Annotated in this window: 395 protein-coding genes, 2 tRNA genes and 1 pseudogene; 189 read left to right on the top strand and 209 right to left on the bottom strand. The window is 71.8% G+C overall.

Annotated elements, in window-relative coordinates; genetic code table 11:
• Positions 1–147 precede the first annotated feature (147 nt).
• Complete coding sequence (locus ACQEV1_RS21845) at positions 148–1,350, top strand: hypothetical protein (RefSeq protein ID WP_433395640.1); 1,203 nt, start codon at positions 148–150, stop codon at positions 1,348–1,350.
• A 157-nt stretch (positions 1,351–1,507) separates the two neighbouring features.
• Here ACQEV1_RS21845 and ACQEV1_RS21840 read toward each other — a convergent pair whose 3' ends face one another.
• The gene (locus ACQEV1_RS21840) at positions 1,508–1,648 is read right to left on the bottom strand and encodes a hypothetical protein (protein ID WP_285620102.1); all 141 of its coding nucleotides are present in this window, start codon (positions 1,646–1,648) and stop codon (positions 1,508–1,510) included.
• A gap of 9 nt (positions 1,649–1,657) precedes the next feature.
• A complete protein-coding gene (locus tag ACQEV1_RS21835; RefSeq protein WP_432705555.1) occupies positions 1,658–1,813 on the bottom strand; it encodes a hypothetical protein in 156 nt (51 codons plus the stop codon).
• Here ACQEV1_RS21835 and ACQEV1_RS21830 point away from each other — a divergent pair.
• Genes ACQEV1_RS21830 through ACQEV1_RS21805 form a run of 6 tightly spaced genes read left to right on the top strand, consistent with a single transcriptional unit; the run spans position 1,812 to position 9,198 of the window.
• Positions 1,812–3,818 carry a tetratricopeptide repeat protein gene (locus tag ACQEV1_RS21830; RefSeq protein WP_433395638.1) on the top strand — a complete coding sequence of 669 codons (2,007 nt, stop codon included), beginning with the start codon at positions 1,812–1,814 and terminating at the stop codon, positions 3,816–3,818. The genes ACQEV1_RS21835 and ACQEV1_RS21830 overlap by 2 nt on opposite strands.
• Positions 3,818–4,816: a PP2C family serine/threonine-protein phosphatase gene (locus tag ACQEV1_RS21825; RefSeq protein ID WP_433395636.1), complete on the top strand. Its 999-nt coding sequence runs from the start codon at positions 3,818–3,820 to the stop codon at positions 4,814–4,816. Before ACQEV1_RS21830 ends, ACQEV1_RS21825 begins: the two co-directional genes overlap by 1 nt.
• 34 nt (positions 4,817–4,850) lie before the next feature.
• A complete protein-coding gene (locus ACQEV1_RS21820; RefSeq protein WP_285619729.1) occupies positions 4,851–6,158 on the top strand; it encodes a vWA domain-containing protein in 1,308 nt (435 codons plus the stop codon).
• 3 nt (positions 6,159–6,161) lie between these two features.
• On the top strand, positions 6,162–6,932 hold the full coding sequence (locus ACQEV1_RS21815; protein ID WP_285619731.1) for an FHA domain-containing protein: 771 nt from the start codon (positions 6,162–6,164) through the stop codon (positions 6,930–6,932).
• 11 nt (positions 6,933–6,943) lie between these two features.
• Positions 6,944–8,365 (top strand): hypothetical protein, encoded by a 1,422-nt coding sequence (locus ACQEV1_RS21810; RefSeq protein WP_285619733.1) that lies wholly within the window; start codon positions 6,944–6,946, stop codon positions 8,363–8,365.
• Between the two features lie 11 nt (positions 8,366–8,376).
• Entirely contained in the window at positions 8,377–9,198 is an 822-nt protein-coding gene (locus ACQEV1_RS21805) for a glutamate ABC transporter substrate-binding protein (protein WP_285619734.1), read from the top strand.
• A gap of 1 nt (position 9,199) precedes the next feature.
• On the opposite strand, the gene ACQEV1_RS21800 is transcribed toward ACQEV1_RS21805, so the two are convergent.
• Complete coding sequence (locus ACQEV1_RS21800) at positions 9,200–9,931, bottom strand: nucleotidyltransferase domain-containing protein (RefSeq protein WP_433395632.1); 732 nt, start codon at positions 9,929–9,931, stop codon at positions 9,200–9,202.
• Between the two features lie 66 nt (positions 9,932–9,997).
• On the opposite strand from ACQEV1_RS21800, the gene ACQEV1_RS21795 reads away from it, so the two are divergent.
• The 6 genes from ACQEV1_RS21795 (at position 9,998) to ACQEV1_RS21770 (ending at position 20,099) form a co-directional block, all read left to right on the top strand.
• Complete coding sequence (locus ACQEV1_RS21795; RefSeq protein ID WP_433395630.1) at positions 9,998–11,635, top strand: SWIM zinc finger family protein; 1,638 nt, start codon at positions 9,998–10,000, stop codon at positions 11,633–11,635.
• Between the two features lie 22 nt (positions 11,636–11,657).
• Positions 11,658–12,734 (top strand): hypothetical protein, encoded by a 1,077-nt coding sequence (locus ACQEV1_RS21790; RefSeq protein ID WP_433395629.1) that lies wholly within the window; start codon positions 11,658–11,660, stop codon positions 12,732–12,734.
• A gap of 192 nt (positions 12,735–12,926) precedes the next feature.
• Positions 12,927–16,064, top strand: coding sequence for a TIM-barrel domain-containing protein (locus ACQEV1_RS21785; RefSeq protein WP_433395627.1), 3,138 nt, complete (start codon positions 12,927–12,929; stop codon positions 16,062–16,064).
• A gap of 235 nt (positions 16,065–16,299) precedes the next feature.
• The gene (locus tag ACQEV1_RS21780) at positions 16,300–16,941 is read left to right on the top strand and encodes a hypothetical protein (RefSeq protein ID WP_433395625.1); all 642 of its coding nucleotides are present in this window, start codon (positions 16,300–16,302) and stop codon (positions 16,939–16,941) included.
• Between the two features lie 83 nt (positions 16,942–17,024).
• On the top strand, positions 17,025–19,184 hold the full coding sequence (locus ACQEV1_RS21775) for an FUSC family protein (protein ID WP_433395623.1): 2,160 nt from the start codon (positions 17,025–17,027) through the stop codon (positions 19,182–19,184).
• Between the two features lie 96 nt (positions 19,185–19,280).
• Positions 19,281–20,099: a uroporphyrinogen-III synthase gene (locus ACQEV1_RS21770; protein ID WP_433395621.1), complete on the top strand. Its 819-nt coding sequence runs from the start codon at positions 19,281–19,283 to the stop codon at positions 20,097–20,099.
• Between the two features lie 150 nt (positions 20,100–20,249).
• On the opposite strand, the gene ACQEV1_RS21765 is transcribed toward ACQEV1_RS21770, so the two are convergent.
• Genes ACQEV1_RS21765 through ACQEV1_RS21755 form a run of 3 tightly spaced genes read right to left on the bottom strand, consistent with a single transcriptional unit; the run spans position 20,250 to position 23,967 of the window.
• Positions 20,250–21,293: a LacI family DNA-binding transcriptional regulator gene (locus ACQEV1_RS21765; RefSeq protein WP_285619754.1), complete on the bottom strand. Its 1,044-nt coding sequence runs from the start codon at positions 21,291–21,293 to the stop codon at positions 20,250–20,252.
• A gap of 41 nt (positions 21,294–21,334) precedes the next feature.
• The gene (locus ACQEV1_RS21760; RefSeq protein WP_433395619.1) at positions 21,335–22,249 is read right to left on the bottom strand and encodes an ROK family protein; all 915 of its coding nucleotides are present in this window, start codon (positions 22,247–22,249) and stop codon (positions 21,335–21,337) included.
• Positions 22,246–23,967 carry a class I mannose-6-phosphate isomerase gene (locus tag ACQEV1_RS21755; RefSeq protein ID WP_433395617.1) on the bottom strand — a complete coding sequence of 574 codons (1,722 nt, stop codon included), beginning with the start codon at positions 23,965–23,967 and terminating at the stop codon, positions 22,246–22,248. The genes ACQEV1_RS21760 and ACQEV1_RS21755 overlap by 4 nt, the downstream gene beginning before the upstream one ends.
• 198 nt (positions 23,968–24,165) lie before the next feature.
• On the opposite strand from ACQEV1_RS21755, the gene ACQEV1_RS21750 reads away from it, so the two are divergent.
• From ACQEV1_RS21750 to ACQEV1_RS21725, 6 genes are all read left to right on the top strand, one after another.
• The gene (locus ACQEV1_RS21750) at positions 24,166–25,479 is read left to right on the top strand and encodes an ABC transporter substrate-binding protein (protein WP_285619759.1); all 1,314 of its coding nucleotides are present in this window, start codon (positions 24,166–24,168) and stop codon (positions 25,477–25,479) included.
• Complete coding sequence (locus ACQEV1_RS21745) at positions 25,476–26,438, top strand: carbohydrate ABC transporter permease (RefSeq protein ID WP_285619761.1); 963 nt, start codon at positions 25,476–25,478, stop codon at positions 26,436–26,438. Before ACQEV1_RS21750 ends, ACQEV1_RS21745 begins: the two co-directional genes overlap by 4 nt.
• Positions 26,439–26,441: 3 nt before the next feature.
• Positions 26,442–27,257 (top strand): carbohydrate ABC transporter permease, encoded by an 816-nt coding sequence (locus tag ACQEV1_RS21740; RefSeq protein WP_433395615.1) that lies wholly within the window; start codon positions 26,442–26,444, stop codon positions 27,255–27,257.
• 38 nt (positions 27,258–27,295) lie between these two features.
• Entirely contained in the window at positions 27,296–28,495 is a 1,200-nt protein-coding gene (locus tag ACQEV1_RS21735) for a glycoside hydrolase family 76 protein (RefSeq protein ID WP_433395613.1), read from the top strand.
• Between the two features lie 58 nt (positions 28,496–28,553).
• Positions 28,554–31,733, top strand: a complete 3,180-nt coding sequence (locus ACQEV1_RS21730) for a glycoside hydrolase family 38 C-terminal domain-containing protein (RefSeq protein ID WP_433395611.1) — start codon at positions 28,554–28,556, stop codon at positions 31,731–31,733.
• A 109-nt stretch (positions 31,734–31,842) separates the two neighbouring features.
• Positions 31,843–34,599, top strand: coding sequence for a glycosyl hydrolase family 65 protein (locus ACQEV1_RS21725; protein WP_433395609.1), 2,757 nt, complete (start codon positions 31,843–31,845; stop codon positions 34,597–34,599).
• 308 nt (positions 34,600–34,907) lie between these two features.
• Here ACQEV1_RS21725 and ACQEV1_RS21720 read toward each other — a convergent pair whose 3' ends face one another.
• Complete coding sequence (locus tag ACQEV1_RS21720) at positions 34,908–36,776, bottom strand: DNA/RNA helicase domain-containing protein (RefSeq protein ID WP_433395607.1); 1,869 nt, start codon at positions 36,774–36,776, stop codon at positions 34,908–34,910.
• A gap of 200 nt (positions 36,777–36,976) precedes the next feature.
• Between ACQEV1_RS21720 and ACQEV1_RS21715 the strand changes: the two genes are divergently transcribed.
• On the top strand, positions 36,977–38,830 hold the full coding sequence (locus tag ACQEV1_RS21715; RefSeq protein WP_433395605.1) for a DNA/RNA helicase domain-containing protein: 1,854 nt from the start codon (positions 36,977–36,979) through the stop codon (positions 38,828–38,830).
• A gap of 55 nt (positions 38,831–38,885) precedes the next feature.
• Here the strand turns inward: ACQEV1_RS21715 and ACQEV1_RS21710 are convergent, their stop codons facing one another.
• Positions 38,886–39,617, bottom strand: coding sequence for an FAD-binding oxidoreductase (locus ACQEV1_RS21710; RefSeq protein WP_433395603.1), 732 nt, complete (start codon positions 39,615–39,617; stop codon positions 38,886–38,888).
• A 525-nt stretch (positions 39,618–40,142) separates the two neighbouring features.
• On the opposite strand from ACQEV1_RS21710, the gene ACQEV1_RS21705 reads away from it, so the two are divergent.
• The gene (locus ACQEV1_RS21705) at positions 40,143–44,426 is read left to right on the top strand and encodes an AAA family ATPase (protein WP_433395601.1); all 4,284 of its coding nucleotides are present in this window, start codon (positions 40,143–40,145) and stop codon (positions 44,424–44,426) included.
• A gap of 12 nt (positions 44,427–44,438) precedes the next feature.
• Here ACQEV1_RS21705 and ACQEV1_RS21700 read toward each other — a convergent pair whose 3' ends face one another.
• From ACQEV1_RS21700 to ACQEV1_RS21675, 6 genes are read right to left on the bottom strand one after another with little or no spacing between them, the layout of a single operon-like run.
• Positions 44,439–45,197 carry an SDR family NAD(P)-dependent oxidoreductase gene (locus ACQEV1_RS21700; protein ID WP_433395599.1) on the bottom strand — a complete coding sequence of 253 codons (759 nt, stop codon included), beginning with the start codon at positions 45,195–45,197 and terminating at the stop codon, positions 44,439–44,441.
• Positions 45,194–46,123: a 3-keto-5-aminohexanoate cleavage protein gene (locus ACQEV1_RS21695; RefSeq protein WP_433395597.1), complete on the bottom strand. Its 930-nt coding sequence runs from the start codon at positions 46,121–46,123 to the stop codon at positions 45,194–45,196. The genes ACQEV1_RS21700 and ACQEV1_RS21695 overlap by 4 nt, the downstream gene beginning before the upstream one ends.
• The gene (locus ACQEV1_RS21690; RefSeq protein WP_433395595.1) at positions 46,123–46,998 is read right to left on the bottom strand and encodes an LLM class flavin-dependent oxidoreductase; all 876 of its coding nucleotides are present in this window, start codon (positions 46,996–46,998) and stop codon (positions 46,123–46,125) included. Before ACQEV1_RS21690 ends, ACQEV1_RS21695 begins: the two co-directional genes overlap by 1 nt.
• A 7-nt stretch (positions 46,999–47,005) precedes the next feature.
• Positions 47,006–47,782 (bottom strand): HpcH/HpaI aldolase family protein, encoded by a 777-nt coding sequence (locus tag ACQEV1_RS21685; RefSeq protein ID WP_433395593.1) that lies wholly within the window; start codon positions 47,780–47,782, stop codon positions 47,006–47,008.
• A complete protein-coding gene (locus ACQEV1_RS21680) occupies positions 47,779–48,687 on the bottom strand; it encodes a hypothetical protein (RefSeq protein ID WP_285619789.1) in 909 nt (302 codons plus the stop codon). Before ACQEV1_RS21680 ends, ACQEV1_RS21685 begins: the two co-directional genes overlap by 4 nt.
• An 18-nt stretch (positions 48,688–48,705) precedes the next feature.
• Positions 48,706–49,596 (bottom strand): DUF6282 family protein, encoded by an 891-nt coding sequence (locus tag ACQEV1_RS21675; RefSeq protein WP_433395591.1) that lies wholly within the window; start codon positions 49,594–49,596, stop codon positions 48,706–48,708.
• 276 nt (positions 49,597–49,872) lie between these two features.
• On the opposite strand from ACQEV1_RS21675, the gene ACQEV1_RS21670 reads away from it, so the two are divergent.
• Together ACQEV1_RS21670 and ACQEV1_RS21665 are read left to right on the top strand one after the other, a co-directional pair.
• Complete coding sequence (locus tag ACQEV1_RS21670; protein WP_433395589.1) at positions 49,873–51,171, top strand: MFS transporter; 1,299 nt, start codon at positions 49,873–49,875, stop codon at positions 51,169–51,171.
• Complete coding sequence (locus ACQEV1_RS21665; protein ID WP_433395587.1) at positions 51,168–52,214, top strand: hypothetical protein; 1,047 nt, start codon at positions 51,168–51,170, stop codon at positions 52,212–52,214. Before ACQEV1_RS21670 ends, ACQEV1_RS21665 begins: the two co-directional genes overlap by 4 nt.
• Here ACQEV1_RS21665 and ACQEV1_RS21660 read toward each other — a convergent pair.
• The 4 genes from ACQEV1_RS21660 to ACQEV1_RS21645 form a co-directional block, all read right to left on the bottom strand.
• The gene (locus ACQEV1_RS21660; RefSeq protein ID WP_285619795.1) at positions 52,178–52,984 is read right to left on the bottom strand and encodes an IclR family transcriptional regulator; all 807 of its coding nucleotides are present in this window, start codon (positions 52,982–52,984) and stop codon (positions 52,178–52,180) included. The two genes, ACQEV1_RS21665 and ACQEV1_RS21660, sit on opposite strands and share 37 nt — an antisense overlap.
• Positions 52,985–53,105: 121 nt before the next feature.
• Entirely contained in the window at positions 53,106–54,260 is a 1,155-nt protein-coding gene (locus ACQEV1_RS21655) for a DUF6406 domain-containing protein (protein ID WP_433395585.1), read from the bottom strand.
• A gap of 233 nt (positions 54,261–54,493) precedes the next feature.
• Positions 54,494–55,195, bottom strand: a complete 702-nt coding sequence (locus ACQEV1_RS21650; protein ID WP_433395583.1) for a hypothetical protein — start codon at positions 55,193–55,195, stop codon at positions 54,494–54,496.
• A gap of 277 nt (positions 55,196–55,472) precedes the next feature.
• Entirely contained in the window at positions 55,473–56,939 is a 1,467-nt protein-coding gene (locus ACQEV1_RS21645) for a glycoside hydrolase family 76 protein (RefSeq protein ID WP_433395581.1), read from the bottom strand.
• A 232-nt stretch (positions 56,940–57,171) separates the two neighbouring features.
• Here ACQEV1_RS21645 and ACQEV1_RS21640 point away from each other — a divergent pair, with 232 nt between their 5' ends.
• Genes ACQEV1_RS21640 through ACQEV1_RS21620 form a run of 5 tightly spaced genes read left to right on the top strand, consistent with a single transcriptional unit; the run spans position 57,172 to position 62,546 of the window.
• Positions 57,172–59,211: a CocE/NonD family hydrolase gene (locus tag ACQEV1_RS21640; RefSeq protein WP_433395579.1), complete on the top strand. Its 2,040-nt coding sequence runs from the start codon at positions 57,172–57,174 to the stop codon at positions 59,209–59,211.
• Positions 59,211–60,107, top strand: a complete 897-nt coding sequence (locus ACQEV1_RS21635) for a glycine betaine ABC transporter substrate-binding protein (RefSeq protein ID WP_285619803.1) — start codon at positions 59,211–59,213, stop codon at positions 60,105–60,107. Before ACQEV1_RS21640 ends, ACQEV1_RS21635 begins: the two co-directional genes overlap by 1 nt.
• A gap of 32 nt (positions 60,108–60,139) precedes the next feature.
• Positions 60,140–61,156, top strand: coding sequence for an ABC transporter ATP-binding protein (locus ACQEV1_RS21630; protein WP_285619804.1), 1,017 nt, complete (start codon positions 60,140–60,142; stop codon positions 61,154–61,156).
• The gene (locus tag ACQEV1_RS21625) at positions 61,153–61,875 is read left to right on the top strand and encodes an ABC transporter permease (protein WP_433395576.1); all 723 of its coding nucleotides are present in this window, start codon (positions 61,153–61,155) and stop codon (positions 61,873–61,875) included. The genes ACQEV1_RS21630 and ACQEV1_RS21625 overlap by 4 nt, the downstream gene beginning before the upstream one ends.
• Complete coding sequence (locus ACQEV1_RS21620) at positions 61,875–62,546, top strand: ABC transporter permease (RefSeq protein ID WP_285619806.1); 672 nt, start codon at positions 61,875–61,877, stop codon at positions 62,544–62,546. The genes ACQEV1_RS21625 and ACQEV1_RS21620 overlap by 1 nt, the downstream gene beginning before the upstream one ends.
• A 56-nt stretch (positions 62,547–62,602) precedes the next feature.
• Here ACQEV1_RS21620 and ACQEV1_RS21615 read toward each other — a convergent pair whose 3' ends face one another.
• From ACQEV1_RS21615 to ACQEV1_RS21605, 3 genes are all read right to left on the bottom strand, one after another.
• Complete coding sequence (locus ACQEV1_RS21615) at positions 62,603–65,863, bottom strand: GH92 family glycosyl hydrolase (RefSeq protein WP_433395573.1); 3,261 nt, start codon at positions 65,861–65,863, stop codon at positions 62,603–62,605.
• Between the two features lie 176 nt (positions 65,864–66,039).
• Positions 66,040–66,492, bottom strand: a complete 453-nt coding sequence (locus ACQEV1_RS21610) for a hypothetical protein (protein WP_285619809.1) — start codon at positions 66,490–66,492, stop codon at positions 66,040–66,042.
• Positions 66,493–66,678: 186 nt separating this feature from the next.
• The gene (locus tag ACQEV1_RS21605) at positions 66,679–68,481 is read right to left on the bottom strand and encodes a sigma-70 family RNA polymerase sigma factor (RefSeq protein ID WP_433395571.1); all 1,803 of its coding nucleotides are present in this window, start codon (positions 68,479–68,481) and stop codon (positions 66,679–66,681) included.
• 364 nt (positions 68,482–68,845) lie between these two features.
• Between ACQEV1_RS21605 and ACQEV1_RS21600 the strand changes: the two genes are divergently transcribed.
• Positions 68,846–71,272 carry a lamin tail domain-containing protein gene (locus tag ACQEV1_RS21600; RefSeq protein WP_433395569.1) on the top strand — a complete coding sequence of 809 codons (2,427 nt, stop codon included), beginning with the start codon at positions 68,846–68,848 and terminating at the stop codon, positions 71,270–71,272.
• A 154-nt stretch (positions 71,273–71,426) separates the two neighbouring features.
• Here the strand turns inward: ACQEV1_RS21600 and ACQEV1_RS21595 are convergent, their stop codons facing one another.
• From ACQEV1_RS21595 to ACQEV1_RS21585, 3 genes are all read right to left on the bottom strand, one after another.
• Positions 71,427–72,158, bottom strand: a complete 732-nt coding sequence (locus ACQEV1_RS21595; protein ID WP_433405944.1) for a Ca2+-dependent phosphoinositide-specific phospholipase C — start codon at positions 72,156–72,158, stop codon at positions 71,427–71,429.
• A 205-nt stretch (positions 72,159–72,363) separates the two neighbouring features.
• Positions 72,364–73,062 (bottom strand): hypothetical protein, encoded by a 699-nt coding sequence (locus ACQEV1_RS21590; protein ID WP_285619812.1) that lies wholly within the window; start codon positions 73,060–73,062, stop codon positions 72,364–72,366.
• Positions 73,063–73,165: 103 nt separating this feature from the next.
• A complete protein-coding gene (locus ACQEV1_RS21585) occupies positions 73,166–73,891 on the bottom strand; it encodes a helix-turn-helix domain-containing protein (protein ID WP_433395567.1) in 726 nt (241 codons plus the stop codon).
• Positions 73,892–73,954: 63 nt separating this feature from the next.
• Between ACQEV1_RS21585 and ACQEV1_RS21580 the strand changes: the two genes are divergently transcribed.
• Entirely contained in the window at positions 73,955–74,797 is an 843-nt protein-coding gene (locus ACQEV1_RS21580; protein WP_285619815.1) for an SDR family oxidoreductase, read from the top strand.
• A gap of 26 nt (positions 74,798–74,823) precedes the next feature.
• On the opposite strand, the gene ACQEV1_RS21575 is transcribed toward ACQEV1_RS21580, so the two are convergent.
• The 3 genes from ACQEV1_RS21575 to ACQEV1_RS21565 all read right to left on the bottom strand — a co-directional run bounded on the left by ACQEV1_RS21575 (position 74,824) and on the right by ACQEV1_RS21565 (position 80,300).
• Complete coding sequence (locus ACQEV1_RS21575; RefSeq protein WP_433395564.1) at positions 74,824–76,080, bottom strand: tetratricopeptide repeat protein; 1,257 nt, start codon at positions 76,078–76,080, stop codon at positions 74,824–74,826.
• A gap of 64 nt (positions 76,081–76,144) precedes the next feature.
• Positions 76,145–76,903, bottom strand: coding sequence for a hypothetical protein (locus tag ACQEV1_RS21570; RefSeq protein WP_433395562.1), 759 nt, complete (start codon positions 76,901–76,903; stop codon positions 76,145–76,147).
• Between the two features lie 61 nt (positions 76,904–76,964).
• Positions 76,965–80,300 carry a phosphodiester glycosidase family protein gene (locus ACQEV1_RS21565; RefSeq protein WP_433395560.1) on the bottom strand — a complete coding sequence of 1,112 codons (3,336 nt, stop codon included), beginning with the start codon at positions 80,298–80,300 and terminating at the stop codon, positions 76,965–76,967.
• Between the two features lie 122 nt (positions 80,301–80,422).
• Here ACQEV1_RS21565 and ACQEV1_RS21560 point away from each other — a divergent pair, with 122 nt between their 5' ends.
• The 5 genes from ACQEV1_RS21560 (at position 80,423) to ACQEV1_RS21540 (ending at position 86,082) form a co-directional block, all read left to right on the top strand.
• Positions 80,423–81,820 (top strand): methyltransferase domain-containing protein, encoded by a 1,398-nt coding sequence (locus tag ACQEV1_RS21560; protein WP_433395558.1) that lies wholly within the window; start codon positions 80,423–80,425, stop codon positions 81,818–81,820.
• 62 nt (positions 81,821–81,882) lie between these two features.
• Complete coding sequence (locus ACQEV1_RS21555; RefSeq protein ID WP_433395556.1) at positions 81,883–82,695, top strand: SAM-dependent methyltransferase; 813 nt, start codon at positions 81,883–81,885, stop codon at positions 82,693–82,695.
• 407 nt (positions 82,696–83,102) lie between these two features.
• Positions 83,103–84,104: an NADP-dependent oxidoreductase gene (locus ACQEV1_RS21550; RefSeq protein ID WP_433395554.1), complete on the top strand. Its 1,002-nt coding sequence runs from the start codon at positions 83,103–83,105 to the stop codon at positions 84,102–84,104.
• 46 nt (positions 84,105–84,150) lie between these two features.
• Complete coding sequence (locus tag ACQEV1_RS21545) at positions 84,151–85,068, top strand: LysR substrate-binding domain-containing protein (RefSeq protein ID WP_433395552.1); 918 nt, start codon at positions 84,151–84,153, stop codon at positions 85,066–85,068.
• A gap of 123 nt (positions 85,069–85,191) precedes the next feature.
• Complete coding sequence (locus tag ACQEV1_RS21540) at positions 85,192–86,082, top strand: MBL fold metallo-hydrolase (RefSeq protein ID WP_433395550.1); 891 nt, start codon at positions 85,192–85,194, stop codon at positions 86,080–86,082.
• Between the two features lie 17 nt (positions 86,083–86,099).
• Here ACQEV1_RS21540 and ACQEV1_RS21535 read toward each other — a convergent pair whose 3' ends face one another.
• Positions 86,100–87,029: an ArsR/SmtB family transcription factor gene (locus ACQEV1_RS21535; RefSeq protein WP_433395548.1), complete on the bottom strand. Its 930-nt coding sequence runs from the start codon at positions 87,027–87,029 to the stop codon at positions 86,100–86,102.
• A 90-nt stretch (positions 87,030–87,119) separates the two neighbouring features.
• Between ACQEV1_RS21535 and ACQEV1_RS21530 the strand changes: the two genes are divergently transcribed.
• From ACQEV1_RS21530 to ACQEV1_RS21520, 3 genes and pseudogenes are all read left to right on the top strand, one after another.
• The gene (locus ACQEV1_RS21530) at positions 87,120–87,623 is read left to right on the top strand and encodes a hypothetical protein (RefSeq protein WP_433395546.1); all 504 of its coding nucleotides are present in this window, start codon (positions 87,120–87,122) and stop codon (positions 87,621–87,623) included.
• Between the two features lie 132 nt (positions 87,624–87,755).
• Positions 87,756–89,327, top strand: a complete 1,572-nt coding sequence (locus ACQEV1_RS21525) for a phytoene desaturase family protein (RefSeq protein ID WP_433395544.1) — start codon at positions 87,756–87,758, stop codon at positions 89,325–89,327.
• A gap of 975 nt (positions 89,328–90,302) precedes the next feature.
• Positions 90,303–90,779 (top strand): annotated as a pseudogene (locus ACQEV1_RS21520) (zinc-binding dehydrogenase); the annotation flags it as partial.
• 239 nt (positions 90,780–91,018) lie between these two features.
• Here ACQEV1_RS21520 and ACQEV1_RS21515 read toward each other — a convergent pair.
• Positions 91,019–92,434 carry an MFS transporter gene (locus ACQEV1_RS21515; protein ID WP_433395542.1) on the bottom strand — a complete coding sequence of 472 codons (1,416 nt, stop codon included), beginning with the start codon at positions 92,432–92,434 and terminating at the stop codon, positions 91,019–91,021.
• 138 nt (positions 92,435–92,572) lie between these two features.
• Between ACQEV1_RS21515 and ACQEV1_RS21510 the strand changes: the two genes are divergently transcribed.
• The 6 genes from ACQEV1_RS21510 to ACQEV1_RS21485 all read left to right on the top strand — a co-directional run bounded on the left by ACQEV1_RS21510 (position 92,573) and on the right by ACQEV1_RS21485 (position 98,078).
• Positions 92,573–93,139, top strand: coding sequence for a TetR/AcrR family transcriptional regulator (locus ACQEV1_RS21510; RefSeq protein ID WP_285619833.1), 567 nt, complete (start codon positions 92,573–92,575; stop codon positions 93,137–93,139).
• Between the two features lie 78 nt (positions 93,140–93,217).
• Positions 93,218–94,441 (top strand): multidrug effflux MFS transporter, encoded by a 1,224-nt coding sequence (locus ACQEV1_RS21505; protein WP_433395540.1) that lies wholly within the window; start codon positions 93,218–93,220, stop codon positions 94,439–94,441.
• Positions 94,442–94,584: 143 nt separating this feature from the next.
• The gene (locus tag ACQEV1_RS21500) at positions 94,585–95,499 is read left to right on the top strand and encodes an ABC transporter ATP-binding protein (RefSeq protein WP_433395538.1); all 915 of its coding nucleotides are present in this window, start codon (positions 94,585–94,587) and stop codon (positions 95,497–95,499) included.
• Between the two features lies 1 nt (position 95,500).
• Positions 95,501–96,235, top strand: a complete 735-nt coding sequence (locus tag ACQEV1_RS21495; RefSeq protein ID WP_285619837.1) for an ABC transporter permease — start codon at positions 95,501–95,503, stop codon at positions 96,233–96,235.
• Complete coding sequence (locus ACQEV1_RS21490; RefSeq protein WP_433405943.1) at positions 96,232–97,467, top strand: sensor histidine kinase; 1,236 nt, start codon at positions 96,232–96,234, stop codon at positions 97,465–97,467. Before ACQEV1_RS21495 ends, ACQEV1_RS21490 begins: the two co-directional genes overlap by 4 nt.
• Entirely contained in the window at positions 97,464–98,078 is a 615-nt protein-coding gene (locus tag ACQEV1_RS21485; protein ID WP_285619839.1) for a response regulator, read from the top strand. The genes ACQEV1_RS21490 and ACQEV1_RS21485 overlap by 4 nt, the downstream gene beginning before the upstream one ends.
• A 10-nt stretch (positions 98,079–98,088) precedes the next feature.
• Here ACQEV1_RS21485 and ACQEV1_RS21480 read toward each other — a convergent pair whose 3' ends face one another.
• The 7 genes from ACQEV1_RS21480 to ACQEV1_RS21450 form a co-directional block, all read right to left on the bottom strand.
• Entirely contained in the window at positions 98,089–98,310 is a 222-nt protein-coding gene (locus ACQEV1_RS21480; protein WP_285619841.1) for a hypothetical protein, read from the bottom strand.
• 57 nt (positions 98,311–98,367) lie between these two features.
• Positions 98,368–99,156: an alpha/beta fold hydrolase gene (locus ACQEV1_RS21475; protein WP_433395535.1), complete on the bottom strand. Its 789-nt coding sequence runs from the start codon at positions 99,154–99,156 to the stop codon at positions 98,368–98,370.
• Positions 99,157–99,166: 10 nt separating this feature from the next.
• Positions 99,167–99,610 (bottom strand): SRPBCC family protein, encoded by a 444-nt coding sequence (locus tag ACQEV1_RS21470; RefSeq protein ID WP_433395533.1) that lies wholly within the window; start codon positions 99,608–99,610, stop codon positions 99,167–99,169.
• A complete protein-coding gene (locus ACQEV1_RS21465) occupies positions 99,607–99,966 on the bottom strand; it encodes an ArsR/SmtB family transcription factor (protein ID WP_433395531.1) in 360 nt (119 codons plus the stop codon). Before ACQEV1_RS21465 ends, ACQEV1_RS21470 begins: the two co-directional genes overlap by 4 nt.
• 47 nt (positions 99,967–100,013) lie before the next feature.
• Positions 100,014–101,672 (bottom strand): solute symporter family protein, encoded by a 1,659-nt coding sequence (locus tag ACQEV1_RS21460; protein WP_433395529.1) that lies wholly within the window; start codon positions 101,670–101,672, stop codon positions 100,014–100,016.
• Positions 101,669–101,935, bottom strand: coding sequence for a DUF485 domain-containing protein (locus ACQEV1_RS21455; protein WP_433395527.1), 267 nt, complete (start codon positions 101,933–101,935; stop codon positions 101,669–101,671). The genes ACQEV1_RS21460 and ACQEV1_RS21455 overlap by 4 nt, the downstream gene beginning before the upstream one ends.
• 139 nt (positions 101,936–102,074) lie before the next feature.
• Positions 102,075–103,019, bottom strand: coding sequence for an SDR family NAD(P)-dependent oxidoreductase (locus tag ACQEV1_RS21450; RefSeq protein ID WP_433395526.1), 945 nt, complete (start codon positions 103,017–103,019; stop codon positions 102,075–102,077).
• A 117-nt stretch (positions 103,020–103,136) separates the two neighbouring features.
• Here ACQEV1_RS21450 and ACQEV1_RS21445 point away from each other — a divergent pair, with 117 nt between their 5' ends.
• Both ACQEV1_RS21445 and ACQEV1_RS21440 read left to right on the top strand, forming a co-directional pair.
• Positions 103,137–103,721, top strand: coding sequence for a TetR/AcrR family transcriptional regulator (locus ACQEV1_RS21445; RefSeq protein WP_433395524.1), 585 nt, complete (start codon positions 103,137–103,139; stop codon positions 103,719–103,721).
• Between the two features lie 89 nt (positions 103,722–103,810).
• Positions 103,811–104,683, top strand: coding sequence for a Gfo/Idh/MocA family protein (locus ACQEV1_RS21440; protein ID WP_285619854.1), 873 nt, complete (start codon positions 103,811–103,813; stop codon positions 104,681–104,683).
• Positions 104,684–104,837: 154 nt separating this feature from the next.
• On the opposite strand, the gene ACQEV1_RS21435 is transcribed toward ACQEV1_RS21440, so the two are convergent.
• Together ACQEV1_RS21435 and ACQEV1_RS21430 are read right to left on the bottom strand one after the other, a co-directional pair.
• Complete coding sequence (locus ACQEV1_RS21435) at positions 104,838–105,614, bottom strand: class I SAM-dependent methyltransferase (RefSeq protein WP_433395521.1); 777 nt, start codon at positions 105,612–105,614, stop codon at positions 104,838–104,840.
• A gap of 465 nt (positions 105,615–106,079) precedes the next feature.
• Complete coding sequence (locus ACQEV1_RS21430; protein ID WP_433395519.1) at positions 106,080–109,016, bottom strand: ATP-dependent helicase C-terminal domain-containing protein; 2,937 nt, start codon at positions 109,014–109,016, stop codon at positions 106,080–106,082.
• A 708-nt stretch (positions 109,017–109,724) separates the two neighbouring features.
• Here ACQEV1_RS21430 and ACQEV1_RS21425 point away from each other — a divergent pair.
• The 6 genes from ACQEV1_RS21425 to ACQEV1_RS21400 all read left to right on the top strand — a co-directional run bounded on the left by ACQEV1_RS21425 (position 109,725) and on the right by ACQEV1_RS21400 (position 119,717).
• Positions 109,725–112,679 carry a helix-turn-helix transcriptional regulator gene (locus tag ACQEV1_RS21425; RefSeq protein WP_433395517.1) on the top strand — a complete coding sequence of 985 codons (2,955 nt, stop codon included), beginning with the start codon at positions 109,725–109,727 and terminating at the stop codon, positions 112,677–112,679.
• A 312-nt stretch (positions 112,680–112,991) separates the two neighbouring features.
• Positions 112,992–114,383 (top strand): S53 family peptidase, encoded by a 1,392-nt coding sequence (locus tag ACQEV1_RS21420; protein ID WP_433395515.1) that lies wholly within the window; start codon positions 112,992–112,994, stop codon positions 114,381–114,383.
• A gap of 35 nt (positions 114,384–114,418) precedes the next feature.
• Complete coding sequence (locus ACQEV1_RS21415; protein WP_433395513.1) at positions 114,419–115,684, top strand: S53 family peptidase; 1,266 nt, start codon at positions 114,419–114,421, stop codon at positions 115,682–115,684.
• A 29-nt stretch (positions 115,685–115,713) separates the two neighbouring features.
• On the top strand, positions 115,714–116,991 hold the full coding sequence (locus ACQEV1_RS21410; RefSeq protein ID WP_433395511.1) for a S53 family peptidase: 1,278 nt from the start codon (positions 115,714–115,716) through the stop codon (positions 116,989–116,991).
• Between the two features lie 10 nt (positions 116,992–117,001).
• On the top strand, positions 117,002–119,236 hold the full coding sequence (locus ACQEV1_RS21405) for a hypothetical protein (RefSeq protein WP_433395509.1): 2,235 nt from the start codon (positions 117,002–117,004) through the stop codon (positions 119,234–119,236).
• A gap of 97 nt (positions 119,237–119,333) precedes the next feature.
• Positions 119,334–119,717, top strand: a complete 384-nt coding sequence (locus ACQEV1_RS21400) for a VOC family protein (protein WP_433395507.1) — start codon at positions 119,334–119,336, stop codon at positions 119,715–119,717.
• A gap of 42 nt (positions 119,718–119,759) precedes the next feature.
• On the opposite strand, the gene ACQEV1_RS21395 is transcribed toward ACQEV1_RS21400, so the two are convergent.
• From ACQEV1_RS21395 to ACQEV1_RS21385, 3 genes are all read right to left on the bottom strand, one after another.
• A complete protein-coding gene (locus tag ACQEV1_RS21395; RefSeq protein ID WP_433395505.1) occupies positions 119,760–121,076 on the bottom strand; it encodes an NB-ARC domain-containing protein in 1,317 nt (438 codons plus the stop codon).
• Positions 121,077–121,601: 525 nt separating this feature from the next.
• Positions 121,602–122,012, bottom strand: a complete 411-nt coding sequence (locus ACQEV1_RS21390; RefSeq protein WP_433395503.1) for a nuclear transport factor 2 family protein — start codon at positions 122,010–122,012, stop codon at positions 121,602–121,604.
• Positions 122,013–122,041: 29 nt separating this feature from the next.
• On the bottom strand, positions 122,042–122,962 hold the full coding sequence (locus ACQEV1_RS21385) for a zinc-binding dehydrogenase (RefSeq protein ID WP_433395501.1): 921 nt from the start codon (positions 122,960–122,962) through the stop codon (positions 122,042–122,044).
• Positions 122,963–123,074: 112 nt separating this feature from the next.
• Here ACQEV1_RS21385 and ACQEV1_RS21380 point away from each other — a divergent pair, with 112 nt between their 5' ends.
• Complete coding sequence (locus tag ACQEV1_RS21380; protein WP_433395499.1) at positions 123,075–124,034, top strand: LysR family transcriptional regulator; 960 nt, start codon at positions 123,075–123,077, stop codon at positions 124,032–124,034.
• A 16-nt stretch (positions 124,035–124,050) separates the two neighbouring features.
• Here the strand turns inward: ACQEV1_RS21380 and ACQEV1_RS21375 are convergent, their stop codons facing one another.
• The 7 genes from ACQEV1_RS21375 to ACQEV1_RS21345 form a co-directional block, all read right to left on the bottom strand.
• Positions 124,051–125,151, bottom strand: coding sequence for a DUF5925 domain-containing protein (locus ACQEV1_RS21375; RefSeq protein WP_285619870.1), 1,101 nt, complete (start codon positions 125,149–125,151; stop codon positions 124,051–124,053).
• 16 nt (positions 125,152–125,167) lie between these two features.
• The gene (locus ACQEV1_RS21370; protein ID WP_433395497.1) at positions 125,168–126,040 is read right to left on the bottom strand and encodes an alpha/beta fold hydrolase; all 873 of its coding nucleotides are present in this window, start codon (positions 126,038–126,040) and stop codon (positions 125,168–125,170) included.
• Between the two features lie 27 nt (positions 126,041–126,067).
• Positions 126,068–127,594 carry an AMP-binding protein gene (locus ACQEV1_RS21365; RefSeq protein ID WP_433395495.1) on the bottom strand — a complete coding sequence of 509 codons (1,527 nt, stop codon included), beginning with the start codon at positions 127,592–127,594 and terminating at the stop codon, positions 126,068–126,070.
• Between the two features lie 56 nt (positions 127,595–127,650).
• The gene (locus ACQEV1_RS21360) at positions 127,651–128,091 is read right to left on the bottom strand and encodes a pyridoxamine 5'-phosphate oxidase family protein (protein WP_433395493.1); all 441 of its coding nucleotides are present in this window, start codon (positions 128,089–128,091) and stop codon (positions 127,651–127,653) included.
• Between the two features lie 63 nt (positions 128,092–128,154).
• Entirely contained in the window at positions 128,155–128,499 is a 345-nt protein-coding gene (locus ACQEV1_RS21355; RefSeq protein ID WP_285566049.1) for a VOC family protein, read from the bottom strand.
• A 106-nt stretch (positions 128,500–128,605) separates the two neighbouring features.
• Positions 128,606–130,144: an AMP-binding protein gene (locus ACQEV1_RS21350; protein WP_433395491.1), complete on the bottom strand. Its 1,539-nt coding sequence runs from the start codon at positions 130,142–130,144 to the stop codon at positions 128,606–128,608.
• Between the two features lie 16 nt (positions 130,145–130,160).
• Positions 130,161–130,784 carry a TetR/AcrR family transcriptional regulator gene (locus ACQEV1_RS21345; protein WP_433395489.1) on the bottom strand — a complete coding sequence of 208 codons (624 nt, stop codon included), beginning with the start codon at positions 130,782–130,784 and terminating at the stop codon, positions 130,161–130,163.
• A 173-nt stretch (positions 130,785–130,957) separates the two neighbouring features.
• Here ACQEV1_RS21345 and ACQEV1_RS21340 point away from each other — a divergent pair, with 173 nt between their 5' ends.
• Complete coding sequence (locus ACQEV1_RS21340; RefSeq protein WP_433395487.1) at positions 130,958–132,478, top strand: MFS transporter; 1,521 nt, start codon at positions 130,958–130,960, stop codon at positions 132,476–132,478.
• Between the two features lie 32 nt (positions 132,479–132,510).
• Positions 132,511–133,458, top strand: a complete 948-nt coding sequence (locus ACQEV1_RS21335) for an ADP-ribosylglycohydrolase family protein (protein ID WP_285619880.1) — start codon at positions 132,511–132,513, stop codon at positions 133,456–133,458.
• On the opposite strand, the gene ACQEV1_RS21330 is transcribed toward ACQEV1_RS21335, so the two are convergent.
• Positions 133,455–134,270 carry an alpha/beta fold hydrolase gene (locus ACQEV1_RS21330; RefSeq protein WP_433395485.1) on the bottom strand — a complete coding sequence of 272 codons (816 nt, stop codon included), beginning with the start codon at positions 134,268–134,270 and terminating at the stop codon, positions 133,455–133,457. The two genes, ACQEV1_RS21335 and ACQEV1_RS21330, sit on opposite strands and share 4 nt — an antisense overlap.
• Before the next feature lie 112 nt (positions 134,271–134,382).
• On the opposite strand from ACQEV1_RS21330, the gene ACQEV1_RS21325 reads away from it, so the two are divergent.
• The gene (locus ACQEV1_RS21325) at positions 134,383–134,904 is read left to right on the top strand and encodes a nitroreductase family protein (RefSeq protein ID WP_433395483.1); all 522 of its coding nucleotides are present in this window, start codon (positions 134,383–134,385) and stop codon (positions 134,902–134,904) included.
• Between the two features lie 137 nt (positions 134,905–135,041).
• Complete coding sequence (locus tag ACQEV1_RS21320) at positions 135,042–135,347, top strand: hypothetical protein (RefSeq protein ID WP_433395481.1); 306 nt, start codon at positions 135,042–135,044, stop codon at positions 135,345–135,347.
• A 45-nt stretch (positions 135,348–135,392) separates the two neighbouring features.
• Here ACQEV1_RS21320 and ACQEV1_RS21315 read toward each other — a convergent pair whose 3' ends face one another.
• From ACQEV1_RS21315 to ACQEV1_RS21300, 4 genes are all read right to left on the bottom strand, one after another.
• Entirely contained in the window at positions 135,393–135,911 is a 519-nt protein-coding gene (locus tag ACQEV1_RS21315; RefSeq protein ID WP_433395479.1) for a hypothetical protein, read from the bottom strand.
• Positions 135,912–135,955: 44 nt separating this feature from the next.
• A complete protein-coding gene (locus ACQEV1_RS21310) occupies positions 135,956–136,159 on the bottom strand; it encodes a hypothetical protein (RefSeq protein ID WP_285619887.1) in 204 nt (67 codons plus the stop codon).
• Positions 136,160–136,289: 130 nt separating this feature from the next.
• Positions 136,290–136,763 (bottom strand): hypothetical protein, encoded by a 474-nt coding sequence (locus ACQEV1_RS21305; RefSeq protein ID WP_433395477.1) that lies wholly within the window; start codon positions 136,761–136,763, stop codon positions 136,290–136,292.
• An 18-nt stretch (positions 136,764–136,781) separates the two neighbouring features.
• The gene (locus tag ACQEV1_RS21300) at positions 136,782–138,659 is read right to left on the bottom strand and encodes a CocE/NonD family hydrolase (protein WP_433395475.1); all 1,878 of its coding nucleotides are present in this window, start codon (positions 138,657–138,659) and stop codon (positions 136,782–136,784) included.
• Between the two features lie 103 nt (positions 138,660–138,762).
• Between ACQEV1_RS21300 and ACQEV1_RS21295 the strand changes: the two genes are divergently transcribed.
• Positions 138,763–139,404 (top strand): TetR/AcrR family transcriptional regulator, encoded by a 642-nt coding sequence (locus tag ACQEV1_RS21295; RefSeq protein ID WP_433395473.1) that lies wholly within the window; start codon positions 138,763–138,765, stop codon positions 139,402–139,404.
• Positions 139,405–139,617: 213 nt separating this feature from the next.
• On the opposite strand, the gene ACQEV1_RS21290 is transcribed toward ACQEV1_RS21295, so the two are convergent.
• Positions 139,618–140,268, bottom strand: a complete 651-nt coding sequence (locus tag ACQEV1_RS21290) for a TetR/AcrR family transcriptional regulator (RefSeq protein ID WP_285619893.1) — start codon at positions 140,266–140,268, stop codon at positions 139,618–139,620.
• Positions 140,269–140,339: 71 nt separating this feature from the next.
• Here ACQEV1_RS21290 and ACQEV1_RS21285 point away from each other — a divergent pair, with 71 nt between their 5' ends.
• Genes ACQEV1_RS21285 through ACQEV1_RS21275 form a run of 3 tightly spaced genes read left to right on the top strand, consistent with a single transcriptional unit; the run spans position 140,340 to position 144,330 of the window.
• A complete protein-coding gene (locus ACQEV1_RS21285; protein ID WP_433395470.1) occupies positions 140,340–141,386 on the top strand; it encodes a phosphotransferase family protein in 1,047 nt (348 codons plus the stop codon).
• The gene (locus ACQEV1_RS21280; RefSeq protein WP_433395468.1) at positions 141,386–142,651 is read left to right on the top strand and encodes an acyl-CoA dehydrogenase family protein; all 1,266 of its coding nucleotides are present in this window, start codon (positions 141,386–141,388) and stop codon (positions 142,649–142,651) included. Before ACQEV1_RS21285 ends, ACQEV1_RS21280 begins: the two co-directional genes overlap by 1 nt.
• 2 nt (positions 142,652–142,653) lie before the next feature.
• The gene (locus tag ACQEV1_RS21275) at positions 142,654–144,330 is read left to right on the top strand and encodes a class I adenylate-forming enzyme family protein (RefSeq protein ID WP_433395466.1); all 1,677 of its coding nucleotides are present in this window, start codon (positions 142,654–142,656) and stop codon (positions 144,328–144,330) included.
• An 18-nt stretch (positions 144,331–144,348) separates the two neighbouring features.
• Here ACQEV1_RS21275 and ACQEV1_RS21270 read toward each other — a convergent pair whose 3' ends face one another.
• Genes ACQEV1_RS21270 through ACQEV1_RS21260 form a run of 3 tightly spaced genes read right to left on the bottom strand, consistent with a single transcriptional unit; the run spans position 144,349 to position 146,875 of the window.
• On the bottom strand, positions 144,349–144,837 hold the full coding sequence (locus ACQEV1_RS21270) for a hypothetical protein (RefSeq protein ID WP_433395464.1): 489 nt from the start codon (positions 144,835–144,837) through the stop codon (positions 144,349–144,351).
• Positions 144,834–146,204 carry a sensor histidine kinase gene (locus ACQEV1_RS21265; protein WP_433395462.1) on the bottom strand — a complete coding sequence of 457 codons (1,371 nt, stop codon included), beginning with the start codon at positions 146,202–146,204 and terminating at the stop codon, positions 144,834–144,836. Before ACQEV1_RS21265 ends, ACQEV1_RS21270 begins: the two co-directional genes overlap by 4 nt.
• On the bottom strand, positions 146,201–146,875 hold the full coding sequence (locus ACQEV1_RS21260; RefSeq protein ID WP_285619903.1) for a response regulator transcription factor: 675 nt from the start codon (positions 146,873–146,875) through the stop codon (positions 146,201–146,203). The genes ACQEV1_RS21265 and ACQEV1_RS21260 overlap by 4 nt, the downstream gene beginning before the upstream one ends.
• A gap of 121 nt (positions 146,876–146,996) precedes the next feature.
• On the opposite strand from ACQEV1_RS21260, the gene ACQEV1_RS21255 reads away from it, so the two are divergent.
• Entirely contained in the window at positions 146,997–148,976 is a 1,980-nt protein-coding gene (locus tag ACQEV1_RS21255; protein ID WP_433395459.1) for a transglycosylase domain-containing protein, read from the top strand.
• Between the two features lie 21 nt (positions 148,977–148,997).
• Here the strand turns inward: ACQEV1_RS21255 and ACQEV1_RS21250 are convergent, their stop codons facing one another.
• The gene (locus ACQEV1_RS21250) at positions 148,998–149,813 is read right to left on the bottom strand and encodes an SDR family oxidoreductase (RefSeq protein ID WP_433395457.1); all 816 of its coding nucleotides are present in this window, start codon (positions 149,811–149,813) and stop codon (positions 148,998–149,000) included.
• A gap of 125 nt (positions 149,814–149,938) precedes the next feature.
• Here ACQEV1_RS21250 and ACQEV1_RS21245 point away from each other — a divergent pair, with 125 nt between their 5' ends.
• Positions 149,939–150,844 (top strand): LysR family transcriptional regulator, encoded by a 906-nt coding sequence (locus ACQEV1_RS21245; RefSeq protein ID WP_433395455.1) that lies wholly within the window; start codon positions 149,939–149,941, stop codon positions 150,842–150,844.
• A gap of 28 nt (positions 150,845–150,872) precedes the next feature.
• Here ACQEV1_RS21245 and ACQEV1_RS21240 read toward each other — a convergent pair whose 3' ends face one another.
• Both ACQEV1_RS21240 and ACQEV1_RS21235 read right to left on the bottom strand, forming a co-directional pair.
• A complete protein-coding gene (locus ACQEV1_RS21240; RefSeq protein WP_433395453.1) occupies positions 150,873–151,328 on the bottom strand; it encodes a hypothetical protein in 456 nt (151 codons plus the stop codon).
• 225 nt (positions 151,329–151,553) lie between these two features.
• Positions 151,554–153,380: an FAD/NAD(P)-binding protein gene (locus ACQEV1_RS21235; RefSeq protein WP_433395451.1), complete on the bottom strand. Its 1,827-nt coding sequence runs from the start codon at positions 153,378–153,380 to the stop codon at positions 151,554–151,556.
• A 154-nt stretch (positions 153,381–153,534) separates the two neighbouring features.
• On the opposite strand from ACQEV1_RS21235, the gene ACQEV1_RS21230 reads away from it, so the two are divergent.
• Together ACQEV1_RS21230 and ACQEV1_RS21225 are read left to right on the top strand one after the other, a co-directional pair.
• Positions 153,535–154,044, top strand: coding sequence for a GNAT family N-acetyltransferase (locus ACQEV1_RS21230; RefSeq protein ID WP_433395449.1), 510 nt, complete (start codon positions 153,535–153,537; stop codon positions 154,042–154,044).
• A complete protein-coding gene (locus ACQEV1_RS21225) occupies positions 154,041–154,982 on the top strand; it encodes a tyrosine-type recombinase/integrase (protein ID WP_433395447.1) in 942 nt (313 codons plus the stop codon). Before ACQEV1_RS21230 ends, ACQEV1_RS21225 begins: the two co-directional genes overlap by 4 nt.
• 64 nt (positions 154,983–155,046) lie before the next feature.
• Here ACQEV1_RS21225 and ACQEV1_RS21220 read toward each other — a convergent pair whose 3' ends face one another.
• Positions 155,047–155,565 (bottom strand): helix-turn-helix transcriptional regulator, encoded by a 519-nt coding sequence (locus ACQEV1_RS21220; protein ID WP_285619918.1) that lies wholly within the window; start codon positions 155,563–155,565, stop codon positions 155,047–155,049.
• A 94-nt stretch (positions 155,566–155,659) separates the two neighbouring features.
• Positions 155,660–156,511: a class I SAM-dependent methyltransferase gene (locus ACQEV1_RS21215; protein WP_285619919.1), complete on the bottom strand. Its 852-nt coding sequence runs from the start codon at positions 156,509–156,511 to the stop codon at positions 155,660–155,662.
• Positions 156,512–156,595: 84 nt separating this feature from the next.
• Between ACQEV1_RS21215 and ACQEV1_RS21210 the strand changes: the two genes are divergently transcribed.
• The 4 genes from ACQEV1_RS21210 to ACQEV1_RS21195 all read left to right on the top strand — a co-directional run bounded on the left by ACQEV1_RS21210 (position 156,596) and on the right by ACQEV1_RS21195 (position 159,676).
• Positions 156,596–156,985 carry a hypothetical protein gene (locus ACQEV1_RS21210; RefSeq protein ID WP_433395445.1) on the top strand — a complete coding sequence of 130 codons (390 nt, stop codon included), beginning with the start codon at positions 156,596–156,598 and terminating at the stop codon, positions 156,983–156,985.
• A gap of 160 nt (positions 156,986–157,145) precedes the next feature.
• Positions 157,146–157,895, top strand: a complete 750-nt coding sequence (locus tag ACQEV1_RS21205) for an N-acetyltransferase (protein WP_433395443.1) — start codon at positions 157,146–157,148, stop codon at positions 157,893–157,895.
• Positions 157,896–158,010: 115 nt separating this feature from the next.
• Positions 158,011–158,751 (top strand): class I SAM-dependent DNA methyltransferase, encoded by a 741-nt coding sequence (locus ACQEV1_RS21200; protein ID WP_433395441.1) that lies wholly within the window; start codon positions 158,011–158,013, stop codon positions 158,749–158,751.
• Positions 158,752–158,809: 58 nt separating this feature from the next.
• Positions 158,810–159,676, top strand: coding sequence for an SMP-30/gluconolactonase/LRE family protein (locus ACQEV1_RS21195; protein WP_433395439.1), 867 nt, complete (start codon positions 158,810–158,812; stop codon positions 159,674–159,676).
• A gap of 162 nt (positions 159,677–159,838) precedes the next feature.
• On the opposite strand, the gene ACQEV1_RS21190 is transcribed toward ACQEV1_RS21195, so the two are convergent.
• The 5 genes from ACQEV1_RS21190 to ACQEV1_RS21170 all read right to left on the bottom strand — a co-directional run bounded on the left by ACQEV1_RS21190 (position 159,839) and on the right by ACQEV1_RS21170 (position 163,806).
• Positions 159,839–161,062: an erythromycin esterase family protein gene (locus ACQEV1_RS21190; RefSeq protein ID WP_433395437.1), complete on the bottom strand. Its 1,224-nt coding sequence runs from the start codon at positions 161,060–161,062 to the stop codon at positions 159,839–159,841.
• 73 nt (positions 161,063–161,135) lie between these two features.
• The gene (locus tag ACQEV1_RS21185; protein ID WP_433395435.1) at positions 161,136–161,342 is read right to left on the bottom strand and encodes a helix-turn-helix domain-containing protein; all 207 of its coding nucleotides are present in this window, start codon (positions 161,340–161,342) and stop codon (positions 161,136–161,138) included.
• Positions 161,312–161,527: a hypothetical protein gene (locus tag ACQEV1_RS21180; RefSeq protein WP_433395433.1), complete on the bottom strand. Its 216-nt coding sequence runs from the start codon at positions 161,525–161,527 to the stop codon at positions 161,312–161,314. Before ACQEV1_RS21180 ends, ACQEV1_RS21185 begins: the two co-directional genes overlap by 31 nt.
• Before the next feature lie 105 nt (positions 161,528–161,632).
• Complete coding sequence (locus ACQEV1_RS21175; protein ID WP_433395431.1) at positions 161,633–162,751, bottom strand: acyltransferase family protein; 1,119 nt, start codon at positions 162,749–162,751, stop codon at positions 161,633–161,635.
• Complete coding sequence (locus tag ACQEV1_RS21170; RefSeq protein WP_433395429.1) at positions 162,748–163,806, bottom strand: alpha/beta hydrolase; 1,059 nt, start codon at positions 163,804–163,806, stop codon at positions 162,748–162,750. The genes ACQEV1_RS21175 and ACQEV1_RS21170 overlap by 4 nt, the downstream gene beginning before the upstream one ends.
• A 226-nt stretch (positions 163,807–164,032) precedes the next feature.
• Here ACQEV1_RS21170 and ACQEV1_RS21165 point away from each other — a divergent pair, with 226 nt between their 5' ends.
• Together ACQEV1_RS21165 and ACQEV1_RS21160 are read left to right on the top strand one after the other, a co-directional pair.
• Positions 164,033–165,241, top strand: coding sequence for a sensor histidine kinase (locus ACQEV1_RS21165; protein WP_433395427.1), 1,209 nt, complete (start codon positions 164,033–164,035; stop codon positions 165,239–165,241).
• Positions 165,238–165,894 carry a response regulator gene (locus ACQEV1_RS21160; protein ID WP_433395425.1) on the top strand — a complete coding sequence of 219 codons (657 nt, stop codon included), beginning with the start codon at positions 165,238–165,240 and terminating at the stop codon, positions 165,892–165,894. The genes ACQEV1_RS21165 and ACQEV1_RS21160 overlap by 4 nt, the downstream gene beginning before the upstream one ends.
• A 16-nt stretch (positions 165,895–165,910) precedes the next feature.
• Here ACQEV1_RS21160 and ACQEV1_RS21155 read toward each other — a convergent pair whose 3' ends face one another.
• Positions 165,911–166,336, bottom strand: a complete 426-nt coding sequence (locus ACQEV1_RS21155) for a hypothetical protein (protein WP_433395423.1) — start codon at positions 166,334–166,336, stop codon at positions 165,911–165,913.
• Positions 166,337–166,472: 136 nt separating this feature from the next.
• On the opposite strand from ACQEV1_RS21155, the gene boxC reads away from it, so the two are divergent.
• The 4 genes from boxC (at position 166,473) to ACQEV1_RS21135 (ending at position 172,163) form a co-directional block, all read left to right on the top strand.
• A complete protein-coding gene (boxC, locus tag ACQEV1_RS21150; RefSeq protein ID WP_433395421.1) occupies positions 166,473–168,107 on the top strand; it encodes a 2,3-epoxybenzoyl-CoA dihydrolase in 1,635 nt (544 codons plus the stop codon).
• Between the two features lie 176 nt (positions 168,108–168,283).
• Positions 168,284–169,699, top strand: coding sequence for a benzoyl-CoA 2,3-epoxidase subunit BoxB (gene boxB / locus ACQEV1_RS21145; protein WP_285566099.1), 1,416 nt, complete (start codon positions 168,284–168,286; stop codon positions 169,697–169,699).
• Positions 169,700–169,713: 14 nt separating this feature from the next.
• Entirely contained in the window at positions 169,714–171,264 is a 1,551-nt protein-coding gene (locus ACQEV1_RS21140; protein WP_433395419.1) for a benzoate-CoA ligase family protein, read from the top strand.
• Positions 171,265–171,332: 68 nt separating this feature from the next.
• Positions 171,333–172,163, top strand: coding sequence for a DUF1206 domain-containing protein (locus tag ACQEV1_RS21135; protein ID WP_285619937.1), 831 nt, complete (start codon positions 171,333–171,335; stop codon positions 172,161–172,163).
• 19 nt (positions 172,164–172,182) lie between these two features.
• Here the strand turns inward: ACQEV1_RS21135 and ACQEV1_RS21130 are convergent, their stop codons facing one another.
• Entirely contained in the window at positions 172,183–172,797 is a 615-nt protein-coding gene (locus tag ACQEV1_RS21130; RefSeq protein ID WP_285619939.1) for a hypothetical protein, read from the bottom strand.
• Between the two features lie 133 nt (positions 172,798–172,930).
• On the opposite strand from ACQEV1_RS21130, the gene ACQEV1_RS21125 reads away from it, so the two are divergent.
• On the top strand, positions 172,931–175,900 hold the full coding sequence (locus ACQEV1_RS21125) for an NACHT domain-containing protein (protein WP_433395417.1): 2,970 nt from the start codon (positions 172,931–172,933) through the stop codon (positions 175,898–175,900).
• A gap of 9 nt (positions 175,901–175,909) precedes the next feature.
• Here ACQEV1_RS21125 and ACQEV1_RS21120 read toward each other — a convergent pair whose 3' ends face one another.
• Positions 175,910–176,761, bottom strand: a complete 852-nt coding sequence (locus ACQEV1_RS21120; RefSeq protein WP_433395415.1) for an amidohydrolase family protein — start codon at positions 176,759–176,761, stop codon at positions 175,910–175,912.
• Between the two features lie 73 nt (positions 176,762–176,834).
• On the opposite strand from ACQEV1_RS21120, the gene ACQEV1_RS21115 reads away from it, so the two are divergent.
• Both ACQEV1_RS21115 and ACQEV1_RS21110 read left to right on the top strand, forming a co-directional pair.
• A complete protein-coding gene (locus ACQEV1_RS21115; RefSeq protein ID WP_433395413.1) occupies positions 176,835–177,674 on the top strand; it encodes a PaaX family transcriptional regulator in 840 nt (279 codons plus the stop codon).
• Between the two features lie 176 nt (positions 177,675–177,850).
• A complete protein-coding gene (locus ACQEV1_RS21110) occupies positions 177,851–178,864 on the top strand; it encodes a hypothetical protein (RefSeq protein WP_433395411.1) in 1,014 nt (337 codons plus the stop codon).
• Between the two features lie 231 nt (positions 178,865–179,095).
• On the opposite strand, the gene ACQEV1_RS21105 is transcribed toward ACQEV1_RS21110, so the two are convergent.
• Positions 179,096–180,322, bottom strand: a complete 1,227-nt coding sequence (locus ACQEV1_RS21105; protein WP_285619945.1) for an ROK family transcriptional regulator — start codon at positions 180,320–180,322, stop codon at positions 179,096–179,098.
• Positions 180,323–180,415: 93 nt separating this feature from the next.
• Here ACQEV1_RS21105 and xylA point away from each other — a divergent pair, with 93 nt between their 5' ends.
• Together xylA and xylB are read left to right on the top strand one after the other, a co-directional pair.
• Complete coding sequence (gene xylA / locus ACQEV1_RS21100) at positions 180,416–181,567, top strand: xylose isomerase (RefSeq protein WP_285619946.1); 1,152 nt, start codon at positions 180,416–180,418, stop codon at positions 181,565–181,567.
• Positions 181,564–182,943: a xylulokinase gene (gene xylB, locus ACQEV1_RS21095; RefSeq protein ID WP_433395409.1), complete on the top strand. Its 1,380-nt coding sequence runs from the start codon at positions 181,564–181,566 to the stop codon at positions 182,941–182,943. Before xylA ends, xylB begins: the two co-directional genes overlap by 4 nt.
• Before the next feature lie 39 nt (positions 182,944–182,982).
• Here the strand turns inward: xylB and ACQEV1_RS21090 are convergent, their stop codons facing one another.
• Positions 182,983–183,411 carry a PH domain-containing protein gene (locus ACQEV1_RS21090; RefSeq protein ID WP_433395407.1) on the bottom strand — a complete coding sequence of 143 codons (429 nt, stop codon included), beginning with the start codon at positions 183,409–183,411 and terminating at the stop codon, positions 182,983–182,985.
• 46 nt (positions 183,412–183,457) lie between these two features.
• Between ACQEV1_RS21090 and ACQEV1_RS21085 the strand changes: the two genes are divergently transcribed.
• From ACQEV1_RS21085 to ACQEV1_RS21075, 3 genes are all read left to right on the top strand, one after another.
• The gene (locus ACQEV1_RS21085) at positions 183,458–184,510 is read left to right on the top strand and encodes a DUF2293 domain-containing protein (RefSeq protein ID WP_433395405.1); all 1,053 of its coding nucleotides are present in this window, start codon (positions 183,458–183,460) and stop codon (positions 184,508–184,510) included.
• 104 nt (positions 184,511–184,614) lie between these two features.
• The gene (locus ACQEV1_RS21080) at positions 184,615–186,810 is read left to right on the top strand and encodes a molybdopterin oxidoreductase family protein (protein WP_433395403.1); all 2,196 of its coding nucleotides are present in this window, start codon (positions 184,615–184,617) and stop codon (positions 186,808–186,810) included.
• A 75-nt stretch (positions 186,811–186,885) separates the two neighbouring features.
• Positions 186,886–189,429, top strand: coding sequence for a tetratricopeptide repeat protein (locus tag ACQEV1_RS21075; protein WP_433395401.1), 2,544 nt, complete (start codon positions 186,886–186,888; stop codon positions 189,427–189,429).
• A gap of 84 nt (positions 189,430–189,513) precedes the next feature.
• Here the strand turns inward: ACQEV1_RS21075 and ACQEV1_RS21070 are convergent, their stop codons facing one another.
• Complete coding sequence (locus ACQEV1_RS21070) at positions 189,514–190,416, bottom strand: aldo/keto reductase (protein WP_433395399.1); 903 nt, start codon at positions 190,414–190,416, stop codon at positions 189,514–189,516.
• A 30-nt stretch (positions 190,417–190,446) separates the two neighbouring features.
• Here ACQEV1_RS21070 and ACQEV1_RS21065 point away from each other — a divergent pair, with 30 nt between their 5' ends.
• Positions 190,447–191,148, top strand: a complete 702-nt coding sequence (locus ACQEV1_RS21065) for a TetR/AcrR family transcriptional regulator (RefSeq protein ID WP_433395397.1) — start codon at positions 190,447–190,449, stop codon at positions 191,146–191,148.
• A gap of 21 nt (positions 191,149–191,169) precedes the next feature.
• On the opposite strand, the gene ACQEV1_RS21060 is transcribed toward ACQEV1_RS21065, so the two are convergent.
• A complete protein-coding gene (locus ACQEV1_RS21060) occupies positions 191,170–193,710 on the bottom strand; it encodes an ATP-binding protein (RefSeq protein ID WP_433395395.1) in 2,541 nt (846 codons plus the stop codon).
• Between the two features lie 341 nt (positions 193,711–194,051).
• On the opposite strand from ACQEV1_RS21060, the gene ACQEV1_RS21055 reads away from it, so the two are divergent.
• On the top strand, positions 194,052–194,429 hold the full coding sequence (locus ACQEV1_RS21055; protein ID WP_285619959.1) for a group I truncated hemoglobin: 378 nt from the start codon (positions 194,052–194,054) through the stop codon (positions 194,427–194,429).
• Positions 194,430–194,500: 71 nt separating this feature from the next.
• Here ACQEV1_RS21055 and ACQEV1_RS21050 read toward each other — a convergent pair whose 3' ends face one another.
• A complete protein-coding gene (locus ACQEV1_RS21050; RefSeq protein ID WP_433395393.1) occupies positions 194,501–195,094 on the bottom strand; it encodes an NADPH-dependent FMN reductase in 594 nt (197 codons plus the stop codon).
• Between the two features lie 112 nt (positions 195,095–195,206).
• On the opposite strand from ACQEV1_RS21050, the gene ACQEV1_RS21045 reads away from it, so the two are divergent.
• Complete coding sequence (locus tag ACQEV1_RS21045; RefSeq protein ID WP_285619963.1) at positions 195,207–196,046, top strand: helix-turn-helix domain-containing protein; 840 nt, start codon at positions 195,207–195,209, stop codon at positions 196,044–196,046.
• Between the two features lie 30 nt (positions 196,047–196,076).
• Here ACQEV1_RS21045 and ACQEV1_RS21040 read toward each other — a convergent pair whose 3' ends face one another.
• Positions 196,077–196,688 carry a UbiX family flavin prenyltransferase gene (locus ACQEV1_RS21040; RefSeq protein ID WP_285619965.1) on the bottom strand — a complete coding sequence of 204 codons (612 nt, stop codon included), beginning with the start codon at positions 196,686–196,688 and terminating at the stop codon, positions 196,077–196,079.
• Positions 196,689–196,871: 183 nt separating this feature from the next.
• Between ACQEV1_RS21040 and ACQEV1_RS21035 the strand changes: the two genes are divergently transcribed.
• The gene (locus ACQEV1_RS21035) at positions 196,872–197,813 is read left to right on the top strand and encodes an SRPBCC domain-containing protein (RefSeq protein ID WP_433395390.1); all 942 of its coding nucleotides are present in this window, start codon (positions 196,872–196,874) and stop codon (positions 197,811–197,813) included.
• Between the two features lie 85 nt (positions 197,814–197,898).
• On the top strand, positions 197,899–198,633 hold the full coding sequence (locus ACQEV1_RS21030) for an HAD family hydrolase (RefSeq protein WP_433395388.1): 735 nt from the start codon (positions 197,899–197,901) through the stop codon (positions 198,631–198,633).
• Here ACQEV1_RS21030 and ACQEV1_RS21025 read toward each other — a convergent pair.
• The gene (locus tag ACQEV1_RS21025) at positions 198,596–199,543 is read right to left on the bottom strand and encodes an AraC family transcriptional regulator (protein ID WP_433395386.1); all 948 of its coding nucleotides are present in this window, start codon (positions 199,541–199,543) and stop codon (positions 198,596–198,598) included. The genes ACQEV1_RS21030 and ACQEV1_RS21025 overlap by 38 nt on opposite strands.
• Before the next feature lie 103 nt (positions 199,544–199,646).
• Here ACQEV1_RS21025 and ACQEV1_RS21020 point away from each other — a divergent pair, with 103 nt between their 5' ends.
• Positions 199,647–200,141 carry a DUF1772 domain-containing protein gene (locus ACQEV1_RS21020; protein ID WP_285566132.1) on the top strand — a complete coding sequence of 165 codons (495 nt, stop codon included), beginning with the start codon at positions 199,647–199,649 and terminating at the stop codon, positions 200,139–200,141.
• Here ACQEV1_RS21020 and ACQEV1_RS21015 read toward each other — a convergent pair.
• Positions 200,119–200,895, bottom strand: a complete 777-nt coding sequence (locus ACQEV1_RS21015; protein ID WP_433395383.1) for an NAD(P)H-dependent oxidoreductase — start codon at positions 200,893–200,895, stop codon at positions 200,119–200,121. The two genes, ACQEV1_RS21020 and ACQEV1_RS21015, sit on opposite strands and share 23 nt — an antisense overlap.
• 118 nt (positions 200,896–201,013) lie before the next feature.
• Between ACQEV1_RS21015 and ACQEV1_RS21010 the strand changes: the two genes are divergently transcribed.
• The gene (locus tag ACQEV1_RS21010) at positions 201,014–201,862 is read left to right on the top strand and encodes a helix-turn-helix transcriptional regulator (protein ID WP_433395381.1); all 849 of its coding nucleotides are present in this window, start codon (positions 201,014–201,016) and stop codon (positions 201,860–201,862) included.
• 10 nt (positions 201,863–201,872) lie between these two features.
• Here the strand turns inward: ACQEV1_RS21010 and sigJ are convergent, their stop codons facing one another.
• The 3 genes from sigJ to ACQEV1_RS20995 are packed head-to-tail and all read right to left on the bottom strand — an operon-like array spanning position 201,873 to position 204,073.
• Entirely contained in the window at positions 201,873–202,742 is an 870-nt protein-coding gene (sigJ, locus tag ACQEV1_RS21005; RefSeq protein ID WP_433395379.1) for an RNA polymerase sigma factor SigJ, read from the bottom strand.
• Entirely contained in the window at positions 202,739–203,482 is a 744-nt protein-coding gene (locus ACQEV1_RS21000; RefSeq protein ID WP_433395377.1) for an SDR family oxidoreductase, read from the bottom strand. Before ACQEV1_RS21000 ends, sigJ begins: the two co-directional genes overlap by 4 nt.
• 57 nt (positions 203,483–203,539) lie before the next feature.
• Positions 203,540–204,073 carry a CGNR zinc finger domain-containing protein gene (locus ACQEV1_RS20995; RefSeq protein ID WP_285566140.1) on the bottom strand — a complete coding sequence of 178 codons (534 nt, stop codon included), beginning with the start codon at positions 204,071–204,073 and terminating at the stop codon, positions 203,540–203,542.
• Positions 204,074–204,161: 88 nt separating this feature from the next.
• Between ACQEV1_RS20995 and ACQEV1_RS20990 the strand changes: the two genes are divergently transcribed.
• Positions 204,162–204,920: a class I SAM-dependent methyltransferase gene (locus ACQEV1_RS20990; RefSeq protein WP_433395374.1), complete on the top strand. Its 759-nt coding sequence runs from the start codon at positions 204,162–204,164 to the stop codon at positions 204,918–204,920.
• A 150-nt stretch (positions 204,921–205,070) separates the two neighbouring features.
• Complete coding sequence (locus ACQEV1_RS20985) at positions 205,071–205,910, top strand: LLM class flavin-dependent oxidoreductase (protein WP_285619979.1); 840 nt, start codon at positions 205,071–205,073, stop codon at positions 205,908–205,910.
• Positions 205,911–205,951: 41 nt separating this feature from the next.
• Here ACQEV1_RS20985 and ACQEV1_RS20980 read toward each other — a convergent pair whose 3' ends face one another.
• Entirely contained in the window at positions 205,952–206,545 is a 594-nt protein-coding gene (locus tag ACQEV1_RS20980; RefSeq protein ID WP_285619981.1) for a TetR family transcriptional regulator, read from the bottom strand.
• Between the two features lie 71 nt (positions 206,546–206,616).
• Here ACQEV1_RS20980 and ACQEV1_RS20975 point away from each other — a divergent pair, with 71 nt between their 5' ends.
• The 7 genes from ACQEV1_RS20975 (at position 206,617) to ACQEV1_RS20945 (ending at position 216,516) form a co-directional block, all read left to right on the top strand.
• Complete coding sequence (locus ACQEV1_RS20975) at positions 206,617–207,795, top strand: DUF2332 domain-containing protein (protein ID WP_285619982.1); 1,179 nt, start codon at positions 206,617–206,619, stop codon at positions 207,793–207,795.
• A gap of 204 nt (positions 207,796–207,999) precedes the next feature.
• A complete protein-coding gene (locus ACQEV1_RS20970; RefSeq protein ID WP_433395371.1) occupies positions 208,000–208,581 on the top strand; it encodes a hypothetical protein in 582 nt (193 codons plus the stop codon).
• Between the two features lie 162 nt (positions 208,582–208,743).
• Complete coding sequence (locus ACQEV1_RS20965) at positions 208,744–210,276, top strand: DNA polymerase Y family protein (protein WP_433395369.1); 1,533 nt, start codon at positions 208,744–208,746, stop codon at positions 210,274–210,276.
• A gap of 272 nt (positions 210,277–210,548) precedes the next feature.
• Positions 210,549–213,809, top strand: a complete 3,261-nt coding sequence (locus tag ACQEV1_RS20960) for an error-prone DNA polymerase (protein WP_433395367.1) — start codon at positions 210,549–210,551, stop codon at positions 213,807–213,809.
• 108 nt (positions 213,810–213,917) lie between these two features.
• On the top strand, positions 213,918–215,162 hold the full coding sequence (locus tag ACQEV1_RS20955; RefSeq protein ID WP_433395365.1) for a lipase family protein: 1,245 nt from the start codon (positions 213,918–213,920) through the stop codon (positions 215,160–215,162).
• Between the two features lie 41 nt (positions 215,163–215,203).
• Positions 215,204–215,527, top strand: coding sequence for an ArsR/SmtB family transcription factor (locus ACQEV1_RS20950; protein ID WP_285619988.1), 324 nt, complete (start codon positions 215,204–215,206; stop codon positions 215,525–215,527).
• A 101-nt stretch (positions 215,528–215,628) separates the two neighbouring features.
• Positions 215,629–216,516, top strand: coding sequence for a TIGR03620 family F420-dependent LLM class oxidoreductase (locus ACQEV1_RS20945; protein WP_433395363.1), 888 nt, complete (start codon positions 215,629–215,631; stop codon positions 216,514–216,516).
• Between the two features lie 129 nt (positions 216,517–216,645).
• Here the strand turns inward: ACQEV1_RS20945 and ACQEV1_RS20940 are convergent, their stop codons facing one another.
• A complete protein-coding gene (locus tag ACQEV1_RS20940; protein ID WP_285619990.1) occupies positions 216,646–217,083 on the bottom strand; it encodes an STAS domain-containing protein in 438 nt (145 codons plus the stop codon).
• A 183-nt stretch (positions 217,084–217,266) separates the two neighbouring features.
• On the bottom strand, positions 217,267–218,415 hold the full coding sequence (locus ACQEV1_RS20935; protein ID WP_285619992.1) for an FAD-dependent monooxygenase: 1,149 nt from the start codon (positions 218,413–218,415) through the stop codon (positions 217,267–217,269).
• A gap of 70 nt (positions 218,416–218,485) precedes the next feature.
• Here ACQEV1_RS20935 and ACQEV1_RS20930 point away from each other — a divergent pair, with 70 nt between their 5' ends.
• The 3 genes from ACQEV1_RS20930 (at position 218,486) to ACQEV1_RS20920 (ending at position 223,534) form a co-directional block, all read left to right on the top strand.
• A complete protein-coding gene (locus tag ACQEV1_RS20930; protein WP_433395360.1) occupies positions 218,486–219,079 on the top strand; it encodes a TetR/AcrR family transcriptional regulator in 594 nt (197 codons plus the stop codon).
• Positions 219,080–219,126: 47 nt separating this feature from the next.
• On the top strand, positions 219,127–221,913 hold the full coding sequence (locus ACQEV1_RS20925; RefSeq protein ID WP_433395358.1) for an FAD-binding and (Fe-S)-binding domain-containing protein: 2,787 nt from the start codon (positions 219,127–219,129) through the stop codon (positions 221,911–221,913).
• 73 nt (positions 221,914–221,986) lie between these two features.
• Positions 221,987–223,534: an aldehyde dehydrogenase family protein gene (locus tag ACQEV1_RS20920; RefSeq protein WP_433395356.1), complete on the top strand. Its 1,548-nt coding sequence runs from the start codon at positions 221,987–221,989 to the stop codon at positions 223,532–223,534.
• 16 nt (positions 223,535–223,550) lie between these two features.
• Here the strand turns inward: ACQEV1_RS20920 and ACQEV1_RS20915 are convergent, their stop codons facing one another.
• Complete coding sequence (locus tag ACQEV1_RS20915; RefSeq protein ID WP_433395354.1) at positions 223,551–224,582, bottom strand: LacI family DNA-binding transcriptional regulator; 1,032 nt, start codon at positions 224,580–224,582, stop codon at positions 223,551–223,553.
• Positions 224,583–224,750: 168 nt separating this feature from the next.
• Here ACQEV1_RS20915 and ACQEV1_RS20910 point away from each other — a divergent pair, with 168 nt between their 5' ends.
• The 6 genes from ACQEV1_RS20910 to ACQEV1_RS20885 all read left to right on the top strand — a co-directional run bounded on the left by ACQEV1_RS20910 (position 224,751) and on the right by ACQEV1_RS20885 (position 230,016).
• Positions 224,751–225,758 (top strand): sugar ABC transporter substrate-binding protein, encoded by a 1,008-nt coding sequence (locus tag ACQEV1_RS20910; RefSeq protein WP_433395353.1) that lies wholly within the window; start codon positions 224,751–224,753, stop codon positions 225,756–225,758.
• Between the two features lie 5 nt (positions 225,759–225,763).
• Positions 225,764–226,792, top strand: coding sequence for an ABC transporter permease (locus ACQEV1_RS20905; RefSeq protein ID WP_285620001.1), 1,029 nt, complete (start codon positions 225,764–225,766; stop codon positions 226,790–226,792).
• Positions 226,789–227,559, top strand: a complete 771-nt coding sequence (locus ACQEV1_RS20900) for an ATP-binding cassette domain-containing protein (protein ID WP_285620003.1) — start codon at positions 226,789–226,791, stop codon at positions 227,557–227,559. The genes ACQEV1_RS20905 and ACQEV1_RS20900 overlap by 4 nt, the downstream gene beginning before the upstream one ends.
• Positions 227,560–227,624: 65 nt before the next feature.
• Positions 227,625–228,176, top strand: coding sequence for a hypothetical protein (locus tag ACQEV1_RS20895; protein ID WP_433395350.1), 552 nt, complete (start codon positions 227,625–227,627; stop codon positions 228,174–228,176).
• Positions 228,163–229,152 carry a carbohydrate kinase family protein gene (locus ACQEV1_RS20890; protein ID WP_433395348.1) on the top strand — a complete coding sequence of 330 codons (990 nt, stop codon included), beginning with the start codon at positions 228,163–228,165 and terminating at the stop codon, positions 229,150–229,152. Before ACQEV1_RS20895 ends, ACQEV1_RS20890 begins: the two co-directional genes overlap by 14 nt.
• Before the next feature lie 99 nt (positions 229,153–229,251).
• A complete protein-coding gene (locus ACQEV1_RS20885) occupies positions 229,252–230,016 on the top strand; it encodes a lytic transglycosylase domain-containing protein (RefSeq protein WP_285566178.1) in 765 nt (254 codons plus the stop codon).
• A gap of 30 nt (positions 230,017–230,046) precedes the next feature.
• On the opposite strand, the gene ACQEV1_RS20880 is transcribed toward ACQEV1_RS20885, so the two are convergent.
• The 4 genes from ACQEV1_RS20880 to mscL all read right to left on the bottom strand — a co-directional run bounded on the left by ACQEV1_RS20880 (position 230,047) and on the right by mscL (position 233,124).
• Entirely contained in the window at positions 230,047–231,141 is a 1,095-nt protein-coding gene (locus ACQEV1_RS20880) for a polyprenyl synthetase family protein (RefSeq protein ID WP_433395346.1), read from the bottom strand.
• 430 nt (positions 231,142–231,571) lie between these two features.
• Positions 231,572–232,264 carry a hypothetical protein gene (locus ACQEV1_RS20875; RefSeq protein WP_285620009.1) on the bottom strand — a complete coding sequence of 231 codons (693 nt, stop codon included), beginning with the start codon at positions 232,262–232,264 and terminating at the stop codon, positions 231,572–231,574.
• A 59-nt stretch (positions 232,265–232,323) separates the two neighbouring features.
• On the bottom strand, positions 232,324–232,545 hold the full coding sequence (locus ACQEV1_RS20870) for a hypothetical protein (protein ID WP_285620011.1): 222 nt from the start codon (positions 232,543–232,545) through the stop codon (positions 232,324–232,326).
• Positions 232,546–232,695: 150 nt separating this feature from the next.
• A complete protein-coding gene (gene mscL / locus ACQEV1_RS20865) occupies positions 232,696–233,124 on the bottom strand; it encodes a large conductance mechanosensitive channel protein MscL (RefSeq protein WP_433395343.1) in 429 nt (142 codons plus the stop codon).
• Positions 233,125–233,257: 133 nt separating this feature from the next.
• Here mscL and ACQEV1_RS20860 point away from each other — a divergent pair, with 133 nt between their 5' ends.
• From ACQEV1_RS20860 to ACQEV1_RS20850, 3 genes are read left to right on the top strand one after another with little or no spacing between them, the layout of a single operon-like run.
• A complete protein-coding gene (locus tag ACQEV1_RS20860) occupies positions 233,258–233,701 on the top strand; it encodes a TIGR03618 family F420-dependent PPOX class oxidoreductase (protein WP_433395341.1) in 444 nt (147 codons plus the stop codon).
• Positions 233,702–233,749: 48 nt separating this feature from the next.
• Entirely contained in the window at positions 233,750–234,547 is a 798-nt protein-coding gene (locus ACQEV1_RS20855) for a methyltransferase (protein ID WP_285620014.1), read from the top strand.
• A 43-nt stretch (positions 234,548–234,590) separates the two neighbouring features.
• On the top strand, positions 234,591–235,280 hold the full coding sequence (locus tag ACQEV1_RS20850; RefSeq protein ID WP_285620015.1) for a hypothetical protein: 690 nt from the start codon (positions 234,591–234,593) through the stop codon (positions 235,278–235,280).
• 10 nt (positions 235,281–235,290) lie between these two features.
• Here ACQEV1_RS20850 and ACQEV1_RS20845 read toward each other — a convergent pair whose 3' ends face one another.
• The gene (locus ACQEV1_RS20845; RefSeq protein ID WP_433395338.1) at positions 235,291–236,256 is read right to left on the bottom strand and encodes an SMP-30/gluconolactonase/LRE family protein; all 966 of its coding nucleotides are present in this window, start codon (positions 236,254–236,256) and stop codon (positions 235,291–235,293) included.
• Positions 236,257–236,343: 87 nt separating this feature from the next.
• Here ACQEV1_RS20845 and ACQEV1_RS20840 point away from each other — a divergent pair, with 87 nt between their 5' ends.
• Positions 236,344–236,796, top strand: a complete 453-nt coding sequence (locus ACQEV1_RS20840; protein WP_285620018.1) for an Lrp/AsnC family transcriptional regulator — start codon at positions 236,344–236,346, stop codon at positions 236,794–236,796.
• A 13-nt stretch (positions 236,797–236,809) separates the two neighbouring features.
• Here ACQEV1_RS20840 and larC read toward each other — a convergent pair whose 3' ends face one another.
• On the bottom strand, positions 236,810–238,000 hold the full coding sequence (larC, locus tag ACQEV1_RS20835; RefSeq protein WP_433395336.1) for a nickel pincer cofactor biosynthesis protein LarC: 1,191 nt from the start codon (positions 237,998–238,000) through the stop codon (positions 236,810–236,812).
• Positions 237,997–238,689: a nickel pincer cofactor biosynthesis protein LarB gene (larB, locus tag ACQEV1_RS20830; protein WP_285620021.1), complete on the bottom strand. Its 693-nt coding sequence runs from the start codon at positions 238,687–238,689 to the stop codon at positions 237,997–237,999. Before larB ends, larC begins: the two co-directional genes overlap by 4 nt.
• A gap of 27 nt (positions 238,690–238,716) precedes the next feature.
• On the opposite strand from larB, the gene larE reads away from it, so the two are divergent.
• The 6 genes from larE to ACQEV1_RS20800 all read left to right on the top strand — a co-directional run bounded on the left by larE (position 238,717) and on the right by ACQEV1_RS20800 (position 246,334).
• Positions 238,717–239,550: an ATP-dependent sacrificial sulfur transferase LarE gene (larE, locus tag ACQEV1_RS20825; RefSeq protein WP_433395333.1), complete on the top strand. Its 834-nt coding sequence runs from the start codon at positions 238,717–238,719 to the stop codon at positions 239,548–239,550.
• Positions 239,551–239,670: 120 nt separating this feature from the next.
• On the top strand, positions 239,671–241,956 hold the full coding sequence (locus ACQEV1_RS20820) for an HAD-IB family hydrolase (RefSeq protein WP_433395331.1): 2,286 nt from the start codon (positions 239,671–239,673) through the stop codon (positions 241,954–241,956).
• Complete coding sequence (locus ACQEV1_RS20815) at positions 241,953–243,149, top strand: zinc-dependent alcohol dehydrogenase (RefSeq protein WP_285620026.1); 1,197 nt, start codon at positions 241,953–241,955, stop codon at positions 243,147–243,149. Before ACQEV1_RS20820 ends, ACQEV1_RS20815 begins: the two co-directional genes overlap by 4 nt.
• 11 nt (positions 243,150–243,160) lie before the next feature.
• A complete protein-coding gene (locus ACQEV1_RS20810; RefSeq protein ID WP_285566198.1) occupies positions 243,161–244,738 on the top strand; it encodes a lactate racemase domain-containing protein in 1,578 nt (525 codons plus the stop codon).
• Positions 244,735–245,724, top strand: coding sequence for a lysophospholipid acyltransferase family protein (locus ACQEV1_RS20805; protein ID WP_433395329.1), 990 nt, complete (start codon positions 244,735–244,737; stop codon positions 245,722–245,724). The genes ACQEV1_RS20810 and ACQEV1_RS20805 overlap by 4 nt, the downstream gene beginning before the upstream one ends.
• 133 nt (positions 245,725–245,857) lie before the next feature.
• A complete protein-coding gene (locus tag ACQEV1_RS20800; RefSeq protein WP_433395327.1) occupies positions 245,858–246,334 on the top strand; it encodes a hypothetical protein in 477 nt (158 codons plus the stop codon).
• 36 nt (positions 246,335–246,370) lie between these two features.
• On the opposite strand, the gene ACQEV1_RS20795 is transcribed toward ACQEV1_RS20800, so the two are convergent.
• Positions 246,371–247,141 carry an SDR family oxidoreductase gene (locus tag ACQEV1_RS20795; RefSeq protein ID WP_285566203.1) on the bottom strand — a complete coding sequence of 257 codons (771 nt, stop codon included), beginning with the start codon at positions 247,139–247,141 and terminating at the stop codon, positions 246,371–246,373.
• A gap of 192 nt (positions 247,142–247,333) precedes the next feature.
• Between ACQEV1_RS20795 and ACQEV1_RS20790 the strand changes: the two genes are divergently transcribed.
• Positions 247,334–248,191, top strand: a complete 858-nt coding sequence (locus ACQEV1_RS20790) for a helix-turn-helix transcriptional regulator (RefSeq protein WP_433395325.1) — start codon at positions 247,334–247,336, stop codon at positions 248,189–248,191.
• Between the two features lie 42 nt (positions 248,192–248,233).
• Positions 248,234–248,659, top strand: a complete 426-nt coding sequence (locus ACQEV1_RS20785) for a ribosomal protein L7/L12 (protein ID WP_433395323.1) — start codon at positions 248,234–248,236, stop codon at positions 248,657–248,659.
• A gap of 60 nt (positions 248,660–248,719) precedes the next feature.
• Here the strand turns inward: ACQEV1_RS20785 and ACQEV1_RS20780 are convergent, their stop codons facing one another.
• Positions 248,720–249,553, bottom strand: coding sequence for an alpha/beta fold hydrolase (locus ACQEV1_RS20780; protein WP_433395321.1), 834 nt, complete (start codon positions 249,551–249,553; stop codon positions 248,720–248,722).
• A 140-nt stretch (positions 249,554–249,693) separates the two neighbouring features.
• Between ACQEV1_RS20780 and ACQEV1_RS20775 the strand changes: the two genes are divergently transcribed.
• Both ACQEV1_RS20775 and ACQEV1_RS20770 read left to right on the top strand, forming a co-directional pair.
• Positions 249,694–250,248 (top strand): helix-turn-helix domain-containing protein, encoded by a 555-nt coding sequence (locus ACQEV1_RS20775; RefSeq protein WP_433395319.1) that lies wholly within the window; start codon positions 249,694–249,696, stop codon positions 250,246–250,248.
• Positions 250,245–250,769 carry a DinB family protein gene (locus ACQEV1_RS20770; RefSeq protein WP_433395317.1) on the top strand — a complete coding sequence of 175 codons (525 nt, stop codon included), beginning with the start codon at positions 250,245–250,247 and terminating at the stop codon, positions 250,767–250,769. Before ACQEV1_RS20775 ends, ACQEV1_RS20770 begins: the two co-directional genes overlap by 4 nt.
• Before the next feature lie 30 nt (positions 250,770–250,799).
• On the opposite strand, the gene ACQEV1_RS20765 is transcribed toward ACQEV1_RS20770, so the two are convergent.
• The 3 genes from ACQEV1_RS20765 to ACQEV1_RS20755 form a co-directional block, all read right to left on the bottom strand.
• A complete protein-coding gene (locus ACQEV1_RS20765) occupies positions 250,800–251,927 on the bottom strand; it encodes a glycoside hydrolase family 3 N-terminal domain-containing protein (protein WP_285620041.1) in 1,128 nt (375 codons plus the stop codon).
• Between the two features lie 179 nt (positions 251,928–252,106).
• Positions 252,107–252,946 (bottom strand): lysozyme, encoded by an 840-nt coding sequence (locus ACQEV1_RS20760; RefSeq protein ID WP_285566213.1) that lies wholly within the window; start codon positions 252,944–252,946, stop codon positions 252,107–252,109.
• A 339-nt stretch (positions 252,947–253,285) separates the two neighbouring features.
• Entirely contained in the window at positions 253,286–253,915 is a 630-nt protein-coding gene (locus ACQEV1_RS20755) for an alpha-ketoglutarate-dependent dioxygenase AlkB (protein ID WP_285566215.1), read from the bottom strand.
• A 159-nt stretch (positions 253,916–254,074) separates the two neighbouring features.
• On the opposite strand from ACQEV1_RS20755, the gene ACQEV1_RS20750 reads away from it, so the two are divergent.
• Positions 254,075–255,127 (top strand): hypothetical protein, encoded by a 1,053-nt coding sequence (locus ACQEV1_RS20750; protein WP_433395314.1) that lies wholly within the window; start codon positions 254,075–254,077, stop codon positions 255,125–255,127.
• Between the two features lie 143 nt (positions 255,128–255,270).
• The gene (gene hemE / locus ACQEV1_RS20745) at positions 255,271–256,398 is read left to right on the top strand and encodes a uroporphyrinogen decarboxylase (RefSeq protein ID WP_433395312.1); all 1,128 of its coding nucleotides are present in this window, start codon (positions 255,271–255,273) and stop codon (positions 256,396–256,398) included.
• On the opposite strand, the gene ACQEV1_RS20740 is transcribed toward hemE, so the two are convergent.
• Positions 256,399–257,784, bottom strand: coding sequence for an MFS transporter (locus ACQEV1_RS20740; protein WP_433395310.1), 1,386 nt, complete (start codon positions 257,782–257,784; stop codon positions 256,399–256,401).
• Positions 257,785–258,050: 266 nt separating this feature from the next.
• Here ACQEV1_RS20740 and ACQEV1_RS20735 point away from each other — a divergent pair, with 266 nt between their 5' ends.
• The 7 genes from ACQEV1_RS20735 to ACQEV1_RS20705 all read left to right on the top strand — a co-directional run bounded on the left by ACQEV1_RS20735 (position 258,051) and on the right by ACQEV1_RS20705 (position 263,418).
• On the top strand, positions 258,051–258,464 hold the full coding sequence (locus ACQEV1_RS20735) for a MerR family transcriptional regulator (protein ID WP_433395308.1): 414 nt from the start codon (positions 258,051–258,053) through the stop codon (positions 258,462–258,464).
• 321 nt (positions 258,465–258,785) lie between these two features.
• The gene (locus ACQEV1_RS20730; protein ID WP_433395306.1) at positions 258,786–260,039 is read left to right on the top strand and encodes a carbohydrate-binding protein; all 1,254 of its coding nucleotides are present in this window, start codon (positions 258,786–258,788) and stop codon (positions 260,037–260,039) included.
• 120 nt (positions 260,040–260,159) lie between these two features.
• Positions 260,160–260,369: an EF-hand domain-containing protein gene (locus ACQEV1_RS20725; RefSeq protein WP_285620052.1), complete on the top strand. Its 210-nt coding sequence runs from the start codon at positions 260,160–260,162 to the stop codon at positions 260,367–260,369.
• Positions 260,350–261,480, top strand: a complete 1,131-nt coding sequence (gene macS, locus ACQEV1_RS20720) for a MacS family sensor histidine kinase (RefSeq protein WP_433405941.1) — start codon at positions 260,350–260,352, stop codon at positions 261,478–261,480. The genes ACQEV1_RS20725 and macS overlap by 20 nt, the downstream gene beginning before the upstream one ends.
• A complete protein-coding gene (locus tag ACQEV1_RS20715; protein ID WP_433395303.1) occupies positions 261,467–262,123 on the top strand; it encodes a response regulator in 657 nt (218 codons plus the stop codon). Before macS ends, ACQEV1_RS20715 begins: the two co-directional genes overlap by 14 nt.
• Positions 262,124–262,195: 72 nt before the next feature.
• Positions 262,196–262,375, top strand: a complete 180-nt coding sequence (locus ACQEV1_RS20710; RefSeq protein ID WP_285620054.1) for a hypothetical protein — start codon at positions 262,196–262,198, stop codon at positions 262,373–262,375.
• Positions 262,372–263,418, top strand: a complete 1,047-nt coding sequence (locus ACQEV1_RS20705; protein WP_433395301.1) for a UbiA family prenyltransferase — start codon at positions 262,372–262,374, stop codon at positions 263,416–263,418. Before ACQEV1_RS20710 ends, ACQEV1_RS20705 begins: the two co-directional genes overlap by 4 nt.
• On the opposite strand, the gene ACQEV1_RS20700 is transcribed toward ACQEV1_RS20705, so the two are convergent.
• The 21 genes from ACQEV1_RS20700 to ACQEV1_RS20600 form a co-directional block, all read right to left on the bottom strand.
• Positions 263,386–263,730 carry a winged helix-turn-helix transcriptional regulator gene (locus tag ACQEV1_RS20700; protein WP_285566236.1) on the bottom strand — a complete coding sequence of 115 codons (345 nt, stop codon included), beginning with the start codon at positions 263,728–263,730 and terminating at the stop codon, positions 263,386–263,388. The two genes, ACQEV1_RS20705 and ACQEV1_RS20700, sit on opposite strands and share 33 nt — an antisense overlap.
• 9 nt (positions 263,731–263,739) lie before the next feature.
• The gene (locus tag ACQEV1_RS20695) at positions 263,740–264,321 is read right to left on the bottom strand and encodes an NADPH-dependent FMN reductase (protein WP_433395298.1); all 582 of its coding nucleotides are present in this window, start codon (positions 264,319–264,321) and stop codon (positions 263,740–263,742) included.
• Between the two features lie 69 nt (positions 264,322–264,390).
• Positions 264,391–264,978 (bottom strand): TetR/AcrR family transcriptional regulator, encoded by a 588-nt coding sequence (locus ACQEV1_RS20690; RefSeq protein ID WP_433395296.1) that lies wholly within the window; start codon positions 264,976–264,978, stop codon positions 264,391–264,393.
• Positions 264,978–265,634 carry a class I SAM-dependent methyltransferase gene (locus ACQEV1_RS20685; protein ID WP_433395294.1) on the bottom strand — a complete coding sequence of 219 codons (657 nt, stop codon included), beginning with the start codon at positions 265,632–265,634 and terminating at the stop codon, positions 264,978–264,980. Before ACQEV1_RS20685 ends, ACQEV1_RS20690 begins: the two co-directional genes overlap by 1 nt.
• A gap of 39 nt (positions 265,635–265,673) precedes the next feature.
• Positions 265,674–266,993 carry an SGNH/GDSL hydrolase family protein gene (locus tag ACQEV1_RS20680; protein ID WP_433395292.1) on the bottom strand — a complete coding sequence of 440 codons (1,320 nt, stop codon included), beginning with the start codon at positions 266,991–266,993 and terminating at the stop codon, positions 265,674–265,676.
• Between the two features lie 75 nt (positions 266,994–267,068).
• Positions 267,069–270,263 carry a family 78 glycoside hydrolase catalytic domain gene (locus ACQEV1_RS20675; protein WP_433395290.1) on the bottom strand — a complete coding sequence of 1,065 codons (3,195 nt, stop codon included), beginning with the start codon at positions 270,261–270,263 and terminating at the stop codon, positions 267,069–267,071.
• A 51-nt stretch (positions 270,264–270,314) separates the two neighbouring features.
• Positions 270,315–271,727 (bottom strand): arabinose isomerase, encoded by a 1,413-nt coding sequence (locus ACQEV1_RS20670; RefSeq protein ID WP_433395288.1) that lies wholly within the window; start codon positions 271,725–271,727, stop codon positions 270,315–270,317.
• A 73-nt stretch (positions 271,728–271,800) separates the two neighbouring features.
• Positions 271,801–273,945, bottom strand: coding sequence for a hypothetical protein (locus ACQEV1_RS20665; RefSeq protein ID WP_433395286.1), 2,145 nt, complete (start codon positions 273,943–273,945; stop codon positions 271,801–271,803).
• Positions 273,942–276,332, bottom strand: a complete 2,391-nt coding sequence (locus tag ACQEV1_RS20660; protein ID WP_433395284.1) for a glycoside hydrolase family 28 protein — start codon at positions 276,330–276,332, stop codon at positions 273,942–273,944. The genes ACQEV1_RS20665 and ACQEV1_RS20660 overlap by 4 nt, the downstream gene beginning before the upstream one ends.
• A 40-nt stretch (positions 276,333–276,372) precedes the next feature.
• Entirely contained in the window at positions 276,373–280,164 is a 3,792-nt protein-coding gene (locus ACQEV1_RS20655) for a glycosyl hydrolase (protein WP_433395283.1), read from the bottom strand.
• 5 nt (positions 280,165–280,169) lie between these two features.
• The gene (locus ACQEV1_RS20650) at positions 280,170–282,320 is read right to left on the bottom strand and encodes an alpha-L-rhamnosidase C-terminal domain-containing protein (protein ID WP_433395281.1); all 2,151 of its coding nucleotides are present in this window, start codon (positions 282,318–282,320) and stop codon (positions 280,170–280,172) included.
• The gene (locus tag ACQEV1_RS20645; protein WP_433395279.1) at positions 282,317–284,437 is read right to left on the bottom strand and encodes an alpha-L-rhamnosidase C-terminal domain-containing protein; all 2,121 of its coding nucleotides are present in this window, start codon (positions 284,435–284,437) and stop codon (positions 282,317–282,319) included. Before ACQEV1_RS20645 ends, ACQEV1_RS20650 begins: the two co-directional genes overlap by 4 nt.
• 13 nt (positions 284,438–284,450) lie before the next feature.
• Positions 284,451–286,931: an alpha-L-rhamnosidase C-terminal domain-containing protein gene (locus ACQEV1_RS20640; protein ID WP_433395277.1), complete on the bottom strand. Its 2,481-nt coding sequence runs from the start codon at positions 286,929–286,931 to the stop codon at positions 284,451–284,453.
• Between the two features lie 70 nt (positions 286,932–287,001).
• Positions 287,002–290,184 (bottom strand): family 78 glycoside hydrolase catalytic domain, encoded by a 3,183-nt coding sequence (locus ACQEV1_RS20635; RefSeq protein WP_433395275.1) that lies wholly within the window; start codon positions 290,182–290,184, stop codon positions 287,002–287,004.
• Between the two features lie 25 nt (positions 290,185–290,209).
• The gene (locus tag ACQEV1_RS20630) at positions 290,210–293,443 is read right to left on the bottom strand and encodes a family 78 glycoside hydrolase catalytic domain (RefSeq protein ID WP_433395273.1); all 3,234 of its coding nucleotides are present in this window, start codon (positions 293,441–293,443) and stop codon (positions 290,210–290,212) included.
• 196 nt (positions 293,444–293,639) lie between these two features.
• Positions 293,640–296,786, bottom strand: coding sequence for a family 78 glycoside hydrolase catalytic domain (locus ACQEV1_RS20625; RefSeq protein ID WP_433395271.1), 3,147 nt, complete (start codon positions 296,784–296,786; stop codon positions 293,640–293,642).
• Positions 296,774–297,934: an L-rhamnose isomerase gene (rhaI, locus tag ACQEV1_RS20620; RefSeq protein WP_433395269.1), complete on the bottom strand. Its 1,161-nt coding sequence runs from the start codon at positions 297,932–297,934 to the stop codon at positions 296,774–296,776. Before rhaI ends, ACQEV1_RS20625 begins: the two co-directional genes overlap by 13 nt.
• 92 nt (positions 297,935–298,026) lie before the next feature.
• Positions 298,027–299,097, bottom strand: coding sequence for a rhamnose ABC transporter substrate-binding protein (gene rhaS / locus ACQEV1_RS20615; protein WP_285620075.1), 1,071 nt, complete (start codon positions 299,095–299,097; stop codon positions 298,027–298,029).
• Position 299,098: 1 nt separating this feature from the next.
• The gene (locus tag ACQEV1_RS20610) at positions 299,099–300,130 is read right to left on the bottom strand and encodes an ABC transporter permease (RefSeq protein WP_285566263.1); all 1,032 of its coding nucleotides are present in this window, start codon (positions 300,128–300,130) and stop codon (positions 299,099–299,101) included.
• A complete protein-coding gene (locus tag ACQEV1_RS20605; protein ID WP_433395266.1) occupies positions 300,120–301,163 on the bottom strand; it encodes an ABC transporter permease in 1,044 nt (347 codons plus the stop codon). The genes ACQEV1_RS20610 and ACQEV1_RS20605 overlap by 11 nt, the downstream gene beginning before the upstream one ends.
• The gene (locus ACQEV1_RS20600; RefSeq protein WP_433395264.1) at positions 301,163–302,674 is read right to left on the bottom strand and encodes a sugar ABC transporter ATP-binding protein; all 1,512 of its coding nucleotides are present in this window, start codon (positions 302,672–302,674) and stop codon (positions 301,163–301,165) included. The genes ACQEV1_RS20605 and ACQEV1_RS20600 overlap by 1 nt, the downstream gene beginning before the upstream one ends.
• A gap of 264 nt (positions 302,675–302,938) precedes the next feature.
• Here ACQEV1_RS20600 and ACQEV1_RS20595 point away from each other — a divergent pair, with 264 nt between their 5' ends.
• Positions 302,939–303,937, top strand: a complete 999-nt coding sequence (locus tag ACQEV1_RS20595) for a LacI family DNA-binding transcriptional regulator (RefSeq protein WP_285616643.1) — start codon at positions 302,939–302,941, stop codon at positions 303,935–303,937.
• A gap of 1 nt (position 303,938) precedes the next feature.
• Complete coding sequence (locus tag ACQEV1_RS20590) at positions 303,939–305,366, top strand: rhamnulokinase (protein WP_433395262.1); 1,428 nt, start codon at positions 303,939–303,941, stop codon at positions 305,364–305,366.
• Between the two features lie 3 nt (positions 305,367–305,369).
• Here ACQEV1_RS20590 and ACQEV1_RS20585 read toward each other — a convergent pair whose 3' ends face one another.
• On the bottom strand, positions 305,370–306,011 hold the full coding sequence (locus ACQEV1_RS20585) for a TetR/AcrR family transcriptional regulator (protein WP_285616645.1): 642 nt from the start codon (positions 306,009–306,011) through the stop codon (positions 305,370–305,372).
• A 96-nt stretch (positions 306,012–306,107) separates the two neighbouring features.
• On the opposite strand from ACQEV1_RS20585, the gene ACQEV1_RS20580 reads away from it, so the two are divergent.
• From ACQEV1_RS20580 to ACQEV1_RS20565, 4 genes are all read left to right on the top strand, one after another.
• On the top strand, positions 306,108–306,749 hold the full coding sequence (locus ACQEV1_RS20580) for a CatB-related O-acetyltransferase (RefSeq protein WP_285616646.1): 642 nt from the start codon (positions 306,108–306,110) through the stop codon (positions 306,747–306,749).
• A 47-nt stretch (positions 306,750–306,796) separates the two neighbouring features.
• Positions 306,797–308,080: an erythromycin esterase family protein gene (locus ACQEV1_RS20575; protein ID WP_433395259.1), complete on the top strand. Its 1,284-nt coding sequence runs from the start codon at positions 306,797–306,799 to the stop codon at positions 308,078–308,080.
• 126 nt (positions 308,081–308,206) lie between these two features.
• Complete coding sequence (locus ACQEV1_RS20570) at positions 308,207–308,977, top strand: S1 family peptidase (RefSeq protein ID WP_433395257.1); 771 nt, start codon at positions 308,207–308,209, stop codon at positions 308,975–308,977.
• Between the two features lie 43 nt (positions 308,978–309,020).
• Positions 309,021–309,704, top strand: coding sequence for a hypothetical protein (locus ACQEV1_RS20565; protein ID WP_285616649.1), 684 nt, complete (start codon positions 309,021–309,023; stop codon positions 309,702–309,704).
• Between the two features lie 235 nt (positions 309,705–309,939).
• On the opposite strand, the gene ACQEV1_RS20560 is transcribed toward ACQEV1_RS20565, so the two are convergent.
• From ACQEV1_RS20560 to ACQEV1_RS20540, 5 genes are all read right to left on the bottom strand, one after another.
• A complete protein-coding gene (locus ACQEV1_RS20560; protein WP_433395255.1) occupies positions 309,940–311,490 on the bottom strand; it encodes a hypothetical protein in 1,551 nt (516 codons plus the stop codon).
• A 470-nt stretch (positions 311,491–311,960) separates the two neighbouring features.
• Positions 311,961–312,104, bottom strand: a complete 144-nt coding sequence (locus ACQEV1_RS20555; RefSeq protein ID WP_433395253.1) for a hypothetical protein — start codon at positions 312,102–312,104, stop codon at positions 311,961–311,963.
• A 76-nt stretch (positions 312,105–312,180) separates the two neighbouring features.
• The gene (locus tag ACQEV1_RS20550) at positions 312,181–313,146 is read right to left on the bottom strand and encodes a sugar kinase (protein ID WP_433395251.1); all 966 of its coding nucleotides are present in this window, start codon (positions 313,144–313,146) and stop codon (positions 312,181–312,183) included.
• Positions 313,147–313,150: 4 nt separating this feature from the next.
• Complete coding sequence (gene hisD, locus ACQEV1_RS20545; RefSeq protein WP_285616658.1) at positions 313,151–314,464, bottom strand: histidinol dehydrogenase; 1,314 nt, start codon at positions 314,462–314,464, stop codon at positions 313,151–313,153.
• Positions 314,458–315,612 carry a hypothetical protein gene (locus ACQEV1_RS20540; RefSeq protein WP_433395248.1) on the bottom strand — a complete coding sequence of 385 codons (1,155 nt, stop codon included), beginning with the start codon at positions 315,610–315,612 and terminating at the stop codon, positions 314,458–314,460. The genes hisD (ACQEV1_RS20545) and ACQEV1_RS20540 overlap by 7 nt, the downstream gene beginning before the upstream one ends.
• 364 nt (positions 315,613–315,976) lie before the next feature.
• Between ACQEV1_RS20540 and ACQEV1_RS20535 the strand changes: the two genes are divergently transcribed.
• From ACQEV1_RS20535 to ACQEV1_RS20485, 11 genes are all read left to right on the top strand, one after another.
• The gene (locus tag ACQEV1_RS20535) at positions 315,977–316,873 is read left to right on the top strand and encodes an IclR family transcriptional regulator (RefSeq protein ID WP_285616661.1); all 897 of its coding nucleotides are present in this window, start codon (positions 315,977–315,979) and stop codon (positions 316,871–316,873) included.
• Between the two features lie 122 nt (positions 316,874–316,995).
• Positions 316,996–317,994: a Gfo/Idh/MocA family protein gene (locus ACQEV1_RS20530; RefSeq protein ID WP_285616665.1), complete on the top strand. Its 999-nt coding sequence runs from the start codon at positions 316,996–316,998 to the stop codon at positions 317,992–317,994.
• A complete protein-coding gene (locus ACQEV1_RS20525) occupies positions 317,991–318,752 on the top strand; it encodes a creatininase family protein (RefSeq protein ID WP_433395245.1) in 762 nt (253 codons plus the stop codon). The genes ACQEV1_RS20530 and ACQEV1_RS20525 overlap by 4 nt, the downstream gene beginning before the upstream one ends.
• Positions 318,749–319,513 carry an amidohydrolase family protein gene (locus ACQEV1_RS20520; RefSeq protein WP_285616667.1) on the top strand — a complete coding sequence of 255 codons (765 nt, stop codon included), beginning with the start codon at positions 318,749–318,751 and terminating at the stop codon, positions 319,511–319,513. The genes ACQEV1_RS20525 and ACQEV1_RS20520 overlap by 4 nt, the downstream gene beginning before the upstream one ends.
• Positions 319,510–320,622 carry a mandelate racemase/muconate lactonizing enzyme family protein gene (locus ACQEV1_RS20515; RefSeq protein ID WP_433395243.1) on the top strand — a complete coding sequence of 371 codons (1,113 nt, stop codon included), beginning with the start codon at positions 319,510–319,512 and terminating at the stop codon, positions 320,620–320,622. Before ACQEV1_RS20520 ends, ACQEV1_RS20515 begins: the two co-directional genes overlap by 4 nt.
• The gene (locus tag ACQEV1_RS20510; RefSeq protein ID WP_285616671.1) at positions 320,619–321,506 is read left to right on the top strand and encodes an amidohydrolase family protein; all 888 of its coding nucleotides are present in this window, start codon (positions 320,619–320,621) and stop codon (positions 321,504–321,506) included. Before ACQEV1_RS20515 ends, ACQEV1_RS20510 begins: the two co-directional genes overlap by 4 nt.
• Positions 321,496–322,233, top strand: a complete 738-nt coding sequence (locus ACQEV1_RS20505) for an amidohydrolase family protein (protein ID WP_285616673.1) — start codon at positions 321,496–321,498, stop codon at positions 322,231–322,233. The genes ACQEV1_RS20510 and ACQEV1_RS20505 overlap by 11 nt, the downstream gene beginning before the upstream one ends.
• A gap of 107 nt (positions 322,234–322,340) precedes the next feature.
• Complete coding sequence (locus ACQEV1_RS20500) at positions 322,341–323,240, top strand: dihydrodipicolinate synthase family protein (RefSeq protein WP_285616674.1); 900 nt, start codon at positions 322,341–322,343, stop codon at positions 323,238–323,240.
• A 27-nt stretch (positions 323,241–323,267) separates the two neighbouring features.
• Positions 323,268–324,596 carry an ABC transporter substrate-binding protein gene (locus ACQEV1_RS20495; RefSeq protein WP_433395240.1) on the top strand — a complete coding sequence of 443 codons (1,329 nt, stop codon included), beginning with the start codon at positions 323,268–323,270 and terminating at the stop codon, positions 324,594–324,596.
• Between the two features lie 77 nt (positions 324,597–324,673).
• Positions 324,674–325,552, top strand: a complete 879-nt coding sequence (locus ACQEV1_RS20490; protein WP_285616679.1) for a carbohydrate ABC transporter permease — start codon at positions 324,674–324,676, stop codon at positions 325,550–325,552.
• 58 nt (positions 325,553–325,610) lie between these two features.
• Positions 325,611–326,462, top strand: a complete 852-nt coding sequence (locus ACQEV1_RS20485) for a carbohydrate ABC transporter permease (protein WP_433395238.1) — start codon at positions 325,611–325,613, stop codon at positions 326,460–326,462.
• 161 nt (positions 326,463–326,623) lie between these two features.
• On the opposite strand, the gene ACQEV1_RS20480 is transcribed toward ACQEV1_RS20485, so the two are convergent.
• From ACQEV1_RS20480 to ACQEV1_RS20450, 7 genes are all read right to left on the bottom strand, one after another.
• Complete coding sequence (locus tag ACQEV1_RS20480; protein WP_433395236.1) at positions 326,624–327,916, bottom strand: cytochrome P450; 1,293 nt, start codon at positions 327,914–327,916, stop codon at positions 326,624–326,626.
• 98 nt (positions 327,917–328,014) lie between these two features.
• On the bottom strand, positions 328,015–328,440 hold the full coding sequence (locus ACQEV1_RS20475) for a VOC family protein (protein ID WP_285566281.1): 426 nt from the start codon (positions 328,438–328,440) through the stop codon (positions 328,015–328,017).
• A 37-nt stretch (positions 328,441–328,477) separates the two neighbouring features.
• Positions 328,478–329,566 (bottom strand): hypothetical protein, encoded by a 1,089-nt coding sequence (locus ACQEV1_RS20470; protein ID WP_285616684.1) that lies wholly within the window; start codon positions 329,564–329,566, stop codon positions 328,478–328,480.
• Positions 329,567–329,836: 270 nt separating this feature from the next.
• Complete coding sequence (locus ACQEV1_RS20465) at positions 329,837–330,157, bottom strand: cupin domain-containing protein (protein ID WP_433395233.1); 321 nt, start codon at positions 330,155–330,157, stop codon at positions 329,837–329,839.
• Between the two features lie 22 nt (positions 330,158–330,179).
• Positions 330,180–330,824 carry a TetR/AcrR family transcriptional regulator gene (locus tag ACQEV1_RS20460; RefSeq protein ID WP_433395231.1) on the bottom strand — a complete coding sequence of 215 codons (645 nt, stop codon included), beginning with the start codon at positions 330,822–330,824 and terminating at the stop codon, positions 330,180–330,182.
• Between the two features lie 9 nt (positions 330,825–330,833).
• Positions 330,834–332,051 (bottom strand): acyl-CoA dehydrogenase family protein, encoded by a 1,218-nt coding sequence (locus ACQEV1_RS20455; protein WP_285616689.1) that lies wholly within the window; start codon positions 332,049–332,051, stop codon positions 330,834–330,836.
• 79 nt (positions 332,052–332,130) lie between these two features.
• A complete protein-coding gene (locus ACQEV1_RS20450) occupies positions 332,131–333,357 on the bottom strand; it encodes an MFS transporter (protein WP_433395229.1) in 1,227 nt (408 codons plus the stop codon).
• Positions 333,358–333,465: 108 nt separating this feature from the next.
• On the opposite strand from ACQEV1_RS20450, the gene ACQEV1_RS20445 reads away from it, so the two are divergent.
• Positions 333,466–334,419 carry a LysR family transcriptional regulator gene (locus ACQEV1_RS20445; protein ID WP_433395227.1) on the top strand — a complete coding sequence of 318 codons (954 nt, stop codon included), beginning with the start codon at positions 333,466–333,468 and terminating at the stop codon, positions 334,417–334,419.
• 15 nt (positions 334,420–334,434) lie between these two features.
• Here ACQEV1_RS20445 and ACQEV1_RS20440 read toward each other — a convergent pair whose 3' ends face one another.
• Complete coding sequence (locus ACQEV1_RS20440; protein ID WP_433395225.1) at positions 334,435–335,430, bottom strand: LacI family DNA-binding transcriptional regulator; 996 nt, start codon at positions 335,428–335,430, stop codon at positions 334,435–334,437.
• Positions 335,431–335,627: 197 nt separating this feature from the next.
• Between ACQEV1_RS20440 and ACQEV1_RS20435 the strand changes: the two genes are divergently transcribed.
• The 6 genes from ACQEV1_RS20435 to ACQEV1_RS20410 all read left to right on the top strand — a co-directional run bounded on the left by ACQEV1_RS20435 (position 335,628) and on the right by ACQEV1_RS20410 (position 344,748).
• Positions 335,628–337,037 carry an L-fucose/L-arabinose isomerase family protein gene (locus ACQEV1_RS20435; RefSeq protein WP_433395223.1) on the top strand — a complete coding sequence of 470 codons (1,410 nt, stop codon included), beginning with the start codon at positions 335,628–335,630 and terminating at the stop codon, positions 337,035–337,037.
• On the top strand, positions 337,034–339,463 hold the full coding sequence (locus tag ACQEV1_RS20430; protein WP_433395221.1) for a glycoside hydrolase family 172 protein: 2,430 nt from the start codon (positions 337,034–337,036) through the stop codon (positions 339,461–339,463). The genes ACQEV1_RS20435 and ACQEV1_RS20430 overlap by 4 nt, the downstream gene beginning before the upstream one ends.
• Positions 339,460–341,028: a sugar ABC transporter ATP-binding protein gene (locus ACQEV1_RS20425; RefSeq protein ID WP_433395219.1), complete on the top strand. Its 1,569-nt coding sequence runs from the start codon at positions 339,460–339,462 to the stop codon at positions 341,026–341,028. The genes ACQEV1_RS20430 and ACQEV1_RS20425 overlap by 4 nt, the downstream gene beginning before the upstream one ends.
• Positions 341,021–342,154, top strand: a complete 1,134-nt coding sequence (locus ACQEV1_RS20420; protein ID WP_285616697.1) for an ABC transporter permease — start codon at positions 341,021–341,023, stop codon at positions 342,152–342,154. The genes ACQEV1_RS20425 and ACQEV1_RS20420 overlap by 8 nt, the downstream gene beginning before the upstream one ends.
• Complete coding sequence (locus ACQEV1_RS20415; protein WP_433395217.1) at positions 342,151–343,146, top strand: substrate-binding domain-containing protein; 996 nt, start codon at positions 342,151–342,153, stop codon at positions 343,144–343,146. Before ACQEV1_RS20420 ends, ACQEV1_RS20415 begins: the two co-directional genes overlap by 4 nt.
• Positions 343,147–343,269: 123 nt before the next feature.
• Entirely contained in the window at positions 343,270–344,748 is a 1,479-nt protein-coding gene (locus ACQEV1_RS20410; protein WP_285616699.1) for an FGGY-family carbohydrate kinase, read from the top strand.
• Between the two features lie 48 nt (positions 344,749–344,796).
• Here the strand turns inward: ACQEV1_RS20410 and ACQEV1_RS20405 are convergent, their stop codons facing one another.
• The 7 genes from ACQEV1_RS20405 to ACQEV1_RS20375 form a co-directional block, all read right to left on the bottom strand.
• Positions 344,797–345,282 (bottom strand): hypothetical protein, encoded by a 486-nt coding sequence (locus ACQEV1_RS20405; RefSeq protein WP_285616701.1) that lies wholly within the window; start codon positions 345,280–345,282, stop codon positions 344,797–344,799.
• 415 nt (positions 345,283–345,697) lie between these two features.
• Positions 345,698–346,285 (bottom strand): GTP-binding protein, encoded by a 588-nt coding sequence (locus tag ACQEV1_RS20400; RefSeq protein WP_285566309.1) that lies wholly within the window; start codon positions 346,283–346,285, stop codon positions 345,698–345,700.
• A complete protein-coding gene (locus tag ACQEV1_RS20395; RefSeq protein WP_285616702.1) occupies positions 346,266–346,640 on the bottom strand; it encodes a DUF742 domain-containing protein in 375 nt (124 codons plus the stop codon). Before ACQEV1_RS20395 ends, ACQEV1_RS20400 begins: the two co-directional genes overlap by 20 nt.
• 6 nt (positions 346,641–346,646) lie before the next feature.
• Positions 346,647–347,060: a roadblock/LC7 domain-containing protein gene (locus ACQEV1_RS20390; RefSeq protein ID WP_285616704.1), complete on the bottom strand. Its 414-nt coding sequence runs from the start codon at positions 347,058–347,060 to the stop codon at positions 346,647–346,649.
• 25 nt (positions 347,061–347,085) lie between these two features.
• Positions 347,086–349,350, bottom strand: a complete 2,265-nt coding sequence (locus ACQEV1_RS20385; protein WP_433395213.1) for a nitrate- and nitrite sensing domain-containing protein — start codon at positions 349,348–349,350, stop codon at positions 347,086–347,088.
• 193 nt (positions 349,351–349,543) lie between these two features.
• Complete coding sequence (locus ACQEV1_RS20380; protein ID WP_433395211.1) at positions 349,544–349,996, bottom strand: cysteine dioxygenase; 453 nt, start codon at positions 349,994–349,996, stop codon at positions 349,544–349,546.
• A gap of 52 nt (positions 349,997–350,048) precedes the next feature.
• Positions 350,049–350,123, bottom strand: coding sequence for a putative leader peptide (locus ACQEV1_RS20375; RefSeq protein WP_433405939.1), 75 nt, complete (start codon positions 350,121–350,123; stop codon positions 350,049–350,051).
• A gap of 161 nt (positions 350,124–350,284) precedes the next feature.
• Between ACQEV1_RS20375 and ACQEV1_RS20370 the strand changes: the two genes are divergently transcribed.
• The 3 genes from ACQEV1_RS20370 to ACQEV1_RS20360 all read left to right on the top strand — a co-directional run bounded on the left by ACQEV1_RS20370 (position 350,285) and on the right by ACQEV1_RS20360 (position 354,238).
• Positions 350,285–352,243, top strand: coding sequence for a WD40 repeat domain-containing serine/threonine protein kinase (locus tag ACQEV1_RS20370; RefSeq protein ID WP_433395209.1), 1,959 nt, complete (start codon positions 350,285–350,287; stop codon positions 352,241–352,243).
• Positions 352,244–352,439: 196 nt separating this feature from the next.
• Entirely contained in the window at positions 352,440–353,585 is a 1,146-nt protein-coding gene (locus tag ACQEV1_RS20365) for a hypothetical protein (protein ID WP_433395207.1), read from the top strand.
• Between the two features lie 53 nt (positions 353,586–353,638).
• On the top strand, positions 353,639–354,238 hold the full coding sequence (locus ACQEV1_RS20360; RefSeq protein WP_433395205.1) for a tetratricopeptide repeat protein: 600 nt from the start codon (positions 353,639–353,641) through the stop codon (positions 354,236–354,238).
• A gap of 107 nt (positions 354,239–354,345) precedes the next feature.
• Here ACQEV1_RS20360 and ACQEV1_RS20355 read toward each other — a convergent pair.
• The 3 genes from ACQEV1_RS20355 to ACQEV1_RS20345 form a co-directional block, all read right to left on the bottom strand.
• Positions 354,346–354,419 (bottom strand) — tRNA-Pro (locus ACQEV1_RS20355).
• A 93-nt stretch (positions 354,420–354,512) separates the two neighbouring features.
• The gene (locus tag ACQEV1_RS20350; RefSeq protein ID WP_285616712.1) at positions 354,513–355,271 is read right to left on the bottom strand and encodes an SRPBCC family protein; all 759 of its coding nucleotides are present in this window, start codon (positions 355,269–355,271) and stop codon (positions 354,513–354,515) included.
• A 48-nt stretch (positions 355,272–355,319) separates the two neighbouring features.
• Positions 355,320–355,940, bottom strand: coding sequence for an ArsR/SmtB family transcription factor (locus ACQEV1_RS20345; protein ID WP_285616713.1), 621 nt, complete (start codon positions 355,938–355,940; stop codon positions 355,320–355,322).
• A gap of 513 nt (positions 355,941–356,453) precedes the next feature.
• On the opposite strand from ACQEV1_RS20345, the gene ACQEV1_RS20340 reads away from it, so the two are divergent.
• The 7 genes from ACQEV1_RS20340 to ACQEV1_RS20310 all read left to right on the top strand — a co-directional run bounded on the left by ACQEV1_RS20340 (position 356,454) and on the right by ACQEV1_RS20310 (position 364,483).
• Positions 356,454–357,713, top strand: a complete 1,260-nt coding sequence (locus tag ACQEV1_RS20340) for a cytochrome P450 (RefSeq protein WP_285616714.1) — start codon at positions 356,454–356,456, stop codon at positions 357,711–357,713.
• Between the two features lie 90 nt (positions 357,714–357,803).
• The gene (locus tag ACQEV1_RS20335; RefSeq protein WP_433395202.1) at positions 357,804–358,709 is read left to right on the top strand and encodes a terpene synthase family protein; all 906 of its coding nucleotides are present in this window, start codon (positions 357,804–357,806) and stop codon (positions 358,707–358,709) included.
• The gene (locus tag ACQEV1_RS20330; protein ID WP_285616717.1) at positions 358,706–360,304 is read left to right on the top strand and encodes a prenyltransferase/squalene oxidase repeat-containing protein; all 1,599 of its coding nucleotides are present in this window, start codon (positions 358,706–358,708) and stop codon (positions 360,302–360,304) included. The genes ACQEV1_RS20335 and ACQEV1_RS20330 overlap by 4 nt, the downstream gene beginning before the upstream one ends.
• Positions 360,305–360,524: 220 nt before the next feature.
• Positions 360,525–363,026 (top strand): sensor histidine kinase, encoded by a 2,502-nt coding sequence (locus ACQEV1_RS20325; protein ID WP_433395200.1) that lies wholly within the window; start codon positions 360,525–360,527, stop codon positions 363,024–363,026.
• The gene (locus ACQEV1_RS20320) at positions 363,023–363,439 is read left to right on the top strand and encodes a roadblock/LC7 domain-containing protein (protein WP_285566332.1); all 417 of its coding nucleotides are present in this window, start codon (positions 363,023–363,025) and stop codon (positions 363,437–363,439) included. Before ACQEV1_RS20325 ends, ACQEV1_RS20320 begins: the two co-directional genes overlap by 4 nt.
• On the top strand, positions 363,436–363,909 hold the full coding sequence (locus ACQEV1_RS20315; RefSeq protein ID WP_285616720.1) for a DUF742 domain-containing protein: 474 nt from the start codon (positions 363,436–363,438) through the stop codon (positions 363,907–363,909). Before ACQEV1_RS20320 ends, ACQEV1_RS20315 begins: the two co-directional genes overlap by 4 nt.
• Entirely contained in the window at positions 363,890–364,483 is a 594-nt protein-coding gene (locus ACQEV1_RS20310) for a GTP-binding protein (protein ID WP_285566335.1), read from the top strand. The genes ACQEV1_RS20315 and ACQEV1_RS20310 overlap by 20 nt, the downstream gene beginning before the upstream one ends.
• Before the next feature lie 55 nt (positions 364,484–364,538).
• Here ACQEV1_RS20310 and der read toward each other — a convergent pair whose 3' ends face one another.
• Entirely contained in the window at positions 364,539–365,912 is a 1,374-nt protein-coding gene (gene der, locus ACQEV1_RS20305; protein ID WP_285618831.1) for a ribosome biogenesis GTPase Der, read from the bottom strand.
• 5 nt (positions 365,913–365,917) lie between these two features.
• On the bottom strand, positions 365,918–366,613 hold the full coding sequence (gene cmk / locus ACQEV1_RS20300; RefSeq protein ID WP_285566337.1) for a (d)CMP kinase: 696 nt from the start codon (positions 366,611–366,613) through the stop codon (positions 365,918–365,920).
• 128 nt (positions 366,614–366,741) lie between these two features.
• Between cmk and ACQEV1_RS20295 the strand changes: the two genes are divergently transcribed.
• Both ACQEV1_RS20295 and ACQEV1_RS20290 read left to right on the top strand, forming a co-directional pair.
• A complete protein-coding gene (locus ACQEV1_RS20295; RefSeq protein WP_285616722.1) occupies positions 366,742–367,365 on the top strand; it encodes a GntR family transcriptional regulator in 624 nt (207 codons plus the stop codon).
• Between the two features lie 56 nt (positions 367,366–367,421).
• A complete protein-coding gene (locus ACQEV1_RS20290; RefSeq protein ID WP_433395196.1) occupies positions 367,422–368,864 on the top strand; it encodes an MFS transporter in 1,443 nt (480 codons plus the stop codon).
• A gap of 261 nt (positions 368,865–369,125) precedes the next feature.
• Here ACQEV1_RS20290 and ACQEV1_RS20285 read toward each other — a convergent pair whose 3' ends face one another.
• The gene (locus tag ACQEV1_RS20285) at positions 369,126–369,326 is read right to left on the bottom strand and encodes a hypothetical protein (RefSeq protein ID WP_433395194.1); all 201 of its coding nucleotides are present in this window, start codon (positions 369,324–369,326) and stop codon (positions 369,126–369,128) included.
• Between the two features lie 206 nt (positions 369,327–369,532).
• Between ACQEV1_RS20285 and ACQEV1_RS20280 the strand changes: the two genes are divergently transcribed.
• Positions 369,533–370,419, top strand: a protein-coding gene (locus ACQEV1_RS20280) for an IS5 family transposase (protein WP_433395192.1) whose coding sequence is annotated in 2 segments (ribosomal slippage) — positions 369,533–369,902 and positions 369,902–370,419 — 888 coding nt in all. Because the reading frame shifts where the segments join, the coding sequence is not laid out codon by codon here.
• A 56-nt stretch (positions 370,420–370,475) separates the two neighbouring features.
• On the opposite strand, the gene ACQEV1_RS20275 is transcribed toward ACQEV1_RS20280, so the two are convergent.
• The 10 genes from ACQEV1_RS20275 to ACQEV1_RS20230 all read right to left on the bottom strand — a co-directional run bounded on the left by ACQEV1_RS20275 (position 370,476) and on the right by ACQEV1_RS20230 (position 381,009).
• On the bottom strand, positions 370,476–371,582 hold the full coding sequence (locus tag ACQEV1_RS20275; RefSeq protein WP_285616725.1) for a prephenate dehydrogenase: 1,107 nt from the start codon (positions 371,580–371,582) through the stop codon (positions 370,476–370,478).
• Positions 371,583–371,768: 186 nt separating this feature from the next.
• A complete protein-coding gene (gene aroH, locus ACQEV1_RS20270; RefSeq protein WP_285616726.1) occupies positions 371,769–372,131 on the bottom strand; it encodes a chorismate mutase in 363 nt (120 codons plus the stop codon).
• 25 nt (positions 372,132–372,156) lie between these two features.
• Complete coding sequence (locus ACQEV1_RS20265; protein WP_285566347.1) at positions 372,157–372,894, bottom strand: pseudouridine synthase; 738 nt, start codon at positions 372,892–372,894, stop codon at positions 372,157–372,159.
• Positions 372,891–373,622, bottom strand: coding sequence for an SMC-Scp complex subunit ScpB (gene scpB / locus ACQEV1_RS20260; protein ID WP_433395189.1), 732 nt, complete (start codon positions 373,620–373,622; stop codon positions 372,891–372,893). The genes ACQEV1_RS20265 and scpB overlap by 4 nt, the downstream gene beginning before the upstream one ends.
• Positions 373,615–374,442 (bottom strand): segregation and condensation protein A, encoded by an 828-nt coding sequence (locus tag ACQEV1_RS20255; protein ID WP_285566350.1) that lies wholly within the window; start codon positions 374,440–374,442, stop codon positions 373,615–373,617. The genes scpB and ACQEV1_RS20255 overlap by 8 nt, the downstream gene beginning before the upstream one ends.
• Before the next feature lie 106 nt (positions 374,443–374,548).
• Positions 374,549–375,370 carry a ParA family protein gene (locus tag ACQEV1_RS20250; protein WP_432705538.1) on the bottom strand — a complete coding sequence of 274 codons (822 nt, stop codon included), beginning with the start codon at positions 375,368–375,370 and terminating at the stop codon, positions 374,549–374,551.
• Between the two features lie 360 nt (positions 375,371–375,730).
• Positions 375,731–376,675 carry a site-specific tyrosine recombinase XerD gene (locus tag ACQEV1_RS20245; protein WP_432705539.1) on the bottom strand — a complete coding sequence of 315 codons (945 nt, stop codon included), beginning with the start codon at positions 376,673–376,675 and terminating at the stop codon, positions 375,731–375,733.
• Between the two features lie 43 nt (positions 376,676–376,718).
• Positions 376,719–377,351, bottom strand: coding sequence for an NUDIX domain-containing protein (locus ACQEV1_RS20240; protein ID WP_285616730.1), 633 nt, complete (start codon positions 377,349–377,351; stop codon positions 376,719–376,721).
• On the bottom strand, positions 377,348–378,988 hold the full coding sequence (locus ACQEV1_RS20235; protein ID WP_433405936.1) for a CTP synthase: 1,641 nt from the start codon (positions 378,986–378,988) through the stop codon (positions 377,348–377,350). Before ACQEV1_RS20235 ends, ACQEV1_RS20240 begins: the two co-directional genes overlap by 4 nt.
• 131 nt (positions 378,989–379,119) lie before the next feature.
• Positions 379,120–381,009, bottom strand: coding sequence for a hypothetical protein (locus ACQEV1_RS20230; RefSeq protein WP_285616731.1), 1,890 nt, complete (start codon positions 381,007–381,009; stop codon positions 379,120–379,122).
• 185 nt (positions 381,010–381,194) lie between these two features.
• Here ACQEV1_RS20230 and pip point away from each other — a divergent pair, with 185 nt between their 5' ends.
• From pip to ACQEV1_RS20210, 4 genes are all read left to right on the top strand, one after another.
• Entirely contained in the window at positions 381,195–382,154 is a 960-nt protein-coding gene (gene pip / locus ACQEV1_RS20225; protein ID WP_285616733.1) for a prolyl aminopeptidase, read from the top strand.
• Between the two features lie 142 nt (positions 382,155–382,296).
• Positions 382,297–383,463 carry a thiolase family protein gene (locus ACQEV1_RS20220; protein ID WP_433405934.1) on the top strand — a complete coding sequence of 389 codons (1,167 nt, stop codon included), beginning with the start codon at positions 382,297–382,299 and terminating at the stop codon, positions 383,461–383,463.
• Positions 383,460–383,909 (top strand): Zn-ribbon domain-containing OB-fold protein, encoded by a 450-nt coding sequence (locus ACQEV1_RS20215; RefSeq protein ID WP_433395185.1) that lies wholly within the window; start codon positions 383,460–383,462, stop codon positions 383,907–383,909. Before ACQEV1_RS20220 ends, ACQEV1_RS20215 begins: the two co-directional genes overlap by 4 nt.
• Positions 383,906–385,033, top strand: coding sequence for an NAD(P)H-dependent flavin oxidoreductase (locus ACQEV1_RS20210; protein ID WP_285566361.1), 1,128 nt, complete (start codon positions 383,906–383,908; stop codon positions 385,031–385,033). Before ACQEV1_RS20215 ends, ACQEV1_RS20210 begins: the two co-directional genes overlap by 4 nt.
• Positions 385,034–385,038: 5 nt before the next feature.
• On the opposite strand, the gene ACQEV1_RS20205 is transcribed toward ACQEV1_RS20210, so the two are convergent.
• A complete protein-coding gene (locus tag ACQEV1_RS20205; RefSeq protein ID WP_433395184.1) occupies positions 385,039–386,049 on the bottom strand; it encodes a hypothetical protein in 1,011 nt (336 codons plus the stop codon).
• Positions 386,050–386,653: 604 nt separating this feature from the next.
• Between ACQEV1_RS20205 and ACQEV1_RS20200 the strand changes: the two genes are divergently transcribed.
• From ACQEV1_RS20200 to ACQEV1_RS20190, 3 genes are all read left to right on the top strand, one after another.
• Positions 386,654–386,887, top strand: coding sequence for a hypothetical protein (locus tag ACQEV1_RS20200; protein WP_433395182.1), 234 nt, complete (start codon positions 386,654–386,656; stop codon positions 386,885–386,887).
• The gene (locus ACQEV1_RS20195) at positions 386,877–387,647 is read left to right on the top strand and encodes an enoyl-CoA hydratase-related protein (protein WP_433395180.1); all 771 of its coding nucleotides are present in this window, start codon (positions 386,877–386,879) and stop codon (positions 387,645–387,647) included. The genes ACQEV1_RS20200 and ACQEV1_RS20195 overlap by 11 nt, the downstream gene beginning before the upstream one ends.
• A gap of 421 nt (positions 387,648–388,068) precedes the next feature.
• Positions 388,069–388,272: a cold-shock protein gene (locus ACQEV1_RS20190; protein WP_141962982.1), complete on the top strand. Its 204-nt coding sequence runs from the start codon at positions 388,069–388,071 to the stop codon at positions 388,270–388,272.
• Between the two features lie 305 nt (positions 388,273–388,577).
• Here ACQEV1_RS20190 and ACQEV1_RS20185 read toward each other — a convergent pair whose 3' ends face one another.
• Together ACQEV1_RS20185 and uvrB are read right to left on the bottom strand one after the other, a co-directional pair.
• Positions 388,578–388,796: a hypothetical protein gene (locus tag ACQEV1_RS20185; protein ID WP_433395178.1), complete on the bottom strand. Its 219-nt coding sequence runs from the start codon at positions 388,794–388,796 to the stop codon at positions 388,578–388,580.
• Between the two features lie 398 nt (positions 388,797–389,194).
• The gene (uvrB, locus tag ACQEV1_RS20180) at positions 389,195–391,303 is read right to left on the bottom strand and encodes an excinuclease ABC subunit UvrB (protein ID WP_433395176.1); all 2,109 of its coding nucleotides are present in this window, start codon (positions 391,301–391,303) and stop codon (positions 389,195–389,197) included.
• Between the two features lie 188 nt (positions 391,304–391,491).
• On the opposite strand from uvrB, the gene ACQEV1_RS20175 reads away from it, so the two are divergent.
• Positions 391,492–392,313, top strand: a complete 822-nt coding sequence (locus tag ACQEV1_RS20175) for a glycerophosphodiester phosphodiesterase (RefSeq protein ID WP_433395174.1) — start codon at positions 391,492–391,494, stop codon at positions 392,311–392,313.
• Positions 392,314–392,446: 133 nt separating this feature from the next.
• Here the strand turns inward: ACQEV1_RS20175 and coaE are convergent, their stop codons facing one another.
• The 6 genes from coaE to polA form a co-directional block, all read right to left on the bottom strand.
• Positions 392,447–393,043 carry a dephospho-CoA kinase gene (coaE, locus tag ACQEV1_RS20170; protein ID WP_433395172.1) on the bottom strand — a complete coding sequence of 199 codons (597 nt, stop codon included), beginning with the start codon at positions 393,041–393,043 and terminating at the stop codon, positions 392,447–392,449.
• A 13-nt stretch (positions 393,044–393,056) separates the two neighbouring features.
• Complete coding sequence (locus tag ACQEV1_RS20165) at positions 393,057–393,542, bottom strand: GNAT family N-acetyltransferase (RefSeq protein WP_433395171.1); 486 nt, start codon at positions 393,540–393,542, stop codon at positions 393,057–393,059.
• Positions 393,543–393,548: 6 nt separating this feature from the next.
• Positions 393,549–395,522: an endonuclease/exonuclease/phosphatase family protein gene (locus ACQEV1_RS20160; RefSeq protein WP_433395170.1), complete on the bottom strand. Its 1,974-nt coding sequence runs from the start codon at positions 395,520–395,522 to the stop codon at positions 393,549–393,551.
• Between the two features lie 20 nt (positions 395,523–395,542).
• Positions 395,543–397,015, bottom strand: a complete 1,473-nt coding sequence (rpsA, locus tag ACQEV1_RS20155) for a 30S ribosomal protein S1 (RefSeq protein ID WP_285566376.1) — start codon at positions 397,013–397,015, stop codon at positions 395,543–395,545.
• Between the two features lie 206 nt (positions 397,016–397,221).
• Positions 397,222–398,340, bottom strand: coding sequence for a polysaccharide deacetylase family protein (locus ACQEV1_RS20150; protein ID WP_433395167.1), 1,119 nt, complete (start codon positions 398,338–398,340; stop codon positions 397,222–397,224).
• 168 nt (positions 398,341–398,508) lie between these two features.
• Positions 398,509–401,196, bottom strand: a complete 2,688-nt coding sequence (polA, locus tag ACQEV1_RS20145) for a DNA polymerase I (protein WP_433405932.1) — start codon at positions 401,194–401,196, stop codon at positions 398,509–398,511.
• Between the two features lie 138 nt (positions 401,197–401,334).
• Here polA and ACQEV1_RS20140 point away from each other — a divergent pair, with 138 nt between their 5' ends.
• Both ACQEV1_RS20140 and ACQEV1_RS20135 read left to right on the top strand, forming a co-directional pair.
• A complete protein-coding gene (locus ACQEV1_RS20140; protein ID WP_285567170.1) occupies positions 401,335–401,682 on the top strand; it encodes a PaaI family thioesterase in 348 nt (115 codons plus the stop codon).
• Between the two features lie 305 nt (positions 401,683–401,987).
• On the top strand, positions 401,988–402,557 hold the full coding sequence (locus ACQEV1_RS20135; protein ID WP_433395165.1) for a DUF4352 domain-containing protein: 570 nt from the start codon (positions 401,988–401,990) through the stop codon (positions 402,555–402,557).
• A gap of 42 nt (positions 402,558–402,599) precedes the next feature.
• Here ACQEV1_RS20135 and ACQEV1_RS20130 read toward each other — a convergent pair whose 3' ends face one another.
• The 6 genes from ACQEV1_RS20130 to ACQEV1_RS20105 all read right to left on the bottom strand — a co-directional run bounded on the left by ACQEV1_RS20130 (position 402,600) and on the right by ACQEV1_RS20105 (position 408,427).
• Positions 402,600–403,319 carry an ABC transporter ATP-binding protein gene (locus ACQEV1_RS20130; RefSeq protein ID WP_285566382.1) on the bottom strand — a complete coding sequence of 240 codons (720 nt, stop codon included), beginning with the start codon at positions 403,317–403,319 and terminating at the stop codon, positions 402,600–402,602.
• Positions 403,309–404,106, bottom strand: coding sequence for an ABC transporter ATP-binding protein (locus tag ACQEV1_RS20125; protein WP_285616750.1), 798 nt, complete (start codon positions 404,104–404,106; stop codon positions 403,309–403,311). Before ACQEV1_RS20125 ends, ACQEV1_RS20130 begins: the two co-directional genes overlap by 11 nt.
• The gene (locus tag ACQEV1_RS20120; RefSeq protein ID WP_285616752.1) at positions 404,103–405,290 is read right to left on the bottom strand and encodes a branched-chain amino acid ABC transporter permease; all 1,188 of its coding nucleotides are present in this window, start codon (positions 405,288–405,290) and stop codon (positions 404,103–404,105) included. Before ACQEV1_RS20120 ends, ACQEV1_RS20125 begins: the two co-directional genes overlap by 4 nt.
• Positions 405,287–406,252 (bottom strand): branched-chain amino acid ABC transporter permease, encoded by a 966-nt coding sequence (locus ACQEV1_RS20115; RefSeq protein WP_285616754.1) that lies wholly within the window; start codon positions 406,250–406,252, stop codon positions 405,287–405,289. Before ACQEV1_RS20115 ends, ACQEV1_RS20120 begins: the two co-directional genes overlap by 4 nt.
• 82 nt (positions 406,253–406,334) lie before the next feature.
• A complete protein-coding gene (locus ACQEV1_RS20110) occupies positions 406,335–407,507 on the bottom strand; it encodes a branched-chain amino acid ABC transporter substrate-binding protein (RefSeq protein ID WP_285616756.1) in 1,173 nt (390 codons plus the stop codon).
• A gap of 308 nt (positions 407,508–407,815) precedes the next feature.
• Positions 407,816–408,427: an ANTAR domain-containing response regulator gene (locus ACQEV1_RS20105; protein ID WP_285566388.1), complete on the bottom strand. Its 612-nt coding sequence runs from the start codon at positions 408,425–408,427 to the stop codon at positions 407,816–407,818.
• 87 nt (positions 408,428–408,514) lie between these two features.
• On the opposite strand from ACQEV1_RS20105, the gene ACQEV1_RS20100 reads away from it, so the two are divergent.
• Positions 408,515–408,587, top strand: a tRNA-Leu gene (locus ACQEV1_RS20100).
• 117 nt (positions 408,588–408,704) lie between these two features.
• Positions 408,705–409,406: a helix-turn-helix domain-containing protein gene (locus ACQEV1_RS20095; protein ID WP_433395161.1), complete on the top strand. Its 702-nt coding sequence runs from the start codon at positions 408,705–408,707 to the stop codon at positions 409,404–409,406.
• A gap of 123 nt (positions 409,407–409,529) precedes the next feature.
• On the opposite strand, the gene pyk is transcribed toward ACQEV1_RS20095, so the two are convergent.
• Both pyk and ACQEV1_RS20085 read right to left on the bottom strand, forming a co-directional pair.
• A complete protein-coding gene (gene pyk / locus ACQEV1_RS20090; RefSeq protein ID WP_285616758.1) occupies positions 409,530–410,966 on the bottom strand; it encodes a pyruvate kinase in 1,437 nt (478 codons plus the stop codon).
• 233 nt (positions 410,967–411,199) lie between these two features.
• Positions 411,200–411,757 carry a type 1 glutamine amidotransferase domain-containing protein gene (locus ACQEV1_RS20085; protein ID WP_433395158.1) on the bottom strand — a complete coding sequence of 186 codons (558 nt, stop codon included), beginning with the start codon at positions 411,755–411,757 and terminating at the stop codon, positions 411,200–411,202.
• A 251-nt stretch (positions 411,758–412,008) separates the two neighbouring features.
• Between ACQEV1_RS20085 and ACQEV1_RS20080 the strand changes: the two genes are divergently transcribed.
• Entirely contained in the window at positions 412,009–413,478 is a 1,470-nt protein-coding gene (locus tag ACQEV1_RS20080; protein WP_433395156.1) for an alkaline phosphatase family protein, read from the top strand.
• A 26-nt stretch (positions 413,479–413,504) separates the two neighbouring features.
• Positions 413,505–414,635: a beta-propeller fold lactonase family protein gene (locus ACQEV1_RS20075; RefSeq protein WP_433395154.1), complete on the top strand. Its 1,131-nt coding sequence runs from the start codon at positions 413,505–413,507 to the stop codon at positions 414,633–414,635.
• Positions 414,636–414,698: 63 nt separating this feature from the next.
• Here ACQEV1_RS20075 and ACQEV1_RS20070 read toward each other — a convergent pair whose 3' ends face one another.
• The 20 genes from ACQEV1_RS20070 to ACQEV1_RS19975 form a co-directional block, all read right to left on the bottom strand.
• Positions 414,699–415,271, bottom strand: a complete 573-nt coding sequence (locus tag ACQEV1_RS20070; RefSeq protein ID WP_433395152.1) for a YceI family protein — start codon at positions 415,269–415,271, stop codon at positions 414,699–414,701.
• A 221-nt stretch (positions 415,272–415,492) separates the two neighbouring features.
• Positions 415,493–416,956, bottom strand: a complete 1,464-nt coding sequence (locus ACQEV1_RS20065; RefSeq protein ID WP_433395150.1) for a glutamate synthase subunit beta — start codon at positions 416,954–416,956, stop codon at positions 415,493–415,495.
• Positions 416,957–416,969: 13 nt separating this feature from the next.
• Positions 416,970–421,514: a glutamate synthase large subunit gene (gene gltB, locus ACQEV1_RS20060; protein WP_433405930.1), complete on the bottom strand. Its 4,545-nt coding sequence runs from the start codon at positions 421,512–421,514 to the stop codon at positions 416,970–416,972.
• Positions 421,515–421,929: 415 nt separating this feature from the next.
• Positions 421,930–422,922, bottom strand: a complete 993-nt coding sequence (locus ACQEV1_RS20055) for a hypothetical protein (RefSeq protein WP_285616767.1) — start codon at positions 422,920–422,922, stop codon at positions 421,930–421,932.
• A 154-nt stretch (positions 422,923–423,076) separates the two neighbouring features.
• Positions 423,077–424,240, bottom strand: coding sequence for a hypothetical protein (locus ACQEV1_RS20050; RefSeq protein ID WP_433395148.1), 1,164 nt, complete (start codon positions 424,238–424,240; stop codon positions 423,077–423,079).
• A gap of 4 nt (positions 424,241–424,244) precedes the next feature.
• Positions 424,245–425,021 (bottom strand): hypothetical protein, encoded by a 777-nt coding sequence (locus ACQEV1_RS20045; protein WP_433395146.1) that lies wholly within the window; start codon positions 425,019–425,021, stop codon positions 424,245–424,247.
• A 93-nt stretch (positions 425,022–425,114) separates the two neighbouring features.
• On the bottom strand, positions 425,115–425,843 hold the full coding sequence (locus ACQEV1_RS20040) for a VIT1/CCC1 transporter family protein (protein WP_285566407.1): 729 nt from the start codon (positions 425,841–425,843) through the stop codon (positions 425,115–425,117).
• Positions 425,844–425,859: 16 nt separating this feature from the next.
• Positions 425,860–427,017: a prolipoprotein diacylglyceryl transferase gene (lgt, locus tag ACQEV1_RS20035; RefSeq protein ID WP_433395143.1), complete on the bottom strand. Its 1,158-nt coding sequence runs from the start codon at positions 427,015–427,017 to the stop codon at positions 425,860–425,862.
• Positions 427,018–427,127: 110 nt separating this feature from the next.
• The gene (locus ACQEV1_RS20030) at positions 427,128–427,961 is read right to left on the bottom strand and encodes a DsbA family protein (protein ID WP_285616770.1); all 834 of its coding nucleotides are present in this window, start codon (positions 427,959–427,961) and stop codon (positions 427,128–427,130) included.
• 36 nt (positions 427,962–427,997) lie between these two features.
• Positions 427,998–428,450 carry a MauE/DoxX family redox-associated membrane protein gene (locus tag ACQEV1_RS20025; protein ID WP_285616774.1) on the bottom strand — a complete coding sequence of 151 codons (453 nt, stop codon included), beginning with the start codon at positions 428,448–428,450 and terminating at the stop codon, positions 427,998–428,000.
• A gap of 281 nt (positions 428,451–428,731) precedes the next feature.
• Positions 428,732–429,553: a tryptophan synthase subunit alpha gene (gene trpA / locus ACQEV1_RS20020; RefSeq protein ID WP_285616776.1), complete on the bottom strand. Its 822-nt coding sequence runs from the start codon at positions 429,551–429,553 to the stop codon at positions 428,732–428,734.
• A 56-nt stretch (positions 429,554–429,609) separates the two neighbouring features.
• The gene (gene trpB, locus ACQEV1_RS20015; protein ID WP_285616778.1) at positions 429,610–430,848 is read right to left on the bottom strand and encodes a tryptophan synthase subunit beta; all 1,239 of its coding nucleotides are present in this window, start codon (positions 430,846–430,848) and stop codon (positions 429,610–429,612) included.
• A gap of 99 nt (positions 430,849–430,947) precedes the next feature.
• Positions 430,948–431,754 carry an indole-3-glycerol phosphate synthase TrpC gene (trpC, locus tag ACQEV1_RS20010; RefSeq protein WP_285566415.1) on the bottom strand — a complete coding sequence of 269 codons (807 nt, stop codon included), beginning with the start codon at positions 431,752–431,754 and terminating at the stop codon, positions 430,948–430,950.
• Positions 431,755–431,949: 195 nt separating this feature from the next.
• Positions 431,950–432,369, bottom strand: coding sequence for a DUF2752 domain-containing protein (locus ACQEV1_RS20005; RefSeq protein ID WP_285566416.1), 420 nt, complete (start codon positions 432,367–432,369; stop codon positions 431,950–431,952).
• Positions 432,370–433,553: 1,184 nt separating this feature from the next.
• Positions 433,554–434,216 carry a winged helix-turn-helix domain-containing protein gene (locus tag ACQEV1_RS20000; RefSeq protein WP_433395139.1) on the bottom strand — a complete coding sequence of 221 codons (663 nt, stop codon included), beginning with the start codon at positions 434,214–434,216 and terminating at the stop codon, positions 433,554–433,556.
• Positions 434,179–434,817, bottom strand: coding sequence for a Trp biosynthesis-associated membrane protein (locus tag ACQEV1_RS19995; protein WP_285616785.1), 639 nt, complete (start codon positions 434,815–434,817; stop codon positions 434,179–434,181). Before ACQEV1_RS19995 ends, ACQEV1_RS20000 begins: the two co-directional genes overlap by 38 nt.
• Complete coding sequence (gene hisI / locus ACQEV1_RS19990; protein WP_285566421.1) at positions 434,814–435,182, bottom strand: phosphoribosyl-AMP cyclohydrolase; 369 nt, start codon at positions 435,180–435,182, stop codon at positions 434,814–434,816. The genes ACQEV1_RS19995 and hisI overlap by 4 nt, the downstream gene beginning before the upstream one ends.
• Positions 435,183–435,380: 198 nt before the next feature.
• Complete coding sequence (locus ACQEV1_RS19985) at positions 435,381–435,584, bottom strand: cold-shock protein (RefSeq protein ID WP_285566422.1); 204 nt, start codon at positions 435,582–435,584, stop codon at positions 435,381–435,383.
• Between the two features lie 286 nt (positions 435,585–435,870).
• The gene (locus ACQEV1_RS19980) at positions 435,871–437,715 is read right to left on the bottom strand and encodes an ABC transporter ATP-binding protein (protein ID WP_433395136.1); all 1,845 of its coding nucleotides are present in this window, start codon (positions 437,713–437,715) and stop codon (positions 435,871–435,873) included.
• Positions 437,712–439,493 (bottom strand): ABC transporter ATP-binding protein, encoded by a 1,782-nt coding sequence (locus ACQEV1_RS19975; protein WP_285566423.1) that lies wholly within the window; start codon positions 439,491–439,493, stop codon positions 437,712–437,714. The genes ACQEV1_RS19980 and ACQEV1_RS19975 overlap by 4 nt, the downstream gene beginning before the upstream one ends.
• A gap of 99 nt (positions 439,494–439,592) precedes the next feature.
• Here ACQEV1_RS19975 and ACQEV1_RS19970 point away from each other — a divergent pair, with 99 nt between their 5' ends.
• Complete coding sequence (locus ACQEV1_RS19970) at positions 439,593–440,231, top strand: TIGR03085 family metal-binding protein (protein WP_433395134.1); 639 nt, start codon at positions 439,593–439,595, stop codon at positions 440,229–440,231.
• A gap of 33 nt (positions 440,232–440,264) precedes the next feature.
• Here ACQEV1_RS19970 and ACQEV1_RS19965 read toward each other — a convergent pair whose 3' ends face one another.
• Positions 440,265–441,737, bottom strand: a complete 1,473-nt coding sequence (locus ACQEV1_RS19965) for an MFS transporter (RefSeq protein WP_433395132.1) — start codon at positions 441,735–441,737, stop codon at positions 440,265–440,267.
• Between the two features lie 108 nt (positions 441,738–441,845).
• On the opposite strand from ACQEV1_RS19965, the gene ACQEV1_RS19960 reads away from it, so the two are divergent.
• Together ACQEV1_RS19960 and ACQEV1_RS19955 are read left to right on the top strand one after the other, a co-directional pair.
• Positions 441,846–442,823 carry an Lrp/AsnC family transcriptional regulator gene (locus ACQEV1_RS19960; protein WP_433395130.1) on the top strand — a complete coding sequence of 326 codons (978 nt, stop codon included), beginning with the start codon at positions 441,846–441,848 and terminating at the stop codon, positions 442,821–442,823.
• A gap of 41 nt (positions 442,824–442,864) precedes the next feature.
• Complete coding sequence (locus ACQEV1_RS19955) at positions 442,865–444,094, top strand: HEAT repeat domain-containing protein (protein ID WP_433395128.1); 1,230 nt, start codon at positions 442,865–442,867, stop codon at positions 444,092–444,094.
• Here the strand turns inward: ACQEV1_RS19955 and ACQEV1_RS19950 are convergent.
• Entirely contained in the window at positions 444,078–445,214 is a 1,137-nt protein-coding gene (locus tag ACQEV1_RS19950) for an FAD-dependent oxidoreductase (RefSeq protein ID WP_433395126.1), read from the bottom strand. The genes ACQEV1_RS19955 and ACQEV1_RS19950 overlap by 17 nt on opposite strands.
• 102 nt (positions 445,215–445,316) lie before the next feature.
• Between ACQEV1_RS19950 and ACQEV1_RS19945 the strand changes: the two genes are divergently transcribed.
• Positions 445,317–445,874: a TetR/AcrR family transcriptional regulator gene (locus ACQEV1_RS19945; protein ID WP_285616795.1), complete on the top strand. Its 558-nt coding sequence runs from the start codon at positions 445,317–445,319 to the stop codon at positions 445,872–445,874.
• Here ACQEV1_RS19945 and ACQEV1_RS19940 read toward each other — a convergent pair whose 3' ends face one another.
• Both ACQEV1_RS19940 and ACQEV1_RS19935 read right to left on the bottom strand, forming a co-directional pair.
• A complete protein-coding gene (locus tag ACQEV1_RS19940; RefSeq protein ID WP_285616797.1) occupies positions 445,875–446,924 on the bottom strand; it encodes a glucose 1-dehydrogenase in 1,050 nt (349 codons plus the stop codon).
• A 124-nt stretch (positions 446,925–447,048) separates the two neighbouring features.
• The gene (locus ACQEV1_RS19935; protein WP_433395123.1) at positions 447,049–447,924 is read right to left on the bottom strand and encodes a helix-turn-helix domain-containing protein; all 876 of its coding nucleotides are present in this window, start codon (positions 447,922–447,924) and stop codon (positions 447,049–447,051) included.
• A 210-nt stretch (positions 447,925–448,134) separates the two neighbouring features.
• On the opposite strand from ACQEV1_RS19935, the gene ACQEV1_RS19930 reads away from it, so the two are divergent.
• Positions 448,135–450,528, top strand: a complete 2,394-nt coding sequence (locus tag ACQEV1_RS19930) for an ATP-binding protein (RefSeq protein WP_433395122.1) — start codon at positions 448,135–448,137, stop codon at positions 450,526–450,528.
• 29 nt (positions 450,529–450,557) lie between these two features.
• Here the strand turns inward: ACQEV1_RS19930 and ACQEV1_RS19925 are convergent, their stop codons facing one another.
• The 12 genes from ACQEV1_RS19925 to ACQEV1_RS19870 form a co-directional block, all read right to left on the bottom strand.
• A complete protein-coding gene (locus ACQEV1_RS19925) occupies positions 450,558–451,058 on the bottom strand; it encodes a hypothetical protein (protein WP_433395120.1) in 501 nt (166 codons plus the stop codon).
• 77 nt (positions 451,059–451,135) lie between these two features.
• Entirely contained in the window at positions 451,136–452,710 is a 1,575-nt protein-coding gene (locus ACQEV1_RS19920) for an MFS transporter (RefSeq protein WP_433395118.1), read from the bottom strand.
• A gap of 95 nt (positions 452,711–452,805) precedes the next feature.
• Positions 452,806–453,558, bottom strand: a complete 753-nt coding sequence (hisF, locus tag ACQEV1_RS19915) for an imidazole glycerol phosphate synthase subunit HisF (protein ID WP_285616805.1) — start codon at positions 453,556–453,558, stop codon at positions 452,806–452,808.
• Positions 453,555–453,752, bottom strand: coding sequence for a hypothetical protein (locus ACQEV1_RS19910; protein ID WP_285616806.1), 198 nt, complete (start codon positions 453,750–453,752; stop codon positions 453,555–453,557). The genes hisF and ACQEV1_RS19910 overlap by 4 nt, the downstream gene beginning before the upstream one ends.
• Positions 453,749–454,471 carry a bifunctional 1-(5-phosphoribosyl)-5-((5-phosphoribosylamino)methylideneamino)imidazole-4-carboxamide isomerase/phosphoribosylanthranilate isomerase PriA gene (gene priA / locus ACQEV1_RS19905; RefSeq protein ID WP_285616807.1) on the bottom strand — a complete coding sequence of 241 codons (723 nt, stop codon included), beginning with the start codon at positions 454,469–454,471 and terminating at the stop codon, positions 453,749–453,751. The genes ACQEV1_RS19910 and priA overlap by 4 nt, the downstream gene beginning before the upstream one ends.
• A gap of 2 nt (positions 454,472–454,473) precedes the next feature.
• Complete coding sequence (locus ACQEV1_RS19900; protein ID WP_433395115.1) at positions 454,474–454,806, bottom strand: hypothetical protein; 333 nt, start codon at positions 454,804–454,806, stop codon at positions 454,474–454,476.
• The gene (gene hisH / locus ACQEV1_RS19895) at positions 454,803–455,435 is read right to left on the bottom strand and encodes an imidazole glycerol phosphate synthase subunit HisH (protein ID WP_285616809.1); all 633 of its coding nucleotides are present in this window, start codon (positions 455,433–455,435) and stop codon (positions 454,803–454,805) included. Before hisH ends, ACQEV1_RS19900 begins: the two co-directional genes overlap by 4 nt.
• Positions 455,435–456,046: an imidazoleglycerol-phosphate dehydratase HisB gene (gene hisB, locus ACQEV1_RS19890; protein WP_285566451.1), complete on the bottom strand. Its 612-nt coding sequence runs from the start codon at positions 456,044–456,046 to the stop codon at positions 455,435–455,437. The genes hisH and hisB overlap by 1 nt, the downstream gene beginning before the upstream one ends.
• Positions 456,043–457,128 (bottom strand): histidinol-phosphate transaminase, encoded by a 1,086-nt coding sequence (locus ACQEV1_RS19885; RefSeq protein WP_285616811.1) that lies wholly within the window; start codon positions 457,126–457,128, stop codon positions 456,043–456,045. Before ACQEV1_RS19885 ends, hisB begins: the two co-directional genes overlap by 4 nt.
• Positions 457,125–458,432 (bottom strand): histidinol dehydrogenase, encoded by a 1,308-nt coding sequence (gene hisD, locus ACQEV1_RS19880; protein ID WP_285616813.1) that lies wholly within the window; start codon positions 458,430–458,432, stop codon positions 457,125–457,127. Before hisD (ACQEV1_RS19880) ends, ACQEV1_RS19885 begins: the two co-directional genes overlap by 4 nt.
• A gap of 82 nt (positions 458,433–458,514) precedes the next feature.
• Positions 458,515–459,327 (bottom strand): PhzF family phenazine biosynthesis protein, encoded by an 813-nt coding sequence (locus ACQEV1_RS19875; RefSeq protein WP_285616815.1) that lies wholly within the window; start codon positions 459,325–459,327, stop codon positions 458,515–458,517.
• Between the two features lie 249 nt (positions 459,328–459,576).
• On the bottom strand, positions 459,577–459,768 hold the full coding sequence (locus tag ACQEV1_RS19870) for a hypothetical protein (RefSeq protein WP_285616818.1): 192 nt from the start codon (positions 459,766–459,768) through the stop codon (positions 459,577–459,579).
• A gap of 313 nt (positions 459,769–460,081) precedes the next feature.
• On the opposite strand from ACQEV1_RS19870, the gene ACQEV1_RS19865 reads away from it, so the two are divergent.
• Positions 460,082–460,744 (top strand): LON peptidase substrate-binding domain-containing protein, encoded by a 663-nt coding sequence (locus tag ACQEV1_RS19865; RefSeq protein WP_433395111.1) that lies wholly within the window; start codon positions 460,082–460,084, stop codon positions 460,742–460,744.
• A gap of 13 nt (positions 460,745–460,757) precedes the next feature.
• Positions 460,758–461,258: a Cys-tRNA(Pro) deacylase gene (ybaK, locus tag ACQEV1_RS19860; RefSeq protein ID WP_285566466.1), complete on the top strand. Its 501-nt coding sequence runs from the start codon at positions 460,758–460,760 to the stop codon at positions 461,256–461,258.
• The last annotated feature ends 115 nt before the right edge of the window (positions 461,259–461,373 follow it).

The raw sequence follows: 461,373 nt of genomic DNA, 5'->3' as shown, positions 1-461,373 counted from the left end.
GTGATGACCAGGGTTCTTGGTGGAAACTGATCCACCGATAAGCGCGGCATCGGAACAATGCGTCGAGCCGCCTTTCTCTACGGGTGCACACGGGGTCGAGCACGGACGAGGGTCGGTTTGCTGGGGGACGCGGGAGTCGGCCGGTCGATGAGCCGGGACGAGATCGACCGTACGCTGACACGCCTGAAGGGCGAGCACGAACGCATCACCCAGGGCCTGCTGGAGCTTGAGGCCCACCAGGGCTACCAGATGCTGAAGGGCACCCGGCTGACCGGCGAGACCGAGCGATCCTGGGTCGGCATCAACGGCCGGATGGCCACGCTGTGGAAACTGTTCGACGCCCACGGAAAGGTGCTCGGTGAGGCCGAAGAACTCCGCGAGCGGCATTCCAAGCCCGGTCAGGCCCAGCTCGCCGAGCTGACCCGCCTGCTCACCGGCACCTCCGTCGAGCTGGTGAGCGAGGAGATCCCCCTCGAGGAGCGGACCCTGCTCGGCCCGACCGGCGAGTGGCTGACGCTCGACGGCGTGATCGAGCGGATGACGCCCCTGTACGAGGAGACCGCCGGCCTGGTCGCCTCGGTGAACGAGATCTGGTCGGCCCTGCTCACCCGGCTGGGCGAGGTGGAGGAGACGGCGCGCGCCGTGGCGGCCCTGCACGGCGCCCTCGGCGCGCACGAGCCGGCGTTCGACGAGCTGTCCCGGCTCCTCGCGGCGGTGCGCGAGACCGTACGGTCCGACCCGATGTCGCTCACGTCCGGCGGGCAGGCCGACACCGCGCGGATCGACGCGATCGGGACCGACCTGACGGCCCTGCGCGGCCGGCTGGAGGACGCCCTGCGGATCCGCGACGAGCACGACGCGCGGGCCCGCGGCATCGAGGCCACGATCGGCCTGGTCGAGACGGCCGAACACGAGGCCGCCGACGCCCGCGACCGGGTCCTCGCCAAGATCGACTCACCGCAGCTGCCCGACATCCCGGTGACCTCGGTCGCGCTCCGCGACCGGCTCGCGGCCCTGGAGGGGCTGCGCGGCGAGGGCCGGTGGGTCGAGCTGGCGTCGCGCGCCGCCGAGGTCGAGCAGGCCGCCGCCACCGCGCTCGACCAGGCGCGCCAGACGACCGCGCTCATCACCGGCGTGCTGGACCGCCGCGACGAACTGCGCGGACGGCTCGACGCGTACAAGGCCAAGGCGGGCCGGCTCGGGCTGGCCGAGGACACCGAGCTGACCGGCCTGCACCAGCGGGCGCATGACCTGCTGTGGACCTCACCGTGCGACCTGCGCGGGGCCACCAAGGCGCTGGCGGACTACCAGCGGGCGATCGCATCGCGCGCGGAGGGGACGAGTCGATGATTCGGTGCACCCAACCGGGATGCACGGGAACGGTGGAGGACGGTTACTGCGTCCAATGCGGTATGGCACCTGGACCAGCGGCACCGAGCGCGTCACCCGCGAGCGCCCCGGCGGGCCGCTGCGCCCAGCCCGGGTGCGGCGGCACCATCGAGGACGGCTACTGCACGACCTGCGGCATGGCGCCCGCTCCCGCCGCGTCCGCGCCGCAGCCCCCCGTCTCCACGCCGAAGGCGGCGGCTCCCGTTCCCCCCGCCGTGCCCGACGGAAGGTGCGGGCAGCCGGGCTGCGGCGGAGTCATCGAGGACGGCTACTGCTCCACCTGCGGGTCGCCTCCCGCGTCGCGTCCGGTCACGAGCGGGAGCACGCCGAGCGTCACCACCGGCAGCTCGATCACCGGCAGCGTGCGGTCCACTCGCAGTGTCCGGACCGGGTCAACGCGCTCGCGGGCGTCGGGGCGCGGCATGCTGGGCGCCGGGCTGGTCGAGGTGCCCCGCGTCCCCTACCGCGACCCGGCCTCGGCGATCAAGGAGAATCCCGAGGTCGCCGAGCACAAGCGGTTCTGCGGCGGCTGCGGCGAGCCGGTCGGGCGGGCGCGCGGCGGCCGGCCCGGCCGTACGGAGGGCTTCTGCCCGAACTGCGGCGCCGGGTACTCCTTCACCCCCAAGCTCAAGCCGGGCGACCTGGTCGGCGGGCAGTACGAGGTGCTCGGCTGCCTCGCGCACGGCGGCCTCGGCTGGATCTACCTCGCCCGCGACCGCAACGTCAACGACCGCTGGGTCGTGCTCAAGGGCCTGCTCGACACCGGTGACACGGACGCCCTCGCGGCGGCCGCCGCGGAGCGCTCGTTTCTCGCCGAGGTCGAGCACCCGAACATCGTCAAGATCTACAACTTCGTCCAGCACGGCGGCTCCGGTTACATCGTCATGGAGTACGTCGGCGGCAAGCCGCTGAAGGACGTGCTGCTCGAACGCCGCAAGGCCGGCGAGGACGCGCTGCCGCTCGGGCAGTCCATCGCGTACGGGCTGGAGCTGCTGCGCGCGCTCGGCTACCTGCACGGCGTCGGCCTCCTCTACTGCGACCTCAAGCCGGACAACGCCATCCAGTCCGACGAGCAGCTCAAGCTCATCGACCTGGGCGGGGTCCGCCGCGTCGACGACATGGACAGCGCGATCTACGGCACGGTCGGCTACCAGGCGCCGGAGATCGCCGAGCAGGGGCCCTCGGTCAGCTCCGACCTGTACACCGTCGGCCGTACGCTCGCGGTGCTCAGCTTCCCGTTCAAGCACTTCACCACCACCTACGCGACCCGCCTGCCGGACCGGGCGGAGATCCCGCTGCTCCAGCGGTTCGAGTCCTACGACCGGCTGCTGCGGCGGGCCACCCACGCCGACCCCGAGGCGCGGTTCGCCGACGCCACGGACATGGCCGACCAGCTCACCGGCGTGCTGCGGGAGGTCCTGTCGGCCGAGGACGGGCAGCCACGCCCCGGCCCCTCGTCGCTGTTCGGCATGGAGCTGCGGACCATCGGCACCGAGCTGGCCGACGGCTCCGGCTCGGTGCTCGACCCGCCCACCCCGGCGGAGGTGGCGGCCGCGCTGCCGACTCCGCTGGTGGACGGCACCGACCCGGCCGCGGGGTTCCTGGCCGGCCTCACCAGCGCCGAGCCGGAGCAGCTCGTGGCCGCGCTGTCCGCCGCGCAGAGCCCCTCACCGGAGGTGCGCCTGACGCTGGCGCGCGTGCGGATCGAGCTCGGTGACATCGCCGAGGCGCACCGGCTCCTGGGCGAGCTGGCCGCCGAACGCCCCGGTGACTGGCGGATCCCGTGGTACGAGGCGGTGGCCGTGCTGGCGGCCGGAGACGTCGCGCGGGCCGAAGGGCTGTTCGACGAGATGTACTCCCTGCTGCCCGGGGAGGCGCCGCCCAAGCTGGCGCTCGCCTACTGCCGGGCACACCGCGGCGACCACGCCGGGGCGGCCGACCTGTACGAGCGGGTCTGGCGCACCGACAACGGCTACATCAGCGCCGCGTTCGGGCTGGCCCGCGCGCGGCTGGCGGCCGGCGACCGCGCCGCCGCCGTGGCCGTGCTCGACTCCGTGCCGAGCATCTCCAGCCACCACGTCGCCGCGCAGGTCGCCGCGGTGGCGACCGCGATCCGCGGCCGCAACCCGGCCGAGCTGACCGAGCCCGAGCTCATCGGCGCGGGCGGCCGGCTGGCCACGCTCAAGCTCGACGGCGAGCAGCGCGGCCGGCTCGTGGCCGAGGTCCTGGAGACCGCCCTCACCTGGGCGCACGCGACCGGGGAGGCGCCACGGCAGGGCACCCTGTTCGACGCGGCCCTGACCGAACGCGCACTGCGCGGCCGGCTGGAGGAGACCTACCGCGCGCTGGCCCGTCTCGCCGACACCCCGGCCGAACGCCACGCGCTCGTCATCCGCGCCAACGCCGCGCGCCCGAGGACGCTGGTCTGATGGCCGCGACGACCGAAGAGCGGGCCTGCCCCGTCTGCGATCTGCCGGTGTACCCGGACGAGGACTACTGCGAGGCGTGCGGCCACCGCCTCGACGCGCCCGTCCCCCGCTGCCCGGGATGCGGCGGCACCGCGATCAGCGACGGCTACTGCGAGCAGTGCGGGCTGCGCCAGCCCGACGGCACCGACCACGTCGAGCTGGAGATTCCCGGGGCGGCCGGGGTGAGCGACCGCGGCCTGCGGCACAGCCGCAACGAGGACGCGATGGCGCTGGCCGCCACCACCGACGGCGTCGCCGGGGTGGTGTGCGACGGAGTCTCCTCCTCCACCCGCCCCGAGGACGCCTCCCGCGTCGCCGCCGACACCGGGGCCGCCGCGCTCGCCGAGCTGCGCGCCGCCGGGCAGGACCCCGAGTCCGCCACCCGTACGGCCGCCGCACGGGCGGCCGAGGCCGTGGCCCGCCTGGGCGGCGGAGACGGGGACGACACCCAGCCGACCGAGCCGCCGTCGTGCACCTACGTCTCGGCGCTCGTGCACGGCGACTCGGTGACCGTCGGCTGGATCGGCGACAGCCGCGCCTACTGGCTGCCGGAGAGCGGCGAGGGCGCGCAGCTGACGGAGGACGACTCGTGGGCCGGCCAGATGATCGCCTCTGGGACGCTCACCGAGGAGGAGGCCGAGCGGCACCCGAACGCGCACGTGATCACCGCCTGGCTCGGCGCGGACGCCACCGACGTGGAGCCGCACGTGCGCACCCTCACCCCGGACACGCCGGGAGTGCTCCTCGTGTGCAGCGACGGGCTGTGGAACTACTTCCCCGACCCCGCCCGGCTCGCCGCGGCCGCCCCCGCCGCGGCGTCGGAGCCCCTGGAGGCGGCGCGGACGCTGACCCGCCTGGCGAACGAGGCCGGCGGACGCGACAACATCACCGTCGTTGTCATCCCCCTCCGGCCGCACACGCCGCCTCCCGTACCACCGACTCAGGAGCCGTCCCGATGAGCGCTCCGGTCACCCCTCCCACGAAGGAAGGCGCATGACGGGCAACCCCGATTTCACTCTCACGATCGACCAGAACAAGTACCTCCCCGAAGGGGGCCAGGAGGTACACGCGATCGTGACGGTCGAGGCGAGCGGCGTGCCCGCCGCCGGGGCCGTGCGGTCGACGTCCGCCGCCGAGGTGATCATCATCGACACCTCCGGTTCGATGGACTACCCGCGCACCAAGATGTCCGCGGCGATCCGGGCCGCGCAGACCGCGGTGGACTCGCTCCGCGACGGCGTCGCCTTCGCGGTGGTCTCCGGCTCCGCACGGGCCCGGATGGTCTACCCGGCCGGTGAGCAGCTCGTTCCCGCGAACCCGCAGACCCGGCAGGAGGCCAAGGCCGCGCTGGAGCGCGTGCGCCCGGCCGGCGGCACCGCGATCGGCGCGTGGCTGGGGCTGGCCGACCGGCTGTTCGCCGCCCACCAGGAGGGCATCCGGCACGCCATCCTCCTCACCGACGGCAAGAACCAGCACGAGAGCCCGGAGCAGCTCGACGCCGTGCTCCAGTCGTGCGTCGGCCACTTCGTGTGCGACTGCCGCGGCGTCGGCACCGACTGGGAGGTCGCCGAGCTGCGCAAGGTGGCCTCGGCCATGCTCGGCAGCGTCGACATCGTCGCCAGCCCGAACGACCTGGTCGCCGACTTCCGCGCGATGACCGAGGCGGCCATGGGCAAGGCCGTCGCCGACGTGGCGCTGCGGGTCTGGACACCGCAGGCCGCGCGGCTGCGCTTCGTCAAACAGGTGACGCCCTCCGTCGAGGACCTCACCGGCAAGCGCGTCGACGCCGGCCCGCGCGCCGGCGACTACCCGATCGGCGCGTGGGGCGCGGAGAGCCGCGACTACCACATCTGCGTCGAGGTGCCCCCCGGGATGATCGGCCAGGAGCTGCGCGCGGCCTGGGTCAAGCTGGTGCTGCCGGGCACCGGCGGCGAGGAGCAGGTGCTCGCCACCGGCAACGTCCTGGCCGAGTGGACCGACGACGAGGCCCAGTCCACCCGCATCAACCCCAAGGTCGCGCACTTCACCGGGCAGGCCGAGCTCGCCGAGGCGATCCAGGAGGGCCTGGCGGCCCGCAAGAGCGGCGACGTCGACACCGCGACCGCCCGGCTGGGCCGTGCGGTCAAGCTCGCCCACGAGTCGGGCAACGACGCGATCGCCGGCCTGCTGGACAAGGTCGTCGACGTCGACGACCACGCGACCGGCACCGTACGGCTGAAGAAGAACGTCGACAAGGCCGACGAGATGTCCCTGGACACCCGGTCGAGCAAGACCGTACGGACGCGGAAGGGCGGAGCCTGATCCATGCCGACCTGTCCGGCCGGACACTCCTCCGGCGCCGACGACTACTGCGACGTCTGCGGCACCCGCATGACGGGGCCCACGGTGTCCTCGGCCCTCACCGGACCCGGCACCGGGGGCGGTGCCGCGGCGGCCGCTCCCCCGGCGACGGGCGCGGATGGGCCGTGCCCGGACTGCGGGACGCCGCGTACGGGCCGGTTCTGCGAGGGCTGCGGGTACGACTTCGCGGTCGGCGCCGGACGCTCGGAGGCGACGGGCCCGGTGCGGACCGGTCCCCCGCCCGGCCCGGTCCCTCCGGAGCCGCCGGAGGAGGCGGAGGACCCGTCGACCGGCCGGTGGGGAACGAGCGGATCCGGCGCGCAGCCGACCGCGGCCGCGTGGACCGCGGTCGTCGCCGCCGACCGTGACTACTACGAGACGGTGCTGCGGCAGAACGAGGACAACCGCGCCTTCACGTTCCCGCCGTACTGCCCCGAGCGCCGGATCCCGCTGGACCGGCCGCAGGTGCGCATCGGACGGCGGAGCGCCTCCCAGGGCACCGTCCCGGAGATCGACCTGAGCGAGCCGCCGCAGGACCCGGGGGCGTCGCACACGCACGCGGTCCTGCTCTGCCGTCCGGACGGCACGGTGACGCTCGTCGACCCGGGCTCCACCAACGGCACCACCGTCAACGGCTCGGAAGAGCCGATCCCCGTCAACGTCGAGGTGCCGATGCGCGACGGCGACCGCATCCACATCGGCGTCTGGACGACCATCACGCTGCGGAAGGGCTGAGCCCGGTGACCATGACAGAAGCTCCGCCGTCCCGGCCGCCGGCGCGCCTGGCCGGCGTGGCACGGGTGGTGCGGATCCGGACGCTGCCCGGACGGATCCGGGGGTTCGCGCTCCTGGCCGTCCTGGCCGTCGCCGCGGTGTTCACGGTGGCGGCGTTCGCCGTCCAGGACGCCCGCGACGGCCTCAAGGTCATCGGGCACGACGCCGGCCCGCAGGTGGTCGCCACCGGCGACCTGTACTACGCGCTCAGCGACATGGACGCCCAGCTCGCCGCCGTCCTCCTGATGGGCCGCGAGCAGAACCTCGGCGCGGGCCGGGCGAAGGCCCTTCAGGTGTACGACCAGCGGCGCTCCGAGGCGCACCGGGCCCTGCTCCAGGGCTCCAACCTGGCGAGCGACGACCCGGCCGAGCAGCAGACCGCGCGCTCGATCCTCGACGCGCTGGGCCGGTACGAGCAGCTCGCGGGCCAGGCGCTGCAGCTCGACCAGCAGCAGCCCCACGCGGCCGGACCGCCGAGCGACCAGGTCCGCGCGCTGTACCGGCAGGCGACCGACCTGATGAAGCTCGACGTGCTGCCCAAGGCGTACAACCTCACGCTCGACAACGGCACGACGGTGCGGCGCACGTACGAGTCCAAGCACGGGGCGGTGCTGGACGGCATCGCCTGGGTCGTGATCACCGGCCTGGTGCTCATCGCGATCCTCGTCGGCCTGCAGGTGTACCTGACCCGCCGCTTCCGCCGGCTCGTCAACCCGGTGCTCGCACTGGCGACGCTTGCCTCGCTGGTGCTCGTCGTGGCCACGGTCGGGCTGCTGACGAGCGAGGCGAGCCACCTGAGCAAGGCCAAGAAGGACGGCTTCGACTCGGTGCTGTCGCTGTCGCGGGCGCGGGCGATCAGCAACAACGCGGACGCCGACGAGACGCGGTACCTGCTCGACCCGGAGCAGGCCGACACGTACGAACAGGTCTACCTGGACAAGTCGCAGGAGATCTTCTCCGTCACGGCCGGCAACCTCCACCAGTACTACCAGCAGGTCGACCAGCGGGTGGCGGCCCACAGCGGGTTCACGGGCTTCCTCGGCCTGGAGTCGCAGCACGTCACACTGGCGGGCCAGCGCGCCGCCGTCGACCGGACGCTCCAGGGCTACCAGACGGTCCAGCACGACGACGCCCGCCTGCGGACGCTGGCCACCACGGCCGGAGGACGCCACGACGCGATCGTCCTGCGCATGGGCACGGCCTCGCGCGACTTCGCCACGTACGACCAGTCGCTCGTGTCCCTCACCGCCATCCACCAGAAGGCGTTCGCGAGCGCCATCCGCGACGGCGACGACGGCCTGAGCGGCTGGAGCGTCGGCCTGCCCGTCGCCGCGGTCGTCATCGCGATCCTCGTCCTGGTCGGCGTACGTCCGCGGCTGTCCGAGTTCCGGTAAGGGAGCGAGTCATGCGAGTAGCTCTGAGTCGGGTCGGTGCCGCGCTGGCGCTGCTCCTCACCGTGGGCGGGTGCGGCACCGGCGGCGGCACGTCCGTCGCGGACAAGGACACGCTGGTGATCGGTGTCTCGAAGGACCAGCCGGGCCTGGGAAAGCAGCAGCCCGACGGCACCTTCCAGGGTTTCGACGTCGACGTGGCGCGCTACATCGCCGCGCACATGGAGAAGAAGCCGAAGAAGGTCGACTTCAAGGTCACGCAGTACTCCCAGCGGGAGAGCTCGATCCAGACGGGCAAGGTCGACCTGGTCATCTCCAGTTACTCGATCACGCCCGAGCGGAAGACGAAGGTCTCCTTCGCCGGGCCGTACTACGTCGCCCACCAGGACACGCTGGTCCGCGCCGCCGACACCGGGATCAAGAACGTCCGCGACCTGGCCGGCCGGCGCCTGTGCGCGGTCACCGGGTCGGTGTCCTGGCAACGTGTCACGGTCGAACGGGGTGTCGCGGCCCACGTGGTCAAGGCCCCGACGTACGGGGACTGCATGACCAAGCTCACCGGAAACAGCCTCGACGCCGTCTCGACCGACGACCTGATCCTCGCCGGATTCGCCGCCCAGGAGGGCCGCTCGGTGCGCTTCGTCAACGCGCCCATCTCCGACGAGCGGTACGGCGTCGGCATCCGCCAGGACGACATCACCGGCTGCGAGGACATCAACAAGGCGATCACCGAGATGTACCTGGACGGGACGGCGGCCAAGCTCCTGCAGCGATGGTTCGGCGCGACGGGTCTGCACCTGACGACCACGGTGCCGCAGTTCGAGGGCTGCGGCTGATTCAGCCGAAGAGACGCGCGGCGTCGTCGATCGCCTTCACCGGCTCTCGCGGGACCTCGGCGAGGATCGCGTCGACGCCGCGGAGCCCGGCCCGGTCGAGCAGCGTCTTCTCGTTGGTGACCCACTCCCCTCGCTCCGCCAGCACCGCGTGCGCCGTCTGGCAGGCGGCGGTCGCGATCGCACCGGCGGTCTCGGCGACGTGCCCGTTCAGGGCGTGCGCCGCCCGCGCGTAGTCGAGGGTGAGCCGCGCGTCGGCGCGCCAGCGTTCCTTCGCGCTCTCCCGCAGCGCCTCCGGGTACTCCGGGTTCGGCAGCGTGCCGTGCAGCACCCGGTTGCCGGCCAGCTCGGCGACGACGATGTAGGTCGGAACGCCGGCGAGGTGGAACAGGAGCCACTCGACCCCGAAACGCCCCTCACGCGCCTCGGCCAGGCGGTGCTCGACGTCGTCGAGGTCGCGGTAGTGCACGTCGACCTTCCGGCCGTCGATCCGCAGCCACGCGCCGCCGTTGAAGACGCCGCCGCCCCATCCGCCGATCTCGGAGACCTCGCCCTCCCACCCGAGCGCCCGCAGGTCGGCGGGCTGAAAGTCACCGCGGTAGTAGACGGACAGATCCCAGTCGCTGTCCGGCCGATGCGTCCCGGCCGCCCGCGACCCGCCGAGCGCCACCGCCTGGACGTGCGGAAGCCCGGCGAGCCGCCCACTGACATGGCTGAGAAATTCGTCATCCCGCATGCCCGCGATCGTAGACGCGGGCGGAATCGTCTTCAGGAAGCGGTTGGGATTCGCTTGGATTGTCCTATGGCGACCGCGTCGGGATTCACGAAGGATGATCTGCGGGCTTTGGCGGGAGAGCGGTCGTTCGAGCGGGGGGTGGGCTACCTCGGCGCCGTCACCGGTCTGGAGGTCACGGCGGGCGGCGTCACCGCCACGGTCTACGGCGGAGACGTCTATGGGGTCGCCCTGACGTTCGACGCCGGCGAGGGCCTGTCCGGCGAATGCGGCTGCCCGTACGGGCGGGACGGCAACTTCTGCAAGCACTGCGTCGCGGTCGGGCTGACCGTGCTGAACCGCGGTCTCGACCTGGCGGAGGCGCGGGCCGCCGCCCGGGATCGCGGCGAGCGGCTGGACGCGTGGCTCGAGGCCCTGCCGCGCGAGGAGCTTCTCGCGCTACTCCGCGAACAACTCACCGGGGACAACGCGCTGCGCCACCGCCTGGAGATACGGGCCGCGACCGACGCCGGCGCGGACATCACCGTCCTGCGACCGCAGATCATGACGCTGCTCGACCCGGCACCGTTCAGCCGCTACGGACACATCGAATACGCGGACGCCTTCGCCTATGCCGAGCAGGTCGCGGGGGCGGTGGACGCCCTTCGATCGCTGCCCTCCGCCGACCACCGGGTGTCGCTGGCCAGGGAGGCGATCGAACGTCTCCGTCAGGTGTACGACCAGATCGACGACTCTTCGGGCGCCGTCGGCGAGGTCGCCGCGGAACTCGAAGAGGTACATCGGGAGGCCTGCGCCACCTCTGACGTCGACCCGGCGAAGACCGCCGAGTGGCTCGCCGCGCACCTGCTCGACGACGGGTCGTACCCGGAGGTCTATCTCGGCGACTACTGGGGACTGCTGGGGGACGCGGGACGTTCCCGGCTCGCCGAGCTGGTCGCCGAAGCCTCGCGCCACGGCGGGTCGGGCTGGGCGGTCGCGCAGGTCACCAAGGACATCGCCCGGCTCGGCGGGGACGTGGACACACTGGTCGCCACGCTCGCGGCCGACCTCGCACCGTACGGGCAGACGCACCTGACCATCGCTCAGGAACTCGACCGGGCCGGGCGAGGCGCCGAGGCACTGGAGTGGGCCGTACGCGGCCTGCGCGAGACGGCACGCCACCCGTTCGGCGCGGACCCGCTCGGCGACTACGTGACCGAGCGGTACGACCGCGACGGGCGCCTCGCCGACGTGGTCGCCGTACGGCGGGAACGGTTCCACGCGTCGCCGTCGCTCGCCGGCTACCGGGATCTGCGCGACGCCGCCCGGAAGGCCGGGTCCTGGGATGGCGAACGCACGGCCGCTTTGGACGTCCTCGGCGACGGGCCGCTGCTCGTGGACGCGCTGATCGACGACGGGGACACCGACGCCGCGTGGCGGGCCGCCGAGGAAGGGGCCGGCGACCGGCAGTGGCTGGCCCTCGCCGACCTGACCCGCGACGACCGTCCGGCCGACGCGCTGACGGTGTACCGGCGGGCCATCGAGTCACGCTCGCGGCTCACCGGGGACGGGAACTACCGCGAGATCGCACGCCTGCTCCGGTCGGCCCGCGACTGCCACGAACGCCTGGGCACGGAGAGCGAGTTCGCCTCGTACGTCACCGGCCTCCGTACCGCCCAGCGCCGCAAGCGGAACCTCTTGCGGATCCTCGACCAGCAGGGCCTCTGAAGAGGACCGGCGGGAGTACACGGTGCTGAGAGTCGTCGCGGGGTCGCTGGCCGGCGGCACGCTCGTCGCGCTCGTGGCGCTGTGGTGGGCGAGCCGCCGGCCGGGCTCCGACGCGAGAGAACGCACCCGTCGCCGGCCTCCGCGCGGTGTCGATCCGGGGCTCGCCCTGCTGACCTGGACCGGACTCCGCGGAAATGCCCGGGACAGGGCGCCGATGGTGGTCCTGGCCGATCTGGTCCACCGCCGTGTCGTGCACGCCGAGGATGACGGTCGCGGCTCGTGGCGGCTGGCGTACGCCGCCCGGGAGGCGCCGCTCACCGGCTACGAAAGGCTGGTGGTGAACACGCTGTTCGGTACGGGCGGCAGCGCTTCGACGCTCGACCCGGACGCGTTGCGCTCCATCGCGCCGGCGGTCGCGGATGAGCTCCGGAGGACGGCGCGCGAACGCGGGTGGGATCGGCCGTTCGACCGTCCGAGGCGCCGGCCGGAGCACCTCGGAGTCGTTCCCGGCCTGCTGTGGGCCGGCGGGCTGACGACCTTCTTCGCGCTCGTCGGGCTCGTCCACGGGCACTTCTGGCTGTTCGGATACCGGGGATGGGGCGTCACGGCGCTCGCGTTCTGGTTCGCCGCGGTGACCGTCGCGGCCGTGCGCGCGGACGTCGGAGAGGAGCGCGGACGCCCGGATCGCCGGCGCCGCGCCCGGCTCCGCCGTTTCCTGCGCCGCCTGCGGGCCGAGGCCGAGGCCGCGCGTCGCGGCGATCCGAGGGCGGCGGAGTTCGCCTCACGCCACGCCTCCTACCTTCTCGTCGCCGGAGAGCATGCCGGAGGCGGCGGGCGGAAGGCCGCCCGGCCCGACGATGACGCGGAGCCGGACCAGGCGCGCCTCATCGGCGAGTTCCTCGAGGACCAGGAGCGGATCGACCGCTTCGACGATCACGCGGACGCGCTCGTGGACTACCTCCAGGAGGTTCTGGAGCGCCGCCTCGCGTCGCAGCCGGGTCACGACCCCGCTCCTGACACCGGACACGACGACGGGCAGCACGACCACGCATCCGACTCGGATGACCACCACGACGGGGATCACGGGCACGACTGGTAGCGGGTCTGGCCGATCCCGGCACGTTCCAAGCTCTTGATCTTTGTACGAACGCGTGCCATTTTGCCTCTGCACCGGGTAGTTGATCTCCCCCTGCGAAGTTAATCGAACATTTTCAAACACCGGAGGCGTTGGATGAGAACGGCTCGCAGGCGGGTTGGACGAGCGTGGCGGCTCCGGTCGCCACGTACGAAAATGGTCGCGCTGGGCACCGCTCTGGCCGGTGTGCTCGCCATCGCGGTGGCGCCACCCGCCGCCGCCTCCCCCGGCGACGGGGCACGGCAGCGGGCGGTCCGCTCGGGCGACGCGCGGTTCGAGGTCCTCTCCCCCACGCTCATCCGGATGGAGTACGCCGGCGACGAGAAGTTCACCGACGCCGCGACCTTCAACGCGATCGGCCGGGACGACTTCGCGCGGACGCACTTCACGCACCAGGTGAAGGACGGCTGGCTGACCATCGCCACCGACCGGCTGACACTGCGGTACAAGGTCGGCTCCGGACCGTTCACCTCAGAGAACGTGTCGGTGAACCTCCGTACCGGCGTGACCGCGCGCCCCGCCTGGCCGGCGCCGGCCGTCTGCGCCGTCGGCGCGCTGTGCGAGGCGGAGAAGACCACCCTCGCGGGCGGGGTCAGCGTCGCCTCGGACCACACCGGCTTCACCGGCACCGGGTTCGCCGCGGGGTTCCAGAGCGTGGGCGCGTCGCTCACGTACCAGCTCGACGTGCCCTCCGCCGGAACGTACGACCTGCGGCTCCGGTACGCCAACAGCGTGGGCGGCGACGGCGGGAACACCACCCGTACGCTGAGCGCGGCCGTCGACGACGGCGACGCGACGACGCTGACGCTGCCGACGACCGCCGACTGGAACACCTGGGCGTTCGCCACGACGTCGCTGCAACTGTCCGCCGGACGGCACACGCTGGTGGTCTCCCGGGGCGCGAAGGACTCCGGGAACGTCAACATCGACAGCCTCGCCGTCACCGCGCCCGGCGCGCCGTACCCGTCGCCGTCCGCCACGGCGACCCCCTGCGACTACGGCACCGTGTGCGAGGCCGAGGACGGCGCGCTCACCGGAGGAGCCAAAGTCGGCGCCGACCACAACGGCTACGCCGGCAGCGGCTTCGTCGCCGGTCTGGAGCGGGCCGGCGCCACGGACACCGTCGCGCTGCGGAACGTGCCCGCCGACGGCCGGTACGCGCTGCAGATCCGGTACGCGAACGCGAGCGGCTCCGCGCGCACGGTCTCGACCTCGGTGAACGGCGGGGCGGCCACCTCCAGCAGCCTCCCGCAGACCGCCGACTGGGACAGCTGGTCCACGGCCACGATCCCGGTCACGTTGACCAAGGGCTCCGACACCGTCGCGATCGGCTGCCCGACCGCCGACAGCTGCCACGTCAACCTCGACACGGTCGCCGTCACCTCGGCCACGTCGCCGGTCCTGCCGGCCCACAGCCCGCTGGGCGGGTACCGACGCGGCCTCGACGGCGTGAACGGCAGCGCCGTCACCACCCCGGGCCTGCTGTACCGCGACGGCTGGGAGCTGCTCGACGACACCCCGTCGGCGCTGTACGACCCGGCGACGCACGCCGTACACCAGCGGCCCGCCCAGAAGGCGTACCAGGACTCGTACCTGTTCGGGTACGGGCAGGACTACAAGCGCGCCCTGACCGACCTGGCGACGCTGACCGGCCCGCCGAACCTGCTGCCGCGGTGGGCGTACGGCGTGTGGTTCTCGGAGTACTACGACTTCACCGCCGCCGACTACGAGAACACCGTGCTGCCCCGGTTCCGCTCCGAGGGGGTGCCGCTGGACGTCCTGGTCACCGACACGGACTTCAAGTCGCCCTCCACCTGGAACGGCTGGGAGATGGACCCGAAGAAGTTCCCCGACCCGGCGGCGTTCTTCTCCTGGGCTCAGCAGCAGGGGCTGCACAACACGCTGAACATCCACCCGAGCATCGGCAGCGACGACGCGCAGTACGCCAAGGCCCAGGCCACTTCCGACGGGAAGCTGGCCGCGAGCGGCTGCACGGCCAACACGGGCCAGACCTGCCACGTGTTCGACTGGGGCGACCCGGCCCAGCTCAAGGCATACCTCGACCTGCACCAGACGATGGAGAAGCAGGGAGCGGACTTCTGGTGGCTCGACTGGTGCTGCGAGGACTCCCGCTCGTCGCTGGCCGGCGTCACCCCGGACGCGTGGATCAACCAGCAGTACGCCGATGACACGGCCAAGAACGTGGGCCGCGGCTTCGCCTTCTCCCGGGCGTTCGGCTCGCTGCAGGCGGGCGGCTACAGCGGCCAGGCGGGAGTGCCCACGGGCCCGTGGGCGGACAAGCGCACGACGGTGCACTTCACGGGCGACACGACGTCGAGCTGGGACACACTGCGCTTCGAGGTGGGCTACACGCCGGGCGAGTCGGCGGCCACGGGCCTGTCGGCGGTCAGCCACGACCTCGGCGGCTTCAACGGCCCGTCCCACCTCGCCGACGACCTGTACGTCCGGTGGATGCAGCTGGGTGCGTTCCAGCCGATCATGCGGTTGCACGGCAACCACAGCGACCGCCTGCCGTGGCAGTACGGCGACCAGGCGCGTACGGCGGCGGAGAAGTTCCTGAACCTGCGCGAGAACCTGGTGCCGTACACGTACACGCTGGCCCACGAGGCCGCGGTCTCCGGCATCCCGGCGGTGCGCGCGACGTACCTGGAGTACCCGGACCAGCCGGGCGCGTACGACGCGGCGTCGCGGGAGTACTTCTACGGCTCGGACGTCCTGGTCGCCCCGGCGACGTCGGCGGGCGCGTCGTCGACGACGTCGGTGTGGTTCCCGCCGGGCACGTGGACGGACTACTTCACCGGCAAGACGTACACGGGCCCGGCGGTGAAGGACGTGACGTCGGACTGGAACTCGATGCCGGTGTTCGTGAAGGCGGGCGGCATCGTCCCGACGCGTACGGACAACGTGACGAACGACGTGCAGAACCCGCTGAACAAGGTGACGCTGACGGTGTCGGGCGGCGCGAACGGCACGTACTCGCTGTACGAGGACGACGGCCGGTCCGCGTCCCCGAAGTCCGCGACGACCCGCGTGCGCTACACGGACAAGAGCCACACGCTGCGGATCGAAGCGGCGAAGGGTTCGTTCGAGGGCCGGCCCGACAGCCGCCAGTGGACCGCCGTCTTCACCGACGCCGACGCTCCGACGACCGTACGCGTCAACGGCGCCACGGCCCCGACCGGAACCTGGAAGTACGACCCGGACCACCGCACGTTGACGGTGACGGTCCCGGCACGATCGGTCCGAACCGCCACGACGATCAGCTACCGCTAGCCCTCTCCGGCTTCCAGGGTCGGCAGGCCCGTTCTCGGCGACGAGCCTGCCGGCCCTGCGCCCGTTGCGATAGGACTGGACCCGTGGCCGCCGACCGCGTGAGCGACGAGGGAGCCACCCCCGCCGGACCTGAATGCGGAGCGAAATGCACACGGCCAAAAGATCGGTGGCACACCGCCGCCGGACGAAGATGACCGCTCAGCCGGCTTCCGGCCGTTTCCGCAGAAGCGGCCTGGTGGCCACCGCGCTGGCGATGTCGTGCGTCTCGGGCGCGTGCTCCGGCGAGGCGCCGGACCCACGACCGACCCGGGTCGCCTCGCCATCGGGGCCGCCGGCCCCGACCACACAGCGGACCTGGACCCCTCAGGCGGACGATGAGGAGGCCGCCTGCCGGAAGAAGAATCCGAAGCCGTGGCGGCCGTCCAACGACCCGTACACCGGGCCGGGTCCGCACTACGTCTACCCGATCCGTGTCCAGCTGGACCCCGACGCGCCGAAGGACGCGATGGACGACAAGGACCTGTCCACGATCCCCGGCGACATGGAGATCCCCCATGAGCGGGTGCCGGACGGCTGGCAGCTCATCGCATGCGTGTACCACGGGCACCCCACACGTCGGTCCGGCACGGTGAGGTGCCACTTCGACAACGTCGATGAGACCAGGAAGTACCCGTTCTACGAGTCCCGTTACGAGGTGATCGTGCGGGAGGCCCGTACCGGCAAGAAGGTGACCACCTTCAGCGTGCCGGGCACGACCACCGACGATGGCGACTGCCCGAGCTTCGTCCTGGACACCGGCCACACCGTCATCCTCAAGCCGCTGGACGGTCACGCCCTCGGCGAGAGGCTTCGCCCCGTCTTCAGCGCCACCGCATAGGAGGAGGGGCACCTCGGCGATGCTCCTGTAAGGAGCGTCGATAGGATTGGCACCTATCCCCCATCGCGGTAAGGAGCCACACGATGACGTCCGGGTGGACAGGCCGGGCCGGTCAACGAGCCCGCACCACCGTCGACAGAATGGTCGCCGCCGATCCCGGACTGACACGATGGCATCTCGCGTGGCGTGCCACGCTCGCGGTGGCGTGCGTGGCCGTGGCCGAGCACTGGGTGGGGTCGGCCGCCGGGCTGCCGGCCCTGGTCGCGATGCTGCTGGGCGGCATGATCGCCATGAACGGCGCGTTCCTGCTGGCGGGCAGGCCACGCCTCGACGCCGTCCTCACGGCCCTCGGGATGCCGTTCGTCGCGTTCGCCGGAGTACTGCTCGCCGTCCTGGTCGACGGTCACCTCCTCGCATCGCGGCTGGGCTTCGTCGTGCTGACCGTGGTCGCGGTCTACGTGCGTCGCTTCGGCATCCGCGGCCTGAACTACGGGCTCCTGGGCTGGTTCGCGTACATGTTCGGCACGTTCTCGCGGGTCCGCCCGGACCAGCTCCTGCCCCTGAGTCTGGTGTTCCTTTCCGCGGTGGCGATCCTCGTCATCCTGATGGCCGGGGTCGCGTACCAACGTCCCCGGACCCAGCTCGGCGCGGCGCTGCGCGCGTTCGACCTGCGGATCGCGGCGGTGGCCCGTGCCTGCGCCGACCTGCTCACCGAGCCGAGTGCCAAGAACGCACGCGAGCTGCACGCTCGCAGGTTCTACGTGCTGGAGGCCGCCCTCATCGCCGAGGGACATCTGGCCTCCCCGGCGGCGGCCGAGGCCGATCACGCGTACCGGCTGCGTACCGGCCTGCTGGCCACCGAGCTCGCCGTCGAAGAACTCGCCACGGCCACGATCGCACTCGCCGATTCGGGCGGACTGCCGGAGCCGGTGCTCTCGGCCTCGACCGCCACGCTCCGCGCCCTGGCCGTACGCGACCCGGACCGCGCTCGCGAACACGCACGTGAGCTGGACGGGCGCGGCCTCAGCGAGAGCGACGGCCTCCCGCTGGCCAGCCTGGCGGACGCGGCCGACCGGCTCTGCGACGCCCTCCGGCCGCATACGGGCCCCAGGCACGCCACGGACGACGATTCGCCGACGCCGGCCTTCGAGCCGGGCGTCCAGCTGATCGCCGGAAACCTGCCGGGTTCGGCCGGTACCGCCGCCGACGCGCTGGAGGCGGGTCCGCGATGGCTGCGCCTGTCCCTGAACAGCCGCCAGTGCGTCCAGGCCGGGCTGGCCTCCCTGCTCACCCTGCTGTGCGCGCTCCCGGTCTCGCCCGTACGGTTCTACTGGGCGATGCTCGCCTGCCTGATCGTCCTCACCGGCACCGCCACTTCCGGCGAGACGCTGGTCAAGGGCGCCCACCGGGTGCTGGGAACGGCGCTGGGAGCGGTGGCGGCGATCGTGGCCGTACACCTCACCCGCGGCCACGACACGCTCGTGGTCACGGTCATGGCGGTGTGCGTCTTCCTCGCCGTGTACTTCTTCCGCGTCGCGTACGGAATCCTCGCCTTCTCGATCACCACGCTGATGGGGCTGCTGTACAACGCGCTGGGCGAGTTCACCGACACGCTGATCCTCACCCGGCTCGAGGAGACCGCCGTCGGCGCCGGCGTCGCGGCCCTCATCGCCGTACTGATCCTGCCGGTGCACAACCGGAACACCACGGCCGCCGCACGCGACGCCTTCGTCCGCGACCTCGTGGATCTGGTGAAGGAGGTACGGGACAAGACGGCCGGCCGAGGCTGCGGAACGGACCTGCTGATGTCGGCCCGCCGCCTCGACGCACGGATGCACCAGCTCGCCCTCGCCACCCACCCCTGGGGCGGCGCCGCCCTCGCCGGAATCGACACCGCACCGGTGGCCCGCCGGCTCGCCTCGTACAGCGCGATCACGGTACGCGCCAAGGCCCTGGCCACGGCTGCCGCCATGGAGCCCAAACCGGTCCCGGACCTCGACCTGGTGGCCCCGCTGACCATGCCCCTTCGCCGGCTGACCGGCGACTACACGCTGAGGATCGACACGCCGTACGCGCCTCTGCGGAGGCCTCCGGCGCCGCTCCCCCGCTGCGGGCGGGCGCGGACGCTCCGCGTCCTGGCCGACGACCTCGCCGGAGCGCTGGACGGCCTCCGTGCCGGCGGCGACATGACCACCTGGATACCCTCCAGCCAGACGGTCGTCGCCGGCCCCCGCCAGCGGTGATTCTCGACCGTCGGTCGTACCGCGGCCTCGGTAATCTGGTCGAAGGCGCGGTGCTCGCAGGCGCCGTCTACACCTTCCGACCTGATGTGAGGACCTATGAAGGGCGAACCGGCCAGGCTCGGGCCCCGGGTCGGGGTGACCGCCGCCCGCAAAGGCGCCGAGCTGGCCACGTCGTTCGAGCGCCGCGGTGCGAAGGTCCTGCGCGGTCCGACGCTCGGCGGCGACCGCCCGGTCGACGACGAGGTGATCGCCACGGCCATCGACCGGCTGGCCGAACTCCGGCCGAAGTGGTTCGCCGCCTCGACCGGCATGGGCATGCGCCTGCTCGGTGAGGCCGCCGACCGCACCGGCCGCCGAGACGCCCTGGTACAGGTACTGGAGCACGCGACCGTCGTCGCCCGCGGCCAGAAGGCCTCCGGCGGGCTGAGGCGCCTGGGCGTGACCCCGGTGTGGACCGCCCCGGACGAGCGTGACTTCCAGGTCGAGGCCTGGCTGGCCGAACGCGTCCGGCCTGGCGAGGTCGCCGCCGTGCAGCTCCACGGCGCGGGCGGCGACCCGTACGGACGGCTCACCCGGGTCGGAGCGGTCGTGGAGACGCTCGCCCCGTACGTCTCGGCCCCACCCGACGATCCGGGACCGGGCACCCGCCTCGCCGAGGCGATCGTCGCGGGTGACCTCGACGTGGTCACCTTCATGTCCCCGGGCGCCGCCCGCGGCCTGGCGACACTGGCGTCCGCGGCGGGGATGGGCGACGAGGTACGCGAGGCACTGAACGGCCCGGTCGCCGTGGCCACGGTCGGCCCCGTGACCCGCGACGGCGCCCACGACGCGGGCTATGCGGTCACGATCGAGTCCGACAATCGCACCGGCGCCCTGGTCCGCGCGGTGATGAGCTGGTGGACCACCCACGGCTAGCGGCGAGCTGGTAGACGTTGGAGCCGATGGGCCGCCTATTACCGGTGCAGCCGCACGAGCCGTTCGCAGAGGCCGGCGAAACCGCCGAGCAGGAGGAACAGGCGTCCGCCGCGGTGGGAGCCGGGGGCTGTCGGGAGTACCTGACGGGCGTCATGCACCGGGGGGCGGTGCGCTGCTCGGGTGATCGCCGGAGCGGGTGCCGTGGCGGATGACGCGGGTCGGAACAGTGACGCGTCGGGAGGCGGGTGGCTCGGCGTCCTGGTGGTGGAGGCGGTCGATCAGCAGGCGTGCGGCCTGCCGGCCGATCTCGTCGGCGTCGTAGGAGACGAGCGTCAGGGGCAGGCCGAGGACGTCGGAGAGGTCGAAGTCGTCGAATCCCGCCAGGGGAAGAGCGGTCCCCCTTTTGTAGAGGGCCCGGATCGCGCCTTGGCTGATGCGGTTGTTGGTGCAGAACAGTGCCGTGGGCCCTTCGGGCCGGTCGAGGAGTTCGTGGGCTGCTCGTTCGGCCGTCGCGGCGTCGACGAGGCCCTGGTGGATGAGGGCGTTGTCGGGCTCGATGCCGGCCTCCTCGTGTGCCGCCCAGAATCCGCGCAGGCGTTCGGCGCCGGTGTAGAGCGCCGGCGGGTTGCCGAGGAAGGCGATACGGGAGTGCCCTTCGGCCAGAAGGCACGCGGTGGCCTCGAAGGCCCCGTGGAAGTCTTCGACCAGCACGCAGTCGGTGTCGAGTCCGGCGGGCGGCCGGGCCGCGAGGACGACCGGGACATGGCGCATGGCGGCGGCCAGGTGCTGCTGCCGGCTTCCGGCGGGAACGACGATCAACCCCTCGACCTGATGATCGATGAGGCCGTCGATGATGCCGGGCTCGCGTCCGGCCTGTTCGGCGGAGTTGCTGAGCAGCATCCGAAAGCCGTGTTCGGTCGCGACTTCCTGGACGCCGAGCGCGAGACGCGAATAGAACGGGTTGGCGAGGTTGGTGACGACGAGACCGATCATCCCGCTGCCGCCGAGCCGCAGGCTGCGCGCGGTCTCGTTGCGGCGGTAGCCGAGACGGTCCACCGCGGCGAAGACGCGTTCGCGAGTCTCCTCGGACACGCCGGGGTCGTTCTTGAGTACCCGCGAGACGGTCATGGCACTGACCTGGGCGAGTTTCCCGACGTCGTGCATGGTCGGCCCGCCGCCTCGGCGAGCGGTCATGCCCCTTCTCCTTCCTCCTGCCTGCGGCGGCGTCCCGGACCTCATGGAGCGCTCGGTGCGTCCTGTGCCCAGTGGGCGGCCCCGATCAACGGTGCCTCCGCGGGCCGCCGGGCGGGCAGGACCCGCACCGCCGTCCCGCCGGCCACGGCAAGCCCCGCCGAGAACGCAGGATGGATCAAGCCCCACGACTGGGCCATGGAACCGCCGACGACCACGGCGGTGGCTTCGAAACGGTCGATCCACGGAGCCAGGGCCTGGCCAAGGGTGTCGAAAGCGTAGCGGAAAGCCTCCGCCGCGGCGGCGTTGCCTTCCTCGGCCCGTACGGCGATCTCGTGGACGTCCGGGAGCGCGCGGTCGGCGGGGAGTGCCTCGAGACGGGCGTAGTGGGCGCGGATGGCCCGGCGCGACACCGTGTCCTCCAGCGGCCGGTGGCGCACGGTCAGCCGGTGGACGTGCCCGGCGGGTGGCACCGTGGCGCCGTCGTGCACGGGCCGGCCGGTGCGCAGGAACGAGGAGCCCACGCCCGTGCCCAGCGTCAGGCACACCGCGCGGTCGTGCCCGGCGGCGGCGCCTGCGTGGTATTCGCCGATGGCGAAGGCGTCGGCGTCGTTGAGGAAGCGCAGGCGCTCGGCCCGGTGATCCAGCCGCCGCCGCAGACCGGCCCCGACATCGACGCCGGACAGGGACTCGAACTTCCCGATGCCCGCGAAGCGGCCGATCCCGGTGTCGTAGTCGAAGGGGCCCGGCATGGCCACGCCCCAGCACGGCCGGTGGTCGGCGGGCAGTTCCACAGCCGCCAGAGCGATGGCGTCGAGGATGCGGGCGGCCGCGGCGTTGGAGCCCAGCGGCCTGCGCGTCACCGAGGACGGGATGGGGCGACTGGTCGCGGGATCGACGAGAGCGGCGGTGACGTGCGTACCGCCGACGTCGAGAACGGGGACCGGCGACACGGTCACGGCTCGACCACCAGGGCCTTCACGAGGTGCACCTCCTCGGTGCCCACAGAGCGGACCCGGTAGGGACCGACCGCGGCGGGCACCGTGATGGTCTCCGCGAAGGCCAGAGAGTGGGTGCGGCCGTCGCGGGTCTCGATGACCGCGCCCTGGCCCGCGGCGAGGTTGAGAATGTGGAAGCGACCGGCGGTGTCGTCGGCGATGTCGGCGTCCGGGGACACGACCAGGCGGTGCACGGCGTAGAACATCTCCGGCAGGGCACCGACGACCTCTTCGCGCCAGCCCTCGCCCGCGCGCAGCGTACGCGGTTGCTGGATCAGGTCCTTCGTCACGTCCTCCCCGCGCCGAGAGGTGTCCAGATTGGCGAACCCGTGCTCGTAGGGCAAGGGCCGGGAGGCTCCGGCGGCGTCCCTGCGGAGCCAGTCGTAGAAGCGCAGGGAGTACAGGTACGGCGTCGCGCTGACCTCCAGCACCAGGTTGCCCGCCCCGGAGGCGTGCGGGGTGCCCGCAGGGATCATGAACAGCCGGCCCACCGTGGCCGGGTGGGTCTGGACGTGGTCCTCGACGGGCATGGGGGTGCCGTTCGCGATGGCGTCTTCCACCTGGCGCCGCATGAGGTCGACGTCCGCGTGCTCGGTGAGGCCGAGTAGCACTTGGGCGCCCGCTTCGCTGGCCGTGACGTAGTACGTCTCGTGCTGGGTGTACGGCCAGCCGAACACCTCCCGCATGTACTGCTCCTGCGGGTGGCAGTGCAGGGACAGGTTGCCGCCTCCCATCGTGTCGAGGTAGTCGAACCGGATGGGGAAGGAGGTGCCGAAACGGCGGTGCACCTCCTCGCCGAGCAGGTCCCTCGGGTGGCGGACGCACAGCAGCTGGAACGGGATTTCGACCCGCGCCCCGCTCTCGTCTTCGACGAGGATCCCCGCCTCAGGGGCGATCAGTTCGTAGCCCAGGGCCGTGTTGCCGGCCTGCGGCGTGAAGCCCAGTTCGCTCGCGGCCCACTGGCCTCCCCACGGGGTGGAGTTGAAGTACGGGCGGGTGCGCACCGGGCCCTGGACGAGGTGGGCCAGGGTGCCGCGCAACGTGGCGCCGGCCAGCGAGGTGGGCGAAGCGGCATCCTGCATGTCGAACCACCGATCGATCCGTCCCGCGATCGCGTCGCGGTGCCGGTCCAGGATGGGCCAGTCGGTGTAGAACAGGCGCACCAGGTCACCGGGTTCGCCGGGGCGGCCCAGGTTGACGCCCACCGGCGGCTCGCCCTGCGCCACTGCGGCCTCGGCGTACCGTTTCGGCAGGTCCGCGTACCACAACACGTCCGGCTCACACAGCGCCGCGCCCGGCCCGAACGCCACCACGATGCCGTCGTCCACGGGCCGGCCGGGCCGGGGAACGGAGTCGAACAGGTCCGTGATCCGCGCCTCGGACAGCGGGGTGAAGAACGGGTCGTCGGCGGGGACGGGCCGAGCGACGATGCGCTCCGCGGCCGACGGTGCATGGTGGCCGCGCACGTCCAGCAACTCCACCGCGCGCCCCGCCGAGCGCGCGGCCGCCGCCAGCCCGTCGGCCAGCGCCTCCCAGTCCAGGGCGGCGGGACCGTCGACCGAGAGGACCAGCGGGCCGGCCGGCAGTTCGGCGACGGCAGCGGGCCAGCCCGTGATCACCGGCCCGTCGACCGGCCGGTAGCTGGGGTGGGGCTCGTACGAACGCGGCGCGGACTGCACATCTGCTCCTCACTGGACTCCATGACTTCGTTAACGATAACAAGAGCTCGACGCCATCTGCGTCGTGACTCTTGCCACGTTGGAATGGTGTCGTTAACATCCACGCAACACGCATCCGGCGACTCCAGGTGCTTTGGGGTCCCGTGTGTGCCCAGTGGTTCACGTCATGCGCGTGGGCCGATTCGATAAAGGTGATCAATGTCAGCATCGGGCAGGACCCGCCGCGCGGCCGTGCCGCTCGCCCGGCGTCGCTTCCTCGCCGGGATGGCCGCAGGCGCGGCCACGCTCGCGGTGGAGGGGTGCGCTCGCGGAGACAGCACGTCGGCGCAGCCGGGGACCACCAGCATCTCCAACGACAACGCCACCTGGGACGAGGGGTACCGCTCGGCCGGACGTGAGCTGAAGAAGATCACCGGCTATGCGCTGCGGCCGTTGTCGAATCCCTCGGTGACCTCCTATCAGCAGGTCGTTCAGATGACCCTGCAGACCTCGAAGGCCACCGACCTGGTCAAATGGGCTTCCGGCTACCAGCTCAAGCGCCTGGCGCGTGCGGGCGGGCTGACGGATCTGACGAAGGTCTGGGGGAACTACGCGGCCAAGGGGTGGGTGCGCGGCAGCGCACGCGAGGCGATGTCGTATCACGGGAAGGTCTACGGCGTCCCGCTGTACGAGTCGTACTACGTGCTGTTCTACAGCAAGCCGGTGTTCCAGAGGCTGGGACTGTCCGCCCCGGGCAGCTGGGCCGAACTGCTGCACTGCGCGGAGGTGCTCAAGGGCAACAAGATCACGCCGTTCCTCGCCAGCCAGGTCGGCGGTTGGCCCGCGATCGAGTGGTTCCAGGAGCTGGTCACCAAGGTCGACCCGCGCTTCTACCAGCGACTGGTGGCGGGCCAGGCGTCCTACACGGACGACGCGGCCCGCCAGGCGATGAACATCTGGTACGACTTCATGCGCAAGGGCTGGATGACGTCCCCCGACTTCGACCAGGCACGTGGCCCCGGCGCGCTGAAGGCCGGCACGGTGGGCATGTTCCTGCACGGCACATGGCAGGCGCAGGGGATGACCGCCGCGGGCATGAAGGCGGACGTCGACTACGGCGCCTTCATCCTTCCCACGGTGCGGCCGTCCACCCCGAAGAGCGTGATCGCCGAGTCGGGTGTCTTCACGGTGCCCAGCCGTGCCTCCTCGCACGAGGCCGCCATGGCGAATGTCGGGGCGTGGCTCGACCCGTCCGTCCAGCGGGTGTGGAGCGATTTCCTGGAGGACAGCTCCGCCAATCCGACGGTGCGGTCGAGCAACCCGGTCGTGGCCCGGCTCCAGCTGGACATCGCCCGGGAGCAGCGGATCCCGCTGGTCCGCTACTGGGAGGCCAGTCCGCCGAGCCTCATTCAGGGCAACGCCGATGACCTGGGCGGATTCATGGCCGGGCAGACCTCTCCGGCCACGACGCTGCGCCGGATGCAGGAGCGTGCGCAAGACGAATGGGCGGCCTGGAGGCGTGACGAGGCATGAGTACATCGACGACCGACCTGCCCACCCCTGCCGCCGGCGGCGGAAGGCCGGCAGCGCCCTCCGGCGGCGCACGGCGTACGCCGCCGGCGAACGCCTGGCGCAGGAGGCGTGAGCGCCTGACCGCCGGGGGATTCATGGCTCCGGCCGTGCTCCTGGTCACCGTCTTCCTGCTCGTTCCGTTCGTGTGGACCATCTACCGCAGCTTCTTCAGCGACAGCCGGACCTCAGGGTTCAGCTGGTTCGGCAACTACACGAGGTTCGTCTCCGACCCGGCGCTGTCCCGCTCCATCGTGAACACCGCGATGTGGGTGGTGGGCACGGTCCTGCTCCCCCTCGTGCTCGGGCTGGCCATCGCCTGCATGACCAACGCCACCCGCTGGTCGCGTCTCGCGCGGCTGTGCGTGGTGCTCCCCTACGCGCTCTCGGGTTCCGCGGTGGCGGTGGTCTGGAACTTCATGCTCACCACCGACGGCGCCGTCAACCAGGTCCTGACCACCCTGGGTCTGGGCTCACTGGCTCACGGGTGGCTGCTGACCTGGCCGGGCAACACCCTGGTGATGATCCTCGCCAACGCCTGGCAGGCCACCGGCGTGGCCGTCATCCTCTTTCTGGTCGGCCTGCAGTCCATCCCGCCGGAGACGCTCGAGGCCGGCGCCCTGGACGGCGCGGGAAGCTGGCAGCAGTTCCGTCACATCGTCCTGCCCCAGCTCCGGCCCATCTCGATCATCGTGATCGGCATGAGCCTCGTCAACGGCCTCAAATCGTTCGACCTGATCTGGGTGCTCACCCAGGGAGGCCCCGGACGGGCCACGGAGACCCTTGCGGTGTCCATGTACAACGAGACCTTCCTGGAGCTGCGGCCCGGCGCCGGAGCGGCGATCGCGGTCGTCCTCACCGTGATCGTGCTGGCGGCCTCCTGGCTCTATCTGCGCCGTCAGCTCGACGTGAAAGGCGAATGACCTATGTCCCTTGGCCGAGTCCTGCGCAACGGCACCGTCGCGGTGCTCGCCGTGCTGTGGCTGATCCCGACCTGGCTCCTCGTGGTCAACGCGCTGGTGCCGAGCGAGAGTTACTCCGGCGGCCCGCACTGGCTGCCCGAGGGCTTCGGGCTGTTCGACAACATGTCCCAGGCCTGGGACCAGGCCCACCTCGGGCCGGCACTCGCCAACAGCCTGCTGTACGCCGTCGTGAGCGCGCTGGCCGCCGTGGTGGTGGCCTCGTTCGCCGCCTTCGCCACCGTCGTCATGCCCGTGAGGCGGCGGGTGCTGTGGTTCTGGGTGATCTATTCCGGCACGCTGCTGCCCCTGCAGGTCTTCATCCGGCCGCTGTTCCTCTCCTACGCGAAGTCGTCCCTGTACGACACCCAGATCGGTCTCGTTCTGATCTACGCGGCCATCGCGATTCCCTTCGCGTTCTTCGTCATGCGCAACTACGCCCTGACGCTGCCGCGGGAGGTCGTCGAGGCCGCGCGCATGGACGGTGCGTCGTGGTGGCGGCTGTTCTGGCGGATTCATGTCCCGCTGACCAGGTCCGCCATGATCGCCGTCTTCGTGTTCCAGTTCGTGGCGGTCTGGAATGACCTGATGTTCGGCATCACGCTGACCACGAGCCGCAACATCCGGCCCATCATGGCCGCGCTCGCCGACCTGCAGGGCAACTACTCCAACGTCGGGCCCCCGGTCGTACTGGCCGGAGCCCTTCTCGTGTCCCTGCCGACCCTGGTGCTGTTCTTCTCCGCACAACGTTTCTTCGTCAGCGGCCTCAAGATCCACCGCTGACTCCCGCACGCCCCCCTCCTCGCCCCGAAGGATCGACCATGCCGCGATCGCTGCTCCGCCATGCCATCGTCACCGCCGCCTGCGCGGGCCTGCTCTGCGGCGCCGCCCCCGCGTACGCCCGAGCCGGTCACCCCGTACGTCCCACCTCCGCCGCCCTGTGGGCGGACCGCGCCACCAACGCCTACGACGCTTTGCAGGCACATCTGTACCAAGGCCCCGGCGACCACGGCCTGTACCTGGAACGCACGCCCCGGCAGGCCACGGACCCGGAACACTCCTACCTGTGGCCGATGCGCGAGGCCGCCGCGGCGGCCGTGGACATGGAGCGACTCCCCCGCACGGGCTCGGCCTACCGCCCGGACGCGGCCGAACGCTTCGACACCCTGGAGCTGTACTTCGCGTCCGGCGATCGGCCGGGCTACCACTCCTACCTGCCCGCCCCGCTGGGATCAGGCGGTGACGTGTACTACGACGACAACGCCGTGGTCGGCCTGAGCGAGCTCGACCAGTACGAGCGCACCGGTGACCGCGGGTTCCTGACCCGGGCCGAGCAGGTCGTGCCCATCGTCGCCCGCGCCTGGGACGGCGACACCACCAAGACCTGCCCCGGCGGCATGGACTGGTTCGACGCGCCCGGCAACAACATCCGTGCCACCAACGTCACCGCCCTGTCCGCCCAGCTCGCCGCCAGGCTCTACGAGCACACGCACGACCGCGCCTACCTCGACAAGGCCGAGCGGTGGTACGGATGGGTGTACTCATGCATGCGCACGGCGCCGGGCCTGTACGCCAACGACCGTGCGGACGACGGCAGCACCAACCCGACCCTGTGGACCTACAACTCGGGCGCGATGATCGGCACGGCCACCGCTCTCTACCGCGGCACCGGCGACGCCGGCTACCTGAAGAAGGCCGTCGACGACGCCCACGCCTCCCTGGCGTACTGGACGCAGGGCACCCGTCTGCACGATCAGCCGGCCATCTTCAACGCCTTCTACTTCAAGGACCTGCTCGGCCTCGACGCCGTCCGTCCCGACCCGGCGTACCGGAAGGCCGTGAGCGCCTACGCGGACGACACCTACGACACCAACCGGGACGCCGCCACCGGACTGTTCCGCTTCCAGCCGTCGGGCGGCGGCGACTACGACCCCGCGGCTCCGGCCGAAACCCTCGAGCAGTCCGCCATGGTCCAGATCTTCGCCATCCTGGCTCGCACCCACGGGTCCCAGCGCCCCTAGCCGGGCTCCTGATCCGGCACCCATCACCATTCCGCAACGCGAAGGACACCAAGGCACCATGTCCAAGCCACCGCTGACCCGGCCTTCCTGGTGGGACTCCGACATCGCGCGCGACATCCTGCGTGACCGTGTGGTCACCACCACCGCCGGCATCGGCGACACGGAGGTGCGGCTGTCCGGCGAGCCCCTGCTGCGCCGCCGCGACGGCGGCGATGGGCTGCTCCAGTCGATCCGGCTCCGTGTGCGCCCCGCGCACGACACTCCGCCGCGCATCACCCGGGCCCGGGACACCACCAGTGGGGGCACGCCCGTCCACTGCGAGGTCCTTTCCGGCCCCGGGGCCGACACCCGCATCCTGGTGCCGGAGGTGGACGAGCCGACGCCCCTGCTGATCGAGCTTCCCGACCTGGAAGAAGGCCGCCGGTTCGCGTTCGAGGCGCGCCCGCAGCGTCACTGGACGTTGCACCTGGTGCAGCACTCCCATCTCGACATCGGCTACACCGACCCGCAGGGGCGGGTCATGGCCGAGCACCGCACCTATCTCGACTCGCTGCTCGAGCTGTGCCGCGACACCGACGACCGCCCGGAACCCGCCCGGTTCCGCTGGGCCGTCGAGGGCTTCCACTCCTTCCAGGACTGGCAGGCGCACCGACCCCGCCGCCGGGTCGAGCACTTCCTCGACCGGGTACGCGAAGGCCGCATCGAACTCACGGCGCTGCCGTTCAACCTCCATACCGAGACCTGCTCCACGGACGAACTGCACGAGCTCATCCGCCCCGTGGCGGACCTACGCGACCGGCACGGCATCGACATCCGCACCGCCATGCAGACCGACGTGCCCGGCCAGGTCGTCGGCCTGCCCGACGTCCTGGCCACCAACGGCGTCCGGTACCTCTCCGTGGCGCACAACTGGGCCGGGCGTGCCGTACCGCACCTCGTGGGCGGGGAACACCTGCCACGGCTGTTCCGCTGGCAGGCGCCCAGCGGCAACAGCGTCCTGGTCTGGCGTACGGACACGCCGCACGGCCTGGCCTACATGGAAGGCTCCGTCCTCGGTTTCGACGAGTCCTACGACCACGTCGACGACCTTCTGCCCGCCTATCTCAGCGCGCTGGCCGAGTTCGCCTATCCGCACGAGGGCCGCGGGATCCCCGGCTTCCCCATCCTCGACCACACCGTCACCTCCGAGCCCTATCCATGGGACGTGCTGCACCTGCGTGTGCTGGGCAAGTTCGCGGACAACGGCCCGCCCCGCCGGATCATCTCCGACACGGTGCGCCGCTGGAACGAGCAGTGGGCCTTCCCGCGACTGCGCGCCTCCCGCAACCAGGACTTCTTCGAGGACGCCGAGAAGCGGATCGGTGACCGGCTGGAGACCTTCCAGGGAGACTGGAGCGACTGGTGGGTCGACGGAATCGGCGCCGGAGCCGTCCCGCTCGCCGCCACGCGCCGTGGCCAGGCCGCCCTCGCCGAAGCCCAGACCGTGGCCGGCTACGCCCAGCTGATGGGCGTGCCCGGCAGCACGGCCGTCGCCGCGACGGCGCCGGCCGTCTACCGCGCGGCCTCGCTGTTCAACGAACACACCTGGGGCGGCGGCGATCCCTGGACCCATGGCGAACACGGTCACGGCTCCGGCGAGAAGCAGTGGCACTGGAAGTACTCCCAGGCCCTGCGCGCCCACGACGACGCGGAGGCGATGCTGGACTCCGCCGCCGCGCTGCTCGGCGAAGCCTTCGCGCCCCTCACCGGCGCTCTGGCCTCCTACTACGTCGTGAACACCTGCAGCTGGCCGCGTACCGAAACGGCACGGATCTTCCTGCCCGAGAGCACCGTGGCGCCGGGCGACGCCGTCCAGGTCCTCGACGCGCGCACCGGCGCCTCCCTGCCGTTCACGGAGGAGGCACAGAGCAACGAACGCCACCGTGCGGCCGGCCGGTTCCTGCGCGTTCCCCTCACCGACGTGCCGGCCTGCGGCACCGTGCGCCTGGACATCGTGCCCGGCGCCTCCTCTCCCGCGACCGACGGTGACGGCACCGGCGTACCCGCGGACCCGGCCGTCCTGGAGAACGACCACCTGCGCGTCACGGTCGACCTGAGGCAGGCCTGCATCGGCTCCATCCTCGACAAGCGCACCGGGCGCGAGCTCGTCCGGCAGGACGCCGTCATCGGCTTCAACGGCTACGTGTACGACGAGTACGCCACGGCCGGCGCGTTCAACCACCAGTCGAGCAAGACCGTCGCCGACGACTCGATGCATCTGCTCGCCTCACGCCGGACCGCGCCCCCTGCGGCACTCGTCGACCGCACCTCGGACGCCACCGGCCAGACGATCGTCTACGAATGCGCCCCGGCCGGCACCCGCCGGCTCCGCGTGAAGGTGCACCTGCCTCACGACGCGGCTCGCATCGACATCGAGAACCGCATCGACAAGACCGCGACGCTGACCAAGGAGAGCGCGTTCTTCGCCTTCCCCTTCGCCCTGGACGAGCCCGCGGTGCGCATGGAGGCCACCGGGGGCGTCACCGGCACCGGGCTGGCGACCGTGCCGGGGTCCGCCACCCACATGCGGGCCGTCCGGCGTTGGATCAGCCTGAGCGACGGCACTCACCATGCCGCGCTGGCCACGACCGACGCTCCCCTCGTCCAGCTCGGCGGAATCGCGATCCCGTACGTTCCCTACCCGCGGTCGTTGCCGCAGGAGGAGCCGGCCACCGTCTTCTCCTGGGTGCACAACAACATCTGGGACACGAACTTCCCGTCCCAGCAGGCGTTCGACCACGTCTTCCGCTACAGCGTCGGTTTCACCGCCGCGGACGCCTCCGCGGGACTCGGCGAGCAGGCGGCCGTTCGCGTCGCGGCCGTCACCGGCCACCCGCTCGTGCCGGTCCGTGCCCGTGCCGAAGCCCTGGCACGGCCACCGTCGCAGACCCGGTTCCTGACCGTGGACGATCCTCGCGTTCGTCTCGTGGGCCTGACCTCCCCGGGCGAGGACCTCCTCCTGATCCGCCTGCAGTCCCTGACCGACACCCCGATCACCTGCCGCCTGAGCACCCCGTTCACCGTCACCCGAGCGCTCCGTACCAACCTTCTCGGCCTTGCCCCGAGCGAGCTGGACCCGGAACCGGACGGCGCCATCCCGGTCGACGTGCCCGCGCTCGGAACGGCGGCGGTCACCCTCCATCTGCGCCCGTCCGCGGCGCCCCAGCCGAACGAGGTTCGCGCCGCCCGAAAAGAGTGAAAATCGCCCTTTATGCACTCTTGACGGCATATTCGGCCGGACCGTACGTTGACCCGGGCCCTCCACCTGGACATATCCACCGAATCAACCGGGCAAGGATGTGCGTCGAATGACGAGATCGCGTTTCCATCGTGATCGACCCCGCCGCCTCGTACAGAGCGCGGCGTCCGTCCTGTCGGCGCTCGCCTGCGTGGTGCTGGGCGCGGTGGCGGTGCCGGCCTCGGCCGCGCCGCCGCCGGGCCGGCTCACCGGCGAAGGCTGGGTGCTGAGCACGACCGACGCCTCGAAGAACTATTCCCCGACGTTCGTCGGCAATGGTTACCTGGCCGCGCGGGTGCCGGCGGCGGGCGAGGGGTACAGCAGCAAGCCCATCGTCACCCAGTCCGAGCTCGCCGGCTTCTACGCCCGTCCCGCCGGCCAGAACGAGCAGCGAGCCAGCCTGCCGAGCTGGACCACGCTCGGCTTCGGCCGCAGCGGCGGCGTCTACGGGACGGGGAACTGGTCCTGCGCGTTCGACCAGCTGTGCCCGGCGGCGTACGGGAAGATCTCCGGCGGCGCGTTCGTCGAGAGCTCCCACTCCGGCTCGACCGTCGGCGGCTACCTGGCCGGCCTGAACACCAACGGCCAACCGACGGTCGGCGGCACCGACGTCATCGAGATCCGCGACGCGCCGGCCGGCACGGCGACCCTGGCGGTGCGGTACGGCAACGCGAGCGGCGGCCCGCAGTCCATCCACCTCGGCGTGAATGGCACGCGCCAGCAGCTGACCGTGCCCAGCCTGTCCAGTTGGGACGACTGGGGGGTGGTGACCGTGCCGGTGACGCTGAACGCGGGCGCGAACACGCTCGAGGTCACCGTCGCCCAGGGTGACGAGGCGCGGGTGAACGTCGACTACCTCGCGCTGTATCCGGACGGCGGGCAACGACCGACCCAGGTCGCCACCGACGCGATCGGCACCACCAATGAGTACGAACAGTCGCTCGACCTGCGCACCGGGGTGCTGAGCACGTCGTTCGACTGGACCTCGCCCGCGGGTGACACGACCAGCTTCGCCTACGAGGTCAACGCCAACCGCGCCGACGGTCATCTGGGCACGGTGAGCGTGAAGGCCGTGCCGCACTGGAGCGGAACGGCCACCGTCGTGGACGAGTTCGACGGCCGGGGACTGAACCACGCCTCCACCTCGGACCCACATGTGGACGGCAGGACCGCGACGCTGTCACAGACCGTCGTGAGCGACGGGAAGCTGGTCACCGCCGGGCTGAACTCGGTGCTGCGCGTCAATGACAAGACCATGCCCACGGAGACGATCGCCGCGTCCGGCGACGGCAGCGCCGGGCAGAGCGCGGCCTTCCCCGTCCACGCCGGTCGGACGTACCGGATCACCAAGTACGTCGGCGTGGCCTCCAGCGCCGACACCGACCGGTCGCTCAAGGCCGCGAGCCCGCAGCGGGCCGCCGCGGACACCGCGTCCCGCGCCGCCAAGGGCGGCTACCAGCAGGCGCTCGCCCGCAACGACGGCGCCTGGGCACGCCTGTGGCGGTCCGGCATCTCGATCCCGGGTGACACGACCACGACCGCGCGGATCCACGCGTCGATGTTCTACCTGCTCGCGAGCATGCGCGCCGGTGTCACGTGGAGCGCCAGCCCGGGCGGGCTGTCCTCGGACGGCTACGCCGGTCACGTGTTCTGGGACATGGAGACCTGGATGTACCCGGCGCTGCTCGCCCAGTTCCCCGACATCGCGGTCGGCGCGAACACCTACCGGCAGAAACTCCTGCCCGGCGCCGAGGCCGACGCCGCGAAGCTGTCCACTCCCACCCAGCCGATCAAGGGCGCGAAGTTCCCGTGGGAGAGCGCGCAGAGCGGCACGGAGCAGACCCCGCCGTGCTGCACCACGGGCAAGAGCGAGATCCACATCAACTCCGACGTCGCTCTGGCGCAGTGGCAGTACTACGAGGCGAGCGGCGACAGAACGTGGCTGCGGGACAAGGCCTGGCCGGTGCTGAGGGACATCGCCGACTACTGGGCCACGCGTGCCGTGCCCGACCCGACCGGCGGATACGACATCAACGACGTCATGGGCCCGGATGAGTACCACGACAACGTGAACAACAGCGCGACGACCAACGCCGGCGCGCAGGCGTCCCTGCGTATCGCCATCCGCGCCGCCGGCATCCTCGGCCGGACCGCCGATCCGGCATGGAGCAAGGTCGCGGACGGCCTGAAGATCCCGGTGGACGCAACGGCCAATATTCATCCGGAGTTCTCGGGATACAACGGGCAGACCGTCAAGCAGGCCGACGTCACCCTGCTGCAGTACCCGTGGGGTGTGCCGATGTCGTCCGGCCTGGCGCAGAACGACCTCGACTACTACAAGCAGCACACCGACCCGAACGGCCCGTCGATGACCGACGCGATCGCCGCCATCAACAGCGCCGCCCTCGGATCGCCCGGCTGCACGGTCTACACCTACCTGCGCGACAGCGCGGACCCGTTCCTGGCCGCACCGTTCAACCAGTGGTACGAGACCCGCAACGGCGGAGCGTTCACCTTCACCACCGGTGAGGGCGGCTACCTGCAGGAGTTCCTGTACGGATTCACCGGGCTGCGCTGGGGAACCGACTCGATCACCATCAACCCGTTCCTGCCGCCGCAGCTACCGGGCGTCGACATCACGGGAGTGAAGTGGCAGGGGCGCACGTTCGACCTTTCGGTGGGGCAGCAGGCGACGAAGCTGACCCTGCGATCCGGCCCGCCCCTCCCGGTACGGACCGCGGACGGCAGCGTACGCAAGGTCACACCCGGCAAGACGCTCCAGACACCCACCAGGCACCCGGCAGGCGACGCGACACAATGCTCGTGACCGCTCCGGGCACGGACCCGACCACGTGACCCATGGCACGGCCGACCCGTGGCGTGCCGGCCGTGCCGTGTCGTAAAAGGTGGGACAACCGAGCGCCCGCGTCGGCAACCTGGCCGAGAACAGGCTTCGTGCGCGGGCCAACAAAATGGAACTCTCCAGCCGGCGTAAGGATGACGGCACCGAACGCGCCCACGCGGTCCTGCGTGCCGCGACGGGGCGAGCCAGCGCCGGACGTTCGCTCCCAGCACGGTAGAACCCATAGCGCCGGGTCAACGCGCCGGGTCAACACCGGCCAAGAGGCGCACCACTCACGTCGGCCTACGCAGACCTTCCAGGTACTGCTGTGTCTCGGCGTCGGTGGAGTACAGCCGGCACCCTCGGGTGCCGCGCGTCATCAGGACGCGGTAGGTGTTGAGCGCCAGCGGAAGGTACTTGTCAGGCGTGATCTGATACATGGCAGGGTCATGGCTCTCAACCGGCTCGACTTCCCAGCGCGCGCCGCGGCGCACCAGGTCGGGCCCCATGATGACCGCGCTGTAGTCGTACTCGAGCCCTTGCGCGGTGTAGATGCATCCCACCTGGCGATGGCCGCCCGGATCGGTGGCCCAGAACTCCTTGCCCGGAACGTCCGCTCCGTCAGGTTCGATGAACGCGTGCCGCGAGTTCCATGGATACGTCCATCGGACAGAGAGTTCGGACCGGCGGTCGATGTAGACGATGTCCACATCGTTGTGCAGCGTCTTCTGGGATCGCGGTTTTGGCCAGGGCCAGCAGAACCCGGCCGAAATACGAGCGACGGCCCCGTTCACCGTGTGGTCGTCGACCCATGCCTGTAGCTCGCCAGGGTCGGCCATTACGTCGAAGTCATAGTCGTCACCACGCCACTCCCCCGGTCGCGCTTCCCGCGAGAGCAGTTGGTCGATCCATGCCAGGTAGTACTGAGAGCCGCCGCAGCGGAACTGTGTCTGGAGATCGACCAGCGTGAACGTCGCTTCCGCGGCTTCCGCCGCCTTGCTGATGTAATCGACGGTCACACCCTCGTGCGGCCGGATGATCTGACGCTCGTCCAGAAAGAAGACGCACACCTGTGTGCTCGCGATGAGAGCCGCCACTTGGTCCTCAGGGCCCCTGGTGCCCATCCGATGCGCTTCGTCGACAAGCAGGACCTCGCGCGACGGGCGCCGACGGGGGTAGTCCTTCGGATGGAGGAACAGACCCTTCGCCGCAGGATCCCCGGCCGCACGGATCAACTGTCTGCGAAGCGTGCCCGAGGGCGTCAGGTAGCGGGCCCGGACGTCCTCACCTTGCTTCGGGATATCGGCGACAAGACGTACCGCGATGACGGTCTTGCCGGTGCCGGGTCCACCCCTCACCGCGATGACGTGCTTCTCTCCATGTCCCAGCGCCGTACGTATACCGCGCAGGACGTGAAGTTGCGCCTCCTGCTGGGCACCGACCAGAACGAAGTCCGAGTCGTTGGCGAGAACGTCCCTGAGCCGGTCAAAGAGATCGAACGACGGCTTATGCCGAGCGTTCTCGAACGCCTGGACGAGAGCCGCGTCGGGCGTGGTCAGTCGCGGCCATGCCAGGCGCTCCCCCAAACGTCGCAGGCCCCCCGGATCCGCCGCATCCTCACGGCCCAGCAGCGCGACTTCCGATTCCTGTCTACCCACCACCGCATGGCCGAGCTTGTCGACCACCTGCCGGTCCGCGTTGTGCAGAAATACCAGCCCGTGTACCTGCAACGCGACTTCCGCAGGGCTGATCCACGTGCGGAGATAACGCATGTATCCCCCGGCCTGCCGGCAGGGATGCGGGCGGAGCTCGCCGCCGACCAGCACCGACGACAGGGGCCTGGGCTCGGCGTCGTCCCACTGCTTCAGCTCCACGACGACGGCCACCAGCACGCCATCGGGGTCGGCCCCGAGCAGAAGCGCGTCGATCCGCTCTCCGCTGCCCGGAAGTTCGTACTCCAGCTCCAGCCAGAGGTCCGACAGGCCGGCTCCGACCAAGAGGTCGAGGAGCGGCGGCCAGCTGTTCAGCCAGCTGCGGTACTCAGCATGGCCAGGCGGCTCGCCGTACTGAGCTGCGAAACGGCGCGCAGCCGCCGTGGCCGCCTCCGCGGGGGAGGCGACCCTCCTGGCGACATCTCGCACGAAACCCTTCAAGATCGACATATGCGGACGGTAATAGCAGACGCCGACGTTCTTCGCGAGGAAGCCGACTCACTCCTTCCAGGACACCCGGCAGTTGTAGTCTGCACGTGCTAAGACATGCGGCCCGACGGGCTTCCGACGGTCGGCTCCGAGCGCGGACATGCCCCCACCCGCACGAGCCACTTCGTGCTGCCTGGGGGAAATGCGTGACGGCGCTGCGGATGCCCGCTGAGAATCTGATCGGCTCGAAGGTGGAAGACCGGCTCTCCGAGATCCTCGCCGAAAATCTTCAGAAGATCACAGGCCGCTGGACCCCCGAGCCGGAGCGAAGGTCGTGGGAGCGGAGCCTGCCGGTGCTGGCTCGCGACCTGGTCGATGCAGGGCTCGGCAAGGTCGAGATGCTCATCGAGTACCAGCTTCCGCTCACGAGCCGACGGGCGGACGTGGTCCTCGCAGGAGTGGACGCACGGACCGGTGAGGACGCCTACGTCGTCGTCGAACTCAAGCAATGGAGCCATGCGGAGCTGTACGAGGAGGACGAACATCTCGTTCTGGTCGAGGGTTACCGCGGTGAGCACGGTCATCCGCTGCTTCAGGTACAGGGCTACTGCGACTACATCACCGACTTCGTCGGCTACGTGAGCGAACGACCGGAGGCCGTACGCGGCGTCGCGTACCTGCACAACGCCGCGGACCTCGACGTCCAGGATCTGTTCCAGCTCGCCTCGACCGAGCGCACCAGGCTGTTCACCAAAACGCGTCGTGGCGCGTTCCTCGAGTACCTGCGGTCGCAGTTCGCCCCCGCGGCCGGGGCCAAGGCAGCCGACCGGCTCCTGGACAGTGCGACTCGGCCGTCGAAGCAGCTACTCAAACTGGCCGCCGCCGAGATCAAGGATCGGGAACAGTTCACGCTGCTCGCCGAGCAGCGGGTGGCGTACGACCTTGTGCAGCATGCAGTGCGCAACGCGGAGCATTCCGACAGCAAGGAGGTCGTCATCGTCACGGGCGGTCCTGGCAGCGGGAAGAGCGTCATTGCGCTCTCCCTGCTGGGCGACCTGTCCCGACGTGGTGTCTCCGTGCTGCACGCGACCGGATCGCGATCGTTCACCCAGACGATGCGGCGTCACGTCGGCAAGGGCTCGTCCCGTGTGAAGAACATGTTCATGTACTTCAACAGCTTCATGCAGGCCGAGAAGAACCGGCTCGACGTACTCATCTGCGATGAGGCGCACCGGATTCGTGAGACCTCCGCGAACCGTTTCACCCGGGCGGCGCAGCGGACCGGGCGACCGCAGGTGGACGAGCTGATCGCCGCCGCGCGGGTGCCGGTGTTCCTCCTCGACGAGCACCAGGTCGTGAAACCGAACGAAATCGGCACGGTCGAGGCCATCGAGTCCCACGCGGCGAAGCTGGGCCTCAAGGTCCGCCACGTTCCGCTCGATGGGCAGTTCCGGTGCGGCGGCAGCCGAAAGTATGAGGCCTGGGTCCTGCGCCTGCTCGACCTCGAACCAGGAGGGCCTGAGCCGTGGACCGGTGACGACCACTTCGAGGTACGGCTCGCCGAGTCACCGTGGGAGCTGGAAGATACCCTCCAAAACAAGCTGAAAGACGGGTACTCCGCGCGGATCTCGGCCGGCTACTGCTGGCCGTGGAGTGATCCGCAGGACGGTCGTCTCGTCGACGACGTCCGTATCGGCGACTGGGCCAGACCGTGGAACGTCAAGGGCGAGCGGGCCGTCGGCGACGCACCGGCCAGCGCGCTGTGGGCGACCTTCGATGGCGGGTTCGAGCAGGTGGGTTGTGTGTACACCGCCCAGGGCTTCGAGTACGACTGGTCGGGTGTGATCCTCGGACCCGACATCGTCGCCCGCGACGGTCGGCTGGTCACCGTACGCCAGGCGAACAAGGATCCCGACTTCAAGCGGCGCACGATCACGGACGCGCAATACGCACGGCACATCCGCAACATCTACAAGGTGCTGCTGACGCGGGGAATGGTCGGCACCGTGGTCTACGCCGTCGATCCGGGAACGCAGGAGTTCCTCGCCGAGTTGCTCGGAGAGACGAGAAGCTGACGCAGGTCGTGGCCGCTGAGCGCCGGCGCCTCCGCTGAGAACCGAACCGAACGCGCTACTCCAGGTCGGCCTGCCAGAGGTCAGGGCCGAAGACCTCGTAGTGGATGTCGTCAGATACGACACCTCGCGTGAGGAGTGTGCCTCGCAGGGCGCGCATGAAAGGCAGCGGGCCGCACAGGTAGTAGATCGCGTTGTCCGGCAGGTCGACCACCGAGAGATCCATGGTCCCGTGGAAGACGCCGTTCACCGGTTCGATGCCGTGAGCGTCGTTCTCGTACCAGACGTACAGCTCCGCGTGCGGCAGTTCCACGACGTCGTTGACCACCTGGCGGCGCAGCGGGAAGACGGCCTCCTCCAGGTCGGCATCGAGCATCGTGATGGGCGGTCTGGACTCGACCTGCGCGAGGTGGGAGAGCATCCCGGCCACCGGCGTGATGCCGATTCCCGCCGAGGCGAAGACGGCCGGTCGCCCGGAGTCGTCGAGCACGACGTTCCCGTACGGGAGGGACAGCGTCAGCATGTCGCCCACGTCCACCGAATCGTGCAGGAGCGTCGATATCTCGCCCGGTGGCCGGCCGTCGCCTCCCTCGACCCGTTTGACCGAGAACTGGCGGTGCGCCCCGTCGTCGGCTCGGGTCAGGTTGTACTGGCGCGGTTGGAGTACCCCATCCGGCATCCGCAGCCGGACCGTGACGTTTTGGCCGGGCAGTGAGGTTCTCACCAGGCGGTCGTCGATGCGCTTCACCACGAAGGTGACGACGTCCCGGGTCTCCCGGCGATCGCCCACATCGAGTGATGGTTGACGATCTGGTACTGATCGGGGCGGATGCCGAGGGACGCGTGCTTGTGCGCGATCCAGGAGAGCAGGTGCTCCGGTGTTCCCTCGGGGTCTCCAGCAGTTTGGTGGCGTACGCCGCCACCGAGCCGGCCAGTGCCCGTTGCTGCTCCCCGCTCGCCTGGTTCCCCCGATTGAAGACGCCGTCCAGGAGTTCGGGATGGGCGCTGAACATGTGCTCGTAGAAACGCTCGGCGATCTCACCGACTCAACGGGTGCCATGCGGAACGACCGCTGGATCCGCGCCGTCTCTTTTCGACCTCAACCGAACAGGGCCGCTCACCTGCGACTTCCCCCCGCAGGTCGAGGCCCGGCCCGTCCTCCGAGAACGACCGGCCGGAGTCGGCCAGTCTCCCCCGTCCACGTTTCCGTCGCCGGCGGCGATATCCAGGCGTGGGGGAGGATGAGCACGTACGGCGGATGCGGGCCGGTGTTCGGGCCCGCATCGCTCGGGCGGCGCGCGGTGCCGGGGGTGGCTTGCTGCGGTGGTCGCCGGCGACGCTGTTGTGCGTTCTGTGCGGCGGCGCGTTCGGGCCGCTGGTCGCCACGGCGCTCAGTGTCGCCGGGGCGGGGGTCGCGGCGGCGGCCATCGAGACAGCGGCCTCCGTGGGCGGAAACCTCCTCGCCGACGTGATCAGTACCGGGATCGACCGGCTGCGCGGCGCTGAACACAGTGCGGGCCAGGAGCAGATCGAGGCCGAGGTCGAGCGGCTGATCGGGGAGATCCTGGAGGCCGGCGGCGACCGGGCGCTGGAGCTGCGGAGCGAGATCGCCTCGGTGGTGCGGACGGTCGGGGCGACGGGAGCCGCGCTGGAGGAGGCGGTCGCGAGCGGCGATCGGGAGTTGCAGGCGCTGCTGACCGGCGCGATGACCGGGCTCGGCGAGGAGTTCGCCGAGTTCCGGTTCCTGCTGGACGAGGTGGGCGAGGTCCTCGCGGCCATTCAGGAGGAGCTGAACGAGCAGGGGGCCGCGCACCGGCAGATGGTCGACATGTTGCGCACGCAGAACACCGACCTGCGCATGATGCGGGAGACCGTCGCGGTGATCGAGCGCCGCGTCCGCGCCGACGACGGCGCGCACCCGCCGGACGACCCCGTACGGTGGCCGGACGGGTCGCCGTACCGCGGGCTCGCGCCGTTCGAGGAGGACGACGGCGAGATCTTCTACGGGCGCGACCTGGTCACCGCGGAGCTGGTCGGCACGCTCGGCGAACGCCTGGCCGGGACTTCGCTCGTGATCGTCAACGGTCCGTCTGGCGTCGGCAAGTCCTCGCTGCTCCGGGCCGGTCTGCTGCCCGCGCTCGCCCGTGGTTCGCTGTCCCCGCAGTCCGCCGCGTGGCCCCGCGTGGCGATCACGCCGGCGCGGTCGCCGCTGTTGGAGCTGGCCACCCACCTGGCCACCATGGCCGGTACGGACGCCGCCCTCGCCCGCGAGCGCCTGGCCGGACACCCCGACCAGGCGTATCTGCTGGCCCGTCAGGCGGTGCTGGCGGACGCGAACCGCCGTGGGATCCCGGCGGCGTCCGCCGCGCGGCAGCGGCTCGTCCTCGTGGTCGACCAGTTCGAGGAGGTCTTCGCCCCTCGGGTGGAGGAGTCCGAACGCTCGGCGTTCGTCGCCGCGCTGCGGGTGATGGCCGGCACGCCGTACGGGCCGGCGGAGCAGCCGCCCGCGGTCGTGCTGATCGCGCTTCGCAGTGACTTCCTGGGCCGCTGCGCGGCGTATCCCGCGTTGCGGGAGGCGTTGTCGAACGGCAACTTCGTCGTCGGCCCGATGGAAGAGCCGGAGCTGAGGCAGGCGATCGTCGGCCCGGCCATGGCCGCCGGGCTGCGGATCGATCCGGGCCTCACCGAGATGATCCTGGCCGACCTGCGCTCCAGTGCGGCACCCGGCGCGTACGAGGCCGGGGCGTTGCCGTGGCTGTCCCAGGCCATGCTCATCACGTGGCGGCACAGAGAGGGCGACCGGCTGACCGCCCACGGTTACGGGAGGTCCGGCGGGGTCCGCGGGGCGATCCAGACGAGCGCCGAAGACGTCTACGAGAGTCTCACGGGCGCCAGGCCGGAGATCGCCGGCGACCTCTTCCACGCCCTCACGGACGTCTCGGGCGATCTACGGCTGTCGCGCCGCGAACGGCTCCGGACGGACCTGTACGCCGGCCGTCCCGAGGCCGAGCGCGGCGACGTGGACGCCGTGCTGGAGGCGTTCGCGGCGCAGCGGCTCCTCGTCCTGAGCGAGGACAGCGTTCAGATCTCCCATGACGAGCTGCTGCGCTCCTGGTCACGGCTGCGCGACTGGCTGGAGCCCGACGTCACCGTCGCCGCGGTGTACGGCCGGCTCCTGAAGCGGGCCGCGGAGTGGAATGGCAACGGCCGGAATCCGTCGTACCTGTACCGGGGCGCCGAACTGGTGGCCGTGCAGGAGGCCCGCGTCACGTGGGAGGCCGACCCGGCGCGCTATCCGGTCACGGCGGACCCGCTCGACTTCGTGACGGCCTCGGAGTACGCGGCCCAGCGCGCCGCCCGCCGGAGACGAGCCGTGCTCGCCACGCTGGCCGGGCTGACGGTGGTCGCGCTCATCGCGGCCGTCACCGCCGTGTCGGCGGCGGGCGACGCGAACCATCAGCGTGCACTCGCGGTCTCCCGCCAGTTGGCGGCGCAGAGCGAGACCATGGAGCGGACCGATCCCGTCACCTCCGCGCTGCTGGCCGCGGCGGCCTGGCGCACCGCGCACACGGACGACGCCCGGTACGCCATGCTCAACCTCCTCCAGGAACCCGACCGGGGAGCGTTCACCGGCCATGACGGGCCGGTCGACTCCGTGGCGTTCAGCCCCGACGGCAGGACTCTGGCGACGGGCGGCGCCGACGGGACCGCACGGCTGTGGGACGTCGCCACCCGCCGCCAGAGCGGAGCGCCGCTCGCCGCGAAGGACGGCGCGGTGAGCACGGTCGCGTTCAGCCCTCGCGGCAGGACGCTCGCCACCGTCCACCTCGGTCCCACGGGAGGCGTACGGCTGTGGGACACGGCCTCTCGCCGCCAGATCGGGCCGCCGATCGCCACCGGCCACGGAGTCGTCCGCTCCGCGAGGTTCAGCCCGGATGGACGGACCATCGCCACTGCGGGCGACGACGGAACCGTACGGCTGTGGGACGTCGCCACCCGCCGCCAGGTCGGCGCACCGCTCATCGCTCACGGTGGGACGGTGGCGTTCAGCCCCGACGGCCGTACGCTCGCGACCGGTGACAGCGCCGGGACGGTGCGGCTGTGGGACGTCGCCACCCACCACCGGACCGGCCGGCCGATCACGGTCCGGCCCGCCGCGGTACCCGGCTCCCTCTTCCGCCCGAAGGGTGTCGAGGCGGTGGCGTTCAGCCCGGACGGCCGCACGCTGGCCACCGGCGGCGCCGACCGTACCGCGCGCCTGTGGGACGTCGCCGCCCGCCGGCAGATCGGCGAACCGCTCGTCACCGGAGGCGTCTTCGTGAACGCCGTGGCGTTCAGCCCGGACGGCCGTACGCTCGCCACCGGCGGCACCGACGACACGGTGCGCCTGTGGGACGTCGCCACGCGGCGCCAGACCGGCTCACCGCTCACCGGCCATACCGGCGACGTCAAAGCGGTGGCGTTCAGCCCCGACGGCCGCGGTCTCGCCACCGCGAGTGCGGACCGGACGGCGCGCCTGTGGAGCGTCTCCGTCCACCGTCAGACGGGCGCGCCGCTCACCGGCCACGGCAACGCGGTCTACTCGGTGGCCTACAGCCGGGGAGGGAACGTCCTCGCCACCGCGAGCGAGGACCGTACGGCACGGCTCTGGGACACCCGCACCCATCGCCAGATCGGCATGCCGGTGACCAGTCCCACGGGGTTCTTCTACGACGTGGCCCTCAGCCCGGACGGCCGCACGCTCGCCACCGGCGACAGCGAGGGCGTCGCGCGGCTCTGGGACGTCACCGCACACCGCTTGATCAGCTCGTTCGTCGCCGGGCAGGGCACGAGCGTGGACAACGTGGTGTTCAGCCCCGACGGCAGGAGGCTGGCCGCCACGGACGGCGACGGGACGGCCCGGCTGTGGGACATCACCACCCACGCCGTGGTCCTCGTACTGGTCGACGGCGCCGGCATCGACGTGATCGCGTTCAGCCGGGACGGCCGCCTGCTCGCGACCGGCGACGCCGACGGCGCCGTCCGCCTGTGGGACGCCCGCACCGGCCGCCGGATCGGCACGCCGTTCACCGGGCACAACGGGCCCGTCGGCGCGGTGGCGTTCAGCCCCGACGCCAGGACGCTCGCGACGGTGGGACGTGACGGAACCGCGCGGCTGTGGGACGTCGCGACCCATCGCCAGATCGGCGCCCCGCTGATCGGCCAGGACGAGCAGGCCGACGCGGTGCCGTCCGGCCCGGCCGGCAGGACCATCCCCACCGGACATCACCTCGACGTCTTCGGCCTCGCGTTCAGCCCGGACGGCCGGACCTTCGCGACGGCGGGCAGCGACGGCAAGGCCCGGTTGTGGGACACCGCCACGCACAATCAACTCGGCGGACCGCTCATCGGCCACTCGGGTTCCGTCACGGACGTGGCGTTCGGCCCCGGCGGCGGAGTCCTCGCCACCGCCGGAGCCGACGGGACCGCACGGCTGTGGGACGTGAGCGCGCCGGGCGACCCACCGGCCTCACTCTGCGCCGTCGCCGGACGGTCCCTCACGCGCGCCGAGTGGGACCGGTACGTGCCTGGCCAGAGTTTCCAGCACGTCTGCGGTTGACCCGGAGTGCCCTCAGGCGAGGAATCCCCCGTCGACCGGCAGTACGACGCCGCTGATGTGGCTCGCCCGGTCGCTCAGCAGGAACGCCGCGGTCGCTCCGACCTCCTCCCCCGTCCCCACCTTGCGCAGCGGTGTGGCGGCGATCCGGGCCTCCACGCCGCCGGGGATCGTGCGGCGCAGTTCGGCGAGCATCGGGCTCTCGGTCGGGCCGGGGGCTATCACGTTCACCCGGATGCCGAGCGGGCCGAAGTCGTGGGCCGCCGTTCGGGTCAGGCCGATGACCGCGTGTTTCGTCGCCTGGTAGGCGCCCATTCCGGAGCTGCCGCGGAGGCCGCCGATGCTGCTCACGTTGACGATCGAGCCGGAGCCCTGCCGCTCCATGACGCGCACCTCCTCGCGGATGCACAGCCACGTGCCCTTCACGTTCACGGTCATGATGCGGTCGAAGTCCTCCTCGGAGACCGCGTCGAGGCGCCCGGCGCCGCCCATCGCGGCGTTGTTGTACGCCCCGTCGAGGCGGCCGAACCGGGTGACGGTGGCGTCGATGAAGCGGGCGACGTCCGCCGCGTTCGCGACGTCGCCGGTCGTGTACGCCACGTCGTGGCCCGCCGAGGTGAGCTCCGCGGTGAGCTTGGCGAGCGGTTCCTCGCCGCGCGCGACGAGCATGAGGGCGGCGCCGTCCCCGGCGAGGACGCGCGCGGCGTCGGCTCCGATGCCCGTACTGGCTCCGACGAGGACGATGACCTTGCCGGCGAGCGGCGGTGTGCTCATGAGACTCCGTCCGTGATGCCCCGGAGCGCGAGCATCGCGCGGGCATCGGCTGGTGTGGCGATCTGTTTGCCCAGGTCCTCGATGACGGCCCGGATCTTCCTGACCTGCTGGGCGTTGCTCTCCGCGAGCCGCCCCTTGCCGATCCACAGGCTGTCCTCCAGGCCCACCCGTACGTGGCCGCCGAGCCAGGCGCTGTGGGTGCCGAAGCTCAGCTGGTCGCGGCCGGCGGCGAAGGCGGAGAAGGTGTAGTCGTCGCCGAAGAGCTTGTCGGCGATCCGCACCATGTGCTCCAGGTTCTCGTGGTCGGCGCCGATGCCGCCGAGGACGCCGAACACGCCCTGGATCATCAGCGGCGGCTTGGCCAGGCCCTTGTCGACGAAGTACGCGAGGGAGTACAGGTGCCCGATGTCGTAGCACTCGTACTCGAACCGGGTGCCGAACTCACCGAGCGTCCGCAGCGCGTGCTCGATCCGGTCGAAGGTGTTCAGGAACGGCTTGGAGTAGGTGGCCCGCACGTACGGCTCCTCCCAGTCGTGCCGCCACTCGGTGACCTTGTCGGCGATCCCCGCGTACACGAAGTTCATCGTGCCCATGTTCATCGACGCCAGCTCGGGCCGGAGGCGTACGGCGGCGGCCAGCCGCTGCTCCATCGTCATCGCCGACGAGCCGCCGGTGGTGATGTTGATGACGGCGTCGGTGTTCGCGGTGATGGGCTCGACGATCTCCTCGAAGACCTCGGGCGAGGGCGTCGGCCGGCCGTCCGGCTGCCGGGCGTGCAGGTGCACGATGGCCGAGCCGGCCTCGATCGCCTCCAGCGCCGCCTCGGTCACCTGCGCGGCGGACAGCGGCAGGTACGGGCTCTGGGACGGCACGTTCACCGAGCCCGTCACCGCCGTGGTGATCATGACCTTCTCCGCAGCCCGCATCAGTACGTCCTCTCCATGGCTGTTCGATGATCGGCGGCGAGTGCCCGGTACGCGTCGAGCTTCGCCTCGTCGAGCGGGCCGACCAGGCTGAGCGCGACCTGTGTGGCGCCCGCGTCGTACTGCCGTCGCAGCGCCTCGCGTACCTGCTCCGGCGTGCCGCAGGCGACGAGGGCGTCGACGAGCCGGTCGGACCCCGGCGGTGCGAGGTCGGCCTCGGTGAACCCGAGCCGCGTCAGCTTGGCGATCTGGTGCGGCAGCGTCAGGTAGTAGGCGAGGCGTGCGCGCGCGACGTCACGGGCCGCGGCGCGGTCACGGCCGACCACCGCCCACTGGACGACCGACAGGAACAGGTCCGGCCCGATCTTCTCGCGCGCCCAGCGGGTGTGCTCCGGGGTGACGAGGAACGTGATCAGCCCGTCGGCGCGCTCCGCGGCCAGCCGCGTGATCCCGGCCGAGTACGCACCGAGGACTCGCGGTACGGTGCCGCCGCGGCGCGCGAGCGTCGCGTCGATCCCGTCGAGGTAGTCACGCAGGAACGGCAGCGGGCCGATCCCGCGCTCGCGGACCGCGCCGCTGACGCCGAGCCCGAGCACGTAGCGCCCGGGATATCCGGCGGCGAGGTCGCGGGCGGCGGACGCGGCTGACTTCGGTACGCGTTCGAGCGCGCGGGCGACGCCGTTGCCGACGATCAGCCGTCGCGTCGAGCCGAGCACGAGGGCGGCGGTCGTGAACGCCTCACGCCCGGCGACCTCGGGGATCCAGACCATGCGGTGGCCGCTCTCCTCGAGCACCCGGACGAAGCGCGCCACTTCTTCGTGGTCGAGGCCGTCCAGCTCGGCGATCGACAGGGCGGCCGACGGCAGGGACAGCGTCATGACAGGGTCACATCGCTTCCCGGAACGCCGTGACCAGATCGCGCGCGGCCTCCGCCAGCATCGACGTGTCGTTGCTGAGCAGGACGAAGTCGCAGCCGTCGCGTGCCGCCCGCGCGGCCCGCTCGGGCACGCCGCCGAACGCGAGCCCGCATCTCTTGCCGGCGGCGTGCGCGGCGTCGAGCGCCGAGCCGATCAGTTCGAGCACGTCGGGCGAGGCCGGCGTGGACCCCATCGACATCGAGAGGTCCGCGGCGCCGACGAACACCGCGTCGATGGAGTCGAGGGCGAGGATCTCCGGCGCGGCCTTGATCGCGTCGACGCTCTCCAGCTGCGGGACGCACAGCACGTCGTCGTTGCCGGTGGCGAGGTAGTCGGCGTTCGGGCGCAGTCCCCACGCTCCGGCGCGGCTGGTGCCGCCCGCGCCGCGGACGCCGTGGGGCGGGAACCGGCACGCCCGCCCGACGGCGGCGGCCTGCTGGACCGTGTCGACGTGCGGTACGAGGATGCCCATGGCGCCCGCGTCGAGGATCTTCTGGATCGTCGACGCCGTCGTGTCCGGCACCCGTACGAGGGGCACCATGCCCAGCGCCGCGGCCGAGTTGATCAGCCGGTACGCGGTCTGCAGGTCGAGCGGCGCGTGCTCCATGTCGATCACGACGAAGTCGAACCCGGCGAACGCCATGATCTCCACCGGCTCGCCCGAGGCGATCTTCAGCCAGGTGCCGAGCGGGACGGCGTCGCGGTCCGGTGCGAACAGCCCCGCACCCGTACGAGCGGCGCTCATGGCATCGGGTAGTCGTCGGCGTTGAGCACCCAGCCGGGCTTGGCGGAGAAGTCCGCACGCGGGGGGCTGAAGATGTCGATCAGCTGGTTCACGCCCGGATCGGCGGCCGCGGAGGTGTGCACGGTGGGCGGCGGGATGATCGCGACGGACGGGCTGCCGAGCCGTACGTGATCGTCGTCGCGCCATCCGGTGCTGTCGCTCAGCCAGGGGGTGCGGATGTGGTGGACGTACTCGCCCCGTACCGCCAGGGACAGCTGCTCGAAGTCGTCGTGCGTGTGCGGTGAGAGCTTGTGCGGGTCGCGCGGGCCGGTGACCTCGGGCAGGAAGTTGACCATGAACGAGCGGGTGCGGAAGATGCGGCCGAACCGGGCCGGGTCGTCCGGCACGTCCGCGAGCCGGTAGTACCGCACCGCCGGCCCGCCAGGGGGCTCCGGCCATCGCCGGAGCAGGGCCACGCGCGGGTGGTCCTCGGCGTACGCGGCGGCGTTGGCGGCCCGGTCCCGCCACGCGGGCTCGGTGGCCTCGACCAGGCGGATGAGCGGGCCGTCGCCGTGCACGCCGATCCGCGAGGCGCCGGGCGGCACCACGACGAGCCCGGGCGCGTCGATCAACGTGGCGCCGTCGTCGGTGATCACCGAGAAGGCGGGAGAGTCACCGGTGACCACCACGGCGAGTTCGCCGTCGAGCGTGCCGTTGTCGAGGTCGTCGCCGGCCCGTGCGTCGGTGTGCACGAGCACGACGTTCTGACCGCGGACGATCGCGGTGCGCCCGTCCGGTGTCCCGGCGTCCGGCGACGCGAGCCGGTGGAAGTCGAAGTACTGCGGGGCCGCGATCGCCGCACCGCTGTCCGGCCGCGGCGTGGTCGCCGTCGCGAGCGATGAACGGGGGTCGTCCTTCTCGTACACGGTGGTATGTCCTTTCGCTCAGGCGTCGAGGTTCAGCAGGTAGGTGGGGTTGTCGCGGACCATGCGCCGCAGGTCCTTCTCGGCCAGGCCGAGGTCGAGCAGCGCCCCGGCCACCCGCATCCACGCGTCCACCGGTTTCGGGTTGGCCGCCTGCCCGAAGTCCGAGGCCAGCACCGTGTGCTCGGGGCCGAGCGTCTCGATCCAGGTCAGCAGCTTCCTCGGGTCCCACTTCTGCGTTCCCTCGGGGTCGTACATGCCGATCTCGTGTTCGACGTACGCGCCGAGGTCGATGAGCTCGCGGCACAGGTCGGGGTCAGCGCCGATCACGAAGTCGGGGTGGCTGACGACCATCCGCGTCATCCCTCGCTCGTGCGCGGCCTGGAACAGCGTGCGGATGTAGGCGGGGTACATGTGGCCGCCGTTGACGACGGCCTCCTGCGCCTTGATCTCGTCGAGGATCTCGATCACTTCGTGCTTCAGCTCGCCGTCCTCGTCGACGATGTCGATGCGCTCCAGCGTCAGGGGCACCGTGGTGGTCGGGAAGGCCCCGTCCTCGGGGTGGCACTCGATGTGGCGGCCGGAGGAGATGGTCGGGAACCAGACGACCTTGCCGCCCATGCGCAGGCACATGCGCACCGCGTGCACGTTGAGCCCGCCGACGGTGCTGTTGAGCGCGACGCCGCCGTACGCGGTGGCGGCGACGTCGGCGAGACGTCCCTTCATCGCGAGGATGTCCATCTGGGTGTTGTGGTGGTGGGACTTGGCGACCATGGCGCGCATCCCGATCCGGGCGCCGTCCTGCGCGGCCTCGACGTGGTCGAAGCGGCGGGGGAACGGGCTGGGCCCGGAGTGGACGTGCATGTCGACCAGGCCGTCCAGGACGGAGGCGATGGCGGGACTCTGAGTCATGGAGCCACCCTTCGTTCGCAATGTGAAGTCACTGTTCACTATAGGACCGGATGTCAACCCTTATTACGGTCTTGTGTCACGGAGATCACATGCTGCACTATTAGGACGTTCACTTTGTGAACACGCAGTTCGGGGCGACGCCGACTGTGGTGTCGACGAGCTGCGGTACCGGGCAGCCGACCTCGGAGGACGACCATGTCCACACCGCCCCACGCAGCAGTGCCGCACCCAGCGGCGCCGGACGACGCTCGCCCCCACCCCTCACACGGCCCGGACATGGCCAAGGTGCGCGCCGCGGTGCGCGGCGGGGCGCTCGCCTACTTCGTCGACCAGTTCGACATCTACCTGCCGATCGTCGTGCTGGCGCCGGCGACGGTCTACTTCCAGTCGGCGTCTCTGAGCGCGAGCACGACGGCCCTGCTGTCGTCGCTGGTGTTCGCGTCGACGCTCATCGGCCGTCCGCTCGGCGCGCTGATCTTCGGCCACTTCGCCGACACCGTCGGGCGCAAGCGCACGACACTGGTCGCGGTCGGCGGCTTCGGCACCATCACCCTGGCGACCGCGTGCCTGCCGGGCCACGAGACGATCGGGACGTGGTCGGTCGGCCTGCTGATCGCGCTGCGGTTCGTCGACGGGATCTTCCTCGGCGGCGAGTACACGACCGCGGTCCCGCTGGCGATGGAGTGGAGCCCGAAGCACAAGCGCGGCCTCTACGCCTCGATCATCACCTCGACCTCCCCCGGCGCGTACGTCGTGATCGCCGCGATCACGCTGCTGATGCTGCAGCTGCTGCCGTCCGCCGGGCTGCACAGCGGCTACGTGCAGTGGGGCTGGCGGGTGCCGTTCCTGGTCGGCGCGCTGCTGTCGGCCCTGCTGTTCCGCTACTACCTCAGGCAGGTGCACGAGCCGCCGGCGGAGCTGACCGGTGAGCGACACAAACTGCCGTTCGTACGGCTGCTGGTGCGGTACCCGAAGGCGCTGGCGCAGGTGTTCGTGCTGATGACCGGCACGTGGCTCGCGACCAACATGGAGGCCGCCGTGACACCCGCGCAGCTGAAGGCGCACCTTCTGCTGTCCAGCAAGCAGGTCACGCTGACCATGCTCGTGATCAACGCGTCCGCCGCACTGGCCTATCCCGTCTTCGGCGTGCTGTCCCAGCGCATCGGGCGACGGCGGTTCTACATCGGCTACGGCCTGTCGGTCCTGGTGGTGGGCGCCGGTTCGTACTCGCTGCTGATGGTCTCGAACGGTGGCCTCGGCGCGGCGCTCGGCTGGGCCATCCTGATCGGCGTCTTCACCGTCGGCACGTTCGGCCCGATCGCCGCGTACCTGACCGAGCGGTTCCCGGCGAGCATCCGTTCGACCGGGTACGGCGTCGGTTACAGCCTCGCGCTCATCGCGCCGGCGTTCTACCAGTTCTACCTGCGGCAGTTCGACGGCGTCGTCTCGGCTCACCTCGCCCCGGCCGTCCTGATCGCGCTCGCCGGCGTACTGATCAGCCTCGGCGGCTTCCTCGGCCCGGAGACCAAGGACGTGGACATGGCCGACGACGACACGATCCCCGCGCTGTCTTGACCGGACGGAAGACGACGGTCGGCGGCCTGGTCACCGCCAATCCGGTGTGGGTCGGCTCGTCCGAGCTGACCATGACGCTCGACGGGCTGATCACCTGCGTCGACGCGGGCGCCGGTGCGGTGGTGGCGAAGTCGGTGAACGAGAGCGCCGCCGCCCGGCGGCAGCTGGACATCGCGGACTACGCCTTCGTCTCCGCCGGCGGGCGGGTACGGCCCGCCGGCGCGGCGCGGCGCGGTGACGGCCTGCTGAACCGCTCCGGGCTCGCGCAGGTGGACCTGGACGACTGGCTCGCGCTACTGGCCGCCGGGGTCGAGCACGGCGCGGCCCGCGGTTGCCCGGTGATCGGCAGCATCACCCTGGGCGACCCGGTCGCGGCCGCGCGCATCGCGCACGCGATGGCGGGTGCGGTGCCCGCCGTCGAACTCAACATCGGCGCCCCCCACGGCCGCGAGGCACCCGCCGTACGGCAGCTGACCGAGGCGGACGCCGTGCACGACGCCGTACGGGTCGTACGGGCCGCCGTGGACGCGCCGCTGTTCGTCAAGCTTCCCGGGCAGGCGTCCGACGTCGTCGCGCTCGCCCGTGCCGCCCGCTCGGCCGGTGCGGACGCCGTCGGGCTGGTCGGGCGTTACCCGGGCTTCCTGCCCGACCTCGGCGGCGGCGCGGTGCTCGGGTCCTGGGGGGCGTGGGGATCTCCGGCGTGCCTGCCGATGAGCCTGTACTGGGTCGCCAAGGCGCGTACGGCGCTCGGCGCCGACGTGCCCCTGGTCGGCACCAACGGCGCGCGCACCGCGACCGACGTGCTGCGGTTCCTCGCCTCGGGCGCGCGCGCCGTCGAGGTCGTCACCGCGCTGTGGATCGGCGGACCCGCGGCGCTCGCGGAGCTGGTCGCCGGGGTCGACGCGTATCTCGACGCCCGCGACCCGGACGAGTTCGTCGGCAGCGCACTCGCCGGAGCGCGCGAGTACAAGGACATCCCGCCGGTGCGGCCGCCCGCGTGGCTGCCCTACACCGCCCGCTGGTCGAGGTCGTCGGGCCGGTAGTGGCCGCCGAGCTCGCGGGTGAGCTCACGCGCGGTGTCGACGACGACGCGTAGCTCGGGAGCCTCATCGGACATCGACAGGGTGTTGTCCGGGCCGACGATGGCGATGGTGGCGCAGATGCCGTACTCGTCGAAGACGGGCGCCGCCACCGCGACGACGCCGGGAGTGCTCATCGCGGAACAGTGACCGACGGCGCGGACCCGTTCGACGTCGGCACGGAGCTCGTCACGCGCCGGACCGGGGAGGTTCGCCGTCAGCCGTTCCATGGACAGCTGGTCGACGTGGTAGGCGAGGAAGATCTTGCTCTGCGCCGTGTCCAGCGGCAGGTGGCTGCCGACCCGTACGGAGACGATGACGACGGTGGAGACGTTCTCCTCGACCCGGGAGACCACCGGACCGGTGAGACCCCAGAGACTGAGCACCACGCTGGTCTGCGTGGCGCGGGAGAGCGCCTGCATGTGACGCGGCGCGAGGTTGACGACGCGACGACGGCCGATGGCGAAGGCGCCCAGCTGGAGCAGCAGACCACCGGGGACGTAGCCGCCCTCGGGGCTGCGTTCGAGCAGCCCGGCCGCGACGAGCGACGTGCAGTAGCGGTACGCCGTCGTGCGGTTGAGGCTGAGCCGCTCGGCGACCTCGCTCGCGGTCACCTCCGGCGTGGCCGGATCGAAGAGCGACAGAATCTGGCTGACACGACTCACCGCCTGGATGTCGGCCTGGTCGCCACGGTCGGCACGGGCGGCATCCGGCGACCGCGTCGATTTGGTCACGGGAGCCTCCGCCTGACGATGGTCGAGAGCTGACAGGCGTGTTCACTTGGTGAACACGCCTGTCAGGCTACCTGAATCGTCCGCGGTGCTCTGCTCCAGGGCGCGCGGTGCTCCACTCGCGTCACTCGACTCTTGTCAGTACGACGGTCCAGTCGCTACCACTGGAAGTTTCTACGCGATCGAGCTTCCAGGTCTGGTCTCGAACCGGGAAGGTGTCACCAGGACGCAATTTAAAATCTTGCTCGTCGTCTGTGTCCACACTAAGGAGGACTTCGGGAGGGTCCCCGTCTTTTCCGGGATTTACGTACACCACACCGAAACTACCAAGCGAAGTGTTTCGTTGACGACCTTGTCCCAGATGAATCTCAGTAACTGACACGACTACTCCAGAGTACTTGAGTTGCCGGTCGGCGCTTCGACCATTGAGGTCATAGCCGGTCGGAAGCTCGAACGTTCGCGCAGGACTCCCGGTCAGCTGGGTGAGCAGTTCAGCGCGATCACTTGGATTGCTGCCCTGGTTGAGCCGAACATAGCCGGTCGGCAGGTCCCTTCCCCCTCCCTGAACCTTCCAGCGCTCCCCCCACTTCTCCCGACGTCCATCACTCCATGTCTGGTCGACTCCCGCAATGGCTTTCTCCAGCACCGGAGCCCACGCGGCCCCGACACCGCCCGCATCAGCGAGCGAAGGCCTCTCGGGCTCGTCGTCGTGAATCGGCAGCTCAGGAGTCACGACGAGATTGATGGTTCTACCGGTGGGTTCATATCGCATGCGCGACATCGAGTATTTGGCCTCGTGGAGACATACCTGATAATTCCCGTCATTCCCCTCGCGCACACATTCACGGATGGCATCTGGTCGATGCCCGGCGACGGCTCCGAGAGTGGCGATGATCCCGCAGTCACCAAGAACACCTTGCTTGGTCTGCTCTCGGACAGGCACTCCATCGAAGAGCGGTGTACGCGTCCCATCAGGTCGCTCCAACGGTGTGCTGTAGCGATCCGGTACACGCTCCGGCTTCTCACCGGGGTCTTGGAAGTCCGGCCTGTCGACGGTCTCGGACAGTTCATGCGGGACGTCGCTTCGATCGAGCTTGGATGCCGCCTGTTTGAGGCGGTCGAGAAGACCTCGCTCGACTACAGCGTCTTCGAGAACAGCCGCACGGATGTTGTCATCGGGCAGTCCGTCACCAGTGATCGTCCTGCTCTGTACATCCTCGGTCTGCGTATCAGCATCGGAGTCCGACAGCTCTCCGTCATCCGCCTCACCCAACTCCATGGCGGTGGTCGCCTCATCTGAGGCGGCCGTCGCCGGTGGGGCGTCAGACCGACTCTCAATGGTCTCGGTTGACGACTCCACGGCACCCTTGTTCGCGGCAGCGGCGATAGCCCTGCTGTCCGCCCGAGACGGAAGACCCAACCGGATGGGACTACATCAGCGAGCGATCAGCCTGTCGGCCGGCTGACGACTGCTCCTGCGCGAGATTCGGCAGAAGATACCTACCAGAAGGGTCACTTGGCGAGGCGGACGCTGTGGACCACCTTGTCCATGTCCGCGTCGCTGAGGGCACCCGGTTGGCCCGTGTGGACGTAGAGGACGAACCTGAGCGAGCCGCCGCCGGTCACCGGCAGCGCGACCATGTGGATGGTCGTGCCCGTTGAGCCGCAGTTGTCCCTGTCCGGGGCCGTCGTGACCCGGGCGGTGATCTGTTCGACCCATCCCCCGCTCCTGAGCTTCATCCTCTGCGGGGCGCCGATGCTCTGCCGCGGGGAGGCCTGCTTGCGGGCGGCGGCCTTCGCCCACATGCGGGCGCCCTGGACCACCGAGTCCTTGACGCTGTCCACGTCCGACGCGCGGAAGCCCGCGCCGCCGAGTCTGCAGTCGCCTTTCTCGGACTCCGCGCTGTAGTCCACGGCGGTCTCGGGGACGGCGCTGCCGTCGTCCAGGCCGATCATGCTGCCCTCACCCTTGTTCTCCCAGTCGGCCGGCACGTCGTACGACAGGCCGTTCTTCTGGGAGGCCACGATCACCTGCCAGCCCGGCACCGTCGGCGGGAACTGGTTGGTCGGCGTGGGCGTGGGGGTGGTTGTCGCGGGAGGGCTCGGCGTCGGCGCGGCGCTCGTCGGGGCCGCGGCCGGGTGCTCGTCCCCGCCGGTCGTGAGCACGATGACGACCGCGCCGACGACGACAAGGAGGGCGACGGCGGCGATCACCCCGATCAGCGGTCCCCGGCTCCGGCGCGGCGGGATCGGAGGCGGGAAGCCCGGCCCGCCGGGCGGGGGAAAAGGCGGTCCTCCGGGAGTTGGCCCCTGGGGTGGCGGTGCTCCGTAGACCACGAACTCTCTCCTATTCGGCTGTCTCGGACGCGGCGTGATCCGGACGGCCGTACGCCGACCGGATCACGCCGGATGTCCTGCTTCCGCACATCCCCCGATCCGATGCTTGGACTCGTGGATCACCGCGCGGGTTCCGTCCCGGAGCCGGAGGCCGTCACGTGCCGCCGGCGGCGGTGGCGTTCATCAGGTCCACGGCGCTCTGCTGACGGGCCGCGTCGGTGGAGTCCAACGGCCCGGCCCAGTGATAGCCGTACTGGTCGAGGGCGTTGCGGTCGTGGGCGTACGCCGAGTCCGCCTGCCGGTTCAGATAGGCGGTGTACGGGTGGTCGCCGAGCGCCTTGTTGAGCGCGGCCAGCCCGCGCGCGTACACGCCCTTGAACGACGGGCCGTCCGCTCCCCCGTTGGACTGCGGTTCGCCCGGGTCGGCGAGGATGCCGTTCGGGTTCAGCGCCGGGTCGGTCGTGGAGGCGTCGGCGAGCCCGCGCGCGGAGGTGAGCAGGCTCGCGTCCCCGGTGGCCCGGTACAGCTCGGTGAGGCCGGTCAGGATGACGCCCTGGTTGTACGAGTAGACCGGCTGGCCGTTGTTCTTACACGTCGACAGGTCCAGGCCGTCGTTGATCAGGTGGGAGGAGTTGATCATTCCGGAGGCCTTGAACCACGACCACTCCTTGGTCGCCAGGTTCAGGTAGGCCGTGTCGCCGGGGATGCGGTTGTGCAGGGCGGCTGTCAGCTGCAGGTACAGCTCGTTGGGGATGGCGTTCTTGTAGTCGCGCTGGGTGCGCCAGTAGACGCCGCCGCCGCAGACGCCGTCGGCGTAGGACGTCATCCAGTCCGCGTCGGCGCGGGCGGTGTTCAGGTAGCGGCTGTCGCCGGTCAGGTCGTAGGCGTCCACCCAGGCCAGGCCCCACCAGCCGGTGTCGTCCAGGTAGTCGTTGCGGAACTGCCCGCCCTGCGCGGACAGGTTGGCGTCGTACGTCGTGGCGACCGCGTACTTGTAGCTGCCCATTCCGCTGACCCGGATGTTGTCGATGATCGCGGTGAGCGCGTTCGCGGAGTTCCACCAGTTGGTGGTGGCCCACAGCCCGGTGCCGTTGCCGTAGAACTCCATCAGCGCGGTGGCCGCGGCGGTCGACCGGATGCCGGCGTTCCAGGTCGTACGCGCCCACGGTGTGCAGGCGATCTCGGCGCGGTCGCCGGCCTTTCCGCAGGCGCGGATCGCGCCGACGCCCCGGTTGTTCCAGTCGTCGACGTTGTACATGAGCGTGCGCCGGCCGCGCTGACCGCTCGGGACCGTGGTGTCGCCGAGCCTGCTGCCCTGGCTCCAGCTCCGGCCGCCGTCGAACGAACGGTCCAGCCACACCTCGTCGCCCGGGTTGCCGGTGTCGATGCTCCCCCAGGCCATGTCGTCGGCGTCGTCGAGATGCAGCACGATCCGCCGCGAGTAAATGGTGGCCTGGACGGGCGTACGGTCCCCGACGGTGAGCGCGGGGTCGCGACCGTCGCAGTACCGGTCGCAGATCGACGCGGCGGCCGCACTCGCACCGGTCGGCGCGGAGATCACGACGGCCACGAGCGGCAGGAGGGCCGACAGCAGGAAACGAGCGGTCCGCGATAACGACATGATTGACTATTGACGACAGAATCCGTCAAGTCAATGACCGAGTCGCCCGCGAGCGGGCTCGCTGTCGCCGCCATGAAGCGGTTCCCGCGTCGCACGGAAGGCGACGGACGCTCGTCGATCCAGGCCACAGCACTGCGGTTCCGCCGGAGGCCGGTTTTGGTCCGCCCGAAGATACCTGGCAAGATACGCCGATATTGCGGACTTGCCCCCTGGCCGATGGAGGATGCGGTAGGTGTCGAACTCGAGTGCCACGGCGGACAGCACACCTTCGGTCCGGGTCCTGCGACACGTATGGATTCCGCTGGCGGACGGCACGCGCCTCGCCGCGCGGATCTGGATGCCGGCCCACGCCGAGCGCCGACCGTGCCCGGTGATCCTCGAGTACATCCCCTATCGCAAGAATGACTTCACCGCCGCGCGGGACAACAGCCTCCACGCGCAGTTCGCCCGCGCCGGGTACGTCTCCGTGCGGGTCGACCTGCGGGGCAGCGGCGACTCCGACGGCCAGATGCAGGACGAGTACGCGCAGCTGGAGCTCACCGACGGGGTCGAGGTCATCGACTGGCTGTCGAAGCAGCCGTGGTGCGACGGAAACGTCGGGATGATCGGCAAGTCGTGGGGCGGCTTCAACGGTCTGCAGATCGCCGCGCTCCGGCCGCCCGCGCTGAAGGCCATCGTCACCGTCTGCTCGACCGACGATCGCTACGCCGAGGACGTGCACTACACCGGCGGCGCGCTGATCGCCTCCGAGATGCTGCCGTGGGCCTCGACCATGCTCGCCTTCAACGCGCGGCCGCCGGACCCCGCGGTCGTCGGCGCCGGCTGGCGGGAGCAGTGGCTGCGGCGGATGAACGACACTCCGGCCTACATCGAGGAGTGGCTCGCCCACCAGGAGCGGGACGCGTACTGGAAACACGGTTCGGTCTGCGAGGACTACGGCGCGATCGAGGCCGCCGTCTTCGCGGTGGGCGGCTGGTACGACTCCTACTGCGGTGCCGTGCTGCGCCTGCTCGAAGGGCTGGACGCTCCCGCGCGCGGCCTCATCGGGCCGTGGGCGCACAACTACCCGCACCAGGGCGTGCCCGGGCCTGCCATCGACTTCCACGCCGAGGTCATCCGCTGGTTCGACCAGTGGCTGCGGGGCCGGGACACCGGCGTGATGGACGAGCCGGCGCTGCGCGCCTGGATGCCCGAGTGGGCGGCGCCCGGTGCCGATCTCGACGAACGGCCCGGACGCTGGGTCGCCGAGGACGCCTGGCCGTCGCCGCGTCTCGACGCGGGCGAGTACCCGCTCGCCGGGGACAGCCTCGGCCCGGCCATCCGCACCGACCCGCGAAAGGACGCCGAGATTCCGCTCGAAAGCCCGCGCACGGTCGGGGCGTACGGCGGAAGCTGGCTGCAGTTCGGTGACGCCGCCGGGCAGTTCCTGCCGCAGGGCGCCGATGACGGCCTGTCCCACACGTTCACCTCGGACCCGCTGGCGGAGCGGGTGGAGATCCTGGGCGTCCCCTCGGTCGGCCTGCGGGTCACCGCCGACCGGCCGGCCGCTCTTCTCGCCGTACGGCTGTGCGACGTGGCGCCGGACGGCTCCTCGCGGCTGGTGACGCGGGGGCTGCTCAACCTCACCCACCGGGACGGGCACGAACGGTCCCGGCCGCTCGACCCCGGCCGGGCGTACGACGTGACGGTGCCGTTGATCGCGACCGCGCACGCCTTCGCCACCGGCCACCGCATCCGCGTGTCGGTGTCGGCGGCGTACTGGCCGCTCGCGTGGCCGTCGCCGGAGCCCGTCACCGTGACGCTGTCACCCGGTGGCCCATCAGCCCTCCACCTGCCCGAACGCCCCGGCCGGCCTGAGGACGCGCGGCTGCGCCCGTACGGGCCGCCGCTCGCCGACCCGCCCGCCCCCATCCGGCAGGAGCCGGGAACCTCGGATCGTACGGTCCGGTACGACCCCGTCGCGGGCCGGATCGAGATCACGCTGCGCGGGGACGACGGCCGCTTCACCGACCTCACCGACGGCGGATACCGGCGAGCGGACTCGGTCGACCGCTTCACCCTGACCGAGGGCGACCCCGCGTCGGCTCTCGTGGAGTGCGAGCGCACCGAGGAGATCGGCCGCGGTGAGTGGCGCACCCGGATCGTCACCTACAGCCGGATGAGCGGTGACGCGGAGGCGTTCTCGGTGAGCAACGGTCTCACCGCCTACGAGGGGGACGAGCGCGTCTTCCATCGGACCTGGAACGCCGTCATCCCGAGGACGGGAGTCTGATGAGGCGCCGGACCTTCCTGACGGGCGGACTGCTGGTCGCGGCGGGCGCCTGCGTCGGCGCCTCCGCCTGGTCGGTAGCCGGCAGCGGACCCACGATCACCATCGGTTCCAAGGAGTTCAGCGAGTCGTGGGTGATGGGCGAGCTGTACGCGCAGGTGCTGACCGCCCGCGGGTTCCGGGTGGCGCTCAAGTCCAACGTCGGCAGCGCCACCCTCATCGACCGTGCCGTACGGAGCCGGGAGCTCGACCTGTACCCCGAGTACACCGGCGTGATCCTGCAGAGCCTGGCGACCGCGAAGACACTCCCGGACACCGCGGAGGGCACGTACGCGGCGGCCAAGCGCTACGAGGAGACCCGCGGGCTGACCCTGCTCGCGTCGACGCCCTTCCAGAACCGCAACGCCGTGGCCGTACGCACCTCGGACGCCCGGCGGTACAACCTGCGGACCATCGCCGACCTGACACGCATGGGCGACATCTCGTACGCGGAATATCCGGACAACATCACCGGCCCGCTCGGCTACGACGCGATCGTCAAGGCCTACGGCCTGCACCGGATGAAGGTACGGCCGCTGAACATCGGCCTGCAGTACCCGGCGCTGCAGACCGGCAAGGTGCAGGCCGCCGACGTGTTCACCACCGACCCGCAGCTGCGCCACTACGACTTCACGATCCTCGAGGACGACAAGCACGTGTTCGGCTTCCAGAACGTGGCGCCGGTCATCCGCCGGCAACTCGTCGAGCGGTACGGGACCCGGCTGACCGAGCCGCTCGACCAGGTCGACGCGCTGCTCACGGAGCCGGCGATGCAGGCGCTCAACGAGGCCGTCGCGATCAAGCGCCTCAGCCCGGCCGAGGTGGCCCGCCGGTTCCTCGTGGCCAACCACCTGACGTGAGCCGCGTCTCGCGCCCGCCGACGGACGTACGAATGGAGAAGGACCTCATGGCGAACCAAGGGCAGAGCGCGGCCGAGATCGTCTTCGACCGGGCGACCAAGGTGTACCGAGGCGCCCCGGCCCCCGCCGTGGACGAGCTGTCGATGACGGTGCCGGCCGGAGAGATCTGCGTGCTGCTCGGTCCGTCCGGCAGCGGCAAGACGACCGCTCTGACCATGGTGAACCGTCTGGTCGAGCCCACCTCGGGCGACATCCGCATCGACGGCGTCAGCGTGGCCGAGCAGGACGCGACGGGCCTGCGCCGCCGCATCGGCTATGTCATCCAGCAGATCGGGCTGTTCCCGCACATGACCATCGAGGAGAACGTGGCCACCGTGCCGCAGGTCCTCGGCTGGAAGCGGGACCGCATCCGGGACCGCGTACGCGAGCTGCTCGACCTCGTCGGGCTCCCACCCCGGGAGTACGGCGGCCGCTATCCGGCTCAGCTGTCGGGCGGGCAGCGGCAGCGGGTCGGAATCGCACGGGCGCTCGCCGCGGACCCGCCGGTGATGCTCATGGACGAACCCTTCGGCGCGCTCGACCCGATCACCCGCGAGCACATGCAGGATGAGTTCCTGCGGCTGCACGAGCAGGTCCGCAAGACCACCCTCTTCGTCAGCCACGACATGGACGAGGCGGTCAAGATGGGGGATCGCATCGCGATCTTCCGCGAGGGCGGCCACCTGGTGCAGTACGACGCCCCCGAGCGGATCCTCACCGCTCCCGCCGACGACTTCGTCGCTCGTTTCATCGGAGCCGACCGGGGACTCAAGGCGCTCACCCTGCGGCGTGTGGGCGACCTTCCGCTGGAGCCCGCGGACGCCACGCCGGACACGGCGCCGCTCGCGGCCACGGAGACCCTCCACACGGCCCTGTCCGCGTTGATGACGTCGGGTACGGACCGGCTGCCGGTCGCGGACGGCGACGGGCGCCTCGTCGGGACCGTGACCCTCGACCTGATCCGCGCGGAGGCCGGACGCCCGGCACCGCACGAAGGGGAGGTGGCATGATCGCCGCCGCCGGACCCCACCCGGTGATTCCGGACTTCGGCCCGGTCAGCCGCTGCGTCCAGGACAATGGCTTCTTCTGCGCCGACTGGTTCACCGCCAACTGGGACAGCGTCTTCTGGCCCGCCCTGGTCCAGCACGTCCGGCTCACCGTCATGGCGGTGGGGATCGGTTTCGTCCTCGCCTTCGCGGCCGCCCTGCTGGCCCACTTCAAGGGCTGGCTGGAACGGCCGGTCGGCGGGTTCACCGCGTTCCTCTACACGATCCCGCCGCTGGCGCTGTTCGAGCTGCTCGTCCCGGGCACCGGCGTCTCGGTGCTCACCGTCGAGATCGCGTTGGTCGCCTACACGCTCATGGTGCTGTTCAAGAACACCCTGACCGGCCTGCGCGAGGTGCCACCCGACGTCCGGCGGGTCGGCGAGGGGATGGGGCTGACGCGCCGGCAGATCCTGGTGCGGATCGAACTGCCGCTGGCGATCCCCTCGATCCTCAGCGGGCTGCGGATCGCGACCGTCACCACCATCAGCACCGTCGAGATCGCGGCGTTCATCATCGACCAGGGGCTCGGGTCACCGATCCTGCAGGGTCTGCAGTCGCCCTTCAACACCCAGTTCGTGGCCGCCGGCGCCCTCGCCGTCGCACTCGCGCTCGCCGCGGACGGCCTGATCGTCCTCGTCGGCCGCCTGCTCACCCCGTGGACTCACGCGCGTAGGGCCGTCTGATGAACACCTTCCTCGACAGCTTCACCTTCATGGGCGGACATCTCGGCCTGCTGCTCGGCAAGGCCTGGAGCCACCTCGTGCTCTCCGCGGCGGCCTTCGTGGTCGCGCTGGTCATCGCCGCCCCGCTGGGCATCTGGCTCGGCCACCGGCGCAGGGGCGGCTTCATCGCGATCAGCGTCTCCAACGTGGGCCGCGCGCTGCCCAGCCTCGCGCTCATCGCGATCTTCCTCGGCCTGCTCGGCATCGGCTTCACCAACGTCCTCGTCGCGTTGGTGATCATGGCGGTGCCGCCCATCCTCACCAACGCCTACCTCGCGGTGGAGCAGGTGGACCCCGACCTCGTACGGGCGGCTCGCGGAATGGGTCTCACCCCATGGCAGATCCTGTTCCGCATCGAGCTGCCCCTCGCGCTGCCCGTGCTGTTCACCGGCATCCGCATCGCGGTCGTGTACGTCATCTCCAGCGCCACGCTGGCCGCCGTCGCCGGCGGCGGCGGTCTGGGCGACATCATCCTCAACCAGGTCGCGTACGGCCTGTCCGGCGTGATCGCGGCGGCCCTGTGGGTCGCGGTGCTCGCCCTGGTGGCCGACGCGCTGCTCGGCATGGTCCGCAAGCTCCTCACCCCACGCGGGGTCCGGCACCTGGGGAACGACGGCGCTTCGTCCCGCTGACCCCCGGCACGGAAAAGGCCGGGGCCGTCATCGGCCCCGGCCTTTCGGCTACCGGGTCAGCCGGCCGCGATGGCGAAGACGCCGATCGAACCCTGGCTCAGGGACGGCGGCAGGGTCACGCTGGCGACCGTCTTTCCGCTGCTGATCGGGATGGTCTGGGCGAAGACGTACGTCTTCACGTTGTCCTTTCCGCTCGTGTGGTTGCGGTATGCGGCGGTTCCCGCGATCACGTTTCCGAACGACGGCGTGCCCTTGCCCGCCGACAGGGTCCAGTCGCTGAAGCCGAGCGACGCCGTCGACGTCGACCCGTCCGTGTACGTGATCGTCGCCGTGCCGGATGAGCCTTCCGTGCCCGCGTTGTACGCGCTGCCCAGGAAGCCCAGCTTCGTCGCTCCCGCGGGGGCGCTCACCGGGATGGTCTGGCCGCCCACCGTGATGTTGTCCGGTTTGCCGGCCGCCACGTCGGGCCACTGGTAGGTCAGGCCGCCCGCGGTCACCGAGGCGCCCGGCGTCAGGCCCGCCGCGGTCAGCGCCTGCGACGAGTAGCTCCATCCACCGCCGTCATAGTTGGCGGAGGACGGGGCGCTGTCGTCGCTGATGCCGGTGTTGTCGTAGAACGGGCCCAGGTCGCCCGGCTTGGCCACGATGACCGACAGCGACACCGGCAGGATCTTCCCCGCCGCGCTGGTCAGAGTGAACTTCACCGGATAGTTCCCGTCCACGTCACCGGCCGCCACCGTAAGGTCCGCGCTCGCGCTGCCGTCCGGTGACACCTTGAGTGTTCCGCTCGACGGGCTGACCGTGACGCCCGACGGCGCCGTGGCGGTCCACTGCACCGACTGGTCGGCCGAGGCGACCGACTTGACCGTCAGCGTCGTCTTCGCCGACTCGCCCGGCGAGAGGATCAGCGACGACGGGTTCGTCGAGCCGATGGCGGCGAACGTCGGGCCGTACGACGGCGGGGCGTTGTCCGCCCCGGTCCCCCACGACGTCTCCGTCGGGCTCATCGTCCAGTCCAGCGTCGCGCCCTTGGCCAGCGTCGAGAACGGCACGTACAGCTTGCTGTTCGCCTTCCCGTTGAGCTTCATCGACTTGACGTAGTACTCCGACGGCGAGGCGTTCGGAGCGTTGATCTTGATGGTCTTCCCGCTCGGCAGCGAGATCGTCGCGTGCGGGAAGCCGGGGCTGCCGAAGACCAGCGTGTCGCTGCCCGGGTTCTCCGGGTACATCCCCAGCATCGACCAGACGAACGCGGAGCTGTTCGCGCCCAGGTCGTCGTTGTCCGGCAGACCGGACGGGCCGGGCAGGTAGAGGCCGTACCGCAGGGTGTTGGCGGCCTGCTGAGCCCCTGCCGGGTCGCCCGCGTAGTCCAGCGCGTACTCCTCACCGAAGCTGAACTCGTTGGACAGCTGGGCGTACTCGCCGTACCCGTCCGGCCGGGACAGGAACTTGCGCAGCGCCGGCTTGACCTTCGACGAACCGCCCAGGAGCGAGAACAGACCGGCGTAGTCGTTCGGCACGTCCCAGAGGTACTCCTCGGCGCTCCCCTCGATGTAGTGGCTCGTCGTCGACGGCGTGATGCCGCTGAGGAACGCACCGTTGGTGAGGCGTGGCGTCAGCAGGCCCGTCGAGGTGTTGAAGACGTTCGCCCAGTTGTTCGCGCGGTCCTGCAGCTTCGCCGCGTTGGCGGAGTCGCCGAGGGACGCCGCGAAGCGGGACAGCGCGAAGTCGGCGTTGTCGTACTCCAGCAATGAGGACACCTGGGCGTGCGGGTTGCAGCAGCCGTACGTCCCGTCCTCCGGCATGTAGCCGTACTTCTCCTCCAGCGCCTCACCCGGCCGTACGTCATTGACGGAGTAGGCCTGCTTGAGCATGTCGGCGAGCGCCGTCTTGCCGTCGAAGTCCTTCGCGCCGAACGCGTAGTAGTCCGCGATCAGGGCCGTGCCCGGGTCGCCGGCCATCACCCAGTTGTCCAGGTGGAGGTAGCCCCACTGCTGGATGATGCCGTTCTCGGCGTAGTAGTTGACCTGGGACTGCGCCTGGTCGCTCGCCTCCTTCGGCGTCAGCATCGCCTGGAGCTGGGCGAGCGAGTGGTACGTGTCCCAGCCGGAGTACATGCCGTACTGCTGCTTCTGGCTTCCCGACACCGAGTGCGTCTTGACGTCGGAGCCCATGAACTGGCCGTTGACGTCACTGGTGATGTTCGGCTGGAGGAAGTCCTTGTAGAGCAGGCTGTAGAACTCCTGGGTGGTCGCGGTGGAACCACCGGACACGTTGATCCGGCCCAGCAGGCTGTTCCAGGACTTCTGCGCGGCCTTCTTGACCGCGTCGAAGTTCCAGCCCGGGTTCTCCGTACGCCAGTTCAGGTTCGCGTTGTCGGCGCTCACGTACGAGATGCCGACCTTCGCCTGGACCGTCGGGGTCTTGGTGGCGTCGAACCCGACCGACACCGCCTGCGGGCTCGAACCCGATCCCGTGATCACCTTCGACGTGGTGAACGGGTGGTCGAAGACGATGTCGTAGTACACCGTGTACTGGTGCGAGTCGCCGCAGAAGCCGCCGCTCGTGTCCGAGCCCTTGATCTCGTTGGTGCCGACGATCCGCGCGCTGGACGCGGAGTCGCCGTTCTGGCTGTCCATGAGCTTGATGAGGAAGCCGGCCTGCGTGGTGGACGGGAACGTGAAGCGTCCCATCGCGCTGTGCGGCGTCTCGGTCAGCTGCGTGGTGATGGTGTCGGGAAGGTTGCTCTGCGCCGAGTAGTACCCGGCCTGGGCGACCTCGCCGGCGTTGGTGAAGGCGGTGGTCGCGTCGTTCGGGTCGCCGCTCGGCAGGTCGCCGGTGATCGGCAGGATCGGCACGTCCTGCGCCGCGCCGCAGCCGGGACCGCTGACGTGCGTGAGGCTGTAGCCGGTGAGCTCCTCGTCACCGTAGTTGTAGCCGCCGCCCGCGTTCCGGTGCGGCATGGTGTCGGGGCTCCACTGGATCATCCCGTACGGCACGTCGGCGCCGGGGAAGGTGTTGCCGCCGCCGGTGGTCCAGGTACGCGTGTCGACGAGCGTCGCGGGGTCGCTCACGGACGCGAGGGTGGAGGTGTCCTTGGCGGCCTTCGGCAGTGCCTTGGCCGCAAGGGGTTTCGGGCAGTCGATCAGACGCCCGTCGGCCGCCTTGGCGCAGGTGACCGTACGAGCGTTGCGAAGCTGGGATTCGGTGCTGGGTGAGGGTTTCGGGCCCTGCGCCATGGCGGGCAGGCCGCTGCCGAGAACCACTGCCGTGGCGAGTGCCACCGCGGTCGCCAGGCGCGCCGCCGGTCGCCTCATGTGCTCCCCTTCCGGAGTCAATGACAACGTTGTCAACCCGGGGAATCGTGATCCTTCACCAGAAAACGGTCAACCCAAAGGGAGGTAAAGAACGCCCCGCGTCCTCAACCGGACACGGGGGTGGACAACGCCGACCGGATGCCTCTTATGAATGGTTCACGGACGGGATCCCGTCGTCACCGAGCCGGACGCCGGACGCGGGTGGACGCTTCGACGAACGCCTCCAGCCGCTCCTGCAGGGCCGCCGCGGCCGATGCCGCCTCACGCAGCACTCCGATGGCCGCGTCGACGCCGAACGCGCGGTCCTCGCCGATGCGGTAGACCTCTCTGGGCGGGGAGATGAGCGTCACCGGCACCGGCGCCCGGACCTGGAACAGGAAGCGATAGCTCCAGTCGTCCCCGTCGTCGACGAATTCGATGGCCACTTCCGCGTTCTGCGCGGGAACCAGAATTCCGGGCTGTTTCTGGGCACAGCGCACCAGCGCGGCGACGGCGTCCTCCTGGCCGGGTTCGCGCGGCCGCCAGTCCATGCCGAGCTGCGGCGTCGACGCGAAGTCGGAATCGAAGTCGGAATCGTCGTCACCGCCGTTCAGCCCGGCGAGCTCATAGGCAATGATCAGGCCGGTCACCCAGTCACGCGCCGCCTCCTCATCGAGCCGGAAAGATGTCATTTTCAGGGTCCGTTCTCGCGGTTGGGTGATCGCTCGCCGTCGTCGTTGTACCCGTCCGGCTCTTCCTGACCGGGCCGGTCGGGTAAGTACCTGGCACCGGGTCGGTCGTGTTCCGCGGAGACCGGGCACCCGCGAGCTCACGAGTCAGGGCGAAGTGCGCGGCAGGTCCTGGAATGCCCTGCCGACGGTCGTGGGCGTGCCCGTCGCGGTGAACAGCCCGGTGCCGCCGTCCTTCGGGGTCGGCAGGGCGAACCAGGCGTAGCGCTCGACGCCGTGCAGACGCGTGAGCATCGCCGTCGACGCCTTGAGGAAGGCGGCCTGCTGTGGCCCCGTGGGGTACACGTTGGGCGAGCCGAAGCGGATCAGCGCGAACTCCGTCAGCCAGATCGGCTTGTGGTAGCGCGCGTACACCGCCCGCACGTAGCGGCGAAGCCGGGCGACCGCGTCCGGCGTGGTGAAGTCCGTGCCGTACCAGTGCAGCGTGATGAAGTCGACGCGGTAGTGGCGCGCGGCCGCACCGCTCATGAACTCATCCAGCCAGCCGCCCGCCTTGTCGCCGTTCGCCGCGACCGCCGGGCTGCCGAGCCGCATCCCGGTGCCCATGAGCTTCGGCCACAGCTTGAGCGCCTGGGCGGGCGTCATCTCCGCCTGCCCCTTCCAGTCCGGTTCGTTGAAGCCGAGCAGCGTACGGCCCCGCGCCTTGACCCGGGCGAGGGTCGTGGCGGTGACCGAGTCCGCACCCCAGATCATCGGCACGAACTCGACGCCGCGCGGTGTGGTGATCCCGGTGCTGTCCGCGCCCCAGTCGTAGTACCAGCAGGCGCCGGAGGCCTTGAGCGCCGGGCTCACCCCCGCCGCCTTCCAGGTGGCGACACCCTTCGCGCACGAGCCCGCCGCGTGCGCGGCCGGCGGGTGGCCCTTGGGCACCAGGGCCGGCGCGGCCGGGGTACGGACCGGCGGGCGCGCCGGGTCGGCGGCGGCCGGGGAGCGGGGGGCGGCGGGCCGGGACGCGGCGGCGGGGCGCTCGCCGCCGTGGCCGATCGTGGCGAACCCCACGAGACCCGCGACGGCCCCGGCGGCCAGGGGCACGGCGATGAGCGCCTTCACCGGCAGGTGGACCGCCCTGCCGGTACGGGGAAGGCCGTGGCCGGGCGGGCTCGGGTGCGCGAGGGCGGCCGGGGCGGGCACCAGAGGCAGCGAGGCCAGCAGCCGCTCCGCCGGGATCAGGTCCGAGGAGCGGGCCGAGCAGCCCGCGCAGTCGCGGATGTGCCGGGCGAACCGCTTGCGCCACAGCGGCACGGGCCGTCCGTCCCAGTCCGCCGCGAGCGCCGCGAGTCCGGCGCACCGCTCCGGATCACCGAGCGCCCGTACGATGGCGCGGGCGAGGTCGAGCTGCCGCTTCATCCGCTGGACGCGTACGGCGACGTGCGGGCCGGGCTGGTCGAGCGCGGCCACGAGGTCGGCGCGGTCGAGCACGCCGCCCTCCTCGAGCCACCACAGCGACAGCAGTTCCCGGTCGTCGGGATCGAGCCAGCGGGTCGCCTCGGCGATCTCCTTGCGCTGGCCGGACAGGCTCAGCCGCAGGATCGTGACGTCGGCGAAGTCGCCGCCCGGGTCGGCCACCTCGGGCACGTCGTCGAGCGGGGTCACGGGCGGCCGGGCCCGGTGGTGGTCGCGGATCTGGCGGACCGCCACCGCGACCAGCCACGAACGGAACGCGCCGGGCCGCCGGAGCGAGGAGATGCCGCGCAGCGCGCGCAGCACCGTCTCCTGCACGACGTCGTCCACGTCCGGGTGGCCGTTCAACGCCCGGCCGACGATGTTGTAGAGGAGCGGAAGACAACCGGAGGCGACGTCCGCGAGCGCCCGCTGATCACCACGCTGGGCCGCGCGGACCGTCCTGACGCTGGGCAGGGGCGGGGTCACCACGGCACTGAACTCTCTCATGGTCAGGAGACGCCGCGGAGGTCCGGCGGATAACACTTTTCTCCGGGGGCATTGTGTTCGGTGACGGTCGGCGAGGGATCGGCCGATTCCGGCCACCTCGGGCGGCCATGCCCAGGGGGCCTCTAGCGGAGCCGGGGCGGGTCGGCGACGGCGGAATTCGCCGGTTCTGGCGGCACCGGTTGGGCGGGTTCGCCCACCGTACGGCGCCTGAGTGTCCGCTCGCTCACGCTGCGTCCCCGGCGGCCTGAACGACCGTTACGGCACGGGCCGACCGTTCGCGAGATAGACGCTTCCGCGCCATTTCATCGCGGTCATCTCCCCTCCATCATGGGTGACCGACATAAAACGGTCATCGGAGGATCTCTTGCGCGTCCATGTCATGTCCGGGCTGACGCGGGCGACCGCGGGTACCGCCGTGTGCGGACTCGTGCTCGCCGCGCTGGTGGCCGGCGGCGACGCACCGGCGAACGCCACGCCGGCGACGTCGGTGGTGATCAACGAGGTGTACGGCGGCGGGGGGAACTCGGGCGCCACCTACACCAATGACTTCATCGAGCTCACGAACCGGAGCGACGCCGCGGTGAGCCTCGACGGCTGGTCGGTCCAGTACCACGCCGGCGGCGCGACCGGCACGTGGCAGGTCACCACGCTCAGCGGTTCGATCGCCCCGGGCGGCTTCTACCTGGTCGGCGAGGCGAAGGGGGCGGGCGGCACGCAGGCGCTGCCGGAGACGCAGGCGAGCGGCGGCATCGCGATGTCCGCCACCTCCGGCACGGTCGCCCTCGTCTCCGGCACCACGGCCCTGACCTGCGCGGACCCGGCGGCCTGCCAGAGCGCCTCGGTCGACCTGGTCGGCTACGGGACGGCGGCGCTGCGAGAGACGGCCCCCGCTGCGGGCGCGTCCAACACCGCCTCGGTGCAACGTTCCGACAAGGCGGACAGCGACGACAACTCCGCCGACTTCACCGCGGGCGACCCGACGCCCGGCGCCGCCAACGCCGGCGGTGGCGGAGGGGACGGTGGCGGCGGGGAGCCCGGCCCGCTCCGCATCCACGACATCCAGGGCGCGAGCTGGCTGTCCCCGCACAACAACGAGCACGTCACGAACGTGCCCGGCATCGTGACCGCGATCCGTACGACGGGCAGCAGCCGCGGCTACTGGATCCAGGACCCGACGCCGGACGCGGACCCGGCCACCAGCGAGGGCCTGTTCGTCTACTCGACCTCGCCGGGCGTGGCGGTCGGCGACTCCGTGCTCGTCTCGGGCACGGTCAAGGACTACTACCCGCTCGCGAGCGGCGACACGGTCCAGAACACCTCGAACCTGTCGGTGACCGAGATCAGCGGCGCGTCCGCGAGCGTCCTGTCCCACGGCGACGCCCTGCCGGCCGCCGAGGTCATCACGCCCACCACCGTGCCGTCGGCGTACGCCCCGGATCTCGGCGGGGCGAACATCGAGTCGACGCCGGTCACGCCGGACCGCTCGGCGCTGGACTTCTGGGAGTCGCGCGAGGGCATGCGCGTCGAGGTCGACGACGCCCGCGTGGTCGGCCCCTCCAACGCCTACGGCGAGCAGTACGTCACCACCAAGCCGTCGCAGGCGCCGACGTACCGCGGTGGCACCGAGCTGCGTGCCGAGAACGCCGTGCCGTCCGGCCGGGTCGAGGTCGTCCCCGTCGACGGGAGCGACCCGGGCGTCTCGGTCGGCGACGTCTTCCAGGGCGCGACCGGCGGGCCGGTCGACTACTCGCTGTACGGCGGCTACACGATCGCCGCGACGCAGGTCGGCACCGTCCGGCACAAGAACCTGCCGCCCGTCGTCGCCACTCCGCAGAGCCGCAGGCAGCTCGCGGTCGCGACGTACAACGTGGAGAACCTCGCGCCCGGCGACCCGGCCGACAAGTACACGCGGCTCGCGCAGGGCGTCGTGACGAACCTGGCGAAGCCCGACATCGTCGCGGTCGAGGAGGTGCAGGACAACACCGGCGCCACCGACAACGGCGTGGTCGCGGCCGACCAGACGCTGACCAAGCTGACCGCGGCGATCGTCGCGGCGGGCGGGCCGAAGTACGACTGGCGTGAGATCGACCCGGTCAACGACCAGGACGGCGGGCAGCCCGGCGGCAACATCCGGGTGGTGTTCCTGTTCAACCCGGCGCGGGTGTCGTTCGTGGACCGGGGCTCGTCCTCGGTGAACCGCTCGACCACCCCGACCGCGGTGCAGAAGCTCAGGGGCAAGCCCGCGCTCAGCCTGTCGCCGGGCCGGATCGACCCGGCCAACGCTGCGTGGAACGCCAGCCGCAAGCCGCTCGCGGGCGAGTTCCGCTTCCGGAACGAACCGGTGTTCGTCATCGCCAACCACTTCGACTCCAAGCTGGGCGACCAGAACGCGGACGGCCGCTTCCAGTACCCCGCGCAGGCGTCGGCGGAGCAGCGCGCGGCCCAGGCCACCGCCGTGCACGACTTCGTCGGCGAGCTCCAACGGGTCGACCGGAAGGCGAACGTGGTGGTGCTCGGCGACCTGAACGACTACCAGTTCAGCCCGGCGCTGTCCGTCCTTCGGACCGGCTCGCCCACCGGTCACGGCCGGCCGATCCTCACCGACCTGATCAGCACGCTCCCCCGTGACGAGCGGTACACCTACGTGTACGACGGCATCTCCGAGGTGCTCGACCACATCCTGGTGAGCCCCGGCGTACGCGGGGTGCGGTACCAGGTCGTCCACATCAACGCCGAGTACACCGAGCAGACGAGCGACCACGACCCCCAGGTCCTGCGGCTGACCCCGTAGGAGCGGACGACGGCGGCGGGCGGGGGTTCTTCCCCCGCCCGCCGCCGCGTTCCCGAGAACGACGACGTCAAGCAGCTCGGCCTCTCGTCCGGCGACGACTGAGCCGCGTACGCGAGACCTCCCGGCATGGTCCGTGCCGGGAGGTCCTCTCGTCTCAGCCGCGCGGCAGCGTCTCCGACAGCACGGACGGCAGGCCGTACCAGTCGCAGGACACCACGCTCGCGTGGTCACCGGCCAGCTCGGCGACCCGGTCCTTGGCGTCCGCCACCGGCGGGTCGGTGTCGGACAGGGCCGGCGGCACGTTGTGGGCGTCGGTCATGGTCAGCAGGTAGTGGTTCGTGTCGTACCAGGAGGTGTCGACCCCGGCGACGTACGTCGCGGCGTCCCCGTCGAAGACCACGAACCACGGCCGGATGCTCGCGTCGGTGTACTGCTCGCGAGGGTCCCCGGTCAGCGCGCCGAGCACGGCGGGGAAGGTCGTGGCGGTCCGGACGTTCCCGGCCGCCTTGAGGTTCTTCAGGTAGGTGGCGTACTCGACGTCCGTGTGCAGGGTGTCGGTCGGGTTGCCCAGCTCGACCGTGCCGGGGATGACGTAGACGATGACCTTGCCGGCCAGCGCGGACCGGCTCGGCCAGGCGTTCGCCTTGGCGGCGTCGTCGAGGGTCGCGTGGGATCCGAGCAGGTCGGCGGGGCGGAAGAGGACGTTCCCGAGATGGGAGTTCACCTCGGCGTCGAATGCGCTCGGTCCCATTCCGTAATTGTTCTGGAAACCGGCCTTCAGCTCCACTTTGACGAAGACCGGCCCCTGGGCGGGATGTGCGGCGAGCCAGTACTTGATGTCGTCCAGGCACGAGCCGAGGTCTTTGTTGGCACTGCCCGAATAGATGCCGGCGGAGCTCGAAGCGTCGACGCAGTTGTTGTCGTTGCTGGTCGGCTTGTCGTGGCTGCGCGACGGCGGTGACGGCCCGGCGAATGGTTCGGTGGAACGGCATCAAACCTCCCGAGGGCAGCGGGGAATCCGGGGAGTCGATTCGCGCACCCGGGACGCTAAACCGGAATACGAGGGAGGGAAAGCACTTTCCGGTGAACGATCAGGGCCACGTCGTCCTGACCCGTTCGGTCAGGTCCCGGGCGGCGCGCCAGCCGACCAGCTCGTGATAGGCGTCGGAGCGTCTTTCGATGACGGGCACGCCGGGAGCGTGCCCGCGCATCGCCTTCCTCAACTGAGCCGGGCGGCGCCGCCAGCCGCGGACCTCGATGTGAAAACTGACCGCCGTCTCCAGGTCGAAGTCCCGCAGCCGGTTCAGTTCCTCCCGCTCCCGCGCCGAGAGCCGGGAATCGGCCAGTGCCTGGTCCAGATCCCGGAGGTGACGTTCCGGGGAGCCGGCCGCGCAGGGGTGGAGACGGACGCCGACGCATCTCACGGTGCCCTGGACGAATTCGGTGCGCCGGGAGAAGAGGACGAGCGCGCTTATCTCATCCCAGGAGAACCTTCGGGGTGCGTCGAGCGGCTGGGCGCCGAAGTAGATCCCGTGGGCGTCGACGGCGAGAGCCACGCCGCCGCTGCGCAGGCTCCGGAACAGGCGGGCGACGCCGAGGCCCATCGTGACCAGCGCGGGAATCGAGACGACGAGTCCGAGTAAGCCCCCCTGACGGGCGGTGATCACCCCGACGTCGGTGAGCGCCGAGATCACGACCGCCGAACCGGGACCGAAGAGGATCATCAGAGCGATGGCGGTGCGCTGGAACCGGGCGACGTACGGCGGCGAACCGGACGAGTCCACGGTCACGGCGTGCCTCCTGATCACCTGGCGAACCCGTACCGGTCATCGCGACGAGGGCGCGCCCGGTTCAGCTTCGCGGCGATGACCGGGAATGTCCATGGCGCGGCGGTCAGCAGCGTTGGAGGGTGGGGAGGCGGCCCGCGAAGAACGCTCCGGGAGGCACGCCCATCATGCTGCGGAACTCCGCGGTCATGTGGGACTGGTCGTAGTAGCCGGTGGCCGCGGCGAGTTGCGCCAGCCCCGGCGAACGGCCGCCGTGGGCGAGCGCGTCGCGGAGGCGGGCGATGCGGGCGAAGGCCTTGGGGGTGAGCCCGGCGCCCTCGGCGAGCAGGTCGCGCAGGTGGCGTTCGCTGACGCCCATCCGCCGGGCGAGGTCGCTCAGGCGTTCCGGCCGCCGGGCCGCCAGCGCCGCGGCGGCGGCGCCGACCAGGCCGTCGCGGGCGTCCGGCCCGCGCGTCCGGGCGGCCAGGGCCGCCTCCAGCTGATGGAGGATGAGGGGGCGGTCGCCGTCGAGCCGCGTCAGCCGGCGTTCGAGGCGGACCGCGGCGTCGCCCCACAGGTCGGCGAGCGGCGTCACCCGGTCCACGAGCGCGCTGATCGGCACTCCCAGCAACGGCCGGGCCGTACCGGGCCGCAGGCGCACCCGGAGGCAGACCGGCAGGTCCTTGCCGGCGAAGTAGGCGGCCCGGGTGCGCGGCCCCACCACGACCAGGTCGCCGCGGCCGTCCGCCCTCGTACGGAACACCAGCGCGGTGGCGGTGTCCGGAACGTGCACGAGCCGTTCGTCGGCGCGGCCGCTGAGGTCGTGGGCTTCCTCGATCAACGCGCTGGTCATGGCGACACGGTAGCGCCGATTTTTACAAGATCGGCCGCTGCCCGCACTGGCAGCGTGGAGTCCATGATCCTGATCACGGGTGCCACGGGCACCATCGGCAGAGAAGTGGTCCGGCTGCTGGCGGCCGGCGGTACACGGACACGAGCGATGACGCGCGACCCCGCCAAGGCGGCCTCGCCGCCCGGCGTGGAGGTCGTACGGGGAGACTTCGACGACCCGTCGTCGCTGGCGGACGCGGCGAAGGGCGCCGAGGTCGTGTTCATGCTGAGCGCGCCGGGGCCCTGGGTGGAGCGGCACGACGAGGCGATCCTCGCGGCGGCGCGGTCGGCGGGCGCGCGCAAGGTGGTCAAGCTGTCGGCGATCGGCACCGGCGACCATCCGGGCGTCGGCGACTGGCATCTGTCCGGAGAGCGGGCCGTACGGTCGAGCGGCCTGGCGTGGTCGGTGCTGCGGCCGTCCAGCTTCGCCTCCAACGTGCTGGGCTGGGCCGGCGCGATCCGCTCCGGCGCCCCGATCCCGAACCCGATGGGCGACGGCGCGCAGGGCGTCGTCGACCCGCGGGACGTCGCGGAGGTCGCGGCACGCGCACTGACCTCACCCGCCCTCGACGGGCACGTCCACACCCTGACCGGGCCGGAGCCGCTGAGCGTCCCGGACATGGCCGCACGACTGGGCGAGGCCCTCGGCCGTACCGTCGAGACCGTCGCGCTGTCCCCGGAGGAGTACCGCGACAGCCTGCTCGGCGCCGGCCTGGACCCGGTGTTCGTCGAGACCGCCGTCGGTGGCGCACGCCTCGTCGCCGCCGGCGGCAACGCGGTCCTGACCGACGACGTCGAGCGCGTCCTCGGCCGCCCGCCCCGGACGTTCGCCACCTGGGTCCACGACCACCGTGCCGCCTTCGCCTGACCGGCGCGCCGCCTGGCCGTCGTGGTCTACCCGAAGCGGTTGCTGCGCACCGGGCCGGCCGACGCGACGTGGTGGCGGACTCCCGTCCGCCACTCCCCTGCCACGGTCCTGGTGAACTCCGCCAGGGCCTCGTCCGGGTCGGCGGGGGTCTCGCCGTCGCCCGGGTCGGGTTCGGGGTTCGCGCCGGCGATCTCGGTGGCGAGTTCTTCGGCGGGCCGGTCGTCGGCGGGCGTCCGTTCCACGGAGCCGTCCGGCGTCCGGCGCAGCGTCTCGCCCCACGGCGGTACGGAGACCTGGTGGAGATAGCCGGACACGTCCGCCGGCACCGCCGGTGGCGTGGTCCAGCAGGTCGCGTGCTCGTACAGCACCTGGCCCGGCGCCCGCTCGCGCAGGGCGGGTGCGGCGTCGGCCTCGCTCAGGTCGTAGGCGACCACGACCGTGTCCGGCCGCCCCGGGGCGAACGGCACGGCCGGCACGCCGAGCATCCCGGCCGCGGCCAGGCCGAGGATCTCGCTGGAGCGGTCGGGCAGCAGCGACACGGTCGCGGGCCGCGTTCCGGCCGCGGCCAGGATGAGCCTCAGCCGCTCCAGCCCGTGCCGGCAGCGTCCGTAGTCGTCCTGCGTGTAGGCGTACCGGCCGGTCATGCCCTGGTCGAAGCCGTACGGGGAGAGGGTGGCGAGGACGCCGCCGGTGAGCACGAAGTGCCAGCCGCGCAGGTCGCGGTCGTCGCGCGGACCCGCCACCGCCGCGCGGGCGAGCATCCGGAGCACCTTGTCGTGAGCCGACGCCCACTGGTCGTCCTCGGGCGGCGGGAGCAGGTCGGCGTGACGCCTCGCCGTGGCCAGGTCGCCGGCCAGGATGGCGTTGAACACCAGCAGATATCGGTACGGCCAGGGGCTCAGCGTCCCGGCGCGCTCCTCCAGGAGGCCGACCGCCTCGCCGTGGCGGCCCTCGCGTTCGAGCGCGACCACCAGCTCGGCGCGGATCGCCACTTCCTCCGGCAGCAGCCGCAGCGCCGCGGACAGCGCCGGGATCGCCAAGTACCCGGCCCCCCGCTCGATGCAGGCGTACCCGAACTCGTACAGCGCCTGCGGCCGATCGGGGTCGGCGGCCAAGGCCGACGACGCCTCCGCGAGGTCGCCGAAGCCCATCATCTCCGCCGCCCGACCGGTGACCCGGGCCAGTTCGCCGATGGGCAGCTCGTTCGCGGTGAGCCGCAGCGACCGCATCGCGCCCGCCACGTCACCGGCGTCGAGCCGCTCCCACGCCGATTCGGTGGCCATGACCCCTCCAAGATCGTTTAGAGGACCGACCGTACCGCCGCCGGCCGGCCGGCGGACACGGAATTCACCAGCGCGCCGGCCGGCGGTTCCGGTGGCCGACGCTGAGACGGACGCGGTACAGCAGGAACAGACCGCCGCCGGCCAGCGGGACGACCCAGAACGCGGGACGCCACGTGTGCAGCGCGACGAACGCGATGATGCCGATCCACCAGGTGAACGCGGCGAGGTGCGGCGCCGCGTCGGCGAGCGGCACGCCCCAGGCGGCGATCAGCATCACGCCGATCCAGCCGAGCGCCCAGGCCAGACCCAGCGACCAGTACGACCACTGGTCGGCGCTGTGGGAGCCGATCCGGAGCCGCACGATACGGCCGTGCCAGACCTCGGCCGTGCCCCGCGTCCCCGCGCGCGCCATGTCGTACATGTCCCCGCTGACCCCGAACGTGTGTGATTTGCCGTCCGCGGTGCGCACGACCAGCTGGTAGTGCGTGGTCTGGGACATCGGCAGGGCCGCCACGATCCGCCCCACCGGCAGGGCCGCGACCGACGGACCCCAGTAGTACGGGCCGGGGATCTGGGGCGGCGGCTGCGGGGGTGGCTGCGGCGGGGGCTGCGGATCGGGATCCTCGGTCGTGTAGGTCGAGCGCGAGATGACGGTCATGGACAGCCGCGTCACGCAGTCGTCCCGGGCGACGGATCCGCAGTAACCGGCCTTCTCGAACGCCCGGAGATCGTGGTACGGACCGGACCCCAGAGCGATCCCGCCGGCGACGCACGCCATCCCGGCGAGGAGAGCCGCCCAGCGCACCCGTGTCCTGTGTCCCACGCCCTCCAGGATGACCGCCCGGAGCCCGGGCGGTCATCCGAATTACCCAAGAGACGCGCGATCAGCGTTCGACGGTCACGATGGCCGACTTGGTCTGCCCGCCCGAGGCGACGGTCACGGTGACCGCGCCCGGCCGTACGGCGGTCAGGGTGCCGTCCGCGAGGTCCAGGACCGCGACCGTCCCGCGACGGCGACGCGCCGCCTCCACCTCCCGCTTCGACGCGGCGACCACCAGGCCGTCGCCGCCGCTCCAGGTCACGCTCGCCGGGTACCGGAGCGGGAAGGTGAGGCCGAAGCCGCTCGTCACGCCGTTCGCCGAGACCGGGCCGGACGTGCCCGCCGTCAGCCGGGCCGGAGCGGTCAGCTGGATGCCGTCGATCACCGGCCGGCTCTCGGCCCGCAGCCAGTCGGCCGGGCTCGGGCTCGCGTCGACGCCGACCCTCATCCAGCCGAAGAAGCCGCCCTGGTCCGGCGAGCTGTACGGGGTCTTGCCCACGGCGGGGGTGTTGACCTCCAGGACACCGTCCACCCGGTTCACCGCGGCGGTGTGCGCGTGCCCGCTGAACACCGCGACCGGCTTGCCCGACGACTCGCGGAACGCTGCCAGCCACCGCTCGACCAGGCCCGCCTCCAGCTGGTCGGACAGCTGGGAGGAGCCGGCGCCCGACGGGTCGTGCGGCGGGTGGTGGAAGACGACGACGACGTCCTTGACCGTACGGTCCTTCGCCGCCTTGTCGAGCTGCTCCCGCAGCGCCGGCACCTGGTCCCAGTCGGAGGTGCGGAGGCTGCCGGAGTGGGAGTCCAGCAGGAGGAAGCGGGTGCCCTTGTGGTCGAACACCTGCCGGGTCGGGCGGCCGGTGCCGGCCTTGAACGCGTCGAGCGTGCCGCCGTCCGAGGCGCCGGCCTCATGGTTGCCCGGCACCCAGTAGACCGGCAGCCCGGCCGGTACGTGGTCGTGCAGCAGGCCGTTCGCGAACGCGAAGTCCGCGGGCGCGTCGCTGTCCACGAAGTCGCCGTTCAGGAGCAGGAAGTCGGGCTTGGCCGCGACCGCCTGGTCGAGCGCGGTGGCCGCCTGCTTCGCGGCGAACGAGTCCGGGCCGGCCGCCGCGCTGACGTGCAGATCCGACATGACGGCGTACGTCCAGCGCTTCCCGTCGACAGCGCCCTGTTCGACGACGTACGGGTCGGGCATCGGCGGTTCCTGCGTGTCGGGCTGCTGCCCGACCTGGGCGGCGAGGCCGTCGAACTCCAGCTCGCCGGCGTCCTTCTTGTCCTGTGCCGTCTCGACGACGTAGACGTTCAGCAGCGTGATCGGCGTGGCGAACCCGGTCGGCAGTGTGCCGGTGACGCGGCGCCAGCCGGTCCAGTCGACGCTCAGCGCGAACGTGAACGGCACGTTCGTGGTGCCCTGCGACCGCAGCGTGGCGCGCAGCCAGTGTTCCTTGCCGTCGCCCTTCACCCAGAGCGCGAGACCGCTCGCACCGGCGGGCAGGGTGAGCGGTGCGGGCTGGGCCACCGCGTACCCGGCCGAGGTCGCCGACTGGCCGGTGAAGTCGTAGGTGAGCCGCAGCGCGTGGTTGCCGGCGGGCGCGCCCGGCCGGTCGTCCGCCTCGACGGTGGCGACCTTGGCGGTCGCGCGCGCCGCCGACGCCGTCCACGTCTCGTCCGGCTCGAACTCGGCGAGCGACCTGTCCGTCAGCCCGACCGCCACCGGCAGCTTCGCCGTCACGCCGCCGACGGTCGCGGTCAGGGTGGTGCCCTTGCCCGTGGCGTCCGCGCGGCCCGTGATCCGGATCGAGCCGTCGGGCGTGGTCGTCACGTCGATCGCGTCGTGGTCGTAGTCGAGCGTGACGTCGCGCGGCGCGACGGGCGCGTCGAAGCCGTCGGCGTCGTACCCGGTGAGCCCGAGGTCCACCGGCTTGCCCGCGTCGAGCGTGACGGCACGCCGGGTGAACGCGAGCCGGTGCAGAGGGCCGAGGACCCGCAGCGCGTGCTCACCGGTGGCCGACCCGTCCCGTGCCCGCAGCGTGCCCTGGCCGGACGCGCCCGCGCGGAAGACGCCTCCGCCGACCCGGCCCAGCCGGCCCGGCACCGCCTGCCAGGAGACCTTCCGCGTCCGCACCGGGGCGTACGTCTCGTCGTATCCGGCGGCGGTCACGTCACGGGTGAGCCCCGGGAAGACGCGGTCGGCCCGCGGCCGTACGTCCAGTCCCTGGAGGGTGCCCGAGCCCGTTCGGCTGAACAGGCCGACGCCGTTCGGCACCGGCCGTTCGCTGCCGTCGGAGGGCGTGTTGACGACACCGACGCCGGCGTCGCCGGGGCGGCGCGCGACGAGTTCGCTGGAGCCACCACCGTCGAGCATCATCGCGGTGGTGGCGCCCAGGCGGACCATCAGCTGGGCGGTCGCGTCGAAGCTCAGCCCCGGCGAGAAGGTGGCCGACCCGTCGACGGTGACGAGGAGCAGGCGGCGCCCGCCGTCCGCCCAGCCGATCGCGGTCCGCGGCTTGGCCTCGTCGTTGCCGGTGCCGGGCGGGAAGTCGATCGCCTTGCCGTCCCGTACGAGCACCGCGCCGCTGCCCAGGGCCATGCGGAGTTTCGCGTCGGACCGGGACTGGAAGGACAGCGCGGCGGCGTCTCCGGGCTTGGCGGCGGCGAGTTGTGCGGCCGCGGCGCCGCGGCCGAGCAGGACGAGCCCGCCGTCCGGTACGGGAGTCGTCGTGACGTGGTCGTTGACCTGCGTCACCTTGCCGTTCCGCGCCACGACCTCGGTGTACGGGCCGGGGTCGTGGATCAGCGTGCGCAGGCCGGGACCCCACTGGGGGGTGAAGGCGTCGATGCCGTCGGCCGGGGCGGAGGCGGAGTTGAGGGCGGCGAGCGGCCGCTCCGTGCCCGCGACGGTGACCGTGCCCTGGAGGGCGAGGTCGGCGAGCCGGGCGATGCCGTCGTCGCCGACGGCCGCGACCGTCGAGGGCTGGGCGGTGCCCTTGCGTGGCGTGCCGTTCTGGATCTCCGGCCCGTTGGCGGCGTTGGTCTCGGTGATGTCGAAGTAGTCCCCGTTGACGGCCGCGACCGCACGCTGGGCGTCGGCCGCCTGGGACAGGGGCCGGGCCTCGCTCACCTTGCCCGCGACCAGGTCGACGCCGACCGCGCGGTTCCGCAGGTCCGCGTTCAGGACGTGGACGCGAGTCCAGCCGGTGCGGCCGAACGTGTCGAAGGTGGTCCGTACGATGCCGGGCGCGACCGGCTGGTCCACCCGGTCGGCCTCGACCGACTCCCCAGGCACGGCGGTCTGGTACGCGGGGGGTGCGGGGACGGTACGCGCCTGGGCGACGGGTACCGCGCCGGCGAAGGCGGTGAGGGTGAGACCGCCGACGGCGACCAGGGAACGTATGCGCATGTATGCCTCCATGACAAGGGCGAGTGGAGGTTAGCGGTTCGCTTCCCCACCGGTCCCCGTCCGCCCGCCGTCCGGAAGGTGAACATTTGTGGTGAACCCTTCGCGCTCCGGGAGCCGTTGTCATGGATGAGACCGCAAACACAGTCACACGCCTGGCTGAAGGTGAACGATTTGGCGCAGAATTCGAGTTCGTTAAATCGACCGGAGATTCCGTCCGAAATCTTTATGACGCCTTGGCGGTCAATTACGACGCGGACACCCGCCGGAACGACTACGACGTATGGGTTGCCATGTATCAGCGCCTCATCGGCCGATACGGAGCGCCCGGAAAACGGCTCGTGGATCTGGGGTCCGGCACCGGGAAGGCGGCCATCCGCTTCGCCGCCTCCGGCTACGCGGTGACCGGCGTGGGCATCTCCCCGGAGATGCTGCGCATCGCTCAGGCCAAGCCCGGAGCCGGACGGGTCAGGTTCACGGTCGCCGACCTTCGCCGCCTCCCGGACCTGGGCGAGTTCGACGTGGCCATCGCGCTCGGCGAGCCGTTCGACTACCTCCGGAACGAGGAAGAGCTCGGTAGCGCCCTTCGGGGAGTGGCGAATCTCCTCGCCCCCGGCGGGTTGCTGGTCTTCGACATCAATACGCGGGGTCTTCCATTCGTGGTCCTACTTCGCCCCTCCCACGGTGTCGCGCCTTCCCAGGTGATGTTCGTCCTCATCGGCGGGATGATCGCCGAGCGCCGCTCGCGCGGCGCACTTCTGGCCGTGACGCATCTGCTGAATTTCGCGGCTTACGCGACCATGGCCGCGATGTTCCTGGCCGGCCATGTGTCGATCCTCGCACTGGCGATTCTGGCCGCGCTCTCCGGATTGGCCACCCTCTCGTTGGGGTCCATGGAGAAGGCGCACACTCGCGCCGCGGACGGATGGCGTGAGTTCTGTTCCCGTCAATGGCTTTGGATCATCGTGCTGCAATACTCTCTGGTCGTGGCGGCGTCGAACGCCACCATTGTCGTATTGGGCCAGCTCACGGCACAGCGCGACCTGGGCGGGGCGACGGCGTGGTCGCTGATCGTGGGCGCACAAGCCGTCGGCAGCGTCGCAGGCGCCGGGATCGCCACCCGAATCCGTCCGGCACGACCCGTGCTCATCGGCGCCCTGGCCACTCTTCCCATCGCGTTCCCGATGCCGCTACTCGGCATACGGGCACCTTTGTGGACCGTTGCCGGTGCGATGTTCGTCTCCGGCGCCGGCAGTGACGTGTTCCTCGCGTTGTGGACGACCACGCTGCAAAGACGGGTTCCGCCGGCGGCGCTCTCCCGCGTCAGTTCCTACGATTGGTTCGGGTCACTCGCGTTGGCGTCCTGCGGAGTATTCGCCGCCGGGCCGCCGGCGTCCGCCTTCGGCTCGAATATCGCCCTCATCGGCTGCGCCGCCTTCTCCGTCCTGGCGACGTCCGGGGCGATGCTCTCCTCCCAGGTCCGCACCCTCGGCAGCGAGAACCTCAAAGGCGACTTTATATGACATTCCACCCATGAGGCCGGATCCGGTGCCGAGTGGGAAGCAATATCAAATACGCTTCCAGCATGCCCGACGAGCGCTCCACAATCCGGGACCTGCGGACCGACCGGCCGACTCCCGCGCGGATGTACGACTACTACCTCGGCGGCAAGGACAATTTCGCCGTCGATCGGGAAGCGGCCGAACAGGTACTGAGCGCGGCGCCCGAGGTGCGGATCCTGGCGCAGGAGAACCGGGCGTTCCTCGGCCGGGCGGTGCGATACCTCGCCGCCGAGGCGGGCATCCGCCAGTTCATCGATGTCGGCACCGGGCTGCCGACCCGGGGCAACGTGCACGAGGTCGCCCAGGCCGTCGACCCGACCGCGCGCGTGGTCTATATCGACAACGACCCGATCGTGCGCGCCCACGCGAACGCGCTGCTGCCCTCCGACGGCACCACGACGGTCATCGAGGCCGACATGCGCGACCCGGGCCCGATCCTGGACCATCCGGACCTGCACCGGCTCATCGACTTCACCGAACCGGTCGCCGTGCTGTTCATGTCGGTGCTGCACTTCATCGCCGACGAGGACGACCCGCACGGCCTGGTGGCGGCCTTCCGCGACCGTACGGTGCCCGGCAGCCATCTCGCGCTGTCCCACATCACCTCGCCGGAGGTGAACAGCAGCGGCGCGGCGGCCGCCGCGGACGTGTACAAGTCCCGTGCGACGTCCCCGGCCATCCTGCGCACGCCGAAGGAGATCGGCGCCCTGTTCGACGGGTACGACCTGGTCGATCCCGGCCTGGTGTACCTGCCGCAGTGGCGCCCGAGCATCCCGGACGCCGCGGCGGACGGGGACTCGGTCTGGATGCTCTGCGCCGTCGGCCGGCGGCAGTAGGCGGGCCCGCCCCGCGTGTGGGTGCCCCCGGACCCCGCGGCTGGCGCTGCGGCGTCGTAGGCACTTGCCGTAATCATCTGGTGCCTCGACGTGATGATGGTGGGCGGGTGGTCATGCGGACCGGGCGGCACCATCACCACCGGCAATCCGTTTCCGGTGGTGATCACGCACCGTCGAGCCGGACGGCACCTTCCCGGTCCCGGCGTGACCCCAGACGGTCCCCCATCACGGCACCGCAACGGGGTCCCCTGGCCGGCCGTGGCCCGCCCCACCAAAAGTGGGGAGTCGCTCGCCCACCAGAGCGAGGATCCGCCGACTTACCTCCCCCCACGAGGCCAACGCTGACTGACACGGCACTAGCGTGGCAGGCAGACCACCCAGCGAACGCTCACGGAGGAGCAGAGACGGTGAAGACGCGCGAGGTCCATCTCACGGCGCGCCCGCAGGGCTGGCCGACGGCCGACGACTTCGCCCTCGTCGAGGTCGACCGGCCCGCGCCGGACGAGGGCGAGGTGCTCGTCCGCAACCTGTTCATGTCGGTCGACCCGTACATGCGGGGCCGGATGAACGACGCCAAGTCTTATGTGCCGCCGTTCCGGCTGGGCGAGGTGATGGCCGGCCGCGCCATCGGCGAGATCGTCGAGTCCCGCTCCCCCGATCTGGCGGAGGGCGACATCGTCCAGCACGACTACGGCTGGCGCGAACACGCCTGGGGCCCGGCGAAGCGGTTCCGGCGGCTGACCCCGATCGAGGGCGTGCCGCTGTCGGCGTACCTCGGCGCGCTCGGCATGCCCGCCCTGACGGCGTACGTCGGGCTGCTGGACATCGCCGGGATGAAGGAGGGCGACACCGTCTTCGTCTCCGGCGCCGCGGGCGCGGTCGGCTCGATGGCCGGGCAGATCGCCCGGATCAAGGGTGCCCGGCGCGTGATCGGCAGCGCGGGCTCGGATGAGAAGGTCGCCTACCTCACCGGCCGTCTCGGCTTCGACGCCGCCTTCAACTACAAGACCGGCCCGGTGCACCGGCTGCTGGCCGACAGCGCCCCCGACGGCATCGACGTCTACTTCGACAACGTCGGCGGCGACCACCTCGAGGCGGCGATCGACGCGTTCAACCAGGGCGGGCGGGCCGCGCTGTGCGGCGCGATCTCGGAGTACAACATCACCGAGCCACCGTCCGGCCCGCGCAACCTCCGGCTGCTCGTGGGCAAGCGGTGCACCCTCCGGGGGTTCATCGTCACCGACCACAGCGACCGGTACGGCGACTTCGTCCGCGACGTGGGCGGCTGGATCCGCGACGGAAAGATCACCTTTGAGGAGACCTTCTTCGACGGCGTCGACCATGCCGTCGACGCGTTCCTCGCCATGCTGCGAGGCGAGAACCTCGGCAAGATGATCGTCCGCCTGTAAGGGCCGGCGGGCGTCTGGTTCGTACGCGCCGAGCGAGCCCAAGGTCATGGAGCTTCGTCAACTGAGGTACTTCGTCATCGTGGCGGAGGAGCTGCACTTCGGACGCGCGGCCGAGCGGCTGACGATCGTGCAGTCCGCGGTCAGCCAGCAGATCCGCCGCCTCGAACGGGAACTGGGCGTCGCGCTGTTCGACCGGTCGCCCCGGCGGGTGCGGCTGACCGAGGCCGGGGCCGCCTTCCTGCCTGAGGCCCGCGCGGTGCTGGCGACCGAGCGGCGCGCGCTGGCCACGATCGGCGATTTCGCCGCCGCGCGCAGGACCGTACTGCGCATCGGCACGAGCAGCGGCATGGGTGAGCGGCTGGAACGGGTGCTAGAGGCGCTGGAACGGCAAGCGCCCGGCACACGCGTGGAGTTGGCGTCGGCGCCGCCGGGAGAGCGGCTGCGACGCGTCGCCGACGCTCAGTGGGACGCGGCTTTCGTACGCGGGGTGGTGGAGGCGTCCGAAGACGTGCGGCGAATCCCGGTCTGGCGAGACGAACTGGTGGTCTCCCTGCCGGCCCGCCACCCGCTGGCTCGTGGGGACGCCGTCGATCTCGCCGCGCTGGCCGACCTGCCGCTCTACCTGACGGCTCGCCGGAACAATCCCTCGCTGGTCGATCTGGTCATGGGCGCGTGCCAGGACGCGGGGTTCGAGCCGGTTCTCGGCCCGTCGCACAGCTCTCTGCAGGACACCTTGGCGGCACTGGGCGCGGGCCTGCCCGGGTGGACGGTGCTGTACGCCGTGCACGCCCGCCGGCTGCGCGGCGGCCGGGTGGCGTTCCTTCCGGTGCGCTCGCCGGACGGCGTCGCGGACGCGCTTTCGCTGCCCACGGTGCTGGCGGTGCGCGGTGCCGCCGATCCCGATCGCGTCCGCCCGTTGTTGGCCGCCTGCCAGGAGGCCGCAGCCGACGATCACGATTCGTGATCGCTATGTGCTCGGGTTGCTTCTGGTTCGCTGAAGCCAACGGGAGTGGACTGGACACCAGGAGTCTCCGCCGCCTGGTGCGGCCGGACTCGCTCGGTATCCGAATCACACACGCGAGGAATCATGACGAGTTCCGCCACGGGCCATGGCGAGCGCCTGCTGCGACCGTCGACGATGCGGTCACTTCGGCTCGGTGACCTGACGTTGACGTACGTGCCCGACGGGGCGGTGTGGCTCAACCCGCGCGCCTGGTTTCCCGGCACCACGGACGAGGCGTGGGCCGCGCACCCCGAGTACCTGAACGACTCGGGCCAACTCGTGGCCGGCGTCGGTGCGCTGCTGGTGGAACGTGGCGAGCGTGCGCTGCTGATCGACACAGGGTTCGGCCCCCAGTCGGTTCCGGCACGGCCCGGCAACCCGCGCGGTGCCATCCACGGCGGCGCGCTGCTGGACAACCTGGCCGCCCACGGTCGCGCACCGGCGGAGATCGAAGCGGTGGCCTTCACCCATCTGCATCTCGACCACATCGGCTGGGCATGGCACTCCGTCCCCGGCCGCGATCGGCCTCCGTTCGCCGGCTCCGACCATCTGGTCGCCGAGGCCGAATGGGCACAGCGCCACCGCCTCCGAGCACGTGGCGTCACCGACGAGATCCTCCAGGTCATGGCACCACGTGTACGTACCGTGACCGATGGTCAGGAGGTCTTCCCCGGCGTGCGCGTGCTGCTCACCCCGGGCCACACCTCCGGGCACGCCGGTTACGTCATCAGGGGTGGTGGTCGTCGGCTGATCGCCTTCGGTGACGCCATGCACTCGCCGATCCAGGTGGACCACCCGGAATGGCCGGTCGCGGTCGATCTCGCTCCCGGACCGGCCGCGCGGCAACGCCGGAGCCTCGTCGCCGAACTGGCGATGCCGGACACCATCGGCTTCGGTGTCCATTTCGCCGACGTGGTGTTCGGCCGCGTCCACCGCGACGGTGACCGGTCCACGTGGCGGCCGGTCGACCGCTGACACGCGCGGCAAGGGGCTCAGCTCTCGCGCAGCAGGCGCATTCCGAGCGGGGTGGCCACGTGGTTCACCGCCTTGCCCGTACGGAGCGTGACGATCAGGCCCGCGCCGCGCAGGGTCTTGGTGTGCGCCGACACGGACGCCGCGCTGACACCCAGTTCGGCCGCGAGTTCGCTCGTCGTCCGTCCCTCGGTGACGAGAGACAGGATCGCCGCGCGGGTGCGGCCGAGCAGGGCGGCGAGCGCGTCGCGGGCCCTGACGTCGACCAGCGGCAACGGGGTGAGCGCCGGGTAGAGCAGCAGCATCGATCCGTCGGAGTGCCGGCCGATCATCGGCCGGCCGGTCCAGAACGCCGACGGCATCAGCGTCAGGCCGCGGCCGGCCGGTGCGTGCGCGGACTCCTCGGGCACCTCGACCTCCAGCGTGGTGCCGTCCCAGCGTGAACCGGGGTAGAGACTCGCCAGGGCCGCGGCCACGCCCCGCTCCGCGAGAAGGGCCCGCCGCCAGGCGAGGTCGGCGTCGAAGCTCGCGCGGACCCGCTCCCGGTCGGGCACGATCAGGGTGGCGTACGCCCCGCGCAGCGCCCGTTCGAGGGTCCGCCACGCCTCACGGTCACGGCCGGCCAGTCTCGTGGTCCACGGCGTCGGCCGGGTCGTGCGCACGAGCTCGGCCCGTACGTGGACCGGCGGCGTGGACAGGACCGTCTCCAGGCCGTCCTCCAGGCCGTCGCTGTACGGGTCGAGGAACAGCGGCCCGTTCGCCCCGGGCGGGATCAGCTCCAGCAGCGCCCGCGCCTCGCCCGTCAGCCGCGCACGGCGGGTCCAGCGGGCGAACACGGCGTCGTCGCGCTGGTAGGTGGCGACCGCCATGCCCAGCTCCAGCAGCGGGGCCGGCCGGGCGGCGAACCGGACGTTCATCAGGTCCTCGGCGGTGAAGCGCAGTCGAAGCACTCTCGCGACCTTTCGCCCTGGATCTAAACCATGGCACCCCCGGGACGGGCGAGACGACGATGCGCGGAAAGCTCTCCCGAAAGGCAGGCAATGCGCAGACTATCCACCATCGCCGCCGTCACCGGAATCACCGTCGTGCTGGCCGCTCCGGTCGCCGGGGCGGCCGACGGCAAGGGCTGGGTGCCGTACCGCACCCAGCCCTTCGACGCCGTCGGCCGATGCTCCTTCACCGTCCACGGCGACATCGTCCAGGACGAGGAGGAGGTCCGGACCGACGCGACGTTCCCGGACGGCTCGCCGCGGATCCAGGAGTTCCGCGGACCGCTCGTGATCCGCTTCACCAACACGGGCAACGGCAGGTCGGTCGTTCGCGACGTGTCCGGCTACGGCCGGGTCGAGAACAAGGAGAACGGCGGATCCGTCTGGTATTTCGGCGAAGGCGCGGCCATCGGCATTCCGATCGGCAACACCGCCTACCCGCCAGGCGAGTACATCGTGCACGGCCGATCCTGGTACACGATCCAGCCGGACGGCGCCCGAAAGATCTGGGATCGGCACGCGGACGTGGAGAACCTGTGCCGGACGCTGGCCTGAGCTGAGGGAACCGGAGAGCGCCGTGGCCGCGGGGCGTCGCGGCCGCGGCGCTTTCCACCGATGATCGTCTTGTGTCTCCCGGCCTCACGAGCGACGATCGACTCTGATCGACGAGTCAGCGAGGAGTCGCCGGTGTACGACGTTCTGGTGGTCGGTGGCGGGCACAACGGCCTCGTCGCCGCCGCGTACCTCGCGAAGGCCGGACTGTCGGTGTGCGTCTGCGAGGCGCGCGACGTGGTGGGCGGCGCGGCGGTGAGCGAGCATCCGTTCGGCCCCGACTACACGGTCACGTCCCTGTCGTACGTGGTCAGCCTGCTTCCTCCCGCGCTGATCCGCGATCTGCGGCTGGACCGCCACGGGTACCACGTCTACCCGCAGGGTCCCTACTTCGCGCCGCGCGCCGACGGCGGCCATCTCCGGCTGCCCGGCGATCCGGGGCGGCGGCGGGAGGAGATCGGCCGGTTCTCCCCTCGGGACGCCGCGGCGTACGAGCGCTGGGACGCGTGGATGGACGAGTTGGGCGCCGTCCTCGGCCCGCTGCTCGAACGGATCCCGCCCCGGCTCGGCTCGCGCCGCCCCGCCGATCTGCTCGGCCAGGCCAGGCTGCTGCGCGTGCTGAAGAACATCGACGTGCGCTCGGCCGTCGACGTCACCCGCATCCTCACCGACAGCATCGCCGACCTGGTCGAGGACCGGTTCGAGTCCGACGCGATGCGGGGCGTGCTGTCGGTCAGCGGGGTGATCGGCACGTGGGCGGGGCCGCGCTCGGCCGGCACCGCGTACGTCATGCTCCATCACCACGTCGGCGAGACCACGTGGGGGTTCCCGCGCGGCGGCATGGGCGGGGTGACCAAGGCCCTCGCGGCCGCGGCCCGCGACTTCGGCGCGGAGATCCGCACGTCGGCGCCGGTGGCCCGGATCGACGTCTCCGGCGGGCAGGTCACCGGCGTCACACTGGAGTCCGGCGAGGATCTGTCCGCGCGTACCGTCATCACCACGACCCACCCGGCCATCGCGTTCCTGCGGTTGCTGGACCGCGGCGACCTGCCGGAGGACTTCGTCACCGACATCGAGCGCTGGCGGACCCGCAGCGGCACCGTCAAGATCAATCTGGCGGTGGACCGGCTGCCGCGGTTCCGGGGAGTCGACGGGTTCGATCCCGAGGCGCACGGCGGCACGATCGTGCTGGCCGAGTCCCTGGACGACGTCGAGGGCGCCTTCCAGGACGCGGTCGCCGGACGTCCTGCGGCACTGCCGTTCGCCGACGTCTGCATCCCCAGCGTGTTCGACGACTCGCTCGCGCCGGAGGGCCACCACATCGTCTCGATGTTCACCCAGTGGGTGCCGCACACGTGGCACGCGTCGCAGCCGCGCGCGGAACTGGAGGCCTACGCCGACCGGGTGGTCGCCCGGATGGAGGCGGTCGCGCCGGGCTTCACCTCGTCGGTGCTGCACCGCCAGGTGATCGGCCCGTACGACATGGAGCACGAGTACCACCTCATCGGCGGCAACATCTTCCACGGCGAGCTGACCCCCGGCCAGATGTTCCACGCACGTCCCGCGGCCGGTTACGCCGACCTGCGCACGCCGATCACCGGGCTGTACCAGGCCGGCTCGGCGACCCACGGCGGCGGAGGCGTCACGGGCGTACCGGGCCGCAACGTCGTACGCCAGGTGCTGAAGGACCGCCGCGGCCGGCGATGAGTCACCGCCGGCCCGTCCGCGTCGCGGCGGGCAGTAGGGGCGCGTGGCTCGCCGGCGCGCTCCTCGAAGAAACCTGTCGTGGACGGGATGTGGCGCGGAGGTCTCAACGCTGTGGCCGCTGGATCACATCAGCACCATAAACCCCGCCGGACACGCCGATCGCAGCTACAGGTCACCGGATGTCGATGTCCTCGAGACATCATGAAACCGCAGGTAGAGCACTAATTCCTTGATCACCACAGTGAACGAATTAGGCGATTTGTCATTTAATGCCCGACTTTTGAGGGACCGCCGGACTAACTAGAGTGATCCGGTAATCGGCCGTCTGGCCATTGGCCTATTTCGAGGATCACTAATGGCAAGAGCCCTGCCCCCGTAGCTACGGCGGGCCGGTCGGGAGAGCAGCCACTCTCCTAACCGGCCCTCAACGAACTACCCCGGTCTCGCCCTCGTCCAGGCACTACAGAGGAGTTCGCTGTGCCATGTAAGCAACAGGTTCCCCAGCCGTCAACCGCCGCAACAAGCACCCGCCCCGTCAGTGACCCACCTCACCAGGGGGGTTGCTGATGACTGCGTGGTTCACCACCCACGTTCCCCCATGTGAACACGATTTCGGTCCCGAGCTGCTTCCGGACACGATGTGTCTGAGGGAGTGCGGCACCGCCTATGGCGAGTGGTCCGACGAGAATGCACACGTCGCCGACGTCCAGCCGCTTCCGCTACATTTCCCGACGCGTGAGGAAGAACCGCCGGAGCTCTTCTCCGGAGAGATTCCGCTCCAGGTCGAGCAGCATTGACAAGCGAGGGGTGACTCACGGCCGGCGGCGGAGCATCACTCCGCCGCCCGGTCCGTTCCTCGGCGCCGGCTCGCGTGTGCGCTCTCCAGGCCGCTCGCGCCCGAGTCGAACGGCGGACCGTCCCACGCACGAATTCGGTTGAACCGTCGCCGGGCCGCCACCCGTCCAAAGCCCTCACATGAGTCGTTCGACCTCGCCTCGGTGCCGCATGTGCTCAGCCACGTCCTGCGGCGGCTGCGCGACCCGCCCGCGAGGGCACATCACCGCTGCGTCGAGGCTCCTGCTCTACGGCCCAGGTCAGTGTCGTGGTGGTCGACCGCGACCTGCCGCTCGGCTGTCCGGCGTCGGCCGGATCATCGCCGCGGACGCGCAGGAGTGGAGGCTGCGGGAGGCGAGGCATTTCACCGCGACCGACACCCTTTTGGCCCCGACCGACGAAGAGCCCGCTCGATACATGCGGGTACTGAGCGGTGAGGCCGCTATGGAGCACGCGTTCACGTGCGTCGGCGCGGACGACGCGCTCGAGCCGGCGGTACGGCCGACCGCGTCAGGCGGGACCATCGTGGTCAGCGCGCTGTTCCTCGAGGCCATCGAACGGATGCCAGTCGCGCCGATCGACTTGCTGCGCGGGCAGCAGACGATGATCGGTTCGGTGTACGGCTCCGTCAGCCGGCGGGTCGGCGTGACCGAGGTCCTGCGGCACCACCGGTCCGACGCGTGGCGGATCGCGGAGCTGGTGAGCCGGTCGTATGGACTGGAGGAGATCGCCACGGCCTACGAGGACCGGGCGGCCGCCCGGAACCTCTGCGGCGCGATCCGATTCGACTGGCGTGGAACACCATGCCCGCCCGCGCCGTGGGCCGGCCGTTGCGGGAACGGCCGGCCCAGCCGCGTTCAGCGTGCGACGGGCCGCATGAAGGCGAGCGCGACGACAAGGGCCACCGCGACGAACGCCGTCGCCACCGTGAAGGCGACCCCGGTGCCGTGGACGGCGCCGCCGTGCCGGCTCGCCGTGCCGAAGACCGAGACCAGCACGGCCATCCCCAGGGCCCCGCCGACCTGCTGCATGGTCTGCAGCAGCCCGGACGCCGCCCCGGAGTCCTCCCGGCGCACGCCGGACAGGATCGTGAGGGTGAGGGGCAGGAACACGATGCCGGCCCCGACGCCGAAGAGGATCAGCGGCCCGAGCAGGGCCCCCGCGTACCCGCTCGAGGCCGACAGGCGCGTCAGCCAGCCCATCCCGGCCAGCATGACCGGCAGGCCCGCCAGCATCAGCCGCCGCGCGCCGAACCTCGGCACGAGCCGCGGCGCCAGGCGCGCGACGCCGAACAGCAGCCCGGTCATCGGCAGGAACGCGAGCCCGGCCTTCAGCGGGCTGAAGCCGAGGGAGTTCTGCAGGAACTGGACGAGGAAGAAGAACATCCCGAACATGGCCGCTGCGAGCAGCAGCATGCCGGAGTAGGCGCCCGCGCGGGCCCGGTCGGCGAACAGGCGGAGCGGCACCACCGGCTGCGCGGCCCGTGCCTCGACCGCCACGAACGCCGCGAGCAGGACCACCCCGGCGGTGATCGCCAGGAGCGTCGTCGTGTCGCCCCAGCCCGCGTCGGCGGCGCGGATGAACGCGTAGACGAGGGCCACCATGCCCGTGACGGAGGTGACCGCGCCGGCGAGGTCGAGCCGGCCCCGGTGCCGTTCGGTCTCCTCCAGGAACACCGGGGCGAGCAGCAGCACCAGCGCTCCCACCGGCACGTTGATGAACAGGACCCACCGCCAGGAGGCCCAGTCGGTGAGAACTCCGCCCAGGATCAGGCCGACGGACGCGCCCGCCGAACTGGTCGCGGAGAAGATGCTGAGAGCGCGGTTGCGTTCGGGTCCCTCGGCGAAGTTGGTGGTGATGAGGGCGAGCGCGCCGGGCGCCGCGAGCGCCGCGCCCGCGCCCTGGACCGCGCGGGCGGCGAGCAGCCACGCGGCCGAGGTGGCGAACCCGCCCGCCAGTGAGGCGAGAGTGAACACCGCGATGCCGGTGACGAACACCCGGCGGCGGCCGAGGATGTCGCCGGCGCGCCCGCCGAGCAGCAGCAGGCCGCCGAACGTGAGCGAGTAGGCGTTGCTGACCCACGAAAGGCCGGTCGCGGAGAAGTGCAGGCTGAGCTGGATCTTGGGCAGGGCGACGAAGACGACGGTCGCGTCGAGCACGACCATGAGCTGGCACGCGACGATCACGGCCAGCGAGATCCCGGGATGACGCGCGTGCCGCGCCGGTCCGCCGGTGAGCGGCGTGCCCCGCGGGGAGACGGTCTGCTGGGACATGAGTCATAGACTCCTTACTGCTGGAAGTGCACCGGGTGTCCCCCGAAGTGGCTGTCGGGGCCGCCCGGAACTAACCGGAGGGTGCCTCCGTTACGATACGGAGGTATCCTCCGGTACGCAACCGTGTCCGGAGGAGCGATGACGACCGCCGATCAGCGCCCCATGCGCGCCGACGCGCGCCGCAACTACCAGCGGCTGCTCGACGAGGCCAAGGTCGCCTTCCTCGAACACGGCGCCGACGCCCCGCTGGAGGACATCGCCCGGCGCGCGGAAGTGGGCATCGGCACGCTCTACCGCCACTTCCCGACCCGCCTGGCGCTCCAGGCCGCCGTGTACCAGGAGCAGGTCGACGACCTGTGCGCCAAGGCGTACGAACTGCTCGACGACGAGCGGAGCGGGAACGCGCTGGCGGCCTGGATGCGCTCGTTCGCCGAGTACGCCACGAGCAGGCGCGGGCTGATGCAGACGCTGAAAGAGGTCATCGACACGCGCTCGGACCTGTTCGCCCGCTGCCACGACGAGATCCGGGGCGCGGCCGGCGCGGTGCTCGCCGAGGCCCAGCAGGCCGGCACCGTACGCCCCGAGGTGACCGTCGAGGACCTGCTGCGCCTCACCCACGGGCTCTCCGTGGCGACCCAGTCGGCCCCGGAGACCACCGAGCGCCTGCTCTCCTACCTCCTGGACGGTCTCCGCCCGCAGCCCTGATCGGCTCGTTTGCCGGGAATGCCCAGGTCAGAGCGGTTCGTTTAGCTCCTGAGGTCCTCCAGACCGGAAGGAGATCGGGTGACGGCGATCGCCGAGCGCACCAGGCACGCGGCGGGCAGGGCGGAGCGGATCCGCGTATTCCTCATTCTGGGTGCGCTGAGCGCCATCGGCCCCCTGTCGATCGACATGTACCTGCCGGCCCTGCCGAAGCTGACCCGTGACCTGTCGGCCGGCCCCTCCCTCGTCCAGCTCACGCTCACGGCGTGCATGATCGGCCTGGCCGCCGGCCAGGTGATCGCCGGTCCGATCAGCGACATGTGGGGCCGCCGGCGGCCGATGTTCGCCGGCATCGCGATCTACACGGTCGCCTCGCTGGCATGCGTCGTCGCGCCCAACGTGGAACTGCTGGTGGCGCTGCGGCTGATCCAGGGCGTGTCCGGCGCGGCGTGCATCGTGATCTCCCGGGCGGTGGTCCGCGACATGCACGACGGGCCGGCCGCGGCCCGGTTCTTCTCGCTGCTGATGCTGGTCAACGGCATCGCGCCGGTGGCCGCCCCGGTGATCGGCGCGCAGGTGCTGCGTTTCACGGACTGGCGGGGCGTGTTCGGCGTCCTCGCCCTCCTCGGCCTGCTGATGACGCTGTCGATGCTCGGGTTGCGTGAGACGCTCCCGGCCGAGCAGCGGCACACGGGCGGGCTCCGGGCGGCCGTACGGACCTTCGGGGAACTCTGTGCCGACCGGATCTTCATGGGGTACGCGCTGGCGGGCGGATTCGCGTTCGCGGCGATGTTCGCCTACATCTCCGGATCACCGTTCGTGGTGCAGAACATCTACGGCCTCTCGCCCCAGGACTACAGCCTGATCTTCGCCGTGAACTCCCTGGGCATCGTGGCGTTCGGACAGGTCAGCGGCCTTCTGGTCGGCCGGGTGCGGCTGATCACGCTGCTGCACGCGGGGCTGCTGGTCTCGCTGGCCGGGGGCGTGCTGCTCCTCGTCGCCGTGTTCGGCGGGCTGGGCCTGCCGGGGGTGCTGCCGGCCCTGTTCCTCGTGGTCTCCGCGATCGGCCTCACCCTGCCGAACTCCACCGCGCTCGCCCTGACGGGCCGGCCGGCGAACGTCGCGGGCAGCGCGTCGGCCCTGTTCGGCCTGCTGCAGTACGTCGTCGGCGCCCTCGCCGCACCACTGGTCGGGCTGGCCGGCGGCCACTCGGCCGCGCCGATGGCGATCGTCATCGCCGCCTCGGCGGCCATGGGCATCGTCCTGCTCGCCGCTCTGGCCAGGGGCCACCGCCCGGCGGGCTGAGCCGGGATCGGCCGTGCGGCGGCGGCATCGACCGATCGGTTGATGCCCGGATCCAACCGGAGCGCACCCTGGTGGTCGATCCGGCGCTGTGTCCCCGCGGGCGATGCTCATGACCGTACCCAGGACACCCGAGGAGCACGGTCATGCCGGTCATCGAAGTCACCAACCTGCACAAACGCTACGGCGACACCGTCGCCGTCGACGACGTCTCGTTCAGCGTCGAGAGGGGCGAGATCTTCGGGATCCTCGGCCCCAACGGCGCCGGCAAGACCACCACCGTCGAATGCGTGGAGGGACTGCGCGCCCCCGACCGGGGCCGCGTCTCGGTGCTCGGGCTGGATCCGCGGCGCGACCGCGCCGAGCTCACCCAGCGGGTCGGCGTGCAGCTCCAGGAGAGCGAGCTGCCGGAGAAGATGAAGGTCGCCGAGGCCGTCGCGCTGTACGGCTCCTTCTACCGCCGGCCCGCCGACGGGGCGCGGCTCATCGACGAGCTCGGCCTCGCCGACAAGCGTGACACCCGGTTCGGCAAGCTGTCCGGCGGCCAGAAGCAGCGCGTGTCGATCGCGCTGGCACTGGCGGGCAGCCCCGAGATCGCGGTGCTGGACGAGCTGACCACCGGGCTCGACCCGCAGGCTCGCCGGGACACCTGGCAGCTCATCGAGCAGGTACGGGATCGGGGCGTCACGATCCTGCTGGTCACGCACTTCATGGAGGAGGCCGAGCGGCTCTGCGACCGCATCGCGGTGATCGACTCGGGCCGGGTCGTGGCGATCGACACGCCCGCCGGGCTCGTGTCACGCGTCGATCCCGAGCAGCGCATCCGGTTCCGGCCCTCGCCGGCGCTGGACGACCGGATGCTCAGGGAACTGCCCGAGGTGCACACCGTGGTGCGGTCCGGCGACCACCTCACGGTGACCGGCACGGGCGCCCTGCTCCAGGCGGTCACCTCCATGCTCGCCCGCAACGACATCATCGCCGCCGACCTCCGGGTCGAGCAGACCAGTCTCGACGACGCCTTCGTCGCCCTCACCGGTCGTCGCATCACCCAGGAGGCCTGAGATGTTCGCCCGGATCACCCTCATGGAGCTCAAGCTCACCCTCCGCGAAGTCGTCGTGCCGCTGTTCGTGCTGGTGCTGCCGCTGGGGTTGCTGCTCGGCTTCGGCTTCCAGCCCGGCAGCCGGCACCCGGACGCCCACCTGGGCGGGCAGACCAGCGCCGCGTACATCGCCGCGATCGGCGCGGGCATCTGCCTCGCCATCCTCGGGCTGAACGTGCTGCCCACCGCGCTGGCCGGCTACCGCGAGAAGGGCGTGCTGCGCCGCCTGGCCACCACGCCCGTACGCCCCGTCTACCTGCTCGCCGCCCAGATCGTCCTGTACGCGGCGGCGGCCCTGTTCACCGTGGCGGTCCTCATCGCGGTCGGGAACGTGCTGTTCGGCACTCCGGTGCCCAAGGCCCTCCCCGCCTTCCTCGCCGCACTGCTGCTCGGGATCGCGGCCCTGTTCGCGATCGGGCTGCTGGTCGCGGCCGTGGCGCCCAGCGGTAGGGCCGGCCAGGGAATCGGCATGATCCTCTTCTTCCCGAACCTGTTCCTCGGCGGCGTCTACATCCCCCGCGAGGCGATGCCGGCGGTGCTGCGGGACATCGGCGACTACTCACCGCTCGGCGCGACCCTCAAGACGATGCGGGACGCCTGGATGGGGACGGAACCGCGGGTCGCCCAGTTGGCCATAATGGCGGCGTACGCCGTCGTCGCCGGGTTCGCCGCGACCAAGCTCTTCAGGTGGGAATGACCGTGCCGCTGCCGCTCGGCGGATGGGAACGACGCGAGGCCCTCATGCTTCGCGTCATTCCGCACTGCGCGCTCGCGGTCTCGGTCATGCTGCTGCTCTTCTCGCGGTCCAGCCCGCTACCGCGCCTGCTCACCGCGCTCGGCCTCACGCTGGTCGCCGAGGTCTGGCTGCTCCTGATGAACGGCCACGGCCCCGCGTGGACCCGGCGGCCGAGCGCGAGGGCCGTGCACTTCGCGGTGTTCACGCTCCTGTCCGCCGCGCTCGTCTATCTGAACCCGCTCTACGGGTTCTTCGCCTGGAGCGGCTACCTCCAGGTGCCGGCCCTGCCGGCCCGCGCGCGGTGGGCCGGCGTGGTCGCCACGGCGGCGATCGTCTCCAGCACCTACGTCGGCGGGTTCCAGCACATCGACGGGTCCACGGTCGCCCTCTTCCTCATCTTCACGGCGGCGAACGTCGGTCTCGGCGGCGGATTCCTGTTCGTGAACACGATGCTCGGCCGCCAGCACGACCGGCAGCGGGAGATGCTCGACGACCTCGCCGAGGCCAACGCCCAGTTGGAGGCCGCCCTCGCCGAGAACGCCGGGCTGCACGCCCAGTTGCTGCTCCAGGCGCGCGAGGCCGGCGTCCTGGACGAGCGCGCCCGGATGGCGCGGGAGATCCACGACACCCTCGCGCAGGGGTTCACCGGGATCATCGCCCAGATCGAGGCCGCGCGGCAGAACCCGGACCAGTGGCGGCGTTTCGCCGATCAGGCCCAGGCCCTGGCGCGGGAGAACCTCTCCGAGGCCCGCCGGTCCGTGGCGGCGCTGCGGCCCGAACGGCTGGAGCAGGCGCACCTGCCCGAGGCGATCACCGGCATGAGCGAACGCTGGTCGCAGACCACCGGCGTCGCGGTCGGGGTCGAGACCACCGGCGAGCCGCGGCCGATGCTCGCGGACGTGGAGGTCGCGCTGTTCCGCGTCGCGCAGGAGGCCCTGACCAACGTCGCCAAGCACGCCAAGGCCACCCGGGTCGGGCTCACGCTGTCGTACATGGACGACGTCGTGCTGCTCGACGTACGCGACGACGGCGTCGGCTTCGAGCCCGGCGACGCGGGAGGCGGGTTCGGTCTGTCGTCGATGCGGCAGCGGCTGCTGCGCGTCGCGGGGAACCTGGCCGTCGAGAGCAGTCCCGGGGAGGGGACCGCGGTGAACGCGAGCGTCCCCGCCCTTCCCGCCGGAGGAGGAGCATGATCCGTCTACTCATCGTCGACGACCACCCGATCGTCCGCGACGGCCTGCGCGGCGTCTTCGCCGCCGAGCCCGACCTGGAGGTGGTGGCCGAGGCGGCCGACGGCGCGGAGGCGGTGCGCCGGGCCGGCGACGCCGACGTCGTGCTCATGGACCTGCGCATGCCCGGCATGGGCGGCGTGGCGGCGATCGAGCGGCTGCGTGAGACGGTCCCCGACGTACGCGTGCTGGTGCTGACCACGTTCGACACCGACAGCGACGTCCTACCCGCCATCGAGGCGGGAGCGACGGGCTACCTGCTCAAGGACGCGCCGCGCGAGGAACTGCTGCGCGCGGTCCGCTCCGCCCACCGGGGCGAGTCGGTGCTGTCGCCGGCGGTCGCGGGCCGCCTGATGGGGCGGGTCCGGCGGCCGTCCGACGGCGCGCTGAGCAAGCGCGAGCGCGAGGTGCTCGCCCTCATCGCCGACGGCACCACGAACCGCGAGGCGGCCAAGCGCCTGTTCGTCAGCGAGGCGACCATCAAGACGCACCTGCTGCACATCTACGAGAAACTCGGCGTCCGCGACCGCGCCGCCGCCGTCGGCGAGGCGTACAAACGCGGCCTGCTCTCCTGAGAGATCACCGTTACGACGTGCGGGAGCGGCGCCGGCGCTCGCGGCGGAGGGCCACGGACTGCGTGCCGGCGCCGGCGATCAGAGTCACCGCCATGGCGGCGATGAGCCACCGGGGCGGCGCGAGCAACCGGCCGGAGAACACGTCGTACGCGAGGAGGACGAAGAAGACCGCGCTACAGGCCCAGCTCGCCACGACCCATCCCCTGGCGGGGCCGTACAGGCGTTCGATCATCGCTACCTCCGGGCGCCGTTCCGGCGTACAGCCTAGAAGCCGCGCGGGCTCGGTGGCTCAGGCGCCGAAGAAGTCCGTCAGCGCGGGGGCGAGGGCGTCCGGGGACACGTCGTGGGTCTGGCCGTCCAGCGTCCGGTGCCCGGCCTGCGGGATCGCGTCCGCGGTGGCCTTCGCCGCGTGCCGGAGGACCTCCGGGCTCGCTCCGCCGGAGAGGACCAGAGTCGGCACGGTCACCGCCGAGGCCAGGCTCCGGGGCACCCGGCCGTCTCCGAGCAGCGCGTCGTCGTAGGCGAGCGTCGGGGCGATCGCCTCCAGCGCGGACCAGCCCGGCTGCGCGCGCATGCCCTCCACCGCGTACGGCGGGACGCCCACGTTCGTCATGAACAGGGCCACCGCGTCGCCCCTACGGCCGGCGGCGAGCAGCTCGGTGAGCCGCCCGGTGTACTCGCGCCGCCGCGCCCCGCCCTCGACGTCGGCCTCGGACGTGAAGGGCGGCTCGTACAGCGCCAGCCGGACGATGCCCGGCCCGGACGCCGCCGCCGCGAGCGCGAGGGCGGCGCCGGAGGAGATCGCGTAGACATGAGCCGCACCGCCGGCCTCCACGATCAGCGCGCGCAGGTCCTCGACCTCCCGCGCCACCGCGTACGGCGGGGTGTCCGTGCTCTCGCCCCGGCCGCGGCGGTCGTACGCGTAGACGGTGAACGCGTGTCGCAGCCGGGCGGCGAGCGGCCGCATCGGTCCCCCGCCCCGGTGGCACATGGCCCCGTCCACGAGGATGAGCGGCGGTCCGCTGCCGTCGCGCTCGTAGGCGATCGTGGTGCCGTCGGCGGACGTCACTTTCGGCATGGCGTGCTCCTCAGTCGTCGAGACCGGCCAGGTAGGCGTCGAAGCGGTCGAGGCTGGTGGCGAAGCCGGCCTGCGCCTCTGCGCTGCGGTACGCCTCGGGGACGTTCGTCTGGTGGGTGACGACCTCGGTGCGCCCGTCACCGAGGTCGGTGAAGGTGATCGTGGTGTGCATGCCGCCCTCGACGTCCGACTCGATCCACCCGAGGCGGTGCGGCCGGTTGACCTCCGTGTACACGGCTCGCATGGTGTACGTGCCGCCGTCGGCGTCGCTCACCATGGTGGTCTCGAAGGCGCCACCCGGACGCAGGTCGATGACGATGTTCTCGACCGGGGTGGTCGTGCCGGCCGGGCCCCAGAAGTGGGCCAGGTGTTCCGGCGTGGTCATGCAGTCGAACAACAGCTCCGGCGACGCCCGGTGCACGCGCCGGAAGGTGAGCTCCCCCGTCTCGGTCATCGTCCTGTCCCCTCACCCTCGTCCCGTGCGGCGCGCAGGGCCGCGAGGTGCGCGTCGAGGCGGTCGTGGCGGTCGGCCCAGACCCGCCGATGGTCTTCGATCCAGCCGACGGCCGCGTCGAGACGGACGGGCTCCAGGACACAGGGCCGGGACTGGCCGGTACGGGTCCGGGAGATGAGCCGGGCCCGTTCGAGCACCTTCAGGTGCTTGGAGACCGCCTGCTGCGTCATCGCGAAGGGTTCGGCGAGCTGGTTCACCGTCGCGTCGCCGCGCGCGAGGCGCTCCAGGATCGCACGCCGGGTGGGATCGGCCAGGGCCGAGAACACCAGGCTCAGATCGTCTTCCACGACTGTCATGCGCCGACCGTACTCACAACCGATCGATTGCACAACCGTTGGGTTGTCTAAGACGCGCCGGCCCCCGTGACGGCGCGGGCGGAGAGGGCGGCGAAGCGGGCCGGATCGGGCTTCTCCCGGCTCAGGTACGTCCCGGCGATCGCGCACAGGAAGCCGGCCGGGATCGAGACCAGCGCCGGGTTCTCCAACGGGAACCACGAGAAGTCGACGCCGGCCGGCAACAGGGACCGGTGCGCGCCTGTGACCGGGTCGACGCCGCCGGAGACCACGGGTGAGAAGACCACGAGCAGCACGGCGGTCAGCAGGCCGCCGTAGATGCCGGCCACCGCGCCGCCGCCGTTGAAACGCCGCCAGCACAGGCTCAGGACGATGGCGGGCAGGTGTGCCGAGGCGGCCACGGCGAACGCCAGGCCGACGAGGAACGCCACGTTGAGGTGCCGCGCGAAGACCGCCAGCGCGACGGCGGTCGCGCCGACGAGCACGGCGGCGACCCGCGCGACGGCGATCTCCTGACGCTCCCGTGGCCGGCCGAGCATCAGCACGTGCCCGAACAGGTCGTGCGCCAGCGAGGTCGAGGCGGCCATCATCAGGCCCGCGACCACGGCCAGGATGGTCGCGCAGGCCACGGCGGCGACGAAGGCGAGCAGCACGTCGCCGCCGGCCGGCCCGGCGAGATGCCGCCCCAGCGCGCCGGCGAGCTGGGGCACGGCCGCGTTGCCGGCCGGGTCCTGGGTGGCGATCTCGCGCCGGCCGACCAGCGCGGCGGCGCCGAAGCCGAGGATCGGGGTCATCAGGAAGAAGGCGCCGATGAGCCCGATCGCCCAGTTCACCGACGCCCGGGCGGTCGGGGCGTCCGGCACCGTGAAGACGCGGCCGGCAATGTGCGGGAGGCCGGCGGGGCCGAGCCCGAGCGCCAGGGCGAGGCTGATGAGGTCCAGGTCGCCGGCCGGGCGCCCCAGCCGCAGGCTCGGCCCCAGGAAGGCGTCGCCGTGACCGCTCTCCCGTCCCGCCGCCCCGAGCAGGCCGCTCACGTCGAAGCCGAAGCGCCCGAGGACGAGGCCGGTCAGCGCGACGCCGGCCGTCATCAGCAGCACGGTCTTGACGATCTGCACCCAGGTCGTGCCCTTCATCCCGCCGAACCCGACGTAGAGGACCATGAGCGCGCCGACGACCGTGATCGTCAGCGTCTCCGCCGTTCCGGCGGACACGCCGAGGAAGGTCGTGCCCGGCCGGACGCCGAGCAGCAGCGCGACCAGCGCTCCGGCGCCGACCATCTGGGCGACGAGGTAGAACACCGACACCGTGACCGTGGAGACGGCTCCCGCGACGCGCACCGGCCCCGGCCGCCGCGCGCGGGACGCGGGCACGTCGGCGAGGGTGAACCGTCCGGCGTTGCGCAGCGGCCCGGCCAGCAGGAGCACCGGAACCCAGGCCACGAGCGAACCGACCGAATAGATGAAACCGTCAAAGCCGGACAGCGCGATCATCCCGGAAATGCCGAGAAATGAGGCCGCCGACATATAGTCGCCGGCGAGCGCGAAGCCGTTCTGCCGCGCCGAGAACGCACGACCGCCCGCGTAGAAGTCGGCGGCGCCGCCGGTGTGCGAACGCGCCCAGAGTGTGATGCCGAGCGTGACGCAGACGAACCCGGCGAAGAGCACGAAGGTGAGCAGGCGCGCGTCGCCGGAGACGGCGTCCGTCGTCACCTCCTCCGCCCGGTGCGCTCCGGGGCCGTCGCGTCGGCGACGACCTGCGCCGCCGACGGGTCGAGCGTCTCGCGGGAGTGGCGGGAGTAGCGCCGGGCCAGCACGAACGTGGCCGCGAACTGGAGGATCCCGAACACCAGGGCGACGTTGACGTGCCCGGCCAGGCGGTGGCCCATCAGGCCGCGGGCGAAGACGCACGCGACGACGAAAAGGAGATACCACGCGAAGAACAGAGCACTGACGACCAGCACAGCTCGCCCCATTCGCCGCCTCAGAACTATAAAGCGTTCATCCTGGTTTATTGCGACATAACGCGCGTCCGGTGATTCTGCCATTCCGCCATGAGAGCAGAATCCGCTCGCGCGCATTCGCCTTTTCCCCGGAATTGCAGTGGCCGACCTCTCAGGAGGACCGGTGCGCGGCGGCGAGCAGGTCGACCGAGACCTTCCAGAGGCGTTCCGCCTTTCGCGGGTCGAGGGCGTGGTCCGCCACGCCGCGGCGTACGCCCGGCGTGAAGGGCACGGCCTCCTGGCAGTCCTCGAAGTACCTGCCGGCGACACCCTGGACGAGCGGCGACGCGGCGAGCAGGACGGACGTCGCCGCGCCCTGTTCGACGTTCTTGACCGAGACGCCGGTGGCGGCGCCCGGGTCGAACGACGCCGGCGCGGGGGGCATGTGCCGGGACAGGCCGGTGCTCCAGATCCGGCCGGGGTTGAGCGCGTTCACGGCGACGCCGTCGCCGGCCCACCGCTTGGCGGCCTCCACGGCGAAGAGGACGTTCGCCGTCTTGGACTGGGAGTAGGCGGCCCACGGGTCGTAGGGGCGGTGCGTGAAGTGGATGTCGTCGAAGCGGACCTCGCCGTTGACATGGCCCACGGAGCCGACCACGACGACGCGCGCCCCGCCGGCCGTACGAAGTGCGTCGTGCAGGCCGGTGGCGAGGGCGAAGTGGCCGAGGTGGTTGGTGGCGAACTGCAGCTCCCAGCCCTCGGACGTGCGGGTCTCGGGGGTGGCCATGACGCCGGCGTTGTTGACGAGGATGTGCAGCGGCCCGTGCCAGCCGGCCACGAACGCGCCGACCGATCCCTGGTCGGCGAGGTCGAGGGGCGCGACGAGCACGCCGCCGTTCCCGGTGATTTCGGCCGCGACCTTCTCGCCCGCCTCGACGTCACGGACGGCCAGGGTGACTTCGGCGTTCGCGGCGGCCAGGGCGCGGGCGGTCTCGACGCCGATACCCGAGGAGGCGCCGGTCACGACGGCTCGGCGGCCGGTCAGGTCCACACCCTCGATGACGTCGGAGGCCGTCGATTCGGCGCCGAAGCCCGTGGTGATCCGCGTACTTGTCATGTCGCTCCGCTCCTCGCGATCGCTATGCTGTTAAGCGGAGCCGGGTCCGCTTACACAGGCGAGACTAAGCGGAGTCGGCTCCGGATGGCAAGTCGTTCGACATGGAGGGGACGCTTCGTGGCTTCATCCGACGGTGCGGGACGGTCGCTGCGCGCCGACGCCCAGGCCAATCACGACCGCCTCCTGGAGGTCGCGGCCAAGGCGTTCGCCGAGGACGGGGCCGATGCGTCGCTGAAGGCGATCGCCAAGGAGGCGGGCGTCGGCATCGGGACGCTCTACCGGCGCTTTCCGACGCGGGAGATCCTCGTCGAGGCCACGTACCGCAGCGAGTCGGCTCGGCTCTGCGCCTCCGCCGGCGACCTCCTGCGGCACATGCCCGCGGTCGACGCCCTGCGCGTGTGGATGGAGCGGTTCCTCGGCTACCTGGCGACCAAGCGCGGCATGGCCGAGTCACTGCGCGCCGTACTGACCAACGACGACGACCTGCGACTGAAGACGCGCGGCATGCTGATCGACGCTCTGGGGCTGCTGCTGCGCGAGAGCGAGGAGCAGGGGACGGTACGCGACGGCCTCGACCCGGCCGACGTCGTCATGGCACTCGGCGGCATCGCGCTCATCGCGGGCGACCAGGACCAGCGCGACCTCGCCGGGCGGCTGCTAGATCTCCTCATGGCGGGCCTCACCGCGGGCTCCGTTCGGTAGTGGTTCCGGGCTAGATGTCCGGGTTTGACGGCTTCGTTGCGCATCGATCATGCTGGTCGGCGACCATCACTCCGACAGAGGGCGGCGACGTGCGCATCGGGCTGCTGGGGACCGGACCATGGGCGGAGATCGCGTACGGGCCCGCGCTCCGCGACCACCCCGAGGTCGAGTTCATCGGAACCTGGGGGCGCCGGCCGGAGGCGGCGGCCGCGATCGCCGAGACCTTCGGCGGCCGCCCGTACGCGGACGCGGACGCTCTGATCGCCGACTCCGAGGCGATCGCGATCGCGCTTCCCCCGGCCGTCCAGGCGCCGCTGGCCGCGCGCGCCGCACGGGCCGGACGCCACCTGCTGCTGGACAAGCCGCTCGCCGTGGACGTCGCGGACGCGCGGGCCGTCGTGGACGCGGCCACCGAGTCGGGCGTCGCGTCGGTCGTCTTCTTCACCACGCGCTTCACCGGCGAGCCGGCCAGATGGATCGACGAGCAGGCGGAACGCGGTGGCTGGTTCACCGGTCACGCGGACTGGCTGGGCGCGCTGGACAGCGGCGACAGCCCGTTCGCGAACTCACCGTGGCGGCGGCAGAAGGGCGGGCTGTGGGACGTCGGCCCGCACGCCCTGTCGGTGCTGCTGCCGATACTCGGCGACGTCGAGAAGGTCGCGGCGGCCGTCCCCGGCGCCGGCGACACGGTCAATCTGGTCCTGCGGCACGCGAGCGGCGCGTCGAGCACGGCGACGCTCAGCCTGACGGCCCCGCGCCCCGCCGCGGGCAACGGCGCGGAGTTCCGCGGCGAGTCCGGCGTCGTCTCGCTCCCGAAGAACGAGGAGACCTCGGTGACCGCGCTGGGCCGCGCGATCGACGCACTGCTCGAGTCGGCACGCACGGGCCGCGCACACGCATGCGACGTACGCTTCGGCCTCCGCGTGGTGGAGATCCTCGCCGAGGCCGAACAGCTGCTCTGACGCCACTGCCCACCGCGCCGACGGTCGGCACCGACCAACAGCGTTCGCCGAGCGGCGGACTCCCCGACGGGCACCCCCGCGCCGGCCGCGTGGCCCGCTGCGGCGTCTGGCGTGAAGCCGCCGGTCGGCGATCACCGCCCGCGCCGCCCCACGGTCAGGCCGGGGCGGCGATCACGTGGGTGAGGGCGGCGACACGGCGATACGGGTCGGTACGCCCGGCGCGTTCCTCGCACGCGAGGAGCGTGTCGAGCTCCGCACCCTCCGGAGGCGGAGCGTCGGAGGAAGCGAGGTCGGTGAACACCCGCACGCCGTACCACGCCCGCACCGCCAGACCGCGTTCGGCCAGCGCCGCGGTCAGGTCGGCGAGCCGGTCGGCGCGGGCGATGACCCCGATGCGGTTGCCGTAGGACATCCGGTCGAAGGCCGCTTCCGCCGTCTCCCAGTCGCCCTGGAGGCCGGGGCGCATCGCGAGCGCGTCGCCGTTCCGTACCAGCAGGGAGACCAGTCCCCCGGGGACGACCGTACGGGCGAGGGCGGCCAGCGGAGGGCCCGGGTCCTCGAAGTACATGAGGACGCCGTGGCACAACACCGCGTCGAAACCCGCGTCGGGGACCAGGTCCGCGAGTTCGGCGACGTCGCCGTGCACGATCCGCGCCCGCTCCCGTACCTCGGCGGGCTCCTCCTCGATCGCGGCCGTCAGGTCGGCGAGGAGCGCCGCGGAGGCGTCCACGCCGGTCACGTGGTGGCCGAGGCGGGCGAGCCGCAGGAGCTGAGTGCCCTGCCCGCACCCCACGTCGAGCACCCGAAGGGCCGGGCCGCCGGGAAGGTGCGCGGCGAGCTGCCTCGCCATCAGTTCCTGCCGGACGACCTGGCGCAGCGTTCCCAGCCGACCACGCCAGCGTTCCTCCCCAGGCGTGAAGCCCGTGGCCATGACGACTCCCTTCGGTCATGCCGCCTCTACCCACGAATGAATACAGCGATTCACTTGAATTATTCTTGAATAACCCGCCGAAACGGCGTGGCGTGTTTATCATCTCCAGGTAGGCAGAGCAACAAAGAAGGGTGAGCAATGGCGAACGATGAGCTGGTGAGAATCCTTCAAGAGCTCGGAGACAAGGGCTGGTAACGGAGCTGGCAACGGTCGCGGAAGCGCACCGCGACCACATGTCCGAACGGATCCCACACGGCCACGACATCATCGGGGCCGTTCGCGGATGCCAGGACGATCCGCCGTGCCGGCCGGTACGAGAGGTCGTTGTCTCGTTCGATCCGGAGACTCGGCGGATGCCGGGATCGTTTCCCAAAAACGAAAGAAGGCCCCTCCTGGGAAACCGGGCGGGCCTTCTTTCATATTTAGCCTGTGCACAGGCTGATTGAGACTACTTCCTTCGGTCTCTCAGCCTCGGCGGCGGGTGTTGGTGCGGCGGGTCGGCTCCGCGGTGGCCGGGTCCTCCGGCCACGGATGGCGTGGATAGCGTCCGCGTAGCTCCGCTCGTACGCTCCGGTAGCCCTCGCGCCAGAAGGAGGCCAGGTCCGCGGTGACCGCGGCGGGGCGGCCGGCCGGTGACAGCAGGTGTACGACGAGCGGTACCCCGGCGACGCGTGGGGCCTCCTGCCAGCCGAACAGCTCCTGCAGCTTGGCCGCGAGCACCGGCCGTTCGCCCGTGTAGTCGATTCGGATTCGCGAGCCGCTGGGCACGGTGACGCGTTCCGGCGCGACGTCGTCGAGGCGCGCCGCGCACTCCCACGGCAGCAGGCCGCGCAGTGCCGCCGCCACGTCGAGGCGCCGCAGGCCGGCGCGGTCGCGGGCGGCGGACGCCAGGTCCAGCGACGCGAGCAGGGCGTCGTCGTCCATCGCGGGCCAGGGCGGGCCGAGCGCGCGATGGCAGAAGGCGAGCCGCGCGCGCAGCGTCTCCGCGTCACGTGTCCAGGACAGCAGGCCCAGCCCCTCGCGGCGCAGCCCCTCTCGCAGCGCGGCGCGGACGAGTTCGGGGCGGGGATCGTCCAGGGGTACGGCGCCGAGTTCGATGGCGCCGAGCCGCTCGACCCGGCGGGCCACCACGTCGCCGTCGCGCCAGACGACCTCCTCCTCCACGGACGCCCCGACGGCGAGCCGCGCGGTCTCCTCATCGATCGGTACGGCCTGGCGGATGCGGGCCGACGGAGCACCCGCCGGCCGGTCGGCGACCGCGATGGCGAGCCAGCCGGACCCGGTCAGCCGCGACCCGCGCTCGGGGACGGCCGCCGTCCCCGACGCCATCAGGTAGCCGCCGTCCCGCGCCCGCGCCACCCGTTCGGGGAAGGCGAGCGCGACCACGATCCCGGCGGCCGTCTCGTCATCCGGCCCGGGAGCCCTCACGCCGCCGGAGCGTCCCGCCGCTCCGGACGCCCCCGCACCGCCGGACGCCGACACACGCGACGCCGCGGCGCCCCCAGAGGTCCCGGCGTCACCGGACACCCCCGCACGAGACGCACCAGCACCAGACCCTCCCCGCTCGCGAGACGCCGCCGCACCGGACGCCGACATACGCGACGCCGCGGCACCGCCGGACGTCCCGGCGTCACCGGATAGCCCCGCACGAGACGCCCCAGCAACACCAGACGCTCCCTGCCCGCGAGACGCCCCGGCACCGCCGGGTGCCGACATACGCGACGCCGCGGCGCCCCCGGACGTCCCGGCGTCACCGGACACTTTCGCCCTGGACGTCGCCGCATCGCCTGACGTTCCAGCACCACCAGACGCCGACGCGCCACCGGACGGCCTCCGCCCAGGAGACGCTTCGGCACCGCCGGACGCCGACACACGCGACGGCGCGGCGCTACCGGACGCCCCCGTATGAGACGCCACCGCGCCTCCAGACGCCACCGCCCCATCTGACGCTGCCGCGTCGCGGGGCAGGGCGCGTCGTAGGCGGCGTGCCTCGTCGCGGAAGGAGCCGTCGTGTCGCCGGGCGCGCCACTGGGCGACCAGGTCGTCGTCGCCGGTTCGGCGGTCGTCCGACAGCAGTGCCACGATCTCGGCGGCGCGTTCGCCCACGTGCGCGGCGCCGTCGATGAGGGCGCGGGCCAGCCGTGGGTGGACGCCGACGCGCGCCATCTCACGTCCGCGTTCGGTCGCGCGCCCGGCATCGTCCACGGCGCCGATGGCACGGAGTGTGGCGCGGGCCGCTCGCAGCGCGGCGGGCGGCGGCGGGTCGAGCAGCGCCAGCCCGGCGGCGTCCGGATCTCCCCAGCACGCCGCCTGGAGTGCGAAGCCGGTCAGGTCGGCCAGTTCGATCTCGGGGCGTGGCTGTTCGGGCAGCCGGTCGTGTTCGGCCGCGGACCAGCAGCGGTACACCCGGCCCGGTGCCTCGCGCCCGGCACGGCCGGCCCGCTGGTCCGCCGTCGCCCGCGAGGAACGTACGGTGGCCAGCGCGCCGAGGCCGCGCGCATGGTCCACGCGAGGTTCGCGCGACAGGCCGGAGTCCACCACGGCGCGCACGCCCGGCACGGTCAGGGACGACTCGGCGACCGAGGTGGCGAGCACGACCCGCCGGGCGCCGCCCTCGCGCGGTCGAAGGGCCGCCTCCTGGACCTCCGCGGGCGCGCGGCCGTGCAGCTGGAGCACCTCCAGACCGCCGAGGGCGCCGGCCACCCGCCCCAGCTCACGTACGCCGGGCAGGAAGCACAGCACGTCGCCGTCCCCCTCCTCCAGCGCCCGGCGTACGGTCCGTGCGACGTGGTCGAGCAACGCGGGATCGACCGACAGCCCGTGCGGCGGGCGTACGGGCCGGGGCGGTGGCGTCCAGATCGTCTCCACCGGATGCACGGCCGCGTCGGCCGTCACCACCGGTGCGCCGCCCAGCAGCCGCGCCCACGCGGCGGTGCCCGCCGTGGCCGACGCGGCGATCAGGCCCAGGTCGGGCCGGAGCGCCGCACGTATGTCGAGCAGGAACGCCAGCGCCGTGTCGGCGTCGAGGTGGCGTTCGTGGCATTCGTCGAGGATGACGACGTCCGCGCGCACGTCGGGGTCGTGCTGGAGTCGTTGCAGCAGCAGGCCGGTGGTGACCACCTCGACCGCGCTGCCGGGCCGCCGCTCCCCGCGGATGGCGTATCCGATCCGCTCGCCGACCGGCTCACCGAGCATCCAGGCCATCCGGCGGGCGGCGGCCCGCGCGGCCAGCCGGCGCGGTTCGGCCACGATGACCCGCCGTCCGGTCTCGGCGAGGGCCGGCGGCACGAGCGTGGTCTTGCCGGTGCCGGGCGGCGCGGCGAGCACGGCGGTGCCCGAGTCGTCGAGCGCGTCGCGCAGGGCGGGCAGCGCGGCGGCCACCGGGAGGTCGAAGGAACGCACGCCATCAGTCTCGCGGAACACCGCCGGTCCCACGGACGGCGGCGCGGTCCGTGGAGGCGGCTCCACCGCTTCGTGCCGATGGCGCTCCCCGGCGGCCGGCCCCGCCGGGCGTACGGTGACGGCACCGTCGCCGGGATGGCGTCCGCACCGAACGGCGGCTTCAGCGACCGGCCACCACCCCCAGGCAACGCAGCGCGACGGCCGCATCCGCAGTACCGGGCCAGGCGCGGCCGCCAGCCGCGCCGCGGCGGTGAACCGCCACCCTGAGCGAACACGCAACGCCCCCAGGCGTACGGCGACGGCACCATCACCGGGACGGCGTTCGCACCCGGTCGGCCGCCTCATTCCGCGTGGCGCGTAGGACCTGTCCTGGCGGTGCCCGTATCCGCGGTACCCGTCCGGGCGCGGTCGCCGCCGCTCTCGGCCGGGCCGTGGTCGTGAACCCTCATCGTCGGCGAGCACGCGGCCGGCCCCGCCGGGCGTGGTAGCCGCCGCTCTCGGCCGGGGCCGTGGCGGTGAACCGTCAGAGTCGGCGAGCGCGTGGCCGGCACGGGCTCCGCCGTCAGTCCCGCACCTCTGGACACTTTCGGTCACACCAAAAGCATGGAGATTTGATCAAGATTCAACCAGAATGCACTGATCTGCCGGTTCGGCGAGAGGCGGGATATGGCCGCAGCGGTGCCGCGCGACCGGAGCGATCACGCCCCGATGGTCGCACCACCCGCTTTCGTGGGACGGCGGCGCGAGCTGGCGGTCCTGGCCGAGACCCTGGCGAGCCCTCCGGCGGTCGTGCTGGTGGAGGGCGAGGCGGGGATCGGCAAGAGCCGGTTGCTGCGGGAGTTCCGTGCGGCGTCGGCGGTGCGGCTGATGCCGACGGCCGAGTGTCCCCCGCTCCATGATCCGTACACGCTGGGTCCGGTGGTCGACGCGGTGCACCAGGCCACCGACGGGGTGGCGGGGCTGGGGCTGAGCGACCTGGCGGGAGCGTTGCGGCCGCTGTTCCCGGAGTGGGCCGCCGACCTCCCTCCGGCGCCGGAGCCGGCCGAGGACGCACGGGCCGCCCGCCACCGGCTGTTCCGGGCGCTGGTCGAGTTGCTCGACCGCCTGGACGTGGCGGTGCTGGTGGTCGAGGACGTGCACTGGGCCGACGACGCGACGCTGGAGTTCCTGCTGTTCGTCACCTCGCGTAGGCCGCAGCCGGTGAGCCTGGTGGTGACCTACCGGCCCGAGGACGTGCCCGCCGGTTCGCTGCTGCTGCGGCTGTCGTCGCGGCTGCCGCCGGGTACGACGCGAGCGCGGCTGGCCCTCGATCCGCTGGACGTCGCGGAGACGGCGAACCTGGTGTCCTCGATGCTGGGCGGGGAGCGGATGTCGGCGGAGTTCGCCGCGTTCCTGCACCAGCACACCGACGGCGTGCCGCTGGCGGTGGAGGAGTCGGTGCGGCTGATGCACGACCGCGCCGACGTGACTCCGTACGGAGGCGGGTGGATCCGCCGGCATCTGGCGGACATCGACGTTCCGCCGACGGTGCGGGACTCGGTGGTGGAACGCAGCGGGCGGCTGGGCGAGGACGCCCAGGCGATGCTGCGGGCGGCCGCGGTCCTCGCCGAACCCGCGAACGAGGCGACGCTGGCCGCGGTGGGCGAACTGACCGCCGACCACTCCGCCGCCGGCCTGGCCGAGGCGCTGGACTGCGGGCTGTTGCGGGACGACGAGCGCGGGCTGGTGTCGTTCCGGCACGGGCTGGCCTGCCGCGCGGTGTACGAGGCGACGCCCCGGCCGCTGCGCCGGGCGATGCACCTGCGGGCGGGCCGGGCACTCGAAGGGATGACACCACAACCGGTGGTACGGCTGGCCCACCACTTCCGGGAGGCCGACGACACCGGTTCCTGGGCCCGCTACGCCGAGCGGGCCGCCGACGTCGCCACCGAGGCGGGCGACTGGGTCGCCGCCTCGGTGCTGCTGCACGGCCTGCTGACGAGCGCCGGCCTGCCGCCGGCCGCCATGGCGCCGCTGGCCGCCAAGATCCGGCCCGGCTCCCTGACCGGGAGGTCCCGTCTGCGGGGCGTCGTGGCGGCGCTCCGGACGGCACTCGACTCCGGCGCCCTCGACGCCGGGGAGCAGGCGGCGACGCGATACCGGCTCGGCATGCTCCTCGCGTCCAACTACGACTACGACGACGCACAGCGCGAGTTGGAACTGGCGGTCCCCGGTCTCCGGCCGGGATCGGTCGCGCTGTCCCATGCGATGACGCTCCTCGGCTGGCCGCTGGGCGCGAGCCGTCCCGGCCGGGCGCACCGTGACTGGCTGCGCCGCGCGGCGGACGCCGCGAGTCTGGTGCCGGCGGCGGAACGACCGGACCTCGCCACGAAGCGTGCCGTCGGGCTGTTGCTGCTCGACGATCCCGACGGCTGGGCGGTCGCGGCGACGGTTCCGGACGAGTTCGCCACGCCCGCGCAGCGGCGCAGCGTCGCGTTCCGCGACATGAACATGGGCGACCTGGCGATGCGGTGGGGACGGTACGCGGAGGCCCGCGCCCGGCTGGACAACGCCTGGGCGCTCGCCGAGGAGCACGGCTACCCCCGCTACGGCGAGGTCGCCCGCGCCAACCTGCTCCACCTGGACTGGTTCACCGGACGCTGGGACGGCCTGACCGCCCGCACCTCGGCCTACGAGGCGTCCGGCGAGGCCATGCCCCTGAACCGGCTCGAGGTCTCCCTGGTCACCGGCTTGATGCTGGCGGCGAACGGCCGGCGCTCCGAGGCGGAGTGCGCGCTGGCCGAAGTCATGACCCAGATGGGAGAGCTCGGCGCCGTGCACGCGGTGGTGGAACCGGCCGCGGCCCTGGCGCGGCTCCACCTGGCCGCCGGTCGCGTCGAGGACGCCCTGCGGGTGACCGCCCAGCCGATCGGCGTCGTCGCGCTCAAGGAGGCCTGGCTGTGGGCCACCGACCTGGCGCCGGCGCGCGTCGACGCGCTGCTCGCGGCGGGCCGGGCCGAGGACGCGGCGGAGCTGGTGGCCGCCTTCGAGGCCGGGGTACTCGGCCGGAACGCGCCGGCGCCGCAGGCCGCTCTGGCGCTGTGTGAGGGAATCCTCGCAGCCGGGCAGGGCGCGCCGGAGCGTGCCGCGACGGCGTTCACCCGCGCCGCGGCCGCCTGGGAGGCGCTGCCTCGGCCGTACGACGCGCTGCTGGCCCGTGAACGCCGTGCCCGCTGCCTGCTCGCGGCGGGACGGCGCGACGCCGGGCTGTCGTCGCTCGCCGAGGTCGCCGCGGGGCTGTCCGACCTGGGTGCGTCCGCCGACGCCGAACGGCTGCGCGAGTGCCTGACGACGTACGGGCCGCGGGAGCACGGCGCGGCGGAACCGGAAGGGCGCCGGACGACCGTGGACGACGCCAGCGGGAACGGGGAGCGGCGGCGACGGGGCCGTCCCGGCTACGGCGACCGGTTGTCCCCGCGTGAGCTCGAGGTCGTACGGCTTCTCATCGACGGGAAGACCAACCCGCAGATCGCCGAGGCGCTCGTGCTGTCACGGCAGACCGTCAACAGCCATGTGGGCTCGGCAATGCGCAAGCTGCGCGTCTCGTCGCGGACGGCGCTGGCGGTCAGCGCGGTCGAGCGCGGACTGGCCCGCGACGGCCGGGCTCCGCACGACGACGAATAAATCATCCGCTCCGCGCGGCGGAAAAAGATCCCCCACCTGACCAATGGCCGGGCGATCCGGCACGGGCGAGACTCCAGATCACCGTGATCACGAGGAGTACCGCCGATGAACCAGCCGGCCGGCACCGGTTCCCCCGAGCCATCCGACCCCACGGATCCCTCCGGCCGACCGGGAGATCCCGGTCCTGCCGAGCCACCCGACGAGGACCTCCCAGGCGTCGGCCGGCCGGCCGACGCGATACCCGACGACTACGAACCCCTCTGACCCGCCGGTCCCGGCGTGCCGGGGCTGCCGAGATCCCAAGGAGACCTGATGAGAGAACGGCGGCCATCGACGAGTCTGGGCGGGCGCCTGTCCGGCCGACGGCGCCGCGTCGCGGTGGTGGTGGCCTCGGTCGCCCTCGCCGCGAGCGCGGGCGTCGGCGGCGCGACCGCCACCACCAAGCCGGCCGGGAACGACGGGCCGCCCCGGGTCCTGACGTCGCCCGGCGGGACGCTCTCCGACGTGCGGTCGGGCCAGGCGCGTCCCGCCGCGGTCGCCGTACCGCAGGCGGCGCACACCGGCTCCGGATGGACCACGCACCCTCTCATGGCCAGCGTGCAGGGCTGGAAGTCGGGGACGACACCGCAGCTCACCCGCACCACACCGACCGGGTACACCCCGGCGCGGCTGCGCGCGTCGCTGCACCTGACCGGCACCGGGAAGGGCCAGACGGTGGCGGTCGTCAACGCGTTCGACAACCCGTACGCCGCGCAGGACCTGACGACCTACAGCAAGCAGTTCGGGCTTCCCGTGCCATGCACCAAGCAGGTCAAGTCGGGGTGTTTCACCTTCACGGTGGCCAAGCCGTACGGGGTCGCGGGCGCCGACCCGGGCTGGGCACTGGAGTCGAGCCTGGACGTGCAGACGGTGCACGCGCTGGCCCCGGAAGCGAACATCGTGCTGGTCGAGGCGCGGGACAACGCCTTCACCAGCATGTTCCAGGCGCTCGACTACGCCACGGGCCTGGGCGCCGGCGTGATCAGCAACAGCTGGGGCGCCGACGGGGAGTTCGACGGGGAGACCGGCGCCGATCGGCACTGCGCGCTGGCGTCGGCGTTGTGCGTGTTCTCCGCCGGTGACAACGGCAACCCCGGCGGCTACCCGAGCTACAACCCGTACGTCCTGTCGGTGGGCGGCACCACGCTCGGCCTCACCCAGGACGGCGAGGTCGACTTCGAGGTCGCCTGGTGCTGCTCAACCGGGGCGACCGGTGGCGGCGTCAGCGCGTACGAACCCCGCCCGGCCTACCAGGACGGGGTCAACCCCGACGAACACCGCGGCATCCCCGACGTCAGCTTCAACGCCGACCCGTACACCGGCGTGCCGGTCTATGACACCGCCGGCGTGAACGGGCAAAACGGCTGGTTCCAGCTCGGCGGCACCAGCGCGGGAGCTCCCGCGTGGGCGGGCATCGTCGCCGCGGCCGACCAGTTGCGCGCCAAGGCCAAGCGGCCACCGCTCACGGGCGCGAACTTCCAGGCCCAGAAGTTGATCTACAGCATGCCGCACACCGCGTTCCGTGACATCACCCGTGGTGCCGGCAACCTCATCCAGTGCACCGGCGAGGTCCGTACCTGCCGGGCCAAGAGCGGCTACGACACCGTCACCGGCTGGGGCAGCCCCGGCTCCGGCATCGACGTGGCCCTGGCCGCCGCCCGTTAGGGCACCCCCACCAGACCGACCTCCAGGAGTCACCCATGCATCCCCCCCGATTCATCAGCAGGCTTCGCGGTGGCCTCGCGCTGGCCGCACTCGCCGGAGGGCTCTGCCTCTCCCCCGTCACGGCGCAGGCACAACAGATCTCCGGACCGGCGACACCCGGGCCCGAGGTGACGGCCGTGCCGCAGCACGCCGGTCCGCCCGGAGTGCGCACCGTACGGCACCCGCTCATGGCCCGGGTGCGAGGCCATGACGCGAAGGGCCGCCCGCTGCTGGCCGCCGGAGCGCCCGGCGGGTACACGGCCGCCCAGCTGCGCGCCGCGACCGGGCTGAAGGGCACCGGCAAGGGCCAGACCGTGGCGGTCGTGGACGCCTTCAACGACCCGTACGCCCTGGAGGACCTGAACACCTACAGCGCGCAGATGGGACTGCCGGGCGTCTGCACCCGCAAGAAGCAGAAGAACTGTTTCTCGTTCACGCAGGTGCAGCCGGACGGTATCGGCGGCTACGACCCGGGTTGGGGGATGGAGTCCTCGCTCGACGTCCAGATGGTGCACGCGCTCGCGCCGGACGCGCACATCGTCCTCGTCGAGGCGTACGACAACTCCGTCGACGCGATGTTCCAGGCCCTGGACCACGCGGCGTCGCTGGGCGCGCCGACGATCAGCAACAGCTGGGGCGTCGACGGCGAGGCGGATGACGAGACCACCTACGACCGGCACTGCGACCTCGACGACAGCGTGTGCGTCTTCTCGGCGGGCGACTCCGGAAACCCGGGCGGCTACCCGGCGTACAACCCGCACGTGCTGGCCGTCGGCGGCACCGAACTCAGCCTCGGCCGCGCCGGGAACGTGCTGGGCGAGACCGCCTGGTCCCTCGGCGGCGGCGGGATCAGCCAGTACGAACCGCGCCCGGCATACCAGGACCAGGTCAACTCCGACGAGCACCGCGGTATCCCGGACGTCAGCTTCGACGCCGACCCGGACAGCGGCGTCGCGGTCTACTTCACCGGGGCCAACGGATGGGTCGAGGTCGGCGGGACCAGCGCCGGAGCGCCGGCCTGGGCCGGGATCCTCGCCGCCGCCGACCAGTTGCGCGCCGCGGCCGGAAAGCCCGCGCTCACCTCGGCGGACGACCAGACGCAGAAAGCCGTGTACGGGCTGAAGAGCGGACTGGCCGACGTCACCACCGGCGGCAACGGCAGCTGCGGCGCCGTCTGCACGGCGGGCCCCGGCTACGACTTCGTCACCGGCCTGGGCAGCCCCCGCGCCGGCATCGACACCGCCCTCGCGGCGGCACCGTGATCCGGCCTTCCGACACCACGAAGAGGGACATGATGCGCACATCCACCTGGCTGGCCGGCGTCGCCGCGGCGACCCTGATCGGCACGGCGGTGCCGGCCTCGGCCGAGACCCCGCCGCCGACCCCGTCATCCGGCACCGCGAGCCGGCTCGCCACGATCCAGACCGAGATGGCCGGCGCCCCGGCCGGGCGCATGCGGCCGCTCTGGCAGCCCGCGACGACCACGGGCGCGACGCCGCGCACCATCGGCGTGCCCGGCGGCTACGACCCGGACGTGCTGCGCGCCCACCTCCGGCTGAGCGGCACCGGGAAGGGCCAGACCGTGGCGATCGTCGTGGCCTTCGACGTCAGCGCGGCGGTCACCAAGGCGGTGACGAGCTACAGCGAGTGGTACGGCCTGAAGCCGCCGTGCTCGGAGACCGTGACGTCCGGCTGCTTCCCGCTGAAGGTCGTCGCCCCGAACGGCACCGCGCCGATCGACGCCGACACCGCGCTTCCCGCGCGCTCCTTCCAGGTCGAGGCGGACCTGGACGTCGAGATGGTGCACGCCGTCGCGCCGGACGCCGCCATCACCGTGGTGGAGGGGTACGACAACTCGACCGAAGCGATGATGGCCGCGCTCGACCACGCGGTCTCGCTGCACCCGGCCGTGATCAACAACAGCTACGGCATGGACGAGTTCGAGGGCGAGCGGGACCTCGACGGCCGCTGTACGGCGACGGGCGTGCTGTGCGTGTTCGCCTCCGGCGACGCGGGGAACCCGGGACTCTGGCCGGCGGCCGCCCCGGACGTGCTCGCGGTCGGGGGCACCACCCTCGACATGGACTCGGCCGGGAAGGTCCGCTCGGAGGTGGCCTGGCAGGGCAGCGGCGGCGGGATCAGCCCCTTCGAGCCGCGGCCCGCCTACCAGCGCGCCGCCGTCCCGAACGGCATCGGCCGGGGCGTCCCCGACGTCAGCTTCGACGCCGACCCCCAGTCCGGCTTCGCCGTCTACGTCGTCATCGACGTCTCCCCGTTCCCGATCTACTACGACGACTGGGCGATGATCGGGGGCACCAGCGCCGGGGCGCCGATCTGGTCGGCGATCGCCGCGGTGGCCGACCAGCAGCGCGCCGCGCACCGCGAACCGCCGCTGACCGCCGGGCAGGTCCACGCCGCCGTCTACGCCGGGAAGGCGAAGCAGCCGGCCGACATCATCGCCGGCGCCAACGGGCTCTGCGACACCTGCTTCGCCGGTCCCGGCTACGACCTGGTCACCGGGAAGGGCAGCCCGCGTGCCGGGATCGACACCTACCTCGCCCGCCACTGAGGAGACGCTCATGCGTGTTCACTACGCACGATCACTGAGCCTGCTGTCGGCGGCCGTGCTGATCCCCGCGTTCGCCGGGTTCACCGCGGGGAGCGCGTCCGCCGCGACGGCGCACCGGCCCGCCGCGAAAAAGACCTCGGTGACGGCCGCCCCGATGACCTTCGCCCGCAACGAGGGGCAGGCACCCGGCGGCGTCCGCTACCTCGGCGCGTCCGCGGGCGTCGGCGTCGCCTTCACCGACTCCGGTGTGAGCATCGACCTGACGAAGAGCTCCGGCGCGGACTCGCGCACGCCGTCGAAGGCGTCGGTCACGCTGCGGTTCGTCCACGCCGCCCGGCATCCCGAGGTCACCGGCGCGCAGCGCTCGTCCGCGGTCGTCAACGACTTCCACGGCGCGGACCCGGCCCGCTGGCACACCGGCATCCCGACGTTCGGGCAGGTCGTCTACCACGACCTGTGGCCCGGCATCGACGGGATCTTCAGCGTCAGGAACGGGACGCTGAAGTACTCCTTCGCGCTCGATCCCGGCGCGGACCCGGACGACATCCGGCTGTCCTACGCCGGAGCCGACCGCGTCTCGGTCGACCGGGGCGGCGACCTCGCCGTCGCCACGGGCCGTACGGTCCTGCACGACCAGGCTCCGGTCAGCTACCAGGGCGCCGGTCGGGTCACGACCGGGTACCGGCTGCTCGGCGGCACGGACTTCGGGTTCACCCTCGCCCGGTACCGTCACGACGCCCCGCTCACCCTCGACCCGGGACTCGACTACAGCACCTATCTCGGTTCCACCGACGGCATGCCGGCCAGCTCCTTCTCCGTCGGCCACGACGACGCCGGAAATCTGTACGTCTTCGGCCAGTCGTCCTCGCCCGCCTTCCCCACCACCCAGACATCGCACCGACCGGACGGTGAGTCGCCCGACTTCGTCGTCGCCAAGCTCGACCCCACCGGCAGCCGCCTGATCTACTCCACGTTCGTCGGCGGTTCGGGCGCCGAGGCGGGGTCCCGCGGTGCGGTGGGCGGCGACGGCGCGGTCTACGTCAGCGGCGTCTCGTCCTCCGCGGACTTCCCCACCACCACGGGCGCCTTCCGGAAGACGCCCTACCAGGCGCCGGGCCAGAGCGTCGCCTTCAAGCTCGACCCGGCCGGATCACGGCTGTCCTACGGCACCTATCTCGCCCCGGACCTCACCGTGAGCGACGTCGAGGCCGGCGCCGACGGCTCGCTCACCGTCGGCGGGTCCACCACGTCGGACTACGCCCCGACGACGGCGGACGCGTACCTGGCCGACTACCCCGGTGGCCAGGTGAGCGGCTACCTCGTACGCCTCGATCCGGCCGGTTCGGATCTCCTCTTCGGTACGTACCTGGGCGCGCCGATCACCGACCAGGTGGCGAAGTACGGGTGGGATCCGGGCTGTTACGTCTACGCGATCGCGGTCGATCACGCGGGGGCGACCTACGCCACGGGCGGATGCGTCAACGGTCTCCCGACGACCCCCGGCGGTTTCCAGGCGACGAAGAAGGGGCTGGCCAGCATCCTGGTCAAGCTCGATCCCACCGGGCACAAGGCCGACTACGCCACCTACATCGGCGACCTGGACAGCGACATCATGCGCACCGACGGCGTGGCGGTGGACCGTGACGGGCACGCCTGGGTGGTCGGCGACGCGCCGCCCGGCTCGGTCTCCCCCACCCCGGACGCCTACGCCACGGAATGCGTGTCGGCCGCCGACTACCCGAGATGCGCGACGCTCACCGAGTTCGACGGCTCCGGCCACGTGGTTCACAGCACCTACTTCGCCGCCGCCGGCGACGGGCAGACCACGCCCTTCGGGGGTGTCGAGGTCGACGACGACGGACGCGTGTACGTGGCCGGCATGACCGGTCCGGGCCTGCCCACCACGCCGGACGCCTACTCCACCACGCCGGGCGGTTACGAGATGCCGTACTTCCTGGCCGTCTTCGAGAACCACGCGCTGCGGTACTCGACGTACTTCGGCGGCACGAGCACCGCCTGCGCCGGCGCGCTCTGCGGCCTCATCGCGGGTTTCGTCGACATCGCACCCGATGTCCGCTCCGGGAGCGTGTACCTCGCGGGCACGACGACGGCGCCCGACTTCCCGGTGACGCCCGGTGCGTTCCAGACCACCTATCCCGGCGGCTCCAACACCATCTTCGCGGCGAAGCTCACCCTGCCCTGGGCGACGTCCGCCAAGCCGACCACGTCCGGAGGTGACCGCTAGGGACGTCCCGCGGTGAGGATGGCGTCCTGTTCGACGAGCAGGACGCCATCGGTCTTCTCGCGGAGGGCGGCGGGTCCTGGTCTGTCAGGATCGGCGCATGCTGAACATCGGAACGATCGTGATGGGCGCGGCGGACGTCCGGCGCGCGGCGGACTTCTGGTGCCGGGCGCTGGACTACGTGCCCCGCGGCGGGGTGGTGGAGGACGCCTGGACGATGCTGGTGCCGGCGAACGGCTCCGGTGCCGGCCTGGCGCTCGGGTTCAGCGAGACGCCGGCGCAGGAGCACCCGCGCGTCCACCTCGACCTGTACGCGGACGACGCGGCGGAGCAGGCCGCCGAGGTACGGAGGCTGGTCGCGCTCGGCGCCGAGCGGGTCGACTGGGACCGGTACCCGGACGACCCCGACTTCGTCGTGCTGGCCGACACCGAGGGCAACCGCTTCTGCATCATCGACATGAGCCATACGCCCCCGCCGTCCTGACTCTCAGGCTTCCGGCTTCCAAGCTTCCGGCTTCGCGACCGGCTACCGGACCGCCTCGTCGGCACGTAATTGCTCCGCCTCGGCGAACCCGGCGACCGAGGCACGGCGGCGCGTCGCCGCGCGGACCGCTCGCACGGCGTTGCGCAGGTGGCCGGGGCTCCACTCCCGGTCGATGACCTGCGCCACGATCAGCAGGAGCTCCGCCGCCTGGGCGAGCGGCCCACCGGGCTCCCTCGCGGCGCGCTCGACCGCGGTGAGGATGGCGTCCTGCTCGACGAACAGCCAGGCGCGCGCGGCCTCGCGGGTGAGGCGCTTCGACGGCGCCCCGCCGAGGACCCCGGTCGCCTCACGCGCCGCCGCGAGGTAGTGGTCGAGCAGGCCGCGCACGGCGCGTACGCGTTCCTCACGGGTGCAGGAACGGTTCAGGGCGAAGAGCCGGAGCAGGTCGTGGAAGCGGTACCGGTCCGGGGCGCAGCTCTCCAGCAGGCTCAGGTCGGCCAGCGTCTCCAGGATGTCGTCGGCGCGCTGGGGCCGCAGGCCGAGCGCGGCGCCGGCGGCGCCGGTCGAGAAGCCGGGCCCGTCGGCCAGCGCCAGCAGCCGGAACGCCCGCGCCTCGTCCCGTCCCAGCAGGTCATAGCCCAGCCGGAAACAGGCGACGGCCGCGGGCAGTTCCTCCATCCGGCCGCGGGCGAGACGGCGTGCCAGGGCGTCGATCCGCAGCGAGGGACGGGCCGCCAGCCACGCCCCGGCGCCGCGTACCGCCAGCGGCAGGAACCCGCAGGCGGCCACCAGGTCGAGTGCCGCGGCGCGCTCGGCCGCCACGCGTTCCGCGCCGGCCGCGCTCTCCAGGAGCGCCACCGCCTCGTACGGCTCCAGCACGTCGAGGTCGAGCCGCCGGGCCCCGGGCAGCCCGGCCATCGTGGCACGACTCGTCACCAGCACCGCGGACCCGGACGACCCGGGCAGCAGCGGCCGTACCTGCGCGGGACTGCGCGCGTCGTCCAGCAGCACGAGCATCCGCCGGCCGGCCAGCTCGGACCGGTAGAGCGCCGCGCGTTCCTCGAGCGCGTCGGGGACCTCGCGCCGGCCGAAGGCGCGCAACAGCCCGCCGAGCAGGGCGTACGGCTCGGCCGGGCGATCGGCCATGCCGCGCAGGTCGACGTAGAGCGGTCCCCCGGAGAAGCGTCGCCGCACGGCGTGCGCGACGTGCACGGCGAGAGCGGTCTTGCCGACGCCGCCCATGCCGTTCACGGCGGCGATCGGCACCGGCCCGCCGGACTGGAGCACGCCGGTCAGCTCGGCGACGGCGCCGCTCCGCCCGACGAAGTCCCCGATGTCCGGCGGAAGCCGGTACGGCATCACAGGTTCCTCCGTGTGAGCGTGTCGAGAAAGAGAGCCCTGCACCGGTCCGTCACCTCCGGTGCAGGGCTCCGGCTTCCCGGCCTGGTACGGCGCGGGTCGCCTCCCCCGTCCTCGCCCGGCAACGCAGCGGCATTGGCCTCCGGGCGAATGGCCGGGCCTTTACCCCCTCGGCCCGTCCACGTGAAGAATTCTGCGGGGCGGCGATCAACGTCCGATCAACGCGGAATCAACGCCGGCCGGCTCAGCCGAGCGCGGCGGTCGCGCCCACCGCTCGTGGAGCGTCTGACCTGCGAGCACGCCGAACGCCAGCTGCTCGGCCGGGTCCGGCACGCCGCGCTTCTCGAGTGCCCCGGCCATGGCCACGGCGAGGCCGGCGCGCTTGAACGCCGCGCGCTCCCGCGGCGACCCGGCGGCTGCTGGGCCGGAAGCCGGTCCGACCCGGCCTCGTCGCCGACCTGGAGCAAGGCCACTCCTTCACCGCCGGGTGAGCCGGGCGTACGCGGTGCCGCCGGCCGGGCCCGGCTACGCGCGGTGCCCGGGGAAGAGGGCCGCCGCCACATGCCGGGTGTCCGCGTACTCGACGACGGAGGCGATCCGGCCGTCGCGGACCGTGTAGACACCGATGCAGCGGTTGTCGTACGTGCCGCCGTACACGGTCCGCGCCGTCGAGGTCCACTCGGCGACCACGCGGTCGCCCTCGGCGATCGTGCCGATCAGCTCGATCCTCATCGTGCCGGGGACGAGGAGCGGTCCCATGCCGCCCAGGAATTCGCCGACGATCGCGTCGCGGCCCCGCCACACCTTCGAGATCGGCAGGTCGCCCGGGTAGTGCCAGGTCGCGTCCTCGGCGAAGCTCTCGTAGACGACGTCGGCGTCGCCGTCGCGGACGGCCTCGACGTAGCGGACGACGACGGCTCGGGGGTCGGTGGTCATGGTCGTACTCCTTGGTCCGTTCGATCTGTTCAGGAGAGGGTGAGCACGGCCTTGCCGCGGATGCGGCGGTCGCGCAGGTCGGTGAGGACGGTCGCGGTGTCGGCCCAGTCCGCGACGCGGCCGATCTCGGGGTGCAGGCGGCCTTCGGCGGTGAGCCGGACGAGCGCCGCGAGGTCGTCGCCGAGGCCGGTGTCCGCGTCGAGGTAGTGGAAGTGGCGGATGACGGCCGACTCGGGCCCGTCGAAGAAGTCGAAGAAGTCGAGCGTCGCCGGGGTACGGCTGGCCTGCCCGAACCAGACGAGCGTGCCGCGCTTCGCCAGCCGCGCGAGGACGACGGGAAGTGTCTCGCCGCCCGTCGACTCCAGGACGATGTCGTACCGCCCCCGCGCGTCCGCCGGGTCGTGGACGATCGCGGCGGCGCCGAGCTCGGTGAGCCGAGCGCCGCGTACGGCGTCCCGGGTCACGGCGGTGACCTCCGCGCCGGCGGCGGCCGCGAGCTCGGTCACGAAGTGGCCCACGCCCCCGGACGCACCGGTCACCAGCAGGCGCCGCCCCAGCACGGGCCCGGCCGTCCGCAGCAGCCGCAACGCGGTGAGCCCCGCGAGCGGCAGCGCGGCGCCCTGGAGCGCGGACACGGTGTCCGGCAGCACCGCGAGCGCGTCGGCCGGCACGGCCGCGAACTCCGCCCAGCCGCCCGCCATGGGATGGCCGACGACGCGGGCGATACCGGCCGGCCCGCTCCCGTCGGCGGCGGGCTGCACGACGAGCCCCGCGATGTCCTTGCCGGGCCGCTCGCCGGGCGCGGGCGCCTCCAGCTTGAACGTCTCGCCCCGGTTGGCCGAGAACGCCTCGACCTTCACGAGCGCCTCGTTCGCGCGCGGCACCGGCTCGGGCACGTCGGCGAGCACGACCTGTTCGGCGGGATCCCCGGTCGGGATGAGAGCTTTCATCGTGATGCCTCCCTGGTAATTCCTGAGGACACTTCACCGGGTGCGGCGGTGGCGGGGCCAACAACGGAGCCGCACGGCCGACAACGCCGCGTTGTCGCATATGGTCGGCGGCGTGGACCTCGACCTCGCCCTGGTCCGTGCGTTCGTCGCGACCGCCGAGACGCTGCACTTCGGGCTTGCCGCCAAGCGGCTGAACACCAGCCAGCAGGCGCTGTCGAAGCGCATCGCGCGCCTGGAGTCGCTGCTCACCGTGCGGCTGTTCGAACGCGAGGGCGGCACGCGGTTGACCGAGGCCGGTGAGCGGTTCGAACCGGCCGCGCGCGAGGCTCTCGCCGCGGGTGAGCGCGCGGTCGCGGCGGCGCTGGGCGTCGGGCAGCTCGTACGGATCGACGTGTGGGGCCACCTCTACGCGCCAATGCGCACCGTCGCGCAGGCGGTGGAGGCCCTCGGCGCGATCCGGTTGGAGCCGGGCCCGGCACGTGACTGGCCGTCGGCCGCGGAGGCGCTGCTGCGCGGCGACACCGACCTGGGTTTCGGCCGGGTGCACCCGCTGCCCGGCGGCCGCGACGCGGGCCTCGCCCAGCGGCTCGTGCGCCTGGAGCCCGTCGACGCGGTGGTCAGCACGTCCCACCCGCTGGCCGGCGCGGGCGAACTGCGCCCCGCCGACCTGCGGGACAGCACACTGTGGTGCCCGGCCGAGCTGACCCGTCTGGACTTCCTACGGCGCTTCGCCGACGAGTTCGGCGTCACCCGACGCGAGGACGGCCCCAACCTGGGCCTCGACCACCTCGTTCAGCGCATCCGCACCGATGCGACGTGCTTCACGCTCTTCCCCGCCGACGCGCCGCCGCCCGGCGACGCGGGTCTGCGCTCCGTCCCGATCGTCGCGCCGACCCCGCTGTACGCGTGGTCGGTCGCCTGGCGCGAGTCGCACCGCCATCCGCTGCTCGACACCCTGCTGCGCGGTTTCGCCGAAGCGGGCCGCACCCGGCGCTGGCTGGACTACGCGCCGGAGCGTGACTGGCTCCCGGAGTCGGACCACGCCGCACTCGCGGGTCCGCCAAGGGGCTGACTCCGGCAGCGTCTTCTTACAGGTAGAAGCCGGTCTCGGTGGCCGGTGGCGGGGTGCCCGCGTCGCGCCCGTCGCGCAGGGCGTACAGCTCGGCGAGCGTCGCGCCGTGGCCCAGGTCGTGTGCGGCGGCGTCGGCGCCGAGCCAGGCCGTGGCCTCCGCCGGTGACATCCGGCCCACCTCCACCTGGGCCAGGCAGCGCCCCGGCCGTACGACGGCGGGGTGCAGGGCCGCGAGCGGCTCGTTCGTGGTGATCGCGACGAGCACGTCGCGGCCCTGGCCGAGCAGGCCGTCGGTCAGGTTGAGCAGCCGGGACAGCCCCTGTCCGGTGGCGGCCTTGGCGTCACCGCTGATCAGCTCGTCGCAGTCCTCGACGACGAGGAGCCGCCAGCGCCGGTCGTCGTCGTCCTCGCCGACCGCGACCTCCATGAGGTACGCGGGGTTGCTGAAGAGCTGCTCCGGATCGAGCACGCAGTCGAACTGGCACCACTTGGACCACTCGCGGGCCATGGCGCGCAGCGCGGTGGTCTTGCCCGTGCCCGGCGGGCCGTGCAGGAGCACCAGGCGTCCGCCGATGTCGTCGGGGGTCACCTCGGTCAGCCGGTCGACGGCGGTTGCCGCCGCCGCGGTGTAGTTGTCGCGGATCTCCGCCCAGGTCGCGGCGGTGATGGAGCGCTGGCTGCGCGCCGCGCCGTGCGACCCCAGGTGCCAGAAGCCCATCTCGACCCGGTCCTCCTCCGGAGGCGGCGGCTCGACGGCGTCGCGGATCGCCTCCTCCAGCACGGAGGTGCACAGCTCGTCGCTGACCGCGGTCACCTCGACCATGCCCGACCCGCCGCGCCAGCGCACGGACCGCAGCGTCCAGCCGTCACCGCGGGCGAGCAACGCCTCGCGGTTGTCCTCGCGCGACGTGCGCAGCACCCGCGCCCCGGCCGGCCGCAGCAGCGCGTCGGGCCGGATGCGCTCCATCCGCTTGGACCGGGCGAACGGCTGCCGCCCGGCCGCGAACGCCTCCATGGCCAGCACGTCGATCACGTCACCGAGGGTGTCGGTGGTGTCGAGCTGGAACACCACGGGAGGCTCCGGTTCGGACCCGTTGATCGGCAGGAGATCGGACATGAAGTCAATGATCAGGTCATCCGTACGCCCGCGTCCACTCAATACCCGTCAGGAAGTCGCGAAGCAGCGCGGTCGCGGTCGCCGGATCCTCGCGGAAGAGCCCGTGGCCGGCGTCCGGTACGACGTGCAGCCGCGCGCCCGGCAGCTCGGCGGCGAGGCGCCGGGCGGCGGGCACGGTGGCCACCGGGTCGTGCTCGCCGGCCAGGATCATCGTCGGGCAGGTGACCTGACCGAGCCGTGGCCAGGGGTCGAAGTCGTCGTAGAGGACCTGGCGGAAGTGTTCGAGCACGTCGGGGTTCCAGCGGATGCGCCGCAGCCGGTCGGGGCCGTCGGGGTCGCCACCGGGTCGCTGCGAGTAGAGGGGAAGACAGACGCGCGGGTACGCCTCCCGGATCTCGTCGGAGTCCTCGCCCTCCCAGTAGCGCCGCGCGATCTCGCGGGCCTCGGCGCCGCCGAGCCGTTCCATGATGGCGAGCCGTTCGTCCGTCTCGCCGGGCATCACGCTGTCGAGCACCACTCCGCCCAGCCGGGCGGAATGCCGGATGGCGGCCGTCAGCGCCACCCAGCCGCCGGCGGAGGTGCCGAGCAGAACGGGTTCGGCGATGTCCAGCGCGTCGCAGAAGGCGATGACGTCGTCGGCCCAGCGGTCCCAGGTCCAGGACTCGGGGCCGCCGCGGTCCGAGCGCCCGCTCCCCCTCTGGTCCAGGTAGATCACCTGGGCGTGTTCGGTGACGCCGTCGAGCACCGGCTTGAACGTCGTGTGGTCGGCGCCGGGCCCGCCGTGCAGGGCGATGACCGTCGGGCGTTCGACCATCGCGGGGCCGTCGGGGACGAGCCCGCAGCCGTCGACGTCGAAGTACAGGGAGATGTCACCGATCGCGACGCGCATGGAGCCCACGATGGCCGCGAGTGCGGGCTATTTCCAGTACTCGTCCTTCAGCAGGCGCTTGTAGAGCTTGCCGGTCGGATGGCGGGGCAGTTCGGCGCGGAAGTCGACCGTACGCGGGCACTTGTAGTGCGCCAGGTTCGCCCGGCAGTGCTCGATGAGCTCCCGTTCCAGCTCCGGGCCCGCCTCGGTGAGGTCCATCGGCTGCACGACGGCCTTGACCGCCTCGCCCATCTCCGGGTCCGGTACGCCGATCACCGCCACGTCGGCGACCTTCGGATGGACGGCGAGGAGGTTCTCCGCCTCCTGCGGGTAGACGTTCACCCCGCCGCTGATGATCATGTACGATAGCCGGTCGGTGAGGTAGAGGAAGCCCTCCTCGTCCACGTACCCGACGTCGCCCAGCGTGGTCCAGCCACGGCCGTGCGGGTCGCGGGACGACGCGGTCTTCGCCGGATCGTCGTGGTACTCGAACTCCGGGCCGCCCGCGAAGTACAGCGTCCCGGTCCGGCCCACCGGAAGCTCCTCGCCCTCCTCGTCGCAGACGTGGATCTCACCGAGCAGCGGCCGGCCGACCGTGCCCGGGTGCTCCAGCCACGCCTTGGAGTCGGCGTAGACGAAGCAGTTGCCCTCGGTGCCGGCGTAGTACTCGTGCAGCACCGGCCCCCACCAGTCGATCATCTGCCGCTTGACCTCGACCGGGCAGGGCGCGGCGGCGTGCACGGCGTACCGCAGGCTCGACAGGTCGTACCCCGTCCGGGTCGCCTCCGGCAGCTTGAGCATGCGGATGAACATCGTCGGCACCCACTGGCTGTGCGTCACCCCGTACCGCTCGATCAGCCGCAGCGCCTCCTCCGGGTCGAACCGCTCCATCACCACGACGGTCGAGCCGAAGCGGTGGAAGGTGAGGCAGTAGCGCAGCGGCGCGGCGTGGTACAGCGGGGCCGGTGACAGGTAGACCGACTGCTCGTCCGGCTGGAAGAGGAAGGACACCAGCTGGGTGAGCTTGTTCGGCGAGCCGGCCGGGGCGAGCGACAGCGTGGGCTTGACCCCCTTGGGCCGTCCGGTCGTGCCCGAGGAGTAGAGCATGTCCACGCCCTCGCACTCGTCCTCGATCGGCCCGGCGGGCTGCCCGGCGATCCGCTCCTCGTACGAGTCGAAGCCCGGCGCCACGCCGTCGAGCATGAGCCGCAGCTCGACACCGGGCGTCCGGTCGCCGACCGCGGTCGCCACCTCCGCCAGCCGCGCCGAGGTGAGGAAGACGCGCGCCCCGCAGTTGTCGATGATGTAGGCGAGCTCGTCGGCCTGCAGGCGGGAGCTGATCGCGGTGTAGTACAGCCCGGAGCGCTGCGCCGCCCACGCGATCGCCAGGAACGACGGGTGGTTCTCCAGCATGAAGGCCACGTGGTCGCCGGGCCGCAGCCCCTCGGCCCGCAGCAGCTGGGCGAGCCGGTTGGACTCCTCGTCCAGCTCGCGGAAGGTGATGACCTTGCCCGAGCCCGCCATGATCACTGCTGGTTTGTCCGGCGTCAGGGCCGCGATCTGTCCCAGGTGCACGAAACCGAACGCTACTCGGTTTCGTCGCGGCGCGGAAGGACGCGGAGGCCCGCCGGTCAGGCGACGGTCCACCGCCCGTCGCGCATGAGGTCGCGGCCGGCGATCTCGTTGGCCTCGCGCCACGCCTGGATCCGCGTCGGCCGGACGCGGAAGTAGGCGTAGCCGGTGAGCCCGCGCGGGTCGAAACCGTTCTTGGCCGCGAACGCGTCACCGGCATCCCGGTCGACCTCCACCATCTCCACCGTGCCCTCGATCATGACCACGTCCCGGGTCGGGCCGACGCCGAGGCGGGCCCGTCCGGTGGCGCTCAGGTTGCGGGCGGTCGGCGACGACGAGGGCGTGGACAGCAGCAGCGTGGCACCGTCCCACAGGAACGACAGCGGCACGAGGTATGGCCCGTCGTCACCGGCGGTGGCCACCCATGCGTCCTCGTCGACTTCGAGGCGGCGCAGCGTGTCCTGCTTGCGCTGCTCGGGCGTACGGGCGGGCTCGGGCATCGAGGGTCCTTTCCGTGGAAGACGGGGTCCGGCCCCGCCGCGGGGCCGGACCGGTCCAGAATGTCAGGCCACCTGGCGCAGGCCGACGACGTTGCCGTCCGCGTCCTTCACCGTGGCGATCAGGGTGCCGCCGCCGACGTCGCGGACGTCCTGGAGCGTCTCCGCGCCGCCCTCGACCAGCGCCTGGAGGCTCGCCTTGATGTCCTCGACGTGCCAGTAGGCGACGGGCCCGGCGCCGCCTTCACGGTGGCCGTTCGGGTCCAGGCCGACGTCCTGGCCGCCGACCTTGTAGCCGACGTAGTACGGCGTGTCCGCGTACGGCTCGACGCCCGCCAGCCCGCCGTACAGGGCCTTGGCCGCCGCGAGGTCGGACACGGGGTAGATGATCGTCTTGATGCCATCGGTCATGGCGTGCTCCTTGCTGGTCGGGACAGAACCCCCGGAGGGCTCCACCGCAGATCACGCTAGGGTCGGCGGCGCCGCGGCGGCTTCTTCATTCCTGACCGATCACCCGTCAGATCGACTTCTCCCGGCCCGTCCAGTACGGATCGCGGATGAGGCGCTTGTAGAGCTTGCCGGTCGGCGTCCGCGGCAGCGCGTCGGGGAAGTCCACCGACCGGGGCGCCTTGTAGCCGGCCAGCGTGCGCCGGGAGAAGGCGATCAGCTCCTCCTCCAGCGCGTCCGAGGGCTCGTAACCGTCCTCCAGCTCGACCGCCGCCTTCACCTGCTCGCCGTACTCCTGGTCCGGCACGCCGAAGACGGCGACGTCGCGTACGGCCGGGTGGGTGATGAGCACGCCCTCGATCTCGGCCGGATAGATGTTCACCCCGCCGCTGATGATCATGTCGATGACGCGGTCGGAGAGGAACAGGTAGCCGTCCTCGTCGAGGTGGCCGACGTCGCCGGTGGTGAACAGCCCGTCGCGGTGCACGGAGGCGGTCTTGTCCGGGTCGCCCCAGTACTCCACGTCGTCGCCGCTGGTGTAGCGGAACCAGAGCTGGCCGCGCTCCCCCGCCGCGGCCGGCGAGCCGTCCTCGCGCAGCACGTGGATCTCGGCCATCGGCAGCGCGCGCCCGACCGTGCCGGGCCGCTCCAGCCACTCCCGCGACGACACGACGGTGTTCACCGACGACTCGGTGGAGCCGTAGTACTCGTACACGACCGGGCCCAGCCAGTCGATCATCCGCCGCTTGACCTCGGGCGAGCACGGCGCGGCGCCGTGCCAGACGGCGGCGAGGCTCGACAGGTCGTACCCGCGCCGGATCTCCTCGTCCAGGCGCAGCAGGCGGACGAACTGGGTCGGCACCAGGTGGACGTTGGTGATCCGGTGCTCCTCGATGAGGCGCAGCGTCTCCTCGGGGTCGAACGACTGCCGCATGACGACCGAGCGCCCCGCGCAGAGCATGACGTGCGACCACAGCCACTGCGCCGAGTGGTAGACCGGTCCGACCAGCAGCGACCGCCCGCCCTCCGGGATGGAGAGCAGCTGCGCGGACCCCTCGGCGACGCCCTTCATCGTCTCCAGCGGGGCGCCGGTCGTGACGAGCTTGCGCCGCACGCCCTTCGGGCGCCCGGTCGTGCCCGACGTGTAGATCATCGGCCAGCCCATGACCTGCCCGGACGGCTCCCCGTCCGGTCCGCCGGCGAGGAACTCCTCGTACGGCTGGAAGCCCGGGACCTCGCCGATGCCGATCCGGAACGGCGTGTCCACCGCCGCCTCGGCCGCCACGTCCGCGAAGGCGTCCTCGGAGAACAGCGCCTTCGCTCCGGAGTCGGCGAGGACGTACCGCAGCTCGTCGGCGGTCCAGTGCCAGTTGACCAGGACGTACCGCAGGCCGATGTGGGTGGCCGCGGCCATCAGCTCGAAGTACTCCCGGCGGTTGCCCGAGTGGATCGCGATGGCGTCGCCGTCGTCCAGGCCGAGGCCCCGCAGCGCACCCGCGAGGCGGTCGACGCGCGCCCGGAACTCCCGCCACGTGGTGACGCCGCGCTCGTCGGTGACGGCCGGCTCATCCGGTCGTGCCTCGGCGTACGGGCGGAGCAGTTCGGCCATCGGGACCTCCCGGTGTTCAGTGGGTCCGGGCCCCCGCCATGCGCAGCGCGAGCCCGACGTAGCGGGCCTCCAGCTCGGCGTGACTCAAGGGCCGGTGCTCGTGGAACCATTCGCTGATGTGGACACACATGTCAAGGATCGGCAGCGCGGTGAGCACGGCCGCCGTACGGTCGTCGCCCCCGACCAGGTCGAAGACCTGCTTCTTCTGACCGGCGAGCAGCACGTCGACCACGGTGTCGCGCAGGCGGCGCCGGATCGCGACGACCTCGTCGTAGTGCGCCCCGGTCAGTAGCGGGAACTCCCGGTTGGCCACGCGAGCGGTCTCCCGGTGGTCGGAGTGCCGGGCGACGTAGACGCGCACGATCGCGCTGAGCTCGGCGACCGGGTCGCCCGCGACCGCCCCCACCGCCGCCGTCAGAACGCTCTCCAGCCGCAGGTGGATGTCGCGCACCACGGTGTAGAGCAGCTCGTCCTTGGACTCGAAGTGGTTGTAGAGCGCGCCGGGTGTCAGGCCGCACGCCTCGGTGATCTGCCGGACCGACGTCACGATCGCGCCCTGCCGGTAGAACAGCTCGACTGCGGCGGCGGCCAGACGCTGCTGGAGCGGGGATCCCCCGACGGGCAGGCCGGTATCCGTCACCGTGTCACTCTCCCGCCTTGACATGCCACTTAATTCGAGCGTACTAATATTTCCAACGCGTGAATGAACGCTTATTTACCCATGATGGCACAGGTCATGCGGCACATCGGCCTCGGGGGCGGGGCGTCTAATGGCGCTCTGGAGCAGCTCGCCTAATGGAAAAAGAGGAAGCGATGGCTCCATCTGACCCGACGGCTCCCGCGGCGGCGGGATTCACCATCGACCGGCTCTGGCGCCGCGGCCTCGACCGGTATCCGAGCACAGGATCGCGCTACTGGTACCTGGCCGTGGCGGTGTTCGTCACGATCATCTTGTACTACGAGCTCTACGTGGCCGGCGGCGTCGCCCCGCTCGTGCTCGAGCACTTCAAGATGTCGTTCATCTACTACGTCAACATCCTCGTGCTGGCCAACCTCGTCGGCGCGTTCGGCTCTCTCGCGGCCGGCCTCGCCGACCGCTGGGGCCGCGCCAACCTGGTCGCGTACGGCCTGCTCGTCACCGGCGTGCTCGCCCTGATCACCCCGCTCGCACCGAACAAGTTCGTCTTCGGGCTGTTCGCTGTGATCGGCGGCGTCGTCGAGGGCATGTGCCTGGTCGCGACGCCGGCGCTCGTCCGCGACTTCTCCCCGCAGATCGGCCGCGCGTCCGCGATGGGCTTCTGGACGCTCGGGCCCGTCGTCGGCAGCCTGGTCGTCAGCTTCGTCGCCAACCGCACGCTGCCGCACCTGGACAACTCCTGGTCCAGCCAGTTCTACATCGTCGGCGTCGTCGGCCTCGTGGCGTTCGTGATCGCGCTGTTCGGGCTGCGCGAGCTCAAACCCGGGCTCCGCGACCAGGTGATGGTCAGCGCCGGCGACCGCGCGCTCATCGAGGCACGCGCCGACAGCGCCGAGCGGACGGTCGACCTCGACCGGCCGTGGGCGCAGATGCTGCGCCTGGACATCCTCGCCCCCGCGCTCGGGATCAGCATCTTCCTGCTGATCTACTACACCGCGGTCGGCTTCTTCACCGTCTACCTGACCTCCAACTTCGGCTTCACCACGTCGAAGGCCAACGGCATCAACACCTGGTACTGGGCGATCAACGCGATCAGCCTCGTGGTCGTCGGCGCCCTGTCGGACCGGCTGCGGGTGCGCAAGCCGTTCATGGTGGCCGGCACCGTGCTCGCGGTGGTGATGACGTTCATCTTCATGACCCGCACGACGCACCCGGACACGAGCTCGACCACGCTCATCGTGATCATCGCCCTGCTCTCGCTCGGCCTCGCGACGGCGTACGCCCCGTGGATGGCGGCGTTCACCGAGACGATCGAGAGGCGCAACCCGGCGCTGACCGCGACCGGCCTGGCGATCTGGGGCTGGATCCTGCGCATCGTGGTCTGCCTGGCCTTCTTCGTCCTCCCGTACGTCGTCAGCGCGGTGGACAAACTGGTCGAGGCTCCGGCCGTACTGGCCCAGGTGAAGGCCGCCGGCGCCAATCCGCCACCCGCGCTGCTCGCCGAGGTCGGGAAGATCAAGAGCGCCGCCGCCGACGCGCCGCACCAGTGGCAGGCCTGGTGGTGGGTGTGCATCGTGGCCGAGATCCTGTTCCTCGGCCTGATGCTGCCGCTGGTCGGCCGCTGGAGCCCGAAGGCGGCCAAGGCCGACGCCGAGGCGCACGAACGCGAGGTCGCCCGCCTCACCGGCGCCTCCTGAGGGAACCTCTCCGGCCGTCCGGTCGTCGCACAGTGGTGACGCTCACCAGTGAACAGCGAGACCGGGCGGCCGGAGTGCTCCTGGGCGCGGCCTGCGGCGACGCGCTCGGCGTGCCGTACGAGTTCGCCGCTCCCCTGTCCCCCACGGCCGTCCCCGCGATGATCGGCGGCGGCCTCGGCCCGTACGCGCCGGGCGAGTACAGCGACGACACCCAGATGCAGGTGTGCGTCGCCGAGGTCGCGGCGAGAGGACGCGGCCTGCGGTCGGACCTCGCGCTGGACGGGGTCGCGGTCCGGTTCCTGCGGTGGTACCGCGAGGGCGCCAGCGACATCGGCAACCAGACCCGCGCGGTGCTCGGGTCCGTCGACCGGACCGGCGGCCTGTCATCGGAGATGCGCCGCGCCGCCGACGACCTGCACGCCCGTACGGGCCGCAGCGCGGGCAACGGGTCGCTGATGCGCACCGCCGTCGTCGCGCTGCCGTACCTGGAGGACCCGGCCGCCATGATGGAGGCGGCCCGGCTGGTCAGCGGCCTGACCCACGCCGACGACCTGGCCGGCGACGCGTGCGTGCTGTGGTGCGCGGGTGTACGCCGCGCGGTGCTGGAGGGCACCTACGACGGCGTACGCGAGGGGCTGGCGTACCTGCCGCCGTCGCGCCGCGACGCGTGGGCCTCCCGGCTGGCCGAGGCCGAGGCCGCGCCCCCGCAGCGGTTCAGCCCGAACGGCTTCGTCGTCCCGGCGCTGCAGGCGGCGTGGTCGGCGGTGACGCACACGTCGTCGCTGCCGGACGGCCTGTTCGCCGCGGTACGGGCCGGCGACGACACCGACACGGTCGCCGCGATCGCGGGCGCGCTCCTGGGCGCACGCCACGGCGCGTCGGCCGTACCGGAGGAGTGGCGGGCGAAGGTGCACGGCTGGCCGGGCCTGACCGCCGACGACCTGACCACCCTCGCCGTCCGCGCCGCCGAGTCCGCCTAGCGTTCTTGAGCCACCCACTCCCGCAGAAGTGCGAGGAAGTCGTCGGGCCGCTCCAAAGAGGGCAGGTGGGCGACGTCGGGCCAGTCGACACGGCGAGCGTCGGGCAGGGCCCGGCAGATCCGCTCAGCGGAGTCCAGAGTGGTGTCGAGGTCGCGCCCTCCGACCAGGACAAGGACCGGGATGGTGAGATCAGGCAGGCGTTCGAACGCAGGTGGGGCGAACTCTGCCTCGTCGGTCTCCCCCAGTGACTCGGTGACCTCGAACGCGCGCCACTGCATACGGCGCACGTGGTCTTGGACGCCGGATGCCACATCGGATGGCTCGCGGCCGCGGCCGACCACCCACGTGGCGATGTTGGCCTCCACCGCCGCATCGAGGTCGCGTGCGGCCAGGGCGTTCTTCTCCGCTTCGAAGAAGCGCTCGAGATCCTCGGTCGACTCCGCCAGCAGACTGCCGCCCGGCGGGCAGAGCAGCAGGGACACGGCCAGCCCCGGTCGGGAGAGGGCGGCCTCGGTCGCGACCCCGGCTCCGAGCGAGCCCGCCACGAGGTGACATCGAGTGATACCGAGGTGCTCCAACGCGGACAGGACGTCCTCGGCGTGTGACCAGCGAGCGCCGGGTGGCCTACTGGACTCACCGAAGCCGCGAAGGTCGAGGCGGACGACTTCGTACTCGGCCGCGAGCGCCTCCCACTGGGCATCCCACATGGTCCGGTCGGCCACGCCGGCGTGAATGAGGACGATCGGAGTGCCGTCACCGCGCCCGGCACGTTCGTAGGCGATCCCCTGCGGGGTGTACTGGTGTGTGCGCACAGGTCTCCGGGGTTGGGGACCGAGGACGAGACCAAGGAAACACCTGCCAGGATCCAGAGCAAACGGTTTTTCAGGCGCGCGGCGCGATGTGAGGGATCGGAGGCCGGGACGGGTGGATGAGCCGTTGCGTGCGGAGGTGGGGTCGCTGCGGGCCACGCGGTGGTTCGCGGACGCGCCGGTGCCGACGCGCGAGATCGTACGAGTGCTCGAGGCGGCGCGCTGGACCGGGTCGGCGCGCAACCGCCAGCCGTGGCGGTTCATCGTCGTCCGGGACCGCGGCCTGCGGGAGGAGCTGAGCCTGCTGGGCGGCTACGCGGCACACCTGGCCGCCGCTCCGGTGGTCGTACTGCTCGCGGTGGACCACGCGACCGGGGGTGAGGACGCGGAGTTCGACGCCGGCCGGGCCGCCCAGAGCCTCATGCTCGCCGCGCACGGCCTGGGCCTGGGCAGCTGCCCGGTGTCGTTCTTCCCCGCTCCCAACGCCGAGCAGGCGGGGCGGCTGGTCGGCGTCGAGGCTCCGTGGAAGGTGCGGACCGCGATCGCGCTCGGCCACCCCACGCGGGCGCCGCGGGGCAGATCCGCGATCCCCGCCGGGCGGCTGCCCCTGGATCAGGTCGTTCGCTGGATCGACTGAGAGTCCTTCGGATCCGCAATCCGCGGCAGGAGTATCCCCGTCTTCTCACCGCCGTCGCCTACCTCGGGGCCCTGGGCCCGGACGGCGAGCGGGAGCTGGAGAAGGCGCTGCGGTGCGGGCGAACGCCGCGGTGGTACGTGATCGAGGCCGAGTACGCGCTGCACATGGCGCGGAGCGTGCTCGCCGCCGACGACGAGGCCCGGCGGCAGGGCTTCGACCCTCTCCGCGTCGGGTTCGACACGACCCCGTTGTCCGGCCCGGGCGAGGATTTCGTCGCGGCGCTCACCGACCACGGCGGCACGGAGTTCACGGCCGCCCTCGGCTACGTCGGTCTCGACCTCTTCCCCGACGTCTTCCAGCCGCCATCGGCGTCTACACGCACTTCGCCCTGCGCGACGCCGACAGCTCGGCGCCCGGGCTCTTCCACACCTTCGGCCTGCTGACCGACGACTACCGGCCGAAGCCCGCCTTCGCGGCGTACCAGGCGCTCATCGAGCGGTTCGGCTGGCCGTACGGGGCAGGTCGGCGCCGCAGAGGGCGCAGACGAAGTCGTGATCCTTGACCAGGTTGCGCTCGCGGCACCGGGGGCAGTGGCGGAAGACGACCGGGTCGGTGAAACGGCCGGGGTGCGGCAGGCCCGCGGCGTCGAGGGCGGCGGCGACGGCGGGCCAGGAGTCAGGGTCGGGGCAGTAGCCGGTCGAGTGGTTGCCGACCTCGCTGACGGTCCAGCGGCCCTGCTCGTGCACGAAGGTCATCTCTCCGGCGCTCAGCACGGACGCGCCGCCGGCGCAGGCGACGTGCTCGCTCCGCCGGGGCGCGAGCCGCAGCGACCCGCCGCGATCGACGACGAAGGTGAAGGGCTCGGCCCGCTCGTCCGCGTCGCGCGACGCCAGCCAGGCGGCGAGGTCGCCCGGCGACCTGATCGGGCGCCCGGTGGCATCGGGCCGTACGGCGGCGAGCAGGTCGGCGGGGCCCACGTAGCGGTACGCGTACGGCTCGTCGGTCACCCGGCGAACGTATCCGACCGCCGCGTCATCCGGAGGCGCGGCGGTCAGTCCTCCGCCGCGGAGCCGTCGGCGCGGGGCCGGATCAAACCGCCCTGTTGGTGAGAGTCGTCGTGGCGGTGAGCGATGCGCACGGCATACTCGCGCGGCGAGACTCCCAGTTGCCATGAGCAGACCGCGCAGCTCAGGTGGTCGTGGGAGGTCTGTTCGTCGTGCTCCACCTCGACGACGCCAATCCGCAGGTTCTCCACGGACCGAACCGTACACGGAGCGTAACCGCGCCCTCCACTCTCGTGATCTGCGTGTCCGGCTGCCGAAAAAGCCCATTTAAGGCGGCATCTGGATTTGCCTTTTATTTGCAGCCACTCAAGAGCGTCCGGGTCAGGAGCGGACGTTGGCCCTGTCGCGCTGACGGGTTCGGACCGAATGCATGCCTTGTGAGGCCACCGACTCGCTCTTGGATACCCTGACCCCGTGGTCGCTCCACCACATGCCGAACGCCACGAGCGCGACGATGAAGCCGGCGAGGCCGAAGAGCACCCACAACCCGTTCCCGCCGCCGACCGAGCTGTTGTACGCGGCGATCATCGCGATGCCGAAGATCAGGCCGGGAACCGCGACGGCGAGCCGACGCGACCGCAGCTTTCGTACCTCCGCTGCGGAGGGAATGGTGACCTGCACGGTGGTGTCGCAGTTGCCGCAATAGACGCGGACGGTCGCGACACCATCGGCCGGTCGGGGGCTGTCGATCGGGTACGTCATGTAGTGGTAGGTCGTCGATCTGACCCGCTCGGTCTTACCGAGCATGTGGGCCAGTCGAACCGCTGGAACATTCTCAATCGGATGAAACGCCATCAGACGCAATTCTTTCGTCTATTCGGTTAGGGAAACCGGCATAGTCACCGACGACGGGTGATCGCCGCCGGTGTAGATGGTCATCGGCCCGAGAGTCTTCAGGCCGCCGTCCGGCAGCGGCGCCAGGTGAGGTACGTCGAAGCCCTCGACCGCCAGCCGCAGTCGGTGCCCGGGCCTGATGGCCGCACCTGTCGGGAAGATCTCCACGTCCACCGGCGCGATCGTGCCCGGCGTCAGGTCCTTCCTGGTCGACTTCAGAAACGGGTGCCAGGGCTGGATCATCTTGCCGTCCAGGTAGCGCGACCTCTTCTTGTCCAGCGCCCGCTGGGAGATGCTCTCCCAGCCGCCGGTGATCCGGTGGACGCCGCCGTCGGGTGCGACGTCCTCGACCGCCAGCGACAGCATGCCGTCGCCGGTGCTGGTCGAGACGTACAGGTGGGCGTCGATCGGCCCCTGGAAGCGCAGCGTCTTCGTCGCGGGCGCGGAGTCGAAGGTGAGTCCGGTCGCATCGTTGAGCCGGTTGTCGGTCCAGCACGGCAGGTCATTGAGCACCGCGCTCGCCAGGCCGCCGGTCCACTGGTCGGTCGAGCGCGTGCACAGGCCGCTGACCGGCAGCGGCTGGAGGGTCGACCTTCCCGAGGTCGGGGTGCCGGTGGTCAGGCCACCGGACTCGACCCCGGCGGTCGAGGACCCGGAGAGCTTGAAGGTCTTCGCGGACAGGTCGCTCGCGATCCACTTCTGCGTCCGCACCCATCGGCCGGTGCCCTGCTCGTAGTAGGTCACCGGCGCGATCTGGTCCAGGTCGGTGTCCTGCCCCATGATCCAGTGGTCGAACCAGCGCAGCTCGAGCTCGGCCAGTGACCCGTAGCCGGCGGCGCCGAACTCCGTGCCCCTGCCCGACCCGGCCTGGAGGTGGTTCCACGGCCCGTCGATGAACTTCACGGGTGTCCCGTTGCGCTGGATCCCTTCGAAGAGCAGGGGCTCGCCGCGCTGGAAGATGTCGTACTCACCGCCGATGATGAACGTCGGGACCTTCACCTTGTCGATCCGCGTGATCGGTTTGCGCTCCGCCCAGTACGGACCGTCGTACGCCACATCCCCGCCCAGCACTCCCGAGAGCACCTCCGGCAGTGTGCCGCCGACGCCGCCGGCGAGGTGGTCGACCGCCATGGTCAGGGCCGACCTCGGGTCCGTGAGGCTGAACGCGGGGGGAATCGCGCCGGCCGCGGAGACGAGCATGAACCACTGCGGCAGGAACCCTGCGTCCAACTCCCCGCCCGCGGCGGTGACGTCGCGGTAGGGATCGGCGGCCGGCACCGTCGGGAAGATCGCCTTCAGCCCGGGTGGCTGCTGCTCGGCGGCGAAGAGCTGCTCGATGCCGAGGTAGGAACCGCCCTGCATGCCCACCTTGCCGTTGCTCCACGGCTGCCTGTGCGCCCAGGTCACGACCTCGCCGGCGTCCTTGTTCTCCCTCTCGCCGAACGCGGACCACCGGCCCTCGGAGCTGCCCGTGCCACGCGCGTCGACCCACAGCTCCGCGTAGCCGCGCTCGACGAAGTAGTCGGCGGGGACGTTGGTGCCGAGGAGGGCGCCGCTGTTGGTGCCGATCGGCAGCCGCTTGTTGTACGGCGTGATCGTCACCAGCACGGGCAGCTTCTGCTTCACGGCCTTGCCGTCGGCGGTCGCCGGGAGCGTGAGGTCACCGCGCAGGATCTTCCCGTCACTCATCCGGATCGCCAGGTCCTTGCGCGTCACGGTGTCGTGCCACTGCGCGGGTCGCGGTTTCCAGCCGCCGGTGAGCGGCGCCGAGGCCGATCGAGCGGGCGCCGCGGCAGCGGACGCGAGCACCAGCGCAAGGACGGGCAGCACCATCAACGAGCGAGCGTTCACCTTCACGGGTCTCCTGTGAGTGCATTTACTACCGCGTCGTAGTAAATTGCTACGTCATGGTAGTAATTGTCAAGAGGGGCCCGCTCCAAAGGCCGCTACCCTGTCCGGCGTGACGAAGGCAGAGGCGGGCGCGCGACGCAAGCGACGCGCGTACGCACCCCGGATGCCCCTTGAGCAGCGCCGCCGGCAGCTGCTCGACGCGGCACTCGCGCTCATCGTCCGCGAGGGGTACGCCGGCGTCACCGTCGACGCGATCGCCCAGGAGGCCGGGGTCACCAAGCCGGTCGTCTACGGCGCGTACGCCAACCTCCCACTCCTGCTCACCGCGCTCCTCGACCGGACCCAGAGCGATGCCGTCGCCCAGCTCCTGGCCGCCTTCCCGCAGGATCCGCGTCGCCTCACCTCGAAGCACCTCGCAGGAGACATCGCCCGCGCGTGGGCACGGACCGTACGCGAGAACCCGCAGACCTGGACGCCCGTCCTGAGCACCGGTGCGCAGACACCGGCGCCCGTCCTCGACCGGATCGAACAGGGGCGCGAGGTCGTGCGCAAAGCCATCGCCGACTTCATCGGCAGGGGCCGCGACCTGGACGCCGCCACCGCCCGACGTCACCTCTGGACGGCTCACGCCGTGGTCGCCGCCGCCGAGCACTTCGGACGCCTGGTGCTGACCCGCCCCGACGCCATCACCGACGACGAACTCGCCGCGCTCTTCGACGATCTGGTCAACGGCCTCCTGCGCCGGACCTGAGCAGAAGACCGGGGAGTGCCGCGCGGCGCGTCGAGCCGGTCTCGTCGGCCGGGCTGCGATCAGCAGCCGTACCGGTCCGCCACAGCGGGCAGGTGTCGCGACGCGTTCGCCGTGGCTGTGGCGTAAACGCCCCGAGCAGCCGCACACCATCCGGATCGGTCGACAGATCGCGCAGCACTCGCGAGTGCCTTTCTCCTGTCGCGGACGGCCTGATCAGGGTGTGCGTTCGCGGTCGCGTTCGGCGGCCAGGCGGTGTGTCTCCGCGGACAGCGGGGCGAGCAGGACCGCCGCGACCAGGTCGATCAGGTGGCTGGTGAACAGCCGGTCGTCGGCGTGCGGCCCTGACTGGGCGCGGCGGGCCAGCTCGATCATCGTGAAGCGCACCGCGACGAACCGGCGGTGCAGGCGGGCGGCGTCCTCTTCCAGGAGCGGCGCGGTCAGGGCCCGCCAGCGGTAGGTGCTGTCGGCCGGGTCGCTGACGCTCGCGCGGCCGATCAGCGGCTCGGGGCGGTTCACCAGCTCGCCGAGGATCCGCAGGTACGCGCGGCCGCTGGGGTAGGCGAGCTTGGCCGCGAGCGGGCGGACCAGGGCGGCCGACAGCGCGCGGACGTCGTCGGGTTCGCCGGCCTCGTACGCGTCCAGCAGGGCGTGACGCGCCGACTCCACCTCGGCGCGATGCCGTTCGAGCACGGCGCGCAGCAGACCGTGCCGGTCGCCGAAGTGGTACTGCAGGGCGGTGACGTTGCGCGCCCCGGAGGCGCGCACGATCTCCCGCAGGGAGACGCCGTAGACGCCCTCGGCGGCGAAGAGCCGCTCCGCCGTCTCGATGAGGCGCTCCCGCGTCTCACGTCCGGCGGTGCCCATGGGGGAATTCAAGCACATTGACCTTTAATGCACGTGAATCATAGGCTCGTCTCCGCGGAGGTTCTCCCTGGATGCAGCCTGATGACATCGATCCGTCGCTGGTCGACTTCGGCGTTCTGGCGCGCTGGATGGACGGCGAGGGCCTGCCCGGTGGCGCGTTCGAGCGGGTCGAGCGGCTCGGTGGCGGCACGCAGAACGTCCTGGTCCGGTTCTGCCGTGGCGACCGCCCGTACGTCCTCCGCCGCCCGCCCGTTCACCCCCGGCCCCGGAGCAACGACGCGCTGCGCCGGGAGGCGCGCGTGCTGGCCGCCCTCGACGGCACGGGCGTGCGCGCGCCGCGCCTGATCGCCGCCTGTACGGACGAGACGGTCATGAACGGCGTGGTCTTCTACCTCATGGAGTCGGTGCGCGGCTTCAACCCCACGACGACGCTCCCCCGGCCGTACGCCGAAGACCCCGCCGTACGGCACCGCATGGGCCTGGACGCCGCCGCCGCGCTCGCCGAGCTGGGCGCGGTCGACCACGTCGCCGTCGGCCTGGGCGACGTGGGCCATCCGGAGGGGTTCCTCGAACGCCAGGTCGGCCGGTGGCTCTCGGAGCTGGAGTCCTACAACGCGCTGGACGGGTACCCCGGCGCGGACATCCCCGGGCTGACCGAGGTCGCGGCCTGGCTGGAGGAGCGCCGGCCGCGCGAGTGGCGGCCCGGGATCATGCACGGCGACTACCACCTCGCCAACCTGCTCTACGACCCCGACCATCCCCGGGTGGCGGCGATCGTCGACTGGGAGATGTGCACGATCGGCGATCCGCTGCTCGACCTGGGCTGGCTGATCGCGACCTGGCCCGCCGGGGAGGCCGCGCCGCTGGCCGGCGCCATCGGCACGGCGGGCGGGCTGCCCGCGACCGACGAGCTGGTCGACGTCTACGCGGCCCGTACGGACCGGGACCTGTCCGCGCTCACCTGGTACGCCGTGCTCGCCTGCTTCAAGCTCGGCATCGTGCTGGAGGGCACGCACGCCCGCGCGTTCGCCGGCAAGGCGTCCAAGGACGTCGGCGACCTGCTGCACGCGACCACGCTCGGGCTGTTCGCCCGCGCCCGCACCTTCATGGAGACCTGATGTGGGACTTTTCCACCGAGCCCGAGTTCCAGGCGAAGCTCGACTGGATGGACGCGTTCATCCGGGACGAGGTCGAGCCGCTCGACCTGGTCTACGGCGGCAAGGCGTACGAGCCGCTCGGTGACGAGCTGCGCGGCATCGTCGAACCGCTCAAGGCGCGCGTGCGGGAGCAGGGGCTGTGGGCCTGCCACCTGGGCCCTGAACTGGGCGGACAGGGGTACGGGCAGCTCAGGCTCGCGCTGATGAACGAGCTCATCGGCCGCTCCCCGTGGGCGTCGGTCATCTTCGGCTGCCAGGCGCCGGACACCGGCAACGCCGAGATCATCGCGATGTACGGCACCGAGGAGCAGAAGGCCCGCTACCTCAAGCCGCTGCTCGACGGCGAGTGCTTCTCCGGCTTCTCGATGACCGAACCGCACGCCGGCTCGGACCCGCGCCTGTTCCGTACGCGCGCGGTCCGCGACGGCGACGGCTGGGTGATCAGCGGGGAGAAGTACTTCACCTCCAACGCGGCCAACGCGGCGTTCCTCATCGTGATGGCGGTGACCGACCCGGACGCCCACCCGTACCAGCGGATGTCGATGTTCCTGGTGCCGGCGGACACGCCGGGCGTGGAGATCCTGCGCAACGTGTCCACGATGGGTCACCGCGGCGACGGCGGCCACGCGCACATCCGCTACAACGACGTCGCGGTCGGGCCGGACGCGCTGCTCGGCGAGGTGGGCGGGGCGTTCGCCATCTCGCAGGCGCGGCTCGGCGGCGGGCGGATCCACCACGCGATGCGGACGGTCGCGGCGGTGAAGAAGGCCTTCGACATGATGTGCGAGCGGGCCCTGTCGCGGGAGACCCATGACGGCACCCTCGCCGGCAAGCAGCTCGTCCAGGCGGCGATCGCCGACTCGTACCTCCAGATCCAGCAGTTCCGGCTGCTGATCCTGCACACGGCCTGGCTGATCGACCGTTCCTCCACCAAGGAGGCGCGTACCCAGATCGCCGCCTGCAAGGTGGCGGCGGCGCGCGTCTTCCACGACGTGGTGTACCGGGCGATGCACATCCACGGCGCGCTCGGGGTGTCCGGCGACACTCCCCTGGCGCGGCTCTGGCAGGCCGCGCCGCTCATGGGGATCATGGACGGCCCGACCGAGGTGCACCAGGCCTCCATCGCCCGCCGCGTGCTGCGCGGGTACGAGCCCTCCCCCGGGCCCTGGCCCACCGAGTACCTGCCGGACAAGATCGCCGCCGCCCGCGAGAAGTACGGAGTCTGATGATGCGGAGCCTGGAAGACGTCACGGCCGCCCTGACCGCGCCGGGACAGCTGTTCGAGATGGACGAGGTCGAGATCCGCGGGACGCGCACGCGCGTGTGGAAGAACGCCTTGCCGTCGCTGCGCTCGCTCCTGGAGGTCACCCGGCTGCACGGCGACGCGACGTTCCTCGTGTACGAGGACGACCGGCTGACGTTCGAGGAGCACTTCCTGCGGGCGGCCACGTTCGCCCGCCGGCTCACCGAGCGGTACGGCGTGACGAAGGGCGACCGCGTCGCCATCGCGATGCGCAACTTCCCCGAGTGGTCGGTGGCCTTCTTCGGTGCCGCGGCGGCCGGGGCCGTCGTCGTGCCGCTCAACGCCTGGTGGACCGCGCCGGAGCTGGAGTACGGCCTGCGCGACAGCGGCGCGAAGGTCCTCGTCGCCGACCAGGAGCGCGCCGAACGTCTCGCCGGCGTGCTGCCCGGCCTCGGCGTCCCCACGATCGTCGCGCGGGCCGAGGGCGACCCGCCCGCGGGCGCCGAGGCGTTCGAAGCGGTGCTCGGCGAACTCGGCGACGCCCTGCCGGAGGTCGCCATCGACCCGGACGACGACGCCACGATCTTCTACACCTCCGGCACGACCGGCCGCTCGAAGGGCGCGCTCGGCACCCAGCGCAACATCACCGGCAACCCGGTGAGCCTCGCGTACGCGATGGCGGCGGCGGGCCTGCGCGTCGGCCGCGACCTGGAGGAGGTGGTCGGGGCACCGCGCCGGGTGTCGCTGCTCAGCGTGCCGTTCTTCCACGCGACCGGCTGCCACTCCGTGCTCGTCGCCAGCGCGCTGGCCGGCAGCACGATCGTGCTGATGCACAAGTGGAACCCCGAGCGGGCCCTGGAGCTGATCGAACGCGAGCGCGCCACGATGTTCGGCGGCGTGCCGACGATGGCGTGGCAGGTCCTCACGTCCCCGCACTTCGACAAGTACGACACCTCCAGCCTCACGTCCGTCTCCTACGGCGGCGCGCCCGCGCCGCCGAAGCTGGTGGAGAAGATCAAGGAGCTGCTGCCCGACCGGGTCCCGGGCAACGGGTACGGGCTGACGGAGACGTCCTCGGTGACGACCTACAACTCCGGCGTCAACTACCTGTCGCACCCCGACAGCGTCGGCCCGCCGGTCGCGGTGTGCGACGTGAAGGTCGTCGGACCGGCCGGCGACGAACTCCCGGCCGGCGAGGTGGGCGAGCTGCTCATCAGGGGCCCGAACGTCATCAAGGGCTACTGGAACCGCCCGGACGCCACCGCCCAGGCGTTCATCGACGGCTGGTTCCACAGCGGCGACCTGGCGCGCGTCGACGAGGAGGGCTTCGTCTACATCGTCGACCGGGCGAAGGACATGCTGATCCGCGGCGGAGAGAACGTCTACTGCGCCGAGGTCGAGGCGGCCCTCTACGAGCACCCCGCCGTCGCGGACGCGGCCGTCATCGGCGTCCCCCACGATGAGCTGGGCGAGGAGGTCGGCGCGGTCGTCCGCCTGCGGCCGGGCGAGTCCCTGACCGCCGAGGAGCTCCAGGCGTTCCTGCGCGAGAGGATCGCGAAGTTCAAGGTGCCGTCCCACGTGTGGTTCCGCGAGAGCGAGCTGCCCCGCAACCCGGGCGGCAAGATCCTCAAGACCCACCTGCGCGCCGAGATCCTCGGCTGAGGCCTTCCTGCGCCCGCGTCAAGGGGCGCCCGTGCTCGGCTTGGGCACCGGGCTCATGAAGCAATCCGGTCGGGAAAGGCCCGGATAGGAGGACGAGAACTTCAGGACGGGTTGGTCGGGCAGCACGAGCCCGGTGCAGTAGATCTGCGCGTACGCCGCCGGCGAGATCTTGGGCAGGGGCGGAACCGTGTCGATGAGGAACGCCCGGCCGCCGATGTCGCGTACGGCGATCTGCTCGATCCCGGTCAGCGCCGTCGTCATGCCCTTGGCGCGCTCCTGCGCGTTGGGCCCGCGGAGCAGATCGTCGAAGACCAGCTGGGCGTCCCAGGGGTTGGTCTCGCGGGCCACGGGCGTCGGCACTCCCCGTAGCAGGAAGTACACCTGGGACCGCGGCGACGCCGCGGCGGTGGCGACCGGGGCGTCACCCGCGTACACCACGCCGCTGGGGCGCACACCGCAGCCCGCGAGCGACAGCATCGTCAGGACCGCGGCGGCGGGGCGCCTCACGCGGGGATCCGCACGGTGAAGACGGCCCCGCCGCCCGGCGCGTTGGCGGCCTCGATCCGGCCGCCGTGCAGCTCCGCGTTGGCCTGGGCGATGGCCAGGCCGAGGCCGCTGCCCCGGCCCGCGGGGCGGGCCTGGTCCGCCTTGAAGAACCGGTCGAACACCCGTGGCAGCAGCTCATCGGGGATTCCCTCGCCCTGGTCCATGACGCGTACCTCCAGTCCAGGCCGTCCGGTGACGCGGACCGGCGGCGCCCCGTGCAGCAGTCCGTTGCCGATGAGGTTGGCGAGGATCACCTGGAACCGGCGGGGATCCAGGCGGACCCGCAGGTCCGCCGGTACCTCGATGACGACCTGGTCCGTCCAGCCGCGGGTCTCCACGCACTCGCGGACCAGGTCGGCGAGCGGTACCTCGTCCAGGTCGAGGTGTGCGGTACCGGCGTCCATCCGGCTGATCTCCAGCAGGTCCTCCACGAGCGCGCCCAGCCGCCGGGTCTGGCCGGCGATGAGCCGGGCCGCCGTGCCGGTGTCGGCGGGCAGGGCCGCGGCGTCCTCCTCCAGCACGTCCGTGACGGCGGTCATCGCCGCGATCGGGGTGCGCAGCTCGTGGGACACGTCGGCGGCGAACCGCCGCGCGTTGGCCTCCATCCGGCGCAGTTCGCGCACGGTGTACTCCAGGGAGGAGGCACTCTCGTTGAAGGCGCGGGCGACGTCGGCCAGCTCGTCGCGGCCGCGTACCTCGACGCGCGCACCGAGATCGCCGGCGCCGAGGGCACGGGCGGCCCGGCCGAGCCGGCGCAGCGGCCGGAGCACGCTGCCGCCGAGCAGCAGGGCGAGGACCAGGGCCAGCACGAGGGTGAGCGCGCCCGCGCGGATGAGCGCGCGCTGGATGCCGTCGAGGTCGTCGCGCTCCCCGGTGAGCGAGGCGAACACGTACACGGTCAGCGACGAGGGACTGTCGTTGGCGGTATAGACGCGCGTGGCGATCACCAGCCATGGCTCGCCGTTCCGGACGACGCGCTGGAAGTACAGGCCGTCCTTCGCCCGGGCGGCCAGCGCCGGCGGCACGTCCGCGGTCCCGAACTCCCCGGTGCTCAGGCTCGTCGCGCCGGAGCTGACGACCACGGTGCGGTCGGGGCGTACGAGGGCCTGGGCCACGTCGCGCAAGGTGTCGTCCGGCACGGGGTCGGCGAGGGTGCCGGGGACGACGCGGGCGAGTGTGTCACGGGTCTCGGTGAGCACCAGGTCCTGTGTCCGCTGCAGCACCGCCCGGCGGACGAGGACGTAACCGATGCCGGCCACGAGCGCGGTCGAGGCCAGGCAGGCGACGATGAACGAGGCGAACATCCGCCCGCGGAGTCCGGTGATCAAGGGGCCACGAACCGGTAGCCGAACCCGCGGACCGTCTGGATCAGGGTGGGGGCCGCGGCGTCCCGCTCGACCTTGGCGCGGAGCCGCTGCACGGAGGCGTCCACGAGCCGCGAGTCGCCGGCGTACCCGTGGTCCCACACCGCCCGCAGCAGGTGGCTCCGGCTGAGCACCTGGCCGGGGTGGCGGGTCAGCTCCAGCAGCAGCCGCAGCTCGGTCGGGGTCAGATGGACGTCGGCGCCCGCCCGCGACACGCGCAGCGCGCCGCGGTCGATGACCAGGTCGCCGTAGGTCGACCGGTCCGCGGTGCCGCCCACGGCCCGCCGCAGCACGGCGCGGATGCGGGCGTCGAGCACGGCGGGCTCGACCGGCTTGATCACGTAGTCGTCCGCGCCCGCCTCCAGCCCGACGACCACGTCGAGGTTGTCGCTGCGGGCGGTCAGCAAGATGATCGGCATCTGATCGGTGCGCCGGACGCGGCGGCAGAACTCGAACCCGTCGATGCCGGGCAGCATCACGTCGAGGATGACGATCTCCGGCCGGCGTGCGCGTGCGTGTTCCAGCCCTTCCTCGCCGGTCGTGCACGCGGTGACCGAGTGTCCCTGGCGGGTGAGGGCGAGCTCCAGTCCCGTACGGACCGAGGGATCGTCCTCCACGAGCAGAATCGCGGACATCGCCCCATTATCGAGCTGACCATCGGGCGCTCGGCGCTACGTCACAGAATCGGGACATTACCCGGGAACCGTGACGGCGCCGCGACACCAGCCGGACGTCCCGCGCCAAGGCTTGATCAACATGGCACGAACCCCGAAAGGCAGCCGGCGGTGGCGGCTGGTCCGGCGCACCCTGTACGTCCTGGCCGTCGGCGCCGGGGGCCTGTGCGTGGCGATCGGCATCATGTACGCGCGGACCAAGGTGCCGCCGGTGAACGCCGCCGCACGGGCCCAGTCGAGCACCTTCACCTACCGCGACGGCACCACGCTCGCCCAGGTCGGGAGGCTGAACCGGGTGGCCGTGCCGCTGCGGGACGTGCCGCCGTACGTGCGCGGCGCCGTGCTCGCCGCCGAGGACCGCGGCTTCTACCACGATCCCGTCGTCTCGCCGTCCGGGCTGGGGCGCGCGGTCTGGGCGGCGGTGTCCGGCGGGTCGCGCCAGGGCGGCTCCGGCATCGCCCAGCAGTACGTGAAGGTGGCCTACCTCAACCCGCAACAGACGATGTCCCGCAAGGTGAAGGAGCTGTTCATCGCGGTCAAGCTCAGCCGTTCGCGGTCCAAGGACTGGATCTTCGAGCAGTACCTCAACACGGTCTACTTCGGCCGGGGCGCGTACGGCGTCCAGGCCGCCTCGCAGGCGTACTTCCGCAAGAACGTGGGCGCGCTGACCCCCGCCGAAGGCGCGCTGCTGGCCGGGCTCATCCAGGCGCCCTCCTACCTCGACCCCGCGCTCGGGCACACCGCGCAGACCCGGGCGCGCTGGCGCTACGTGATCGACGGGATGATGAGCACCGGCGTGCTGCCCAAGGGGCCGCCGCCGGCGTTCCCCCCGGTCGCCCCGGCGCACACCGAGTCGACCTACGCCGGGCAGCGGGGGTACCTCATCGAACGGGTCATCGGCGAACTGCACGCTCACGGCTTCGACGACGACCAGATCTACCGGCGCGGCCTGCGCGTGACCAGCACGATCGACCAGCGGACGCAGGCGGCGCTGCCGGAGGAGGTCGGCCACGCCGTCGGCGGCGACCGCGACCTGGAGGTCGGGCTGGCCTCCGTACGGCCGGGAACCGGCGAGATCCTGGCCGCCTACGGAGGCCGCGACTACCTGACCCACCAGTACGACAACGCCTTCCTCGCCGCGCTGCCGCCGGGCTCGTCCTTCTCCCCCTTCGTGCTGGCGACGGGCCTGCGCGCCGGGATCGGCCTGCGCAGCACGTTCGCCGCCACGCCGGCCGGACCGGTCGTCAACGACGACGACGCCAAGGCCACGTCGGCGACCCTGCTCACCGCGACCGTCCGTTCGTACGCCACGGTGTTCTCCCGCCTCGGCGCGAAGGTGGGGGCGTCCGCGGCGGCGCGGGCGGGCCTGCCCGGCCGCCTGCCGCCCTCGGGCGTCCACGCCGTCGACCAGGCCGCGGCGTACGCCGCGCTGGTGAACGGGACCTACGCCGCACCGCACATCCTCGCGAAGGTGACGGACCGGTCGGGCAAGGTGCTCCTCGACGTCCGGCCGCGCACGCGTGCGGCGTTCTCCCCGGCGGTCGCGGCGGACGTGACCTTCGCCCTGCAGGAGGCGCTCCGGACGGACGCGAAGGCGGACCACGCGGCCCGGCCGTTCCTCCCGGGCCGGCCGGCGGCGGGCACCATCGGCACCACGGACCACAACGCGGCGGGCTGGTTCTGCGGCTACACGCCGGACCGGGCCACCGCCGTCGTCGTGTACCGGGCCAGCAACCGGCCGGTGGTCAACATCGGCGACGCACCGCAGCGGAGCAGCGCGGACGTACCGGCGAAGATCTGGCGCGCGGTCACCGAGAACGCCGAGACGGGCGTGCCCGCCCGGCCCTTCCCGCCGCCCGCCTGGGTCGGGTCGACGCGGAACTTCGCCCCGCCGTCTCCCCCGCCGACCACTCCGCCGCCCACGCCGGTCCGGACGACGCCGCCGGCATCGACCGGGCCGACCGCCCCGCCGAAGCGGCCGTCGGTGACCAAGCCGAGCGGGACGGACCGCCCGATACCGGGGAAGACACCGCCGGCCAAGACACCGGAATCCACCGGCTGAGCGGGCGTCCGCCGCCGCGGCTCATGCGACGTCGGCGGTGGCGGCGTTGTCGCGCTGGGCCTCAATGTCGGCGAGGCGCCGCCGCAGCGTGGTGGTCATGAGTTCCCACGCGTCCGAGCCGAGGACGAGGCGGCGGGGCGGATCGCTCGATTCCGCGGCGCGGATGACGGCGGCGGTCGTGTTCTCCGGGCTGTCGGTCATGTCCTCGACGGGGATGGGGTCCCTGTCGGCCGGTCCGCCGCGGTACGGCGCGCTGACCGGCACGCGCGCGGCCGCGTCGAAGAAGCCCGTGCGCACCATTCCCGGCTCGATGAGGGTGGTGCGGATGCCGAACGGCTCCACCTCGGCGGCCAGGCTGTCATAGAAGCCCTCGATGCCCCACTTGGTGACGTGGTACATCGAGAAGGCGGGGAACGTGATCTGCCCACCCATGCTCGACATCTGCATCAGGTGCCCGCCGCCCTGCGCGCGCAGGTGCGGCACCACGGCCCGGGCGAGCTGGATGGAGCCGGTGAGGTTGGTCGCGATCATCTGGTCGATCTGCTCGTCGGTCAGGTCCTCGGCGGTGGCGAACACGCCGTAGCCGGCGTTCGAGACGACGACGTCGATGCGGTCGTGCGCGGCGAACGCCTCGTCGGCGACGGCGCGCAGCCGGGCCATGTCGGTGACGTCCAGCGCTCTCACCCACAGGCGGTCGCCGTATCGCGCCGCGAGGTCGTCGAGTGCTCCCGGCCGCCGCAGCGTGGCGGCGACGCGATCGCCGCGGGCGAGCAACTGCTCGACCAGCTCACGGCCCATCCCCCGGGAGGCGCCGGTCACGAACCATGTCTTCGCCATGTTCAGGGTTTCCTCTCTGGTGAGCCTTCCCTTGGGCCAACCGTCCGGAGCGACGCGAGAATCCATACGCGCGATGAGAGTTCCGGTGCGCAGCCATACGGTTTCTTCATGGCTAAGCTCGTCGCATGAGCGAGCTGACAATCGCCGGGCTGCGAGTCGTCCGCGAGATAGCGCTGTCGGGATCGTTCACCGCGGCGGCGCGGCTGCTCGGCTACTCCCAGCCCGCCATCTCGCGGCAGGTCGCGGCGATGGAGGCGGCCGCCGGCCATCCGCTGTTCGTCCGCGAGCCCCGTGGCGTACGGGTCAGCGCGGCCGGCGCCGTCGTGGTCGAACACGCAGGCCGGGTGCTGGCGAGCGTCGACGCCCTGCAACAGGATCTCGTGAGCCTGGGCGACCGGCTGGCGGGCCGCGTCAAGGTGGGCGCGTTCCCGGCCGCGACGGCGGTGCTCGTCCCCCGCGCGCTGGCGAGGCTCCGCGTCGAGCACCCCGGCCTCGACGTACGGCTGAGCGAGGGCTCGACACCGACGCTGCTGCGGCAACTACGCGCCGGACGCGTGGGCGTGGCCGTGATCGGGGTCGGCGCCGGCCTCCCCGACTACGAGCTCGATGACTTCCGCCACGAGGTCGTGTTCTCCGGCCACCTCTGCGTCGCCGTACCCTCCGGTCACCGGCTGGCCAGGGCGGACGTCGTCCCGGTACGCGACCTGGCCGGCGAGGCGTGGATCGCCGGAGAGGACTCCACCGGCGACCCGCAGTTCCGGGCGTGGCCGACCCTGACCGACCCCGTCATCGCGCACGCCGTCAAGGGCTGGCCCGCACGGCTGGGCCTCGTCGCCGCGGGACTGGGTGTCTGCCTGGTACCCGAGGTCGCCGCGCTGTCGATACCGGCCGGCGTCACGACGATCCGCGTCGATGACCCGAACTGGCTGGGCCGCGTGACGGTGGCCGTCACACCGAAGGACCCCTCCGAGGAGGCCACGGCGGTCGTCGAGGCACTACGAAAGGCCGGCGACGACATCCGCGCGAGCTGAGCCCGTCCACGCCTGGCGCGGACGCTCGTCAGTGCGGGATGCTCCGTCGCGCACGCCGTTCGACGTCTTGGCGGAACCACTCGATCACCGCGCGGACCTCGTCCTGGGTTTCCGTGTCAGCGAGCCGGTCCCGGTAGAGAAGCCGGTCTGCCAGCCCCGCGAGATCGACGGTGAAGTACATCGCCATCAGGGGGTTGACGCACAGCTCACTGCCCCGGGTGCGTTCGGTGAACCGGACGTCGCCGAACTCGCCGCGGATCGCGGCGGCGATCTGGCCGTTGACGATGCCGGGTCTCGTCGGCGTGTGCCGTTGTGCGTGCGCGACCGCGTCGAGGTAGAGCTTCGCCTCCCGGCCGGCGCTCGGGATGGTCAGCGCCCCCAGGTACGCGCCGTCCCGGTCCAGCGCGGCGAGGTTCTCCAGTACGTGAGCCCCTCGTGAGGGGCGTGATGGCGGCCAGGTTCGGCTCGCACCAGTCGTCGACATCGAGCAGGTCCAGCGCGCTGAACGACAGGTTCGCCAGATGCACGGACTTGCCGAGGTCCATCAGCGCGAACGCCGGCGGCAGCCCGGCGTAGACGTCGAAGCCGCCTCCCTCGCCGGCCACCGGGACCCGGTCTGAGCCCCTCAGGGCGCCGAAGAGGGGCGGCTCGTGCGGCGACGTCATGCTGCACGACCTTAGACACGGCCGAGCATGGCGGGGAGGCGCTCCTACGCGCGAGGGCCGGTGGCCTCTTTCAGGGCGGCGCGGGCGAGGGCGTCGGCCAGGCGGAACGGCAGGGCGTTGGTGCGTGGGCGGGTGAAGCCGACGACGGCGAAGCCGCGGCCCGCCCATGAGCCGAGAGCGAACCGCCGCGGGTGGGTTCGGCCGGTGGCGGTGACGAGGCGGCCGTCGCGGACGGCGAGTTTGCCCAGCGGGTATCGCGTGCCGTCCGCGTCGGTCAGTTCCTCCTCGGCGGCCTCGCCGCGGTCGTACAACGCGCGCAGGAGCGGGTCGGTAGTGCGGGCGACGCTGGCGGAGGGCAGCCGTGCCTCGACGAGCGCGCGGGCGTCGACGGTGGCCGGGGTCGCGGTGCCGCCGGCGCGGAACCGGCCGTCCTCGGCGGCGACGGTGATGCCGGGGCCGAGGAAACGGACGATCCCGGCGCGGGACAGGGCCTCCAGCTCTCGCAGGCGGCGCGGCGGCGGGCCGCTCGCGTAGTAGCCGAACACGCCGTGCAGCCACGCGCCGACGTCCTCCGCCTGGGAGCGGGCGGCCAGCCGTCCGTTGTTCACCGCGTCGACCAGCACGCCGAACACGGTGAGCAGGCCGTAGAAGACGGCCAGGTCGGCGCTGTGCGCGGGATCGGCGTGGCGTTCGACGTCGGCGGTGACGTACGCACGGATCCGCTCCTGCAGGGCCTCGGCGTCCTCGAAGCGCTCCCCGGCGAGCGGGTCGAGGAGCCGGTCCAGGTCGAGCCGGTCCTCGCGTTTGGGCACGGCCTCCTCGACCAGGGCGTCGAGCTCCGCCGGGCCGGCGTCCAGGCGCGCCTCGAACTCCGGCCACGACAGGGCGACCCGGTCCGGATGGGCGCCGAACAGCTCGTGGTAGTGGTGCCACGCGAGCTCCCGCGCCATCAGCGGCCACAGGTCGGTGCGCAGGTCGAGCGGGCCGCGCCGGTCGTACAGCTCCTCGGTGACGGCCGGGGTGAAGTGGCGCGGGCCCGGCGGGCGCTCGCCGGAGAGCTCGTAGGTGATCTTCGAGTGGTACGGCACGCCGCGCCGCGACCCCGCGTACAGGATCGGCTCCCGGCCGGACGGGTGGTAGGTCAGGCGGCCGTCGGGGCGTGCCGTGAACCGGCCGCCGCGCCCCTCGGTGAGCAGCACCATGTCGTCGATGAAGCCGAGGCCCATCCCCCGCATGACGACCGGCTCCCCCGGGCGCAGGACGCCGAGGTCGGTGTCGGCGGCGTAGTGCGGCGGGACGTAGGTCAGGCCGTGCGCCGCCGCGAAGTCGGCCAGGCGCCGGTGCTCGGGCCCGGGCGTCACGTCCAGGTGCCCCTGCGCCAGGATCACCGCGTCGGCGTGGATCGGTTCGGCGCGGCCCTCGATCCGTACGAGCTGCGCCCCGCCGGCGCCGTCGGCGACGTCCAGGACGCGCGCGGCGTGGACGTGCACGGTCGCCGGTTCCGGCGGGGTGTCGGCGACGCGCCGGAAGCACCAGGACAGGTAGGCGTTCTGCAGCCGCCGCGTCGGGAACCGGCCGGGTTCGACGTCGTCCCACTCGCACAGTGTGGGACCGGGGCGGATCGGGCCGTCGATCCGTACGGTCTCGTCGGTGAACATCGTGACGTCGGCGGCCTGGGAGTTCATCCAGAGCAGGTCCGGCTGGTCCAGCCGCCAGACCCGGCCGCCGCCCGGCGGGTACGGGTCGGCTACGTGGATCTCGACCGGCCGGTCGCCGGCGAACTCGGCGGCGTTGGCGCTGAGCCGCTCGGTTAGGACGGTGCCGCCCGGCCCGGCGCCGACGACGACCAGGACGACGGGACGGGCGCTCATCGGAGGACGGCGGCGTCGACGGGCATCCCGGAACCTCCACCTAGGAGACTATGTCTACCAATTTAGTAGATAATATGCCTAAGGTGCCCTTCATGGAGAACATCCTGGGGCTCTCTCACGCGGCGCCATCGGGACGTACGGCGAGGGGGTTCGGGTGATCGGCGATCCGGTGCACCCGGTTCCGCTGCGGCCACCGCGCATCACCGTGATCCCCGTCGACTACGCCGACCCGGCCGCGGTCGCGCTCCGCCGGGCCCTGACCACGGAGATGAAGCGCCGGTACGCCGACCGGGTGGCGGATCCGGCCGTCCGCCCGCCGGCGATGGACGTCGAGCCCGGCACGGTCGTGTACACGGCGATCGCGGTCACCGGCGACGGCCTGCCGGTCGGTCACCTCACCCTGCGCCGGGCCGGGGAGGACGTCGAGCTCAAGCGGATGTACGTGGCGCCGCCCTACCGGGGCAAGGGCGTGGCGGGCGCGCTGCTGCGGGCGGCCGAGGAGGAGGCGCGACGGCGCGGCGCGCGGCGGATCGTCCTGCAGACCGGCGACCGCCAGCCCGACGCCGTCCGGCTCTACGAACGCGAGGGGTACACGCCGATCCCGATCCTCCCGTCGTACGCGACGGTCTGGTTCTCCCGGTGTTTCGCGAAGGTCCTGCGATGACCACCGCGGACGCGCGGTCACGCGAGGCGGCCCCTCCGGCGCCGATGGTGGACGCCTGGCTGTCGTCGGTCCGGTCGGCCAACACGCGACGCGCGTACCGGCAGGATCTGCGCGAGTGGACGGCCTGGCTCCGCGATCGCGACGCGGAGCCGCTCACCGCGAACAGGTCGCACGTCGAGGCGTGGACGGCCTCCCTGGAGCGAGACGGCAGGGCGCCGGCGACCAGGACGCGGAAGCTGTCGAGCATCGGCTCGTTCTACACGTACGCCATCGACGAGGGGCGGCGGTTCGGGCTGACGGTGACCCGCGACCCGACCGCCCGCGCCCACCGCCCGTACGTCGACCGCACCGCCGGGGCGGACCACCGCCTGAGCGTGGACGACGCACGCGCGGTGCTCCGTGCCGCCGACGCGGCGGGCCCACGCGCCGCCGTCATCGTCCGCCTGATCCTCCAGGCCGGCTGCGGCGTACGCGACATCACCGGCGCACGCGTGGAAGACCTGGAACGACCTGACCGCCCGCGGCCGGGGCGCGGGCGTGCCGCTTCGGGATGCGTGCCGGCCGGCCGCCGTCACACGCTGAGCGTGACGCGCCGAGGCGGGGTGCGGCATCGTGTGGCGCTGCCCGCCGGAGCGGCGCGCGCGATCGTCCGTACGGTCGGCGCGCGCACCCGCGGCCCGGTCGTGACGACGCGGAACGGCAGGCGCGTCGCCGACTCGCAGGTGTTCCGTACCGTCCGGCTCACCGGGCAGGCGGCCGGCGTCGAGGTCACCCCACGCGCCCTGCGGGACGCCTGCGCGAACCTGGCGCTGGAGGCCGGCGTACCGCTCCGCGACGTCCAGTGCCTGCTCGGTCACGCCGATCCGCGGTCGGAGGGCGACCCGTGGCACTCCTGCGAGACGGCGCCCTACGCGATCGCGGCCTTCCTCGGCCTGTGACCGCCGCCGCCCGCCTCCGAGCCTCCGCCGGCGCGGAACGGAGGCACGGGGCGGGCGACTCACCTCACCGGTGGGACACGGCGTGCACCCCCGGCTTGGGCCTCGGCTGGAACGGCAGGAAGCGCTCCGCGCGGTGGGGACGGGCCGGGATCTCCGTCGCCTCCACGGCCAGCAGGCGGTCGAATCGGAACGCCCGGACGCCCTGGCGGAGGCGGCACCAGGCCACGAGGTACCAGTGGTCGCGGTGGACCAGGCAGGTCACCGGCTCGACCTCGCGGATCGTCACGTCTCCTCGCGCGTCGGCGTAGTGGAGGCGGACGACGAGCCGCGCGGTGATCGCGCCGGCGGCGGTGCGGGCCCGGCGGGCGGTGGCCGGGTCGAGGGGGCTGGTCAGCGTGGCCAGCGTGGTCGCGATGACGTCGCTCGGCGCCTCCATGTCGTCGAACAGACGCCGCAGGGCACGGCGGGCGGTGGCGGACTGGGGACCGGCCCCGAGGTGGGCGAGGGAGAGACCCAGGGCGGCGATCTCGGCGGCGGTCAGGCTCGGACGGGTGCGGACATCGAACATCACGTTCTCGGCCATGCCTCGATCATACGTTCGACCACTGACATTCTCACCTGGCCGAACAGCCATAAATTGAGTCATGGTCGTGCACAGGCCGAGGGGCTGGGAGGAGTCAGCGATCTTCGCGTGGTCCGCGGTAGCCGATGGCCATGATGTGGGCGCTCGCGGCGATGATCGCCGGATCGGTTTCCGTGAGACGGGCGGCCGTGGATACGGAACCGAGCAGCGGGGAGCCGGTGAGTGAATCTCCGGTGTGGGTCTCGATCCCCTTGAGGACGGGCCAGAGCGGGCCTTCAATGCCGTAGAGGCGAACGTCGGTGAAGCCGGCCTCGGTCATCTCGGAAACGAGCTCCTCGGCCGTGTGGAAGTAGGCGGTGGTGAAACCAAGCGCCGGGTCGTGGTGTCCGCTGTCCAGGATGGTCCGCATCACTGCGTCCGAGCCGAGTCGGTCGGTGGCAGCGAGGTCGAGTAGTGCGGAGTGCCTGCTGATCACGGCAGCAGCCGTCAGGCCGCCAGGGCGAAGGACTCGGCGTGCTTCGTGGAGGGCCTGAAGACGGTCGGTCCGGTCAGGCAGGTGGTAGAGCGGGCCGAGCAGGAGAGCTGCGTCGTAGGTCTGATCCGACGCGGTGAGTGCGCGGGCGTCACCCAGTTCTGTCGTGCACGAGCAGCGTGAGCGCGCCTGCCGAAGGTGGCGCTCGACGGGGTCGATCAGGTGGACGGAGTAGCCGTCGGCCATCAGCCATCGGGCGTGGGTGGCGGGGCCGCCTCCGATGTCGAGCACCGAGGCCGGCGCGTCGGGCAGGTGCCGCCGCAGGAGTTCCTGTGTGCGGGCGAACTCCAGGGCTCCGGGGGCCGTGGAGGACAGGCGGGCGTCCTCGTCATAGCGTGACGTGTAGAACTCGATGATCTCTTTCTTCACCCGAGGTGTTTCCATCGCGAGATCATCACAGCTCAGACCGGTCACCGCATCGGCTTTTCAACCCGGATGACGCTCCCTCAGCCTCTGCACTTTCATCGGCTGCGCGGGCGGATCGTGGAGGATCGAGGGATGCTGGTCCGTTTGGCGAAGACGCCGCATCATCGGCCGACGAAGGTTCGAGTTCACTCGTCCGTCGGCCACGCCGTGGTGCTCTGGGGTGGTGATCCGGAGGAAGCGGAGGGCCGGCACAACGTCGAGTGGAGCGTCGACGAGGACATCCGGTGGGGGCACAACACTCAGCCGGCCGCGCTCGCCAAGCCGGGCTTCTGGCAGCACGGCGACCAGGTTGTCATGCGTGGCCGAGTTCACTTCACTGAGGACGGCGCTGCCGTACTCGAGATGGGCGACTCGCAGATCTTGTTCAATCTCGCCGCGCCGCCGCCTGAGAGTATCGACCGCGCTTGGGTAGAGATCAGCGCCGAAGCGGACAAGATCACCCTTTGGCCCTTTCGGCTTTGACGTCACAAGATCAGCGACAGAGCCGTTCCAGGCGCCGTCCGCCAACAACGGCTCCCAGGCACAACGAGTGTGACTGGCCACGGCGGAAACCGGATGCGTACCCGGCGCCGGCCCAGTAGCGTGCGCCGGGCTTGCAGGCGGGCGCGGGAGGGAGCGGGAGATGGATCTGCTGGTGACCACCGCCGGGCAGCGGCCTGATCTCGTGCCGTTGCTGGAGGACTTCAACGGCTGGCCGGCGTTCATGCGCCAGGATCCGGTCGCTCCGCTGTACTACGGCGACCCTGTCACGGCCTACCCCGAGTTCGTGTTGATCGGGATCGACCGGGATCGTCCGGACCGCTTGGTCGCCAAGGGCTACAGCGTGCCGTTCACCTGGGAGGGCGACCCGGCCGAGTCGCTGCCGGCCGGCGGCTGGGACCAGGTCATCCTCACCGCGGCGCTCGACCGGCGGGAAGGCCGCCGGGGCACGATGGTGTCCGCACTGGAGATCTCCATCCGGGCGGACCTCAAAGGCAGGGGCCTGTCGTCGATCATGCTCGCCGCGATGCGCCGCAACGCCGCCGTCCAGGGCTATGCCGATCTGGTCGCGCCGGTCAGGCCCAATGCCAAACATCGCCACCCGCAGATGTCGATCGTCGATTACGCGAATCTGCGCCGCGATGACGGCCTGCCGGTCGATCCGTGGCTACGGGTCCATATCCGGGCCGGAGGCCAGATCACCGGGACATCAGCACGGGCGATGACCATCGCCGGTAGCCTCGCGGACTGGCGTGACTGGACCGGACTGCCGTTCGACACCACCGGACCCATCGAGGTGCCGGGTGCCTTGGTCCCGGTGCACTGCGACACCGTGCACGACCACGCCGTCTACTGCGAACCGTGCGTCTGGGTGCACCACCGGCTGCCCTGACGAAGGATCAGGCTTCGTGGCGCGCTGTCATGGCCCGGCCGGGCCGCTGCCGGCGTCCCGCGATGACGGCGAAATCCACGTGCGTTCCGCGGGGCTCCCGCCGTACGGTCCGACGATGGACGATCAAGACGGTTTCTTCGGGGAGCGTGTCGCGGCGGCCTACGACGAGTCGTCAGCGGACATGTTCGAGCCCGGCGTCGTGGACGCGACGGTCGACTTCCTGGCGGGGCTGGCCGACGGCGGCCGGGCCCTCGAGTTGGGCATCGGGACGGGGCGCATCGCGTTGCCGCTGGCACGTCGCGGAGTCCCGGTCCACGGCATCGACCTGTCACGGGCGATGGTCTCCCGGCTGCGCGCCAAGCCGGGCGGTGACTCCATCGGCGTCACGATCGGCGACTTCGCTACGACAAGAGTGGACGGGACGTTCTCCGTCGTGTATCTGCTCTTCAACACGATCATGAATCTGACGACGCAGGCGGAGCAGGTGGCGTGCTTCCGCAACGCCGCGGCCCACCTCGAGCCCGGAGGCTGTTTCGTCGTCGAGGTCGTGATCCCCGAACTGCGAAGGCTGCCGGCCGGGCAGAACGTCGTGCCCTTCCACGTGAGTCCGACGCGATGGGCCTTCGACATCTACGACGTCGCCACCCAGGCGACGAGTTCGAACTACGTCGAGGTCGTCGACGGCCGCGGCGAGTACCGCTCGATCCCCTTCCGGTACGTGTGGCCATCGGAACTCGACCTGATGGCCCAGCTCGCCGGGCTGCACCTCCGCGAGCGATGGGACGGCTGGACGCGGGACGCCTTCACGAGCGAGAGCCGTCAACATGTCTCGGTCTGGCAGAAACCCGCCGACTAGGTCGTCGTGTGTCGATCCGACCGGCCCTCGTTCGTACAGGTGTTGAGGCGCCGGCGCCGTGCCGGCGGTCGAGAAGGGCTCTGATGAGATGAACGAGGTACGGGTGCTGCTCACCGGTCGAGGTCTGGTCGAGTCGCCGCGCTGGCACGGTGACCGGTTGTACTTCTCCGACTGGTCCGCGGGCGAGGTCATCGCCGTCGACCTCGCCGCTCGCAGCGAGGTGATCGCACGCGTGGAGTCATTGCCGCTGTGTACAGCGTGGCTTCCGGACGGCCGGCTGGTGATCGTCTCATCTCAGGGCGGGCGCCTGCTGCGCCGGGAGCCCGATGGGTCCCTGGTCACCCGGGCGGACCTCGGTGGGACCGGCTGGAACGACATCGTGGTGGACGGCCGCGGAAACGCCTACGTCAACCGCGTCGGCTTCGATCTGATGGCCGGGGAGGCCTTCAAGCCGGGCTCCATCGCTCTGGTCACGGCGGACGGCTCGGTGCGCGAAGTGGCCGACGACTTCGCGCTGCCCAATGGCATGGCGGTGACTCCCGACGGCTCCACCCTGATCGTCGCGGACTCACACCGCCACCACCTGGTGGCCTTCGACATCGGCGCCGACGGAGGGCTGTCCGACCGGCGGATCTGGGCGGACCTCGGGGAGGGCACCCCGGACGGCATCTGCGTCGATGCCCAGAACGCCGTCTGGTACGCCGACGTGCCCAACAAGCGATGCGTGCGCGTCGCGGAGGGAGGCGCGGTGCTGCGGACCGTCGATCTGGACCGTGGTGGCTTCGCCTGCGCCCTCGGCGGCCCCGACGGGACGACTCTGTTCATCGTGGCAGCCAAATGGCGGGGCATGTCCGAAATGGTGACGCCCGGCACCGGCCAGGTGCTCACCACCGAGGTCGACGTGCCCGGGGCGGGCTGGCCGTGACGCCCGCCACCAGGCGCCGGACCGCGACCGCCCCGAGGTGGGCTGCCCGGCGCTTCTCGCCGGCGCTCCGCCTCTACGTGCGGTCACCGGCGCCGCGTGGCCCGGAGGCCGTCGGCGAGCGGCCGACGGCCTCCGGGCGTCACCCGGACCGTCGATGACCGGTCAGGGCACCGGCCACCAGCTCTCCTCCGCGGGGGCGTCCTTGACGAACACGATCCCGTCACTGCCGGCCAGGTGGGCCGGGTCGAGCGGGGCGTAGCCGAACCAGGAGGACACGCGAGGAGCGGGCGGCAGGTCGCCGAGGGCGACGGCCAGCCGGCGGGCGTCGACGACGTACCGGTCCTCCGGCAGCGCGTACAGGAGCCCTTCGAGGGTGTCCGGGGGCGGTGTCTCCACCCCGCGGTGGCGGATCGTGCCCAGGGCCGTGGGCAGGAAGGCGTACTCCTGGCCCAGCCGCGCGCCGGCGATCGCCCCGGCGCTCCACCATTCCTGCGGCAGGTCGCCCATCCGCATGGTGCTCTTGTCCCGCTGGAGATGCCCGTTGTGGGCGTACACCAGCGCCGGGCCCCGCTCGGCGACGGCGAGCAGGTTCGCGGCCATCATCGAGGCCCGCAGGCCCAGCAGCCGCGGAATGCGGCCCGGTGACGTGTCGGCCATCCAGAAGTGGTACCGCAGCAGCCCGATGGCGGTACGACCGTACATGCGCGCCCGCTCCCAGTCGTCCCGCGAGGACGCCGCCATCAGGTGCGGCGTCTCCGCGTCGAGCAGGGCCACCAGGTCGTCGGCGAGCGACCGCAACTGTGCGGCCTCGGGCGTACGCCCCACGGAGCGGGACGGGTCCATCATCGCGGCGGGATCGGGCCACCGGTCGTCGGTGCCGAGCAGGAGGTCGAGCGTCTCCGCGGTGCAGGGAAGCAGGTCGGCGCCGACCCGAGCGGTGAGGTAGGCGTGGAGCGCGGTGAGGGCCTGCCGGGGGCTCGCGGCGCCGGTGATCTCCAGCGGGCCGTCGAAGCCGGCGAAGCGCAGGCGCTCGGACTCGGGTCGTCCGTCGTTGTACGCGCGCATCCAGCGCACCAGCTCGCGGTTGGCCGGCGACGCGCCGAACCCGTGGCTGAAGCCGCGCTCCATGACGTCGTCGAGGGTGCCCGTGCCCGAGGTGACGTAGTCGTCCACGACCAGGCCCATCAGGCAGTCGCTCTCGATCGCGATCGTCTGGTAGGCCTCGCGCTCGACGAGTTGCCGGAAGAGCTCGTTTCGCAGTTCGAGCAGGACGTCCTCGCCGTGGGTGGGCTCGCCCAGGGCGAGGAGCCGTGGCCGAGCCGGAAACAGCCCCATGACAGAGGCGGCGTCCACGACATGAGCGGTGTCTTCGATACCGGAGGTCATGTCCCTCAACGGTACCGTTGAACAAACTATTGGCACTTCGCCGCGAAATCAGCAGGCCGGTGGAGTGAAACCCTCAAACGATGGGTCGTCCCGGCCCGACGCGCCGCCGGCCCGGCGAGTGGCCGGTGTACTGCTTGTACTGTCGGCTGAAGTAGGCCAGGTCGGTGTAGCCGAGCGTCGCCGCGACCTGGCTCACGGACATGCGCGTCTCGGCCGGCAACTGGCGGGCGCGGTCGATACGGGCGCGGATCAGGTAGCGGGCCGGGTCGCGTCGTCCCACAACGGGTACAGCAGCTGTTCGAGACACAGCAGGCTCTGCCGGACGCCGAGCCGGTGCGCGGCGTCGCAGCGGCTCGCCAGGGCGGCGGCCAGCGCCGGGTCGCGCAGCCGGCAGTGGCGCTCCGCGAGCACGACGTCGGCCGGGGCGGCCGGTGTGCCGTCGGCCGTCCGCACCTCCAGATGCATGCCGAAGACCAGGAGCCGCCGGCGCGGGTCGTGCCCGGCGACCGGCTCGTCGCCGGGCGCGTACAGCAGACGGCTGCCGACCCCCAGGGTGTGCCGGCCGCCCGGTCAGCTCGCCGAACGCTCGAAGCGGTGGAACAGCGCGCACAGGCCGGCCAGGGTGAGGGCGAAGACCGGCAGCCAGCACAGCCGGTACGCGAGCCAGTCGCCGGTGGGCGCGTCGAGCAGCCCCGGCGCCCCGCCGGCCGGCAGGGCGGCGAACGTGACCATCAGCAGCGCGGTCTGGTGCCAGCAGTAGACCGTCATCGCGGCGAGGTTGAGCAGGGCGACCGGCGCCCAGGCCGCGGGACGGCGCAGCAGTCGCGCCAGCGACGGTCTCACCAGCAGGAACGCGCCGAGTTGCGCGGCCGCCAGGGCCAGCGTGAACAGCGACGGCGGATCGAGGTTGGACCAGTCGTGGCCGGGGACGCCGACCGCGCTGGCCGGGTAACCGGCGAGCAGCACCAGCGCGGCGCCACCGGTCACGCCCAGCGGCAGCAGCACGGCGCCGGCCACGCGGGGCAGCCTGCGCTCGGCCAGCGCGACACCCAGCAGGTACGGCCCCGCCCACGCCACCGGCACGGTCAGCAGCTCCAGCCACGTTGGCAGTCCACGGCCGCGGACCGCGTCGGTCACCGCGACCAGCGCCACCGGCGCCAGTGCCGGCCACGGCCCCCATCGCAGCACCGCGGCGCGCAGTATCGGTGTGAGCGCGGTCAGCACCAGGTACACCAGCAGGAACCACAGCGGGTGCGTCACCAGCGACCAGACCACCTGCCGGGTGCCGTGGGGCGCGCCGGCCGCGGAGAGCAGCAGCAGGGCCGGCAGCCAGACGGCGGCGAGCACCAGGACCGGCCGGACCAGCCGGGAGAGCCGGGACCCCAGCCAGGACCGGCGATCCCCTCTCCCGACGCTGCGCGCCGCCGCGTACCCGCCGGCGAAGAAGAACGGTCCCAGCGTCTGGAAGAACCAGCTCACCGGGCTGAGCACCGAGGCGTACGACAGCGGGCTCGCGCCGTGCAACGCCGCCGGCCGGTACGGGTCGCTCACCACGGCCGACACCAGCCAGTGCCCGAGGACCACGCCGAGCATCGCCACGGCCCGCAGCGCGTCCACCGTCCGGTCCCGGGACGGCGGTGTGGCCGCCTCGACGCGCACCGTCCAACCCGGCGCCAGGGCGGCGGTCATCGCCGGACTCCGGACGCGGCGATGCGGGCCAGGGCGGCCAGCGAGTCGGTGTCGGGGGCGAGGTAGTGGTCGTGGTCGGACACGTCCGCGGTGGCGAACACGCGGGCGCCGAAGGCCGGATCGGCGGGCTTGGTCCCGTGACCGAGCCCGAACAGCCGGATGCCCGGCACCCACCGGATCCAGTCCCGCCTGGACTGTCCGGCCCAGACCCGCGCGGTGGTGCCGAGCCGGGTCACGTCGGTCACGCCCATCCCCGGGCTGCCGAACACGGCGATGTCGGTCACCTGCCGGGGCAGCCGGCGCGCGGCCAACCCGATCACCGGCGAGCCGTAGCTGTGCCCCAGGAGCGCGACGGTCGCCCGGGGACGGTCCGCGACCAGCCCGGCCACGAACCGGTCCAGCGCGACGGCGCCCGCCCGCGCCAGGTCCTCGCGCGCCTCGGCGGCGTTGACGCCCTTCGGGGTCTCGTAGCCGAGCCAGGCGATCACCGCGAACCGGCCAGGACGGTACCGGGCGCCCTCCCGGTAGAGCCCGTCCGCCTGCACCGACAGTGAGCGGAACCGCCGGCCGCCCGCGCCGGTCCAGAAGTTCGCCCCACGGACGCTCGCGCCGGGCACCAGCACCGCGATCCGGTCCGCCGTCGCCAGGTCGCCGAACACCTGCGCGACCCGCCCGTCACCGCGCGGGTCGAACAGCAGGAACCGCCCGGCCCGGCCCCGGTACGGCGGGCCGGCCGCGTCCATCGCCCGCCGGTTCGCCGCGTACCGCAGCGCCACCGGCGCGCCGTCCAGGTCGCCGACCACACCCGGGTACTCGGCGGCCAGCTCGCGCTGCCCGGCCGTACCGGCCGCGGTCAGGAAGTCGTGCACCGCGACGGGATCGGCGGACACCGGATCCGGCAGGCGCCGGTGGTCGGCTCGCCATGCGGCGGTGCCGGCCGGAGCCGTGACCCGTACGACGCCCGGCGCGGCCAGCAGTGTGGACGCCGCCGGCGCCACCGTCACGGCGACGGCGGCCAGGGCCGTGCACCCGCGCGCCACCAGGCCGCCGCTCACCGGGCCCGCCCGTGGACGAGGATCCGCTCGGTCAGGTGGGCCGTGAGGGCCGGGCCGCTCGCGGTTCCGTTCAGTTCGTCGGCTTCGATCACGCCGCCAACGGTGGCGCGAGCCGCAGCGGCGGGGCATCGGCCCGTCGGCCGTATTCGCCGCGGTCGCGGGTAGCCCGCAGGCGTACGCCCACGGGCCGATGACCTGGCGGGACGCCGCTGGCTACGATCGGCGCATGCCGACCGCGCCACGTCCCCCACTGCTCAGGCGGATGCCGCCTCGGGTGCGCACGGTCCTGGCGTGGTGCGGGGTCGGCGCGTATCCGATCCTGCTGTGCCTCCAGGCCGTGTCCGGGCCGCACGACCCCGCCCCCGGGCTGTTCGGCACGCGCTACCTCCTGCCCGCCCTGGTCGTGCTCGCGCCCGCCGGCCTGTTGCGACGCCGGCCGCTGACCGGCCTCACGCTGATGCTCGTTCCGCTGGTTCTCGTGGCGACGCGTCTCGTCCGTTTCGAGGACTTCGGGTACCAGTTGGTCGTCCGGAACATTCAGGTGCTGGCGATCGACGTCGCGGTGGGCGTCATCGCGGCCGGCCACCGACGCAAAGTCTCGGTCACCGCCGCGGTCGTGGCCCTGCTCGTCCAGGTCGCCTGCGCCACGTTCTACGAAGCAGGCCCCTTTCCCATGGTCGCCGACCAGCGACTGCCCACGACCGCAGCGGGCATGGCACTGGTACTCGTCGTCGTCTGGCAGATCGGCCATTCGGTCCGGCAACGCCGCGAGTACGCCGAGGCTCGGCGGGAACAGGCCGCCACGCAGGCGGTCCAGGCCGAACGGCTCCGCATCGCCCGCGAGCTGCACGACATGATCGCGCACAGCATCGGCGTCATCGCCATCCAGGCCGGTGTGGGAAGCCGGGTCATGGACACCCAGCCGGCCGAGGCCCGCAACGCGCTGAACGCCATCGAGGGCACCAGCCGGGAGACACTGGCCGGGCTGCGCCGGATGCTGGGCGCGCTCCGCCGGACCGAACCCGGCTCCGCGCCGCGGGACCCCTCGCCGGGCCTGGCGGACCTGGACGGCCTGGTCGCGCGCTCGGCGGAGGCCGGCGTACGGGTCGACGTACGACGGCTCGGCGAGGAGCTCGACCTGCCCGCCGACATCGATCTGTCCGCGTTCCGCATCGTCCAGGAGGCCGTCACCAACGTGATCCGCCACGCGGGAGCGGACGAGTGCCGAGTGGTCCTGGACCACCGGGACGAGGAGCTCCGCATCGAGGTCACCGACGACGGGCGGGGCGCCGCCGGCACCCCGGGCACCGGGTACGGCATCGCGGGGATGCGCGAACGGGCCGCGCTGCTCGACGGTCGCTTCAGCGCGGGGCCACGCCCCGAGGGCGGGTTCTTCGTCTCGGTGCGGCTGCCGATCCCCGCCGGGGTCCGATGACGGTCCGGGTCGTGCTCGCCGACGACCAGCCGCTGGTCCGGGCGGGCCTGCGCGTGCTCGTCGCCGACCATCCCGACCTCGCCATCGTGGGAGAGGCCGGGACGGGCGCGCAGGCGGTCCGCCTGGTGGAGGAGACCCGCCCGGACGTGGTGGTGATGGACATCCGCATGCCCGACGTGGACGGCATCGAGGCCACCCGGATCATCACGGCGGGCCCGGAGCCGGCCCGCGTCCTCATCCTCACGACCTTCGACGATGACGACTATGTGTACGGCGCGCTGCGCGCCGGCGCGAGCGGGTTCCTCGTCAAGGACATGGCCCTGGAGGACATCCTCGCCGCGATCCGCGTGGTCGCCGCCGGAGACGCCCTGATCGCACCGAGCGTCACGCGCCGCCTCATCGAGGAGTTCGCCGGCCGGCCCGAGCCCGCCCCGCCACGGCGCGCCCTCGGCGGCGTCACCGAGAGGGAGCGCGAGGTGCTGACCCTGGTCGGGCGCGGCATGTCCAACGGCGAGATCGCCGCCCAGCTGTTCATCAGCGTGGCCACCGCCAAGGCCCACGTGGCGCGGCTGCTCACCAAACTCGACGCGCGGGACCGGGTCCAGCTCGTCATCATCGCCTACGAGGCCGGCCTGGTGGCACCGCCGCGATGAGCCCCGCGCCGGCCGCTCAGCCGGGGTGGGCGTACCGGTGCTGCGCCGCGCGCACCTCCAGGCACAGGTCGCGCAGGTCGGCGCCGGGCTGGTCGAGACCGTGGGCGGCGGCGCGCGGGTCGGTGCGCCGGTCCCGCAGCGTGCTGTTGAACGCCAGGTCGAGCGAGCCGTGCAGCATGAACACGTGGTACCGGATCAGCCCGAGCGCCCGCGTGCGGTACTCGTCGAGTTCGGGGATCCCCACCGGCTCCTCCAGCTGACCGGCCATCCGCACGAACGCGTACGCCAGCCGGGTCGCCCCACGGGCCAGCCGGGCGGGCACGTCGTTCGGCTCGGCGGCGCAGATCCGTACGATCCGGTCGGCCTCGGGCTGGATCTCCACGGCCCAGTCGAGCACGGCGATGAGCCGGGCGAGCTCCTCGGGGTAGGACGAGGCGGGCATCAGGACGACCTCCGGGGCGTGGGCGGCCGGCCGGCCGTCGCCTCCACTCTCGTCCCTGCCACGGCGCGGGACAAGCCGGGCGAAACACCCACCCTTTTTTCTACAAAATCTAGACGCACGTCGAGGAAACTTTAGAATGAGCGGCAGGCCGAGCGAGGAGGAGACCATGTCCGGCTCCGAGCCACCGGTGTCGTTCCAGACCCGTCCCGACCGCTACCGCCACTGGCGGATGGAGTTCGACGACGACGTCGCCTACCTCGTGATGGACGTCGACGAGCAGGGCGGGCTGCGGCCCGGATACGAGCTGAAGCTCAACTCCTACGACCTCGGCGTCGACATCGAGCTGTACGACGCCGTGCAGCGGCTGCGGTTCGAGCATCCCGAGGTCCGCGCCGTCGTCATCACGAGCGGCGACGAGAAGGTGTTCTGCGCCGGAGCCAACATCCGCATGCTGGCCGCCGCCGACCACCCCTGGAAGGTGAACTTCTGCAAGTTCACCAACGAGACCCGGTGCGGCATCGAGGACGCCTCCGAGCACTCCGGCCAGACCTACATCGCCGCGGTGAACGGCACCGCCTCCGGCGGCGGCTACGAGATCGCGCTCGCGTGCGACCGCATCCTGCTGATCGACGACCGCTCCGCGGCCGTGTCACTCCCGGAGGTGCCGCTGCTCGGCGTGCTGCCGGGCACCGGCGGCCTGACCCGCGTCGTGGACAAGCGCCGGGTGCGCCGGGACCGGGCCGACGTCTTCGCGACCAAGCCGGAGGGCGTCAAGGGCCGCACCGCGGTCGAGTGGGGGCTGGTCGACGAGGCGGTCCCCCGCAGCAGATTCGAGCAGACCGTACGCGAGCGTGCGCGGCAGGCCGCCACCGAGTCGGCGCGCGCCGGGGACCGCGGCGTCACGCTCCCGATGCTCGAACCGGAGATCAGCGCCGACCGCGTCGCGTACCAGCACGTGACCGCCGAGCTCGACGGCGACCGGGTGACCGTCACGATCCGCGCGCCGGAGGACACGGTGCCGCCCGAGGTCGTCGACGCGGACTTCTGGCCGCTCGCCATGACGCGGGAGCTCGACGACCTCATCCTCTGGCTGCGCACCAACGAGCCCGAACGCGGCACCTGGGTGGTCAAGACGACGGGCGACATCGACGCCGTGCTCGCGTACGAGGAGGCGATGACCGGCGACAAGGACTGGCTCGCCGCCGAGATCCGGCACTACTACAAGCGCACCCTGAAGCGACTCGACGTAACGAGCCGCAGCCTGGTCGCGCTCGTCGAGCCGGGGAGCTGCTTCGCCGGGGCCCTGCTGGAGACGGCGCTCGCGTGCGACCGGCAGTACATGCTCGAGGGCGCGGAGATCGTGGTCACCGAGGCGAACTTCGGCGCGTTCCCGATGGCGAACGGCTGGAGCCGGCTGGCGTCGCGGTTCCACGGCGAGGACGAGCCGCTGCGCGACGTGCGCGGGCGGCGGCTCGGCTCGGAGGAGGCCGAGGAGCTCGGCCTGGTCACGCTCGCCCTCGACGACATCGACTGGGACGACGAGATCCGGATCGCGCTGGAGGAACGCGCCTCGCTCAGCCCCGACGCGCTGACCGGCATGGAGGCCAACCACCGGTTCGCCGGCCCGGAGACGATGGAGACCAAGATCTTCGGCCGGCTCTCCGCCTGGCAGAACTGGATCTTCACCAGGCCGGGCGCGTCCGGCCCCGACGGCGCCCTGAGCAAGTACGGCACCGGCGTACGAGCGACCTTCGACCGGAGAAGAACATGAGCGAAGCGATCCCGACGCAGCGAGCGGAGTGGGCGGCGCCGCGAAGCAAGCCGCCCGCGGAGCGAGTGAGGAGGGTGAGCGACCAATGAGCACGAAGCGATCCCGACGCAGCGAGCGGAGTGGGCGGCGCCGCGAAGCAAGCCGCCCGCGGAGCGAGTGAGGAGGGTGAGCGACCAATGAGTACCGCCGACTATCAGGAGAAGATTCCGAACAACGTCGGGCTGGCCGATGACCGGCGGTTGCAGCGGGCGCTGGAGTCGTGGCAGCCGGGGTTCCGCGACTGGTGGGCCGAGATGGGGCCCGAGCTGCCGACCGAGGACGTCTACCTCCGTACGGCGGTGAACGTCGGGCGCGAGGGCTGGGCGCACTTCGGGCACGTGCCGGTGAGCGAGTACCGCTGGGGCATCTTCCTCGCCGAGCCGCGCCCCGACCGGCGCATCGCGTTCGGCGAGCACAAGGGCGAGCCGGCCTGGCAGAAGGTGCCCGGGGAGTACCGCTCGGCGCTGCAGCGCCTCATCGTGATCCAGGGCGACACCGAGCCGGCGAGCGTCGAGCAGCAGCGCCGCCTCGGCTACACCGCGCCCAGCCTGTACGACCTGCGCAACCTGTTCCAGGTCAACGTCGAGGAGGGCCGTCACCTGTGGGCGATGGTCTACCTCCTGCACGCGTTCTTCGGCCGCGAGGGCCGGGAGGAGGCCGGGGAGCTGCTGCGCCGCAACTCCGGCAGCGAGGACTCCCCGCGCATCCTCGGCGCGTTCAACGAGGAGACGCCCGACTGGCTGTCGTTCTTCATGTTCACCTACTTCACCGACCGGGACGGCAAGTACCAGCTCGGCACGCTGAAGGAGAGCGGCTTCGACCCGCTGTCGCGCACGTGTGAGTTCATGCTCAAGGAGGAGGCCCACCACATGTTCGTGGGCACCACCGGCGTGGACCGCGTCGTCGGGCGCACCGCGCGGCTGATGGTCGAGCACGACACCGACGACGCGGGGCCGCACGGCGCGATCCCGTTGAACGTCATCCAGAAGTACCTGAACTTCCACTACAGCGTCAGCCTGGACCTGTTCGGCGGCGAGACCTCCACGAACGTCGCCAACTACTTCTCCGCCGGGCTGAAGGGCCGCTGGCAGGAGGAGCGCCGCAAGGACGACCACCGCCTCACCGACCGGGGCGCGTACGTGGACGCCGTCGAGGAGGGCCGGCCGGCGCGCGCGGAGGTCGAGGCGCTGACCGCGCTCAACACCGACCTCCGCGACGAGTACATCGCCGACTGCGAGAGCGGCGTCAAACGGTGGAACCGCATCCTCGCCGACGCCGGTCTCCCCCACCGGCTCGCCCTGCCGCACCGCGCCTTCAACCGCTACGTCGGGGCGTTCGCCGGGATCAACGTCTCGCCCGCCGGCGAGGTGCTGACGGACGACGAGTGGGAGGCGCGCAGGAGCGCCTGGCTCCCCACCGACGCGGACAAGACGTTCGTCGCGTCTCTCATGCACCCGGTGTACGAGCCCGGTAAGATCGCAAGTTGGCTCGAACCCCCGCGTAACGGAATCAACGGCAAGCCGTTCGACTACGAATACGTTCACTTCCTCTAAAAGGGCGTGGTCCGGTGTTCAACGCCTCCACCTACCTCGTCGACACTCATGTCGAGTCCGGCGACGGCGACCGTACGGCGGTGACCGGGCCCGGGGGGACCCTCACCTACTCCGAGCTGCTCGACCGCGTCCAGCGCATGGCCTCGGGCCTGCGTGAGCTGGGCGTGCGGCCCGAAGAACGCGTCATGATCTCGATGCCGGACTCCCCCGACATGCTCGCGCTCATCCTCGGCGCGATGCGGATCGGCGCGGTGCCGGTCCCCGTGTCGACGATGATGACCGCGCGCGACCTCGCCGGGGTGCTCCGCGACTCGCGGGCCCGCGTGCTCGCGGCGGGCGCGGAGTTCGCCGCCGTCGCGGAGGAGGCCGCCGAGTCCGCGCCGGACCTCGCGGTGTTCGCCCTCACCGGGGAGACGCCGCCGCGGGCGCCGGCCTGGGCGCAGAGCCACCTGCTGAGCAAGATCGCCGAGAGCGAAGGCGCCGGCGACCCGTACCCGACGAGCCCGGACTCCACCGCGCTGTGGCTCTACACCTCCGGCACGACCGGCCTGCCGAAGGGCGCGATCCACCGGCACGCGTCGATCCGGTCGGTGTGCGAGACGTACGGCGCGCGGGTGCTGGGCATCCGGCCGGACGACCGCTGTCTGTCCGTGCCCAAGCTGTTCTTCGCCTACGGCATCGGCAACTCCTGCTTCTTCCCGCTCTCCGCCGGGGCGTCGGCCGTGCTCGAACCGGCCCGCCCGACGCCCGCCGGCATCGCCGAGCGGCTCCTCGCCGAACGCCCCACGCTGTTCTTCGGCGTGCCGACCTTCTACGCCGCGCTCCTGTCCGCCGGCCTGCCCTCGGAGACGTTCGCGTCCGTACGGCAGGCGGTGTCGGCCGGGGAGCCGCTGCCCGCGCCGATCTTCCGGCGGTTCGCCGAACGGTTCGGCGTGGAGATCCTCGACGGCATCGGGGCGACGGAGGCGCTGCACATCTTCGTCTCCAACCGTCCCGGCGAGGTGCGTCCCGGCGCGACCGGCCTGCCGGTGCCCGGCTACGACGTGCGCATCGTCGACGACTCCGGGGCCGACGTCCCCCACGGAAGCCCGGGGCACCTGATGGTGCGCGGCGACTCGATCGCGACCGGCTACTGGTGCCGTACCGAGGTGACGCGCCGCGTCTTCCAGGGTGAGTGGCTGCGCACCGGTGACACTTATGTCGCGGACGAGGACGGCTCGCTGCGGTTCCTCGGCCGCTCCGACGACATGATCAAGGCGGCGGGCATCTGGGTCTCCCCGAGTGAGGTGGAGGCGCGGCTGCTGGAGCATCCGGGCGTCGCGCAGGCCGTGGTGGTCGCGATGCCCGACGGCGACGGCCTGGACAAACCGGTCGCCGGCGTCGTACGGGCCGAGGGCTCCACGGTGACCGAAGAGGAGATCATCACGTTCTGCCGCGAGGAGCTGGCGGCGTTCAAACGCCCGCGCGCGGTCCTGTTCCTCGACTCCCTGCCGACCACCGCGACCGGCAAGATCCAGCGGTACGTCCTGCGCGACGCGTTGCGGGAGCGCGGCTTCACGCCCTGACGCCCGTACCCGTGTTTGGCGCTTCCTCTTCCGGGGACTCTGGCTGCAGACTTCGGGAGGTAGGGAGCATGACCGCACAAGGTGCGCGTTTCAGAGCCGCGGGCAGCCGGGCGTCATCCAGCGGTACGTTCCGCGCGCTCGGCCGCGCCGGTCTGGCCGCGCGTGGCGTCATCTACATCATCGTCGGGGCGCTGGCGGTCCAGATCGCCTTCGGCAAGGGCGGCAAGGAGGCCGACCGGCAGGGGGCGCTGCAGACCGTCGCCTCGACCCCCGGCGGCACGGTTCTGCTCTGGCTGCTGGCGATCGGCCTCGCGGGCATGGCGATCTGGCGCTTCAGCGAGGCGATCTGGGGCCAGGCCGCACCCGAGGGCGACAAGGCCACCAAGCGCCTGTCCTCCCTCGCCCGCGGCGTGTTCTACGCCGTGGTCTGCGCGAGCACGGTCGCCTTCGCCACCGGCTCGGGCGGACCGGGCTCCAGCGACAAGAAGAGCAAGGACTGGACCGGGAAGGCGATGCACGACCTGCCGGCCGGGCGCTGGATCGTGCTCATCGCCGGGCTCGGCGTGGTCGCCATCGGCATCGGCATCGCCGTCGCCGCCCTCCGGACCAAGTTCGAGAAGAAGCTCAACACCCACCAGATGAGCCCCGGGGTCCGCAAGGCGGTCAGGACGGTCGGCGTCATCGGCAAGTCCACCCGCGCGCTCGTCTACACGGCGGCGGGCGCGTTCATCGTCTACGCGGCCGTCAAGTTCGACCCGGGCAAGGCCAAGGGCGTGGACGGCACGCTGCGCCAGTTCGCGCACACCGGCGCCGGGCCGTGGCTGCTGGTCCTGGTCGCGGCCGGCCTCATCGTGTTCGGCGTGTACTCCTTCTGCGAGGCGCGCTGGCGCCGCGTCTGACCTCGGAGCCGCCGCCCGGTCAGGCGCCGGGTCCCGCCGGAGGCGGGCCGTACGGGCCGTACGGGCCGGGCGGTGGCGCCTGCGGTCCCGGCGGTGGCGGCCAGTTATTCGGGGGTGCGCCGTACGGGGGTGGCGCCCACGGGCCCGCGGGTGGCCCGGGCGGTCCCCACTGGGGGCCGGCCGGGCGGCCGTCGGCCGCGATGACCGAGCGGACGCGCAGCGCGGTGAGACCCGCGGCGACGGCCATCTCGATGACCATGCCGATCCACAGGATCGCTCGCGCGTGCGTGAAGTAGTCGGTGATCAGGTCCGCGCCGACCGGATAGTGGTGCAGGGCGAAGTACACCATCAAGGAGGCCTCGTCGGCCACGAACCCGGCGACGGCCGCGACGACGGCCGCCACGGCGGCCAGGCCGTAGTTGCGTGGCCGGGCCAGGCACATGGCGCCGCCGACCAGCGCTCCCAGCAGAAGGTCGAGCACGACCGAGACGACGTTGGCCGCGGCGGCCGAGTGCAGCTTCAACGTGTAGTCGAGCCCGAGCTCGACGACGAACAGGACGACGGTCGCCACGACGAAGCCGAGGATGAGCATGACCGCGGCGTTGGAGGGACGCCGCGCCGGGGGCTGGAGCACGCGCCCACCTTAGAACGGTTTGCCGTTCGCCGTCTGTGCCCTGTCGCCGGCTTTCCTGAACATCCGTCAGTGTCGGCGTCCGTACGGGCACCGCGCGGCCGGGCCACGCGTCGTACTGTCACGGAGGTGCCGGATGCTGATCCTGGCGGAAGTGATCTCGACCGTGCTGACCGAGGCCATCGTGGCCGGCGGCCGGCGGGCGGCCATCGCGGCGGGCCGCGCCACCCGGTCGAAGAGGTCCGGACGGTTCCCCATCGAGGAGTTCTTCGACGCGTACGCCGCGGGCGGGGCGCCGCCACTCGACGAGGGCCTGCTTCGCCAGGCGCCGCCCGGGCTCGCCGAGGCACTCGCGGATCCACGCGTACGCGGCGCAGTGCATGAGCTGTTCGCCGTACGGATGTCCGGCGCCCCGGCCGAGGAGCTCGACCAGGCGAGGACGTCGTTCCGGCTCGCGCTCGGCTCCTGCCTGCCCTGGGCTCCGCCCGGTGAGCTGTCAGCGGCGTCGGACGCCCTGTTCGGATACTTCGACGCACGGATCTCCGCGGCTGTCGAGGAGTTCCGCAAGGCGCACGCCACCGAGTTCTGGGCCATCCGCAACGACTCCCGGCTTTCGGCGATCAAGGCGACCGTCGCGGCGATCTCCCGGCACACCGCGGCGCTCGCCGGTACGGCCGATCCCGCGGCCGAGCGGAGGTTCCTCGACGCCTACCGGCGTCAGGTGCTGGATTTCCACGGGAGGCTGGAGCCGCCCGACTTCGAGCGCAGGCGGCGCGTTCCGATCGACGAGATCTTCGTCTCCCCGGTGATCACTCCGGTGTTACCCGACGGCGGCAGGTCCGCGTCTTTCGAGGAGGATCCGCAGCGGCTGAGCGTCCTGGAGTTCGCGGAGGTCGTCGACCGTTCGGTCCTGCTCGGAGACCCCGGCGGGGGCAAGACGACGACCTCGCACGCGCTGATGCACCTGTACGCCGCTCAGCCCCGTGACCGCGTGCCCTTCCTGGTGACCCTCCGGGAGTTCGCCGTCCAGGACCGGCCGGCGTGGTCGGTGGCCGAGTACCTCGATCACACGCTCCGTACCTTCTACCAGTGCCCCGCTCCCGCGGGCCTGGTCGAACGGCTGCTGCTCAGCGGCATGGCCATGGTGATATTCGACGGGCTGGACGAGCTCCTGGACAGCGGGCACCGGGCCGGCGTCGCGTCGATCGTCGAACGCTTCGCCGCCGAGTACCCGCTCACGTCGATTCTCGTGACCTCCCGCGTCGTCGGCTACGAGCAGGCCGGACTCGACCGCCGGCAGTTCTCCTGCCACCGCATCCGAGGGTTCGACCAGCCCCAGGTCGCCGAGTACGTCGCCAAGTGGTTCGCGCAAGAGGAGACGCTCACGCCGGACGAGCGCGACCGCGGTGCCGCCGACTTCATCGCCGGGAGCGCCGCGATGGCCGACCTACGCGCCAACCCCCTCATGCTGTCGCTGATGTGCATCCTCTACCGGGGTGAGGGCTCGCTCCCGAGGAGCCGGCCCGAGATCTACGAGCAGTGCGCGACACTGATGTTCCGGCGCTGGGACGCGCGGCGGCGGATTCACAGCGACGTACGGGCCCGTGACCTCGTCGAACCGCTGCTGCGGCACCTGGCGTACTGGCTGTTCACGGGCGGCCGCCCCGCCCATCCGATGACGGAGCGCGCGCTGGTCGCCGAGGCCACGGAGTTTCTGCTCGGCCGCGGTTTCGGGCACCGCGACGAGGCCGCCGCGGCAGCGGCCGAGCTCATCGCCTTCACCCGCGGGCGCGCCTGGGTCTTCAGCGACGTCGGGCTCACCTCGGACGGACAGGAACTGTACGCCTTCACCCACCGCACGTTCCTGGAGTACTTCACGGCCGCCCGGATCTCCGCCCGGCACGACTCTCCCGCCGAACTCGCCCACGCCGTCGCGCCCCATCTGGCCGAACCCGATTGGGACGTGGTGGCTCAGCTCGCGCTCCAGCTCAAGGACCGGCACTCCGACCGGGGCGCGGAACGCTTCTACCATGCGCTTCTGGCCGACCAGGGCCAGGACGAAGAGCGGCGGGAGACGACGCTGGCCTTCCTCGGCCGCTGTCTCGCCTTCAGCACGGTTCCCGCCGAAACGGTCCGCCGGCTCGTCCGCGCCGCGGCCGACCTGGCGTTCCGCGACAACGGTCACGGATCGAGCCGGCTCACCGCGCTCGGCTGGGTCATGTACGGCGGCGTCGACCACCGGGAGATCGTCCGCTCGGAGATCATCAGCGCGCTGGAGAGCCGCATCGACCGGTCGAACGAGGACGAGCGGATCCGCGCGCTGAAGCTCGCGCTCTCCCTCGCGGACCTGCCGATGATCGTGAGCGACGTCGACGTGAGCCGGTCCAACAGCGCCCTGTGGCGGCCGTGGCAGGACGTCTCCGAAGAGTTCAGCAGGAGGTACGGCGACGAGATCGCCGAGCTGGCGCGGCGGGATCTGTCGCTGGCGGCGAACGCCTTTCTCGAGCGGCGCATCGGCGTCACCTGCTTCGTGGAGTGTCACGGTCCCGCCCTGACCGGCCTGCTGCGGTCCATCCCCCACCTGGTGCACATCGCCAGCGACCGTTACTACGGCTACTACCGCTATCGGCCGCTCGTCTCCGAGCTTCTGGGCGGGCCACTCGGTTACTCGTATCACCGGCCGGACGAGGAGACGTGGTGGCCGTGGATCGAGGAGCAGTTGCGGCGCCTCGGCGACCTCCTGAACGGTTACCCGGATCCACCCTGGGCCAACTCCGGGGAAAGCGACATGGACATGTCATGTCGGCGTTTCTTCCCCCGGCTGCCGCAGAGCGGGCTCACCACGCCGCATGGGAACACCGCCGTCGCGATGGGCGTCCTGCTGTTCGCGACCGCCGAGGTCGAGGTGGACGCCGACGCCTTGAGCGAGCTCGCGGCCGCCACCCCCCATCTCGGCGCCTTCGTCCCCTATCTGAGGCGGCGACGCGGTCAGGACGTGCGGCTACCCGACCTTCCGGTGAACGACCGCTTCCGTGCGCTCTTCCGCGGCTGGGCCGCCGGGACGGTCGCCTTCACCCATGACGAGGGGCGGTCCCTCCCCACCTGATTCCGGACGTCAGGTGAGGTTGTAGACGCGCAACGCGTTGCCGCCCAGGGCCAGTGCCGCGGTCTCCTCGTCCGGGCACAGCTTGGCGACCGCGCGGGCGTTCGAGGCGATCCCCGGGACTCCCGGCCAGTCGGTGCCGAAGATGAAGCGGCGGCTCAGCCGGGCGAAGTCGTGTCGCGCGTAGTACTCGGGCAGCCGTCTCGGGGGCAGGCCCGACAGTTCGATCCACACCGTCTCGCGGGACAGGGCCAGGAAGGCCGCCGCGTCGTACCACCAGCCGCGCCCGCCGTGGGCGAGGACGATGTTCAGCGTCGGGAAGTCCCGCAGCACCTCGTCGAGCAGCACCGGGTCGGCGTAACCGTTCATCGACCCGGGGAAGCTGCTCGTGCCGCAGTGCACGACGACCGGCACGCCGCGGTCGCGGCACACCTCGTACGCCGGGTACAGCGCGCGCTCGTTGGCCGGGAAACCGCCGTGCACCGGGTGCAGCTTCAACGCGACCGCGCCGAGCGCGAGCTGGCGCTCGACCTCCTCGGCGACCGGGAAGTGCACGTGGGGGTTGAGGTTGGCGACCGGGCGCATGCGCGCCGGATCGTGGGCGGCCAGCGGCAACAGGTCCTCGATGGGCTGGATCCCGGTCGCCTTCGGGCTGTACTCGCTGAACATGAGCACGACGTCGACGCCCTCGGCGTCGAGCAGCTCACCGAACCGCGAGGGCACCACGGCGCCCTCCGCGTCGTACACGCGGCCCAGCATCTCGGCGTCGCCGAAGTCGGCGGCCCAGTCGTGCCAGGCGCGTTTCAGCGTCGGCAGCCGCGCCGGATGCGTGTGGGCGTCGACGAGAACGTGACCATCGAGCACGAAGCCGTCCGTTCGTTGACATCGGTTTTTACTTATCGGCCATGATGCAACACGTAACTGTAGAGTGACACGGGTGACAGCCACTCGACCCACGTTGACCCGGCGCCATGCCGTGGGCGAGACGAGCGCGCGTTCCCTGCTGCTGACGGTCCTCGGCGAGTTCGTCCTGCCGCAGAACTCCCCGGTGTGGACCGCCACGATCGTCGAGGTGCTCGACAGCCTCGGGGTCGAGGAGAAGTCGGCGCGCCAGGCCCTCGCGCGCACGGCGGGCGACGGGTGGCTGTGTTCCGAGCGCGTCGGGCGCAGCGTCCGCTGGTCGCTGACGCCGTCCGGCCGGCGGCTGCTCACCGAGGGCGCCGAGCGCATCTACGCCTTCGGCACGCCGGCCCCCGCCTGGGACGGCGTGTGGCTGATCCTCTACGTCTCGGTCCCCGAGTCCAAGCGCCGGCTCCGGCACCGGCTCCGCACGAAGCTGACCTGGGCCGGCTTCGGCTCGCCGGGCCCGGGCATGTGGATCTCGCCGATGCCGTCGCGCGAGCCGGAGGTCCTGTCGGTCGTGCAGGGGCTCGGCCTCGACCAGGGCGCCATGTCGTTCACCGCACGGTTCGCCGCGATCGGCAGCGAGCGGGAGATGGTGCTCCGGGCGTGGGACCTCGACGCGGTCGCCGCGCAGTACGCCGCGTTCGCCGAGACGTTCGGCGGCCTGCAGCCCGCCACGGCCCACGACACGATGCTCGCCCAGGCGCGCCTCGTGCACGAGTGGCGCCGGTTCCCGTTCCTCGATCCCCGGCTGCCGGCCGAGTTGCTACCCGAAAACTGGATCGGCGACCAGTCGCGCCGGCTGTTCGCCGACCGGCATGCCGAATGGTCCGACGTCGCTCAGTGCCGCTGGCGTGAGCTGACCGGCCGATAACGGACTTAGAAGATTTACCCGCAGGGCTGGCATTTCCCTCCTAAGTCACTGTAAGTTCTCAGCCGAACACGGCGAGACGCCCATTCTGATCTGTCCGATATTCCGGCCGAGGCCGGGGCGGACGGCGGATTCCGGGGCGAAGAAGGGGCGGAGATATGTCCCGAATGCTCCATTTTGTGGGAAGTATTCCGGCGGAGAACACCGAAGATGCCATGCGGTCCATGCTCGACTGGGCCGGTCCCCACGTCCGTTCCATCACCGACGGCGAGGTCGGTGACCGCTACCACTGGATCGTCAACCTCATCAACGGCTTCTCCGAGCACCCGGACTTCGTCCTCGTGCGGAAGGGCGCCTGGACGTCGTTCGACGACACCCCCAAGTACCGGGTGCGGCGCGGGCACACGCTCACCGCCGACGCTCTGGACCTCCGGCATGACACGGACGCGCTGGCGGCGCTTCCCGCGTTCCGCAAGCTGCGCGCCGAGCGCGGGCGCGACGACCTGTCCTTCCAGGTCGGCATTCCCGGCGATCTGGATCTGTCGTTGTTCACCTTCGGCCCGGCTGGAGCGTTCCAACACCGTGCGGTGTTCCGGGAGGTGCTCGGGCGTGAGATGCGCCGGGTCCACGCCGAGGCCGGCGACGACGTCATCTTCCAGATCGAGGTCCCGGTCGAGCTGATCTTCGTGTGCCGGATGCCCGGCCCGCTCCGCGCGGCGATGGCCGGCTTCCTGGCCGGCGGCGTGGCGCGGCTGGCCCGGGAGGCCCCGGCCGGCGCCCGTTTCGGCCTGCACCTGTGCCTGGGCGACCTCAACCACGAGAACCTCGGAAGGCTGAGCGACGCGCGCCCGTTCGTCCAGCTCGCCAACGCGCTGGTGCGCCGGTGGCCGGCCGACCGGCCGCTGGAGTACGTGCACGCGCCGTTCACCGGCGGCACCGACCCGGCGCCGACCGACCCGCCCTTCTACGCACCGCTGCGCGACCTGAAGCTCGGCGCGGGCACCCGGTTCGTCGCGGGCCTGGTCCAGGAGACGAGCAGCGAGTCCGACCTGCGACGTGCGGTCGAACTCGCCGACGCGGCCTACGGGCAGCCGGTGGACGTGGCCGCGAGCTGCGGCCTGGCCCGACGCAGCCCCGAGGACGCGGCCGCCAACGCCGAACTGGCCCGCCGACTCTGCGAACCCCCAGCCTGAACGTACGGCCACGCGGCCGCCCCATCTTCTTCAGGGGCGGCCGTCGAACTCACCGACCCGACCTACGACCAGCCGGTGAACACGGCCGCGACCTGCGGCCTGGCCCGGCGGGCGCCCAGGACACGGCGGCTCTGCGCGTATCCGGCCTGAGCGTACGGACGCCGCGGGTGCATCCACGAGCGGCGAGGCCCGGTCCCCTTCCGGGGGATGGTGTACTCGCGGATCGGGGGATCAGCACCGGGTCACCAGGCGCGAGGGGTCGTCCAGAACCCGTTCTACGACGAGAGACGCGGCGCCCAGCGCGGCGGCGTCGCCGCCGAGTCGTGACACCGTGAGCCGCGGCGGCGAGCGCCGGACGAGGCCCGCGCCATCGGCCAGCGCCGCCTCCGTCGCGGGACGCGCCCACGGGGCGAGGCCGGAGAAGATGCCGCCGAGCACGATCGTGTCCGGGTCGAGCAGGTTCACGGCCGTGGCCAGGGCCTGCCCCAGGGCCTCCCCCGCCCGCCGTACGGCGGTCAGCGCCCGCTCGTCGCCCCGTTCCAACCGGGCGACCAGCGCCGACAGGGGGCCGTCCGGACTCGCCGACGACGTCGCGGTGACCGCGGCGATGCCCGCCCCGCGCAGGATCGCCTCCTGGCCGGCCACCTGTTCGAGACAGCCGCGCCCGCCGCAGGCGCAGGGCGATCCGCCGGGCTCGACCACGACGTGGCCGAGTTCGCCGGCGAAGCCGTGCGCACCGCGGAACACCCGGCCGTCCACAACGATGCCCGCGCCGATGCCGATCTCCCCCGACACGTGCACGTACGAGCCCAGCGCCGGGCCGTCGCCGAACCACAGCTCGCCGAGCGCGGCCAGATTGGCCTCATTGTCGTAGTCGGCGGCCAGCGGGAGCGCGGGCAGGCCGGCGTCCAGCAGTTCGCCGGCCGGCACGTCGTCCCAGCCGAGGTTGGGCGCGCTGCGCAGGCGTCCGCCGCCCTGGTCGAGCGTGCCGGGCAACGCCACGACCGCGCCCGCCACCGACAGCCCCTGCTCGCCCGCGGCGGCGATCGCGCGGGCGGCGAGGCCGGTCAGCGCGGCGATGACGCGCTCGGGGGCGCGGTCGCGGTTGTCGGCGGCGACGATGTGCCGGTGCCGGATCCGGCGGCCGAGGTCGAGCACGCACGCGGCCAGATAGTCGACGTTGATCTCCAGTCCCAGGCCCGCGACGCGGTCGCCGTTGACCGAGACGGCGGTCGCGGGCCGGCCGCGCTCGCCGTCGCGTACGGGCCCGTCCTCGCGCACCAGGCCGGCGCCGGCCAGCGACGCGACGAGACTGGACACGGTCGTCTTGGTGAAGCCGGTCGCCTCGGCGAGGCGGGCGCGGCTGACCGGCTGGCGGCGGGCGATCTCACCGAGCACCACGGCCAGGTTGCGTTCTCGCATGGTGCCGTGGCGCAGGGGCGCGACCTCATGGCGCATCGTCCCAGACTAATCCCGTACCTCCGGACATGTTGACACTCTGGGCATGCGCGCTTTAATTAGTCCAGGTCGCGTACGAATTAAGGAGCCCGCATGTCCAGTCAGTTCCAGCCCACGCGCGAGGACCGGTTCACCTTCGGTCTCTGGACCGTCGGCTGGCAGGCGCGCGACCCGTTCGGCGACGCCACGCGGCCGCCGCTCGACCCGGTGGAGTCGGTGCACCGGCTGGCCGAACTCGGCGCGTACGGCGTGACCTTCCACGACGACGACCTCCTCGCTGTCGAGCCGGACCGCGACCGGGCGATCGCCTCCTTCCGCAAGGCCCTCGACGAGACCGGCCTCGTCGTGCCGATGGCGACGACCAACCTGTTCACCCACCCGGTGTTCAAGGACGGCGCGTTCACCTCCAACGACCGCGACATCCGGCGGTACGCGATCCGCAAGGTGATGCGCAACCTCGACCTGGCCGCCGAGCTGGGCGCGAAGACCTATGTGTTCTGGGGCGGCCGCGAGGGCGCGGAGTCCGACGCCGCCAAGGACGTACGGGCCGCGCTCGACCGGTTCCGCGAGGCGATCGACACGCTGGCCTCCTATGTCACCGAGCGCGGCTACGGCATCCGGTTCGCGCTGGAGCCCAAGCCGAACGAGCCGCGCGGCGACATCCTGCTGCCCACGGTCGGCCACGCGCTGGCGTTCATCGGCTCGCTGGAGCACGCCGACATGGTCGGCCTCAACCCCGAGGTCGGGCACGAGCAGATGGCCGGGCTCAACTTCGTGCACGCCATCGGCCAGGCGCTGTGGCACGGCAAGCTCTTCCACATCGACCTGAACGGCCAGCACGGCAACAAGTACGACCAGGACCTGGTGTTCGGGCACGGCGACCTGAAGAGCGCGTTCTTCCTCGTCGACCTGCTGGAGAACGGCGGATACGACGGGCCGCGCCACTTCGACTACAAGCCGACCCGTACCGAGGACATCTCGGGCGTGTGGGCGAGCGCCGAGGCGAACATGCGCACGTACCTCATCCTCAGGGAGCGGGCCCGCGCCTTCCGCGCGGACCCGGAGGTCCAGGAGGCGCTCGCGGCCTCGCGCGTGGACGAGCTCTCGGTGCCCACGCTGGAGCCCGGCGAGAGTTTCGACTCGCTGCGGAACGAGGAGTTCGACCTGGACGCCGCCGCCGCACGGGGCTACCACTACGAGCGGCTGGACCAGCTCGCCGTCGAGCACCTGCTCGGCGCGCGATGACTCTGGTCGCGGGCGTCGACTCCTCCACCCAGTCGTGCAAGGTGGTCGTGGCCGACGCCGAGACCGGGGAGATCACGCGGGTCGGCCAGGCGCCGCATCCGGACGGCACCGAGGCCGACCCCGCCGCCTGGCTGGCGGCGTTGGATGAGGCGCTCGACGCCGCCGGTGGCCTGGACGACGTCGCGGCCCTCGGCATCGCGGGGCAGCAGCACGGCATGGTCTGCCTGTCCGGCGACGGCGAGGTCGTACGGCCCGCGCTGCTGTGGAACGACACGCGCTCGGCGGGCGCGGCGGACGACCTCGTCGCCGAGCTGGGCGGGCCGGGCAAGTGGGCCGAGGCGGTCGGCAGCGTCCCGGTCGCGTCGTTCACCGTGACCAAGCTGCGCTGGCTGGCGAGCCACGAGCCCGAGGCGGCCGCCCGTACGGCCTCGGTCTGCCTCCCCCACGACTACCTCACGTGGAAGCTGACGGGCGCGTTCACGACCGACCGGGGTGACGCGTCCGGCACCGGCTACTGGTCGCCGGCCGACGACGGCTACCGGGCCGACCTGCTCGAACTCGCCATGGGACGCGCGCCCGCCCTCCCCCGGGTGCTCGCCCCGGCCGAGGCGGCGGGGCGCACGGCGTCGGGCGTCCTCGTGTCGGCCGGCACCGGCGACAACATGGGCGCCGCGCTCGGCCTCGGCATCCGCCCCGGTGACGTCGTCGTCTCGCTCGGCACGTCCGGGACGGTGTTCACCGTGGCGGAGCGGTCGTGCGCCGACCCCTCCGGCGAGGTGGCCGGCTTCGCGGACGCGACCGGCCGCTTCCTGCCCCTGGTGTGCACGCTCAACGCCGCGCGGGTGCTGGACGCCGCGACGCGGCTCCTGGGCGTCGACCACGAGGAGCTCTCCCGGCTGGCGCTGTCCGCCCCGCCCGGCGCGGACGGCCTCACGCTGGTCCCCTACCTGGAGGGCGAGCGCACGCCGAACCGGCCCGACGCGACCGGCGCGGTGCACGGGCTGCGCCTGGACAACGCGACACCCGCCCACCTCGCACGGGCCGCGATCGAGGGCATGCTGTGCGGCCTGGCCGACGGCCTGGAGTCCCTGCTCCGCCAGGGCGTACGGGCCGATCGGGTCCTCCTCATCGGCGGGGCGGCCCGCTCGGACGCGGTGCGACGCATCGCGCCGACGGTGTTCGGCCGGCCGGTGCTGGTCCCGCCGGCCGGCGAGTACGTCGCGGAGGGCGCGGCCGTCCAGGCTGCGTGGGCCCTGTCGGAGACACCCGAGCCGCCGCGCTGGGAACGCCCGGGCCTGACCACGTACGAGGCCGACCCGTACCCGGCGCTCCGCGAGCGCTACGCCGAGGCCCGCGACCACGTCCTCGACCGCTGACCGTCCGCTGAAGCACGACGCCCGCTCAGCGGGTGTCGCTCACCGCTCCCGGTCGGCCGCGGGCCGCAGCTCCCGCAGGGCCTCCTCCACCTCCTGGAGCGGCGCGCCGAGGTCGTGCCGGCTGAACAGGTGGAGCGACTCCCCCGTGTCGATCTCCAGGAGTTCGGTGCGCAGGCCGTGGGAGCGGCGTTCGGTCACGGTGACGCGCTCGACCTCGTGCCACGGGATGTGCCGGTGGCCGGCGAACCCGTTGACGACGGTCACTCCCGCGGAGTCGGCGGACAGCCGGACCGGGGCCAGCACGTCGCGCAGGCCGTACACGCCGAGGGCCAGCGCGCCGACCGCGCAGAGCAGGAGCCACTCGCGCTCGTTCCACGAGAGGACGGCCAGGAGGGCCAGGAACAGCGCCCCGGCGAACTTGGCCAGCGTCGGCACCGGGGCGACGCGCCACCGCTGAGTTCCGGTCATCTCTCCAGCATGGCAGTGCCGGCGGGTCGGATAGGTTGGGGCCGCCATGAGCCGTGATTCCCTCCAGAGCCGGGTCTCCTCCGCCGCGGAGGCGGCGCTGGCGCGCTCGAAGACCGTCTCGCCGATCGACGTCCTGAACGGCATCGGCTGGCTGCCCCCGAACCGGATCGACGAGTGGCGGCAGGGCCGTCTCGGCCACCTGGAGCAGGCGCTCAGCGCGCGTCCGGACCGGATCTCCAAGGTGATGACGGCCCTGCGCCGGTGGGCCGAGGACAACGGCCTGCGGCCGGTCGAGGTGCCGTACGTCTCGGCCACGCGCGACCGCGCCCCGCTGCGGTTCACCGCCGACGGCGACGAGGCCGCCGAGCTCGCCTACCGTACGCACTGGCTCTCCCCGGACCTGTCCGAGGCGAAGCGCGAGCGGGTGATCCAGCGGGAGAGCGCGGCACCGGACCTGGTGGTGGTCGTGCCGCTCAAGGAGTGGACCTGTGCCGGCTGCCACGGCACGGGTGACTTCCTGGTCATGGAGGACGGCAGTCCGACCTGTCTGACCTGCGCCGACTTGGACCATCTGATCTTCTTGCCGGCCGGCGACGCGGCGCTGACCCGCCGCGCGAAGAAGGCGAGCGGCCTGTCGGCCGTGGTGGTCCGCCTCAACCGCCGCCGCAAGCGGTACGAACGCCAGGGCCTGCTCGTCGAGGAGGCCGCGCTGGAGCTCGCCGAGGAGCAGTGTCTCGCCGACGAGGACGTACGCGCGCGACGGCGTGAGCGCGACCGTGAGCGCCGCGCGGCTGAGGACGTCGAGCTCCAGGCGCGGACGGCGCGCGAGATCCGGCGGGTGTTCCCCGGCTGCCCGGCCGAACGCGCCGAGGCGATCGCCCTGCACACCGGCACCCGCGGCAGCGGCCGGGTCGGCCGCTCGGCCGCCGGACGCGCGCTGGACGAGACGGCCGTACGGGCCGCCGTCGTCGCGTCCGTACGGCACGAGGACACCGACTACGACGCGCTGCTGATGTCGGGCGTCCCCCGTGCGGAGGCACGCGAGCGCATTCGCGCGGACGTCGACCGCGTCCTCGACGGCTGGCGCACCCGGCCGTAACCGGGCTCGGCCCCCCGGTCGGCGGGTCTGACGCGGTGACCGCCGAACGCGGTTCCGTTCAACGCCCCGCGCGCTTATCGTGTGGGCGGATGAGGGGAGCGCCCATGGCGACCGCGTACCGGATCTGCCCGCTCTGCGAGGCCACCTGCGGGCTGGAGCTGACGATCACGGAAGGCCGGGTGACGGGGGCGCGGGGCGACCGCGACGACGTGTTCAGCCACGGCTTCATCTGTCCCAAGGGCGCGACCTTCGACGAGCTGGAGAACGACCCCGACCGGCTGCGCGCGCCCATGGTCCGCACTGAGGACGGCTGGCACGAGGCCACCTGGGACGAGGCGTTCGCGGCCGTCGAGCGAGGGCTGACCGCCGTCGCCGGCCGCCACGGGCGGCAGGCGCTCGCGATCTACCTCGGCAACCCGAACGCGCACACGCTCGCGGGCGGACTGTACGGCGGGCTGCTCGCCAAGTCGCTCGGCACCACCAACGTCTACAGCGCGAGCACGGTCGACCAGATGCCCAAGCACGTGTCGAGCGGCCTGCTGTTCGGCGACGCGCTCGCCATCCCCGTGCCCGACCTCGACCGCACCTCCTGCCTGCTCGTCCTGGGCGCCAACCCGGTCGACTCCGGCGGCAGCCTGTGCACCGCCGCGGACTTCCCCGGCCGGCTCCGCGCGCTCCGCGAGCGCGGCGGCACGCTCGTCGTGGTCGACCCGCGCCGTACCCGCACCGCGCGTCTCGCCGACCGGCACCTCGCCATCCGGCCGGGCGCCGACGCGTACCTGCTGTTCGCCGTCGTGCACACGCTGTTCGAGGAGGGCCTGGCCGAACGCCGGGACGACGCGGACGGCGTGGACGACGTCGCCGCCCTGGCGCGCGACTTCACCCCCGAGCGCGTCGCCGGAGTCTGCGGCGTCGCCGCGCCGGAGATCCGGCGGCTGGCCCGGGAGCTGGCCGCCGCGCCCAGCGCCGCCGTGTACGCGCGGATCGGCACCTCCACGGCCGCGTTCGGCACGCTGACGAGCTGGCTGGTCGACGTCATCAACGTCCTCACCGGCAACCTGGACCGGCCCGGCGGCGCCATGTTCCCGCTCGCGCCGCACCGGCCGGCCGGCGCGCGGTCCCGGCGGCGGTTCCGGCTGGGCCGCTGGCACAGCCGGGTCGGCAAGCTGCCCGAGGTCCTCGGCGAGCTGCCCGCCACCACGCTGGTCGACGAGATCGTCACGCCCGGTGACGGCCAGGTGCGCGCCCTCGTCACCGTCGCGGGCAACCCGGTGCTGTCCACGCCGGGCGGCGATCGGCTCGGCGAGGCGCTCGGCACGCTGGAGTTCATGGTCAGCGTCGACCCGTACCTGAACGAGACCACCCGGCACGCGCACGTCGTCCTGCCGCCGCCTCCGCCCAGCCGGTCGCCGCACTACGACCTCGCCCTCAGCGACCTGGCCGTCCGCAACACCGCGCGCTACTCACCGCCCGTCCTGCCGTTGCCGGACGGCGTGCCGGACGAGTGCGCGATCCTCGCCCGGCTCATCCGGATCGCCTCGGGCCAGGACACCGACGTGGACGAGGCGATCATGACGCGCACGCTGGCCGCGGCCACCGCCGACCCGGCCTCGCCGGTGCACGGTGCGGACCCGGCCGCGCTCGCGGCCCGGCTCACCGGCGACAGCCCGGCCCTGCGGCGCCTGGACCTGATGCTGCGGCTCGGGGCGTACGGCGACGGCTTCGGCGCGGAGCCGGGCGGCCTGTCGCTGGAGGCGCTCCGGCGCGCGCCGCACGGCGTCGACCTCGGGTCGCTGCGCCCACGCCTGCCCGAGGTGCTGCGGACGCCCTCGGGGCGGATCGAGCTGTGCCCGCCGCCCATCGCCGAAGACGTCGCGCGCCTGCGCGACGGCCTCGCCGAACGCCGCGCGACCGGGCTCGTCCTGATCGGCCGCCGCCACCTGCGGTCCAACAACAGCTGGATGCACAACCTGCCCGGTCTCGTGCGCGGCTCGAACCGCTGCACGCTCCAGATCCACCCCGACGACGCACGGCGGCTCGGCCTCGCCGACGCGGGGACGGCCGAGGTGACCAGCGACGCCGGCGCCGTGAAAGTCGAGGTGGAGATCACCGACGAGGTCATGCCGGGCGTGGTCAGCCTCCCGCACGGCTGGGGACACGGGCGGCCCGGCACCCGCGGCTCGGTCGCGGCGGCCCACGCCGGCGTCAGCGCCAACGCTCTCACCGACCCGCGGGCCCGCGACCCGCTGTCCGGCAACGCCGTACTCAACGGGATACCTGTGAGGGTTCATCCGATCTGATTACGGTTCGCCCGTTACGGTGGATTGTTGTACTGGTCGGTCTCGGCCGTGCCCGTATCGACGGAGGTTCCCCCGGTGGTGGAAGACGATTTCCAGGACATCCTGGAGAACTCCTATCGGACGGGCGGCCGGCTGGACGACGCGGTGCTGGACGACCTGCAGGCCCTCGCGACCGCGGAGCACACGCTCGGCCCCGACCATCCGGACACGCTCACGTGCCGGATCAACCTCGCCCACGCGTACTACGAGGTGGGGCGCGTGGACGAGGCGATCACCCTGGGCGAGCAGGCGTTCGCCGAGTGCACGCGGCTCCTGGGACCCGACGCCCACGACACACTGATCGCCGGGAACAACCTCGCCTCCGCCTACCGCGAGGCGGGCCGCCTCGACCGGTCGATCGCCATCTGCATCCAGACCCTCACCCAGGCGGAGCGCAGCCTCGGCCGCGACGACCCGATGTCGATCACGCTGATCAACCATCTCGCCGACGCCTACTCCGCCGCCGAGCGCGTCGACGAGGCCATCGAGCTGCTCCTGGAGGTGCTCGCGGCCCGCGAGCGCACCCTCGGGCCGGACGACCTGGACACCATCGGCGCCCGCAACAACCTCGCGCTCGCCTACCGCGACGCCGGCCGGCTCGACGAGGCGGTGCCGCTCATGGAGGCCGCCCTCTCCGACGCCGAGCGCGCCATGGGCGCCGACCACGAGGGTGTCCTCACCATCCGGGCCAACCTCGCGTCGCTCTATGACGACCTGGGCCGGACGGAAGAGGCCGCCGCGGCGTACGAGCGGGCGCTGAAGGACCGCGAACGCGTCCTGGGACCCGGCCATCCGGACACGCTGATGTCCGCGGCCACGCTCGGCGCGATGTACAAGGACACCGGGCGGGCCGTGGAGGCCATCGGGCTGACCGAGCGCGCCCTGGCGGGCCTGCGGCGGCTGTACGGCCCGGACCACCGCGACGTCCTGCGGGTCCGTATCCGGCTCGCGCACGTCTATCTGTCCGCCGGGCGCCAGGAGGAGGGCGTCGCGCTGCTCGAGGACGCGCTCGCCGGCTGCGAACGGCTCTTCGACTCCGACCACCCCGACACGGTCCGGTGCCGCCGCGACCTCGCCGAGGCCTACCGCGAGGTGGACCGTCCGGCCGACGCCGTCCCGCTGCTCGAACGCGTCGTGTCGGACTGGGAGCGGATCCTCGGGCGGGACGACCGCGAGACGATGGCGGTGCGCAACCTCCTCGCGCTGACCTACGACGACACCGGCCGCAAGGACGAGGCCATCGCGGCGTACGAACGCACGCTCGCCGACCGGGAGCGCGTGCTCGGACCCGACCATCCCGCGACGCTGCTGTCCCGCAGCAACGTCGCGCTGACCTACCGCGAGCTCGGCCGCCACGCCGAGGCCGTCGCGGCCCTGTGCGCGGTGGTCGACGGGCGGCGGCGGGTGCTCGGCCCCGACCACGTCGACACCCTGCGGTCGCGCAACCACCTCGCCCTGCTGTACGAGGAGACGGGCCGGCTCGACGAGGCCGTCGCGCTGTACGAGGAGGTGCTCGCGGACTGCGAGCACGCCCTCGGCGCCGGTCACGAGCTCACCCGGAAGGTGCGGTTCAACCTCGACGACGCCCGCCCGCCCCGCTGGGAGCCGCGCTACCCGGTGGAGGAACGCCTCGCCGAGGCGAAGGCGCGGGGGGACGCCGCCGCGTACCTGCGGCTGCTCGCCGACCTCGACCTGTTCGTGCTCGCGCCGAAGAGACGCGCCGACGACGTGATCGCCGGGCGGCACGACGTCATCCAGTGGCTGGTGCGCACCGTGGACGGCCGCGAGCACGCCCAGGTCTTCACGCGGGGCGCGATCCCCCGCCAGCCCGACACCGTGTGCCTGATGCGGTCGATCGCCACGCTGGTACGCGAGTGGCCCGACCCGGAGTGGCGGGTGCTGTTCAACCGCGGTGTGCCGGCGCTCGAATGGTCCTTCTCCCCCGACGTGCTCGCCGAGGCCGCGCGCGACGCCGTACGGCCCACGGGCGGACGGCTCGTCACGAGAATCGACGGCCCGCCCGACGGGGCGCTGACGTTCGGCCTGGCGTGCGGCGCGCCGCTCGCGGTCCAGGCCTCGGTGCCCTGGAACGACGCCGGCCCCGTGTACGGCGACTACATCGGCGGCCTGCGCTCGCTGCGCGACCTGTGGGAGGTCACGAACGCCGAAGAGTGGCGCGGGACGATGAACGCGCTGCTCGGCGGCGCGGACGCCGGGCCGGACCTGGACGAGCGGGTCGGCCGGTACGAGGAACGCCTCCGCGCCGACGGCCTTCCTCCGCCGGACGGTCCGGTCCGCGACACGTCGGCCCACGCCCTGGGCCGGGCGGTGCACATGGCGCGCTGGGGCCTGGAGGCGCACTTCTGCGACCAGATCACCGCCGAGCGGCTGATCGTCGAGGCCGGCGAGCGGTGCCGGCGCCGGTACGGCTCGTGGGCGGAGCTGTCGGCGGCATGGGCGCTGGGGCAGGCGCTGCGTCTCGGCGACGAGGGATACGACGCGGCGCTCGCCGCCCACCGGACCCTCACCGAGGCCGACGGCGGCCCGTGGCAGACCGTGCCGTGGGGGAGCCCGCGCTGACCCGGAGCCCGCGCGGCTGCCGTCGCTCGCTCCATGCCGGCGGCCGGCCCGCCCCCGAGACCGAGCGTGATGTCGAACGGTTGCTCAGCGGCGGCTCTCCGCCGCGGATCTGAGCGCGTCGAGCGTGGATCGGTGCGGCTGGTCGATGACGGCCTTTGACTCGTCGGCGAGGCCGGTCAGGCGGGCCACCTCGGCATCGGTCAGGTTCTCGGCGACCTCCGCCGCGGCGATGTTGGCGCGCAGGTGATCGGGGTTCGCCGTGCCGGGGATGACGACCACGGCGGGGGAACGGCGCAGCAGCCAGGCCAGCGCGACCTGGGCCGGTGTCGCGCCGAGGCGCTCCGCGGGGCCGCTCAGCTCTTCGTGGCCGGTGAGCCGCCCGGAGGCCAGCGGGAAGTAGGGGACGAACATGATGTCCTGCGCCTCGCAGTCGGCGAGAACCTGGACGCCGCTGCGGTCGAGCAGGTTGAAGCGGTTCTGCACGGCCGCGATCGGCGTCATCTTCTGCGCGCGGGCCAGCATCTCCGGCGACGCGCCGGACAGGCCGATGCGGCGGATGAGCCCCTGATCGCGCAGCTCGACGAGCACGCCGAGCGCGTCCTCCAGCGGCACGTCGCTCGGCGGTGCCGGACCGTCGCCGCCGAGCCGCAGGTACGTCAACTCGCTCGCCTCCGCACCCAGGTCGGCCAGCGCCTCGTGCACCTGCCGGCGGACCGTGTCCGGGTGGTCGGTGATGATCCACGACCCGTCCGGGCCGCGCCCGGCGCCGACCTTGTTGCCGACGATCAGCCCCTCCGGGAACGGCCGCAGCGCCTCCCCGATCAGCCGGTTCACCGTACGCGGCCCGTACGCGTTCGCGGTGTCGAGGAACGTGACTCCCAGCTCGACCGCCAGGCGCAACACCCGCCGCGCCGACTCGGGGTCGTCCGGCGGCCCCCATACGTTCGGTCCGGCGAGCTGCATGGCGCCGTATCCGACACGATTCACTGGTTTCTCCCTCGATGTATCGCCGCAACCGTGGACGACGCGAAGACCCGTACCCGGCGGCAGATCCTCGAGGTGGCGGCCGACCTCCTGGAACGGGAGGGCGCCCAGGCGGTCTCCACGCGCTCGGTCGCCGCGGCGGCCGGCATTCGCGCCGCCTCCCTCTACCAGCTCTTCGGCGACAAGGACGGCCTCCTCGCGGCCCTGGCCATCCACGGCTTCGACCTATACCTGGCCGAGAAGCAGGACTTGGCGCACACCGACGACCCGGTCGAAGACATGCGCCGCGGCTGGGACATGCACGTCGACTTCGGCCTACGCCACCCCGCCTTCTACCTGCTGATGTTCGGCACCGGCCGTCCCGGCCGCCGCCCGCCCGCCGCCGACGAGGCAGGCGGCCTCCTGCTGAAGTTCCTCGACCGCGTCGCCGCCGCCGGCCGCCTCCGGGTCCCGCCCGCCCTCGCCGCCCGCCTCTGTCTGGCCGCCGTCACCGGCGTCACCCTGTCGCTGGTCGGCACCCCCGCTGAGGACCGCGACCCGGAGATCTCCTCGAGAACCCGCGACACCCTCATCGACTCCATCACCACCGACCCGCCCCCGGCCATGGACCCCGGCCTCGCCGCCCGAGCCCTTGCCCTCGACGCCGCCCTCACCGACGCGGGCGAGGCCGCTTTCCCGCTCCGCCCGGCCGAGACCGCCCTCCTGCGCGACTGGCTCCACCGGCTCGCCCGCTGACCCGAACGGCCGCGCGGGAGCTCAGCGCTCCTCCGGCCGCCGCGTCCTGGCCAGGATGTGCTCCGCCCGCGCCTCGCCGACCTCGTTGCCGAGGCTCTGGTAGATCCGTACGGCCTCCTCGGCCGGCTCGCGCGCCTCGGCGGGCCGGCCGGCGTCGATGAGGATCTCCGCGAGCGTGCGCAGGCACCGTGCCTGGAACCAGCGGTCGCCGAGCTCGCGGAAGGTCCCGGCGGTGTGCCGGAGCGCGGTGACCGCCTCCTCGGTCCGGCCGAGCCGGCTCAGCGCCCGTCCCTCCGACAGCTCGGTACGGGCGACGCCCCACGTGTCGCCGAGGCCTTCGAGCGTGTCCATGGCGCGGCGGACGAACGCCAGCTCGCGCAGGCCGTTCTTCGGGTCGCCGACCTCGCCCGCGGCGCGCAGGCAGCGCGCCTCCTCCCACTGCTCGTGCCGCAGCCGGAACATCTCCGCGGCCCGCTCCAGGACCTGCGCCGCCCGGTTGAACGCGGCGTCCGCCGCGAGGCCGTCGCCGCGGGCCCGCAGGTCGGCCGCCTCGGCGGCGCTGACGTCGCCCATCGCGCGGAGGGTCTGCGCCTCCGAGTAGCGGTTGCCGTCGCTCTCGAAGACGCCGAGCGCCTCGTCCAGCAGGGCGCGGGCCTCCTGGTGCCGGCCCTGCGCGAGCCGCAGCTCGGCCAGGTTGCGCTGCGTGCGCGCGTGCCACCAGCGGTCGCCCACGGAGGCGAACCCGGCGATCGCCGCCAGCAGATGGCGCTGCCCCTCGTCCAGGTTGCCGGCGTCCCGCAGGCAGACGCCGACCGTGCGCACCGCGCGCGCCGCCCACCACGGTTCGCGCAGCCCCTCGAAGATCGCCAAGGCCTCCTCGGCGCTCGTACGGGCCAGGTCACCGCGGCCCAACCCGCCCGAGACCGCGGCGCGTTCCATCAGGGCGATGCCGACCGAGCGCCGGTCCCCGAGCCGGCCGGCCGCCAGCAGCGTCGTCTCCGCCACGGCCCGCCACTCCTGCCAGAACAGCCGCATCGAGTGGCACAGCGAGCAGAACGCCCGGCCGAGCCGCCAGGCCTCCTCCCACATCTCCAGGCTCGCCGCCTGGTTCACCCCGGCCACGAGCGTCAGGCGCTCGGCGTAGAACCACGGCTCGGGGGCGATCTCGCCGGAGTCCTGCTCGCCGCGTCGCGCATGACGGCGCCAGTCCTGCGGCCAGCGCGCGGCGGCGGCCAGTTCGGCCCGCCGACGGTAGCCCGCGAGCGTACGGTCGATGACCGCGCGACGCTGCTCGCCGGTGTCCTCGTGCTCGGCCCGTTCGCGGGCGTAGAGCCGGACCAGGTCGTGCAGGCGGTAGCGGCCCGTGCCGGTGGCGTCCTTGCCGGAGTACTCCACGAGCTGGGCGTCGACCAGCGCCTCGAGCTGGTCGACGCCGTCCAGCTTGGAGGTGCCGAGCAGCGAACCGGCCGCCCACGAGGGCAGGTCGGGCGCGGACAGCAGGGCGAAGGACCGCAGCAGCCGCCGCTGCAGGTCCGTACAATCCTCGTAGCTCAGCCACAGGGTCGCGCGGACGCTCTTGTCGATCTGGTCGCCGTCGATCTCCAGCTCGTCGAGCCGCCGGCGGCGCTCGTCACTGAGCCGGTCGGCCATCTCGGCCAGCGACCAGGTGCGGCGCGCGGCGAGCCGCCCGCCGCAGATGCTGACCGCCAGCGGCAGGTGGTCGCACAGGGCCGCGACGCGCACGGCCGCCTCGGCGTCGGCGGCCACCCGGTCGTCGCCGGCCAGGCGGGCCAGCAGCTCCACCGCCTGCGGCTCGGTGAACTCCTGCAACCGTACGTCCAGGGTGTTGCGCAGGTAGAGCGGCTGCCGCGAGGTGACGAGCACGGCGCAGCCGGTCTCGGGCGGCACGATCGCCTGCACCTGGTCGGCGAACTGCGCGTTGTCCAGGAAGATCAGGATGCGGCGGCCCTTCACCCAGGTCCACCACAACTTCTGCAGGTCGGCCAGGCCGCCCGGGTCGGTGGTGAGCCGGACGCCGAGGGCGAGCAGGAAGCCGGTCAGCACGTCTTCGGCCCGCACCCGCACGTCACCGGTGCCGCGGAGGTCGCAGTAGAGCTGGCCGTCCGGGTAACGCCCGGCCACCTCGTGCGCGAACCGCGTCGCCAGCGCCGACTTTCCGACGCCTCCAGGCCCGTGTACGGAGACGACGACGCACCCGCTCCATTCCCGCGCTTTCTTGCCCGCGGCCTGTTCGGTGAACACCTGATGAAGTCTGGCCAAATGATCGGCGCGGCCGGTGAAATGCGCGACGACCGGAGGCAACTGGGCGGGCGCGACGGCTCCGCCGATGGGCACCGGCCGTTCACGGGCGGAATCGCGCGCCTCGCGCTGGGACACCAGGGCGATCAGCCCGGCGAGGACCGACCCGCCCGTGACGATCGCCAGCCGCGCGAAAGGCGGCAGTTTGAACGCGTCGAGGGCCGTCGTCAGGGCTGTGACCAGCACTGTCAGAGCGGCGACCGCCAATGGCGTGGCCAGCCGGATCGTACTGTCGCGGCGCACGCGCGAAGGCGGGCCGGCCGCCCCCGACCGCCGGCGCGGTTCGCGCATGAAATCGCCTCTGGGTGTTCGCCTTTCCCGACATTTGGCATCGTGCACATGCTCGCGCCATTCACGCAAGCGCGTATCGGCACATGATCGGGTCGCGGGTTGACCTCCCCCGCCGGAATTAACCGCAATTTCGGCGCGCGTACCGCAGCGTGTCCCCCTATGCCCGGTCTCACGGCGCCCGACCCTCGCTTGTGCACGGAGTGTCTCATCCCGCTTACGGCCGATTGATCGCGACGTAACGGCCGCGCTCTGTCATTGACCGCACGACGACGTGTCCCTCCGAAGGAGTTCCCGTGGCAGAGCCAACCATCTACGAGTCGATCGGCGGCGAGGCGGCGCTGGTGAGCGTGGTCGACGATCTCTACGTCCGGATCCTGGCCGACGACCGGCTCTCCGGCTTCTTCGTCGGCACCGGCCTGCCCCGGCTCAAGGGCCGGCAGGTGGAGTTCTTCGGCGCGGCGCTCGGCGGCCCGATGACCTACACCGGCGCCCCGATGAAGAAGGTGCACCGCGGACGGGGGATCGAGCAGGAGCACTTCGACCTCGTCGCGGGGCACCTCGTGGACGCGTTGCGCGGAGCGGGCGTACCCGACCCCACGATCGACCAGATCATCGCGGCCGTGGCCCCGCTCGCCGACGACATCGTCACCAGACCCGCCCTCGCCGACTGACGTCCGCCAGGACAGGGGGTCGCGCGGCGACACCACCGTGCGCCTCCCGACTCGGCGGTGCCGCCGCTCCGTCAGGCCGGGTACGGGCTCGCCTCGCGCGCGGCGCTCAGGGCGGCGGTCCACCAGGCGAGCTGGTCCAGCAGGACCTTGGCGTACCCGGGCGCCTCGGGGTCCAGTGGCCGGCCGTCCTGCCACGCGGTGAAGTAGTTCGGGAACGCCAGACCGTCGCGGATGGTCACCGCGTGCAGTTCGGTGAGGACGTTCTCCAGGTGGAGGACGGCATGCCGGCCTCCGGCCGCGCCGCCGTAGCTGACGAAGGCCACCGGCTTGGCCGTCCACTGGGTGAAGTGCCAGTCGATGGCGGCCTTCAGCGAGGCCGGGTAGCTGTGGTTGTACTCGGGCGTGACCAGGATGACCGCCTCCGCCTCTTCCAGGCGGGACGTCAGGGGCCCCATCCCTTCGGGGCGCGGGTAGGAGTCGCCGGCGAACTTCGGCGACGCCGCCGGCAACGACAGCGGGATCTCGACGTCGGCGAGGTCGACGACCTCGACGTCGAACCCACCGTGCGCGCGTGCCTGCTCGGCGACCCAGGAGGCGACGACGGGCCCGAACCGGCCCTCGCGGACGCTCCCGACGATGATGACCAACGTGTGCTTCTCGCTCATGTGCTCCACGGTCCACCTCCGCCGCGGCGGCAGCCAGGCCGGGCGCAGGCTGGCCCCCACAGGGCCACCCTGCGCCGTTCTCGCGCATTCGCGCCGCGCCTAGACTCCGGCCATGGGCACGCCACTGGGCGACTTCGTCCGCGCGAAGCGCGACAGCATCCAGCCCGAGTCGTACGGGCTCCCCGAGCACGGCCGTCGGCGCTCCCCGGGGTTGCGACGCTCGGACCTGGCCACGCGCGCCGGGATCAGCGTCGAGTACCTCACCCGCATCGAGCAGGGACGAGACCGCAACCCCTCCCCCGCCGTGGTCCACGCTCTCGCCGACGCCCTGAGCCTGGATGCCGCGGAACGCGACCACCTGCGCTACCTCGCCAAGATCAGCGGCGGGGCCTGCACCGGGCTTCAGCGGCCGGAGCCGCTCAGCCGCGACGTGCGTCCCACCGTGCTGGCGACCCTCCGGCTCCTCGAACCCGCGGTCGCGTTCGTCACCAACCGCCTGGGTGACGTGCTCGCGCACACCGGCGGGTTCGAGGCGGTAATGCGCGGAAGCGGGCTGCTGGAGACCCCGGAGCCGAACCTGACGCGCTACGTGTTCACCGACCCGCGGGCCCGGACGTTCTTCGCCGACTGGCACCAGGTGGCCGACGAACAGGCCTTCGACCTGTGGCTCGGACCGTCCGTGGAGACCGCGGAATGGTTCAAGGCCGAGCTCGCCCCTCTCGCCGGGCAGGAGTTCACCCGGCGGCTCGACCGTCAGCTGCCCCCGCCGCGAGTCCCGCTTCGGCTCAACCACGACACCGCGCACGAGCTGCGGTGGCATCGGGAACGACTGGAGCTGCCGCGCGCCGACGCGCAGCAGCTGGTCGTCCTGCTGCCCGCCGACGAGACGACGGCGGAGGCCGTGGAACGGCTGCGCCGCCGGCCCGGAGGCACTCTTCGCGCGATCGGTTGACGCGACCGGGGGCGCGGTGGCCTCCATGCCTCACCGGTCCGCCGGGCTCCCGCCGATCTCCCCCTGCCAGGGCTGGGGGGCGAGTTCGCGGACGCCCACTCTGGCCAGGGCCCGCCGGGCCGTGTGGTCGACCATCTCCTCGATCGAGACGGGCTGCGCGTAGAAGGCGGGGACCGGCGGCGCGATGATCGCACCCGCCTCGGCCGCGGCGGTCATGGCCCGCAGGTGCCCGAGGTGCAGCGGCGTCTCGCGGACGAGGAGCAGCACCGGGCGGCCCTCTTTCAGGCACACGTCGGCGGCGCGGCTGATCAGGTCGTCGGCGTAGGTGTAGGCGATCGCGCTGAGCGTCTTGATCGAACAGGGCGCGACCACCATCGCGTCGGCGGGGAAGGAGCCGGAGGCGATGGCCGCGCCGACATCGCCCGGCCGGTACGTCACGTCGGCGAGCGCCTCCACCTCACGGATCGACATGCCGCACTCGTGGCGCAGCGTCATGCGCCCGGCGCGCGACACGATGAGGTGGGTCTCGATCCCCCGGTGCTCGCGCAGCAGTGTGAGCATGCGCAGGCCGTACGGGGCGCCGCTGGCGCCCGTGATCGCGACGATGATCGTCCGCGTCTCTTCCCGCCGGGGCCTTGTCACCGGACCTCGCCTCGATGGATGAACGTCCTGTTGACGTCCTCCCCGCTCCGGAGGACCGGGATTCCTGCCGCGGGTCACGCTCCCGGGCGTCACGCATACCGGACAGTAGCGGTACGATCCCGGCTCCCCCGCGCACCGTGGAGGCGATCTACGGCGACGGCCTCTCTCCCCGGAAGGACCCCCATGATCATCGAGAACTCCTTCGACGTCGACGCCGACCCGGATCGGGTGTTCGACTTCCTGCAGAACCCGCACAACGTCGCCACCTGCTTCCCCGGCGCGGAGCTCACCGAGGACCTCGGCGACGACCGGTACAAGGGCAAGGTCAAGATCAAGCTCGGCCCGGTGACGGCGTCCTTCTCCGGTACCGCCCGGATCACCGAGAAGGACGAGACCGCGCGGGTCGCGGTGCTGGTCGCCGAGGGCAAGGACGCCCGCGGATCGGGAACGGCCAAGGCGACCGCGACGATGCGCGTGGAGCCGAAGGAGGACGGCGGGTCCAGCGTCCTGCTGAAGACCGACCTGACGATCTCCGGCAGGCTGGCGCAGTTCGGGCGCGGCATCATGGCCGACGTGTCCAACCGGATGGTGGGCGACCTGGCGGCACGGGTACGGGATCGCATCGAGGCCGAACAGGAGAGCGGGACGGCCGACGCTCCGGCCACGGAGACCCCGAAGACTCCCGCGACCGAGGCTCCGGCGGCCTCCCCGGCGACGGAGACTCCGGCGACCGAGACGGCGGCGGCCGACGCCGCGCCGTCCGAGGCGGGCACGTCCGCGGGCACCACCGAGACCGAGGCGCCCGTCCCGACCGCACCACCGGCCACGACGAAGCCCGCCACGGACGCGGGCTCCGGGACGGCGGCCGACGCCGCGCCGTCCGAGGGGGGCACGTCCCCGGGCACCACCGAGACCGAGGCGCCCGTCCCGACCGCACCGCCGGCCGCGGAGAAGGGCGAATCGGCCGCTCCGGCCGAGGCGACCGGAAAGGCCCCCGCCTCGTCCCCGGCATCGTCCGCCGAGCCCGCGAGCGCCATCAAGGCGAGCACCATGATCAAGGTCGTGGTGGCGGGCATGTTCCGGCGGCTGTTCGCGCGGCTGCGCGGCCGTTCCGACCGCGACTGACCCCGGCGGCGCGCCTCACCGTCCATGCCGTGACCGGTGAGGCGCGTCGCGGCCGCGCCGAGGTGGGACGGTAGGGTCCGGCCTCATGCCTGAACCAGTGGAAGCGGTGCTTTTCGACTTCTCCGGGACTCTCATGGTCACCGGCCCGCCCGACCGGCGGCTGGCCGCGTTGCTCGAAGACGCGGGGATCGAGCTGACGGAGGCGGAGGTCCACGAGTGGGCCCGGCGCCTGGAGAGGTCCGGCGGGCTGCCGGGCGGGCACTCCTCCACGGTCATCCCGGAGGAGATCCGCGCCACCTGGGAGCGGCGTGACCTCGAGCCCGCCGCGCACCGGCGCTCCTACACGTGGCTGATCCGCCACGCCGGCTGGCCGTGGCCCGAGCTGGCCGACGCGGTCTACGACGGTTGTACACGGCCAGACGCGTGGACGCCCTACCCCGACACGCTCCCCACCCTGCGCGCGCTGAAGGAGCACGGGATCCGCACGGCCGTGGTCAGCAACGTCGGCTGGGACCCGCGGCCGGTACTCGCCGCCCACGGCGTCGCCGACCTGTTCGACGCCGTCCTCCTGTCGTACGAGGAGGGCCACTGCAAGCCCGATCCCGTACTGTTCAAGACCGCCTGCGCGCGGCTGGACGCCGACCCCGGCCGTACGCTCATGGTGGGCGACGACCGGCGGGCCGACGGCGGCGCCGAGGCGGTCGGGATCCAGACGTTCTACGTCGACCCGCTCCCGGCGCGCGAACGCCCCGACGGGTTCGCGCCGCTGCTCGCGGAGGCGCTCAGCCGAACCCCGCGGCGCGATGCTCCTGCGGGCTGATCCCCCGCTCGCGTTTGAAGGCGGCGCTCAACGCGAACGCGCTGCCGTACCCGACCTGCCGTGCGACCGCCGCGACCGTCGCGTCCGGCTCGCGCAGCAGGTCGGCGGCCAACGCCAGACGTAGATCGGTGAGGTACGTCATCGGCGGCTCGCCGACCAGGTCGCTGAACCGCCGCGCCAGGGCGGCCCGTGAGACGCCCGTCCGTGCCGCCAGCTCGGCCACGGTCCACGGATGGGCCGGCTCGCCGTGCAGCAGCCGCAGCGCCGCGCCGACCACCGGGTCGCCCTGCGCTCGGTACCAGCCCGGCACCTCGGCCTCCGGGCGGGAGAACCACGCCCGCAGGACGGCGGTGAGCAGCAGGTCCAGCAACCGGTCGAGCAGCGCCTGCTGGCCCGGCGCGTCGCGGTGCAGTTCCTCGCCGAGCAGCGGCAGCAGCGGTGAGTCCCAGGCGTCGGCCGGGAGCACGATGCGCTGCGGCAGCACCCGCGACAGCCGCCCGTTGATCTCACCCTCGAACTCGTAGACGCCGGTGAACAACTCGGTGGCTCCGGCCGCGTCGTCCGTCCGGTCGCCCCAGGTCCGCAGGCCGAGTGCCATGGCCGCGGACAGCGACTCCCCCTCCGGCGTGGCACAGCGCTGCCCCGGGTGGATCACGACACGGGGCGGCGTCGCCGGATCGTCGGCGACCGTGTACGGGTGCGGACCGCGGATGACGGCGACGTCGCCGGGACCGAGGCGTACGGCGGCGTCGTCGTCCGGCACCAGCCACGCCTCGCCGCGCACGACCGACGCCACGGTCAGCGGCGCCCGGTCCTCGATCCGCAGCGACCACGGCGGTGTCAGGATCGACCGCAGCAGGAACGCGTCCCGGGCCCTCGGCCCGTCGAGCAGGCGCGCGAGCGGATCCATGCGCTCACTTTAAGTGCCTCGTCGACGGACCTGGACGCACGGACATGCGCACGAGCGTCTCGGCCATGGTCGCCGCGCCGCGGCCGGCGGTTCACTGAGCGGCATGAAGATCCTGACAGGGCTCTCCGCCACCGCGACGCTGCTGTTCGCCGCCGCGCTGGCCGGAGTCTTCTTCGCCTACTCGATATCGGTGATGATCGGGCTCGACGCCGTCAAGCCGGACCATGCCATCGCCGCGATGCGTGCCATCAACGTGAAGATCCAGAATCCCCTGTTCCTCATGGCGTTCCTGCTGATGCCGGTGGCGGGGGCGGTCACGGGCGTGCTGCTGCTCGTCTCCGGGCAGCGCACGGCGGGCATGCTCTTCTTCGCCGCGACGGCGGTGTACGTCCTGGGGGTGCTCGTGCCGAGCTTCGCGGTCAACATCCCGATGAACGACGCGCTGGACGCCGCGCGGCCGTCGGCCGGGGAGACGGCACGTGTCTGGTCCGACTACTCCTCCCGGTGGACCGCGTGGAACCATGTACGCACCCTGTCGAGCCTGCTCAGCGTGCTCTCCGTCGGCGCGGGCCTGTTCATCTGGGGCCGTGGCGCCTGACGTGGACCGCGAGGCCGCCGGCGCCGGAATCCAGCTCGGGGCGCAGCTCCATCGTCCGCGTGTAGTCGCCGCCCGCCAGCGGCCGGTACGCGATCGGCTCGTCGGTGAACAGGACGCGCAGCCGCGCCGCGTACGCCTCCGTGATCGCGGCGAACCTCGCCTCGCCGATCTCGATGGAGTCCCAGACGGCGAACGGCGGCAGCACGTCCATGCCGGTGTAGTAGAGGAGCCCGTGCTGGATCGGGAACAGCAGGTCGTCCAGGTGCCCGTGGACGCCGCGCGCCGAGAACGACCGTTCGGCGGCGCCGATGGTCAGCGACACCATGGCCCGGCGGCCGGCGAGCGTGCCGTCGCCGTACAGGGCCCGGCCCTTCGTGCCCACGCCGTAGCCGAACCCGTGCGTGAAGACCCGGTCCACCCAGCCCTTGAGCACGGCCGGCATCGAGAACCACCACATCGGGAACTGCAGGATCAGCGCGTCGGACCACAGCAGCTTCTCCTGCTCCGCGGCGATGTCCGATGCCAGGCGTCCCTCGGCGTACGCGCGGCCGGAGGCGCCGATCACGTCGAGCCGCTCGTCCGGGTCGTGGCCGGGGAAGTCCCCGGCCTCGACGCCGGGCCGCCAGCTCATGGCGTACAGGTCGGAGACGCGGACGTCATGACCGGCGCGGCGCAGCTCGGCGGCGGCGAAGGCGGTGAGCGCGCCGTTGAGGGAGCGCGGCTCGGGGTGCGCGGTGACGATGAGGATGTTCATGTATCCGTTGTCGCGCCGTCCGGCGCGCGGAACCAGTGCCCGGTGTTTCCACCGGTCGCGGTGTCCTGGTACTCACAGGGCCACGTTCAACACCCGGGAGATGCGCATACTGAAACGCATGGATGACGACGGCCGGGAGCTCGGCGCGTTCCTGCGCTCACGACGCGCACGGGTGGCCCCCGAGAGCATGGGCATCGCGGTGGGCTCGCGCCGCCGCGTGCCGGGCCTGCGACGAGAGGAGCTGGCGCAGCTCGCCGGGATCAGCGTCGACTACTACGTACGGCTGGAGCAGGGGCGCGCGACGCAGCCGTCCCCGGAGATCCTCGACGCGCTCGCGGACGTGCTCGGCCTCGGCCGCACCGAACGCGAGCACCTGCGCGCGCTGACCGCGGCGCCGCGGAAGGTCCGCAGGTCGTCCCGGCGGCGGCCGGAGCGGGTACGGCCGGAGTTGCAGCGGCTGCTCGACGCGATGTACGGCCTGCCGGCCCTGGTCACCGGGCACCGCCAGGACGTGCTGGCCTGGAACCGGCTGGGCTCGGAGCTGGCCGGCGGGCTCGACGAGGGCCGGCGCGACCGCAACAACGCGCGTTATCTGTTCCTGGATCCGGCCTCACGGGAGACGTTCCCCGACTGGGCGCAGCGCACGCGGGAGACCGTGGCGGTGCTGCGCCTCGCCGCGGGGCGGCACGCCGACGACGAGCGGCTGCGCGAGCTGGTCGGCGAACTCTCGGTGCGCAGCGAGGAGTTCGGCGCGCTGTGGGCGTCCGCCGACGTGATGGTGTGCGGGAGCGGGACCAAGCGCTTCCGCCATCCGGCGGTCGGGGAGCTGACCCTGCGCTATGAGACCCTCCAGCTTCCGGTGTCCGCGGGTCAGACGGGCCAGGAGCTGCACGTGTACAACGCCGAGGACGCCGGCGCCGAGGAGGCCCTGCGGCTCCTCGGCGCGTGGACGGCCTCGCCGCGCTGACCCGTCGGGCTCAGTCGCGGACGGCGGTGAGCTTGTCCGGGTTCCGTACGACGTCCAGAGCGGTGATCCGCCCGGCGTCGACGGTCGCCGCCAGCACCGACCGGACCCCGTCCGCGTCCTCCAGCACCAGGCCGACCGCGCCGTTGACCAGCGCCGTCCGTACACGGCGGGGCGGGCGGCGGGTGAAGGCGAGCAGCCACCGCGCGACGTCCTCGACTCCCCGTACGGGCTCCGGCAGGGCGCTGACCCGGCCGCCGCCGTCGCCACGGACGACCACGTCCGGATCGAGCAGCGTGATCAACCGCTTCAGGTCGCCGTCCCGGCATGCCTCGGCGAAGGCCGCGACCAGCGCGGCCTGCTCGCCGTGCGTGGGCGGGAACCGCGGAAGGCCACGCTCGACGTGCCGCCGGGCGCGTGAGGCGAGCTGACGCACGGCCGCCGGCGTCCGGCCGACGACGGCCGCGACCTCCTCGAACGGGAGCCCGAAGACGTCGTGCAGCAGGAACGCGGTGCGCTCGGCCGGGGTGAGCTGTTCGAGGACCACGAGCAGCGCCATGCTGACCGACTCGTCCAGCGTCACGCGCTCGGCCGGATCGTCGCTCTCGACGAGCGGCTCGGGCAGCCACGTGCCGACGTAACGCTCGCGGCGGGCGCGGGCGCTGCCCAGTGCGTCGAGCGCGAGCCGCCCGACCGTGCGGGTCAGCCAGGAGGGCAGGTCGCGGATGGCGAGCGGGTCCGGGACGCCGCGCAGCCGCAGCCAGGCCTCCTGGACGCAGTCCTCCGCCTCGGCCAGCGACCCGGTCGTCGCGTACGCCACCCGCAGCAGCCGTGGCCGCTGTCGCTCGAACGCCCGCGCGAGCGTCTCCTCGGCCGCCGTCATCGCGTGGCCGTCAGCCAGGCCGCGAACGGCACCGTGCCCCGCACGTCGGGCCGTTCGGCGGTGAGCGCCCCCGCGCGCAGCGCCCGGCCCAGCCGGCCCGGCAGCGGCAGGGGCAGCAGCGGCGCACGGCGGCCGGTGGCCGAACGCCACGTACGGGCCAGGTCGCGCGCGTCCGCGATCTCCGGACCGGCGACCGCGACCCGTCCGCGCCGCGTGGGGCCCTCCGCGACGTCGGCGACCGCGCGGGCGGCCTCGGTGGCGGCGACCGTCTGCAGGCGGGCCCTGGGCACCGGCAGCACGCCCCGGCGTCCGGCCACGGTCAGCGTCGCGGCGACGTACTCGTGGAACTGGGTCGCGCGCACGATGCTCCACGGCACCGGCCCGTTCTCGACCACGCGCTCCTGCTCGGTCTTGACGCGGAAGTAGGCCATCGGCACCCGCTCGCATCCGACGATCGAGACGCACACGTGATGGCCGACGCCGGCGGTCTCCTCGGCGGCGAGCAGCCGCCGCGAGCCGTCCACCAGGACCCGCCCGGCCCGTTTCGAGGAGTTGTTGCTCGCGTCGACCACGACGTCGCAGCCCTCCAGCGCGGCCGCCAGCCCGTCACCCGTCTCGAGGTCGACGGGGTACTCGGGCGCGCGGCGGCTGAGCACGCGGACCTCGTGTCCCCGCGCTCGCAGCTCCGCCGCGGTGTGCCCGCCGAGTGTCCCCGTGCCTCCGGTTATCGCGATTCTCATGCCGAGAAGACGACGCCGCCGCCCGTTGTGTGACATCGCGCAGGTGAGCTCCGGAGCTCACCGGCCTCGGGCGCGGAACGCGGCGGTCTTGACGCGGTTCTGGCAGGCGGTGGAGCAGAAGCGGCGGGTGCCGTTGCGGGAGGTGTCGACGTAGACGCGGTCGCAGTGCGGCGCCGTGCACACGCCCAGCCGGTCGTGGAACTCGCTGCCCAGGACCACCGCCAGGCCGGTCGCGCAGCCGGCCACCCAGTCGGTGGACACGGTGCCGCCGGAGCCGTGGAAGTGCAGGTGCCACGGCTCGCCGTCGTGCCGGTTCAGGTGCGGGCGCGCGTGGGTCACCTCCAGCAGGTGGTTGACCTGGTGGGCGGCGGCGTCGAGGTCGCCGCCCGCGACCGCGGTGAAGACGGCGCGCAGCTCGACGGCCATCTCGGCGAGGACGGTGGTGTCCTGCTCACCGAGGTCGCCGGCGCCGATCTCGATGAGGGCCGTACGGCGCGCCTCACCGACCGGCGGGGTGTACGGGCGGCCGCGCCGCTCCCCCTCGGTGAGCGTGTTCACCAGGCCGACGGCGAGACGGACGACCAAGTCCATGTGACTGTTGAAATTCACTTGACCAGTTACACCGCTTCATCTAGTTTGTGACTGTCGAAATCATAGACGACAGTTACAGGAGTCGCTCATGCTCACGACCACGGTGGCACAGGCGTGGATCTCCCGCTGGGACCGTCAGCAGGAGGGGTACCTGCCCGACCGCGAGGAGCGCTTCACCGCGCTGATCGACGCGGTCGAGGCCGGCACCGGGCGGCCGGACCCGCTCATCCTCGATCTCGGCTGCGGGCCCGGCTCGCTGGCCACCCGGATCCTCGACCGCATCCCGAACGCCACCGTCGTCGCGATCGACACCGACCCGCTCCTGCTCGCGCTCGGCCGGGGCGCCCACGCCGGCCGGATGGCGCTACGGTTCGCCGACCACGACCTGGGCACCCCGGGCTGGGCGGCCGCGCTCGACCTGGACCGTCCGGCCGACGCGGCGGTCAGCACCACCGCGCTGCACTGGCTGCCCGAGCCGGCCCTCCGCACCGCGTACGCCGAACTGGCGTCGGCGCTCCGGCCGGGCGGGCTGTTCCTCAACGGCGACCACCTCGACGTCGGCGAGCCCACGCTGCGCCGGCTCGAACGCGCTCTGGCCGACCGCGCCACGCGCCGCCGGTTCGGCGACGACCGGCCCGAGGACTGGCGGCAGTGGTGGGACGCCGCCGCGGCGGACCCGGCGCTGGCCGCGCTCACCGCGGCCCGTACGGCCGCCGCCGGGCACCACGGCTCGGAGTCCGGCGGGCTGGCGGTGCACGTCGCGGCGCTCCACGACGCGGGTTTCGGCGAGGTGGGCCCGCTCTGGCAGAACGGGAACAACCGCGTGCTCTGCGCGGTCCGCCGCTGACCACGCGCCCGGCCGGCGTCGCGCGCCCGGTACAGTGATCACGATCCGAATGCTCCCTGGGAACGGCGTCGCAGAACGGGAGCCCGCCGCGGTTCGCGGCGGTGGAGGGGCGACAACCGTTGTTCGCATGCCCTTCCGGAGGTTCCTCTCATGAACGTGGGTCTCGGCCTGCCGATCACCGATCCGCCGTCGTTGCTCTCGTGGGCGCGGCGCGCCGACGCCGGCCCCTTCTCGACGCTCGGCCTGCTCGACCGTCTCGTCTACGCCAATCCCGAACCGCTCGTGACACTCGCCGCCCTCGCCGGAGCCACGACGCGCGTCCGGCTACAGACCGAGGTGCTCCTCGGCCCGCTGCGCGAGACGGCGCTGCTCGCCAAGCAGACCGCGACGCTGGACCTGATGTCCGGCGGCCGGTTCACGCTCGGCGTCGGCGTCGGCGGGCGGGCCGACGATCACGTCGCCGCCGGCACCGACATCCGGACGCGCGGGCGCCGTATGGACGCGCAGCTCACGACCCTGCGGCGGGTCTGGTCGGGAGAGCCGTACGGTGAGGGTGCCGGCCCGATCGGCCCGGCGCCCGCCCGCGAGGGCGGCCCGGAGGTGCTCATCGGCGCCTTCGCCCCGGCCGCCCTCGAACGCGTCGCCCGCTGGGGTGACGGCTTCCTGTGCGCCGCGCCGCTCCCGATGGCCGACGGGCTGTTCCGCAGCGTGGAGCGCTCCTGGTCGGCGGCGGGCCGCGCGGGACGGCCACGTCTGGTCGCCCAGGTCAACGTGGCCCTTGGCCCGGACGACACGATCGAGGACGGGCGGGCGGCGATCGGCGCCTACTACCGGTTCCTCGACAACCCGGGTCGCGTCGGCCTGCTCACCACGCCGCGGGAGATCCGTGCCGCGGTCACCGCGTTCACCGGCCTCGGCGCGGACGAGGTCATGCTGTACTGCTGGGCCCGCGACCCGGACCAGGTCGACCGGCTCGCCGACGTGCTGTGAGAGACCGCCCGGGGACCCCTCGGGGGTTCCCGGGCCGTCCCTCAGCGGGACGGGAGGGCGAGACGCTCCGCGGCGCGTACGACGAAGGCGCGACGGCGGGCACGCTCGGCCGGGTCGGCGGCGTCGGCGCCGGTGAGCATGTACGCGACCTGCGGCACGGAGAACCACCAGGCGGCGAGCGCGATGATCAGGAAGGCCAGGTGAGCGGGGTCGAGCTCGTCGTCGAGGACGCCGTCGCGCTGGGCGGCCGCGAAGGCCTCGACCTTGTCGCGGTAGTGCGCGGTGCGGTTCTTCTCGTCGGCCGGGGGCCCGCCGGCCAGGCCCTCCCACTGGAGCAGCCGGGCCAGGTGCGGGTGCGCGGCGTGGTAGTCGAACGTGCGCCCGGCGAACTCCCCGATGTCGGCCAGGCCCCCCGGCGGCAGGTCGACTCCGGCGGCGAGCTTGTCCAGCTCGTCGCGGAGCACGGTCTCGAACAGGGCCTGTTTGTCGCCGAAGTACTTGTAGAGGCGCTCTTTGTTGATGCCGGCCCGCTCGGCGATCCGGGCCATGGTCGTGCCGTCCGGGCCGCGCTCGGCGAACTCGATGGTCGCCGCCTCCTTCAGGCGGCGTCGCGTCCCCTCGGTGTCCCAGGCCATGGGGTCAGAGCTTAGGCCATTCCAACGGCAACGTTGCGGTTGCGGGGCGTTCCCGGCGGTAGGTTCGGACGGTGGCAGAAGGGCCGGGCGACCCGGCAGGTGACAGGGACATCGAGGTCCGGCGGCTCCGGCGGCTCTTCCGGATCTTCGGGGCGACGCAGTGCCGCGGCCGTTCCCCGGTGTACGAGGCGCTGAGCGAGGGCGTCGCCGACGACGACGGCCTGCTGGACCTGCTCATGGCCACGCCGCGCGACCAGCGGCGGCCCAGCCTGCTGTTCGCGGCGGTAAACCTGCTCCTCGCGTCCGATCCCGGTTCGGCGCTCGCCGGCTACTACCCGGTGCACGGCGGCCGGCGGCCGGTCGACGACCGGCTCATGCCGGCCTTCGCCGCGTTCTGCGCCGAGCACCGCGACGAACTCGGCCGGCTCCTGCGCACCGGGTCCACCCAGACCAACGAGATCCGCCGCTGCGTGGCCCTTCGCCTCGGCCTCGACCACGTGCGGCGTCGCTGGCCGGGACCGCTCGCCCTGGTCGAGGCGGGCGCCAGCGCGGGCCTGAACCTGCTCGTGGACCGCTACCGCTACCGCGTCGGCGGTCAGGAGGCATCCGTCTCGGACGCCTCGCCGGTGCTGATCACCTGCGAGGTGCGGGGCGGCTCCCCGCACGAACGGATCCTCGGACCGGTCCCGGAGATCACCAGCCGGCGGGGAATCGACCGGCACCCGGTCGACCTGGCCGATCCCGGAGCCCGGGCCTGGCTGGAGGCGTTCGTCTGGCCCGAACGCCTCGACGACCTCGCCGTTCTGCGCGGCGCCATGGATCTCGCCGTCTCGTCCGCGACCGTGACCGTCGCCCCCGGCGACGCGACCACCGACACCGCCCGGCTGATCGGGGAACTGCCGGGGCGCGAGCCCGTCGTGGTCTTCACCGCCTCCCTGCTCAGCTACCTCGACTTCGACGCCAGGACGGCCTTCGCCGCCCAGCTCCGGCAGGCCGCCGCACGCCGGCCGGTGGCGTGGGTCTTCGCGGAGGCCCCCGGTCTCGTCGCGACCACCGACGGCCTGATCGTGCCGGAGGGCTCCTTGGCCCGGCGCAATTCCCGCTACCTGATCGGGGCCAGTCTGCGCGGCTCCGGGCAGCGCGACGACGCCCTGCTCGCCCTCGCCGACCCGTACCTGCGCTGGCTCGCCCCGGCCCGGCACCGGACCGACGATTTCGCGTGGCTGCCGGCGGACGCGGACACCGGCTGACACGGCGCCGGCGAGACGTCGCAGGCATGGCCTCCGGACCGCCGGCCATCGCCGGGAGGCCCGCAAAAGGGAGATAGCCGACCGCGGCGCGACTTGATTTCACTCGAACCTCTGTTCGATGATGGTCGCGTGAGTGAGCTATCGACGCAGGTCACAGAGGGATTTTCGACTCTGTCACGATCTGCGTTGGTACCGGTGCTCCCGGTGTTGCACGAGGTGGTCCCCGAGGGCGGGCTGCGGCCGGGCTCGGTCACCGTCGTCGAGGGTTCGCCCACACTCGCCCTGGCGTTGACGGCCTGTCTCGGGGAGCGATGGTGCGCCGTCGTCGGGCTGCCGGAGGCGCACATCCCCGCCGCCGCGTCGATGGGAGGCGACCCGATGAGGGTTCTGCTCGTGGACGATCCGGGCCGGCGGTGGGCCGACGTCGTCGCGGCGCTGACCGACGGCTGCGCGCTGGTGCTCACCCGCCCGCCGGACCGGCCGGCCCCTCAGGTGGTGCGCCGGCTGACCGCGCTGGCCCGCCGCAACGGGTGCGCGCTCGTCGTGACCGGGCCCTGGGAGGGCGCGAACCTCCGGCTCCGCGTCGAGGAGGGTCACTGGTCCGGGCTCGGCACCGGCACGGGGCATCTGCGCGGCCGCCGCGCCCTGGTGGTCTCCTCGGGCCGCGGCGCGGCGGGTCCCGGCCGGCGGGTCTGGCTCTGGCTCCCCGCCCCGGACGGCACCGTCGCCCCCGCCGCGGAGACTCCGGAGACACCGGTCCGCGCCCCGGTGGCGGTGGCCGGATGATCCCGTCCCCCGCCCTGCCGGTCCCCGCGGCCCCCGCCGGGACTCCCGCACACGCCCTGGTGGTGGCCGGATGATCCCGTCCCCCGCCCTGCCGGTCCCCATGGCCCCCGGCCCGCGAAACCGGCTCGGGGCTCCCACCCACGCCCCGGTGGCGGTGGTCGGGTGATCCCGCCGCGTGCTCTCGTGGTCTGGTGTCCCGACTGGCCGGTCACCGCGATCGGGCTGGACGCCGCCACTCCCGCCGCCGTCGTCTCCGGCGCCCTGGTCGAGGCGTGCTCGGCGGCGGCGCGCGCCTCGGGCGTACGGCGGGGGCAGCGGGTGCGGGACGCGCAGCGGCACTGCCCCGAGCTCGTCGTACGGGAACGGGACACCGACGCCGAGGGACGGCTCTTCGAGTCGGTGGCGGCGGCCGTCTCCGGCGTCACCCCGTGGGTCGAGGTCGTACGCCCAGGGGTCTGCGCCATCCCGGTTCGCGGCGCGGCCCGCTACCACGGCGGCGGGGCCGACGACGAGGAGTCGCTGCGGGTCCACGTGCAGGACACCGTCGTGGAGCAGGGCTTCGACTGCGGCGCGGGCATCGCCGACGGCCTGTTCGCGGCGGACCTGGCGGCGCGGGCCGGCGAGGGCGGCGTCGTCGTGCCCCCGGGCGAGACCCCCGCCTTCCTCGCCCCGTACCCGGTGAGCGTCCTCGGCCGGCCCGAGCTCACCGACCTGCTCGGCCGGCTCGGCATCCGCACGCTCGGCGCGTTCGCGGCCCTGCCGGTACGCGACGTGACGGCTCGTTTCGGCGTCGACGAGATACGGGCGCACCGGCTGGCCCGCGGCCTGTACCCCCGGCCGCCGGCCCCGCGGCCGCCGCTCGCCGACCTGAGCGTCTCGACGGAGTTCGACCCGCCCGCCGTGGCGGCCGAGCAGGTCATCTTCGCCGCCAAGTCCCTCGCCGAACGGCTGCACGAGGCGCTCGCCGCCGAGGCGCTGACCTGCGTCCGCATCGGGGTCGAGGTGACCGGCGCCGACGGCCGTACGCTGACCCGGCTCTGGCGGCACGACGGGGCGCTGTCCGCCCTCGCCGTCGCCGAACGGGTCCGCTGGCAGCTGGCGTCCTGGGAGACCCAGGGCGAGGACGGCCAGGAGGGCGGCGTCGCGCTGCTGCGGCTCCTGCCCGACCAGCTCGTCGCCGACGACGGGCGGCAGGAGGCCCTGTGGGGCGAGGCCACGGTCTCCGACCAGATCGCGCGGGCCGCGGCGCGGGTCCAGGCGATGCTCGGCCATCAGGCGATCACCCGGCCGTTCCCGGCCGGCGGCCGCGGCCCCGGCGAACGCCTCGTCCAGGTGCCCTTCGGCGACCTGCCGCCGGAACCGGCCGCCGAGGGTCCGTGGCCGGGCCGGGTCCCCGACCCGCCGCCGGCCGCCGTCCATCCCGAGCCGCTGCCCGCGACGGTGACCGACGCCGACGGCGCGCCCGTCATGGTCGACGCCCGGTGCGCGGTGTCCGCGCCGCCGCACGAGGTGGAGATCGCCGGACGCCGTCACGTGGTGACGGCGTGGGCGGGCCCCTGGCCGGCCCGCGAACGCTGGTGGGACCCCGCCCGCGCGCGCCGCCGGGCCCGGTTCCAGGTCGTCACCGGCGACGACCGGGCCCACCTGCTCGTCTTCGAGGGCGGCCACTGGCACGTCGAGGCCGGATACACGTAGGGGGACCGATGGGCTGGAGCGACCCCGATGAGTGAACGGAGTGGACGGCCGAGGAACGAGGTCGTCCGCGGAGTGAACGAAGAGGACGAGTGACCCATGGGCTGGAGCGACCCCGATGAGTGAACGGAGTGGACGGCCGAGGAACGAGGTCGTCCGCGGAGTGAACGAAGAGGGCGAGTGACCCATGGGCTGGAGCGACCCCGATGAGTGAACGGAGTGGACGGCCGAGGAACGAGGTCGTCCGCGGAGTGAACGAAGAGGGCGAGTGACCCATGGGCTGGAACAACCCGGACATCCCCTGGCGGGAGTTCGAGCGGCGGCTGTCGTGGGGTGGCCGGGAGCCGAAGGCCGTCGTGCCGCCTCCGGTGGCTCCGCCGCGGCGGCGTGAGGGCGCGGGCGGCTGGGCGGAGCTGCACTGTCACTCGTCCTACAGCTTCCTCGACGGCGTCTCCAGCCCCCGCGAGCTGATCGACGAGGCGATCCGGCTCGACGTGGAGGCCGTGGCCGTGACCGACCACGACGGCATGTACGGGGCGGTGCAGCTCAAGGAGGCCGCCAGGGGCACCGGCGTCGGCACGATCTTCGGCGCGGAGCTGAGCCTCGACCTGCCGGCGAAGCAGGGTGAGCCGGACCCGGGCGGCCGGCATCTGCTGGTGCTGGCCCGTGACGTCGAGGGGTACGGGCGGCTGAGCGGCGCGATCAGCCGGGCGCAGCTCGCGGGCGGTGAGAAGGGCCGCCCGGTCTACGACCTGGCCGATCTGGCGGACGCGCACGGCGGGCACTGGGCGGTCCTCACCGGCTGCCGCAAGAGCGTGGTGCACGGCGGCGGTGACCAGGAGACGGGGCTGCGCACGCTGATCGACCTGTTCGGGCGGGAGAACGTCTACGCCGAGCTGATCGACCACGACCAGCCCCTGGACGACGCGCGCAACGACGCCCTGTACGACCTCGCGGAAAAGCGCGGGATCGGCGTCGTCGCCTCGAACAACGTGCACTACGCCGCGCCGAAGGACGCGTCGCTCGCCGAGGCGCTCGCCGCGGTACGCGCCCGGCGGGGGCTGGACGACCTGGAGTCCTGGCTGCCGGCCACGGGGACCGCGCACCTGAGGTCGGCCGGGGAGATGCGGGCGCGGATGGCGCGTTTCCCCGGTGTCGTCGAGCGCACCGTCGAGCTGGCCCGGTCGTGCGTCTTCGACCTGACGCTGGTCGCGCCCGACCTGCCGGACTGGCTCGTGCCCGAGGGGCACACCGAGTCGACCTGGCTGCGGCACCTCGTCGCCGAGGGCGCCGCCGAACGGTACGGGCCGCGGCGGCGGGCGCGCAGGGCGTACCGGCAGATCGACGAGGAGCTGAACGTCATCGACGGCCTCGGCTTCCCCGGCTACTTCCTGATCGTGCAGGAGATCGTGGAGTTCTGCCGCGACGCCGACATCCTGTGCCAGGGCCGCGGCTCGGCGGCCAACTCCGCGGTCTGCTACGCCCTCGGCATCACCGGGGTCGACGCGGTCCGGCACAACCTGCTGTTCGAGCGGTTCCTGTCGCCCGGCCGCGACGGGCCGCCCGACATCGACCTCGACATCGAGCACCGCCGCCGTGAGGAGGTCATCCAGCACGTCTACGACAAGTACGGGCGGGACCGCGCCGCGCAGGTCGCCAACGTGATCAGCTACCGGCCCCGCATGGCCGTACGCGACGCGGCGCGCGCCCTCGGGTTCTCCCCCGGGCAGCAGGACGCCTGGTCGCGGCAGCTCTCGCCTCACGAACCGCTGCCGCCGGACGGCATCCCCGAGGCGGTCACCGCGCTGGCCGACCGGATGCAGCGCCTCCCCCGTCACCTCGGCATCCACTCGGGCGGCATGGTGATCTGCGACCGGCCGATCGGGGAGGTCTGCCCGGTCGAGTGGGCCCGCATGCCGGGCCGCACCGTGCTGCAGTGGGACAAGGACGACTGCGCCGCCGAGGGACTGGTCAAGTTCGACCTGCTCGGCCTCGGCATGCTGTCGGTGCTGCACGACACGTTCGACCTCGTGGCCGCCTTCCACGACCGCCGCTTCGACCTGCACAACATCCCCGAAGAGGACCCGGACGTGTACGCCATGCTGCGCGACGCCGACACGGTCGGGGTGTTCCAGGTCGAGTCGCGCGCCCAGATGGCCACGCTGCCCCGGCTCAAGCCCGACCGCTTCTACGACCTGGTCGTGGAGGTCGCGCTGATCCGGCCCGGCCCGATCCAGGGCGGGTCGGTCCACCCGTACCTGCGCCGTCGCAGCGGGCAGGAACCGCCCGACATCCCGCACCCGCTGATGCGGAACGCGCTGTCCCGGACCATGGGCGTGCCGCTGTTCCAGGAGCAGATGATGCAGCTCGCCGTGGACTGCGCGGGCTTCACCCCGGCGGAGTCGGACGCGCTGCGGCAGGCGATGAGCGCCAAGCGCGCGCCCGAGCGCATCGAGAAGCTCCGCGAGCGCCTGCTGACCGGCATGGCCGAACGCGGCATCTCCGGTGAGATCGCCGAGGAGGTCTACACCAAGATCCTCGGTTTCGCGAGCTTCGGCTTCCCCGAGTCGCACGCGCAGAGCTTCGCCCACCTGGTGTACGCCAGCGCGTACCTCAAGCGGCACTACCCCGCGGCGTTCACGGCGGCGTTGCTGGCCAACCAGCCGATGGGCTTCTACGCCCCGCAGACCCTGATCGGCGACGCGCGGCGGCACGGGGTCCGCGTCCTCGGCGTGGACGTGAACGCGAGCGCGGCCAAGGCCACGCTCGAAGACCCGTACACCCCCGCCGGAGGGTCCCCGCACTCGCCCTCCGCCGAGCAGCCGGCGGTCCGGGTGGGCCTGGAGTACGTGCGGGGGCTCGGGGCCGAGGGCGCGGAACGGATCGCCGCCGGGCGGCCGTACGAGAGCCTGGAGGAGCTGGTCCGGCGGGTACCGCTGCCCACCGCGGCCCTGGAGGCCCTCGCCACCGCGGGCGCGTTCGGCTGCTTCGGCCTCGGCCGCCGTGAGGCGCTGTGGGCCGCGGGCGCGCTGTCACGCGGCGCCGCTCCCCCGGCCTCGTCGTCCTGGCGCGCCGAACGGCTGCCGGGCACGACGCCGGGCACGTCCGCGCCCGAGCTGCCCGCCATGACCCCGATCGAGGAGACCATCGCCGACATGTGGGCCACCGGCACGGCGGAACATCACCCGATCGCCCACGTACGGGACCTGCTCGACGAGCGCGACGTCGTCCCGCTGGGCGCGCTCGCCGACGTACCCGGCGAGACGAACATCCTGGTCGCCGGCGTGGTCACCCACCGGCAGCGCCCGGGGACGGCGGGCGGGGTGATCTTCTTCAACCTGGAGGACGAGACCGGCATGGCCAACGTCATCTGCCGCCCGCAGGTCTGGGAGCGCTACCGGTCCATGGCCTTCCAGGCCCAGGCGATGCTCGTGCACGCCCGCCTCGAACGCCACGACGGCGCCACGAATCTGGTCGCGACCCGCCTGCGACGCCTCCCGGTGACCACGATGACCCGCAGCCGCGACTTCCGCTGAGGAGCGGTCCGGTTTCTGTGCACGAAGCAGAGTCGCGCTTGGGGTTCGGTACGGGGCGCCGGGAAATCACCCTGGTGAAAGTGCTCATCCACGAGCCGGAGGTGCGGTGTGACGACCGACGGCCGGCGTCCGCGCACGACACCGCCCGACGGCGAGCCCCTCGCCGGGCCTCCGTCCTTCCCCGAGTGGGAGGAACGGCTGCGGGAGCAGCTCGAGATCGGCGGCCTGTGGACCCGGGACATCCGCGGCCCGTCGTACGCGCGGCTCAGGCCGTACGGGCCGCGCACCACGGCCGGCTTCCCCGTCCACCCGCACCTGGAGGAGCGGCTGCTGCGCGCCCGGCGGCACCCGGACCCCGTCATCGCCCACGTCCTGGCCACCTGCGCGGCGTACGCCTACGCCGGCGCCGAGACCGTCTCCATGATCATGGCCTGGATGGGCCTGGAGCAGAACCACTGCCGGATGATCGGCACGTCGGTCGACGCGATGTTCGTCCGCTCCACCGCGTTCCTCGTGCAGAGCGCGAGCGGGCGGGTCGCGATCCTCTGCTACCGGGGCACGCCGCCGGCGGACGGCATCGCCTGGATGACCGACGCCGACGTCCAGCCGGAGCGGATGCCGTACCGGTTCGGCGACCCGCGCGCCACCGTGCACGCCGGGTTCTACCGGAACGTACGGGCGACGCGCTATGAGGTGATGACCGCGCTGAAGCGCGCCTGCCGGGGCCGGTCGGTGCGCGCGCTCCTTCCCGGCGAGCCGGACGTCGCGAACATGGCGGAGCTCGAGGCGCTGTACGTCACCGGGCACAGCCTCGGCGGCGCGATGGCCGCGATGATGGCGGTCATGCTCCGGCACGAACGCAAGTTCCGGGACGAGGACGACGTGACCGGCCGGTTCCGGGCCGCCTACACGTACGGCCAGCCCATGATCGGCGATCCCCGTTTCGCCCGCGCCTGCGAGGCGGACCCCTTCCTCGCCCGCGCGATGATCCGTTACATCTACGACAACGACGTCGTCCCGCATCTCCCGCCGCGGACCGCCGGGCCGTACCGCCACTTCGGCCGCGAATACCGGTACGAGGTGCCCCGCCTGCGCCACGGCGTGCTGGGCCTGGCACGGCACCTCGGCCACACGTACGACGTCCGCCGCGGTGACCTGCGTGAGCACACCCGCTTCACCGGGCAGGCGGTCACCTTCCTCGGCGGGCTCGGCCTCGCCGCTCTGGCCTTCGCGGGCAGCCGGGTGCGGCCGCTGGGCGCGCTGCCCGTGGTGTACTCCTTCGAGGACCACGGGCCCCAGCACTACATCGCCGCCCTGACCCCGCCCGGCGTGCAGAACGAGTTCGGCGACTGACGCATCGAGGTACTCCGATACGTCGCTGTAGGCTGAGATCCATGGCGGACACACCGGACCCCGATCTGGTCCGCGCGCTGCAGGCACTGGCGAACCCCGTGCGGCTGCGGTTGCTGACCTGGCTGCGCGACCCCGAGCGCCACTTCCCGCGCGAGGAGGCGATCGCCGACCCGGCCGAGGTGGGCGTGTGCGTGAGTCACCTGCAGGCCAAGGCGGGCCTGGCCCAGTCCACGGTGTCGTCGTACATGGCCGAACTCCAGCGAGCGGGCCTGGTCCGCGCCACCCGGGTGGGCAAGTGGACGCACTACAAGCGCGATGAGGAGCGCATCGCCCAGCTCGTCGCGGAGCTGGGCCGGACGCTGTAGCACGTCTTCGCAAGGCATCCGCGAGCTCTGGACTTGCCTTCATATCGTGAATCTGCAATATTCCGATATGACGATTTAAGGATGAGCGCAAGGGAGACCTCATGGGCGGCGATCGGCTCGGGCTGGGGACGTTCGGAATCTGGACCTTCGACTTCGAGCACCAGCCGGCCACGATGATGCGGGACTCGGTCCAGGAGCTGGAGGATCGCGGGTGGCGAGCCTTCTGGATCCCGGAACTTCTCGGGCGGGAGGCACTCACCCACGCCTCCTACCTGCTCTCCTGCACCCGAGAGATGCGGATCGTCAACGGCATCGCGCAGATCTGGGCGCGGGAGGCCCGGTGGACGCACGGTGCCGCGCGGCTGCTGGCCGACGCCTACCCCGGACGGCACGTGCTCGGGCTCGGGTTCGGCGGCGAGCGGCCCGGGGTCCGGCCGCTGGCGGCCATGGCCGAGTACCTCGACGCCATGGACGCCGCCGAGACGCCCGCTCCCGCGCCCGCCGGGCCGATGCACCGGCTTCTCGCGGCGTACGGGCCGAAGATGCTCGCGCTGGCTCGCGACCGCTCCGCCGGGGCGCACGCGTACCACGTCAATGTCGCGCACACCGCGCAGGCGCGGGAGATCCTCGGGTCGGAGGCGTTCCTCGGCGTCGAACACGCGGTGCTGTTCGAGTCCGACCCCCGCCGGGCCCGCGAGGTCGCGCGCGAGCACCTGCGCCTCTACCTCGGCTCGAAGTACAACATCGCGAAGTTCCGCCGGCTGGGCTACTCGGAGGAGGACCTCGCGCACGGCGGCAGCGACCGGATCGTCGACGACCTCGTGTTCTGGGGCGACCCGGACACGATCGTCGAGAAGCTGAACGCCCACCTCGACGCGGGCGCCGACCACGTCGGCATCCAGGTGATCGGCGTCGAACCCGGCCGGTCCGCGATGCCCTACTGGCGGCTGCTCGGCGACGCGCTCCTGCCGGCGAACGCCACGGCCTGAGCGGCGCCGCCCGGCCGACCCGAGGATTCGTCCCGGCTCAACGAGTGATCTTCAGTGAAGCGTCACCGTCGATGGATCACGCGCCAGAGGCGGGTAGTCGATGACGGGCTTCTCCTGGGAACAGAGAATTCAGGCGTCATCGTGGGTCCCGGCCGGCGGGCGAGGCGCGTCGTCGCCCTCATGGCTTCCATCGCCTCCGTCGTCGTTCGTCTCGTCGAGTGCCGTGACGACGGCCAGGGCGATCGCCGAGCCGAGATCGTCGAAGGTCTGGATGAGAACGGGAAGGGCGGTGATGTCGAAGATCCGCCGCACCGAACCCCGCGGGTTCACCACCGCGTACAGCCGGCGGCCCAGAGCCGTGGCCCGGGTGCGCGCGTTCAGCAGGGCGCTCACGGCCGTCGAGTCGCAGAACCGGGTGTCGGTCAGGTCCACGATCAGCGGGGCGGCGCCGGCTCCCCCCTCGTCCAGCAGGTGGAACAGCTGCGCCCGTATGTCATAAGCATTGGAGATGTCGATCTCCACCGGCATCGTGGCGACGACATAACGGCTGGTCTGCCAGGTCGGCAAGGCCGAAGGTATGGGATGGACCATCGAGACCCCCCTTGTATGAGACAACGTCAGGGGCGGCCTCTCTTTTGGACCGCGACGGCCCGTTACCGGACCACATGCACATAGATGAACAATAAGGGCGTTACCCCGGGTTTGGGCCCCTGAACCAGCGAACAACCTGTTCACGGGCCCCCGCGCCGGTCACGGCGTGTCCGGCGGGCACCAGCTCAGCACCGGGCCGAGCGCCCTCAGCACCGCTCCCGGCGGGACGAGGCGGAGCAGCCGGTCCCGTACCGCGACGGCGGGTGCCGAGCTCCACTGGGCCACGACACCCGTACGGCGGGAGCGGCGGGCGATCGTCTGGGTGCGGGGCCGGCGCTCGCGGTCGTAGGCGGCCAGCGCGGCCGGCACCGACGGATCGGCGTCGAGGAGCGCGGCCAGTGTGACGGCGTCCTCCAGCGCCTGGTTGGCGCCCTGCCCCTGATCCGGGGTCATCGCGTGCGCGGCGTCGCCGAGCAGCGCGACCCGGCCGCTCACGTAGGACTCCAGCGGCGGCAGGTCGTAGATGTCGCCCCGCAGCACCGCCTCCTCGGCGGCGGCGTCCAGCAGGGCGGGAATCGGAGCGTGCCAGCCGCCGAACCTCCGCCGCAGCTCGGCCGTCTCCCCGTCGGCGCTTCGCTCCCCCTCAGGAGCGTTGGCCACGGCGAACAGGTAGACCCCGCCCCCCGCGAGCGGGACGAGGCCGACCCGCTCACCGCGGCCCCACGACTCACCGCCCGCGTCCAGGCGCCCGCCGGGGGGATCGACGACCAGCCGCCAGGCCGTGTAGCCGGCGTAGCGGGGGCCGGGCGCCTCGGGCCAGACGGAGCGGCGCACGGCGCTGCGCAGGCCGTCGGCGCCCACCAGGAGAGCGGCGCGAGAGACGCCTTCCCCGTGCGCGACCTCCACATGGGTTCCGTCGTCGCGGACGCCGGAGACCTCCGCGCCGAGGCGCAGGGCGCCGGGCGGAGCCGCCTCCCGCAGGAGGTCGAGCAGGCGCGCCCGGTGGATCATCACGACCGGGCCGTACCGGCGCTCCAGCTCGGCGCTGTCGGAACGCAGCAGCCAGCGGCCCGACCGGTCCCGCACCCCGCCCGCCGTCTCGGGCATCGCGATCTCCCGCACCCGTTCGCCCAGCCCGAGCGCGTCCAGCGCGCGCACGCCGTTGGGCCACAGCGACAGTCCCGCGCCGACCTCGCCGATCGCCGGGGCGCGCTCGAGCACTTCGACACGCCAGCCGCGCCGGCCGAGGGCCACCGCCGCCGCGAGCCCGCCGATGCCCCCGCCCGCGATGATCGCCGTCCGCTCCATGACTCCCCCTCTACATCTGTAGTATTCGGTTCCTACTCTACGCTTGTAGAGGACAGGGGGGAGAGTGACCGTGGCCACCGCACGGCGGGAACGGCTGGCCGACGCGGCCATCGACACGCTGGCCCGGGAGGGCCTGCGCGGGCTGACGCATCGCGCGGTCGACCGGGCGGCGGGCGTACCGGAGGGATCCTGCTCGTACTACTTCCGGACCCGGCAGGCGCTCCTGACGGCGGCCCTCGACCGGCTGGCCGAGCTCGACGCCGCCGACATCGCCGCGCTGCCCGCCCCTCCGGATCCCACCGAGCTCGGCGAGAACGACGCCGTCGAGGCGTTGGCGAGGATGGTCGAGCGCTGGGTGACCACCGGGCGCGTCCAGATGCTCGCCCGGTACGAGCTCGCCCTGGAGGCCACGCGCCGGAGCGAGCTGCGCGCCACGCTCGTCGCGGCCGGCGTCCGCTTCCGCGCCATCGCCGAGAGCCTGCTCACGGCCATGGACGCGGCCGAGCCCGCACGGCAGGCACCGATCTTCGTCGCCTGCCTCGACGGCCTGATCTTCGATCACCTCGCGGGCGCCGGCGCACTCGAACTCAAGCCCGATGAGCTGCGCGCCGCGCTCCGCGATCTGCTGCGGGCCTTCACGGGCCCCGGGCGGTGCGCGGATTGAGCGGCCCGCCGGTCACCGCCGGCTCCCGATCTGCGACGCTGGGCATGATGAGCACACTCGAAAACGACCTGCGCGCCGCGCTCGACGGCGAGGTCGACTTCTCCGTACGGTGCCGGGCCGAGTACTCCTACGACGCGTCCGTCTACCGGCGCGTGCCGGTCGGCGTGGTGTTCCCCCGGACCGCCGACGACGTCGCCGCCGCCGTGCGCGCGGCGCGTGAGCACGACGTGTCGATCACCGCGCGCGGCGCGGGCACGAGCATCGCCGGCAACGCCATCGGCGAGGGACTCGTCGTGGACTTCTCCCGGCACATGAACCGGATCGTCGAGCTGGACCCCGAGCGGCGGATCGCTCGCGTCGAGCCCGGTGTCGTGCTGGACGACCTCAACCGGGCGGCGGGCCGGCACGGCCTGCGGTTCGGCCCCGACCCGTCCTCCCGGAGCCGCTGTGTGCTCGCCGGGATGATCGGCAACAACGCCTGCGGCACCCGGGCGCTCGTCTACGGCCGCACGTCCGACAACGTCGAGTCCCTCGACGTGCTCCGCTACGACGGCACGGCGCTGACGGTCGGCGCCCACGGCAAGGAGCCCGCCGACCCGTTCATCGAGGAGCTGCGGGCGCTGCGCGACCGGCACCTGGCCACGATCCGCACGTCGCTGGGGCGCTTCCCCCGCCAGGTGTCCGGCTACGGCCTGGAGCACCTGCTGCCGGAGAACGACTTCCACGTCGCACGGGCGCTCGTGGGCAGCGAGGGCACGTGCGCGTTCACGCTCGGCGCGACGCTCCGTCTCGTCTCCGAGCCCGACACCAAGGTCCTGGTGATCGCGGGTTTCCCCGACTTCGTGGCGGCCGGCGAGGCCGTTCCGCGGGTGCTGGAGTTCGGGCCCGACGCCTGCGAGGGGCTGGACGCGCAGATCGTGGCGATGGCGCGCGGCAGCGACCGCGCCGGCCTGCCGGAGGGCACGTCCTGGCTGCTCATCGAGCTCACCGGGGACGACGCGGAGGACCGGGCGCGGGCCCTGGCGCGGGAGTTCCCCGGCGCGGTCGTCGAGACCGACCCGCTCCGGCAGGCCGCCGTCTGGAAGATCCGCACGGACGGCGCGGGCCTGGCCACCCGGGCGCCCGACGGCTCGCAGGCGTGGCCCGGCTGGGAGGACTCGGCGGTGCCGCCGGACCGCCTCGGCGCGTACCTCGGCGAGCTGCGGCAGCTGTTCGCCCGGTTCGGCGTGCACGGCGCGGCGTACGGGCACTTCGGCGAGGGCTGCCTGCACATCCGCATCGACTTCGACCTGGCCACCGAACGCGGCCGGAAGACGTTCCGCGAGGTCATCGAGGAGGCCACCCGGCTCGTCGCGGCGCACGGCGGGTCGCCGTCGGGCGAGCACGGTGACGGCCGGGCCCGTTCGGAGGTGCTGCCGCTGGTCTACGACGACGCCGTCCTGAAGGCGTTCCGCGAGTTCAAGGGCGTCTGGGATCCCGAGGGCCGGATGAACCCCGGCATCCTCGTCGACCCCGAACCGATCGACGACCGGCTGCGCACCGAGGGCATGCGGCCACGCCCGCGTACGTTCCTGCCGTTCGCGGCGGACAACGGCGACTTCCGGCAGGCGCTGCACCGGTGCGTCGGCGTCGGCAAGTGCCGCAGTGACCACGGCGGCGTCATGTGCCCGAGCTACCGCGCCACCCACGACGAGAAGGACTCCACCCGTGGCCGAGCCCGCGCGCTGGAGGAGATGCTGCGCGGCGACCTGGACACCGAGGGCTGGCGTTCGGAGTCCGTGCACGACGCCCTGGACCTGTGCCTGGCCTGCAAGGGCTGCGCCTCCGACTGCCCGGTGAACGTGGACATGGCGACGTACAAGTCGGAGTTCCTGCACCACCACTACCGGCGGCGGCTCCGCCCGATGGCGCACTACTCGATGGGCTGGCTGCCGTTGTGGCTGCGGCTGGCCCGTGGCCCGCTCCGCGCCGCCTCCTCCCCCGGCCGCCTCGCACGGTCGCTCGCCGGGCTGGGCAAACGTCTCGGCGGCGTCGCGCCCGAGCGCGACCTGCCCGCGCCGGCGAAGCAGTCGTTCACGCGCTGGTTCCGGCGCCACCACCGGGCGCCCGGCGGCGACCGGCGCCAGGTCCTGCTCTGGCCGGACACCTTCACCAACCACTTCACCCCCTCGGCGGCGCGGGCCGCCGTACGGGTGCTGGAGGACGCCGGGTACGAGGTGATCGTGCCGCAGGCCCAGGTCTGCTGCGGGCTGACGTGGATGAGCACCGGGCAGCTCACGATGGCGCGCCGCGTCGCGCGCCGGTCGCTGGAGGCGATCCACCCGTACGCCGCGCGCGGCATCCCGATCGTCGGCCTGGAGCCGAGCTGCACCGCCGCGCTGCGCGGCGACTGGGAGAAGCTGCTGCCCGGCGACGAGCGTCTCGCCGACCTGAAGGTCCGCACGTTCGCCGAGCTGCTGGAGGAGGCCGGCTGGTCACCGCCGCACCGGGAGCGCACCGCGATCGCGCAGATCCACTGCCACCAGCACGCCGAGCTGGGCCAGGACGCCGACCTGCGGCTGCTCGCCAAGGCCGGGGTGGAGATCACCCGGCCCGAGTCCGGCTGCTGCGGGCTGGCCGGCAACTTCGGCTTCGAGAAGGGCCACTACGACGTGTCGGTGAAGATCGCCGAACGCGGCCTCGCACCCGCGGTCCGCGACGCCGCGCCCGGCACGATCGTGCTCGCCGACGGGTTCAGCTGCCGTACGCAGATCGCGCAGCTCACCGGCCGTGAGGCCGTCCACCTCGCCGAGGTCCTGCTGCCCGAGGAAGGACCTCGAGACGATCACGAATGAGCCCACGCGGTTCGTGGGCGGCGGCCGGACGCGGCACGATGTGACGAACCTGGTCTCGGAGGAGGATTCAGCGATGCAGACCGTCACGTCGGTGGTGAGCGGCCGGCCGCTCCCGGTCGCGGACCGGACCGTGCGCTCCGTCAACCCCGCCGACCTGTCCGATGTCGTGGCCGCGGTGAGCCTGGCCCGGCCGCATGAGATCGTCGGCGCGTGCCGTACGGCGCACGAGGCGCAGGCGGCGTGGGCCGCCGTGCCCGCGCCCGTACGCGGCCGCGTCGTGTCGAGCATCGGCCGGCTGGTCGAGGCGAACAAGGACCGCCTCGCGCGGCTCGTCACCCGCGAGATCGGCAAGCCGTACGCCGAGGCGCTCGGCGAGGTGCAGGAGATCATCGACACCTGCGACTTCTTCCTCGGCGAGGGCCGCCGGCTGTACGGGCAGACGGTGCCGTCGGAGATGCCCGACAAGCAGCTGTTCACCTTCCGCGTGCCGGTCGGCACCGCCATGATCATCACGGCCGGCAACTTCCCGGTCGCGGTGCCGTCGTGGTACCTGGTGCCGGCGCTGCTCTGCGGGAACACCGTGGTCTGGAAGCCCGCCGAGTACGCCGCCGCCTCCGCCCACGCGCTGTACGAACTGTTCGCGCACGCGGGACTGCCCGAGGGCGTGCTCAACATCGTCCACGCCGACGGACCGGACACCTTCGCCGGGCTGTCCGACGCGCTCGTCGCCAAGGTCGTGGACAAGGTCGGGTTCACCGGCTCGTCCCGGGTGGGGTCGCGCATCGGTTCTCTCTGCGGCCTGCACCTGCAGACGCCCTGCCTCGAACTGGGCGGGAAGAACCCCATGGTCGTGGCCGAGGACGCCGATCTGGACCTGGCGGTGGAGGCCGCGCTGTTCTCCGGCTTCGGCACCGCCGGGCAGCGCTGCACCTCGCTCGGCACCGTGATCGTGCACGAGTCGGTGCACCGGGAGTTCGTCCGCCGCTTCGACGCCGTCACGCGCTCGGCCCCGGTCGGCGATCCGGCTCAGGACGTGGTGTACGGCCCGCTGCTGGCCGAGCGCTTCGCCGAGTCGTACGAGAAGTACCTCGGCTGGATCGGGGACCGCGCGACGTACGGCTCGACCGGCGTCGGCCGTATCACGGCGGACAACCCGCGGGAGGGGTTCGTCGGCGATCCGTCCACCGGGCTGTACTACCACCCGGTGATCGTCGACGGCCTGGAGGTCGAGGACGAGCTGTTCCGGCACGAGACGTTCGGCCCGATCGTGGGCGTGATGCCGTACGGCACGCTGGATGAGGCCATCGAGCTGGCCGACCTGCCGGGGTACGGCCTGTCCTCGTCGATCTACACGACCGACCCGGCGAAGGTGTTCGCGTTCCGGGCCGGCATCGGCGCGGGAATGGTGAGCGTGAACAACTCCACCTCCGGCGCCGAGGCACACCTGCCGTTCGGCGGCAACGGCCGTTCGGGCAACGGCAGCCGCCAGTCGGGCCAGTGGGTCCTCGACCAGTTCACCCGCTGGCAGTCGCTGAACTGGGACTACTCCGGCCGTCTGCAGAAGGCGCAGATGGACGTGGCCGTCATCGAGCCGGACCCGGACTTCCGCCTGGACGCCTGACCCGCGGCGCTTCGCCTCAGGTTCTCGGACGGATCTCGCCGGAGCCGCGGGGCACGTAGCGGGTCGGGACCACCACGTGCCGCGACGGCAGGTGGTCGTCGCCGCCCCGTATCCGTGCCAGGAGCAGGCGGGCGGCGGTCCGGCCGACGCTCGCCGGGTCCTGGGCGACCACCGAGACCCCGGGGGTCAGCAGGTCGGCGACCGGGAAGTCGTCGAAGCCGATCAGCGCGACCTCCTCCTGGGCGCCCAGGTCCTGCAGCGCGCGGCGGGCGCCCATCGTCAGCAGGTTCTGCGCCGCGAACACCGCCGAGGGCGGCTCGCTGCCGGTCAGCAGCCCGGTCGTCGCCGCCCGCGCCGCCTCCTCGCTGCGCAGGCCGCGGCGCACCAGCCGCTCGTCGACCGGCTCCCCCGCCTCCGCGTGCGCGTCGGCGAAACCGGCGTACCGCTGCCGCGCCGTCCAGATCGAGTCCGAGTCGCCGAGGAAGGCGATCCGGCGGTGCCCGAGCGCCCGCAGGCGGCGTACGGCGGACCACGTGCCGTCGCGGTTGTCGACGGTGACCGTGTCGACGCGGTCGATCTCCACGAGCCGGTCGGCGCACACGATCGGTGTTCCGTGCCCGCGAACCGCGGCGAGCTGCTCGTCCGTGCCACCCGTGGGAAGCACGATCAGGCCGTCCACCCGCCGCAGGGTGAAGGCGTCGATGAGCTCGCGTTCGCGGTCGGGGTGCTCGTCGCTGCTGCCCGCCAGGACGAGGATGCCCTCCTCCCGCGCGGCGTCCTCGACCGCGCGGTGCAGCACCGAGGAGAACGGGTTCGCGACGTCCTCCAGCACCAGCGCGATGGTGGCGGTGCGCCGGTCGGCCCGCCGCAGGCTGCTGGCGGTGAGGTCGTGGCGGTAACCGAGGGCGCGGGCGGTCTCGGTGACGCGCCGGACCAGTTCGGGGGCCACGCCCGGCTTGCCGTTGATCACCCGGGACACGGTCGCCAGGCCCACACCGGCCTGCCGTGCGACGTCGCGCATCGTCGCCGCCCGTTCACCGTCCTGCATGCCGCCCCTCCCCCGCCTAGGGCACTAAGCCGGTCAATTCTCCCTCTGGACAGTTCCCAAAAGCCGATCTACCTTCTGGGAAACGTTTCCAGGAAACGTTTCCCAGGTGCCGCCCACTGTCAAGAACACGCGCCGCACGGCCAGCGCGGTGCGCTGGGAGGAGTCGGTATGAAACGCAGATTCCCCGCTCCAGGCCCCCTCTCCCGGTCTCTCGCCGCGCTCGTGGCCCTGACGCTCGCCGCGGCCGGATGCGGCAGCGGAGCGAAGGGCTCCGGCAAGGACATCACCATCGGCCTGATCACCAAGACCGACACCAACCCGTTCTTCGTGAAGATGAAGGAGGGCGCCGAGAAGGAGGCCAAGGCCAAGGGCGTCAAGCTGATGACCGCGGCCGGCAGGTTCGACGGCGACAACGCCAGCCAGGTCACCGCGATGGAGAACATGACCGCCGCCGGGGTCAAGGGCATCCTGATCGTGCCGAGCGACACGAAGGCGATCGTGCCGAGCCTCGCCAAGGCGCGCGCCAAGGGCATCGACGTCATCGCCCTGGACACGCCGCCGGACCCGCAGAGCGCCGCCGACGCGCTCTTCGCCACGAACAACCTCACCGCCGGCACGCTGATCGGCCGGTACGCCAAGAGCGTCGAGGGCGCCAAGCCGGTCAGGATCGCGATGCTCGACCTGAACCCGGGCATCACCGTCGGCGTGCTCCGGCACAACGGCTTCCTGCAGGGGTACGGCGTCAAGGACGGCGATCCGAGCATCGTCTGCACGCAGTACACCGCCGGCGACCAGGCCAAGGGCCAGACCGCCATGGAGAACTGCCTGCAGAAGGACCCCGGCATCAACCTCGTCTACACCATCAACGAACCGGCGGCGCTCGGGGCGTACACCGCGCTGAAGGCGGCCGGCCGGACCGGCTCCACGATGATCGTCTCGATCGACGGCGGGTGCACGGGGGTCAAGGCGGTGCAGGCCGGGCAGATCGCGGCGACCGCGCAGCAGTACCCGCTGAAGATGGCAGCGCAGGGCGTGGACTCCATCGTCGCCTGGGCGCGCGGAGGCAAGAAGGCGAGCGGCTACACCGACACCGGCGTCAACCTGATCACCGCGAAGCCGCAGGCGGGCCTGGCGTCCAAGGACGTCGCCTTCGGCCTGGCGAACTGCTGGGGCTGACGCCGATGCCGGAGACCACCAGCACCGAGCCGAGCGGTCCCGCCGTCGCGGACCGGGCCGGGCGGAGCCGTGACGCCGCCGCGGCGGTCGCCCGGTTCGCCGCGGTGCCGACCGTCGGCCCCCTCGCGGCACTCCTCCTCGCCTGCCTGTTCTTCTCGCTGAGCACCGACCGGTTCCTCACCGGCGGCAACCTCTCCCTCGTCGTGCAGCAGGTGATGGAGGTGGGCACGCTCGCCGTCGGTCAGACCGTCGTGATCCTGACCGCCGGCATCGACCTGTCCAACGGCGCCGTCATGGCGTTCGGCACGATCGTGATGACCCGCCTCGCGGTCGGCGGCGACGTGCCGGCGCCCCTCGCGATCGTCATCGGCGTCGTGGTCTGCGCGGCGTTCGGCGCGGTCAACGGAGGCCTGGTGACGATGGCGCGGCTGCCCTCCTTCATCGTCACGCTCGGCACCCTGAACATCGCCTTCGCCCTCACCCACATCTACTCCCACGAACAGACCGTGACGGGGCTGCCGAAGGCGCTGACCGCGCTCGGTGAGACGTTCCCGCTCGGCGACACCGACGTGACGTACGGGTCGGTGGTCATGCTCGTCCTGTTCGCCGTCGCCTGGTACGTGCTCCGGTTCACCGCCGCGGGCCGCCACGTGTACGCCGTCGGCGACAACCCGGAGGCGGCGCGGCTCACCGGCGTCTCCACCCGCCGGCTGCTGATCACCGTCTACACGGTCGCGGGCGCGGTGTACGGCCTGGCCGGGCTGCTCCTGGTCGGCCGTACGACGGTCGGCGACCCGCAGGCCGGCCAGACCGACAACCTCGACAGCATCACCGCGGTCGTGCTGGGCGGAGTGAGCCTGTTCGGCGGGCGCGGCAGCATCGTCGGCGTGCTGTTCGGCGCGCTCATCGTGGGCGTGATCCGCAACGGCCTGCAGCTGATGGGCGTCGCGTCGGTGTACCAGGTGTTGATCACCGGGATCCTGGTCATCCTCGCCGTCGGCGTCGACCGGCTCGCACGGAGGAGGCGTCAGTGAGCCCCATTCTGGAGGCCCATGGGCTGGTCAAGCGGTACGGGCACGTGACGGCACTGGACGGCGCGGACTTCGAGCTGCTGCCGGGCGAGATCCTCGCCGTCATCGGCGACAACGGCGCGGGCAAGTCCACCCTGATCAAGGCGCTCTCCGGCGCGCTCGTCCCGGACGAGGGACGGATCCTGCTCGACGGGCGCCCGGTGCACTTCCACAGCCCGGCCGACGCGCGGCGCGCGGGCATCGAGACCGTCTACCAGGACCTCGCGGTCGCGCCGGCGCTGGACATCGCCGCGAACCTGTTCCTCGGACGCGAGGTACGGCGCAAGGGCGTGCTCGGGAAGGTCTTCCGCCTGCTGGACACCCGACGGATGCAGTCCGAGGCCGACGCGCACATGCGGGACCTGAAAATCGGGATCGGCTCGATGAGCCAGGCGGTGGAGACACTGTCCGGCGGCCAGCGGCAGGGCGTCGCGGTCGCCCGCAGCGCGGCGTTCGCCCGCCACGTCGTCATCATGGACGAGCCGACTGCCGCGCTCGGCGTCAAGGAGTCCGGCATGGTGGTCGACCTGATCCGTGAGGTACGAGAACGCGGGCTACCGGTCATACTGATCAGTCACGACATCCCGACCGTGTTCGACGTCGCCGACCGCATCCACATCCAGCGCCTGGGCCGGCGCGTGGCCGTCGTGGGACCCGGGGACGTCGACATGGCCGAAGCCGTGGCGATCATGACGGGAGCCGCGCCCGGCAACACCACGCGCCGCGACTGAGCGACCGCACGTCGCCCGTCGGGCAGGGGTCGGCGATGGTCGCCGCGAGCAGAAGGAGGGGTTCGTTGCCGCCCGACGAGACGTCGGCACGCCGACACCAGGTGCCCGGCGAACATCGCCGTACCGGGCGGATGACAGCGGCGCGCCGGCACCAGGTCGTGGCGATGGCCGGGGAGGCCGTCGCCGACCTGGTCGCCGACCAGCCAGGAGGCGCCTACGTCGCCGTGCCGGGCGAAGTCCCGGCGAACATCGCCGTACCCGGCGGAAGCCCGGCGAACATCGCCGTACCCGGCGGAAGCCCGGCGAACATCCCCATATCAAACGGCAGCCCGGCGAACATCGCCGTGCCTGGCGACAGCCCGGCGAATGTCGCCTTGCCTGGCGGAAACGCGGCGGACATCGCCGTCGGGTCGGCGCGGCCCGGCACGCCGACCCGGATGGTGGCCCGGATCGGCGCCGACCCCCTCGGCCGAACACTCCGCGACCACCTCACCGCCAACGCCATCGGCGCCGAGACCGTCGTGACCGCACCCTCGTCGCCGGCCCGCATGCACCACGACGCGGACGGCCTGCGAACCGACCGCGAACACCAGGAGGGAATCCGTGCCGTCCGATGAGACGCCGGCGCGCCGGCGCCAGGTCGTGGCGGTGGCCGGGGAGGCCGTCGCCGACCTGGTCGCCGACCAGCCGGCAGGCGCCTACGTCGCCGTGCCGGGCGGAAGCCCGGCCAACGTCGCCGTAGGCCTGGCGCGGCTCGGCACGCCGACCCGGATGGTGGCCCGGATCGGCGCCGACCCCCTCGGCCGAACACTCCGCGACCACCTCACCGCCAACGGCGTCGCCACCGAGACCGTCGTCACCGCGCATGAGCCCTCGTCGCTGGCCCTCGTTCATCACGACGCGGACGGGGTGCCCTCGTTCGACCTGCGGATCCAGGGCACCGCGGACTGGCAGTGGACCGAGGAGGAGGCGGCCGGGCTGCGGCTCGGCGACCTGGCCGCGCTGCACGTCGGGTCGCTGGCGCTCGTGATGCCGCCGGGCGCGGACGTGCTGGCCGCGCTGGCCCGCCGGATGCGCTCGGTGGCGACGATCAGTTACGACCCCAACTGCCGGCCGGCGGTGATGGAGGGCGTCCCGGACGCCCGGGTCCGGGTCGAGGCGCTGCTGCGGCTCGCGGACGTGGTCAAGCTGAGCGACGCCGACCTCGACTGGCTGCGTCCGGGCTGCGGGCCCGAGGAGCTCACCGAGGAACTGCTGTCGGCCGGGGTGAGCGTGGTCGCCGTGACGTACGGCGCGCGTGGCTCGATCGTCGCCGGGCGGCGGTGTCCCCCGCGCCGGGTGCCGGCCTACCGCGTGGACGTGGTCGACACGGTGGGCGCCGGCGACTCGTACATGAGCGCGGTCCTGGCCGGGCTCGGCCGTCGCGGGCTGCTCGGCGCCGGCCGACGGGACGCGCTCGCGGCGCTCGACGCCCCGGACCTGGTCGCGGTGTTCGACGAGGCGGCGCGCGCGGCCGCGCTGACCTGCTCGCGGCGGGGCGCCGACCCGCCGACCCGGGCCGAACTCGACGCGTTCCACCCCACGTCCGGCTGACTCCGGCGAGGCCGTTCGTCCCGGCACGGATGAGATCTGTGCCCCAACTACACGGACAAACGACCATAGAAGCGTTTAGATGGTGCAAGCTATGGTGCTATGCAACATCGGCACCAGGAGACGCGGCGACCCCCGCGCGCCTACGACTTGGATGAACTCACCGGTTCATACGACTCAGAGCGCGACCCCTACGCCGGAGACTTCGCGGAGCCCAAGGGCGTACGCGCTCTTCGTCTGGTCAAGCGGGCGGCCACGAGCACTGTCGTGATCATGACGCTCGTCATCGTGATCGTCTTCGTCATCGTGGCCAAGACCAACTTCGGCAAGGGCAAGCCGCCGCCCGGTGCGGCCGACATCTCCACCAACGAGATGCTGAAGGAGCTGTCGGGGTACCAGATGGACCCCGTCGTCGCCGGCGCCGAGGCCCAGGCCAAGCGCCGCGCGTACGAGAAGGCGGTCGCGGCGGAGAAGGCGGCGAAGAAGAAGGCGGCCGCCCGCGCCAAGGCGCTCAAGGAGAAGCGCGAGTGGGAGGCGCTCAAGAAGCGGATGAGCAACAACCCGAGCGCGGCCGAGAACCAGGCGTACGCCAAGAAGATGAACGCGCTCAAGGGCTGGGGCGGCTGCTGGGGTTCCCTGCTGACGATGTGGAACCACGAGAGCGGCTGGAACGAGCACGCCACCAACCCCGGCAGCGGCGCGTACGGGATCCCGCAGGCCCTGCCGGGCTCGAAGATGGCCTCGGCCGGAGCCGACTGGCGCAACAACGCGATGACCCAGATCGCCTGGGGGCTCGCCTACGTCGGCTCCCGCTACGGGGACCCCTGCAAGGCCTGGGGCTTCTGGCAGGCGCACCACTGGTACTGAGCCGCCCGCCCGTGGCGGGCACGGGACGTCTCAGCTTCCCCGGCCCGCCAGGGCGGCCGCCAGGTCGGTCAGCATCGCGACCCGCTCCGCTCCGACCTCACCGGCCGCGCCGGAGAGCGCGGCGACCGCCCGGTCGGTGCGCCGTTCGGCCGCGCGGCGCGCGGCGGCCATGCCGCCGCTGTTCCGTACGATGTCGGCCGCCTCGCGTACGGCCTCCGGGTCGGGGGCGTCGGGCCGGGCGCGGGCGAGGACGCCGGCGAGCTCCGGTCGCTCCCGCAGCGCGCACAGGACCGGCAGCGTGTAGACGCCCTCGGCGATGTCGTGGCCGGCCGGCTTGCCCATCACGCCCGAGGTCGCGGTGAGGTCGAGCAGGTCGTCGACGATCTGGAACGCCATGCCGATCTGCAGGCCGTACTCGGCCAGGGCGGCGGTCGCCTCCTCGCCGAGGCCGCCGGCCATCGCGCCCAGCCGGCAGGAGGTCGCGAACAGCGCCGCGGTCTTGCCCTCGATCGCCGCGTAGTAGTCGTTCTCCGACCGCGCGGGGTCGAACAGCGCGGCGGACTCGCGCGCCTGGCCGTCGCACAGCCGGATGAACGTCCCGGCCGCCAGCGCGCCCTCGGTGCCGCCCAGCTCGCACGCGACGGCCAGGGCGCGGCCCAGCAGATAGTCGCCGGCGAGTACCGCGCGCACGTTGCCCATGCGGGCGTTGGCGCTGGTGACGCCGTGCCGCTGGGCCGCCTCGTCCATGACGTCGTCGTGCACGAGGCTCGCCAGGTGCAGCAGCTCGACGACGACGCCCGAGGCGACGGAGCGTTCCCGCTCCCCCGAACCGGCGTACGCGGCGGCGAGCACCAGCAGCGGGCGGAGCCGCTTGCCGCCCGCGAGGATCTCGGCCACGGCCTCGCCGATGATCGGCACGTCCCCGGCGACGGCGCGCGCGACGCCCCCCACGCACTCCTCCAGGTCGGCGGCCAGACGCCGCTCGCCGGCGAAGTCCGCGACGACGCGGTGCGGCGCGGCGGTGAGCAGCCCGCCGGTGCGACGGCGGGCGGCCGCGCGACCTGAGGGGTCCGGGGGTGCGGCGACCGCCGACGAGCGTCGCAACGCGTCCGGTGACGTTCCCAACAGGACCTCCCGCGAGTGGGGGACGGGCAGCTCTCGTTGACAACACTATTCAGGAATCCGCCATTGATCGGATTGTGCGAAGTTTTTCGAGAGAACCTCAACCCTGAAGACCAGCTGAGGTCACGGAGGTTCCGGCATGACCGGAAATATGTTATGGTCGCGCGCGATGTTGCACTTAATCGGCACTTGACGGTGATTAAATAGCGATCGCCAATCATGGCGCTGACGTGCGTTTTCTCGCCATTGATGATCTTCGGCCGACGTCCGGGCGCCGGGAAGCACGCCGCCGCCACCCCCGTTACGGGCCCGGCGGCCAGCATCGGCTCCGGACATTGTCATCCGCTTATGGAATCGAACCCGTGCGCGATATTTCCTGGCAGCACCGGAGGCGGAAGGGTTCGTTTTCCCTCGCGCGCGATCGCGTCCAGGCTCAGCTCGCGGGGAGCTTGGACGCGACCGACCGTACGAGCTCGGGCAGCACGGTGTTCACCCAGTAGGCGTGCGCGTCGGTCCGCTTCGGCTGGCCGGCGAAGCTGCCGATGAAGAGCGTCGGCCCGGCCCCGACCGAGAAGGCGATGTGGGGCATGCGGCAGTAGTAGTCGGTGCCGGCGTGCACGCACTCGCGCGCGCCGAGCCCCCCGGGCACGCGTGGCCGGCCCTGGGCCAGCGTGTCGTAGTTGTCCTTGACCGTGTCGGTGTCGCCGACGGCGACGTCCTCGACGCGTACGAGGTCGGGCTGGGAGCGCGGCCTCTTCTCGTCGCCGGCGACCCAGAACCGCGTCTCGCAGGCGGTGCCGGGGGCGTCACGGTCGTCGTCTCCGGCGCCCTCGCCGAGGTTGGTGACGCGGATCTGCTGCTCGCGCGGGGTCTGCTCGACCTTGGTGACCTGCGGCAGCACCGCCCTGAGGTCATCGGCGGTCAGCAGCTCACAGGCCTTCGGCCAGCTGTCGAACCGCGTCAGGCCGTCGGCCTCGGCCGGGGCCAGCTTCAGCGTCGAGGCCGCGATCCGCGGCGTGCCGACCCGTATCGGCGGCGTCGTCCGCGCGTGGTGCCCGCACGACGCGGCCGTCAGCCCGCCGGCGACCAGCGCGGCGGCCGCCGCCCGTCCTCGTGTTCGCGCCATGACACCGCGACCCTAACCGGCCCGGCGCCGCCTCGCGCCGGCAGCCGTGCGTCACCAGGTCAGCCGCAGGCCAGCAGCGGCGGGCCGGAGTCGTCCTGCTGCTCCGGCGTCTCCTCGCCGAGGGCGCGCTGGGCCTGAAGCTCGCGCAGGGCCTTCAGCAGCGGAGCGTCGGCCTCCTCACGCCCGCCGACGTACTGGATGGCCTCGGCCAGTTCTTCACTCGTGAGCTGTGAGAGCGGCTTTCCGCCGGCCTTCCACAGTGGGCTGACGCCCTCATTCATTTGTCCCAACACCTCTTCCCCCCGGGCCCGGCCGGCCCCTACGGGGCGTCGGCCGGGTAACAGAGCATGGCAAGTTCACCTTTGACGTGAACGTCAGCCGCGCGGTTTCAATGCCGAATCGTGATCGATACTTCCCGGCACGATCGGTTTTTAACGCGGAGCGGGCACCGTCTGCGCCGGACCGGTCGCGGCGATCTCCGCGGTGCACTCCGGGCAGCGCCGCGCCCTGATCGGGATGCTGCGCGTGCACTCCGGGCACTCGCGCTCGGTGGCCTCCACGTCGCGCTCGAACAGCTGAAGCAGGCGGGCGACCGGCAGCACGATCACGAAGTACACGACCGCCGCCGAGATCAGGAACGAGATCGCCGCGGTGAGGAACTTGCCGTACTCGAACGGGGTCTTGCCGACGTGGAGCACGAGGTCGTCGAAGTTCGGCTGGCCCCCGACGAGCGCGAGAAGCGGGGTGATGAACGAGTCGACGAACTGCTTGACCAGGCTGCTGAACTGCGTCCCGATCACCACCGCTACGGCGAGGTCGACGAGGTTCCCACGCAGGATGAACTTCCGGAAGCCACTCATGACCCTTCGCTTGCCCTCCGCACTGATTCCATGCCTGATCCACCCGCCGATCACTCATACCGGTGGGTTCGCCGCACCACCGTAGCGGCGCGGCGGCCGGAACAGAGCCGACATCGTCGGTTACGGTCCGATGATGACCGATATCACTGACTTCCGCGGGCTGGTCGCCGCGGAGCACGGCCTGGTGGTCGTCTCGACGCTCCGGGCCGACGGCAGCGTGCAGTCGACCGTGGTCAACGCCGGCGTGCTCCCGCATCCGGTGGGCGGCCACGAGGTCGTCGCCTTCGTCATACGCGGAGGCACGCGGAAACTCGCCAACCTCCGCGAGCGCCCGCGCGCCACCGTCACGATCCGCGCCGGATGGCAGTGGGTCACCGCTGAGGGGCCGGTCGAGCTCGCCGGGCCCGCCGACCCGCTCCCCGGTCTCGGCCCGGAAGACCTCCGGTGGCTGCTGAGAGACGTGTTCACCGCCGCGGGCGGCGAACACGACGACTGGGCCGACTACGACCGCGCCATGGCGTCGGAAGGCCGTACCGCCGTCCTCCTCACTCCGGACCGGGTCTACTCCAACCCATGACGGCCGCCGCGGGTGTCCGCCTTGATGGGGGCGGGCATCATCGTGTCCATGGCGGATGAGGACGGCTACCTGCTCGCCAACGCGCGGGCGGAGGCCGGGACGCGGTTCGAGGCGCTGTCGGCGATATTCGACCCGCCGACGTTCCGGCGGATCGACGCGCTGGGGATCGCGGCCGGGTGGCGGTGCTGGGAGGTGGGGGCCGGAGGGGCGTCCGTCCCGAGGGGGCTCGCCGACCGCGTCGGCCCCACCGGACGGGTCCTGGCGACCGACATCGACGTCCGCTGGGCGCGTGCGGCCGCGAGCGAGGTGGTCGAGGTGCGCCGGCACGACGTCGCCCGCGACGACCCGCCGGACGAGGGGTTCGACCTGGTGCACGCGCGTCTGGTGCTGGTGCACGTCGCCGACCGCGAGCGGGCGCTCCGCTCGATGGTCGCCGCCCTGCGGCCCGGCGGCCGGATCCTCCTGGAGGACGCCGACCCCGCTCTGCAGCCGCTCGCCTCCCCGTACGAACACGGGCCGCGCGAACGGCTGGCCAACCGGATCCGCACCGGGTTCCGCGCGATGCTGGCCGAACGCGGCGCCGACCTCGCGTACGGGCGGCGGCTCCCCGCGTCGCTCCGGGCGGCCGGGCTGACCGGCGTCGCGGCCGAGGCGCACTTCCCGATCGCCTCCCCCGCCTGCGACCTGCTGGAGACGGCGACCGTCGCCCACATCCGCGACGGGCTGGTCGCCGGCGGTCACGCGACCGAGGAGGAGATCGAGCGCCACCTGGCCAACGTGGCGGCCGGCGGAATGGACCTGGCGACCGCGCCGATGGTCGCGGCCTGGGGACGCCGCCCGGAGTGAACCGCACGAGGCCCCCGGCCGTCTCACTGATGGGGCGGCCGACATGACAGGGGGGCCGGTGCAGTTCATCGAGTCGAGCATCGTCGGGCTGCGGTCGGCGGTCATCACGCTGACGTGCCGTACGAGCCCGCTGCGGTTCGTGCTCTTCCCCATGGTCCACGTGGGAGAGCCCTCGTTCTACGCCGAGGTCACGGCGCGTGTGCGCGAGTGCGCGATCATCGTCGCCGAGGGGGCACCGGCCGGCACCGCACCGGTGCAGGAGCGGATGTCACGGCTGCGCCTCGACCGTCTCGTCGACCAGAACAACGCGCTGGACCTCGGGTCGCTGGGCATCCCGGTCTTCTGGGAGGCCGTGCCGCCTCCCCCACGGACGCACGCCGAGCGGATCCGGAACACGGCCGAGGACGCCTTCGGCGCGGTCGCGCTGCGCCTCCTGGGGCGGTACGGGGACCCGCTCAGCCTGCCGAGCCGCGACCAGGCCGAGTCGTACGACGAGCGCTGGGTGGAGGGACGTACGGCGCGGTGGTTCCGGGACCGCGTCGTCGACCGGCGGGACGACGCGCTCAACCACCGCCTGTCAGCGCTCTACCAGGAGCATCGCGAGCGGCCGATCGCGGTGGCGGTGGTGTACGGGGCCGCGCACATGCCGGCCGTCGTCGAACACCTGCGGGCGGAGTTCGACTACTCCGTCAAGGGGGCGGAGTGGCTCATGGTCGCCGCCGCCCCGAGCTGACCGGACCCGCTCAGCCCTCCGGGTCCGGCCAGCGTCTGCGTCCCGGTCCGGTCGGGTGCGTGCCAGTGACGCCCATGACCACCGAGTAGAGGCTGGTCCGCGCGGTGATGAACAGGCGGTTGCGCTTGGCTCCGCCCCAGGCGATGTTGGCGACCCTCTCGGGGACGTTCAGCCGTCCGAGCAGGGTGCCGTCGGGGTCGTAGCAGTGCACTCCGTCGTCCATCGCGGCCGCCCAGAGCCGGCCGGCGTCGTCGAAACGAAGGTTGTCGAAGCGAGCCGTCCCCCGGGCTTCGGCGAAGGTCCGGTCGGTCGACAGCGTGCCGTCATCGCGGACGTCGAAGACCCGGATGCGGCCCGCCCGGGTGTCGGAAACGAAGAGCCGCCGCTCGTCGGGCGAGAAGACGAGGCCGTTCGGGGCGCCGAAGCAGTCGGCGACCAGTCGCACTTCGCCGGTGGCGGGATCGACGCGGTAGACGTTGTTGGAGCCGATCTCGCTCGGCGCGCGATGGCCCTCGTAGTCGCTGGTGATGCCGAAGTCCGGGTCGGAGAACCAGATCGAGCCGTCAGACTTGACCGCCGCGTCGTTCGGGCTGTTCAGGCGCTTGCCCTGCCAGCGCTCGGCCAGCACCGTGACCGTGCCGTCGTGCTCGGTCCGGGTGACCCGGCGGTTGCCCTGCTCGCAGGTGACCAGCCGGCCCTGGCGGTCGAGGGTGTTGCCGTTGGTGTGCCCGGCGGTGTGGCGGAAGACACTGACGGCGCCGGTCTCCTCATCCCAACGCAGCATCCGGTCATTGGGAATGTCACTCCAGATCACCTGCCGCCAGGCGGGCAGGTAGATCGGTCCCTCGGCCCAGCGGCAGCCGGTGTACAGGACCTCCAGACCACCGTCACCGGACATGCACCGGCCGGTACGGAACCGGTCGTCGAACATCTCGTACAGCGCGGGGCGCTCGCCGGCCATAGGGGTCCTCTCCATCCAGACATCCACCGAATCAACTTCGGCACATCTGGAAGATAACAGGATGAGATATGGTCACCGCAAGACAAATCTGAATGGAGCGCCGTGGATCGGATCGATCGTGCCCTGCTGGCGCATCTCCAGCAGGACGCCACCCAGTCCTATGCCGCGCTGGGCCAGGCCGTGGGCCTGTCCGCCGGAGCGGCGCACGAACGCGTGCGGAAGCTACGGGAGCGCGGCGTGATCCGGCACACCACCGTCGACGTCGACCCGGTGGCAGTGGGCAACGCCGTCCTGGCCTACGTGATGATCGACTCGGTCTCGTGGATGGGCGATTCGGCGCAGGACTTCGCCGCGATCCCGGAGATCCTGGAGGCGCACGTCATCGCCGGGAGCGCATCGGTGCTGGTGAAAGTCAGGACCGCGACCACCGAGCAACTACAGGACGTGCTGCGCCGGATCTACGCGATCAACGGAGTCAGCGGGACGCAGGCCACGGTGGTGCTGGAGACGCTCGTCGAGCGGCCGGTCTCCCCGCACGGTCCCGATCAGGGATGATCTCGCGCGGTTCTCAGCTCTCGGACGCCAGGGTCCGTGCCTCGTTCAGCACCTCGTGCACCGGGCGGCCCGAGGCGAGAGCAGCCGCGCGGGCCTCGTCGTACTCCGGCTGGGCGGTCACCACCCGGCCGCCGAGCAGTCCGCGTTTGACGCCCACGACGGCGCCGCCGACGTCCACCTCGACGCGGTCACGGCGCAGCGAGCGTCGTTCGACCGAGGACACCCGCACGCCGAGGCTCGTCGTCCGTTCGAACACCACGCGGCACACCGCGTCGAGGCGCGACGGCTCGACCAGGACGCTGAGTACCTGACCCGGCCGTCCCTTCCGCATCAGCGCCGGTGAGCACCAGGCGTCCGCCGCCCCGGCCGTGCGGAGTTCGTCCAGCACGTCCGGCCACAGCCGCGGGTCCAGGTCGTCGATGGTGCTGTCCACGCGGTGCAGCTCCGCCGACGCCCAATCCGCGGACGAGGACGACGCGGATCCCACGACGACGCGCACGACGTTGGGATGCCCCTCGGGGTCGGCGGTGCCGGCGCCCGTGCCGACCGCGGTGGGCGTGCAGTCGGGCATCGGGCCCCAGCCGGTGGCGAGCGTCGCGAGCAGCGCCGCGCCCGTCGGCGTGCACAGCTCCATGCTCGCCGGATGCGACCGCAGCGGCGCGCCGGCCTCCGTCAGCAGCTCCAGCACGGCGGGCACCGGGACGGGCAGCGGCCCGTGCGCGGCCCGTACGACGCCGGACCCGGCCGCCACCGGCGACACGACGCGTACCGGCGCGTCGAGCAGGTCCAGGCTGTGCAGCGCGAGCGCGCAGCCGGTGACGTCGGCGATCGCGTCCAGCGCGCCGACCTCGTGGAAGTGGATCCGCGAGACGTCCACGCCGTGCACCCGCGCCTCGGCGCGGGCCAGCCGTTCGAAGACCGCCAGCGCGAACGCGCGCACCTCCTCCGGCAGCTCGGCCGCCGACAGCACCGCGGTGACGTCCGCCAGGTTCCGTGACACGTCGTCCGGCGGCACGCGCACGTCGGCGTGCAGGGCGCGCAGGCCGTGCCGCCGCACCGGCGTGGCCTCGACCTCGAGCGGGCCCACGGCGAGACCGCGCAGCCCGGAGCGTACGGCCTCGAGGTCGGCGCCGGCGTCGAGCAGCGCCGCGAGCAGCATGTCACCGGCCGCGCCGTTGCCCGCGTCGACCCAGAGCGCCCTCACCCTGCGGTCCTGGCGGTCCGGCGCGCGATCCGGGCGGCGGCCACTCCGGCGCCGAACCCGTTGTCGACGTTGACCGAGACGACACCGGGCGCGCAGCTGTTGACGGTGGCGAGCCAGGCGGTGACGCCCTCGAGGTTCCAGCCGTAGCCGACGCTGGTCGGCACGGCGATCAACGGCACGCCGACCAGGCCGCCGAGCACCGACGGCAGGGCGGCCTCCATCCCGGCCACGGCGACGACGACGTCGGCCTCGTCGATCCGGTCGCGCTGGGCGAGCAGCCGGTGGATGCCCGCGACGCCGACGTCCACGATCTCGTCGGGCTCGGCGCCGAACACGGCGATGGTCGTGGCGCACTCGCGGACCACCGGCAGGTCCGACGTGCCGGCGGCGACCACCGCGACCCGGCCCCGCGTCTCGGTGCGGCCGAGCACGGCCGTGCGGCCGACCGGATCCAGCACCGCGTCCGGCAGGTGCTCGGCGCACGCGGCGAGCGCGTCCTCGGACAACCGTGTCGCGAGGATGGCGCGGTCCGGATGCGCCTCGTGCAGGGCGCGCAGCGCGGCGACGATCTGCCCGGGCGTCTTGCCCTGCCCGAACACCACCTCCGGGTCGCCGGTGCGTGCGGCGCGTGCGGTGTCAAGACGTGCGAAGCCCAGGTCGGTGACTCCGTCAGGCTGAGATACCGTCATCGGAGTCCCTCGACTGATAGGTGTTGCATGGTGGACGTTGCGGTCCTCTCCCAGGATCTGCTGGCCGAGATGGCAGGCTACGGCAGAACTCTCGTCGCGTTCTCCGGTGGTGTGGACTCCAGTGTCGTCCTCGCCGCGGCGGTACGCGCGCTCGGCGCCGGACAGGTGGCCGCGGTCACCGCGGTCTCGCCGTCGCTGCCGGCCGCCGAACTCGACGCGGCACGGGAGTTCTGCGCCGGTCTCGGCGTGACGCACCACACGCCCGCCACCAACGAGATGGACGTGCCCGGCTACCGCGAGAACGGTCCGCGGCGCTGCTACTTCTGCAAGAGCGTCCTGCTCGACACCGCGAACGCGCTCGCCGCCGACCTCGGCTTCGAGACGATCACCACCGGCACGAACGCCTCGGACATCGCCGCCGGGTTCCGGCCCGGCATCGGCGCGGCGGCCGAGCGCGGCGCGCGCACGCCGCTCGCCGACGCGGGGCTCGACAAGGCGGCGGTACGCGCCGTCGCGCGCCACTGGGGGCTGCCCGTCTGGGACAAACCGGCCGCGGCCTGCATGGCGAGCCGCGTCGCGTACGGGATTTCGGTCACACCCGCCCGGCTGGCGCGCATCGAGCGGGCCGAGTCGGCGGTCCGCGGCGTCCTGGGCGGCGCCGTGCGCGACCTGCGGGTCCGCGACCTCGGCGACGCCGTGCGCCTCGAAGTCGACTCTGAGCTGGTCGAACGCGCCCGCGAGGACCACGCGGTCGGCGTCGCGATCCGCGACGCGGGGTTCGCCTCGGCACCCATCAGCGTGGAGATTTTTCGCTCCGGATCCATGAACGACGTGTTGGTGGATTCGGATACTGGAGAATGAACGAGACCTGAATTCGGTCGGACCCTCCCGGCCGTTGGTCGCCGGACTTCCAGCCGTTAGTCTTGCCCGGTACAGCTCGCGACGGGACGGCTCATGCCCACGATCGGAGAAAGCCAGCGGATGACGCCAGACCGACATGAGTTTCACCGTCTCGGCAGCTCACATGTACTTCTCACCGGCGCCACCGGCTTCCTCGGACAGGCGACGCTCGAGAAACTCCTGTCCTCTCACCCGGAGACCCGGGTCTCGGTGCTGATCCGGCCCCGGCCGAACCAGCCGGCGCAGCGCCGCTTCGACGGCCTGCTCCGCAAGCCCGTCTTCCGCCGGCTGCGCGAGCAACTCGGCGAGGAGGAGCTGCGCCGCATCGCCGCCGAGCGCGTCACCGTGATCGAGGGCGACCTGGGTGAGGTGACGCTGCCGGGCGACATCGACGTGGTGGTGCACGGCGCGTCGACGGTCTCCTTCGACCCGCCCATCGACGAGGCGTTCCGCACGAACGTCTCCGGCGTGGTCACCCTCTACGAGGCGCTGCAACGGGCCGGCGCCGACCCGCACGTGGTGCACGTGTCCACCGCGTACGTCGCGGGCGTGCGCAAGGGCGTGGTGCCGGAGGACCGGCTCGACCACACGGTCGACTGGCGCACGGAGCTGGAGGGCGCGCTGGCCACCCGCGCCGACGTCGAACGCGACTCGCGCCGCCCGGAGGTGTTGCGCAAGTCCGTGTCGCGGGCGCAGGGCGAGCACCGCAAGGCGGGCCCGCAGTCGGTCGTCGCCGCCGCCGAGGAGGCGCGGCAGGCGTGGGTGACCGACCGTCTGGTCGACTACGGCCGCGCCCGCGCGCAGAGCCTCGGCTGGCCGGACGTCTACACCTTCACCAAGGCCCTGGGCGAGCGCGCGGCCGAGGAGATGTGGGGCGAGCGCCGTCTGTCGATCGTCCGCCCGGCGATCGTGGAGAGCTCGCTGCGGCACCCGCACCCGGGCTGGATCGACGGCTACAAGATGGCCGACCCGCTGATCATCGCGTACGGGCGCGGCATCCTGCCGGAGTTCCCCGGCCTGCCCGACAGCGTCGTCGACATCATCCCGGTCGACCACGTCGTCAACGCCACGCTCGCGGTCGCCGCGGCGCCGCCCGAGCGCGGCACGCCCGCCTACTTCCACGTCGGGTCCGGCTCGCGCAACCCGCTGTCCTTCCGCGGCCTGTACGAGAACGTCCGCGACTACTTCCGCAAGCACCCGATGCCGGCCGGCGAGCGCGGTCACATCCGAGTGCCGCAGTGGCGGTTCCCCGGCAGCCGGCAGGTCGAGATGATGCTCAGCGGCAGCGAGCGCGCCACCGCGGTGGCCGAGCGCGCGCTGCTGCGGCTGCCGGCCTCGGGCAAGACCCGCGAGTGGATGACCGCGGTGCACCGGCAGCAGACCAACCTCGACTTCCTGCGCCGCTACGCCGACCTCTACCAGGCCTACACCCAGGCGGAGGTCATCTACGACGACAGCCGCACACACGCGCTGCACCGCACGATCCCGCCGGAGCTGGTGGACGAATTCGGCTTCGACCCGTCGGTCATCGACTGGGGGCACTACCTCCAGGAGGTGCACTCCCCCAGTGTGACCGAGCTGATGCGCGGCTTCTCGCGCGGACGCGGCGGCAGCCGCCGTACGGCCGCGCCCGCGCTGCCCGAGCGCACCGACATCGCGGCCGTGTTCGACCTCGAGGGCACGATCGTCGCCTCGAACCTCATCGAGTCCTACCTGTGGGCCCGGCTGTCGTCGCTGCCGCGGTCGCAGTGGAGCGGTGAGCTGGCCGACCTGGCCCGTTCGCTCCCCCGCTACCTGCGGGCCGAGCGCCGCGACCGGGGCGACTTCGTCCGCGCGTTCCTGCGCCGCTACGAGGGCGCCGACATGGCCGGGCTGCGTGACCTGGTCGACGACACGCTCGGCGACGCGCTGCTCCAGCGGGTCATGCCCGAGGCCGTGCGCCGGATCCGCGCGCACCGCGCCGCCGGGCACAAGACGATCCTGATCACCGGCACGGTCGACGTGTTCGTCCGGCCGCTCGCCGGCCTGTTCGACGAGGTCGTGGCCAGCCGGATGCACACCCGCGACGGCGTGCTCACCGGTTACCTCGACTCGCCGCCGCTCGTGGACGAGGCCCGCGCCGCCTGGCTGCGCCGGCACGCCACCGACACCGGCATCGACCTCGACGGCTCCTACGCCTACGCGGACAGCTACTCCGACCGGCCGCTCCTGGAGGCGGTCGGCAACCCGGGTGCGGTCAACCCCGACCCGTCGCTGTACCGCCACGCCAAACGCAAGCACTGGCGCATCTACGAATGGGGCGCCCATACCCGTGGACGCGGAGATGTTCTGCTCGACACCATCACCGGGACGGTGAGCGCCCGATGATCCTCGCGCTCGAGTACCACCGCTCGCCGGCCCGCTTCATGGCGGCGCGCGGGCTCACGGCGACCCGCGCCGGCGGCAAGATGAGCGGCATGATCGCCGGCAACGTGTCGCCGATGCGCCTCGTCAACCGGCATGCGCCCGAGCTGCCCGGCGAGGGCTGGACGCGCGTGACGCCCCGGCTGTCCGGCATCTGCGGCTCCGACCTCGGGATGCTGACCGGGCGGTCCTCTCCGTACCTGTCGCCGATGACCTCGATGCCGTTCGTTCCCGGTCACGAGGTCGTCGGTGAGACGCAGGACGACGTGCCCGGCGTGCCGAAGGGCTCCCGGGTGGTGATCGACCCGGTGCTCTCCTGCGCCGCGCGCGGCACCACCGAGTGCCGCTGGTGCGCCTCGGGCCAGCAGAGCCGCTGCGACCACATCACGACGGGCCGGATCTCCGCCGGGCTGCAGACCGGGTTCTGCGCCGACACCGGCGGCGGCTGGAGCCGGCAGTTCGTCGCGCACGTCAGCCAGCTGCACGTCGTGCCCGACGCGCTGTCGGACGAACGCGCCGTCCTGGCCGAGCCGCTCGCCTGCGCGGTGCACTCGGTACGCCGTGTGAAGGTCGCGTCCGGGTCCACCGCCGTCATCATCGGCGCGGGCACGGTCGGCCTGCTCACGCTGCTCGCGCTGCGCCAGCTCACCGACGTCGGCGCGGTGTACGTCGTCGCCAAGCACGGCCACCAGCAGGAGAAGGCGAAGGCGCTCGGCGCCACCGCCATCATCGAGCCCCGCAAGGCCGTACGCGCGCTGCGGCGCGTCACCACCGCCCGGATGCACTCGCCCGAGCGCGGCGATGACTTCCTCCTCGGCGGCGTCGACCTGGCCTTCGAGTGCACCGGCGGCGCCGGCGGCCTCGACACCGCGCTCCGGCTGGTCCAGGCCGGGGGTACCGTCGTCGTGTCCGGCATGCCGTCGGGCAACGTCGACCTGACCCCGCTGTGGTACCGCGAGCTGCAGCTCGTCGGGGCGTACGCCTCCGGCGCCGACGGGGCCGACTTCGCCGACGCCATCCGGCTCGCCGAATCCGCGCCCCTCGACGGCTACGTCGGTACGACCTACCCCCTCGCCCGCTGGCGCGAGGCCCTGACCCACGCGGCGGACGCGGGGCGTCTCGGAACTGTCAAAGTCGCCTTTGATCCGGCCCGTTAGGAAGGTTGAGAGTGAGCAGACCAGGCTTCGTACTCGACGTGGATGAGCGGACACCACCGCTGCTCATGCACCAGGGTGAGGGCTTCCGGCTGGAGCGGCTGCCGCTCGGCGCGAAGGTCATCTACCCGCCGGACTCCCTGCCCGGGATCCGGAACGTCGACGCCGCCATCAAGCACGCACTGCTCAACCCGCACGGCACCGACCCGCTGCCCGAGCTCCTCACGCCCGGGATGCGGCTGACCATCGTCTTCGACGACCTGTCGCTGCCGCTGCCGCCGATGCAGACGCCGGACGTCCGGCAGCGCATCATCGAGCAGGTGCTGGAGATGGCCGCGGCCAAGGGCGTGGACGACGTCGAGCTGATCGCCGGCAACGCCCTGCACCGCCGGATGACCCCGGCCGAGCTGCGGCGCACCGTCGGCGACCGTGTCTTCCAGGCGTTCTTCCCCGAGCACCTGAAGAACCATGACGCGGAGGACCACGACAACCTCCTGCACATGGGCAAGACCAAGCACGGCGAGGACGTCGAGATCAACCGCCGGGCCGCGGAGAGCGACCTGATCGTCTACGTGAACATCACGCTGACGGCGATGAGCGGCGGCGCGAAGTCGGTGTCGGTCGGGCTGGCGAGCTACAAGAGCCTCAAGCACCACCACAACGTGCACACGCTGCGGCACTCGAACTCCTTCAACGACCCGCCGAACTCCGCGATGCACCACTCGTACGAGCGGATGAAGGGCCTGATCGACGAGCACGTCAAGGTCTTCACGATCGAGACGACGCTCAACAACGAGACGTTCCCGTCCTCGATGGGCTTCCTCAACAAGCGCGAGTGGGAGTGGAATCTCCGCGACCAGGCGTCGTACGTCGCGGTGAAGCGGGCCAACGAACTGCTGCCGGCCAAGACCCGGCGGCGCATCTGGCAGTCGACCGCCGCGCCGTACGGGGTGACGGGCGTCCACGCGGGCCTGCAGTCCGAGGTGCACCCGATCACGCTGGGCAACGTGCACCGCCAGCAGCTCACCGAGGTGAACGGCCAGTCCGACGTCGCGATCTACGGGCTTCCCTACATCTGCCCGTACAACGTCAACTCCGTGATGAACCCGATCCTGGTGATGTCGCTCGGGCTCGGCTACTTCTTCAACCTGTACAAGAACAAGCCGATCGTCCGGCAGGGCGGGGTGGCGATCTTCTACCACCCGGTGCCGAACGAGTTCCACCCGGTGCACCACCCGAGCTACATCGACTTCTTCGAGGAGATCCTCACCGAGAGCACCGACCCGGTGCTGCTGGAGACCAAGTACGAGGAGCAGTTCGCCACCGACCCCTGGTACATCCAGCTCTACCGGAACAGCTACGCCTACCACGGCGTGCACCCGTTCTACATGTGGTACTGGGGCGCCCACGCGCTGGAGCACCTCGGTGACGTGATCTTCGTGGGCGGCAACCGGAAGACCACCGCCCGCATGGGCTTCCGCTCCGCGACGACCCTCGCGGACGCCCTGGAGATGGCCAAGGACACGGTCGGCTCCAGCCCGTCGATCACCTATCAGCACAACCCGCCGCTGACCCTGGCGGATGTGCGATGAGCATCCGCCGGGAGGTCAAGCTGCTGCGGCACGGGCGCGACTGGCGCGGCCGGTCGACCGTGCCGAAGTCGGCGCAGCCGCACGAGCTTGAGCACGAGGACCGGGAGTTCCCGACCGCCTGGGCCCGTACGCGGGTCGCGGTCGCGGCTCGCGCGGGGTTGCGACGTACGCTGCTCAAGCCGGTCGTCTGGGGCCAGACGACTCCGGTCGTCGAAGGCACCGAATACCTCGACGGCGTCAAGGGCCCGGTGGTCTTCGTCGCCAACCACTCGAGCCACCTCGACACACCACTGATCCTCGGCTCGATGCCGGAGCGGTTCGCCGACCGGGTGGCGACGGGCGCGGCGTCGGACTACTTCTTCGACGTCCGCTGGCGCGCGACCCTGACCGCGATCTTCTTCAACGCGTTCCCGGTCGAGCGCTACGGTTCGCGGCGGCTGCGCAGCCTGGCCCTCGACCTGGTGGACCAGGGCTGGAGCCTGCTGCTCTATCCCGAGGGCACGCGCTCGGAGGACGGCTGGATGAACCCCTTCAAGCTCGGCGCCGCGGCGCTGTGCGTGACGAAGGGCATCCCGTGCGTGCCGATCGCGCTGCGGGGCTCGTACGCCGCGATGCCGCGGGGGCGCAACTGGCCCCAGCCGGGCAAGCCGCGGGTGACGGTGCGCTACGGCCGCCCGCTCACGCCGGAGGAGGGCGAGGACGTCCGTTCCTTCCGAGTGCGGATGGCCAAGGCGGTCAGCCAGCTCGCGGCCGAGGAGGACATCGGCTGGTACGGCGCGCTGCGCGCGGCGGCGGACGACCGGCTGCAGATCCCGGGCGGCGCCCGTCCGACCCGGCCGGGCGCGCTGAAGCCGGCCGAGGAGCCCAAGGCGGAGGAGAACGGCAAGGCCGCCGGGTCGCCGGGCGAGCAGGTGGCGCACTGGCGCCGCATCTGGGCCTCGACCGAGCCGCTGGGCGGCAAGCGCCGCAAGGTCTGGCGCGACTGACCCTCGCAGCCGATCACGCGACAGGAGCGTCCCCGTACGGGGGCGCTCCTGTCGCGTTTCACCGGCCCCGCTCGCCGCCGGCGGCATCGGTGCGGTCCGGGGAGTGGTCCGGCCGTGTGAAAGCATTTCTGTCATGGCCGAGCAGCCCGGCGACCGCCTGCCCAGCGTTCTCCTGCGGGCCCTGGACGATGCGGCGCTCGATGCACCGGAGCAGCCCGCTTTTCTGCTCGTCACCACCGACGAGGACGGGGATCCGCGGATCGGCATGGTCGGCGCCGGGGAACTGCTGGTGCGCGACGACCGGACCCTGCGCGTCGCGCTGTGGCCGGGTACGCACACCGCACGCAACCTCGGGCGTGGCGGCGCCGCCCTGTTCGGCGCGGTCTCCCCCGGCTCGGTGGTCTACGTGCGCCTGCGCCCGGAGCCGCTGGACACGCCGGCGGACCTGGAGTGCTTCGAACTGACCGTCACGGGCGTACGGGAGGACGCGCATGCCGGCATGGCGGTGACGAGCGGCATCACGTTCCGCGCCGAGCAGCCCGGTCACGAGGAGGCGGTCGCGACCTGGCGCCACCGGCGCGCTCTCCTCACGGACGCCCGGCGCGCCTGACGAGTGACCGGCAACGGCGCGACGAGGCCGACGGGATCAGGCCGGCTGGCCGGTGGGCATGATGGTGACCTGCTGGAGGTTCGCCCTCGGCGGCAGGGCGGCGAGGAAGCCGACGGTCTCCGCGACGTCCTGTGGGGCGAGCCACTCCATCGTCTCCTTCGAACCGTCGAGCCACTCCAGGGCGCCCTCATCGGTCACGTGGCTCTGCAGCTCGGTGCCGACGATGCCCGGCTCGATCGCCGAGACCCGAACGTTCTTCGGCCCCAGCTCGACCCGCAGGTGCCGGGACAGCTGCGTGACGTAGGCCTTCGTCCCGGAGTAGACGGCGAAGTTGGGGAAGATGTTCCGCGCCGCGATCGACGACGTGTTGATCAGGTCGGCCACCCCCAGGCGGGCCGCGGACGCGACCAGCTGCGGGACGAACGCCCCGATGACGTTCATCAGTCCGGTGATGTTCAGGTCGATCTGGTGCCGCCACTGGTCCGTCCGCAGCTCCTCGACCGGCGCGGGCAGCATCACTCCGGCGTTGTTGAACAGCAGGTCGGCGGCGCCGAGCTCCGCCTCCACCCGTTCGGCCGCCGCGCGGACCGCCTCCGCGTCGGTCACGTCGACGGCGACCGCCAGCGCGGTGCCACCGCGCGCGCCGATCCCCGCGACCAGGTCGTCGAGCCGCTCGGCTCGGCGCGCGAGCACGGCGACCTTCGCGCCGAGCATCGCCAGCCGTTCCGCGGATGCCTCGCCGATACCGCTGGACGCGCCGGTGACCACCGCCACCCGGCCGGACAGGGGTGTTGACTCCTTGGACATGTGCTGTACCTCCGGTGGAAGTCGTGTTCGCGGAGCGACCGTCGTGGTCCCCGCACTCCTCAACCCCACCACTCCGGAGGCGTCGTCACGGCGGCACGGCAGGCCCTGACCGGGCAGGCAACGCCGGAACAGGTACCGGCAGGACCACCCTCCGCCGACCGGTCACCCGCGGGGCCCGGCCACACTGGAGGTATGGACCGCACCTCGGAGATCGCCGGCTTTCTGCGCTCGCGCCGGGCGCGGATCACCCCGGACCGGGCGGGGCTACCCGCCGACGCCCGTCCACGGCGCGTGCCCGGTCTCCGTAGAGACGAGGTCGCCCGGCTGGCCGGTATCAGCACCGAGTACTACACGCGGCTGGAGCAGGGCCGGGCCGCGAACCCCTCCCCCGAGGTCCTGAACGCACTGGCCCGCGCCCTCGAACTGGACGAGGCCGAACGAGAGCACCTCACCGACCTGTGCTCCCGCCCGGCTCCGGCACGCCGCGGCGCCTCCGGCGCTCCGCAGCGCGTCCGCCCCGGCCTGCACCTGACGCTCCAGACTCTCGACCACGTACCGGCCTTCATCCTCGGCCGGCGAACCGACGTCCTCGCCGCCAACCGGCTCGCCCGGGCGATCCTCACCGACTTCGACGTCCTGCCCGTCCCCCAGCGGAACCTCGCCCGCTTCTACCTCCTGGACCCCGCCGCTCGGGAACGCGTGGTCGACTGGGAACAACTCTCCGCCGAGACCGTCGCGATGCTGCGCCTGGAGGCCGGCCGCCACCCCGACGACCGCCGGCTCGCCGACCTCATCGGCGAGCTCACCCTGTGCTCGCCCGAGTTCACCACCTGGTGGAACGACCACCGGGTGCTCCGGCGCACCCACGGCACCAAGCGCTACCGCCACCCTCTGGCCGGCGACCTCGTCTTCTCCTACGAGTCGTTCCAACCCGCCGGCGACACCGAGCAGACGCTCTGCGTCTACAACGTCGAACCGAACTCGCCGACCGCGGAGGCGATCCGGCTGCTCGACAGCTGGACGGCGCCCGCACGGACCGCCCCGGCCTGAACGCCGCCCGGCGAGAAGTCTCCGGTCTGACAGAATCCGGCCATGACCGCACTGGAGCTCCTGGCCTGCCTCTTCTTGGTCGTGGGAGTCATCGCACTGCTCATGGGTCTTGCCCGGGGAGGCAGTCGGCAGGCGACGCCCGGGGTGTACCCGCCCATGGCGCTGCCGGCCGACCTGCAGCTACGCGTGCGGGCGCTGCTGGGAGAGAACAAACCGATCCTGGCCGTGAAGGAGGTCCGGCAGGCCACGGGCCTGGGTCTCGCCGACGCCAAGCGGCTCGTCGACGCGCTCAAGAGCGGGCCGCTCCCCGAGCCGGCACCGTACGCTCCGGGCGGTCACGGCAACGTCGCCGACCGGGCGCGGCACCTGCGGGACGCCGGCGACCTGCCGGGCGCCGTCTCGCTCGTCCAGACGGAGACCGGGATGTCCGCGGCGGACGCGGAGCGCTTCGTCGCCGCCCTGAGCTAGAAGCGCGGTCAGTAACCGGACGGCAGGGTCGTGAGTTCAGGTGCTCACGCTGTGCCGGGCTCAGGGCGCCGTCCGGTGGAGCAGGTCGGTGACGGCCTGGAGCACGGCGTCGGGGCGTTCCTCGTGGAGCCAGCCGTGGCCGGCGTCGTCGATGACGCGGTGCTCGCCGCGTGGGACCGAGGCGGCCAGTTCCGCGTGCAGGGAGCGCTTGGCGTCGTTGATCTCCCGGAGCAGGTCCTCCGGCCACAGGTGGGCCTGGACCGCGTCGCGCCCCATGGCGCTGAGCACGATCGTCGGCACGTCGGGCAGGCCCGGTGCGTCGCGGAGTTCGGCGGAGACCTCGTCGTAGAGGTTGCCGTCCTCCTGCCAGGCCGTCCGCCACGAGGCGAGGTGGTGTTCGGCGAGCGGGACCCGGACGTCGTCCGGCCAGGCATGGAAGAACGCGATGAGCTGCTCGCGCGCGGCCGCGAGTTGCTCCGGTGACGGCTCGGGCAGCTCCCGGCCCTTCATCTGGGCCAGCAGGTCGAGCACCTGCCGGGGCGCGCGGCTGACCAGGTCCTCGTGGAAGGGGTCCAGCAGGAGCAGCCCGGCCACCGCGTCCGGAAAGCGCTGGGCGAAGTGACGCGCGTACGCCCCGCCCAGCGAGTGCCCGGCGAGCAGGTACGGTCCGGGCACGCCGGCGGTCTCCAAGAGGTCGCGCAGTTCGCCGGTCACCTCGGCGGCGGTGCGGGGCAGCTCCGCCGGGTCGCTCCAGCCGGTGCCCGCCCGGTCGTACAGGACGCTGGTGGTCCGCCCGGCGAGGCGCTCGTGCAGGTTGAGGTAGTCCAGGCCGACCATGCCCGAACCCGGCAGGAGCACCACGGCCGGGCCGCCGGTGCCGGATCGGTGCAGCATCAGCCTCCGCCCGCCGACGGCGTGCGGACGTCCTCTCGGCGGCATGGTCTCGGATCGGCTCTCCGGTGGCGTGATCGGCATCGATGGAACCCCCTGTTCTCAACTTTGAGAAAGGTATCAGAAGTGAGATCATGCGGTCCATGGACGCCGTGGACCTGCTGCTGCATCCGGTGCGGATGCGGATCGTGCACGCGATGTCCGGCGGCCGGACGCTGACGACGTCACAGCTGTGCGACCTGCTGCCCGACGTCTCCAAGGCGACGGTCTACCGGCACGTCGGCCTGCTGGCCGACGGCGGCCTGCTCGAGGTCGCGGGCGAGCACCGGACGCGCGGCGCCGTCGAACGCCGGTACCGGCTGCACCGGGCGCGGGCGGCCGTCGACGCCGAGACCGCCGCGTCGGTGTCGGTGGAGGACCACCGCCGGGTGTTCGCCGTGGCCATGGCCACGCTGCTCGCGGAGTACAACGCCTACCTCGACCGGGACGGCGCCGACCCGGTCGCCGACCTCGTGGGCTACCGTCAGCACGCGATCTGGCTCAGCGAGGAGGAACGCGCCGCGATGATCGAGGAGTTGCGCGAGGTGATCGCGCCGCGGATGAGGCACGACCCGTCCCCGGAGCGCACGCGGCACCTGCTCAGCCCGATCCTGTTCCCGGCCGAGGAGGCCCCCGCCCGTACGCCGGGTGAGCGGTGACGCGGCCGGAGTGGGTGACGGCCCCGCTCGACGGGCCCGGCATGAAGGTCTCCGACCCGCGTGAGCTGCTGCTCGGCTACCTCGACTGGTACCGCGAGACCGTACGACGCAAGATCGACAGGCTGTCCGAGGACGGGCTGCGGTCCCCCGTCGAGCCGATGGGGTGGTCGCCGCTGGGCCTGGTCCAGCACCTCGGCTGGGTCGAGCGTCGCTGGATGCGCTGGGGGTTCGCCGCCGAGGACGTCGAGCCGTGGCCGGCCGGCGGCGACGCCGAGGAGTTCGGCGTGCGCGCGCCGACGGCCGAGATCCTGGCCGCCTACGACGATGAGGTACGGCGGTCGCGCGAGCTCGCGGCGGGCGCGGCGCTGACCGACGTCGCGCGCCTCGGCGGCCGGTTCACCGAGCCGGAGCAGGCGCCGCCGCTCGCGCGGATCCTGTTCCACCTGCTCCAGGAGTACGCCCGCCACGCGGGCCACCTCGACATCGCGCGCGAGCTCGTCGACGGCACGACCGGCGAATAGCCGAGGGTCCGCGGCCCCCCGGCCACGCCGTCAGGCCAGGCTGTTACGCAGGTTGGTGACGCGGGTGCGGGCGGCGTCGAAGGCGCTCTGGCCGAGGGTGCCGGCCCGCAGCGCGTTGGCCAGTCCGGTGACCGCGCTCTGGCCGTACGTCGGGCTCTCCCCGCACACCAGCAGCAGGTCCATGCCCGCCTTGGCGGCGGCGACCGCGCGCTGCGCCGTGGTGCCGAAGTTCGACAGGCCGCCGGCGGTGAGCGAGTCGGTGATGGTGACGCCCGTGAACCCGAGGCGTCCGCGCAGCTCGTTCTGGACGATGGTCGACGACAGCCCGGCCGGGTAGTTCGGGTCGAGCGAGGGATAGGTGGCCCAGGACAGCATGACGAGCTTGACGCCCGCGCTGATCGCCGGCGCGTACGGCGCCTCGTCGACCGAGCGCAGCGTGGACGCGGAGGCGGTGAGGGTGACGGGCGCGGAGTCGGTGTTCTGGTTCTTGGTCGCCGAGCCCAGGCCCGGGAAGTGCTTGGCGGTCGCCGCCACCTTGTGCCGCTGCTGCGCGGTGATGAACGCGCTGCCCAGCTGCCCGCAGACGGCCGGGTCCTTGCTGTACGAGCGGCCGTACTGGTCCTCGAAGTCACCGGCCGTGCGGTACACGTCGAGCACCGGGGCGAGGTTGACGTTCATACCGACGCTCGCGAGGAGCGCACCGGCCTCGTCACCGGCGCTGGTCGCCGCCGAGACCGGGTCGGACGACTGGCCGATCTGCTTCTCCGACAGCGTCGGCCCGCCGGGCAGGCGGCGCACCTGGCCGCCCTCCTGGTCGGTCATCAGCAGCAGCGGCGCCCCGACCGGACTGGCGGCGTTGGCCTCGTTCAGCTGCTCGCAGACCGAGGCGATCTGGTCGAGGCCGCTGATGTTGTCGCCGAAGAAGATCACGCCCGCGGCCCGGCCACCGGAGATCGCGTCCAGCAGCGACTGCGGGACGGTCGTGCCCGAGTAGGAGTAGATGACCCGCTGGCCGGCCTGCTGCTCCGGCGTCAGGGCGGCGGGCCGTACGGTGCTCCGCCCGGCGGCCCGCGCGGTCCCGGCCAGGCCGACCGTCGCGAAGGCCGCGCCGGCGCCGGCGAGCAGGGCGTTGCGCCGGGTGATCGAGTTTTCGTTCATCTGATTTGTCCGCGCACGGGACTCCGGCCGCGACCGGAGGGTGCGCTGCCTCTCTTCCTGTGTGGTGCCGCCGGGGCGGCGGGGCGGGGCTCCGGCTCACGCCGGAGGTCAGGGGAGGACGTGCCGGGCCGGGCGTGCCCACGAGGCACGCCCGGCGGAACGGAACCCGGGCTGATCGGTCAGCCGTTCGCGAGGGCCTGGACGCGCGAGTAGTCGCCGTTGAAGTAGTCCTGGTCCCCGGGGAAGACGCCGGAGTCGGCGTACTGCCAGATGGTCTGGAAACTCCAGTTGTACGGCATCGCGCCCGGTGAGCCGTTGTAGTTGGCGAGCATCAGCGGGTTGGTGGAGGAGAAGTCGCCGGTGTTGCCGGTGCACTGGCTCCACCAGCTGGTCGCGGTGTAGATGACCGGCCAGCGGCTGGTCTTCGCGTGGTACTCGTTGCTGAACGAGAGGATCCAGTTCACCATCCCGGCGGCGGACAGGCCGTAGCAGGTGGCGCCGTAGGGGTTCCACTCGATGTCGAGCATGCCGGGGAAGGTCTTGCCGTCCTTGGACCAGCCGCCTCCGTGCGCGACGAAGTAGTCGGCCTGCGCCGCCCCGGACGAGGTGTTGGGCGTGGCGAAGTGGTAGGCGCCGTGCACGATGCCCACGTTGTACGCGCCGGTGTACTGCTGGGAGAAGTACGGGTTGGTGTAGTTGGTCGACTCGGTCGCCTTGACATAGGCGAACCGGGCGCCGTTGGCCGCCACCGAGGCCCAGTTGACGTTGCCCTGCCAGCCGCTCACGTCGAGGCCGGGCGTCTGGACGACGTTCGGCCGGACGATCATGCGGCCGGAGCCCGGCTCGTGCTTGGCGACCTGCGAGCCCAGCCAGTCACGTTCGGGATGGGTGACCGGGTCGGCGGAGGCTCCGGCGGGCTGGGCGGCCGCCATGAGCGCGCCGCACAGCAGGGTCGCCGCGGACAGGGCGGCGAAACGCGACTTACGCGCCGTCTGGGATGAGCGCTTGCGTAGTGCCACGTGATCCTCCAAGGAGGGGGAGACCTGAGGACTGTGATGCACTCCCGCGGGCGATGCGCTCGCGCTTGAGGATCGCGGCGGCAGGGGACCGCGGGGGTGAAGCGGCGGGGTGCTTCTCTCCCTTCGGGTCGGCGTTGCATACCCGTTAGTAGGTAGTAGATATCTTCCGAAGGTGTATTAGAAAAGGTGGAAAAGTGTCCCGACCGTGCCGGTGAAATCGTCGATTCGCCGCTTTTCCCAGCTCAGGTGCAAGAACTGAGCCGGAACGGCCGGAGGAAATTGGCCGGATCCGGCAATCTCCGCCTGTCCCCCGCCGCGGGCCCTCGCGCGTCGGCGCCGTCAGCGGACGCCGCTGGGGCGGAACTGGATGCTGATCCGCGGGCCGGTCGGGCGGGCGGTCTTGGGCACGGCGTGCTCCCAGGTGCGCTGGCAGCTGCCGCCCATGACGAGAAGGTCGCCGTGACCGAGGTCGTGGCGCAGCGTGGGGCCGCCGCCGCGCGGACGCAGCAGCAGGCTGCGCGGCGCGCCGATCGAGACGATCGCCACCATGGTGTCCTCGCGACTGCCGCGCCCGATGCGGTCGCCGTGCCAGGCGACGCTGTCGGCGCCGTCGCGGTAGAGGCAGAGCCCCGCGGTGCGGAACGGTTCGCCGAGCTCGCGGGCGTAGTGCGCGCTCAGCGCGTCTCGTGCCTCGCGCAGGATCGGCTCGGGCAGCTCCTCGTCCTCGCCGTAGAACTTCAGCAGGCGCGGCACGTCCACGACGCGGTCGTACATGTGCCGCCGCTCCGCGCGCCACGGCACGGAGCCGGCGAGGCGGTCGAACAGGGCGTCGGAACCGGTCACCCAGCCCGGCCGCACGTCGATCCACGCCCCGCGGTCGAGCACCGTGCGGCGCACCGACGAGCCGAGCGGGCCGAGCTCGATCTCGTCGCCGCAGTCCAGCAGCGAACCCTGGAGCGCAAGCCTCATGACCTCAGTCTACGTGACGGATTCAAACACATGTTCGATCATGGTCCGGCGAGGCGACTGGCGGAATTTCAGACGCCCCGCGCCTCCATCGGCGAATTTCGGAAGGGTGACTCTGTGATTTCCGTCAGTAGCGGATGCCATTTATGCGAAGGTAGCGCCATGTCCCGGTCTATCCACTTTGTCGGCAGCCTGCCAGCGGACGTGTGCGGCACTCCCCGCCAGGCCATGGAATGGATCATCCAGCAACGCCGTGGCCACCGGCTGACGACGCTGCCCTGCGACCTGGATCCGAACTGGGTCGTCGGCTACCTGCGCGACCTCGCCGGGCGACCGGCGTTCGAGGTCACGCGTCCCGGCGAGTACGCCTCGTACGAGGACATGCGCACCTACGGCGTACGGCGCGGCCACCGGCTTCGCCCGGAGGACGTCTCCATGGGCCGTACGGACCGGCTGCGGGAGGCGCTGGAGGAGTTCCGCGCGGTGCGCGCCGAACACCCCGAGCTGGACGGCATCCGCCTGCAGATCAGCCTGCCCAACCCGCTCGATATGGCGATCTTCGTGTTCGCCGGCCGGCCATGGCTGTCGCTGCGGTACCTGCCGGTGTTCACCCAGGCGGTCGTGGACGAGGTGACCGAGCTGACCGCCGAGGCCGGCCCGGACATCGTGTGGCAGCTGGAGACGCCCTCCGTGCTGATCGGCATGGACATGGCCCGGCGGGTGCCCGGCGGCCCCTCCCTCGGCGCCCGTTTCCTGGCCCGGCAGGTCGCCGCCCTGCTCGCGCGTTTCCCCGCGGACGCGGAGACGATCCTGCACCTGTGCTACGGCAACTACCAGAACACCGAGATGTTCGCCCCGCGCGACCTCGGCCCGGCCGTCACCTACCTCGACCTCCTGGCCACCGCCCTGCGCCGCCGCGGACGCCCGCTGCCGCCGGTCCACCTTCCGGCGGCGTACGGCGCCCACCCCGCGCCGCGGAACGAGGAGTTCTACCGGCCGCTGCGGCGGCTCGACCCGGAGTGGCGGATCATGGCCGGGATCGTGTCGGCGGCCGACCCCGCGGGCGGCGCCGAGAGCCTGCGACGGTTCGAGACCGCCGTCGGCCGCGAGGCGTACGCGGTCGCCACGGCCTGCGGCCTCGGCCGGCACACCGTCGAGGAGGCGGAGAAGGCCACCGAGGCGATGGCCGCCACGGCCGACGCCCCGTCGGCCTAGAACCCCGGCGCCGCTCGGCTCTGACGCCCGCCGGGCCGCCCGGACCGGAGCGCCGCTACGATGACGACGTCCCTTTACGGGGGGCTGGAGTCTGCTCATCGAGTCCCGTCGATACCCGGGGCGATTCAACAGGATGGAACAGCGTGGACCTCGGTACCCGGGAAGAAGTCGGTGCGAAGCCGGTGTCCGGCGGCGTCCGGTCCAAGAAGCTGCTCCTGCGCGCGCTCGCGGGAGAGCGGACCGAGCGGCCGCCGATATGGCTGATGCGACAGGCGGGACGGTACCTGCCCGAGTATCACCGGGTCCGTGAGGCCGCCGGGGGCATGGTGGGGCTCTGCAATTCGCCCGAGCACGCCGTCGAGGTCACCCTGCAGCCGATCCGCCGCTTCCCGCTCGACGCCGCCATCCTCTTCGCGGACCTTCCGCAGGTCGCCGCCGCACTGGGTCAGACCCTGGACTACCGGCCCGGCGACGGGCCGGTTCTGACGCCTCCTGTCCGCTCGGCAGCGGACATGGCCGACTTCCTGAGCGTCTCCCGCCTCCACGAGGAACTGGCCCCGATCTATGAGACGGTCCGGCAGCTGACCCGCGCCCTGCCGGCCGAGACGGCCCTGATCGGCTATGCCGGCGCACCGTGGACCATCGCCACCTACATGGTCGAAGGACGCGGCGGCGCCACGTCGGAGCACTCCGTCGTCAAGCAGTGGGCGCTGAGCGACCCCGATGGATTCCAGCCCCTGATCGACCTGCTCACGACCGCTGTCATCCAGTTCCTCGACCGCCAGATCGAGGCGGGCGCGGAAGCGGTCCAGTTGTTCGACACCTGGGCCGGGATACTCCCGGACGCCTTCTTCGAACGCTGGTGCGTCAAGCCGGTCGCCACCATCATCGCGGCGCTGAAGACGCAGCATCCGGACGTTCCCGTCATCGCCTTCCCCCGGGGCGCCGGGCTCGCCTACGACGGCTTCGCCGAGGCGACCGGCGCGGACTGTATCGGCCTGGATGCCACGGTTCCCCTCGAATGGGCCGCGCGGAAACTCCAGCGCGGCCTGGGCCGCTGTGTGCAGGGCAACCTCGATCCCCAGCTCCTGGTCGCCGGCGGCCCTGCGCTCCACGCCGAGACGGAGCGCATCCTGCGCGCCCTGAGCGGGGGGCCGTTCGTGTTCAACCTGGGACACGGCATCGTCAAGACCACGCCCCCGGAGCATGTCACCGCCCTGGCCGAGCAGGTGCGCGCGTGGACCACGCCCGCGCCGCAGAGAACTCCGTGACTAGGACGTCGAGGAACCTCTGCGGCGGATCGCGGCGGCGAGGACCGTGCCCGCCGCCGCAGCGGCGGTGGTGAACAGGAAGGCCACGCGGAACCGCGTGTCGTCCGGTGACGGGCCGAGCGCGAGGGTCAGCACGGCGACCGTGAGCGCGCCGGCGAGGTACTGGGACGTCGTCAGCAGCGCGCCCGCCGTGCCCTGGTGCTCCGGCGACACGTCGTGGGTGCCGATGATGAACATCCCGGTGTAGATGACTCCGTGCCCGAAGCCGCTGATCAGCAGGCCGGGCAGCAGGTCGGCGGCGTACGAGGGACCGCTCAGGCCGAGGGACAGCCACAGCAGGCCTGTGGTGGCGATGGCGAACCCGCCGACGAGTACGCCGTCGGCGCCGATCCGCCGTACGGCGCGGCCCGCGGCGGTGTTGCCGAGCGTCACCATCGCGGCCATCGGCAGGAACGCGGCCCCCGCCTCGAACGGCGAGTAGCCCTTCGTCGTCTGAAGCAGCAGCGTGAGCAGGTAGAACTCCGAGCCGACGCTGGCCATGTACAGCGCGGTGGCCGTCGCACCGGACCGCAGCGAACGCGTGCGCCGCAGCACGTGTTCGATCAGGACGTTGGGCGAGACCCGCTCGTTGCGGACGAACATCGCGAACAGCACCACCGCCAGGCCGAGGCAGACGAGCGTCGGCGCGGAGGCCCAGCCGCGATCGGGCCCGAGGCTGAGACCGATGACGAGCGTGAGCACGGTGCCCGTGCCGAACACCGAGGCGAGCACCGGGATGCGGCCGGCCGGCAGCCGCCCCCGGCCGACGCCGATCCACACGGCGGCGCCGAGCGCGCACAGGAGCGTGAGCGGCACGTTCACGACGAAGGTGAGCCGCCACGACGCCGTCGTCAGCAGACCCCCGAGGACGGCGCCGGCGGCCAGGCCCGACGCCCCGACCGAACCCCAGACCACCAGCGCGCGGCTGCGCTGCGGACCCGCGGGAAAGGTCGTGCCGATGAGCCCGAGGACCGCGGGTTGCAGCAGTGCCGCGCCGAGCCCCTGCACGCCGCGCGCGGCCAGCAGCACCGCACCGTCCTCGGCCGCGCCTCCGACCGCGCTGGCGATCCCGAAGGCGACGATGGCGCCGATGAAGAGCCGGGCCGGGCCGACGCGGTCCGTCAGCCGGCCGCCGACGACCAGGAATCCGGCGAACAGCACCGCGTAGGCGCTGACCACCCACTGCGCGAGCGCCGAGTCGAGCCCGAGGTCCGCGGCGATGCTCGGCAGGGCGATGTAGATGATCGAGTAGTCGAGGGCGATGAGGAACTGCGCCACGGACAGGACGGCCAGGGTCGCGGGCCGGCGTACGGTCACCGGCGCCGCCGGCGCGGTCACGACGCTCACGGCGCCACCTTCGTCGATGCCACGGGCGGAAGAACGCCGCCGTGCCCATCGGTTCGCTTCGTCACAAGGTCTCCGTCTTCGGGAGAGGCGTGGATGCCGCCGAGAGTACGGGTGGCCGGGCACCGTCGCTGACCGCGCATGCCCGACGGCACTGACCCGGCCGCTTCCGGCCGACGGCGGCGCCCCTCCTCTCGCTCACGCGGGGTAGAGCCCCATGCTCGGACGTTCACACTAGTGTGAAGGCAAGACGTCCACCGGGAGGCAGGGTGTGGATCGGCCGGCTGACCGAGCGAACCGGCGTCCCCGCACGCCTGCTGCGGTACTACGAGGAGCAGGGCCTCCTGACCCCCGAGCGCCTGCCGAACGGCTACCGCGACTACGGCGAGCACCTGGTCGGCCGGGTCGCGCAGATCCGCGGGCTGCTCGACGCCGGGCTGACGACGAGCATCATCCGCCAGATCCTGCCGTGCCTGGACGACCCGTGCACGATCCACGTACGCGACGCGGACCCGGACCTCATCGCCGCCCTCGAACACCAGCGTGAGCAGATGGACGACAAGATCGCCTGCCTGACGAGGAACCGCGACGCGATCAGCGCCTACCTCGACGCCGTACGCCGGCGGACCTCACGAGGCGACCGGGGTCCGCAGCCGCTCCATCCCGGGGGCGCGGATCTCTAGCCGGTGCCGCCCCGGCGCGAGCCCCGGATCGACCAGCACCCGGTAACCGTCGTCCACGAGCCGCGTGCCGGCCCGGAGGTCCAGCGGGGTGCCGGGCACGGCGGAGACGATCGCGTACGGCCGGCTGTTCGTGACCCGGACCGGGGCCAGTCCGCCGGAATCGAAAGTGGGGTCTCCGCAAACGCCCTCGCGCGGGGTACTCTCACGACAAACAAATAGGAAGGTTTCCTAAGAGAAGCTTAAGAGAACGCTTCCACCCCCGGTTGGTCCCCGCCAGGACTGCGGCCGGTCCGTACGTTCACCCCCGAAGGAGAAGCGACCATGCGATGGAAGGCACCCAGGACCGGACGGCGGCGCGGGCTCGTCGCCGCCGCGACCGCCGCGGTCGGCGCGGTCGCGCTGGCGCTCGGCACGGCCTCGGCCGTCACCGGCGTCACCGCCGCGTCCGCGAGTGAGCACACAGCCGCGCCCGCCGCGCTCGGCGGCAACTGGTACGGCGCGGCGCCGTACGTCATGCCGTTCGACAACAGCCCGCCCGACCTCGGCCCGGTGATGAGCGCGACCGGGCAGAAGTCGTTCCAGCTCGCGTTCATCCTCGCTCCGAACGGCGGTGGATGCAGCCCGACCTGGGACGGCACCCACGCCGTCTCCTCCGACACGCAGGCCAAGTCGATGATCGACGGGATCCGGGCGGCCGGCGGCGACGTGACCGTCTCGGCCGGCGGCTACGGCGGCACGAAGCTCGGCCAGACCTGCGGCGACCCGTCCTCCACCGCGGCGGCGTACCAGCAGGTGATCAGCAAGTACGCGCTCAAGGCGATCGACTTCGACCTGGAGGAGCCGGAGTACGAGAACGCGACCGCGATCCACAACGAGATCGGCGCGGCCAAGATCCTGCAGCAGAACAATCCCGGCCTGTACGTCTCGGTCACCACGGCCGGCACGACCGGCGGCGAGGGCACCGGCTGGTTCGGCAAGCAGCTGCTGGCCGAGGCCAAGAGCCAGGGCTTCACGCCGGCCAACTACGCGATCATGCCGTTCGACGGCGGGTTCAACGGCTCGGCGGCGCAGATCAGCGCACTGGAGGGCTTCCACTCGACGCTGATGAACACGTTCGGCTGGAGCAGCGCCACCGCGTACGCCCACGAGGGCGTGTCGCTGATGAACGGGCGCTCCGACACCGGCGAGTACTTCCGGCAGGCCGACTTCCAGGCGGTGCTGAACTACGCCACCTCGCACGGCCTGTCGCGCTTCACGTTCTGGTCGGTCAACCGGGACCGGCAGTGCAGCCCGCCGGACAACAACGGGCAGACCTCCGGCACCTGCTCCAGCGTCACGCAGGGCGCCTGGGACTTCACCAGGTTCACCGCGGCGTTCGGCGGCGCGCCGGCCTCTCCCCCGCCCACCGACCCGCCGCCGGGCGCGTGCACGGCGCCGGCCTGGAACGCCACCAGCGTCTACACGGGCGGCATGGAGGTGACCTACTCCAAGCACACGTACAAGGCCAAGTGGTGGACCCAGGGTGAGACGCCGGGCACGGCCGACGTCTGGTCCGACGAGGGCCCCTGCACCTGACGACCCCGGACCGGCGGCCGGTGGGTGTCTTCCACCGGCCGCCGGGTTTTCGGCGTGTGTCGACCCGAATGTGTGCTTTCATGCTGAACGCCGCAGTACTCCGAGCACCGGGAGCCCGCCGTGACCACGCCCGACGACGCCGCCGCGACGTTCAAGGAATTCGACTACGACGGGGACGGCTACGTCACCGCCGTGGAGTTCAAGCTCGCCATGACCGCCCGCCGCCAGCAGGTGACCGGGGACGAGATCGACTCGATCTGGGCCCACGCCGACAAGGACAAGGACGGAAAGATCAACCAGGCGGAGTTCGCTGAGGCCTGGAACGCCTGACCGGGCGGCCCGTTCGGCCGTGGTGGCGCAGCTGTGGCGGGCCACCGCGGCGTTTCGCCTGGCCACACTCGTGTACGCCGCCGCGCTCATCCTCCGCCACCGGCACGGCTACGCGCACCCGCTGGGCGGTCTGCTCGCCCTCGCGGCGATGGCCGGGTGGACCGTCCTGGCGACCGCCGGGTACGCGCGGCCCAGGCTGCGCCGCCGCGCGTTCGTCGTCGCCGACGTCCTGGTCGCGGTGGCGCTGATCCTGGGCACACGCTGGGTCGACACGGGCGTCCACATCGACCACGGCGCGCCGACGCTGCCGGTGTCGTGGGCGGCGGCGCCCGTCCTCGCCTGCGCGGTCACCGGCGGCCCGTGGGCGGGCCTGGCCGGGGCGGCGGCCGTCTCGGCCGCCGACGTGGTCGAGCGGGCGGCCCTCGCGCCGAACACCTTCAACGGCGTCGTGCTCCTGCTGATCACCGGGGTGGTCGGCGGCTACGTCGTACGCCTCGGCACCCGCGCCGAGACCGCCGTGGAGCGCGTGGCCCGGCTGGAGGCGGCCACGGCCGAGCGGGAGCGGATCGCCCGCGAGGTGCACGACTCGGTGCTGCAGGTGCTGTCGCTGGTGAGCCGGCGCGGCCGGGAGCTGGGCGGCGAGGCGGCGGAGCTGGGCCGGCTCGCCGGTGAGGGCGAGACGGCGCTGCGCACGCTCGTGGCGACCCCGCCCGCCGCCGCCTCCGGAGAGCTGGAGCTGCGCGCCCTCCTGGAGCCGTACGCCGCCGAACGCGTCACCGTCTCCGGCCCGGCCGGCCCGGTGCCGCTGCCGGCCGCCGCCGCGGAGGCGGTCGCCGCGGCGGTGGGCGCCGCGCTGGACAACGTGCGCCGCCACGCGGGTGCGGGCGCCTCGGCGTGGGTGCTCGTCGAGGACGAGGGCGACGTCGTGACGGTGAGCGTCCGCGACGACGGCGCCGGGTTCGCGGCGGACCGGCTCGCGCGGGCGGTGGAGGCGGGGCGCCTCGGCGTGGCACAGTCGATCGTGGGCCGGATGCGGGACGCCGGCGGTACGGCCCAGGTCACGTCGTCGCCGGGTCAGGGGACCGAGGTGGAGCTCCGTGTCACGCGATGAACACGAGCCGGACGAGCCCGTTCGCGTGCTGGTGGTGGACGACCACCCGATGTGGCGCGACGGAGTCGCGCGGGACCTCACCGAGGCGGGTTTCGCGGTGGTGGGCACGGCGGGCGACGGAGCCCAGGCGCTGCGGGTGGCCGCCGCGACGCGCCCGCAGGTGGTCCTGCTCGACCTGAACCTCCCCGGTCTTTCCGGCGCGGAGCTCATCGCACGGATGCGGGGGCCGTCGCTTCGGATCCTCGTCCTGTCGGCGAGCGGCGAGCGCCAGGACGTCCTGGACGCCGTCACCGCGGGCGCGACGGGCTACCTGGTGAAGTCCGCGCGGCTGGAGGAGCTCGTCGCGGCGGTGCGCGCGACGGCCGCCGGCGAGGCGGTCTTCACGCCGGGGCTGGCGGGCCTGGTGCTCGGGGAGTACCGCAGGCTCGCCGCCGGCCCGGCACCGGACACACCCCGGCTGACGGCGCGGGAGACCGAGGTGCTGCGGCTGGTCGCCAAGGGCCTGACGTACCCGCAGATCGCCGAGCGGCTCGTCCTGTCGCCGCGTACGGTGCAGAACCACGTGCGCAACACGTTGACGAAGCTGCAGCTGCGCAACAAGGCCCAGCTCGTCCGCTACGCCCTTGAGAAGGGCATCGATTAGGTAGAAGTACCCAGCCGAAGTCGAGCCATCGTACTCAGGCGAGCGACGACACGGCGGCGGATGCTCGGGTCCATGGACCCTTCCGGAACTCTTTCACCGCCACGCCGACGGTCGTGGCCCCGCACCGTGCTGATCGGCATCGCCGGCCTGGCCGCCGCCGTGATCACCGCCGCGTTCATCTACGGCCTCCTCGTCCTCGTGGTGATGGGCGCCCTCGTACTGATCATGAACGGCTTCGGGAGCAACAAATGATGCGCCGTCTGCGCCTGCTCGTGCTCGTCGCCCGCCCGGCGGTCGTCATGCTGCTCGGGCTGTTCGCCGCGACCGGGCTGGCCCAGGCCGGGCACGGCGAGGACCGTTTGCTCCTGGTCCGCGTGCTGGCCGTCGTCGCCGGCTTCCTCATCTTCTCGGTCGCGTGCAACGACCTCGCCGACGAGGCGATCGACCGGGTGAACCTGCCGGGCGACGTGCGCCGCCCGCTGGTGACCGGCGCGGCGAGCCGCCGCGACCTCGTGGTGACGGGTGTGGTCGGGGCCGCCGGCGCGCTCGCGGTGAGCGCGACGCTGCGCTGGCCGGCGGTCGTCGTCACCGTCGCCGGCCTGGCGCTGAGCGCCGGCTACTCACTGCGCCCGGTACGCCTCGCCGAGCGGGGCGCGGTGGCCTCGCTCATGCTGCCGGCGTGCTACGTCGCGGTCCCGTACCTGCTGGGCGTGTTCGCCGTACGGGAGGTCCCGCGCCCGGGGGACCTGCTGCTGCTCGCGGGCCTGTACGCGGGATTCGTCGGCCGGATCCTGCTGAAGGACTTCCGTGACGTCCGCGGCGACGCGATGTTCGGCAAGCGCACGTTCCTGGTCCGCCACGGCCGCGGGTGGACGTGCGTGTTCAGCGCCTGCTGCTGGACGGCCGGAACCGCGCTGATCCTGGCCGCGACGCGGCGGCCGGCCGGCGCGCTGCTCGCGGCCGAGGCCGTCTGCCTCGCGGTGGCCCTCGCCCTCATCCGCGCCCTGGCGGCCGGCCGGGGCGTGCGGAGGGACGAGCGGCTCATCTCGGCGATCGCCGTGATCGGCCGCAGCATGATCCTGCTGCTCCTCGGCCACCTGTCGATGGTCCACGCCCGCGTGCCGGCCGCGCCGTACGACGTGGTCATCGGCGCCCTGACCGCGATCGTGCTCGCCCAGGCGACGGTCATGGCACGGCGCGGCCCGGTCACGCGGTTCACCGCCGGCGCCGCCGCCGGCGCCAGTGCCATTCCGGACCGGCGCTCAGCCGGCCGGGGCGTGCGCGTCGTCCGGTAGCTCGATCCACTTGTGCGCCCAGGAGATCACCGCGTCCAGCACCGGTTCGAGGTCACGGCCCTTGTCCGTCAGGTGGTACTCGACCTGGACCGGTGAGGACGGGATCACGCGCCGCTCGATGAGGCCGTCGGCCTCCAGACTGCGCAGGCGCTCGGCCAGCATCGTGTCACTGAGGCCCGGCACCGCCGCCTTGATCTGGGCGTACCGGTGCCGGCCGGTGAACAGGACGCGGAGGATCGCTCCGCTCCAGCGAGCGCCGATCAGCTCGATCGCGGCGTGGTAACGCCGGCAGACCCGGTGAACGTCGGCCATGGCCCTCTCTCATCTCGTCTCGGCGGGCTCACGCAGCGGGCGTAGTGCCTCGGCCACCCGGACCAGTTCGTCGAACATCGCCTTGGCCGACGTGGTCATGATGTCGTTCGGCACGAGGTTGTCCTCCTCGTCGAAGAACTGCGTGACGAACGGGATGGCGACGGCCTCGAAGATCGGGGTCATCCGCAGCGTCGTCACCACCTGCTTGACCATCTGGGCGGCACGGACTCCCGCCGAGACGCCACCGTAGCTGACCAGGCCGACCGGCTTGTAGTGCCATTCGTGGTTCAGGTAGTCGAGGGCGTTCTTCAGCGGCGCGTTGATGCCGCTGTTGTACTCCGGCATGACGAAGACGAACGCGTCCGCCTCGTCGACCTTCGCGCTCCAGTCGAGCGTGTGCTGGTGCGTGTACCGGCGGAGCCGCGGGTGGTTGGGCTCGTTCATGAACGGGAGATTCACCTCGGCGAGGTCGACCAGTTCGACCTCGGCGAAGCCGCCGTGCGCCGCCGCCTCCTTCTCGACCCACTGACCGATCGGCAGGCCGACCCGCCCGGGACGGGTGCTCGCGACGATGATCTCCAGCTTGGCCACGATGAAGCACTCCTTCACAGATTTCCTGAGTTACTCAGAGAACCTTAGTGGATGCCCTTCACAGCCGTTTCACGAGGTCAGCAGCGACACCAGCCCCTCGACCGCGCGGACGTACGCGTCGTTGTCCAGCCCGGCGTCCCAGGCGGTCTGCAGGGCCAGCCCCTGGTAGATCGCGATGAACACCCGGGCGAGGCCGTCGGGCGGCAGCCCGGCGGGCAGCTCGCCGCGGTCCTGCGCGACGCGCACGAGGCGTGCGACGACCTCGCGCGGGGCGTCCACCCCCGCGCGGGCCACCGCCTCCACCTCCGGCGCGCGCAGCGCCTCGGCCCAGATCTGCACGCCCAGGCGCACCCGCTCTCGCTCGGCGGGAGCGGCCAGGGACCGCAGCAGGTCGAGACAGCCGGGTACGAGGTCACCGACGGCTCCGTCCGCGCGCAGGAGCCCGGCCTGGTCCTCGTGCCACTGGGCGGCGATCGCGGTGATCATGGCGTCCTTGTCCGCGAAGTAGCGGTAGACCAGGCCGGGACTCAGCCCGGACTCCACGGCGATGTCCTGGATCGTCGTCCGGTGGAATCCGGCGCGGGCGAAGCAACGCGCGGCGGCGCCGAGGATCTCCTGGCGGCGCGCCCGCCGGTGCTCCTCGCTGACCTTCGGCACTAGGCCACCTCCGCCTCGGCGACGTGGTAGAACGGCGCGGCCGGTTCGGCCCGGCCGAGCGGCGCGAGGTAGTCCGCCGCCGCCTCTCGGGCCGAACGGTCGATGACCAGGTTCAGCCCCTGCTCGGCGAGGTGGCCCGGCAGTTCGTCCGGCAGGAGACCGAAGGTGAACGGCTCGCCGGCGGCGCTGACCGAGGCGGCCCATTCGGCGATGCCGGTGAACGTGCCCGACCCGTCCAGCGCCCGGCGGTCCATGTACGTGAAGATGACGCGGCTGCCGGGCGCCGTCACCCCGGCGAGGGCGGTGAAGGTGGCGTCGACCGAGCGCGCGTCGAGGTAGTTCGTCACGCCCTCCCACACCACCGCCGTACGCTCCCGGCGCACGCCGGCGTCCCGCAGGAGCGACGCGAGGTCCGCCTCCTTCAGGTCGGCCGGCACGAAGCGGACGTGCGCGCGTTCGCCGGCCGGCACGGCCCGTTCGACCAGGCGGCGTTTGCGCTCCTGGGTCGCGGGATGGTCGACCTCGAAGACCGTCGCACGGCGCGCGGCCGGCAGCCGGTAGGCGCGGCTGTCATACCCCGCGCCGAGCAGCACCACCTGCCGGGCGCCGCCGGCGAGGGCGGCGCCGAGCAGGTCGTCGATCAGCCGGGTCCGCACCACGGCGGAGGCGCGCGGCCCACCCGGCCACAGCACCGGTCAGGGGGCGGGTGAGCCGGTGCAGTCGGTTCCGCCGGCCGCCGCGTGCGCACCGGAACCGAGGCAGTCGAGCCGGACGGCCGCCGCCATGGCCCGGTACCCGGCGTCACCCGGGTGAAGGTGGTCGCCGCTGTCGTAGGCGGGAAGCAGCCGCAGCGGGTTCGCCGGGTCGCGCATCACCCGGTCGAAGTCGATGACGCCGTCGGCGCGCCGCTGGCCGCGGATCCAGCGGTTCACGTCCTGGCGTTCGGCCTCCCCCACGGCGGTGTAGTAGAAGGAGCCCTGCACCGGCATCATCGTGCCGATGAGGATGCGCAGCCCGTGCCGGTGCGCCCGGTCGATGAGCCGCTCGTACCCCGCGATGATCTGGCCGGCCGTCACCGGCGTCGTCGGCTGGGCGTCCGGCTCGGACCCGAACCACGGGAAGTTGATGTCGTTGATGCCCTCCAGCAGGATCACGTCACGGACGCCGGTCTGACCCAGGACGTCGCGGTCGAACCGGTCGAGGGCCTTCGGCCCGCCCAGCCGCGAGTCGTTCAGCACCCGGTTGGCGCCGATCCCGGCGTTCAGCACCGCCTCCCGCCGGCCGGGCGGCAGCGCGAGCTCGCGGCGGGCCAGGAAGTTCGGGTACCGGTTGTTCGCGTCGACGGTGGACTGGTCCCCATCGGTGATCGAGTCCCCGAACGTGACGACGGCGCCTCGGGCGGCGGTGGCCGGGGTCACGTCGAGCCCGTCGACGAAGAAGAACGACGCGAGCCGGGTGGGGAACGCCGCGGCGTCCGGATCGCCGGTGTGGTCCCCGGCGCCGGAGACGTACGTCGTCTCCATGCTCTGCCGGTGCCAGGTGACCGGCCCGGTCACGCCGGGCAGGTAGAGGCTCACGGTGACGTCGCCGTCGGCGCCGACCGGCAGCGCCACCGGGTCGCTGACCGTCCGCGCGCCCGCCCGGATCGTCACCGACCGGCCGCCGCCGAACGTCAGCGTCCGGGCGGTGTCCGGCCGGATCGTGCCGGGCCCGCCGGGAAGCGCGACCGTGACGCGGCCGACCGTCAGCGGCGCGGTGCCGAAGGTGTTCGTCAGGCGGAGCCGCAGTAGCCCGCCGCCGACGCTCGTGTGCAGCACCTCGCGGATCGTCTGGCCCGTGAAGCCGTTCTCGGATGTCTCGTCGCTGGAATGGGGCATGGGGCTCGCCGTCCACGTGCCCACCCAGGCGGCGCCGCCCGCCGTCTCGGCCTGGGCGAAGGCCGTTGGCGGCGCGGCGGTCAGGGTGAGCAGCGCGGTGCAGGCGGCGACGGCGGCCTGCCGGATCCTCGTGGTCATGGGGACCTCGTCTCTGTGGTGCCGCCGGACGGCGCCGGCGGGAACGACACCATGGGTACGGCCGCGCGACGGCGGCTACGCCGCCGTCGCGGTGAAGGTCCAGTGGCCGGAGCCGACCTCGAAGACGCCGCGGCCGTCCTGGACGCCGATCCAGGTGGCGCCGGGCGTGGCCCGGGGCCGGCCGGTACCGCCGAGCAGCGGGACCTCGACGCGCGCGGGCGCGCCCGGCGGGACGGTCACGTCGAGCCGGAGTGTGCTCCCGGAGCGGTTCCACGAGCTGGCGACGGTGCCCCGCGGTGTCTCGTACGAGGCGGCCGCGTGGGTCAGGTCGCCGACGACGGCCGGGCGGACGCGCAGGTGCTCGAACGCGACCGAGCCGTCGGCCTGGCCGATGCCCGCGAGCCCGGACCCGAACCACTCGTCGATCGCGCCGAGCATGAAGTGGTTCTGGGAGTTGCCGGACGTGGGACCGTCCCAGTTCTCGGTGAGCGACGTCGCGCCGTGCGTCACCTGGTAGCCGTAGCTCGGGTTGCCGGTCTGCGTGGCGACCGTGTAGATCAGGTCGTCCCGGCCGGCCGCCGACAGCACGCGGAACACCGACGGGAGCGCGATCTCCCCCACGGTCAGGTGGTAGCCGTTCGCCTTGATGCTCGCGGTCAGGTGGTCGAGGACGGCCTGCCTTTGGTCGGCGGGCACGACGCCCATGTCGAGCGCGAGCGCGTCGCTCGCCTGGCTGCCGGACGCGTACGTGTCGCTCTTGAGGTACTTGTCGTTGAACGCCGCGCCGACGCGGGTGGCGAGCGCGGCGTAGCGCCGCGCGTCGTCGGCCTTGCCGAGCACCCGGGCGATGCCGCTCATGGCCGAGGCGATCCGGTAGTAGCCGAAGGAGGCCGTCACGCCGACGGGCGTGCTGTCGTCGAACGTGATCCAGTCACCGAGGCCGTAGTCGAGCAGGTCGCCGGTCGCCTTGGACGTCAGGTAGTCCAGGTACCGCTGCATGTTCGGGTAGTAGGCCCGCATCGTCGCGGTGTCGCCGTAGGTCTCGTACAGCTGCCACGGCGCGAGGACGAGCGAGCCGCCCCAGTTCGGGTCGTCGCGGAAGCCGCCGGAGAACACCGTGTACTCCGGTGCGATGTCCGGCACGAGGCCGTCGGCGGTCTGCGCCTCGGCCATGTTGCGGACGAGCTCGCGGTAGTAGGCGGCGACGTCGTAGTTGCGGGCGACCGAGCCGAAGACGAGGTTGTCCTCCTCCAGCCAGCCGAGCTTCTCCCGATGGGGACAGTCGGTCAGGACGGAGTACATGTTGCTCTGGATCGCCCGGTCGATGATCGTGTGGATGTCGTTGATGAGCGGGTTGGAGCTGGTGAACGTGCCGGCGGTGTCGTTGGCGGCGCGCAGCACGAGGCCGGTCACGGTGTCCTCGTCCGGCGCGGCGGGCAGCCCCTCGACCTGCAGGTAGCGGAAGCCGTGGTAGGCGAAGCGCGGATGCCAGGTCTCCATGCCTTTGCCGGACAGCGTGTAGGTGTCCCAGATGGGCGAGCCGGTGGTGGCCTGGCTGACCGTTCCGTCGGAGTTCAGCAGCTCGCCCGGCCGCATCGTGACCTTCGTACCGGCCGGGCCGCTGACGCGCAGCCGTTCCCAGCCCGCGAAGTTCGTGCCGAGGTCGACGACGTAGACGCCGGGCTTCGGTTCGCTGATCTTCTTCGCGTGCAGGGTCTGGGTGACCTCGATCGGCGGGTCGGCCCGGGCGGTGAGCGCCTTCGTCGGCGAGGCCACCTCGACGGGGGCCGTCCAGTCGCCGGGCGCGCGCCGCGCGTCGTAGTCCTCACCGCCGTACCAGTTGGTGAAGGTCGTCGCGCCGAGCCCGGTGCGCCACGAGGAGTCGGTGGCGATCGTCGTACGGCTGCCGTCGGTGTAGGTGATCTCCAGCTGGCCGAGGAACTCCGGCGCGCCGTCGGACCGGGTGAGTTTCTCGTACCGGCCGGGCGTGGACGGCACGTTCGCCATGCCGTTGCCCACGTCGGCGCTCACGCGGTTGGCGCCGTGGCGCAGCAGGCGGGTCACGTCGTAGGTGGAGTACACGACGCGATCGGCGTAGTCCGTGTTCGGCGGTTCGAGGACCGCGTCGCCGACCGGCCGGCCGTTGACCGACGCGTCGATCACGCCGAGCCCGGTGGCGTACAGCCGCGCGCTGCGGACCTTCCGGGTCACCGCGAAGTCCTTGGCGAAGACCGGCAGCGCGCCCGGCCGCCCGTGCATCGGCGGCGGCGCCTCCTGCCCCTTCACCGTGGCGGCCGTGGCGAACGCCGTGCCGTCGCCGGAGGCCTGGACGGTGAAGTTCTCCGGGAAGTTCGGCGTCCTGCCGTCGTCGGTCAGCGTGTCGGTCCGCGGGTAGAGCAGGATCCGGTCGAAGTGCCGCGCCGCGCCCAGGTCGATCGTGACGTCGATCGGGGTGGTCAGGTCCTGGTCCTGGTGTTCCAGGCTCGTGTAGCCGAACGGCGCCTTGTCCGTGGTCAGCGAACCGTCCGTGACGAACCGCGGCTCCCACTGGCCCGGGGCGGTGTAGACGTCCGTCGCCGTCACCGGCGCGCCCAGCGCCAGGTCCGTGCCGGGAGCCGAGGCGTCGGTGACCGCGATCTCGGCGAGTTGCAGCCGCGAGACCTTGTACGGCCAGCCCTCCTTGATCGGCAGTCCCAGCCGGGTGACGTCCAGCCGGACGTACCGCGCGGTCTGCGCGGGCAGGGAGACGGCGACCGGGGTGGGCTGCCGGCCCGTCCACTCGGGGTTGGCGAGCCACTTCGCCGTCCAGTCGCCGGGCTTCAGCAGGCCCGTCTCCCAGTGCGCCGCCGTACTCCACGCGGACGCGCGGCCGTGGCCGTCCCAGACGCGTACCTGCCAGAAGACGCGCGACCGCGAACCCGGCGCGGGGCCGCCGTACGCCGCGCCGACCGCGGTCGAGGCGACCCGGCCGGAGTCCCACAGGTCGGGGTGGGCCAGCCGGCTCTCGCTGCTCGCGGCCCGGATCTCATAACCGGTCTGCGCCGCGCCCCGCTCGTGGGAGGCGAGCCGCCAGCTCAGCGCCGGAGCGGGGTCGTCGATGCCGAGCGGTGAGCTCAGGCCGTCGGCCCGCAGGCCGGCGGCCGTGACGGAGCCGGGCGGCTCCGCGCCGGCCGGCGCGCTGACCGACGAGGTCAGCGCGACCGTACCGGTGAGGATTCCGGCCGCGGTCGTGGCCTTGCGGAGGAATCCGGACGTGCCGAAGACAGTCATCACTTCGTCTCCTGGTGCTCGAGTCCCCCGACTCCGTTGGACCGGCCCTGGCTAGGGCCGGACGTCGATCAGTTCCACGTCCATCAGGTCCGCGAGGGCGCGGAGGTCGGCGATCCGGTGGCCGGTGCCGAGTGCCCAGTGGTGGGAGATGCCGGTGGCGCTCCAGGCGTCGGTCCACTCCCCCGGGTCGGCGCCGAAGTCCACGCGTGAGGTGGTGTTGCCGATCCGCAGCAGCGGGCCGTCGACGACCTCGCCCTCCGAGACGACGAACGCGAACCGGCCGTCGCGTCCCTGCCGGAGGCCGAACGCGGTGACCGGGCCGTGCTTGACGTCGAACTCCACCGACACGCCGTAGCCCCGTTTGCCGTGGTAGACGCCGAGCCCGCGCAGCAGCGGCCGGCCGTCGCTGATGGCCAGGTGCGCGGGGCCGTCGTGGCCCATCTCGACGTGCCCGCGCTCGAAGTCCAGCGCCTGGAACTCGGTGAACGAGCCGCCCGCGCCGAGCCGGTCCATGATCAGCATGGCGAGCGAGGTGCGCAGCTCGTACTCCCCCGCCGCCGGGACGCCGCGCGCGGTGAGCAGCGAGGCGCCGAGGATCATGCCCGCGCCGAGCCGTTCGTGCACCTCGCCGTCCAGGCCCCGGTGGTAGTACGCGAGGCTGTCCAGCCCGAAGTCCTCCACGAGCCGGTCCAGGCCGACCGCGACGCGCGCCGCCCAGCCGAGGTCCTCCTCGTTCACCGACTCGTCCAGCGCGAAGACGTCCGTGGCCTCCTTCCTCTTGGCCTCGGCCTCGGCGTCGGTGACCTTCTCCACCCGCACCCGCAGGTCGTCGAACTCCAGGACCTCCACGTGGCCGCCGAACTGGGCCGGCACCAGCGTCAGGTCGGTCGCGACGTCGAGCATGCCCGGGTACAGGTGGCCCATGAGGCCGTGCCGTCCGTGCCGCAGCGCCCCGCGCACGCCGGCCGCCCGCACCCAGCGCGCGATCCGGTCCCAGGCCCGCTCGTCCTCCAGGTACCCCGAGACCGAGCGGAACGGGATGCCGGAGCGCAGGAACGCGTTGGCCATCTCGGGCAGCGGGCAGGCGCCGCAGTAGGCCAGCCACTGCCCGGTGTCGAACGTCTCGTGGTCCATCGACTCGGTCGGCTGCAGGTTGATCAGCAGGACCGGCGCACCGCTGCGCTGGGCGATCGGCACGAGCATGGTCGCGGTCATGTACGTCGTGAGGAACCCGACGATGAGGTCGCAGCCCGCCGTGCGCAGCTTCTCCGCCGCCGCGGCGCCCTCGCGCTCGTCGGAGATGAAGCCGGCGTCGACGACGTCGGCGCCCAGCAGGCCCATGCGCTCCGACACGCGTTCGGCGGACCGCCGCAGCTGCGGCAGCAGGTCGGGGAACTGCGGCCAGTACGTCCCGAGTCCTCCGGCGACCAGCCCGACGCGTACGCGTCGTTCGTTCGTGCTCATTCGTTCTCTCCCTATCTTCGGTGACAGAGGCCGGTGACGGCCGAGGCTCGTGGTTCCCGAGTCTGCGTCATGCTCATATCGCCCGGCTGAGGCCTTCGCTGCGAACCGTCCACCTGCCGTCCGACGGGAACCCGGGCGCGGCGGTCTCCGGCCCCCGGTCCCATCCCGCGGCCATCATGGCGGCCGCGTACAGCAGGCCCCCCGCTCCGGGGAAGTACGGTGACGGCACCCCGGCGAACCCGCTCGCGGGCAGGCCGGTGTCGGTGAAGCCGAACCGTTCGTGGAGCAGGAAGTCGACGGCTCCGCCGGGGTCGCCGAGCCGCGCGGCGTTCATCGCCAGCAGCGGGAAGTCCCAGCTGTACAGATTGTCCACATCCCAGGTGGCGTAGACCTTCTGGGCCGTCGCCCGCATGGTGGGCACGTCCACGCCGTCCCCGGGCAACATGCCGTACGCGGCCACGGGGTCGGGGTGGTTGGTGTTCCATTTGGTCCACATGTCCTGGATGCCTTCGTGGAACACGTAGACGCCGTCCTGCACGGGCAGGGGGGCAAGGCCGGCCAGGACGGCCGCGTACGTCGAGTCCGGAGCCAGGCCCAGGCGCCTGCGCCACCGCTGTGCGGTACGCAGGGCGAAGCGGCAGTAAGCCAGCTCGAAGGTCGGGTTGATCGTCGTCCGCGGGTCGGGGCGCTCATTCGCGATGACCAGCGGTGGGCCGAGCACGTACCGGTGAGTCGCGGAATCGTAGAACGCGTACGACGCCAGGAAGTCGGCGGAGGCGAAGACCACCTCGCGCCACTTCTCCAGGGTGCTCTTGTCGGGGTGGGCACGGTAGTCCAGTTCGGCGAGGAAGATGGGATGCGGCTGCTGCCAGAGCAGCAACGCGTTCTGCAGACCGGGCGAGTCGAGTCCGGCCGGGGTCGTCATCTTCGGCCAGCGTGCCCCGCGATAGCCCTGGTCTTGTGCCCGGTCCCGGGACGACGCGAGGAAGTGTTCGTACACGGCCGCGCTGCGGTCGAGCAACGGCCAGCGGTTCCACAGCGCGTAGTGCGCGGCGTGCCACCAGTACATCTCCATGTGGAACTTGCCGTACCAGCCGTTGTTGACCAGGCCGGACTCCTGTGGCGGCCAGGCGCCCGCCTCGTTGACCGCCATGGCGTACTGGCTCCGCACGATGCGGCGTTCGAGCTCCACCCACCGGGGGTCGGCGCTCTGTGACAGGTCGATGGCGCCGCCGGAACGCCAGAACCTCGGCCACCACGCCGCGGAGGCCGCCGACACCTCCGGTGCCGGCGGAGCCGGACGCGGCTCGTCGGGTGAGAAGCCGAATGACACCTCCAACCGCCGCGTCCGGCGGCCGTCGAGGACGTACCGGTGCGGATGCGCCGCGTCGGTGGTCAGCTCACCGGGCCCCTGCCACACCAGCGACGCGTGGTACGTGGTCGCGTCGAGGCGATGGGTGATGTCGGCCCGCTGGGCACCACGGCGTCGCAGCTGCGTCTGATGCGCGTCGGGCCGGTCCCACACGCCGACGAACGGCGCGGAGAACTTCGACCCGGCGGTGGCGTACGGGAAGTCGATGGAAACGGTCAGGCGGCCGGCGGCGACCAGGGGCGAGTCGACGCGTACCCCCACCACGTCGAGTTCGGGATGGCAGGCCGTCGTCACGGAGACCGGCACGCCGTCCAGGGCGAACGTACTGTGCAGGGTGCCGGACCACAGATCCAGCCGCTGGTGACGATCGGTCAGGTCGGCCTCCGTGGCCTCCCGGCCGTCGCCGCGAAGCAGCCGCATGCCGATGCGCGCGAGGTTGATCCGGTGCGGATTCTCCCGTAGCCACTGGTTCAGCTGCGGGTGTTGCTTGTCGTCCGTCCAGTAGTAGACCTGGCGGCCGTGGGTGTCCCAGGCCGTGCCGACGTAGTCCGCCGGGGTCTGGCCGGGCGGCAACGCGTCCTCGTGCCAGCCCCAGTCCGACATCGTGGCGAAGGGCAGGAACGTCTGCAGGCCGGTGATGTCGGCGCCGAAGGCGAACCGCCCGTTGCCGACCTGGACCGGCAGATCCGGGTCGCTCGCGGTGCGTTCGATGTCATGCCGTCCGACCAGTGCGCGGCGGTCGATGGCGCCCGCCGCCGCGTCGGCACGCGCGGCCGGCGTCCCGGCGAGCAGGCCCGCCATTCCCAGGCCGCCCATGCCCTGCAGAACGGATCGACGTCTGATCACGATGCCTCCACCGGAAAAACGACGGTGTTGATGTTGATGCCGTTGAAGAGATTCACCGCGACATAGTGCCGATCGACGTACCAGTACTGGTCGTCGTCGAGCGTGATCGGCCCACTCGTGAAAGAGCCATCCGGGCTCAGTGTCACCGGGATCGCCGTGGTGCTCCGGTCCACGAAGATCCGCACCGTGCCACCGCTGACGAAACCTGGATATGCCGCGAGGTCGACCTTGCCGCTGACCGTGAAGGTGTGCGCCGGGACCTTGGTGACCACGTTCGGATCGGCGGCGAGCCGGTCATTCTCATCGCCGGCCTGTGCCGTCGTCTGATCGAGCAGGTTCAACGGCGTCGTGTTGTACACCGTCTCCGCCCCGGTGGAGGGGTCGATGTACTTCACGTTCTCCACGACCAGGTTCTTGATGTTCTTGTTCGCGTTGAAGGCCGCCTGGAGCGTGCTGGTCGTGTAGAAGACCGAGTTCCGGTAGCGGACATTCTCCACCGGCGAACGCGAGGCCGCGCTGGAGAACTGGAACGTGGCCTTGCCGGGGGTCATCGTCGGCGTGGTGTTGACGTCGTCGATGAAGATGTTCCGGACGGTCGGATTGAAGACGTCGGCGTTGGGGAACGACACGGTTTCGGAATAGTTGCCGTCGAGCTGAACCATTGCCGAGCGTGCCGCCTTCAGCAGGTTGTGCCGGAGATAGATGTTCTCGACCGCCCCACCCCGGTACGAGTTCGTCTTGATCTTCAAGATCATCGCCAGCCCCGGTCCACCGAACTCGTTATGTTCGATGAACACGTTCCGGATGCCTCCGGACATCTCGCTGCCCATCGATACCGCGGCGGAGTAGGTGCCGATGTTGTCGTTGTCGTACACCGAGTCCCGGACGATGAGATTCTCGCTCGGCCCCCGGTGCAGCCTGCCGTTGACATTGCGGCCGGCCTTGATGGCGGCACCGTCGTCGCTGGTGGTGACGTGATTTCCCTCCAGGACGACGTTCTCGCAGGACTCGGGGTCGACCCCGTCGTCGTTGTTCCAGCCGGTCGCCTCGAAGTCCTTCGTCTTGTCGCTGTAGATGTCGAGGTTCCGGACCAGCACGTTCTGGGAGTTGAGCGGATGAACGATCCAGAACGGGGTGTTCCTGATCTTCACGTCCTCGATGAGGACGTTGCGGGAATGGTTGGTCTCGATGAACTGCGGCCGGAAGGTGGACTTCATGGCCACCGCGTCCGCCGGCGGCGGGACATGCTTGACCGTCTTCCCGTCGATCACCGGAATCGAGGCGGGCATATGCCCGTCGTCGGTGAACACGCGCTTCGTGATCGGCACATCCTGGAAGTTCATCTCGTTCAGAATGCCGTTCTCGCCGTACGGAGCGTCGAGGCTCTTGTTCTCCACCGACGGCTCGCCCCAGTAGCCCTTCTTCCAGGGCCGCCAGTTCCACATGTCCTCCTGGCCGTCCAGCGTCCCACCGCCGGTGATCGCGATGTTCGTCTGGCCGAGGGCGTAGATCAGCGGCGAGAAATTGTAGAGATCGGTGCCCTCATAGCTGGTCAGGACGACGGGGTAGTACTCGTTGGTCTTGTTCCGCATGAACTTGACCACGGCACCGGTGTCGACATGCAGATTGACGTTGCTCAGGAGGGTTATCGCCCCGGAGTAGTAGGCTCCGTTGGCGTTCCGTGAGCCCCCGGCCGGGACGACGACGATCCCACCGCCGGCCTTGTGACAATCTCTGATCGCGGCCTCGATCGCATCGGTGTAGTACCAGACTTCCTGCGAACTCGCGACCAGCGGAGATGTCTTTTCCGCCGGGTCGCCGGCCTGATTGCCGACATAGAACTTCTCGGTGACCCGTCGCACCAGCCCGGCGTATTTCGGGCTGGTGATGTCACAACGGTTGTCGTTGAATACCGGGGTGTTGGCGTTGACCGTCTGATCTATCTTGTCGTAGAGATCCTTGTTCCAGTACACACCGTCTTTCTGCTGGGCATGGGCGTCGCCGATCGCCAGCCGATAGGTGAACCGGCTCTGACCGTCCTCCGCGGCGACCTGGAGCCGGTCTCCGTCGACCACCGCGCCCGACCGCTTCTCCTCGCCGTCCTTGTCCGCCACGACGTAGTTCTGCCGCGAGTCGTCCTTGGCGCGGATCTGCGCCTTGACCTGCTGGACGGTCGTACCGTTCCGGACGGTGACGGTCGAGGTCCCGACGGTCTCGATCCGGCCGGACGCATTCGGTTTGGCGACGACGACGGTCCCGCTGGAGCGGTGCGCCGTGGCGTCTCCCCTCGACTCGCCGGGAGTCGCCCGGGCCGCGCCGGGTGTGCCGGTCACGACCAGCGCGGTCACGGCGAGCGCGACCGTCCATCGCCTGCCTCGGCCCCTCATCCGCATGACCTCCGGTGCCGTGTGTCTCGTTCGTGTGTCGTCACGGCCGCACCGTGAGCCCGCTCATCTGCACGTTGGCGTTGACGGCGTCCCAGCTCTTGGTGATGCTGAGCCGCAGGTAGCGGGCCTTGACCGGGGTGAAGGTCGTCGTTCCGCCCGCCTTGGGGGTGTCGGTGGCGCTCGCCACCGTGCGCCAGTTCCGGCCGTCCGAGGACACCTGGACGTCGTAGTCGCGCGGCCCGTAGTTGGAGCGTCCGCCGACGGTGACCGAGCCGACGTCGACGGCCGCGCCGAAGTCGAGCCCGTACCGCACCGGGCGGGCCACGGTGGGTCCCTGGCCGGCGGCCCTCCCCCACGACACCCAGAACGTGCTGTCCGACCCGTCCACCGCGAGGGCGGCCGGGTAGCGGTCCTGGCTCGCGTCCGCGACCACGCGCGGGAACGGCGTGCCGCCGGGGTTGAGCGCCAGGTCGTCGGAGTGCCGCAGCGCCACCGTCGTCGTCGAGGTCAGCCCGGTGTCACTGCGCGCCGTCACCGTCAGGGTGTCCGTGCCGGTCGCGACGCCGGAGTCACGCAGGTCGACGGGCACCGTCACCGAGCCGCCGGCCGGGACGGTCGTACGGTCCTGCTGCGGTGTCGCGGTGATCCCCGAGGCGGCGGACGCGCTGAGGGTCACGCCGACCGGCCGACCGGAGCCGTTGTGCACCAGCACGGTGGCGCGGTTGTACCCGCCCTTCGCCAGCGGCAGCGACGTCTCCAGCGCCGAGGCGGTCAGCAGCGGCCGGGTCCCGGCGTACGGCGTGAGGGTGACCGGCCCGAACAGCCCGTAGTCCATCGGCGTCCGCGACGACGCGCCCGTGCCCGGCGCGACCCGGACCGCGTTCAGCAGCGTGGAGGCGACTCGGACGGTGATCGTGTTGTCACCGGCGTGCAGGTACCGGCCGACCTCGACATGGCGCAGGTCGGCCTGGTCGAGCGGCGGCAGGTCGTGCCCGTTGACGTTCACGGTCACGGTGTCCACCGGGGTGCCGAGATCGAGGTTCGCGCCGCTGACGCCCGTCCACTCGTCGCCCAGGGTGACGTGTGCGGTGTAGGTGCCCCTCCCGGACACGTCCTTCAGGTCCGCGGAGTAGCCGTTGGCGGGTGTGATCGCCGACCAGGCCGGCAGTTTGCCGTCCGATCCGGCCTTGAGCGTGACCGGCCCGAGCTCCGTGTGCGCGGTGTCGCCAGGAAGGTCGGACTTGCCAGGCCCCCAGGCGTCCACCGAGAGCGACCAGTCGCCCAGCGCCGCCGGCTTCGGCGTGCCGGACGATGCGCTCGCCGTGTCCGGTCGCGCCGGCGCGCCGCGGAAGGTGGCGTCGTGCCGTGGCGTGACCGCGATGACCTCGGCGTCGTTACCGTTCAGCTGTATCGGGACGGTGACCGTGCCGTGCCCGGACGTGTAGTTCGTGATCGGGGTGATCTGCCCGGTCCAGGTGTCCAGCTTGTACGGTACGCCGTCACCGGTGAGGGTGAGCGTCTGCGCGGTCGCGGTGTTCGTCTGGTTGTACAGGTAGTAGTAGTCGGTCGGGCCGGCCTGCCTGCGGACGTCGAGGATCGCGCCCGAGTCGCTCCCCGGTGTGGCGGCGGGCGTGACGTTCAGCCGCTTCAGCGCGGCCGGCGCGTCCTGCTCGCTCGCCACCCGCACGACGCTGCGCTGCCCGGCCAGCTGGGCCATCACGGACTTGAGCTTCGTGTCCCGGGCCGCCGCGTCGCCGGCGCCGGGCACGGTGCTCGGCAGGTCGCCGGCGATGATGACGGGCAGTCCCCGCCGCGCCAGCTCAAGGAGCTTCTGCGCGACGTCGAGGGGCATGGTCGTCTGGTCGTTCAGCAGCACCGCGTGGTACGCCGAGCCGTCGCCGAACAGGGCGCCCTTGTCGTAGGAGGCGTCCTTGCGCCGGAGCTGGGCCGGGCTGAGGTACTCATAGGTGTATCCGGCCGACGCCAGCGCCGACGAGCTCTGGATCTGCTTGTTCGCACCGCTTCCGGTGGTCCCGGTGCCGTTCATGCCGAAGTCCTGCCAGTACACGGCCAGGTCGAACCGCGGATCGCCCTGCCGGAGCACGAGCTGCATGCGGGCCAGGTTGTCGTTGATCGACCGGTAGTCGGCCCAGTTCGGGCCGCCCTTGGCGCCCCACGCCTCGGAGTAGGAGGTGTTGCCGCCGTAGGTCATGCCGGGCCACACCTCCTGCGCGCCGGCGCCCTGTGGTCCCCTGGTCAGGTAGGGGAAGCCGTGCCAGACGACCTGGTTCACCCCGCCCGCGAACCCGCGGTACACCGCCTGCAGGTTCGAGGCGTCCGAACCCGCGCCGGCCGTCGACCCCCAGACCGCGCCGGAGAAGGCGCAGCACTCGTCGGATACCACGGGCTCTCCGGACAGGTGCGCTCCCGTGGCGACCACCCGGTAGTCCTGCACGTTGCTGTAGGCGCCGGTCGACTGCCCGAACGCGAGCGACTCGCCTTCGGGGACGTCGATGTGCGAGGCCGCGTCGGAGATGTCCACCGGGACGCCGTACGGCTGGATGCGGGTGCTCATGTGGTGCTTGTGGGCCCACTGACGCAGCACGTCGAGCCGGTTGGCGATGTACAGGTCGCTGAGGGTCTGCCGGTAGTCGGTGCGGACGCGTGCGCCGAGGCCGTCGGCGAAGTCGAAGAACGGCCGGTCGGTGATGCCCTGGTCGCCCGCGTCGGCCAGCGCCGGGAGAACGTCGATCGGGGAGTATCCGCGCAGCTTCTGCCACTGCGCGACCATGCCGGGCGTCCACTTCTGGGTGCTGCCGAGTTCGAGGGAGTCCTCGAACAGGTCGCTGCTGCCCATCTGCGTGAGCAGCTTCCGCACGTCCGGGGTGAGGATGTGCTCGTCGTAGAAGTCCGTGGTCGCCTCGGCGCCGGCCTTGCCGAACGTGTCCAGGGCGTAGTTGGTGCCGGTGGCGGTGTAGCCGGACAGGGACTGGCCGGTGGGCGCCTGGTAGAAGGCGATCAGCGCGTAGGTGCTGTTCGCGTCGCCGGGAAGGTCGATCGAGAGGTCGCCCTGCGCGTCCACCTTCGAGGTGACGTCGGTGACGCCGGCCCGGTCGAGCATCCGCGGGGCGCTGGAGGAGTCGGCGCAGCCCGCGTCGGAGCACTTGGCGAGGAGCGCCGCGATGAGGGTCTTCTTCGCCCCCGCGGGCGGCGCGACGTTGAGGTTCGCCGGCAGCGGCCCGGACCTGCTGGTGCCGCCGCGGTCGAACTCATGGGAGAAGACGATCTGCTGCTGCGCGGCGGGGTCGTTGACGTCGGTCACCGAGGGCACGGTCGCGGGCCAGCGGGGGCCGATCGTGAAGTCGAGGCTGAGCCCCTCCTTTTTGGCCGCCGCCAGCATCGTCCGCGTCTTGCTCGCCCACAGCGGGGTGCCCCAGCCGTACTTCTCCAGGAACGGGTTGGTGTTGTTGCCCGTGCCCTCGACGTTGAACGGCGCGACCTCGGCGCCGCCGCCTCCCGCCTTCTTGATCTGGTCGAGCTCGTCGGCCAGCTCACCGTCCTCGGTGTAGGCGAGCGGCTGCCACCAGCGGTACTTGGGCCGGACGGAGGCCGGAGGGTCGGCGAAGGTGGCGCGGGTCAGGACGGGGGCGGCCGTGGCGGACGCCGGCGAGCCCTGCGCCGCTCCCGCCGGGACCGGCGCGACGACGGCCGCGGACAGGGCCAGGACGACCGCCCCCGCGATCCGCCCGGGGGCGCGTCTCAGGCCGCCGTATCTGACATTTCGCCGGAGCCACCGGCGGTCCCCCTTGCCGACGCGAACGCGTCCGCTCATCAAGGTCATCTCGTTCCTTCCATCGTGTGGTGCCCGGGCGCCACGCCGTCGACATGGACGTAGGCGCCGTCGCTGGTCACGCCCTTCGCGGTGGCTCTTCCACCGGCCCAGACGACACGGCCGTCGAGGGTGACGCGGGAATGAATGGGGACGGCGAGCCGGCCGGTGGTCCGGCCCGGCACCGTCACCGCCAGCCGGAAGCCGTCCGCGCCGTCGCGCCAGGACGCGGCGATGTCGCCGCGCGGCGTCGGAACCGTGCCCTCCGCCCACGTCAGCCCGGCCGGGTGCGGCTGCACCGTGAAGCGGGCGAACCCGGCGTCGGTCGGCGTGACGCCCAGGACGCGGTTGGTCAGGGTGACGGTCGGCTGGCTCGCCCAGCCGTGCGCGAGGCTGGTGAACGACGCGAGACCGGGTGTGCCGTCGGCCGCGGTCTTCTCCCAGAACGTGTTCCCCGGGTCCTGGGCGAGCTGGTAGCCCCAGCCCCTGCGGATGAGTTCCAGCCCGCTCGCGTCGTCGACGCCGAACCGCGCGTCCGCCTCGGTGCCGGACGGCAGCGGCTCGTAGTGCGAGTCGACCGCGGCGCCCTGCGTGCCCGCCGGCACGGTCAGCGACCCGTACGGCCCCCAGTCGTGCGAGCGCAGCCAGGCCAGCGACCGCTGCGCGCGGCCGGGCGCGGCCAGCCCGGAGGAGACCGCGAACGCCGTCGCGTCCTGCGGATGCACGTCCGGGTGCTCGACGCTCTGCCGGTACGCGCCCGCCGTGTCGTCCCACAGCTTCGCCTCGACCGCCGTGCGCAGGCTCGCCGCCGTCGCCTCGTAGGAGGAGGCCAGGCCGGTCCGGCCCTTGGCCCGCGCCATCCGCGCGGTCTCCCGCAGCGCCCGGTACAGGCCGGCGTTCGTGTAGGTGAGGTGGTCGCAGCTGCTGTAGGCGTACGTGCCGCAGCCGCCGTCGCCACCGTACGCGCCGAAGGCGACGAGCCCGCTGTCGTCGATCTGGCGCACCGCCCAGTCGAGGGCGCCGGTGACCGCCGGCCACCAGTCGCCGAGCGCCTTCGGGTCCGCGGTGTACAGCCAGTGCAGGTACACGTCGTGCACGAACCACAGGTCGTAGTCGCCGCTGAAGTGGCCGGACTGGTCCGGGCACACCTGCCCGTTGCCGGGCACGAACCCGTCGGCGGTCCGCTGCCGCGCCAGCGCGTCGAGCGTGTTGCGCACGGCGGCCACGTCGCCGGTGGACAGGTACGCGACCGGCCCCTCCACCCCGAGGTCACCGGTGAACGGATCGCGGTCCCGCTTGCCGCCGTCCAGCACGATCGCGGTCTTCGGGTCGGCGTAGTGCAGCGTGTTGTCGGCGTGGTCCGCCTCCCCCGGCTGGTACGGCCAGCAGGGGGCGGCCGGGTCCACGGCGATGTTGCCCTTGACCCGCGTCGGCAGGTCGGTGTCGATCTGCACGGTGTACGCGCCCGCGTACCAGATCCGGTTGAGCTCCTCGTCGCTGGACAGGAAGTGGCCCCGGTACCCGCGAAGGTTCGCCTGGCCGGGCGCGGCCGTGAAGTCGGCCGCCACGGCGTCGACGTCCACCCAGCCGGGCTCGTCGAGGAAGATCGTCGCGTAGCGGAAGCCGCCGCGCAGTTGCCCGTCCTCCAGAGTCGCCGGCAGGTGCGCGGAGCCGAGCGGCAGGGTGTGGCTGTCGGCGTCCCACTGGTAGGGCTGCCCCGGGTAACCGCTCCAGATGTTGGCCGTGTCGCACCCGGGGGCGAACGCGGTCTGACCGCCGTTCTGGCCGGGCGCGGTCGCCATGTAGCGGCGCGACTCGGAGTAGCAGACGTGCAGGCCGGGCCGGTCCGCGGAGGCGCCGAGCACCCGGACCAGCGCCCTGCCCGCGACCTCGCCGCCGAAGTCGAGCGTGAGCAGCGGTGAGGTGCCGCGCTCGCCCGTGCTGGTGAGGCGCACCGCCTTGCCGTCCTGGCGCAGCGCGGCGGCGGGCGCGCCGTCGATCGCGCCTCCGCGCGGGTCGGCGGCCGTGACGGCCGTCGGCCGTACGGTGCGGCTCGCCGGCGCCTGCACCTCGTCGCGCCAGGAGCGCGCGTCGGCGCGGGCGACCTGCGTCGGCACCGAGACCGCGAGCAGGGCCGCCGCCGCGACCAGCCTCCTCATCGCGACTCCAGCGTGTGGTGTCCGGGCGCCACGCCGTCCACGTAGACGTAACCGCCCTCGCCGGTCACGCCCTTCGCGGTGGCCCTTCCGCCGGCCCAGACCACGTGCCCGTCGAGCGTGACGCGGCCGGCGGCGGGAATCCCGAGACGGCCCGTCGCGTGCGCGGTGACCTCCAGGCGGACGCCGTGTCCGGTGTTCCGCCAGGAGGCGGTGATGTTCCCCTTCGGCGTCGGGACCGTGCCCTCGGCCCATTTCAGGTCCCCGGTGTGCGGGACGACCGCGTAGGAGGCGAAGCCGGCGGCGGTCGGCTGGACGCCGAGCACGCGTGTGGTCAGGATCGTCGTCGGCGCGGACGCCCAGCCGTGCGCGAGGCTGGAGAACTGCTTCAGGTTCGGCGTGCCGTCCGGCTGGACGTGCTCCCAGAAGGTCGAGCCCGGGTCCTGGGCGAGCTGCCAGCCCCAGAACTTCTTGATCAGGTCGAGGCCGGACGTGTCACCGGTGCCGAGCCGGGCGTCCGCCTCGAACCCGCTGGGCAGCGGCGCGTAGAACGGGCTGAGCGAGGCGTTCGCCGTGCCGACCGTCAGCGAGCCGAGGCTCGACCAGTTGTGGGCGCGCAGGTACGCCAGCGAGCGCCCGGCCCGCGTGGCGTCGGCGACCCCGGTCAGCACGGCGGTCGCGTTCGCGTCCTGCGGGTAGGCGTCGGGGATCTCCCGCGACATCCGGTACGCGCCGGCGTTCTCGTCCCACAGCTGGTCGTTGACGGCCTTCCTCACCGCCGCCGCGCGGTCCGCGTAGGCGGCGCCGGACTCGCCGCGCGCCGTGGCGAGCTCGGCCATCTGCGTGAGGTTGCGCGCGTACAGGGCGTTGACGTAGGTCTCGTGGCCGCAGTCGGAGTAGCCGTAGTGGCCGCAGGAACCGACCGCGCCGAACGCGATCAGCCCCTGGGGGTCCTGCGCCCGTACCGACTCCAGCCAGCTCATCGTCCTCGTCAGGGCGGGCCACCACTTGTCGAGGTAGGCCCGGTCGCCGGTGTAGAGCCAGTGCTCGTACATGTTGTTCACGAACCACGTCACGTACTCGCCGTAGGTGCGCAGCTCGTCCTTGTTGTGCTGGCCGGCCTGGCTCTCGGCGGGCATGAAGCCGTCCGGGAGCTGCTGGGCCGCCAGCGAGGACAGGGAGTTGTCCACCGCGGCCACGTCGTGCGTGGTCAGGTAGGTGACCGGCGCCTGCACGGCGAGGTCGCCCTGCCAGACGATGCGGTCGCGCTTGCCGCCGTCGTAGATGACCTCCTGGTCCGGGTCGGCGTACGGCACGGCGGTGTCGGCGTGGTCCTGCTCGCCGGAGGTGTACGGCCAGCTCTTGGCGGTGTCCGCCAGGGCGGTGTTGATCTGCACGGTGTACGCGCCCGCGTACCAGATCTTGTTCAGCAGGTCGTCGCTGGACAGGAAGTGGCCCTGGTAGGCGTCCGGGCGCGGCTGCAGCGGAGCGGCGGTGAACTCGGCGGAGACGGCGTCGACGTCGACCTGGCCGGGGCCGTCGAGGAAGAGCGTCAGGTACCGGAAGCCGCCGCGGATCCGCCGGTCGGGCGTGTTCAGGGTCAGCTCGTGGCTGTCGGTGTCCTCGGTGTAGGCCACGCCGGGGAAGCCGTTCCAGATGTTGGCGGTGTCGCACCCGGGCGCGATCTTTCCTTCGCCGTCGTTGTCGTCCGGCGCCTCGGCCAGATACCGGCGCGACTCGCTGAAGCAGGCGTGCAGCCGGCCGGTGCCGGTGCCGCGCACCGTCACCCGGCCCGCGACCTCCTTGCCGAAGTCGAGGATCAGCAGCGGGGATCCGGCCCGGTCGGCGGCGCCGACGAGCCGTACCGACCGGCCGTCGGCCTTCAGGGCGTTCCGCGGGTCGCCCTCGACGCGGCCCTGGCGGGCCACGGTCTTCAGCACCGACACCGGCCGGACGGTGTGCCCGGCGGGCGCCAGCACGTACGCTCGCCAGTCGCCGCGGTGCGGCGTGTACGACGAGGCGTGCCAGGGGTCGTCGCCGGTCGCCGCCGCCGGGACGGCCGGGACGGCGAGACCCGCCGCGACCAGGGCGGCGACGGCGAGCGCTCGTGACTTTCGCATCGGGGGTTCTCCTTCAGCCTTGGGCGGTCACGGTCGACGTGCCGGTGAGACCGGGCACCTGGACATATCCGTCGCGGAGCACGACACCGGCGCGCAGCGCCCGGCCGTCGCGCCAGACCGCGGTACCGCCGACGCGCACCTCCTTGCCGACCGGGACGCCTGCGGTGGCCGTGGTGCCGTTCGGGGCCTCGACGCGGAGCGTGAACGTGCCGCCGCTCCGCTTCCACGCGGCCGTGATGGCGCCGTGCGGCGTGGGCACCCGGCCCTCGGCCCAGCGCACGCCGGCGCTCGGGTGCGGCAGCACGCTGAAGGCGGCGAACCCGCCGGAGGCAGGGGTCACGCCGAGCACCTGTTCGGTGAGGAACTCGGTGGGCCCGGCCGCCCAGCCGTGCGACAGGCTCGTGTACGCGCCGAGCTGCGGGTCGCCGGTCGTGGAGACGTTCTCCCACAGCGTGCCGGGGTCGCTCTTGCCCAGCATGTGCGCCCAGGTCCGGTCGAGCAGCGACATCGCGCCCGCGGTGTCGCCCTGGGCGGTGTGGGCGAGCAGCGCCTGGTAGCCGACGAACGGGCTCACGTAGCGCGGCACCGTGCCCGCCTTGTCGACGGTGACGTCGCCGTACGGGCCCGCGAGCCGGGTGTCGAAGAAGCGCAGGACGGACGTGGCCCGGGCGCCGGTCGCGACGCCGGAGACCACCGCCATCGCGTTGCCGTCCTGCGGGTGGGTGCCGTCGGCCGGGCCCACCTTGTACGCGCCGGCCGCGGCGTCCCACAGCGACGCGTTGACCGCCGAGGCGGTGCGGGCGGCGTGGTCGCGGTAGCTCTTCGCCAGGTCCGGCTCGCCCTCCGCCTCGGCCGCCCGCGCGGCCATGCCGAGCACGTAGACGTACAGCGAGCTGGTGTAGGTGCCCTTGCCCTCGTTGCCGTAGCCCCAGGTGCCGCCCGCGCCCGCCATGTCGACCAGCCCGTCGCCGCCGGTCTTCGACTCCAGCCACGCGACGTCCTTCTTCATCGCGTCGTACCACTGGTCCAGGAAGGCGCGGTCGCCGGTGTAGAGGTAGTGGGTCCAGTAGTTGTGCACCCACCATTCGGCGTACTCGCCCCAGCCGAGGTTGTAGCCGAACTTGTCGGTCAGGTAGAGACCGGGGATCTGCCCGCTCGCGGCCTGGCCCTTGGCCATGAACGCGACCGAGTCGGCGGCCGGACGGCTCTGGCCCGTGGTCAGGTACGACACCGGGTCGGAGATCGCGTTGTCGCCGCCCCAGATCATGCGGTCGCGCTTGGCGCCGTCGCTGATCACGCTCGGCCCGTCGCCGACGACCGCGTCGTTGCGCACCGGCCCGGCCTGTCCCGGGTAGGGCCGCCCGGTCTTCGGGTCGATGGTCGCGAGCTGCACGGTGTACGCGCCGGAGTACCAGAGCCGGTTCAGCGTGTCGTCGCTGGACAGGAAGGCGCCCTTGTAACGGTCCAATGCCGGGTTCGCCGGATCGGCGGTGAAGTTCAGGCGAAGGCCGGACAGTCGTACCTCACCGGGGTCGGCGAGGAAGAGCATGAGGTAGCGGAACCCGCCGCGGATCACCGGGTCGGTCAGCTCGCCGTTCCGCGCGGTGAGATAGTGCGTCTCGGTCGCGAGGCCGGTGGGGTCCTGGCTGTAGTCCGAGGCGGTGGTGAGGTACTCGGTGCTCTCGCTGAAGGCCAGCCCGATCCTGGGCGTCCCGCTCACTCCGGTGAGCCTCAGCCGGACCTGCCCGGCCACCTCCTCACCGAAGTCGTAGATGACGTACGGGCGTCCGTACGTGGCGGCGCGCAACGTCGTGGTGCCGCCGCGCAGCGCCCCGCCCGGGTCCTGGACCGTTCCGCCGTAGGGGGCGGCGGGCGCTCCGCCGTCACCCAGCGTCCAGACGGCGTGCACCCGGGCACCGGGTCCGGGGTCGGCGGCGTTGCGGAAGGTGACCCGTATCTCGCCCGACGAGCCGACCAGCCGGGCCGGCACCGTGACGTCGTAGTGGACCAGGCCGGCCAGGCCGCTCCACGTGCCGGCCTGGGCCGGGTCCGGCTCGCGCTCATGGACGACCTGGCCGCCCACCAGCACCTCGTAGTGCGCGGTCGCGCTGCCCGCCTCCTCGACGCGGAGCCGTACGTCGTGTCCGCGCGGCACGCGCAGGCGGTAGCCGAACGAGGCGCCCGCCGTGTCCGGGCCGGCCTGCCGGACCATGACCCCGTCGACCTTCGCGGTGCTGCTCGACGGGTCGGCCTGGAGGTCGTGCCCGTCCGTCTCGGACGCGGCCGAGTCGGCCGTCACGTAGTCACCGTTGGTCGCGTAGGCCTCGGCGACGCCGGCCGGGCGTACGGTGCGGGAGGAGGGCGCCATGACGTAGTGGTCCGCCCGCGACAGCGACGGCAGCCCGAGCGACGGGTCCGCCCCGGCCGGCGGCATGGCCGCGATGACGCCCGTCGTGCCCAGGGCGAGGGCGGTCAGCAGGTGCAGCGATCTCATCGAAGTCCTTCCTGGTCGAGGTGTGGCGAACCCGCACGGTGGGTTCGCCGCACCTCGGACGAAGCGGGGGTCAGGCGCTGAAGTGCCAGTGGCCGGAGCCGACGGTGAACACGGCGGCGCCGTCCTGCGTGCGCACGAACTTCGCGCCGTCCCGGGTGACGTCGGAAACGTTCGCCGCGGGCACCCACACCTCGGCGGTCGTGTTCACCGGCACGGTGACGTCGAGCGTGAACCGGCCTCCGGAGACCGACCAGCGGCTCGCGATCTCGCCGTAGTCGGACCGGTAGGTCGCCGACGCCTTCGTGAGGGTCCCGCCGGGCCTCGGGTGGATGACGACGCTCCGGTAGCCCGGCGACGCCGGGGCGATGCCGCCGATGTTCTGGTACATCCAGTCGCCGACCGAGCCGAGCCCGTAGTGGTTGAAGGAGTTCATGCCCGGGTCGTTGAACGTGCCGTCCGGCTTGATGCCGTCCCAGCGCTCCCAGATGGTGGTCGCGCCCCGGCCGATCTCATAGCCCCAGGACGGGAACGTCTTCTGCTGCAGGAGCCGGTACGCCACGTCGTTGTGGCCCGTACGGGTGAGCGTCGGCAGCAGTTCCTCGGTGCCGAGGAAGCCGGTGGTCAGGTGCCCGTCGTGCGCGGCGATGTTGGCCACCAGCTTGTCCGCGGCCGGGGTCACCTGCGCGTCGGGCAGCAGGTCGTCCGACAGCGCGAGGACGTACGCCGTCTGGCTGCCGCCGCCGACCGTGCCGTCGGACTTGACGTACTTGGCGTCGAAGGCGTCCCGGATCTGTCCCCAGAGGGTCCGGTACGCGGCCGCGGCGTCGTGGTCTCCGATCGCGTCCGCCATCCGCGCGACGAGATCGGTGGAGTGCGCGAAGTACGCGGTGCCGATCAGGTCGAGCGGGGTGTCGTCACCGACGTTGAGCCAGTCGCCGTACCCCTGGGCGGGCCGGATCAGCCCGGTGCTGTGCGCCTTGAGGTAGTCGATCCACTTCTTCATCGCCGGGTAGCGGTCGCGTACGACCTGCACGTCGCCGTAGCGCTGCCACAGCGTGTACGGGATGATCACGCCCGCGTCTCCCCAGCCGGCCGTGCCCGAGCCCGCGGACACGGCGGGAACGACGTCGGTGAACGCCCCGTCGGCCGTCTGGTCGTCGGCCAGGTCGGTGGTGAACTTGGCCAGGAACGTGTCGGCGTCCATGTTGAACGTCGAGGTCGGCGCGAACGCCGCGATGTCGCCGGTCCAGCCGAGCCGCTCGTCGCGCTGCGGGCAGTCGGTGGGGACGCTGAAGAAGTTGCCCTTCTGGCCCCACACGATGTTGTGCTGGATCTGGTCGACCAGCGGGTCAGAGGTGGTCAGGGTGCCGTTCGGCGGCGCGTCGGCGTGCGCGACCACGCCGTCGACCGACGACAGGGTCGGCGTGCCTGGGAAGCCGGTGACCTCGACGTACCGGTAGCCGCGGTAGGTGAACCGCGACTCGTACGTCTCGGCGCCGCCGCCCTTGAGCGTGTAGCGGTCGGTGTCGGCGGCGCCGCGCAGGTTCGCGGTGTAGAGCGTGCCGTCGGTGTTCAGCACCTCGCCGTTGCGGATGGTCACCGTGGTGCCGGCGGGCCCGGACACGCGCAGCCGGTTCCAGCCGACCAGGTTCTGGCCCATGTCGAAGACGTAGGTGCCCGGTTTGGGCCGCGTCAGCTTGACCGGGTGCAGGACGGTGTCGACGCGGACCGGCGGACCGGTCTGGGCGACGAGGTTCGGCGTCACGGTGCCGACTTCGACCCCCGACCAGCCGGAGTCGTCATAGCCGGGACCGTCCCAGCCCGCACGCTCGTTCCGCGCGTCGTAGACCTCACCCTGGTAGATGTCGGCCGAGGTCAGGGGGCTGGCGGTGGTCTTCCAGGAGTCGTCGGTGCCGACCGTCTGCGCGGTGCCGTCGGTGTAGTCCACGCGGAGCTGGGCGAGGAACCACGGCTGTTGCCCGTAGACGTGCGTGCCGGCGAAGCCGATGTTGCCGGAGTACCAGCCGGGTGCCAGCAGCGCCCCGATGGCGTTGTCCCCGCGGTGCAGCATCGAGGTCACGTCGTAGGTCTGGTACTGGACACGCTTGTTGTAGTCCGTCCAGCCCGGCGTGAAGTCGTCGTCGCCGACGCGCCGGCCGTTGAGGTGCGCCTCGTACAGGCCGAGCGAGGTCACGTACAGGCGGGCCGCCGCGACCGGCTTGGCGACCCGGAACCCGTGCCGCAGGTACGGCACCGGCGGCGACGGCTGGACGACCTGGTTACCCCACGGCCCCGAGCCGTACGCGGCGGCGTCCTTGGCGGCGCTCCAGGAGGAGTCGTCGAAGCCCGGCTTCTCCCACCCGTCCGGCGCGCTCTGCGCCGACCTGAACGATGAGTCGGTGACGAAGTCGACCGGGTCTCCGTCGGCGCGTTCGACGTGCAGCCGCCCGATCACGCCGGCCGGGCTCTCGGAGGTGTTGACCGCCTGGATCGCGAGGGTGTTGGCGCCGGGGCGCAGCAGGGACGTGACGTCGGCGAGCTGCCCCTGCTTCCAGCCGTCCGTGACCTGCGGTGACGACGCGGCGCGGGTGCCGTTGACGTACAGGGTGAACTCGTCGTCGGCGGTCAGGGTGAACGACGCCTTGGTGATCGCGCCGGAGCCCAGATCGACGGTACGGCGGAAGTAGCGGGTGGAGGCGGGCTCACTGGACGCCGGGTCGCCCTCGGGGTACCAGATCCAGTGCGCGCCGGTCAGGCTCGGCGTCGTCTCCGGGCTGCCGATCCACTTGGCCGTCCAGTCCTGCCGGGCAAGGCCGGTCTCGAAGAAGGACGTCTTGCTCCACGCCGACGGCCTGCCCTGGGCGTCCCAGACGCGGACGCGCCAGTAGTAGCGCCGCCCGGACGCCGGCGCGGAACCGCCGTACGGCACGTCCACGGACTGCGCGCTCGCGACCCGGCCGCTGTCCCAGACGTCGGCGGCCTTGGCATCCTTCTTGGAGGAGACCACGACCTGGTAGGCCGTCTGAGCCTGTCCGCGCGCCGACGAGTCGAGCCGCCAGCCGAGGCGTGGCCGGGCGGCGTCGATCCCGACCGGGTTCGTCGCCCGCTCGGTCGTCGTCGCCGACACCCGTACGGGCGAGGCGGTCCGCGCGGACGCCGGTCCGGCGGGCAGGCCGGTGAGGAGGGCCGTCGTGACGCCGACGGAGATCAGGGCGGGGATCGATCGTCGGCGGAACCTCGTTACCACTCGCATCGGTGTCCCTTTCTCGGCGGGATCGTCAACTCGACGTGCGGCAGATGTCGGTGAGCTTCTCGTCGGCGCCGGCCTGTGCGGACGCCGACGTGCTGAGCGTGTGGCAGCCCGCGCCGACCTGCACGACGACGCGCTCGCCGGCGCGCTCGCCCGTCACCGGCCGGCCGTCGAGGTAGACGGTCGTCCCGGAGTAGGTGCCGGGAACCGGCACGCTGACCGTGCTCGTGGTGTTGCCGGGGATGGCGACACCGAGGTCGTAACGACCGCTCACGGTGTGGAAGGCGACACCGATCCGGCCCTTGACGCTGGGCACCGTGACGGAGCCGAACTCCTGGTTCCCGGTCTGGGGCGCGATCTGGAACGTCGCGTATCCGGGCGAGGTGGGCTGGATGCCGTACATGTCCCGTGGGATGACGTAGGCGGGTGCCGTGGCCCAGGGATGCGACCAGGTCATGTTGCTCTTCTGGGCGGGGTCCCAGGCCTCCCCGGTCGCTCCGGCGCCGAGCTCGATCATGTGCAGCCAGCTGTTCGTCTCCGACGATGTCAGCAGGTTCAGCGCGTCCTGACCGTGCCCGGCGTTGTACAGGGCCTGGAGGAGGAAGCCCGAGCAGTAGACGCTGCAGGCCATGCCGCGGGAGACGATGTACTTCGCCAGCGCGTCGTACTGCGCCTTGTCCGCGGGCACCCCGAAGGCGCCCGGGAAGGCACTCGCCTGGACCGCGTAGTGACCGGTCGGGACGTCGTCCTTGCTGAGACCGTCGTCGTAGGCGCCCTGCTTCGGTTCGTAGAACCGCGTGTTCAGCGCGGTCCGGAGCGTCGTGGCCTTCTGCTCGAAGCCCGCGGCGTCGGTGTCGCGTCCGAGCCGGCGGGCGATGACCGCCATGTCGGTGTAGTTCCGGTAGGCCAGGGCGTTGAGGATGGTGTTCCGGTCGGTGAACCGGTAACCGTCGCGCTCGCCCTCCGGCCAGTCGACGATGGCGTCGGAGCGCACGATGGTGCCGGTGGCGGGGTCGTAGTACTTGTCGAGCAGCTTGGGCACGAGCGTGTCGTAGGCGTGCTCGATCTGCGCCGTGGAGCCCGTTCGCTGCCAGGTGTCGTAGACGGCGCTGATCACGTACATCGGCCACTCGGTCGGCCACGTGCTGTGGTTCTCGAAGTAGTCGATCGAGTACCGGCCCAGCGTCGGGTCGTCCGTCAGGTAGAGGTTGGACAGCAGCTGGATGTAGGCGTCGGCCTCGTAGTCGGTGCGCTCTCGCGTCCAGGAGTCGGTGAAGAAGTTCTGGTTGACCGACTCGATGGTGTTCTTCGACAGCTGCCAGACCGGGACGAGGTTCGGGTCCGAGGACGTGAGCCGTGCGGCGGACGCGTCGAACGGGTAGACCGACGCGAGCGCCTGCAGGTTGTCCTTCGTGATCGGGACCGGAGAGCCCACGATGTTCATGTACCGGAAGACCCGCATGCCCCAGGTGTCGACGGTCTGGGCGCCGTCGCGGAGGGTGAGGACGTCCTCGTACTTGTTTCCGGCGCGCAACTGGTAGCGCGTGGTGTTCGGCGCGGAGGTCTCCTCTCCGAACCGGAGCCGTACCTGTCGGCCCGCCCGGCCGTCGAGCGTGAGGTGCGCGCCACCCATCCAGGTACGGCCGAAGTCGACGAAGTAGTCGCCGCCGCCCAGGTCGACGATCTTCGCCGGGGCGTGCAGCTGCTCCTGGACCTTGGCGAACGGCGTCGGCGACAGCGAGTCGAAGGGCTTCTTCGTCACGGCCGTGGACCAGCCGGTGTCGTCGAAGCCGGGCTTGTCGAACCCGTACGGGTAGTGGGCCGCGGAGAAGTTCTCGCTGGGCATGCTCCAGTAGCCGGTCCCGATGCTGCCGGTGGAGGTCCAGATCTCGTTGCCCGAGAGGGTCTTCCAGTCCGGTCCGGTGCCGATGGTCTGCGTCGTGCCGTCGGTGTAGCGCACGATGACATACGCCTGGAAGCGCTGGTCCTTCGACGCGTAGGCGATGGCGGAGAGGGTGTGCCGCCCTGGTCTGCTCAGGGCGTCCTTGACGTCGAATCCGTCGTAGCGGGTCTCGTTGCCCAGCGCACGCGTGGGCCCGAGGCCGACGAACCGTCCGTCGAGGTACATCTTGTAGACGTACTGCTTGGCCGAGTCGAAGGAGGAGCCCGTCGCGAAGGCCGACGCCCACGCGACCTTCTTCGCCGGCTCGAGGGAGAAGTCGTGGCGCATCAGCGCCCAGTCGTTGGTGAGGACGGCGTTCAGGCAGGCGGTGCTGGTGCCGATCGTGAGCGCCTGGTTCTCGACGGTGCCGCACGGGAAGGACGCCTGGGCGTCGTTGAAGTCGTTGCTGTACAGCACCTTTCCTGTGCTGTCCGCGGCAAGGCTGGTCACGGTGACGTCGTCCAGGACGCCGGTCTCGCTGCCGCCGGTGCGGAAGCCCACGGCGCCGTCGGCGAACGTGGTGTCCGTCCGTCGGTCGACCGTCTTCCCGTCGACCGAGGTGGTGATCGTCGACCCGACGGCCTCGATGCCGACCGCGTGCACCGTCCCGACGTCCAGGGCCACACCGAGGGGCACGGCGGTGCCGGCCTTGTAGGTGCCGCCGGTCTGCGTGTGCGGCACCAGGGTGTTCGGCTGGCTGGCGTTCGAGGCCCGGAACTGCCACATGTAACCGTTCCGGGCATCGGGCGACCGGAACTGGATCCCCATCGCGGTGCGGGTGATCTTCAGCTTGACGTCGAGCCGGTAGTCGGTCCACCTGGCGCCGGCCGGCGGGGCGGACCAGATCGGCACGGAGTCACCCCACTGACCCGGTCCGGTGCCGAAGACCGCCGGCTCGGACCAGTTCGACGGATGGTGGTCCTGGTCCCACAGCTTCACCCGCCAGGAGTACCGCTCGCCCTGCCGGAGCCGCGGGCCCGTGTAGGGCACCGCGGTCGAACGTGCCGAGGTGACCTTGTCGGTGTCCCACAGCGGCGTGCCGGATCCCGGCTTGGTCAGCTCGATCTTGTAGGCGGTCTGGCGCCGCAGCGTCGACTGCCAGCCGAGTTCGATGCCCCCGGCCGCGTCCACGTCCATCGGCGCCGGCAGGGAGTTCGTGACCAGGGCGGTGGGCGCGGAGGGACCGACCACACCGCGGCTCGCGCTCGTGGCGTCCGCCGGTAGGGCGGACGCACCGGCCGTGAGGAGGACGGTGGTGGCGACGATGTAGGAGGACAGGACGGGCAGCGATCGTCGGCGGAACTTTGGTACCAGGCGCATCGTTATCTCTTCCTCGGGGTTATGCCATGGATGTGGGCCCCGATGTGACCACCGGCCGGCCGGGCTCGGCGCGTGGCAGCGCGCCGCGGCCGGCCTGTGGCCACGTGCCGGCCTCAGCGGACGAAGACGGCGGCCGTTTCCGCGTCCACCGGCAGGTGCGGTCGGAGCGACCGCTGTACTTCGGGCGGATCGTCCGTCACCGCACGCTCCTCACCTGGAACTCGTACGAACCCGAGCCCACCTCGTACCGCCGGCCGTCCAGCGGACGCGCCCCGGGTGGCAGGCCGACCGGTCCGGTGCCGGGCACGGTGACCTCGGCGGTCGCCCCGACCGGCACCTCGACGCTGAGGGTGAGCACCCCACCGGCGCGCTTCCAGTGCACGGCCACCCGGCCGTGCGGCGTGCGGGTGGCCGCGTCGACGTACGTCAGGTCGCCGAGCGGCTGTGGCGCGATCGCGATCCGGTCGTAGCCGGGCGCGGCGGGTGAGATGCCCGCCAGGCTCGTGAAGAACCAGTCGTCGACGGCGCCGCCGAGGAACACGTGGTCGTGGGAGCGCGCGTCGAGGTCCCAGCGCTCCCACAGCGTGGTCGCGCCGTTGTTCACCCAGTAGCCCCAGCCGGGATAGGTCTGCTGGTTCGCGACCTGGTACGCCAGCTCGCCCTGGCCGCGCTTGGTCAGCTCGTCGAGGATGAACCGGGTGCCGAGCGCGCCGGTGTTCAGGTGGTCGCCGCGGTCGGTGATGTCCTTGACCAGCCGGTCGGTGACCGCCTTCACCGACGCCGTCGGCACCATGCCGAACGCCAGGGGCAGCAGCGCGTTCGTCTGCCGGTAGTCGGGGTCCGAGCCGGTCACGTAGGCGTCGCCGCGCAGGAACGTGTCGTTGAACGCGGTCTGGATCTTCGCGGCGGCCGCGCGGTACCGGGCGGCGTCGTCCGGGTGGCCGAGTGCCTCCGCGGCGTTCGCCACCGCGAGCGTGTTGGCGTAGGTGTAGGCGGTACCGGCCAGCTTCGGGTCCTCCGGGCTGTTCCCGCCGTACCCGGGTGCGAGGTAGTCGTTGAGCGAACTGCCGTACACGCCGCTCGTGGAGGTCGCCAGCCAGCCGTCGAGATACCTGCGCATCGCCGGGTAGTTGGCGCTCAGCGTGTCGCGGTCGCCGTAACGCTCGTACATCAGCCAGGGGATCATGGTGAACGCGGCGTGCCACGGCGGCGCCTGGCCGTAGTAGCCGAGTCCCCAGCCGTTGTCCGGCGCGATGCCGGGGACGATGCCGTTCGAACCCTGGCTGTCACGGATGTCGGTGAGCCACTTCTCGTACAGGCGGCGCAGGTCGAACTCGTCCGTGTCGGTGGCGGCCATGAGCTGGGCGTCGCCGGTCCAGCCGTTCTTCTCGTACATCGGTGTGTCGGTCGGGATGCCGTACCAGTTGTTCAGGACCGTCTGCCGGGTCATCTGGTGCAGCCGGTCGAACAGCGCGTTGGAGCTGTCGAACGAGCCGACCGAGCGGACGTCGGAGTGGACCTCGCGGCCATCGATGTCGTCGGCGGTCAGCGTGCCCGGCCAACCGGTGACCTCGATGTACTGGAAGCCCTGATAGCTGTAGCGCGGCTCCCACGTCTCGGTGCCCCGGCCGGACAGCGTGTACTGGTCGGTCTGGAACTGTCCGGTGACGAAGCCGTTGACGGAGTTCACGGTGCCGTCGGCGTTCAGCTTCTCGCCGTACTTCATGCTCACCGTCGTGCCGGCCGGGCCGTGCACGCGGATGCGCGCCCAGCCCGCGATGTTGGCCGGCAGCTTCACCACGTACGTGCCCTGCTTGGGGCTGGTGACCGAGACGGGCCGGATGGTGTCCGTGACGCGGATCGGCTCGTGTTCCTCCGGAACGACGGCGCCGGCGGGCGCGGGCAGTGTGGCGGCCGGTCGCCACGTCGTGGCGTCGTAGCCGGGAGTGTTCCAGCCGGGCCGGTCGGCGCGGGCGTCGTAGTTCTCTCCGCCGTACAGGGAGTCGAAGCGCACCGGGCCCTCGGCGTACTGCCAGGTGCCGTCGCTGGCCACCGTCTGCGTGCTGCCGTCCGTGTAGGTGAGGACGAGCTGGGCGAGCAGCCTCGGCTCGCCGTGCCAGGGCGCCTGGTGCCAGTTCCACGTGTTCTGCTGCGTCATGCCGTAGAAGCCGCGGCCGAGGCGGGCGCCGATGGTGTTGGCGCCGCTCCGCAGCATCGCGGTGACGTCGTGCGTGACGAACTCGACGCGCTTGTCGTACCGGGTGAAGCCGGGTTCGAGGACCTCGTCGCCGACCTTACGGCCGTTGAGGCTCAGCTCCTCGTAGCCGCCGGCGGCCGCGTACAGGCGGGCGCGGGCGATCTTCTTGGGCCCGGCGGTGAAGTCCTTGCGCAGCAGCGGCTCGGGCAGCGTGGGCGCGTCCGCGTACACCTTTCCCCACGGCGCCCCGCCCCAGGCGGTGAGCACCTTGGCCGCCGGCCAGGCCGAGTCGTCGAAGCCGGCCGCCTTCCAGTCGCCCGACGGCTCCTTGTCGGTGACCTTCCACGAGCCGTCCGTGTCGATCCTCTGTTCGCCCAGCTCCAGCCGGCCGAGCAGCCCGGCGGCGCTGACCTTGCCGTTCGTGTCGGCGACGGCGATGGTGTTGGTGCCGGTACGGAGCTGGTCCGTGACGTCCACGACGATGGGGTGGCGCCAGTTCTCCAGGTTCGGATCGGGCTCGCGGCCGCCCACCTCGGTGCCGTTCACCCACGCGGTGAATCCGTCGTCGCCGGTCATCACCAGGCGCGACCCGGCCGGCACGCTCGTCAGGTCGAAGGTGCGCCGGAAGTAGCGGGTGCCGGCGGGGGCGCTCGTGGCGGGGTCGCCCTCGGGATACCAGATCCAGTTCGTGCCGGTCAGGTCCGGCGCGGTGGAGTCCTGTGCCGGTGCGCCGATCCACGACGCGTGCCAGCCGGTGAACGCGGTCTCGAACCAGGCGGTGCCGCTCCACGGCGACCATCGGCCGTGCGCGTCGGCGACGCGGACGCGCCAGGTGTACCGGGTGGCGGGGCTGAGCGCGGGCCCGCCGTACGACACGTCGTAGCTGCGCGCGCCGGCGACCTTCCCGGAGTCCCAGACACGGTGTCCACCCGCACGGACCTCGATCCGGTACGCGGTCTGCCGCTGGCCGCGCTCGGCGGAGCCGAGCAGCCAGCCCAGCCGGGGCTTGGCCGCGGCGACCGCGATCGGGTTCGTCGCGTGCTCGGTCTCCAGGTCCGACACGCGCAGCCCGGTGTCGGCGTGCGCCGCCGGCGCCGCCGCGACCACCAGTACGGCGGCGGCCAGGACCGGTGCTAGGCGCCCCATCCCGCCGCCTGCCCTTCTCTTCGCTCGTCGCGGACCTTTTCGAAGTAGCCGGACCGGGCGTAGGCCGCCATCGGGTCCGGATCCAGGCCCATCTCCTCACGCAACTCCGCGAGGAGCGGGCGGACGTCGGTGTTGTAGGCGTCCATGAACACCGCGTTGGCGCCCAGCACATCCCCGGCCCGCTGCGCGGAACCCAACGCCTCCCCATCGACCAGCAGCGCCTTGGCCGTGGCCTCCTGAACGTTCATCACCGAACGGATCTGACCGGGAATCTTCGGCTCGATGTTGTGACACTGATCGAGCATGAACGCGATCTCGTCGCTGAACCCGCCGCCCTGGATGACCTCGTGCATGATCCGGAACAACTGGAACGGATCGGCCGCACCGACCATCAGGTCATCATCGGCGTAGAACCGGGAGTTGAAGTCGAACCCGCCGAGCTTCCCCTCCCGCAACAAGAACGCCACGATGAACTCGATGTTCGTCCCCGGCGCGTGATGCCCGGTGTCGACGACCACCTGCGCCTTGGGCCCGAGCTTGAGGCAGTGGGCGTAGGAGGTGCCCCAGTCCGGCACATCGGTGCTGTAGAACGCCGGCTCGAACAGCTTGTACTCCAACAGGAACCGCTGGTCGTCTCCGAGCCGCTCATAGACGGCGGCCAAGGCCTCGGCGAGCCGGTCCTGCCGGGCCCGGATGTCGTCCTGACCCGGATAGTTCGTGCCGTCGGAGAACCACAGCTTCAAGTCCCGCGACCCGGTCGCGTCCATGATGTCGACGCAATCCAGCAGATGGTTCAACGCCTTCTTACGTACGGCCGGATCCGGGTTGGTGACACTGCCCAGCATGTAGTCGTTGTCCTGGAAGACGTTCGAGTTGATCGCCCCCACCCGCACACCACGGTCACGGGCGTAGACGGCCAGCGCGGCGTAGTCCTCCACCCGATCCCACGGGATGTGCAACGCCACCGTCGGCGCCACACCCGTGAACCGATGCACCTGCGCCGCATCATCGATCTTCTCCTGCGGCGTACGCGGCACACCCTCCTGCGAAAACACCTTGAAACGCGTGCCCGAGTTCCCGTACGCCCACGACGGCGTCTCGATGTGCTGGGTGCGCAGTGCCGCTTTGACGGCCTTTGTGTCGGTCACAAGAAACCCCGGTTCCTACGAGCTTCATGCCAGGTGGAAAGCCGTCGGACGCACGGGGCGGGGCCACCGGCCCCGCCCCCGCGCCGAGCGTCCTAGAAGTGGTAGTTGTCGATGTTGCTCTTGTCGAAGACGGTCGGCGGGCCGAGGATGACCTCGCCGTCCTTGCCGATCGTGCGCGAGCCGAGCTTGCCGGCCTTGAACGTCTCCCCCTGGGCGCCGGTGATCTGCCCGGAGACGAGCGCCGCGGCCGCGTACGCCGCGAGGTAGCCCAGGTTGCCCGGGTCCCACAGCTCGAACTTGTGCACGGTGCCGTCCTTGACGAACTTGCGCATCTGGTTCGGCGTGCCCAGGCCGGAGACCTCGACCTTGCCCTTGTACTTCGAGCTCGAGACGTAACGGGCCGCGGCGGCGATGCCGACCGTGGTCGGGGCGATGATGCCCTTCAGGTCCGGGTATGCCTGGAGCAGACCCTGGGTCTGCTGGAACGACTTCTGGTCATCGTCATCGCCGTAGGCGACCTTGACGAGCTGGATGCCGGAGTACTCCGGCTTCTTCAACTCGTCCTTCATGAACTCGATCCAGGTGTTCTGGTTCGTCGCGTTCGCCGTCGCCGACAAGATCGCGATCTTGCCCTTGCCGCCGATCAGGTCCGACATCACCTTGATCTCGCTACGCCCGATCTCCTCGGAACTCGCCTGGTTGATGAAGACGTCCCGGCACTCCTTGGCGGCATCGGAGTCATACGACACCACCGCGATCTTCCGCGACATCGCCTGCTTCAACGGCCCGCATACGGCGTTCGGGTCGTTGGCCGCGATGAGGATCGCGTCCTGCCGCTGCTGGATCAGCGTGTTGAGGTAGGAGATCTGCGACGACGCCGACGCGTCGGACGGGCCGACCTCCTTGGCCTGGGCGTAGAAGCCCTTGGCCGCGGCGATGCCGGCGTTGTCGACGATCGTCTCGTACGGGTTGTTGACCTGCTTCGGCAGGAACGCCAGCTTCAGGTTCTGCTTGATCGGGGCGTTCGGGTCGGCCTTCTTGCCGCTCGTCGCGGCGTTGCCGCCGTCCTTCGCGGTCGAGTTCTTGGTCGTGCCGCCGCACGCGGCGGCTCCCACGGCGAGCGCGGCCACGAGCGCCACGGCCGCCATTGGACGTTTCAGCATGTCAACTCCCTTGCGTGGAGGAGGAGGCGGTGAGGGACCCGCGGGGAATTCGCCGCGCCTCGCGTACCGCCGCCACGATCCGCGGCGTGAGCACCGAGACGATGAGGAGCAGTCCCGTGACGATCGACTGGATCTCGGTCGCGACGTCGCGGAGCATGAGCAGGTTGCGGAGCAGGCCGATCAGCAGGACGCCGGCGACGACGCCGCCGAGGGTGCCCTTGCCGCCGTCGAAGTCGACCCCGCCCAGCAGCACCGCCGCGATGACGGCCAGCTCCATGCCCAGGCCGTTGTCGGCGCGGGCACTGCCGTACCGCAGGGTGTAGATCACTCCGGCGAAGGCCGAGACCACACCGGAGATGACGAAGAGCAGCAGCTTGATGCGCTTGACCCGGATGCCGGCGAAGAACGCGGCCTCCTCCTGCGCACCGATCGCGAAGATCGCCCGGCCCGCACCGGTCGCGTGCAGGACCGCCGCGGTGAGCAGGGCCAGCACGACGAACAGCGCGAAGGGGTACGGGATCGGGGTGCCGGGCACGGTCTTGGTGGCCAGGTCCGCGTAGTTCTGCGGGAACTCCGCGACCGCCTTGGTCCCCAGCAGGACGTAGGCGAGCCCGCGGTAGAGGGTCATCGTGCCGATCGTGACGGCCAGCGACGGCAACCCGAGCCGCGTGACGAGCAGTCCGTTGACCAGCCCGGCGACCGCGCCGACGACGATCAGCAGCGGGACGATCGTCTCGATCGCCCAGCCGGCGTCCCACAGGGCACCGAGCAGCGCGCTGGACATGCCGAGTACGGAGGCGACGGACAGATCCACCTCGGCCGCCACGACCAGCAGGGTCATGGGCAATGCGATCAGCGCGATCTCGGACAGGTCATCGAGGGCGAAGGAGAGGTTGTCGCTCGTGGCGAAGTCGGGCGTGCCGAGGGAACCGCCGACGAACACCACGATGAGCAGCGCCGTGACGATGACGTCCCAGCGGATCAGCCGGGTACGGAGAGCCGGTGCGGTCTTGGCGGACGCGTCAGGCGCCATGGCGGGCGTTCCTCCTTCGCAGCGCGCGGGTGACGCGCAGGGACAGCAGACGATCGACGCTGATGGCCAGGAGGAGCAGCAGGCCGGCGATGGCGTCCTGCCAGAAGGAGTTGACCTTCAACACCACCAGGACACTGCCGATCGTGGTCAGCAACAACGCACCCAACGCCGCGCCGTACACACTGCCCAGCCCGCCCACGATCGCCACACCACCGACCACGACCGCCGAGACCACCTTCAACTCCCAGCCGTGCGCCGCATCCGCCACCACCGTGCCGAACCGCGCCAGCCACAACACCCCGGCCAACCCGGCCAGCACACCGCTGACCACATAGGCCGTCAGGATCCGCTTGCGGATCGCGATCCCCGCCAGCCGCGCCGCGTCGGGATTGGAACCGATCGCGTAGAACTCCCGGCCCGAGGGGAACGAACGCAGGTAGTACCCCACACCCACCATCACCACGAGCGTGATCAACGGCAGATACGGGATCCCCAGCACACTCCCGCTACCCAGCTCCAGCAGCGAAGACGGCACGTCCGCGGCGTTGATCTGCTGCCCGTGCGCCCAGTAGTAATCCAGGCCCTGGATCACATACAGCGTCCCAAGCGTCACCACCAGCGCCGGCACCTTGAAGAAACTGACCAACACCCCGTTGACCAGCCCGCACACCGCACCGATCGCCATGCCCAACACCAGCACCAAGACGATGTTCCGGTCATGACCGAGCACGAACTTGCCCGACGCGAACGCGACGAGCCCCACCACCGACCCGACCGACAGATCGATGTTGCGGGTCACCACCACCATCGTCTGCCCGACCGCCAGCAACGCCAGGATCGAGGCGTTCAGGAAGATGTCCTTCACGCCCTGCGTCGACAGGAACGAGGAGTTGACGGCGGTCGTGACTCCGACGAGGACGATGAGCGCGGCGACGATGCTCAGCTCGCGGGCGCGCAGGACGGTGTCGACGAGGCGCCGTCCGCCGGCGTCGCCGGGTCCGGCCGCGGCGGTGGTCGCGGTGGTCGTGGCCATCAGACCGCCTCCTCCCGGGTACGGCCGGTCGCGGCCGCCATCACGGTCTCCTCGGTCGCCTCGTCCCGTGGGATCTCGGCGGCGAGCCGGCCCTCGTGCATGACGAGCACCCGGTCGGCCATCCCGAGCACCTCCGGCAGGTCGGAAGAGATCATCAGCACGGCGAGGCCGTCGGCGGCGAGTTGCGACAGCAGCCGGTGCACCTCCGCCTTGGTGCCCACGTCGATGCCCCGGGTCGGCTCGTCCACGATCAGCGCGACCGGCTCGGTGGACAGCCACTTGGCGAGCACGACCTTCTGCTGGTTGCCGCCGGACAGCACGCCGACGGTGTCGCTGAGACGGGCGTACTTGAGCTGGAGCCGGATCGCCCAGTCGGCCGCCCGATCCCGTTCGACCTTCCGGGAGATCACCGGTCCGCGACGCAGGGAGCTCAACTGCGTCAGACCGATGTTGCGCTCGATCGAACCGTCCATGACCAGCCCCTGCTGACGCCGATCCTCCGGCACCAGCGCGATTCCCGCCGACATCGCGGCGGTGGGACTGCCGCCCGGCAGCCGCCGACCGCCGACCATGACGGCCCCGGCGTCGTAGCGGTCGATGCCGAACACGGCGCGGGCGACCTCGCTGCGACCCGCCCCGACGAGCCCGGCGAGCGCGACGATCTCTCCGGCGCGCACCTCGAAGGACACATCGGTGAAGACGCCCTCGCGGGTCAGCCGGGACACCTCCAGCACGGGGTCGCCGAGTGTGGTGTCCTGCTTGGGATAGAGCGTGTCCAGTTCGCGGCCGACCATCCGCTGGACGAGGTCGTCGGGCGTGAGGCCGTCGAGGTCCTCGGTGGCGATCAGCCGCCCGTCGCGCAGTGTCGTCACCCGCTGGCAGATCTCGAAGATCTCCTCCAACCGGTGGGAGATGAACAGCAGCGCACAACCCTGGTCCTGAAGAGTGCGGGAAACCGTGAACAGCCGCGCGACCTCATTACCCGACAGCGCCGCCGTCGGCTCATCCATGATCAACACCCGGGCATCACGAGAAATCGCCTTCGCGATCTCCACGATCTGCTGGTCCGCGATCGACAACCCACGCGCGGGACGGTCCGGATCCAACGCCACACCCAGCCGCTCGAACAACCTCGCCGTCTCCGCACGCAACGCCCGACGATCGATCCGCCCGAAACTCGCCCGCGGCTGACGGCCCATGAAGATGTTCTCCGCGACCGACAGATCGGGGAACAACGTCGGCTCCTGATAGATCACCGCGACACCCGCCTGCTGCGCGTCACCGGGGCCGCGGAACTCCCGCGGCCGCCCGTCGAGCAGGACGGTGCCCTCGTCCGGCCGGTGCACCCCGGCCAGGATCTTCACCAGCGTGGACTTGCCCGCGCCGTTCTCCCCGGCGAGCGCGTGGATCTCGCCGCCGCGCAGGTCGAGCGACACGCCCCGCAGGGCCTGGACGGCGCCGAACGACTTGCCGACGTTCTCCAGAGCCAGGATCGGAGGCGGCTCGCTCATGCTTCGCTCCCGGAAGTGAACGATGTAAAAACGTTTTAACGAAGTTGACCCGGGACGCTAAGTCTGACCGGGAGCTACGTCAAGGGGTCGATCCGCCCCCCGCCCCTGACCCTCCGTGGCCATCAAGGCTCTGAGCTGCTGTTATGCGGAACAGATAACGAGAAAGTCACCATCGGCACTGCGTCGGCCGCTTCGCCCGGTCCCGGTTGACACGTTTTAATGAGTTCGCTTTAGTGAACGCCACTGGCTGGAGGAGGCGCGGCGATGGTGACCGTGGGCATCAAGGATGTCGCGCGGCGGGCCGGTGTGTCTCCCGGCACGGTCTCGAACGTGCTGAACCGCCCCGAGCGCGTCGCCGCCGCGACCCGCTCGCGCGTCGAAGAGGCCATCCGCGAACTCGGCTTCGTCCGGAACGGCTCGGCGTCGACCCTGCGCGCGGGACAGAGCCGGGCGGTGGGGCTCGTCGTGCTCGACGTCGGCAACCCGTTCTTCGTCGAGGTCGCGCGCGGCGTCGAGGACGTCGTCAGCGACCGCGACCACGCGGTCATCCTGTGCAACTCGGGCGAGTCGCCGGAGAAGGAGGCGCGCAACCTGCGGGTCCTGGCCGAACAGCGGGTCCGCGGTGTGCTCATCACTCCGGCGGGCGACGACACCTCCGATCTATTGCGGCTCCGCGAACACGGCGTCGCGGTCGTGTTCGTCGACCATTCGGCCTCCGGTGACGTGTGCTCGGTCGCCGTGGACGACGTCGCCGGCGGCGAGCTCGCGGTGCGTCACCTGATCGAGAAAGGCGCGCGGCGGCTCGCGTTCGTCAGCGGCCCGAAGGCGATACGCCAGTGCAGCGACCGGCGGCGCGGAGCCCTGCGGGCGCTGGAGACGTCCGACCTTCTGCCCGGCGACCTGACCGACATCGTCGTCCCGGAGATGAACGCGCACGGCGGGCAACTCGCCGCCCGTACCCTCCTCGACGAGGGGCTGCCGGACGCCGTGTTCTGCGCGAACGACCTGCTCGCCCTCGGCGTGCTGCGCGTCCTGCTCCAGGCGGGCGTGCGCGTCCCCGAGGACGTCGCGCTCATCGGCTACGACGACATCGAGTTCAGCTCGGCCGCCGCCGTACCCCTCAGCTCGATCCGTCAGCCGACGTACCAGCTCGGCAAGATCGCCACCGAGCTGCTCCTGGACGAGTGCGACGACCCGGCCGGCCACGCGCACCAGCAGATCATGTTCCAGCCCGAGCTGGTCGTCCGCGAGTCGAGCGGCTGAGATGGCGGGTACCTACGCCGCGGTCGACCTCGGTGCCTCCAGCGGCCGGGTGATGGTGGCACGCGTCGGCGCCGGCGAACTCGTCCTCCGCGAGGCGCACCGGTTCCCCAACGAGCCGGTGCGCGTCGCCGGGACGCTGCACTGGGACGTGCTCGGCCTGTACCGCGAGGTGCTCGCCGGGCTGCGGGCGGCCGACGCCTGCGACGGGGTTGGCGTCGACTCCTGGGCGGTCGACTACGGCCTGCTCGACGAGGACGGCGCCCTCATCGGCAACCCGGTCCACTACCGCGACGGCCGTACGGACGGCGTCCTGGAACGCGTGGTCGCCGAGGTCGGCGCGGACACCCTGTACGGCGTGAGCGGCCTGCAGTTCCTGCCGTTCAACACCGTCTACCAGCTGCTGTCCTCCCCGCTGCCCCCGCAGGCCCGTACGCTGCTGATGGTCCCGGACCTGCTCGCGTACTGGCTGACCGGCGCGATCGGCGCCGAGGTGACGAACGCCTCGACCACCGGCCTGTACGACGTGCGGGCCGGCGCGTGGGCGTACCCGCTGATCGAGCGGCTCGGCCTGCCGCCCTCCCTGTTCCCGCCGCTGCGGCCGACCGGCTCCCCCGTGGGCACGCTGCGCGCCGACGTCGCCGCGGGCGCCGGTCTGCCGTCCTCGCTGCCCGTCACCGCCGTCGGCTCGCACGACACGGCCTCGGCCGTCTTCGCGGTACCCGCCGCCGACGAGCGTTTCGGGTACGTCTCGTGCGGCACGTGGTCGCTGGCCGGGGTGGAGCTGACCGCTCCGGTGCTGTCCGCCGAGAGCCGCGCCGCCGGGTTCACCAACGAGGTCGGCGTCGACGGGACGATCCGCTACCTGCGCAACATCATGGGCCTGTGGCTGCTGCAGGAGTCGCTGCGCGCGTGGGGCGAGACGGCGTCGTCGCTGTCGTCCCTGCTGGCCGCCGCGGCCGAGGCGCCGCCGTTCGCCGCGCTCGTCGACCCGGGTGACCAGGAGTTCCTGCCGCCGGGCGATATGCCGGCCCGCATCGCCGCGCACTGCGAGCGCACCGGACAGCGTCCGCCGGCCGGCCGCGCCGAGACGGTCCGCTGCATCCTGGAGAGCCTGGCCCTCGGCCACCGCGCGGCGATCCGTGAGGCGTCGCGGCTGTCCGGGCGCGCGGTCGACGTGGTGCACATCGTGGGCGGCGGGGCACGCCACGCGCTGCTGTGCCGGCTGACCGCCGACGCCTGCGGCCTGCCGGTCGTCGCCGGCCCGGTGGAGGCCACCGCCATCGGCAACGCACTGGTCCAGGCCCGCGCGGACGGCTACGACGGTGACCCCCGCGATCTCGTCCGCCGCACCCAGGAGCTCGTCACGTACGAGCCACGCGGCGACGAGACCGCCTGGGACCGCGCCGCCGCGCGCATCGGCCTGCCGTAGAGCTCATCCCCCGCCGGCCGGCGGGGGCACGGCGAAGGCACCGGCGGACGCGGCGAGAGCGGCGGTCCTGGCCGCGTGGTCGGGCAGGTGCGGGTCCGGTGGCGTGCGCAGAAGCACCAGCTGGTGGTACACCGGCGCGGTCGCGGCGATGAGCAGCCGCCGGGCGTCGGTGTGCGGCGGGAGTTCGCCGCGCCGGACGGCGCGGTCGACGATGACCTCGCAGCGGGCGTACCGGTCCTCCCAGAGCCGCCGCTGCGCGTGGTCGGCCTGCTCCGAGCGGAACGACGCGGCGATCAGGGCCGCCATGACCGGCGGCTCCGCGGTCAGGGCCGCCTGGATCTCCTGGTTCAGCGCCGCCAGGTCGCCGGTCAGCGAGGCGGTGTCCGGCGGCTGCCAGTCGTCGTCGCCGGCCGCGTCGAGGACGTCGGCGAGCAGGCCGCCGACGTCGCCCCAGCGCCGGTACACGGTCGCGCGGTGCACGCCCGCGCGGGCCGCGACGGCGTCCATGGTGAGCCCGTCGTAGCCGTGCTCGCCGAGCTCCGCGCGGACCGCGTCGAGCACCTGCGTACGGATGCGGGCGGTACGGCCACCGGGCCGGCGCCGGGTCGGCGGGGCGTCGTTCGGTCCTGGCGCTGCGGAAGTCATCGCCGGTAACCCGTTTGCTCGGTCGGACGGTGTCATGCCAGTATCTTAATGCGTCGCTTGTCGCACTAAGACACATCTTCTCAGGAGGGAGACTCGATGCCGGCCGTTCCCGCCGACCCGACCGTGCTGCATCCGATGCCCGGGCAGCCGCGGGTGGTGCTGCTGAAGCCGCTGATCACCTCGCCGCTGATCGAGGTCGGGGAGTTCTCCTACTACGACGATCCGGACGACCCGACCGCCTTCGAGACCCGTAACGTGCTGTACCACTACGGGCCGGAGAAACTGGTCATCGGGAAGTTCTGCGCGCTGGGTGAGGGCGTGCGGTTCATCATGAACGGCGCCAACCACCGCATGGACGGCCCCTCGACGTTCCCGTTCCCGATCATGGGTGGTTCGTGGGCCGAGCACTTCGACCTCATCACCGGCCTGCCCGGGCGGGGTGACACCGTGGTGGGCAACGACGTCTGGATCGGCTACCGGGCCATGGTGATGCCCGGCGTCCGCATCGGCCACGGGGCGATCGTCGCCTCCGGTTCCGTCGTCGTCGACGACGTCCCCGACTACGGCATCGTCGGCGGCAACCCGGCCAGGCTCATCCGCCGCCGCTACAGCGACGCGGACATCGACCGCCTCCTGGCCCTGGCCTGGTGGGACTGGCCGCTCCAGCACATCACCGAGCACATTCCCACGATCATCTCCGGCGGCATCGACGACCTGGAGAACGCCGCGGACCGCTGACCGGCCCCGGCGAAGGACGACCAGTCACTGAGAATCGAGTTGCCGACGTGCCTGCCTCCCCCCATCACGACCCGTTCGCCGGCTGGCTTCGCGGCCATGCCGTCCCGCTCACCCACCTCGACCCCGAGGCGCCGCTCGACGACCTCGAGCCGCTGGGCGACGTCATCGGCGACGCGCGTGTCGTCGCGATCGGCGAGAACTCCCACTTCATCAACGAGTTCGCGCTTCTGCGCCGGCGCATCCTGCGGTTCCTGGTCGAACGCCGCGGCTTCGCCGTCCTGGCCTTCGAGTACGGCTTCAGCGAAGGCTTCCCCCTCGACGCGTGGGCGCGGGGCGAGGGCACGGACGACGACCTGTCGGCCCGCACGGCCGCGGCGATCCCCGTGGGCCTCGACGAGCCGCTGCGCTGGATCCGCCGGCACAACCGCACGACCTCGCGACCGGTGCGTTTCGCCGGGATCGACGTTCCGGCGGCCGGCGGGTCGCTGCTTCCCGCCCTGGCTCCGGTCGCCGACTACCTGCGCGAGATCGATCCCGAGGTCCTGCCGGCGGTCGAGACGGCGATGCGGATCGCCGAGACGTTCGCCGGCGACTCCGCGGCCGTGGCCGCGCCCGCGTGGGCGCGCCTGGCCACCGCCGACCAGGACGCCCTCAGCGCGGTCCTGATGCGGCTGCTCATCCGGTTCCGCTCCGTCGAACCGCTGTACGTCTCCCGCGGCGACCAGCGGAGCTACGACATCGCCCTGCGACGCCTCGAAGGCGCCTGCCACGGGGACTACACGTTCCGCGCCATGGCCGAGCTGTTCGCCGGCACCGGCCTGACCGCCGACACCTCGGCCCGGGAGGTCTACATGGCCGGTTCGGTCCGCTGGCACCTGGAGCGCCTCGAACCGGGGACCCGCGTCGTGCTGGCGGCCCACAACGCCCACCTCCAGACGTCGCCGATCTCCTTCGACGGTCACCTCACGGGACTGCCGATGGGACAGCACCTGCGCGGCATGCTGGGCGACGACTACTTCGCCCTCGGCCTGACGAGCACCGCCGGCCACACGGCGGAGATGCGCCGCGACGAGAACGCGCGGTTCGGCTTCGTCGTCGACGACACCCCGCTGGAGCCGCCCGAGCCGGGAAGCGTCGAAGCCGCCTTCGCCGACGCCGGCCTCGGGCTCGCCGTCGCCGATCTCCGCCGGGCCCGCCGCGAACTCCCCGGCGGCACCGGTCCCGACCGCATCCGGATCCAGAGCGCCTACGTGCACACCCCCGTCCTGGAGGCGTTCGACGGCATCCTCAGCACCTCGACCTCCACCGTGGCCGACGACGTCAAGGGCTGAGAATCCCGCCCCGTCTCCTCCGTCACTCAGGACACGAGCGAGCACTTAGGTAGATTTTTTACTCATATCTACATCAGATGGTAACTTGCCTACCCATACGGTGACCTGCGGCATTAAGGTGCGTGCATGCGTTTTGTCCCCCTTGCCGCGGTCTTTGCCGCCCTGATCGCGGTCCTCCTCCCTGCTCCTGCATCAGCGATCACCAATGGCACGCCCGACGGCGAGACGCACCCGGCCGTGGGCGCCATGGTCAACGCCAAGGCGTACGCCGACGGCACCTGGTCGTACTGCACCGGCACGCTGATCTCGCCGACCGTCTTCCTCACCGCCGCCCACTGCGGTAAGAACGGCCAGAAGACCGCGCTGGTCTCGTTCTCCAGCCACTACCAGCTCGGCTCCGGCGTCTACGTCGGCCGTTACGTGGCCGACCCCGACTACACCGAGAAGTCCGATCTCCACGACATCGCGGTCGTCGTCTTCAGCACTCCCATCGCCGGCATCAAGCCCGCACGCCTGCCGACCGCGGGGCTGCTGGACCGGCTCGAGGCCAACGGCACCCTGGGCAAGTCGGTGTTCACCCCGGTGGGCTACGGCTCGGCCCTGCCGACCGGCGACGGGAAGACGTACCACTACTCCGACACCCGCCGTCTCACGTCGATCTCCTTCGGCAGCCTCACCCGCTCGTGGCTCAAGCTGTCGATGGACGGAAAGAAGGACGGCAGCACCTGCTTCGGCGACTCGGGCGGCCCCAACTTCCTCGGCGGGCCCACCTCCGACCTGGTCGTGGCCACCACGATCAGCGGTGACGACGACGCGTGCCGGATGACCAACCTCGACTACCGGCTCGACACGCCCACGGCGCGGGCGTTCCTCGGCAAGTACGTCACCCTGCCCTGACCGATTCGTCGCGGGAACCGGCGGCATCCGCGATCATGCTGCCATGGGCGGGTTCGTGGCTTTGATAATCGTGCTGCTGTTCGTCGCCGGTGTCGTGGTCGCCGGGACCGTCGTGCTCTTCCGCGCCTTGGGTGCCGCGAGCATGAAGGCCGAGCGGCGCCGCCTCGACGCGCTCTACGCCTGGACCATGGCCAGCGGGTGGCGGATGCACGAGGGCGACGCCGCCACCCGCTGGCGGCCACGACTCGCTCACCTGCGGGGATTCCGGATGCGGCGGTTCGCGTACGGGACCGTTGGCGTGCTGCCGGTGACCGCCGCCGACTGCCGGTACGAGACCACGAGCACCAACTCCCAGGGCACGCAGACGATCGAGGTCAACCTGGCGGTGTTCGTCGCGACGCTGCCGGGGATGTGGCCCGAGATCACGGTCGGCAACCGCAGCCTGGGCTCGCGGGTACTCCAGTCCCTCGGCGGGCATTCGGGGACCGAGATCGGGCATCCGGAGTTCGACCGGCGCTTCCGCGTGGACGCGGCCGACCCGTACGCGGCGCGGGCGCTCCTGTCCCCCGCCCTCATCGACGCGCACCTGCGCGACCAGGCGCCGAACTGGAGCATCAGCGGCGGCGAACTCATGGTCGTCGAGAGGCACCGCCTCACGCCCGAGCACATCCCGCCGGGCGTGGACCGGCTCCGCCGGCTCGCGGCCGTCCTCGGCGTACCGAGCTAGGTCCACCGCCCTGGGACGTTGGTCGATCTGGTCACGGGTGGTCTGCCGCCGGTCGCGGCTCTACGCGCCCGCGTCCTCGACGCGTCCGTCCTGCTCCACGGCGACGGCCCGGACATTCCCGTACCCGTGGAGGCGCCGATCCGAGGTTCCGGCGGCCGCCGGCGTCCGGCCGGGTCGGACTCACGGACGTGAGTCCGACCCGGCGCGACACCGCCCTGATGACCGCCGGCGGCCGTCAGTGCCGTGCGAACTGCCTGGCGACGGTCCGGAAGATCCGCTCCGGCTCGTCGTGGTGGTACACGTGCACGGTCGCGTTGACGTGATCGCTGTTGCCGCTGATCTGCCAGGCCGACGGGTGCTCGAACCCGGGGTCGCGGATGTCCAGGCCGATCGAGGACAGGTCGTCGAAGGTCGCGTCGGTGTAGTAGTCGCCCACACCCTGCCTCTCGTACAGACGGAAGGACAGCTTCACCTTCTTCTTGCCCTTCACGAACTGGGTGACGTCCACCGGGCCCTGCCGGTCCGAGCCGTTGATCCACATGAAGTTGAACCAGTCGGTGACGTCGGACTCCCAGATGACCTGGTCATCGATCAGCACCTGCTTGAAGTGATAGCCGCCCAGGCCGCCGTAGAACGGGTCGCGGTGCCACCACGACAGCTCGTACCGCGGCGACGTCGGGTCGACGGTGACCTCCTGGGAGGCCTCCGCGTAGTCGCCGGTTCTGGTGCCGACATGCGGGGCGACGGTCAGCGCGAGGCGTCCGTCGCCCTGGCGCGGGCCCTGGCTGGGGTCGGTGAGGTTCTCGCCGGTGAGCTGGGTGCCGTACGAGATCACGCCGTCGATCTTGTGCTCGCGGGTGTAGCGCATGCCGACGTCCAGCACGTCGTTGACGTACCGCGCCGTGGGCGCGAGCACGCTGTCGAGCAGCCGGCCGGAGTAGTCGAGCAGGATGAGGCTGAGGTGCTTCTGCTCGGTGAGCGTCCGGATGGCGTCGAGGTTCGCCGCGACGGCCGACGCGTCGTTGGTGTTGTTGTCCTTGCCCAGGTAGGGGTACACGACGCCGTCGATGACGTCGCCGTACGTCGCGTAGAAGCCCGGGTTCGTGGCGGTGCCGTAGTACGCGATCGTGTACAGGCCCAGGTCCGGGTTGATCGACTTGGTGATCTGCCGCATGCGGCTGAGGTAGTCGTGGGTGAAGAGCTTGGCGTTGTCGGAAGCCAGGAAGTCGTCGATGGCCCAGGCGACCACGTTCGAGTACGTCTTCGACAGCCGCGCGACCTGGTCGGCCCAGGTGAGGAAGTCGGTCTCGTACGGGCGGGAGCAGCGGCCCGCGAGGTGCGCGTCGTCGTTGGGGAAGCATTCGCTGGGCGGCGCGAGGCCCACCCAGACGCGAATGCCGGCGCGCTGGGCGGCCGGGGCGAACTCGTCCTTCAAGTCGGCCCAGTCGGTGGGCATGTCCCACACCGTGTAGTAGAAGGTGTTGACGTGTAGTTCCTTCAGCCGCTTGATGAGCCGGGGCGTGTCGATGTGCCGGTACCCGTCCTTGCGCGGCTTGGCCTCCCGCACCTGCGTGCCGATCGTGTTGCCGCCGGGGTGCGTGGCCCGGACACCGTCGGCGGGGACCCAGGGCCGGTTCGTGGTCGGCGCGGCCGGAAGGGCGGCCGGGCGCGCCGTACGCGCCGTACGCGCCGGGTGGGCGGCGCTCGCGGCGCCGCCGGTGGTGAGGACCGCGGCGAGCGCGGCGGTGACGGCGAGCCGGGCGGTGGAGGTGAGGGATCTTCGCATCGTGACTCCTTCGTGGGGGACGTCAGGAGAAGCGGTCGATGAGGTGGGCCGGGACGTGACGTCCGGCCCGGACCGGTCGGTGCGACGGGAGCGGAGGCGATCCGCGCGAGGTGGGGCGTGCCCGGCCGGCGGGTGGGAGTCGGGAGAGAACGGCTTGGGGAACACGACCGCCGAGGTCAGGCCCGACCGGCGGTGGTCGTGGCACTCCGGGAGCGCGCCCTCCTTCGCGCATCCCGCTTTATTCGGTATTTCGTAAATATATTCGGCTTACTGAATATGTGTATCAGGGTGACGTGGACCACGCAAGAGCCGTTCAGGACGGCATCGCGCCCACCGTGGCACCGGCGTTCCGCCGGCTCCGTGACGTGCGCGGAGGGTCGGCGCGGCCGGCGCATGGTGGGCCGACGGTCCGCGAGCGCTCGGCGTGCCGCGGCCGCCGATCCAGCAGATCACCGGTCGCGTCGCCGCCGTCAGCGCCGAGCCGATTCCGCACGCGATCGCTCCGGCCGGAGGGCGACGGGTACCCGCGGCAGCGCGGTGAGCATGTCGCGCAGCACCGCCGGCGAGGAGGCGGACGCCGGGAAGAGCTTGACGGCGTCGGCGCCCATCTCCATGGCGCGAACCCACTCCCCCGGCGTCGATCAGGGTCTCGGCATGACCTCCCCGCGACACATCACATCTCCCGCGCCGTCAGCGGTACACCGGATCGGAATGGCCGGCGAGGTGCGCGAGCGCCCGAGCCAGTTGGGCGGACGTGGGCAGACCGTCGATGTCGGTGGCGGACTGGACGACCAGCGCCGCGACGGTCGCCGCCTCCGCCAGCGCGCGGTCGGGCGGGACCTCGCGCAACAGCGCGGAGAGCAGCCCGGCCGCGAAGGCGTCGCCCGCGCCCACCGGATCCGTCACCGGTACGGGGAACGCGGGCCGTGCCCACGTGCCGGCGGCGTTCGTCAGCACCGTCGACTTGTCGGGGTACTTGACCACCACGCCCTCGACACCGCCGTCGCGCAACGTGCGCACCGCGCGTTCCGCGTCCTGTCCGGTCAGCATCTCCAACTCGTCGGCGCCGGCCAGCACCAGATCGGCCTGGCCGAGCAGGGGACCCACTACCGTGCGCCAGCGATCCGGAGCGCCGAGTTTGTGGCGGACGTTCGGGTCGAACGAGACCATCACTCCCTCGTCGCGCGCCGTGTCGATCAAGTGTCTGGTCAGCCGGTGGGTCGAGTCGGAGAGCATGGCGGTGATGCCGGTGAGGTGGAGCAGCCTGGTGCCGGAGGGCAGCGGCGCGTGCACCGACTCCGGCGCGAGCGCCGACGCCGCCGAGCCGGCGCGGTGGTACTGCACGTCGATGCCGCGCGTCGCGTGGCTGTCGCGCAGCAGGAGGCCGGTGGGAGCCGTTGGGTGAACGGCGACCGTGGAGACGTCGACGCCTTCCGCGCGCATCATGCTCAGCACCGCGTCCCCTGCCGGGTCCGACCCCACCGAACCGATCCAGCGCACCGAGTGGCCGAGGCGGGCCAGCCCGATGGCGACATTGCTCTCGGCCCCGGCGACCGAGGACCCGAAGCGGCGTGCCCGCGCCAGCGGCACGCCCGGCTCGGCCAGCAAGAGCAACATCGCCTCGCCGCATGTCACGACCTCGGGCGTACCGGACATCGGCTCAGCTCTGGCCGGCCGAGACGTCGTGCTGGGACCACGGCAACGAGTCGCCGGCGTACTTCGCCGCACGCACGTCGCCCGAACGTGCGTGCCCCTCGAACAACTCCACCCGGCTGGCCCGGCCGCACACCCGGCCAAGACGCGCGCTCGCCTGCCGGTCGAGCACCTCCTGGTAGGTCACCGTCTTCAAATACTTACCGACCCACAACCCACCGGTGTAGCGGGCGGCTCCGCGGGTCGGCAGGACATGGTTCGTGCCGATCACCTTGTCCCCGTACGACACGCACGTGCCCTCGCCGAGGAACAGCGCGCCGTAGTTCCGCATCCGGTCCAGCGCCTCGCGGGGCGACGCGGTGAGCACCTCGACGTGTTCGCTGGCGAACTCGTCGGCCAGCCGGTACAGCTCGTCCAGGTCGGACACGACGTGCACCTGGCCGTGGTCGCGCCAGGCCGGCTCGGCCATGTCCCGTGTGGGCATCCCGGGAAGGATCTCGGCGATGTGCCCGATCACCTGGTCGGCGACGGAACGAGACGTGGTGATCAGGATGGCCGGCGAGTCCGGCCCGTGTTCGGCCTGGCTGAGCAGGTCCACCGCGACCACGAACGGGTCGGCGGTGTGGTCGGCGAGCACGAGGATCTCGGTCGGCCCGGCGAACAGGTCGATGCCCACCTCCCCGAACAACTGGCGTTTCGCCTCCGCGACGTAGGCGTTGCCCGGCCCCGCGAGCATGTCCACCCGGGCGATGGACTCGGTGCCCAGGGCCATCGCCACCACGGCCTGCACGCCACCGAGCAGATAGATCTCATCGGCGCCGGCCAGGTGCATCGCCGCCACCGTGGCGTCGGGTACCGCACCGCGGATCGGCGGCGTGCAGGCGGCGACCCGCCGTACGCCGGCCACCTTCGCCGTCACCACCGTCATGTGGGCCGATGCCACCAACGGGTACCGGCCGCCCGGCACGTACGCGCCGGCCGCGGAGACGGGGATGTGCCGGTGGCCCAGGCGTACGCCCGGCAGGGTCTCGACCTCGATGTCGGTCAACGAGTCACGCTGGTACCGGGCGAACTCCCGCACCTGCGTCTGCACGAAACGGATGTCGTCGAGAACCGTCTCGGGTACGCGCCCCACGATCCGCGCGATCTCCTCCTCGCCGAGCCGGAAGCTCGACGGCGACCAGGAGTCGAATCTCTCCGAGTAGGCCCGCACCGCTTCGTCACCACGCGCGCGGACGTCCTCGATGATGCCCGTCACCACGTCGGCCACGGCCGTCCGCTGCGCCGGGGCCGTCGTACTCGCCGCCTTCAGCACTACCATCCAGCACCTCCCAGTTTTCCGATGGCCGGCCGGAACCGGCGCGCCACACCTGCCAGATCCTCCAGCCGGCCGGAAGGGACCAGCGAGAGGTTGTAGAGGTTCACCGCGTGGACGCCCTGGGACATCAGCGCCGCGACGCCCGCGTCGACGACGTCCGGCGTCCAACCGGGGCTCCAGGTGAGTGAGACGGTGACCGGCGTCGGGGGCGGGGCGATCACCTCGCGTACGTCGGCGTCGAGACCGCCGGTCAGGTCCGCGCCGATCCCCACCGCGTCGGCCGCCGCCAGCCCCCGTCCCCATGCCCCCTGCAGGCGGGCGCCGTCCGCGTCGGCGAACACCAGCGGGCGGATCAGCGTCCCGGTGGCGCGCGCCGCGTCGCGTACCTCGTCGAGGAGCGCGTGTACGCCTTCGGCCCGCGCCAGGGCGATCCGGTCGAGCAGCGGGCCGGCCTCCGGCCCGGCGGCGGACCCGTACGAGGCCGACGCCTCGACCGCGGCGCGCAGGTCACCCGGCTCCACGCCGTGGCGCGCGAGCAGCGAACGGCAGTTCGCGCACGCGCACTGCGTGACCAGCCGCCGTGTTTCCTCGCGGACCGTGTCGATCTCCACCGCTACGGCGTAGCTCTGCTGCCAGGAGGGGAAGAAGACGGCTTCGAGGTCGAGCAGGCGCGGTGCGAACCGGGCGCAGACGTCGCGGACGAGGTCGGCCGCGAACCCGCGGACGCGCTCGCCGGCCGGGCAGAGCAGCTCCGTATGCGGACGGCCGTCGAATGTGGTGGTCGCGGTGTCGGGGTGCGCGGCGACCACGCCGGCGTCCTGGAGGACGACGAGCCAGCCGTGGAACGCCAGGCCGTGACGGTCGGTCGTCCGTCGGAGGCGATGCAGCGCCGCCTCGATCGCCTCGTCGACGACCCGTCCCGGCCGCAGCGCGCCGTACGCGCCGGCCTCGGCCTGCCAGTACATCGCGCCGGAGCGGCTGTGCGCGAACGTACGGTGCCGCGGCATCCATCGTCGGGAGGCGTGGTAGCGCAGGCACACCGACACCGCGCCCACCCCGAGCTCGTGGGCGAGCTCGCAGATCCGCTCCGCCCCCGTGAGCAGCACGTCCTCCGGGAAGACGTACACCGCTGAGGCGTCCACCGGTGCCATCCGGCGCAATTTTATCTCCCAAATATTGGATATATGATCGATATGTCGTGGAAGGGAGTGTGTCAGTGGCGTATCGGCGAGGCAAGACCTCGACCTCGCGAACTTCGACCGCGGAGCCGGTCGTCGAGAAGGCACCGGGCCGGGCGGGTCGCCGTCCTGGCGTCCCCGGCCCTCCGCCCGTGGCATGGAGGCCCCTGCCGGCCGGCGGGTCTACGCTGTGGCTGGCTGCCGGATCATCGTGCAGAACTCTCACAGCCCCCGCGGCCCCGTTGTGGCCGTATCGAGTTCGTCGCCCGGCGGCCGGGTCACGAATGACGGACTGGAGCACCAGTCCGTTCCCCGAGCACACCCAAGGACGGACGGGATGAGCCGCAGCCGGCAGGAGAGCGTCAGCGATGACGGATCGCGATCGGCGTATCCGCAGATGCCGCCTGAGGAGCCGCCGGCACGCGAGCGACCCCGGCCGGACCGCCCGTCGCCGACCCGCGCCTCCTCCCCCGCGGTCGGGCGTGCCCTGACGGTGCTGGAGACGCTCGTGGCCGAGAACGACGGGATGACGCTGACCACCCTCGCGCGGCGCACGGGCATCCCGCTCGCCACCTGCGCGGCGATCGTGAACACCCTGGAGGAGCGGGGGTACGCCGCCCGCCGCGTCGTGGGCCGCAGCCACTTCTGGCGGGCGACCTTCCGCCTGTACGGGCTGGGCGCCCAGCTCGTACGCAAGGCGGACGTGTCGACGGTGGCCCGTGACGAGATGCGCGCACTGGCGGACCGGCTGACGATGCCGGTGCACATCGGCATGCTGACCGGGTCGTCCGTGGTGTACGTGGCCAAGGAGGCCGGCGACGCCTTCATCCAGTTCAACACCTATCTGGGCAAGGTCTCGCCCTTCGACCTCACCGCCCTGGGAAGGGCCATCGCCGCCTACCTGCCCGAGGACGAGCTGGCCCCGCTGCTGTCCCAGTTGACGACCGGCAGCGGGCCGAACGCCCACGCGCCGGACCCGGCGGCCTTCCTACGCGACCTGGAGAAGGTGCGCCAGGACGGCTACGCCGTCGAGGACGAAGAAGAACAGGCCGACATCGGCTGTGTGGCCGCGCCGTTCTTCGACAACGAGGGCCGGGTGGCGGGCGCCGTCGGAGTGACCGGCTTCGCCCGGGACCTGCACGGGGATCGTCTGCGCCAGGTCGTCGACGGAGTTCTTGAGGTGGCCGGCCAGGTCTCCATGCGGCTCGGCCACCGCTCCGGCCAGGCCGACTGACCAGCCCAGGCTGCGTGAATCCGGCCCGGAACGGGCCGATATCTGACTCTTGTCCACCCGGAGGGGGTGCTGCTATCTTCCGATTGCCGGATTAGTTTTTAGTATTTCGAAGAAGGTGGCAGATGTCCGTCCGCCTCGCTCTGATCGGCCTCGGTGACATCGGCCTGGGCGCCCACCTACCGGCCGTGCTCCGCTCGACTGAGGCCGAGATCGTCGTCGCCGCCGACCTCGACGCGAGGCGGAGAGAGCAGGCTAAAGAACTGCTCGCCGGAAAGGCCAGAGTGGTCGACGACCCCTGGCCCGTACTCGCCGAAGCCGGCGTACGAGGGATCGTGCTCGCCACCCCGCCGTGGGTCACGCCCCGGCTGGCCGTACGGGCCCTGCGAGCCGACCTGTACGTACTCGCGGAGAAGCCGCTCGCCACGTCGTCCGCGGACGCCGCGGTGTACCGAGAGCTCACCGGCCCTCAACGTGGCCGGCTGCAGGCCGGCCTCACCTACCGTCACGACCCGGCCATCGCACGCCTCAGAGAGTGGATCGTCTCCGGCGTGCTCGGCGAGCCCCTCATGGCGCGCGCACACATCTACGACGAACCGCTGGACCGGGCCGACCAGGAGCACCTCGACCGCATCCGCGCCACGCTCGAACACGGCAGCCCGGTGACGCACGAGGGCTCACATGTCTTCGACTGGCTCGCCCACCTGTTCGGCGGCCCGGCGGAGAAGGTGGAAGGGGGCTGGCAGGTGCGGACGGATCCGGACTGGCCACGGGCCAACCTGGCCGGAGCCCGGTTGCGCTACCCGGGCGGTGCGACCGCGCTGGTCGAGTTCGGCTGGCTCGTCGAGGCGCTACCACGGTGCGAGATCACCGTGCTCGGGCCGCGCGGCCTCGCCACGCTCGACGGGCGCACCTTCACGCTGGAGCTGGCCACGGCCACCGAACGGCGGACGGTCCGGTTCCCCGGCGAGCGGATGGAGCGTTCCTTCGACCGGCAACTGAGCCGGTTCGCCGCGCTGGCCCGCGGCGAGACGCCCGCGGCGGAGCCGAGCCTGGAGGACGGCCTGTCCGCGTTGGCGACGAGTGAGCGGGTCGCCGCGTGCGCCGAGGGGGTGGCCGCGTGAACGCCGCGACACGCTGGGCGGAGACGGACCGGGAGAGGCTGGCGGCGCTGGCCGGCGAGGCTCTCGTGGTCCTGCCGATCGGGTCGACCGAGCAGCATGGGCCGCACCTGCCCACCGGCACCGACGCGCTGCTCGCGGCCACCGTGGCCGAGCGCGCCGCCGACCAGGCCGCCGAGACGAGTCCGCGTCCGATCGTGCTGGCCCCGCCGCTCCCGTACGGCTGCTCCGACCACCACCTGCCGTTCGGCGGCACGCTGTCGGTGTCGACGCAGACGCTCACGGCCGTGCTGGCCGAGGTGATCCGCTCGGCCGTCGCCGGCGGCGTACGCCGGTTGGTGATCGTCAACGGGCACGGCGGCAACACCGGTGTCTGCCACGCCGCGGCGTCCACGGCCGCCGCCCACCACCCGATCGCGGTGGCGCACGTGGACTACTGGCGGCTGGTCGAGCCACGCGACGCCGCGACGGCGCAGGTCTCCGACATCGGGCCGCCGGTCCCCGGTCACGCGGGTGCCTTCGAGACCGCGCTGGTCATGGCGGTACGCCCGGACCTGGTAAGGCCGGCGCCACAGCGTGACAGCCCGCCGGCGCCGCCGGCGCCACCAGGCCTGGAGCTGCACGATGCGACGGCATGGTCGTCCATCGACGGCTACACCGATCTGCCACACCGCGCCACCGCCGCGGACGGCCACGCCCGTCTGGACGCGGTCATCACGGCTCTGGCCGAACGGCTCGTGCTACTGGCGAGGACACTGTGATCGATTTCCACACGCACACGCCCTTGTGGCGCACCACGAGCTGGCTGGGCGGCGCGCCGTTCACCGCCGAGCAGTTCGTCCAGTTCATGGACGGCGCCGGCATCGAGGCGGCCGTGGTGCTGAGCCACGACGGCCTGTTCGACTTCACGCCCCAGGCGAACGACGACCTCGCCGGCTTCGTCGCCGCGTATCCGGACCGGCTCTTCGGGATGGGCACGGTGAACATCCGGCGACCCTCCGAAGCCGTCGCGGAGACCGAACGGATGCTGGGCGAGCTCGGCCTGCGGGGCATGAAGATCCACCCATGGTTGCAGGGCTTCAGCCCGCACGAGGCGATGCTGGACCCCGTCTGCGAGATCCTCGCCGCGCATGGCGGGATCCTGCTGTCGCACGACGGCACCCCGCCGTACTCGACCCCCGCCCAGATCGCGGCGCTGGCCCGGCGGCATCCGCGTCTGCCCGTGGTTCTCGGTCACGGCGGGCTGCACGACCTGTGGCGGGAGGCCCTGGCCATGACGTGCGAGACCGAGAACCTCTACCTGTGCCTGTGCGGCACTCCTCCCTACGCGGCGCGCAGAATCGTCACTCAGGCCCCCGCGCACAAGGTGCTGTTCGGTAGCGACGCCGGCCTCTCGGACCGGGCGTCCCAGGACTACGCCGTGGCCCGGGCCCGCGAGGTCGAGCTCTGGGGCATTCCCGAGACCCGGCGGCAGGCCGTTCTGGTCGACAATCCGCGCCGGCTGCTGGGGATGACGTCATGAGCGTCACCACGGCGCGCATCGACGCCGTCCAGACCGTGGCGGTCAGTCTGGCCGCCCATCCCGAACTGGTCGTACACGGCGCGAAGGGGGCGCACGACCGGTCGGACTTCCTGCTCGTACGGGTCGTCACCGACACCGGCGTCGTCGGCTACGGCGAGGTCAGCGCCACTCCGCTGTGGAGTGGCGAGGACGGAGCCAGCGCGGAGCACTTCATCCGTACCGTGCTCGCTGGGGCGCTGATCGGACAGCCGCTGACGCCCGTCGGCCGGCTGGAGTCATCGATGGACCGCGTGCTGGCCGGCAACCCCTTCACCAAGGCCGGCGTGTCGATCGCGCTCTGGGACGCCTACGCCCGCGCGCTGGACGTACCGCTGGCGGTGGCCCTCGGCGGGCCGTACCGCACCAGCGTGCCGATCAAGCTTTCCCTGTCCGGCGACGGCGCCGGTCTGGAGCGCGCCTACCGTGCGGCGCGGGCGGCGGGTTTCTCCGCCTTCAAGGTCAAGGTGGGGCTCGGCGTGGCCGGGGACATCGACCGGGTGGCCGCCGCCCGCGCGCTGGTCGGCGAGGACACCCTCCTGGGCGTCGACGCGAACGGGGGGTGGACACGGACCCAGGCCGCCGCCGCGGCGGTGGCGATGTCCCGGTCCGGCATCGCCTTCCTGGAACAGCCGGTGGCGCCCGGCGACCTTCGCGGGCTCGGCGATCTGCGCGGCGCCGGGGTGCCGGTCGTGGCCGATGAGTCGGTGTTCGGCACCGACGACCTGGTGAGCGTGGTACGCGCCGACGCCGCCGACGTCGTCAGCGTCTATGTGGGCAAGAGCGGTGGCCCCGGCCGCGCCGTGCAGATGGGCCGGCTGGCCGGCGCCTTCGGCGTCGACACTCTCATCGGCTCCAACGGGGAGCTTGGCATCGGGGCGGCGGCGCAGCTGCACGTGGCCTGTGCACTGCCGGCCCTCTCCGCGATCCCGTCGGACATCATCGGCGCCTTCTACTACACCGAGGACATCCTCGCCGAGCCGCTGGACTCCGATGGCCGGACGGTCCGGCTCGGCGACGCGCCCGGCTTGGGCGTCCAGCCCCGTCCGGAGATCACGGAAGGCTTCAGATGATCGTCGACGTTCACGCGCACACGCCCACGCATCGGGACGCGGTGCCGGAAGGAGAGCGGCGCGTCTACCACGAATGGCGGAACGACCGTCCCGTGGCGACGACCAACTCCTGGGCGGACTTCGACTCGTCGATGGCGGACGCCGACATCTGTGTGGTGTTCAACATCGCGGTCGATGACCCCGAGGCGGCGACCGGGCTCCCCTACGACCCGGCGCTGACCAACGACAACACGGCCGCTTTCGTCGCCGCCGACCCGGCCCGGCGGATCGGGTTCATGTCCGTCAACCCGACGCGTCCGGGCGCGCTCGACGAGGCCGACAGATGCCGTGACCTCGGGCTGGTCGGCGTCAAGCTCGGCCCGAACTACCAGGAGTTCGACCCGCTGGGAGAGCCGGCCCAGGAGTTCTACCGGTACTGCGAGCGCCACGGCCTGCCGATTCTCTTCCACTGCGGCGCGTCACCCATCCGGAAGGCACCGCTGCGCTACACCTACCCCCTGGTCATGGACGAGATCGCCATACGGCATCCGGAGCTGCGCATCGTCCTGGCGCACATGGGGCACCCCTGGGCGCGCGAAACGGTCGTGACGATCCGCAAGCATCCCCACGTCTACGCGGATGTCTCCTCCATCTACCTGCGTCCATGGGTCTGTTACGAGTCGCTGCTGTACGCCACGGAGTGGGGGGCGGCGGGCAAGCTCCTCCTCGGATCGGACTTCCCCATCGCCAACACCGGTGAGGCCATCGCGGGACTCCGCCGGGTCAACGACGTCGTCGAGGGCACCGGCATGCCGCGCATATCGAGCGAAGTGATCGAAGGCATCGTGCACGCCGACGCGCTCGGCGCGCTCGGCCTCTCTCCGGGAGCCCCCAATGGTCGTTGACGCGCACGTACGGATCGGGGTCGGCCGCGACGTCGAGCTGAGCGTCGAAGAGCTGCTGACGGGCATGGACGCACTCGGCATCGAACGCGCCCTGGTCGCACCGGCCGAGGCCCAGATCGCCTATCACGTCAGGGCGGGCAACGAGGCGACGACGGGCGCCGCGGCATCGGCCGGCGGACGGCTGATCGCCTACGCGGTGGCCACGCCGTGGCTCGGCGGCGAGGCCGCCGTCGACGAGCTCCGTCGCGCCCGCGACGCCGGCGCGGGGGCACTGGCGATCGACCCGGTGCTGCAAGGCTTCGACCTGCTCGACGGCATGGTCGAACCTCTCCTGGACTTCGCCGCCTCGGCGGGCTGGCCGGTCTACGTACGGACCGGGACCCCGCCGAACGCGCTGCCGCTGCCCCTCGCCACACTCGCCCGCCGCCATCCGGAGCTGGCATTCGTCATGGGTCGCAGCGGCGCGACCGACTTCTGGATCGACGCCGCGCCGGCGCTCCGTCATGCCCCCAACCTGTACGCCGACACCAGCTACGCGCCGTGGGACACCCTCCTCACCGAGCTGACGCAGGACGAGGAGATCGGCCCCGGACGGATCGTGTTCGCCACCGACGCCCCCTACACCATTCCGGCGGCCGAGCTCTCCCGGACGTCGCAGTTGCCGCTGTCCGAGGAGGACCGGCACGCGGTCTTCGGCGGGACCATCTCCCGGCTGCTCGGCCGATGACGGCCCAGAGGCCACCGATCACCACCGAAAGCCACAGGAGGAAGCGGATCGTGTCAACGGCGGCTGCGACAACCTCGGCGGCGGATGCCGCGGTGAACGTACGAGGCGTGTCACCCGTCCTGGAGGTGCCTTTCACCGCCACCGGCGAGGTCGACTTCAACGGGTTCCAGCGGGTCGTCCGTCATGTGCTGAACACCGGCGTGACCAGCGTGATGTTCCCCGGGTTCGCCTCCGAGTTCCTCAAGCTGTCCGAAACCGAGCGGTCCGAGCTCACCGCCCTGCTGCTGGCCGAGACCTCCGCCCGGCCGGACGTGTCGGCCATCGTCGCGGTGCAGGACCACGCGACTCACCTGGCGGTGCGGCGTGCGCACGAGGTCGTGGCGGCCGGCGCCGACCTCATCAACCTGCTCCCGCCCTATCAGCTCCAGCCGTCGGGCCAGGCGGTCGGCGAACACATCCGGACCGTCCTGGACGCCATCGCGCCCACACCGGTCGTCCTGCAGTACGCGCCGACCGAGACCGCCAGCCACATCTCCGCCGACAGCATCCTGGAGATCGCCGCCGCGCATCCGAATCTGAAGCTCGTGAAGGTCGAGTCGAGTCCCCCCGGCCGCCTGATCGCCGAACTGTCCAACGGCGATCCGTCGATCTCCTGTGTCGAGGGATACGCCGGCGTGCAACTGCCGGACGCGTTCCGCCGCGGCGCGGTCGGTACCCAGCCCGGCTGCTCATTCACCGAGATCTACGTCGAGATCTGGAGACGTCTCGCGGCGGGAGACGAAAAGGGAGGGTACGAGCTGCACCGCCGGCTGCTGCCGTACATCGCGTACTGGATGCTCGACACCGAGCTCATCATCGCGGCAGAGAAGTTGATATCCGTCCGAAGGGGGCTTTTCACATCACCGATGTGCCGCGCTCCCGGCCGTGTCCTGGACGAAGAAGAGGTGCGCATGGTGGACCAGTTCTTCGCCGAGTTCACCGAGGAGCTCCCCGCTATTCAAATCTAGTCTGAACAATGAAGAGAGGTGTTCGAAATGAGCGCCAGAGCTCGCGCCATCATGGCAGCCCTCTCGGCGGCATTCCTGGCCACCGCCGCGTGTAGCGGCGGCAAGGGGGGATCATCACATGCCGCCTCGGTTACCCAGCCGGTCAAGGGCGGGCCCATCGAGGCCGGTGTCATACCGGCTAAGGGAACGCCGTCCTACAACTTCCTCCGCGATCTCGCGAATGGCCTGGAGAAGGACTATCCAGGGACCAAGATGACGCTGACCTTCGCCAACACCGAGGCGCGTCCGGGCCTCGAACAGCGCTGGCGGTCCGGGAAGGGCCCGGACCTCGACTACGGAATGTTCGACGGCACGAACCCCAACCTGCAGGACTGGGCGAATGACGATTTCCTGGTCGACCTCACCCCCTACCTCAAGCAGCAGAATCCGCAGACCGGAAAGCCCTGGCTGGACTCCTTCAGCTCCACCGCCCAGCCGTTCATGAAGAACAAGGACGGCAAGTACTACGCCGTACCGACCGAGGCTTCGCTGACCGTCCTGTTCTACAACGCGAAGATATTCAAGGACCACGACATCAAGCCGCCCGCCACATGGGACGAGCTCTTGACCGCCGTGGACCAGCTCAAGGCCGCGGGAGTGGACCCGATCGCGGTCACGGGTCTCTTCGAGCCGTACATGGGCATGTGGAGCGACTATCTCTTCCTCCGCAGCGTCGGCTATGCCAAGACACGCGCCGCGCTCAGCGACTGCACCGGCAAACTCGACGATCCCGGCTTCGCCGACGGCCTGACCAAGCTCCAGCAGCTACGGGACAAAGGCGCCTTCCTCAAGGGCTTCCAGGGCACCGACTTCACCGCGGCCCAGGCGTCCTTCTTCCAGGGGAAGGCCGGAATGATCTTGATGGGAAGCTGGCTCGTCAGCGAGATGAAGAAGTCCATACCGCCGGACTTCCAGCTCGGCGCCATCGGTTTCCCCTCGCTGCCGGGTGGTCACGGGGACCAGACCGCGCTCATGGGCGGCGAGCAGCTGGTCTCGCTCAACGCCAAGAGCGACGTCATCCCGCTCGCCATCGAGTGGCTGAAACGGCTCACCAGCAAGCAGACGCAGACCGCGCGCGCCAAGGAGATCGGCGAGGTGTCGGCCGTGAACGACGTGGGCGCGCCCCCGGAAATGCCCGGGATGGACAAGGTGATGAAGTCGGCGTCCACGATGGTGCCGCGCTACTACGGCATCCCCGACTCGAAGACCAAGGACGCGGTCTACCCGGAGATCGCCAAGCTGTTCTTCGGCAAGTCGGACGCCCAGCAGACCCTGAACCACCTGAAGAGCAACCTGTCGCGTGTCTGCGGCAACTGAGAACCGGCCCGCCAACGCGGGTGGGGCCGGCCTCGCCGCCCCACCCGCACGCCCTTCGACGAAAGCAGGAGGTGACGATGTTCCGTAGATCGCAGCGAAGGATCGTGATTCCCTTCCTGCTGCCCGCGCTGATCCTGACGGGCTTGTTCTTCCTTTATCCGCTGGTGCGGGCCGGCATCATCTCGTTCGAACACTTCTCCCGCACCGGGCGTACGTCCTTCACCGGAGGAGAGCAGTACCGCAAGCTGGTCGACGACCCCTCGTACACGCGAGCGCTGAAGAACACCTTCCTGCTGACGTTCATCGGCGCCTGCATGCTGTTCCCACCGGCCGTGGCGGTCGCCTGGGCACTGCACCAGAAGCTGTACGGGGAGAGCTTCTTCCGGTTCGTGGTGTTCGCCCCCGCAGTGCTCTCGACCGCGGTCGTGGCGTTGATGTGGAAGTTCATCTACCACCCGACGATCGGCCTCATCGACCCGGCCCTGCGCTCGGCGGGGCTCGGCGCGCTGGCGCGTACCTGGCTGGGGGACCCGACCACGGCGCTGCCCGCGATCGCCTTCACCGTGGTCTGGCAGGGGATCGGGATCTGGGTGGTGCTGCTCTCCGCCGGTTTCGAGCGGCTGCCGGTCGAGGTGCTCGAGGCCGGGCGGGTCGACGGCGCCGGCGAATGGGCGCTGTTCCGGCGGATCATGCTGCCGATGCTGCGCGATCTGATGCGCATCCTGCTCGTCCTGTGGGTGGTGCAGAGCATGCAGTCCTTCGCGTTCGTCCAGATCATGACCCGGGGCGGTCCGTTCGGCTCCACCGACGTGGTGTCGACCCTGATGTACCGCACCGCCTTCGACCAGGCCGATTTCGGGTACGCCGCCGCGATGGGCGTCACCCTGCTCTTCGTCATGCTGGCTCTCACAGTGATCGTCAATAAGGTGCTCAAGCGCGATGTCATCCAGTACTGAGACGCGAAACCCGCCCGTGGCCGCCGCGAGGGGCGCGGCCACCCGGCGCCGACGGAGCGTGCGCGCGACGGGCCGCGCACCCTTCCGGACGTATCACCTGGCCCTGTACCTGTTCCTGGTCTGCTTCGCGTTCTCGTCGCTGAGCGCTTTCCTGTGGGTGTTCAACGCCTCACTGAAGACCAACCGGGAGTTCCTCACGACCGCGCCGTGGTCGCTGGCCGACGGGTGGCGATGGAGCAACTACGTGACCGCGTGGACGAACGCGAGTATCGGAGACTTCTTCCTCAACAGCGTTCTGGTCAGCGTGTGCGCCACGGTCCTGGGGGTGGCGGTGGCGGCCTTCGCGGCGTACCCCATCGCCCGGGTGGAGTTCAAGGTCAACAACCTGGTCCTGATGGTGTTCCTGCTCGGCCTGATGGTGCCGTGGATGGTCACCTTCATCCCGCTGTACATGACCGTGGACGATGTGGGGCTGCTGGACTCCCGGCTCGGGCTGATCCTCGTGTACGCCACCTACAACCTTCCCCTGAACATCTTCGTCCTCGTCGGGTTCATGAAGACACTCCCCCGCGAACTGGAGGAGTCGGCAGCGGTCGACGGCGCCGGGCCGACCCGGACCTTCCTGAAGATCATCCTTCCGCTGCTGGGGCCCGGCCTCGCGTCGGTGACCATCCTCAGCTTCTTGAACAACTGGAACGAGTTCTTCTACGGGCTGGTGCTCATCCACACGCCGGGGAAGATGACACTGCCGTTGGGGCTGTTCCAGCTCGGCCAGGCCGCGGACTACGGGACGAACTGGGTCGCGCTGTTCTCCGGCATCATGATCACCTCGGTGCCCGTCCTGCTGGTCTTCGCGTTCATGCAGCGGCACATCACCAGAGGGCTGACGGCGGGGGCGATCAAGGGATGACCGGATCCGTCCGTCCGCCTGGACGCTGAGCAGCATGACGGCATTACGTTCTGCTACAAGGACAGCGCCGGTCTTCGGAACACCGGCACCGTCAACACCTGGACCTCGACGAACCTCGGTTCGGAGTCGGCGAACAAATTCAACCTCGTCACCGTTTGGTGCTAGGCCGGAGAGGTGAACGCGCAGGGCAGCCGTTTGTAGCCGTTGATGAAGCCCGACAGCAGACGGTCGGGCTCACCGGCGGCGTGGATGTCCGGGAGGCGGGTGAACAGCTCCTCCAGCATGATGGTGATCTCCCGGCGGGCCAGGTTCGCGCCGAGGCAGAAGTGCGGGCCCGGACCGCCGAACCCGACGTGGGGGTTGGGCGTACGGGTGATGTCGAACGTGTCCGGGTCCGGGAAGACCGCCTCGTCGCGGTTGGCCGCGTTGTAGAAGAGCAGCACCTTGTCGCCCGCGTGGTACGTGTGCCCGTTCATCTCGTGGTCGCGGGTCACGTTGCGGCGCATGAAGATGACCGGCGTGGCATAGCGGACGACCTCCTCCACCGCGCCGCCGATCCGCCCGTGGAAGTCCTCCAGGAGCAGCCTCCGCTGCTCGGGGAAGTCGGTGAACAGCTTCAGCGCGTGGCTCAGGGCCGTACGCGTCGTCTCGTTGCCGGCCACGACGAGGAGCAGGAAGAACGAGCCGAGCTCACGCGTGGTCAGCCGCTCGCCGTCGACGTTGGCGTTGACGAGTGCCGAGGTCAGGTCGTCGGTCGGGTTCTTGATGCGCTCGCGGCCGAGGCGGGCCGCCAAGCGGTGGAGGTCGCGGGCGGCGCGCACGATGCGGAACAGGGCGCGGGCCATCGTGAACCGGTCGATCCGGTCCGGGTCGACCCCGGTGTACTCGGCGTCGGAGTTGCCGAGGATGACGTTGGTCCGGGCGATGACCCGGGCGTAGTCACGCTCGGGGATGCCGAGCATGTCGCAGATCACCTCGACCGGCAGGCGAACGGCGACCTTGGCCACGAAGTCTCCGGGCCCGGAGTCGATCAGCTCGTCGACGATGCGCGCGGCACGCCGGCGTACGTCGTCCTCGGTCTTGGCGAGCATCCTCGGGGTGAAGGCGCGGGAGACGATACGGCGGATCTTGGCGTGCCGCGGATCGTCCATGTTGATGAGCGAACCGAAGTAGCGCCCCATGTACGCCGGGAGGTCCGGGATCGTGGTGGCGCTCGGCTCGCTGCTGAAGACGTCCTGGCGGCGGCTCGCCTCGCTCACGTCGGCGTGCCGTACGAGCGCCCAGTAGCCCTTGCCGGCGGGCACGAGCGGCACGGACATCTCGGGGAAGAACGCCGGATGCTCCCGCGCGCGCAACGCCGCGAAGGCGGCCATCCGCTCGTCGAGCGGGCGCGCCCAGAAGTCCAGGCCGGACAGGTCGAGATCTTCGAGTCCCGGGGGCGACTCGGTCGTCATGCGACACCACCCAAGTAAGCGACCAATTACAGTGAAGCACATCCGGCCCATGGGGAAAAGGCCGCGGGTCGCCCCCGGCGGGCAGGTGGATGCGGCGGCTACTTGGCGAACAGCTGTGACTCGTCGGCGAACGCCTTGAACTCCAGCGCGTTGCCCGCCGGATCGCGCAGGAACATCGTCCACTGCTCCCCCGGCTCGCCGGCGAACCGGACGTACGGCTCGATGACGAACTCCACGCCCGCGTCGCGCAGCCGCCCCGCCAGCGCGTGGAAGTCCTCCGGCGGCAGGATGAGGCCGAAGTGCGGCACCGGCACGTCATGCCCGTCGACCGGGTTGCTCCCCTCCGCGTCGGCCGTGACCGGCACCCGGTGGGTGACCACCTGGTGACCGTAGAAGTTCCAGTCCACCCACGCGTCCGACGAGCGCCCCTCGGGCAGGCCGAGCACGCCGCCGTAGAAGGCACGGGCGCGGCCGATGTCGTCCACCGGTATGGCCAGATGGAACCCAGGACGTACTACGGTCACGACTCCTCCTCAACCGTGGGTGTCGCGTCCGAGTCTTTCATCCCCCTTTGGCGGCTCGCGCGGCGGCGGCGAGGTCCGGCAGGGCGCTCTCCGGGACCAGCGACAGGTTGTACAGCGCGATGTCGGCCGCCCCCACTCCCCGCAGCGCTCGGACGTCGTCCGCCAGGCGGCCTCCGGTGCGGTCCGGGCTCCAGTTCAGCGACGCCAGCAGCGGCCGGTCGCCGGCCAGGGCCGCCAGCCCGCCGTACCGGGCGGCGAGCGCGTCGCCGGTCAGCGTGCCGCAGCCGAGGCCGACACGGTCGGCCGGCGCGAACGCGTCGGGGCCCGACCCCTGGAGCGCCGCCATGTCCGGGTCGTCGAAGATCAGCGGACGGACGGCCGCGTCATGCTCGTGCGCGGCGGCCGCCGTCGCCTCCATGACGCGCCGCACGCCGTGGGCGCGCACCGTCCGCAACGTCGGGGCGCCCTCGCCGGCGAGCGCGAGATCCCGAAGCTCCGCCGGGTCGTGGCCGAGCTCCTCCATCAGCCGTACGCAGGCGCCGCAGAAGCACTGCCCCGCCATCGCCCGCGCCATCCCGGTCAGGGGCGCCAGCTCCAGCGAGATGACGTACGACGGGTCCCACGCGGCGTACAGGGCGGACTCCAGCTCGACCACGTCCGGGGAGAACCGGGCGCAAACGTCGGCGACCAGCGCGGAGGCGTACTCGACCACGTCCGGGTGGCTCGGGCACAACGCGTGGATCGTGGGCGTGCCGTCGAGCGTGCGCGCGGCGAGCTCGGGGTGCGCGGCCACCACCGGGTCGTCGTGCAGCACGACCGTCCAGGCGTGGAAGGCCAGACCGTGCCGCGGCGCCTCCTCCCGCAGCTCGCGCAGCGCCGTGATCTCCTCCTCACCCGCGACCGTGAGCGGCCGCAGCCGCCCGTACCGATCCTCGGCAGGAGGGAAGTAGGTGATCCCGGGCGGTGAGTGCCGTACGAGGCCATGGCGGGCGAACCAGCGCCGCGCCGGGTGGTAACGGACCGCCACCGCGATCGCGTCGGCGCCGAGCCCGGCGGCCAGCGCGCACAGCTCGGCCGGCCCGGTGAGCAGGGCGTCCTCGGGATAGCAGAAGACCTGTACGGTCACGGGCCCTCCTCCGTCGGAAAAGTGACCACGGTACTGTGCTTGCCGGTTCCCTTGCTTCGCTCGGTCACGTGCGCCTCCTCGCGTCCGCGGTTGTCCACAGCCGAATCGGCGGACTACCGCCCGACGCCCTCGGAATTGGACAATGGAAGTGGGGTGCCCCCCTGGGCGGGAGGGGGCTCCCTGCGGGAGGGCTCTTCCGTCAGGTGTTCGTCCGGCGTTCCGTGTCCGCCGGGCATGACTGAGCCGGCTCGGGCGGGACGGTTCAGGCGTTCAGGTCTTGGCGACGGTCAGCAGGATGACGGAGTCCTCCAGGGCCTCCAGGCCGTGCCGTACGTCGGGGAGGATCAGCAGGTCTCCGGTCCGTGCGTCCCACGCGTCCCCGTCGGCGGTGAGGCGGACCCGGCCCTGCAGGACGTACAGCGTCGCGTCGCCCGGGCTCTCGTGCTCCGCCATCGACCGGCCCGCGGTGAAGGCGATGGCGGTCTGCCGCAGCGTCCGCTCGTGTCCGCCGAAGACGGTCTCCGAGCTGCGTCCCGTGGTGTCGGCGCCCGCCCGGGCCGCGAGTTCGCGCGCCAGAGCCTCCAGTGACATCTTCCTCTGCATTACGCCAGTCTTACAGTGCCGCCCCCGACGGCGGCCAGACCCCCGTGTCCCCGGCGCGGCGCAGGCCGTCGAGGAACAGCGCGACGTAGTGACGGCCGACGTCGCGGGGGCCCAGCGCGCCGTCCGGGTGCCACCAGGTGCTGATCTGGTGCACCGCGCCGAACAGGAAGTTGACCGCCAGGTCGGCCGGCGCGTCCGTACGGAACGTCCCGTCCCGCCGGCCCTCCTCGACCAGGGCGCGGAACCGCTCGTGGTAGCGCCGCCGCTCCGCGCGTACGGCCCGGCGCTTGTCCTCCGGCAGCAGGTGCATGGAGCGGAAGAAGACGGTCAGCTCGTCCAGGTGGGCGCAGCTCGTCTCGATCACGTCGAGGACGGCGTCGCGCAGCCGCTCCTCCGGGGTGCCCGGACCGCCGGCGATCTGCTCCAGGCGTTCGGTCTGCAGCGCGAGCAGGCGGTGGTAGATCTCATACAGCAGATCGTCCTTTGCCGCGAAGTAGTGGTACATCGCGCCCTTGGTGACGCCCGCCGCCGCGACGATCTCCTGCACGGAGGTGTTCTCGTAGCCGTTCCCGGCGAACAGGCGCGTGGCCGCCTCGAGCAGCCGCTCCGGCAGCGGCCGCGCCCGCCCGGGAACCTCCGCCGTCCCCTGCGCCATCCGGGCCGCTCAGCGGTTCCGGTACGGGGCGAGTTCGCGGCGGGCGATGGAGCGCTTGTGCACCTCGTCGGGCCCGTCCGCCAGGTGCAGCGTGCGCATGCCGGCCCACAGCTCGGCCAGCGGGAAGTCCTGGGACACGCCGCCGCCGCCGTGGGCCTGGATGGCGCGGTCGATGACCCAGCTCGCCATCTCCGGCACCGCCGCCTTGATCGCCGAGATCTCCACGCGCGCGCCCTTGTTGCCGACGGTGTCCATCAGCCACGCGGTCTTGAACACCAGCAGCCGGGCCTGCTCGATGCGGATGCGCGACTCGGCGATCCAGTCCTGGACGACGCCGTGGTCGGCGATCGGGGCGCCGAAGGCGACGCGGGAGGTGACCCGCTCGCACATCAGCTCCAGCGCCCGCTCGGCCATGCCGATGGCGCGCATGCAGTGGTGGATGCGGCCGGGGCCGAGGCGCTCCTGGGCGATGCGGAAGCCCTCACCCTCGCCGAGCAGGATGTTGTCCGCCGGCACGCGCACGTTCTCGAAGCCGACCTCGGCGTGCCCGCCGTGGGTGCCGTCGTCGTAGCCGAAGACCGACAGTCCCCGCTCGACCGTGACGCCGGGGGTGTCCTTGGGCACCAGCACCATGCTCTGCCGCCGGTACGCGGGCCCGTCCGGGTCGGTGACGCCCATCACGATGAAGATCTCGCACTCGGGGCTGAGCGCGCCCGAGGACCACCACTTGCGCCCGTTGAGCACGTACTCGTCGCCGTCGCGTTCGATGCGCAGCGCGATGTTGGAGGCGTCGGAGGAGGCCACCGCCGGCTCGGTCATGCAGAACGCCGAGCGGATCGCCCCGTCCAGCAGCGGCTCCAGCCACCGCTGCCGCTGCTCCTGGGTGCCGAACATGGCGAGGATCTCCATGTTGCCGGTGTCGGGCGCGGCGCAGTTGAGGGCGACCGGCGCGATCTTCGGCGACCGTCCCATGATCTCGGCGAGCGGCGCGTACTGCAGGTTCGTCAGCCCGGCGCCGTACGGCTCGTGCGGCATGAACAGGTTCCACAGGCCGCGCTTGCGCGCCTCGGCCTTGAGATCCTCGATGACCGGCGGCGTCGACCACGGGTCGGTCCGCTCGGCCGCCTGGGCGGCGTAGACCGGCTCGGCCGGGTAGACGTGGGCGTCCATGAACTCCAGCAGCCGGTCCCGGTAGTCGCCGGTCGTCGCGTCGAACCCGAAGTCCATGCCGTTCCTCTCCACCGCGGATGCCGTGCATACCGACCAGTCGGTATGGCGTCACCGTAGGTCCGTACGCCGGAGCACGTCAACGGACACCTTCGTCCGGTTCGCGCGACCGCTCCCTCACCGTCCTGGCCGTCGCCCGCCGTTCGGCCGGGCCGGACAGCCAGGTCAGAATGGCCGCCGCCAGGACGAAGACGGCCGCGATGACCGGAAGCGCCGCGGCTCCGCCGGACTTCAGGCCGACCGCGCCGATCAGGCCGGACAGCGAGATCGCCAGGTACAGCACCGCCGCGTTGAGGGAGACCGCCAGCGGCCCGGCCCCGGCGGGCGAGAGCGCGATGGTCCGGTGCTGCTGCGGAGCGGTGACCGACCAGGAGGCGAACCCGGACAACGCGACCACCGGCACCGCCGCGGTGAACACCCCGCTGATCAGCGGCATGACCAGGAACACCACCACCAGCGAGAGGGTGGCGGTGATCACCACCCGGCGCGGCCCGTACCGGTCGGCGAGCCTGCCCGCGACCAGGTTGCCCGCCGTGCCGGTCACGCCGAAGGCGAACAGCAGGAGCGCCACCCGGTCGCCGTGACCGGCCGGCGCCGGAGCGAACACGGCGCCGATGTAGGTGTAGGGCAGGTAGATGCCGATGAAGGCCAGCAGTGTGCCGGCCAGTACCCGGACCACCCCGGCATCGGCCAGCGGTGCGAATCTCTGCCGCAGGCCGGCCGCGCCGGCGAGCCGGATGTGCGGCAGGCGCAGCGCGATGATCGGCGTCACCACGACGGTCAGGGCGGTGACGAACCACACGGTGGCCCGCCAGCCCCAGGCGTCACCGATGGCGGTGCCCAGCGGGGCGCCCACCACCAGCGAGGAGGTCAGACCCACGGTGACCACGGCGATGGCCTGACCGCGCCGCCGCTCACCGGCGACGGTCGCGGCGGTGGCCCCGGCGTTGGGCGTGAACATGGCCGCGCCCGCGGCGGCGACGACCCGGGCGGCCAGGACCAGCGGGTAGCCGGGCGCCAGCGCCGTCGCCACGTTGCCGGCCGCGAACACCAGCAGTGCCGTGACCAGGCCGGTACGCCGGGACCAGCCGCCGGTCAGCGCGGCGAGCACCGGTGAGAGCACCGCGTACGCGATGGAGAACACGCTGACCAGCTGGCCCGCCGCCGCGACGCTGACGGACAGCGAACGGCTGATGTCGGGGAGCAGGCCGGCGATGACGAAGGCGTCGGTGCCGACCACGAAGGCGCCGACGGCCAGCACGCTCACGTGGGGCAGCCAGCGATCGCCGGTCACCGAGTCCGTCATGGGCACTCCCCGCTGTCAGCTGGTCCTTCCTCCACGGCAGCGGCCAGTCAACCCGTCGCGGGCGCGGACCTGAAGGACCGATCGGATCACCGTTGATACCTTGCGGATATGAATGATCTGGAGGTGCGGCAACTCCGATACTTCGTGGCCGTCGCCGAGGAGCTGCACTTCGGCCGGGCGGCGGCCCGGCTGGGCATGGCACAGCCGCCGCTGTCCCGGTCGATACGAGAACTGGAGCGCCGGCTGGGCGTGACGCTGTTCGAGCGGACGACACGTCAGGTCACGCTCACGGCGGCCGGAGAGGTCCTCTTGCGGGACGCCCGGGACGTGCTGGCGGCGATCGCCGCGGCCGCCCGCCGCGCGAGGCACGCCGGCCGGCCCGCACCACGGCTGCGGCTCGCGCTCAAGGCCGACCATGACGGCGGGCTGCTGCCGCGGATCCTCGCCGCGTACCGGCGGGAGGAGGCCGCGCCACCGGTCGAGCTGCTGCTGGGCGGACGGGGAGAACAGGACCAGGCGCTGCGCGACGGCCGGGCGGACGTCGCGTTGCTCGCCGTTCCCTGCGACGAGCGCGGCCTCGACGTCGAACCGCTGCTGACCGAGCCCCGCCTGGTCGCCCTGTCGGCGGCCGATCCGCTGGCCGCCCGATCATCGCTGCGACTGGCCGACCTCGCCGGGCGGACGCGTCCCGACGGGTCCCCGGCGGACCGGGACGACCTCGGACCGCCCGTCGGCAGCGGCGAGCGGCCGCCGAAGACCGACCGTGAGCCCGCGGTCGTGACTCACCGGGCGGCCTCCGACCTGACCCAGATCTTCAAGCTGATCGAGCTCGGCGACACCGTGGCCTTCCTGCCCGCCTGCGTGACACGCCGCTACCCGCGACCCGGCATCGTCTACCGCCCCGCCGACGACCTCCTGCCGGTCACGCTCGCCGTGGCCTGGCCGCAGAACTCACACTCACCGGCCGTCGCCGCCTTCGTGCGAGCGGCCACGGCCGTCGCGGCGTCCGACGAGCAGAACGCGACGATGCCACCGGAAGCGGTCGCGCGGTCGTCCGGGTGACCGGTCCCGGCCGGGTCAGGAGCGGATCGAGCTCTCCCGCACCTTGAGCTCGGCGTTCAGGGTGATGTGGCGTTCGGGGAACGGCTCACCGCTCACCCGCCTGAGCAGGAGCTCCGTCGCCTGACGGCCGATCTCGTACGTCGGCTGGCTCACCGCCGTGATCTGCGAGCGCAGGCTCAGCGCCGGCATCATGTCGTCGAAGCCGACCAGGGCGATGTCGTCCGGGAAGCGCACCCCCGCCGTGTCGAGCGCGTCCACGGCGCCGATCGTCATCAGGTTGTTGGACACGAACAGGCCGTCCGGGCGGTCGGGCAGGGCGAGCAGCCGCTCGGTCGCCTCCCGGCCTCCGTCGATGCGGAACTCACCGCTCACCACGAGCTCGCGCGCCGACGGCAGGCCCGCCGCCCGCAGGCCCGCGCGGTAGCCGGCCAGGCGGCCGGCGCCGGTGGTGGTGCCCAGACGGCCGGCGATGAAGCCGATCCGGCGGCAGCCCTGCTCGACGAGGTGGAGCGTCGCCTCCTTGGCGGCCCGGTGGTTGTCGACCATCACCCAGTCGACGTCGGCGCTCTTGAGCCGCCGGTCGATGGTGACCACCGGGATGCCGCGCTCGGCCAGCACGTCGATGGAGGTCTCGGTGGCCGAGGCGGGCGACAGCAGCACGCCCGCCATCTGCTCGGCGGCGGCCACCTCGAGGTAGCGCTGCTCCTTGCGCAGGTCCTCGTCGGCGTTGGCCAGCACCACGGAGTAGCCGGCGGCGCTGGCGACGTCCTCCACACCCCGGACCATCGCGGTGAAGAACGGGTTGGTGATGTCGGAGATGATCACGCCGAGCACCGTCGTCGCCCGGGTGCGCAGGCTGCGGGCCTGGCTGTTCGGGCGGTAACCGAGGTCGCGTACGGCGGCGAGCACGCGCTCCTTGAGATCGGGTGACACCGTCTCGGAGGTGTTGAGCACGCGCGACACCGTGGCGGGCGACACGCCCGCCGTCCGCGCGACCTCACGGATCGTCACCTGCGCCATGATGCCGCCCCCCTCTTCGCCATCCGGAACATTGTCCACGGTCACCTGAGTGCCGGGGGTTGACAGCTCCGGAAGCCACGATCTACGTTCCGAGAAATCGATTTCAGAAATCGATTTCTCGACGACTGTACCCCACCCCCGGCGCCGGGTCGGAGAAGGCGGCCGGGACGTCCAACCGGAGGTCACGCGTGGCGCGAATCGGTCTACTCAGCATGTCGGACGGGCGTGACTTCGTCGCGCGCGACGTCGCCGGCCATGTGAGCGAGTCGACACGGACCCTGGCCGAGTTGCTGCGGGCGCACGGGCACGAGGTGATCACCGCCCGCGACGTCATCTGGACCAACGAACTCGCCACCACCGAGGCGCGGTGGGTGGCCGGACAGCGACCCGACCTGATCATCTTCAACTACCCGGTGTGGGCGTTCCCGCACTTCACCATGCTCGCCGCGGACGCCACCCCCGGTCCGCTGCTGCTCGTCGGCAACATCGACCCGCAGTACCCCGGCATGGTCGGCATGCTGGCCGGCGGCGGCGCGCTCGACCAGGCCGGCCGCGTCCACTCCCGCGTGTGGGGCGACCCGGAGGCCATCACCGACCGGATCCTCACCAGCGTCCGGGCCGCGACGGCGGTGACCGGCCTGCGCGGCTCGACGTTCGGCCGGATCGGCGGCCGGCCGATGGGCATGTACACCGCGACCGCCAACACCGACCAGTGGATGCGCCAGTTCGGCGTCGACGTCGAGGAGATCGACCAGTGGGAGGTCGTCCGCCGCGCCGAGAACGCCGACGCCTCCCGCGTCACGGCCGGGCGTGACTGGCTGGAGAAGCACGGCAACGTCCACTACGACGGCAAGCAGCTGACCCCCGAGCTGCTCGAACGCCAGATCCGCTCCTACTACGCCGTGCGCGAGCTGATCGACGAGTGGAACCTGGACTTCTCCGGCATCAAGGGCCAGCCCGAGCTGACCACCCACTTCACCACCATGGACGTCACCGAGGCGTTCCTGAACGACCCGTACGACTGGGAGGGCCCGAAGGAGACCCACGTCACCGCGACCGAGGCCGACATGGACGGCGCGCTGACGATGCAGATCCTCAAGCTCCTGTCCGGCGACCCGGTGCTGTTCGCCGACGTGCGCCACTACCACGCCGACAAGGACGTGTGGGACCTGTGCAACTCGGGTCAGCACGCGACCTGGTACGCCGCGCGCTCGGCCGACCCGGCGGAGAACCTCGCGAAGGTCCACTTCCACCCGGAGGTGTTCTACTTCCCGGCCGGCGGCGCCTCCGTGCAGCACCTCGCCGCGCCCGGCGAGATGACGTTCGCCCGGCTCACCCGCTACGACGGGCGGTACCGGATGCACGTCATGCGCGGCGCCTTCGAGCAGTACGACGACGCGACGAACGAGGCGATGATGCGCCAGTCGACGTACGAGTGGCCGCACGCGTTCGCCCGATTGCGCGTGGACAGCGAGGAGTTCCTGTCCCGGTTCGGCGCCAACCACATCCACGCGGTCCCCGGCGAGTACGTCGCGGAGCTGCGTGCCGTCTGCGAACTGCTGGCCATCGACTTCGACGGGTTCGGTGAACTTCGATGAGACCTCGCCTGAGACGCCTCGCCGTCCTCCTCCTCGCCGCCGGCACGCTGACCGGCGTCACGACCCACGCCCAGGCGGCCCCCGTGAGCGCCAAGGGCCCGGTCGGCTGGGACCTCTACCGCCACCCCGACCGGCTCGCCCGGCTGACCACCGGCGTGCAGACCAAGCAGTTCTCCAGCTTCGACCGCACCGGCGGCAACAACGACGGCTTCAACGGGACGTACTCCTGCCTGCGCACCACCGCGGACGGCTGCGTCATCGCCGAGCACGACGGCGCCGGCGAGGTGGACGCGATCTGGTTCACCCGCGACGAGGGCGACGTGCGCGCCACCGGGAACATCACCATCACCCTCGACGGCCGTGACGTGGTGCACGCGTCGCTCCAGGACCTGGTCGACGGCAAGGTCGGCGCGCCGTTCGTGAACCCGCTCGTCGCCAACGCGGACCAGACCTCCGGCGGCGTGTACGTCGAGGTGCCGATGCCGTTCCGGCACTCGATGCGGATCACCACCGACAAGAACCCGATCTTCTACCACGTCACCTACCGGACCTTCGCCGACGACGCCGGCGTGCGGACCTTCGATCCGTCCGACCACGCCATGGACGTCATCGCCAAGCTGAAGGCCGCCGGCACCCGGGACCCCAAGGCACCGCTGCCCGGCGCCCGTACGCGGAAGTCGGCGCTGCGCCTCGCTCCCGGCGCGACCACGACGCTGGCGCGCGCGACCGGCGCCGGCGAGCTGTCCGCCCTGCGGCTCACGCTGCCGCAGGCCGAACCGGTCTCGGCCCACAGCAGCGTCGAGGACGACGGCCGCGCGTTCGGGGCGAACGGCTCCAGCACCTTCACCGTCAAGGTCGACCCGGCCAACACGGGCGTGCGGCTGACCCGCCGCTACGACCCGGGGATCGGCCACCAGCGCGCCTCGATCACGGTCGACGGCCAGGACGCGGGCCAGTGGGGGCCGACGGAACCGAAGGGCATCGGGGAGTGGGCCGAGGATTCGGTCGAGCTCCCGGCGAGCCTGACCGCCGGGAAGTCCAGGCTCACCATCAAGAACACCTTCATCTCCTCCGACTTCGACTTCAACGAGTTCACCTACTGGGCCGACAGCCACGTCGGCGGCTCGCTGACCCGCACCGACACGGTCGACGTGGGCGACACCGCCGACGAGGCCGCCCACGGGTACGCCATCACCGGCCAGACCTGGCAGGGCGACCGCGTGTACGCCTACCCGCTGAGCGACGACCAGCTGGCCAGGCTGCACACCGCGCAGCAGCTCCTGCAGGGCCTGCGGGTGCGGATCACCTTCGACGGGAAACGGACCGTCGACTCGCCGCTCGGGGAGTTCTTCGGCTCCGGCTTCGCGGTCGCGCCGGTACGGTCCCTGTTCACCGGCATCGACCCGGCCGCGCACTCCTACGCCGCCTGGTGGCCGATGCCGTACCGGCACGACGCGACGGTCGAGCTGTACAACGGCTCGCCGCTGGCGGTGACCGCCGGGGACGCCGAGGTCACCTCCGGACGCCACGTCATGACCGGTGAGGGCTACTTCCGCACGCAGTCGCGGTCCGGTGCCACCGAGAACGGCAAGGACTGGACATACCTGCAGGCCACCGGCCAGGGCAAGTTCGTCGGCGTCGTCTCCTCGATGCGGGGCCCGGCGTCGCGAGCGTTCCTGGAGGGCGACGAGCGCGTCTACACCGACGGCTCGCGCAGCCCGCAGATCCACGGGACCGGCACCGAGGACTTCTACCAGAGCGGCTGGTACTTCAACCGCGACACCTACACCGAGCCGTTCAACGGCGACCCGGCGCACCTGACCTCCACGACCGGCTGCGCCGCCGGCTCCGACTGCACCGGGGCGTACCGATTCATGATCAACGAGGCGGTGCCGTTCGGCTCGGCGATCACGTTCGGCATCGAGCACGGGCCCGGCGACGACGTGGCGGCGAACTACTCCACGACCGCCTTCTGGTACGGCCAGGACTCCGACGCGTCCCGCCGTACGGACACGCTGACCCTCGGCGACGCGGCGAGCGAGAAGGCGCACGGCTACACCGGGACCGCCCCGGTGACCAGCCTGAGCTCGAACTTCGAGGGCACGAACACCGCGCTCACCGCGAACGTACGGCCCGCGACGGCACCGGTCACGTTCCGGCTCGCCGTCGACCCGGCCAACCGGGGCGTGACGCTCCTGCGGACGAGCGACCAGAACACCCCGTACCAGCACGCGAAGGTGAGCGTGAACGGGCACGCGCTGCCGGACTGGCTCCAGCCGCTCGGTAACACCACCCACCGCTGGCTGGACGACACCTACCAGGTGCCCGCGAGCGTCACCGCCGGCCGGCGCTCGATCACCGTCACCCTGACGCCGGACGGCCCGCCGTGGCCGGCCGCGTCCTACCAGGCGTGGAGCAACCGGTGACCCAGCCGGTGACAAGGGAAGTCGTGCTCCGGATGCGGGGCATCGGCAAGAGCTTCCCCGGCGTGCGGGCGCTGTCCGGCGTCGACCTGACGGTGCACGCCGGGGAGGTGGCCGCCCTGCTCGGCGAGAACGGGGCGGGCAAGTCGACGCTGATGAACGTCCTGGCCGGCGTGCACGGCGACTACGACGGCGTCATCGAGGTGGGCGGGGACGAGGCGGCGATCCACTCCCCCAAGGACGCGGCGCGGCACGGGATCGCCATGATCCACCAGGAGCTCAACCTCGTGCCCGACCTGTCCATCGCGGACAACATCTTCCTCGGCCGGGAACCCCGCACCCGGTGGGGCACCCGCGACCGGTCCGTGGCGCACGCCCGTACCGCGGAGCTGCTGGCCGGCCTCGGCCTGCGGTTGTCCCCGCGCCGCCTGGTCCGCAGCTGCCGCATCGCCGAGCAGCAGCTCATCGAGGTGGCCAAGGCGCTCAGCAACAACGTGCGCATCCTCGTCATGGACGAGCCGACGTCCGCGCTGGCCGACGCCGAGGTACAGCGGCTGTTCGAGGTGATCCGCGACCTGACCGGCCGTGGTGTGGCCGTCATCTACATCTCCCACCGGCTGGAGGAGCTGGAGAAGATCGCCGACTCGGTGACCGTGCTGCGCGACGGCGCGTACATCGGGCGGCGTGACATGGCGGGCACGACGCGGGCCGAGCTGATCCAGATGATGGTCGGCCGTCCGCTGGGCGACCTGTTCCCCCGCGAGAGCGGGGAGCACGGTGGCGGCGACGTGCGGCTGCGGGTCGAGGGCCTGTCGTTGCGGGCCGAGGCGGGCCGGACCGCGCTGCACGACGTCGACCTGACCGTACGCGCCGGGGAGATCGTCGGGCTGGCCGGCCTCATGGGCGCGGGCCGCACCGAGGTGCTGGAGACGCTGTACGGCGCCCACCGGCCCTCGGCCGGGCGGATCGAGCTGGACGGCAGGCCGTACCGGCCGCGTTCGCCGCGGTACGCGATCCGGCGCGGTCTGGCGCTGGTCGCCGAGGACCGCAAGGCGCAGAGCCTCGTGCTCGGCAACACCGTCGCGTTCAACGCGAGCCTGGCGGCGCTCGGCCGCTACACCCGGCTGTTCGTGGACCGGCGGCGGGAGCGCGCCGCGGTGGCCGGGCAGGTTCGCGACCTGCGGGTGAAGGCACCAGGCCTGAACGCGACGGTGCGCAATCTCTCGGGTGGCAACCAGCAGAAGGTGGTGCTGGCCAAGTGCCTGCTCACTGAGCCGGCGCTGCTGCTCATGGACGAGCCGACGCGCGGCATCGACGTGGGCGCCAAGGCGGAGATCCACGCGCTGATGAGCCGGCTCGCCGCGAACGGGACCGCCCTGCTGGTGGTCTCCTCCGAACTTCCCGAGCTCATCGCCATGTGCGACCGGATCCTCGTGCTCTGCGAGGGGCGCCTCACCGGAGAGTTCCACCGTGACCCGGCCCACGGCCCGCCGGCGAACCAGGAGGACATCCTGGCCGCCGCGATGGCGCGCCAGGCCGTACTCGACCAGGAGACAGCTGATGCCTGACCAGACCGCGACCGAAGAGGAGACCGTGGCCGCGGAGACCGGCGGGTCGCCGCCGCGGTTGCGGACCCGGATGCGGCGGCTGCTGCCGGTGCTCGGCTCGCTGCAGGGCTACATCGGCCTGATCCTCGTGATCGTGCTGGGGCTCGCCACCAAGGGCGAGGTGTTCTGGAACCAGACCAACCTCACCAACGCGGTCGGCGCGTTCGCCTCCCGCGGCATCCTCGCGGTGGGCGTGACCCTGGTGATCCTCACCGGCGGCATCGACCTGTCGGTCGGGTCCATCCTCGGCATCGGCTCGATGGTCTCGGCCATGATGCTCGTCCACCACAACATGACGCCCTGGGAGATCGTGCCGATCTGCATGCTCGTCGGGGCGTTCTTCGGGCTGTGCAACGGCGTCGGCACGACGTGGCTGCGGATCCAGTCGTTCGTGATGACGCTCGCGATGCTGTCGGTGGTGCGCGGGCTCGACCGGCAGTACTCCAACAACGTCAGCGTCGGCACGCAGGTGGTCAACGACCAGGGGCACCTGACGCCGCACTCGGCGCAGTTCCAGGATTTGGGCACGCCGGGGCACAACGTGCTGACCGGCGTCCTCGGCCAGGGCGTCTACTACCCGGTGCTCGCCCTGGTCGTCGTCTGCGTCGTGTTCCAGCTGATCCTGTCCAAGACGCGGTTCGGCCGTCACGTGTACGCGGTCGGCGGCAACGCGACGGCGGCCCGCCTCTCCGGGGTCAACGTCACCGCGGTGACGATCACCGTGTTCGTGCTGTCCGGGCTGCTCGCCGGGTTCGCGGGACCGATCGACGCGGCCTACAGCGCCTCGGCCGACCCGCTCGCCGGCACCTCGTACGAACTGGACGCCATCGCGGCGGCCGTCATCGGGGGTACGAGCCTGGCCGGCGGCCGGGGCACGATCGTCGGCACGTTCGTCGGCGCGCTGATCCTCACGCTGCTGGACAACGTGCTGGGACTCAACGCGGTCAGCGACAACTGGCAGCTCGTCATCAAGGGCCTGATCGTCGTCGCGGCGGTCGTCCTCCAGCGGCCCGGCTTCTTCGCCGCCGCTCTCACACCGGTCAGACGCCTGATCGGTTCTTCACCCCGAGAAGGAGACGAAAAGTGAAATCTTTGATTCGCCCGCTCGTGGCGGTCGTGGCGGTGGTGACACTCGCCGCGGGCTGCGCGTCGAAGGCGCCGTCGGCCTCGGGCGGCTCCGGTGCCGGCGGCAAGAAGCAGTTCGTCGTCGGCTACTCCCAGTCCAACAACGCCGAGCCGTACCGCGCGCAGCTCAACCTGCAGCTCGAGTACTTCATGAAGCAGCACCCCGACATGAAGCTGCTGCCGATCGCCGACGCGCACCAGTCGAGCGCGACGCAGGTCAGCCAGGTGCAGAACTTCATTCAGCAGAAGGTGGACGTGCTGATCGTCTCGCCGAACGAGCCGGCCCCGCTCACCGCGGCGGTGCAGCAGGCGTGCCAGGCGAAGATCCCGGTCATCATCCTGGACCGCAGCGTCAACACCGACTGCTACACCTCCTTCATCGGCGGCGACAACTACGAGATCGGCAAGCTGGCCGGACAGGAGGCCGTCAAGCAGCTGCCGAACGGCGGCAACGTGGTTGAGCTGCGCGGCATCATGTCCGACCAGCCGCAGATCGACCGGGACAAGGGCTTCCGCGACGCCGTCAAGGCCAACCCGAAGATCAAGATCGTCGCGGACCGCGAGGCGAAGTGGCTCAAGGACTCCGCGGTGCCGATCATGCAGCAGTGGCTGAGCAAGTACCCCAAGATCGACCTGGTGTACGGACACAACGACCCGATGACGCTCGGCGCGTACCTGGCCGCCAAGGCGCAGCACCGGGAGAGCCAGATCAAGTTCATCGGCATCGACGGCCTGGCGATCCCCGACGGCGGCATCCGCGCGGTCCAGCTCGGCGAGCTGACCAGCACGTTCGTCTACCCGACGTGTGCGAAGGAGGCCGCCGCCACCGCGTACGCCATCGCGCACGGCCAGCAGGTGGGCAAGAAGCAGGTGCTGCACACCACCCAGGTGACCAAGGAGAACGCGGCACAGCTCTACAAGCAGTACGACATGTCCGGGAAAATCAGCGGCTGACGCGTGAGGATCGGGGGCCTGTCTCAAAGTCCTCGTCCGCCGCGCAGTAGGACAGCGGGGCTTTGAGACAGGCCCCAGGGCGCGGTCGACGGACCGCGCCCCTCGGCGGGGAAAGGGTGGCGCGTGAGTCTCCTGCTTGGAGTCGACATCGGTACGTCCAGCACGAAGGGGGTGCTGACCACTCCGGACGGCACCGTGGTCGCGACCGCGGTCCGCGAACACACCGTGTCGCGGCCCCATCCGGGCTGGGCCGAGCACGACGCCCGCGAGGTGTGGTGGGAGGGGTTCGCCGCCGTCACCCGCGAGCTGCTCCCCCAGGCCGGCGGCGAACCGGTCGCCGCCGTCGGCGTCAGCGGGATCGGCCCGTGCGCGCTGCCCGCGACCGCCGAGGGCGTGCCGCTGCGCCCCGCCATCCTGTACGGCGTCGACACGCGCGCGGTCGCCGAGATCGAGGAGCTGACCGCGCGGTACGGCGCCGAGGCGATCGTCTCGCGCGGGGGCTCGCCGCTGACCACGCAGGCGGTGGGGCCCAAGCTGGCCTGGCTGCGCCGCCACGAGCCGGAGGTGTGGGAGCGCACCGGCCGGCTGTTCATGGCGAGCTCCTACCTCGTGCACGAGCTGACCGGCGTGTACGTCCTCGACCACCATTCGGCGAGCCAGTGCTCACCGCTGTACGACAGCCGCGAGCACGCCTGGATCGGCGACTGGGCGCAGGAGATCGCCCCGGGCCTGGACCTGCCGCCGCTCGCGTGGCCGGGCGAGGTGGCCGGCACGGTCACGGAGGGAGCGGCGGAGCGTACGGGACTCGCCGCGGGCACACCCGTCGTCGCCGGCACCATCGACGCGTGGGCCGAGGCGGTCAGCGTCGGCGTGACCGAGCCCGGCGACGTCATGGTCATGTACGGCACGACCATGTTCCTCATCGAGGTCCTCGACTCACGCCGCACCTGGCCGGGCCTGTGGGGCACGGTCGGCGTCACGCCCGGCACCTACGACCTCGCGGCGGGCATGGCCACCTCCGGCGCCGTCACCGACTGGCTGCGGCAGCTCACCGGCGCGGCCTATGAGGAACTGACCGAGGAGGCACGGGCCGCCGGGCACGGCGCCGGCGGGCTGATCATGCTGCCCTACTTCGCCGGCGAGCGGACCCCGCTGTTCGACCCCGACGCGCGCGGCCTCGTGCTCGGCCTGACCCTGGGCCACGGTCGCGGCCACCTGTACCGCGCGGCCCTGGAGGGCACCGCCTTCGGCGTCCGGCACAACCTGGAGGCGATGCGGTCGGCGGGCGGCGAGGCACGGCGGCTGGTCGCGGTCGGCGGCGGCACGAAGGGCGGGCTGTGGACCCAGATCGTCTCGGACGTGCTGGGCCGGCCACAGGTCATCCCCTCGGTGACGATCGGGGCGTGTTACGGCGACGCACTGCTGGCCGCCCGCGCGGCGGGCCTGTCCGACGGCGCGGACTGGAACCCGCCGGCGGACACGGTCGAGCCCGACCCCGCGGCCGGCGAGGTCTACGCCGAGCTGTACCGGCTCTACCGCGACCTCTATCCCGCGACCCGGGAGGCCGCCCACACCCTGGCGGCCTTCTCCCGGGAACCCTGAGCGGTGGCCGGGCGCCGATGTCCGGAACCCCACGGGCCACCGGTGCGGTTACTGGGCGCGGCCCTTCTCGTCACCCCGGTCGACATCGAGGCCGACGACCGACATGCACCGATTGCACCGCCATTCGGCGATGACCGACTCCGCGCCCATGTCGCGCGTACGGTACGGCTTGGAGATCTTTTTTCGCCGCATTCCGTAGCCGCAAGTCGAGTGCATCATCAGCCCGCACTCGTGGCACGGCCACACGTCGTTGCCGGGGCGATGGCAGCCGGGGCACACGGGACGGTCGTCGTACGGCTCGAAGGGGTCGAGTTCGGACCGCCAGCCACGCTCGAGTTCGAGGTACTCGTCGTCGGGCCAGTGATGGTCGGCCAGCCAGGCGAGGTACTCCTCGGCGTCGGCGGCGAGGTTGGCGGTCATCGATTCCGGATGTCGCCAGGCGGCACCTCGGGAAACGCCGTCCCGGCGGCGGACCGCCATGACCGGAACCAGGCTGAGGAGGGCGATGGGCAGGATGACGACTGAGACGATCATGACTCGGCGTCCACGGTCATGCTCGCGTCGCCCCGGACACATCCTCGCGGCAATGCGGCGGGGGGCACTGCGGTTCCCACGGTGGCGTCCTTTCGTGAGTCACTGCTGGGGGAGAAAGATCACAAGGACCCTGGTCCACACGCACGTGGGCTTGTAACAAAGCGGTATGAACAGTATCGAATCCCGCTGTGGCTAGGAAATCGATCTCACAATTCAGTGATCATTTTTTCGCTCACCACAATTACTGATCATGAAACCGTTCATGATCGAATGGCGTGCGGGAGCCGTGATCCGGTCTGGCGCCATGCCGGATATCGGCCATCGAGGACCCGCCGGGGCGTGGGATCCGCCTCGCTCACCGGTCGTGTGGAACGGCGAGCAGGCCGGGATTCGGGCCCCCGCTGGGCGACCGGCCCTAGACGAACGAGCCGTTGACGCGCAGAGCGTGCTCCACCACCGCGATGAGCACCTGGATCACCGAGTCGCGCGAGCGGGCGTCGCACATGATGATGGGCACGCCCGGGTCGAGGTCCAGGGCCACCCGGACGCGCGCCTCGCCGTACCTCGGGGCGTCGTCGAAGCAGTTCACCGCCACGGCGAACGGCGTGCCCCGCTGCTCGAAGTAGTCGATCGCGCCGAAGCAGTCCGGCAGCCGCCGCGTGTCGGCGAGCACGATCGCGCCCGCCGCTCCGCGCGCGAGGCCGTCCCACATGAACCAGAAGCGACGCTGCCCCGGCGTGCCGTACAGGTACAGCATGACGTTGTTCGGGAGGGTCACCCGGCCGAAGTCCATCGCCACCGTGGTGGACTCCTTGGAGTCCATGCCGATGGGGCCGTCGATCGCGCGCCCGTACGCGGACCGGCCGCTCTCGGTGCGCAGCGGGCGGATCTCGCTGGCCGTGCCCACGAGCGTGGTCTTGCCGGCGCCGAAGCCGCCGGCGATCAAAATCTTGATCGCCCTCGGTCGCGCGTCGGCCTGCGGTTCAAAGAGAGTGAAGCTCATCCAACACCATTCGGAGTACCGTCTCGTCGCGTGCGTATTCTGACGGCGCCGGGGCCCGGACCGTGGCGAGCCCCCGGTCTCTGAGGTCCCCGAGCAGGACCCGGACGACGCCGAGCGGCAGGTCCGTGTCCGAGGCGAGGTCCACGACCGTGGTCGGCCTGCGGCAGCGGGCGAGCAGACGCAGATGCTCGGACTCGAGCCACATCCGGTCCGCCGCCGACGGTACGCCACCGACCACGATGGAGACCAGGTCCAGCGGTCCTCCGCCGGAGCGCGTCCGCCCCCGGGTGACGGCGTAGGGACGGACCACGGGTCCCGCGGCGTCGTCGAACCAGCGCCGTCGCCGTTCGTTCACCGGAGATCACGCTCCGCCCGGCGTTCCGCCCGCCGACCGCGGGGCGGCGCCGAGATGTCGGCGCACCCGTTTGACCAGCCGGGTCATCTCGTACGCGATCACTCCGATGTTCACGTCGCCCTCGGCGTGCACGGCCAGGCACGACCCGGCCCCGGCCGCCATCACGAAGACGAAGGCCGACTCGAGCTCGACGACCGTCTGGCGGATGTCGCCGCCGCCGAAGGTGTCGCTGACGCTGCGCGCCAGGCTGTGGAACCCGGCCGAGAGCGCGGCGAAGTGCTCGGCGTCCGCCGGCGCGATGCCGTGCGACAGGCCCATGGGCAACCCGTCGCCGGAGAGGATCATCGCCTGCCGCACCGAGTGCACCCGGCCGACGAGGTCGTCCAGCAACCAGCTCAGCTCACCGGTTGTTTCGAGCATCCGCTCGCCGCCTTCCCAAAGGAACTCACTCGTCCGGGTCCTCTTCCTCGCGCCCGCGCTGCCAGCCCTGCTGGAGCGCGGTCATCATCGACCGGGTCTCCTCCGGCGGCCGGGTGGTCGGTCCGGTGTCCACGTTGCTCGGCGGTGGCCCGGCCTCCCCGGGTCCGGCGTCCGCCCGCCCGGGCACCGCCGGCCCCGGCGCGAAGGTGTCGTCGCGCAGCTGCGGAACGAGGTTCGCCTGCCGGACACGCCGGGGCAGCTCGGGCGCGTCCGGGTCCGAGCCGTCGGAGGTGGCGAGGCCGATCGTCCCCGCCGCCGCGGGCAGCGGGGGCATGGCCCGGCCGGGCGGCCGCCACGGAGGCGTCGCCGGCCACGCCGCGCCGTCGGACGGCTCGTCGTACCATGCCTGCTCGTAGTCTTCACCGCCGTCGCCGGCGATGAAGTCGAGCGGGATCATGACGACGGCGCGCGCACCGCCGTACGGCGACGCGGTCAGCCGGACGTCGATGCCGTGCCGCTCGGCCAGCCGGCCCACGATGAACAGGCCCAGCCGGTCGCTGTCGGCCAGGTCGAACTCCGGGGGGTGGGCCAGCCGGTGGTTGGCGTCGGCGAGCTCGGCGTCGTTCATCCCGATGCCGCGGTCCTCGATCTCGACGGCATAGCCCCTGGCCGCCAGCTCACCGCGTACGTGCACCTGAGTGGGCGGCGGAGAGAAGGCGGTGGCGTTCTCGATGAGCTCGGCGAGCAGGTGGGTGATGTCGGCGACGACGGTTCCGTCGAGGGCCGCGGGCGCGGCCGCCTCGACGACGACCCGCGTGTAGTCCTCGACCTCGGCGATCGCGGCACGCAGGATGTCGCGCACCGCCACCGGGTTGTGCCACCCGCGGGCGGGTGCGGCCCCGGAGAGGATCACCAGGCCCTCCGCGTGACGCCGCATGCGGGTGGTGAGGTGGTCGAGCGCGAACAGGCCCTCCAGCGAGTCCGGGTCGGTGGCCTGGCGCTCCATCGTGTCCAGCATGCTGAGCTGGCGGTGCAGCAGCGACTGGCTCCGCCACGCGAGGTTGAGGAAGACCTGGTTGATGCCCTGGCGCAGACGCGCCTCGCCGATCGCGGCCTGCACGGCGGTCCGCTGCAACGTGGTCAGGGCGTCGGCGACCTTGGTCACCTCCCGGCTCCGGCCGACCCGTACCGGGGGCACCTCCGCCTCGACGTCGACCTTCTCACCGGCTCGCAACCGCCTGATCACCTGAGGGAGCCGCTCCCCCGCCAGGTCGAGCGCGGCGCGCTGCAGGCCGGTCAGCTCGCGGGCGAGGCTCCGGCCGAACAGCACCGAGACCACGATCGAGCAGACGACGGCCAGCAGACCGAACCCGGCGGTCGCGTACAGCATGAACATGATCCGGTCGCCGATGGGCTTGGTGTCCGCGGTGAGAATGGCGCCGGCCCGGCTGGCGGTCTGCGTCCAGGTCGTGGTCAGCGGCGCGACCGTGGCGTGCCAGTCCTTCGCCCGTGGGGCCAGCGACGCCGTGGGGCCGCCGGCGACGATGGCGTCCTCCAGGCTGCGGAGCGTGTTGAACTCCGAGGAGCCGGCGAGCTGCTGGAGCGGTTCCCGCAGGCTCGGTTTCACCTCGGCCAGGGCGCCGTCGAACAGGTAGCGTTCGTTCGCGGAGTTCCGGGTGAACATCGTGTACTCCGGCCCGGTGAAGCGCTTGGCGCGCCGGGCCAGCGCGGCCGTCACCAGCGCGTTCTCACGCATCATGAACTCACGCGCGGTGCTCACCGCGATGAGCGCGGTGCCCTGCCGGTAGACGTCCGGATCGTTGATCGGCGCCATGCCGCCGAACAGCCGCAGGAGCGCGTCGACGACCGCGTCGTAGTCGTTGATCGCGCCCAGGGCGTCCACGCTGCCCGCGTCGACCTTGGCCCGGACGCCGGCCAGCCCGTCGAGCTGGGTGAGCAGCTGGTTGAGTCGCTGCCGCGTCGTCCCGCTCATCGTCCGGCGCGCCGCGCCGGACAGGGCCGACCGGCGGAACGCCGCCTGTGCGGCGTCCGTGCTCGCCCGCGCGGTGTTGATCCCGCCGCGCTCGCCACTGCCATCGGCACTCACTAAGCCGGCGGCGGCGACGCGCTCCTGCTCCAGGGCGGTGGTGAGCGTGGCCCCCGGCACGGCGACCTTCTCGTACGTCGTCGACGCCTCGTACTTCCCGAGCGCATCGCGCGAGGTGAGATAGGCGGCGAATGCCCACAGCGCCGCGAGGGAGAGCAGCGGGATCAGGAGCAGTACCAACAACCTCAGCCGCAGCGACCTTGCGGAATGCTTGGAGGAAGCCATGACAGCCTTATCGGTTTTGCGCGTGTGCACCAAGCACCGCTCATGGAGCAATTCCCCGAGAAGGTAAATGGCACCACATTAGTTACCTTGGTGGCAACTCGCCCAAATCAGGCTCCGCTCGGTCGCCGCGGCCGCGGACATTCGCTCGGCGTCACCAGTCCTCGGTCTGCTCGACGGCGACCTCCACCAGGCCGTCGGGCGTCTCCTCGAAACGCCGCATCGTGCTCAGCGGCGGGGAGTAGACGTGCACGCTGACCGTGGGAGCGTCCGTGACGTTGCGCACGTCGTGGACGTAGTCAGGGCCGAAGGCCCAGGAATCGCCCGAGTCGACGGTGCGCGTCCGACCGGGCGCACGCTCTTCGAGGCTGCCCAGCACGACGGTGAAGGCGCCTTCGGAGTCGCCGTGGTCGTGGAACCCCGTCGACTGTCCCGGGAGCCAGCTGATCAGCCAGACCTCGTGGTCGTCGTCGTGGTGCAGGCGCTCGTACCAGCGGCCGTCGGCGCTGAGACGGACGCGGTGGAGCCACTCCTCGGACCGGTCGGCGAGGGACCGGGCGATCTCGCCGAGCCGGGACGTGGTCGAGCTGATGGTGGCGGTGGTCATGATGATGCTCCTGAATCGAACCTCGGTGAACGGCGCGGGCGTACGAGCTCGATCACCGACACAGCGCGCTGGCCTGCCGCCGAAGGTCGACGTGCAGGCGCGCGTGAAGAGGAGCACCGAAAAGCATTCCCCCAGCTTGGGACAGATTGCCTACTAAGTCAACTGGAAACATCGGGAGTTGCCTGCCGGGCCCGCGCGGTCACCGTCCGCCGACGCCGTACGGCCGCTCATCGATGCCGAGTCCGGCGTCCCTGTGGCAGGCGCGCCCGCCGTGGTTAAGGTCCTCGCATGAGGGAGAGCCTGATCGCCGGGCAGTACTTACTCATCGAGCAGATCGGCAGGGGCGGGTTCGCGGTGGTCTGGCGGGCCCGCGACGACCGGCTGCGGCGCGACGTCGCCGCCAAGCAACTCTTCCTCCCGCCGCACTTCACCGAGGAGCAGCGCCGCGAGCACCGGGAACGCACCTTCCGCGAGGCCCGGTCGGCGGCGCGGCTCACCCATCCGGGCGTGGTGACCGTGCACGACGTCGTCGAGCACGACGGCGTGCCGTGGATCATCATGGAGTACGTTCCGGGCCGTACCCTGAGCCAGATCGTCCGCATGGAGGGTCCGCTGGCGCCGGCGCGGGCCGCGCGCATCGGCCTGCGGGTGCTCGACGCCCTCCGCGCCGCGCACGCCCACGGCGTCCTCCACCGCGACGTGAAGCCCAGCAACGTCATCGTCGGCGACGACCGGGTCGTGCTCGGCGACTTCGGCATCGCCCGTACGGAGGGCGGCGCGGGCGACGAGATCACCGGGAACGGCATCGTCATGGGCGCCCCGTCCTACACCGCGCCCGAACGCGCGCGGGGCGAACCCGCCGTCGCCGCCTCCGACCTGTGGTCGCTCGGCGCCACGCTCTTCTACGCCGTCGAGGGACGGCGCGCCTTCAGCGGCCCGAACGCCAACGCGACCTTCCACGCCATCCTCACGGGCGAGCCCGCGCCGGCCCGCCACGCCGGGCCGCTCCGCGCGGTCGTCGACGGGCTGATGCGCCGGGACCCCGCCGAACGGATGACCGCCGGCGAGGCCGCGGAACTGCTCGCGGACGCCGCCGGCGAACGCGCCTCCTCCGCCGCGACGGCGCGCCGGACGCGGCGCGTACGGGAGAAGTGGCGCGAGCCGACCCGGCCGACGCCCGGAACGGCCGCCGCCCCGCCGCCCCGCCCGGCGGCGCGGAGCGTACGGTCACCCCGGCCGCGCCGGCGGCCCGTCGTGACCGTCGCCTCCCTGACGACGCTCGCCCTCCTGCTGCTGAGCAACGGCCTTCGCGTGGACGACCCACGGCGCCGCCCCACCGCGTCGTACCGCACGCCGGTCCCCCGTCCGCGCCTGGCCGCCACGCTGCCCGCGGGCGGCGGCGAGGTGCTCGACGTGGCGTTCAGCCCTGACGGGCGCGCTCTCGCCGCGACGGGCCAGGACCACGCCGTACGGCTGTGGAACACCGCCGCGGGCCACCCGTCCGCCATCCCGGCCGCCATGCTGACCGGTCGCGGGCACCCGGTCGCCGGCGCCGTGTTCAGCCCGGACGGCCGCACGCTCGCGACCGGCGGCTACGACGGCAGGGTCGTCCTCTGGAACGTCCACACCCGCCGTGCGGTCGCGACGTTCGGCACCCACGGCCGGGGAGCCGGCACGCCCAGCTTCAGCCCCGACGGGGCCGTCCTCGCGACCTCCGGCGACGCCGTGCGCCTGTGGGACGTCGGCACCCGGCGTACGACACGGTCGCTGCCGGATCCCGGGGAGACCCTGCTGAGCGCGGTGTTCGCCCCGCGCGGGCGGACCCTGGCCACGGCGGGCAGCCGGGCCGTACGCCTCTGGGACGTCTCGGCGCGGCCACGGCCCACGACGCTCACCAGGCTGACCTCGCTCGTCGGTGACATGGCGTTCAGCCCCGACGGACGGACCCTCGCCACGGGCGGCGACGACCGCACGGTACGCCTGTGGGACGTCCGCGGGCGCCGGCTGACGGCCACCGTGCCCCGGTTCACGGGGCGGGTGAACGCGGTGGCGTTCAGCCCGGACGGCCGCACGCTGGCCTGCGCGAGCGACGAGACCGTGCTGCTGTGGAACGTCCGGAGCCGCACCGCCGCCGCCCGGCTGGACGCGCGCACCGGCACGGTCGACGCGATCGCCTTCAGCCCGGACGGCCGGACCCTCGCCACGGCCGGAGACGACGCCGCCGTACGCCTGTGGGAGCTGCGCTGAGACACCGGACGGAAATGCCGACGGAACCGTCGGAAAATGTAATCCGACCGACGCGTGTCAGCGCATGGTCTCGTTTCTGCCGCAATGGTGCACCTGCTGTGTCCGCCACGCCGTAGCGTCAAGCCATGGCACGACGTCTCCGTGACAGTCCTTTCCCGCCTGGGCGCGCCTTTCTCGGCTCGACCGGGAAGCGGGCATGAAGCCGATACGCCTGCTGGCCCGGGTCATCGGCGTGGCCGCGATGGCCGTGGCGGTCGGCACCGCGGTCAACCAGATCCTCAACGGCGGCCGGTGGAACTGGTGGGCGCTGGCCGCCGCGCTGACGCTCGCGACGCTCGCCGAAGGCGTCAACCGATGGCTGGTTCGCTCGGACGTCCGCGACGAGCAGATCCGGCCGACACTCTGGCCGACCCTGACCGCCCCGGACGAGTCGCCACGGCGACTGACGGAGGTCACCCCCCGAGATCTGGGTGTGCACCCCAACCGATTCGGCCCCGAAGGCGAAGCGCTCTACATCCCCCGTGACGTCGACGACGCCCTGGATGAGGCGCTCACCGGCGGACGCCGGCCCATCGTCGTGGTGGCCGGCCCCCGGCTGGCCGGGACCACCAGCACCCTCGCCCAGGCCGCCCAATCGCAGCTCCCCGACCACTACGTCCTCGGCTTCGTCGATGACCCGCGCGTCCGGCTCACCGACATGATCGAATGCTCCCGCCGGTGGGCCGGCCACGGGCCTGGTGCGGTGCTGTGGCTGGATGGGCTGACGCCGGATCGATTCACCGAACTCGCGCTCCTGCCGGCCGACCGGCTCCCGGACGGGCTGCGGGTGCTGGCCACCATCGACACCGGTGAGCTGGAGGGACTACGGATCCCCGAATACCAGGTCAAGGCGCTCGAAGAACATGCCGTTCAGGTCGAGTTGGGCGTGCTGACCCGCACCGAGCGAGCCGAGCTGCGAGCCCAGGACACGTACGCCGGCCTGCGACCGGTCCTGGACGAGGACGCCGACGTGCTGATGGGCCGGCTGATGGTGGCGTGGGAGCAGATCCACGACGCCTTGACACCGGCCGGGGAAGAGACCACCGATCGGGTCGCGTTGCTGCACGCGGTCACCGACTGGTACCGGGCCCGGCTGCCCCGTCTCCTCACCACCGACGTCCTCACGCACCTGTACGGGGCCTATCGGCGTGAGCCGGCCGGGCAGAGCGTCATCGCCCCAGCGTCGGCCGCCGGCTACGCCCGGGCACTGGAATGGGCGACCGCGGTCAGGCCCGACAGGCCGCGTCTGATCGACGTGCAGACCGTGGCCGGTGCCGGCGGTACGCTCCGCACTCGCTGCTGAGCGTCGTCGCCGACGATGGGTCCGCCTCGGTCCACTGGCCCGTCCAGGACGCCTTGTGGGCCTATGCCGACCGTTTCTTCGATGGCGACCAGCGCCGCGACATCGGATACACCGCCCTGCGCATGGGTGCCCATTCCGCCGCCCACCGCCTGCTGGGACACCCCGGCACCACCATCGCCCCTGATGCGCTTAACCAGGTCGCCGCGTGGCTCCATGGCATCGGTGACACCACGGCGGCCCGCCGCTGGTACCGGCAGGCCATCGACTCCGGCCACCCTGACACCGTCCCCACGGCGATGACCAATCTCGGGCTTCTCGAGGCGAAGCGGAGGAACATCGAGGCGGCCCGGCGCTGGTGGCGGCAGGCCGCCGCCACCGATCACACCGACGCCGCACCGAAGGCGATGAACAACCTCGGGTTGCTGGAGGCGGGCCAGGGGAACCTCGAGGAGGCCCGGCGCTGGCACCGAAAGGCCGTCGACACCGGCCATCCGGAAGTAGCGGTAGAGGCCGCGAGCCGTTTGCGGGAGTTGGATCGAACGGAACAGGACCGCCGCCGGGCAGAATGGTTCACCCGGTACGGCTGGCAGGCTTACGCCGACCAGGAGCTGATACAACGCCGCGGGGAAGGCCCCGACGACGCGGCGGAGTGAGGCAACACGCACGAAGGGGCGCCCGTACGGGCGCCCCTTCGTGCGTTGGTCACTCAGTTGGACACTCAGCGGTCATCCATGATGATCGCTGAGGCCTGTGATCTCGGTCGGGACGGCGGGATTCGAACCCACGACCCTTTGACCCCCAGTCAAATGCGCTACCAAGCTGCGCTACGTCCCGAGAACGCGTTAAAAGGCTAGCACAGCGTGGCCGATGATCTGGTCGCGCAGGGCGCGGGCCGCGGGCCGTCGCCCGGCCGTACGCGAGCGGGCGTCAGGCGAAGGTCAGGCCGTCGAGCCAGCCCTGCCAGGCGTGCTCGGCCTCCTTCTGCCCGGCCGTGCCGGCGAACAGGTGGTGGCCGAGGACGATGACGTTGCCGCGGTCGGCGCCGGAGTGGATGAAGCGGTACATCGCGTCCTCGGTGCGGATGCCGAGGAAGTGGGGCCGGTCCACGTAGTCGATCACGCCGTCGATCGGCGGGAGGCCCTCGACGGTCAGCGCCGCCCGGTCGCCCTCCTTGACATCGCCGGTCAGGCCCAGCTCCTTCCGCAGTACCGCCCAGAGGCGCTCCGGCGCCGGGCCCTGCGGACGCGCCGCGAAGACGGGTGTGGCCACGCGGCCGCGGAAGTGGGTGAGGTACTCCGCCAGCTTGGCGAGGTACATGTCCCAGCCGGTCTTCATCGCCTCGTACTCGGTCTCCCAGTCGTCGCCGAGGAAGCCGTTGTGCACCAGCCGCAGCACCGCACCGCCTCCGTCGCGGCCCTCGATGAGGTACTCGAAGGCCATGAAGGTGCCGTCGGGGTTCTCCGGCGTGCGGTACGCCAGCCGCTCCCCCGGCTCCCAGGAGGTCACGGTGGACTCCTCGGTGTGGCCGCCGAGCGTCAGGCCGCCCCTGCCGCCCACGCGGGGCTCCAGTTCGTTGCGGCCCATGTACCAGGAGTCGATGCCGGGACCGGTCGCGATGGCGTCCCAGACCTGCTCGGGGGTGGCGTCCAGCGTGATCTCTTTGCGTACTTCGAACTCGTGCGTCATCGTCGTCTCTTTCTCCATGCCGGTACGGGGATGCCGCCGGCGGTCCGGTCAGCGCTCTTCTTCCGCCGGGGCGGCGGCCCCGTCCTCGCGGGGGCGGGTACTCGGGTGGACGGCGACGACCACGCGGTGCTCGCGCCCGCCCTCGGCCGTCGCGTCGTGGTACTTGGCGACCAGGGCGGCCACGGCGTTCGCCAGCTCCTCGGCGAAGGCGGACCGGTCGGCCGCCGAGGCGAACCTGACCTCGCCGTCGATCGCGAACGTCGCCACGCGCTTGCGCGCCTTGGCCGCGCCGGTGATCAGCTCGCCGACGTCGCGTACGAGACGGGCGGCGACGGCGAGCAGCCAGCGCGCGGAGAGCTGGTCGGGCGAGCGCGCGGGGTCGGGCTGGACGGCGGCGAGCGCGGCCGGCGAGATGACGTACGACGTGGCGGTCGCCCGCATGAGCCGCTCGTTGACGTTGCCCTTGCGGCGCTCCTCGACCAGCTCGACCAGGCCGTGCCGTTCGAGCGCCTTGAGGTGGTAGTTCACCTTCTGTCGCGGCAGGCCGACCTTGGCGGCCAGCATCGTCGCGGAGGCGGGCTCGGCCAGCTCGGCCAGCAGGCGGGCCCGGATGGGGTCGAGTGAGACCTCGGCCGCGGCCGGGTCCTCGATCACTGCCACTTCGAACATGCGAGGAGCCTCGCACCGACAAACTTTTTTGTCAAGACTGCCGGAGTGTTCGGCGTCACGGAGCGTGGGCGATTTGTGACACTCGTCACGCGAGGTCCGTATCGCCGCGCCCGGCACCGCGCCGACCACCGCCCTGAGCAGAGCGAATGACCGAAACAAAGACTGTCTGTCAGCGCAAATAGTTTCGGTCAGGCCCTAGAAAGCACAACGATGTCCAAAATGCAAGAGACAGATGGATCTCGCCAATCCAATCTGCCGTGTGATACAGATTCACTGTAACCAATTGCTCACGGATGCTCGACAACCGACGCAGTCTTCCCCCGACAGTCCTCGCAGCAGCACTTCCGAAACCATTTGGGTTACGGACGCGTGCGCGCCGCCGAAACATCGATGCGGAGCATAGGTCCGGTCATGTCTATCGCCGTCGCAGACCCAGCCGCACAGGCCGAAACTTTCCGCCTCTACCGCAATCTGCCGCGACTACTGCGCGATCCCATGGGGGAAGTGGAAAGCATGGGAAGGGCGGCGGCCGGTCGCGTCGCTCGCCTCGACTTCGGCGTGGCCGACGTCTACCTGGCGACCCACCCGGACCACGTCCAGCAAATCCTGCTGGACGACGCCGCGAACTTCCTGCGCGAGGGCACGTACTGGCGGCCGCTGAGCCGGCTGTTCGGCCGGAGCATCATGTCCGAGGGCTCGGACTGGAAACTCAGCCGCAGGACACTCCAGCCCGTACTCACCCGGCGGTACGTCCACTCGATGGCCGACCAGATGGCCGCCGCCATCAACGAGTCTCTCGACGGGCTCGCCGAGCACGCACGCACCGGGCGACCGGTGGCCGCGATGGCCGAGCTGTCCGACATCGTCAGCCACACCGTCATTCGTGTCTTCTTCGGGAACAAGATCACGCCCGCGGACGCCGCCCGGCTGACACCTGCCTTCGAGACCGTGGTGAAGGCCATCGCGTTCCGTTTCCTCCTGCCCTTCCTGCCGTTCTCGGTCCCGGTGCCGGGCGACCGGGCGCTCCGGCGCGCCATACGGCTCTTCGACGAGGTCCTCTACCCGCTGATCCGCGAACAGCGCTGGCGCGACGACGAGGTACGCGACTTCTTCTCCGTGCTCTGCCGCGCGCACGAGGCCGACGGCGCCGAGGTCAGCGATCGATGGGTCCGCGACAACCTCTTCGCCATGTTCGCCACCGGAACCGAGACGACGATCGGCGCCCTGACCTGGCTGTGGCCGCTCCTCGACGACCATCCCGAGGTGACGCGGAGGCTCTACGAGGAGATCGACACGGTCGTGGGGTCCGGCCCGGTACGCGCCGAGCACCTGTCCGGCCTGACCTACACCCGGCAGATCGTGCAGGAGCTGCTCCGGCTCTACCCGGCCGGGTGGGTGTTCCCTCGGCGGGCCGTCGAGTCCACGACGCTGGGCGACGTCACGATCAAGGCCGGCGAGTCGGTCCTCGTCAGCCCGTTCCTGACCCATCGGCTCGAGGCGTTCTGGGAACGCCCGCTCGAATTCGATCCCGATCGGTTCGATCCCGCCCTCGGCGGAGAGCCCGGACATCATCGTTACGCCTACGTGCCCTTCGGCGCCGGTCCACACAAATGCATCGGGCTGCATGTGTTCAATATGGAGGCCGAACTCATCATCGCCGGCATTCTGGCGCGTTTCCGGCCGACGTCCTGTACGGCCGTCTCTCGCATTCCTCGCGTCGGCGCCACGCTCCGGCCGAAAGAAAGCGTGGAACTCATTCTGACAACCGTCTGAAAGCCGCGGCGTTTCACCGCGCATCACCCGCGTTTTCCGTGGGTGATCCATTGGCGCGACGTTGACCGTGTTCCCGGACAGGAGAGGTTGATGACATCTTCCGTCGCCAGACGCGATGGGCTGGACACCGCTGAGGCCAGGGGCAAGATCTGCGCGGTCGCGATGGAGTGTCTTCGTGACATGCAGGACTGCGTGTCCGCCTACCCGGCGCTGTTCTCGGCCCGGCCGCTCGGCGCGACGGTGTTCAGCGGCGTCGCGCTCGCCCACGCGTTCGGCTCGCCCGACGCCACGGCGAAGGAGCTCAGGATGGCCACGCGCTTCACGCTGTGGGGCTTCGCCGCCGACTGGCTCCTGGACTACGTGGCGTCGTCGGCCGAGGAGATCAATGCCATCGTGGCCGGCTGCGCACGGGTGGGGCGGGGCGGGGCGCCGGATCCCGACATGCCCCTGGAGTGCCTGCTCGCGGGGCTGCGCGACGAGCTGGCCGCCCGGCCGCACTGGAGCGAGCTGCGGCGCGTCTGGGCCGAGCACCTCGACCGCTACCTGTCCGCCAACGCACGCGAGTGGACCTGGAAGACCGCCCATGCGGCCGGAGACGGGGCGGCGCTCCCGACCTTCGAGCAGTACCTCGCGAATGCCGACAACATCGGCGCCTCGCTCGTCAACGTCTCGCACTGGACGTACACCGACGCCGTGGCGACCGCCGAGGAGATGGACCGGCTGGCCGAGGTCAGCGCGCAGGCGCAGCAGGCTCTGCGCCTGCTGAACGATCTGGCCAGCCACGCACGCGACGTCGAGTGGGGCGACCTCAACAGCCTCATGCTCGGACTCGGGCCCGCGGAGGTCACCCGCCGGGCCGAGGAGCTCATCGCCCGCTGCGACGAGATGTGCGAGGAACTGGCCCTGCGGTTCCCCGAGCCGGCGGCCTATCTACGGCGCCAGGTCGGCCACAATGTGGGCTTCTACGGCACGACCGACTACTGGGGCACCCGGTGAGCCCCGAGCGCACGGCGACCGTCGCCGTCCCGCCCACCCCGGCCATCGACATCCTGGCCGAGGCGGAGAACCTCCTCGCCGGGCTTCTGCGCGAGCCCTGGGGCCAGGTCTCCCCCTCGGTGTACGAGACGGGACGCCTGGTCGCCCTCAGCCCGTGGCTGACCGGACACGACCAGCGGATCGACCACCTTCTGCTCAGCCAGCGGCCGGACGGCGGCTGGGGTTCCCCCGAACCCGGGTACGCATTGGTGCCGACCCTGAGCGCGACCGACGCGCTCCTGTCGGCGAGGCGTCCCGGCACGGAGGACGCCGCGACCGTCGGACTGCGCGTTCTGTTCCGCTGGTTGCGCGGACCCGGCGCGCTGACCGCCGCCGACCTTCCCGATATGCCCGCGATCGAGCTGATCGTGCCGAGCCTGGTCATGTCCGTCAACCGGCGGCTGGACGACATGGGCGACGCCGCGGGGCGGTGGCCGGGCGCCGAACGCCTGCGCGTCCCCGCCGGCATCAGCGATGCGCCCCTCCGGCTGATCCGGAGCCGGCTGTCCGCCGGGCAGCCCCTCCCGCAGAAGCTGGCCCACGCGTTGGAGGTCGCCACCCCCGCCGCGCACCGCCATCCCCTGTTCCGGCCCGACACGACCGGCAGCGTCGGCGCCTCGCCCGCCGCCACCGCAGCGTGGCTGGGCCACCCGGACGATGAGGCGGCCTCCCCGGCGGTCGCCTTCCTCCGCGAGGCCGTGCGACCGCACGCCGGGCCGGTCCCCTGCGGCCTGCCCGTGACGGTGTTCGAGCGCGGCTGGGTGCTCGCCTGGCTGATCCGCGCCGGTGTCCCGGTCGATCCGCCCGCCGAGCTCGTGGCCGGCCTGGCGACCTCGCTCGGCCCGAGGGGAACGGCGGCCGCGGCCGGCCTGCCGGAGGACGCCGACACCACCTCGGTGGCGCTCTACGCACTCGCCCTGGCCGGTACCCCGCTGCCGCCCGACCCGCTGTGGGCGTACGAGTCCGGCGACCACTTCTCCACCTGGCCCGGGGAGGACGGCGTCTCGATCACGACGAACGCCCATGTGCTGGAGGCCTTCGGCCAGTATCAACGGGTGGCGGGTGGCCCGGAGGACGCCCGGCGCGCGAACACGGTCACGAAGGTGGCGGCCTGGCTGCGTCGGCAGCAGCGCGCCGACGGCAGCTGGCGCGACCGCTGGCACGCCTCACCCTTTTACGCCACCTTCTGCACGGCGCTCGCGCTGGACGCCTTCGGCGGACCTCGGTCCGCCGAGGCGGTTCGCCATGCCGTACGCTGGGCGCTGGCCACGCAGCGGGCGGACGGGTCGTGGGGCCGGTGGGCCGGCACGGCCGAGGAGACCGCCTACGCGCTGCAGCTCCTTCTCGCGACCGGGCACGGGCGAGAAGTGGGATGGGATGAGATACGGCGGGCGGCGACCCGCGGATTCGCATACCTCATTCGGTGTCCGCGCGAGTCCGAAGGCCCGGCACTATGGCATGACAAAGACCTTTACCAGCCGACCGCCGTTGTCAAGGCCGGCGTGCTGGCGGCACTTCATCTCAGTCATCGAGACGGGCTCACTCTCGAAGCTTGAGTTGCCAATAAAACGGACATCTGGGCATTAAGGGTTACAGAAGTCTCGCAACTCTCCATTCGCCTTGAACCCGATATCTCCGGTTGCTAGAGTTCATGATCGCTATGGCGAGGTCAAAGTAAGATTGACATAAACGGGTCATAGGTATTTCGCTGCAATTCCGCTGGAAGCCCGATCCAGCCCTCCGGTTCCCCCTCCTCATATTGCCGAGGCCGCTGTAATGCGCTTGCGCAACGCCCGTCTGCGAACCAAGATCACCGCGCTGCTCATGTCCCTGGTCGCCCTCTGGGTGTTCGCGGCATGGGTCACCCTGCGGGAGGGCGTGAACCTGCTGTGGGTGTCCACGCTCAACAGCAACGTCGCCCAGCCGATCGTCGATCTGCAGCCCGAGCTCCAGCGTGAGCGCCAGCTGTCCCTGATCCGCCTGGGCGCTCCGGGCGTCCAGCAGCGCGCCGCGCTCAGCTCCCAGCGGCTCCGCACGGACAACGCCGTGGCGAAGTTCCGGAAACTGGCGCAGGCGGGGCGCGTGAAGCTGGCCCAGGACAAGACGCTGAAGCAGGCGATCGCCGCCGGGTTGGCCCAGCTCTCCCAGCTTCCCCAGGACCGGGCCAAGGTCGACTCCGGCATGATCGGCTTCGAGGAGGCGCAGAACGCCTACAGCGCGGCCGTCGAGAGCCTGTTCACGATCGACGACTCGCTGGCGAGCCTCGACGACAAGAAGTACGCCAAGGACGTGCGTGTCTCCCTCCAGCTCAACCGGGCGGCGGAGGTCGTGTCGCAGGAGAACGCGCTGGTCTCGGGGGTCCTCGCGTCCGGACGGCTGGCCCGCAGCGAATACCTCCAGCTCGTCCAGGTCATCGGAGCCCAGCGGTACACCTTCGGCAAGGCGCTCGAGGCCATCGAGGGCAGCGACCGCGCCACCTACGAGGTACTGACCTCGGACGGTCCCTTCACGCGTATGCGCGCTCTCGAGAACACCCTGCTGAACAAGAGCAGGCTGAACCACCCCGCGCCGGTCACCTCGGCCCAGTGGCGTGCCGTCGCCGACCCGACCACCACGCAGCTGTCCAAGGCGGTCTTCGACTACGGCGACAAGCTGGTCGATCGCGCCACGCCGATCGCGATCGGGGTCATCGTCCGCCTCCTGCTCGCCGGTGGTCTCGGTCTCCTGGCGGTCATCGCGTCGATCATCGTGTCGATCACCACGGCACGTGACCTCATGCGACAGCTGGAGAAGCTGCGCATCGCCGCCCGCGAGCTGGCCGACAAACGGCTGCCCGGCGTCGTGGAACGGCTCGGACGCGGCGAGAAGGTGGACGTCGCCTCCGAGGCGCCACCGCTGCGATTCGGCGAGGACGAGGTCGGCCAGGTGGGCCACGCGTTCAACTCCGTGCAGGAGACCGCGATCCGCACCGCAGTCGAGCAGGCCGAGCTGCGCCGCGGCATCCGCGACATCCTCCTCAGCCTGGCGCGCCGCTCCCAGGCGCTCGTCCACCGGCAGCTGACCCTGCTGGACACCATGGAGCGCCGCCAGGACGACTCCGCTGAGCTGGAGGACCTGTTCCACGTCGACCACCTTGCCACCCGGATGCGGCGCAACGCCGAGAACCTCATCGTCCTCTCCGGCGCGACGCCCGCCCGTGGCTGGCGCCGCCCGGTGCCGATGATCGACGTGGTCCGCTCCGCCGTCGCCGAGGTCGAGGACTACACCCGGGTCACGGTGATGCCGATGGGCGAGGTCGCCCTGGCCGGCCGGGCCGTCGGTGACATCGTCCACCTCCTCGCCGAACTGATCGAGAACGCCGTCTCCTTCTCGCCGCCGTACACCCAGGCGCAGGTCAGCGGCCACCCGGTCGCCCACGGGTACGCCGTGGAGATCGAGGACCGCGGGCTCGGCATGACCGACGAGATCCTCGCCGACATCAACGAACGTGTCACCGACCCGCCCGAGTTCAACCTGTCCAGCTCGGCCCACCTCGGGCTGTACGTGGTCGGCCGGCTGGCCATGCGTTACGACGTCAAGGTCTCGCTCAAGCACTCCTCCTATGGCGGCACCACCGCGGTCGTGCTCATCCCGCACGAACTGGTGGTCGAGGGCGCCGACGGCGAGCGCGAGACCAGAGCCGCGGCCGCCGGCGTACCCGTCGGGGTCACGGCCGGCGGCATGACCGCCACGTCGTACGACGACGTGCCCGCCCGCGTCACGGAGGCCACCGTGCTCGAGCCCCCCGCCCTGCCGTCCCCAGCCGAGCCGTCCACCCCAGCGTCGGCGCGGTCGGCCACTTCGGCGTCCGCCGAGGCGACGGGGCCGGCGAGCGAGCCCTCGGCCGCCGCGCCCAGCACGGCGTCGGCCAACGGCAAGTCCGGCACCCTGCCGCCGCTCCCCCGGCGTACGTCCACGACGCCGCGAGAGGCCGAGCCCGCGGAGCCGGCCGAGCCGGCGTCCGCGTCCTCCTCACAGACCACTCCCGGCGGCCTGCCGGTCCGCGTGCCCCAGGCCAGCATCTCCCCCGCGCTGCGCACCGACGGCCCGACCTCGGCGTCCGACGCGGACGGCGAGGCCCAGGACGACGACGTTCCCACGCCGGAGGAGATCCGCAAGTCGTTCGGCGGACTCCAGGCGGGCACCCGCCGAGGCAGAACCGACGCGGCGCGGTCGCGGACCGACGCGACCGACGACACCTCCACACCCGATGAAGACGCCCAAGAGGACAACCAGTGACGCAAAAGACAGACCCCTCCGCCGATCTGGCCTGGTTGCTCGACGACCTGATCAAACGCGTACCCGAGGCGCAGCACGCCATCGTGCTGTCCGCGGACGGCCTGCTGATGGCGGCCTCACGGGAGTTCGAACACGAGGACGCCGAGCATCTGGCGGCGGTCGCGGCCGGCATCCAGTCGCTCGCCAAGGGAGTGGGCGAGCGCTTCGACGGCGGTCCCGTCCGGCAGACCGTCGTCGAGATGCGGTCGGCGTACCTCCTGGTGACCGTCGCCGGGCAGGGTGCCTGCCTGGCGGTGCTCAGCACCGAGGAGGCCGACATCGGACTCATCGCCTACGAGATGGCCATGCTCGTCACCGGACTCGGCCACCATCTGACCGCCGCGTCCCGTAGTTCCGAGCAGGCTTCGTCGTGACCTCGCCCGGCGAACCCCCCGGCGAGGAGTTCCCGGGCACGGAGGCCGGCGAAGACAGCATTGCCGGTCGGCCGGCCGAGCCTCCCGCCGGCGGGGTCGACGACGAAGAACGCTGGCTGGACGACCAGGCCGGGCCGCTGGTCCGGCCGTACGTGATGACCAGCGGGCGGATGCAGCCGGTACGCGGCAAGTTCGACCTGGTGACGATGGTGGAGGCCACGGGCCTGCCCGCGTCGCCGGAACTCGGCCTGGGCCCGGAGCACCAGGCCGTGGTGCGCCTCTGCGAGCAGGTGCTGTCGGTCGCCGAGATCGCGGGCCACCTCAAGCTCCCGACCGTCACCGTACGCGTGCTGCTCGGCGACCTCCTCGACAAGGGGCTCATCACGGTTCAGGACCCGCAGACCGACACCGACTTCATGACCGACGAGCAGATGTACAGGGCAGTGATCGATGGACTCCATGCGCTTTGATCGACAGGGCCGGAGACTGCCCAAGGCGATCAAGATCCTCATCGCCGGCGGCTTCGGCGCCGGAAAGACCACCATGGTCGGGGCCGTCTCGGAGACGAAACCGCTCCGCACCGAGGAGATCCTCACCGACAAGGGTGTACGCGTCGACGACATCGCGGGCGTGGAGGGCAAGACCACCACCACCGTCGCGATGGACTTCGGCCGCATCACCATCAAGGACCAGTTCATGCTGTACCTGTTCGGCACGCCCGGGCAGGAGCGGTTCTGGTTCATGTGGGACGAGGTGGCGATCGGCTCTCTCGGCGCGGTCGTGCTCGCCGACACACGACGGCTCGCGGACTGCTTCCCCGCCGTCGACTACTTCGAGCGGCGCAACATCCCGTTCATCGTCGCGGTGAACTGCTTCGAGGGCGCCAAGCAGTACGAGCTGGAGGAGGTCGAGGCCGCGCTGAACCTCGGCTCCAAGGTGCCGGTGATGCTCTGCGACGCGCGGGTGCGGGAGTCGGGCAAGAAGGTGCTGATCGCGCTGGTCCAGCACGCGATGGAGAGCCGCAAGGTCGGCGCCTCCGTCTGAGACGGCGCCGCGAGCCCCCGGCCCGGCCACGCGCCGGGCCGGGGGCTCGCTCGTCTCACTTGCGCTGGCGCTTCTCCCGGATCTTCATGCTGATCTCGATGGGCGTGCCCTCGAAGCCGAAGTCCTCGCGCAGCCGGCGCTCGACGAATCGCCGGTAGCCCGCCTCAAGGAACCCCGTCGTGAACAGCACGAACCGCGGCGGCTGCACGCCCGCCTGCGTGGCGAACATGACGCGCGGCTGCTTTCCGCCGCGTACGGGGTGCGGCTTGGCCGCCACCAGGTCGGTCATGAAGGAGTTGAGCCGTGCGGTCGGCACGCGCTCACCCCAGCCCTCCAGCGCCGTTTCGATGGCGGGCACGAGCTTTTCGACGTGCCGTCCCGTACGGGCCGAGATGTTGACCCGCGGCGCCCAGCGCGCGTGGTGGAGCTGCCGGTCGATCTCGCGGTCGATGAAGTGACGGCGCTCCTCGTCCACCAGGTCCCACTTGTTGAAGGCCAGGACCAGCGCGCGGCCCGACTCGATCACCATGGTGATGATCCGCAGATCCTGCTCGGCGAGCGGCTCGCTCGCGTCGATGAGCACGACCGCGACCTCGGACCGGTCCAGCGCCGACTGGGTGCGCAGCGTGGCGTAGAAGTCGGCGCCCTGCGACTCGCGGGCCCGCCGCCGGATGCCGGCCGTGTCGACGAACTTCCAGGTGCGGCCGCCCAGCTCGATCAGCTCGTCGACCGGGTCACGCGTCGTGCCGGCGACGGAGTCGACGACGACGCGGTTCTCACCGGCGAGCTGGTTGAGCAGGCTGGACTTGCCGACGTTGGGCCGGCCGAGCAGCGCGACGCGGCGTGGCCCGCCCGCGACACCGTACGTCTCCGGCGGCGCCTCCTCCGGCAGGGCGTTCAGCACGGCGTCGAGCAGGTCGCCGCTCCCCCGCCCGTGCAGGGCGGAGACGACGAGCGGCTCGCCCAGTCCGAGGGACCACAGCGTCGCGGCGTCCGCCTCCGCCCGCGCGTCGTCGACCTTGTTGGCCGCCAGCACGACCGGCTTGTCGGCGCGCCGCAGGACGCCCACGACGGCCTCGTCGGTGTCGGTGGCGCCGACCGTCGCGTCGACCACGAACAGCACGACGTCCGCGGCGTCGACCGCCAGGCGCGCCTGGTCGGCGACGGCGGCGGCGAGGCCCTCGGCCTTCGGCTCCCAGCCGCCGGTGTCGAGCACGGTGAAGCGGCGGCCGCCCCACGCGGCGTCGTAGGCGACCCGGTCGCGGGTCACGCCGGGCACGTCCTCCACGACCGCCTCACGGCGGCCCAGAATGCGGTTGACCAACGTGGACTTGCCGACGTTCGGCCGGCCGACGACGGCCACGACCGGTGGCGGCGCGACGTCGTGCTCCACATTGTCGCCGATGTCCAGGACATCGGCGTGCTCCATCTCGGTCACGGGCGCTCCTCGCCGTACACGGCCTCCCGCACCGCGTCGCCGGCGTCGGCGCCCTTCGCGATCCGTACGACCTCGGTGATGACCTCGGAAAGGGTCAGGCTGGTGGTGTCGACCTCCACGGCGTCGGCCGCGCGCGCCAGCGGGTCGGTCTTGCGGGTGGAGTCGAGGTGGTCACGGCGGGCCAGGTCGGCCTGGGTCGCGGAGACGGAGGCGCCGGTCAGCTCCTTGCTGCGGCGCTGCGCGCGGGCCTCGGCGCTCGCGGTGAGGTAGATCTTGACCGCCGCGTCCGGCGCGACGACCGTGCCGATGTCACGACCCTCCACCACGATACCGCCGGTGCCGATGATCTCCTGCTGCAGCGCGACGAGGCGCCGGCGCACCTCCGGGACCGCGGCCACGGCGCTGACGGCGCCGGTGACCTCGCCGGTGCGGATGGGCCCCGCGACGTCCGTGCCATCGACCGAGATCGACGGGGCGTCGGGGTCGGTGCCGACGCTCAGCACGGGCTCGCCCGCGCGAGCGGCCATCGCGGCCTGGTCGTCGAGCGGGACGCCCTGGCGTAGCATCCACCACGTCACCGCGCGGTACATCGCGCCCGTGTCGAGGTAACGCAGCCCCAGGGCACGTGCCACACCCTTGGACACGCTGGACTTGCCCGAACCCGAGGGGCCGTCCATGGCGATGACGAGCATCTCGTGTGCTTCCTCTCCCGTACCGACCGGCCAACGTCTGAGGCTACCGGTACGGCGGGCCGGCTTGATCCGCACTTCGGCAAGCCCGCGCGACGTCGCATGCGTCTTGTATGTAACATAGATACAAGATGAGCACTGCGACCTCCCGGGCCTACGACCACGTGAAGCAGGCCATCCTCGATCGCGCCTACCCGGGCGGCGCGCTGCTGAGCGAGGGTGAGATCGCCACGGCGGTCGGGGTGTCCCGTACCCCGGTGCGCGAGGCCCTCCTCCGCCTGGAGACCGAAGGCCTCGTACGCCTCTACCCCAAGCGCGGCGCACTGGTCCTGCCGGTCTCCCCACAGGAGATCTCCGACGTGCTGGAGACCCGCGAGCTGGTGGAGACCTTCACCGCCGGCCGGGCCGACATCGGGCCCGAGCTCGTCGGCGAGCTCACGCGGCTCCTGGAGGACATGCGACGGCACGCCGCCGCAGGCGACGGCCGGGAGTTCGCCTACGCCGACCGGTGCTTCCACCGCTCGCTCGTCGCCGCGGCCGGCAACGAGATCCTCACCCAGCTGTACGACTCGCTGCGCGACCGTCAGCTGCGCATGGCCCGCCTCACCGCCGACGACCCCGTACGCGCCGCGGACGCGATCCGGGACCACACCGAGATCCTGGACGCCGTCCGCTCGGGCGACCGCCGCCGGATCCGCGCCGCGATCCACCGGCATCTGCAGACCGCCGGATCCGCCCTGCGCGCCCGCTCCTGACCGAACCCCGCCACCGCATCCCGCCGAGCACACCCCTGCCCCCCGAAAGGTGAAAAGTGAACGTCGCGGTTTTGTCGCCGCCCCGTCCGCAGTCCTCGTCCCATCCCCTCGGCGGCCGCCGCGCGTGGAGCGTGTGGGGCGTCGGCGCCCTCGTCTACCTCGTGGCCTTCTTCCACCGTACGAGCCTCGGCGTCGCGGCCCTCGCCGCCCAGCAGCGCTTCGGCGTCGGCGCGACCGCGCTGTCCAGCTTCGCGATCCTGCAGCTCGGCGTGTACCTGGTCATGCAGGTCCCGAGCGGCATCATGGCCGACCGGTTCGGCCCGCGCCGGATGCTCGGCGCCGCGCTGCTGTGCATGGCCCTCGGCGAGACCCTGTTCGCCTTCGCGGCCTCGCTGCCGCTCGCCGTCCTCGGCCGTGGCCTGGTCGGCCTAGGTGACGCCTTCACCTTCATCAGCGTGGTGCGCCTGGCCGCCTCCTGGTTCCCCCGGCGGAGGTTCGCGGTGCTCACCGCGCTGACCGCGATGACCGGATCGCTCGGCCAGGTCGGCGGCACCGTCCCGCTGTCGGCCGCCCTGCGCTCGTTCGGCTGGACCCCGACCTTCCTCGGCACCGCCGTGCTCAGCGCCGCTCTCGCCATCGTCGTGTGGTGGTGGATCGCCGACCACCCGGCACCGGCGATGGAGCGTTCCAGCGCGGCGAACCCGATACTGGCCGACCTGCGCGAGGTGGTCCGGCAACGCGGGACGCGCACCGCCGTGTGGGCGCACTTCACACTCATGTCGGCGTTCATGGTGCTGGCGACGCTGTGGGGCTACCCGTACCTGGTCAAGGGCCTCGGCATGGGCGCCGGACCCGCCCGGCTGACGCTCACGCTGACCGCCGCGGCGCCGCTGGTGGTCGCGCCCGCCTTCGGCTGGCTGGCCGGCCGCCGGCCTCAGCTGCGCGGGCGGCTGATCGTCTCCGTCGCCGCAGCCCTGGCCGTCGTCTGGGTCACCGCGGTCACCTGGCCGGGCGGACACCTGCCCGTGGCGTTCGCGGTCGTCCTCGTCCTCGTCAGCGCCGTCGGCAGCGCGGCGTCGATGCTCGCCTTCGACCTGGCCCGGGACGCGAACCCGCCGAGCCGGGGCGGCATCGCCTCGGGTGTGGTCAACATCGGCGGCTTCTCCGCGGCGATGAGCGCCTCACTGAGCGCCGGAACGCTGCTCGACGCCGCCGGGGGCACCTACGACGCCCCGTCGTTCCAGCTCGCCTTCGCCCCGATCACCTGCATGATCGTCATCGGCACCGTACGGCTGACGCTGCTACTGCGCCCGTGGCGGCGGCTCCGGCCGGCACCCGGCGAACGCACCGGCGAACGCGCCGCGCGACCGCTCAGCCCGGCACCGACCACCCACACGCCCGCGACTCGTCCACCAAGCGCCGCACCACACCGGAAGCCACACCCGACTCGACCCCACCGACCGGCCGGCCGGGCTCGATCACCGCGGCCCCGGTGCTAGGAACAGCACCACCGCACCGGTCAGGGATTCGAACCGACACCACCGCCTAGGCGCCGGCCCGGTCGCCATGCTCTGCCGGCGCCCGATGGTCGCACCGGGCCTCCGACGCGCCCGCGACTCGTCCGCCAAGCGCTGTGCCGCCGTGGGTGTCACGCTCATCTGAACGAGTGATTCCTGGTGATGCGTCACCACTTGTGCATCACGCGCCGAAGGCAGGTGGATCCGATGGCGGGGAGGAACACCCACCTCCCGCCGGTCGGGCTACTCGATCGTCGCGACCTGGGTGCTGACCTCCGGCGCTTGGAACAGCAATCGCGGTGGACGTAGCGCCGCGCACTCGATGGCGTCGTCGCCGTCGGCGGTGCTACCGGCGGGAACGAGCGCCTCGTCGGCCGCTATGCCGCCGCCGTGGCGACGGTCCGGCGAGCCGAGCCACGACGCCGAGGGCGTGCCGACGGGCACAGCCCGCCCGACGGCACCGTGAGGGGCGCGGGGGCTCACCGCGATCGCGGGCGCGGCCGCGGCCGGGCGCGGCTGCCGGAAGGCACGGACGCGTTCTCCACCGGGTGGACGCGGACGGCGCGGGCCGGTCGGGGATGAGAACGGACACCACCGCCTAGGGCGTGTTTTGTGGATCTTGGGCGAGGAGTGTGGGTTGATGGCGTGTCATGGTGCGTCGTCATGAGCTGAGTGATGCCGCGTGGGCGCGGATTGAGCCGTTGTTGCCTGCTCATCCGCGTCAGGGCGGACGGTGGCGGGATCACCGGCAGGTGGTCAACGGGATCGTGTGGAAGATCCGCACGGGCGCTGATTGGCGGGACATCCCGGAGCGGTACGGGCCCTGGCAGACGGTCTATCAACGGTTCCGCCGCTGGTCAGCCGATGGGACATGGGATCGCCTGTTGGAACATGTCCAGGTCCACGACGACGCGATCGGTGAAGTGGACATGACGGGCGTTTGCGTGGACTCGACCATCGTGCGCGCTCACCAGCACGCCGCCGGCGCCCGCAAAAAGGGGACACCGCCGGGACGAACGGGCAGCAAGATCACCAAACGGACCGGGCGCTCGGACGATCCCGCGGTGGGCTGACCACCAAGATCCACCTGGCCTGCGATGGCCGCGGCCTGCCACTGTCATTCGTGATCACGGGGGGCAACATCAACGATTGCACCCGTCTGATCGAGGTCATCGAAGCGATCCGGATTCCCCGTAAGCACGTGGGGCGGCCTCGCATCCGGCCGTTGCACCTCATCGCCGACAAGGGCTATTCCACCAACAAGATCCGCCTCTACCTGCGCCGCCGCCGGATCGCCCACACCATCCCCGAACGCCGTGACCAGCTCGCCGCCCGTGCCCGCCGCGGATGGCGCCGCTGCGGCTTCGACAAGGAGATCTACCGGCGCCGTAACGTCGTCGAACGCTGCTTCAACCAGCTCAAACGCTTCCGCGGACTCGCCACCCGCTATGAAAAACTCGCTGCTCATTATCGGAGTGTGGTGACCATCGCCAGCCTCATCTTGTGGCTCAACCAAGATCCACAAAACAGGCCCTAGGCGCCGGCCCGGTCACCAGGCTTTGCCGGCACTCGGTGACCGCACCAGGCCTCCGCTCAGCCCGGCACCGACCAACCACGCGCCCGCAGCTCGTCCGCCAAGCGCTGTGCCGCCGCGGGTGTCACGCTCAACTCGACCACACCGACCGGGCGGCCGGGCGAATGCTCGATCGTCACGTCCTCGATGTTGACCCCCGCCACCCCGGCCGCCTGGAACAGCAACGCCAGTTCGCCCGGCCGGTCGGGGATGAGAACGGACACCACCGCGTAGGTGCCGGCGCGGTCGCCGTGCTTTCCCGGCAGGCGGCGGCGGCCGGTGCCGCCGCGCCTCAGCAGTTCGGTCACGTCGGTCTCGGCGCCGGCGCGCAGCGCCGCGGCGGTCGCGGCCAGGTCGGCGGCGACAGCGTCGATGACGTCGGCGACGGGCTCCGCGTTGGAGCTGAGGATGCCGATCCAGAGTGACGGGTCGCTCGCGGCGATGCGGGTGACGTCGCGTACACCCTGCCCGGCGAGGCCCAGCGCGACCTCCGGTGCGGCCTCCAGCCGGGCGGCCACCGCGGCGGCGGCCACATGGGGGCCGTGCGACACCAGCGCGACGGCCCGGTCGTGCTCCTCGGCGCCGACCACCACGGTCTGCGCGCCGCACGCCTCGGCCAGCGCGGTCACGGCCTCGACCGCCTCCGGCAGGGTCTTCGGGGTGGGGCACAGCGCCCACGGACGGCCGACGAACAGGTCCCCGCGCGCCGCGGCGGGCCCGGAGCGCTCACGGCCGGCGAGGGGATGTCCGGCGACGTAACACGTCAGGTCGCAGCCCAGCTCGGCGGCCTCGCGCAACGGCCGGGACTTGACGCTCGCGACGTCGGTGTAGACACGGGCGAGGCCGCGCTTCTGCGCGTCGAGCAGTGTCGCCGCGACGGCCGCCGGCGGCACCGCGATCACCGCGACGTCGGCGGGCCCGTCACCGTCCTCCAGCGGAACGCCGGCGCCGAGCTCGGCCGCCATCCGCACGGACACCGGATCCCGGTCGGTCAGCCGCACCTCGTCGCCGCGCTCGCGCAGCGCGAGCGCCACCGACGTACCGATCAACCCGGTGCCGATGACGACGACCTGTCGTGTCCCGCCGATGACTCCACCTCCGCGTGAGTTCTCGAAGCGTATCCGCAACGCTCGCGGCGAACCGCCGCAACCCGGTCCATCGGCCGCGTGAGCCGTGGCTTCGGCGGAAGGCACGATCTCATGAGCGGCCGATGGCCGCTGGCCGAACCTGCCGGCGACCGGTGGCGGCTGGCCCAACCTGCCGGGGCCCGTGGCCGGGGGCCGTGGCCGGTGGCCGATGGCCGTGACCGATGGCTACTGCGCGATGTCCAGGCGCAGCGCGGTCGCGCCGCGCAGGTAGACGTGCTGGATGTCCGAGCGCGGGCGGTCGCTCTGGATGTGCGCCATCAGGCGGATCACCCGCGGTAGGGCGTGCGGCACGTTGATCTCGCTGGCGCACAGCAGCGGCACGTCGTGGAAGCCGAGCTTGCGCGCGGCCAGTGCCGGGAACTCCGCGGTCAGGTCCGGGGTCGCGGTGAAGATCACGCTGATGACGTCGTCGGTGGTGAGAGCGTTGCGGGTCATCACCTCGGTGACCAGTTCGGCCGTCGCCTCGAGAACCTGGTCACGATCGTCGGCGTCGACCTGGACGGCCCCGCGTACGGCTAGTACCCCCACAAAACCTCCCTTGATCGGCGGCAGGTCAGAGCTCGACCGCCGCGTACAGCTCGCCGATCTCCTTGGTGGTGAGCGCCCGGATCGTGCCCGACCTCAGGCGGCCCAGCTTGACCGGGCCGAACTCGGTGCGGGCGAGCTGCTGAACCGGATGACCGACCTCGGCGAGCAGGCGGCGCACGATGTGCTTACGGCCCTCGTGAAGGGTCACCTCGACGAGAATCCGCTTGCCGACCTGGTCGAACACGCGGAACTCATCCGCCTTGGCGAAACCGTCCGCGAGTTTGACGCCCTGCTTGAGCCTCTTGCCGAGATCACGGCCGATCGGCCCGTGGATTTCGGCGAGGTAGGTCTTGGAAACACCGTATCGCGGGTGCATGAGGCGATTCGCCAGTTCACCGTCGTTGGTGAGCAGGAGGAGGCCCTCGGTGTCGGTGTCGAGCCGGCCGACGTGGAAGAGCCGCTCGGGCACGTCACCGACGTACGCGGCGAGGGTCTTGCGGCCCCTGGGGTCGGACATGGTGCTGACGACACCGGTGGGCTTGTTGAGCATGTAGTAACGCAGCTCGGCACGGGTGGGGATGCGCTTGCCGTCGACATGGATGACGGCCTGCTGCGGGTCGACGCGCGCGCCGAACCAGGTGATCTTCTCGCCGTCGACGGTGACCCGCCCGGCCGCGATGAGCTCCTCGCAGGCGCGGCGGCTGGCCACACCCGCGTCGGCGAGCACCTTCTGGAGCCGTACGCCGTCGTTGGTCGTGTTCACTGCTGAAGTTCCTCTATGCCTTCCAGGTCATCGGGCAGGTAGGGGGCGAGCTCGGGCAGCTCGTCAACGGAGTTGAGGCCGAGCCGCTCCAGGAAGTAGGTCGTCGTCCGGTAGAGCACCGCCTGGTGCTCCGGGTCGTGCCCCGCCTCCTCGATGAGACCTCGTACGGTCAGGGTGCGGATCACGCCGTCGCTGTTGACTCCGCGGATCGCCGACACCCGTGCCCTGCTCACCGGCTGCCGGTAGGCGATGACGGCGAGCGTCTCCAGCGCCGCCTGCGTCAGCCGCGCCTGCTGTCCGTCGCGAACGAACCGCTCGACGAGGGGGGCGCAGACATCTCGAGTGTAGAACCGCCAGCCACCGGCGATCTCCCTCAGGTCGAACCCCCGGCCCTGCGCGGTGTATTCCGCGGCCAGCTCCCGCAGCGTGGCGGCGACCTCGTCGCGGGGCCGTTCGAGGATCTGGGCGAGCGTCACCTCCGGTACCGGCTCGTCCACGACCAGCAGGATGGCCTCCAGCCCCGCCCGCAGGGGCGGCTCGGACGCGCCGGGCTCGGTCTCCGGCGCGTCGAACAACGTTCCGTCCGGGGAACCGGACGCGACCGGCTCCGGCGCACGCGGCTCGGGCACGACCGGCCGCGGTAGGGCCGGATCCTCCGCGCTCGGCTCGGGCGTCGCCTGTTCGGGGGCCGGTGGGGCCGCCGGGTCCGGCTCGGGGGTGTCAGTCATCGTCCTTCTTCTCCGCGGGTCGTCCTGAGTAGTCGTCGCCGACGACGACCTCGCCCTCTTCGGCACCGGTCCAGGTGATGTACAGCTCGCCGAGCGGCTCGGCCTGTTCGAGCGCCACGGCCTTCTCCCGGTAGAGCTCGAGCACGGCCAGGAACCGCGCGACGATCTCGAACGTGCCGGCGCAGTCGGCGGTCAGCACGCGGAAGGTGGCGGTCTCCAGCCGGCGCAGGCGCTCCACGAGCAGGGCGGCCTGCTCCTTGACGCTCGCCTGCGGCGCGTAGATGTGCGTGGTCGACACCGTCGGCACGGGCTTGGGCGCCAGGGTCCGGGCGGCCAGCCGGGCGAACGCGGCCGGGCCCAGGCCGATGAGCACCTCGGGCAGGAGGTTCGCGAACTGCGGCTCCATCGGCACCGTACGGGCGAAGCGGCGCGACTCGCGGGCGATCCGGCCCGAGAAGACCGCCGCGACCTCCTTGTACGCGCGGTACTGCAGCAGCCGCGCGAACAGCAGGTCGCGAGCCTCCAGCAGGGCGAGGTCCTCTTCGTCCTCGACCTCCCCGGAGGGGAGCAGCCGCGCGGCCTTCAGGTCGAGCAGAGTCGCGGCGACCAGCAGGAAGTAGCTCGCCTGGTCGAGGTCCCACTCGCGGCCGTGCGAGCGGATGTGGGCGATGAACTCGTCGGTGACCTTGTGCAGGGCCACCTCGGTGATGTCCAGTTTGTGCTTGGCGATCAAGCCGAGGAGCAGGTCGAAGGGACCCTCGAAGTTGTCGAGGTGCACTTCGAATCCGTGCTTGCGTTCCTCCGCGGCCGGCTCGCTCACCTCGCCAACGGTAGTGGAGGTCACGCACTCCCCTGCCACAGGGGAGCGCGACGTCCGGGTGCACCCCTCGGCGGTCCGGTGCGGTCAGGCGCCGCACCGGGACCGGTCACGTGAGGTGATGCCACCTCTGGAGTACCTCCTTGGCGAGCTCCCGGTAGGCATTGGCGCCCATGGACGACGGGTCGAAGCGGGTGATCGGCTCACCCACGACCGTCGCGTCCGGGAACCGTACGGTGCGGTTGATGACCGTGTGGAAGACCTTCTCACCGAAGGCGTCCACGATGCGGCCGAGCACCTCGCGGGTGTGGAGCGTACGCGAGTCGTACATCGTCGCGAGGAAGCCGTCGATGGCCAGATCCTGGTTGAGCCGCCCCTGAACCTTCTCGATCGTCTCCATGAGCAGCGCGACACCGCGCATCGCGAAGTATTCGCACTCGAGGGGGACGAGGACGCCCTGACTCGCGGTCAGCGCGTTGACGGTCAGCAGGCCCAGCGACGGCTGACAGTCGATCATGATGTAGTCGTAGTCGGCCACGACCGGCTTGAGCAGGCCGCCGAGGATGTACTCGCGGCCGACCTCGTGGACGAGCTGGACCTCCGCGCCGGACAGGTCGATGTTGCTGGGCAGCAGGTCCATGCCCTCGACGCTGGTCTCCAGGATGACCTCTTCGGTCTCCACTCCCTGCTCCATGAGCAGGTTGTAGATCGTGAGGTCGAGCTGGCGTGGGTCGCCCTTGCCCAGGCCCACCGACAGCGCCCCCTGCGGGTCGAAGTCGACGAGCAGCACGCGCCGGCCCTGCTCGGCCAGGGACGCGCCCAGGTTGATGGTGGTCGTCGTCTTGCCGACGCCGCCCTTCTGGTTGCAGACCGAGACGATGCGGGCGGGCCCGTGCTCGGACAGCGGGGGCGGATCGGGGAACGACGGGATGGGACGCTGCGTCGGGCCTAGTGGCGCGGCGTCTCGCGGATCGGTCGCGATCGCGGTCGAGAGCACACTCTCCGATCGTGCTCTCTCCTGCTGCGCGCTGATGTCAGTCACCAGCTCCTCGAACCTCCCCGGCGACCTAGGTTTGCCGTCAAGATGGGGACTCTATGGCCTGTCAAGTACAGCGGCAAGGCGGCACACCGACGGCCACGCCATTGTTCGGAGACCGGCCGGAATGCCATGCTTCGCTGCCGCTCGCCGTGAAACAGAGTCCCGGGCAGTCTCTCAGACCCCGGCCCGCGCGTACGCCGAATCGGAACCTCCCGCCGCCGGCCGGCGCCGGCGAAGGAGCGTTCCCGCAGCTCAGGCACCGGCCCGCGGGTACGCCGAAGCGTAGGCCTCCCGCAGCCGGTCGACGGTGACCAGCGTGTAGATCTGGGTCGTGGTCACGGACGCGTGGCCCAGCAGTTCCTGGACCGCCCGGACGTCGGCGCCGCCGCCGAGGAGATGTGCCGCGAAAGAGTGCCGCAGCGTGTGCGGTGAGACGTCCTGCAGCTCCGCGCGCCCGGCCGCCGTCCGCAGCGTCGACCAGGCGCTCTGGCGCGACAGCCGCCCGCCGCGCGCGTTGAGGAACAGCGGGCCGCCGCCGTCGCCCGGCGGGCCGAGCGCCGGGCGCGCCCGGGTGAGATAGGCCTCGAGCGCCTCGCGGGTGTACCGGCCGACCGGCACGAGGCGGGCCCGGGCCCCGGTGCCGTGCAGCCGGACGACGGCGCGAGAGAGGTCGACGTCGCCGACCTCGAGCCCGACCGCCTCGGAGATCCGGGCGCCGGTGCCGTACAGCACCTCCAGCAGCGCCCGGTCGCGCAGGTCGCGCGGCGTGTCACCCCGGCCGGCCGCGGCGAGGAGACGCTCGGCCTCCTCGATCGTGATCGCCTTGGGCAGCCGGCGCGGCGGCGACGGCGGCCGTACGTCGCGCGCCGGGTCGGCGGCCGACAGCCCCTCGCGCACGGCGAACCGGTGCAGGCCGCGGACGGCGACGACCGCGCGGGCCGCGGACCCGGCGGCGAGGGGCGGGTGCCGGTCGTCGCCCTCACGCAGCCGGTCCAGGAAGGACACGACGTCGTCCTCCCCGACCTGCCCGATCGCCGTACGGCCGCGAGCGACGAGCGTGTCGACGTAGCGCCGCAGGTCACGCCGGTAGGAACTGAGGGTGTTGGCTGCCAGGCCGCGGTCGACCGCGAGATGATCGAGGTACGCGCGGACCTCGGCCCGCAGCGCTCGTCCGAGCTCTTCTCCGGCGGCTGATATCAGCGCGACACCTCATCCAGGCGGGTCGAGGGGGCTCGACGTGTCATCCTTCCGGGGCGTCGGGCGCGCGAAGGTCACGGTAACCCGTCTCCCGTGCGGCGTAGACCGACAAGATACCCATGACCGCGAGGGGGTTGTGGATGTGCCCGCGCCGCACCGCTGCGACCGCCTCGTCGAGCGGCACCCACGCGACCGGCATCCCGGCCTCCTCGTGGATCCGCTCGAAGTCGGCCTCCTCCTCGGGGATCTCGCTGAGCCCGCGGGCGAGGAAGATGCGCACGCGCTCGTTGGTCATGCCCGGAGAGGTGAAGACGTCGACGAGCGTGTGCCACTCGCGGGCCCGGTAGCCGGCCTCCTCGGCGAGCTCGCGGGCCGCCGTACGCCACAACGGCTCGCCGTCGACGTCACGGAGCCCCGCCGGCGGCTCCCAGAGCAGGCGGCCGACCGGGTGGCGGTACTGGCGGATGAGCAGGACGCGGTCCTGCTCATCCAGGCCGATCACGCCGACGGCGCCGGGGTGGCTGACGACGTCGCGCTCGACGACCTCGGTCGTGTCGCCGTTCGGCATCCGCACCCGGTCGGTGCGGACCTGGACGATGCGGCCCTTGAAGCGCTCCTCGCGGCCCTCGACCGCCCACGACTCCGGAGTGTCGACCAGTTCCTCCGCCGCGCTCACTTGGCGTTGTCCAGGGCCGCGGCGACCAGGCCCGCGAAGAGCGGGTGCGGCCGGGTGGGACGGGACCGGAACTCCGGGTGCGCCTGCGTGCCGACGTAGAACGGGTGCGTCTCACGGGGCAGCTCGGCGTACTCGACGAGGCGTCCGTCGGGCGACAGGCCGGAGAAGACGACGCCGGCGGCGGTCAGCTCCTCGCGGTAGGCGTTGTTGACCTCGTAGCGGTGCCGGTGGCGTTCTTCGACCTTCTCCGCGTCGCCGTAGACCTCGCGGACGACGGAGTCCTCGGCGAGGTTGGCCGGATACAGGCCCAGGCGCATCGTGCCGCCCATGTCGCGCTCGCCGGCGACGACGTCGACCTGGTCGGCCATGGTCGCGATGACCGGGTCGGCGGCCTTCTCGTCGAACTCGGCGCTGTTGGCGCCGGTGATCCCGGCGAGGCTACGGGCGGCCTCGATGACCATGCACTGCAGGCCCAGGCAGATGCCGAGCGTGGGGATGCGGTTCTCGCGGGCGTGCCGGGCGGCGCCGACCTTGCCCTCGATGCCGCGCACGCCGAAGCCGCCGGGGATCAGGACGCCGTCGACGCCCTGCAGCTCGCGGGCGGCCGACTCGGGTGTGGTGCACCGGTCGCTCTTGACCCAGCGGATGTTGACCCGGGTGTCGTGGGCGAACCCGCCGTGGCGCAGCGCCTCGGTGACCGACAGGTACGCGTCGGGCAGGTCGATGTACTTGCCGACGAGCGCGATCGTGACCTCACGGGAGGGCTGGTGGACCCGGCCCAGCAGGTCGTCCCACTCGCGCCAGTCGACGTCGCGGAACGGCAGCCCGAGACGGCGTACGACGTAGGCGTCCAGGCCCTCGGTGTGCAGCACCTTGGGGATGTCGTAGATGCTGGGGGCGTCGATCGCGGACACCACCGCCTCGGCGTCCACGTCGCACATCAGGCTGATCTTGTTCTTCAGGCCCTGGGTGATCGGCCGGTCCGAACGGCAGACGATCGCGTCGGGCTGGATGCCGATGCTGCGCAGCGCGGCGACGGAGTGCTGCGTCGGCTTGGTCTTCAGCTCACCGGACGGCCCGATGTAGGGCAGCAGCGACACGTGCAGGAAGAAGCAGTTGTCGCGGCCGATCTCGTGCCGGATCTGGCGTACGGCCTCCAGGAACGGCAGCGACTCGATGTCGCCGACCGTGCCGCCGACCTCGGTGATGACGACGTCGACGTCGGGACCGGCCATACCGCGGATCCGGTCCTTGATCTCGTTGGTGATGTGCGGGATGACCTGCACGGTGTCGCCGAGGTACTCCCCGCGCCGCTCTTTGGCGATCACATTGGAGTACACCTGGCCGGTGGTGACGTTCGCCGAGCCGTGCAGCTCGGTGTCGAGGAACCGCTCGTAGTGGCCCACGTCGAGGTCGGTCTCGGCGCCGTCGTCGGTGACGAACACCTCGCCGTGCTGGAAGGGGTTCATCGTGCCGGGGTCGACGTTGAGGTAAGGATCGAGCTTTTGCATCGTGACCCGCAGGCCGCGCAATTTGAGTAGCCGGCCGAGGCTGGATGCCGTGAGCCCCTTACCGAGGCTGGAGGCGACACCGCCGGTGACGAAGAGATGCTTGGTGGCCTTTGCGGACCCACCAATTACTGCCGAAGCCAAGAGGGACGCTCCCGTGGTCGTTGTCGCGGCGACGTCCACCTGATCGGTGAACGGCCAATCTCCACGGGCCACCAGGATAACAGGCGGCGTACCTGATCAGCCGCCGGCCGATCAGATCAGCTGTAGCCTCCCGCGTAACTTCCGCTGTGGGCGCTTCCGGCGGCCCCCGGCGACATGGTGCGGAGCTGCCCGGTCAGCTCGTCGATCAGCTTCCTCGCCTGGTCCGCCGACGAACGCGCCTGGTCGCGCTCGGCCGACAGCGCCGACAGGGCGTCGCGCTGCTGGGTGACGGCCTCGGCGAGCTGGTCGACCCACTGCTCGCGTTCCTTGAGCTTCTCGCTCACCGAGTCGCGCTCGGCGTTGGCCTGGCGGACCTGGGTGAGCGCCGTGTCGCGCTCGCGGATCAGGTCCTCCACGCGGCGCTGGGTCTGGGCCAGCTCCGACGCGGCGCGGGCCTGCGCGAGCTCGGCGCTGTCGCGGTCGTTCTCGATCTGCTTGGCGCTGTCGAGCGCCCGCCGGCGCTCGGCGTCGAGGTCCTGGACGCGGCGCCGGAGGGAGTCGGCGTCCTTGGAGGCGGCCTCCAGGTCGACGACCCTGCTGCGCAGGGTGTTCAGCTCGGCCTGCGCGGTCTCCAGCGCCTGGGCCAGGTCGGCGGCGTGCTTGGAGATCCGGTCGCGCTCGCCCTCGAGGGCCTTGCGCCCGGTCTGCGCCTCGCCGGCGGAGCGGTGTGCCTCGTCGCGGTCCTCGCGCATCTGGTCACGCTCGGACATCGCCTGGCGGGCGGCGACCTCGAACTGCTCGGCCTGCGAACGGGCCTGGTCGCGCTCGGTGAAGGCCTGCCGCATCGCGGCCTCGGACTGCTCCGCCTTGCTGCGCAGACGCTCGGCCTCCTGCCAGGCGCCGGCGGCCTCGCGCTGGGCCGCCTCGCGCTCGGACATCATCTGGCGCACGGCGGCCTCGGACTGCTCCGCACGCTGCTCGGCCGCACGCAGCTGGACGAGCGTCTTGTCGGTCTCCTGCCGGGCCCCGACCGCCTCGCGCTGGGCGTTGTCCCGCTCGGTCATCATCTGGCGCATCGCGGCCTCGGACTGCTCGGCGCGCTGCTCGGCCGCACGGGCCTGCTGCTCCGCCGTACGCGCCTGGGCGAGCGCCTGGTCGGTCTGCTGCCGGGCCCCGACCGCCTCACTCTGGGCGTTGTCGCGCTCGCCGATGGCCTGCCGCATGGCGGCCTCGGACTGCTCGGCCTGCGCACGGGCCCGCAGGCCCTCCTGCCAGGCGGTGTTGGCCTCCTGCTTGGCCGACTCGCGCTCGGAGATCGCCTGGCGCACGGCGGCCTCGGACTGCTCGACGCGCTGGTTCATCTCCTCCAGCTGCGCGCGTACGCGGTCGAGCTCCTGCTGCATCGCCGCGGCGTCCTGCTTGGCCGACTCGCGCTCGGCCATGAGCTGGCGCCCGGTCGCCTCGGCCTGCTCCTTCTGCTGCCGTACGGACTGCGCCTCCTGGCGCATCGCGGCGGCGTCGCGCTGGGCGGCCTCGCGCTCGGTCATGAGCTGCCGGACGGCCGCCTCGGCCTGTTCGGCGCGCTGATCGAGCTGTTCGTTCTGGGCGCCGACCCGCTCGATCTCCTGCATCGCCGCCGCGGCGTCCTGCTTGGCGCTCTCGCGCTCGGCGAGCATCTGGCGGGCGGTGGCCTGAGCCTGCTGCACCTGGGTGCGGAGGCGCTCGACCTCCTGCCAGGCCGAGGTGGCCTCCTGCTTGGTCTTCTCGTGCTCCGCCTGGACGGCCGCGATCTGGACCGCGGCCTCCTGTTTCGCCTCGGCGACCTTCTGCTCACCCTGCGCCAACGCGCCGGCGAGCATGTCCGCCATCTGCCGCAGCCGGTCGACGACCTCGCCCGGCTGTTCCACGTCGCCGCCACGGGCCGGCCGGCTGCCGTTGCCCGGCAACCACGACGACCCGCCGCTGTCCGCGGAGTAAGAACCGCCCGAACCATTGAGATCGCTCACATAGGGAACTCTAAGGGCGTCTCGCAAGGCTGTCTGCCATGTCCGGGAACGTGTGGCGCATCACTCGTGAATTGCTCCCCAGGTCACGTCCCCTGTGAAAGGGCCGTGACCTGGGCGGAGGAACACACGGGCGCTTAGGCGTCACTGTCCGAAACCGTCATTCGCGCGATGAGAGAATGCCGGTCATGAAGACCTTGTATCCGCCGATCGAGCCGTACGACTCCGGATTCCTCGACCCCGGAGACGGGGAACGGATCTACTGGGAGGTCTGCGGCAACCCGGCCGGCAAGCCGGTCGTGATGCTCCACGGCGGCCCGGGCGACGGGTGCGGTCCCGGCCACCGCCGGCTGTTCGACCCGGAGGCGTACCGCATCGTCCTGTTCGACCAGCGCAACTGCGGGCGCAGCGGGCCGAGCGCGAGCGACCCGTCGGTCTCGCTCGAACGCAACACCACGTGGCATCTCGTCGCCGACATGGAGCTCCTGCGCGAGCACCTGGGCATCGACCGGTGGATGGTCTTCGGCGGCTCCTGGGGCAGCGCGCTCGCCCTCGCGTACGCCGAGACGCATCCGGAGCGGGTCACCGAGATGGTGCTGCGCGGGATCTTCACGCTGCGGCCGTTCGAGCTGTACTGGTTCTACCAGGAAGGCGCGTCACTGCTGTTCCCCGACCTGTGGGAGAGGTTCGTCGAGCCGATCCCGGAGGACGAGCGCGACGACCTGATCGCGGCCTTCCACACGCGGCTGAACGACCCGGACCCCGCGGTGCGCCTGCCGGCGGCACGGGCCTGGAGCGTCTGGGAGGGGTCGACGATCACGCTGCTGCCGGACGAGAGGCTGATCGAGGAGCACGCGGCCGACGACTACGCGGTGGCGTTCTCCCGCATCGAGAACCACTACTTCCTCAACGGCGGGTTCCTTGAGGAGGACCAGCTCCTGCGCGACGTGAAGAAGATCCGGCACATCCCCTGCGTGATCGTGCAGGGCCGGTACGACGTCGCGACGCCGGCGGCGACCGCGTGGGACCTGCACCAGGCCTGGCCCGAGGCGGACTTCCACCTCGTCGCCGACGCCGGCCACGCGTACAGCGAGCCGGGCATCCTGCACCGCCTGATCGAGGCCACCGACCGGTTCGCCCGTCCCTGAGCCGGTCTCCGCCCGCATCCCGTCTGGCCGAGCCCGAATCGGATTCGGTACCGTGGGAGCGGACGGAACGCGGAGAGCCGTCCCCGGCTCTCGCCCATCGCGAGGGCTCCGGGCCGTCTCCGGGGAGGGGGGTCGCGTGGCGATGACCGGGACGGCGATCGCCGGGCTCGGGACGACCGAGCTCGGGAAGGTGTACGGCCGCAGCCCGCGCCGGCTGGCCGCCGACGCCGTACGCGCCGCCGCCGATGACGCCGGCCTCGCCCTGTCCGACCTCGACGGGCTGATCGTCAGCCACGGCCTGTCCGGCTCCCCCGGCATCGACCTGGCCGGCGTGCTCGGCCTGCGGGACCTGCGGCTGCTCACCCAGATGAACTCCTACGGCGCGACCGCGATCGGCATGGTCTCCCACGCCGCCGCGATGATCGGCAGTGGCGCCGCGTCGGCGGTCGCGTGCGTCTTCGCCGACGCGCCGCTGCGCCCCGAACGCTCCTCCGGCTCGGCCTACCACCGCGAGGCGGCGGAGTGGCACGGCGTCGGCGGGCTGCAGGCCGCGCTGGGCTTCCGCAGCGTCAACGCCTTCTACGCCCTCGCGGCGCGGCGGCACATGGAACGCTACGGCACCACGAGCGAGCAGCTCGGCGCGATCGCGGTGGCCACCCGCGCCTGGGCCGCCGGCAACCCGCTCGCCCAGATGCGCGAGCCCATCTCGCTGCGCGACCACCAGGAGTCCCGCTGGGTGGTCGAACCGCTGCACCTGCTCGACTGCTGCCTCGTCTCCAACGGCGGCGTCGCCGTGATCGTCACGAGCGCCGAGCGCGCCCGCGACCTGGCACAGCCGCCCGTGCACGTGTGGGGGTGGGGGCAGGGCCACCCCGGCCGCCGCATGGAGCGCGGCAGCGACTTCGGGCTGGCCACCGGGGCGGCGCTGTCCGGCCCGGCGGCGATGAAGATGGCGGGCATCACCACGGCCGACGTCGACAGCTGCCAAATCTATGACTGCTACACCTTCACCGTCCTGGTGACGCTGGAGGACTACGGCTTCTGCGCCAAGGGCGAGGGTGGGCCGTTCGCCGCGAGCGGCGCTCTCGGTCCGGGCGGCACGCTGCCGGTCAACACCGGCGGCGGGCAGCTGTCGGGCTACTACATGTGGGGCATGACCCCGCTGTCCGAGGCCGTGATCCAGGCCCGCGGCCACGGCGGTGAGCGGCAGGCTCCTCGCAACGACGTGATCCTCGTCAGCGGCAACGGCGGCATCCTCGACCACCACGCGACGCTGGTCGTCAGCCCGCACGCGAAGGAGGGCCCATGACCGAGCGAAGCGAGGGCATCAAAAAACACGGCCCCGTGGTCACGCCCTCCGACACAGGAGGATTCATGACGGCGGCCGGCCCGATCCGGCGCGACGGCCGCGGCGACCCGTTCTTCGACGGCGCCGCCGAGGACCGGCTGGTGGTGCCCCGCTGCGCCTCCTGCGAGCGGTGGTTCGCCCCGGACGCGACCGGCTGCCCCGGATGCGGCACCGACGACCTGACCTGGGCGGAGGCGACCGGCGAGGCGATGCTGGTCTCCTGGGCGGTCACCCACTCCCGTACGGGCGAGACGGCGCCGCTGGCCTTGGTCGAGCTGGCCGAGGGCCCGTGGATGTACACGCGGCTGGAGACGGACTCGCCACGGGCGGGGCTGCCCCTGCGGGCGAGGTTCGTCCATCCGGACGAGGGCGAGAGCTATCCGGTGTTCGAGGAGCGCGACCGGTGAGAACAGACCTGTGCGAGACGTTCGGGATCGAGTTCCCGCTCTTCGCCTTCAGCCACTGCCGTGACGTGGTCGCGGCGGTCACCAACGCGGGCGGGTTCGGCGTGCTCGGCGCGGTCGCCTTCTCCCCCGGCCGGCTCGAGGAGGAGCTGCGCTGGATCGACGACCACGTGGGCGGCCGGCCGTACGGCGTCGACGTCCTCGTGCCCGGGAAGATCGCCAAAGAGGCCGAGGCGTCCGGTGACCTGCTGTCGGCGATCCCGCCGGGGCACTGGGAGTTCCTCGCCGGGCTGTTCGAGCGGTACGGCGTGCCGGCGCCCGACCTGTCGGCCGGCCGCCGGGACGCCCGCCGCGGCGGCCGCCAGGTCACCGAGGAGGGCGCCACCGAGCTGATCGACGTCGCGCTGCGCCACCCGATCCGCCTCATCGCCAGCGCCCTCGGCCCGCCCCCGCCGGTCATGGTCGAACGCGCGCGGGCCGCGGGCGTGCCGGTCGCCGCGCTCGTCGGCACCGTCGAGCACGCGCGCCGCCAGGTTCAGGCCGGCGCCGACCTGATCGTCGCGCAGGGCTCGGAGGCAGGCGGGCACACGGGCGAGATCTCCACGATGGTGCTCGTGCCGGAGGTCGTGGACGCCGTGGCGCCGCTGCCCGTGCTCGCGGCGGGCGGCATCGCGTCGGGCCGGCAGATGGCCGCGGCGATGGCGCTCGGCGCGCAGGGCGTGTGGTGCGGCTCGGTGTGGCTGACCACCGAGGAGGCCGAGACGCTCCCGGCCGTGAAGGCCAAGATGCTCGCGGCCTCGTCGAGCGACACGGTGCGCTCCCGGTCCCGTACGGGCAAGCCCGCGCGGCAGCTGCGATCGGCGTGGACCGACGAGTGGGACACCTCACCCGACAGCCCCGGCGCGCTGCCGATGCCCCTCCAGATGATCGTCGCCGAGGGCGCGATGGGCCCGATCGGCACGGCCGCCGAGAACGGCAACGAGGGCGCCCGGCAGCTGGTCAACTACTTCGTCGGCCAGGTCGTCGGCCGGATGAACACCGTCCGGCCCGCACGCCAGGTCGTCTACGACATGATCGAGGAGTTCGGCGACGCGCTGGAACGCCTGGCCGAGCTCGGCGCCGGCTGAACCGGTCAGATCGCCGCGGCGGAGCCCCGCCGGCGTACCGCCCGGGCGCCGATGGCCAACAGGACGACCGCGCCCACGCCGAACACGATGTTCCCGGTGAGCGCGACGGTGCGCGGGACATCCAGGTCACGGGCGTGCGAGACGCCGACCCAGGCGTAGGTGAGCAGCGCGCCGCCGGCCAGGGCGAGACGGTGCGCCGCGCCCCAGCCGGGGCGGCGGCACCAGCGCACGCCCAACGCCACGCTCACCGCCACCAGCACGAACCAGGCGGCCGCCACCGCCCACTGCGACACCCCGTCGCCCAGGAACTCCCGGCCCCAGTACACGCTCGTCACCCCGAACGCGGTGGCGCCCACCATCCACGGAGCCGGCGGCGCCGCGACCGCGACCGCGGCCGCCGGCCGTGGTCGCAGGGCGAACGCCGCGACGACGAGCGCGACGATGGCGGCGGAGCACCAGGCGAGCTCGCCCGGTGCCGCGACGAAGCGCGTCTGGGCGATCTGCGCGGCGGCGAGCAGGGCCGCCCCGGCCACGAACAGCACGGCGGTCACCGTGACGCCGAAGCGTCCGAGCCAGGGGACGGCGTGGTCGTGGTCCCGGCCGAAGGACTCCACGAGCGCGATCGGCACGCAGACGCTCCAGACGGTGTGCATCGACAGCACATCCTGGAGCATCTGGACGCTGGTGCCGAGCGCGGGGACGTAGGTGCCGGAGTAGGCGGCGGCGATGTCGAAGCCGCCGTAGGAGGGGTTCCAGAGCATCATGTCGACCGGTCCCTCCTCCAGCAGGGCATAGGCCGCCGCGAGGAGAATGATCGTCGGCCAGCAGCGCCCGCGGCGCCGGGCCGTCTCCCGGATCAGCAGCGCCCCGCCGCCGTACAGGGGGGCGAAGAGGAACAACGAGGACACGTCCGTGATGGGAGTGTTGCCGAGCAGGTACTCGCCCACCAGCGGCGCGAGGAAGAACAGGGCGACGGCCCGCCCCGTCCCGCCCCGGAGGGAATGTCGTCCGGTCACGCGCCTCAGCGTAGGAACGGCGGGCGGCCGGCGACGTCGGGCGATCGGCCAGACCGGTGTGGTCACCCTGCCCACCGCCCCGGCATCCTTCGTCGGTCACGGCGTCTCCGGTCGGCCGGGGAGGAACGGTGCGCATCGGCCGTCCGGCCATGGACGGCGGTCCGAGTGGCCACGGATCGGCCCTTCGGCGGTGCACACGCCGCTCGCGATCCTTAAGCACGACCGCGGTACTCGTCCCGGCGATCTGGCCGCCGATCTGCTCGGCTGGGCGCGCGCGCCGAGGCCCGGAGGCGGACCGTCCGGGGCCGAGCGCTGTTCGCCTCCGTGCCCGGCACCCACCGCCACCCGGCGACGGACGACGCGACAGCACTGTCTCTTGACAACCGCGTCCGCCAGCCGCACCGGCTCCTCAACACGACGGTCCCACCCGCCGACCCCACCGCCACCGACAAAGCACCGTCTCCCGACCACCGCACCGACCAGCCACGCCGCCACCACGACACGACGCACCCACCCCACCGACCCCACCGCCACCGACAAAGCACCATCTCCCGACCACCGCGCCGACTGCTCGACGTGGCGGACCTGCCCACCGGGCTCACGTGTGCTCGACGGGCTGCTCGCGCCGCTCTACCTGCGAGCGCTGTTCGGCTACGCCGGCATCGCGGCGGGCCTGCCGGCCCTGGTGCGCGCGACGATCGGCCGCACTTTCCCGCCGTCCGGCAAGCCGGTCCGCGACCTCTTGAGGGCGCCGTTGACGCTCGGCCCGAGCGAGTGCCGGGCCTGGACGGTGGTAATCCGGGCGACTCGCGACGTACCGTGCGGACATGAGCTCTGACGAGGTACTGGTCGAGAGCGACGGCCCGTTCGCCGTCATCACGATGAACCGGCCCGAGCGCCGCAACGCTCTGTCCCTGTCCCACATGCGCGCGCTGACCTCGGCGTTCCGGCAGGTCGGCGAGACGGACGCGACGGGTACGGTGCTGGCCGGCAACGGCCCGGTCTTCTCCGCGGGGCACGACTTCGCCGACCTGGCCGGCGCGGACCTCGGCACCGCGCGTGAGCTGCTCCTCACCTGCCGGGAGCTGATGGAGACCATCCAGTCCGTACCGCAGGTCGTGATCGCCCGGGTGCACGGGCTGGCGACCGCCGCCGGCTGCCAGCTCGTGGCCACCTGCGACCTGGCCGTGGCGACGTGGAGCGCGGGGTTCGCCGCCCCGGGCGGCAAGGGCGGCTGGTTCTGCCACACGCCGATGGTGCCCATCGCCCGCAACGTCGGGCGCAAGCGGGCGATGGAGATGGCGCTGACCGGTGATGTCATCGACGCCGGCACCGCGCTCGACTGGGGCCTGATCAACCGCGCCGTGCCCCCGGAGGAGCTGGAGAAGGCAACACGCGAGCTGCTCGAACGCGCCACGCGTGGCAGCCGGCGCAGCAAGGCCCTTGGCAAGCAGGCCATGTACGCCCAGCTCGGTCACCCGGAGGCGGACGCCTACACGTACGCGGTGGAGGTGATGGCCGCGTCGAGTCAGACCCCCGAGGCCCAGGAAGGAATTCGGGCGTTCCTGGAAAAACGCGCGCCACAGTGGCCCGCGTGACCCGGAACCGGTTCCGGTTGTGAGAAGACGCATCGCCGTGGGTGATCCGGGGCCGTCGATCTTGGTCTCAGGCAGGGCGCGGGCCCCTCTGGGAGGATCCTCGAGCCCCTGACCGGCGGGTGCCCGTCGGCACTGAAAGTCGGCGTTCGCGCTGCTCAGGACGGTGGCGATGAGAGAGCCTGCCGGAGGCCCATAGCGCCCGCTGCGGTCGGTTGCCGCTCATACGGAGAGCCGATAGCATGGTATGCGTTGCAGTCGAAGTTTCCTCGTACGTATTGAGTTCGTCTTGAACGCCCGCGGAAGTGACGGCGGGCGTTTTCGCTTCTCCGGGATAGTCTTCGCGGAAGTAAGCCGAAGTCCGTGATGCAGCCCCGGTCCGCCAACCGGCGCCCCGGTAGAGGTTCTCAAGCAAGGAGAGAAAGTGGCAGAAGGCACCGTCAAGTGGTTCAACGCCGACAAGGGCTTCGGGTTCATCGCACCTGACGGCGGCGGCCCGGACGTGTTCGTGCACTACTCGGCGATCACCTCCAGCGGCTTCCGTACGCTGGAGGAGAACCAGCGCGTGAGCTTCGAGACGACCCAGGGTCCCAAGGGCCCCCAGGCGGAGCAGGTCACGCCGATCTAGACTTAGGACGACCAAGGCTGGGCCCCACCGACTCACGTCGGTGCGGGCCCGGCCTGCTTTTCACCCGCTTACGAACCCGGCGCGACACGCCGTGCCGGCGCTCCGACAGCAGGGCGCCCTCGGCCGGGTCATCGGCCACTTACTCGGCCGATCCCACGCCTCAGGAGACCGAGCGACTCGATCTCGCCGAACAACGCGCCGCCCAGCAACAACCCGCCTACACGACCGCGCCCCAGGCCGGTTGCCTTTCGCCGGCTGGGGAGGAGTTTTCGGGAGCGGTCGTGGCACTCAACGAAAGCCGGAGATCAGGCCGTCAGGGCGTCAACGGCCGTCGCCGCGATCGACTCCAGCGCGGCACGGTCGGCACCTCCTTGGGCGGTCACCCGGATCCCGGCGATCACGGCGTTGAGGAACCGGGCCAGGTCACCCGAGTCCCGCGTGAAGGTGATGTCCCCGGCGCGCCGGCCGATCTCGATGACGGTACGGAGCGCCTCCAGCCGCCGGGCCAGGTCCCGCTCCAGCAAGGCGGCGATCTCCGCGTCACGCCCGGCGAACTCGACGCCCGCCGCCTCGCTGCCTCGCTGCCTCGCTGCCTCGCTGCCTCGCTGCCTCGCTGCCTCGCTGCCTCGCTGCCTCGCTGCCTCGCTGCCTCGCTGCCTCGCTGCCCCGCTGCCCCGCTGCCCCGCTGCCCCGCTGCCCCGCTGCCCCGCTGCCCCGCTGCCCCGCTGCCCCGCTGCCCCGCTGCCCCGCTGCCCCGCTGCCCCGCTGCCCCGCTGCCCCGCTGCCCCGCTGCCCCGCTGCCCCGCTGCCCCGCTGCCCCGCTGCCCCGCTGCCCCGCTGCCCCGAGCGAGGCTTGCGCGTGGTGTGGGCCGGTGGCAAGGGGAGCGGGACTTTCTGGTGGGTGGTCGAGGAGTGTCGTTGGTTACCGGACGCCGGCTTCCTTCATGTCGCGGAGTTCGCGTTTCAGTTCTTTGATCTCGTCGCGGAGGCGGGCGGCGACTTCGAACTGGAGTTCTTCGGCCGCGTGATGCATCTGCTGGGTCATCTGGTCGATCAGGGATTCCATCTCCTCGCGCGGGCGTTCGCCGACCAGGTCGGCGGCGTGGCGGCCCGTGCGCTTGGCGGACAGGCCCGGGACCGGGGCCTTGCCGCGGCTCTGCTGGCGGCCGGCGCCGATGAGCTCTTCGGTGTCGGCGTCTTCGCGGGCCAGCATGTCGAGGATGTCGGCGATCTTCTTGCGGAGGGCGGTGGGCTCGATGCCGTTCGCCTCGTTGTAGGCCATCTGCTTGGCGCGGCGGCGGTTGGTCTCGTCGATCGCGCGTTCCATCGACGGGGTGACCTTGTCGGCGTACATGTGGACCTGGCCGGACACGTTACGCGCCGCGCGGCCGATCGTCTGGATCAGTGACGTCTCCGACCGCAGGAAGCCCTCCTTGTCGGCGTCGAGGATCGACACCAGCGACACCTCGGGCAGGTCGAGGCCCTCGCGGAGCAGGTTGATGCCGACCAGCACGTCGAACTCGCCCAGCCGCAGCTCGCGCAGGAGCTCCACCCGGCGGAGCGTGTCGACCTCGCTGTGCAGGTAGCGCACCCGGATGCCCAGCTCCAGGAGGTAGTCGGTCAGGTCCTCGGCCATCTTCTTGGTCAGCGTGGTGACCAGGACCCGCTCGTCGCGGTCGGCTCGCACCCGGATCTCGTGGACCAGGTCGTCGATCTGGCCCTTGGTCGGCTTGATGACCACCTCCGGGTCGACCAGGCCGGTCGGGCGGATCACCTGCTCGACCACGTCTCCCCTGACGCGCCCCAGCTCGTACGGTCCCGGCGTCGCCGACAGGTAGATCGTCTGGCCGATCCGTTCGAGGAACTCCTCCCACTTGAGTGGCCGGTTGTCCTGCGCGCTCGGCAGCCGGAACCCGTGGTCCACCAGCGTGCGCTTACGCGACATGTCGCCCTCGTACATCGCGCCGATCTGCGGCGTCGTCTGGTGCGACTCGTCGATCACGAGGAGGAAGTCCTCGGGGAAGTAGTCGAGGAGGGTGTTGGGCGGGGTGCCGGGGCCACGGCCGTCGATGTGGCGGGAGTAGTTCTCGATGCCGGAGCAGGTGCCGACCTGCCGCATCATCTCGATGTCGTACGTGGTGCGCATCCGCAGGCGCTGGGCCTCCAGCAGCTTGCCGTGCCGCTCCAGCTCGCCCAGGCGCTGCTCGAGCTCCTGCTCGATGCCCTTGATCGCCCGCTCCATCCGCTCCGGGCCGGCGACGTAGTGGGAGGCGGGGAAGATGTAGAGCTCGTCGTCCTCGGTGACGACCTCGCCGGTCAGCGGGTGCAGGGTCGCGAGCTTCTCGATCTCGTCGCCGAACATCTCGATGCGGACGGCGAGCTCCTCGTACTGCGGGATGATCTCGACCGTGTCGCCGCGCACCCGGAACGTGCCGCGGGTGAACGCCAGGTCGTTGCGGGCGTACTGCATGCCGACCAGGCGCCGCAGCAGCTCGTCGCGCTCGATCTCGTCGCCCACGCGCAGCCGCACCATGCGGTCGACGTACTCCTGCGGGGTGCCCAGGCCGTAGATGCACGACACCGACGCGACCACGATCGTGTCGCGGCGGGTCAGCAGCGAGTTGGTCGCCGAGTGCCGCAGCCGCTCCACCTCGTCGTTGATCGAGGAGTCCTTCTCGATGTAGGTGTCGGTCTGCGGGACGTACGCCTCGGGCTGGTAGTAGTCGTAGTAGGAGACGAAGTATTCGATCGCGTTGTTCGGCAGCATCTCCCGCAGCTCGTTGGCGAACTGCGCGGCGAGCGTCTTGTTCGGCTGCATGACCAGCGTCGGACGCTGGACCTTCTCGATCAGCCAGGCCACGGTCGCGGTCTTGCCGGTGCCGGTGGCGCCCAGGAGCACCGAGTCCTTGTCGCCCCGCTTGACCCGTTGCTCGAGCTCGCCGATCGCCTGCGGCTGGTCGCCGGACGGACTCATGTCGGTGACGACCTCGAAGGGCGCCACCTTGCGCTGAAGATCGGTGACAGGCCGCACGCTGTTTCCTCCGGTGAGTCTGTGGTCGCCGCCCAGAGGGGGCGGCGAAGCGGACGGCTCCCCCGGCCGCCCGTGTATGTCAACCGTACGACCCGCCGGTGACATTCCGGTGCGGCTCTCGCGGACTCCCCGGCGGTCACCGTAAAGTAATCGGAACGTCACGCTCCGTCAAAGCGCCGGAGGTCGTCATGGCCCACCGCATCGCCGCCCTCGTCTCGGCTCTGCCCCTCACCTATGCCGGCATGGCGTTCGTCCCGGCCGCGCGACAACCGGCGGGCGTGGCCGACATCGCGCATCGGGGCGCCTCCGCGCACGCCCCGGAGAACACCCTGGCCGCGTTCCGCGAGGCCAGGGCCGCGTACGCCGACTACTTCGAGCTCGACGTGCAGCAGACGCGCGACCACGTGCCGATCATCATGCACGACGCGACACTGGGCCGTACGACCGATGCCGAGAAGGTGTTCCCCGGCCGGTCGCCGTGGCGGGTCGGCGACTTCACGCTCGCCCAGGTCAAGCGGCTCGACGCGGGGTCGTGGTTCTCCCCCCGGTACGCGGGCGAACGCGTCCCCACGCTGGCCGAGACGCTGCGGGAGATGGAGGGCAGCGACATGAAGCTGCTCCTGGAACTCAAGAATCCCGCGCTCTACCCGGGCCTGCCCGGCCGCGTCGCGGACGAGCTGCGCGCCCAGCCCGGCTGGACGCTCCCGGACCGTACGGTCGTGCAGAGCTTCGACTGGCCCTCAGTGGAGAGCTTCCACCGGCTGCTCCCCTCGGTGCCGACCGGCGTGATCGGCACCCCCACCGCCCGGCAGCTGCCCGCCGTCGCCCGCTACGCCGGCTACGTCAACCCGCGCTACGACACCGTCACCGCCGCCTACGTACGCGCGGTGCACGCCCGGCACATGAAGGTCTTCGCCTGGGTCGCCGACAGCCCGGCGACCGTGCGGCGGCTGATCGTCGACAGGGTCGACGGGATCGTCAGCAACCGCCCCGAGGCCGTGCCGCACTGACCCCGAGCGGCCCCAGGGCGCGTTGAGGCGGAAAGGGGCGCGTTCTGGTGTCGTGCACCGTCCACCGGCGAGAACGCGGCGAGGTGCCCTCCTCAACGCCGTACAGAAGGGTCCGGGGCGACGCCCTCCGCCGTCAGGCCGCGCGGCGGGCCAGCTCGGCCCACAGGTCGTCCACCTGTGCCGCGAGTGACTCCAGCGTGCCGGAGTTGTCGATGATCCGATCGGCGATCGCCCGGCGTCGTTCCCGGGTGGCCTGGGCGGCGATGCGGGCGCGCGCCGCGTCCTCGGTCATGCCGCGCAGCTCCGTGAGCCGCCGTACCTGCTCCTCGACCGGGGCGTCAACGACGACCACGAGGTCGTACAGGCCGGCCAGGTCGTTCTCGGTGAGCAGCGGCACGTCGTAGACGACGATGGCGTCCGCGGGCGCCTCGTCGACCAGCTCCTGCATCCGCCGCCCGACGAGCGGGTGCACGATCGCGTTGAGGCGTGCGCGGCGGGCGTCGTCGGCGAAGACGATCTCGCCCAGCCGCTCGCGGTCCAGCCCTCCGTCCGGGAGCAGGATCTGCTCGCCGAACTCCTCCACGACCGCGGCCAGACCGGGCGTGCCGGGCTCGACCACCTCACGCGCGACCGCGTCGGCGTCGACCAGGACGGCGCCGAGCGCGACCAGCCGCCGCGACACCTCGCTCTTGCCCGAACCGATGCCGCCGGTCAATCCCACTCTCAGCACGAGGCGAGAGTACTCATTCCGCCGCCTCCGCGGCCACGAGGGGTTTGCGCATGTGGACGAGCATCAGGTGGTCGGCGACCCGCTCCCGGTGCGTCTCGCCGTACCCCAGATGCCGGTAGAGCCGAAGGTTTGACTCGCTCAGGTGACCGGTGAACAGCACGCAGGCGTCGGCCCGCCCGGCCGCCTCCTCCTCCAGGGCGCCCATCAGCGCCCGGCCGATGCCCCGGCCCTGCAGGTCGGGGGCGACGACGAGCCGGCCGACGAGGCAGGTCCGGTCGTTGAACCGGCCGCGCACGGACCCGGCGATGCGCGTGCCGAGGACGGCCTTCAGCACGAGCGAGCCGGCGATCATCTCGCGCACCTGGTCGATCGACTCGACCAGCGGCGGCAGGAACGGGTCGCCGTGCAGCTGCGCCTCGGTCACGTACGCGGCGCGCTGGAGGGTGAGGATCTCCCCCGCGTCCGCCTTCTCGGCCCGCTCGATCCGCACGTCGTCCATGGGCGCTCAGCCTACGACCCGTACGGTGGCCGCCAGCACCGACCGGTGCGGGCCCGTCACGGTGTCGCCCAGCCCCAGGTCGCCGGTGCCGAAGATCGAGACGACGGCGCCACCGCCGGCGGCGCGCAGGTCGCCCTGCCCGGTGATCTGGTCCGCCTCCGGCCCGCCGTTCGCCGTGTCCAGGTTCCCCGCGATCACGGTGTGCGGGGCGCCGCTCCACGCCTGGAGGAGCCTGCCGATCTCGGCGAGCCGGGTCCGGGTGCGGCCGGCGCCGTGCTGGACGTCCACCGACCACACGTCGGCCGTACGGCCGCCGCCGGCGTCGACCCGCGCCCAGACATAGCCGCGCGCCTGCGGACCGGCGCCCACGGGCAGCCGCCCGTTGCCGGTCGCCTTCACCGGGAGCCGGGACAGCACGGCGTTGCCGTACTGCTGGTCGGCGGCCGGTCCCCACACGAGCCGCATGCCGAGCCGGCGGGCCAGCCAGGAGCCGACGTCGGCGGTTCCCGACAGCGGCCAGCCGCGGCCGACGGACTGCAGCGCGACCACATCGGCGTGCTGCGCCTCGATGGTGCGGGCGACCGCCTCCGGGTCGAGCCGCCCGTCGGCGTCGACGGCCTGGTCGATGTCGTAGGCCGCGAGCCGGAACGTCCCGGGCTGCGCGGCCGTACGAGAGGTCTCCGGGGCGGTCATCGCGTACGCGGCCGGCACGACGAGCAGCACCAGCGCCCCGCCTCCGGCGCCGAGCGCACGCGCCCACGACCGCGCGGGCAGCGGGCCGCCGCGCGCCGCCGCGATCGCCGAGAGCAGGCCGAGGACGATGCCGGCCGCGCCGGGCAGCACCTTGTTCGGCAGCGGGAGCGGTTCGGTGTAGTGCGCCTGGTACGGCAGCAGGATCAGGGTGGCGAGCAGGCCGCCCACCGCGACGCCCAGGTCGATGCGCCAGGCACGGCCGCCGAGGTCGCGCGGACGCGGCGGCGCCGAAGCGGCCCCGGCCGGTACGGGCACGCGACGGCCGCGGTAGCCGCCGCGGCGCAGCGGCACCCGGCAGGCGACCGCGAGCAGCCACGCCGACAGCACCTGGCCCGCGACGACGACCACGACCGCGACCACGCCGGTCAGCCCGTACCGTCCGGTCACCGCGCCCGCGCCCACGCCCAGCAGGGCGCCGCCGAAGACGCACACGCCGCCCGGTACGGCCGCGACGGCCAGGCCGGAGGACAGGAACGCCAGCGTGAGGGCCTGCGCGGCGAGGACGACCGCGCCGGCGACCGGCAGCGACAGCCATCCGCTGGAGGCCGCGAACGCCGGGCTGGCCAGCACGAGGATCTGCAACGCCAGGAACGGCCCGAGCGCCGCGGCGCCGAGCGCGTCACGCCAGCCGATCGCGGGCGCCTCGATCGGCGGCACCCGCGTCTGCCGTACGAGGGTGAACGCTCCGGCACCGACGATGATCAGGCAGGCCAGCCACGGAAGGACGCCACTGCGGGCCGCCGGGTCCCAGGTGCCGAAGGCCAGGGACAGCGCCGTGTCACCGGTCAGCCCGGCGACCACGGCCACCGCGAACCCGGTGCCGGACAGGCCACGCGCCGTCTCGTACAGGGCGGTGAGGGCGAGCATGCCGAACGCGGCCCCGGCCAGCGCCAGCCACAGCGCGGCCGGCAGCGCCTGCGTGGCGAGCCGTACGGCGAGCAGGCCGCCGACGCCGGCCACCAGCAGACCGCGCGGCCCGGCCACGGCGCGTGCCACGGGGGCCAGGAAGCCGGCCAGGCTGACGATCACGATCGCCGCCGCGGCGGTGACCGCGCCGGAGGCCGCCGCGAAGTGACCGAACGAAGGGAACGCGGCCCGCAGCACCTCGGTCAGCACGGCGACGGTCACCGCGATCAGCAGAATGCGGGAGAACTCCTGCGGAACGACCGGGGGCCCCGCCGATCCGGCGGGACCCCCAGGACGTACGCGTGTGTCGGAATCGACCATATGCGGTTATTTAACTCCGCTTACTCCTGGCCGCCGGACAGCTTCTCGCGCAGGGCCGCGAGGGCCTCGTCGGACGCCAGCGCGCCGCCCGTGTCGCCGCCACCGCCGGGCTGGTCGCCCTCGGTGTTGTACGACTGCGGACCGGCCGCCTCGGCCTCGGCCTTGCGGGCCTCCTCGACCTGCTTCTTGTGGGCGTCGAAGCGGGCACGCGCCTCCGCGTACTGCCGCTCCCACGTCTCACGCTGCTGGTCGAAGCCCTCGAGCCAGTCTCCGGTCTCGGAGTCGAAGCCCTCGGGGTACTTGTAGTTGCCCTCGGCGTCGTACTCGGCCGGCATGCCGTAGAGCGTCGGGTCGAACTCCTCGTCGGTGAACGTCCCGCCACCCTCGTTGGCCTGCTTCAGCGAGAGGCTGATGCGGCGCCGGTCGAGGTCGATGTCGATGATCTTCACGAAGATCTCGTCGCCGACCTGGACGACCTGCTCCGGGATCTCCACGTGGCGCTCGGCCAGCTCGGAGATGTGCACCAGGCCCTCGATGCCCTCCTCGACCCGGACGAACGCGCCGAACGGCACCAGCTTGGTGACGCGACCCGGCACGACCTGGCCGATCTGGTGGGTGCGGGCGAACTGCTGCCAGGGGTCCTCCTGCGTCGCCTTGAGCGACAGGGAGACCCGCTCGCGCTCCATGTCCACGTCGAGAACCTCGACGGTGACCTCCTGGCCCACCTCGACGACCTCGGAGGGGTGGTCGATGTGCTTCCAGGACAGCTCGGACACGTGCACCAGACCGTCGACGCCGCCGAGGTCCACGAACGCACCGAAGTTGACGATGCTGGACACGACGCCCTTGCGGACCTGGCCCTTCTGAAGCGTGTTGAGGAAGGTCTGGCGGACCTCGCTCTGAGTCTGCTCCAGCCATGCGCGGCGGGACAGCACCACGTTGTTGCGGTTCTTGTCCAGCTCGATGATCTTCGCCTCGAGCTCGCGCCCGACGTACGGCTGAAGGTCGCGCACTCGGCGCATCTCCACCAGGGACGCGGGAAGGAAGCCGCGCAGCCCGATGTCGAGGATCAGGCCGCCCTTGACGACCTCGATGACCGTACCGGTGACGATGCCGTCCTCGTCCTTGATCTTCTCGATCGTGCCCCAGGCGCGCTCGTACTGAGCGCGCTTCTTGGACAGGATGAGCCGACCTTCCTTGTCCTCCTTCTGGAGGACGAGGGCCTCGACGTGGTCACCGACCTTGACGACCTCGTTCGGGTCGACATCGTGCTTGATGGACAGCTCTCGCGAGGGGATGACGCCCTCGGTCTTGTAGCCGATGTCGAGCAAGACCTCGTCTCGGTCGACCTTGACGACAGTGCCTTCGACAATGTCGCCGTCGTTGAAGTACTTGATGGTCTCGTCGATCGCCGCGAGGAAGGCTTCCTCGGACCCGATGTCATTGACCGCTACCTGCGGGGTACTCGAGGTGGCCTCGGTGCTGCTCGTCATGTGTGGGATGGCTCCGGATACGGACATGCGTAGTTGCGTGTGTTGCGCGGAGGGCCAGTTATCGTCCCTGCCGATGAACCGGCGATGTGACCAGTCCGATGTCGACTTGACCGAGCGCGAGCCTGCTCTGTCCGAGGCGCGCACAGGCCCACAGCGCAGCGATCAGGATATGGGAGGCCATGGGCAGCGGTCAATCTCGAGAGTGGTCAGTAGGGGCAGGCCCACTCCTTGTAACGCGTGTAGAGGTAGATCATCTTATCCTGCGGGAAGGCGATCGTGGCCGGGTTCCCGTCGGAGGTGTACCGCTTGTCGGGATTCTTCGCCAGCCACTCCAACCACGCCGTCGAACAGTACTGCTTGCAGTCATCTTCTTTGATCTTTTCCTTGTCCCGGATCCGCGGGATCTGCCGCGGGTCGAAGGAACTGGCGTACGGCGAGTCGGCGGGCTTCCACCCGGCCAGGAACATGCCCGTGAAGTTCCACGGCACCGGCTTGGTGCCGTGCTGGGCCCAGTCGAGGTGTGCCTCCGACAGCGAGCCGAACGGGAACGCGAAGGTGGTCGCCGGCTTGCCGGTGGCGCTTTCGATCATCTGCTCGTCGGTGCCGATCTCCTTGGCCACCTCCTCATGGCTCATCGTGCGCATGTCCTTGTGGTTGGTCGTGTGGTTCGCGATCTCGAACCCGTTGCGGACCAGCCAGCGCATCGTCTCCACGCCCGGCTTGGAGCCGCCGTAGAACGGGTCGCGGTTCACGAAGAACGTCGCGACCGGACGGAACCCGGGATTCTCCTTCGCCACCCGCTGGATCACCCCGATCGCCGTGTCGGGCTTGGGGTTCCCCGCGCCGTCGAAGTCGGCGTGCGTGATCGACCCGTCGTCGAAGGTCAGCACGACGGGATGCCGGCCCGCCGGGATGTCGATCTGGCCTTTGACGAACTCCGCCGCGGTGATCGGCACATAGCCCTGCTTGGCCATGCCGGTGAACTCGTCGTACAGGTCCTTGGTCGAGCGGTCGAGCGAGACCTGCGGCTTGGCCATCACCCGGTGGATCATCAGGATCGGGACCATGCCGAGCTCGTTCGCGCCGGCGGCGCGAGCCGCGGCCGCCGCCTTGGCCATGTTGAACGGCGGCGCCTTCTTCTTCTGCGGCTGCTTGCGCGGCACGGCCGCGGCCGTCCTGGACGCCCCCGCGTGGACCGCCGCACCACCGGCGGCGGGCGCGTTGGCGCGAGGCTCAGCGCCCCCATGCCGGTCACGGGGGGCCACGAAGCCCACCACCACGGCGATCACGATCAAAGCGGCGGCCAGTTTGTCGAGATGCGGCACGGTTGTCCCCTAGCGATCCTGCACGCGGTGCCCACAAGAGCCTGCTCAGGGTTGCTTCCCGCTACCACGATCATGTAACCGCTCGGCTACTTACGGTGAAGGTCTGGATTACGGCGAAGAAGACCCGTCCGCACTCCCCCGGGTCATGGCCACCGCCAGGCCTCGGGGTCAGTGGCCGGCTTCGTGCCAGGTGCGGCCGGTGCCCATCGAGACCTCCAGCGGCACGCGCAGGTCGTACGCGGCGCCCATCTCGCGGGTGACCAGGTCACGCAGAGTGTCCAGCTCTCCCTCGGCCACCTCGAAGATCAGTTCGTCGTGGACCTGCAGCAGCATGCGGGAACGCAGGCCCTCGTCGCGGAGCGCGCGGTCGACGCGCAGCATGGCGACCTTGATGATGTCCGCGGCCGAGCCCTGGATCGGCGCGTTCAGCGCCATGCGTTCGGCCATCTCACGGCGCTGGCGGTTGTCCGACGTCAGGTCGGGCAGGTAGCGGCGGCGGCCCATGATCGTCTCGGTGTAGCCGTCGCGGCGGGCCTGGGAGACGATGTCACGCAGGTAGTCGCGGACGCCGCCGAACTGCTCGAAGTACTCCTCCATCAGCCCGCGGGCCTCGTCCGGGGTGATGCGCAGCTGCTGGGACAGGCCGAACGCCGACAGGCCGTACGCCAGGCCGTAGTTCATCGCCTTGATGCGCGACCGCAGCTCACCGTCGATCTGCTCGGCCGGCAGGTCGAACACGCGCGACGCCGTGACCGTGTGGAAGTCGATGCCCGACCCGAACGCGTCGATCAGCGCCTCGTCACCGGACAGGTGGGCCATGATCCGCAGCTCGATCTGGCTGTAGTCGGCGGTCAGCAGGCACGCGAACCCGTCGCCGACCACGAAACCCTCGCGGATCTGACGGCCCTCGGCCGTGCGGATCGGGATGTTCTGCAGGTTGGGGTCGGCCGAGGACAGCCGCCCCGTCGCCGCCACCATCTGCCCGAAGGTCGTGTGGATGCGCCGGTGCTCGTCGGCCATCGGGATCAGCGAGTCGACCATGCTCTTGAGCTTGGCCACCTCACGGTGCCGGAGCAGCGCCTCCAGCACCGGATGGGCGGTCTGGGCGTAGAGGCTGGTCAGCGCCTCGGAGTCGGTGGTGTAGCCGGTCTTGGTACGGCGCGTCTTGGGCAGCCCCAGCTCGTCGAAGAGGATCTGCTGGATCTGCTTGGGCGAGCCGAGGTTGAACTCGCGGCCGATCGCCTCCCAGGCGGCCTCCTCGACCGACTTGACCTCGCCGCCGAACGTCGCCGACAGCCGCGCCAGGTAGTCGATGTCCAGGGCGACGCCCAGGCGCTCCATGCCCGCCAGGACCTCCACCAGCGGCATCTCCACGTCGCGCAGCAGCGCCACCGCACCGCGCCGCTCCAGGTCCTTGTCGAGCGCCTCGGCCAGGTCCACCACCGCGCGGGCCCGTACGACCAGGTCGAAGGCGGCCTCCTGCTCGCCGGAACCGTCGAGGGTCAGCTGGCCGCTGTCGTCGGCCTCCTTGCGCAGCTCGCGGTGGAGGTAGCGCAGCACCAGGTCGCCCAGGTCGAACGACCGCTGGCCCGGCAGGGCGAGGTAGGCGGCCAGAGCCGTGTCGCTGGTCAGCCCGCCGAGCTCCATGCCCCGCGCCGCGAACGCCAGCATCGGACCCTTCGCGTCGTGCATGGCCTTCGGCTGCTTGGGGTCGGCCAGCCACGCGGCGAGCGCCCGCTCGTCCTCCTCGGGCAGCTCCACCGGGTCGAGGTACGCGCCCACACCCGCCTGGGTGGCCAGCGCGACGCCGGTGATGTCTCCGGTGCCGCGCCCCCACGCGCCGGTCACCGCGACGCCGACGCGCCCGGGACCGCTCGCGTGCTCGGCCAGCCACGCGGCCACCTCGCCGGGGCCGGGCCGGGCCATCTCGACCTCGAACCCCTCCTCGGCCTCCGGCTCGACCGCCGACAGCGTCGCGTAGAGCCGCTCGCGCAGCACGCGGAACTGCAGCGTGTCGAACAGCGTGTGGATCTCGTCGCGGTCCCACTGGCCCAGCGTGAGGTCGGCGGGCCCCCGGTCGAGCGGCACCTCGCAGTCGAGCTTGTTGATCTGCTGGTTGCGCAGGACGTCGCCGAGATGCTCGCGGAGATTCGCGCCGGCCTTGCCGGTGATCTCGTCGACGTGCGCGACCAGCTCGTCCAGGCCGCCGTACTTGGTGAGCCACTTGGCCGCGGTCTTGGGCCCGACCCCCGGCACGCCCGGCAGGTTGTCGCTGGTCTCCCCCACCAGCGCGGCCAGCTCCCGGTGCCGCTCGGGCGGCACGCCGTACTTCTCCTCGACCGCCGCCGGCGTCATGCGCGCCAGGTCGGACACGCCCTTGCGCGGGTAGAGCACCGTGCAGTGCTCGCCGACGAGCTGGAAGGCGTCACGGTCGCCGGTGACGATCGAGACCTCCATCCCCTGCCCGACGGCCTGGGTGGCCAGCGTCGCGATCAGGTCGTCGGCCTCGTACCCGGCCACCGACAGCCGCGGGATGCGCAGCGCGTCGAGCACCTCGAAGATCAGGCTGATCTGGCTGCGGAAGTCGTCCGGCGTCTCCCGCCGGTTCGCCTTGTACTCGACGTAGGTCTCGTGGCGGAACGTCGGCTCGCTCCGGTCGAAGCACACCGCCACGTGGGTGGGCCCCTCGTCCCGCAGGACGTTGATCAACATGGACGTGAAGCCGTACACGGCGTTGGTCGGCTGGCCCGTCGTCGTCGAGAAGTTCTCGATCGGCAGGGCGAAGAACGCCCGGTACGCGAGCGAGTGCCCGTCCATGAGCAGCAGGCGGGGAGTTTCAGGGGTCGCTTCCGTCATCACCACGCAGGCAGCCTAGCCTTCGCCTAGGACAATTCAGAGCAGGCCGAGAAGGTCACTGGAGGTTTCGTGGACGACGCGAGCGCGATCGCGCCCGGCGAGCTCGATCTGAACGCGTACGAGGGACTCCCCAAATCGATGGGGATCGAGATCACCGAGGCGTCCGCCGAACGCGTCGTCGCGCGGATGCCGGTCAAGGGCAACACCCAGCCGTACGGGCTCCTGCACGGCGGCGCCTCTTGCGTCCTCGCCGAGACCATCGGCTCGGTCGGCGCGACCCTGCACGCCGGACCCGATCGCATCGCGATGGGCATCGAGATCAGCGCGAGCCATCACCGGTCCGCCTCGGAGGGGTACGTCACCGGCGTCGCGACCCGGCTGCACGGTGGGCGCACGCTCGCCACCTACGAGATCGTCATCACCGACGACCGTGATCGCCGGATATGCACGGCACGTCTCACATGCGCGGTCCGCGATCGGCCGTAAATTTCTCGTTCCGGCCACCCCTCGGTGACCTGCGGGTTCGTCGTTCGTGGCCGAATCGTTTCCGATCGAGGCCCAACGGGTATGCCCCAGACTTTGCACCCATCACACCAGTCTCGCTACCGTTGCACCGTAAGAGCCCGGAGCGCTGAGTAGAAAACGTACCGCCGGGCCTGTGCAGGGCCGGGGAAGGCCTGCATGGGCCCACCGGCGGGACGGCACCAAAGGCGCTCCGGGCTCATCGCATTCCGGTCGCGATTCGGCGAAGTTCATCGCCCCGCGGGCCCGCGCTCGTCTACCGTCGCGCTGTGCATCGCCCCCTGCGCCGGCTGTCCGCAACGACGGCCCTGCTCGCGGCCGCCGTCCTCACGCTCGCCGGCTGCGGCTCGCCGGCCCGCCACTACGAGATCCCGCCCCAGCCGGTGCCCAGCGGCGAGACACCGCTGTCCGGCCGTACCTCCGCGATCGGCGAGGTCACCTACACCGTCATCGGCCTCCGGACCGAACTCGGCGAGGTCATCGGCTCACACGGAAGCTGGATCCCCCACGGCCAGTACGTGCGGGTGCGGCTCCTCATGGTGAACAACGGACGCGAACGCCACGACTTCGAGCCCGGTCGGCAACTCCTCGTCACCACGGACGGCAGGACGTACGCGCCGAACACCGACGCGATGCAGATCTCCCGCGCGGTCTCCGGCACGCAGACCATCGCCTCGCACGAGCTGTGCGCCTTCGACCTGTGGTTCGACGTCCCGAAGAAGGCGGCCGTCCGCGCACTGCGCGTCTACGGCGACCCCTCATCGTCCCGGCTGGGCGACCAGCTCAAGAACGCTCCGGCCGCGGGCGCCAGGAACCCCGTCGACATCCTCCTGAAATAGACCGGGTGGCGGCCGCCACTGCGGCCACCACCCGGCAGGAGGTCAGATCGCCGACTCGGCTCCGCCCCCGAGGTACGCCGCGCGCACCTGCGGGTCGTCCAGCAGCTCACCGGCCGGAGCCGACTTCACCACCGCACCCGTCTCGAGCACGTACGCCCGGTGCGCGATCTGCAGCGCCTGCTGCGCGTTCTGCTCGACCAGCAGCACCGTGGTGCCACGCCGGTTGATCTCCTGGATGATCGAGAAGATCTGCTGGATGAGCTTGGGTGCCAGCCCCATCGACGGCTCGTCCAGCAACAGGACCTTCGGCTGGGTCATCAGCGCGCGACCGATGGCGAGCATCTGCTGCTCCCCGCCGGACATCGTGCCGCCGGCCTGGTCCTTGCGCTCCGCCAGCCGGGGGAACAGGTCGAAGACCTCCTTGAGGTCCTTCTCGACATTGCCCTTACGCGCGTACGCGCCCATGAACAGGTTCTCGGTGACCGTCATGCCGGGGAAGATCCCCCGGCCCTCCGGCGCCTGCCCGATGCCCATGAGCACCCGCTTGTGCCCGGCCACCTTGCTGATGTTCCGGCCGCCGAACACGATCCGCCCCGACGACAGCGGACGCAGACCCGAGATCGTCTTCAGAGTCGTCGACTTGCCGGCGCCGTTCGCGCCGATCAGCGTGACGATCTCGCCCTCGTCGACGTCCACGGACACGCCCTTGAGGGCCGCGATCTTGCCATAGTGGACGTGGATGTCCCTGATCTCAAGAAGCATCGGCAGGAGCCCCCAGATACGCCTCGATGACCCGCGGATTGTTCTGGATGTCGGCCGGCAGACCCTCCGCGATCTTCTGGCCGAAGTCCAGCACGGCGATCCGGTCGCTGATGCCCATGATCAGGCTCATGTCATGCTCGATCAGCAGCACGGTGCGGCCCGCGTCGCGGATCCTGCGGATGAGCCCCTGCAGGGCCTCCTTCTCGGTCGGGTTCATCCCCGCCGCCGGCTCGTCGAGCAGCAACAGCTTCGGGTCCGTCGCGAGAGCCCGGGCGATCTCCAGCCGCCGCTGGTCGCCGTACGGGAGGTTCTTGGCCGTCTCATGGATGCGGTGCCCGATGCCGACGAACTCCATGATCTCTTCGGCCTTCGCCCGGCCCTGACGCTCCTCCCGGCGGTGCCAGGGCAGCCCCAGAGCCGCCCCCGCCAGGCCCGTACGGTGGTTCGCGTCCGCGCCGACCATGACGTTCTCCAACGCCGACATGTTGTGGAACAGCCGGACGTTCTGGAACGTACGGGCCACGCCGCGCTTGGTCACCTTGAACCGCTTCTGCCCGTCGATCCGCGAGCCGGCGAAGACCACCCTGCCCTCGGTCGGCCGGTACACCCCGGTGACCACGTTGAACACGGTCGTCTTCCCCGCGCCGTTCGGACCGATCAACGCGAAGATCTCACCCTCGTCGATCGTCAGGTCCAGGCCGTTGATGGCGACCACACCACCGAAGCGCATCGTCACGCCCCGCAGATCCAGCACGGGACCCGCGGCGCCCGCCGCCGTGTGACTCATTCGCTCACCTCACCGGCTGCGACGGTGGCCGGACCGGCCACCTCGGCCCCCATGGATCCCATGCCTCCCGAACCCTCGGCGAGCTCCGCCTTACGCCGCCGCGACGGCAGCAGGCCCTCCGGCCGGAAGACCATCAGCAGCACCAGCACCGCACCGAAGACGAGGACGCGGTACTCCTGGAGCCCACGGATCCGCTCCGGGATCCAGGCCACGAGGAACGACCCGAGGATGACACCGGGAAGGTTCCCCGAACCGCCGAGCACGACCGCCGCCAGGATGGTCGCCGACAGGATGAACGGGAAGTTCGTCGGAATGATCGACACCGCCTGCGAGGCGTACACGACACCGGTCGCCCCGCCGATCGCCGCGCCGATCGCGAACGCCGCCAGCTTGAACTTGAACGTCGGCACGCCCATCAGCTCGGCCGCGTCCTCGTCCTCCCGGATCGAGGCCCAGGCCCGGCCGACCCTGCTGTTCTCCAGACGCTTCACGAAGATGATCGCCAACACGATCACGAGCAGCATCAGGTAGTAGTACGGCTTGCCGTCCAGCGCGCCGTACTTGAACGGCTGCACACCGCCGATGCCCAGCGCGTCGAACAGCCCGTTGTCCGGGATCGTCCACTCCGAGAAGGACGGCGGATGCGGGATGCCGCCGATGCCGTTCGGCCCGCCGATGTAGTTGGTGTTGTTCGCAGTGATCCGCACGATCTCACCGAAGCCCAGCGTGACGATCGCCAGATAGTCACCGCGCAGCCGCAGCGTCGGCGCGCCCAGGATGATGCCCGACAGCGCCGACAACACGATGCCGACCAGCAGGATCTCCCAGAAGCTCCAGCCGAACTTCACCCCGAACACCGCCATCGCGTAGCCGCCGATGGCGAAGAACGCGACATAGCCAAGGTCGAGCAGGCCGGCCTGGCCCACCACGACGTTCAGCCCGATGCCGAGCAGGATGTAGCCGCCGATCGGGAAGAACAGCAGCGTCGGCCAGTCCGTGTACGGCGACATGAAACTGCCGATACCGTCCGCCGGAAGGAACAGCGCGAGGACGATCAGGACCGCGTAGACGAGCCAGCGCACCCACGAGGGAGCGCCCGACCAGCGGTCACGAATCGAGTCGGTCGCCGAGGAGTACGCGCCGCGTACTCGAGTGAGCGGGTTTCCAGAAGAGGAATCGTTCATGCGCGCGCCTGTTGGAGAGACTCACCGAGAATTCCGGTGGGACGGAACATGAGGACCAGCACCAGAACGCTGAATGCCACGACATTCTGCCATTCCGAGCCGAAGATCGCCGAGCCGTACATTTCGAAGAGCCCGAGGACGATACCGCCGACCAGCGCGCCGCGCAGGTTGCCGATACCGCCGAGCACCGCCGCGGTGAACGCCTTGATGCCCAGCAGGAACCCGACGTCGAACCGGGTCTCCTCGAACCGCAGCATGTAGAGCGCCGCCGCGACACCCGCCATGGCACCGCCGATCGCGAACGTCGCGGTCACGATCCGGTCGATGTTGACGCCCATCAGCACCGCCGTCTCCGGGTCCTGCGCGGTCGCGCGGATGCCGCGGCCCAGCTTCGTACGGTTCACGAAGACGTCGAGCAGCACCATCATCAGCACCGCGCCGACGATCACGATGAGACGGTCGTTGGAGAGTTCGAAGCTTCCGATGTGGATCACGTCGGACTTCTCCACGAAGTGGCCCTGGATCGGGAGCGCGCCCTTCTCCTTCGGCAGGTCGAACGCCCAGGGCACGACGATGCGCGCGAAGAGCTGCTGCAGGAACAGCGACGCGCCGATCGCCGAGATGAGCGCCGCCAGGCGGGACGCCCCGTGGCGACGCAACGGCCGGTATGCCACGTACTCGAGGATCACCGCGCTGCCGCCCGAGGCCAGTCCACCCGCGACCGCCAGGACGATCAGCAGCCCGACCAGCGCGAAACCACCCACGTTGGACGGCATGCCGAACAGATGAAGCATTCCCAGCACGGCGAACGTGCCGATCATGAAGATCTCGGAATGCGCGAAGTTGATGAGACGAAGAACGCCGTAGACCATCGTGTAGCCGAGTGCCACCAGTGCGTAGATCGCGCCCAGGGACAGTCCGTCGATGGTGTACGGCCAGAACTGGCTGATGAGGTTGTTCAAGTTGATCGCCTTCGCCGCAGGAGCGGGAGCGCGGTGCGCTCCCGCTCCTGGCGTTACGTAAGCCCACCTGACGGCGGACGGATTACTTGACAGTGGCGGTCTTGGAGTTGCCCAGGAGGGGCAGCTGGTCTCCCTTGACCTCGTACACGTAGACGTCCGTCGCGGTCGGCTCACCGGCCGAGCTGAACTTGATCTGCTTCGAGACACCCGGCTGGTCGATCGTCGACAGGAAGGAGTTGATCTTCTCCGGGGTGGTGTTGCCCGCCTTCACGGCCGCGATGAACGCGGTCGCGGCGTCGTACGCCTCGGCAGAGTAAACCCCCGGGTCGGCGTTGAACTTGGCCTTGTAGTCCTGCGCGAACTTCTTGCTCGCCGCGCCCGCGGACCCGGTCGGGTCGATCAGGCAGGGGCAGCCGACGATCGTGCCGTCGGCGGTCGTGCCGCCCGCGCCCTTGGCGAGGCCCTTGTCCAGCGAACCGTCACCCGAGAGGAACCGGCCCTTCACGCCGCCCTCACGGAGCTGCTTGATCAGCTTTCCGGCCTGCGCGTAGTAGCCGCCGAAGAAGATCGCGTCCGGGTTGAACGCCTTGGCCTTGTTGACCGTCGCGGAGTAGTCCGACCCCTGCGGGTCGGTCGCGTCCTCGGAGGTCGTGGCGCCGGCCTTCTCGACGTTCGCCTTCACCGTCTCGGCGAGCGGCTTACCGTACTCGGAGCTGTCGTGGATGATGAAGACCTTCTTGGCCTTCAGGTTCGAGGCGATGAAGTTGCCGATGCCGGCGCCCTGCACGTTGTCGTTGGCGATGAGCCGGTGCCAGAACTTCCAGCCGTGCTGGGCCAGCGCGACGTTGGTGGCCGACGACGAGATGTTGGGGATCTTGCCCTCTTCCAGGACCGGGTCCGCCTGGGCGGACTCGCCGGAGAACGTCGGCCCGATCAGACCCGCGATCTTGTCCTTGGTGATCGCCTGCTTGACCAGGGGCACGGCCTGCTCGCCCTTGCCCTGGCTGTCGTAGGTCTTGAACTGGATCTTGACCTTCGGGTTCGTCGCGTTGTACTGGTCGAACGCCAGCTGCGCGCCCTGCTTGGGCGGGATGACGATGCCGGAGTTCTCCCCGGTCAGGTCACCCAAGAAGCCGATCGTGACGGTGTCGCCTTTGCTGCCACCGCTGCCAGAGTCTCCGCAGGCGGACGCGCCGAGCGCCAACGCCGCGCTCACCGCGATAACGCCGGTGAACTTCACAGTCTTGCTCCGCAAGGCCGCTACTTCCTTCCGTAACCGTTTGCACGGGGGGATGCCGGGTACCTCCCCAGGACGCTCATCTGGGCACTTCGGGCGCTTTTTCATGGTTCCTGGGGGCCAAGCCTGTAGTACACCGATCCGCTGGGCATCATGGACAGCCATTCGACATGGTGTTTTCACTTCGTTACGGACTTGTGCCCGAACCGTCGAACAGTTGACTGAACCGGCGGCGCACGTACGAGAGCAGGCCAAACGCCGTTGGCGGCGGCATGCGCCGCCGCCAACGAGGGTCAGGGTTTGTCAGGGAGCCGGTTACCGCGCGTTCACTCGGCGTCGTCCGCGGGCGGCCGGCCGAGCCCGCCGGCGATGACCGCCTCGGCCACCGCACGCATCGTCATCCGCCGGTCCATCGAGGTCTTCTGGATGAACCGGAAGGCCTCCGGCTCGGACCAGCCCCGGGCGGTCTGCAGCAGCCCCTTGGCCCGGTCGACGGCCTTGCGCGTCTCCAGGCGCTCCTCCAGGGTGCCGACCTCGGCCTCCAGGCTCTTGATCTCCTGGAACCGGCTCACCGCCATCTCGATCGCGGGCACCAGGTCGGCCTTGGTGAAGGGCTTGACGAGGTACGCCATCGCGCCGGCCTCCCGGGCCCGCTCGACCAGCTCGCGCTGGGAGAAGGCGGTGAGGATCACGACGGGGGCGACGCGGTCCACCGCGATGCGCTCCGCGGCCGAGATGCCGTCGAGGATGGGCATCTTGACGTCGAGGATGACGAGATCGGGCACGTGTTCGGCGGTGAGGCGGATGGCGGACTCGCCGTCTCCTGCCTCCCCGACGACCTCATAGCCGTCTTCTTCGAGCATCTCCTTGAGGTCCAGCCTGATGAGGGCCTCATCCTCGGCGATCACAACGCGGCGCGGGGTCTCGGTCACGCGCACGAGCGTACCCGGACCCGCTACTCTTGTATCCGTCCGGGGAGGCACTACCGGGTCGAACCGGGCATTTAATAACAACAACTCCATAAGGCCCCGATACCCCAACGGCAGAGGGAATGGTCTCAAACACCATCGAGTGTGGGTTCGAATCCCACTCGGGGCACTTCCCCAGGAGTCCGGCGCTCCTCTAGGCAGCAGTTCTGTCGTACCCCGCCATCACACTGTCCGCATGTATTCGAGCACAGTGCGACGCACGGCACTCCGACTCATTTCTTCGGGATTGACCGTTCGCGAGGTCCACCACCGGCTGGGCGTGGGGCAGTCGACATTGCGCAACTGGATGGCGGTCCCCGACAAAATACCGGAATCCAAACGGAGTTGTCCTCGCTGCCACGGCTGCCCTCTCGACGGCAGCGCCTACGCCTATCTCCTGGGCCTGTACTTAGGCGACGGGCACATCGCCCATGGACGCAAAGGCGTCTTCCGGCTGGACATCGCCTGCTGCGACGACTGGCCGGGTCTCACCGAGGCGGCCGTGCAGGCTCTCGCCGCCGTCCTGCCCACGAACTCGGTCGGGCAGCGCCAGCGGACCGGGTGCACGATCGTGAACATGACCTCGAAGCACTGGCCGTGCATCTTCCCTCAGCACGGTCCCGGGATGAAGCACACGCGTGCGATCGTCCTCAAGGGGTGGCAGGACGAGATCGTTTCAGAATTCGGTGAGGAGTTCGTCCGTGGGCTGATCCATTCCGACGGGTGCCGGGCCGTCAACCGCGTGCGTCGGCCGCTCAAGGGTGGTGATCGGTGGTACGAGTACCCCCGCTACTTCTTCACCAACGCCTCCGACGACATCCGCGAGCTCTTCACCGACACGCTCGACCGGCTCGGCATCGAGTGGAAGCGATCCAACAAGCGGATCATCTCGATCACCAAGAAGGAGGCGGTGGCGCGGCTGGATGAGTTCGTGGGACCCAAGTACTGAGCCGCCGGCCGGTTCACGTGTCCGTGGCGGCGCCTCGGGCGACCGCCGGTCAGTGTCGGGGCCGTGCGCTCGGACGTCGTCCGGACGGCCTCGGCACTCGACCGGCGGTGTTGAGGCAGGAGATCAGATCGGGCGGGCCTGGGCGATGGCGTCGCCGATGCGGTGGACGCGCAGGGCGTTCGTGGAGCCCGCGGTGCCGGGAGGGGAGCCGGCGACGATGACGACGCGGTCGCCCTTCTGGCAGCGGCCGATCTCCAGCAGGGCCGACTCGACCTGCTGCACCATCTCGTCGGTGTGGTAGACCTCCGGCACCGTGAACGTCTCGACACCCCAGACCAGGGCCAGCTGGCTGCGGGTCTCCGGGCGGGCGGTGAAGGCCAGCAGCGGGATCGGCGAGCGATATCGCGACAGCCGTCGCGCCGTCTCGCCCGTCATCGTGAAGGCCACCAGGGCCTTCGCGCCGATCGTCGCGCCGACCTCGGCGGCCGCTCGGGCGATCGCGCCGCCGACGGTCTCCGGGACGCGGTCGAGGGAGTGCGTCGCGCGCAGCGTCGTCTCTTCGGCGGCGCACACGATGCGGCTCATCGTCTGCACGGACTCGATGGGATAGTCGCCGACGCTGGTCTCGCCGGACAGCATGACCGCGTCGGCGCCCTCGAAGACGGCGCCGGCGACGTCGGAGACCTCCGCGCGCGTGGGCCGTGGGGCGCTGATCATCGACTCGAGCATCTGGGTCGCGACGATGACGGGGCGGGCCTTCTCGCGGGTGAGCTCGATGGCGCGCTTCTGGACGATGGGCACCTGCTCGAGCGGGAGCTCGACGCCGAGGTCGCCGCGGGCGACCATGATGCCGTCGAAGGCTTCGACGATCTCTTCGAGGTGCTCGACGGCCTGCGGCTTTTCGATCTTGGCGAGGACGGGGACGACCCGGCCTTCCTCGTCCATGATGCGGCGGACCGGCTCGGCGTCTTCGGGGGTGCGGACGAAGGACAGGGCGACCATGTCGACGCCCAGGCGGAGGGCGAAGCGGAGGTCCTCTTCGTCCTTCTCGGTGAGGGCGGGCACGCTGACGGCGACGCCCGGCAGGTTGAGGCCCTTGTGGTTGGAGACCATGCCGCCGACGAGGACGCGGGTGCGGACACGCGGACCCTCGACGGCGGTGACGTTGAGGACGACGCGGCCGTCGTCGATGAGGATGGTGTCGCCCGCGCCCACATCACCGGGGAGGCCGCCGTAGGTGGTGGAGACCTGCGAGCGGTCGCCGGGCACGTCTTCGGTGGTGACGGTGAACTCGTCGCCGAGAGTGAGGCGTACGGGGCCGTCGGCGAAGGTGCCGAGCCGGATCTTGGGACCCTGGAGGTCGGCGAGGATGCCGAGGGCGCGGCCGGTGGTGTTCGCGGCCTCGCGCAAGAGGCGGTAGACGTCCTCGTGCTGCTGCTGGGTGCCGTGGCTCATGTTGAGCCGGGCGATATCGATGCCGGCCTCCACCAACGCGGTGATGCGCTCAGGGCTGGAGCAGGCGGGGCCTATGGTGCTGACGATCTTTGCTCGGCGACTCACATCTACAACTTTAGGTAGTTACCGACGAGTACGTGTATTCGTGCAGGTCACCGTTGCCCGCTGTTCACCCAATGGTCTAGACCGAACGGGGTGTGGGGCTCGTGCGGTCGGAAACCGGACACCCTCGCGGACGCCCGCCGCCGCACGCTCACGGGACCTCCCGGCGGCGCCGTCGGGCGGCGCCGCCGGGACGGACGCCCGGGGACCTTCGAGTCCCCGGGCACGTCCACGGATCATGCCGACGCGAACACCTCGACCGCCTCCTGGCAGAACGCCTTGAGGTCGTCGGGCTTGCGGCTGGTCACCAGGGTGTTGGGCCCCGCCGTGCAGACCTTCACCTCTTCGTCGACCCAGGTGCCGCCGGCGTTGCGGATGTCGGTCCGCAGGCTCGGCCAGGACGTGAGGGTCCGGCCGCGTACGACGTCGGCCTCGACCAGGGTCCATGGCGCGTGGCAGATCGCGGCGACCGGCTTGGCCGCGTCGAAGAACGCGCGTACGAACGCGACGGCCTTGCCGTTCATCCGGAGGAAGTCGGGGTTGGCGACGCCTCCGGGCAGCGCGAGGCCGTCGAAGTCGTCGACCGACACCTCGTCGACGGTCGCGTCGACCGGGAAGGTGTCCGCCTTCTCCAGGTGGTTGCGGCCCTGGACCTCGCCGGACTTGGTGGAGACGAGCCGGGGCGTGCCGCCCGCCTGTTCGATCGCCTTCCAGGGCTCGGTCAACTCGACCTGTTCGATTCCGTCCGGAGCGACGAGGAACGCGATCGTCTTGCCCTCAAGCTGTGTGCTCATGAGTTGAAACCTCCCCTGATGGATCGTTCGCTCCTGTGAGCCCTGCCCTCGATGGAGCTCGTCATGCACGGAGGCGCGGGAGCGGCGGGTGACACGCGTCACCGCGCAGAGGCCGGCGCTCATGACCTAATTTGTCGTTCCTTTTCGAATTAAATGTCATGGCATTCCGGCGATGATTTGCGTCCGCCCCGTTTCATGCGCCATTTTGTCGTGGGGGTTTTCGAGATGCCGACCGTACGGGAGCGTGACAGATGCCGGACCTGACCCGTCGCCGTCTGTTCAGCAGGGCGGGCGCGATCGCCGCCGCGGCGGCCTTCGCCGCGGAGTTCCTGCCGCCGAACGTACGACGGGCGATGGCCGGCACTCCGGACGACGTCAAAGGGAAACTCTCCGACATCCAGCACGTCGTGATTTTGATGCAGGAAAACCGTTCGTTCGACCATTACTTCGGGACTCTTCCGGGGGTGCGGGGATTCTCCGACCCGGAGGCGATCACGCTGAGCACCGGCCGTCCGGTGTTCTACCAGCCCGACGTGGTGAACCCGGCCGGTTACCTGCTGCCGTTCCACCTCGACACACGGACGAGCAACGCGCAGGCGATCCCCTCGACCAGCCACGCGTGGTCGGTGCAGCACAGCGCCTGGAACTCCGGGCGGATGGACAACTGGCTGCCCGCGCACCGCGCCGCGGACGGCGTGAACGCCCCGTACGTCATGGGCTACCACACGCGGGAGGACATCCCGTTCCAGTTCGCGCTGGCGGAGTCGTTCACCGTGTGCGACCAGTACTTCTGCTCGGTGCTGGGGCCGACCTGGCCGAACCGCCTCTACCACATGACCGCCACGATCGACCCGGGCGGTACGCGGGGCGGGCCGGTGATCAGCAACCGCGACCCGCACCCGTTCACCTGGCCGACGTATCCGGAGGCGCTGACCGCCGCGGACGTGAGCTGGAAGGTCTACCAGGAGGTCGACAACTACGGCTGCAACGTCCTGGAGTACTTCGCGGCGTTCCAGAACGCCTCCACGGCGTCCCCGCTGTTCCGCAACGGCCTGCGCACGTACGCGGCCGGCCAGTTCGAGTACGACGCCGCGAACGACCGGCTGCCGACCGTCTCGTGGATCATTCCGACGAGTTTCCAGTCCGAGCATCCCGACTACACGCCGGCGGCCGGCGCCGACTACGTCGCGAGCAAGATCGACGCGATCGCGTCCCACCCGGACGTGTGGCGAAAGACGCTGTTCATCCTCAACTACGACGAGAACGACGGCCTGTTCGACCACGTCCCTCCCCCGGTGCCGCCCGCGGGCACGCCGGAGGAGTTCGTGGCCGGCCTGCCGATCGGCGGCGGGTTCCGCGTGCCGTGCCTGCTCATCTCGCCGTGGACCATGGGCGGCTGGGTCGCCCGTGAGCCCTTCGACCACACGTCCGTCCTGCGGTTCCTCGAACGGCTGACCGGCGTACGGGTCCCGAACCTCAGCGCGTGGCGGCGTACGGCGTTCGGCGATCTGACCTCGGCCCTGGGGTTCCCGGTGCCGGGCCGTCCGCCGCGGCTGCCGGGCACCAAGCGGCGCCTGGACGAGGCCGTGCGCGACGTCGCGACGTTGCCGGCCCCGCTCTTCCCCGAAGAGGACCAGACCCCGCCGCGGCAGGAGAAGGGCCCACGGCCCCGCCCCCGCCCCGGGCCGCGCACCCAGGCCCTGCCTCGGCCGCGCGGGTGAACACGCCGAGCAAGAAGGGATTCGACGTGCCGAAGCAGACATCACGGCGGCAGCGCCTCTTCCTGATGGCCGGTGGCGCGGCGGGTCTCCTCGCGCTGGCGATACCGGCCGGGGCGACGCGGGGGCGGCCGGGCCCGCCGCGGCCGAGGCCGGTCAACAGCGCTCCGGGCATGCCCCGGTGGGATCCGGACCCGCAGCCGAGGCCGCCGTCGGCGTCCCGGCTGGCCGCCGGTGAATACCGCGCGTACGTCGCGCTGGCCGGTGACTACCGGGTGGTCGCGCTCGACGTGGCGACGCGGACGGCCGTGGGGCGGAACATCGTGACCGACGCGGCGCAGGGCGTGGCGGTCGCGCCGGACGGCCGCAAGGTCTACATCGCCGACACCGGCCAGTACGACGTGCTGGTCGCCGACACGGTCACCGGCGAGACCCGGCCGGTGCACGTCGGCCCGTTCCCGCGCGACGTCGCGGTCTCCCCCGACGGCCGTAAGGTGTACGCGGCGGTGACCGGCGGCGACACCGGCCCTGGCGGCTCGGACGTCGTCGCGGTGATCGACCCGGCCACCGACCAGGTGGTACGGGAGATCCGCGCGGGGACGGCCCCACGCCAGGTGGTCTTCAGCACGGACGGCCGGCGGGCGTACGTCTCCCACGACGGCGGCATCGCGGTGATCGACGTGGCGAGCGACACGGTGGTGCGGTCCATCCGCGACCCGTTCTGCCCACAGGGGATCGCGCTCGACCCGGCCGGGCGGAGGCTGTACGTGGCCGAGCCGCCCGCGGGGCGGGTGTCGGTGTTCGACACGGCGACCGGCCGGGTGCGGGGCCGGATCGCCGCGGGTGACGAGCCGTGGGCGGTGGACGTCACCCCGGACGGCACGAAGGCCTACATCGCGCAGATGAACGACAACACCGTCGCCGTGGCCGACACGGCGAGCGGCCGGGTGCGTGCGACGATCGCTGTGGGGAGGCTGCCCGCGTCGGTCGCGGTGACGCCGGACGGCTCGGAGGTGTGGGTGGGGAACATCTTCTCCGGCAGCGTCTCGGTGATCGACGTCGCCTCCGGCACGGTCTCCGCAACGATCGCGGGTGGCACCGGCACCAAGCCGGTCGGCGCGGCTCCGCTCGGGATCGTTTTCGGCCGTACGCCGTCGTGATGCGCGGTAACTCTTCGCAGGAAGAGATCTGACCGGGCTCCGGCGCTCCGCGCCGGAGCCCGGTCAAAAACCGTGCACGGCCTGGATCTCCAGGCCGATCTCGATCTCGTCGCCGAGCATGAGCCGGTCGCCCTGCAGCGGGACGTTGAACTCGATGCCGTAGTCGGAGCGCGAGATGCGGGTGGAGGCGGTGAAGCCGGCCCGCAGGCCGCCCCGCTGGTCGGTGCCGGCGCCGTGGAACTCGGTGAGCAGGCTGACCGGGCGGGTGACGCCGCGGATCGTCAGGTCGCCGTCGACGGTGTAGCGGGGATGACGGGCCCGGCGGCCGGTGCGGGCGGGGGCGACGGCGGTCGTCGCGAAGGTCATGGCCGGGTGGTTCGCCGCGTCGAGGATCTGGGAGGAGCGGATGAGCTCGTCGCGTTCGGCGTTCCTCGTGTCGATGGAGGCGATGACGATCTCGGCGCCGGCAGTGGAGGCGAAGACGTCGTCGGCGATGTCGATGCGTCCGCCGAACTCGGTGAACACGCCGCGCACGGTCGTCATCAAGTGCCGGACGCTGAAGGTGATCTCCGAGTGGTCCGGATCGATCCGCCAGGTGCCGGCGGTGATCTCCGGTGCGGTGATGGTCTCCGTCATGTCCTTCTTTCCCGAAGCCGCGCTGTAGAGCGCACCAGGGTAGTTGAAACGGCGGCAAGAACGCACATCAACCGTCGATTCGCGTCACAGAGGGCACTCGTGGTAAGTGGTCGGTCTGTCCGTACTTCCGCCACGACAGGGGGATTTCGGCGCCGGCGAGACCGTGAAATGACAGACGCCCTGCCGTACCCCGGAGGGCGCGGCAGGGCGTCAGGTGTCGATCAGACGAGCGGCCGTGCGGTCGGCGGGATCGCGGTCGGCAGGGCGGTGCGGCCCATGAGCCACTGGTCGACGCCGGCCGCCGCGGAGCGGCCCTCGGCGATCGCCCAGACGATCAGCGACTGGCCTCGGCCCATGTCGCCGGCGGCGAAGACGCCGTCGACGGAGGTGGCGTACGCGCCGTCGCGTACGACGTTGCCGCGCTGGTCCAGCTCGACGCCGAGCTGGTCGAGCAGTCCCTCGCGCTGCGGGCCGAGGAAGCCCATGGCGAGCGTGACCAGCTCGGCCGGGATCTCCCGCTCGGTGCCGGGGATCGGCTTGAAGCGGGTCTCCGGGCCCTCGACCTCGACGACGCGCAGGGCCTTCACGTGGCCGTTCTCGTCGCCGACGAACTCCAGGGTGTTCACCGCGTAGGCGCGGTCGCCGCCCATGCCGTGCAGCTCTTCGTGGGCCGACTCCATCTTGAACAGCATGGGGTAGGTCGGCCACGGCTGGCCCGCGGGCCGCGCCTCGGGCGGCCGCGGCATGATCTCCAGCTGGGTGATGGAGCGCGCGCCCTGGCGTACGGCCGTGCCGATGCAGTCGGCGCCGGTGTCGCCGCCACCGATGACGACGACGTTCTTACCCTCGGCGCTGATCGGTGAGGCCGCCAGGTCGCCCTCCTGGACCCGGTTGGACGGCGGCAGGTACTCCATCGCCTGGTGGACGCCGTCCAGCTCGCGGCCGGGGACGGCCAGGTCGCGCCAGACGGTGGCGCCGCCGGCCAGCACCACGGCGTCGTGGGACGCGCGGAGCTCTTCGGCGGTCACGTCGACGCCGACGTTGACCGAGGTGCGGAACTCGGTGCCCTCGGCGCGCATCTGCGCGAGCCGCCGGTCCAGATGCGCCTTCTCCATCTTGAACTCGGGGATGCCGTAGCGCAGCAGCCCGCCGATCCGGTCGGCGCGCTCGTACACGACGACGTCGTGGCCGGCGCGGGTGAGCTGCTGGGCGGCGGCCAGCCCGGCCGGGCCGGAGCCGATCACCGCGACCTTCTTGCCCGTACGGGCCGCGGGCGGCTGCGGCGTCACCCAGCCCTCGGCGAACGCCCGGTCGATGATCTCGACCTCGACCCGCTTGATCGTGACGGGGTCGGAGTTGATGCCGAGCACGCACGCGGACTCGCACGGCGCCGGGCAGAGCCGGCCGGTGAACTCCGGGAAGTTGTTCGTGGCGTGGAGGCGTTCGATCGCCTCGCGCCACGTGCCCCGGTGGACCAGGTCGTTCCACTCCGGGATGAGGTTCCCCAGCGGGCAGCCGTTGTGGCAGAACGGGATGCCGCAGTCCATGCAGCGTGCCGCCTGCTTGTTCAGCGAGCCTTCGGGGAAGTCCTCGTACACCTCGCGCCAGTCACGGATCCGCACGTCGACCGGGCGACGATTCGGGAGCTCGCGCTGATGGGTCAAAAACCCCTTCGGGTCGGCCATGTCGTCTCCCCCTTCACCCGTTGCTGGCGGCCATGACCGCCTCGTCGATGTCGCGGCCCTCGGCCTCGGCCCTGGCCCGTGCGGTCAGCACACGCTTGTAGTCGCGCGGCATGATCTTTCCGAAGCGCGTCACGGCCGCGTCCCAGTCGGCGAGCAGCCCGGCGGCCACCTCCGAGCCGGTCTCGGCGTGGTGGCGGGTGACGATGTCGCGCAGGTACGCGCGGTCGTCCTCCTCCAGCGGTTCGAGGTCGACCATCTCCAGGTTGATGCGTTCACGGTGCAGGTCCAGCACGTAGGCGATGCCGCCGGACATGCCGGCCGCGAAGTTGCGGCCGGTCGGGCCGAGCACGACCGCCCGGCCGCCGGTCATGTACTCGCAGCCGTGGTCGCCGACGCCCTCGACGACAGCGGTGGCGCCGGAGTTGCGGACGCAGAACCGCTCACCGACGACCCCGCGGATGAACGCCTCGCCGGAGGTGGCGCCGTACAGCATGACGTTGCCGGCGATGATCTGTTCTTCGGCGGCGAACGGCGAGTCGGCGGGCGGCCGTACGGTGATGCGCCCGCCGGACAGGCCCTTGCCGAGGTAGTCGTTGGCGTCGCCGATGAGGCGGAGCGTGACGCCGCGCGGGACGAAGGCGCCGAACGACTGACCGGCCGATCCGGTGAAGGTGATGTCGATCGTGTCGTCGGGCAGTCCGCCGGCCCCCCACTTGCGGGTGACCTCGTGGCCGAGCATGGTCCCGACGGTGCGGTTGACGTTGCGGACCGGCATCTCCAGCTTCGTGGCGTGCCCGTAGGCGATGGCGCCCTCGGCGAGCTGGATCAGCGTGTTGTCCAGTGCCTTCTCCAGGCCGTGGTCCTGGCCGGTGGTGTTGCGCAGCGGCGTGCCCTCGGGCAGGTCCGGCTTGTGCAGGATCGGCGTGAGGTCCAGGCCGGAGGCCTTCCAGTGGTCGACGGCCTTGGCGGTGTCGATCAGCTCGACGTGGCCGATCGCCTCGTCGATGCTGCGGAAGCCGAGCGCGGCCAGGTACTCGCGCACCTCTTCGGCGATGAACTCGAAGAAGTTGACGACGAACTCCGGCTTGCCGCTGAAGCGCTTGCGCAGCTCCGGGTTCTGGGTCGCGACGCCCACCGGGCAGGTGTCGAGGTGGCAGACGCGCATCATGACGCAGCCGGACACGACGAGGGGCGCGGTGGCGAAACCGAACTCCTCGGCGCCGAGCAGCGCCGCGATGACCACGTCGCGGCCGGTCTTCATCTGCCCGTCGGTCTGCACGACGATGCGGTCGCGCAGGCCGTTGAGCAGCAGCGTCTGCTGGGTCTCGGCGAGGCCGAGCTCCCAGGGCGCGCCGGCGTGCTTGATCGAGGTCAGCGGTGAGGCGCCGGTGCCGCCGTCGTGGCCGGAGATGAGCACGACGTCCGCGTGCGCCTTGGACACGCCGGCCGCGACCGTGCCGACGCCGACCTCGGCGACGAGCTTGACGTGCACGCGCGCCGCGGGGTTGGCGTTCTTCAGGTCGTGGATGAGCTGGGCGAGGTCCTCGATGGAGTAGATGTCGTGGTGCGGCGGCGGCGAGATAAGGCCGACGCCGGGTGTGGAGTGCCGGGTCTTGGCGATCCAGGGGTACACCTTGTGCGCCGGGAGCTGGCCGCCCTCGCCGGGCTTGGCCCCCTGGGCCATCTTGATCTGCAGGTCGTCGGCGTTGGTCAGGTACTCCGACGTCACGCCGAACCGGCCGGAGGCCACCTGCTTGATCGCCGAACGGCGCAGGTCGCCGTTGCCGTCCGGGATGAACCGCTCGGGGTCCTCCCCGCCCTCGCCGGTGTTGGACTTGCCGCCGATGCGGTTCATCGCGATGGCGAGGTTCTCGTGTGCCTCGGCGGAGATGGAGCCGTAGGACATCGCGCCGGTGGAGAACCGCTTGACGATCGACTCGACCGGCTCGACCTCCTCGATCGGCACCGGCGGCCGTGCGCCCTCGCGCAGTTCGAACAGCCCGCGCAGGGTCATCAGCCGGGCCGCCTGGTCGTCGACGAGCCGGGTGTAGTCCTTGAACAGCTCGTAGCGGCGGGTGCGGGTCGAGTGCTGGAGCTTGAAGACCGTCTCGGGGTTGAACAGGTGGTGCTCGCCCTCGCGGCGCCACTGGTACTCCCCGCCGACCTCCAGGGTGCGGTGCGCGGGCCCGTTGCCGTTCGGCGGGTACGCGCGCCGGTGCCGCTGGGCGACCTCCTCGGCGAGCACGTCGAAGCCGACGCCGCCCAGCCGGGAGGTGGTGCCGGCGAAGCACTCGTCGATGACCTCGGCGCCCAGGCCGATCGCCTCGAAGATCTGCGCGCCGGTGTAGGAGGCGACCGTGGACACGCCCATCTTGGACATGATCTTCAGTACGCCCTTGCCGTACGCCTTGACCAGGTTGCGCACCGCGGTGGTCCGGTCGACGGCGAGGTCGCCGGCCTCCACCAGGTCCTCGACCGTCTCGATGGCGAGGTAGGGGTTGACCGCGGACGCGCCGTACCCGATGAGCAGCGCCATGTGGTGGCACTCGCGGGCGTCGGCGGTCTCGACGACCAGGCCGACCCGGGTACGGCTCTTCTCACGGATCAGGTGGTGGTGGACCGCGCCGGTGAGCAGCAGCGACGGGACCGGGGCGCGGGAGTGCCCGGCGCCGCGGTCGGACAGCACGAGGATGCGCGCGCCGTTCTCGATCGCGGCCGAGACCTCGTCGCAGATCTCCTCGAGCCGCTGCGACAGCGCCGCTCCCCCGCCGGCCACGTCGTACAGGCCGGACACCACGTACGGGGCGAACCCGGGCAGGTCGCCCTCGTCGTTCACGTGGAGGATCTTGGCCAGTTCCTCGTTGTCGAGGATCGGCGTGGGCAGCACGAGCCGCCGGCACGAGTGCGGGCCGGGCGCGAGCAGGTTGCCCTCCGGGCCGAGGGTGGACTGCAGGCTCGTCACCAGCTCTTCGCGGATCGCGTCGAGCGGTGGGTTGGTGACCTGCGCGAACAGCTGCTTGAAGTAGTCGAACAGCTGACGCGAGCGGCTGGACAGCACGGCCGGGGGCGTGTCGGTGCCCATCGAGCCGATCGGCTCGGCGCCGGTGCGCGCCATCGGCGCGAGGAGGATCTTCAGCTCCTCGGAGGTGTAGCCGAAGATCTGCTGGCGCCGGACCAGGGTCTCGTGCGTGGTGTGCTGCAGCTCGCGCTGCGGCAGCTCCTCGAAGCGGATCAGCCCGGCGTGCAGCCACTCCTCGTACGGGTGTTCGGCGGCCAGCTCGGCCTTGATCTCGTCGTCCTCGACGATGCGTCCCTGCGCGGTGTCGACGAGGAAGATCCGGCCGGGCTGCAGGCGGCCCTTGCGGACGACCTTGGACGGCTCGATGTCGAGCACGCCGGCCTCGCTGGCCAGGACGACGAAGCCGTCGTCGGTGACCCAGAAGCGTCCCGGGCGCAGGCCGTTGCGGTCGAGCACGGCGCCGACGACGGTGCCGTCGGTGAAGGTGACGCTGGCCGGGCCGTCCCAGGCCTCCATCAGGGTGGAGTGGAACTCATAGAAGGCCCGGCGCGCCGGGTCCATCTCCGCGTGGTTCTCCCAGGCCTCGGGGATCATCATGAGCACCGCGTGCGGCAGCGACCGGCCGCCGAGGTGGAGCAGTTCGAGGCACTCGTCGAACGAGGCGGTGTCGCTGGCGTCGATGTCGATGACGGGGAAGATCCGCGACAGGTCGCCCGCGAGGACGTCGGAGGACAGCAGCGCCTCCCGCGCCCGCATCCAGTTGCGGTTGCCCTTGACCGTGTTGATCTCACCGTTGTGCGCGATGAAGCGGTACGGGTGGGCCAGTTCCCAGGCCGGGAAGGTGTTGGTGGAGAACCGCGAGTGCACCAGGGCGATCGCGCTGGCGTACCGCCGGTCGGACAGGTCGGGGAAGAACGGCTCCAGCTGCGGAGTGGTCAGCATCCCCTTGTAGACGATCGTGCGGCTGGACAGGCTCGGGAAGTACACCCGCGCGTCCTGCTCCATGCGCTCGCGGGCGCAGAAGACGACGCGGTCCAGCTCCAGCTCGCGTGCGCCGCTGCGCGCGGTGAGGAACAGCTGGGCGAAGTGCGGCATGACCCGGCGCGCCGTGGGCCCGCAGAAGTGCGGGTCGTACGGCAGCTCCCGCCAGCCCAGGACGGTGAGGCCCTCTTCGTCGGCGATCCGCTCGATCGTCTCGACGGCCTCGGCGCGCTCGCCCGCGTCGGCCGGCAGGAACGCGATGCCCGCGGCGTACGCGCCGAGCTCGGGCAGCGTGAAGTCCACGGCCTCGCGGAAGAGTTCGTCCGGGATCTGGGTGAGGATCCCCGCACCGTCGCCGTCGTCGGGCTCGGCGCCCTTGGCGCCACGGTGATCGAGGTTCCGCAGGACGGTCAAGGCTTTGACCACGATATCGTGGCTCTTACGTCCGCCCAGGTCAGCGACCATGCCGACGCCACAGGCGTCATGCTCGTTGGCCGGGTCGTAAAGGCCCTGACGCTCAACGCGTCCTTGACCTGGAGTCATGGCGGCAGGCACCATCAGCCCTCCCGTCGTCTCGGTCTGCTCCTTCATCAGTGCAGTCTTGGGACGACGTTGGCCCTGCTGCGGTGACTAGAGGTTACAGCACTGTCTGTTTCATCCCCGACGCGACATGATCGCGAAACTTACTTAACTGCGCCCATCCAGCCTCAATGCACGGCGTACACGGATAAATTCCCCCGAAAAGCGAGTCGGCACGGTGATGCCGATCACTCCCCCGGACGGCGGCCGCCTGGCGCATCAGGTGCCACTTTACCGTCCGCATGCGCTCTCCTGCCTCGGACGATGCCGCGGTCACGCCCAGCCGCGCCGCCGGATCCCGGGAGCCCTCCTGCCACGCCCGGCGGCCGGTGCGCCGGGCGCCGGCGGGCCCCAAAGGACAAGACCGAAAAGCGGGGGCCGCGCCGGACGGAGATCAGTGGCGGTGGAAGAGGAACTGCTTGCCCGCCTGGAGCACCGTCGAGCTGGGGCTGATCGTGTCGATGCCGTAGCTGTCGCCGTGGCCGCCGTCCGCGCGCCCGGCCCAGCCGACCACGACGAAGTGACCGTACGCGCCGCTCTCCGCGCCCGTCGTCGACGTGCCGAACTTGTCCACCGGCGAAGGACCGGTGACGGGCAGGAAGAAGCCCTTGTTCGCCTTGGGGTCGAGATCGTCGATGAACGCGTTGGCCGAGGTGACGTCCTTCAGGTTGAAGATCGCCATCTGCCCCACCCATTTCTGGTCGGCCGACACGTACGCCGCGCGGACCACCTGGGTGCAGCCGTAGCCCTGCAGCGCCGTCTGCAGCGCCGAGCCCGACACGGTGCCGACGCAGTTGGTGTCGAGCCGGCCCGTGCCCTGGACGTTGAAGACGGTGTTGTCGCTGCTGTCCTTGTACGACTTGGCCTCGGGGTCGGCGAACACCTCATCGAGGGTCAGCGGCTTGGAGTCCTTGCTCGCGGTGTTCAGGGAGTCCCACAGCGACCAGGACTTCATCGAGTTGTAGGTCACCGGCTTGCCCGCGCCGCTCGAGGCGGCCGGCGGCGCTCCGCCCGAGGACGAGCTACGCGGTGTCGCCGAGGCGCTGGAGGACGCCTCGTCACCGTCGCTGCCCCCGGAGGCGGCCAGGTAGTACGCCCCGCCCAGCACACCGCCGACGAGGATCAGCGCACCGACGATCGCGAGGGTGATGAGGCCCGCGCTGCTCTTCTTGGGCGGAGGGAACTGGCCCATCGGCGGCTGCCCCATCGGGGGCTGGCCCATGGGCGGACCGCCCGGCAGCGTCTCCGGTCCCTGCCAGCCCGAGATCGGCGACTGCGGGTAGCCCCCACCCGGCGGCGTCCCGTACCCACCCGGCGGAGGAGTGCCCCACGGCTGGCCTCCGGAGGGCGGCTGGCCAGGATCCATCGGCGGGTAGGGGTAACTCATCGGATCTCCTCGGGGGAACACACCGCGCGTCGGTGGTTGGCATAGAGCTTAGAGCGTGGTTCGCGGCGTTTGCCGTGTTCCCGCCCTGTTGTTCGCGGCGTGCCGGGCTCGGGAGTTCCTCGTTCCCCGGTGGGCCGTGGGCTCCGGGAAATCCCTAGGAGTGCTGACCCGTACCGGTCGCGCGTATGAGCACGGCGTTGGGGCGGCCCGTGGTGACCAGCAGGGACAGCAGCGCGGCGTCGCTCTCGTCGCCCGAACCGTCCGTGCGCTGCACCCAGGTGATCACCGCGTAGTGGCCCATCGCGACGCCGCGCGCCGTGCTGAAGGCCCGCCCGAACGCCACCGAACGAGGCGGCACGAGCGGAAAGCCGCCGCCCGTGCGCGGGTCGGCCTGGGCGACCACCTGGTCGGCGCCACGCGCGTCGGCCAGGTTGAAGATCGTGACCATCGCGGCGAACCGGTCGTCGGAGTAGGTGGCGCGCGCTACCTGGGTGCAACGAGCCTGCTGGAGCACCCCGGCCAGCCGGGTACCCCAGACGGACGACAGGCACTGCGCGTCCAGCTCGGAGGCGGTCAGCTTCAGCGTCGCCTTCGCGTCGTCATCGGTGATCTTCTTGGGGGTGAAGACCTCCGCCGCGGTGAGGGGCTTGGCGTCCTTCCTACGGTCGGCGATCGCGTTGAACGCCGCGGTCGAGGCCGCCTGGGAGTACGCGGACGCGCCCGGCCCTTCGGTGCGCACGTTCGCCACCGAGGGCGGCGGCGCCGTGCCGGGCTTGCCGTCGTCACCGCCGAAGACCGTCACGGCGACCACCACGATCACGGCGACGAGCACGACGACACCGGCGGCGACGAAGTAGGCGAGGGGCGGGAACTCCGCACGCCGTGGCGGGCGGCGTCGCGGCGGTCCCTGAGCCTCCTCGTCGTGCGGCCCGTCCTGGTGAAGGGGCGCGTCGTACGGGGGCTCCTCGCCGTACGACGGAGCCCCGTCGTAACGGGGCTCGTGGCCGTACGGCGGCGCCGCGTCGTACGGGAGCTCCTCACCGTACGGCGGGCCCGCGTCGTAACGGGGCTCGTGGCCGTACGGCGGCGCCGCGTCGTACGGGGGTGCTTCGCCGTACGGCGGCGCCTCCTCGTACTCGGGCGCGCCCTCGTAGGGCGGCGCTCCGTCGTACCGGGGCGGGAAGCCTCCGCCGTAGGGAGGGGCCTCCTCGTACGGGGGCGGCCCTCCGTCGTACGGAGGGGCTCCCTCGTACGGCGGCGGGGGCCCTCCGCGGCGGCGCCCATCCCGGCTCCGCCGTGGGCCGATCCGACCGGCCATCCCGCTAACCGCCGGCGAGGACGAGCCGCTCCCAGACGAAGTCGTCGGCCCTCTCGATGGCGATGCTCGCGTCGAGCAGTTCGTTCATGGTCTGCGGCTGCGCGCCGCCGGCCCGTTCGACCCAGCTGATGACCACGTAGTGGCCGAAGGACTGGCTGTAGGCCGCGCTGAACCCGCTACCGAAGTTCTCGGCGCCCTGGGCGGCCAGCGGGGAGACGAAACCGGCCTTGCTGTTCGGGTCGAGGTCGCGGACGATCTGCTCGGCGCCCTGCAGCTGCTCGAGGTTCATCGCGACGAACTGGCCGAGGTACTTCTTGTCCTGGCTGACGTACGCGCCGCGCGCCACCTGCGTGCAGCCGTACTTGCGCAGGTCGTTCTGGAGCTCCTGGCCCCAGGTCACCGAGGCGCAGTCCGACAGCTGCGAGCCCACCAGCGTGAAGTGGTAGTTGCCGTGGCTGACCGACTTGGCGTCGTCGCCGAAGACCTCGCTCTTGTTGAGCGGGCGCTTGTCCTTGCTGCGCTCGTTGAGCTTGTTGACCAGCGAGTTGGCCGGGGTGTTGACGTACACCTTCGGCGTCACCCGCGCGGCGGCGGCCGCCTGGCCCTTCTTGTCGTCACCGCCGCCCATCGTCACCACGGCGATGACGACGACCACGATGAGCACGACCACCGCCGCACCACCGATGATCAGAAGGTTGCGGTTGGACCCACGTGCCGGACGGCGCCTGCGCGAGGGCTTCCGCTCCCGCTCCTCGGCGTCGACGTATCCCATCTCGCTCACGAGCGGTGAGCTTAGCGAAGGTCGGACCCCGGCAAGTCCATATCGGCCGGGAGCCTCACCCCGCCCGGCCGCCCGAGGAAGGGTTATCGCACGTCAGACGGTGTTCGTGCCGATCAGGGATCCGACCCCGAAAGTGAGGGCCGCCGCGGCACCTCCGAGGGCCAGCTGCCGCAGCCCGCCGAACCACCACGACCGCGCCGTCACCCGCGAGACCAGCGCTCCCGCCGCGAACAGCCCGATCGCCGCCAGCGCCGCGGCCGGCCACAGGCTCTCCGCGCCCAGGAGGTAGGGCAGGACGGGCAGGCACGCGCCGATCGCGAACGACAGGAACGAGGACCCGGCGGCGAGCACCGGCGACGGCAGGTCGCCGGGGTCGATGCCGAGCTCCTCGCGGGCGTGGACGCCGAGGGCCTCCTCGGGGTCGCGGGACAGCTGCCGGGCGACCTCACGGGCCAGCTCCGGGTCCAGGCCGCGCGCCTCGTACAGCTGGGCGAGCTCGAGCTCCTCCGCCTCGGAGTTGTGCTCCAGCTCGCGGCGTTCGACCTCGATCTCGGCCTGCGCGAGCTCCGACTGGGACGCGACGGAGATGTACTCCCCCGCCGCCATGGAGAACGCGCCGGCCGCCAGCCCGGCCAGACCGGTGAGCACGATCACCTGATGGTGGACGCGACCGCCGGCCACCCCCGCGATCAGGGCGAAGTTGGACACCAGGCCGTCCATGGCACCGAACACGGCCGGACGCAGCCATCCGCCGGTGACGTCACGGTGCTCATGGTGGATCTCGGCGCGCGGGCGGCTCGCCGCCCCCTCGACGGCACTCATGTACTCCCCCCGGGGGTCACTGCTTTCCCTCGCCCGGCTCCGCGCCGGTCGAGGCCTTCTCCCTGCCGTCGTCCTTGCCGGCGTCCTTGTCGGCGTCTTCGCCGTCCGGCTCGGCCTCGTCCTCGGCGTCGGCGACCTCAGGGGTCTCGGCGTCGTCGGACGCCTCGGCGTCGGGCTCCTCCTCGCCGGGCTCCTCCTCGGGAGCCTTCTCGGAGGCCTCCTCCTCGACGGGCTCCTCAGCCCCGGCGGCGGCCACGCTCTCGGATCCGGGCTCGGCGTCGGACTTGGTCTCCGGCTCGGTCTCCGGCTCGATCTCCGGCTCGGATCCGGGCTCGGTCTCCGGCGCGGGCGCGCCGACGGCGCCCTCGGGGATCTCCGTACGGTCGCGGTAGAAGTACATGTAGGCGGCCGCGCCGAGGAAGACGATCAGCGCGGTCCAGTCGTTCAGGCGCAGGCCGAGGACGTGGTGGGCGGGGTCGACGCGCAGCCACTCGGTCCACGCCCGGCCGACCGTGTAGGCCGCGACGTACAGCGCGAAGGTGCGGCCGTACGCCAGGCGGAACCGCTTCTCCGCCCAGATGACCAGCAGGGCCACCCCGATGCACCACAGCGACTCGTACAGGAACGTGGGGTGGTACGTGGCGATGTCCGGGGTATTCGCCGGACGGTGCGCGGGGTCGATCTTCACGGCCCATGGAAGCTTGGTGGGACGGCCGTACAGCTCCTGGTTGAACCAGTTGCCCCAGCGGCCGATGGCCTGGGCCAGCGCGATGCCCGGCGCGGCGGCGTCGGCGAAGGCGCGCAGGGAGATGCCGCGGCGACGGCAGCCGAGGTAGGCGCCGAGCGCGCCCGCGGCGACGGCGCCCCAGATGCCGAGGCCGCCGTTCCAGACCTCCAGGGCCCCGACGGGGTGCCAGTTCTTACCGAAGTAGAGCTGGTAGTCGGTGATGACGTGGTAGAGGCGGCCGCCGACGAGTCCGAAGGGGACCGCCCAGACCGCGATGTCCACGACGGTGCCGGCGGTGCCGCCCCGCGCGACCCAGCGCCGCTCCCCGAGCCATACGGCGACGATCACCCCGAGGATGATCATCAGGGCGTATCCGCGCAGGGGCAGGGGCCCGAGATGGACGACCCCTTGAGACGGGCTGGGAATCGAGGCGAGCGGCTGCTGCATGGGATGTGACACTACCGGCCTTGGGGTACGGGGCGATGACGATCAGGTGGCGAAGTGCCCGTCGTCGGCCGGTGCACGACCGGCCGACAACGGGGCATTCGTCGCGTTCGTTACTTCTTGGGCGTCGCGGACGGGCTCGTGGACGGAGTCGCCGAACCGCTCGCCGTCGGGCTCGGTGAGATGTCCACCGGCTTGGCCGCGAGGATGGCCTTCTCAAGGTTCTTCGCGTTGAGCAGCGTGCTGTTGAGGTCCACCGACTGGCCGTTGAGGAAGACGGTCGGCGTGCCGGTCACCTGGCGGGTCTGCTCGGCGTAGTTCGTCATGCTGTCGATCTGGCTCTGCTTCTGGCCGCCGTTGACGCACTGTTCGAACTGCGGGGTGTCGAACCCGAGGTCCTTGGCCCACCCGATCAGGTCCTTGTTCGAGAAGCCGTTCGAGCCCTCGGCCGGCTGGTGCTTGTAGATCGCGTCGTGGTACTGGATCCACTTGTCCGCCGGCGCGCACAGTGCCGCGTTGGCGGCGCGCTGGGAGTTGCCCTTGATCGGCTCGGCCTGCTGCTTGAACAGCCAGAACGGGTAGTAGAGGACGTTGACCTTGCCCTCCGCGGCGAGCCGCTTGATCGTGGCGCCGCTGGACTTCTCGAACTCATGGCAGATCGGGCACTGGAAGTCTTCGAACAGCTCCAGCTTGGGCGCCTTGGCCCCCGGCTTGGACGCGAGGATCGCCCCGTCGGCCTGACGGGTCGTGGGGGCGAGCGCACCGGTGTAGGAGCCCGCGTCCTTCTTGTTGACGAAGTACACCGTGATGACCACGGCCAACGCCACGACGACCAGCCCGCTGAGGGTGATCATCAGCCGGCGCATCCGCTGCTGCTTCTGCGCCTGCTTCTTGCGTTCCTCCGCCAGCCGCTCGCGGGCCGACCGCTGTCGAGCGGCCTTACTCATCTGGTCTCCTCTGAAAATTCGTGGAAGCTGTGGCGGCTACAGTCCGAGCCACCGGTCGAGCGCGAGCTTGCCGCGCGGGAACACCATCAGCCAGGCGGCCAGGACGAGGAACCCGGTATCCCGGAAGATCTCCCGCAGATAGTGGGTCTGGCCCTTGGCGACCTGGCCTCCGCCACCGAAGCAGCCACAGTCGATGGTCAGTCCGCGCGCCCACACCGAGATGATCCCGGCGATGAAGACGATGAACAGCACGCCGACGCAGATCGCCATCGTCCGCGTCGCGAACCCGATGAGGATCAGCGCGGCGAGCGCCATCTCCAGCACCGGAAGACCGAGCGCGACGGGCCCGACCATGCTCTGCGGCAGGATCCGATAGGAGGACACCGCCACCTTCTGCAGGCCCGAGGCCTCACTGAACTTGGCGTATCCCGCAATACCGAGAATAGCCGCGAGGAGGACACGCACCACAAGGGTGATCCATTCCCGCACTTGCGGGAATCTCGCTGCGCCTCCGGCGGCCGCTGCTTCTCCAGCCACAGTCGTTTCCTATCGGTCTCGCGATCCGGCCGCGCGCCAGCATAGGCGGTGAGCCATAAGTGTGCCGTCAAGCACGCGGGCACATCCTGTCACTTTGCCGCGCGCCGTGAGTGATCAAGGGGGTATCAGGCGGATCTTTGGCCCACCGCGGACAGCCGAAACCGTACGCGGTGGGCCGAGGACGCCCCGCGGCACCGGGGGCGTCGTACGCCGAGAACCGGGCTTACCGCCCGTTACGGACGGTGCCGGACGCCGGCGGCGAGTTCCTCTCCGAGCGCGCGTACGGCGCCCAGTCCCTCCTGCGGCGACGGCGCGTCGAGCAGCCGGCGGATGAAGGCGGAGCCGACGATGACACCGTCGGCGAAGGCGGCGACCTCGGCGGCCTGCGCGCCGTTGCTCACGCCCAGGCCCAGGCCGACCGGAAGCCGCATGCCCGCCGGCGTGGCCTTGCGGGTGCGCTCGACCAGCCGCGCCGCGCCCGTGTCGACGGCGGACCGGGCGCCGGTCACCCCCATGAGGGACGCGGCGTAGACGAAACCGCGGCAGGCCTCGGTGATCTCGGCGAGGCGTTCGTCGGTGGAGCTGAGCGCGACGAGGAAGACCCGGTCGAGATCGTGCGCGTCGGCGGCGGCCAGCCAGTCGCCGCCCTCCTCCGGCGTGAGGTCCGGGGTGATCAGCCCGGCGCCGCCGGCCGAGGCCAGGTCGCGGGCGAACGCGTCGACGCCGTAGTGGTCGACCGGGTTCCAGTAGGTCATCACGAGTGTCGGCACGCCGGTGGCGGCGACCGCCTCGACGGTGCGGAACACGTCGGCGACCCGGGCGCCTCCGACGAGTGCCTGGTGGACGGCGTCCTGGATCGTGGGGCCGTCCATCACCGGGTCGGAGTAGGGCAGGCCGATCTCGATGACGTCACAGCCCGCCTCGACCATGGCCTTGGCCGCCGCGATCGACCCCTCATAGGTGGGAAAGCCGGCCGGCAGATAGCCGACGAGGGCCGCGCGGCCCTCCGCGTCGGCCTTGTCGAACGCCGTCGCGACCGTACGTCCGCCGCTCATGGGACCTCCTTCGTCGGAGGGGGTGACCACTGGCGCGTGCCCTTTGATTCGCTCGCTCATCGCGCGCCCCCGTCCCGGCCGACGAGCCCGAACCACTCGGCGGCCGTGTGCATGTCCTTGTCACCGCGTCCGGACAGGCAGACCACCACGATCGGCTCCTCGTCGGCGCCGGCCGCCAGCTCCGGGCCGATCCGCAGCGTGCCGGCGAGCGCGTGCGCGGACTCGATCGCCGGGATGATGCCCTCCGTGCGGCACAGCAGCGCGAACGCGTCCATGGCCTCGGCGTCGGTGACCGCCTGGTAGATCGCCCGGCCGCTGTCGCGCAGCCATGAGTGCTCCGGGCCGACGCCCGGATAGTCGAGCCCGGCCGAGACCGAGTGCGTCTCGAGGGTCTGCCCGTCGTCGTCCTGCAGCAGGTAGGTGCGCATGCCGTGGATCACGCCGATCGACCCGCCGGCGAGCGTGGCGGCGTGCCGTCCGGTGTCCAGGCCGTCGCCGCCCGCCTCGAAGCCGTAGAGGCGCACGCTCTCGTCGGGCACGAACGCGTGGAAGGCGCCGATGGCGTTGGAGCCGCCGCCGACGCAGGCCGTGACGGCGTCGGGCAGCCGGCCGGTCAGCTCCAGGACCTGCCGGCGCGCCTCCTCGCCGATGACGCGGTGGAAGTCGCGGACCATCATCGGGAACGGGTGCGGGCCCATCGTCGAGCCGATGCAGTAGTGGGTGTGGTCCACGCTGGCGACCCAGTCGCGGAACGCCTCGTTGACGGCGTCCTTGAGCGTACGGCTGCCGGTCGTCACCGGGATGACCTCGGCGCCGAGCATGCGCATGCGGGCGACGTTGAGCGACTGGCGCACGGTGTCGACCTCGCCCATGTAGACCGTGCAGTCCAGGCCGAGCAGCGCCGCGGCCGTCGCGGTGGCGACGCCGTGCTGGCCGGCGCCGGTCTCGGCGATGATGCGGGTCTTGCCCATCCGCTTGGTGAGGAGGGCCTGCCCCAGCACATTGTTGATCTTGTGAGAGCCGGTGTGGTTGAGGTCCTCGCGCTTGAGCAGCACCCGGACGCCGGCCTTCTCGCCGAAGCGCCTGGCCTCAGTGAGGAGGCTGGGCCGGCCCGCGTACGTGGCGAGCAGATGGTCGAGCTCACCGCGGAAACCCGGGTCGGCCATCGCCTTGGCGTGGGCGGTGGTCAGCTCGTCGAGGGCGGCCATGAGCGCCTCGGGGGCGAACCGCCCGCCGAAGCGGCCGAAGTGGCCCGAGACATCGGGCAGCGAAATGCCCGTGGCATGCGTGGTCATGAGTTGTCGTCCTGTCGCGTGTGAAGAAGAAAAAGGGGCCTATCCGGTCGGTAGTGACGCGGATCGACGCCATCGCTCGCGCAGGCTCATGGCCATACCCTACTTGCCCTGGCGCAATGCCGGGTGGGTTCCGGCGGCGACGAGGTCGGCGACGGCCGATCGGGGATCCTTCCCCGTGACGAGGCTCTCGCCGACGAGAACGGCGTCGGCGCCCGCGGACGCGTAGGCCAGCAGGTCGTGCGGCCCGCGTACGCCGGACTCGGCGATCTTGACGATGTTGGAGGGGATCTTCGGCGCGATACGGGCGAAGGCGGTGCGGTCGACCTCCAGCGTCGCGAGGTTGCGCGCGTTGACGCCGATGACCCGCGCCCCGGCGTCGACCGCCCGGGACAGCTCCTCTTCGGTGTGCACCTCGACGAGCGGCGTGAGGCCGATCGACTCGGCCCGCTCGATCAGCGAGATCAGGGCCTGCTGCTCCAGCGCCGCGACGATGAGCAGCGCGAGGTCGGCTCCGTACGCCCGGGCCTCCCACAGCTGGTAGGAGGTGACGATGAAGTCCTTGCGCAGCACCGGCACGTCGACGCGGTTGCGCACCTGCGCGAGGTCGTCGATGTCGCCGCCGAACCTGCGGCGTTCGGTCAGCACGCTTATGACGGAGGCGCCGCCGGACTCGTAGTCGGCGGCGAGCGCGGCCGGATCGGCGATCGCGGCGAGCGCGCCCTTGGAGGGGCTGCTGCGCTTCACCTCGGCGATCACGGCGACGCCCTGGCCGCGGAGCGCGGCGTGGCCGTCCTTGGGCGACGGCGCGTGGACGGCCATCTCCTTCAGCGCGTCGAGCGAGACCGCCTGCTGGCGCTCCGCGAGGTCGGCTCGCACCCCGTCGAGGATGTCATCGAGAACGGTCACCTGGCCTCCTCGCCCGCACGAGCGACCCACTGGGCATGGCGGCTTCGCTCGCGGGACCGACGAAGGACGCCCCGTGAGCGGGCCCCGAAGGCCCTTCGGTCCGCTCCGCTCAACGTGATCGGTCCCCTTCATTCGTGACGTCGTGTCTCCCGATCGTAGCCCGGTCGAACCGCCGTCCCCGCCCCGGGTACTCGGTCAGGGAGCGAGAGCATGCCCGGCGGGCAGGTTACGGACGATCCAGAAAACGATGCCGACCACGGAAAAGATGATGATCAACCAGGGCCGGAGGATGCCGGCGCGCAGCGGCCGACCGCGCCGGAGGGCGACCGCCCACCGGACCCACAGATAGGCGAGGAGCGGCAGCGTCACGAACGCCAGCGCGTTGCGCCCGAACGCCTCGGCCACGTGCCCGTGCGTGAGGGCGTGGATCATGCGCAGCGAGCCGCAGCCGGGGCAGTAATAGCCGGTGATGGCGTAGAACGGGCAGGTCGGGTAGTGGCCGGGCTGGTTGGGGTCGACGACCGCGAGGTACCCGGCGGCCCCCGCGACGACGGCCAGCACCGCGTACGGCGCCCAGCGGCTCTGACTCCCTCTCCACGTACGCACGGTGGTCACACCCCAAGGTTAGGCCGCGAGACGGGCGCGCGAACGGCGATCCGCGTCCGCCGAGTGCGAGTGCTCCAGCCCGACCGGCCCACCGACGGCAAAGCGGCCGACCGAAAAAGCCCGAACGCAAGCGAAGGAAAATCCGCCGAACCGGAACCGCCCCGACCCCGGCCCGCCGAGGGACCCCCGCCCGCCTCCGGCGGCGACTCGCAGCGCGTGCGGCGGCCGCCCCCTCCGCCGGTCGAACCCCACCGAACCGCCCCCGACTCGGCCGCCCGGTGACGCGACCGCCCGCATCCGGCGGCGACGGCTCGCAACGCGTGCGGCCGCCCTCTGCCGGCCGGACCCGCCGGCCGGTGGCGACGGCGACGACCAGGCCGGGCGGGCGCCCCAGCGCGCCGGGTGGCGCTGGCCGGGCCGGTGGCGCGAACCCCGGCGAAGTCCTCGGGCGTGAGTGCCGATGGCGCAGGGGTAGGCCACGGCGCGGAGTGCGGTGCCGGTGCCGGTGCAGGCGCGGAGTGCGGTGCCGGTGCCGGTGCAGGCGCGGAGTGCGGTGCCGATGTAGGCGCTGATCGCGCGGCCGAACGCATCACCGTCGATGGCCGTCGGCACCGGCCACCCGATGGACTCATCGGAGGCCGTCTACTGCTCCGAACGCCAGCCCCCATCCGGCCCGGTCCTACCGCGACGTTTCGGCTGCCAAGATTCCCGAGCGCCACCGCGACCACGCCGCAGGTGCGCGATCCGCCGGTCCGCGCACCCGATGGCGCTGAAGCCGAGCGCCGCAGACTTCGCTACTCGGTCGGCGTGCTTCGTCACCGCCCTCGCGCATCCCTGTGGCCGCCTCGGTGAGACGCTGCGGAGCCGGCACACGTGCCAGGAGATCCGCAGATCTGCGAGGCCGCCCATCGGTCTCGCAGGAGATGCTGCACCGCGATCAGGGAACTGTGATCGACCAGAGGCCGTGCTTGCTCTCCTCCCGAGACGATCGCCTTGCCGAAGCCCGCCCAGGAGCCGACTCCACTCTCATTGTCCAGACCCGTGCTCGATCAGCGGAAGACGGTCGGACGGCTGTGGAGAACCCGGCGGTAAGGGATTCGGAGCCGCAGAGCACGCGGGGTGCAGCGGGTCACGGGCTGCGCGCCGGCTCCTGGCCGGCTCCCGTGGCCCCTCCCCGAGCCTCGCCGGCTCGATCACGGGTCGGCGGCGTAGCCGATGCCGCGGACCGTGCGCAGTGGGCTGAGGGCGCCCAGTTTGGCGCGGAGTTGGGCGATGTGCACGTCGACGGTGCGGGTGCCGGCCGACTCCGCCGAGCCCCACACCGCCGCGAGGAGCTGTTCGCGGGTGAACACGCGGCCCGGTCGTTCCATCAAGAAGGCCAGCAGGTCGAACTCCGTGGCCGTCAGCGACTTGGCCGCGCCGGCGGCCGTCACCGTGCGCGTCGCGGTGTCGAGGGTGACCTGGCCCGCGCGCAGGAGTCCCTCGCGCGCGGGGTCGGGTGCCTGGCCGCGCAGCGCGCGGGCGACCATCGCGACGAGGACGCGCGGGCTGAACGGGCGTGGCACGGCGTACGGGCTCGTGCCCGTCTCGCCGTCCGGGACGACGCAGACGACCGGCGTGTCGCCCAGCTCGCGGATGAGGGTCTCCCCCGCACCCGTGGACAGATCGAGCACGACGGCGTCCGGCCGCAGCCGGTGGGCCTGCGCGGCGGCGCACGCCGGGTCGGTCACCACGTGCACGTCGAAGCCTTCGCGTGACAGGTACAGCCGCGCCAGGTCGGCGACGCCGGGATCGTGCTCGATGACGAGCACGATCCCCTCACGCCCGTCTCGGTCGGTCTCCGCCGGGGTGTGCATCTCGGCCCTCCGTCCGGGTGCCGCCAGGCGACGAGGCGTCGGTGGGGTCATCGCCCCGGTCGAGTGCCTTCCACAACGACGCGGGGTCGTCGCCGGCGGGTGGCGCGGCGCCGGGGCGATCGTACCGGGCCGACATTCCCGGCCAGCGGCGTCCGCGCACGATCGTGAGCAGCCCGGCGGCGGCCAGCAGGACGCCGCCGGCCAGCGACAGGATCCACCAGGCGTTGACGTGGACGGCGACCTCGCCGCCCAGCCGGGCCAGGTTGCTCTTCTCGCCGGCGGTCGCGACGACGTGGGCGTGGCGTACGGCGGCCGGGGAGGCGATCGCCACGATCACCCCGAACGCCGCGAGCAGCGCGCCGACGGCGACGCGCACCCAGCCGCGTGTCGCCAGGAGCGCGGCGATCCCGGCGAGGCCGGCCCAGCCCAGGGCGGCGATCACTCCGCTGAGGGACCGCCCGGAGAGTCGCTGGTTCAGCGCCTCCAGGCCGCCCGCGTGCTCGGCGACGGTCGCCCAGGTACGGCCGGCGAACCCGACGATGACGGCCGCGCCCGCCGCGCCCAGCAACGTGGCGACGGCGAGTTCGCGGCGGCCGGTCACTGCGGACGCTCGCCCACGACCGGCTCGAGGACGTCGGCGTCCCAGCACGTGCGGTCGCCGGTGTGGCAGGCGGCGCCGACCTGGTCGACCTTGACCAGGATGGCGTCGGCGTCGCAGTCGAGCGCGACCTCCTTGACCCACTGCTGGTGGCCGGAGGACTCGCCCTTCACCCAGTACTCCTGGCGGCTGCGCGACCAGTACGTGGCGCGGCCGGTGGTCAGCGTGCGGTGCAGGGCCTCGTCGTCCATCCAGGCGAGCATGAGCACCTCGCCGGTGTCGTACTGCTGGGCGATGGCGGGGACGAGACCGTCGGAGTTCCGCTTGAGACGGTCAGCGATCTTAGGGTCCAGGGACATGACAACCATTGTGCCGGTTCACCGCCGGACAACGTCGCTGGGGTGCGCGAACGCGAGATCGCCGGGTGCCGCCCCGAACGCCGGCCCGCTCGGGCGCCGCCCGGACACCCGATAATTCCTTAACCGAAATTTAAGAAAGAGGACGGCGGAAAATGAAGAGGCCCGTACCGAGAACGGCACGGACCCCAACGGGTGGATGTCGGCGAACTACAGCGGGCGGACCTGGTCCGCCTGCGGGCCGCGGTCGCCTTGGACGACCTCGAACTCCACACGCTGATTGTCCTCGAGCGAACGGAAGCCGGAGGTGGCGATCGCCGAGTAGTGCACGAAGACATCCGGTCCGCCGCCGTCAATGGCGATGAAGCCGAAGCCCTTGTCGGCGTTGAACCACTTCACGGTGCCCTGCGCCATGCCTTACTCCTTGTGGGACAAACAGACCCACACTTCATGGGCCACTTATCGGTTGCTGCGAAGCGTGGTGTCCCTGAGAGGCAGAAACACGCCCGCTAGTCATCGGTCCGCGGGCGTCTGGCAAACGAACGCTGGAACTACGACTACAACCGCTGGGGAGCCTACCAACATCGGGGCCCTCTCACACATGGCCGGGCGAAAATCGGCTTTTCGCCGTCTCTCCCCGCCCGCGAAACCGGCCGCTCACCAGTCGCGATTTATATATCCGCAAATAGTTCTTTCATGGTCAGGAGCGGAGCTGGGTAGCCCACGAGGCGTACAGCTCGGCGTACCGGCCCGGCCGCTCGACGAGTTCCGCGTGCGGGCCCCGCTGCACGATGCGCCCCCGGTCGAACACGATGACCTCGTCGGCGGCCTCGGCCGTGGAGAGCCGGTGGGCGATGGAGATCGCGGTACGGCCCCGGGTGATGCCCTCCAGCGCCCGCTGGAGCCGCACCTCCGTGGCCGGGTCGACGGCGGAGGTCGCCTCGTCGAGCACCAGCAGGTCGGGGTCGGCGAGGTAGGCGCGGGCCAGGGCGACGAGCTGCCGTTCGCCGGCCGACAGCGACTCCCCGCGCTGGCCGACGGCGCTGCCGAGCCCGTCCGGCAGGCTCTCCACCCAGTCGGCCAGGCCGAGCTCGGTGAGCGCGAGCATGACGTCCTCGTCGGTGGCGCCGGGCCGCCCGTACCGGATGTTGTCGGCGAGCGTGGCGTCGAACAGGTACCCGTCCTGCGGCACCATCACGATCCGCTCGCGCAGCGAGGAGAACCGCACCTCCGGCAGTGGCACCCCGTCGATGCGCACCCGCCCCGACGTCGGGTCCATCAGGCGGGTCAGCAGCTTGGCGAACGTCGTCTTGCCCGAACCCGTCTCACCCACGATCGCGACTCTCGCCCGCGGCGCGATGCGCGCGGACACCTCGTGCAGCACGGTGGGCCCGCCCGGATAGGCGAAGGAGACGTCGTCGAAGACCACCTCGATCGCGCCGCGCGGCAGCTCCACGCCGTCCTCGCCGGGGTCGGCCACGTCCGGCTCGGTGTCGAGGACGTCGAGGACGCGCCGCCAGCCGGCGATGGCGTTCTGCGCGTCGGTGAGCACCTCGGTGGCCACCTGCATGGGGCTGACGAAGAGAGTGACGAGGAACAGGAACGCGACGAGACGGCCGGCGGTCAGGTGGCCGCCGACGCCCATCGCGGTGCCCGCCACGACCACGCCGGCCGTCGCGAGGGCGGCGACCAGTTCGGTCGAGGGGAACGTCGCGGCGACGAGGGTCTGGGCCCGGGTCTGGGCGTCGCGGTAGGAGTCGACGGACGCGTCGATGCGGCGCGCGGTGCGGTCCTCCGCCCCGTACGCGCGGATCACCGAGGCGCCGACGACCGACTCGCCGACGGCCGACAGCATCTCGCCGACCCGCTCGCGCACGACGCCGTACGCCCGCGACAGCCAGCGCTGGAAGTACCGCAGCGTGAACGCCAGGGGCAGGAACACCACCCACACGAGCAGCGCCAGCGGCCAGGAGTAGACCAGCATGAGGACGCTGGCCACCACGAGCTGCCCGCCCGCGATGATGATCATCAGTCCGCCGTACTGCATGAAGTTGCTGATCTGGTCGACGTCGGTGGTCACCCGCGAGACCAGGCCGCCGCGCCGCTCCGCGCTCTGGGTCAGCGTCGACAGGTCGTGGACGTGCCGGAACGCGCGGACGCGCAGGGCCGCCAGGCCGCTCTCGCTGGTCCGGTACAGACGGACGTTCATCCGGTACGCCGCGAGCGCGGTGACGAGCACGGCGGCGCCGCAGACCAGCACGGCGGTGCGGATGAAGCCGATGTCCGGGCCGCCGGGCGAGCTCAACCCGCGGTCGAGGGTCTGCTGGACCGCCACCGGCACGACGATGCGTCCCACGGTGGCGACGAACGCGAGCGCCAGCGTGACGCCGATCCCGCGGTGGAACTCCGGGGTCAGGCTCAGGCCGGTACGCAGCGTGGCCAGGCCGGACGCCTTGCCCGTCCCGATGCCGGTGCCGCCCCGGCGGTTCGCCGGCGCCTCCTCGTCCGGTCCGGCGTCCGCCGTCCTGGTGTCCGTGACGCTCACGCCGGCACCCCTTCGCTCTCGTCGTCCTCGTCGCGTTCGTAGGCGGTGACGAGGTTTCGGTAGCCCACGGAGCGTTCGAGCAGCTCCGCGTGCGGGCCCTGGCCGGCGACCCGGCCGCGTTCGAGGTAGATGACATCGTCGGCGAGCTCGATCGTCGCCTTGCGGTACGCCACGACGACCACGGTCGCCTCCGAGTCGCGCAGGCCGCTGAGGATGCGTGCCTCGACCTGCGGGTCCACGCTGGAGGTCGCGTCGTCGAGGATGAGCAGGCGGGGCCGGCGTACGAGGGCGCGGGCGAGGGCGAGCCGCTGCCGCTGCCCGCCGGACAGGGTCGCGCCGCGCTCCCCCACCCGCGTGTCGAGGCCGTCCTCCAGCGCGGAGACGAAACCGTCGGCCTGGGCGAGCCGGAGCGCCTCCCACACGTCGGCGTCCGGGACGTCGAGTCCGAGCGTGACGTTGCCGCGCACCGTGTCGTCGAACAGGTAGGTCTGCTGCGGCACCACCGCGGTCGTGTGCGCGAGGCCGCCACGTTCGACGTCGCGCACGTCGACGCCGTCGAGGAGCACGTCGCCGCTCGCCGGGTCGACGAGCCGTACGAGAAGGTTCGTGAGGGTGGACTTGCCCGAGCCGGTGGGGCCGACCAGGGCGATGGTGTGGCCCGGCTCGGCGGTGAAGGCCACGTCGTGCAGGACGTCGCCGTCGGTGTAGCCGAACCGGATGGCGCGCACCTCCAGGCGGGCCGGGCCGTCGCCGGTCAGCGTCCGGTCGCCGTACGGGAGCTCGCCGGTGGCGTCGAGGACGCCGCGGACGCGGTCCCAGCCGACCACGCTGCGCGGCACCTCGGCGAGCACCCAGCCGAGCGCGCGGATCGGGAAGGCCAGCAGCGTGAACAGGTACGCCACGTGCACGAGGTCGCCCGCGGTCAGGTCGCCGGCGCGCAGGCGGATCGAGCCGACGAGCAGGACGGCGAGCACGCCGAGGTTCGGCAGCGCCTCCAGGATCGGGTCGAACAGGCCTCGCACGCGGCCGACCGCGATGTTGGCGTCGCGCAGTTCGTCGGCGACCGCGGCGAACCGCTCGGTCTCGTCGGCCTCGCGGCCCAGGGTCTTGACGACGAGGGCACCGTCGAAGCTCTCGTGCGCGACCTCGCTGACCTCCGCGCGCAGCTGCTGTGCCCGTGCCGCGATCGGCGCGAGACGCCGCTGGTAGACGACGTTGAGCCCGGCGATCGCGGGGAAGACGAGGAAGCCGACGACGGCGACCATGACGTCGGTCGCGAGGATCTCGATCGCGGCGATGAGGAGCATCAGGACGACGCCGGTGGCCATCGGCAGGGGCGCGATCGGCGCCCACGCGGCCTCCACGTCGGCGTTGGCGTTGGACAGCAGCTGCCCGGTGGGGTGGCGGTGGTGCCAGGCGAGCGGCAGGCGGAGGTACTGGCGGGTGACGGCCCGGCGGTAGGTCGCCTGCATGTTGTACTGCATCATCCCGGCGAACAGGCGCCGGCCGGCGACGCCGAGGGCCTTCAGCGCGGCCACGCCGACGATGGACAGGGCGCCGAGCGTCAGCACTCCGGCGGTCGTGTGGCCGTGCTCGAAGGCCGGCAGGACGACCTTCTCGGTGACCCGGCCGAGGACCCACGCGCTCGCGACGGTCATGGCGGCGTACAGGCCGCTGAAGACGACGGCGAGGACGAAGAGGAGCGGTTCGGCCCGGACGGCGACTCCCAGCACCCGCATCCCTTTGCGCAGGATGTCGGATGTCACCTTCTGCGGCATCAAATCCCCTCTCGCGGCCGGTAACAGGGCCGATAATCCCTATCACGCGAAACCGCCGGGTTATTCCGCTGCCGGGCCACGAGGCTTACGATCACGAGGGTGGCGAACCAGAACTGGGCACGTGCCGAGCGCGATGCGCTGTGCGACCTGCTGGCCGAGACCGGCCCGGACGCCCCGACGCTCTGCGAGGGCTGGACCACCGGTGACCTGGCGGCCCACCTGGTGTTGCGCGAACGCCGTCCGGACGCGGCGCCGGGCATCATGGTGCCGCTGCTGGCCGGGCGCACCGAACGGGTGCAGCGGCGGATCCTCGCCGAGACGCCCTTCCCCCGGCTGGTCGGCCTGCTCCGCCAGGGACCGCCGGCCTGGTCGCCGATGGGGCTGCCCGGGATCGACGGCGTGGCCAACACGGTGGAGTTCTTCGTCCACCACGAGGACGTACGCCGGGCGCGGTCCGAGTGGGAGCCCCGTCAGCTGTCCGCCGCCTTCGAGGACCTGCTGTGGCGGCGGCTGTCGGCGGGCCGGTTCCTCCTGCGGCGCGTGCCGGTCCAGGTCACCCTGGCCGAGCCGGAGGGACGTACCCAGCGGCTGACCAAGAACGGCAAGCAGGCCCGCGTCCACGGCCTGCCGAGCGAGCTGACGCTCTGGACGGCGGGCCGCGGGCGGGCGGCGCGGGTCGAGGTGACCGGCGAGGCCGAGGCCGTCAACGTGCTGTCCCAGTCGCGCTGGCGCATGTGACCGGCCCCACGTCGCGGACCGGTCACGGCGCGGTCAGGCGGCGACGGCCTCGCGGTCGGGTTCCGGCGCGGCCGACGGCTGCGGGGAGCGCACCAGCAGCAGGACGATGATCCCGGCGGCCAGGCCCAGCCCGGCCGCGACCGCGTAGACCGTGTTCAGGCCGGAGGCGGCGGCGGAACGCACGATCGGCAGGTGCGGCGCCCGTCCGCCGCCGACCGCACCGGCCATGCCGTGCGGGTCGGGCACGTGGCCGGTGAGGACGTGCTCGACGCGCGCTCGCATGAGGACGCCCAGCACCGCGACGCCGAGGGCGTACCCGAGCTGGCGCGAGGTGTTCAGCGCGCCGCCGGCCATGCCGCCGCGCTCGTGCGGGGCCGCCGCCATCGCCGCCGACGACAGCGACGGGATCGCCAGGCCCACGCCGACGCCGCCGACCACCAGGCCCGGCGTGATCGCGGTCCACGTGGATCCGGCGGACAGCACGCCCTGCAGGCCCGCCCCGGCTCCGATCAGCAGCAGGCCGATCCCGATGGTCAGCCGCGGCGGGACGCGGTGCAGGACCCGCGCGCCGGCGGCGGAGACGACGAACGACGTCGCCGCCATGGGCACGAGCGCCAGCCCGGCCTTCACCGGGCCGAGGCCCAGGACGGTCTGGAGCCAGACCGAGGTGAAGGCCAGGCAGGCGAACGCCGAGGCCATCAGCAGCGCGCCGCCGAGCATGATCGCGCTGAATGAGGGGCTGCGGAACAGCGCCAGGTCCAGCAGCGGGCGGCGGGTCCGCAGTTCGACGGCGACGAAGACGACCAGAGCCAGGGCGGCCAGGCCGAACATCGCCAGCGGGATCACGGCGCCGAACCCGTCGCCACCCGCGCGGATCAGCCCGTATGTCAGCGCGCCCGCGCAGACCGTGAACGAGCACAGGCCGCCCACGTCCGGCCGCGCGCCGGGCGTGCGTCCCGTCTCGCGGACGCGGGCGAGCGTGAGCGCGACGGTCACGGCGGTGACCGGCAGGTTGACCAGGAAGATCGCCCGCCAGCTCACGTGTTCGGTGAGCAGGCCGCCGAGGACCGGGCCGCCGGCCGCGGCGACGCCGTTGACCGCGCCCCACACGCCGAAGGCCACGCCGCGGTCCCGGCCGTGGTAGGTGCTGTTGAGCAGGGCCAGTGTGGTCGTGAACATCGCCGCCCCGCCGATCCCCTGCACGGCGCGGGCGGTGATCAGGGTCGCGGCGTTCGGGGCCAGGCCGCACGCCAGCGAGGCGGCGGCGAAGATCACCAGCCCGGCCACGTACACGCGCCGCCGGCCCAGCAGGTCGGCCAGCGCACCGGCGCCGAGCAGCAGTGCGGCCAGCGAGAGCGCGTAGATGTCCAGCACCCACTGCAGGCCCGAGAACGAGGCCCGCAGGCTCCGCGCCATCGGCGGCAGTGCGACCGTGACGATCGTGACGTCCACGAGCAACATGAACGCCCCCAGGCAGATCGCCACGAGGGGCAACCACTTGCGCATCGGTGTTTCCCTTCCTCCGTCGGGGCCTCCCACGATCCCGGCCGACGGCGAACCGACATAGCCGGACGGCGATGAACGGCGGTTCTCGACTCTGGATACGCTCTGGCGGTGGAATCCGTCATTCTGGACGACCTCGACCGGCGCCTGGTGCACGCGCTGAACATCGACCCGCGCGCGCCCTTCGGCCGCATCGCCGACGTGCTCGACGTCTCGGACCAGACCATCGCGCGCCGCTACCGGAGGCTGCGCGCCTCCGGGCTGGTGCGGGTGGTCGGCTCGGTGGACACCGCGCGGCTCGGCTACACCACGTGGGTGATCCGGCTGCGGTGCACGCCCGACGCCGCCGGCCCGGTGTCCGCGGCGCTGGCCCGGCGCACGGACACGTTCTGGGTGCACCTGCTGTCCGGCGGCACGGAGATCGCCTGCGGCACCACGGTGCGCACGGCGGAGGAACGCGGCGCGCTGCTGCTCCAGCGTCTGCCGCGCACCGGCCGGGTGTCGTCGGTCACCGCGCACTCCCAGCTCCACCTCTACGTGGGCGGCCGGATCACCTGGCCGGGCGCCGTCGCGGCCCTGTCGGCGGAGGAGGCGGACCGGCTGCGGCCCGAGCCCCCGCCGCCTCCGGGCGAGGGCCCGGTCGTGCTCGACGACGGCGACCGGGCGCTGCTCGACGCGCTCGCCCTGGACGGGCGCACCGGCCACGCGGAGCTGGCGGCGGCCACCGGCTGGTCGGAGTCGACCGTCCGGCGGCGCATGGACCGGCTCGTCGCCGGAGGCGTGCTGTTCTACGACGTCGACGTCCCGCCGGAGGCGCTCGGCTACCACGCCGAGGCCCGGCTGTGGATGTCGGTACGGCCGGCGGACCTGGCGGCGGTGGGCCGGGCGCTCGCCGGCCACGTCGAGGTCACCTTCGCGGCCGCGACCACCGGCCCGACGAACCTCATGGCGGGCGTGGTCTGCCGCGATGACCAGGCCCTCTACCGCTATCTGACCGAGCGGATCGGCGCGCTGGAGGGCGTCGAGCGGCTGGAGACGGCACCGGTGATCCGCACCGTCAAGCGAGGCGGGCCGGTCCTGAAGCCGTAATTTGCTTGCCCGTTTTGTAGTCCGGTGCGCATCCTGCGAACGTGACAGACATCGTCCTTCATCCAGCGGAATCGCTGCACGGCCGCCTGCAGCGCGGTCGGGGCTGCGCGGCACGCCGCGCGGCCGGCACACCCGGTACGGGCGAACTCGTCTACGACTGCGTCGTCCACGACCCCCGGTGGGACACGCTCGAAGACCGCGGCCTGTACTACGCGCGGCTGATATGTGACCTCGAACTCGGCCTCGGCCCCCTCGTCGCCCACCTGTTCGATCCGGTGGACCACGACGACCCCGACGAGGACCGGACCAACCTCGCCGTCGACGTCCTGGCCCGGCTGGTCCGGCTCGGCCGGCTGGAGGCGGCCGCTCCCCTGCGCCGATATGCCCGCGAGGGCGGCAACTGGTACGCCGCCCTCGCCGAACTCGTCGAGCTGGACGACCCGACGCTGGCCGAGGGGCTGGACGAGGTCGCCGCGGCCCGATGTGACGACCACGAACTGGCCTGGTTGTGCGGCGTCGACGGCGCGGTGACGCGAAAATGGGCCGCACGCCACCCGCGCATCGCCGCCGCCCGCAGGCCCGAGCTACGCTCGCACGAGCCACGGCCCGCGCTCTCCGGGCGTACCGACGACGACCTGGCCGCCCTCGCCCGCGGGCACGGCGAGGAGGTTACCGCGGCCATCCTCGAACTCGGCCGCCGCCGCAGCCCCCTCGTCCTGGACCTGGCCGAGGAACTCCTGCCGGGCGGCGCCCACGACGGCCCGCTGTGCCGGGCCGTACGCGACCTGGGCGCCCGCGCGCTCCCCCGGGCGCGCGAGTGGACCGCCGAGCGGCGCTCCTACCAAGACGTCGGCATCGACGTGCTCGCCGCGCACGGCACGGAGCTGGACGCGCCGCCGCTGCTGGAGGCGCTGGAGACCTGTCTCGCCGAAGAGGACTGGGACCTGGCGGGCGTGCCCGCCGACGGGCTCGGCCGGCTGCGATCACGCCGGGCGATCCCGCCGCTGCTCCACGCCTGGGAGCACAGCGCGAGCTCCGGACTGCGCGTCCACGTCCTCGGCGCGCTCACCGCGATCGACCCGCACGTGGCCGAGCCGTACCTGCTGGAGGCCCTGTGGGACTGCGAGGACGGCGCGCGCCGGATCGCCGCCGGGGCCGTGCCTCTCGAGGGCGAGGCACGGGACCGGCTGCGGCGCCTGCGGCACGAGGACGCCGAAGAGCCGTGCGTACGCTCCGCGGCCTCCGGCCGGCTGGTCAGCGGCCGACGCTGAGTTCGGAGAGGCGCATGGCGAGGGTGCGGCGCACCGCGGCATTGTGGCCCGCGACCGTCAGCACGGTGTTGCGGATGGCGCGGGCGGCGGCGTTGTTGACGGTGGCGGCGCGGGTCATCCGGTCGGTCATCGCGACCACGCCCTCCGCGACCGGGCGTCGCGCCGCCTCGTAGCCGTCCTCGGCGCCCTCGAGGAGACGCCGGGCGAGCTCGGCGGCGTCCTGGATGCCGGTGTTCATGCCCTGGCCGCCGGCCGGGCTGTGCACGTGCGCCGCGTCGCCGGCGAGGAGGATCCGCCCGGCGCGGTAGCGGTCGGCGATCCGGTGGTGGACGTGGAACCGCGAGCTCCACAGCACCTCCCGTACGCGCGCCGGGTCCGTGCGCGGGCCGCGGGCGTCGAGGAGCGCCTGCACGTCGGCCGGGCCGGGCCGCTCGGGCGCGTCGTCGGCGGTCGCGACGATCCGGTGCCGGCCGCCCGGTAGCGGCGCGACGACGACGAGCCCCTCGGCGCCGAAGAAGAGCTGGACCTCATCGCCCGGGAGGGCCCAGTCCAGGCGCGTGTCGGCGAGCACGAACGTCTGTTCGTAGCCGCCCCCGGGGAAACCGATGCCGGCCTGCTCGCGGACCACGCTGTGCATGCCGTCGGCGCCGACGACGTGGCGGGCCCGGATCCGCTCGCCGGTCGCGGTCGTGACGGTCGCGCCGGTGTCGTCCTGGGCGACCGCGACCACCTCGTGCGGCCGGTGCACCCGGCCGCCGAGCGTGCCGAGCCGGGCCAGCAGCACCTGCTCGGTGACGTCCTGCGGGACCATCAGCGTGTACGGGTGCGCGGTCGGCAGCCCCTCGAAGGGCACGGTCAGCAGCACGCGGTCCCGGTCGCGGACGGTGAAGACCGGCGTGATCACCCCGCGGGCCACCAGCTCCCCGGTGACGCCCAGCCCTTCGAGGACCTCCAGCGTGCGGGCGTGCACGACGGCGGCGCGCGAGGTGTTCGCGCCCTCGGCGGCCCGGTCGAGCAGCACTACGTCGCCGCCCTCCTGGGCGAGGAACGCCGCGAGCGTGAGCCCGGTGGGGCCGGCGCCGACGACCACGACGTCGGCGGTGGCGGGAAGCTTCGGCATCTTGGACCTCCTGAGGCCAACGGTTGATGGCCAACGCTTGTTGGCATTGACTGTACGCGTCGGCATCCTGTTTGCCAACACGCGTTGGCCTACACTCGTTGCATGGCCTTCACGCAGCGCTCGGAGGAGACCCGCACCGCGATCCTCACCGCCGCCCGCCGCCGCTTCGCCGAGGACGGCTACGAACGCGCCACCATCCGCGCGATCGCGGCCGACGCGGGCATCGACCCGTCGATGGTGATGCGCTACTACGGCTCCAAGGACGGTCTGTTCGCGGCCGCCGTCGACGTCGACCTGGACCTGCCCGCCGTCGGCGACCTGCCGCCCGAACGGCGCGCCGAGACCCTCGTACGGCACTTCTTCGCACTGTGGGAGGGCGAACGCTCCAGCGGCGTGCTGACCGTGCTGCTCCGCTCGGCCATCACCAATGAGGCCGCCGCCGAGCGCATGCGGGACGTCTTCGCCGGCCAGGTGGGCACGACGCTCGGCCCGTCGACGGAGGAGGGGACGGTGCGCGCGGCCCTCGTCGCCACCCAGCTGCTGGGCGTCGCCCTGTGCCGCTACATTCTCCGGCTGCCCCAGATCGTCGCCCTGGACACCGAGGCGCTCGTCGCCTCGCTCGCGCCCACCGTCGAGCGGTACCTCACCGAACCGGTCTGATCAGGCCAGGTCGACGACGACCTTGACCTCGTCCTCGCCCTGCTCGAACGCCTCCTGCGCCCGCTCTAGCGGGAGCCGGCGCGTGACCAGGCCGGCCAGCCACGCGTGGTCGGCCTCGCCCAGCGCGTGCACGGCCTGCCGGTAGTGGCGGTGGTTGGCGTTCACCGTGCCGAAGACCACGTCGTTCTGCAGCACGATGCCGCGGTTGAGCGAGCCCGCGTCGACCTCCACCGGCCGTCCCGTCGGGGACACTCCGGTCAGGCAGACCACGCCCGCCGCGGCGTTGTTGGCCATGGCGTCGAGCACCAGCCGCGGCACCCCGGTGGCCTCGATGACGATGTCCGGATCGGCCTTGGCCGCGGCCTCCGGGAGCGACCCGGTGTGGTACGTCGCGCCGAGCGCGGCCACCAGCTTCGGTTTGGGCCCGCGCTCGACCCGGTCCAGGACGTGGACGTCGAGGCCGCGCTGGGCGCCCAGGAGCGCGGCGAGCAGGCCGATCGGCCCGGCGCCGGCGACGAGCACGGAGCGCGGCTCGAACCAGGCGCGCCGCCCGATGTGCTCGATGTGCTCCCACGCCTTGGCCACGACCGTGGTCGGCTCCACCAGCATCCCGACGTCTTCCAGCGACGGGTCGAGGCGTACGGCGTAGTCGGCCTCGACCGTCCACCGCTGCGAGCCGTAGCCGTGGATCTCCTTGATGCCGTGCTCGCGGTAGCGGCCGTTGCGGCACATGTCGAACTCACCGTGCGCGCACGCGCCGCACGGCACCGGGTCGGGCCGCCGTACGATGCCGACGACCAGGTCGCCGGGGTCGAACCCGCTCCCGGCGGGCGCCTCACGGACCCGGCCGAGCGATTCGTGGCCGAGGATGAGACGCTCCTCGCCGGCCGGCGCCCAGCCGTACTGCCCGCCGGCGATCTCCCGGTCGGTACCGCACACGCCGAGCGCGAGCCCGTCGACGAGCAGCTCGCCCTCCCCCGCCACCGGCTCGGGCACCTCCGACACCGCGAGCGAACCGGCCTGGCGCGGCACCACGGTCAGAGCACGCATGATGATCCCCTCCGCCGTCATCATCCCGGACCGTCCGCACGTTAACGGTCCAGGGGTACCCGGGACGGCCGTCTTGGGAGATTCGTGACGTCCGGCCCGGGACCGGCGCGGACCTCCCCCGGGCTCAGGCCGGCGGGTTCGCGCGGATCTCGGTGGCCGTCTGGCCGAACTCCCGCTTCAGGGCACGGCTCAGGTGGCCGGTGTCGTACACGCCCCAGCGGGCGGCGATCGCCGTGGCGGTCCGGTCGGCCAGCGCCGGGTCGCCGAGGTCGCGGCGGATGCGGACCAGGCGCTCGTACCTGACCCACGCGGCGAACGTGGCGCCCTGCCGCCGGAACACCTCGTGCAGGTAGCGCGGGGAGATCGCGAACCGGCGGGCGACGGTCTCGACGCACAGCCCGGGATCGCTCAGCTCGGCGAGCACGTACGCGCGGATCCGGTCGGCCAGGCCGGTCGTCGCGGCGGCGCGTTCGGCCGGAGCCTCGGTGACGGCCGTGACGAGCATGCAGACCAGCGCGTCCGCCAGGTGCGCGGCCGCCGTGCCGGTCAGGTCGCCGAGGTGGTCGGCCAGCCTGGACAGGATCGCGGCCAGCACCGCGCGCATCCCGGACTCGCACGGCTGCGGCCGCGCCGCCTGGCGGCGGACCAGGTCGGCGCCCGCGCCCAGCATGGTCCCGGGTACGACGACGACCACGACGTCACGGGCGTTGATGACCGCCGGGTCGTAGGGCCTCTCGTGGTCGAAGACGACGATGTCGCCCGGCTTCGCCTGGGGTCTGCGCTCGTCGCGTCCGGCCTCCGCCAGGCCACCGTGGTACAGCGCCACCGTGAGCAGGTCGCGGTCGGCGGCGCCGAGCCGGCGTACCTCGTCCGCCACCGGACGCGGCAGGCCACGGACGCGGGCGACGGTCACCTGGCCGGCCCGCACCCTCACCACGTCCGCCCGCGACTTCGGGGACGCGGGCGCGGCTCCTCGCGTACGTGCCAGGACCGATGACACTGAGGGACTCCTTGATCTTCCAGCGCGGCGGGGCGGAGACGACAAAGATCATCATTGGCGGCCGCCGGCGCGCTGCCATCGGTAGTCCTACCGAGTTCGATACCGATCCGGGCTTTCGCCGACGGCCGGAACACCCCGCACTACGATCGACCTCGATTCATCACCCCCCGACGGAGACGAAGGCGAGCACGCGGACATGACGGTGCGTTCATGACCGGGTCCGCGGAGCCCAGCTGGCGGGGCGGGTACGTCCCCGCCGAGCTGAACCGCTTCGTCGGGCGACGTGAGCTCCTCGCGTCCGCCCGCGCGAAGCTGGGCGATCCGCGGCTGCGCCTGCTGTCGCTCACCGGCGGAGGCGGTACGGGCAAGACCCGGCTCGCCGTCCACCTCGCGCACGCCGTCCGCCGGTCCTACGCGGACGGGGTCTGGTGGGTCGACCTCGCGTCCGTGACCGACACGGGCATGGTGGGACGGGCCGTGCTGGACGCGCTGCCCGTCGACGACATCTCCTCCCCGGACTCCGGTGCGGTGCTGACCGCCGCCCTCGCCGGCCGCGAGGCGCTGCTCATCCTCGACAACTGCGAGCATCTCGCGGCGGGCGTCGCCCCGCTGGTGGTCCGGCTGCTCACCCGGTGTCCCCGGCTCCGGATCCTCGCCACCAGCCGCTTCCCGCTCCGCTGCCCCGGCGAGCACCTCCTCGACGTACCCCCGATGAGCACGCCGACCGACCCCGACCACGCCGTGGCCCGCGAGTACGAGGCGGTACGCCTGTTCGAGGAGCGGGCCGCGGCGGTACGGGAGGGCTTCACCGTCGGCGCGGACAACGCGGCGGACGCCGGGCGCCTCGTACGGCTGCTGGACGGCGTCCCCCTGGCGATCGAGCTCGCGGCGCCGCTGGTCCGGTCGATGGCGCTCCCGGAGATCGTGTCCGCGCTGTCGGCGTTCCGGCTCGGCCTCCTGACCGACGGGCCGCACCACCCCGGCCACCACCGGACGCTCTGGCACACCTTCGAGTGGAGCCACCAGCTCTGCTCACCGGAGGAGCGGCTGCTGTGGGCGCGCCTGGCGGTCTTCGCGGGCGGCTTCACCATGGAGGCCGCGGTCGCGGTCGCGGGCGACGCCGGACTCCCGGGCGACCGGATACCGGCGCTCCTGCGCACCCTCGTCACCAAGAGCGTGGTGACCGCCGACACCGATGCGGCGCCCACGCGCTACTCCATGCTGGCGACGGTGCGGGAGTACGGCTTGGAGCGGCTGCGCCGGGCCGAGCCGCCGTTGCCGGACCCGCGGCCGGACCCGTCCGGCGACGAGGTCGCGGCGCGGCGGCGGTTCAGCCGTTACTACGGCGAGCAGGCCACGCGCCACGGCGCCGACTGGTACGGCCCCGACGAGAGCCGTTACCTCTGGGAGGCGGCCCAGGACCTGCCCAACTACCGCGCCATCCTCGACCGGTGCGCCGACGCGACCACCGTCGGCGAGGCGGAGGCCGGGGCGCGGATCGCGAGCGCCCTCACCGCCGTGCGCCTGTGGTTCTTCGCCGGGACGCTCGGCGAGGGCCTGCGTGCCCTGCTGCGCACCGACGAGGCGCTGCGGCGCACCGGCGGCCCGTCCGCCGCGCGGCTCACCGTCCTGGCGAAGGCCGGCTGGATGGCGCTGTGCCTGGGCGAGGACACCACCGCCGCGGAGCTGCTGACGGCCTGCCGGTCGCTGGCGGATCCGGCGGCGTCCGAACCTGGCGGCGAGGCCGCGCTGGCCAACCTGGGGTTCCTCACCGCCGCCGCGGCGATGCTCACCGGCACCGCCCCGGTCGAGCCGCCGACCTTCGCCGCCGTCGGCGCCGATCTGGCCGCGGCCGGGGACGGCGGCACCGTGCCGATGGCGGACCTGCTGGGCGCCATCCAGGCCGCGTTCGCGGCGGACCGGCACGAGGCGATCGCCGTCACCGAGGCACACCTGACCGACGCGCGGGCCCGCGAAGCGCGGTGGACGACCTCCTGGGCGCAGTGGGCGCGCGCCCTGGCCGAACTCCGCCACGGCGAGGCGGAGACCGCCGCGGAGATGTTCCGGGCGGTGCTGCGCGCGCACTGGGACATCGGCGACCGGTGGGGCTCGCTGTGGTGCCTGGAGGCCCTCGGCTGGACCTCCGCGGCCCTCGGACGGCACGAGGCGGCCGCCCCGCTGCTGGGGGCCGCGAGCGCCATGCAACGGCGCATGGGCGTACGGATCGGGCGGCTGAAGCCGTGGGCGGCCGCGCACACCGCCTGCGTCGAGCGGGTACGGACCGCGCTGGGCGCAGGCTACGAGGCCGCGGAACGGCGCGGCGCGGACATGCCGATCGAGCACGCCATCGACATGGCCCTGGGCCATCGGGCCGCGAACAGGGCCGACACCCCGGCGCCCGCCCGTTCCCCGGCGCCGGTGCTCAGCGAGAAGCAGCGCGCCGTGGCCGAGCTGATCGCCGACGGCAGGACGGACAAGCAGATCGCCTCGGCGCTGTTCCTCAGCCCGCGTACGGTCCACTCCCACGTCGGCGCCATCCTGCGGCGGCTGGGCTTCGGCAGCCGCACGGAGATCGCCAAGTGGGTGCTCGAGCAACGCCGCTGAGCCGCCCCGGTGCCGTGGACGACCGGCGACTACGAGGCGGCGGGCCGCGGGCGCCTGGCCAGGACGGTCAGGTGGACGGCGTGGGCCGCGCCGAGCACCGTCGCGCAGATGACCAGGACGAGACCGGCGGTACCCCCGTCGCTCAGGTGCGGCTTCGGAGTATCGGTCGCCGGCTTGGTGATGAGCAGCAACGCGATCAGCGCGGCGACGACGGCGATCGCCGACGGCAGCCCGGCGGACCGCGGCGACGCGAACGCGGCGACGGCGAGCATCGCGACCAGGCCGAACAGCAACAGCACGCCGATGACCGCCGGGCCTCCCCCGGGCCGGCCCGCCATGTCGAACACCGTCCCGTACGTCTGCCGGATGGTGACCGGGCCCGTGTCGACCGTCACGTCGTCGAAGAGCGGCAGGAACGCCAGGGCCAGCGACCCGAGCGCCAGCGTCGGGTAGAACCTGACGTAGCGGTCGACCATCTCATACCCGTCCTGGACGGAGCTCACGTTCTCCGTCATTCCGTGGGGCGTCATCGCACTCTCCTCGCGGAAGATCGTGATGAGCACACTAGAGCTCCGGGCCGACCTGGGCGGCCGGAGTCATCCGGCCCTCAGACGGCCGGCGCCTCGACGGCCTCCGCCTTCAGGGCGGGCGGCGCCTCGGACGGCTCCGGGGTCTCCGGCCCGCCGGCCGGGTGTCCGTCGCGGAGCAGGGTCGCCACGGTCACGGCGACCGCGACCAGAAGGAGCGCGCTGACGGTCGCGGCCACGTGCATGCCGCCCATGAACGCCTCGCGGGCGGAGGTGAGCAGTTCCGCGCCGAGGCGGCCGGGCAGGCCGGCGGCCGCGGTCGTCGCGCCCGCCAGCGTGTCGTGGGTCGCCCGCGCGGCGTCGGCCGGCACGCCCGCGGGGACCGAGACCCGGGACCGGTAGACGGCCGTGCCGAGGCTGCCCAGCGCCGCGATGCCCAGGGCGAAACCGAACTCGCCGCTCGTCTCGTTCAGTGCGCCCGCCGAACTCGCCTTCTCCAGCGGCGCCGAGCCGACCACCAGGTCCGTGCCCAGCGTCACCATCGGACCGGCGCCGAAGTTGGCGATCGCGAAACCCAGCATGACCGCGGCGAGGCCGGACGTCGCGCCGGCCTGGGCGATCAGCAGCAGGCCGCACACCGACACGCCCATGCCGCCGCCGATGAGGTACGCGGGCCGGACCCAGCGCGTGAGATGCGGTGACACCAGGAAGCTCACCAGCGAGCCGCCCACGCCGGGCAGCATGCACAGCCCGGCCGTCAGCGGGGAGAGCCCGTGCACGAGCTGGAAGTACTGGGCGATGAACATCATGATCGCGCCCATGAGCATGGTGCCGAACAACATGCTGCCGAGCGCCGCCCCGAACGCCCGGCGGGCGAACAGGCGCATGTCCAGCAGCGGGTCCTCCAGCCGGCGCTGACGCCGCACGAACACCCACCCGAAGACCGTGCCGGCCACGATGGAGGCGGCCGGGACGACGTGCCAGCCGCTGCGGGCCAGTTCCTTCAGGCCGTACACCAGGGGCAGGATCGCGGCCAGGGACAGGCCGACGCTGGGCAGGTCGATCCGCCCGGCCCCGGCGTCGCGGAACTCCGGCAGCAGCACCGGGCCGAGCACGAGCAGCAGCACCATCGCGGGCACGCCGAGCAGGAACACCGACCCCCACCAGAAGTGGTCCAGCATGACCCCGGCGACGAGCGGGCCGAGCGCCGCGCCGGACATGAAGCAGGCCATCCACACGCTGATCGCCACCGCCCGCCGGCGCGGATCGGTGAACATGTTGCTGATCAGGCCGAGCGTCGAGGGCGCCAGCGTCGCCCCCGCGACGCCGAGCAGCGCGCGGGCGGCGATGAGCATCGCGGCGCTGGTGGAGTAGGCCGCGAGGATCGAGGCGGCGCCGAACCCGGCCGCCCCGATGAGCAGCAGCCTCCGGCGCCCGATCCGGTCGCCCAGCGTGCCCATGGTGATCAGGAGGCCGGCCACCATGAAGCCGTACACATCCATGATCCACAACTGCGCGGTGCTGCCGGCGTGCAGGTCGGTGCTCAGGCGCGGCAGCGCGAGCAGCAGCACGAAGACGTCGATGGAGACGAGAAGGGTGGGCAACGCGAGAACCGCCAGCCCGATCCACTCCCGCTTCCCGGCGGTGGTGTTCATCGAAGGGACTCCGAACGATCCGGCGCCCCGGATGGGCGCTTTCACCAAGGAGTCGGAGCCCGCCGGGCGTTCTCGACACGTCCCCGGCAGAAAAATCAGCGGACCGGGTGGCCCGCCTGCCGCAGGGAGTCCTTGACGTCGGAGATCTTCAGCTCGCCGAAGTGGAAGACGCTGGCGGCCAGGACGGCGTCCGCGCCCGCCTCGATCGCCGGGGGGAAGTGCGCGACCGCGCCCGCTCCCCCGCTGGCGATCACCGGCACGCTCACGACCGCGCGTACGGCCCGGAGCATCTCCAGGTCGAAGCCGGCCTTGGTGCCGTCGGCGTCCATCGAGTTGAGGAGGATCTCCCCGACGCCGAGCTCCTCGCCGCGCCGGGCCCACTCGACGGCGTCGATGCCGGTGCCGCGCCGCCCGCCGTGCGTGGTCACCTCGAAACCGTCACCGGAGCGGCGGGCGTCCACCGACAGCACGACGCACTGCGAGCCGAACCGGTGCGCGGCCTCGCGCAGGAACTCCGGCCGGGCGATGGCGGCGGTGTTGACCGACACCTTGTCCGCGCCCGCCCGCAGCAGCCGGTCGACGTCGTCCACGGTGCGGATGCCGCCGCCGACCGTCAGCGGGATGAACACCTGCTCGGCGGTACGCCGGACCACGTCGTAGGTGGTCTCGCGCTCGCCGCTGGAAGCGGTGATGTCGAGGAAGGTCAGCTCGTCGGCGCCCTCCGCGTCGTACCGGCGCGCCAGCTCGACCGGGTCGCCCGCGTCCCGGAGGTTCTCGAAGTTGACGCCCTTGACCACGCGCCCGGCGTCCACGTCCAGGCACGGGATCACGCGTACCGCGACGCTCATGCGACCTCCCCCGCCGCCGTGCAGGCGTCCACCTCGATCTCCACCAGTATCCGCCCGTCGACGAAGCCCGAGACCTCGACCGTCGTCGCGGCCGGGCGTACGTCCTTGAAGAACTCCGCGTGCGCGCGGCCCACCCGTACGACGTCGGCGGCGGACGCCTCCCACGGCCCGCCCGAGGAGATGCGCCGGATCACGTGGCCACCGCCGCGAGGGCCTCCTGGAGGGTGAACGCGCCCGCGTACAGCGCCTTGCCGACGATCGCACCCTCCACACCGTCCGGGACGAGGCCGGCCAGCGCCCGCAGGTCGTCGAGCGAGGAGACCCCGCCGGAGGCGACCACGGGCTTGTCGGTGCGGCCGCAGACCTCGCGCAGCAGGTCGGTGTTGGGTCCGCGCAGAGTGCCGTCCTTGGTGACGTCGGTGACGACGTAGCGGGGGCAGCCGTCGGCCTCCAGGCGGTCGAGCACCTCCCACAGGTCGCCGCCCTCGCGGGTCCAGCCGCGGGCCGCCAGCGTCGTGCCGCGCACGTCGAGGCCGACCGCGATCCGGTCGCCGTACTCGGCGATGATCTTGCGGCACCAGGCGGGGTTCTCCAGCGCGGCGGTGCCGATGTTGACGCGGGCGCAGCCGGTCGCGAGCGCCGCGGCGAGCGACTCGTCGTCGCGGATGCCGCCGGACAGCTCGACCTTCACGTCGAGCTTGCCGGTCACCTCGGCGAGCAGCGCGTGGTTGGAACCGCGTCCGAACGCGGCGTCCAGGTCGACGAGATGGATCCACTCGGCGCCCGCGCTCTGCCAGGCCAGCGCGGCGTCGAGGGGCTCGCCGTACGACGTCTCGGTGCCGGCCTCCCCCTGGACGAGGCGTACGGCCTGCCCGTCGGCGACGTCGACGGCGGGCAACAGGACAAGCGACATATCTACGACCTCCGGTCGAAGGCGAGCGTGACGAAAACCGGGAGCAGGAACACCGACAGCACGAATACGGCCAGGCGTCCGGTCCACGATGAGAGTGATATCCAGGCCAGCACCTGGACCAGCAGGAACGCCACCACCACGATGGCGTTCTGCTCACGGCGGCGGCGCGCGAGCAGGCCGCCGGGCCGCCCGGAGCGGCGCGGCATCAGGCGGGAGACCCGGGCGAGGCGCGCACGGCGACGTGCCCGGCGGGCGTTGCGACGGTCGTTCTCCGCCGCCGCCCGGGCACGCTCGGCCTCCAGCGCGGCCCGCCGCCGCTGGCGTTCCTTGCTCATGACAGGGTCGAGAGCCAGTTCTTCAGCACCTCGGCTCCGGCGTCGCCGGACTTCTCCGGGTGGAACTGCGTCGCGCACAGCGCGCCGTTCTCCACCGCCGCGACGAAGCGCTCCCCGTGCTCGGCCCAGGTCACCAGCGGCGCCTCGAACCGGCCCGGCTCCAGCTCCCAGCTCCGGGCGGCGTAGGAGTGCACGAAGTAGAACCGCGTGCCGGCGTCCAGGCCGCGGAACAGCACCGAGCCCTCCGGCGCCTCGACGGTGTTCCAGCCCATGTGCGGCAGGATCGGCGCGTTCAGCCGCTCCACCGACCCGGGCCACTCGGCGCAGCCGTCGGTGGTGATGCCGTGCTCGACGCCCTTCTCGAACAGGATCTGCATGCCGACGCAGATGCCCAGCACCGGGCGGCCGCCCGAGAGCCGGCGGCCGATGATCTGTTCGCCGCGGACCCCGCGCAGGCCGTTCATGCACGCGGCGAACGCGCCCACGCCGGGCACGACCAGCCCGTCGGCCTCCAGAGCGGTGTCGAAGTCGGCGGTGACGGTCACCTCCGGGCCGAGCCGGGCGATCGCCCGCTCGGCCGACCGGAGGTTCCCCGAGCCGTAGTCCAGGACGGCGATCTTCGGAGACATCAGAGCGCGCCCTTGGTGGACGGGATGCCGTGCGCCCGCGGGTCGTGCGCGCACGCGTCACGCAGGGCGCGGGCCAGCGCCTTGAACTGCGCCTCCACGATGTGATGCGCGTTGCGCCCGTACGGCACGTGGATGTGCAGGCAGATCGCGGCGTTGAAGACGAACGCCTCGAAGATGTGCCGGGTCATCGTCGTGTCGTAGTCGGGCCCGATCATCGGCGCGATGCCCTCGGGCTCGGTGTGCACGAGGTACGGGCGGCCGGACAGGTCGACGGTGACCTGCGCGAGCGTCTCGTCCAGCGGCACGCTCGCGTTGGCGAACCGCTGGATGCCGGACTTGTCACCCAACGCCTCGCGGAACGCCTGGCCCAGCGCGATCGCGGTGTCCTCGATCGTGTGATGGCTGTCGATGTGCAGGTCGCCGGCGGTCTTGACGGTCAGGTCGAACGAGCCGTGCTTGCCGAGCTGGGCCAGCATGTGGTCGAAGAACCCCACACCGGTGGCCACGTCGACCTGGCCGGTGCCGTCGAGGTCGACCTCGACGCTGACCCGGGTCTCCTTGGTGCCCCGCTCGACTCGCCCGGTGCGCTTCGCCTCGCTCCGCTCGCTCAAAGACTCTCCTTCAGGGCGGTACGGAAGGCCGCCATCTCGTCGGGGGTGCCCACGCTCACGCGCAGCCACTCCGGCGGGCCGACCTCGCGGATCAGCACGCCACGATCAAGAATGCCCTGCCAGACCCGGTGCCGATCGGGGAACCGGCCGAACAGGACGAAGTTCGCGTCGGAGTCGGCCACCGTGAGGCCTTCGCCGCGCAGCCACGCGACCAGGGCGTCGCGCTCGTCCCGCAACGTCTGGACCGCGCCCAGCAGCTCCTCCTGGTGGGCGATCGCGGTGCGCGCGACCGCCTGGGTGACCGCCGACAGGTGGTACGGCAGGCGGACGAGCAGCAGCGCGTCGACCACCGCCGGATCGGCGGCGAGGTAGCCGACGCGCGTGCCGGCCATCGCGAACGCCTTGCTCATCGTGCGGGTGACGATCAGCCGCGGGTTGCCGGGCAGCAGCGACAGCGCGCTCGGCGTGCCCTCGCGCCGGAACTCCGCGTACGCCTCGTCCACGACGACCATGCCCGGCGCGACGCGCAGGACCGCCTCGATCGCCGCCGGCGACAGCGCCGTGCCGGTCGGGTTGTTCGGCGAGGTGAGGAACACGATGTCGGGCCGGTGCTTCTCGACCGCGGCGACCGCGCGCTCGGCCTCCAGCCCGAAGTCCTCGTCGCGATGGGCGTTGATCCACCGGGTGCCGCTCACGGCGGTGATGATCGGATGCATGGAGTACGACGGCTCGAAGCCGAGCGCCGTGCGCTCCGGGCCGCCGAACGCCTGGAGGATCTGCTGGATGATCTCGTTGGAGCCGTTCGCCGCCCACACCTGCCGCGCGGTGACGCCGTTCCCGAGGTAGTCGGCCAGGTCCTTGCGCAGCTCGACGGCGTCGCGGTCGGGGTAGCGGTTGAGCCCGCCCGCGATGTCCGCGATCGCCTCCGACAGGGCCGCGACCAGCCGCGGCGACGGCGGGTAGGGGTTCTCGTTGGTGTTGAGCCGGACCGGCACGTCCAGCTGCGGCGCGCCGTACGGCTCCTGGCCGCGCAGGTCGTCGCGGATCGGAAGGTCGCTCAGCGAGATGGCACTGTCGCTCACTCGGGGATCCCCCACTCGTACCTCGCTTTGAGCGCGGCCCCGTGGGCCGGCAGGTCTTCGGCCTCGGCCAGCGTGACGACCCGGCGGGTCGCCTCGGCCAGGGCCGCCTCGTCGTAGTCGACGACGTGGATACCGCGCAGGAAGGTCTGCACGGACAGCCCGCCGGAATGGCACGCGCAGCCGCCGGTCGGCAGCACGTGGTTGGAGCCGGCCAGGTAGTCGCCGAGCGACACCGGGGAGTACGGACCGACGAAGATCGCGCCGGCGTTGCGCACCCGCGCGGCGACGGCGGCGGCGTCCGCGGTCTGGATCTCCAGGTGCTCGGCGGCGTAGGCGTCGACGACCTTCAGCCCGGCCGCGACGTCGTCCACGAGCACGATGCCCGACTGCCGCCCGGCGAGCGCCGCGGTGATGCGCTCGGTGTGCTTGGTCCGGGCGACCTGTTCGGCGAGCTCGCGCTCGACCGCGTCGGCGAGCTCGGTGGAGTCGGTCACCAGCACGGAGGCGGCGAGGGTGTCGTGCTCGGCCTGGCTGATCAGGTCGGCGGCGACCAGGACCGGGTCGGCGGTGGCGTCGGCGAGGATCGCGATCTCGGTCGGGCCGGCCTCGGAGTCGATGCCGATCACGCCCTTGAGCAGGCGTTTCGCCGCGGCGACGTAGATGTTGCCCGGCCCGGTGACCAGGTCGGCCGGCCGGCAGTCCTCGGTGCCGTAGGCGAACATCGCGATCGCCTGCGCGCCGCCCACGGCGTACACCTCGTCGACGCCGAGCAGCGCGCACGCGGCGAGGATCACCGGGTGCGGCAGCCCGCCGAACTCCCGCTGCGCGGGCGAGGTGACCGCGAGCGAGCCGACGCCGGCCTCCTGCGCGGGCACGACGTTCATGACCACGCTGGAGGGGTAGACGGCCTGGCCGCCCGGGACGTAGAGCCCAACCCGCTCGACCGGCACCCACCGCTCGGTGACCGTGCCTCCGGGCACGACCCGGGTGGTGACGTCGGCGCGCCGCTGATCACGGTGGACCAGGCGGGCACGGCGGACGCACTCCTCCAGCGCGTCGCGCACGGCCGGGTTGAGTTCGTCGAGGGCCCGCCGGATCGCCTCCGCGGGCACCCGCGCGGACTCCAGGGCGACGCCGTCGAAGCGTTCGGTGTACTCCCGCACCGCCGCGGCACCGCGATGTCGCACGTCGTCGCAGATCGGCCGGACCTTCTCCAGGGCGGCCTCGACGTCGAGCTCGGCTCGCGGCAGTACGGAGCGCAGGTCGCCGGGCAGGGACCCGCGCAGATCGATACGGGATATCACCTGATCAGTCTACGAAGGACGCCCGGCGGCCCGGGCGCCGGTCTCAGGTAATGAGATCGGATCCAGGAAGTTTTCGAGACGTTTACGGGGCTCCGCCCTCTTCGGGGCGGAGCGTGCCCTCGATCACCGTGACGGCCTCCCCGAGGAGCAGGACGCGGTCGCCCCGCACCTGGACGCCGACGTCGCCTCCGCGCGCCGAGGCCTGGTGGGCGCGCAGGTCCGTACGGCCCAGGCGCCCGGCCCAGAACGGTGCCAGCATGCAGTGCGCCGACCCGGTCACCGGGTCCTCCGGAACGCCGACGGCCGGGCCGAAGAACCGCGAGACGAAGTCGTAGGAGGAGTCCGGCGCCGTGACACAGATCCCCCGGGCGTCGTAGCCGGCGAGCGCGGACAGGTCCGGGGTCAGCGACCGCACGGTTTCGGCGTCGTCGAGGACCGCGAGGATGTCGTTCTGGACGTTGCGCCCGGTCCAGGACGGCGACGCGCCGAGCGCCTCCGCCAGGCCCGCGGGCGGGTCGATCCGCTCCGGCGGGCAGGCCGGGAAGTCCATCACGAGCAGGCCGCCCTCCCGCCGTACGGTCAGGACGCCGCTGCGCAGGGTGTGGAAGCGGATCGGCCGGTCCTCCGGCACGGCGCCCGTCTCGTACAGCACGTGGGCCGCGGCGAGCGTCGCGTGCCCGCACAGGGCGACCTCGACCGCCGGGGTGAACCAGCGGAGCTCGAAGTCGGCGCCGGAACCGGCGATCGGGCGCGGGAACGCGGTCTCGGAGAGGTTCAGCTCCATCGCGACCCGCTGCATCCAGGCGGAGTCGGCCGGAGCGGCCAGGACGCAGACCCCTGCGGGGTTGCCGGCGAACGGCCGGCCGGTGAACGCGTCGACGACATGGATCCGCATGCCGTCACCCTAGGGTCTGTCTCGAGGTCCCCGTCCGTAGCGAGCGGTGTCCAGGCGGCGCGTCGCAAGGCGGAGGAGGGAGTCAGCCTGGTGTTGGCTGGCGACTCTTGCCGGGGTCCCCGCGGAAGCGTGCCGGGCGGCGGAGCCGTTCGGCACGGTTTCGTGGGGTGGGGGCGACAACGCGGCGAGGCGTCGTCTGGGCGCCGCGCAGTAGGACAGCGGGGCTTCGAGACAGGCCCTGGGACCGCGTCAGGCCCGCCGGGCGAAGGAGTCGGTGTCCGCCTGGTCGCCGCCCTCCTGAGGGGCGTCCGTCCGGGGGACGCTCGGCTGGGGGGCGTTCGCCACGAAGACACCCCAGCGCCGCGGCCGGGCCACCACCCAGCCGAGGATGAATCCGACACACAGGCACGCGAGGACGAGGAAGATGAAGTTCAGCCACATGATGGCCTCCCAGCGGGAGAGCAACCGGCGGTGTCGTCTTCGGCTTCGACCCGCCGGGCCGCGCGCCGCCTGCCGCGCGGACGGTCCGACGTTAACGCCGCCCCTTCCGGTGCTGTGTGCAGGTTGACGCGATCTAGTCCAAGGTGACTAGCGTCACACCACCCGGTTATGGCGCCACCCGCCCGGACGCCACTCGCAGGGGCCGCCGTGCCCGGCCGGCGCGGTCGCGTGCGGCCGGCGCCGCGGCCCGCGCCTTTACATTGTAGATCAACAGCGGGAAGCGAAGATCGCCGAGAGGTCGTACTCTGGCGCGGTGACCGAACGGCTGCCGATCTTCCCGCTGGGGGCCGTGCTCTTCCCGGGGCTCGTCCTGCCCCTGCACGTGTTCGAGGAGCGCTACCGCCTCCTGATGAGCGATCTGCTCTCCGGTGAGGAGCCGCGCCGGTTCGGAGTGGTCTCGATCGAACTCGGCCACGAGGTCGGCCCCGGAGCCGCCCGCCGGCTCGCCCCCGTGGGCTGCACGGCCGAGGTCCGCGACGTACGGGAGCACGAGGACGGGCGGTACGACGTCGTCGCGACCGGCGGCAGCCGGTTCCGCGTCGAGGACGTCGACGACTCGCTCGCCTACCTCCGCGCCGAGGTGACCCTGCTGCCGGAGGAGGACGGGCCGGGCGCGCAGGACGCGGTCGCGCCGGTGACCGGCCAGTTCCGGCGCTACTGCGACCGCCTCGTCTCACACGGCGCGGAGGTCGCCGACCTCGACGACCTGCCGGCCGACCCCGGGTCGCTGTCCTACCTCGTGGCGGCCTCGCTGGTCCTGGACCGCTCGGACAAGCAGCGTCTCCTGCAGGCCGACCACGCCGCGGCGCGGCTGCGGTTGGAGTACGAACTGCTGAGGCGGGAGAATCTCCTGCTCGAGACGTTCCCGACCGTGCCGGCGTCGGAGTTCCTCGGCGGAGGCGTCAGTCCCAACTAAGGAGTCACGGCGGATGGGATCGAAGAAGAGCGGCGGCAAGGGCACGCCCGCGACCGTCGCGGCGACCCGCGCCGGGATCGCCTTCACCCTGCATCCGTACGAGCCCGGCGGCGGTGAGGAGTCCTACGGCGAGGCCGCCGCGGACGCCCTCGGGGTGCCGCACGACCGGCTGTTCAAGACGCTCGTGACCGAGGTCGACGGCGACCTCACCGTCGCGGTGGTGCCGGTGTCGGCCACGCTCGACCTCAAGGCGCTCGCCGGCGCGGCGGGCGGCAAGCGCGCGGCCATGGCCGACCCGGCGGCGGCCGAGCGCGTGACCGGGTACGTCCGCGGCGGCATCAGCCCGCTGGGCCAGCGCAAGAGGCTGCCGACGGTCGTGGACTCCTCCGCGTCAGGGTTCCCGACGATCTACGTCTCCGCCGGACGGCGGGGCCTGCAGATCGAACTGGCCCCCGCCGACCTGGTCACCCTGACCCAGGCCACCACCGCGGGCATCGCCCGCGGTCGCGCGTGACTCGCGCCGGGCGACGTCCAGCGCCTCGAGCAGCCCGAACACCACGAGCGCGATCAGCGGCCAGGCGATCACCACTCCGACCGCGTGCAGGCCGAGCGCGCCCTTGGCCGCCGTG

This window comes from Actinoallomurus sp. CA-142502, from assembly GCF_050936355.1.
Classification (GTDB): Bacteria; Actinomycetota; Actinomycetes; order Streptosporangiales; family Streptosporangiaceae; genus Actinoallomurus; species Actinoallomurus iriomotensis.
This window is presented reverse-complemented; position numbering and strand designations above follow the sequence as displayed.

Excerpts from the sequence above, each read along its gene's own strand:
- ACQEV1_RS21845 (WP_433395640.1), top strand. The coding sequence starts at position 148 with ATGAGCCGGGACGAGATCGACCGTACGCTGACACGCCTGAAGGGCGAG.
- ACQEV1_RS21840 (WP_285620102.1), bottom strand. The coding sequence starts at position 1,648 with ATGACTCCGCCGCAGCCCGGCTGCCCGCACCTTCCGTCGGGCACGGCG.
- ACQEV1_RS21830 (WP_433395638.1), top strand. The coding sequence starts at position 1,812 with ATGCTGGGCGCCGGGCTGGTCGAGGTGCCCCGCGTCCCCTACCGCGAC.
- ACQEV1_RS21835 (WP_432705555.1), bottom strand. The coding sequence starts at position 1,813 with ATGCCGCGCCCCGACGCCCGCGAGCGCGTTGACCCGGTCCGGACACTG.
- ACQEV1_RS21825 (WP_433395636.1), top strand. The coding sequence starts at position 3,818 with ATGGCCGCGACGACCGAAGAGCGGGCCTGCCCCGTCTGCGATCTGCCG.
- ACQEV1_RS21820 (WP_285619729.1), top strand. The coding sequence starts at position 4,851 with ATGACGGGCAACCCCGATTTCACTCTCACGATCGACCAGAACAAGTAC.
- ACQEV1_RS21815 (WP_285619731.1), top strand. The coding sequence starts at position 6,162 with ATGCCGACCTGTCCGGCCGGACACTCCTCCGGCGCCGACGACTACTGC.
- ACQEV1_RS21810 (WP_285619733.1), top strand. The coding sequence starts at position 6,944 with ATGACAGAAGCTCCGCCGTCCCGGCCGCCGGCGCGCCTGGCCGGCGTG.
- ACQEV1_RS21805 (WP_285619734.1), top strand. The coding sequence starts at position 8,377 with ATGCGAGTAGCTCTGAGTCGGGTCGGTGCCGCGCTGGCGCTGCTCCTC.
- ACQEV1_RS21800 (WP_433395632.1), bottom strand. The coding sequence starts at position 9,931 with ATGCGGGATGACGAATTTCTCAGCCATGTCAGTGGGCGGCTCGCCGGG.
- ACQEV1_RS21795 (WP_433395630.1), top strand. The coding sequence starts at position 9,998 with ATGGCGACCGCGTCGGGATTCACGAAGGATGATCTGCGGGCTTTGGCG.
- ACQEV1_RS21785 (WP_433395627.1), top strand. The coding sequence starts at position 12,927 with ATGGTCGCGCTGGGCACCGCTCTGGCCGGTGTGCTCGCCATCGCGGTG.
- ACQEV1_RS21775 (WP_433395623.1), top strand. The coding sequence starts at position 17,025 with ATGACGTCCGGGTGGACAGGCCGGGCCGGTCAACGAGCCCGCACCACC.
- ACQEV1_RS21770 (WP_433395621.1), top strand. The coding sequence starts at position 19,281 with ATGAAGGGCGAACCGGCCAGGCTCGGGCCCCGGGTCGGGGTGACCGCC.
- ACQEV1_RS21765 (WP_285619754.1), bottom strand. The coding sequence starts at position 21,293 with ATGACCGCTCGCCGAGGCGGCGGGCCGACCATGCACGACGTCGGGAAA.
- ACQEV1_RS21750 (WP_285619759.1), top strand. The coding sequence starts at position 24,166 with ATGTCAGCATCGGGCAGGACCCGCCGCGCGGCCGTGCCGCTCGCCCGG.
- ACQEV1_RS21745 (WP_285619761.1), top strand. The coding sequence starts at position 25,476 with ATGAGTACATCGACGACCGACCTGCCCACCCCTGCCGCCGGCGGCGGA.
- ACQEV1_RS21740 (WP_433395615.1), top strand. The coding sequence starts at position 26,442 with ATGTCCCTTGGCCGAGTCCTGCGCAACGGCACCGTCGCGGTGCTCGCC.
- ACQEV1_RS21735 (WP_433395613.1), top strand. The coding sequence starts at position 27,296 with ATGCCGCGATCGCTGCTCCGCCATGCCATCGTCACCGCCGCCTGCGCG.
- ACQEV1_RS21730 (WP_433395611.1), top strand. The coding sequence starts at position 28,554 with ATGTCCAAGCCACCGCTGACCCGGCCTTCCTGGTGGGACTCCGACATC.
- ACQEV1_RS21725 (WP_433395609.1), top strand. The coding sequence starts at position 31,843 with ATGACGAGATCGCGTTTCCATCGTGATCGACCCCGCCGCCTCGTACAG.
- ACQEV1_RS21720 (WP_433395607.1), bottom strand. The coding sequence starts at position 36,776 with ATGTCGATCTTGAAGGGTTTCGTGCGAGATGTCGCCAGGAGGGTCGCC.
- ACQEV1_RS21715 (WP_433395605.1), top strand. The coding sequence starts at position 36,977 with ATGCCCGCTGAGAATCTGATCGGCTCGAAGGTGGAAGACCGGCTCTCC.
- ACQEV1_RS21700 (WP_433395599.1), bottom strand. The coding sequence starts at position 45,197 with ATGAGCACACCGCCGCTCGCCGGCAAGGTCATCGTCCTCGTCGGAGCC.
- ACQEV1_RS21695 (WP_433395597.1), bottom strand. The coding sequence starts at position 46,123 with ATGCGGGCTGCGGAGAAGGTCATGATCACCACGGCGGTGACGGGCTCG.
- ACQEV1_RS21690 (WP_433395595.1), bottom strand. The coding sequence starts at position 46,998 with ATGACGCTGTCCCTGCCGTCGGCCGCCCTGTCGATCGCCGAGCTGGAC.
- ACQEV1_RS21685 (WP_433395593.1), bottom strand. The coding sequence starts at position 47,782 with ATGAGCGCCGCTCGTACGGGTGCGGGGCTGTTCGCACCGGACCGCGAC.
- ACQEV1_RS21675 (WP_433395591.1), bottom strand. The coding sequence starts at position 49,596 with ATGACTCAGAGTCCCGCCATCGCCTCCGTCCTGGACGGCCTGGTCGAC.
- ACQEV1_RS21670 (WP_433395589.1), top strand. The coding sequence starts at position 49,873 with ATGGCCAAGGTGCGCGCCGCGGTGCGCGGCGGGGCGCTCGCCTACTTC.
- ACQEV1_RS21655 (WP_433395585.1), bottom strand. The coding sequence starts at position 54,260 with ATGGAGTTGGGTGAGGCGGATGACGGAGAGCTGTCGGACTCCGATGCT.
- ACQEV1_RS21645 (WP_433395581.1), bottom strand. The coding sequence starts at position 56,939 with ATGTCGTTATCGCGGACCGCTCGTTTCCTGCTGTCGGCCCTCCTGCCG.
- ACQEV1_RS21635 (WP_285619803.1), top strand. The coding sequence starts at position 59,211 with ATGAGGCGCCGGACCTTCCTGACGGGCGGACTGCTGGTCGCGGCGGGC.
- ACQEV1_RS21630 (WP_285619804.1), top strand. The coding sequence starts at position 60,140 with ATGGAGAAGGACCTCATGGCGAACCAAGGGCAGAGCGCGGCCGAGATC.
- ACQEV1_RS21625 (WP_433395576.1), top strand. The coding sequence starts at position 61,153 with ATGATCGCCGCCGCCGGACCCCACCCGGTGATTCCGGACTTCGGCCCG.
- ACQEV1_RS21620 (WP_285619806.1), top strand. The coding sequence starts at position 61,875 with ATGAACACCTTCCTCGACAGCTTCACCTTCATGGGCGGACATCTCGGC.
- ACQEV1_RS21615 (WP_433395573.1), bottom strand. The coding sequence starts at position 65,863 with ATGAGGCGACCGGCGGCGCGCCTGGCGACCGCGGTGGCACTCGCCACG.
- ACQEV1_RS21605 (WP_433395571.1), bottom strand. The coding sequence starts at position 68,481 with ATGAGAGAGTTCAGTGCCGTGGTGACCCCGCCCCTGCCCAGCGTCAGG.
- ACQEV1_RS21585 (WP_433395567.1), bottom strand. The coding sequence starts at position 73,891 with ATGACCAGCGCGTTGATCGAGGAAGCCCACGACCTCAGCGGCCGCGCC.
- ACQEV1_RS21580 (WP_285619815.1), top strand. The coding sequence starts at position 73,955 with ATGATCCTGATCACGGGTGCCACGGGCACCATCGGCAGAGAAGTGGTC.
- ACQEV1_RS21575 (WP_433395564.1), bottom strand. The coding sequence starts at position 76,080 with ATGGCCACCGAATCGGCGTGGGAGCGGCTCGACGCCGGTGACGTGGCG.
- ACQEV1_RS21565 (WP_433395560.1), bottom strand. The coding sequence starts at position 80,300 with ATGCGCATACGTTCCCTGGTCGCCGTCGGCGGTCTCACCCTCACCGCC.
- ACQEV1_RS21560 (WP_433395558.1), top strand. The coding sequence starts at position 80,423 with ATGGATGAGACCGCAAACACAGTCACACGCCTGGCTGAAGGTGAACGA.
- ACQEV1_RS21555 (WP_433395556.1), top strand. The coding sequence starts at position 81,883 with ATGCCCGACGAGCGCTCCACAATCCGGGACCTGCGGACCGACCGGCCG.
- ACQEV1_RS21545 (WP_433395552.1), top strand. The coding sequence starts at position 84,151 with ATGGAGCTTCGTCAACTGAGGTACTTCGTCATCGTGGCGGAGGAGCTG.
- ACQEV1_RS21540 (WP_433395550.1), top strand. The coding sequence starts at position 85,192 with ATGACGAGTTCCGCCACGGGCCATGGCGAGCGCCTGCTGCGACCGTCG.
- ACQEV1_RS21530 (WP_433395546.1), top strand. The coding sequence starts at position 87,120 with ATGCGCAGACTATCCACCATCGCCGCCGTCACCGGAATCACCGTCGTG.
- ACQEV1_RS21515 (WP_433395542.1), bottom strand. The coding sequence starts at position 92,434 with ATGTCCCAGCAGACCGTCTCCCCGCGGGGCACGCCGCTCACCGGCGGA.
- ACQEV1_RS21510 (WP_285619833.1), top strand. The coding sequence starts at position 92,573 with ATGACGACCGCCGATCAGCGCCCCATGCGCGCCGACGCGCGCCGCAAC.
- ACQEV1_RS21500 (WP_433395538.1), top strand. The coding sequence starts at position 94,585 with ATGCCGGTCATCGAAGTCACCAACCTGCACAAACGCTACGGCGACACC.
- ACQEV1_RS21495 (WP_285619837.1), top strand. The coding sequence starts at position 95,501 with ATGTTCGCCCGGATCACCCTCATGGAGCTCAAGCTCACCCTCCGCGAA.
- ACQEV1_RS21490 (WP_433405943.1), top strand. The coding sequence starts at position 96,232 with ATGACCGTGCCGCTGCCGCTCGGCGGATGGGAACGACGCGAGGCCCTC.
- ACQEV1_RS21485 (WP_285619839.1), top strand. The coding sequence starts at position 97,464 with ATGATCCGTCTACTCATCGTCGACGACCACCCGATCGTCCGCGACGGC.
- ACQEV1_RS21480 (WP_285619841.1), bottom strand. The coding sequence starts at position 98,310 with ATGATCGAACGCCTGTACGGCCCCGCCAGGGGATGGGTCGTGGCGAGC.
- ACQEV1_RS21475 (WP_433395535.1), bottom strand. The coding sequence starts at position 99,156 with ATGCCGAAAGTGACGTCCGCCGACGGCACCACGATCGCCTACGAGCGC.
- ACQEV1_RS21470 (WP_433395533.1), bottom strand. The coding sequence starts at position 99,610 with ATGACCGAGACGGGGGAGCTCACCTTCCGGCGCGTGCACCGGGCGTCG.
- ACQEV1_RS21465 (WP_433395531.1), bottom strand. The coding sequence starts at position 99,966 with ATGACAGTCGTGGAAGACGATCTGAGCCTGGTGTTCTCGGCCCTGGCC.
- ACQEV1_RS21455 (WP_433395527.1), bottom strand. The coding sequence starts at position 101,935 with ATGGGGCGAGCTGTGCTGGTCGTCAGTGCTCTGTTCTTCGCGTGGTAT.
- ACQEV1_RS21450 (WP_433395526.1), bottom strand. The coding sequence starts at position 103,019 with ATGACAAGTACGCGGATCACCACGGGCTTCGGCGCCGAATCGACGGCC.
- ACQEV1_RS21435 (WP_433395521.1), bottom strand. The coding sequence starts at position 105,614 with ATGGCCACGGGCTTCACGCCTGGGGAGGAACGCTGGCGTGGTCGGCTG.
- ACQEV1_RS21425 (WP_433395517.1), top strand. The coding sequence starts at position 109,725 with ATGGTCGCACCACCCGCTTTCGTGGGACGGCGGCGCGAGCTGGCGGTC.
- ACQEV1_RS21420 (WP_433395515.1), top strand. The coding sequence starts at position 112,992 with ATGAGAGAACGGCGGCCATCGACGAGTCTGGGCGGGCGCCTGTCCGGC.
- ACQEV1_RS21415 (WP_433395513.1), top strand. The coding sequence starts at position 114,419 with ATGCATCCCCCCCGATTCATCAGCAGGCTTCGCGGTGGCCTCGCGCTG.
- ACQEV1_RS21410 (WP_433395511.1), top strand. The coding sequence starts at position 115,714 with ATGATGCGCACATCCACCTGGCTGGCCGGCGTCGCCGCGGCGACCCTG.
- ACQEV1_RS21405 (WP_433395509.1), top strand. The coding sequence starts at position 117,002 with ATGCGTGTTCACTACGCACGATCACTGAGCCTGCTGTCGGCGGCCGTG.
- ACQEV1_RS21400 (WP_433395507.1), top strand. The coding sequence starts at position 119,334 with ATGCTGAACATCGGAACGATCGTGATGGGCGCGGCGGACGTCCGGCGC.
- ACQEV1_RS21395 (WP_433395505.1), bottom strand. The coding sequence starts at position 121,076 with ATGCCGTACCGGCTTCCGCCGGACATCGGGGACTTCGTCGGGCGGAGC.
- ACQEV1_RS21390 (WP_433395503.1), bottom strand. The coding sequence starts at position 122,012 with ATGACCACCGACCCCCGAGCCGTCGTCGTCCGCTACGTCGAGGCCGTC.
- ACQEV1_RS21385 (WP_433395501.1), bottom strand. The coding sequence starts at position 122,962 with ATGAAAGCTCTCATCCCGACCGGGGATCCCGCCGAACAGGTCGTGCTC.
- ACQEV1_RS21375 (WP_285619870.1), bottom strand. The coding sequence starts at position 125,151 with ATGTCCGATCTCCTGCCGATCAACGGGTCCGAACCGGAGCCTCCCGTG.
- ACQEV1_RS21370 (WP_433395497.1), bottom strand. The coding sequence starts at position 126,040 with ATGCGCGTCGCGATCGGTGACATCTCCCTGTACTTCGACGTCGACGGC.
- ACQEV1_RS21360 (WP_433395493.1), bottom strand. The coding sequence starts at position 128,091 with ATGCCCGAGCCCGCCCGTACGCCCGAGCAGCGCAAGCAGGACACGCTG.
- ACQEV1_RS21355 (WP_285566049.1), bottom strand. The coding sequence starts at position 128,499 with ATGACCGATGGCATCAAGACGATCATCTACCCCGTGTCCGACCTCGCG.
- ACQEV1_RS21350 (WP_433395491.1), bottom strand. The coding sequence starts at position 130,144 with ATGGCCGAACTGCTCCGCCCGTACGCCGAGGCACGACCGGATGAGCCG.
- ACQEV1_RS21340 (WP_433395487.1), top strand. The coding sequence starts at position 130,958 with ATGGCTCCATCTGACCCGACGGCTCCCGCGGCGGCGGGATTCACCATC.
- ACQEV1_RS21305 (WP_433395477.1), bottom strand. The coding sequence starts at position 136,763 with ATGGCGTTTCATCCGATTGAGAATGTTCCAGCGGTTCGACTGGCCCAC.
- ACQEV1_RS21290 (WP_285619893.1), bottom strand. The coding sequence starts at position 140,268 with ATGGGCACCGCCGGACGTGAGACGCGGGAGCGCCTCATCGAGACGGCG.
- ACQEV1_RS21285 (WP_433395470.1), top strand. The coding sequence starts at position 140,340 with ATGCAGCCTGATGACATCGATCCGTCGCTGGTCGACTTCGGCGTTCTG.
- ACQEV1_RS21280 (WP_433395468.1), top strand. The coding sequence starts at position 141,386 with ATGTGGGACTTTTCCACCGAGCCCGAGTTCCAGGCGAAGCTCGACTGG.
- ACQEV1_RS21275 (WP_433395466.1), top strand. The coding sequence starts at position 142,654 with ATGCGGAGCCTGGAAGACGTCACGGCCGCCCTGACCGCGCCGGGACAG.
- ACQEV1_RS21260 (WP_285619903.1), bottom strand. The coding sequence starts at position 146,875 with ATGTCCGCGATTCTGCTCGTGGAGGACGATCCCTCGGTCCGTACGGGA.
- ACQEV1_RS21255 (WP_433395459.1), top strand. The coding sequence starts at position 146,997 with ATGGCACGAACCCCGAAAGGCAGCCGGCGGTGGCGGCTGGTCCGGCGC.
- ACQEV1_RS21250 (WP_433395457.1), bottom strand. The coding sequence starts at position 149,813 with ATGGCGAAGACATGGTTCGTGACCGGCGCCTCCCGGGGGATGGGCCGT.
- ACQEV1_RS21245 (WP_433395455.1), top strand. The coding sequence starts at position 149,939 with ATGAGCGAGCTGACAATCGCCGGGCTGCGAGTCGTCCGCGAGATAGCG.
- ACQEV1_RS21240 (WP_433395453.1), bottom strand. The coding sequence starts at position 151,328 with ATGTCGACGACTGGTGCGAGCCGAACCTGGCCGCCATCACGCCCCTCA.
- ACQEV1_RS21235 (WP_433395451.1), bottom strand. The coding sequence starts at position 153,380 with ATGAGCGCCCGTCCCGTCGTCCTGGTCGTCGTCGGCGCCGGGCCGGGC.
- ACQEV1_RS21225 (WP_433395447.1), top strand. The coding sequence starts at position 154,041 with ATGACCACCGCGGACGCGCGGTCACGCGAGGCGGCCCCTCCGGCGCCG.
- ACQEV1_RS21220 (WP_285619918.1), bottom strand. The coding sequence starts at position 155,565 with ATGGCCGAGAACGTGATGTTCGATGTCCGCACCCGTCCGAGCCTGACC.
- ACQEV1_RS21210 (WP_433395445.1), top strand. The coding sequence starts at position 156,596 with ATGCTGGTCCGTTTGGCGAAGACGCCGCATCATCGGCCGACGAAGGTT.
- ACQEV1_RS21205 (WP_433395443.1), top strand. The coding sequence starts at position 157,146 with ATGGATCTGCTGGTGACCACCGCCGGGCAGCGGCCTGATCTCGTGCCG.
- ACQEV1_RS21200 (WP_433395441.1), top strand. The coding sequence starts at position 158,011 with ATGGACGATCAAGACGGTTTCTTCGGGGAGCGTGTCGCGGCGGCCTAC.
- ACQEV1_RS21190 (WP_433395437.1), bottom strand. The coding sequence starts at position 161,062 with ATGACCTCCGGTATCGAAGACACCGCTCATGTCGTGGACGCCGCCTCT.
- ACQEV1_RS21180 (WP_433395433.1), bottom strand. The coding sequence starts at position 161,527 with ATGCATCTGGAGGTGCGGACGGCCGACGGCACACCGGCCGCCCCGGCC.
- ACQEV1_RS21175 (WP_433395431.1), bottom strand. The coding sequence starts at position 162,751 with ATGACCGCCGCCCTGGCGCCGGGTTGGACGGTGCGCGTCGAGGCGGCC.
- ACQEV1_RS21165 (WP_433395427.1), top strand. The coding sequence starts at position 164,033 with ATGCCGACCGCGCCACGTCCCCCACTGCTCAGGCGGATGCCGCCTCGG.
- ACQEV1_RS21160 (WP_433395425.1), top strand. The coding sequence starts at position 165,238 with ATGACGGTCCGGGTCGTGCTCGCCGACGACCAGCCGCTGGTCCGGGCG.
- ACQEV1_RS21155 (WP_433395423.1), bottom strand. The coding sequence starts at position 166,336 with ATGCCCGCCTCGTCCTACCCCGAGGAGCTCGCCCGGCTCATCGCCGTG.
- boxC (WP_433395421.1), top strand. The coding sequence starts at position 166,473 with ATGAGCGGCAGGCCGAGCGAGGAGGAGACCATGTCCGGCTCCGAGCCA.
- boxB (WP_285566099.1), top strand. The coding sequence starts at position 168,284 with ATGAGTACCGCCGACTATCAGGAGAAGATTCCGAACAACGTCGGGCTG.
- ACQEV1_RS21135 (WP_285619937.1), top strand. The coding sequence starts at position 171,333 with ATGACCGCACAAGGTGCGCGTTTCAGAGCCGCGGGCAGCCGGGCGTCA.
- ACQEV1_RS21125 (WP_433395417.1), top strand. The coding sequence starts at position 172,931 with ATGCTGATCCTGGCGGAAGTGATCTCGACCGTGCTGACCGAGGCCATC.
- ACQEV1_RS21105 (WP_285619945.1), bottom strand. The coding sequence starts at position 180,322 with ATGCGCCATGAGGTCGCGCCCCTGCGCCACGGCACCATGCGAGAACGC.
- xylA (WP_285619946.1), top strand. The coding sequence starts at position 180,416 with ATGTCCAGTCAGTTCCAGCCCACGCGCGAGGACCGGTTCACCTTCGGT.
- xylB (WP_433395409.1), top strand. The coding sequence starts at position 181,564 with ATGACTCTGGTCGCGGGCGTCGACTCCTCCACCCAGTCGTGCAAGGTG.
- ACQEV1_RS21090 (WP_433395407.1), bottom strand. The coding sequence starts at position 183,411 with ATGACCGGAACTCAGCGGTGGCGCGTCGCCCCGGTGCCGACGCTGGCC.
- ACQEV1_RS21085 (WP_433395405.1), top strand. The coding sequence starts at position 183,458 with ATGAGCCGTGATTCCCTCCAGAGCCGGGTCTCCTCCGCCGCGGAGGCG.
- ACQEV1_RS21080 (WP_433395403.1), top strand. The coding sequence starts at position 184,615 with ATGGCGACCGCGTACCGGATCTGCCCGCTCTGCGAGGCCACCTGCGGG.
- ACQEV1_RS21050 (WP_433395393.1), bottom strand. The coding sequence starts at position 195,094 with ATGAGCGAGAAGCACACGTTGGTCATCATCGTCGGGAGCGTCCGCGAG.
- ACQEV1_RS21045 (WP_285619963.1), top strand. The coding sequence starts at position 195,207 with ATGGGCACGCCACTGGGCGACTTCGTCCGCGCGAAGCGCGACAGCATC.
- ACQEV1_RS21035 (WP_433395390.1), top strand. The coding sequence starts at position 196,872 with ATGATCATCGAGAACTCCTTCGACGTCGACGCCGACCCGGATCGGGTG.
- ACQEV1_RS21030 (WP_433395388.1), top strand. The coding sequence starts at position 197,899 with ATGCCTGAACCAGTGGAAGCGGTGCTTTTCGACTTCTCCGGGACTCTC.
- ACQEV1_RS21025 (WP_433395386.1), bottom strand. The coding sequence starts at position 199,543 with ATGGATCCGCTCGCGCGCCTGCTCGACGGGCCGAGGGCCCGGGACGCG.
- ACQEV1_RS21020 (WP_285566132.1), top strand. The coding sequence starts at position 199,647 with ATGAAGATCCTGACAGGGCTCTCCGCCACCGCGACGCTGCTGTTCGCC.
- ACQEV1_RS21015 (WP_433395383.1), bottom strand. The coding sequence starts at position 200,895 with ATGAACATCCTCATCGTCACCGCGCACCCCGAGCCGCGCTCCCTCAAC.
- ACQEV1_RS21010 (WP_433395381.1), top strand. The coding sequence starts at position 201,014 with ATGGATGACGACGGCCGGGAGCTCGGCGCGTTCCTGCGCTCACGACGC.
- sigJ (WP_433395379.1), bottom strand. The coding sequence starts at position 202,742 with ATGACGGCGGCCGAGGAGACGCTCGCGCGGGCGTTCGAGCGACAGCGG.
- ACQEV1_RS21000 (WP_433395377.1), bottom strand. The coding sequence starts at position 203,482 with ATGAGAATCGCGATAACCGGAGGCACGGGGACACTCGGCGGGCACACC.
- ACQEV1_RS20995 (WP_285566140.1), bottom strand. The coding sequence starts at position 204,073 with ATGGACTTGGTCGTCCGTCTCGCCGTCGGCCTGGTGAACACGCTCACC.
- ACQEV1_RS20990 (WP_433395374.1), top strand. The coding sequence starts at position 204,162 with ATGCTCACGACCACGGTGGCACAGGCGTGGATCTCCCGCTGGGACCGT.
- ACQEV1_RS20985 (WP_285619979.1), top strand. The coding sequence starts at position 205,071 with ATGAACGTGGGTCTCGGCCTGCCGATCACCGATCCGCCGTCGTTGCTC.
- ACQEV1_RS20980 (WP_285619981.1), bottom strand. The coding sequence starts at position 206,545 with ATGGCCTGGGACACCGAGGGGACGCGACGCCGCCTGAAGGAGGCGGCG.
- ACQEV1_RS20960 (WP_433395367.1), top strand. The coding sequence starts at position 210,549 with ATGGGCTGGAACAACCCGGACATCCCCTGGCGGGAGTTCGAGCGGCGG.
- ACQEV1_RS20950 (WP_285619988.1), top strand. The coding sequence starts at position 215,204 with ATGGCGGACACACCGGACCCCGATCTGGTCCGCGCGCTGCAGGCACTG.
- ACQEV1_RS20945 (WP_433395363.1), top strand. The coding sequence starts at position 215,629 with ATGGGCGGCGATCGGCTCGGGCTGGGGACGTTCGGAATCTGGACCTTC.
- ACQEV1_RS20935 (WP_285619992.1), bottom strand. The coding sequence starts at position 218,415 with ATGGAGCGGACGGCGATCATCGCGGGCGGGGGCATCGGCGGGCTCGCG.
- ACQEV1_RS20925 (WP_433395358.1), top strand. The coding sequence starts at position 219,127 with ATGAGCACACTCGAAAACGACCTGCGCGCCGCGCTCGACGGCGAGGTC.
- ACQEV1_RS20920 (WP_433395356.1), top strand. The coding sequence starts at position 221,987 with ATGCAGACCGTCACGTCGGTGGTGAGCGGCCGGCCGCTCCCGGTCGCG.
- ACQEV1_RS20915 (WP_433395354.1), bottom strand. The coding sequence starts at position 224,582 with ATGCAGGACGGTGAACGGGCGGCGACGATGCGCGACGTCGCACGGCAG.
- ACQEV1_RS20910 (WP_433395353.1), top strand. The coding sequence starts at position 224,751 with ATGAAACGCAGATTCCCCGCTCCAGGCCCCCTCTCCCGGTCTCTCGCC.
- ACQEV1_RS20905 (WP_285620001.1), top strand. The coding sequence starts at position 225,764 with ATGCCGGAGACCACCAGCACCGAGCCGAGCGGTCCCGCCGTCGCGGAC.
- ACQEV1_RS20885 (WP_285566178.1), top strand. The coding sequence starts at position 229,252 with ATGCAACATCGGCACCAGGAGACGCGGCGACCCCCGCGCGCCTACGAC.
- ACQEV1_RS20875 (WP_285620009.1), bottom strand. The coding sequence starts at position 232,264 with ATGGCGCGAACACGAGGACGGGCGGCGGCCGCCGCGCTGGTCGCCGGC.
- ACQEV1_RS20870 (WP_285620011.1), bottom strand. The coding sequence starts at position 232,545 with ATGAATGAGGGCGTCAGCCCACTGTGGAAGGCCGGCGGAAAGCCGCTC.
- mscL (WP_433395343.1), bottom strand. The coding sequence starts at position 233,124 with ATGAGTGGCTTCCGGAAGTTCATCCTGCGTGGGAACCTCGTCGACCTC.
- ACQEV1_RS20860 (WP_433395341.1), top strand. The coding sequence starts at position 233,258 with ATGACCGATATCACTGACTTCCGCGGGCTGGTCGCCGCGGAGCACGGC.
- ACQEV1_RS20855 (WP_285620014.1), top strand. The coding sequence starts at position 233,750 with ATGGCGGATGAGGACGGCTACCTGCTCGCCAACGCGCGGGCGGAGGCC.
- ACQEV1_RS20850 (WP_285620015.1), top strand. The coding sequence starts at position 234,591 with ATGACAGGGGGGCCGGTGCAGTTCATCGAGTCGAGCATCGTCGGGCTG.
- ACQEV1_RS20845 (WP_433395338.1), bottom strand. The coding sequence starts at position 236,256 with ATGGAGAGGACCCCTATGGCCGGCGAGCGCCCCGCGCTGTACGAGATG.
- larB (WP_285620021.1), bottom strand. The coding sequence starts at position 238,689 with ATGACGGTATCTCAGCCTGACGGAGTCACCGACCTGGGCTTCGCACGT.
- larE (WP_433395333.1), top strand. The coding sequence starts at position 238,717 with ATGGTGGACGTTGCGGTCCTCTCCCAGGATCTGCTGGCCGAGATGGCA.
- ACQEV1_RS20820 (WP_433395331.1), top strand. The coding sequence starts at position 239,671 with ATGACGCCAGACCGACATGAGTTTCACCGTCTCGGCAGCTCACATGTA.
- ACQEV1_RS20815 (WP_285620026.1), top strand. The coding sequence starts at position 241,953 with ATGATCCTCGCGCTCGAGTACCACCGCTCGCCGGCCCGCTTCATGGCG.
- ACQEV1_RS20805 (WP_433395329.1), top strand. The coding sequence starts at position 244,735 with ATGAGCATCCGCCGGGAGGTCAAGCTGCTGCGGCACGGGCGCGACTGG.
- ACQEV1_RS20800 (WP_433395327.1), top strand. The coding sequence starts at position 245,858 with ATGGCCGAGCAGCCCGGCGACCGCCTGCCCAGCGTTCTCCTGCGGGCC.
- ACQEV1_RS20795 (WP_285566203.1), bottom strand. The coding sequence starts at position 247,141 with ATGTCCAAGGAGTCAACACCCCTGTCCGGCCGGGTGGCGGTGGTCACC.
- ACQEV1_RS20790 (WP_433395325.1), top strand. The coding sequence starts at position 247,334 with ATGGACCGCACCTCGGAGATCGCCGGCTTTCTGCGCTCGCGCCGGGCG.
- ACQEV1_RS20785 (WP_433395323.1), top strand. The coding sequence starts at position 248,234 with ATGACCGCACTGGAGCTCCTGGCCTGCCTCTTCTTGGTCGTGGGAGTC.
- ACQEV1_RS20780 (WP_433395321.1), bottom strand. The coding sequence starts at position 249,553 with ATGCTGCACCGATCCGGCACCGGCGGCCCGGCCGTGGTGCTCCTGCCG.
- ACQEV1_RS20775 (WP_433395319.1), top strand. The coding sequence starts at position 249,694 with ATGGACGCCGTGGACCTGCTGCTGCATCCGGTGCGGATGCGGATCGTG.
- ACQEV1_RS20765 (WP_285620041.1), bottom strand. The coding sequence starts at position 251,927 with ATGAACGAAAACTCGATCACCCGGCGCAACGCCCTGCTCGCCGGCGCC.
- ACQEV1_RS20755 (WP_285566215.1), bottom strand. The coding sequence starts at position 253,915 with ATGAGGCTTGCGCTCCAGGGTTCGCTGCTGGACTGCGGCGACGAGATC.
- ACQEV1_RS20750 (WP_433395314.1), top strand. The coding sequence starts at position 254,075 with ATGTCCCGGTCTATCCACTTTGTCGGCAGCCTGCCAGCGGACGTGTGC.
- ACQEV1_RS20730 (WP_433395306.1), top strand. The coding sequence starts at position 258,786 with ATGCGATGGAAGGCACCCAGGACCGGACGGCGGCGCGGGCTCGTCGCC.
- ACQEV1_RS20710 (WP_285620054.1), top strand. The coding sequence starts at position 262,196 with ATGGACCCTTCCGGAACTCTTTCACCGCCACGCCGACGGTCGTGGCCC.
- ACQEV1_RS20705 (WP_433395301.1), top strand. The coding sequence starts at position 262,372 with ATGATGCGCCGTCTGCGCCTGCTCGTGCTCGTCGCCCGCCCGGCGGTC.
- ACQEV1_RS20700 (WP_285566236.1), bottom strand. The coding sequence starts at position 263,730 with ATGGCCGACGTTCACCGGGTCTGCCGGCGTTACCACGCCGCGATCGAG.
- ACQEV1_RS20680 (WP_433395292.1), bottom strand. The coding sequence starts at position 266,993 with ATGACCACGAGGATCCGGCAGGCCGCCGTCGCCGCCTGCACCGCGCTG.
- ACQEV1_RS20675 (WP_433395290.1), bottom strand. The coding sequence starts at position 270,263 with ATGACTGTCTTCGGCACGTCCGGATTCCTCCGCAAGGCCACGACCGCG.
- ACQEV1_RS20670 (WP_433395288.1), bottom strand. The coding sequence starts at position 271,727 with ATGAGCACGAACGAACGACGCGTACGCGTCGGGCTGGTCGCCGGAGGA.
- ACQEV1_RS20660 (WP_433395284.1), bottom strand. The coding sequence starts at position 276,332 with ATGAGGGGCCGAGGCAGGCGATGGACGGTCGCGCTCGCCGTGACCGCG.
- ACQEV1_RS20655 (WP_433395283.1), bottom strand. The coding sequence starts at position 280,164 with ATGAGCGGACGCGTTCGCGTCGGCAAGGGGGACCGCCGGTGGCTCCGG.
- ACQEV1_RS20650 (WP_433395281.1), bottom strand. The coding sequence starts at position 282,320 with ATGAGGAGGCTGGTCGCGGCGGCGGCCCTGCTCGCGGTCTCGGTGCCG.
- ACQEV1_RS20645 (WP_433395279.1), bottom strand. The coding sequence starts at position 284,437 with ATGCGAAAGTCACGAGCGCTCGCCGTCGCCGCCCTGGTCGCGGCGGGT.
- ACQEV1_RS20640 (WP_433395277.1), bottom strand. The coding sequence starts at position 286,931 with ATGAGATCGCTGCACCTGCTGACCGCCCTCGCCCTGGGCACGACGGGC.
- ACQEV1_RS20635 (WP_433395275.1), bottom strand. The coding sequence starts at position 290,184 with ATGCGAGTGGTAACGAGGTTCCGCCGACGATCGATCCCCGCCCTGATC.
- ACQEV1_RS20630 (WP_433395273.1), bottom strand. The coding sequence starts at position 293,443 with ATGCGCCTGGTACCAAAGTTCCGCCGACGATCGCTGCCCGTCCTGTCC.
- ACQEV1_RS20625 (WP_433395271.1), bottom strand. The coding sequence starts at position 296,786 with ATGGGGCGCCTAGCACCGGTCCTGGCCGCCGCCGTACTGGTGGTCGCG.
- rhaS (WP_285620075.1), bottom strand. The coding sequence starts at position 299,097 with ATGCTGAAACGTCCAATGGCGGCCGTGGCGCTCGTGGCCGCGCTCGCC.
- ACQEV1_RS20610 (WP_285566263.1), bottom strand. The coding sequence starts at position 300,130 with ATGGCGCCTGACGCGTCCGCCAAGACCGCACCGGCTCTCCGTACCCGG.
- ACQEV1_RS20605 (WP_433395266.1), bottom strand. The coding sequence starts at position 301,163 with ATGGCCACGACCACCGCGACCACCGCCGCGGCCGGACCCGGCGACGCC.
- ACQEV1_RS20600 (WP_433395264.1), bottom strand. The coding sequence starts at position 302,674 with ATGAGCGAGCCGCCTCCGATCCTGGCTCTGGAGAACGTCGGCAAGTCG.
- ACQEV1_RS20595 (WP_285616643.1), top strand. The coding sequence starts at position 302,939 with ATGGTGACCGTGGGCATCAAGGATGTCGCGCGGCGGGCCGGTGTGTCT.
- ACQEV1_RS20590 (WP_433395262.1), top strand. The coding sequence starts at position 303,939 with ATGGCGGGTACCTACGCCGCGGTCGACCTCGGTGCCTCCAGCGGCCGG.
- ACQEV1_RS20585 (WP_285616645.1), bottom strand. The coding sequence starts at position 306,011 with ATGACTTCCGCAGCGCCAGGACCGAACGACGCCCCGCCGACCCGGCGC.
- ACQEV1_RS20580 (WP_285616646.1), top strand. The coding sequence starts at position 306,108 with ATGCCGGCCGTTCCCGCCGACCCGACCGTGCTGCATCCGATGCCCGGG.
- ACQEV1_RS20570 (WP_433395257.1), top strand. The coding sequence starts at position 308,207 with ATGCGTTTTGTCCCCCTTGCCGCGGTCTTTGCCGCCCTGATCGCGGTC.
- ACQEV1_RS20565 (WP_285616649.1), top strand. The coding sequence starts at position 309,021 with ATGGGCGGGTTCGTGGCTTTGATAATCGTGCTGCTGTTCGTCGCCGGT.
- ACQEV1_RS20560 (WP_433395255.1), bottom strand. The coding sequence starts at position 311,490 with ATGCGAAGATCCCTCACCTCCACCGCCCGGCTCGCCGTCACCGCCGCG.
- ACQEV1_RS20555 (WP_433395253.1), bottom strand. The coding sequence starts at position 312,104 with ATGGAGATGGGCGCCGACGCCGTCAAGCTCTTCCCGGCGTCCGCCTCC.
- ACQEV1_RS20550 (WP_433395251.1), bottom strand. The coding sequence starts at position 313,146 with ATGTCCGGTACGCCCGAGGTCGTGACATGCGGCGAGGCGATGTTGCTC.
- hisD (WP_285616658.1), bottom strand. The coding sequence starts at position 314,464 with ATGGTAGTGCTGAAGGCGGCGAGTACGACGGCCCCGGCGCAGCGGACG.
- ACQEV1_RS20540 (WP_433395248.1), bottom strand. The coding sequence starts at position 315,612 with ATGGCACCGGTGGACGCCTCAGCGGTGTACGTCTTCCCGGAGGACGTG.
- ACQEV1_RS20535 (WP_285616661.1), top strand. The coding sequence starts at position 315,977 with ATGAGCCGCAGCCGGCAGGAGAGCGTCAGCGATGACGGATCGCGATCG.
- ACQEV1_RS20530 (WP_285616665.1), top strand. The coding sequence starts at position 316,996 with ATGTCCGTCCGCCTCGCTCTGATCGGCCTCGGTGACATCGGCCTGGGC.
- ACQEV1_RS20515 (WP_433395243.1), top strand. The coding sequence starts at position 319,510 with ATGAGCGTCACCACGGCGCGCATCGACGCCGTCCAGACCGTGGCGGTC.
- ACQEV1_RS20510 (WP_285616671.1), top strand. The coding sequence starts at position 320,619 with ATGATCGTCGACGTTCACGCGCACACGCCCACGCATCGGGACGCGGTG.
- ACQEV1_RS20505 (WP_285616673.1), top strand. The coding sequence starts at position 321,496 with ATGGTCGTTGACGCGCACGTACGGATCGGGGTCGGCCGCGACGTCGAG.
- ACQEV1_RS20495 (WP_433395240.1), top strand. The coding sequence starts at position 323,268 with ATGAGCGCCAGAGCTCGCGCCATCATGGCAGCCCTCTCGGCGGCATTC.
- ACQEV1_RS20490 (WP_285616679.1), top strand. The coding sequence starts at position 324,674 with ATGTTCCGTAGATCGCAGCGAAGGATCGTGATTCCCTTCCTGCTGCCC.
- ACQEV1_RS20480 (WP_433395236.1), bottom strand. The coding sequence starts at position 327,916 with ATGACGACCGAGTCGCCCCCGGGACTCGAAGATCTCGACCTGTCCGGC.
- ACQEV1_RS20465 (WP_433395233.1), bottom strand. The coding sequence starts at position 330,157 with ATGTCACTGGAGGCTCTGGCGCGCGAACTCGCGGCCCGGGCGGGCGCC.
- ACQEV1_RS20460 (WP_433395231.1), bottom strand. The coding sequence starts at position 330,824 with ATGGCGCAGGGGACGGCGGAGGTTCCCGGGCGGGCGCGGCCGCTGCCG.
- ACQEV1_RS20455 (WP_285616689.1), bottom strand. The coding sequence starts at position 332,051 with ATGGACTTCGGGTTCGACGCGACGACCGGCGACTACCGGGACCGGCTG.
- ACQEV1_RS20450 (WP_433395229.1), bottom strand. The coding sequence starts at position 333,357 with ATGACGGACTCGGTGACCGGCGATCGCTGGCTGCCCCACGTGAGCGTG.
- ACQEV1_RS20445 (WP_433395227.1), top strand. The coding sequence starts at position 333,466 with ATGAATGATCTGGAGGTGCGGCAACTCCGATACTTCGTGGCCGTCGCC.
- ACQEV1_RS20430 (WP_433395221.1), top strand. The coding sequence starts at position 337,034 with ATGAGACCTCGCCTGAGACGCCTCGCCGTCCTCCTCCTCGCCGCCGGC.
- ACQEV1_RS20420 (WP_285616697.1), top strand. The coding sequence starts at position 341,021 with ATGCCTGACCAGACCGCGACCGAAGAGGAGACCGTGGCCGCGGAGACC.
- ACQEV1_RS20405 (WP_285616701.1), bottom strand. The coding sequence starts at position 345,282 with ATGATCGTCTCAGTCGTCATCCTGCCCATCGCCCTCCTCAGCCTGGTT.
- ACQEV1_RS20400 (WP_285566309.1), bottom strand. The coding sequence starts at position 346,285 with ATGAGCTTCACTCTCTTTGAACCGCAGGCCGACGCGCGACCGAGGGCG.
- ACQEV1_RS20390 (WP_285616704.1), bottom strand. The coding sequence starts at position 347,060 with ATGCTCGAAACAACCGGTGAGCTGAGCTGGTTGCTGGACGACCTCGTC.
- ACQEV1_RS20380 (WP_433395211.1), bottom strand. The coding sequence starts at position 349,996 with ATGACCACCGCCACCATCAGCTCGACCACGTCCCGGCTCGGCGAGATC.
- ACQEV1_RS20370 (WP_433395209.1), top strand. The coding sequence starts at position 350,285 with ATGAGGGAGAGCCTGATCGCCGGGCAGTACTTACTCATCGAGCAGATC.
- ACQEV1_RS20365 (WP_433395207.1), top strand. The coding sequence starts at position 352,440 with ATGAAGCCGATACGCCTGCTGGCCCGGGTCATCGGCGTGGCCGCGATG.
- ACQEV1_RS20350 (WP_285616712.1), bottom strand. The coding sequence starts at position 355,271 with ATGACGCACGAGTTCGAAGTACGCAAAGAGATCACGCTGGACGCCACC.
- ACQEV1_RS20345 (WP_285616713.1), bottom strand. The coding sequence starts at position 355,940 with ATGTTCGAAGTGGCAGTGATCGAGGACCCGGCCGCGGCCGAGGTCTCA.
- ACQEV1_RS20340 (WP_285616714.1), top strand. The coding sequence starts at position 356,454 with ATGGGAAGGGCGGCGGCCGGTCGCGTCGCTCGCCTCGACTTCGGCGTG.
- ACQEV1_RS20335 (WP_433395202.1), top strand. The coding sequence starts at position 357,804 with ATGACATCTTCCGTCGCCAGACGCGATGGGCTGGACACCGCTGAGGCC.
- ACQEV1_RS20325 (WP_433395200.1), top strand. The coding sequence starts at position 360,525 with ATGCGCTTGCGCAACGCCCGTCTGCGAACCAAGATCACCGCGCTGCTC.
- ACQEV1_RS20310 (WP_285566335.1), top strand. The coding sequence starts at position 363,890 with ATGGACTCCATGCGCTTTGATCGACAGGGCCGGAGACTGCCCAAGGCG.
- der (WP_285618831.1), bottom strand. The coding sequence starts at position 365,912 with ATGGAGCACGCCGATGTCCTGGACATCGGCGACAATGTGGAGCACGAC.
- cmk (WP_285566337.1), bottom strand. The coding sequence starts at position 366,613 with ATGCTCGTCATCGCCATGGACGGCCCCTCGGGTTCGGGCAAGTCCAGC.
- ACQEV1_RS20295 (WP_285616722.1), top strand. The coding sequence starts at position 366,742 with ATGAGCACTGCGACCTCCCGGGCCTACGACCACGTGAAGCAGGCCATC.
- scpB (WP_433395189.1), bottom strand. The coding sequence starts at position 373,622 with ATGACTGACACCCCCGAGCCGGACCCGGCGGCCCCACCGGCCCCCGAA.
- pip (WP_285616733.1), top strand. The coding sequence starts at position 381,195 with ATGAAGACCTTGTATCCGCCGATCGAGCCGTACGACTCCGGATTCCTC.
- ACQEV1_RS20220 (WP_433405934.1), top strand. The coding sequence starts at position 382,297 with ATGACCGGGACGGCGATCGCCGGGCTCGGGACGACCGAGCTCGGGAAG.
- ACQEV1_RS20215 (WP_433395185.1), top strand. The coding sequence starts at position 383,460 with ATGACCGAGCGAAGCGAGGGCATCAAAAAACACGGCCCCGTGGTCACG.
- ACQEV1_RS20195 (WP_433395180.1), top strand. The coding sequence starts at position 386,877 with ATGAGCTCTGACGAGGTACTGGTCGAGAGCGACGGCCCGTTCGCCGTC.
- ACQEV1_RS20175 (WP_433395174.1), top strand. The coding sequence starts at position 391,492 with ATGGCCCACCGCATCGCCGCCCTCGTCTCGGCTCTGCCCCTCACCTAT.
- ACQEV1_RS20165 (WP_433395171.1), bottom strand. The coding sequence starts at position 393,542 with ATGGACGACGTGCGGATCGAGCGGGCCGAGAAGGCGGACGCGGGGGAG.
- ACQEV1_RS20160 (WP_433395170.1), bottom strand. The coding sequence starts at position 395,522 with ATGGTCGATTCCGACACACGCGTACGTCCTGGGGGTCCCGCCGGATCG.
- rpsA (WP_285566376.1), bottom strand. The coding sequence starts at position 397,015 with ATGACGAGCAGCACCGAGGCCACCTCGAGTACCCCGCAGGTAGCGGTC.
- polA (WP_433405932.1), bottom strand. The coding sequence starts at position 401,196 with ATGACGGAAGCGACCCCTGAAACTCCCCGCCTGCTGCTCATGGACGGG.
- ACQEV1_RS20140 (WP_285567170.1), top strand. The coding sequence starts at position 401,335 with ATGGGGATCGAGATCACCGAGGCGTCCGCCGAACGCGTCGTCGCGCGG.
- ACQEV1_RS20130 (WP_285566382.1), bottom strand. The coding sequence starts at position 403,319 with ATGCTTCTTGAGATCAGGGACATCCACGTCCACTATGGCAAGATCGCG.
- ACQEV1_RS20125 (WP_285616750.1), bottom strand. The coding sequence starts at position 404,106 with ATGAGTCACACGGCGGCGGGCGCCGCGGGTCCCGTGCTGGATCTGCGG.
- ACQEV1_RS20120 (WP_285616752.1), bottom strand. The coding sequence starts at position 405,290 with ATGAACGATTCCTCTTCTGGAAACCCGCTCACTCGAGTACGCGGCGCG.
- ACQEV1_RS20085 (WP_433395158.1), bottom strand. The coding sequence starts at position 411,757 with ATGAGCACACAGCTTGAGGGCAAGACGATCGCGTTCCTCGTCGCTCCG.
- ACQEV1_RS20080 (WP_433395156.1), top strand. The coding sequence starts at position 412,009 with ATGCCGGACCTGACCCGTCGCCGTCTGTTCAGCAGGGCGGGCGCGATC.
- ACQEV1_RS20070 (WP_433395152.1), bottom strand. The coding sequence starts at position 415,271 with ATGACGGAGACCATCACCGCACCGGAGATCACCGCCGGCACCTGGCGG.
- ACQEV1_RS20065 (WP_433395150.1), bottom strand. The coding sequence starts at position 416,956 with ATGGCCGACCCGAAGGGGTTTTTGACCCATCAGCGCGAGCTCCCGAAT.
- gltB (WP_433405930.1), bottom strand. The coding sequence starts at position 421,514 with ATGGTGCCTGCCGCCATGACTCCAGGTCAAGGACGCGTTGAGCGTCAG.
- ACQEV1_RS20055 (WP_285616767.1), bottom strand. The coding sequence starts at position 422,922 with ATGAGTTACCCCTACCCGCCGATGGATCCTGGCCAGCCGCCCTCCGGA.
- ACQEV1_RS20050 (WP_433395148.1), bottom strand. The coding sequence starts at position 424,240 with ATGGCCGGTCGGATCGGCCCACGGCGGAGCCGGGATGGGCGCCGCCGC.
- ACQEV1_RS20040 (WP_285566407.1), bottom strand. The coding sequence starts at position 425,843 with ATGAGTGCCGTCGAGGGGGCGGCGAGCCGCCCGCGCGCCGAGATCCAC.
- lgt (WP_433395143.1), bottom strand. The coding sequence starts at position 427,017 with ATGCAGCAGCCGCTCGCCTCGATTCCCAGCCCGTCTCAAGGGGTCGTC.
- ACQEV1_RS20030 (WP_285616770.1), bottom strand. The coding sequence starts at position 427,961 with ATGAGTAAGGCCGCTCGACAGCGGTCGGCCCGCGAGCGGCTGGCGGAG.
- trpA (WP_285616776.1), bottom strand. The coding sequence starts at position 429,553 with ATGAGCGGCGGACGTACGGTCGCGACGGCGTTCGACAAGGCCGACGCG.
- trpB (WP_285616778.1), bottom strand. The coding sequence starts at position 430,848 with ATGACCACGCATGCCACGGGCATTTCGCTGCCCGATGTCTCGGGCCAC.
- ACQEV1_RS20000 (WP_433395139.1), bottom strand. The coding sequence starts at position 434,216 with ATGCACACCCCGGCGGAGACCGACCGAGACGGGCGTGAGGGGATCGTG.
- hisI (WP_285566421.1), bottom strand. The coding sequence starts at position 435,182 with ATGGTTGTCATGTCCCTGGACCCTAAGATCGCTGACCGTCTCAAGCGG.
- ACQEV1_RS19985 (WP_285566422.1), bottom strand. The coding sequence starts at position 435,584 with ATGGCGCAGGGCACCGTGAAGTGGTTCAACGCCGACAAGGGCTTCGGC.
- ACQEV1_RS19975 (WP_285566423.1), bottom strand. The coding sequence starts at position 439,493 with ATGCCGCAGAAGGTGACATCCGACATCCTGCGCAAAGGGATGCGGGTG.
- ACQEV1_RS19965 (WP_433395132.1), bottom strand. The coding sequence starts at position 441,737 with ATGCGCAAGTGGTTGCCCCTCGTGGCGATCTGCCTGGGGGCGTTCATG.
- ACQEV1_RS19950 (WP_433395126.1), bottom strand. The coding sequence starts at position 445,214 with ATGCCGAAGCTTCCCGCCACCGCCGACGTCGTGGTCGTCGGCGCCGGC.
- ACQEV1_RS19945 (WP_285616795.1), top strand. The coding sequence starts at position 445,317 with ATGGCCTTCACGCAGCGCTCGGAGGAGACCCGCACCGCGATCCTCACC.
- ACQEV1_RS19940 (WP_285616797.1), bottom strand. The coding sequence starts at position 446,924 with ATGCGTGCTCTGACCGTGGTGCCGCGCCAGGCCGGTTCGCTCGCGGTG.
- ACQEV1_RS19930 (WP_433395122.1), top strand. The coding sequence starts at position 448,135 with ATGACCGGGTCCGCGGAGCCCAGCTGGCGGGGCGGGTACGTCCCCGCC.
- ACQEV1_RS19925 (WP_433395120.1), bottom strand. The coding sequence starts at position 451,058 with ATGACGCCCCACGGAATGACGGAGAACGTGAGCTCCGTCCAGGACGGG.
- ACQEV1_RS19920 (WP_433395118.1), bottom strand. The coding sequence starts at position 452,710 with ATGAACACCACCGCCGGGAAGCGGGAGTGGATCGGGCTGGCGGTTCTC.
- hisF (WP_285616805.1), bottom strand. The coding sequence starts at position 453,558 with ATGAGCGTCGCGGTACGCGTGATCCCGTGCCTGGACGTGGACGCCGGG.
- priA (WP_285616807.1), bottom strand. The coding sequence starts at position 454,471 with ATGTCGCTTGTCCTGTTGCCCGCCGTCGACGTCGCCGACGGGCAGGCC.
- ACQEV1_RS19900 (WP_433395115.1), bottom strand. The coding sequence starts at position 454,806 with ATGAGCAAGGAACGCCAGCGGCGGCGGGCCGCGCTGGAGGCCGAGCGT.
- hisH (WP_285616809.1), bottom strand. The coding sequence starts at position 455,435 with ATGTCTCCGAAGATCGCCGTCCTGGACTACGGCTCGGGGAACCTCCGG.
- ACQEV1_RS19875 (WP_285616815.1), bottom strand. The coding sequence starts at position 459,327 with ATGCGGATCCATGTCGTCGACGCGTTCACCGGCCGGCCGTTCGCCGGC.
- ACQEV1_RS19870 (WP_285616818.1), bottom strand. The coding sequence starts at position 459,768 with ATGTGGCTGAACTTCATCTTCCTCGTCCTCGCGTGCCTGTGTGTCGGA.
- ybaK (WP_285566466.1), top strand. The coding sequence starts at position 460,758 with ATGGGATCGAAGAAGAGCGGCGGCAAGGGCACGCCCGCGACCGTCGCG.